Here is a 409625-nt window from a genome sequence, read left to right on the forward strand (position 1 = left end):
AAAAGGAAAAAGGAATTATAAAGCTGAATTCCAATACCACCACCTGCTTGATAGGAGGATGATTTTCCTGTCAAGAATGACCAAGAAACATGAGGTAAACCTCGAACCAAGATATAAAGAATCAAGGAAGCTAGAATGGTCACAATGATTCCTGCGATGGTGTAGAGGATAGCTGTTGCAAGTTTATCTAATTTCTTAGCGTGCATAGTTTTTCTTTCCTCTCTCTTTTGTAATCAGTTTAATGACACTGTTAAAGGCCAAGCTCATCAAAAGCAATACTAAGGCCAGTGACCAAAGAACATTATTATCAACAGTTCCCATAACGGTATTACCGATTCCCATGGTCAATACAGATGTCAGAGTCGCTGCTGGTGTTGTCAATGAAGTTGGAACAACTGCTGAGTTTCCGACCACCATCTGAATAGCTAGGGCTTCACCGAAAGCACGCGCCATTCCGAAGACTACTGCCGTAAAAATACCTGAACGAGCAGCCTTCAAGGTTACACGCCAGATGGTTTGCCAACGAGTCGCTCCCATGGCTAAACTTGCTTCACGGTAGTGACGAGGAACCGCACGTAGGCTATCTGTTGTCATGAAGGTTACAGTCGGCAAAATCATAACAAAGAGAACGAAAATTCCTGATAAAATACCGAAACCTGTTCCACCAAAGACAGTACGTACAAATGGTACCACGACCTGCAAACCTATAAATCCATAAACTACTGAAGGAATCCCAACTAAGAGTTCAATAGCAGGTTGCAAAATCTTAGCTCCTTTTGGAGACACCTCTGTCATAAAGACTGCTGCCCCAATGGCAAATGGTGTTGCAATCAGAGCTGATAGAATGGTAACGATAAAGGAACCTAAAATCATTGGAAGGGCGCCAAACTGTTTACCTGAAGGGTTCCAAGTTGCACCAAAGAGAAAATCAAAGATATTCACACCATTGACAAAGAAGGTTGACAAACCTTTTTGGGCTACAAAGATTAAAATCATAGCAACGATGATGACAATCAAAGAAAGGCAAGCAAAGGTTAGACCTTTTCCTAATTTCTCAAGACGAGAGTTTTTTGAAGGAGAGAGCAATTTTTTTGATAATTCTTCTTGATTCATTATTGGCTCCCTTCTAGCGCTGTCACAGTACCTGCAGCATCTTTTTCGACTTTCATTTCCTTGACAGAAATATAGCCCATTCCTTTAACAATTCCATTCTGCGCTTCGTCTGAAAGAACAAAGTTCAAGAATTCGGCAACCAATTCATTTGGCTCACCAAGTGTATACATATGTTCATAAGACCACAAAGGCCAATTATTCGTGGTTACATTCTCTGAAATTGGTTCATAACCATTGAGTTTGATTGTCCCAACAGAATCATCGACATAGGCAAATGCTAGGTAGGAAATAGCTCCAGGGGTTTGGGAAACGATGGACTTCACCATACCGTTTGAATCCTGCTCCTGACTTTGAACCGCTGACTGACCATTCATAATCACACTGTCAAAAGTCGCACGAGAACCTGAGCTCGCAGCACGGTTGATAATAGAGATTGCTAAATCTTTACCACCAACTTCTTTCCAGTTGGTAATTTCACCTGTAAAAATTTTGCGAAGTTGTTCTGTCGTAAGATTATCAACATCTACTTCTTTGTTGATGATAACAGCTATCCCCGCAACAGCTACCTTGTGGTCAACTAAGGCAGATGCATCGATTCCGTCTTTTTCCTCGGCAAATACATCCGAATTACCGACGTCTACCGCTCCAGACTGGACTTGAGACAGACCTGTACCAGATCCACCACCTTGAACATTGACTGTTTTACCAATGTGAGCTGACGCAAACTCATCTGCTGCCGCTTCGACTAAAGGTTGAAGGGCAGTTGAACCTACAGCTGTCATAGATTCCCCACGATCAATCCAACTTGCACATCCTGCTAGCGAACCAGCAAGTAAAAGAGTTGCAAGAGAGATGGTGAGTTTTTTAAATTTTTTCACTATTTGTCTCCTTGAAAATAATGATGAATAGCTTGAATTTTTGCCCTTATTTTCTATTGTTCTCAGGGAAAATCCATACTTCCACTATAACATAGAATACTGTTTTTGACTAGTTTTTCACCTTAAACCTCAAACCCTTAGGGAAATAATTCTTTAAGGTATTTCCGGTTACTTTTGCAAAACCTAGACCATTTCCACCAACCAAAACTTGGTACCAACCATTTGGCAGAGTTTCAGCTAATTGGACCGTTTCACCAGCCACATATTTGACAAAGTCTTCTTGATGAATTTCGATTTCTTGCTTGACTTGGCTTGGTTTTAAAGCTAGGCCAAGAGCAAAACTTGGTTCAAAACGTTTCTTCTTAAAAGTCCCGAGATGAAGACCATTACGAGCAATTCTAAGTTTTCCTAAATCTGGTAGGATTTCTGGCAAGAGATAAAGCTGGTCTCCGAAAACTTGTAGAACACCGGTCAGTTTTTCTTTAAGGTGCTTTTTCTCAAAATCCTGCCATAAGGAAATCTGTTCACGAGATAAGTTGGATTTAGAAGGTTTGAACTTCCCAGCCTTGTTTTGACCTTTAAACTGAAGATGGGCCACGAACTGACCTTCTCCCTTAAAGTGATGAGGGTACATTCTAGCTGTTTCAGTTAAATCAATCCCAGGTACCATTCCATTGATGTGTTGGATTGGAATCAATTCAAAATTATAGCTATCCAGTAACCATTGGACGATTTCTTCGTTTTCTTCTGGCGCCCAGGTACAGGTTGAATAGACTAGTCGACCACCATCAGCCAACATAGTAACTGCATCTGCTAAAATCTCACGTTGTAAACTAGCGCACTTACTAGGATAATCAACACTCCAATAATCCATAGCGTCAGGTTGTTTACGAAACATCCCTTCTCCTGAGCAAGGTGCATCTAAAACGATCAGGTCAAAATAGCCTTTAAAAACCTTGGCTAAACGGTCTGCTGATTCATTGGTCACAACGACATTAGTCGCGCCAAAGCGTTCCATATTTTCAACTAAAATCTTTGACCGTTTACTTGAAATCTCATTTGAAACAAGAAGACCGTCTCCTGCAAGATAGGAGGCCAGTTGAGTGGATTTCCCACCGGGAGCCGCTGCCAAGTCTAAGACCTTCATACCTGGCTTTGGCTGGGCTACTTGAGCGACCATTTGTGCGGCAGGTTCTTGTGAATAGACCAAGCCAGTTACATGTTCTGGTGATTTCCCTGAAACCTTCCCATAGTAGCCCCAGGGTGTATTGGGAATAGCATCTGAAAAAGAAAGCTGTCTTTCTTTTAAAGGGTTGATACGAAAAGCAGAAACAGCCTCATCATCAAAAGAGGCAAGAAAAGCTCTTGCCTCATCTCCCAATATTGTTTCGTATTTTTTTACAAATCCATCTGGAAATTGCATGTAGGTTTATTTCCTTTCATAGATATAGGATTGAATCTCATCTTTCATCTCGACTGGCACCATCATAACGGCCTGTCTTGTTTGAAAATCGACTTCCTCACCAGCAATCGTAAAAACCTTATAACCCAAACTCTCACCTAGGATACTTGCGGCCGCATAATCCCAAGGTTGTAAATAAGTGATATAAGTTAAAAGTCGACCTGATAGCACCTTGGCAAAACTAATAGCGGCGCTGCCATAAACTCGTGTTCCAAGTGCAGCATTTCCCAAATCCGCTAAGCCCCATTCGTTAGTCGCTAGCATTCCAGAATTACCAGCTACCAAAAATTCTCTCAAGGGTTTCTTTTTAAAAAGTGGCAAAGGTTCGTCATTGCGACAGGGCGGGAAGTCTCCTCCACCATGGTAACAATCACCTTTCATGACATCATAAATAATACCAAACTTACCAATACCATCCTCAAAATAGGCCAGCATAACGGCAAAATCTTCACCTTGTGCTACGAAGTTGTTGGTTCCATCAATAGGATCAATAATCCATACAGAACCTTGTCCTACTGCTGCACGCATGCAGCCTTCTTCTGCACAAAATAGATCATCTGGATAGCGAGAACGGATTTTTTTAATAAGTAAGTCTTGAACTTCTTTATCTAATTTAGTTACCAAATCTGTAGGGGAAGACTTTCTCTCAACATGGAGATCTTCTTTCATATGTTGGAGAATGTATTCCCCAGCTTCCCTGACAATTTCTTTGGCAAATGTAAATTTATTTTCCAAGTGAAATCTTCCCTTCTCCTTTTTCTTTGGCCAACTGGACTGCACGGTAGAAAGAGTATCCACTAACTGATTCAAACTCACGTCCCAAACGTTTTTCTTCGCTCTTGCTAGGCACAACTGACTTGAATACCTTGTAGGAATCTAATAGTTTCTTAGCATCTACCTGTGTTTCATAGGCAGCTTCAACATCATTAAAAAAAGAAAGCACTGAAGCAAGTTCTTCAGTGCTCCACGACAAATCTAGTGGGTAACTATACTGTTTATTCATCTAATTAATACCAGCTCTTAATGTAGCTTCTTTCAATTCTTGCTTACGGTAACTGCGAGGAAGAAATGCACGAATCTCATCTTCATTAAAGCCAATCTGCATACGTTTATCATCAATGATGATTGGACGACGCAAAAGACTAGGATATTGCTCAATTAAATTAAGCAACTCTGTCACCGAGATACTTTCCACATCGATATTTAACTTTTGGAAAATTTTTGAACGAGTTGAAATGATGTCATCGGTACCGTTTTCGGTCAAGGAAAGAATGTGTTGTAATTCTTTTCTTGATAAAGGACTGGTCATAATGTTGTGCTCTTGGAAAGGCACTTTATGATTATCAAGCCAGGCCTTTGCCTTACGACATGATGTACAACTCGGTGATAAAAATAGTGTAATCATGCTATTCTCTTCTTTGCATACTTTTCTCACTCTATTATACAAAAAAATAAAGCGCTTGACTAGTTATTTCCGTAAAAAAACCTATTTTTTCAAGAAAAATAGGTTTTTCGCACATTCTTTTAAAACATTTTTATGCATTTATTCTTTTAATTGCCTGTTTTTCGACTTTTAAGGTACATAAATCCAAAAATCAACTCATACAAGCAGAAAAATAGGAGAAAGGCATGCAGGAAAAAGTCCTCTGGTAGAATAAGAATGACTGGGTCTTTTGCTGGATCAAAAAGCCAGGTATCATCACCTACAAAAAGAATTTGATGAAACAATGTAAAGAATTGTTCAAACCCAATGAAGACACCAACTAAACCAAGAACCAAAGGTAAAGACAGCATAATCAAGAGACCTCTGCGATATAGAGACAGAAAACCTTTCTGAATGACTTGCTTCCAAAAAAGATAAAAAATCGGTAGGGTAACTATCGCTACTCCTTGCGCTAGGTGAAAGAGTCCCTTGACAACCTCAAAATGATGAATCCCAGAGGCAGACGAAGGAAAATCCGGCATTGCTAATACCTGACTCAATGGATTGGTCAAATAATTCATCAACACATTAAAGTTATGCTGGATTGTCTGAGGTTGAACATGAACACGACTTGTCAGATTTAACCAAGAAATCTCCAGAGGGTAAACCAACCAAGACAGGTAGATGGTCAATAAAATAGCAAGCGAGAGGAGAAAGAGAAGACTTCCTCCGAAAGTTAATTTAGTTTTCATCGAAATTCCACTCCGCTAGACTTGAGAAGACATGAGTTGGGGCGATTGGTAAATCTGCTACTTCTTCAGGTTTTGTAAAACCAGTAGTTACTAACAAAGTTGGAATTCCATTATCGATACCAGCTCGAATATCAGTCAGGTAATTATCGCCCACCATGACAATTTCTTGGCGCTCAAGTCCTAGATGTTCAACAGCCTTGTCCATAATAATCGCATTTGGTTTTCCAATATAAACTGGTTTTACGCGAGTTGCTGCTTCTAGAAGAGTAATCAGTGAACCAGCACCAGGTAAAAGTCCACGTTCTGTTGGAATATTTAAATCTGGATTGGTGCCGATAAAATGAGCACCTTTATGGATAGCTAGGGTTGCAGTAGCAAATTTTTCATAGTCAACTTGCCAGTCCAAACCTACAACCACATAGGCTGGATTTTCTTTATCTTCAACATAACCAGCTGCTTGAATGGCTTCCTTGAGCCCAGCTTCTCCAATCACATAAACTGTCTTTTCAAGTCCCAGGTCATTCATGTAATCAATGGTCGCTAAGGTTGCAGTATAGATTGTCGATACAGGCGTGTCAATATTAAACTGATTTGCCAACATCTCTTGAACACTTTCAGGTGTACGAGTAGTGTTGTTTGTTACAAAAAGATAAGGAATTTCCTTTTTCTGCAGCTCATGTACAAAAGCTTCTCCCGCTGGGATTCTATCTTTACCCTTGTATATTGTTCCGTCTAAATCAATTAAATAACCTTTATAAGTCATATATTTCCTTCTAATCTTTTTTAATTTCTTGCCAAGTTATCTTTGCCTGAGCATTGATGTCGCCATCACTTGTGACTTGGTGATTACTTTCTAGTCCATTCAATTCGTAACTAGAAGTAATCATACCACCTGGTCGAACTTCCTTGACATACTTGAGGTTGATTTTTTTAGGAATATGATTGGTTAGGAAATCTGCCCCCATAACTTCAAAAACCCAGTCCAGATATTTGCTGTTATTGACGTGGCCATTCATATCCAAGTCATAAAAACGAACGTGGTAATCTTTGCTAATCGCTTCTTCTAGCTCTGCATATTTTGGCCCGCGAAGGAGTTTCTTAGAAAACTCAGATTGATAAGGGGCGACTATTTCAGGTTCTACAGGATGAACCTTCCGACTCTCACGATCCATAAGGACAAAGGTAGCTACCATGTGAATGATTTCTTGACCATCTTCATCATAAATAGTAAAACGGCGGTAGCAAAATAGACGATTGTAAGTCAAGGCTTCCGTTTCAATTGTGATTTCCTCAGCAAATTGAGGTAAACGTACAACATCGATATCATAATCAGTGATAATCCAGACTAGATTATACTGTTCTAAAACATCCTTGTCACTCACTCCTAGATTAATTGATTGCATTCCTGATACTTGCAGGGACAACAAGATAACATCTGGTAGCTTGATATGGCCATTCATATCAGCCATATCAAAAGGAATTTTCATCTTCATTTGATAAGTTAAGCCCATAATTCTACTCCAATATAAATCGTTCTGCTACTGTATCTCCTAAAAAGAGACCTTTTTTTGTCATTCGTATTTGTTGACCTTCTACTTGTAAAAGACCTTGATGACATAAATCTCTTACAACTTGACCATATAAATTTTCAAAAGATGTGCTAAATTTTTCTTCGAATCTTGCTTTTGAAACTCCTGTCTTCTTGCGAAGTCCAAGAAACATCTCTTCTTCCATTTGTTCCCTTAGACTCAGATGTTCTTCATGGATGCGAGCATTTCCCTCTTCTACTGCCTTCAAATAATGGCGGATAGGACCATGATTTTTATAGCGAACACCATTGACGTAACCAGAAGCACCAGCACCAATACCATAATACTCAGCATTATCCCAATACATGAGGTTATGACGACTTTCAAAACCTGGTTTTGAAAAATTTGAAATTTCATAATGCTCAAAACCAGCTCTCTCTAATTCAGCAATGATATATTCGAACATTTCAGCTTCTACTTCTTCTTTAGGAAGTGGTAACTTCCCACGACGCATACGATTCATAAAGACCGTATGGTTTTCCAAAATCAAGCTATAAAGACTCATGTGGGGAATGTCCAAAGCGATGGCCTTGGCAACATTGTCCTTGACCTGGTCCATAGTCTGACCAGGAAGAGCGTAGATCAAGTCAATGGAAATATTATCAAACCCTGCTAACTTGAGACGATCAATATTTTCATAGATATCTTTCTCCAAATGACTACGACCAATTTTTTTCAGCATTTTGTCATCAAAGGTTTGGACACCCAACGAAACACGGTTGACCGCTGAATTTTTCAAAACTGCAATCTTGTCCTCATCCAAATCACCAGGATTAGCCTCAATGGTTAATTCCTCTAAGACTGACAAATCTAAGTTTTTAGTCAATCCATCCAGAAGCACCTCTAACTGTGGCGCAGACAAGGCTGTCGGTGTTCCTCCCCCAATATAGAGAGTACGTAACTTCTGAATGTCATAAGAATGAAATTCTTGCAGTAGATGTTCTAGATAGCTGTCTACTGGTTGATTTTTAATAAAGACCTTAGAAAAGTCACAATAATAACAGATTTGTGTACAAAATGGAATGTGCACATAAGCTGATGTTGGTTTCTTCTGCATAGTATTTATTATACCACAAAGACTTCCCTCAAGAAAAAAAATCACCATCTCCGACTCTAAGGGAATCAAAAATGGTGATTTCTATTTTAATCTTCTTTGATTTCGATGATGATTTCTTGACCTTCTTCTGGGTCTTCAACAACTACTTTTTCTTCCAATTGTTCCTTGAGATTGTTCAAGGTCTCTTTTGAAGCTTCAGTAGCTTGTTGAGCTAAAGATTTAGATTTCTCAAGAACTGAATCCAAGGTAATTTCGCCTGATTCTACTTGTTCTTTTGTCTTTAGAACAAAATCTCTGGTTTGTTCTTTGACTTCTGTCAATTTTTCGATTGCTTGTTCCTTAGCATATTCTGGATCTTCTCTCAGATCTTCAATAAAGTCTTGTGCCTGACTAGTAACACGTTTCCCTTTTTCACTTGTTAGAAACAAGGCAACAGCCACACCTGAAACAGTTCCTAAAAGGATTGATGATAATTTACCCATGAGTTATCTCCTTTTTATTTTTTAAAAAATTTACTTGCAATACGAACGGCAGATAAGCCTGCACTAGTCTTTAATGTTTTTGAACCTGCAGATGATGCTTTTTTACTCAAGACACGAGCCTGCTCATTTAAGTCAGAGACAGAAACAGAAAGGTCTGCAACTGCTGTAAAGAGTGGATCAATGGTTGCAACTTTAATATTGATATCATCAGCAAGAACATTGACCTTGGCAAGAAGTTCATTTGTGTGATGTAGAGTAACATTTACATCTGAAGTTAGCGTTTTAACAGTATTTTCAGTTTCATCGATTACACGTCCAACTTTTTGAAGGGTAATAATCAAATAAACAATAAATACAATCAAGGCAATAGCCACAATAATATAAGCAACTTCTAACATTTTAATTCTCCTTTTTTACATTATAAAATGGTGCTTTTTTCCGATTTTGATAAACGATAATATAAATACCAAGTCCAATTAATAGAACAGACAACCACTGAGATACTCGAAGTCCAAAGAACATGAGACTATCTGTACGCATGCCCTCAATAATCATACGTCCAAAACCATACCAAATTAAGTAAAAGGCTATGATATGACCACGACGAATACCATTTAATCGGCGTCTAAAAATAACAATCAAAGCAAAACCAATCAGGTTCCAGATAGATTCGTATAAGAAAGTTGGTTGACGATAAGAACCATCAATATACATCTGATTCTTAATAAAACCAGGTAAATAATCAAGGTTTTCTACAACTGCTCCGTAAGCTTCTTGGTTAAAGAAGTTCCCCCAACGTCCTAGACTCTGAGCAATCATGACACTCGGAGCTGCAATATCTAAGAAATCCCAGGTATTGATTAATTTACGGTCTGCGAAAATATAAAGTACAATCGCTCCGGTAATTAGACCGCCGTAAATCGCAAGACCACCATTCCAGACAGCAAATATCTCCCCTAAATGTTGGCTATAATAGTCAAATTTAAAAATAACATAGTAAAGTCTCGCGCCGATGATTGACAAAGGGAAAGCCACTAAGATAAAATCCAGAATATCTTCTGATAAGATTTTCTTTTTAGGAGCTTCTTTACTTGCCAAATATACCGCTAAGATAAGGCCGGAAACGATACAAAGTGCATACCATCTAATGGCAAATGGACCTATTTGAAAAGCAACTGGATCAATCATTTTGCACCTCGTTCTTTTCAATTAATTTCGTCAATCTTTCTTCAAACAGACGCGTCGCATCAAAGCCCATTTCCTTAGAACGATAGTTCATGGCAGCAGCTTCGATAACTACAGAAATATTGCGCCCTGTTTTAACTGGGATGCGGATACGTGGAATGGTAACTCCAGAAACTTCTAGTTCTTCAGCATTATTTCCTAAGCGATCAAAGGTCTTATTTGTATCATAATTTTCCAAATAAACAGCTAGCTGAACTTGTGAAGAATCCTTAACTGCACTGGCACCGTATAGACTCATGACATCAATGATCCCTACTCCACGAATTTCGATCAGATGTTTCAAGATTTCAGCAGGTTCACCCCAGAGAGTCATTTCATCCTTAGAATAGATATCTACCCGATCGTCTGCTACCAAACGGTGACCACGTTTAACTAGTTCTAAACCTGTCTCACTCTTACCGATTCCACTATCACCTTGAATGAGAACACCCATACCATAAATATCCATTAGGACCCCATGTACACTTGTACGTTCCGCTAAGCGGGAGTCCAAATAACTAGACAGTTCTCCAGAAAGACGACTTGTAGCTGTGCGACTTGTTAAAATTGCGATTTTACATTCTCTAGCTGCCTTTAACATTTCCTCAGGAACAACTAGACCACGCGCAACAATAACTGCTGGTGTTTCTGGTAGGAACATTTTTTTCAAAACAGTATAACGGTTGTGAGAAGACATACTGATCAGATAGGACCATTCCTTCATCCCCAACAATTGAATACGCTCTGGAGTATAGTAATCAAAATAGCCTGTCATTTCGAGACCAGGTCGCGTTATATCTGCAGTATTAATTTCCTTTTCAAGTAATTCAGGCTCCCCATAGACAATGTCTAATCTAAGCTTCTCAATTACTTCTTTTACTGAAACCGACATATATTTCTCCTTAAATCGAGTTCTCTTACTATTATATCAGATTGTAGGAAGAAGTTTGTATTTTTTACCGTGTTTACGCTATTAATTTATCTGATAATATTTGAACGATACAAAAAAGGATTAAACAACAAATTGTTGTCTAATCCTTCGGACTATTATTTCATAATAGATAGTGCACTTTAGTTATCTTGTTTCTTTAAGCCCAAGACTCCAAGACCAGCTACCAAGAGTGCTACACCAGTTGCAAACAATGATTCTTTAGAACCAGTATTTGGCAATTCCTTTTTAGGTTCAGATGTTGTAGACGTAGTTTCAGGTCTTGTTTCTTCAGTTGTTTTACCTGAAGGAGTTTCTTCACTTGATTTACCTGGAGTTGTCTCAACTGTTGTAGTAGTGGTAGTTGATTCTTCTGTTGTTGTAGTGGTAGTTGATTCTTCTGTTGTTGTAGTGGTAGTTGACGCTTCTGCCGTTGTAGTTGTTGTTGGCTCTACTGTCGTTGTAGTTGTTGAAGTAGTAGTTGGCTCTACTGTTGTTGTCGTGGTAGTTGTAGTCGTGGTAGTTGTAGTCGTAGTACTAGTTGTTGTCGTAGTTTGTTCTACTTTTTTATACCAGTGGATACGATTTCCTTCACGATCTTTTTCTGTTTTCACAAACTCATAACCATCAATAGTAGCTGGATCTTTCCAACCCTTATCCTGTGGTTTAAGATTTTCTTTTGTATCGATATCTTTGTAGTCTGTTACAAGCGTATCAAGAACTAATTGTGCACCTGCAGAATCATTAATGATACGGTAAATATAGATACCCTTTGAATCTTTCCCATCAATAGTTGCCGTAGCTACTTTCGAAACATCATATTGCATTTTTTCAAGATCAATCTTAGATTTATCGATGATATTAATACGGTTTTGACCAACACCGAAGAATACTCCTAATTCTTTTGGAACATCTCCTGAAATCATTTCAAGTGTGATTTTCTTAGCTGAAACTGAAGTTACTTTAAACTTAGGTGCTACACCTGTCGGGAACACATAAGCACCATATTGGTTAACACTATAGCTACTATAGACAGGTAAGATAAAGTAAGCTTGGTGTGTGTCGCCCACTTTAATTGCATCATCTCCACTTGTTTTCCACTCGATACCTGAAGCATCATTGAATTCTAACTCAACAGTTGAACCAACTTTCATACCTTCACTTCCACGAACTTGGAATTGTGTAGTCGTTTCATATGATCCATCAGCGTTGAATTTAATCGTATTTCCAGAAGGTGTGAAGTGGATTGAGTTTGTCTCAGTAGCAAATTGTTCTACTTTCGGAATATCTACTGTACTTGTCACAGAAGAAGATCCAACTTTAATCACTTGGTTTAAAGTGTAGTCTTTATTTGCGATTACAGCTCCATTATAAGCGTTATCTGATGTAATTTGGAACTTGACTTGTTTCAATACATCTGGTTTTTCAGCTTCAATAGCTTTCGTAAATGTAATTTTTAATGTCGCGCGTGTTGATTCCAATTCAGCTTGTTGCATTTGAGCTGTATCGTTTGAACCTTGACGTGCTTTATTGACGTTTTCAAACGAAACAATTGAAATTTTACCAATTGTCTTACCTTCGTAAGTGACATCCTTGCCATTTAGTTGATTTAAGACAGCGACGTTTTCTAATGTAACTGTAACATAGTCGCCTTCTTTCACATCATCATCTGTAATTGAAAAAGAAAGGTCTACATCTGTGTAGTATTCATAATATTTAATATCATGGTTTTTAATAGTACCAGTCACTTCTGCAGCTACTTCTCTTGCTTCACGTGCAGGAGTTTCTGTAGTTGTTACAGCTTCAGCAGAAGTTGTTGCTTCAGCACTTGTTGTAGAAATTTGCTCAGCTGTCGTTGTTTCTTCAGCAGTGATGATTTCTTGACTTTGAAGAGCGGCCAAAAGCACACCTGTAGACAATAAAGTGATTAATAATTTTCCAAACCTTTTCTGGTTTTTCATCCCTATTTACCTCCGTGTAAAATTACACTATTTTAGCACAATTTTACTCTATTTTTCAATTAAAATCAACTAAAACGAATAATTATTTTAAATGTCAAATAAAAGTAAATAGAGTTATAATATTCAGTTATTACATCCTTAAGTTTGATTTTTATCCAATTCCTAAATAATCATTGAAACATGTAAAATTATTCGGGTCTTAAGAATACAAAAAAGACTAGACAAGTCTAGCCTTTCACTTCAATTAGAATTTTTTACGTTTACGAGCTGCTTCTGATTTACGTTTACGTTTTACAGAAGGTTTTTCATAGAATTCACGTTTGCGTGTTTCTTGAAGAGTACCAGCTTTAGTAACCGCACGTTTGAAACGACGAAGTGCATCGTCAAGAGATTCATTCTTACGTACTACTGTTTTAGACATTTTTTTCACTCCCTTCAAGTTCAAGATCTATTCTATTTTACATGCATAATGAATAAATGTCAAGGGGAAGCCTACATTTATTCCTATTTTCCAGTTTATTAATTACTTTCTTACCTATACTTTATCAAATCATACAACTTTGTTACTGCTTGTTCAAAAGATTCAATATATTCCCAATATTCATCAGGAAGATTTGAAATCTTACTCAAGTCATTGCTATCAAAATGATATACCAGATGACGAAGAATTTGATTTTCAATAAAATGCAAATCCCTCAGCTGATCTATACTAATAGAATCGATCTTTTCTACGTAGTGACATAAATTAGCCAGCGACTGCCTATCAAATACTTTTTCCTCGTGTAAATAATAGAGAAAGCTTTGGTTTTCAGCCTTTTTATTATCTTCTATCAAATTCCTATTCTTCGTATTCATTCTGATTCCTCCTGTAAAAGATTTTAAAAAAGCTACTTTTTAACAAATCCTTTACGAATTTTATAAAGGATCCACGATCCCTTTCTTTGACTAGCTACGAGCTCAAACCCTACTGATAACAAGAATCGTCTAAATGCTTCTTCGCTTTGAACCTGTGGTAAAAAGTAAGATAACTTGTTATATTCACAAGCCAGTAAGAGCATCCCGTCTGATTTGAGTATTCTTCGAATTTCCATAAAAGAAGCCTCTAGATTCTGCCAATGAAAATGAGTTTGAAAGGCTGTGATTAAATCAACACTTTCATCAGAAAAACCTGTCTCCCTAACGTCTCTTCGTTCAAAATTTAGATTAGTCATCTCTATCTGTTTGGCTTGAGCTATTGCGGTATCTGAAATATCGATTCCAGTTATAGTACTTTGCGGAAAAGTTTCTTTCAGTAGGATGGTTGAACGGCCGTTCCCAACTCCTACATCTAAGATTACAGGGTAAAATGTCCTATCCAGATGACGAATTGCCCATACAAACATGGGGAGATAGGCTCTATTCCACAATTTCATCATTCGTTTTCCTAGAATACCTGAAGGGTTCTTTGATTGCTGAATGAGACGATAAAACAGTAACATTAAAAGTAAAAAACAAATAAAACCGATTATATAAATCAAAGTTCGAACCTCCTTTATATAGCTATATTATACCACCTTAGCAGGATAGTGAACATTTGAAGTAAAAAACCACTCACTACAAAGAGCAAGTGGTTCGTGAATTTTTTATTTTTCAAGCAGGCTAAGTGCTCCAGCATCCGCAATAATAGTTACATCTGGATGGTTCTGCAAACTACTTGCTGGAAGACTTTCAGTAACTGGACCTTCAACAGTTCCAGCGATAGCTTCTGCCTTAGATTCACCATAAGCAAAGAGAAGAATAGATTTTGCATCTAGAATATTTTTGATTCCCATTGAGATAGCTTGTGTTGGTACATCTTCAATCTTATCAAAGAAGCGAGCATTTGCTTCAATAGTAGACTGATCAAGATCTACAAGGTGTGTTTGACTATCAAATGGAGTTCCTGGCTCATTAAATCCAATATGTCCATTTCGGCCAATTCCCAAGATTTGTAAATCTACTGGATGATCTGCAAGAATTTGATTATAACGTTCTACTTCTTCTTCTGCATTATCTTTTACACCACGCGGTAAAAAGCTTTCTTTGAATGGCTTTTTATTGAATAGATTTTCTTGCATAAAGTAACGATAAGATTGTGGGTTATCTCCATCAAGACCTACATATTCGTCCAAGTTAACACTTGTAAGATTTGAAAAATCAAGGTCACTCTTAACGATTTCTCCATAAAACTCAAGTGGACTGCTACCTGTCGCAAGTCCTAATGTTTGAGCACCGTTTGCTAACTTTTCTTTTAAAATTTCAAAAGCTACTTTTCCACCTTCTTCAGGATTTTTTACTTGAATAACTTTCATAATTGTTCCTCCATATTTCTTTATTTCATTATATGGTATAGACCAATTTTTGTCAAGTGAAAACGGTTTAATATTTTAAATTTTATAGGAGAATGTCAAAAAAAGAGAAGACTAAACTAGTCTTCTCTTTTTAAATTGTCAGAATGAATTAGTCTTCTTTTTTCTTTCTTGACAAAGCATAACCGGCAGTAGCTAAACCAATAAGTGCTGAATAAGTCATGAATGATTGTTCAACTGAACCAGTATTTGGCAATGATTTCTTAGATGATTCTGGTTTTGGCTCTGGTTTTGGTTCTGGCTTAGGCTCTGGTTTTGGCTCTGGTTTTGGCTCTGGTTTTGGCTCTGGTTTTGGTTCTGGCTTAGGCTCTGGTTTTGGTTCTGGCTTAGGCTCTGGTTTTGGCTCTGGCTTAGGCTCTGGTTTTGGCTCTGGCTTAGGCTCTGGTTTTGGTTCTGGCTTAGGCTCTGGTTTTGGTTCTGGCTTAGGTTGTGGTTTTTCATTTTCCTTGATAAGCACAACATTTTTATTCCATTCAACAACTGGTTTTTCTGTTTCTTTCTTAACAGGATCCTTCACCAACTCAGGTGCTTCTGGTTTAACCGGTTCACTTGGTAAGACAGGTACAGTTTTATATTCTGGTTCTGTCGGTGGAACTGGTTTTTCTTTAACAGTTGGTACTTCTGTCAATTCTGGTTTTTCAGGTTTAACTGGAGGTGTTGGTTCTGTTGGTTTAACTGGCTCTTCACCTGGATCTTGAGGGAAGCCAACGTTTGAGTTGATAGAGAACCAATAGATAGTTGCTTCGCCTGTTGCGTTAGCACCTTTTGCTGTAAATTCAAGATGACCATCTTTCAAAATAACAGCAGCACCACCATAGTAAAGGTAAGGGCTCGTAGGATCATCCCAACCCTTAGTTTCACTTGAAGAGTCTGCATTAAATGTAGCACCTTGATCCATGTATTGGTTTTGTTCTTTAGCAGATACTTCTTTTGTAGATGAATCTTGGTCTACACTTGAATTTGGAAGTTTAATAAACTCTTTGTCACCAATGTTTACAGACTCAACGTGAGGAGTATCTTGGTGTTTCATTTTTGGTGTGTATCTCAAAACACCTGATGTAGCGTCTACAGTGTAAGAACCGATAACATCTGATTTATCACCAAATGTGTAATCTTCAGTACCAACTGAGTGACCATTTCCGCCACCAGATGCGTTCACTGTTGTAGCATCAACTGTTGTTTCTTCAGTTACTTTGAAGGCATCATCAACCCATGTTGCTTTTTGAGCAACAATTTTCAAAGGATTATCAGCATTGATATCAACTTCTGCACTACCGAAGTCAGCTTTACCGCTTTTCACAACAACGTTTGCACCATCGAGTTTTGGTTCAGTTCCATCTGAATATGGATCCCAAGTTCCACGAACTGTATTGCCTTCGCTATCTTTAGCTTCAACAACTAGAGGACGAGGTTTGTCATTTTCAACATAAGATGCACCATTCCAGTGGTTAAGTGAGTTAAGGGCAAGGATTGCATTGTGTTGTGACAAATCAATTAATTGGTCATTTTCATCGTAAAACTCAATGTCAACACCAACAGTTACTGGGTTTTCAGTATCTGTTGAGCTACCAATTGTCATTGTAACTGCTGGATCGTTATAAATTTGAACGATTCCTTTTCCATCTGATGATGGAAGGCTCTTCACTTCGTATTTATAAACAACTTTTGCAATACGTTTTTCTTCGCTACCTTTTACAATTTTAGCTTGAGTAAGTCCTGTGTATGTCACATCAAATTTGTCTCCGACTTTTACAACTCCCCACTCAATTTCATTGTTGGCATATGGATTTGTAGTTGTCAAATCAGAATCTTGAAGATTCTTTGTTTCATACATTTTTGTAGCTTTCCCATCGCCGTACATACGAGAATGACCTTCTTTTGTCAAGTAAGTTGTTAATCCAGTTGTTTGGTGTGTGATTTTAGTTGTTTCGCCATCAGCAAGTTCTTCAGAGAGGAATGTCAAATCTTGTTTGTATTTCTCAGGATTTCCACCACGCTCTGCAACCATCTTATTGAAGGCATCTTTAGCATCATCGTATTGTGCTTTTTTCTTGTTGTAAATTTCGAGCTCAATCAAGTAAGCAGCTTGTGCTTCATCATAAGCAGCTTTTTTAGTCTTGTAGTCAGCTAATTTAGCTTCATATTCTGCTTGAGCTAATTTATTACTTTCAGTAGCTTCTTGATTTGCTGTTACAGATGCATTGTATGCTGCAAGTGCTGTGTTATATTCTTCAAGAGCTTTTTCATAAGCAACACGTGCTTCTTCATTACTTTTTTCTACTGCTGTTTTTTCTGCTGATTTTTCAGTCAATTCTTTTTTATAAGCAGTAAGTTTTTCGTTGTAAGCTGCAAGCTCTTTATCGTAGTTTGCTTGTGTAGCAGCATTTTTAGCATCAACTTCAGCTTTTTCTTTTTCGTAAGCTTCTTGATTTGCTGCCACTTCAGCTTTATAATCAGCTACAGTTTTATTAATATCAGTAACTTGTTTTTCGTAATCTTTAGCAGCAGCTTCCTCTGAATCTTGCTTTTTAGTCTCAGTTTCTTTAACTTCAAGACCTTCATTTGTGGCAGCAGTTTTAGCTTCTTCCAACTTCTCTGGAACCGCAACTTCTTTTGTTTCTTCTCCAGCTACTGTTGTAGTTGAAGTAGTAACAGGTGTAGTTACTGATGAAGTTTCATCGGCAGATACAGTAGCAATACCTGCAGCAGCAATCACTGTTGCGACTGCAACAGAACCAAAAGCAACTGAGGTTTTTCTCAAGGCATACTTAATCGTTTTATTATTCTTTAACGATGACATGACAAACTCCTTTTTAAATGTTTTTTATTTATGCTTATCAAGCAAAAAGAATTTTTGTTCTTCGAAGTCAGAAAAATCGTAACAAAAATTATTTTAAAAGTCAAGTATTTTTATTAATTTTTTTCAAGTTTTTTTTCACTTTACTTTCATGAGTTTTTCATTTTGTTTTCAAAAAGTTTACGTTTTTGTTGACATTTTCTTATGAACTGTCGTATAATTTCAACTAACAAAATACTATGATTGGAGGATATAATGAAATCTTCAAATAACTTTTCTCAAGAAAAAGGTCACGGCTATTTCCGTAAGCGAAATAAAGTACTTGTATCTATGATTACGGTCTTTGGTTCTTTAATGTTAAGTTCTGTTGCTATGGCTGATGAAGTTGCTTCAACTACAACTTCATCTACAAACGTAACAACATCAAGTCAACCAGCCACTAGTAATGAGACCACTAGTGAGCAACCTACTACAACAACTAGTGAGGAGACCACTAGTGAGCAACCTACTACAACAACTAGTGAGGAAACCCCAAAGACTTCTTCAAGTGAAGAGACATCATCTTTGCCTCAAACTGCAAGTGCAACTGAACCAACAACTCGTAGTACTTCAGTGGCAACAAGCACTTATAACACACCAAAAATCCAAAACGATGTAACATTTAACAAAGCCACATATAAAAGTGGGGAGGATGTTAGCATCTCAATCAATAATCCTGACGTAACTTCGTCTGATTTGACAGTGTCTCATCTAGACAAAGTTATTTATGAGTTGAAAAATGCTCCAGGAAATTCACTTGTCATTCCAAACTCTGTTTTCTCTCCAAATTCTGGTTATCTCATTGACGTCATCGGAAAGAATGCTGATGGAAAACAAGAATTTCACAAGGTAGCTGGTCTATCAGTTGAAGATGATTGGACTGTATATCCACGTTATGGTGTTGTAGCAGGTTCAAAAGACAATCACAATTCGATCACTAAAGAGCAAGTGGAAGGATATAAAAATAGTATTGACCAATTGGCCAATATGCACATCAATAACTACTTCTTCTACGACGTTTACAATACTCCTGCTAATCCATTCCCAGCTAATGTTGAACGATTCACTCAAGATTGGGCTACTTTCTTGATTCCGAAAGATGAAACAGATCCCGAAAAACGTAAAACATACTTACCGGTTATTGACACAGAAGCTGTAAAAGAGTTGGTTTCTCATGTCCATTCAACTGGTGCTAAAGCTATGCTTTATAATATGATTTACGCTGTGTCTCTTGATGAAAAAATCCCAGACCAAGTAAAAAGTGCGATCGTACGCAACTTGCAAGATCACTTCAACTTTGGAAAGACTGGTGATGTTACAGCGACTGACATCCAACAATTTCTTGATCCAGGAGATCCGAACTGGCAAAACTTTATCATCAATGTAATGTTAAAAGCCATGAAAGAAGGCGGCTTCGATGGTTGGCAAGGGGACACTATGGGGACTAACTTGGTTGAAAAAGTTAACGAACCTGGAAAAGCTTTCTCTTTAAGTGATAACTATCCAAAGCTAGCCGCAGCTGCAACAGAGGCCCTCAAAAAAGAAGGCTATGACTTCATGATCAACGATATCTCTACTGGAGATGCTGATCGATTAGGAAAAACCAATGTCTCTGCACCTTATGCGGAAGTTTGGGGAGATAGCATCGCCCATGATTCTACCTACCAAGCCTTAACACGCTTGACTGAGCGTATGCGAGATTTATACAACGGAAAATCTCCAATTATCGCTGCTTATACACACCGTGAAAAAAATGCAGCAAAACTCAGCAAAGACAATGAATTACTAACAGATGCAATTATTGCAGCAAGTGGAGGTTATCATATGACCACTGCTGCTCTCAATACATCTCAAGATGAAAAAGGTTTTGGTGTTATTCAGGCTGAATGGTACCTCAATCAAAACTTACCAGTCAATGCTGATTTTGCTAATGCAGAATTCAACTACCAAGAATTTATCGTTGCCTACCAAGAACTCCTTCGTGGACGCGAAACTTTAGCACATGATACTCGCCGTATTGGAGACAATACAAATGTTCTTGTAAATGGTAAATTTATCGGTTCTAATCTTGATAATTCAGATGGTGTTCAATCTGGTACCGTTTATACCATCACAAAAGAAACTAAAACTGGTGACCGAATTGCTCATTTAATTAATCTTGTTGGAATTACTGAAAACAAATGGAATAGTGCTGTTAATTCCACTACCAAACTGACTAACATCCAAGCTTTTGTGCCACTTGGTAAAATTTCAAAAGATCAGGCCGAACATGCGAATATCTACTGGGCTACCCCAGATGCAGTAGATGGAAAGTATAATATTAAACTTCGCGAAACTACTGCTAATGTATATTATGATAGCGGGGCTGGTCAATGGATGGCTGCAATTGATGTTCCTAGCCTGGATGTATGGGATATGCTCTATGTCAAACTTAATGAAGTTGCCCGTGTTATTTATCAAGATGAAAATGGCAAGGAACTTGAACGTTCAAGCGACTTTGTTGGCCATACTGGTGAAAAGATTGACTACTCAACAAAAGATACGATTGCTAAATACCTGAAACAAGGTTATAAACTAGTTGAGAACGAATTTGATAAAAATGGACCAGCAAAATTTGACCGAGATGCTTCAAACATTAATGGTGATGGCGTACAGGAATTCATCGTTCGCTTTACACCAAAAATTGTAGATTTTTCTGAAACACAACCAATTCAAGTTGGCCGAGTTGTTCCAGGAGATACCGATGGTAGCATCTATCCAACTCCTAAAGCTCCAAACGGAAAATCTATTAGTGATCTCAATCATTTATCAGAAAAAGTAACTCGTACTATCACCTATGTTACTGAAGATAAGAATGGTAACAATCGCCAAGAAGCTGACATCGTTTCAAAAACAGATAGTTTAAACTTTAGCCGAAAAGGAACTATCAATTTGGTAACTGGAGAAACAACACTTGAAGATTGGGTGTCTAAAGACGGTACTACTTTCGCAGATTATGAAAATCCAGTCAAAAATGGATATGTTGTCGTATCTAAAGAATCAAATGTAACAATCTCTCCTGATCTTAATAAATCTGGAGGTCATACTGGAATCCTAGCTGAATCTGATGACATTTCTGATATTGTTGTCTACCGACCAGTCGGTGTTTATACAATTAGTTATGCATCAGGAAAAGAACCATCAAATGCTATTAAAGAGATTGCATATTTAAATGATTCTTCTAATCCAACTGCTATTTCAGCGCCAACTGCAACTCTACCATATATTGAAGGGTTAGAACCAAAAGATGCAACTGGAAAAATCTTAACCTTTGTAGATCCACTTGATGAAACAAAGGGATACCTTCTTCCTACTGCAACTTCTGCTACTAATGATACAGCAATTACTTATACAATTTCTCAAGGAACAGTGACGGTACAATTCCTCATTACAGGTAGTGATACCGAATTACAAGACTCTCAAACAGTTTCTGAAAACGCAGACTTTGGTACGAACTATACTACAGATGCACCAAAAGTAATTACAAAAGACGGTCTAGTCTATAATCTAGTTGGTCATCGTGAGGGTTCTGCTGATGTTTCAGGAACAGTATCTAAGGGAAATAAAACAGTAATTTATGACTACAAACTTGCTTCAGGAAATGTCATTGCACGATTTGTCCTTCAAAACACCACAACTGAATTGCAACCAGCTGTCGTTATTGCTTCAAATGCAGATAACGGTTCTGCCTACATTGCTGTTGCACCGGACGAAATTTCTTATAATGGTCAAACATACGAACGTATTAGCAGTGCACAACAATCAGGCCAAGTCGGAGTAGGAACTACAGATCTGATTTTTGAATACAAAGTCAAAGAATTACCAACTCCTCAACCTCAACCTGAACCTCAACCTGAACCTCAACCTCAACCTCAACCTCAACCTCAACCTCAACCTCAACCTAAACCTAAACCTCAACCTCAGCCTCAACCTCAACCTCAACCTCAGCCTAAACCTCAACCTCAAACTCAAACTCAAACTCAACCTCAGCCTAAACCTCAACCTCAAACTCAAACTCAAACTCAACCTCAAACTCAAGTTCAACCTCAAACTCAAGTTCAAGGTTCTGAACGTCAAAAAGAGTCAATACAATCAGAAAGAACTTTGATTAAACCTGGTAGTCAGCTACCTGCAACAGGAGAGCAAAATTCCCAATTAGCATATCTTGGATTTGCTTTTCTCACTGGATTTGCAGGTCTTGTCGGTTATAAAAAGAAACAAGATTAAACTACTATAATTTTAAAAGCCCAAGGAATAAGTCCTCGGGTTTTTTTATAAGAAAATAACAAAGAGGCCTTGCTCTTACGAGCAAAGCCTCTTCATTTTAAAGCTAAAATTGTTATTTCAACATCAAAATATTGATGTCATCTCAATCTTAGTCTTCACGTCTTTTTGGTTTTGCAACCAAACCTAGACCTACGAGACCAAGCGCAGCACCAAGTGCAACAACTCCAGATTTAGATTGTTCACCAGTATTTGGCAACTCAGGACCTTTAGGTTTTTCTGATGTTGGCGGTGTTACCGGTGTTGGCGGTGTTGGCGGCGTTGGTGGTGTTGATGGTGTTGGCGGTGTTGGCGGTGTTGGTGGTGTTGGCGGTGTTGGCGGTGTTGGCGGTGTTGGCGGTGTTGGCGGCGTTGGCGGTGTTGGCGGTGTTGGCGGCGTTGGCGGTGTTGGCGGTGTTGGCGGTGTTGGCGGTGTTGGCGGTGTTACCTTGTTGTTAAACTCAGTATCTTCAGGCATTTGTGAAGTAAGAGTTAATACTTTACCGTCCTTCGTCACAGCAACTCCAACTGTAGCAACCATCTTATCGTACTCAACTCCAGCCTCTTTACCTTTCACTTCTTCTACATGATAAATATAAGTACCTTCTTGACCACGTTTGAATTCAAGAGCTGAGAACTTGATCTTACCTTCAGCATCATTGCTTACGGTTTCAATCACGTTACCATCTTTGTCTTTCAATACGAAGCTGAATTCACCAGCTTTCAACGCACGACCTTCTAATTTCTTCGTGAAGTTGAATTCAACTTTCACTGGAATATTAACAACACGTTTTTCAGTTGGTTTTTCTGGTTTTTCAACTGATTTCTTAGTTGGATCATATTGGTGAACAATTTGAGAAGCTGTATTTTCAATATCTACACCTTCTTTAGCAGTTCCCTTGATACGTGCTGGAATATCAAACTTGTAGTAACGTCCAAATGCTAATTTAGCAGTGTCTATTACTTGAGTATTTTCTGCATCTCCAAGAGGCATAGTCAAGTCAGCCTTAGATGTAGCAGTAATGACACCATCCACAATTGAAATATCAAACTTAGCTGTTACATCTTCACCAGTTACTGAATCGTAAGCTTTAATATTAGCTACATTAACATCCAAGTTTTCACTGTCATATTTATCTGTAATTCCAACAGATTGAATATTGTGAGCTTCTGTAAATTTAGTTGTATCAAGCCATACTTGGTAAACAACCTTATCACCTTTATGGAGTGTTTGAGTATTGATATTTTGCGTTTCATTATTATCAACTTTGTCCGTATATGGATCTTTGTTGGTATCAGCTACTTTATCAGTTAACTCTTTATCATCATCCAAAAGCTTAGTTCCAGTAATGTCAAATTTCTCTTCGTTAAGAATATATTTTTCTGGGTTAAACTCAGGTGTTTCTGGAGGGGTCACAATGTTATTGAACTCTTTATCTGGAGCATCAGTTAGTGTCTTCACAAGTGCTTTAGCTGTACCATCGTATTTAACTTCTACTGTGATTTCAGCCTTCATAGAGTCGTAAGTGACTGTCGCATCAGATCCTGTAACTTCTTCTACAGTGTACTTATGAGTTCCAACTTGGGCTTTAGTGAATTCAAGTTTAGCGAATTTCACCTTACCATCTTTATCGTTCTGAACCGTTTCGATTTCAGTACCTTTAGAGTCTTTCAATACGAAGCTGAACTCACCAGCTTTCAATTCACGGCCTTCCAATTTCTTAGTGAAGTTGAATTCGACTTCAATTGGAACTGAATTGACACGTTTTTCAGTTGGTTTTTCTGGTTTTTCAACTTTCTTCGTAGATGGGTTGTAGTAGTTTACAATTTGCGCTGCTGTATTTTCGATGTCTACCCCACCTTTAACGTCTGCTTTAACAGTGGCTGGGATATCGAATTTATAGTAGCGACCAAACTCGAATTTAGTTGTGTCGATGATTTGTGTATCGTCTGCGTCTCCAAGTGACTTAGTGAAGCCAGCTTTAAGAGTTGCGGTCATAACACCATTTTCAACCTTAATGTCGAACTTGTTAGTCACATCTGCACCAGTTACTGAATCGTAAGCCTTGATAGCTGAAGCATCTACATCAACCTTAGTTTCATCGAAGTCATCAGAAATACTTACTGATTGGATGTTATCCTTGTTGTCAGCGTCGAACTTAGTAGTATCAAGCCATACTTGGTAGTAGAGCTTAGCTCCACGCTTAACAGTCTTAGTATTGATGTTTTCTGCTTCGTTGTTATCAGTTTTATCTACATACGGATCTGTGTTGGTATCTCCGTACTTGTCTGCCAATTCAGAATCATCATCAAGAAGTTTGTTATCAGTAATTGAGAACTTAGCTGTATCCAATACATATTTCTCTGGTTGGAACTTAGGCTCTTCTGGTGGAGTCACAGTGTTATTGAACTCTTTATCTGGAGCGTCAGTTAGTGTCTTCACAAGTGCTTTAGCTGTACCATCGTATTTAACTTCTACTGTGATTTCAGCCTTCATAGAGTCGTAAGTGACTGTCGCATCAGATCCTGTAACTTCTTCTACAGTGTACTTATGAGTTCCAACTTGGGCTTTAGTGAACTCAAGTTTAGCGAATTTCACCTTACCATCTTTATCGTTCTGAACTGTTTCGATTTCAGTACCTTTAGAGTCTTTCAATACGAAGCTGAACTCACCAGCTTTCAACTCACGGCCTTCGAGTTTCTTAGTGAAGTTGAATTCGACTTCAATTGGAACTGAGTTGACACGTTTTTCAGTTGGTTTTTCTGGTTTCTCAACTTTCTTCGTAGATGGGTTGTAGTAGTTTACAATTTGCGCTGCTGTATTTTCGATGTCTACTCCACCTTTAACGTCTGTTTTAACAGTGGCTGGGATATCGAATTTATAGTAGCGACCAAACTCGAATTTAGTTGTGTCGATGATTTGTGTATCGTCTGCGTCTCCAAGTGACTTAGTGAAGCCGGCTTTAAGAGTTGCGGTCATAACACCATTTTCAACCTTAATGTCGAACTTGTCAGTCACATCCGCACCAGTTACTGAATCGTAAGCCTTGATAGCTGAAGCGTCTACATCAACCTTAGTTTCGTCGAAGTCATCAGAGATACTTACTGTTTGGATGTAATCCTTGTTGTCTGCGTCGAACTTAGTTGTGTCAAGCCATACTTGGTAAACCAATTTAGCGCCACGTTTAACAGTCTTAGTATTCAAGTTTTCTGCTTCGTTGTTTGAAGTTCCATCTACATATGGATTTGTATTTGTTTCACCATATTTATCAGTCAACTCAGAATCATCATCAAGAAGCTTGTCGCCTGTGATGTCGTATTTCTCTTTAGTTACAACGTATTTCTCTGGTTGGAACTTAGGTTCTTCTGGAGGAGTCACAGTGTTGTTAAACTCTTTATCGGCAATATCTCCGACCTTAGCAACTAAAGCTTTAGCCGTACCATCATGAGAAACAGTGACTGTTACAACAGCTTTCATATTGTCATATGTAACGGTTGAGTCTGTACCAGCAACTTCTACTACTTTGTAACGGTAAACACCGATATCATTGTTTGTGTACTTAAGGCTAGTGAATTTAACCTTACCATCCTTATCATTGGTTGCTGTTTCAAGAACATTGAATTCATCATCGTCTAACAATTGGAAAGTAAACTCGTTGGCTTTCAATTGACGACCTGCAAGAGCTTTCTTGAAGTCAAGTTCAATTTGAATTGGTACGTTGTTTACACGTTTTTCAGTTGGTTTTTCAGGTTTTTCAACTTTCTTAGTTGTTGGGTTGTAGTAGTTGACTACTTGAGCCGCAGTATTTTCGATATCTACTCCGCCAGGAACATCAGCTTTCACTGTTGTTGGGATGTCGAACTTGTAGTAACGTCCGAAGCCGAACTTAGTTGTATCGATCACTTGAGTGTTTTCTGCATCGCCAAGTGACTTCGTGAAGCCAGCTTTAAGTGTCGCAGTAATCACACCGTTGTTCACAGTTATATCGAATTTATCAGTTACTTCTGCGCCTGTTACTGAGTCATAAGCTTTGATCTTAGTAGAATCAAGTTCTAACTTAGTTTCATCGTAGTCATCTGAGATTCCTACTGATTGGATGTTGTCCTTGTTAGCTGCGTCAAACTTAGTAGTATCCAACCATACTTGGTAAACCAATTTATCGCCACGTTCAACTGTCTTAGTATTCAAGTTTTCCACATCATTATTGACGGTATTGTCCGCATATGGGTTCACATTGGTATCCGCGTACTTATCTGCTAACTCTTTGTCATCATCAAGAAGCTTGTCGCCTGTGATATCGTATTTCTCTTTAGAAACAACGTATTTCTCTGGTTGGAACTTAGGTTCTTCCGGTGGAGTTACAGTATTATTGAACTCTTTATCTGGAGCGTCAGTAACAGTTGCTACAATTGCCTTAGCAGTACCATCATGGGCTACCTTCACTGTAACTGTTGCAACCATGTCGTCGTAAGTTACTGTTGTATCAGTACCTGCAACTTCTGAAACAGTATAAGTGTAGGTCTTGCCAAGATCATCTTTACCAAACTTAAATTTCTTAAAGGTAATCTTACCATCTTTATCATTCTTAACAGTTTCAACTGCAACATTGTCTTTCTTAAGAACAAAGCTAAATTCACCAGCTGCTAGAGTACGGCCTTCCAACTTCTTAGTGAACTTGAGATCAACTGTAACTGGTACAGAGTTGACACGTTTCTGAGTTGGTTTTTCAGGTGTTTCTACTGATTTGCTTACTGGGTTGTAGACATGAACGATTTGGTTGGCCTTATTTTCAATATCAGCCCCTGCCTTAACTGTGTCTTTAACAGTGGCTGGGATATCGAATTTATAGTAGCGACCAAATTCAAATTTAGTTGTGTCTATAACTTGAGTATTATCCACATCACCTAAAGACTTGTTCATAGAAGCCTTAGAAGTTGCTGTAATAACGCCATTTTCAACTTTAATATCAAACTTAGCAGTTACATCTTGGCCAGTTACACTGTCATATGCTTTAATATCAGCAGCATTAACTGTTACTTTTTCAGCATCATAAGTATCAGAGATTCCAACAGATTGGATATTGTTCTTATCTGAGAAGTTTTTAGTATCCAACCATACTTGGTAAACTAATTTATCGCCACGTTCAACTGTCTTAGTATTGATATTTTCTGCTTCGTTATTATTAGTTTTATCAGCGTACGGATTAGCATTGGTTTCTGTATACTCATTAGTCAATTCGTTGTCATCATCGACTAATTTAGTACCAGTGATGTCATACTTTTCTTTGTTCAGTACAAATTTCTCTGGTTGGAATACAGGTGTCTCTGGAGGAGTTATTTTATTGTTAAACTCTTTATCTTCCGTTCCATCTGTTGATTCTCCATTTTCATTCACACCATCTGCTGAGCTGACATTTGTTACTGTTGTTAGGGTATGTCCATTTTTTGAAACTTCCACAGTAAGCGTTGCTTTCATGGTGTCATAAGTCATTCCTAATTCTTTAGTAGCCGGGATAACCTCTTCTACTGTATAAGTATGGGTACCAACTTTTGTATTATCGAATGATAATTCTGAGAACGTAACAGTTCCGTCTTCTTTATTCTTAACAGTTTCAACTTCTTCACCTGCTGCATTCTTAAGGACGAAGCTAAATTCACCTGCCTTAAGTTTACGACCTGCGAGTTTCTTCGTAAAATCAAACTTAGTAACTACTGGTGAAACTACATAGTTGTTAAAGATTTTATCATTAGCATCTGCACTAAATCCACCTTCAGAACTATACTTAACGGTAGCTTCGAGATCACCCAATGCATTTTTTTCAGTTACCGTAACTGTCATTGTAACTGTCATCGCATCGTAGTCAACGTTTGCATCAGAACCTTTTAACTCTGTAATCTTATATTTATAGGTACCAGGATTGCTAAATGATAATTCACTAAATGTAACCTTGCCATTTTTGTTTGTAACAGTTTCTTCATGTTTATCTGGAGTACTCTTTTCTTCTGTTAACTTGAAGCTGAATTCTCCATCTGTTAATACACGTCCAGCAAGCTCTTTTTCGAATTCTGGTGTAACTTTTGCTGGTTCGCGTTTGACATAGTAATAAATTGGTTGCTTGTATGGTGTCAATGAGTTGAGCAAGTCAACGTTTGTACCGATACCATTTATTCCACGAACTAATTGTTCGTTTGGAGAAAGGTGACCAATGTTATCTCCCAGGAATGGAATGAATACAGTCTTCTTAGGCGTGTAGCCACCAGCTTTTTGGAAGTCAAATGGAAATTCTTTACCGTTTGGATAGTTTACACCTTTACTATCTGTGAAAGGAATAGTATAAAGTGGAGACTTCTTAACTACCAAATCTTCGGTATTTGCTTTTCCCGGTTTAATCGGTTTGGTTTCTGCAAGCAACATGTAACCGTCAGTACTTAGTGAACCATCTGAACGTTTGCTTTGTTGTTTTGGATCTAGTAAGTAAACACGAACTACTACTGTTCCGTCTTCACCTACGATTTCTTTGATACGTTTGATTCCTGCACGCTCAGCATCCATAAATTTAGTACCAACTTTGTAAGGACGGCTTACATAACCTGATGTCGTATCTGGGTCAGCTTTTTGATAAAGTTTGTACCCATCAAATTGACGCTCACCAGATGCTGTAAAATTTTGTCCTTCCATAGCTTTAGTTGTATATTTAGCTAAATCTACTTCATTACCATTTGGCTCATAATCTTGAACTGTTGCATCAGTTTTATTAGCATTAAATGTAGCATTGTTTTTATCAACTACTCTGTAGTAGGTTGTCTTTTCAACAAAGCTAGGAATTTTACTATTTGTATCAGTAATTGTACGACCATTATAAGCTGGTTCTACAACATTTATAATATCTGTAGAAGTTCTTGCAGCATAAACAGCATCGAATAGTTTTTGTTCCTCAGTAGTAAGATTATGTCCTGGAGCTACCAAAGCTTGGATAGCAGCACCAACTTCAAATCCGTATTGTAAGAATGGTTGAGCAGGTTCAGCCTTACTAGCAGGTGTCCCTTTATCGAAATCTACTTGATACGTTAACTCGCCATTAGATGCAGTTGCAGTCGTAGCAAATTTTTGAACACCACTTGTCGCTGTAATAGTTCTAGTTTCTACTGCATTACCAGTGTTTTTATCAATTAATTCTACAGTAGTATCAGTAGAATCATCAAATCTCTTGTAAGCACGTGTGTAGTAGTTTGTATGATACCGTTCGTTAAAGCGAGTAAGGTCTACGATGCTATAAGTGTAGACATCGCCTTCTTTAGCAGAATAACCAGCTGGTACATCTTGTGATTTAACAGTAGCCCCGTTAGGATTAGTGATAGATGGATCAACAGTCTCACCGTCTTTTAAATAAGTACTAACACTTACTGGTTTAGTGTTGTGATCTCCAGAAACTGCATCTTCCGTAGTCGCACGACGGTTACGAACTTTAGGTTTATTTGACTCATCTGTAGCTGGTTTTGATTCAGTTGCTGCTGGTTTTGATTCTTCAGTATTTTCTGCTTTATTAGCTTCTCCTTCAGCAACTTCAGCAACTTCTGGTTTAGCAGACTCTTCCACTTTGGCAGTTTCTTCTGTAGCTGGTTTTGATTCAGTTACTGCTGGTGTAGCTTCTTCTGCTTTGTTTCCTTCAGCAAGCTCAGTTGTTGCAACATTTTCTACAACATTCTGTTCCTTTTTAGAGGAATCCTCACTACTATCCTTTTTCACCAACTCTGTTTTTTCTTCAGAACTTGGTTGTGCAGGAAGTTCAGAAGCTTTTACTGCACCTCCATTTGCTAACATAAAACTAAGAGTTGTTCCCAAAAATACGGATGCAACACCTACCTTATATTTCCTCAAAGAAAAACGTTGTTGTTCCTTTCTTATCATTTTGATAAGTTCTCCTTTTATATTTTCTTACTATCAGTAGAGAAATTATATCGTATTTGAACCTAGAATACAATATTTTTCTCCTACTTCAGCACTTCTATCATACCATAAATCTAACATAACTTCAAATAATTATGTACTCCCGAAATCGTTTACTTTATTATATTTTAGGCCTTTTAAACATCCTTTGATTTGTTATATATACTTATATGTAAATGTATACCGTCCAATATTATGTCTATCTTTTAAAATCAATTAATTTTAAATTATACTATTTTTATATATTTACTTAGGTCCAGGTTTTGCATTTAATTATTTGTGAAAAATGATAGCAACGCTTTCATAAAAAAAGATTCTCAAATGAGAATCTTTTTATTAAATCGCTTCTGTGACAAAACTTCTGCTTTCTAATACTTTTAGCATGGCATCTGCTGTGTCTAGAGCTGTAAAGAGAGGAACTCCATGTTCAATTGCTGAACGTCTGATTTGTTCACCATCTTCATCAGCTGTCCGTTTGGTACCAACTGTGTTGATGATAGCTTGAATTTTTCCTTTGCGGACGTAGCTTGGAATATCGTGTTCATCATCACCAATCTTTCCAACGAGTTGAGCCTGCAATCCATGACTTGCAAAGAACTCTGCAGTTCCTTCAGTAGCAAGGATTCCGTAGCCAATATTTTGGAAACGACGAGCTAAATCCAAAGCTTCTTCTTTTGCATCATCCGCGATGGTGAAGACAACATTACCAAAGGTTGGTAAGTGAAGATAAGAAGCTTCAAAGGCCTTGTAGAGAGCTTTTTCAAGAGTGGTATCAGAACCCATGACTTCCCCTGTTGACTTCATTTCAGGGCCAAGAAGGCTGTCTACCTTAGCTAGCTTGGTAAAGGAGAATACTGGCGCCTTGATATGAACGCGAGTGCTTTCTGGGTAAAGCCCATCTTGGTAACCAAGCTCTTCAAGACTTTGACCGAGAATTAGCTTAGTCGCTACCTGTGCCATAGGGATATTGGTTACTTTTGAAAGGAACGGAACGGTACGACTGGCACGAGGGTTTACTTCAATGACGTATACTTTCTCATCCTTTATAACAAACTGAATGTTCATCATACCAAGACAGTTGAGGCCAATTGCAAGACGTTTGGTGTAGTCTGCAATCGTTTCTTGCACTTTTTGCGACAAGGTTTGAGGAGGATAAACCGCCATGGAGTCACCTGAGTGGACACCAGCGCGTTCGATATGCTCCATGATACCAGGAATGAGGACATTTTGTCCGTCTGAAATGGCATCGACTTCACACTCTTGTCCGACGATATAAGAGTCAACAAGAACAGGGTGGTCTGGACTTGCCTTAACCGCAGTACGCATGTAAGAACGGAGATCATCTTCATTCTCAACGATTTCCATAGCACGTCCACCCAAAACATATGAAGGGCGAACGAGAACTGGGAAACCAATTTTACGTGCAGCAAGTACTGCTTCTTCTTCATTGGTTGCTGTTTGTCCAGGAGGTTGTGGAATATCCAAGTCTTTGAGGGCTTGTTCGAAGAGGTCACGGTCTTCCGCACGGTCCAAGTCCGCAACTTGAGTACCAAGGATAGTCACACCAGCTTTTGCTAATGGCTCCGCAAGGTTGATAGCTGTTTGACCACCAAATTGAACGATAACACCTTTTGGTTGCTCTAAGTCGATAACATTCATAACATCTTCGAACGTTAATGGTTCAAAGTAGAGTTTATCAGATACAGAGAAGTCTGTTGAAACTGTCTCTGGGTTTGAGTTCATAATGATGGCTTCGTAGCCAGCAGCTTGGATTGCCTTAACAGAGTGAACAGTTGCGTAGTCAAACTCTACCCCTTGACCGATACGGATTGGGCCAGAACCTAGGACAAGTACAGATTCCTTATCAGACTTGATAGACTCATTTTCCCATCCATATGTTGAGTAGAAGTACGGAGTTTCTGATTCAAATTCTGCGGCACAAGTATCTACCATCTTGTAAACTGGGACAATCTTGTTTTCTAAACGAAGTTGGCGAACTTGATCAGCTGTAGTTCCCCAAAGTTCTGCGATTTTACGATCTGAGAAACCATTGAGTTTTGCTGTTTTCAAGACATCGACATCCTGAGGATGTGCGCCCAATTCTTGTTCAATCTCAAAAATATGCAAGAGTTTATCAAGGTAGAAAATATCAATCTTAGTTAAGTCAGCAATCTCTTCTGGTGTATAACCACGACGAATAGCTTCTGATACGTAGAAGAGACGGTCATCTTGAGCCTTGACAACTTTTTCAATCAAGGCATCATCTGAAACATCTGCAAGCTCAGGCATTTCATTATGATGGACACCGATTTCTAGAGAGCGACAAGCTTTAAGGAGAGATTCCTCGATGTTCCGACCGATGGCCATAACTTCTCCAGTTGCCTTCATCTGGGTACCAAGACGACGTTCCCCTTTTTCAAACTTGTCAAATGGGAAACGTGGAATCTTAGCCACCACATAGTCAAGGGCTGGTTCAAACATGGCATAAGTTGAACCTGTAACTGGGTTAATAACTTCATCCAAGGTCAACCCTACCGCAATCTTAGCAGCCAATTTAGCAATTGGATAACCTGTTGCCTTAGAGGCAAGAGCTGAAGAACGAGATACACGAGGATTTACTTCGATGACATAGTACTTAAAGCTGTGTGGATCAAGAGCTAACTGAACGTTACATCCACCTTCAATCTTGAGAGCGCGGATAATGCTTAAGCTAGCATCACGAAGCATTTGGTTTTCATAGTCGGACATGGTTTGCGCAGGCGCAAATACGATAGAATCCCCTGTGTGAATCCCGACAGGGTCAAAGTTTTCCATGTTACAAACAACAAGGGCATTATCAGCTGAGTCACGCATGACTTCATACTCAATTTCCTTGAAACCAGCAATGGAACGTTCAATCAAACACTGGGTAACAGGTGACAACTTCAAACCATTTTCAGCAATCTCTCGCAATTCTGCTTCGTTGGCACACATACCACCACCAGTACCACCTAGAGTAAAGGCAGGACGGACGATAACTGGGTATCCAATCGTCGCAGCAAAGGCAACAGCTTCTTCAACTGTATTTACAATTTCTGATTCTGGAATCGGTTGTTTCAGCTCTTCCATCAATTGTTTAAAGAGATCACGGTCTTCAGCTTGGTCAATGGCAGACAATTTAGTCCCTAGAAGTTCGACACCAAGTTCATCTAGGATACCATTTTTAGACAACTCCATAGCCATGTTAAGCCCTGTTTGACCTCCAAGAGTTGGAAGCAAGGCATCTGGACGTTCCTTACGGAGAATACGAGTCACAAACTCAAGTGTGATTGGCTCGATGTAAACCTTGTCTGCAATTTCCTTATCAGTCATGATGGTTGCAGGGTTTGAGTTCACCAAGACAACCTCGTAGCCTTCTTCTTTCAAAGACAAGCAGGCCTGAGTTCCAGCATAGTCAAACTCAGCAGCCTGACCAATAATAATTGGACCAGAACCAATCACCATAATTTTTTGAATATCAGTACGTTTAGGCATTTATAAGATATTAAGGGCGTCAAGCGGACAAAGCTAAAATAGGAGTTATGACGAAGAACTGTCAGTTCTAGGAATAACTATCTTTTTAGCACCGTCCGTAGCCCGTATTCAGTTCAGCAAATACGGACCACCCTTCTCCTTTCTATTCGTCGCCTCACAGAGCGACATTAAATAAATTCTCCGACGATTTCTCACTCGTCTTTAGTTTGCTTGTTTGAAAGCTTCCATCATCTCGATGAACTCATCAAATAGATAACTTGCATCATGTGGCCCAGGAGCTGCGTCTGGGTGGAATTGCACAGAGAAACCTGGTAGATATCTGTGACGTACGCCTTCAACTGACTTGTCATTGATTTCTTCGTGAGTGATAATCAAGTGCTCTGGTAAATCCTCACGGCTAACGGCGTAACCATGATTTTGACTTGTGAAGTCCACGCGCCCAGTTGCAATTTCTCGAACTGCATGGTTAAAGCCACGGTGACCAAACTTCATCTTGTAAGTCTTTGCACCATTTGCCATGGCAAAGAGTTGGTGACCCATACAAATACCAAAGATTGGAATCTTCCCTAGAATACCACGAATCATATCAAGTGCTTCTGGTACATCTTCTGGATTTCCCGGACCATTTGACAACATAACTCCATCAGGATTCAAATGTAGGATTTCCTCAGCTGTAGTTGTGTATGGAACTACAGTTACGTTACAATCACGTTTTGAAAGTTCTCGTAAAATAGAATGCTTAAGACCAAAGTCTACTAGAACAACACTCAAACCAACCCCTGGAGCTGGATAAGAAGTCTTGGTAGAAACTTGTCTGATATTATCAGTCGGTAAAACAGTCGCTTGAAGTTGATCAGCAACATGATCCATACTGTCTCCAGCGTGTGTCAAGGTTGCTCGCATGGTTCCATGTTTACGGATAATCTTTGTAAGAGCACGAGTATCAATTCCTGAAATACCAGGAATTTTCTTTGCTTTTAGGAATTCATCCAAGGTCATTTGATTCCGCCAGTTACTTGCTCTACGTGCCTCTTCGAAAACTACAACTCCCTTACAAGTAGGACTGATAGATTCGTAATCATCACGGTTAATCCCATAATTCCCCACCAATGGATAAGTGAAGGTCAAGATTTGCCCATTATAAGACTGGTCTGTAATGGATTCTTGATAGCCTGTCATCCCTGTATTAAAGACGATTTCCCCTGTTACATCAATATCTGCACCGAAGGCTTTACCTTCAAAAACTGTGCCATCTTCTAAAACTAGAAGTCGTTTTGTCATATTCTCACCTCTCGTGGACGCTCACTGGCGTCTTTTAACGTTTTGTGTCTTATTTGGCTTTTCTACTTGCCAATACGGATTCTAAGATTGCCATTCGAACAAAGACTCCATTGGTCATTTGTTGGACAATACGTGATTTTGGAGCTTCAACCAAGTGGTCAGCAATTTCTACATCCCGATTTACTGGAGCAGGATGCATAATGATTGCTTCTTCTTTTAAGCGATTGTAGCGTTCTTGGTTCAAGCCATGTTGAGCATGATAGCCTTCTTTTGAAAAGACGGCTCCACTTTCGTGACGTTCATGTTGAACCCGAAGCAACATCAGAACATCCACCTGATCAACAATCTCATCAATGGTAACAAACTGTCCATAGTCCGCAAATTCTTGACTTCGCCATTCTTCAGGTCCTGCAAAGTAGAGCTCTGCACCTAAGCGTTTCAAAATCTGCATATTGGATTTGGCAACACGTGAATGGTCCAAGTCTCCAGCAATCGCAACCTTGAGTCCTTCAAAATGTCCAAATTCTTCGTAAATTGTCATTAAATCAAGCAGACTCTGACTAGGATGTTGCCCTGAACCGTCACCACCGTTGATAATCGAAGTCGTGATTGTCGGACTCGCAATCAATTCTCTGTAGTAATCAACCTTAGGGTGACGAATAACGCAGACATCTACCCCCAGTGCGGATAAGGTTAGGATGGTATCATAGAGTGTCTCACCCTTGTTGACTGAACTTGTCTTTACATCAAAGTCAAGTCGTTCCAATCCTAGTTTGATCTCCGCAACTTCAAACGATTTATGCGTTCTTGTCGAATTTTCAAAGAAAAGATTGGAAACAATGGGATGGTCTTCGTAAGGCAACCGAGCTCCATTCTTAAACTCAATCCCTCGTTTAATCAATTTCATAACCTGATCCACAGTGAGATCTTCCATGGACACCACATGGTTGAGTGCTTGTTGATTTTCTGACATGGCTACTCCTTTAGCTATTAAGCTTCTTCAGTAATCAAAACTCTATCTTGGCCATCAAGTTCTGTCATCTCAACGATGATTTCTTCCGAACGACTGGTTGGAATATTTTTCCCAACGTAATCTGGACGAATTGGCAATTCTCTGTGTCCACGGTCAACTAGTACCGCAAGACTCACGCGCGCTGGACGACCATGTCCGACAATGTTATCGATAGCAGCACGGATTGTACGGCCTGTATAGAGCACATCATCCACCAAAATGACTTCGCGGTCTGTTACATCGACAGAAATTAATGAAGTATCCTCACCACTCTTAACATCGTCGCGGAAAGGTTTAGTATCTAATTCTACAACAGGAACTGAGATGTTTTCCAATTGTTCCAAGCGTTCTTGAATACGGTGAGCAATAAAGACACCACGTGTTTTAATTCCCGCTAAAATAATTTTATTCAAATCTTTGTTGCGTTCGATAATTTCATAAGTGATACGCGTAATTGCTCGCTTGACGGTTAATTCGTCAACAACTTCTTTTGTCTTCATGACAAACCTCCAAAAAGAAAAGTCTCCTAACACAAGGAGACTTGAAATGTATAGCCAAGCGAGCCCTACTGTATACAGTATAGACTTACCCTTCTACTTTATCGAGCTCCTTGCCTGCCTCACGGGACAGTTTTAAAGGAATATTTTATTGTCCTTACTATATCACAAAGCCCAGTGCAAAGCAAGTAAAAACATTCAATACTTGGCCTTATAATGAACTAAAATCGTATAACTGTGGATAGTGTTCGCATTCTGGATTTTTGGGATGACAGATAGCACGACCAAAGTAAATCATGGCCTGATGCGCCGCCAACCACTTTTCTGGTGGCAAGACATCCATGACACGTTTTTCAACCTCTAGTGGTGTAGCTGATTTTTTAACAATATCATGGTGTTTACAAATGCGCTCCACATGGGTATCTACCGCAAAAGCTGGAATTCCAAAACCCACACTCATGACTACATTAGCTGTTTTACGCCCAACACCAGCTAAGCTTTCTAATTCTTCCCTGGTCTGAGGAACTTGACCGCCAAAATCATCCAGAAGTTGTTGGGCACATTTTTTGAGGAATTTTGCTTTGTTTCGATAAAGACCTAGACGAGAAATATGTTTTGCAATTTCGCTCTCACTGGCATCTGCCATGGCTTGAGGCGTAGGGAACGCTGCAAAGAGACCTGGTGTGGCCTTGTTGACTGCAGCATCTGTCGTCTGAGCAGATAGCATAACGGCAACCAAAAGCTCAAAATGATTGCGAAAGTCTAGACTAGGTTTTGCATCGGGAAATAGAGCAATGATTTCCTCTATGACATGACGGGCGCGTTTCTTGGATAAAACCATTTACTCGTCTCCGTCAAACAGCCCTTGCAAGCCTGCAAAAGGACTATTTTCTTCTTTCTTAACTGCTTGTTGAGCTTGATATTCTTCCTCAGACATGATTTGCCAGTCATTTCCAGAGACAAAACCCTGACCAGCTTCTTCCTCAGCTGTTAAGACCTTGATTGGAATGTTTAGCAAGATATTATCTGAAACACTCTCAGCAAGGTCGATTTCACCATTTTCAATCGGTAAAACTAAGTCATCATCTAGAACTTCTTGGTCAAGTTGATTGGTAGCACCTTCCATAAAGACTTCTGTCACTGGATAAGACTCTTTCATTTCTACCGGTTCCATACTACGGCTAGAAGCTAGGACGATTGTATAAGATAAGAGATAGTCTAGGAAAAACATACGGTCTTCGTACTGAGCCTTCCCCGCTGCTTTGATATCTTTTACATCTAAAATTTCTTGATTACGAGCACGTAAGTCAGTTGCCAAGTCTAAAGTTTGCTCAAAGTGCAAGCCTTCAGGCTGCTTACGAATTTCTTGAATATTTAATTTCATACTTCCTCCATAAAGATTTACTCCCTTGATTATACCATGAAAAGAGCGCTAGCAAGGCAACTAAACTTTCAAAAAATCATTCTCTATTTTTTGATATATTTATTATGACAATTTTATTTTTTGTGCTATACTATAGGCATCAATACATGAGCAAAGGAGGACGCTCATATGGAAGACAAAGTTCTTTTAGCTGAAGCCTATCAACTCGTTTCAGAATTAAATCAAACTATACAAAACTGTAAACAAGGATTACCTGATGATCTACGCTTACAGCAAAATATAGATGAGATTCTCAGAGAACTTAAAAAAGCTGAGAAAGTAGACAACGCTATCTTAATTGAACTGGAAACTTTTTACCAACGGACTAGTCTTTTGATTGGACTTGGCTCACTAAAACTAAACGATCAAGCTCGCACTGCTTGGAGAAACTATGACAAGTTCCACTACGATCACGTTAAACATACATTGACACTTTACGGACCTGTTTTTGGTCTTTAATATAAAGAGGATTTTCTGGCTTAATCTTGACAAATTTTCGCAAAAAGAGTATGATGATTGTAGCAATACTCGGAGGTAAGGGAGACATGAACAACTAAGTCTATCAAATAAAGAACCTTTATTTAGTAGATCTTGTTTCTGTCTCTTTTTGTGTACTCTTTTTTGTGGTGGATTTTCAGCCTTTTTAAAAGAGGATTTTTTGACATAGACGATTGGCTCTACTAGATAAAGTAGAGCTTTTTGTTATGCAATATGGACATTCTAGAAAGTGCAATAATATGATAAACATCAATCATCTAACTATCACACAAAACAAAGATTTACGAGACCTTGTTTCCGATTTAAATATCACCATCCAAGACGGAGAAAAGGTCGCTATTATCGGCGAAGAAGGCAATGGAAAATCAACCTTACTTAAAACTTTAATGGGCGAAAGATTAGCTGATTTCTCAATCAGTGGAGAAATCCAGTCTGACTTTCAGTCCCTGGCCTGCATTCCCCAACATCTCCCTGAAGAACTGAAGAAAAAATCTCTACAGGACTACTTCTTTTTAGAGCCTACAGATTTGGACTACAGCATTCTTTATCGTTTGGCGGAGGAGTTGCACTTTGATAGCGACCGTTTTGCTAGTGACCAAGAAATTGGCAGTCTATCAGGGGGCGAAGCTTTGAAAATTCAGCTCATCCATGAATTGGCTAAACCCTTTGACATTCTATTTTTAGATGAACCTTCAAATGACCTAGATCTTGAGACGATTGATTGGCTAAAAGGTCAAATTCAGAAGATGAGGCAAACCGTTATTTTCATTTCTCATGATGAAGAATTCCTCTCTCGAACGGCAGATACCATTATCCACTTGCGACTAGTCAAGCACCGAAAGGAAGCTGAAACCCTAGTCGAACATCTAGACTATGATCGCTATAGTGAACAGAGAAAGGCTCATTTTGCCAGACAAAGCCAGCAAGCTGCCAACGACCAACGTTCCTATGAAAAAACCATGGAAAAGCATCGCAGAGTCAAGCAAAAAGTAGAAACTGCCTTGCGTAACACTAAAAATGATGTTGCGGGCCGCCTATTAGCTAAAAAGATGAAAAATGTTCTTTCTCAAGAAAAACGCTACGAAAAAGTAGCTCAGTCCATGACCCAAAAGCCGCTTGAAGAGGAACAAATCCAACTTTTCTTTTCAGATATAGAGCCATTAGCAGCTTCTAAAGTCTTAATTCGACTGGAAAAGAAAAATTTGTCTATTGGTGAGCGTGTTTTAGCTCAGGAGTTACAACTAACTGTCCGTGGTCAAGAAAAAATTGGTATTATCGGTCCCAATGGCATTGGCAAATCCACACTTTTAGCCAAGCTGCAGCAACTTCTTAATAATAAGCGAGAAATCTCGCTTGGATTTATGCCACAAGATTACCAAGAAACATTGCAATTGGCTCTATCGCCAGTAGAATTTCTCAGCCAAACTGGACATAAAGAGGAATTACAGAAAATCCAATCCTTCCTAGCCAGTCTCAATTTCAGTTATCCAGAGATGCACCAGCAAATCCACTCCTTATCTGGAGGTCAACAAGGTAAACTCCTTCTTTTGAATTTAGTTCTACGAAAACCGAACTTTCTCCTTCTGGATGAACCCACACGAAATTTTTCTCCAACTTCTCAACCAGAAATCAGAAAACTCTTTGCCACTTATCCCGGTGGTCTGGTTACTGTTTCGCATGATCGACGTTTCTTAAAAGAAGTCTGTACCAGTATTTATAGTCTGACAGAGCATGGTTTAGAAGTAGTTGATTTACAAGATCTTTAACTTTTGGAAATAAAACATCCAGAGAAAGTTCTCTGGATGTTTTTTTACATTTGTTTCAAACGTTCAATTCGCTCTGAAATAGGTGGATGCGTATAAAATAGTTTTTTCAAGAAACCTGGTTTTTGAGGATCATTGATATAAAGGGCACTACTAGCATCATCTACATGATGACTCATGGGTTGACTATTGTCTAATTTTTGTAAAGCATTGATCATCCCCTGAGGATTACGAGTTAGTTCCACACTTGAAGTATCTGCTAAAAATTCTCGTTGGCGAGAGATAGCTAACTGCACCAAAGTTGCTGCTAAAGGCGCTAGAACAATGGCCAAGAGAGATAGGACCAATAAAATAATCTCAAGTCCTCCACCATCACGGTCATTACTTCTACGACTACGACTAGCTCCACCCCACCACATCATACGACCTGCCATACTCGATAAAAGGGTGATGGCACTGGCAAGAGCAACAGCAATGGTAGAGATTCGAATATCTAAGTTGCGAATATGACTAACTTCATGCCCGATTACAGCTTCTAACTCCTCACGATTCATGATCTCTAAAAGTCCTGACGTAGCAGCAACAGCAGCATTTAGAGGATTCGAACCGGTGGCGAAGGCATTCAAACCCGGGTCATCAATTACATAAACTCGTGGCATAGGAATCTGCGCCACCAATGCCATATCCTCGACAACATGATAGAGAACAGGTTCTTCGTTTCTATCAACCTCACGCGCACCATTCATGCTCATGACAATCTCTGTAGATTGAAAAATCATGGTCAAGGCATAGATGAAACCGATAATCATAGCTACAGTCACGCCCCAGATACCTGAGTTCATGAACAGAAAACCAACAGCATAACCAACCAAGGCTAGCAAAAGAAAGAAGACAATTAAAAGAATCCAAGTTTTACGTTTATTACTAGCAATTTGTTTGTACAGCATCTTAGTCACCTAAACCACTAAAATCAACTCTAGGTACAGCCTTTTCTTCTTCTGGAGTTTGAAGGAAATCCGCTGCCTTGAAGCCAAATATAGCCGCAACCAGATTACTTGGGAAAGTTTCTAATTTAATATTGTAGTTGCTAACGACACTATTATAGAGCTGACGTGAATAAGAAATTTTATTTTCTGTGTTAGTCAGTTCTTCTTGTAAGTGAGCAAAATTGCTACTAGCCTTCAAGTCAGGATAATTCTCTGCAACCGCAAAAATACCAGATACCTGACGAGTCAGTGCATCACTAGCTTTCATGGCTTCTGCAGGTGTAGTTGCTGCAGCTACTTGTCTACGGAGTTCAGTCACCTTTTCTAGAGTAGAACTTTCGTATTTAGCGTAACCTTTTACTGTTTCAATTAAGTTTGGTAAGAGATCATTTCGACGCTTCAACTGAACATCAATCTGACTCCAAGCTTCCTTGGTCTGCATACGATTTTTCACCAATTTATTATAGCAGTCAATTACCAAGAAAATAATTAGAGCAAGAAGTCCATAAAAAATCCAATTCATCATAAAGCTCCTTTCTGCCTTTTGATTAGTACAAGTATATCAAATTTCCATGTTTTTGTGGTAAAATAAGATGATATACAAGAAGGATATAACTATGAAACCAGAAACTTTTTACACACTACTTGCTGAACAGAATATTAATCTTACTGACCAGCAAAAAGCACAATTTGAGCGCTATTTTGAACTCTTAGTCGAGTGGAACCAAAAAATCAACCTGACTGCAATTACTGAAAAGGAAGAAGTTTATCTTAAACACTTTTATGATTCCATCGCTCCTATCCTACAAGGGTTGATAGAAAACCAAGAAATTAAGTTACTTGATATTGGCGCTGGTGCAGGATTCCCAAGTCTTCCTATGAAGATTCTCTACCCTCAGCTAGATGTGACCATCATTGATTCACTCAATAAGCGCATTAACTTTCTTCAGCTTTTAGCTGAGGAGCTTAATCTAGAAGGTGTTCATTTCTACCATGGGCGCGCAGAAGATTTTGCTCAAGAGAAGAATTTCCGTGCCCAATTCGACATTGTAACAGCTCGTGCAGTTGCTCGCATGCAGGTCTTGTCTGAATTAACGATTCCTTATCTAAAGGTAGGAGGAAAACTTTTGGCACTTAAGGCCAGTAATGCACCAGAGGAATTGACAGAAGCCAAGAATGCCCTCAATCTTCTCTTCAGCAAGGTTGAAGACAACATCAGCTACACACTTCCTAATGGAGACCCTCGCTACATCACTATTGTCGAAAAGAAAAAAGAAACTCCAAACAAATATCCACGTAAGGCTGGTATGCCCAACAAACGACCACTTTAGGATATTTTAAATAGATACTCACAAGATTATACCTCGCGTCTTTATTTCCTTGCTCTGGAAAAAATGATTTACAAAATCATGCCTCGCTTTCTTATTTCTTGGCTCGGGAAAAATTCGTTTACAAGACGAATTTTTTCTGCTATACTATCTTAAGCAAAGGTTTTTAATGTCATCCCGTGAGGTGACGAAGACGCAGAAATATATGAAATTCTTTAAGAATGAGATAATTCTCTTTTTAAAGAAGTCTTACTCTGAGAGCCTATTGCTGTAAAATAATGGGCTCTTTTTTGATGCCCAAAAAGTGAGGTATTTATGAAACAAGAATCAACTGTTGATTTGTTACTCGACGTTGACCAACGTCCTTCTTTTGGTAAGGGAATCCTACTCAGTTTCCAGCACGTGTTTGCCATGTTTGGTGCAACCATCTTGGTACCATTGATTTTGGGAATGCCTGTATCTGTTGCCCTCTTTGCTTCAGGGGTTGGTACCCTCATCTATATGATTGCAACAGGTTTTAGAGTTCCTGTTTATCTTGGTTCTTCTTTCGCCTTTATTACAGCTATGTCACTTGCCATGAAAGAAATGGGGGGTGATGTATCTGCTGCTCAGACAGGGGTTATCCTAACTGGTTTTGTTTATGTCCTTGTTGCTGCAAGTGTTCGCTTCGCAGGTACAAAATGGATTGATAAACTCTTGCCTCCAATCATTATTGGTCCTATGATTATCGTTATCGGTCTTGGGCTTGCTGGTTCTGCCGTAACCAATGCTGGTCTTGTAGCTGACGGCAACTGGAAAAATGCTCTTGTAGCTGTGGTTACCTTCCTCATCGCTGCTTTTATCAATACAAAAGGAAAAGGTTTCCTTCGTATCATTCCTTTCCTCTTTGCAATTATTGGTGGATATCTCTTCGCGCTAGCACTTGGCTTAGTTGACTTCACTCCTGTTCTTCAAGCTAACTGGTTCGAAATTCCAGGCTTCTACCTACCATTTAGCACAGGTGGTGCCTTCAAAGAATACAACCTTTACTTCGGTCCAGAGACAATCGCAATCTTACCAATCGCGATCGTAACAATCTCAGAACACATTGGAGACCACACGGTCTTGAGCCAAATCTGTGGCCGTCAATTCTTGAAAGAACCAGGTCTTCACCGTACCCTTCTTGGTGACGGTATCGCAACATCAGTATCTGCCTTCCTTGGTGGTCCTGCTAATACTACTTACGGTGAAAATACTGGGGTGATCGGTATGACTCGTATCGCTTCTGTCTCAGTTATCCGTAATGCAGCCTTTATCGCAATTGCCCTTAGCTTCCTTGGTAAATTCACTGCCTTGATTTCTACAATCCCTAGTGCCGTACTTGGTGGTATGTCTATCCTTCTTTATGGGGTTATCGCCAGCAACGGTTTGAAAGTTTTGATCAAGGAACGTGTAGACTTTGGTCAAATGCGTAATCTTATCATCGCAAGTGCCATGTTGGTACTTGGACTTGGTGGAGCAATCCTTAAACTTGGTCCAGTTACCCTTTCAGGTACTGCTCTATCAGCTATGACAGGTATTCTTTTGAACTTGATCTTGCCATACGAAAATAAAGAATAAATTTCATTCATAAAAAAATCCACTCGAGTGAGTGGATTTTTTGCTTAAGTCCCCCAAGCAATCAAGAGGTACAAGAGACTTGAACCAAACATATCTGCAAGAGCATGCATAAGAAAGAATGGCAGTAAATTCTTGACTACATACTTGTACAAGAAATAATAGAATAGTCCATATACAAGCCCAATAACTAAGGCCCAGAGTAATCCTTGGTAGGTATGAAAAGAAATCCTGATAATTACGGAGTAAACTAGGACTAACCACTTATGTTTTTCTTTGACTGAAGTCAGTAAGCCCAAGAAGAAAAATTCTTCGTAAAAACCATTTAATAAAGCATAACCAATGGCCATTGGTGTTAAAGCCATGAATTTTCTAATAATCTCCATGGGATCTATAAAAGGGATCAACTGAGGATTAAAATAATTATACTCACCACTAAGGGTTGTTACAATATCTCCAATTATTCCAACAACTGCAAAGATAAGGGGAACCCAAATCAAAACTGACCAAGAAAAGCGAATTGGAAGCTGTTTAAAATCATAATTTCGAATCAAAAGATAGAGGAAAGTAATCCCTAGCATAATCAACTGGAAATTGAAATTACTAGAATAAGCTGCTCCATCACTTGCTACATTTGACGCAGTATCCACGACACTGGTAACAGTTGAAGGCGATAGACTCTCCATAAATTGTTGTGTGGAACGGATGATAAACTCTCCAAACATTAAAATAGTGATGATTAAGATATCGAACCATTTTAAGTATCTTAAAGGTTTAGCAGGATGAATACTTTGTATAAAATTCATATTTCCTCCGTTTAGCTTATTTTTCTAACTTTATTATAAACTTTCAATCTTAAAATTATATAAATTAATGCAGAACATAAAAAACAACCTCTTTATAAGGTTGTTCTGTCTTTAAATAGACTTGTGTTTCTTTTCTAGCATTAAATCCTTTAAAGAAATAATAGTTACAGCCAACAAAATCATTGCCATACCAAGAAAATCTACAGGATAAAAAATATCTCCCATAATCATAAAGGCAAAAAACACCGCAGAGATTGGCTCAATCGACGCCAGAAGACTAGATTTGACTGGTCCAACCATACTGGCTCCCTTGAGAAAAGCTGTGTAGGCAAAAACCGTTCCAATAAGAATAATTCCAGCAAAGGCTAGAAAAATATCAAATGACATAGGAATTCTAGCGCCGATAATTCCAGTAAATGGAACTGCCACAAAACCAGAAATGGTCATTCCAACACCAATAACCAAAATGCTCCCCCACTTTTGAATCAGTTTAATGGGTAAAATGATATACAAAGCATAGGTTAAAGCAGAGAACAAGCCCCAAAAGAGACCTGCTGGTGTCATAGAGAGCTGATCCATTTGACCGTGAGTCGCAATTAAAAAGGTTCCACCTATAGCCAAAAACATAGAAATGATTTCTGCTATAGTAGGGGCTACCTTATCTTTGATGCATGTGTAAGCCAAGATTCCAACAGGACAGACATATTGAAGAACTGTCGCTGTGCCAGCATTTGTCTCCTGAATGGCTGATAGATAAGCCAATTGATTTAGAAAGAGACCAAATAAAGAAAATAGCAAGAGAGAAAAGAGACTTGATTTATCCTTTAAAAAAGCTAGAAATTGTTCCTTAGACTTTATATAGGACAATAGAACCAAGAGGAGACCAGCAACAATCAAACGGATATTGGTCAGAACTAGAGCTGAAATCCTATGAGCCATCAGGTACTGCCCACTGGTTCCAGATAGTCCCCAAGCGATACCTGCAATGACTGTAAATAGAGTTCCTTTTAACGCTTTAGACATGAGCCCTCCCTAGTCTGCTTCACGAATTAAGTCCATGACCTGATTACGGTCTATGATCCACCGAGCACGCTCGTCCTTTTCGTAGGTTCTATTGGACAAGAAAATAGCAGCTTCCTGCTTCTTACGATTCCACATGATAAAGGTTCCAGTATAGCCTGTATGGTCTAGCCAATCTCCTTCAATATTCCAGGATAAGGAGCGCTCTTTATCATCTAAATCTGAGAAATTCTGGCTCAAATCTTCAGCAAAATCATCCTGTAAATAATGCTCTAGGAAGATTTTTAAATCCTTCACAGTTGAAAACAATCCAGCACTCCCTGCATGTTTCCCAAGCAAACGTGCCTTTGGATCATGCACCACTCCTGCTTTCTGACCACGAACAGTCGGCACAGCACTGGTTACAGGACCAAACCTCGTTTCCTTCATCCTCCATGGATCCAAAACTTGCTCTTGCAAAATCTGATCCAAGTCCTTATCAAAATATCTTTCCAAGAGAAAACCTAGCAAGAGAAAGTGCACATCTGAATATAGAAAGGCTCGCTTCTCCCTACGATTAAGATGAAACATAGCTTCTTTCAATTCTTCTGCATTCAACTGGTCACGATTGGGAATATAAGGGTCCAAGTCTGTGGCATGAGTGAGGAGTTGACGAATTGTGATATCTTGATAGTCAGAGTCAGGTAAAAATTCCGTCACTGACTTTTCTATATCTAATTCCCCTTGATGCCATAAGAAAGTTAAGACAGTTCCAACTCCGACAACTTTGCTCACACTTGCCAAATCATAGACTAAACCTTGACAAGTCTGCTCTCCAATTTCTGGATCTGCTTCTCCGAGGTAGCAATCAGACCATTCACCATCCCGATAATACGCAAAAGAGGCACCAGGATAAATCCCTGCCTCAATTTGTTGCTTTATTTTTTGAATGATTTCTTGTTTCATACTTCTTCAAACCACAATTCGATATTGTTGGCATCCTTAGTTAGGAAAAACTTCTCAGACTTAGGAATAAAGTAACCTGCAGTTTCAAAACGTTGACGGAGACTAGCCAATTCAAGTTCTTTTACTTGGAATTTCAACATAGACAAATCCCAAGTAACATTATTTTCAACGAGCAAATCACTACCTTGAGCTTGTTTAAAAGCTAGGCTAGTTTCGATTTCCTCTTTTTCAAGCAGGCTCGTCGTTTCATCAGGCAAGTTAATCTCTACTGAAATATCAAATGCTGTCAAATACTGCATCTTCTCATCTTTTGAGAAAGTAACAGTTTCATCAAACTTTCTCAAATCTTTGATGTCATCTTCCGCATGGATAAGGACAAGGTCCCCTTCCGGAGAAAGAGCTTCAAAAGCAAATCCCTTATTTCCTTTATAGAGTTGAGGAAGTTTTTCCATTCTAGCTAGTAAGGCTTCAATCTCGGATGGATTCGCTACTTTTACAATCAATCTAGCTAATTTTTTGATCCCTTCAACCTTACGGCTTCTCATACTTGGTGATTCTTCTAAAACCAATTTTTCAATGCCTGACTGGTCTCCTAGCGATAAGAAAGCCGACTCTTCAAGCAAGGGTTTCATACCCAAGGTTTGGATATAAAACAATTCATTTAATCTTCTATTATTTATCTTTAGCGTCGGGATCATACGCACAATTTGATTTACATTCATAAATTCCTCCAACACTTTTTATTTTAAAGGATTTTATTTCATTTTACAAGTTATTCAACTAAAAACTTTAACTATATTAACCCCTTGAGTAGTTAACCCCCTTCGCATATCCGAAGGGGGTCTTGTTTTATTTTAGTAAAATTATTTGTTAGTTCTTCCAAGAAAGTTCTGCTTGAAGACCATAGTGATCACTGACCTGTGGACTTTGTTTTCCATCAAAGACAACATGTAATGTTTCTACCTGTATATCCTTTGTCGTAAAGGCATAATCAATTCGAAGTGGTTCTGTATTTCCCTTCCAACCATCAATTTCAGGCGGAACAGTGTAACTACCACTTCTTTCTTTTGCAACTTCAAATGCATCTTGTAAGTTTAGTGGACTAGCTAAAATAGCTTGGTAACCCTCTTGGCCTGCAGGATTATTAAAATCACCTGCTAGCAAGAGTGGCTTCTTCAATTCTTTCAGAACTGCTTCAAAGCGCGCCCATTCCTCTTGGAAGCCTTTATCCCACCAAGAGAGATGGACACTCGCAACTGCAAGTTCTTTACCTTCAACTACTGTCTCTGCTAGAGCAACTCGACGAGTGTGGTAATCTGTCGGATCATCTACATCTGAAACCAAAATTTCACGCGCTTCAATTGGTGTTTTAGATAGGATTGCAACACCTTCATGGTAACGATCATAACCAATATGGTTGTAGGCCCAAGTCCAATAATAGTTTTGACCTTGCTCAGCTAAGTGTTCTACCAAGAGACGAACATAGTGGTCTTGATGAATCGGCTCAGCAGATGGTAATGGCTGATAAAGTGCACCAGCTTCTACTTGCGCTGAAGTAATTTCCTGGTTAATTTCCTGAAAACAAATCAAATCATAACTGTTTTCAAGTATATCTTGAAGTAAAAGTTGAAACTTTTGTTCAGGATCTTTTTCCATCCAACTATGAGTATTGAGTGTTAAAAACTTCATGCTTTTCTCCTATTAAACAAGAGGTTGGAAATAGCTTCCAACCTCCTAAATATTACAATTCTACTTTTGCAACTGCTGTTTTAGCTGCAAGAGAACCTGTTTGTTGTAATTTAACTGATTTGATCGCGTCACCATTTGTGAAGACAACTACAGTTGTAGTTTCACGACCAGCTTCACGGATAGCACCCAAGTCAGCTTTGACCAAGAGATCACCAGCAGCGACTGTTTGACCTTCTGAAACCATTACTTCAAATGGTTTTCCTTCAAGACTTACAGTATCAAGACCAATGTGAACAAGAACTTCAAGACCTGCTTCAGTTACAAGACCAAGAGCATGTTTAGTTGGGAAGACGCTTGATACAGTACCAGAAACTGGAGATACAATGTTTCCATTTGCTGGTTCTACTGCAAATCCATCACCCATCATTTTTTGTGAGAAGACTGGATCTTTAACTTGTTCCAATTCAATCACTTGACCGTCAGCAACTGAATAAACTTCTTCAGTTACACCTTTGTAGACAACAGTATCTTTTTGAGTTGCTGCCATTTGACTTGGAAGAGTTTCAGGAATCACTTCACCTGAGTCAAGAATATCTTGGATATCTGATTTCAAAACGTCAGCTTTAGGTCCGTAGATAGCTTGGACACCTTGTCCTTTCATGACAAGTCCCATAGCTCCTTCAGCTTTCCATTGTTCTTCTGTTCCAACTTTTTCAGCATCTTGTACAGTAACACGAAGACGAGTCATACATGCGTCGACATCAACGATGTTGGCACGTCCACCGAGAAGGTTGATGATGTTAACTGCTTGAGAAGCTTCTGCAACTTTAGTTTCACCAGCAGCTGAAGATTCAGATGAACCATCTGCATTTTCGTAGTTACCGTTACGTCCTGGAGTTGCATAGTTGAATTTCTTAATCATGAAGTTAGCGATGAAGTACATGATAAATCCAAAGAGTACTGTAACCCAGATAAAGTTAATGATATCCATACCAAGACCAGCGTTGATAGCTAGCGGAGTACGAGTCAAGAATTCGATTGAACCGAATGAGTGAACACGAAGGTTCACAATATCAGCCATTGCAAAGGCAGCACCTTGAACAAGAGCGTAAACAAGGTAAAGAGGTGTTGCGATGAACATGAACATGTACTCAATTGGTTCAGTTACCCCTGTCAAGAATGTTGCAAGAGCAGTTGCGATCATCATACCTTTGTATTGGTGTTTCTTATCTGGATCAACGTTACGGTAGATAGCCACAATTATACCCATCAAGATACCAAACGAACCGATCATTTGTCCAACTTTGAAACGAGCTGGATGTACTGTATCTAACAAGTGTTGGTATTGACCTGCGTCAGTACCTTTAAGGTTTACAAGGTCTGTTACCCATGCAAGCCAAAGTGGATCTTGTCCAAATACTTGAGTGCCTTTTGCTGCACCAGTTAACACATCATAAGTACCACCAAGAGCTGTATAGTTCATTGGGATAGTCAACATGTGGTGAAGTCCGAATGGCAAGAGCAAGCGTTCCAAAGTACCATACAAGAATGGTGCAAGAACTGGTGCTGTTTCTTGTGAATTGGCAATCCAGATACCGAAGTTGTTGATACCTGTTTGAACAACTGGCCAGAAAGCTGAAAGAAGAATTGCAGCGATTGCTGAGCGAAGAATAACTACAAATGGTACAAAACGTTTCCCGTTAAAGAATGAAAGGGCATCAGGAAGTTTACGGAAATTATAGTATTTGTTAAATGCAGTCGCTCCAACAAAACCTGAGATAATCCCTACAAATACCCCCATGTTAAGGGCTGGTGCCTCAAGTACACTAATGAAGTAATCAGCAACCTTGATAGATCCACCAAAGATTGTTGAAACCATAGCGTTAGGATCTTTCAACATATCCCCTGATACACCGAAGATTGTACCAGTGATACGGTTAATAAGGATAAATGCAAGACCTGCCGCAAAAGCACCACCAGCACGTTCTTTAGCCCAGCTTCCTCCAATAGCGAGGGCAAACAAAATATGAAGGTTACCGATAACTCCCCAACCAATTTGCTCTAGTACGCCACCAGTAATAACTAGGGGAGCAAGGTTTGGGTCAATCATTGCAAGTGACTTACCGATTGAGATCATCAATCCAGCCGCTGGCATAACAGCGATAACCACCATTAGAGCCTTACCGAATTTCTGCCAAAATTCGAAAGACAAGACATTTTTGAATGTATCTTTCATCATTCAAATCTCCTTTTATATTTATTAGGCAAACGTTTTACGAAAACGTTTGCACTTGTTTGTGACTTAATTATACCACTTTTTATTTTTTTGTAAAGGCTTTTTTTAAAATTTTTTTCTGTCCAATCATTTCAATATCTCTCACTTATTTGCTGACTTTGAGTTTGCGAGTCTTTTCTGATATAATATTAGCTATGAAATCCTATAATACCTTGAATGATTATTATCGAAATTTATTCGGAGAAAAAACTTTCAAAGTTCCTATCGATGCTGGATTTGATTGTCCCAATCGTGATGGTACAGTAGCTCATGGAGGTTGTACTTTCTGTACGGTTTCTGGTTCTGGAGATGCTATCGTTGCGCCTGACGCTCCTATTCGTGAGCAATTTTATAAGGAAATTGACTTTATGCACCGTAAATGGCCAGATGTAAAAAAATATCTAGTCTATTTCCAAAACTTTACTAATACTCATGAAAAACTCGAAGTGATTCGTGAACGCTATGAACAAGCTATTAATGAACCTGGGGTTGTCGGCATCAATATCGGAACTCGACCAGATTGCCTTCCTGATGAGACAATTGAATACTTGGCAGAATTATCAGAGCTAATGCATGTTACTGTAGAACTTGGCTTACAAACTACTTATGAAGAAACTTCTGAATTAATTAACCGTGCCCACTCCTATGAACTCTACGTGGATATAGTCAAACGACTTCGGAAGTATCCGAAGATTGAGATTGTTGCTCATCTAATCAATGGTTTGCCCGGTGAAACTCATGACATGATGGTGGAAAACGTTCGGCGTTGTGTAAGGGACAATGATATCCAAGGGATTAAACTTCACCTACTTCACCTCATGACCAACACTCGAATGCAACGCGACTATCATGAAGGTCGTTTGCAGCTCATGAGTCAGGATGAATATGTCAAGGTTATCTGTGACCAACTAGAAATTATTCCCAAACATATTGTTATCCATCGCATAACAGGAGATGCACCTAGAGACATGCTGATTGGTCCTATGTGGAGTCTCAACAAATGGGAAGTTCTAAACAGCATTGAAGCTGAAATGAGACGTCGAGGTAGTGTCCAAGGATGCAAGGCTGTAAAACAGGAGTTTATGAATGAAAAGACCACTTGAATTGGCGCATGATTTTCTTGCCCAAGTCATCACAAAAGATGATGTTGTTGTAGATGCAACAATGGGAAATGGACATGATACACTTTTTCTTGCTAAATTAGCTAAACAAGTCTACGCTTTTGATATACAAGAACAAGCTCTAGAAAAGACTAGTCAACGTCTACAAGAAGCCGGTTTGACCAATGTTGAATTACTTCTCCAAGGTCATGAAACCGTAGATCAGTTTGTAACTGAGGTGAAGGCAGCCATCTTTAATCTAGGTTATCTTCCTTCAGCTGATAAAAGCATTATTACCCAACCACAAACAACCATTGAATCACTGGATAAGCTTTGCCAAATGCTCATTAATGGCGGACGTATAGCCATTATGATTTACTACGGGCATGAAGGCGGAGATGTAGAGCGAGATGCTGTCTTAGATTTTGTCAGTCAGTTGCCACAACAAGAATACACTGCTACGATCTATCGTACCCTCAACCAAATCAACAATCCACCATTTTTAGTTATGATTGAAAAGTTAGAAAGGTATCGACATGGATAAACAATACCTAAAAGACAAAATTGAAACTCTCCGGCATAACTTCGTCGAATCAACCCAACATGAACGTGCAGTTGGTATGTTAGATGAAGCCCATATGAGCAAGAAGATGTTGAAAATCAAGAAAAAAATGATTTCACTTGAAATGGAGCGTTGTCAGAAGATAATCGAGCATAAGGACTGCTCGAAGATTGATCAAAAAATCCAAGAACAAAAGGAACTTTTTGAAGCTTGTCGCAAACAAAAATAAGGAGGTAGAAGATGAATTTACTTTTTTATCTCTTAGTATTTTTACTAGTTCTTATTGTTTCTAGCACGACCAATAAACTTCTTCCCTTTTTACCCATGCCCCTGATTCAAATTTTGTTAGGGATTGGAATTGGGCTTTGCTTACCTAACAACCAATATCACTTAGATACTGAGTTGTTTCTGGCTTTAGTCATTGGCCCACTACTCTTTCGTGAAGCTCAAGAAGCAGATGTAACCTCTATCTTAAAGCACTGGAGAATCGTTCTCTACTTGATTTTCCCAGTTATCTTTATATCAGCTCTGAGCATGGGTGGACTCGCTCATGTCCTTTGGGCTAGCCTACCATTAGCAGCCTGTGTAGCAGTTGGTGCTGCCTTAGGGCCTACAGACCTAGTTGCCTTCGCTTCCCTTTCTCAACGTTTTTCCTTTCCAAAACGGGTTTCTAATATCTTAAAGGGGGAAGGTCTTCTTAATGATGCTTCTGGTCTAGTAGCCTTTCGTGTGGCTCTCATCGCTTGGACAACAGGAACATTTTCGCTCACCCAAGCCGGAACTTCATTAGCTATTTCCATTGTTGGAGGTTTTGCAGTCGGCCTTATAACAGCCCTAATCAATCGCTTCCTCCATACCTTTTTACTTAGTGTCCGCGCAACAGATATCGCAAGTGAGCTCTTGCTAGAACTCAGTTTGCCCCTCTTGACATTTTTCATCGCTGAAGGAATTCATGTTTCTGGAATTATCGCAGTCGTTGTTGCTGGTATTTTAAAAGCGAGTCGTTTTAAAAAGATAAATCTTCTCGAAGCCCAGGTGGATACTGTTACCGAGACCGTTTGGCACACTGTAACCTTCATGCTCAATGGTTCTGTCTTTGTCATTCTTGGGATGGAACTGGAAATGATTGCTGAACCAATTCTTAAGAGTGCATTTTACAACAAAGTGCTTCTCTTACTCAGCGTTTTCCTCTTGACCTTCCTACTCTTTGCCATTCGCTTTGTGATGATTTACGGCTTTTACGCTTTTCGGATTAAGAAACTTCATAAAAGCTTAGACAAGTATGTCAAAGATATGCTTCTCCTTACCTTTTCTGGCGTCAAGGGAACTGTATCCATTGCCACTATCCTTTTGATACCGTCTAATCTGGAACAGGAATATCCTCTTCTTCTCTTCCTCGTAGCTGGTGTAACACTTATAAGTTTCCTTACAGGATTACTGGTACTTCCACACCTTTCCGAAGAACAAGAACCATCTAAGGATCAGCTCATGCACATCGCTATCTTAAATGATGTCGCCATGGAGTTAGAGAAGGATTTGGACAATACCAAAAACAAGGTTCCCCTCTATGCGGCGATCGATAATTATCATGGACGGATTGAAAACCTCATCCTCAGCCAGGAAAATAAGGAAATTCAGGAAGACTGGGAAGCTCTGAAACTATTGATTCTCAGTATCGAGAGCGATGGTTTGGAGCAGGCCTACGAAGAAGGCAAAATCGGCGAAAGAGGATATCGTGTCTACCAACGTTATCTGAAAAGCATGGAGAAAAATATTAAACGAAACTTCGCTTCTCGACTAACCTACTACTTCCTTGTTTCTATTCGGATTGTACGTTTTCTCCTACACGAGTTGCTCACATTTGGCAAAACCCTCCGTTCCTTGAAGAACAAAGAAACCCAAAGACTTCTGGCCATTGATTATGACCAGATTGCAGAACTCTACCTAGCTAATACTGAAATTATCATCGAGAGTTTAGAAAACCTCAAAGGGATTTATAAGAGTTCTCTGATCAGCTTCATGCAGGAATCTCGTCTCCGTGAAACCAGTCATATTACGAGTGGCGCCTTTGTGGAACGGGTTATCAATCGTATCAAACCCAATAACATCGATGAAATGCTTAGAGGTTACTACCTTGAACGTAAGTGTATCTTTGAATACGAAGCTCAAAAACTCATCTCAGCTCAGTATGCCAAAAAGCTACGCCAAAATGTCAATAATTTAGAAACCTATTCCTTAAAAGAATCTGCTAATACCTTACCTTACGATATGATGGAATTAGTTCGAAGAAATTAAAGTCTATACAAAACAAGAAAAACTGGAGGTTTGTGAAATGAAAAAGTTGTGGAAACAGCTGAACGATAGACCATTATTAAAAGCTTTTTTACACTACTATCAAGCCTCTGATAGTGAGTTAACCAGCGTCGCTGTTGCCTACTATTGGTTGATTTCAATCTTCCCTTTACTTATGATTGTGGTCAACATCTTACCCTACTTTCAGATTCCTATCTCAAACTTTCTATTAACAATCAAGGAATTTTTACCGGATACAATCTATGATGTTGTTGCAAAGATTGTCAGAGAAGTTCTGACACAACCATCTGCTGGACTCTTGAGTTTTGCGGTGATATCAGCCCTTTGGACCTTCTCAAAATCCATGAATTTCCTCCAAAAGGCTTTTAATAAAGCTTATGGAATCGCAAAAAATAGAGGAATCATCTCACATCAGCTGATGAGTCTCTTAGTTAGCTTTGGACTTCAAATTCTCTTTGCGCTTGCTCTATTCCTTAGTATGTTTGGCCATATGCTATTGGATTTGCTTAAAAACTACTGGAAATCCGAGAGTGCTCTGTTTTCTTATCTACAAGATTTTACAGGACCTCTGATTTATGCCTTTCTTTTTGCAATCGTAATCATGCTCTATTATTTCCTACCAAATGTTAAAGTAAGTAAGATTCGCTACGTCATACCCGGAAGTCTCTTTGTACTAGTTACAACGATTGCTTTATTAAACATCTTTGCAGCTTATTTCAACAATTATGTTAATTATCTCGTTGACGTCAGATTTTTCAGTTCGATCGTCGTCGTTGTCATGATGTTCTGGTTCATTATCATAGCCAAGATATTAATTATCGGTGCCGTCATCAATGCCAGTGTTCAAAGTTTGAAGGATCCAGACTTTAAAGCAAATCAATAATTTTTTATCGATTAATACTCAATGAAAATCAAAGAGCAAACTAGGAAGCGAGCCGCAGGTTGCTCAAAACACCATTTTGAGGTTGTGGATAGAACTGACGAAGGCAGCTCAAAATACTATTTTGAGGTTACAGATGGAAGCTGACGTGGTTTGAAGAGATTTTCGAAGAGTATAAACAAATCAATCCCCCAGTCATTTAATACTGGGGGATTTTTGAATTTCCTACTTTATTGTCCACTCGTTAGGGCTTGCAATTCTGTTTTTAGATAGTGAGCTAAATGTTGGTGAGCAAAAATATTAGCATTTTTTTCTGCAGTAGGATTGTAGTTAGTGTTGGTATTTACATCATAAACATAAATATCACCACTCTCTGACTGAACCCATTCAATAGCAGCAACTTCAATCTGAGCATTTTTCAAGAAGTTCTCATAAGCTTCTCTCCGGTCATCTGGTAGAGGTTCTGTAATCTGGAATTTTTCAGACGTTTCTAGTTGCTCTGGTCTCTTGCCGATTTGGCAACCATCTGCTGGACACAGTTGGAAACCATCTGAAGAATCGATCGAAACAGTATAGAGAAACTTCTGATTGATAAACTCTGAACGACGGATACGTCCATCACTTGGCTTGATGTAGGCTTGTAACAAGGTAATCCCGTCCACTGATGGTTCAAAGAGAGGACTATTGACATAAGCTTCAAGTTCTTCTTCATTTTGAAAGAGTTGAACGCCTAATCCCTTACCTGCTCGATTGTGCTTGGTAATCAAAGGATAAATGTTTAATTTTCTTGCTGCTTCAATAATGTTCCCTTGCCCTAAAACCGCAACTGTTGCAGGAGTCTCGATACCAGACTCATTTAACTTCAAATATTGTTTGATTTTACTAATTTCAAGGTTGATAGCACCGGTACCATTCACAACTTTGCGTCCGTGTGCTTCTAACCAAGTAATCACTTGCTCTGTAAATTCTGGCGCATAACGATGTCCTCTTGTGTGTGAAGAGGCAGACATACGATTGTAAAAGATACCTTGCGGCGGTGGGCTTTGCAAATCTAAAATCCCACTAGACAAATCCCATAGTTCATAAGGGACTTCTAATTCTTCCAACCATTTCACTAAATGTTGAGTCCATTCTAGATTCTCATGAATCACATAAACTTTTGCTTCACTCATTATTCATATCTCCTTAAGAAAAGCTGACTGATAATTGGCTTTCCTTTTCTTCTTCTAAAATGTATCCTTCTGTTTTTTCGATAACGCTAACTGTTAAGATTTGACCCAAAACATTGATCATAGTACGGCCAGCATTGACAAAGAAATCAACTGCAAAAATCAAGGCCACTCCTTCAACTGGCAAGCCCAATTGAGGTGCTGCAGCTAATAGAACCACAATAGCTCCTGATGGTACGGTTGCCGCAGTTTTTCCAATTAAAGTCAAAAGTAAAACAGTAAACAAGAGACTTGATAATGAAAATTGAATGCCATAGGCATGGGCGATAAAAATTGTCGCTATTGAGAAATAAACCGCTGCTCCTTCTAAGTTAAAAGTATATCCTAAAGGAACAACTAAATCAATTGTATGCTCGTCATGCCCCTGTTTTTTCAAATCTTTAAGAAGTGATGGCAAGACCACACTAGAACTTCCAGTAACAAAAGCCAGAGTCAAGAGACTCCAATTTTCACGAAAGGCTGACAAATACGGCACCTTAAAGAATACAGCAATCAAAGGGAAAATAAGGAGAACCAATACAGCATAAGCCAGATAAGTTCCAATTACAAACTGACCAAGCCCAATCAACTTGTCGACACCCGTAGTTGCAACATCTTTAGCGATAAATCCAAAAATACCAATCGGTGATAGTTTGATAATTACTGCAACAATCTTGTAAATGGCTTCAATCCAGATTTGGAAACCTTCGATAATCTTCTGAGATTTGTCAGACTTAAGATTCCCAATTCCGTAACCAAGAAAGATGGCAAAAACGATAATTGGCAATAGAGCGCCATCTGAAAGAGATTTAACGATATTTGATGGAATGAAACCAAGCAAAAATTCGCTGAACTTGACATTGTTAGCAATCCCATCAAGGTTTCCACCAGTTTGACCGATATTCACTCCTTGACCAAATCCTAAATAGTAACTAGCAAATACAAACAAAAGAGTAATGGCAGTTGTTACAGCAAAAAAGTAAACCAAACTCTTGGTCAAAATTTTCCCGAAAGATTTTTTTCCGATAACTCCAGCTACTGCAACAACGATGGTTGGGAAGATTAGCGGAATGATAACCATATTGATCAATTTAATAAAGGCTTGACCTAAAAATTGATAAAAGCCTGCAAATTGTGGCCAGATAAGTGCAGCGATAACACCAAAGACCAAAGCCACCAATAATTGAATGCCTAGTGAGAGTTTTGACCATAAAGTAACTAATTTCATAAGAAACTCCTTTGTTTTATTTGCTACTCATTCTACTACTATTCTTCTCTCCTGACTAATATATTTTTTCTATGGTCACCATAAAAAAGATTTATAATGAAGACTCAAACTACTCCAACTTTACAAAGTAAATCACATTGATGTTTGATATAGTATAAAAAATCAGTTTCTAAACAAAAATTTTTAGAAAAACACTGTTAAATCAAGGAATATGCTTTCCTTTTATTCAAATTTTATGATACAATATTGTTATGATTTTAATAAAACTCGCTTCTGTCTTGCTTTTGGTACTAACCTTGGCTTTGGCTATTATCTTTAGTAGATTTTTAAAGTTAAAGAAAAAGGGGATTAACTTTGCAGATTTGGCTTTTCCTTTTCTGATTTTTGAATACTATTTAATCAGTGCAAAGGTTTTTACCCATAATCAACTTCCCATTTTGGGGGCAGCCCTATCTTTGCTAGCCATCATTCTAGCCTTTTTCTTTTTAAGCAAAAAACGTAGTTTTTATTATCCAAAATTCCTTAAATTCTTTTGGAGAGCTGGATTTCTACTCACATTGCTCATCTACATCGTTATGATTGTTCAAATCTTCATGATGAAATAAATCATGCCAGCACCTCAACAGTTGGCGACTCGTTCTTCCACATGAGGTGCTTTTCTAATGACATTTTAAAAAAGATTATTAAAAAAATAGGAGATCAAACAAGTGAAAAAAACGCTCTTGGCAAGTGCCATCGCACTTACTTTTCTAGGATTCGCAACACACCCTGCTTTGGCTGAAGAAAATAACGTAAAAACTACAGCAGAAACGACACAAGAAACTACAACTACAGAAAAAGAAAAAAAGAGCATCCCTTCAACCAAGGAAACTGCTCCTTCTACTGAAACAAGTTCAAGCGTACCAACAACTTCTACAACAAATCCAAGTGAAACTCCAGCTAAGAAAGAGGAAGACAAGGCTCCAGAAGTCAAAAAAGAAGGTTGGGTATTAGAGGAAAACCACTGGCGTTTCTATGAAAACAATGCCCCTGTTCTTAACTGGAAAAAAATTCAAGGAAAATGGTACTACTTCGATAAGAACGGTATCATGCTCAGTGATACGATTTATGATGGATACATCCTGACTAGTAGCGGGGCTATGGTAGATAGTGGCTGGGGTAAAATCAAAGATAAATGGTATTATGCAAAGCCATCTGGTAAAATCTCTCAGCAAAAATGGGAAAAAGTTGGTGGTGTATGGTACTACTTTGACAAAGATGGAATCATGCTCAGCAACACCATTTTTGATGGTTATATCTTTACCAATAGTGGGGCTATGGCTGAGAGCGCTTGGGTCAAACAAGATGGTAAATGGTACTATGCCCAAACTTCTGGACAATTAAGTAAAAATAAGTGGGATAAAATTGGTGGTACTTGGTACTACTTTAATAAAGATGCCACTATGGCAAGTAACCAATGGCAAGGTAACTACTACCTAAAAGCTAGCGGTGCCATGGCTGAGAAAGAGTGGATTTTTGATAAAAACTATAATAGCTGGTTCTATTTAAAATCAGGTGGTGCTTATGCAGCGCGTGAATGGATTGGTTCATACTACCTCAAGTCAGGTGGTTACATGGCTAAGAGTGAATGGATTGATGACAGCTACTACAATGCTCGTTACTATGTAGATGAAAATGGTGTCTATGTCACAGGAACTCGTAAAATCGATGGAAAAGCACATCAGTTCCAAAGTAATGGAAAATGGATAGGTGAAGTTCCAGTAAGTCGTGGATTTGAAAAAGGAAAATACACATATACCGTTTTCTTAGACCCAGGACACGGCGGTAAAGATCCTGGTGCTGTTTATTATAACACGAATGAAAAAGACCTCACCATGCAAGTTTATCAAAAACTACGCAAGGAACTCCAAAGTCTTGGTTATACTGTTCTTTCTTCTAGAGATAGTGATGTCTATGTCGACTTTGTCACTGAACGTTCAAGAATGGTTAATAAGACTGATTCAGATATCTTTATTAGTATTCACTTCAATGCTAGTGGCAGCCCTGCTTCTAACCGTTCTGGTATTCAGACCTATTCTTACGAAGAAGCTGCTGGTTATCCTTCTAAGATTAATCCATACTGGCATAACCATCCCGACCGTATCAGTGAAAGCAATCGCCTAGCTGCAGATATCCACTCTTCACTCCTAGCTGAAACAGGTGCTAAGGATGCAGGTCTTCTCCAAAGTAGCTTTGCTGTCCTTCGAGAAACCGATAAACCAGCAGTTCTATTGGAGCTTGGTTACATTGACAATTTCAACGAAAACCAACAAATTCGTAGCGATGCTTACCAAAATAGATTGGTGGCAGGTATTGTCAAAGGTATTCAAAAATATTACGCAGGCAAATAAAGCAAAAGTCTCGAGAAAGCTCGAGACTTTTTTGTTTTATACTTCTTTCTTGTTAGTTTCCGGAAAGAGGAAACCAATCCCCACACAAGCTAGCACACCTGCACCGATAACCAAACCACTTGAAAGTGGCAAGATATCAAGAATGGCATTAGCGATGATAAAGGCAATAATTAAGCTCATGAGACTGGCCTTATAATCTTTTTTAACCAAATTCTCAAGAGTAAAGAATAAGAATAAACCTACTGGAAAGAGTGCCCAGATGTTAACATCCAAACTTGGCCATCCAACTAAACCAAAATACAAAACTGCTGCTGCAACGACTAAAAATCCGATACCTACTACTTTTTTCATGATATAACCTCATTTTCTATTTTGTTAGGAAGTTTAATCTCCCCTTGACAATTACTACTATAACAGAAATAAAAAACGCAAACAATAGGTTTTGCCTATGTGGTAGTCATGATAGACTATGTGGTCAAAAATCTTATCAAAAGAAAAAAGAAGTCCAAGAGGACTTCTTTCACACTGCCGATTGCAGGGATCGAACCTGTGACCTACGCGTTACGAGTGCGTTGCTCTACCAACTGAGCTAAATCGGCGATTCCCCTTATAGTATAGCACTATAAGGAAGGATGTCAAGGTTTGTTAATCTATCTTTTTAATCAAAATCTGACAAGGATTTTGGGATCCCCACAGTTGCGGAAAAATCTCTAGTTTTTTAAAGCCAAGTCTGCAATAAAAGGCATTTGTTCGATCATAATCCTTATTAGAGCCTTCTGCTACTGTTTTCACTTGCAAATAATCAACGTTTTTGCGTGCTTCATTTTCTAAAGTAGCAAGTAATTGACTCCCAATTCCTCTACCTTGATGAGCTTTTTTTACACCGATACAATCAATCTCTGCACAATCTTCACTGGAATAGGCCAAGCTTACAAATCCAGCCAAATCACTCTCCTGATAGGCAGCCCACACTTGCAAGTCCTTGGCTCCTTCGATATAGGCTTGCGTGCTTTCTGGTATTCCAAACCATTCTGGTAAGTCATGTAAGACTTCAGTGACTACTGCCATTTTTTGTGCTTCATTCTTGACCTCTTCAATAACAAACATTACAAAATCCTTTCTTGGTTTTAGTCTTACTTTAGCTCTTACGAACCAGCACTTTCGTAGGCATCTAAGCCCTTGTCCCATAGTTTCAAAGAAATGACAAAGAAGACAAGGGAAATCAGAATCAAACCACCGATATTAAAGAAGACATCCTTGTCCTGCAAGAAATAGCTGGCAGGATAGTAGGCCGTAAAAGCAAAAGGCACGATGAAGCTAATTAACCAACGAAGGAGCGAATTGTAAATGGAAATCGGGTACTTGGCAAAATCATTAAACATATAGAAAATGTAAATCATGGCACCTGACTGCTTGGTCCAAAAAGCGATGCTGGCTGTCGCGATTTTTAAAGAAGTGTAAATCAAGGTCGCAAAAGGAATACAAACTAGAAAAATCAGGAATTTTGGAAGAGTCCAAGCAATGCTAGTCGCCGTTGTTGCTAGTAAGATGCCACCGACCAAAAGTTCACCCAAGGCATCAATCTGAAACGTCTCAACGAGGATGTGAAAGAGAGGATTGATAGGACGGGTCAGATACTTGTCAAACTCCCCTTTTCGAACTAGTCGTTGACCTAAAGCCCAGAGATTGTCAAAAAAGAGATGATCTAATCCCTTTGGAATTAAGGAAAATCCATAGATAAAGGCAATCTCTTGAAAGGTCCAACCTTCTAGCGAGGGGATGTGTTGAAAGAGTACATTGAGAAACAAGAGGTTCAGCCCTTGAGTCAGAAAGACTCCCAAGACACCAACCACAAAATCCACCTTGTATTCCATGATTTGCTTGATGTATTGTCTGATAAAAATCAGATGCATGCGTTGATATTTTTTCATCCTAACCTCCCTGAATGGTGATAAATGACTGGACTCGTTTCCAAATCAACTGAGACAAGCCCACCATCACTATAAGCCAGAAAAACTGAAGCAAAAGTGCTTGAAGAATCTGACTGGCATCGTATTTCCCAACAATAATCATGACCGGAGTGTAAATTAAGGATGAGAAAGGCAAGAAGGACAGAATATCTGAAACGATTTTCGGAAAGAAAGCCAAGGGAATTAAACTTCCAGACATAAAGGCCACTATTGAAGTCTTGAGTAGATTGGAACCCCATAAATTTTTAAATACAAAGGCTGAAAATCCAAAGCAGATATTAAAGAAAAAGTTAATCAGATAAGCCAGAGTTAAGCTAAAGAGATAAAGGACAGTTAATCCCAGCACTTCTACAATACCTTGCCCAGATAAGATTTTCATCAAAACAATAACACTTAAAAATGGCAGTCCAACAGAGATAAAAATCAACCACTTGGAACCAAGCTCGGTGAAAAGATAAGAGGCCGCAAAATGCACCGGTCTCAGCAAGCGCATGATAATGGAGCCATCCTTGACCTCCTCCCCAATCATAAAAGAGCTATCTGACTTGGTCAACAGATTGGTCACAAAACTCATAATGATGTAGAGGGTGATATCTGCCATACTAAAGCCTTGAATCAAGGACTCTTGCGAAGAATCAAAGACAGCCTTCCAGAGATAAAAGGCCACAAAAGCCCCCATGACATCACCAATCCGATAGAGAATAAAGTTGACTCGATAGGTAATCAACTCCTGAATCCCTGCATTGATAAAGGGTTTATAACGTCTCCACAATTTGACCATCTTAGAGCTCCTTTCGATAGAAGCGACGGATAATATCCTCAATATCCGTATCTACCATCTTCAAATCACGGACTTCAAAATCAGATAAGGTTTGCTTGATAATATCAGCTGATTGGTAGCGGGAACTATCAAATTCAATAGTCAGGTTATTTCCTTGTCTATCAATGGACATATCAGGCAAGCCTTCATAATGGGAGACTAGATAACTTTGACCTGGTAGCAGTTCAAAAGAAAGAGTCTTCATCTTTCCAAAGGTCTCCTTGAGCTGGCTTACCGTTCCATCAAAAATCTCTTGCCCCTTATCAATCATAAAAATCCGATCACAGAGTTGCTCAATGTCGCTCAAGTCGTGAGTGGTCAAGAGAATAGTAGTTTCTTCCTCTTGATTGATCTGGGTGATAGCACGTCGAATATTATCCTTGACCGAAACGTCCAAGCCAATGGTCGGCTCATCTAAAAAGAGAACTTTGGGATTGTGAAGCAAGGAAGCTGCAATATCCGCCCGCATCCGTTGACCTAGTGAAAGAGTCCGCACAGGATCCTTGATAAATTCCTTCAAATCCAAAACTTCATTCAAAAAGTCCATGCGCTTATGGAAAAGCGAGTCTGGCACATCGTAAATCTCCTTCAAGACCGTGTAGGTCTCTTGCAGTGCCAAATCCCACCATAGCTGGGTGCGTTGTCCGAAAACGACTCCAATATCCTTGACATAATCTTGGCGATTGTCCTGTGGAATCTTGCCGTTAATCCGACAAAAACCAGATGTCGGTTTCAAAATTCCTGTCAGCATTTTGATGGTGGTCGACTTCCCAGCGCCATTTGCTCCGATAAATCCTAAAATCTGCCCCTTTGGCACCTCAAAGGTCAAATCTTTGACCGCTTCAAAGGTCTGCTTTTCAGGATGAATAAAGGAGCGCAAAGCTCCCTTCAATCCCGGTTCCTTAACAGTCTTTACAAAATTTTTCTGAAGATGTTGCACTTCTATCATTGCCATATCTATCTCCTTATCGTAAGAAACAACATTGTATTTTTGACTACAAATATTCTAAATCCTTACTTTCTACACCTTCTCAATAATATTACAGAAGGATTTATACCAACCTATTATAATCCAATAAAAAAAGGAATGCAAGCGTTTGCTTATAGATTATGAAATTAGAGATTTCTATCTTAAAATGATGCTTTTAATCAAAAATTATGTTTATTAGTTTCCTTAAAACACCCAAAAAAACTGCCTTCTTTTTCAACATAAGAAAAGATAAAAAGGTGATGCTGCATCACCTCCCTCTACCAAGTTAAGTCTTCAATCATGCTTCTTACTTGTGAATCAAGAGTCTTATTCTTCTTCAGTTCTCCAACCAAAGCCTGAATCTGCCGGACTAGATTTGGATCATTGTCATTATAGCATCGATGAAGCATCCAGATGTTATGCACAGTTGGACTTTTTAGAACTGACTCCATCAATAATTCCTCATAGCCTTGATGATAAAATCGCTCCACAAAGTGAACCAACTCACCTGGAGCTCCAAAATCTACTTCTGGATGTTTGGAAATAAAGTCTAAGACGGGGTCAACCAAATCAAAGGGTTGAGGGTAAGCCTCCATGGCATCTACAATCTCGTCTGCTAACTCAAATTCTTGGTCTTCAGTAATTGAATCATGCAAAGCAACTAACATATCATCTTTAGTAAGCATCTGATTCTCCTTTTCAACTGTTCAATATCATTATTCGTTTTCGAACTTCTTCTTCACTCATCAAACCTTGTTCGTAAGTAGTTTTCAAACTCCTTTTGGGATAAATCACTAGGAAGTTCAAACACATACTCATAGCCTTCATCACAAAAGCAAACTTTCTCTTCAGGTGGAAACCATTTCCGAAGCCAGATGATATAGGAGGCATAATCTTGTAACCTGTTCGTTGAATCAAAGTAATCAATCACAAAAACATTTTTCTTGCTACTCAAAGAACTTTCCAAGGTAAGCTGAGGACTTTGATAATCCCAAGAAAGCGAGTAAGCTTTTTCAGGATTCGTCCTTTCTCTAATCAAAATACCTGGGAATTTTTCTCTCAAAGAAGTACGAAAGGCTTGTAAATCTAGGAATATGGGGTCTTTACTCTCAATAAAGACAAAATCAGCAGTACTCATCAGTCTCTCTCCTTCTTTTTAAAACTGAAAACAGACCTTAACCATCAATGGCAAAATTCTCCAGACTCTCAAATGCCTGCCCCTGATAGTCAAAAGAAAAGATATGAATATCATCAAAAGTTTGATCGCAGAAAGTAACGGTTTGTCTTTCTGGCTCGATGATGGGTCTACCCAATTTTTCAGTAGCTTCTTCATCTGTGAAATACCCATAAAATTCTTGTAAATGAGGCAGTATAAAAGCAAGAATACGAGATCTATTTTTATGGTAATTGGCTGCAAGCAACTGAGCTTCCATCTCAAAGTTTCCACTTGGTCTTTCTTCCCAAGCTACAAGAACATTATCTACTTCATGAACGTAGGCTTGCAAGGACTGATCGAATATCATGGCTATCTTCCCTTCTATTCTATTTACAATAACAGAAAATAAAAATCACATAGAGTGAGCTAAATGATTACCTAAAAGTATCTGGCATAATTCTTTTCACACTCTCATCTTTGTCCACTAGAAAGCAATCTGGAAAGGTCATCTGTTCCCATTTTTTATAATCAAAACTTGAATCAAAATGATTGATTAAGATTCCTAGCAAATTTCCATGAGAACTCAGTAAAATGGTTTTATCTGAATACCTTTCTTCCAAGTCCGCAAATAAATCTAAAATTCTATTTAATGCTTCTCGATTGGACTCGCCTCCAATGAGAGATTTATCTGGATTTTGCCATAAATATTGAATTGTTTCTTCAAACTCAGAATCTTCAATAAATTTTGAGGATAATTTTCTTTCACGTAGACGATTATCAAGCACTATCTTATCAAATCGAATGGGAGAACTATTAACGGTCTCAAAAGCTCGCTTATAAGGGCTTGAAATAAAGTAATCTATTTTACAAGCATTTAAAAACTCCAACTGTTCAAGAGAAGAAAATCCTTTTTCCGACAATGTTCTATTAAAATCATCACTCGAGAATCTTGAATGAGCATGTCTAAGTACAATATAAGTGTTCTTCATAAAATGTCACCTCTCAATTATTGGCATCAGTTCAAAATAACTTTCTAAATCACAGTTACTCTGTTAAAAATTCTTCAATTCGAGAAACAAGTTCATTATTTTGATAATGATAGAGGTCGTGAGGCGCATCCATATAGATGACTTGAACATTAGACTGACCACTAGCAAATCTCTCTGCATAATGCTGCCATTCTGATTGGCTAAAGGTCGTGCCTTCACCGTTAGACACTAGTAATAAGGTGGGAATTTTCGGATTGATGCTAGAGGGAACTTTCTTGGCATTTTCCTTTACCAAACGGGATTCATGAAGCATGGCTTGTGAGATTAACTGCTTATAAGCCAGTAATTTATATTGTTGTCGTTCACTTTCAGTCAGAGTTGGATTTTTTATATAAAAGGACTCAGGAAAATAGCGTAATAAGCCAATCTTACTGCTCCAATAAGCCACAGTAAGCAAGGTCTGATTATCCTTTAAATCCTCATAACTAGCTGGTAACGCCCAATCCAGACCAACCAAGGCTTTCACCTCATCAGGATACTTTTCCTGCCAAGCCAGACTTTCGAGACTAGCCATGGAATGAGACAGAATGATAAAAGGTCCTGATATATTTGCTTGTGATAGAGCTTGACGTGTCTCAGACAAAACTTCCATCACGTCTCTGGATTGATTACTATCCTCGCTATAACCATAGCCAGCCCGCTCCATGATGACTACCTTATATTTTTTTGATAAGGAATCCGACACATTCTTAAAGTCCAATATTGGAGAAGCAATTCCAGCACCAGATAGAAACACTATTGTCTCTGGACCATCCCCCTCAACGTAGACATTGATTTTGTGCCCATTAACGAGAACAGTTTTACCCATAGGAGTTAGAGAGGCTTGTTCCTTTTCTAAGCTGATACGATGAAAGATAAATGTCCCTACTAAAAACAAGATAAGGAAACTAAGAAGGACAAGGGCTGATTTTTTCAGTATTTTCATAGCATTATTGTACAAAAATTAGACTCTTTTAGCAACTTAAGTTTAAGAATTTTCCTGTATAATCTGTATATATCCAGAAACAAAAAACCCACCTTCAAAGGCGGGTTTCATTTTGTATTGTTCAGCTAGATTAAGCTTTACCTTCTGAACCGAATACGTCGATACGTTCTTCAACTGATGCTTGGATAGCTTTTACACCGTCAGCCAAGAATTTACGTGGGTCGAAGAGTTTCTTCTTATCGTATTCTGCTTCGTTTGCTTCGTAGTCACGAGCAAATTTACGAGTTGCGTTAGCGAATGCGATTTGGCATTCAGTGTTAACGTTAACTTTAGCAACACCAAGTTTGATAGCTGCTTGGATTTGGTCGTCAGGAATACCTGATCCACCGTGCAATACGATTGGGAATCCTGGTACAGCTTCAGTCAATTTTTGCAAGTGGTCAAGGTGAAGACCTTTCCAGTTTGCAGGGTAAGGACCGTGGATGTTACCGATACCTGCAGCCAAGAAGTCGATTCCTGTAGCAACCATTGCTTTAGCGTCTTCGATTGGTGCCAATTCACCGTCACCGATGATACCGTCTTCTTCACCACCGATAGTTCCAACTTCAGCTTCTACTGATACACCATTTGCGTGAGCAAATTCTACAACTTTACGAGCTTTTTCAAGGTTTTCTTCAACTGGAAGGTGTGAACCATCAAACATAACTGAAGTATAACCAACTTGAATACACTCAAGTGCATCTTCGTAGTGACCGTGGTCAAGGTGGATAGCTACTGGTACAGTGATACCCATTGATTCTACAAGGTTAGCGATCAAGTTGCGAGCAACTTTGTAACCACCCATGTATTTAGCAGCACCCATTGAAGTTTGGATCAAAACTGGAGCTTTTTTAGCTTCTGCTGCACGCAAGATAGCTTGAGTCCACTCAAGGTTGTTTGTGTTAAATCCACCAACTGCATAACCATTGTCACGAGCTGCTTGGACAAATTTTTCTGCTGAAACGATTGCCATTTTATCAGGCCTCCTGTATATTTTTATGGGATATCCCATTTACATTGTTCATTTTATCACTTTTTGACAAAAAAAGCTAGTTTTTCCTGTAGTTTAGATTGAATTTCTTCTATCTAAAAATATGTAACCCTCCTCAAAGTCCTAATCTTACAGGTCTTTAGGTAGGTTCATATAAAAGGCTAAGTGGTCTTCATAGCGTTCAAATCGATAGTCAATTTCTTCGTTTTCCAATAAACTTTTAACTACGAATAGTCCCAAGCCAGCTCCCTTACTTTGTCGACTAGAAACCGTAAAGGATTGTTCAAACTTATCTTGCTCCTCAGGTGTACAGGCGTTCTCAATGAAAACCCAGCCATCTTCTGTCCCAATTTTTAGATAACCACCCTGAACAGAGTGTTTCACAGCATTACTGATAAGATTGGAAAGAATCAGCTTGAGTACCGAAGGATTTAGATAAGTTTGTTGGTCTGTGAGTTGATTCACAACTGAGATTTCCCTCTCTTTGGCTAATAAATCATAATCCTTTAAGAGAAAACCTGTCATTTCAAGAAGGTTGATTTTTTCCTTTTTATCTCGCAATTCTTGCACTGAAGAAAGGGATAAGATTTGCTGAACGTGGTGACTCAAATCATCTACAATTCCTAGAGAAACTCCTAGATAATGGTCTCTATCTTTATAGCGCCCAATATTGGCTTGCATATTTTCTAAAAGAATCTTCAGACTCGCAAGAGGTGTTTTCAGTTCGTGAGAAGCTCCTCGCAAAAACTCAACCTTCATCTTTTCCAGTTGGAGGATGGCCTCGTTCTTGTCATGCAAATCCGCAATAACATTTAAGAGATGCTGATAAAGGCTATTGATTTGTTCTTTAAGATCGCCAATTTCATCCTTAGAATCCACGCGCAACCTCACCTCTGCATCCAAATCCATCATCCGTCGAGTCACTCGTTTGATTTCCAAAATAGGAGCCACAATGGTTCTAGCATAGATAAAGGCGATGAGGAGCGAAATGATGAACGACGCCAATAAAGTATAAGGCAAAAACTGAAGACTGATTTCTTCTGCTTCTTTTTGCAAATCCATAGAAGCTAAAAACTGCAAGGTCATAGTCTGACCATCCTTGGTCTCAATTTCTCTTTCCTCAATAACCAAGGAGGCTGTTTGTCTTTGTTTATCAATAGGAAGATTGTCATTGACCTCCAACTTATCTGGGGTCATCTCTCCCTTAATGGCTCCCTTAATATCACTGCTTTGAGAATAGAGTTCAAGAACTTCCTGAATGGCTTGACTATCCTTTCCTTGAAGGGATTGTGCAATTTCTGTGGCCTTCTGCCCAACACTTTCCTGACGATGACTGAGATAGATCGGAGGAAAAAGGAAATAGATAGCCAAATGCAAACAAATGACCAAGGTAGAAAATACCGAGAAGGTATAGACAAAAATCTTTTTAAATAAACCTGAACGTCTCATTTTCTCTCCAATTTATAACCAACATTGCGCACGGTAAAAATACAGTCTAAATCCAATTTTTTCCGTAGTTCCTTGATATAGACATCGATCACTCTGTCAAAAGGAACCTCATCTGTCATCTTCCATACAGCATCGATAATCTGCGACCGTGTTAAGGCTCGACCTTCATTTTTAACCAGATAGTCTAAAATTTCCAGCTCTTTTGCATTCACTGCAACTTCTTGACCAGCTACTTTGGCGCTATAGCTGTCAAAGTCTACCTCGGTGTCTCTATAGGTAAAGATACGACTTACATCATAATAACGTTTGAAAATAGCATCCACTCGTACTTTTAACAAAGATAGGGAAAAAGGCTTTTCCAAATAACCATCTGCTAATGCAGAAAAGGCACTCATCTTATACTCCTCATCCTGAAAGGCTGTCAACATCAAGACCGGAACTTGGCTGCTTTTACGGATTTCTGACAAAACCTCTAAACCATTGAGTTTCGGCATTTGAATATCTAAGAGAACCAAGGCAACTTGGTGATTGGAAAATTGTTCTAAGGCCTCAAGGCCATCTGCTGCCTGAATGGTTTCATAGCCACAATCCGTCAAATAATCACTAATTCCCTCACGGATCATGTCTTCATCTTCTACAATTAGAATTTTCATATAAATCCTTTTCTATCAAAAATGCTACCTATATTATATCTCATTTGAGTGAGAATAGGTAGCAGGTTTTTTATTCACTATCCAACAAGAGTTCTTTTGGTTGTTTAAAGAGGAGATTGCTTGAAGCAAGTGCCATAACTAATACTACAAGAACTAAGCCAAGTACAAAGATGATGGCAAAGTCAGTAGGTTGAATGGAAATATCCAGACTTGAAAGTGTCTTGCTAAAGCCGTCGACTTCTGCACCACCACCAAGATTAGAGGCTTGGGCTGCCTTACTTGCCTGTTTAGCCACATCTGATGTGACATTTGCAAGCACTGTATTTCCAATGGCACGAGCAGTGTAGTTGGCTAGAAAATAAGCTGAAATTAGTGCTGGAATTGCAATCATAACTGCTTCTGTGATAAATTGTCCTAGAATACTTGCTTGTTTTAGACCAATTGAAAGGAGAATTCCAACTTCTTTACGACGGGCGTTAATCCATAGTGTCAGTAAGAGAGCAAGTAGAAGAACAGAGAAGCTCAAGCTACCCCAGAAGAGTAGATTAGCCATCTTGTACATGCCTGAGATAGATTGTTCAAGGGCAGGATAGTTAGATGAACTCTTAATCAAGCTATACATCTTCCAGTTGATGCCGTTGATAGACCCTATTTCTTGCATGACAGTATCTAGGTTCTTATCTCCAGCTACAAAGAAGGTAGCATCTCCATAAATAGCTGTATCTTCTGTATAACCATAGAGTTGGGCTGCTGTGTGAATATCTGTGATTGCTGTATTTTCATAAAGTTCTTGTGAATAGGTTACAGCAGATTTGTTGTGCCCATCAAAAAGTCCTTTGATCGTTACTTCTACTGTTTCGTTGGCTCCTTTTTCATTATCTGCATCGTAGATATTGGAGTTCAGTTTGACCTTATCCCCTACTTTCCAGCCATGTTTAGCAGCCAAGTCTTTGTGCATGAGAATTTGGTATTTGTCATCGTTTGTTAAATGTTCTCCTTCGACCAATTTGTAAGAGCCTGACACAAACTTGTCTTCTTTAGCCGAATCATTAACTCCTGTTATCATCAAGCTACTTCCAAAACGTTGAGCTCGATCTCCAGTTAGATTTTTCTTGGTTTCAGGCGTTTCAATCAGTTCATAGCCTGTCAAATCACCGATAGCATTAATTCGTTTGATGTAGGATTCAATGGCCTTATTCTCGGTAATTTTTTTGATATCTTCACCCTTGATATTCCCAGCACCACGTGGAGTTCCTTGGTTGACCCTACGGTTGATTTGCATGGAAAAACTATTGGTGATATTTTTAAAGGTTTCTTGAGAAGCCTTGGCTGTCGCTCCCTTGATAGACAAGCCGACCAAACTCAAACTAGCCATCAAGAGAATGATAAGAAAGATCACAAGCGACTTGAAAAATTTTCTTGTGACATAGGCAAATGCATTGTGTAACATAAGATTCCTTTCTAGATTTACTTCAGTTTTTAATATGTTTAAAAGTTTTAGTTACTGTTTGTTCTTATTTCAGTCAGTTTCTTATCCTTCAATTCAAGTGTAATATCTGACGCCTGTGCTACTTCCTTGCTGTGGGTCACAACGATCACACACTTACCTGTTTTCTCAGCGAGAGATTTGAGCAGGTCAATAATATCTCCAGCAGTCTTAGGATCCAAGTTTCCTGTTGGTTCATCTGCTAAAATTACTGGCGCCTCAGATACAAGACTACGAGCAATGGCAACCCGTTGTTGCTGTCCACCTGATAATTGGAGAACATTCCGCTTGATCTGACTTTCATCTAAACCAAGTTCAAGAAGGGTATCCTTGCTGGCCTTTTTATTGACCAAGCGGATATTTTCCAATGGAGAAAGATAATCAATCAAGTTATAGTTTTGGAAAACTAGCGAGATATGGTGCATACGGTGATAAGAATAACCTTGTTCACGAATGTCTTTTCCCTCAAACTTAATAGCACCTTCGACTGGGCTATCAAGCCCTGCTAATAGTGATAAGAGTGTCGATTTCCCTGCTCCTGATTCTCCAATAATACTATAAAACTTGCCTGGTTCAAAATCGTAATTGATTTTATATAATACTGCTTCTGCAGTGTTTTTGTAACGATAAGTAAGATCTTGTAATTGTAGTAAAGTCATGATTTCTCCTTTATTAACTGATGGATGATAAAATTTCTTTCGGTGATTTTCTAAATAAAAATAGGAAACAAAGTGCAACTGACAAGCAGCTAATCACAAGTAGAAAGACATAAGATTCTCCAAATGATAGGATACTGGTTGAAAGATTAGTTGCTTTTGCTAGCGTATCTTGTAATGCAGCTTGATCGCCACTTGCTAGTACAGTCTTCAAGAGATAGGAAGTAATAGCATTCCCAGCCACTAATGCTGGCAGAATAGCTGCCAATGAAACTATGATGACTTCTAGGCAGAATTGGCTAAAGATTGCTATTTTTCCTTTTCCTAGCGCCAATAAAATACCAACCTCGTAGACTCGCTCTCGTAACCAAAGGGACAAGACCAAGACCAGAGCTCCTACACCAGCAATCATAATGCCATAGAGGAAAATTTGTAGGAAGGTTTGGAAGGTCGAAACTGAATCCTTGATTTGTTCAAAGGCCTTGTTTTCCTTTTCCACTTGGTAACCTTGGTTTTCCAGAGATAATTTTTCAACCTCTTGAATGATACTATCCATATCTTTTGGATTTTCTAGATAGAGACGAGCGGCAGTAACTTGAGCTTCCTTATTTCCAAGAAGAGTTTGGCTACTTTCGTAGTCTGTATAGACCGTATTTTCACTAAAATCTGATGATAGACCGGTAAATTTCTCTTGCTTCTGACCTGAGAAAACACCTACGATTTCATAATCTAGCCTTTGTCCACTATTTCCTTCTACTTGAGCAGGGTTTAAGCTAATCTTCTCTCCTACTTTTAGATTGTTTTTCTTGGCTAAATCTTCGTGGATTAAGATTTTTTTTCGATCCCCTTTTTGGATATGTCTTCCTTCTTTAAGGGTAAAAGCGGAACTTGTAAAAGAAACATCCTTGGAAGAATCTTCCAAAGCAATCAAACTGATAAGATTTTTTTCAGCCTCTGTCAAATCATCCCTTTGGATACTTTGTTCTCCAGTAACGACTTCTTTGTCAGTTAACTTGGCTATTGTTTCTAACTCAGGTGAAATCTTCTCAAGGCCCTTTATCTTTTTAAGCTCATCTAGTTGAGACAGTTGAAAGGTCTGATCTGCTTCTATTCTTTTAATAGAAAAAGATGTATTCAATGAACGATAGAGATTATTTTCTACTGTTTTGTTTGACTTCATGAGCGTCAAACAAGCCGATATTCCAGCCAATAAGACAAATAGAATCAGGAATAATATGAGACTTCTCAGTCGTTTTCTGCTGACGTAAGCCCAAGCTCTTTGAGTGGGATTCATATAGCACCTCCATATTTGTAAATCCATTATAATATTCAAATATGAAATGTTTATGAAATAAGAAAAAAAGAGCAAAAATATATTTGCTCTTTTTTACGAAAAATAAAAAGCTAGCCGAAGCTAGCTCATCTACTATGCGGAGAGAGGGACTTGAACCCTCACGACCTAAAGCGGTCACAGGATCCTTAGTCCTGCGCGTCTGCCAATTCCGCCATCCCCGCGTCGATTACTTTACTAGTATATCAACTTTGAAAAAAAATGTCAAGACTTTTTTCAGATTTTTTCATCTTGAAATGTATTATTCTGTAATTTCAAGCAAATTTTCATCAACCAATTTTGCACCAAGTGTATTCTTAAAATGTCCAAGTGCAAAGGCATGATTTTCAGGCCAAATGGATGCTACTGCTGGTTTCACAACTTCTATCTGATAACCAAGATTATAAGCATCAATCGCCGTATGCAAGACACAAATATCTGTAAGAACTCCCGTCAAAATGACAGTATCCACTTTACGCTCTCTGAGACGGATATCCAAATCAGTGCCAGAAAAAGCTGAATAGTGACGCTTGTCCATCCAGAAAACACGACTTTCATCAGCATGCTCCTGATAGAAGTCGGCTAACTTGCCATACAAATTTCGTCCACTAGTCCCAATAATGTTATGTGGCGGGAAGAGTTTACTTTCAGGATGAAAAACATCATTTTCTTCATGGGCATCGATTGTAAAAAAGATATAATCTCCACGTTCAAAAGCCTTTTGGGTCACCCCATATATATCATCAGATATTGCTTGAGCTGGAACACCCGCAGTCAGTTTCCCATGATCCGCTACAAAATCTTCTGTATAATCAATAGAAATTAGTGCCTTAGCCATTAATAGTCCCTCTTTTTCACTTCTTCAAAAATATCTGGGATTAGAACTTTGAGATAAGTTCCTTTCATACCAAGAGAACGACTTTCAATAATCCCTGCTGATTCGAGTTTACGCAGTGCATTGACAATCACCGAACGTGTAATACCGATACGATCTGCAATGATAGAAGCTGTCAATTGACCTTCATTACCATTTAGTTCTCCTAAAATAGCTGATACTGCTCGCAATTCAGAGTATGAAAGAGTGTTAACCGCCATAGTGACAGCTGTACGACGACGAATATTTTTCTCATCTTCCTCGCGTTGGAAGTTCAAGAGTTGAATTCCTACTACTGTACTGGCAATCTCAACAAGAATCAAATCATCTTCTTCAAACTTTTTATCATTACGCCAAATAATCAAAGAACCCAAGCGAATACCAGAGACATGGATTGGAGCAATTGTTGTCAAACCATCTGGAAAATCTGAACGACTTTCAGTCGGAAAAATAGTCAAATCATGTTCAACTGGAAGGTTATACTCCGTATCATAAATCATGTTTGCTGCTTGAATATATTCATCAGGGAAAATTTTTGATTGGAAAAATTGCTCTACACGGTCATTATTGGTCTTGTAGCGCATAAAGTATCCCAAGAGGCGTCCTTTACTATTCAAAATGCAGGCATTGCAATCAATGATATCAGCCAATTGACGCGTGATTGCGTTGTAGGGAAGATCATCTTGTAATTTCTCCTCAGAACGCTTTAGGATCGATGTAATTTTTCTTGTTTTTTCTAATAAATGTACCATTTTTTACCTCGCATATAATCGCTTTCATTATATCACAAAATTCTGACTACTTCAACAATTATCTGAAAATTGTTTATTGAATTGCAATTCAAGTGTATTCGAAAATTTTACCTATTTTTTATTATTTTCTTATTGACAGCTTCCTACATTTTTGATAAGATAATATTACAAGATAACAAATTTATAAATACAAACTTCTCGTATGATTATTTTCTTGACTTTTGGTCTCCTTATATATAAAAGCGATCCACCACAGTGAACCGCTTTTTTTGTTATTTATCTCCTTTGTTACGAATCACAAAGCCTGTCTTCTTCTCGCTTGAAGTATTACGTGGATTTTTATTATCCTTACGGTAACGTTTTTCCTTCTCAAAGCGGTCGTTCTTGCGACTGCCTTTTTTGAAATCATCACGACGACCATTGCCACGGCGATCACGATCTCGACGGTCGTCACCACGACGGCCACCACGACCAGACTTGCCTTTTGCTCCAAATCCACCACCAGATGGTTTGAATGGTAATGGTTTCTCACGTGCAATTTCAACTTCTGGAAGACTATCTGGATCCTGAACCGTTAAGCTAAGGATGTACATGGCCAATTCTTCTGGGCTGAATTCGGCTGCCAATTTACGGGCATCTTTTGCGAATTTATCAAAGTTTCCACGAATAGCTTCATCAGCAAAGTCACGTTCAATTTTCTTGAGTGCAACCTGTTTCTTAGCTTGGAAGGCTTCTTCTGCACTTGCAGGCTTGAGGCCTTTCATGCGTTTCTTAGTCAAGTTCTCGATAATTTGGAGATAACCCATCTCATTTGGTGCAACAAAAGTGATGGATTGACCTGACTTACCAGCACGACCTGTACGACCGATACGGTGAACATAACTCTCAGGATCTTGAGGAATATCATAGTTGTAGACATGGGTCACACCTGAGATATCCAATCCACGTGCAGCAACATCTGTTGCAACAAGGACATCAAGATTCCCATTTTTAAAATCACGAAGGACACGAAGACGTTTGTTTTGGTCAAGGTCTCCATGAATACCTTCCGCACGGAAACCACGGATCTTCAGACCACGAGTCAACTCATCTACACGGCGTTTGGTACGACCAAATACAATCGCAAGTTCAGGTTGCTCCACGTCCATGAGACGAGTCATGGTATCAAATTTTTCTTGTTCTTTAACTCGGATATAGTATTGGTCAACCAATTCAGTTGTTAATTCCTTAGCAGCAATCTTCACATGCTCAGGTTCTTTCATAAACTGAACTCCGATACGTTTGATGGCATCTGGCATAGTTGCTGAAAAGAGTAAGGTTTGACGATTTTCTGGGACACGAGAGATGATGGCTTCAATATCCTCAAGGAAGCCCATGTTAAGCATTTCATCTGCTTCGTCAAGGATAAGAGTTTCAATGTCCTGTAGTTTCAAGGCCTTGCGTTTGATCAAGTCTAGAAGACGACCAGGCGTTCCAACTACGATATGAGCTCCTGATTTAAGTGCCTTGATTTGTTTTTCGATACTTGAACCACCATAAACAGAACGGACTTTTACACCCTTGCTTCGACCAAAGCGGAAGAGTTCTTCCTGACTTTGTACAGCTAGTTCACGGGTTGGTGCAATGACCAAAGCTTGAATGGTTCCTTCTTCTGTACGAATTTTTTCAAGGGTTGGCAAGCCAAAGGCTGCAGTTTTCCCTGTACCGGTTTGAGCTTGTCCGATAACATCTTTCCCTTCAAGAGCCAAAGGAATGGTTTGCTCTTGAATCGGACTTGCTTCTACAAATCCTGCTTTTTCGATTTCTGCTAACAAATCCGCAGAAAGATTAAATTCATTAAATTTCACGTTATTCTTCTTTCTAAAGATGGTGCGAAGCCATCCTATAGCGCTTAGTTTATACTTTTCTTGTCATGACGTACTTTCATACCTTTTATGAAAGACCGTGTTGCTTCTTTTCCACTAAAGAAAAGTACTGCTTTTTTGCAACTTATCTAGTATAACACAAGACCGGGGCAAAAGATAGTCTAACCACCTGATTAAATCATGTAAACGATTTTTCTATCTTATGAGCTCAATTCCCAAAAGCATTCTCGAGACTATTTTGTTTGGATATTTTTTCCCGTAGCAGATTTGTGCAAAAGTTTTTTTCTTGTGCTAGAATGAAAATCAAACAGGAGGATTTAAAAATGTTAACATACGATTTAATTGTCATTGGATTTGGTAAGGCTGGTAAGACGCTTGCTGGGAAACTAGCCTCAGCTGGTAAAAAAGTTGCCCTTATCGAACGTAGCAAAGCTATGTACGGTGGAACTTGTATCAACATCGGTTGTATCCCAACAAAAACTTTGCTAGTTGCAGCTGAAAAGAACCTTTCATTTGATCAGGTCATGGCTACTAAAAATACGGTTACTACACGCCTCAATGGAAAAAATTATGCTACTGTAGCTGGTACAGGTGTAGATATCTTTGATGCTGAAGCACACTTTGTCTCAAACAAGGTTATTGAAATTCAAGCTGGAGATGAAAAACAAGAACTGACTGCTGAAACAATCGTTATCAACACTGGTGCTATTTCAAACGTATTGCCAATTCCAGGCCTTGCTATAAGCAAGAACGTCTTTGACTCAACAGGTATCCAAAACTTAGAACAATTACCAGAAAAACTTGGTGTACTTGGTGGAGGAAATATCGGCCTTGAATTTGCCAGTCTCTACAACAAACTTGGAAGCAAGGTTACAGTCCTAGATGCTTTGGATACTTTCCTACCACGCGCAGAACCTTCTATCGCTGCTCTTGCCAAACAATACTTGGAAGAAGATGGAATTGAACTCCTTCAAAATGTCCGCACTACAGAAATCAAAAACGACGGTGACCAAGTGCTTGTCGTGACCGAGAATGAAACATACCGTTTCGACGCGCTTCTCTACGCAACTGGTCGTAAGCCAAATGTAGAACCACTTCATCTTGAAAATACAGATATCGAACTAACTGAACGTGGCGCTATCAAAGTCGACAAACACTGCCAAACAAACGTTCCAGGTGTCTTTGCAGTTGGAGATGTCAACGGTGGACTTCAATTCACCTACATTTCTCTAGATGACTTCCGTGTTGTCTACAGCTATCTTGCTGGTGATGGTAGCTACACACTTGAGGATCGTCTCAATGTACCAAACACCCTCTTCATCACTCCTGCACTTTCACAAGTTGGTTTAACTGAAAGCCAAGCAGCTGATTTGAAACTTCCATACGCTGTTAAGGAAATCCCTGTTGCTGCTATGCCTCGTGGCCATGTAAATGGAGATCTTCGTGGTGCCTTCAAAGCAGTTGTCAATACAGAAACCAAAGAAATTCTCGGTGCAACTATCTTCTCAGAAGGTTCACAAGAAATCATCAACATCATCACTGTTGCTATGGACAACAAGATTCCATACACTTACTTCACAAAACAAATCTTCACTCACCCAACCTTGGCTGAAAACTTGAATGACTTGTTTGCGATTTAAGCTAAGATAAACTTATGAAAAACAACCCTCCTAGGGTTGTTTTTTCTTATCCAAAATCTCAATTCTATCTTTTCCGTCTTTTATGATATAATAGAAACATGAAATTTAAAACTACTTTGGGCCTTCTTGCTGGGCGTTCTTCTCACTTTATTTTGAGCCGTCTTGGCCGTGGAAGTACGCTTCCTGGAAAACTCGCCCTTCAATTTGATAAAGATATTTTACAACATTTAGCAAAGAACTACGAAATTGTAGTGGTAACTGGTACCAATGGGAAAACCTTGACAACCGCTCTCACTGTCGGTATCCTAAAGGAAATTTATGGTCAAGTTTTAACTAATCCAAGTGGTGCCAACATGATAACAGGGATTACAACGACTTTCTTGACTGCAAAATCGTCAAAAATTGGAAAAAATGTTGCAGTGCTTGAAATCGATGAAGCTAGTCTCTCACACATCTGTGACTACATCCAACCAAGTCTTTTTGTCATTACCAATATCTTCCGTGACCAAATGGACCGCTACGGAGAGATTTATACGACCTACAACATGATTTTGGACGCTATTCGAAAAGTTCCTACTGCTACTGTCCTCCTTAACGGTGACAGTCCACTTTTCTACAAGCCTGCAATTCCAAATCCTGTTCAGTATTTTGGTTTTGATTTGGAAAAAGGTCCAGCAAAACTTGCTCACTACAATACTGAAGGTATTCTCTGCCCAGACTGTCAAAGTATTTTGAAATATGAGCTTAATACTTATGCCAACTTAGGAGCATATATCTGCGAAAACTGTGGATGTAAACGTCTTGACTTAGACTATCGTCTGACAGAATTGGTTGAGCTGACCAACAATCGTTCCCGCTTTGTTATCGATGGTCAGGAATACGGTATCCAAATCGGTGGGCTTTATAATATCTATAATGCTCTCGCTGCAGTCGCTATTGCTCGTTACCTTGGAGCGGATTCTCAACTGATTAAGCAAGGATTTGACAAGAGTCGCGCTGTATTCGGTCGCCAGGAGACCTTCCATATCGGTGATAAGGAGTGCACGCTGGTTCTCATCAAGAATCCTGTTGGTGCTACCCAAGCTATTGAGATGATAAAATTAGCTCCTTATCCGTTTAGCCTTTCTGTTCTCCTAAATGCCAACTATGCAGACGGAATTGATACCAGCTGGATTTGGGATGCTGATTTTGAACAAATTACTGAGATGGATATCCCAGAAATCAACGCCGGTGGCGTTCGTCATTCTGAAATTGCTCGTCGTCTTCGAGTAACTGGTTATCCAGCTGATAAAATCACTGAAACAAGCAGTCTGGAACAAGTTCTTAAAACGATTGAAGCTCAAGACTGCAAGCATGCTTATATCCTTGCGACTTATACGGCCATGCTGGAATTCCGAGAATTACTATCCAATCGTCAGCTTGTTAGAAAGGAGATGAACTAATGGTTTATACTTCACTTTCCTCAAAAGACGGCAACTATCCTTACCAGCTAAATATCGCCCACCTCTATGGTAACCTCATGAACACCTACGGAGATAATGGGAATATTCTTATGCTTAAGTACGTAGCTGAAAAGCTTGGTGCCCATGTAACAGTTGACATCGTTTCACTTCATGATGATTTCGATGAAAATCATTACGATATCGCCTTTTTCGGTGGTGGCCAAGACTTTGAACAAAGTATCATTGCTGGTGATTTACCTGCTAAAAAAGAAAGTATCGATAACTTTATCCAAAATGATGGTGTTGTCCTTGCTATCTGCGGTGGCTTCCAACTATTGGGTCAATACTATATCGAAGCTTCTGGAAGACGTATCGAAGGCCTAGGTGTCATGGGACACTACACTCTCAATCAAACTAACAACCGCTTTATCGGTGATATTAAAATTCATAACGAAGAATTTGATGAAATCTACTATGGTTTTGAGAACCACCAAGGCCGTACCTTCCTCTCAGATGACCAAAAACCACTCGGTCAGGTCGTTTACGGAAATGGAAACAACGAAGAAAAAATCGGTGAAGGCGTTCACTATAAAAATGTTTTCGGTTCTTATTTCCACGGACCTATTTTATCCCGTAATGCAAATCTAGCCTATCGCTTGGTCACTACTGCACTCAAGAAAAAATATGGTCAGAGCATTGTCCTTCCAGCTTATGAAGATATCCTCAGCCAAGAAGTAGCTGAAGAATACAGCGATGTGAAAAGCAAGGCAGAATTCAACTAATCTTTCTATTCCAACATGCTATTAGCTGTTGGAATTTTTTTTACCTTCATTTCCCCTTCTCCCTTGCATTTTCTACTAATTTTTGCAAAAATAGAGGGGTAGAAAGAAGGTAGCATATGTCTAAATTACAACAAATCTTAACTTATCTTGAATCAGAAAAGCTAGACGTCGCTGTCGTATCTGACCCCGTCACAATTAATTACCTCACTGGCTTTTACAGTGATCCACACGAACGCCAAATGTTCCTCTTTGTCCTTGGAAATCAAGAACCACTTCTCTTCGTTCCAGCCCTTGAGGTTGAGCGTGCAAGCAGCACTGTCTCATTCCCAGTTGTTGGTTATGTGGACTCTGAAAACCCTTGGAAGAAAATCCAAAACGCCTTGCCACATCTTGATTTCAAACGTGTTGCAGTTGAGTTTGATAACCTCATCTTGACTAAATACCACGGTTTAAAATCTGTCTTTGAAACTGCGGAATTTGAAAACTTAACTCCACTAATCCAGCGTATGCGCTTGATTAAGTCAGCTGACGAAGTGCAAAAGATGATGGTAGCAGGTGTCTATGCAGACAAGTCTGTCAAAGTCGGTTTTGACAATATCTCTCTTGACAATACTGAAACAAATATCATTGCACAGATTGATTTTGCCATGAAACGCGAAGGCTATGAAATGAGTTTTGATACTATGGTTTTGACAGGTGATAACGCTGCAAATCCACACGGTATTCCTGGGGCCAACAAGGTTGAAAATAACGCCCTTCTCCTCTTTGATCTCGGTGTAATGGTCAATGGTTATGCATCAGATATGACTCGTACAGTCGCTGTCGGTAAACCTGATCAATTCAAGAAAGATATTTACAACTTGACTCTTGAAGCCCAACAAGCTGCCCTTGACTTTATCAAACCTGGTGTGACAGCTCATGAAGTAGACCGCGCAGCTCGTGAAGTGATCGAAAAAGCTGGCTACGGTGAGTACTTCAACCATCGTCTCGGTCATGGTATCGGTATGGATGTACACGAATTCCCTTCAATCATGGAAGGAAACGACATGGTTATCGAAGAGGGTATGTGCTTCTCAGTTGAACCCGGCATCTACATCCCTGGTAAAGTCGGTGTCCGTATTGAAGACTGTGGTGTTGTGACCAAAGACGGCTTTGACCTCTTTACAAGTACCAGCAAAGATTTGCTTTATTTTGATTAAAAAGTATTTTATAAAAAATAAGATGGAAAAGCTAAACTTTTCCATCTTATTTTTTGATTTGATAATAAATTTTATCAGCAATATAACCTTTTCGTTCAACTGCATTTGGAATCGTCTTCCAAAAAGTCATACCCGCCTTTTCCATAACACGCCCTGATGCTGGGTTTAGACTTACATAGCAAGCATCAACCTCTTCAAATCCAATCTCATCTAGACAGTATGATAAAATTGCCTTCAAGGCTTCTGTCATGATTCCTCGTCCCCAGTAGTCCATCCCTAAGATATATCCGATCTCACAGCTAGAGTTTTCTTCATGCACACTGACAAGACTAATATCTCCGATGACCTGGGGTGGATTTTCTTTGAGACAAATAGCCCATTTGTAGTAATTTGGATTGTCATAGGATTTTACCCAATTGCCAATAGAATTTCGAGTCTGTTCGACATTCAGGTGAGGATCCCAAGTCACATAGGTCAGATTCTCTGAGCGTGAAGCCCAATTATCAAACATGGCTTGAGCATCAGTTTCCACAAATCTCCTTAATATCAAACGTTTTGTCTCAATAGTTTGTGTCCCTACTGCTCTCATAATGGTAACTCTCTTTCTATTTTATGGATGGCTTCAAACTTGCATTGACATATCTCAGTCTCCTATTTCAAGTTATAAAGCGAAAAAGGTCCTCCGGACCTTCTTCGCTTTTGTATTTTCAGGCTCGGGCTAAAAAAGTCCCCCGGACCTGCCTCGCTTTTCTATTTTCAGGCTCGGGCTAAAAAAGTCCCCCGGACCTGCCTCGCTTTTCTATTTTCAGGCTCGGGCTAAAAAAGTCCCCCGGACTTTTTTACTCCCAAAACTTATCAAACACTGTGATTGGTAGATGGCGTTTGTGTTGGCCTTTGTACCACCATTTTTCAATGGTTGCTTGGGCTTCTGGGCTTACTTGTTTACCTTCGAGATAATCATCAATTTCATTGTAAGTAACTCCCAAGGCTACTTCGTCTGCAATACCTGGTTTTTCTTCTTCTAAGTCTGCTGTTGGAACTTTTTCATAGAGGGCTGGATCAGCTCCAAGTTCTTTCAAGAGTTGTTTTCCTTGGCGTTTATTGAGGCGATAGAGTGGGAGAATATCTGCACCACCGTCACCAAACTTGGTAAAGAAACCTGTGATATTTTCCGCAGCATGGTCTGTCCCGATAACAGCTCCGCTATGAGCACCTGCAAGGGCATATTGGGCAATCATACGGCTACGAGCCTTGATATTTCCTTTGTTAAAATCGGAAACTACACTTCCTGTTGCTTCGACTGCTACTGTCATAGCATCAGCAGATTCCTTGATATTCACTACTAAGCTCACATCTGGCTGGATAAAAGCTAGGGCTTTTTGGGCATCTGCTTCATCAGCTTGTACTCCATAAGGCAAACGAACTGCTATAAATTTATAGCTATCATCACCTGTTTCTGCTCGCATTTCTTCCATGGCTAGTTGAGCCAAGCGTCCTGCTAAGGTCGAGTCTTGACCTCCAGAAATGCCTAACACAAAAGTTTTTAAGAAGGGATGCTTCTTTAAATATCGTTTTAAAAAGTCAATCGAACGACGGATTTCTTCCTGGGCGTCAATCACTGGTTTTACACCTAGTTGCTGGATAATGGTTTCTTGCAAACTCATTCTTCTTCTCCTTCGCCTAGAGCTTCCTTACGCATCTTATCAATCAAGTCCATCTTGTCTTGCCATACGTCACGAGCCAAGTCCACAGGATAATGTTGTGGGTTCAGTACGCGTTTGTATTCATCCCAGAGCTTATCAAATTCCTTACGAGCATAGGCTTGAATTTCAGGCAGACTTGGTAAGTCATAAACTAGCTTACCTTCCTTGAAAATGTCTACCAAGAGAGGAACAGCATCAAAATTACGGACAGTTTTCTTGATATAAGTATAGGTTGGATGGAACATCTTGATTTCAGTCATGCTAGCAACATCGACACCATCATAGGTAATGTAATCGCCTTCTGATTTGCCTTTTTCACGACTGGTGATGCGCCAAACTTGTTTCTTACCTGGTGTTGAAACTTTCTCAGCATTGTTTGAAAGTTTAATGGTATTGCGCATATGACCATTCTCGTCTTCAATAGCAACAACCTTGTAAACTGCTCCAAGTGCTGGTTGGTCATAAGCAGTGATGAGTTTAGTACCTACACCCCAGACGTCAATCTTAGCTTTTTGCATCTTGAGATTAAGGATGGTATTTTCATCAAGATCATTGGATGCATAGATCTTAGCATCCGTAAATCCTGCTTCATCCAGTTGTTGACGAACTTTTTTAGAAATATAGGCAATATCTCCAGAGTCAATGCGGACACCAAGGAAATTAATCTTGTCACCAAGTTCACGCGCAACCTGAATCGCTGCTGGAACACCGATGCGAAGAGTATCGTAGGTATCTACTAGAAAGACACAATTTTTGTGCGTTGAGGCATAAGCCTTGAAAGCCTGATAGTCATTTCCATAAACTTGAACTAAAGCATGAGCATGAGTTCCTAAAACCGGAATACCAAAGAGCTTACCTGCACGTACATTACTAGTTCCATTGGCACCACCAATAACAGCCGCACGAGTCCCCCAGATAGCCGCATCCATTTCTTGCGCACGACGTGTTCCGAATTCCATCAAAGGTTCATCATCAATGACTGAACGAATACGAGCCGCCTTAGTCGCAATCAAGGTTTGAAAGTTGACGATGTTCAAGAGAGCTGTTTCAACCAATTGACACTGAGCCAAAGGACCTTCCACTTGAACAATCGGTTCATTGGCAAATACCAAGTCCCCTTCTTGAGCAGAACGTACAGTCAATTCCAACTTGAGATTACGGAGATATTCCAAGAAGGCGCCATGATAACCAAGTGATTCCAAATAAGCAATATCGCTCTCAGAAAAGCGCAGGTTTTCTAAGTAGTTCACAATTCGTTCCAAACCTGCAAATACAGCATAACCGTTTTTGAAAGGTTGTTGGCGGAAATAAACTTCAAAAACTGCTTTCTTATTATGAATGCCTTGGTCGAAGTAAACTTGCATCATGTTAATTTGATACAAATCAGTGTGCAAAGTTAAACTATCATCTGGGTACATATACTGTCCTTCTTCCCTATTTGTAAAAAGATGAAAATGTTTCTTCTTTTCTCATAAACTAGTACTATTATAACACATTTTCTCGATATTGATAAAAAGCTAACAAGCTATTCCATGCTCTCGAGCTTATCCATATCTTTTTCATACTTCTTCTGAGCCCATTCACCATAACTTTTCAAACCTAAGTTTCCAATAAATACCCAAGGGAGATAAAAGACATAAGTAAATACCCAAGCAAAAATGTATTTAAGATGTAGAGGGTTGTGCTGATAAATTTCGATATTGAACTGATAGTTCTGTAGCATCAAGGTAGCTGTAATCACTAGAGTTAATAATAGGCAACCTAAAATTGTAAAATGAAAACGACTATAGTAAGTCACACCTAGACTTCTAGCACGATTGATAAAGTAAAAATTCCCTATGATAATAATAGCGAGAAGCATGCTAGGATTAAAAAGGCTTGGTGCTAACACTGCTATGAAATAAGCTAGAAACAACAATCCGATAGAAATATAAAAACTCTCTGCACCAGCTTTATGAAGTTGTTGCTCTTCTCTTTCGTCTAATAATTGGTAATAATAAAATCTATTTTTCATCTTCTTCCTCCCAAAATAATTGGTCTAAAGTTTTCCCTAAGCATCTGCAAATAGACTGGCAAAGCGAAAGCGAGGGATTGTACTTTCCAGCTTCTATCAAGCCGATAGTCTGGCGCGTAACCCCGACAGCTTCTGCCAAGTCACCTTGTGTCATATCAAGCTCTACTCGAGCTAGTTTTAATTTTAAATTCTTAGCCACTTGTAACCTCCGCCTTAATTTTAAAAGTCGCGCTTCTTTTTTCAACATTATTATATCATATATTTTACATTATGCAATATATATCTGTCATTTTGTGCGATTTTTTTAACAAAAAACTCTACCACTTACATGATAGAGAGTTCTCTGCTTATTCAAATTTTTTCAAAATATCTACAAGGTCACTTCTTTGTTTTACTTGATAGGCTTTGATTCCTAGGCTTTCAGCCATCTTAGTGTTATCTGCTAAATCATCAAGAAAGACACAATTTGCTGGATCCAACTCATATTTACTGAGGATTTCCTCAAACATTTTTCGATCAGGTTTGATGACCTTAATATCACAAGAAAGAACAAACCCATCTAAAATCTTTGCTAGAGGTGCTAGTTGATTTTTCAATAATTCATAAAAAACTGGTGAGGTATTAGATAGGACAAAAATACGATGGCCATTTTCCTTTAAACGTGCAAGAAGCGGAAAGACTTCCGTGTAAATATCGATATAGGCAGGCCAGTTCCAAATGACTTCTTCAACCTTTTTCTGATAGCAATCTCCTAATAGGGAAAGAACCTTATCAACCAATTCTTCTCGAGTCAAAGTCCCTAAGTCCAATCTTTCCCAGAGCCCCGACTGGAAAATAGCCTTGTCTAAAATTAGATAATCTTTCTGAGTTTTAGCTACAGCTTTCAAAATCTTATCCTTGTTCCATTCCAGTAGAACATTACCCATATCCAGTATGATATCCATCAACCTACCTCCATCATTATGTGAACGATCTCTTTAAGCGTCCAATGTCTGTTTACAAATCTTTTTGATAATAGTGCCTTTGTCCAGTATAGGGATAGTCTTTCAAAGTAAAAACTTCCTTGTAGCCATACTTCTGATAAAAGGCAGGCGCTTGAAACTGATAAGTATTTACAAAAGCAAAGCGACAGTTTCTCTTCTTAGCTTCACTTTCTGCTTGCTGCAATAGTTGGGAGCCAATTCCTTGTCCTCGTATGTCTTCTTTTACAAACAAATATTCGATTTCTAGCCAGTTTCCAAAAGTCTCTCCTACTAAACCAGCCATGAGTTCACCGCTATCATCTTCGACATAAATATTAAGTGGCTCGCTTTCAGCAGCTTCTCTTTTGGAACGATTATAAGAGCGAATCAAGTCTCCTATTATTTGCGATTTCTGAGACTCTGTATTTTCCAATCTTACCTGCATAAAACCTCCTAAATACACTTATAGCATGATTATAACCATATTTAGATAGACTGTCAAACTAAAAAACTCACCAACCTGAGTTGATGAGCTTATGACTTATTTTCTAAATTTCCATTGGCTATAAATACCAAAAGCGATAATCCAGATAGCTGAACCTCTAGCTCCCATTACGGTTGATTCTTGTAAGAAGAGCGTTCCAAATACAAAGATAAAGAAGAGCATGGTCAGAGGATTTAGCAAGCGATATTGAGGCATGAGATAGCCATCTACCATAAAGTCTTTAGACTTGCGATACTTGAGATGAGCTACCATGATCAAGATGTAGATGGCGATATAAACACCTGATGAAGATGCTGTAATCAAAGCAAAGGCATCTGATACGCCAGGAAGTACATTGATGAAGGCTGCAAAACCAATCAAGACAGCAGAAGCAATGATAGCATTCTGAGGAACGTTGTGGCGTGAAAGTGTATCTGCCTTAATAGCTTTTAAGAAACGATTTGGTGAATCATGGGCAATTTGGTACAAGTGACGACCTGTTGAGTAAAGAGTTGAATTCAAGGCTGACGCAGCGGAAGTCAAGACAACAAAGTTAATCAAGGCCGCCGCCCACTTAAGACCAACAAGTTCAAATACCGTTACAAATGGTGAATCTGTCGCAGAAAGCTCACGCCAAGGAATAATAGACATGATGGCTAAGAGAGCCCCACCATAGAAAAAGATAATTCGCAAGGGAATTTCCTTAACAGCCTTAGGCAAGACTTTTCTAGGATCCTTAGTTTCAGATGTTGTAACACCGATAAACTCAATCATCAAGTAAGCAAAGAAAACCATTTGAAAGGCCATGACAAAGTTCATCCCTCCATTTGGGAAAAGGGAGAACTGCTCACTAATATTGGCGAGACTTGCTGAACCATATGGAGTTTCAAAGCCAGTCAAGACTAGAAAAATCCCTGTCGCGATCATGGCGAGAATAGCCACAATTTTAATCATGGCAAACCAAAATTCTACCTCACCAAAGATTTTAACAGCAATCAGATTGACCAAGCCCAAAATTGTTAGGAATACAACCTGAATCAACCAAGATGGCCAAGAGGGAAACCAAAACTGAACATAGTGAGCAATAGCTGTAATCTCTGCCATACCAATAAAGACTACTGATAACCAATAAGACCAAACCGAGAAATAGCCCCATCCCTTACCTAGATAACGAGTAATAAAATTGATAAAGGTGTGTTGCTCTGGATCCTGGTACAACATTTCCCCGATAGCACGCATCATGAGATACATGAAGCCACCTGTAATCATATAGACCAAGACAATCGAAGGTCCAGTTAAACTGATAGACCGACCAGCTCCAAGAAATAATCCCGTACCAATCGTTCCGGCAATGGCCATAACCTGAACATGGCGATTGGTTAAGCCACGCTCCATTTTACTTTTCTTTTTGTGCTTTTTTTCTGAATTCATATAGTCTCCTTATTTTTTAGAATTAAGAAAAGGAGTAATAGGAAACGCTTTCCCTAAATCTACTCCTTCCTTTTTCCTATTAAACGGTTTTTTCAACTTTTAAGATTTTAACATCATAGCTTCCAGCAGGTGTTTCGATTGTAACAACATCACCTTTTTTCTTACCAATCAATGCTTGACCAATTGGGCTTTCATTTGATACTTTTCCTGCAAAGGCATCTGCTCCAGCCGAACCAACGATAATGTATACTTCCTTTTCGTCTTCTCCAACTTCTTGGATTGTTACAGTTTTTCCGATAGCAACTTCATTTTTTGCAACAGCATCGCTGTTAACGATTTCTGCGTAACGAATCTTAGTCTCTAGACTTGAGATTTGTCCCTCAACGAAGGCTTGCTCGTCCTTAGCTGCTTCATACTCACTGTTTTCTGACAAATCACCATATGAACGAGCAATCTTGATACGTTCTACAACTTCTGGACGACGTACTAGTTTCAATTCTTCTAATTCTTTTTCAAGTTTTTCCTTTTCTTCCAAGGTCATTGGATAAGTTTTTTCTACCATTTTTCTCAACTTTCTTTTAATTGAATTAATAAATATATGCTTTAAAGCAAAATTATGTGGAAAACCACATAATTTTAGTTTGTGCTATTTGATTGGTTTAGTTTACTATTGATATGTTCTTGAACATTACGATCATGTTCTTCCAACGTTGTTGCATAGTAAACTTTACCATCTTGAACATTGGCTACAAAGTAGAGATAGTCACTCTTTGTCTGATTGATACTTGATTCGATAGCATCCAAGCTAGGGCTATCAACTGGCCCAGGCATAAGACCTACTTTTGTATAATCATTGTACGGTGAATCGATAGAAGTATCAATAGCTGCATCATCAGCAAGACTGATATTTTGACCAAGTTTACCTTCTGCGTAAAGGATAGCGATATTACTTTGAAGTGGCATACCCAGGTTCAAACGATTATAAAATACACCAGCAATCAGCTTGCGATCCTCTGTTTTTGCTCCTTCTTTCTCAACAAGAGAGGCAATTGTTAAGAGCTCATTTACTGTTAAGTTCTTTTCTTTGATTGTAGCATAGTGACTAGATAGATTTTTATCCATAGCAGCTAGCATTTCATCAATTAAACTTTCAACAGTTGTGTTTTCTTTAATCGTATAAGTTGCAGGGAAAAGATAACCTTCTAAACGGTAACGAACACCACTATCTTTTGTAGGTAAGCTTTCAAGAAGATTTGGATATTTGGTTACCTCTTGAGCAATAAAGTTCTCATCTTGAACTTTAGCCAAAAATGCTTCCGCTGTCAAAGCTTCCTTAAAGTTACCTTGAAGTTGGCCAACAGTTTGAGCAATTTGCTCTAAAGTATATCCCTCTGGAATAGTCAAGCTTGCAAGTGTAACCTCTTGAGGTTCAGGTGTCCCACCTTTTTGCAACTCTTTAATGACATCTTCAACGCTCATACTCTTTTGAAGATTATAATAACCAGATTTTAATTCATTATAGTTTTTATACTTAACATAAAGTGTAAAGACTAAACCGTTTTTAATGACACCAGATTTTTCTAACGTTGAACCAATTTCTTGAGCATTAGATCCATCTGGAATCTGAACAGTCATATATTGTTTAGAACTTGGATCCACTGGTTGCAAGGCTGATTCAGCATAACGAAGTCCAAAGAAACCACCAGCACCAAGTAGAATCAGCAATACCAATACTGTGACTAAAAATCCTTTCAAGCGGGATTTTTTCTTTTTCTTGGCTGGTTTCGCAGACTCCCTACGACTTCTTTTAGGAAGTTCATCTACCTCAGTATTTTTCTGATTAGCATTTCCAGTTGTTAATTCTTCCTGATTAGTGGCAAAACCTACAGTTCCTTTATCTTCATGTGATTTTTCATGAGTACGGTAGGAAACTGAAACCTTAGTCGGTATTGAATTAATTTCATCTTTATCTGAGATTGATTGAGATAAGTCAACTGATGCTTCTTCCACAGCTTCCTCTGCAACTTCCTCTTTAAGATCTGGACGAGGAGGAACAGCAGGTGCATTCTCAATCAATTGTTCAACGGTTGAAACAGAATTAGCAATCAGCTCTTCTTCTGGAGTTATTACTCGTTCTTCTGTTTTTGTATCAGAAGAGTTCATCAAATTTGAAAAGAGGTCATCTGTTTGTTCTGTTAAACTTTCCTCTTTCTTTAATCGTTCTAAGTCTCGCAAGATCTGATCTTTAAAGCTCAACTTTTCTTCATTTGAATTTTCGCTCAAAGGTATTTACCTCCTTGTTGATAATCCTTAATATTATATCTTAAAAACCAGAGAAAAGCAACCTTGGAAGCCTTTCTAGTCGCTAATTCCTATTTTCCCAGACCATATTATACCATTCTTCTCCCGCAAATTGGGATTTAGACTTGCCTTCATTGACAAAACCATGCTTCTCATAGTAATCAATCAGGTAGTCATGGCAAGTCAGATTAATTCCCTCACGTTCATGCTTGAGAGCCACTTTCTTTAAGGCAGTTAAGAGTTTTCTTCCCAGCCCCAAGGATTGAGCTTTCTTTGCAACAGACAGACATGTCACAGATATATACCCACCTTCTTGATGACTGTGATCTTCTATTTCTTCTGTAAAGGATTGGTCCTGCAAATAGCGATGAGGGACTACTGGTCCTTCAATATAACCGAGTATCTCTCCATCTTTTTCAGCCACTAAAAAACTAGTCTTAATCTCTTTTAAGTGAGCTTCAAAAACAGATCGAGGTATGGCTTCTTCAATTGAGAAATTCTCTAATTCAATCTCTAAAATACGGTCTAAATCACTAAGTCTAGCTTGTCGAATAATCATAGTTCCTCCTGATAATAGGGATTCTGCCAACGCATGAGAAAGGCAAATTCACTGCTCCTTTCTCCTTCTATAATCCCTTGTTCCACAAATCCATTCATTTCAAAATAGGCCAGCAATTCATCCTCACAAAGAAGATAAATACCGGGACTATTTTGTTGAAGAACAACTTGTTTGAAGGCTGCTAGCAACAAGGTTCCAAATCCTTGCCTCTGATAATCCGGACGAACAGATAAACCAGCAATCACAAAATTTCTATCACTGATAAGTTCAACATTTGCCACCTCTTCTATCCATCTACTTAGTGAGGAATTAGCAAGATCTATTCCTAGGATATAAGCAATCACCATATCATCAAGACTAGCTAAGAGAAACGTATCCGCATGACTGCGGATACGTTCTTCCATCATTTTTCTATTTGTTATTTCTCGAGAACCTGCTGTGCAATCAGAAATCAAGCAAATTTGTTCCATATCTGATTGCGTGGCTTCTCGAATTTTAATTGGAAATTCCATTTTGTTCCTTACTGAACATTACTTGTCAAATTTGACAAGAGACGTTCGAATGAGTATTCATATGACTGAATATCACCTGCTCCCATAAAGACATATACAGCATTGTCATGGTCTAAGAGAGGAGACACATTTTCAACAGTGATAACTTGATGTTTTTTATCAATCTTGGCTGCTAAATCTTCAACCTTAACATCACCATGGTCAACTTCACGAGCAGAACCATAGATTTTTGCTAAGTAAACTGCATCAGCCTGGTTCAAGGCTTGCGCAAAATCATCCAACAAAGCAATTGTACGAGTAAAGGTATGCGGTTGGAAAATAGCAACGATTTCCTTGCTTGGGTATTTTTGACGTGCAGCATCTAGAGTTGCGATAATTTCAGTTGGGTGATGCGCAAAATCATCGATGATAACAGTATCATTGACAATCTTTTCTGTAAAGCGACGCTTAACGCCTCCAAAAGTATTCAAGTGTTCACGTACTAAATTCAAGTCAAAGCCAGCAGTATAAAGCAAACCAATCACTGCTGTTGCATTCATGATATTGTGGCGTCCGAAAGTTGGAATGTGGAATTGACCCAGTTCTTGACCACGGAAGTGAACTGTGAATGTTGAACCTGTAGTAGAACGAAGCAAATCGCTGGCTACAAAGTCATTGTTTGCTGCTTCAAAACCGTAATAATAGATTGGAGCATTTGTCGTAATCTTACGCAACTCAGCATCTTCACCGTAGACAAACAAACCTTTGGTGATTTGTTTAGCATAATCATTGAAGGCGTTAAAGACATCCTCTAAGCTTGTGAAATAGTCAGGATGGTCAAAGTCGATATTAGTAATAATAGAGTACTCTGGGTGATATGGCATGAAATGACGTTCGTACTCGTCTGATTCAAAGACAAAATACTTGGCATTTTCAGAACCACGACCTGTACCATCTCCAATTAGATAGCTTGTATCAGTGATGTGTGACAAAACGTGAGAAAGCATACCTGTTGTTGAAGTCTTACCGTGTGCTCCGGCAACACCCATGCTGATAAAGTCACGCATAAAGCTACCAAGAAACTCATGATAACGTTTATAACTTAGTCCGTTCTTGTCTGCATAAGCAATTTCAACATTGTTGTCTGGACGAAAGGCATTCCCAGCGATAATTTCTAAATCACCTTGAAGGTTTTTCTCATCGAAAGGTAAAATTTTAATACCTGCTTGCTCTAATCCACGTTGGGTAAAGTAATATTTTTCAACATCAGATCCTTGGACCTTATGCCCCATTTGGTGCAACATTAAAGCCAAGGCACTCATCCCTGATCCTTTAATTCCGATAAAATGATAGGTTTTTGCCATCTTTTTCCCCTTTACTCTGTCATATTTGTCAAGTTCAACTCTTGAGCAATTTTACGTTCTTTTTCTGATTGATTTTCTTTTTTGTTATAAATCTGGCTTTTCTTTAGAAAATCATAATTATTTTTCTTTGGTCCCAGATGCTCTTCTTTGCTTGTCTCTTGCATCTGAGGAGCCATTTCAGCCAAAATATAATGTTTCTGAGTTAGTTTGTCACTAAATTTTGCTAGCTCCCCAGGATTTTCCTTTTGGAAAGGAGCTGTTGGCTGATTTGTCTGTCTTACTAAATTATTTGAAGGTTTATAACGTTTCGTAAAACTAACATCTTGAGTCAAATATTTTGCTGAACGTTTCCGTTTTAGATCAGCTCTTGCTTCTTCACGAGCAAGTTCAGCATAGGATTTTTCCTTCTTTTCAGGTAGCTTATTTGATGCTTGAACCGGTGACTTTTTTTCGGTAGTAATTGGTGACCATTCCAAGTAGTTTTTGTCCTGGTAGTCTCCCTTGATATTACTGATGAAATCCGACTCATCATATAAATCCATAAATGGCATCTCTGTCAGTATAATCTCATCATCTGACACTATTGGAAATCGTACTTGTTTCATTTTTATTCCCTTTCAATACTCCATTATAACGTAAAGTCTTGATTTTTCAAGTCTTGGCTTCAGAAATTCCTAATATTTCTTGAATTTCACTAAGTGTGAGACTTCCACGAGACTCTGTTCCGTCCAAGACTTCAGAGACCAGATTTCTTTTCTGTTCCTGCAACTCTTGAATTTTCTCCTCGATTGTACCTCTAGTTACCAGACGATAAACCTCAACAGCTTGTTCTTGTCCCATACGGTGGGCCCTGCCAATAGCCTGCGATTCAACTGCCGGATTCCACCATAAGTCTACCAGAATAACTGTGTCTGCACCAGTAAGATTGAGACCAACTCCACCAGCTTTTAGAGAAATCAAAAACACATCGCGCTCCCCTTGGTTAAAAGCCTTGGTCATTTCTTGGCGTTCCTGTGAAGGAGTTGAACCTGTAATCTTAAAGGAAGTTAAGCCAAGCTGTGGCAACTCCTCTTCGATGCGGTCAAGCATCCCCCTAAATTGGGAGAAGATGAGTACACGATGATTTCCTTCAGCAATTTGACTCAGTAGATCTCGTAAACTATCAAGTTTCCCGCTATCTCCCTTATAATCCTCCATAAATAGGGCTGGAGTATCACAAATCTGACGAAGACGCATGAGCCCTGTTAGAATTTCAACTCGATTTCGTTGAAATTCTGCATCGGTCACCTGACCCAAACGCTCTTGCATTTGTTGAAGTTGAGCTAGATAGATGACCTTTTGCTGGTCTTCCAGTTCATTCTTATAAACAACTTCTATCAAATCAGGTAGCTCTGTAAGAACATCCTCTTTTTTTCGACGCATGACAAATGGTTTGATAAACTGTGCCACTCTCTCAGCCGGTAATTTCATAAAGTCTTTTTTTACTGGTAAAAGTCCTGGCAAGACAATTTGAAAAATAGACCACAATTCGCCGAGGTTATTTTCAATCGGTGTTCCCGATAGAGCAAAGACTGATGGAACCACAAACTTTCTCAAAGTTTTCGCAATTTTAGTCTGGGCATTTTTCATCACCTGAGCTTCATCTAGAAATAGAAAGTCAAAAGATAAATCCTGATAAATCTCGCTATCTTGCCTGAAAGTAGCATAACTGGTCACATAGACCTGATGTTTTTCAGCTAAAATAGTCTCGCGATAAGGTTTCAATCCATGCACAACAGCTACATCCAAATGTGGTGCAAATTTTTTAAATTCATCAGCCCAATTATAGATGAGGCCAGATGGAGCAAGAATTAAAACTCGGTTTTTTTCGTGCATCTGGCTACTCAGAAAGGCAATAGCTTGTAAGGTCTTACCAAGTCCCATATCATCCGCTAAAATCCCACCAAATCCATAATGGTGAAGCATTTGAAGCCATTGAATCCCCTTTTTCTGATAATCTCTGAGATCAGCTTTGATATTCAGAGCTGTCATCGGAAAATCCTCTGGATGCGTCAAATCGTGCGCCAAATGCCTAAATTCTTCGGTAAATGTTACTTGGTCCTGATCCTTAAAAAGATGAGAAAGGGTATAAGACAATGATTTGCGTGCATGGAAAGTATCACTCTCTATCTCCCCAATTCCCAAATCATCCAAATCCTGACGAATACGCTTGGTCTCTTCGTCGAAATAATAAACCTGGTTAGTGGAAGAAATATAATAATCTTGCTTTGCAACCAGAGCCTTCATCGCTCGATTAATTTCTTCTTGATCTATATCCTGAAAATCAAATTGAATTTCTAGAAGACTTCCCTTGGACGAGATGTGGACTTGAGGTTTCTGAACTCGATAAAGGTCCTGCAAGCTCTCAGAAATCTTTAATTCTCCAAGCACCGCAAAGGCTGGCAAAATTTCCTGAAAGAACGTATGGATTGCATCAGCTTTCAAACTCTGACGCCATGAATGAAAATCTGCTTCAAATCCAGCTGATAGAGCTAGCTGAAAAATCTTTTTTTCTAGTTGAATATCACTAGCAAAAGGGAGATTCTCTAGTTCATTTCGAGTAGTTATTAAGCAAGTTTCATATTGGAACTGCATATCTAAACGAATAGATCCGTCCTCTTCTCGTTCCATGTAGAAAGACGGGCGGAAAGATTGAATTTGAAGCGACTCAGGAGCCTCTACTTTTCCGAGCTCTTTAAACTGGGACAAGGTCGAAGCTAAGAGATCTCGATCACTACTATCAAACTGTAAAATCTTCCTACCACTATGATCTAAAGGAACTTTTCTAAGAGCATCTAATAAACTAGCCTGTTTTTTCGTCATCAGGAAAAAATTCCCCTTGGAGAATAATACTTGTCCTCTGTAAAAGAAATTAAGCCCTGCCTGTTCGAAAATTTCCATTTCAAAATAGTTGGATTTTTCTTCAATTCTAAATGAAAATAAACCTGTTTGGCCATCAAAGTCTTGGAAGAGAAGATGATGATAACTCGAAAGTTGGTGGTCAAACTGAAAGGCATCTAAGCCCATCAGTAGACTAGCCCCCTGCTCAAAAAAGGTTTTAGGGAAATAGAGATGTCGCCCTTGATTTGGAAAAAAAATATTGTAGTCAATCTTCTCTTCAACCAAACCTAATAAGAAATTCAAAACTTCTTGACTGGCTTTATCAAATTGTTCAAGTTTTAATGAAGACTCATAATGCTTTCCTATCATGTAAGGTTTGGAAAACTCTATGACTTTTAAGAAAAGAGGGATATCCCTAATCACATAAAACTTGTCTTGCTGAGAAAGACCAATCCTTAAAGTCCAGATAATACGATTAGTTCCTGCTTCTACCTGACCCTGTGCAGAAAGCTGATAGAGGTCAGACTGACTAGGTGCTTGGATAGACTCCAAGAATTTTCCTCCGAAAGTCACTTGTGTCTCAACAGTTTCCTTTTCTTCCTGATTAGCCTCTAGATTGAGTAAGATTTCTTGCCCTAGTTGGTCATTTTTTAGGTAATATTCCAATGCTGCCAAATGAACACAGTAACCTCTTTTTTTGAAAAAAGCACAGGTACAAAAAATCAAATCGTCATCCAAACTATAGCGAATTTCTTCCTCCGCTACACGCGCATAGATGCGATGGTCCTGTTCTTTAATGATTTCAATCTGACCAGTTTCGTAGAGTTCTACTCCCTCCATTCGAAGCTTTCCTGGAATCAATTTAGCCATAGTGTCCCCTTTACTTTATCTCTTAATTATACCATATTTCTGCCTATGAAAATAGCCTTCTAGGAGTACTTTTCTCCTAAAAGGCTAGTTTTTTAATGATTTGAAAAAGTGGAAATGATTCGTTGGCAGACTTCTTCCAAAATAGATGTCGGCATAGCAACATTTAAGCGAGCGTGGAGAGCTCCTTCTTCACCAAAGTCCAAGCCTCTGTTCAGGATAACCTTGGCTTCGTCTCTTAAAAGGCTTCTTAATTCTTCATCGCTAATATCATAGGCTGAAAAATCTAGCCAAATGAGATAAGTCCCTTGAGGTTTCATGACCTTGATTTTAGTTTCTTTGCCAAATACATCCACTACATAATTGATGTGTTTCTCAATCAGTTCTTTAAGTTCTGTCAACCAATCTTCACCATAGCGATAAGCTGTTTCTGTTGCCAAATATCCCAAACCTGAGATTTCATGTTGATTATTAGCAAGCTGGCGTTTTTGGAAAGCCACTCTTAACTTAGGATTCTCGATAATAGCGTAAGAATTCTTGGTTCCTGCAATGTTGAAAGTTTTGGTAGCACTGCTTAAAATTAGTGAAAATTCTTTGAAGGCTTCATTTACTGTATTGAATGACTGGTGTTTATGTCCAAACAAGGCTAAGTCTTGGTGGATTTCATCAGATACCAACAAAACTCCATGTTTTTGACACAGTTGTCCAATCTTCTCCAAAACCTCTTTGTCCCAAACACGTCCACCAGGATTATGAGGATTGCAGAGAACGTAGAGTTTCACATCCTCTTCGACAAAATCTTTCTCTAATTGATCAAAATCAATCTCAAAAAGTCCGTCTTTTTCTACTAGAGAGTTGGTGATTAGTCTACGATTATTAAGCTTAATACTGCGAGCAAAAGGAGGATAAACCGGTGTGTTAATGAGCACTGCTTCACCTTCCTTGGTGAAGGCTTGAATAGCTGTTGAAATGGCAGGTACCACTCCCTCGATAAAGACTAGGGCATCCTTATCAAAGCGATAACCATGCTGCTTTTCCTCCCAATTTTGAACAGCTTCAATCAACCCATCACTAGCATAGGTATAGCCATAGACTAATTGCTCTGCATAGTCATGGACTGTCTGACGAATCTCAGGTAACACCTCAAAGTCCATATCAGCAATCCAAGCCGGTAATACTTCTCGGTCAGTTTCTGCTTCTTTCCATTTGTATGTATGGTGTCCAAAACGATTGGGCAAGGTCGTAAAATCATATTTTCCCATAGTTTTATCCTTCCAAGGCTTGACGCAAGTCTTCAATCAAATCTCTAACATCCTCAATACCAATAGACAAGCGTAAGAGGTCATCTGTCAATCCATAAGAATGACGAACCTCTGCAGGAATATCTGCATGGGTTTGAGTAGTTGGATAGGTAATCAGACTTTCAACCCCACCTAAACTTTCAGCAAAAGAGAATACTTTCAAGGTATTTAAGATATGAGGAATACGCTTCTCATCAGCTACTTTAAAGGAAATCATCCCCCCGCGTCCTGTATACAAGACTTCTTTGACAGCAGGTGATTGTTCTAGAAAGGCTACGATTTCTTGAGCATTAGCTGTTGAGCGCTCCATACGAAGTGACAAAGTCTTAAGACCACGAATCAATTGATAACTATCAAATGGTGACAAAACAGCCCCAGTAGTGTTGAGATTGTAAAAGAGTTTTTCGTATAAATCCGCACTATCTGTCACAACCACACCAGCTAGAACATCATTATGTCCTGCAAGGTATTTTGTCGCTGAATGAAGGACGATATCTGCACCGTCTTCAATCGGACGTTGGTAAATCGGGCTATAGAAAGTATTATCAACGACAACTTTAGCACCTTTTGCATGAGCTAGTTTTGACAATTTTTCAATATCAAATTCCAACATCAAAGGGTTAGTTGGTGTTTCAATATAGAGTACATCCACATCCTTTTCTAGCTCAGCAACTAGCTCTTCTTCTGTGTTTGCATAAGTAAAGTGGAAACGTCCTTCCTGTTCCACTTGATTGAACCAGCGGAAAGAACCACCGTAAAGGTCACGGACAGCCAAAACCTTGCTTCCTACTGGGAAGACACTAAAGGCCAACACAATCGCAGACATACCTGAACTAGTTGCTAGAGCATAGTGGGCTGATTCAATAGCTGCCAAGACTTCCTCTGCCTTGCTTCGAGTTGGGTTTTTAGTGCGAGTATAGTCAAATCCAGTGGACTGACCAAATTCTGGATGCTGATAAGTCGTTGAAAAGTGGATTGGTGTAACCAAAGCACCTGTTGCTTCATCAGACTTGATCCCTGCTTGTGCTAAAATTGTGTTGATGTGAAATGATTTACTCATACAATACCTCCAAATCTATAGTAACTATTGTACCACTTATTTTGGATCCTTCGTTTTCTTGTTTTCAAGAGCTAGTTATAGTTTCAAACTATACAAAAACGATAGCTTCCTGAGAAACTATCGTTTTTCCTGTTGAATAGACTGATTATTTAACGTGTTTTGCTAATTCTTCTTGGGCTTTTTTATTAGATTCTTCTTTTTCTTTCAGCCATTTTTGTCTAGCTTCTTCATACTCAGCCGTTGTGACAATCTTATCTTGCAACTTAACGTATTTATATGATTCAACACCCTTGTTACCAGCTTGAGAGAAAGCAGCAGAGAATGGAACTGTTTTTCTGATTCCTGGTGTTCCACCAAGAGATACGTTTGGAAGTGTGAGAGAGCTATCCACCAACCAAGCTTGTGCTTCAGCGTATTTGTCATAACGTTTGGTCAAATCTTGTTCAGCATTGGCTTCTTCTAGCATCTTAGTGTAGGTATCCAAGCCAACCGCAGTTGCTTTAGCATTACTTTCACCAGGTTCTAAGCCAAGGTTTTGCAATGAACCACCATTTGTAAGGTTAAGTGTATCAAGATAAGTTGATGGATCCTGGTAGTCAGGGCTCCAACCACCATTGTAGAGGTCATAATCTTTTTGGGCAGCTGTGTTAGCAAGGTAACCGATACTATCCATTTCTTCTGTAGTCAGCATTTGAATATCGATGACGACATTATCTGCACCCAAGACGGACTCGATAGATTGTTTGAAGGAACTTGCCTCTTGGACACCCTTCTTATATGATTGGTCTACTGGCAAGTCTAGATGAATAGGGAATTGTACGCCTTTAGCTTCCAATTCTTTCTTGGCTTGTGCAAAAGCTTCTTTGGCCTTATCAGCATTATAATAGGCATCTTGTGCATCCGCAAAGTTCACATTTTGCCATACTTGGCCGTAGTTAACCATCTTAGAAGCGACGACATCCCCAAAATCTTTACCATCAAGAGTTACAAATGAAGGTGGAACGAGCAAGTTTCTGATAATCTTTGTTGCTCCCTCTTCCCCTTGTGACTGAGCTCCATAAGCTGTACGGTCATAGGCAAAGTTAATGGCTTGACGGAATGATTTGTTTAAAACTGCTTCTTGTTGAGCTGTCTTTTCAGCGTCTGTCGTTTTTGATGTGTGGTTATAAGATTTTCTATCTAAGTTAAAGTTAAAGTAGAAAGAAGTCGCAGTTTGCATACTGTAGATAATATTATCCTTGTATTTCTCTTGCACACCTGCAAAACTTGAACTATTTGGATAGAGACGGGCAAAACTATAGACACCTTCGCTAAAGTTACGAACAAGCGCATCTTGGTCGCTTCCATCATAGTAAGTCAACTTGACATCATCTACAAATACATTTTTTGCATCCCAATAGTTTGGATTTTTCTTGTATTCAAGAACAGATTTCGAAGTGAATGATTTGAGAATAAATGGACCATTATACAAGATGTTTGCTGGATCCACTTTACCGAAATCATCCCCTTTTGAGTTCAAGAAATCAGCATTTACTGGGAACAGAATAGTTGCAGTTGTTTTTGAATTCCAATAAGGTTCTGGTTGAGTCAAAGTATATTGAACAGTCTGTTCGTCAATAGCTTTTACTCCAACTGTTGAAAAGTCTGTAGTTTTTCCGCTAACATAGTCAGCCAGACCAGCAACAGAATCTTGCACTAGATACAAGGCTTCTGAATTTTTATCCGCAGCATACTTCAATCCTGTCACAAAATCTTGTGCTGTCACTGGTGCATACTCTTCACCATCTGCTGTATACCATTTGGCGTCCTTGCGAAGTTTGTAAGTATAAGTCAAACCATCTTTGGAAACAGTCCAATCTTCTGCCAATGAAGGAATGTAGTTCCCGTATTGATCATTTTCCATCAAACCATCAACCAAGTTTGTCACAACATCACCTGTTGTTGCACGGTTTTCTAGGAGATAGTTAAGACTTGAGGGGTCATTACCATATACATAATTATATGTCTTTGTAGAACTAGCTGAGTTGCTACAAGCCGCCAATAGCAGACCGGCACTTAGGGCAACGCCTGCTAGCGTCAGATATTTTGCCTTAGACTTTTTCATAAACAGAACCTCCAAATTTAAATATTTGTATCATTATACAGCTATTGTTTTTTTTAGTCAAGCAATAATTCTCTAAAAATTTATTTTTTTCTACATTTTTTATATTTTTTTGTATTTTTTTAAGAAAAAAAGAACAATTTAGACTCTTTTACGCAAAAAGTTTAAATTGTTCGTTTTATTTATAAAGTATTATGATAATTTTAATCGTGCTCGTAACTGATTTGCTTTTTCCTGTCCAATAACCTTATCCAAGAGACGAGTATAGAGACACATAACTCCGTAAAGCCCGCCACCGATTGTACCAATTAAGGCGACATATAGGAAACTCCAGAAACGTCCAGTTGGTTGGAAGACAAATCCAATAATCCATTGCAAGAGTCCTACTAGAATAAACATAACTAGAGTCAAAATAGTAACTAAGATTGTTCTCTTCAGAATAATCTTTCGGCGAGCACCTGTAATCTGACAGATTTCACGGTACATTAAAACAATTGGGATGATAAGACCGATGGTCGTTGAAATTAATGGTCCATAACTGTGGAAAATCGCTATTGTTGGTAGTTGTAAGACAAGCTTAGCAAGCGAACCATAGATAAAATATAGAACTGCCTTACGATTACGGAACATAGCCTGAAGCATTGGAGACAAGACCATGTACAAACCTAGGATTGTTGACTGCAAGACTGCAAAGACAAACAAGCCCAAAGCCAAACTATCAGGTTTGCCGTAAAAGACTGTATAGAGGGGTTCCCCTACCATGACTACTCCAACCGTTGCAGGTAGTAGGAATAAGAAGAGCATAGTAATACTATCTTGCACCAACCGAGAAGCTGCTGGCAAATCACCCTTGACATAGTTCTCGGTCAAGAGAGGCAAACCAACGCTACCGATTGATACTCCTACGGAAATCAAAATCATGGTGATCTTATTAGGATTGGCAGAGAAATAAGAAAACATGACAACCAAATCTTCATTACTGTAGTTGGTAAACCACTTCATGCTATTGATAAAGGTCATTTGGTCCAAGATTTGGAAAAGTTGAATAGCTGAACCTGTTATAATAAAAGGAATAGCTTCCTTAATCGTATCAACCAGTAGACTCTTACTATCAATCTTATCTCGAGTTTCAAATACTTTTTGAAGCATACCTTCCTTGTAAAGGAAATAAAGTAAGACAGCGAAGCTAGCTACCATTCCCACAAAAGCCGCAAAGGTAGATTGGGTAACCGCCGATAGATAATCTCTTGAACCAAGTTTCATGATGATAAAGGTTGCTAAGAGCATCCAAATAACACGGATAACTTGCTCCGCAATTTGACTCATTGCATAAGGCTTGAGATTACTCATTCCTTGGAAAAATCCACGGATAACACTCATAGATGGGAAAATCAAGACCGCCCAAGCTAAACTTTGCATAATGGGAATCAAGTCCTTACCGACTCCGGAAAGGTCCGCCAACCAAGGTGCAAAGAGGTATAAGATCAAGGCAAAGGCAAGCCCTAGCACAGTCATAAAGCCCAAGAAACTTCGAATCAGGGCAAAACTATGCTCTTCTTCTTGCATGGTATTGTATTTAGCAACCTGCTTAGCTACAGCCACCGGGATACCTGCTGTCGAAATCAACAAGAACCAAGCGTAGATATTATAGCCCATGGTAAAGAGACCGTTAGCTGTTGCGGCATAAGTCCCCATCCAAATATACCAGGGAATAATGTAAATAGCCCCGAGGAGGCGACTGATAAAGTTACTTGCTGTTAGCCAGGCAGTCCCTCGTAACATCTGGGCCTGCTGATGATTATTTTCGTTAGACATAACTTCCTCATTCATTTTTAATAACTAGGAAATGTTCCTTATCTTCCATTATAAACTTTTCCTTGTTACTTGTAAAATTCAGACTTTCAGTTTACAATAGAAAGTATGATAAAGATTGAAACCGTATTAGATATTTTAAAGAAAGACGATCTCTTCCGTGAGATTATTGACCAAGGACATTACCATTATTATTACAGTGATGTCGTTTTTGATAGCATCTGCTACGATAGTCGAAAAGCAAAAGATAATAGCCTCTTTTTTGTAAAAGGAGCTGCTTTTAAGAAGGAATTTCTCCTCTCGGCAATCGCACAAGGTCTTGGTTGGTATGTAGCTGAACAAGACTATGAAGTAGGCATCCCTGTTATTGTCGTTAGCGATATTAAGAAAGCCATGAGTTTGATTGCTATGGAGTTTTATGGCAATCCACAAGAGAAATTAAAACTTCTTGCTTTCACTGGGACTAAAGGAAAAACAACAGCAGCTTACTTTGCTTATAACATCTTAAATCAAGAACATCGTCCAGCTATGTTGTCAACCATGAACACTACTTTGGACGGTAAGACTTTCTTTAAATCTGCTCTAACAACTCCTGAAAGCATTGATCTCTTTGAGATGATGGCCCAGGCAGTTGATAATGGAAGAACTCATCTTATTATGGAAGTATCCAGCCAAGCCTACTTGGTGAAACGGGTTTACGGCCTGACCTTTGATGTCGGTGTCTTCCTCAACATTAGTCCTGACCATATTGGTCCTATTGAGCATCCGACCTTTGAAGATTATTTTTATCACAAACGTCTCTTGATGAAAAATAGTCGCGCAGTTGTCATTAATAGTGATATGGATCACTTCTCTGTTCTGAAAGAACAAGTTGAGAACCAAGACCATGACTTCTACGGTAGCCAATCAAGTAACCAAATCGAGAACTCCAAAGCCTTTAGCTTCTCAGCTACTGGTAAATTAGCTGGCGATTATGATATCCAACTAATTGGACACTTCAACCAAGAGAATGCTGTCGCAGCTGGACTGGCTTGTCTTCGTTTAGGTGCTAGTCTTGAAGACATAAAAAAAGGGATTGCTACAACACGCGTCCCTGGCCGTATGGAAGTTCTCACTCAAAAAAATGGCGCAAAAGTTTTCATAGACTACGCCCATAATGGTGATAGCTTGAAGAAATTGATCTCAGTCGTTGAAACACATCAGACTGGAAAGATTGCTTTAGTACTTGGTTCAACTGGAAACAAGGGAGAAAGCCGTCGTAAGGACTTTGGACTTCTCCTCAATCAACATCCTGAAATTCAAGTCTTTCTAACAGCTGACGATCCAAACTATGAAGATCCAATGGCCATTGCTGATGAAATTAGTAGCTACATCCATCGTCCTGTTGAAAAGATTGCCGACCGTGAGCAAGCCATCAAGGCTGCCATGTCTGTTACAAGTCAAGAACTGGACGCTGTGATTATCGCTGGTAAAGGAGCCGACTGCTACCAAATCATCCAAGGGCAAAAAGAAGACTATCCTGGAGATGCAGCTATCGCAGAACGTTATCTATAATAAATTAAAAGAAGGCTAGGAAATTTCCGAGCCTTTATTTTTTTATAAATATGAGTCTTTCTTTATCAAATTCTACAGCCAACTCATATTTCCCATCTTCATTTTGAACAATGTAGCCTAATAAGATTAGACTATCAACAAAGATATCAGGTCGTTTCTGCATAAGCTGGTCTTTTTTGAGGAACTTGAGTAAAAATGTTGTCATATACTTGAGGGCATACTCAGGATTGACATCCCCTAAAATCTCATACAGTCTCTGCTGTTCTTCCGTCAGTGGATACTGGAACTTGACCTTGTAAAAGTAATTAGACAAGGTCATCTTTTCCCTTGCAAAATCGGTGTGCTCTTCTAGGATAGCTGCATTTGTTTGATTGCGCAATTCAGTTTGAAAATGTTTATCCAGGATTTCTTGATAAACATGACTATCATTCCTCACAAAGACTTCTTGGTCTAGTGCAAGAGATTTTGCAGATTCTAGAAAGGGAAGATTGAGATAATAGCGTTTATTCTCTCTCAAAATCAAACCCGCTTTAATATATTCCTCCAAATACTTGTCAACTGGTATCTCTGGAAACTGAGCCTTAATTTCGCGTAGAATAACATCATCATGCTGATCAAGATAGTCTACCAAGTCCCTAAAGAATGGCTGCCGTGTCAATCGTGATGGATTAAAAATCTGAATCATGAAGATTCCTTTCTTTACATGCTAAAAGTAGTGATGCTGCTAATTGACTCGGGTTAGTGCCAGGCTGATTCAAAGGTACTGGAAGTCCTAGTTCACGATAATATTCACTCCAGAAATCACTGATTTCCCAGTCATCATTACCAAATTTCATAGGAATGGTCTCAAAAATAGGTAGTAGTTCAGCGATGAACTGAGAACAATAGAAACCATCTCCATCTGGATAAAAGGAAGCATTATAGGGTGTACCTAAGTGGCACTCTGCCCGCTTTTTAACCTCTGTACAATCAATCTCCGCATAGCGATAAAGATCATAGATTCTTTCAGCTTCAAAAAAATCTTCAGGGGATTGGGCAATGACACCACCTTCCGTTGTTGCATGATAGATGAAACCATCTAAAAAAATGGCCACATGGCTATAGTTGCCAGTAGATTCCTGGATGGCTTTCCCTATATCCGAACTATCTTTCACAAAGATTAAATCACCATTTTCTAGCATACTTCTCTCCTAGCAAAAAAGGAGTCGAAACTCCTTTTTAATACTGGGTTTTCCCATCTATCATTATGCATTAAAGCTTTCAGTCAATTGTGGTACTACTTGTTTCTTACGTGAAACAGCACCTGGAAGGAAGGCATGGTTGTTTTCAAGTTTGAAATTGAAAGCTGCTTCTACCTTGTCCATATTAGCACCAAGAGCCAAAATTTCTGAGTTTGAATTCACAATATCAGTAATCATCAAAACAAAGTCAGAGTAGCCGTTAGCTGCATTTGCTGCTTGAATGGCTGCTTCGATTTCAGCTTGGCGTTCCAAGACTTCAGCAATATCAACTGTGTTGACTTGAGCCACACGAACGTTGTTTCCGTTGAGTTCAAAAGTCTTAGCATCGATGTCGATCAATTCTTCTGCTGATTTACTTGCTAAGTTTGTACCAGCCTTGAGCATTGCAAGACCGTATTCTTCCAAGTTAACGCCAGCCAATTCAGCCAATTCAGGTGCAATCACTTTATCAGATGGGTGTGTTGTTGGAGATTTCAAAAGAAGAGTATCTGAAATCAAACCTGAAAGCATCAAACCTGCAATTTCTTTTGGTACAGCTACGCCATGCTCTTTGAACATGCGGTATACGATAGAAGATGCTGATCCAACTGGCTCCAAACGCATGTAAAGTGGGCTAGCAGTTTCAAAGTTAGCCACACGGTGGTGGTCCACTACACCGTAAACTTCTACTTCAGCGATATCTGAAACAGATTGTTGGAATTCATTGTGGTCTGTTAAGATGACTTGCTCTGCACCTTCTGCTTTAGCTGATGTGATCACGCGTGGTGCTTCCACACCAAAATAGTCCAATACGAAAGCTGTTTCTTCATTTGGAGTACCAAGAGCTACTGCTTCTGTATCCAAACCATAAGCTTCTTTTGCAAGATAAGCGAAGGCTACTGATGAACCGATAGCATCTGAATCTGGATTTTGGTGACCAAATACTAGAATCTTAGACATGATAATACCTCGTTTCTTTATTCTCTTTATTGTAGCATTTTTTTCAATTTTTGACAAAAGTAAGAGAAACCTAAAGGGCTTCTCTTTATAGGTTAAAAGCATTCACTAGATTTTTATTTTGATTATCGTTTAGGTAGCTTTCCTTCTGAGGACGCTTCTTCCGTTTGAGTAGAGCCTCAGCCGACATTGCTTCTTCCTTACTATCAAAACCTTCTACATAGATGAGTTTTACTGGTAATCTAGCTCGTGTATACTTGGCTCCTTTGCCACTATTGTGGACAGCGACACGTCTCTTGACATCTGTTGTATAGCCTGTATAGTAGGAACCATCACGGCACTCAACCACATACATATAAGCCTTATGATCCATAGTAAATCTCTTGAATTTCTGGTGTATAAGTACCATCACTATTATGAACAATGAGGGGTGGTAAAACCTTAAAGCCACTAGTGGAACCGTCCTTGATAGCCTCAATCAAAAGCATATTAGCTTCCTTCTCCCGTTTAGGGTAAACAAATTGTAGGCGCTTTGGAGCCAGATTATGCTGTTGGAGTGTAGCTAAAATATCTAATAATCTATCTGGACGATGAACCATTGCCAAACGCCCGTTTGATTTGAGAATACTCTGGGCACTACGACAGATTTCCTTGAGATTGGTCGTAATTTCATGCCGAGCTAAAAGGTAATGCTCGCTTTCGTTCAGATTAGAATTTGGATCTACCTTAAAATAAGGCGGATTGCACAAAATCAAATCGACCTTGCTCCCCTGAATGTAGCTAGGCATGTTCTTCAAATCATCACAAATAACCTGCATCTGCTCTTCCAAGCCGTTTAAACGCACTGACCGTTCAGCCATATCAGCGAGACGTTCCTGAATTTCTACAGATAGAATTTTAGCTTTGGTACGACTACTGGCAAAAAGCCCAACAGCTCCATTGCCCGCACAGAAATCCACTATCAACCCATTTTTAGGAAAACGAGGAAAACGAGACAGGAGAACACTATCCACGGAATAGCTGAAAACCTCTCTATTTTGAATAATCTTGATATCTGTAGAGAAGAGTTGGTTAATGCGCTCTCCTGATTTTAATAATTGTTCTTCGTTCATACTTCTATTATAACAAAATATAATAACATCACAATGATTTGAGGGATATCAATTACTGTTTTTCTTTAAATGCTCCAAGGCTTCTCGTGTCCAAACAGGCATCATGCGACCAAGCGGCGCGAATCCATGTTTGATGCGATCATTCGAAAAACGTCTCCGTCTAGGAAGTTGATGTTTTTCTTCTTCCAAGGTACGAATGGAAAGGCTAGCCTTCCCTGTATATTCGTCAAAATCTACTACTTGTACCTGGACTTCATCACCAATTTTTAAAACCTCGTAAATATTTTCGATAAATCCTGTCCGAATCTCCGAGATATGAATTAGGCCTGTCACTCCTGTTTCTAACTCAACAAAAGCTCCATAGGGCTGAATCCCAGTAATACGGCCATTTAGCTTATCACCGATTTTCATTTTAGTCCTCAATTTCAATAGTTTCAATGACTACGTCGTCAACTGGCTTGTCCATGGCACCTGTTTCGACACCTGCAATTGCATCCAGAACTTCATAAGAAACTTCATCCGCAAGTTGGCCGAATACTGTATGACGACGGTCTAGGTGAGGAGTTCCACCTTGTTCAGCATAAATTTCCGCAATTGGTTCTGGCCAACCACCACGAGCAATTTCTTTCTTAGAATATGGCAAGTGTTGATTTTGCACGATAAAGAACTGGCTACCATTTGTATTTGGCCCAGCATTTGCCATAGAAAGAGCTCCGCGAACATTGTAGAGCTCTTCTGAAAACTCATCTTCAAAAGATTGACCATAGATAGACTCGCCACCCATACCTGTACCAGTTGGATCTCCACCTTGAATCATAAAATCTTTAATAATACGGTGGAAAATCACACCGTCATAGTAACCATCTTTTGACAGAGCAATAAAGTTGGCTACTGTTTTTGGTGCGTGATCAGGAAAAAGCTTAATACGCATATCCCCATGATTTGTCTTAATAGTCGCAATTGGACCATCTACTGCTTCAATGTCTACTTGTGGAAAATGTAATTCTTTTTCTACCATACCAAATCCTTCTAAGGCATCAAAGATGCCATCTTCTTCTAATGTTTTTGTAATATAATCTGCTTTTTCTTTGATTTTTTCATGAGAAATACCCATGGCAATACTAATGCCTGCATAATCAAAGAGTTCTAAATCGTTAAGACCGTCCCCAAAAACCATAACGTTTTCTGGTTTTAAACCTAATTGGTCTACAACTTTTGCAACTCCAGCTGCTTTTGAACCGGAAATCGGCACAACATCTGATGAATATTCATGCCAGCGTACCATACGTAAAGTCGATGCTAAACTTTCAGGCAACGTCAAATCATCTCCCTGATCCTCAAATGTCCACATCTGATAAATATCTTCTTTTCGGTAGAAATCAGGGTCCACCTCTAAATTAGGATAAATCGGGTCAATCGCCTGGCTAATCGTCTCTGTTCGTCTTGATAGTTTAGCAGCATGACTACCCACCAAACCGTAATCAATCCCAACTTCCTTGGTCCAAGCAATATACTCTTCTACCTTATCCTTAGCAATTTTATTACTATATATGACATGGCCTTTTTTATCCTCAATATAGGCACCATTCAAGGTCACAAAGAAATCTGGCTTAAGTTCCTGAATCTCTGGCACAACACCAAATATGCCCCGACCAGTCGCAATTCCTGTCAAGATTCCCTTCTCACGCAATTGTTGAAATACTGTAGGAATAGTACTTGGAATAAAGCCAGTCTTTGAATTACGTAAAGTATCATCTATATCAAAAAAGATAATCTTAATCTTCTTAGCCTTGTATCTTAACTTGGCATCCATTATAATACCTCCTTCAATTCACTCTTTCCATTATACCATAAAGTAGAGAATTCCCCTATCTTCAAAGAAATTTGCTACCTCTTATTCGAATTCCTTAGATAAGTACAAAACTAAATCATCATTGTTTTGACTAGTAGCGTTCATTTCCAAGGGTTGATTTCTATACCAAACACCCGTCCCATCTGGAATGTAGCCCCGTCTGATATACAATCTCTGGGCAGGACCATAGCCTAAGTGCAAACCTACACCAAGAGTGACCTTACTCGAAACAAACTTGACTCGTTTTTCTGCTTCTTCTAGCAGTTGATTCCCAATCCCTTGATTTCGAAAAGGCTCAAACACATTAAAATCTGATAATTCTGGATAGACTTCTGCAAAAGGACCATGTTTAGCAGAGGGCAAAATGGTAACGTAGCCCGCTACAGCACCATCAATCTCTGCAACTAAGACTTCTCTCTCCCCACTTTCCTGTTCCAGAAAATATCTAGCCAAAATTTCCTCTCTACCTGGCCAACCTTGATTCATAAATCCATGAGATAAGGATTCAATGTCAGACTTAATCATATTTCTAATCGTACAATTCATCTTTGACTTACCAACCTTTACTCTTTCTATTACCATTATAGCACGCTAAGGTCAGAAAAAAACTATCTCGTGAAAAAAGACCCGTAAGGGTCTTACTCGCTCTCACATTTCCATGCTCGTGAAAAAGAGGTCCGGTGGACCTGAAAAAAAGACCCACCCGGGTCTTTTTTTTAATCTTCGTTTACGAAAGGCATCAAAGCCATTACGCGAGCGCGTTTGATAGCTGTTGTTACTTTACGTTGGTTTTTAGCTGAAGTTCCAGTTACACGACGTGGAAGGATTTTCCCACGTTCTGAAACGAAACGGCTAAGAAGCTCAGTATCTTTGTAATCAACATATTCAATTTTGTTTGCTGCGATGTAATCAACTTTTTTACGGCGTTTGAATCCGCCACGACGTTGTTGAGCCATGTTTTTTCTCCTTTATAGTATTAATTGTCCATTAGAATGGTAAATCATCGTCTGAAATATCCAATGGATTGGTTGTTCCAAATGGATTTTCATCTCGTGAAAAGTCAGGTACTGATTGTGTAGGTGCTGAATAATTTGAACTTGGTGCAGAATGACCTCCACCAGTTTGACCTTCACGCACGCTACGGCTTTCCAACATTTGGAAATTTTCAGCTACGACTTCAGTCACGTAGACACGTTGTCCTTGCTGGTTATCGTAACTACGAGTCTGGATACGACCTGTAACCCCGATAAGTGAGCCTTTTTTAGCCCAGTTAGCAAGGTTTTCAGCCTGTTGGCGCCACATTACGACATTGATAAAATCAGCCTCACGTTCACCATTTTGACTCTTGAATGTACGGTTTACTGCAAGAGTAAAAGTAGCTACTGCTACATTTGATGGGGTATAACGCAACTCAGCGTCACGTACCATACGCCCTACAAGTACAACATTGTTAATCATAATCTACCTTCTTACGCGTCAAGCTTGACGATCATGTGACGAAGAATGTCAGCGTTGATTTTTGACAAACGGTCAAACTCTTTAAGAGCTGCATCATCGTTTGCTTCAACGTTAACGATGTGGTAAAGTCCTTCACGGAAATCTTGGATTTCGTATGCAAGACGACGTTTTTCCCAATCTTTTGATTCAACAACAGTTGCACCATTGTCAGTCAAGATAGAGTCAAAACGTGCTACCAAAGCGTTTTTCGCTTCTTCTTCAATGTTTGGACGAATGATATAAAGAATTTCGTATTTAGCCATTGATATGTTCCTCCTTTTGGTCTAATGACCCCAAGTCTTTGCATGGGGTAAGTGAGGTTTGCTCACAATAAACTATTATACTAGAAAAAAATTTTTTTCGCAAGTATAAAACAATGATAGTTTATTTTTTAGAGTTTTTTTGCTGCAGTTTTGGTAATTTCATCTACGAAAATATTCTCTTCTTCAAATTTCTTCTTCAAGGAACTAAGATCAACCGTTCCCTCAATTTGGACTTCGATAACAATCTTACCATCTTTACGTGGAATATTAACAGTATGAGAAATATTAAGATTTTCCTCAACGATTAAAGAAACAATCTTACCGAGTACCCCAACTTCATTTTCTGTGATAAAACGAACACGGATTCCCTCTTCACCATAACCAGCAATTTCAAGAAAGGCTCCGAATACATCTCGATCTGTTATAACGCCATACAATTGACCATTATCAACAACTGGTAAGATACCAATCTTATTTTTCAACATGAGATAGGTTGCATCTTCCAAACTAGCATATCCTGAAACAGTAACAACATCACGAATCATGACATCTTTTACCTTTGTCTTGTTTAGCAAGTAGTTCATCTCAAAGATTGAAAGACTAGTTGCTTTTGATGGACTAGCTTCAGCAATTGTTCCTTCTGTCACCAATCCTACTAATTTATCATTTTCAATAACAGGAAGACGGTGCAAGCCTTGTTCACGCATTAAATCTGCTGCATGCGCAACAGTTGTATCAGGACTAATATAAACGACCTTACGAGTCATAAAATCTTTAACTGCCATAGGAAATCTCCTTTATGTTTATAGTTTTATTATACACTTTTTACGGAAAGCTATCAAACGCTTTCATTTCTTTTTCAAGATTCAGAAAAATCTGAAGGACTTTACGAAAAAGAGCTCAACTTAGAGCCCTTAATCTTATACTTATGTAGATTGTATGATTGCTTTGCAATCTCTATCCGCCGACTAAATGGTCCCCCGGACTAATGTGGATTGCTTGCGCAATCTTTATCTGCCGACTAAAACAATCCACTGGATTGTTTTAGCCACCTAGATATGCTTTTCTGACTTCATCTGATGCTGCGAGTTCTTTTCCTGTTCCTGATAGGACAATCTTTCCTGTTTCAAGAACATATCCTCGGTCAGCGATGGCTAGTGCTTTATTAGCATTTTGCTCAATTAAGAGAACGGTTGTTCCTTGTTTTTGAATATCTTGGATGATATCAAAAATTTCTTGGATAAAAATCGGAGCAAGACCCATTGATGGTTCATCCAAAAGAAGGAGTTTTGGTGTCGACATAAGTGCACGCCCCATGGCAAGCATCTGCTGTTCACCACCAGATAGAGTTGCTGCATCCTGGTTTTTACGTTCTTCCAAACGTGGGAAACGTGAAAATACCTTCTTCAAATTAGCTTGGTTCTCTTCACGATTTTTCTTAAGAAAAGCTCCCATCTCCAAGTTTTCCATAACTGTCAAACCAGGGAAGACATGACGACCTTCTGGTACTTGAGAAAGTCCTGATGCCACAATCTTCTGTGCAGGCATCTTTTGGATTTCTTGACTCAAAAATTCAATTCGACCAGAACTTGGACGAACAAGTCCTGATAGAGTACGAAGAATAGTTGTTTTACCTGCACCGTTAGCACCGATTAGAGAAACAACTTCTCCTTCATTGACTTCAAAGCTTACATCACGTACAGCTTGAATCATACCGTAGTGTACTGAGAGGTTTTCAACTTTTAACATAGACATTAGGCTTCACCTCCAAGATAAGCTTCGATAACGCGTTTGTTGTTCTTAATTTCATCTGGTGTTCCATGAGCAATCAAACGACCATACTCAAGAACATAGATACGCTCTGTGACCTCCATGACCAAGTTCATATCATGTTCAATCAGCATGATAGTAATATTGAATTCATCTTTGATACGACGAATCAACTCAGTCAATTCTGCCGTTTCTTGTGGATTCATTCCCGCTGCAGGCTCATCCAAGAAAAGAATTTTAGGTTCTGTGGCAAGAGCACGAACAATCTCCAAACGACGTTGTTGACCATAAGCTAAGTTTTTAGCTAAAGTTTCAGCATCACCATCTAAATCAAAGATTTTTAGTAATTCTAAAGCTTTGGCTTTCAATTCTTCTTTATTCTTATAGAAAGCTGGCAAGCGCAAGAAACTAGCAAATACATGTTGTTTATGATGATTGCTAAATGCGATGAGAACATTGTCCAAAACTGTCAGGTCTTTAAAAAGACGAATATTTTGGAAGGTACGCCCTAAACCAAGGGATGCGATTTTATAAGGTTGCTTCCCATTTAGTAAGTGTCCATCCAAAGTAACAGTTCCTTCACTCGGTTCATAAACTCCTGTCAGCAAGTTGAAAAGAGTTGTTTTGCCCGCTCCATTCGGTCCAATCAAGCCAACAAGTTCACCTTCATTCAATTCGAGAGTTACATCTCCAACAGCCGTCAAACCACCAAAATGTTTGGTTAAGTTTTTTACTTCAAGTAATGCCATTAGTTTTGTCCCTCCTTCTTACCTTTTTTAAAGAGACGTGATAGGCTCAATTCCCATGTACCAAGGAGTCCACCTGGTCTGAAAATCATAACAAGTACCAAAGCCAAAGCATAGATAATCATACGAACGCTAGCAACGTCTTGGAGTAACATATTCAAAATACCAAGAACAATGGCCGCAACAATTGATCCTGTGATTGATCCCAAACCACCAAATACAACGATGATCAAAACGTTGATAGAGTTGATAAAACTATAATCTTTTGGTACAACTGAACCGACAAATCCTGCTTGGAGTGATCCTGCAATACTTGCAGTCATAGCTCCAAATACAAAAGCAATAATTTTGATTTTTGTTGTATTGACCCCTACTGACTCAGCCGCAATTTCATCTTCACGAACAGACAAGGTTAAACGACCGATTGGACTACGTAAAAAGTTCAGTGTTAAAATAGTTGTAATCACGGCAAAGATATATACCATTTGCCAGTTAGTGAAACTTGGAATTCCCAAAATACCTGCAGCTCCATTTGTAAGATTACCGCCATTGACAATTAAGATACGAATAATCTCAGCAACCCCAAGTGTCGCAACTGCAAGATAGTCCCCCTTCAAACGGAGGGTAGGAATTCCTACGATGAGGGCAACTAAACCAGCAATGATGGCGCCGAGCAACATAGCTCCAAAGAAGGCACCATAAGTTGGAGATTTTGAACCGATAATAGCTGCAGCATAAGCACCGATAGCCATAAATCCAGCATGTCCAAGTGAAAATTGGCCAGAGAAACCAACGATTAGGTTAAGTCCTACTGCAAGAATAATGTTGATACCGATTTGCTCCAGAATTTGAATATGGAAAAGGTTTAAAATACCAAGTGAAACTAAGAGGCTAATCATACCATATCCAAGCAACAAAAGGAATATCCAGAGAATATTAGCTTTTACATTTACTTTCATTGTTTACACCTTCTCTTTCACATTCTTACCAAGGATACCAGCTGGACGAACAATCAAGATTAAGAGCAAGATTCCATACACGATGGCATCACGGAAATCTGACAATCCAAAAGCGATTGCAAAAGTTTCCAATAGACCAATTACAAAACCTCCAAGAGCTGCACCAGGTATGATACCGATACCACCAAGAACGGCAGCAACGAAAGATTTAATACCTGGAGTCATTCCCATCAATGGTTCGAGAGAGTTGTAATAAAGGGCAATCAAGACACCTGCTGCACCAGCCAGAGCTGATCCTAAGGCAAAGGTGAAACTGATTGTACGGTTTACGTTGATCCCCATCAACTGAGCTGCATCACTATCTACAGATACGGCACGCATGGCCTTCCCCATTTTTGTTTTTTGCACGATGAGTTGCAAAAGAATCATCAAGACAATCGAAACTGTCAAAATCAACAATTGAATATTTGTTAGACTGATTGGACCCAAGTCATAACGAACTGTTTGGATTGCTTGAGGAAAGGCACGTGTATTGGCACCTACTAGATAGACCATTCCATACTCAAGCAAGAAGGATACCCCAATAGCAGTAATCAATACAGAGATACGAGTTGAATGTCGGAGTGGACGGTAGGCTAGAAACTCGATGATAACACCGAGAATAGCTGAGCCAATCATGGACAAAATTAAGGCTAAAAAGAAATTTAAATGGAGGGCATTAATCAAGAAATAACCCATGAAAGCACCCATCATATAGATATCACCATGGGCAAAGTTAATAAGCTTGATAATTCCATAAACCATGGTATAACCCAGGGCTAGTAGCGCATAAACACTCCCTAGGATCAAACCATTGACAAGTTGTTGAAGCATATGGTTCACTCTTTCTAAGTTTTATTTTTAGGATTTTTCTAAAAAAATAATCCCTTTATAAATACCGAAACAGGGAGTGAGTAAAAGCTCATTCCCCATTTACGATATCTATAAGATTAAGGTTTTACGACTTCTGCCGCTTCTACTTTACCATTATTCATGGTCATCATGAAGGCTGTTTTCACAGTGTTGTGATCTGCATCAAAGCTTGTTTGACCTGTAACACCTTCGAAGTTTTGTGTTTTAGCAAGATTGTTCTTGATATCAACTGAAGTTTTTGCACCTTTTGCTGCATTTGCTACAAGGTAAACTGAGTCATATGCAAGAGCTGCAAAAGTTGAAGGCTCTTCATTGTATTTCGCACGGTATGCTTCAAGGAAAGCTTTCGCCTTATCTGACACATCAACTGTTGATGAGAAACCAGAGATGAAGTAAATGTTTGATGCGCGTTCTGCTGTTGCTTGTTGAACAAACTCTTCACCATTAAATCCATCACCACCGATGATTGGCTTATCAATTCCCATACCACGAGCTTGGTTTACAATCTTACCAGCTTCTGTGTAGTAACCTGGCAATACGATAGCATCAAAGTCTTTATCTTTGATTTTTGTCAAAGCTGCTTGGAAATCTGTATCACCTGATACAAATGTTTCATCTGCTACGATTTCACCTTTAAATGATTCACGGAAAGCTTTTGCAACACCTTTAGCATAGTCACTTGAGTTATCAGTATACAAAACAACTTTCTTAGCGTTCAATTTGTTTGAAACGTAGTTTGAGATGATTTTTCCTTGGAAACTATCTTGGAATGTTCCGATGAAGAGGAAGTCTTGTCCTTTTGTCAAACCATCTTGAGTAGCACTTGGCGAGATTAATGGCACACCAGCTTGAGTAGCGTTTGCCACTGCAGCAGCAGTTGCTCCAGAAGTCGCAGGCCCTACGATAGCTGCTACTTTTGATTGAGTAACAAGGTTTGTAGAAACTGAAGCCGCTTCAGCAGTTTCAGATTTGTTATCTTTATCTACAACTTCGATTTGTTTTCCATCAACACCACCAGCAGCATTGATTTGATCAACTGCAAGTTGAGCACCCTTTTGTTCAGATGTACCGTAAGCAGCTACTGCTCCAGTCTCTTCGAAGTTGAAACCAATTTTTACAACTTTTTCATCAATTGGGTTACCAGTTGTGTTTGAAGCTCCTGACTTCACTTCCCCACAAGCTGCTAAGAGAGCTGTACTTGCAAGAGCTACAAGTGATAATGCAAATTTTTTCTTCATGTTTATCTCCTTTTTATGTTCAATTTAAATTACATGTTAAGAATATACCGAATTATCAGAAAATTGTCAACAAGTTTCTCTCACTTTTTTAAATGATAACGTTTTCGTTGGTTTTATATAGGTTACCAACGAAAGGAGTTTCCAATTCTTGAATATGACAAACTCTCACTTTTTTGATAAATTTCTCTTTTCCTAAACGATTTACCAGCTCTTCCACTTCTTCTGTTGGGACATAAAGTTGTAGGTAACGATGTTTTTTTGAGTGGTAACAAATATCACCATAATTTGCGAGTTTTTTAGCATCGCGATTATAGTATAAATAGATAATCAGACCAGACCGATTCTCTTTTTGAAACATAATTCAACTTCCTTCTAACAATCTTCCTTCTATTATATCAAAAAAAACAAGCTCAGTCGAGCTTGCTTTAGTAGTTTAATTCAAAGAATTATTAGCCATAATTTCGTCAATAAAACCGTAGTCAAGAGTTTCTTGGGCACTCATCCAGTAATCACGTTCAGCGTCTGCGTGGATTTGCTCAACTGATTTGCCAGAATTATCTGCTAGGATTTGTTCTAAAGTCTTACGAGTTTTAAGCAAGTGTTCAGCAGCAATGGCCATATCAGTCTGCTGAGTACCACCACCTGTACCACCCATTGGTTGGTGAATCATGTATTCTGCATTTGGAAGCATGAAACGTTTGCCCTTTGCTCCACTTGAAGCAATAATTGTACCCATTGAGGCTGCCATTCCCATAACGATAGTTTGGACATCTGCCTTGATAAAGTTCATAGTATCAACGATTGCCAAACCAGCTGATACAGAACCTCCAGGAGTGTTTACATAAAGGTAAATATCTTTTGTACTATCTTGGGCATCCAAGAAAAGCAATTGGGCGATGACTGAATTTGCCATATTGTCTTCGACTGGTCCAGTCAACATGATAATGCGGTCCTTAAGAAGACGTGAGTAAATGTCATACGAGCGTTCTCCACGACTTGTTTGTTCAATAACTACAGGAATCATTCATTTCTCCTTTTTTGATTTCTAATTTCTTTGTTAATAGGATTATTATATATTTTTGGTCAAAAAAGGTCAAATTTTTGCTCTATCCTAATAACAGATACAAAAATTTAACCTCCTTTCAAAACTAAGACTAAGCTATAGTCTCAATATCACCTTAGAATCTTATTTTGTTCCGAACAAGCGGTCTCCTGCGTCACCAAGACCTGGAACAATATAGCCGTGTTCGTTCAAACGCTCATCCAAAGCTGCTGTAAAGATTTCTACATCTGGGTGAGCTTCTTGGAGAGCTTTGACCCCTTCAGGAGCAGATACAAGGCAGACAAACTTGATGTTTGAAGCCCCACGTTTTTTAAGGGAGTCAACAGCCAAAATCGCTGATCCACCTGTTGCAAGCATAGGGTCAACTACAAAAATTTGACGTTGGTCAATATCTTCAGGTAATTTTACTAAGTATTCTACTGGTTGAAGGGTTTCTTCGTCACGGTACATACCAATGTGCCCAACTTTGGCCGCTGGAACCAAACTCAATAGTCCATCAACCATACCAATACCTGCACGCAAGATTGGGACAATTGCCAATTTTTTACCAGCCAACTGTTTTTGAACTGTTTTTGTGATAGGTGTTTCGATTTCAACGTCTTCAAGCGGAAGATCACGAAGTACTTCATATCCCATCAACATTGCAATCTCGTTAACTAACTCACGAAAAGCTTTTGTAGAAGTGTCAGTGCGACGCAAGATTGACAATTTGTGTTGAATCAGTGGATGATTAATAACTTCAAGTTTTCCCATTTTCAGAATTCCTTCTTTCAATTTATTCTTCTTATTATATCAAAAAATGGCTTAAAAAGCTTTTTAAACCATTTATTTTTTTACAAATTCTAGATCAGGTGAGCTGCTTGGAGAGCTGCTTGCACTGTTTCAAGTGGTAAATGAGTCAACTCCGTTCCTTTTTCATGATAAAGATGCTGGGCATAGTCATCCATACGGTATTGATTGATATAAACTACACGCTCACATCCTACTTGTAGTAACTGCTTGGTACAGTTAAGGCATGGAAAATGAGTGACATAGGCTGTAAAGCCCTTTGGAACGCCACGCTCTGCCCCTTGTAAAATAGCATTTACCTCTGCATGAAGAGTGCGGACACAGTGGCCTTCAATCACCAGACAATCGTGGTCAATACAATGTTCTGTTCCTGATACAGAGCCATTATAGCCTGTTGAAACAACCTTGTTATCCTTAACTAAAACGGCTCCTACCTTGGCACGCTTACAGGTTGAACGATTGGCAATCAATAGGGCTTGAGCAGCAAAATACTCATCCCAAGCTAGTCTTTTTTCTGTCATAGTTTTTCTCCTCTTAACTTATTTTTTGAAAAATGGCAGGCGTAGATCTGCGATTTTTTCAGCAGGTACCTTCATCCCATCCTTGATCCATTTAAGCAAGACCGATACGATGGCCGAACTCCAAAATGAATGCAGGTAAGAGCTGACACCTTTTGATTTCCCGTAGTATTTTTCTAGAAATTCTTGCATAGCTTGCACAAAGATTTTTTCTAAGTGATAGTCCAGGGCAAGCTGAATAACCTTGGCTTCTTTCTTGGCTTCTCGAAAAAGATGAACCCAAACCAGATAGAGATCCGTTTTAACATCGTAATGACTCAATTGCTCCATGATGTTATGGACGCTACGTTTAAAGACACTTTCTAAAATCTCTTCTTTTGAATCATAATTTCGATAAAAAGCTGCACGAGAAACGCCAGCACGCTTGACTAACTCAGAAATGCTAATCTTAGCCAAGTCCTTTTTCTCCAAGAGTTGCAAAAGAGCTGTTTCAATCGCTTCTCTGGTTAGCAAATTAGATTCTTGGTTTGATTTTCTAAGGTTTTCAAGCGATTTTTCAGATATTTTACGTTCAGACATAACAATTTCTTTCTACTTGTGACAACAGAGAGGTACTACTTTTGTTTCAAGGGCTTTCATGATATAATTGTAAAAAAAGACAGAACCTTTGTCAATGTATAAGTGATAAAGATGGAGAATTTCTATGACTTGGAAGATTGTAGCTGACTCTGGTTGTGATTATCGCCAACTGGAAAACCCTGCTTTTGATACTGAATTTGTCAGTGTCCCCTTAAAGATTCAGGTAGCAGATCAAGTCTTTGTCGATGATGCCAATCTGGATATTGATCAGATGATGGAAACTATGTATGCGACTTCTGAAGCTTCTAAATCAGCTTGCCCTAGTCCTGATGATTACTTACGTGCTTTTGAAGGTGCCAAACATATTTTTGTAGTGACTATCACTGGAACTCTCTCTGGTAGCCACAATAGCGCTCAATTAGCTAAGAATATCTATCTCGAAGAACACCCTGATACTCAGATTCACGTTATTGATAGTTTGTCTGCTGGTGGAGAGGTTGACTTAACTGTTGAGAAAATCAATGACTTGATTCACCAAGGACTTTCATTTGAAGAGGTGGTTGAAGTTATTACTACTTACCAAGAAAAAACGAAGTTGTTGTTCGTTCTTGCTAAGGTTGATAACCTGGTTAAAAACGGTCGCCTAAGTAAGCTTATTGGTACAGTTGTCGGGCTACTCAATATTCGTATGGTTGGCGAAGCAAGTGAAACTGGAACCTTGGAACTCCTCCAAAAAGCTCGTGGTGCTAAAAAATCACTTCAAGCTGCTTATGAAGAATTGCTCAAAGCTGGCTATGCCGGTGGCCGTATCGTCATGGCTCATCGTAGCAATGAAAAATTCTGCCAACAACTCTCAGAACTCTTGCGAGAAAAGTACCCGCAAGCTAATATTAAAATTATCCCTACTTCTGGGCTTTGCAGTTTTTATGCAGAAGAAGGCGGGCTCCTCATGGGATACGAAATCAACTAATAAATCTGACAAGAGATGTCTAATCATCTCTTGTTTTTTTATGGTACAATACTCTTATGAAACATTTTGATACTATTGTCATCGGAGGTGGTCCTGCTGGTATGATGGCTACAATTTCCAGTAGCTTTTACGGGCAGAAAACACTTCTCATCGAAAAAAATAGAAAACTTGGAAAAAAATTAGCTGGAACTGGTGGTGGTCGTTGCAACGTCACTAACAACGGAACCCTAGATGACCTATTAGCCGGCATTCCTGGAAATGGGCGCTTTCTATACAGCGTCTTCTCCCAGTTTGATAACCATGATATCATCAACTTTTTCACAGAAAATGGTGTTAAACTCAAGGTTGAAGACCACGGACGTGTCTTTCCAGCCAGCGATAAATCGCGAACCATTATCGAAGCTCTGGAGAAGAAAATTACGGAACTAGGCGGGCAAATTGCCACTCAAACAGAGATTGTTTCTGTTAAAAAGATAGATGACCAGTTTGTCCTTAAGTCCGCAGACCAAACCTTCACTTGTGATAAACTCATTGTCACAACAGGTGGCAAATCCTATCCTTCTACTGGTTCAACTGGATTTGGTCACGAGATTGCTCGCCATTTTAAGCATACCATTACTGAGCTCGAAGCCGCTGAAAGTCCTTTATTGACAGATTTTCCGCATAAGGCCTTGCAGGGAATTTCGCTGGATGATGTGACTCTAAGCTATGGCAAGCATGTCATCACTCATGATCTGCTCTTTACCCACTTTGGTTTATCTGGTCCTGCTGCTCTGCGTATGTCAAGCTTAGTCAAGGGAGGTGAAGTCCTTTCTTTGGATGTCTTGCCTCAACTTTCTGAGAGCGACTTGGTGGCATTTTTAGAAGAAAATCGTGATAAATCCTTAAAAAATGCCTTAAAAGCCTTGTTGCCTGAACGCTTGGCAGAATTCTTTGTGCAAGGCTATCCAGAAAAAGTCAAACAGCTAACTGAAAAAGAACGCGACCAACTTATCCAGTCTATCAAGGCCTTCAAAATCCCTGTTACTGGTAAGATGTCCTTGGCTAAATCCTTTGTGACCAAAGGTGGCGTTAGTCTCAAGGAAATTAATCCTAAAACTCTGGAAAGCAAACTGGTTCCTGGACTTCACTTTGCTGGCGAGGTACTGGATATTAATGCCCACACAGGTGGCTTTAACATCACTTCTGCCCTCTGTACCGGATGGGTGGCAGGAAGTCTACATTATGATTAAGAAATACGAAGGAGAAGCCTATGAACAGAAGAGAATCAGTCGAATTTGTCAATATGTGTATGATTCAAAACGGAGACAAGGTTCTAGTTCAAGACCGAGTTAATCCTGACTGGCCTGGCATTACTTTTCCTGGTGGGCATGTTGAACGTGGTGAATCCTTTGTCGATGCCGTCATTCGTGAAGTGAAAGAAGAAACTGGTCTGACCATTTCCAAACCCCAACTCTGTGGTATCAAAGATTGGTATGATGATGCTGATTTTCGCTATGTCGTACTTTTTTACAAGACAGAACACTTTACTGGTGAACTCCAGTCTTCAGACGAAGGAAAAGTCTGGTGGGAGAATTTTGAAAATCTATCTCATCTTAAACTAGCTACTGAGGATATGTCTGATATGCTTCGTGTTTTTCTTGAAGAAGATCTAAGTGAGTTCTTTTACTACAAAGAAGGAGACAACTGGTCCTACCAACTAAAATAATAGTAAATAGACGGAGCTATCTCCATCTATTTTTGCTTATTTGAAATTTCATCTTTATCTATATAAAATAGTCTTTCCTAGAAACCATGACTTATTCTTAAAAACCTTGAAGATAAATATTTCCCCAAGTCTGGCTTTTCCTTCTTCGTTTCATCATTCCAATTATCATCATCGTGGTCTTTATCGCGCAATTTATGTAAAAAAAGGACTTGAGTAATAAACTCAGGTCCTTTCTTTTTATGGATGGCTTACAATCAATTCTAAATCTGATCCTTCCAAAGTCCAAGCTTCAACATCACTTGGCAAGATAAAATGGCTACCTTTTTGGATTGGATAATCTTTTCCATCAACAGTCAGTTTCCCTTCACCAGCCAAGACACTAAACAAGCTGTAGTCAACTGTCTTTTCAAAGTCAACTTTTCCAGTGATTTCCCACTTGTAAACTGCGAAGAAATCATTAGACACAAGAAGAGTTGAACGCAGGTCATCTGCTTTAACAGTCACAGGTCGGCTGTTAGCAGGCTCACCGATATTTAAAACATCGATGGATTTTTCAAGGTGGAGCTCGCGCAAGTTGCCATTATCGTCCTTACGATCAAAGTCATAGACACGGTAAGTTGTATCACTAGACTGTTGCGTTTCAAGGATTAAGATACCTGAACCGATAGCGTGCATGGTGCCACTTGGTACATAGAAGAAATCTCCAGCTTTTACAGGTACTTTGGTTAACAAGGCATCCCAGTTTTTATCTTCGATTTGCTGACGAAGTTCTTCTTTTGACTTGGCATTGTGACCATAAATAATCTCTGAACCTTCATCTGCTGCGATAATATACCAGCACTCTGTCTTTCCAAGTTCACCTTCATGTTCTAATCCATAAGCATCGTCTGGGTGGACTTGAACACTGAGCCAGTCATTGGCATCGAGGATTTTAGTTAAGAGTGGAAATACTGGCTCTGGACGGTTGCCAAATAACTCACGGTGTTCTGCATACAAAGTAGCTAGGTCTGTTCCCTCAAAACGGCCATTAGCTATCTTAGAAACACCATTTGGGTGAGCTGATATTGCCCAATACTCACCAATCTTTTCGCTTGGAATGTCGTAGCCAAACTCATCACGAAGTTTAGTACCACCCCAGATTTTTTCTTGCATTACGGAATTTAAAAATAATGGTTCTGACATGTTACATCTCCTGTCTAATTTTTCACCCTCATTATAGCAAAAAAAGAGTTCTAATTGAACTCTTTTTCTTATCTTATAAAGTAGGGAGAAGATTTTATAAAAATAGTAACGATATAGACTTCTTATTATATCGAAGGACTTAATTGACAAGATTTGGAAGAATGAACATGATAAAGAATGCCAAGGCAATCATCAGAAAAACAAGGAGATAGACAACACATTTAGTCAACCATGCATAACGACCTGGTTTTAAAGGTCTTTCTACATAGGAATGTTTTGGTTTTTTAGGATCATAATAAACAGTTACCTTTCCCCCAATTGGAAATCGTTCCATTAAAGGTGATTTTGTTAAAGAGATGAAACTGTTCCTATAAATCTTGTATCTTAAAACCTGAGGGATTTCACCATCTTCAAAATTATCCATCTTTACATCAGATACAATAGAACCTAAGGGAGTACTGATTGTATTTGAAATCGCAGATAGAAATTTTGGCCCGACAACCTTGTATTGGTTCCCATCAATAGTGTACTCGACAACTGGCAGGCTAATTCCGTTATAAAGAGCATAGGAATATCGGATAATGACTCCTTCCGTTCTTTCGGTGCATCTCTTGGCATTTCTGTAATTACTGAAGATAAAAAAGTCGAACATGAAATAGGTGAAGGCAGCAAAGCCTAAACTCATTAAGCCAAATAATAGAAAGAAAGTTGTTGGCATCTTTTTCTCCTTAAAATATCCTAATGAATCTATTTTAACAGAAAATACATAAAAGAAAAAGACCGGATTGCTCCGATCTTTTAAGTTTCTCTCTAAGAAAATCAATGCATAAAATCTACAATGTTTACTTTTGATTTTCGACGAGCAGGATTATTTGATTGCGCGTGATTGCAACCCTTCTTCTTCCAAGAAGAGGCGGAATGGTACGAGTTCTTCTGCTTCGTATTTTTCCTTGAAGGCTTTAATAGCTTCTTCTGAGTGTTGTTTTGGATCCAACTCAAGTACTTCTACTGGAAGTGGACGATGTGGAGTGATGTGAGCATCGATAACAACAGTTTTACCTTCTTTGTTCAATTTAACAGCTTCAGCAACGACTGCGTCGATGTCTTCGATACGGTCAACTGTAAATCCAATAGCTCCTTGAGCTTCAGCGATTTTCGCATAGTCAGCATTAGGGAAGTCACAACCAAACAAGTGTTTGTTTGTGTCTTCGTATTTGTCCTTGATGAAGGCATATTTACCATTTGAGAAGACAACGTTGATAACTGGAAGGTCGTATTGAACGTTTGTGATAACGTCTGGGTAGCACATGTTGAATGCACCGTCACCCATGATGTTCCATACTTGGCGATCTGGATTGTCTTTCTTAGCAGCGATACCACCAGGAAGGGCAATACCCATTGTCGCAAAGAGTGGAGATGTACGCCACATGTTCTTAGGTGTCATGTGAAGGTGACGAGTAGATGTTTGAGTAGTGTCACCTACGTCGATTGAGTAAATAGCGTCTTGATCAGCATATTTGTTGATTGCATTATAAACTTGGTACAATTGAAGCGCACCCTCAGTTTTACCTTCGAGTTTGTTCATGTAATCACGCCAGTTTTGGTTGTTCTTCACGTTTGCACGCCACCATGGAGTAGATTCAACTGGGTTTACTTTATCAAGAATTGCTTTAGCTGCTTGACCTGCATCCCCAAGGATTGAAGCATCAAGGGCATGACGTTTACCAAGTTTGTAAGGGTCGATATCCACTTGGATGAATTTTTCAGTGTTTTTGAATGCTTCGTAAACTTCAGCAAATGGGAAGTTTGAACCAAGGAAAAGAACTGTGTCTGCTTCAAAGACCACTTCGTTGGCTGGTTTCCAACCAACACGGTAAGCAGAACCTGTCAAACCTTCATAGTTCCATTCGAAAGCTTCAAAGTTTTTACCAGTCGTAATGATTGGTGCTTTAATTTTACGAGACAATTCAGTGATCACATCACCAGCTTTAACACCACCGTAACCAGCGTAGATCACTGGACGTTCAGCATTGTTCAAGATTTCAACAGCTTTGTCGATTTCAACTTCGTTCAAAGCTGGAGCGATGAATGAGCGCTCATATGAACCTGATCCGTAGTATGAGTTTTCGTCAATTTCTTGGAAACCAAAGTTTACTGGAATTTCAACAACGGCTGGACCTTTTTTAGAAACTGCAGCACGGCACGCTTCGTCAATAACTTTTGGTAATTGCTCTGCGTAAGCTACACGTTTGTTGTAAACAGCGATACCGTTGTACATTGGGTTTTGGTTCAATTCTTGGAAGGCATCCATGTTCAATTCGTTAACTGGACGTGATCCAAGGATAGCAAGGAATGGAGTGTTATCCATAGCTGCATCGTAAACACCGTTAATCAAGTGAGTCGCACCTGGACCACCTGAACCAACTGCAACACCAATAGATCCGCCAAATTTAGCCTGCATAACCGCTGCAAGAGCACCTGTTTCTTCGTGGCGAACTTGCAAGAAACGGATATCTTTGTCTTCAGCCAAAGCGTCCATAAGTGAGCTAAGTGTTCCTGATGGGATACCGTAGATTGTGTCTACGCCCCATGTTTTCAATACGTTAAGCATTGCTGCAGATGCAGTAATTTTCCCTTGAGTCATAATGATAACTCTCCTTAAAGTTAATTTGATAAAAGATAAAAGCGCTTTTATATGTTTTTTGAAAACGATTCAGTAAATTTACAATCCTAATTTATCACATTTGATTTCAGATTCATAAGAATGTGCTCAGAAAACTTCATTCTCTATTACAGTACAGTTTGAAAACGTTTCGAAAATCTGTTTTAGAATAGCAAAAAAGCGGTTAAAACCGCCTTTTTATACTCAATGAAAATCAAAGAGCAAACTAGGAAGCAAGCCGCAGGCTGTACTTGAGTACGGCAAGGTGAAGCTGACGTGGTTTGAATTTGATTTTCGAAGAGTATTAATCGACTTTAGTAAAATTAAGCATAAGAGAGCTGATTAAAACAGAGACTGAACTAAAGGCCATGGCCAATCCTGCAAGTTCTGGATTGAGCACCAAACCAAGACTTGAAAAGACTCCTGCTGCAATCGGAATACCAATGAGGTTATAGATAGAAGCCCAGAAAAGATTGAGTAGGATACGATTAAAGGTCTTCTTACTCATATCAAAAGCACGTGCCAATCCTAGTAAATTGTTGGTTGTAAGGACAAGATCTGCTGATTCAATGGCAATATCTGTACCAGATCCCATGGCAATTCCGACATCCGCTACACTGAGGGCCGGCGCATCATTGATACCATCTCCAACAAAGGCCAATTTGCCATTCTTTTGAAGCTTGTGAATTTCATGTGCCTTTTCCTCTGGCAAGACATTTGCGATTACTTCTTCGATTCCAATTTGCTCTGCAATCGCATGGGCTACTCCAGCATTATCTCCAGTAAGCATGACCGTTCTAAGACCACGTTTTTTCAATTTAGCAATGGCTTCTCGAGCATTTTCCTTAGGGACATCTTGCAAGGCAAGTAAGCCTTTTAACTCACCATCAACGGATAAGAAGACAACTGTTTTTGCTTCTTTCTCAAGCAAATCAAATCGTTCTTGATAATCATGTGGAATAGCAAGATCATCTAAGAGTTTGGCATTCCCCAGCAAGACTTGTTTACCATTAATATCCCCAGTCACACCTTTTCCATGTAAGGCTTGGAAGTTTTCAACAGGGTAAAGGCTAATTCCTAGTTCAGATGCACGATTTACAACTGCTTGAGCTAGCGGGTGTTGAGATACATCTTCCAGTGAAGCAGCCAAACTTAGCACTTCTCCTTCATCTCCGACAACATCTGTTACCACTGGCTTCCCTTCGGTCAAGGTTCCTGTCTTATCAAAAACAACTGTTTGGACTTTTTGGATTTCCTGTAAAACTGTACCATTTTTGAGAAGAATCCCCATCTTGGCACTTCGTCCTGTTCCAACCATGAGTGCTGTCGGTGTCGCGAGTCCTAGTGCACAAGGACAGGCAATTATCAAAACTGCTACTCCATAGAGGAGCGACGTCACAAAGCTTTCTCCTAAGAAAACAAACCAGATCCAAAAAGTAAGAAGTCCTAAAATGACAACTGCTGGTACAAAAATCCCAGAAATCTTGTCTGTCAAATCTTGAATAGGAGCACGACTCGTTTGCGCTTTTTTCACAAAGTCCACAATCTGAGCCAACATGGTTTCAGAACCTACTTTTTCAGCTCTAAAAATAATCGTACCACTATTATTGATGGTTGAACCAATGACAGCATCTCCAACTGATTTATCGACTGGAATACTTTCCCCAGTCACCATTGATTCATCGATGCTGGTTTCACCTTCTAACACAGTCCCATCAACGGCAATTTTTTCACCTGGTCGAACGCGAATGAGATCCCCAACTTTGACTTGTTCTAGAGGGATTTGAACATAAACATCATCACGCAAAACCTCTGCTGTTTTTGCTTGTAGGTCTAATAATTTTTCGACTGCCTGCGAAGTATTTTTTCGCATTTTTTCCTCAAAAACTGCTCCCAAAAGAATGAAGAAGAGGATAAATGCAGCACTTTCAAAGTAAACGGGCAGCCCAGTGAAGAGGGCAACTAAGCTATAGAAATAGGCCACTAGGGTTCCCAGAGCAACCAAGGTATCCATGTTGGAATTGTGCTTTTTAAAACTAGCCCAGGCGCTTCTGATATATGGAACTCCAGCTACCAGCATAATGGGTGTTGTGGCTAAAAAGGTGCCCCAACGCATGACTTGGTGACTAATTCCTCCTGTAGACATCCCAATCATGAGAATCACAAGAGGCACAGTAAAGATACTAGTAATCCAAAAACGCTGAAAAAGACTGAGAGACTTTTTAGTTTTTTCAACAACGGTATAGGTTCCCTTTTGCATCTTCATGCCGCATGAAAATTCATGCTCACCCAATTCTTGAGGCGTAAAGCGAATGACTTTTTCCTCGTCTTGAGCGATTGGTTCTAAAAGTCCTTCTTCTTCGAAGAGAATCTCTTTATAACAGTTTGAAGGTGTCACACGATGAAAGGTAATCTCAGCAGGAATCCCTTTTTGCAGTTGAATGTGGGCTGGATGGTAGCCTTTGTCTGCCGTGATACGAATTTTTTGCACACCATTTTCAAGGCTTGCTTTTACAATTTCAGTCATAATATTCTCCTATTCTACAATCATCTTACCGTGCATCATATTCATGCCACAAGAGAAACCATACTCACCTGCTTCTTCAGGTGTGATTTCAACAACGTATTGGTCTCCCATGGGCAGATCTGCATGCACTCCAAAGTCTGGGAAAACGATTTGATCCAAGCAAGGTGAAGGATCTTTTCGATCAAAAATAATGCGAGCAGGTTGCGATTTTTTGAGGATAATGGTTTCTGGAGTATATCCTCCCATGACCTCCACTCGAATTTCTTGATAGCCATTCTTTTGTTGGGCTCTCTTAGCATCTTCTTGCGGTTTTTTGAAAAACCAAAAGAGGATAAAAGCAATCATTCCTAAAACAACAATAGATACAAATAGATTTAACATAGCGTCTCCTTTACATACAATTACATCTTACTTCTGTTACAGCACTTGCTTTTTTCTTTGAAATCACTTCTTCCAAACCTTCCAAGTCAGCTAGGGTAAAGTCACATTCTTCAATCAAATCAGCTAGCAAGAGCTTTATTCTTCGAGAACAAAGCTTGTCTTTGATATCCTGAACCATTAAGCCCCTACTATCATCTAGCGTTAAAAGGGCCGAATAGACAAAGGACTTGCCCTGTTTTTCCCGAGTCAAACATTCTTTCTCCACCAAACGGGCCAAGAGTGTCTGGATCGTGGATTTGGACCAACTGAACCTTTTCTCTAATACTTTTATGAGATCAGTACTAGTCTGTTCTCCCTGCATCCAGATAATCTTCATGACCTGCCATTCTGCATCCGAAATCTGCATTGTTATTCCTCCTAAATCTACATTTGTCAATTACAATTATCAGTATACTCTTAAAATCTACATTTGTCAATTAAAAAAACCGATGTTATACATCGGTTAAGTAATTGCACTAAAAAAGTTATCCTTGCCAATTTTCTTGGTCTTCTTTAAATCGTTTTAGGAGAGCAAGTCCTTCTGGTGTAATGTAGCCTTCTTCTTGGGCTAGGTGGATGAGCTCGCTGTAGTTTGAAAGAGTCACTAGTTTGACACCAGCATCTGCAAAATTCTTATCTGCTTTTGGTAATTGATAGCTGAAAATGGCAACAACACCAAGAACATCTGCTCCTTCACGTTTAGCAGCTGCTACAGCTTCAAGCACAGAACCACCAGTTGAAATCAAATCTTCCACAACGACCATTTTTTGTCCTTGAGCTACACGACCTTCGATTTGGTTTCCAGCACCATGATCTTTAGGTTTGCTACGGATATAAGCAAATGGCAGATTCATCTTATCAGCGATGATGGCACCGTGTGGGATACCCGCAGTCGCTGTTCCTGCAATCACTTCTACCTCTGGGAATTCTGACTTGATGGCTTCTACAAAACCATTCTCAATCAAGGTACGTGTCTCTGGGTAGGCAAGTGTTACACGATTATCCGTATAAATCGGTGACTTGATACCTGAGGCCCAAGTGAAAGGCTCTTCTGGTTTGAGGTAAACAGCTTGAATTTTCAATAGATGGCTAGCAATGTTTTTAGCAAGTGTCATGGGATTCTCCTTTGTATTTTATACTTTATTCTTATTTCCAGTCTTGTGTCCATTCATCCTTGATAGCATGATAAGCTACTACTGGATCAGTGGCTTGAGTGATTGGGCGACCGACAACGATGTAGTCACTACCAATATGATAAGCATCTGCAGGTGTCATCACTCGTTTTTGATCTCCAACTGCAGCCCCTGCTGGTCGAATACCTGGTGTCAGGCAAATAAATTCTGGACTGGTAGCTTCTTTGATGAGTTTTACTTCTTGAGCTGAACAAACCACACCATCTAATTCCGCTTCAGCAGTTTTCTTGGCATAGTGAATAACCGATTCTTGAAGACTGGTTTGAATATTTTGAAAGTCTCTCATTTGTTCTTCAGAAGTTGAAGTCAACTGGGTAACAGCAATCAATTTGGCTTCTTTTCCAAGACCTTCACGCGCAGCCTTCATCATCTCTACACCACCTGCGGCATGAACATTGGTCATATCAACGCCCAGATGAGACAAGACCTTCATGGCTGATTTGACTGTATTTGGAATATCATGGAGTTTAAGATCCAGAAAGACACTATGTCCCAAACCTTTCAGATAAGAAACAATCTCAGGTCCTGTAGCATAATAGAGTTCCATACCTACCTTTAGATAGAGGCTCTCTCCTGCTGGAAAAAGAGCTAAAAATTGCTTGACTGCCTCAAAACTTGGAAAATCAAGAGCAATAACTGGACGGGCTTCGCGCATACTTTTCTCCTTTTACCTTTGTTAGCTAGAGAGCATGAAAAAAGGAACCTGCCTACAGCAAGGTTCCACGAAAAATGGGCAGTCTCCACCCTTTCACCGTCTAACCTTAGCTGCCTCTCTGGACTGCTTTAAAGGTTTTTTACTATTCTATTATTTAAAGTGGTACTTGTCAAGTAAAAACAAGTAACTGAACGAATCATTTGAAACTTAGCGACTCTGTGTTGTTTGAGTCGTCTGTGTTGTTTGATCTTGATTTCCTTGCTCAGCTTGTTTTTTCTTCTCTTCTTCCTGCTTCTTCTTTTCCTCTTCTTTGGCTTTGATTCTTTCGTCATCCAGAGCCTTATCCACTAGACTATAGCTATAGATACCGACCTCCATGTCAATACCACTAGGTACTGTCAACTGTGGTTTTATCTTACTATAGTAGGGTAATTTCTTCCCTAGTTCTGATAATGGCACCAAAATCTCGTCTGTATCATACATGGTAATCTTTAGAAGGTCACTTGTTACCTTACTTGGTGCAAGTTCAATCTTCTCAATCTCTTGCTTAATTTCTGGACTAACTTCATTTAGCTGAGAAATCAATGTTTTTATCTGTTCCTCATTGTTAAATAAAACAGATATGTATTTCTCAGGTAAGTTGTCAGAACTAACGGCAGTTGATTCAATACTTCCGCTTGATAAAATTGGATAATAACTATCACCAGAAACAGAGTAGGCTACAATCCCAAATTCCTTCACTTCAATGGTGAAGTGAACTGGGAATTGATAAACTATCTTTGCCGATTCAATCCAGTGATTCGATTTGACCATTTCCGCATGCTTATCTTTATTTAAGAGTAAGCTGATCGTATAGTCACTGTCACGAATGCCAGACGCTTCTCTAACTTGGTCTGCACTTGTCTGAACGTTACCCATAACCTCAATATGTTTCATTGTAGCCAGAGGGCTTAGAAGATAAATAGACAAGAATAAGATTAGAAAGCTAGGGACGAGGATCGTAACTGCTCGCCAGATATGTATAGAAGGAATAGCGGGTTTTGGAGGTTTATTCTTGGTTTTTACCTTTTTCTCTTTCTTAACCTCTGCACCAGCATTTTCTTCCCCTGCCTGGTCCTGACTCTTAGCGTCTTCTTGTGAAATTTTCTCCGAATCTTTCTCTTCATTTGAAGTCTCATCGCTAGTATCCGAATCCTTCTCTTCAGATTTTTCGGATTCTTCGTCCACTTCTTCAGAACTCGTAGATTTTTCTTCTGTTTTTTTACTCAAATACTCATGATGTTGTTTTTGCCATTCTGACACTTCTTGAGTATTTTCAGAAGAAGACTTTGCTGCTTGTTCTTCTTTTTCATGAGCTTCTTCTTCGGCACGTTTCGCCTCTTCTTTAGCCTTTTTTTGAAGATATTCTTGATTTCGTTTTTGCCACTCTGACAATTCCTTGCCTTGAGTGTCCTGATTCTTTTTATCCTTTGACATCAATTTTCCTTATGATAAATCTTTTTTTAGTAGCTCATAAAAATCTGCCACAGATTTTAATTCCTGAGAATTCTTCATCTTGTTTTGATAGATCTCTTTGTTGGTCAAAAGTTGATTTACTTTTTCTTCCAAAGTAGACAAGGTCAAGTCACTCTCTTGCAACTCCTCAGCATAGCCTTTCTTCACAAAATAGGCTGCATTTTCAATCTGATCTCCACGGCTAGCTTCACGACCCAGTGGCACAATGACGTGCAATTTAGCCATAGCAAGGAGTTCAAAAATAGTATTGGCACCACCACGAGTGATGACCACATCAGCCAGATTCATGAGTGGTTGATAGAGTTCCGTCGCATAGTCAACACGGTAGAGGTTTGAACTTAGTTCATTTAAACTAGCATCTCCTGTCAGGTTGATGATATTATAGCGACTAGTCAGTTCTTCCTTGTGGTCTGTAACTAGTTGGTTAAAGACACGCGCCCCAGCAGAACCTCCAACAAAGAGAAGAGTTGGTAACTTGTCGTTGAAAGAAGTACGGATATCCACCATTTCTTCAGGTTCTTCCATAACTGGACCAGAAACCTTGGTCACAGCTCCTACATGTTCTACCTTAGTGAGACTAGACGCTTGCTCGAAAGTAGAGTACATCTTAGTCGCAAACTTATAGGCAATTTTATTGGCCAATCCCATAGAGAGATCAGACTCGTGGATGAAGACTGGTACTCTGCATACTCGCGCTGCGATAACAGGCGGAACAGATACAAATCCACCCTTAGAAAAGAGGGCTTGTGGACGAACTCGAAGCATGATAAAGAGCGATTGAAGAATTCCAAAAGCAACCTTAAAGACATCAATCATATTTTGCCATGAGAAATATCGACGTAATTTCCCCGTTGCAATCGAATGGAAGGTGACATCTAAACCTGACTTGAGAATTTCATGATGCTCAATCCCATTTTTATCACCAATATAGTGGACTTCCCAGCCATCTTCGATGAACTTAGGCATTAACAAAAGGTTGAGGGTAACGTGTCCAACCGTTCCCCCACCTGTAAATACTATTTTTTTCATATTATCCCTTTAACTCCGCTACAGTGTCGATGAAAAGATCTCCACGTACTTCAAAGTTAGCATACATATCCCAGCTTGCATTAGCAGGACTGAGGAGAACCACATCTCCTTCTTCTGCAAGTTCATAAGCCTTGCGGGTTGCATCTGCAATATCTGTTGCATCCACATAAGCCACACCAGCCTTATCCGCTGCACGTTTGACACGTTCTGCAGATTGACCGAGGATGACCATTTTCTTAAGTCCAGTAATATCAGGAACCAATTCGTCAAACTCATTGCCACGGTCCAACCCACCAGCAATCAAGATAACCTTGCTATTATCAAATCCTGACAAGGCTTTTTGAGTTGCTAAGATATTGGTTGACTTACTATCGTTGTAGAATTTCACCCCATTTATTTGGTCTACAAATTGGAGACGGTGTTTAACGCCACCAAAGGCTGACAAGGTTTCCTTAATCGTTTCATTGTCAACACCACGCAGTTTAGCAACGGCAATGGTTGCAAGAGCATTTTCCACATTGTGGCTACCTGGAACACCGATCTCATCAGCTGCCATGACTTTTTCACCACGGAAGTAGAGAAGACCATCTTCAAGATAAGCTCCGTCAACCTTTTCAAGTGTTGAGAATGGTACTACAGTTGCATTTGTCTTTGTCGCAAGTTCTTTAGCTAATTCCTGGTTGAAGTTCAATACTAGGTAATCAACTGCTGTCATATTGTTTTGGATATTCCACTTAGCTGCCACATAGTCTTCAAAAGAACCGTGATAGTCAATATGCGTTGGCATAAGGTTGGTGATAACAGCAATTTCAGGATGGAATTCCCGGATTCCCATTAATTGGAAAGAAGAAAGTTCCATGACAAGGGTATCCTTATCTGTAGCAGTTTGGGCTACCTGACTAGCAGGATAACCGATGTTACCTGATAAGAGGCCATTTTGCCCAGCCGCAGTCAGAACTTCTCCAATCATGGTTGTCGTCGTTGTCTTCCCATTTGAACCAGTTATACCGATGATTGGTGCTTCTGAAATCAAGTAGGCCAACTCAACTTCAGTCAATACTGGAATCCCTTTTTCTAGTGCTTTTTCAATCATCGGATTGCTATAAGGAATTCCTGGATTTTTTACCATCAAGGCAAAATCTTCATCCAATAATTCCAAAGGATGTCCACCAGTGACAACCTTGATGCCCTCTTCTAAAAGGCTCTGAGCTGCTGGATTTTCCTCAAAAGGTTTACCATCATTAACCGTTACGATGGCACCTAGCTTGTCTAAGAGACGAGCTGCAGATTCACCAGATTTGGCCAAACCTAGGACTAATACTTTCTTATTTTTAAATTGATCAATTCGTTTCATATCTAGAACTCCATTTCTACTCTTACTATTTTACCATTTTTATGAAAATAAAAAAGCCACAAAGGGCTTTCTTATTTGTTTTTTGTTATAAAAAACCTATTCTACCGACTTGAGGGCTTCTAGCATATCGACCTTTCGGAGATAGTGATTGACAAAAAAACCGAGTATGGTCAAGATGATACCAACAGCTAAAACTGGGATTAGATACACTTCCCAACCGACCTGTGGTTGAAAACGGAAGGTGCCCGGTGCAATCATCTGAATTAGAAATTGATGGAGATAAAAGCCTGAGACCAAACCTACAATCATTCCAACCAGTGACAGTATGATGGTCTCCCGATAGATATAAAGGGTCACTTCTTTATTATGAAAACCAAGGACCTTTATGGTTGAGAGTTCCCGAATCCGTTCAGCAACATTGATATTGGTCAGATTATAGAGAATCACAACTGCTAGAAGTACCGATACCAGAACCAAAATTGCCATGGTTTGGTTAAGGGAACTAGCAAAACTTTCAAATAGCTGAATGGTTGAAGCATTTTGCACGACACCATTGACAGCCGCCTGCTCCATAAATTCTCTTGCAACTCTTTCAGTATTGCCTTCACTTTTATCCTTGAGTTGGACTAGATAGGTATTCATCTTAGGAGTTTGACCATAAATTTTCTCATAGGTCTCCTGATTCATATAAACAAAATGGCCTACATAATGCTCCGTGATGCCACCTACTTTAAAGGTTTTTCCATCTATTGTAAAGTTTTCACCAACGGAAACTCCTGCCAACTGAGCTAATTTTTCTGTCAAGACAACTCCGTTAGATAAGTCAAGTTTTTCCCCATTATTTTCTAAACGGACAAATGGAGCCAGGTCAGCCTTATCTGTTACCATGATGGTCACTGTCTGAATTCCAGCCTTGCCCGGATACTTCTCTTCAATCTGCTTAGAAAAAATCAAACGAAAATCTTTAACTTCATCGCTTTTCAGTTTTTCTTCTAACTTGTCCTTATCAGTATCTGAAGCTCTAGTATTTACAGAGAGAACCATCTGATATTGTTGCAGGTCCTTAAACTGCCTATCGGCCACGCCAACCACAGAGGATTGAATCCCAAGTCCTGCAAAGAGGAGGGCAACTGAACCTCCAACCCCAAAAATGGTCATTAACATACGCTGCTTATAACGAAAGATATTACGAGCAGTAACCTTTTGAGTAAAGCTCAAACGTGACCAGATAAATGTGATGCGTTCTAAGAGAATTTTAGAACCCTTGACTGGAGGCTTAGGTAATAATAATTGCGCTGCTTCTTCATGCAATTCTCTACGAGATACAAGGTAGGCTGGTAGGACGCTTGCTACTAAGCTTAGCCCCAGAGCCAAGCAACTATAGGTCCAGTAGAAATATTGCTGACTCTCACCAACAATCATTCGGCCAGTAATGATATGTGAGATTGTAGGTGCTAAGACATAATGGCCAATCAGAATCCCTAGAAGGGTTCCAAGAGTTCCAGCAACCAGACCATAAATTACAAACTTAGCGATGATGTCTTTGCTATGGTAGCCTAGAGCTTTGAAAATCCCAGCATTGGTTCTTTCCTCGTCTACAAATCGAGTCATAGTGGTAAAGGTAACCATGGCTGCCACTGCGTAGAGAACAACTGGAAAGATATTTCCCACGGCACGAATACTCATGGCTGAGTTACTATACATCAGATAACCTTGACCAGTAGGAGAGCTTTTTCGATTGTAGACATGATAGGTTGGCTCTGTCAGAGCATTGACCTCATCCTGACTGGTCTGCCACTTAGCCTTTTCCTTAGTAAGATCTGTTTCAGCTTGGCTTGCTTTTTCTTTTTCTTGTTTTAGCTGTTCTTTAGCTTGGTCTATCTGGCTCGAAACTTGGCTCTTTTGCGGTTCTGGAAGTTGGCTTAACTGTGACTCTTGACCTTGAAGCTGAGTCTCGGTTTCTTGTAGACGTTTCTTGCCAGCTGTCAAGTTGGTTTCCGCTTCATCTAGTTTTTTCTTCCCAACATCCAATTTCTCCTGAGAATCTTCTTTTATTTTCTTCAGCCGAGCTCGACCATTATCAGCAACTAGTTCCTTTAGAGTCTCCTCTTCTTCCTCGAGTTTCTTTTCGTAATCACTAGAAAAAGGATTGACATCTGTTAGACTAATAAAACGAAGGCGGGCAATCGTGTAAACAGAGCTCTTAAAGTTATCTTTTGTTACAACACCATAGACTGATAAGTTCCCATTACCACTGCCTGCACTCCCCATATCCGTTTTTGAGAAAATATCTGGAGAGTGAACAAAGCCTGTAATGGTATAACTATCCCGCTTCAATTGAGAATTGCTACCATTCTTTTGGTTCAAATGAATGACTTGACCAATCTGATAGCGATCTTTCCAAAAGTCCGCCAAGGCCAGTTCATCTTCTTTTTCAGGCAAACGACCTTGGGTTACTTGAAATTTTGAAATCTTTTCAGTATTTGAAAAAATTCGTACAGCATCTTCACTATCCTCTAATGTCAAATCCGTCATATAACCAAATTCAACATTTGCTCCTGATAGAGTTTGCAATTCTTCCTGGTCTGTCTGATCTAGACCATAATCTCCCATGATGGTCATATCTGCCGCATTAGTATCTTTCAGATAAGCCCAAGCTGTTCGCTCCATATTGGGACTGGCTACTTTAAGACCAACCACAGCCAAAGATCCCAACATCATCAGAGTTAGGATGGATAAAAACCGTCCCTTTGAACCTGTGAAAGACTGGAGCAGGTCTTTCCAATATGTCTTTCTTTTCATCTTAGTACTCCAAATCATCAATATCCTGTGGTTGAGGATTGAGGACAACACTCTTGACACCAGCATCATGCATTTGAATCACCCGATCAGCTATAGGAGCTAGCGAGGCATTGTGGGTCACAATGATAACGGTAGCCCCCTTCTTACGTGACATATCTTGAAGAATCTTTAGAACCTGCTTACCAGTCTGGTAGTCCAAAGCTCCCGTTGGTTCATCACAAAGGAGAATTTTAGGATTTTTAGCCACAGCTCGAGCAATAGATACCCGTTGTTGCTCACCACCTGACAACTGGGCTGGAAAGTTATTGAGACGATTGCCTAACCCTACGTCCTTGAGAACCTGCTCAGGATCTAAGGCATCTGATACAATTTCTGATGCCAACTCGACATTTTCTTTGGCAGTCAAGTTAGAAACCAAGTTATAAAATTGAAAGACGAAACCAACATCATCCCTACGATAGTTGGTTCTCTGATGGGAAGTAAAATTCGAGATATTGGTTCCGTCTATCCAGACTTGTCCTTCATCGTTTGTATCCATACCACCAAGAATATTTAAGACTGTTGACTTCCCTGCTCCAGATGAACCAAGGATAATGACCAGTTCTCCCTTTTCAATCTCGAAGTTAACATCACGATTGGCTACGATTTCTGTTTCTCCAGTATGATACCTCTTATAGCTATGTTTCATTTCAATATAGGACATCTTATTTCCTCCTTTCCTACCCCTTATTTCACCCTTATTATAACTCTTTTAATAATAGAAAGAAAGTTAATCCCTAAATATAAAACATAAAAAAGCGGACAAGATCTAGTTCTGTTTCTTGAAACTAGTTTGTCCACTTTTTATAGTTGAGATTGTTTTCTTGTCCAATCTCTATAATCTAAATACTGTCAGATTATTTTATTCTTCGTCTTTCTTCTTTCCCATTGCAAAGAGTCCAAGAAGCGCTCCCACAACACCTGCTGTTGCAAGGGTTGCATTTTCCTTAGTACCTGTTTCAGGGAGAATATGTTGACGACTTGCAGGCGCCTGATAAGTCTTATCTTGTGACATAGCGAGGGCTACAATCGACTGCTCATCTTTGTACTCTGGTACTTCATTGACCGCTGCTTCGGCTGCGTTCAGGCCACCAGTATATTCTGGAACTTCGTTCACCGCTGCTTCGACTGCATTGGCTCCACCTTTGTACTCTGGCACATCGTTAACCGCTGCTTCGACTGCATTCACACCACCAGTGTATTCTGGAACTTCGTGAACTGCTGGTTCGACTACTTTCGCTCCTCCATTATATTCTGGAACTTCGTGAACTGCTGCTTCAACTCCATTCACGCCTCCAGTGTATTCTGGAACTTCGTATACAGCTGGTTCTTCTCCATTCACACCGCCTGTGAACTCTGGAATTTCATGTACAGCTGGTTCTTCTCCATTCACACCGCCTGTGAACTCTGGAACTTCATGTACAGCTGGTTCTTCTCCATTCACACCACCTGTGAACTCTGGAACTTCGTGAACTGCTGGTTCTGTCTTAGCACTTTCAGCATCTGCCTTAGTCAATTGGATACGGTATTCCTTGACGTGTTTACCACTTTCTGAAACGAGACGTACCAAGACTGGAAGTTTATCGTCACCACTATCGACAACTGTTGCCGCTACGTTTTCACCAGCTTCAACGGTCACTTTAGGACGGTTTCCACTATAGGTTACTTGGTAATCCACACGAGCTTCAGAGAAGTCAGCAAGCTCTTTTCCATCTACTAGAAGTTTAGAAGCTGTATTGTCTTTAGGTGCTTCACTTGGTGCGATGAAGGCCATTTCTGTAATAGCTACACCCTTGGTATCTGCTTTTCTTTCCATGCGCCATCTCATCGCCTTAGCTTTGACTGGAGCAAAGGTTACATGGATATCAGTACCTGCTTGAATTTCTTGATCCGCACGGTATTCAACTTTCTCCCAGTTAGAAGGAGTGTTAAATGGATGTTCTGGATCGTATGGTTGGTAGTTAGAGTAGTATTCTGGTGAGGCAAATTCTGGTCCCACATAGCGCTCTAAGACTAGTTTAGAAGGGGCGTCTGTTCCACCATCTGCAAAGAAGCGAATGCTTCCTTCAGCTACTGTACGTTCAACAATCTTACCATTTTCTCTGAAGATAACCCCTACTGAGACTTCTGGATTTTCAGATGGAGTTGGAGACCAGTTGGTCCAACGACGGGTTTCATCGTCTGAGCCATCGTTAACATAGTCTACACGGTCATGAGAGTTTGGATCAATATCGTTAGTTGCTGAGGCAAATGAACGGTTGCTATCGTCGTCGAAGTCTGGGTTGTCTGATAGGTTTTCACCGAGTTTATCAGTCACACGTACTGCTACTTCGGCATTCAAATCAGTACCTAAAACGCGACCACGAACTGTAAATTCACCTGCATTCGCTAGATTTTCAGCTGGAACTTCATCCCATTCAACTGCCAAGTCTTTGACTTCATAGCCATCTTTACCTGTGAAGTAAACAGCGACTTTCGCAGGTAACTCAAGAGTATGGCCCATAGCAACCAAGCGTGATGATTTCACAGCAACAACAGGTTTACTTGCTAGCAAGTCTTTATCATTTGTAAAGTGGAGACGGTATTCACCTAGAATATCTCCGTTTTCAGCCTTAACGACAACACGAACTGGATCCCCTTCACGAACGCTTGGAATCACTGTAGCAATACCATTATCTGATACACTTGCTGTTACAGTCGGTGCTTGGTCTTCTTTAGCTTCTAGATAATAGTCAGTCAAGCCAGGGTTAAAGTTTGGCAAATCTTTTCCATCTACTTGGATTTGAGCTTGAGCTTTCTTAGCTGCAGCTACTTGTTTAGAGAAGATTTGAATTTCTGTAATGGAAGTACCCCATTTACCATCTGGTCTAACCATACGGATACGAACCGCATAAGTATTGACTTTATCAAAGCTAAAGTGAGTCATTTCTCCAGCTCTCACTTGATCTGGAGCTTTAAGATTTGTCACTTGTTTCCAATTATTGTCATCGTTAAAGACGTGGTCTTCACTAGCTACAAAGCTTGGATTTTTAGGAACTGTTGGTACATCTTTTCCTACATAGTATTCGATGACATAAGACTTAGGTGCACCAACACCGTGGTCTTCGTGGAAGGCAACATTGAGGTTATCCACTGAACGTTTAGACATGATACCAGAGTCACCAAAGAGAATTCCCACGGATGCTTCACTTGTACGGTTCCAGTTTGTCCAGCGGTTTGCTGGTTGATTGTTATATGAGATTAGTTTGTCATTGACATTAGCTACTGAGTCACTTGGATTTGAGTCTGATGCAAAGGCAAGTGGCAATTCTGAACCAGTCCACTGGTCAGAAATATTAGCACCAGTTTCTGTCTGAGCAGACACACGAAGATGAAGTTTAGTTGGTAGTTGAGTACCTTCGACATGTCCTGTCACAGTAAACTTGCCTTCTTGCGCGTATTGGCTTGGTTCAATTGCGTCCCAAGTTACTTTAGCTGAAGAGACTTGGCCATTTGAGTGGTAAGTACGAACGCTCTCTGGTAGTTGAGGAGCTTCTGCAACTGGAGTAGTTACGCTCACTTCTTCGACAGCAATGATACCTTCGACAGATACCTTAGCATGTGCTTCTTTCTCAATTCCTTCAACTTTACCTAGGACTTCAAAACTATGGTATTTAGCAAGGTCTTCCTTAGCAACTGCTTGCCAAGTCACCTTGTGAACTTTTGGAAATCCTTTATCGTACTCTACGGTTACAGTATCAGGGAGACTTGGTTCTTGGTTCAAACCTGTCACGACGCTAACTGGACGAATGGCTTGGACGACTTTGTTTTCAGTATTTGCTTGAATGTTCAAGTCAATCTGACCTTCAGCTCCTTCAAATTGAGATTTCAGAGTTACTTGACCAGGTTTGTGCAATTCAAGCATACCTTTACGAACAGTTACGTCTCCTTCACCTGTAGTTGAGAAGGTCACCTTATCGGCTTTCAAGACTGCCTGAGTACCATCTTGATAGTGAGCAAATACCTTGATACCAACTGTTTGGTCTTCTTTCAGTGCATCTGCATTTTCTACTTCTAGGCTCAAACGTTCAATCTGCGGAGCTTCTTGTAAGAATTGGATAGCATACGTTTGAAGTGCTCCACCATCATTTGGTTGAACATAAATGCTTGCACGCATACCATTTGCTTCGTTAGCTTGAATAACTGTTACTTGAGCATTTTCAGCTAAAGCTTTGACTTCAGGTAAAGCAGTTCCATAAGCAAGTTTATGGTATAGAACTGGTTGATCAGTTGAGAGACCTTCTACTGCTTGGTCTGCTACTGTTACAGTCGGTACTACTGGACCAGCAGCTTGACCTTCGGCAACTACGAATGTAGCAGAGATTTCATCATCTCCTGATATTCCTTTAACCTGAATGCGAGAACCTGGGATAGCTAGTTTAGCTTGATCTTCAGCTGCAACTTCCCACTTATCAACGTCATAGCTTCCTACAGTACCATCTGACAAAACATAGGTAACAGATGGATCAACCGTACTTAGATCTGTAGTTGGTGCAATTCTCTTAACTACAGGCAATTCTGCTTCGAGTGCCAAGACTTCAACACGCGCTTCTACATCACGACCATCTGCCACACCTTTAACAGTGAAAATACCAGGTTCATTTACATCAACTGCTGACCATTCTACTGGAAGTTTTGCACGGCTGCCATCACTGTAGATAAATCCTACTTTTGAAGGCATTTTAGCTGCTTGACCGATTACTGTACGTACTTTAGGCACCTCTGTACCTAAAACAGTTTTTTCCTCTTGGTCTTTCTTACCTGTGAAGATAGTTGTCTGACCAGATTTCAAGAAATCAGAGTGAGCAGTCAAGGTGAATTTACCTGCTTGCTCAGTTGATTTGACAATCACAACACCCTTACCATTAAAGGCTTTTCGAATCCATGAACCATCTGCTTGTTCTTTGTAACGTTCACGGCTGGCTTGTTCCCCGTTATCCACACCGACAATCTGACCTTGTCCATGCAACTGGAAGCGAACAAGATTATTGGCTGTAGGAACTACGTTACCTTTACTGTCAACAATTTCGTAATAGATATAAGTGAGGTCTTTTCCGTCAGCTGCGATAGCATTTTCTTCTTTGACCAAACGAACCCCTGCAGGTTCGCCAGCAGTCACAATCTTATCACGAGCAATAATATTTCCAGCTTCATCACGAGCTACTGCTTCTAATGTCCCTGGTTCAAAAGCAACCTTCCATTCAAGGTAGAGCTCATTCGCATTAGCACCTTCTTGGTAAGTGCGTCCATCGCTTGTTTGTTTTTTAGTAAATGTCTTCTTGCCTAGAGTATTACCATTCAAGAATAGTTCTACACTTGCCGCATTAGAATAGGCACGGACTGGAATATTACCATCTGCATCCGCTACATTCGCTTTTAGAGTAGGATTTTCCCAATTCCAGTGAGGAAGGAGATGAACCATTGGTTTCTTCTCAGCAGAAACCCATTGGCTTTGGTACAAGTAGTAATCATTCTTTGGAATACCAGCTGTATCTACGATACCAAAGTAAGAACTCTTAACTGGAGTTTGGTTTTGGTTGTGCCATGGAGTAGGTTCACCGATATAGTCAGTACCTGTCCAGATGAACTGACCTGCATAGCCAGCATTGTCACGGTCAAAAGTCCAAGATGCAGTAGCTGTTTTACCCCAACCAACACGGTCGTTACCGTAGTCTGATTGCTCATAATGACGGTAAGCTTGATTGCTATGTACCAATTCACGTTCTGGGCGGAAATAACTTCCACGTGTACGAGTAGCTGAGGAAGTTTCAGAACCGTAAATCAACCAATTTGGATGTTTCGCACGAAGTTTCTTGTAGTTGTCTTCTGAATAGTTAAATCCAACCGCGTCAAGTTCATTGGCAATCTTTTCATGGTCACCACTACCATCACCAAAACGGAACTTATCTGCTCCCATAGTGACATAGCGTGTCTTATCAACAGCCTTAATAACTTGAACCAAGCGTTTAACAGTTGCTAGAGAACGTGGTTTCCCGTCTGCTTCACCGATTTCATTACCGATAGACCACATGACGATAGCAGGGTTGTTCTTTCCTCGTTCAACCATGGTACGAAGGTCAAAATCAGACCATTTTTCACCTTTCTTAGCGTCTGGGTGAGTAGCATCTTTGTCAAAGAAGCGACCGTAGTCATACTGTTTCTTACCACCATACCAAGTATCGAAAGCTTCTTCTTGGACCAACAAACCAAGCTCAGCAGCGATTTGTAAAGTTTGCTCACTAGCTGGGTTGTGAGTTGTACGGATAGAGTTTACACCCATATCCTTCATCTGTTTCAGACGACGGTATTCTGCCTTATAGTTTTCTTCAGCTCCAAGAGCTCCATGGTCATGGTGAAGAGAAACCCCATGGAATTTAATGCGTTCACCATTCAAAGAGAAGCCTTCATTTGGAGTCCAGTTATAGTAACGGTAACCGAACAAGTCCTTCTTAGCATCGACCAATTGACCATCACGATAAACACGTGTCACCAATTCGTAAAGGGCAGGCTTGTCGCTATGAACTGTCCAAAGTTTTGGTTTATCAACTTGTAAAATAGCATTCAAGCTAGCTGATTGATGAGCTTTCAATACTTGACTAGCTGTACGAACTAGGTCCGTTACAGCTTGACCATTACGTTCGATAATTTGGTATTCAGCAAGAATTTCATGATCTTTATCATCAGTATTGACGATCTTACTTGTTACATGAGTATCTACCTTACCATTTTGTTGTTTTTCAAGGTCTGGAGTTAAGATAGTTGTTCCATTTTTCTCAGTATGGACCTTATCTGTGACTTGAAGGGTAACATCACGGTAAATCCCGCTTCCTGAGTACCAACGGCTACTTGGTTGTTTGTTGATGGCATGCACTGCTACGACATTCTCGCGACCGTCTTTATGGAGATACTCAGTGATGTCATATGAGAATTGGTTGTAACCATTTGGATAGTGACCAACTAGCTGTCCATTTACATAAACCTGAGAATCCATGTAAACCCCGTCAAATGTGATACGTACATTCTTATTGAGGTCTTCTTCATCGAGTTTAAAGGTCTTACGATACCAAGCATCACCACCATTGAGTTGCCCACCTTCGTTTTGGGCAGGTGAGTCATGGTCAAAGTCATTGTAGATACTCCAATCATGAGGAAGGTCTAATTTCTTCCAACTAGAAACATCGGCATCTGGCTTGACCGCATCTTTAGCATTGGCATTGAGCTTAAAATGCCAGTTTTGGTTGAATTCTACTTTTCTATCCTCAATCAACTGTTTTACCTCATCATTAGTTGCAGGTTTGAGCTCTGGTTTTTCTGTTTGAGCAGATTGATCCTGAGTCACAGCTGGAGCTTGCTTTTCTACATCAGAGGTTTCTTTTTTCTCAGGAGTAGTCTCAGTAGTTGGGGTTTCCACTTTTTTCTCTACTTCATGATTAGTTTCTACTGCTTCACTGTTAACAGTTTCTGTTGTTACAGGTTGTTCAGAAGCTTTTGAATCTACAGCTTCCTCTTTAGGAGTTTCTTTCTCCACTTTTTCTGTAGCAACAGCGACTGGTGTCTCATCTGCAGATACAGAATTTACACCTGCTAGATTTGCTCCAAATAAAACAGAGCAAGTCCCGATAAGCACTGAGCATGTTCCTACCGTAAATTTACGGATGCTATAGATACTTTTGCGATTCCAATAATCTTTTCCCATAGGGTTCTCCTTGTTAAGTAACCGCTTCCATTTTTGTTGAAAGCGCTATACTTATTTTGTAATTATTACTTCTATTTTATAAAATAATATAGGAAACTTCAATACTATGACTGTAAAAATCATACTTTTGATTGTTTTTTCTATATTTTGTAGAAAATAATAAAAATCTGAATGTACATTTAGAAAAATACGTCAAAACAGCTGTTTCACTTATAGAAACAGCTGTTACTGAAAAACTATTCTGAATTTACCTTCGATTACTGATTATCCTTCTTTTAACATCTTGACCATCTCATTTTTACGCTCTTCTAGCTCGGCAATTTGATGGAGTAAAAGTTCTGAAAAATCACATTCAAGCTCTTCCGATTCGCCACTATTATACCAATCTAGAGCTACAATATGATTGTCCTTATCAAAGCAAAAAACCACATCTCCATCCCCGATGATAGACAGAAATGGAATATAATCCACAAAACCCAGAGCGTGTAATTCCTTGGTTTTAAGACGAATGTCTAAGAAATCTGGGATGCCATTTGCAATTCCCAAGACTTTAATACCTCGACAGAAGGTCCAAAATGGTGCTACATCGTAAGCCTTGGCTCTTGGCCATAGCTCTTCTCTAACTTCCATAAAGAGACCTCCCAGAGATGACATGGTGAATTCCCTGAAATCTTCTGGCAGACGAATGCCGTATTGATTTTCAAAATCCTGAACATCTTCTTCCGATGGTTCATTGCCCATGCAGGCGACAACCTGATAAGTTTCCTTATCATAGTGACGAAAATACTCATAAACTTCCTTGAGTGCCATTATTTTAATCCTTTTTACTCAGAAATAGTAACTACAAATCCATCTGGTAAGATGACTTGCTGACCATCTTCAAACTGGCAATGACTCGCTAAGTCAACTGAATCTCTGTCTAAGATAAAATTCTCAGAAGAGTGATTAAAGATTGCCTGAACTTCTTTTCCTTGGTAGTTCCAGCTCAAGGCAAGAACATCTGGTTCCACTTCTTCCAAGCGATAATTTCCATGCTGAATCATACTTGCCGATTCCTTACGAATCTTGATTAATTTCTTCATAAAATTCAGCATGTCATTGTCTTCAGATACACGGTCCCAAGGCATGACACGACGGCAATCAGGGTCTGGTCCACCAATTAGTGCCAACTCTGTTCCATAATAGATACAAGGGGTCCCTTTTTGAAGATAGAGGAAAGTCAGGGCAGCCTTGACATGCTGGATATTTCCTTTGGCAGTTGTAAGGATTCGCTCTGTATCATGAGAATCTAAAAGGTTAAACATCACCTCTGAGATTTGTTGCTTGTAGTACATAGACTGGCTGTTGATTTCTGAAATAAACTGCTCTGTCTTTTTACGCTGACGCAAGAAATAATCCTTGATACTTTCAGAGAGTGGGTAGTTCATAACTGCATGGAACTCATCCCCTTGTAGCCAAGGTTGTGAGGTATGCCAGATCTCACCTAAGATATACAAATCAGGCTTTTTAGCGAGAACTGCCTTTCTGAAATCTCTCCAGAACTGATGGTCAATTTCATTAGCAACGTCCAAGCGCCAAGCATCGATATCAAAATTTTCAATCCAGTAAGTTGCAACACTGAGAAGATAGTCCCTAACCTCCGGATTAGCTGTATTCAACTTAGGCATGTAACTAGCAAAGGCAAAGGTATGATAAGGGAGTTCTCTCGCTTTCTTAAGCTTATCTTCTGTAATTGGAAATTCTTGGATATGGAACCAATCTTTATAAGGAGAATTTTCTCCGTTTTTTAAGACATCCTGCCATTGGGCTGACTGGTAGCCGATATGATTAAACACCGCATCAAGCATGACCTTAATGCCCCGTTTATGGGCTTCCTCGACTAGATTACGAAAGACTTCCTTGTCTCCAAAGTGACGGTCAATTTCAAAATAATCCGTTGTATCATACTTGTGATTGGTTGTAGCTTCAAAAATCGGACATAGGTAAAGTCCAGTGATTCCCAAATCTTTAAGATAGTCTAAATGATCAATAATCCCTTGTAAATCTCCACCAAAAAAATCATCCCTATTAGGTGCAATGCCAGCATCCCACTCTCGAGCTCCATCAGGAGTCAATTTAGGATTCCCATTGGCAAAGCGTTCTGGAAAAATCTGGTACCAAACGGTATTTGAAACCCAGTCAGGAACCTGACATCCGTCGATTTCGTGAATATAAGGAAGCTTAAAGCCATTTCCTTCCGCATCCAAGTTTTCTTGAGTATGTTCTACGCAACCCTTATCACCGTAAAAAACACCCTGACCTTCCTCATCAAGGAGCTCAAAGAGATACTGAATCCGTGCAAAGTCAACCGATACCGTAACCTGCCAATAGTCAAATAGGGCATCTGAGGTTACTTTGGTCATTTCTTTCTTGGCTTCATACTTATCCTCAATGAAAATAAAGGGATCTCCATAGTGTAAGATAACCTTCTGGACATCATTTTTCTTTGTTCTAATTCGGATATGTAGCCGACCTTCTTTGTAAAGATAAGCATACTCTGATTCTGGTCTATGATAAATGGCTGTTAATTCCATGTCTTGTCTCCTAAAATTAATGAAAAGCAAACGTTTTCATAATTGCTAGTTCTAGTATACTATTTTAGCTGTTTATTTGCAATTTTTATACTAGTTTTACGATAGGTATACTGATGGACAAGGGTAAAATTGAGTAGACTCTTTTTAAGCTTTAAAAAGAGAGTTTCCATGAACTGGAAAACTCTCTATCATTACGAATCAGATGATTAGAATAAATGCTATCTGATATCTTTAATCTTCTAAAATGAAAATTTCTTCAACATGTAGTCGTAGCAATCTTGCAATTTTCATTGCTAGTTCAAGTGTAGGATTGTACTTGTCATTCTCTATAGCAATTATGGTTTGTCGACTAACGCCTAATATTCTTGCCATATCTTCCTGACGTAGTCCTTCAGACTTTCTTAACTGTTTGATATTATTTTTCATACAGCATTAGTCTTTCTGAAAACAATAAATGCCAATCGCCAAAACTACGATAAGGATAACAATAATCAAAAATATTCCTTGAACAAGTTTATTAGGTTCTTTGAAATCTTCATCACCGTCAATCATTTTCTGTTTTATGGCAGTTTGTGCAAATCCTTGAACAGAAATAGATAAACATAAAATCAGACATGGTAACATTTCAAGTTCAATGCCTTTTGTAATAGATTGATAAATATTAAATACTGTCCATCCACATAAGCCAAATAGAGCAGTTTTATAACCCCATTCCTCAGAACGTAGCTGAATCGCTCTGTCCATTTCATCCATTTTTCTCATGGTCCTGTTCCTCCAATCTGTTAAAACAATGTTAAGAGCCCTTTACATTTTTTATTATACTCCAAATAGATAAAATGTCAAGATGTTTTAACATTTTTTATTTTCTTCATCTATTCTAAGAATATTCCTAACTCCAATTTACAGTCTAATCAATCTGAAAAAGGTCAAGTTCTTTTAATCCTATTTTATCTTGACTTCATAAGCTTCGGCTATAGATATACTTTCAGTTATGTTAGACTCGAAGTTTATCCTCTCTTTTCTGCTTTCTTATCACTATTATACCTTAAAGTGGCTAAATCGTTATAAACTGTCTGTTTTTCATGTGGTATTTTTCTACAAATTAGCAACCGAAAAAAATAAAAAGCCATTCCTCAAGGGAACAACTTTCTCACTTATAATTAAAAGTTTCCCCAGCCAACTTATCTGCTAACTTAGGAAAGAGGGTATAAAACTTATGGGCTAGATTCAGCAAGGCTGGGAGATTGAGCTCGCGTTTGTTTTTGCCTATGGTCTTAACAATTTTTTTAGCTACTGCATCTGGCTCGAGTAGGAAGCGATTGACCGATTTGAGGTAGGTCCCATCTGGGTCTGCCTGATCAAAAAATCCTGTACGGATAGGTCCTGGATTAACAGTCGTCACATAGACACCATAGGGCATGAGCTCAAGGCGAAGAGCATTTGAAAAACCAATGGCCGCAAACTTGGTCGCAGAATATAGACTTGACCTAGCAGTCGCAATCAATCCTGCCATGCTGACGATATTGATGATATGACCTTTTCGAATCTCCTTCATACGAGAAGCAACCAAACGAGACAGATTCATCAAAGCAAAGGTGTTAACCTCAAACATTTGATGAATATCTTGATTAGAAATCTTGTCAAAATCCTCAAAAATCCCGTAGCCAGCGTTGTTAATCAAAACATCAATCTTACCATAACGCTGATAGAGTTCAGTAACTAGTTCTTCTAAGGCTTGAGCGTCGGTAATATCAATTTCAATCAATTCTGCCTGAGGACGATTTCCGTATAGTTGAGCTAATTTTTCCTTATTTCTACCTAGCAAAATGAGTTGGTCTTGAGGTAAGAGTTTGACCATTTCTTGGGCTAGACCCCCGCTAGCACCTGTAATGAGAATAGTAGACATACTTTTCCTTTCTCAATCTTCTAGATTTCCACTTCTTCCAAATCTTTAACTACATGGACATTTTCAAAAATTGTTGCCGCATCTTTTTTTAGCTGGCTGATATCTTTTGAAAGAAAACGGGCGCTGATATGGTTGAGTAAGAGTCGTTTGGCTCCTGCTTCTGTTGCAACCTGCGCAGCTTGCATATTGGTTGAGTGACCATGATTGCGGGCGATTTTCTCATCACCCTTGCCATAAGTCGACTCATGGACAAGAACATCTGCATTGACACCAAGACGCACACTGGCATCTGTTTTTCGAGTATCTCCCAAAATGGTAATAATCTTACCTGGACGTGGCGCTGAGATATAGTCTGAAGCCTTGATTTCTCTTCCGTCCTCTAGGACTACATCCTGACCGTTTTTGATTTTCCCAAAAAGTGGGCCAAATGGGACACCTGCCGCCTTGAGTTTTTCAGCATCCAAGGTTCCTTCTAGGTCCTTTTGCATGACACGATAGCCCACGCAGAAAATAGTGTGATCCAACTCTTCCGCATAAACTGTAAATTTAGCGGTTTCAAGAATTTTCCCTAGAGAATCTTGGTTGAACTCATGGAAATGAATCTTATAGGGCAGGCGTGAACCTGACACTCGTAGACTGGTCAAGACAAAAGATTTGATGCCTTGGGGACCATAGATTTCCAAATCTGTCTGCTCTTCATTGGCCTGAAAAGCGCGGCTAGAAAGGAATCCTGGCAAACCAAAGATATGATCTCCATGCAAGTGTGTGATAAAGATTTTGCTGACCTTGCGTGGTCGAATCGTGGTTTCCAGAATGCGATTTTGCGTACCTTCTCCACAGTCAAAGAGCCAGACTTCGTTAATCTCGTCCAAGAGTTTCAGGGCGAGACTTGAAACGTTGCGGGCTTTAGAGGGCTGGCCAGCCCCCGTTCCTAAAAATTGAATATCCATTCGATACTTTCTAATTAATCAATATATAACATGGCAGTGCGGTTTTCCGATTGGAAATAGCGCTTGCCAGAAAAAGCAACAGCTTCTTGCAATAAATCCTCTTGGCTGTAGCCTTTTAGACGTTTGCGACCATCAGCCAAACTTTCCAAATCAGTCAAAGCTGTAAGATTTTCCACGCTAACAACTTCCTCGTCCCCGACAGCCTTCATGTAGATCTTGCCAGACTCCTCAAAGACTAGTTGATGGGGGAAAATTTGCGCAATCTCAAAGAGCAAGTCTTCTGAAATAACCTCTTTATTTTCAGAGAAAATTCTACCCAGACCCTCACTCTCATAACAAAAACCAAAGGATTTGCCAGACAGATTAAGCCGAATAAAAGGCTTACTTTCTAAGGTGAAACTTGGTTCAACATTGTAAAGATTCAATTCTTGACTGAGTTCTGCAAAATAATCCGTCGCAGCCTCAGGACTCTTTTTCTGGTAGAGTTCAGCAAAGTAGGCGTTAACTACACTCGGCGGAGGTGTGATCAGTGCCAACTGCTCCTGCTCTGTCTTTCCAGCTAGAAGCTGATCTAGATAGACCTTGTCTAGACTTGTATAGCCCCCATATTTTAGAGCCAAAGTTTTGATATCAGTCATAAAATTCCTCTAACCTCCATTTGTTTTTTTCAGAAATGTAGCCTGTAATCACTTCGCCGTCCTCCTGATAATCACGTTCTTCCAAAATCGCAACACTTTCTAAATCATGAATCTTGTAGGATTTTGAAAAAGGCACGCGCAAGGTAAAAGATTCAAAAATATCCTTGATTTTCTCTAAAAATAGTGCCTGAAAATTCTCACGACTATCCTCAGACTTGGCAGAAATAAGGGCATAAGGCGTTTGGGTCGGCGTAAAATCCTCCACCAAATCCGCTTTATTATACAGGGTCAGGCGAGGAATATCCTCCATGTCCAAGTCTTTCATGATGGAAAGAACTGTTTTTTCATGCTCTTCGTGGTAAGGATTGCTGGCATCGATAACATGAACCAGAAGGTCCACATGCTTGCTTTCTTCTAAGGTTGACTTGAAACTGGACACCAACTCTGTCGGCAAATCTTGGATAAAGCCAACGGTATCTGTCAAAGTTACTTGGAGATTGCCTCCCAGATGGATACTCTTAGTCGTCGCATCTAAAGTCGCAAAGAGCTCGTCTGCTTCATACTGGGTCTTACTGGTCAAGGTGTTCATGATGGTTGATTTTCCAGCATTGGTGTAACCAATCAAACCAATCTTAAAGGTACTTGACTCCAAACGTTTTTCTCGAACTGTCGCTCGGTTTTTCTCAACCACCTTGAGTTGACGTTCGATATCTGTAATCTGGTTGCGAACACTACGACGGTTCAGCTCCAGCTGACTTTCACCTGGACCACGGGAACCAATTCCCCCTGCCTGACGGCTGAGCATAATCCCCTGACCAACCAAACGAGGCAAGAGATACTTGAGTTGTGCAAGATGAACTTGTAGCTTACCTTCATGGCTTCGAGCTCGCATGGCAAAGATATCTAAAATCAACTGCATACGGTCAATGACCTTGACACCTAAGACTTCCTCTAAATTGACATTTTGTCGAGGTGTCAGACGGTTATTGACGATGACAGTCGTGATTTCTTCTGCGTCCACCATTTGAGCAATTTCTTCCAACTTACCAGAACCGACAAAGGTCTTAGAGTCGTATTTTTCTCGTTTTTGTCTGTAGCTATCTACCACAACTGCTCCAGCTGTCTTAGCTAGACTAGCCAACTCTTCCATGGAGAGGTCAAAATTATCCATGCCCTGGAGCTCAACACCAATGAGCAGGACTCGTTCCTCTTTTTTCTCCGTTTCAATCATTTAAAAACTCCTCAATCTGGCTTAAAATACGCTCTTTAACACCCGATTCTCCTATCTGATAAAAAGTCACCTGCATGCGGTTACGGAACCAGGTCAACTGGCGCTTGGCAAATCGGCGAGTCGCTTGCTTGAGACTATCGCTAGCCTCCTCCAATCTCTGCTCTCCACGAAAATAGGGGAAGAGTTCCTTGTAACCAATTCCTTTAGCAGCCTGCACATCTGGATAATGGTCAAACAACCACTTGGCTTCGTCTAGAAGTCCAGCTTCAAACATCAGGTCCACTCTGTGATTGATACGCTCATAAAGCTGACTACGCTCATCATCCAAGCAAATAATCAGCGGATCATATAAACTTTCTTGATTTTCCAAATCTTGACCAAAATGGGCAATTTCCAAGGCACGCATGGCACGACGACGATTAAATTGGGGAATTTCAAGGCCTGCTTGATCTAGGAGCTGGGCTAACTCCTCATCTGAAAAAGGCTCTAGACTAGCACGATAAGCTAAAATGTCCTCATGTGGTGTCTCCCCACCTAAATGATATCCTTCTAGCAGACTCTGGATATAAAGACCTGTCCCACCTGCAATAATAGCAAGCTTACCTCGACTTTGAATATTCTCGATGGCTACTTTAGCTTCTGAAACAAAATCAAAAGCCGAGTAAGACTCGGTTACATCTCTCACATCAATCAAATGATGAGGGACAGTTGCCTGCTCCTCCGGACTAGCCTTGGCAGTCCCAATATCTAGGCCTCGGTAGACTTGTTGGCTATCCCCACTGACTACTTCACCATTGAATCGCTGAGCAACTTCAATGGCTAGGGCAGTCTTTCCAACTGCAGTTGGACCAACAATCACAATTATTTTGCTTTTCATCGTTTTTCCTTGAAAAATTCCCATTTTTTCGTTACTATTATTATATCACAAAATAGACAGGCAGAAAAATGCTATATCTTAAGCTATTTCCGTCTGATTTATAAATAAAAGGAGGAAGACTCATGGCTAAAGGATTTGCTAAAGGTCTCGTAACAGGTGTTGCAGGAACTGTTGCTGCTGTTGCAGGTGCAGTATACGCATTCAAAAAGAAAGTGATTGAACCAGAAGAACAAAAAGCAGCTTTCATCGAAGAAAATCGTAAAAAAGCAGCTCGCCGTCGCGTATCACGCTAATTAATAAAAAAGAAGTTGGAATTTCCAACTTCTTTTTTTCTATTCTTTTATACTCAATGAAAATTAAAGAGCAAACTAGAAAGCTAGCCGTAGATTGTAGATATGACTGACGAAGTCAGTTACATATATCTACGGTAAGGCGACGCTGACGTGGTTTGAAGAGATTTTCGAAGAGTATTAAATAGCTAGGTCAAACTTCAACTGCGGTTTCACTGGATCATAGTCAACCAACTCAAAATCTTCTGCTTTAATATCAAAGAAGTTGGTCTTGTCTGGTACATTCAAGACCAAACGTGGTTGGCAATTTGAAGGTTCACGACGGAGCAATTCCTGAGCTTGTTCAAATTGATTGTCATAGATATGAAGGTTATTGATAAAATAGAAGAATTTTCCAACTTTCCAACCAAAGTGTTTGGCAATCATCATTTGAAGAGCCACATACTGCATGGCATTGATGTGATGAGCAACCAGCATATCGTTAGAACGCTGAGTCAAGGTTGCATCCAGGTAAATTTCCCCATCTACACGACGTACATCAAACATGGTCTGGAAGGCACAAGGAAGAAGGCCATCAGTCTCCTCAAAAGCTTGGTAATCCCAGAGAGAGATGATATTGCGACGGTTCCAAGGATTAGCTTCCAACTGCTTGAGGATTTTATTGATGATGTCGTGCTTTTTAACAACAGCCCCGTAACGCTCACCGATTGTCCCTGTATCTCCAACTTCCCAGTCATTCCAGTAATGAACATTGTACTTGTCATTGAGAACTTCTAGGCTATTGGACTGGTCTTGGTAGATCCAAAGTAGTTCTTTGATAGCTGATTTGATAGCAATTGGACGCAAGGTCGTGATTGGAAATTCACCCTTAGACAAATCATACTCCGCAAAAGCACCTGTAATGTACTTGGAGTTAGCTACTGTTCCATCCTTATACTTGGGACGAGCTTGTTCTGAAAAGACTCCTTCATTGAGAATTCGCTCAATATTTTCTTTAAAAATCGTATCTGCTTTTGTCATTTACTCTCACCTCAACGTTTATTCTTAACTAGTATAGCATAAAAAAAGAAAGGAGGAAAATCACTCGCTTCAAGATAGTGATTTTCTCCTTCTTTTGCTTCTTATTGCAAGACAAGAGATGCTGCCCCAATCACTCCAGCGTCATTTCCTAGAGTCGCAAGAGCCAATTTCGTTGTTGTGCGAACTTGCGGGAAGGTATTTTCGTCATAGACCTTTTGCACACCTTGTAGAAGGAAGTCTCCGGCAGCTGATACACCACCACCGATAACGATCGTTGATGGATTTAGGATAGAGCCGATGTTGGCACATGCAATACCCAAGTAACGTGAGAAGTTACGGTAAACGATCAAGGCAAGATCGTCCCCTTCTTTTGCCAAGTCAAAGACAGTTTTAGCTGTTACTTCTTCACCGTCGTCAATCAAGCGTTTTAAGGCTGCATCGCCTTCATATTCATCCGCGTAACGACGAGTCAAGTTGACAATACCTGTTGCTGAAGCCACTGTCTCAAGACAGCCTTTTTTACCACAGGTACATGCGATTGGTTGGTCAAAGTCAACAGTGATGTGACCAAGCTCACCAGCAGCACCAGCAACACCGTGCAGCAATTTGCCTTCTGCCACGATACCGCCACCAACACCTGTACCCAGAGTCATAAAGACAACGTCTGGTTGGTTTTCACCAGCACCCATCCAACGCTCACCAAGAGCAGCTACGTTAGCGTCATTGTCGATAAAGAATGGAATACCCAAGGCTTTTTCCATCTTTTCTTTGATTGGTTGAAGAGTTTTCCAGTTGAGGTTGTAGGCTCCGATAACAGTTCCGTTTTCACGGTCAACCACACCAGGTGAACCCATACCAATCCCTTGGAAATCCGTAGCTGACAATCCAAGCAAGTTCAAACGATGTTGAATTGATTCAATCATATCGTCTACGATATGGCTCCCTTCATCCAAAATGTTAGTCTTAATAGACCATTTTTCTTGGATTTCTCCTTCTTGAGTTAAAATTGCAAACTTGACAGAAGTTCCACCAAGGTCAATTCCAATAATCTTTTGACTCATCTTTTTCTCCTTTATGATAATATCAACTTCCATATTATTTTATCAAACTTATTTCAGCAATTCAAGAAAACTTCTAGTTATTTCTGCAAACTCTTTTGGTTTGGCCCTATTCAGAACATGAGGTCCATCAAGAATAATCTGAATCTGAGAATTTGGAATCAGTTGTTGCAGACCTTTCATAGACTTTAGATTAGGCTTATCCTGACTACCACAGATTAACAAAGTTGGATATGAACAATTCTTTGCAATCTCTCTTAAATCAAGTGTTTTTAATTCTTCAGATACTCCAACTAAAAGCGATTTGTCTGCTCCCTGCTTCTCAAATATCCTTTTTGGGAGTAGTTTAAATATCAGAGATTGAATATAAAAAGGGATGTTTCCCGCTAATTTCAATGGACAACCTGATAAAACCAAGGCCTGAAGATTTGGCAGATCGTAACTTGACAATTCTAATGCAAGTGCAGCCCCTAAAGACAAACCGACTAGGACAAAAGGTTCTGTCTCCTCTGATAAGTGCTGATAAATGCATTCTTTGGCTTCTTGATAAGTCCCAACTCCAGTAGGAAATAACTCTATGGCTTCAGAAGGATAATCTGCCAGCAAATCCTGAACTTCTTTCCAACTATCTGCTGACTGTCCTAAACCGTGTAAAAATATGAGTTTCATTTAGTGCTCCTTTACTGACAACTCATACAAGCCCCTAACTGCATTACAGCCATAGATGGCTTCTGCTTGTGCCAAATCTTCTATTGTCAAGACCTTCTCTTCTACCTGCCTGCTTTCAAGTAAATGCTGGCGATAAATCCCTGGTAACAGGCCAAGAGTACTAGGTGGGGTATAGAGCTTGCCATCCATTTTTAAGACCAGATTCCCAATAGAGGTTTCAAGCAATTTTCCATCAGCAGTGTGATAGATGATTTCCTGCTCTCCCACTGTCAAATGTGGTCGGTGTGTGGTTTTAAAGTAGGTAAAGGGTTGTTGCAAATCAGCCTCCTGTAGACATAGTTTTGCCTGACAGAAGTTAGAACTAAGTGGTGTTAATACTTGTCGTTCGATTTCAACCTCTCCGGATTTGCTAAGACTGAGTCGCAAACGATAGTCTTGGTGGAGGTCACAAGACTGGCACTCCTTCTCTATCTCTTGTATCAAACTATCTTCATCAAATGGAAAGGCAAAATAACGACTAGCCTTTTGCAGTCTTTCTACATGTTGCTTTTCAAAGAGCAATTTTTTCTGACTGATTTTCCCTGTCGTAATCAGCTGAAAACGAGGCTGTTTTCGGTAAAGAACCGCTGCTTTTTGCTGGACTTCGCGGTATTCTGACTCCCAAGTGCTATCCCATGTAATGCCTCCACCGACTCCATAGATGGCTTTCTCTCGATGCAGTTGAATAGTTCGAATAGCCACATTGAAAATCCGTCGTCCATTTGGAAGCAAGAGACCAACAGTACCACAGTAGACTCCTCTTGCTTGCGGCTCCAAGTTCTTGATAATTTCCATAGTCGCTATTTTGGGAGCTCCTGTGATGGAGCCACATGGAAATAGAGAACGGAAAATTTCAACTAGGTCAACATCTGGTCGTAACTGACTCTTGATAGTTGAAGTCATCTGCCACACTGTAGAATACTGCTCCACTTGGCATAAACGCTCCACATACTCACTACCAACCTCAGAAATACGATTCATGTCATTTCGCAAGAGGTCCACTATCATCATGTTTTCTGAACGATTTTTGGGATCTTGTTCCAACCAAGCTGCCTCTTTCAAATCTTCAGCATCAGTCAGAGCACGTTTAGTCGTCCCCTTCATAGGACGAGTCATCAATTCACGACCATTTTGTTCAAAAAAGAGTTCTGGACTCATGGAAATCACTGCCATGTCGTCATGTTCAACATAAGCATTGTAACCTGCTTCCTGCTCTACCACCATACGATTGTAGATAGCAAAAGGATTATCACTTAAATGCTGTTTAAGTTGAACCGTATAATTAACCTGATAAGTATCGCCTTGTCTTAAATGATGATGAATCTGGTCAATAGCCTTTTCATAGTCCTCTGCAGAAGTGACTTCCTGCCAGTTTGACGGCAAATCTACGTCCTCATAAGTCAGAGGTATACTTGATTTTTCTACACTTTCATGAACGGTGAAATAGAGGAGATACTCTCCTAACAAGGGACCTGAGTGTACTACTAATTTTTTCTCAAAAGCAGGTGCAGCCTCGTAGCTGACATAACCAACTACATAATAGCCATTCTCTTGGTAGCTTTCCACCTGTGCTAGCAAGTCTGCTACTTCTGCTAAATCTCTCGTTTTTAACTCTTTGATAGGCTTAATAAAGGTGTATCGCTCGCCCAAAGCCCTAAAATCAATCACTGTTTTTCTATGCATATCCTAAGTATACCATAAAAGCCAGACCCCAAACAGGAGATCTGGCTTTTTTAACTAATATGGTTGAGAAAACTTACTCAACATAATCTAACAGATAACCATAACCTTTTTCTTCCATTTGATCCTTAGGAATAAAACGTATGGATAGACTATTGATACAATAGCGTAGGCCTCCCTTGTCCTTAGGTCCATCTGTAAAAACATGTCCCAGATGGGAATCACCAGTTCTACTTCTGACTTCTGTTCTGACCATATTATAAGACTTGTCTTCCTTATAGGTCGCAACATCTGGACTGATAGGCTGGGTAAAACTAGGCCAACCACAGCCCGATTCAAATTTATCTTTCGAAGAAAAGAGAGGTTCGCCAGTCGCCACATCTACATAAAGACCTGCTTCAAATTTATCCCAGTAACGATTTGAAAAGGCACGTTCTGTTTGACCGTTTTGAGTCACTGCATACTCTTCAGGAGAGAGAAGTTTTTTCAATTCATCGTCACTCGGTTTTGGATATTTACTAGAATCAATGACAGGATAGGCTGCTTGATTGACATTGATATGGCAATATCCATTAGGATTTTTCTGGAGATAGTCTTGGTGGTAGTCCTCAGCCACGATAAAATTTCTTAAGGCTTCTTTTTCAACCGCTATAGGTTCGTCGTACTTCTTAGCAACTTGATCAAAAACTTGATTGATGACTTCTAGGTCTTTTTCATCTGTATAGTAGACTCCCGTGCGATATTGGGTTCCTACGTCATTACCTTGCTTGTTTTTACTAGTTGGATTGATAATACGGAAATAATGGAGCAAGATTTCTTTTAAGGAGATTTGATTGGCGTCATAGGTCACATGAACAGTCTCAGCATGCCCGGTTTGGCCAATCAATTCATACTGGGTTGTTTCTCCTCTACCATTCGCATAGCCAGAAACAGCATCTGTCACACCCGCTACTCGTGAAAAATACTCTTCGACTCCCCAGAAGCAACCTCCAGCTAGATAGATATCATGTAGGTCAGCATCTTTACTTGGTTGAGTTTTTTTCGTGACTTTTTGCCCTTGACTAACTGCTGCCTTCTCAATTTGAGTGGTATCTGTGTAGCTTGCGCTCCTTTTTTCCAAAAGAAATAAAAGTCCGATGATGATGCAAATGATCACTCCAATTAAGAGTATTGTTTTTAATTTATCATTCATAATAAGCCTCTAATTCATAGTCTTTAAATTCTCTAAAATAGTTTCCTTGTCCATAAAGCCTGGTTGAGTCTTCACCAATTTGCCTTCTTTATCAATAAAGACCTGAGTCGGATAAGAACGAACTCCGTAACTCGCTAAAAGTTGTCCCGAAGGGTCTAGAAGGACAGGGAGATTTTTATAGTCTAAACCCTTATACCATTTTTGGAAGGCTTCTTCTGCTTGCTCTCCTTTTTGACCAGGAGAAACAACTGTCAAGATGACAAAGTCATCGCCAGCTTCTTTTGCCAGTTCATCGGTATCAGGGAGGCTGGCTAGACAAATAGAGCACCAAGATGCCCAAAATTTGAGATAGACTTTTTTGCCTTTATAATCTGATAGGCGATAAGTTTTACCATCAACTCCCGTAAGCTCAAAGTCTGTAACTGCTTCTCCTTTTTTTGCAGTTTGAGAGCTAACTTGTGCATTTTTGTCTCCATTTTGCTTATCAGCTTGATTCTCCATCTGATTGTTACAAGCCGATAGACAGACCAGACTAGCGCAGACCAATACAGTTGCTTGCCATGTTTTCATCTTCATCACCTTCTTTTTTGTTATATGAATATAGATATTCATTTTGTAGTTCTATTATATACCTACCTTGCTAAAAATACTTGGAATCTGTTTGGAAAATTCTTAAAACCCTTGGGAACCAAAAAACTCTCACCTGCTTAGCAGATGAGAGTCAATTGATTATTTAAAGATAGAAGTTTTAAAGCTATCTGTTTGTTGAAGAAGTTTCTTAAAGAGTTTTTCTTTCAAAGTGACAGTATTGTCAAATTTAACAGAACCATTCTTCAAGCTTGCCTTATCTTTTTCAACAGCAGCAGCAAATGCTTGTTTCAAGTCCTCATAAGAGTTATACGTTGTACCATCAATTTCAATAGATTGAATTCCATGTTTGGCACTTGTCACAACTTCATTGAAGTAAACTTTCTTCCAATCTTCAAGATTGTTGAATTTTCCATCAGAAATCTTGTTAATGATGAAGTCATCACCTAGAGTATCTTTACCAGCTTTTTTAGATTCAGCTTTTAGCATGTTAGAAGCATAGTTTAGGAAGCCTTTTTCGTAGCCATAGTAACCCCAGATTCTGAAAGTATTGTGTTTAAATGACATCGCTCCTGGAGCACCTTCACTTGTATTACCACCATAGATACCAGTCATCATTGGAACAGTGACATAAGCAGAATCAAAGTCAGATGGATTATAAACTCTGTTACCTGGACCACGATTGGTCATGAAGTTGTTAGTTACTAGGTCATCTACTGTACGTAATGGAATAGTCTTTTCATCATCACTCAAAGGACGTACCTTATCGAATTGATTCTTGGTATTATTTCCTCGGTATTGTTTGTCTACTTTCTTGAACCAAGCGTTGTTTAAATCTTGATTTGCCTTATCCAGGACAGCTTCTCCTTCAAGATAATCCAGAAGCATGAGGGTGTCATTATAACCCTTCATGTAACGATCAATTTCGTCACGTGATTTAAGGTCATTTGGATTAGTGTTATACCATTGATTTCCATCGTTTGGACGTTCATAAGCCATGTTGAGACCAAGGGCTTTGTATTCACCATTTGGATTTGATACAGACGGAGTTTGTAACATTCCTTGAGCAAATGCTTCAAGATCTGTTCCTTCACGGTGTCTTGAGCCACCTAGATAAACCATTCGGTCATTTACGTGAGTTGTTTCATGAGTAAAGGCAGAAACCCCAAAATCACTAACCATATCCGTCACCATAAAGAAGACAGAATCATCCTTATATGGATTCGCATAAACGCGAGCCACAGCTCCCATACGGCCATCAGTCGCATGGTAACGATCTGTAGGTCCATACAATTCACGGATAGGCGCCACATCTTTACCACTGTTTGTATGGCCATAACGATCAGTACTAATGCCCTTATAATTCTGGTTGTCCAGTACAGGTGTCGGAACCATATTATTGCTCTTCAAGAGCTGATTACGGACTTTATCTAGAGATAGACGTGACCAGAAATCCAGGTAATTCTGTTGACCTTTCGCAACCTTGTCAATTTCAGCTTTGAAGGCATTCCGTTCTGCTTCAGTGTTCTTACCATATTTTTCAAATGAACTATAGGCCATGGTATTGTATGTTGAAATCAAGAACATGTGGGCATCTTTTAAGTTCAAGAGTGGTAAGATCATCTTGCCGTGCATATCGTTATTTAAACCTTCGTAGGCTCTATGTTTCTTATCTGCAAAATCAGGATTTGTTGTTTTTGGTTCCACGATATAGACATTATCTTTGGTTGCTTTGATGAACCAATCATTCAAGTCTGTATCTTTTGTGAAGAGTTCCATGTTATATTTGAGGAAGTCATTTAAATTGCCTGATAGAGTATGTTTAGCAACTACTTCACGGAAGGCATCATGCGTGCGAGTTCCTTTTACATAGTCTTCTTTTGAACCAATTTCAATCAAACGGTCTAATACATTGACGTTCTTACCATAGAAGTCTGGCTTGAACAACATGAGTTGCTTGATATTGAAATCATCAAACTTCACTCCGTAATAACGGTTAAGGTAAGATAGGCCAAGGAGAACCGCTGCCTTGTTATCATCAATTTTCTTGATCAAAGCACGCTTAGCAGCCTCATCTGTGTTTAATTGATGGTCTTGGTTTTCAACCAGTTGTTTGACAAAGTGAGTCAGATTATCCTTAACTTCTTTGAAGGTTTCTTCAAGATAAAGGTTCTTAATAGCATTAACTTTGTTTGGACCAGTTCTACCAAGGTGCGTGTAGATTGGGTCAGATTGTAATTCCACAGGACCCAATTTTTCAACAATAGCATTGATGAGATCACTACGGTCCTTGTCAACCATATTCGGAGTATAAACAACTTCACCAAGTTCTGCAATACCGTACTCTTTCACTTGTTTCACTTTTGAATCTTTAGGTGAAATGGTAAAGATATCTTTTGTCTTATCTGCATAGTGGATCATAATATGATCAGCATCAGCTAATTCCGTCACAAAGGTATTGCCTTTCATAGCAGTTACAGACAATACTTCTTTAGTCAAGAGAGGACTTCCTGCAGCTAATTTATTACCTTGGTCTACAATCCACTCTTTATTATAGAAAGGTTGAAGTTTTGCAATATTACGGTAAGCTAGCTCACGAGTCGCATCATAACTATCAATTGCTTTGTACTGATCGTCTTTGTTTAGACTGTTATTAAGCTTGTCTTCAATAGGTTTGTTGCTGGTAAATTTATCAGCAGTGATTCCCATTGCTTCAATTTTTTTCTCGGCTTCTGCCAGTGAGATACTTGGAATTTTACGGGAGTTGTTAAAGGATTTCTTCCCTTCACTCACACCATCAACACTATAATTACGTTTGGTTCTTGAATAAGTGAAGTAGTCGTCAGCATCAATATCTGAGTGACCAAACACCACCTCACCTGTTTTGACTTTCATCATAGTGATGTTGTCTTCAATAGTACCTAAGGCCCAGTTAGTACCCAGCAATCCACCAGACTGAACAGCTTCTTTCAGTTCGATAGAACCTTTAGCAACTGAATTTCTTAGGACCCCTTCTTTACCGACCGTGTAGTTATTAGCACCATTTTGAGATGAATAGACTAGACCTGCAGCTTTGGCTTTATTACCAGTGATCTCAGCATCAACGTATGCTTTCTCAACAACACCCTTCCAGTTTTCACCAAGAACACCAGCTAAATAGCCTCCTCTGTTGCCAGCAGCATGAAGTTTACCTATAAAGGCGACATTACTTACTTTTCCACTACCATCAATTTTATTGATAATACCAGCTACATCATTGTTACCGACAACATTTCCAGTTACTTTGACGTTTTCAATAGTTGCATTATTTTTGATGACATTAGCAATTGGAGCTACTCGATCAACTCCAGGCATATCAATATTGACATTTTCTAGTAAGAGATCCTTAACTGAACCACCTTCGATGTTTCCAAATAATGGTTTAGTGATATTATGAATAGCAAATTTATTACCATCAGTACTTCCCAATGAACCTTTAAAGGCATTGGTTACATAAGATTTGCCAGCAGCTGGTACATTATTAGCATTCATATTGCTACCAAGTTTAAATGTACCAGTAGGATTTGCTTGCATAGCTTTTACAAGTTCATTAAAGTCGTAATACACATCACCTTCATGAGCTTTTGGCTTAGGTAAATAGTGTATATACTCTTCAGTGAAACGATTCTCTGCAGTACGTTGAATCAAATCTGGTGCTTTAGCAGTTACTTTGTAAAGTTTATTTCCATCTACAGTAACTTCTTCGATTTTATCAACAGCTAGTTTAGTAACCTTATTGTCATGAGTGGTAACTTTTAAGTAGTAAGGCTTAACATTCGATGGTTTTTCAGACAAGAGACTACTGTCGGTCTCATTACCTTGGTCATCCACACTGATTAAGCTTGTTTCCTTAATATTTTTGACTTCAACTTTTTTAAGGTCGATTCTCAGTGGTTCTTCCTTAAGAATTTCTTCTTCGTCACCATTACCACGATCATACACCATGGTCGTTGCAAGTGTATAATCCTTGTAATAATCTAGATCAGCTAAAGCTGTCGCAAGATTAGACTCTGAAATAGCAAATGTCTTAATAACTTGATCGCCTTTTTTCAACACTGCTTGAATAGACTTGATAGTCACTCCATCTGGTTTTTTAAGGCTATAAGTTGCTTTTGCACTTCGATTCAATTCTTCTGTATCAACTTTAGTTAATGTTAGAGTAGGTTTTTCTAATTCCTTAGTACCTTTTTTGATAATGTGGTCTTGTGCCTGTTCAAGAACTTCTTCTGAAACAGTAGGCGCATCTGCAGTTTTCACACCCTTGATAGTCTTGTAAACTTTGGTAATTTTCTTCTTACCATTCTTACCTACCTGAGCAACTGTTTCAGTTCCCTTGAGTAGACTAGAATCTTGTTCCATTATCGTTTTAAAAGGAACTTCTTCAACAGAAACTTCTTCGGTTTGGCCTTCAATTGGTTTGGTTCCATGACTAATTTTTTCAGCTACAGGAACTTTAACAACTTCCGTACTAGTGCTGATAGCTTCGCCAACTTTCTCCCCATCTACAGTTTTGTAGACACGATGTATGAGTTGACTACCAGCTTCACCCTTTTGAACAACACTTTCTTCGTCTGTATAGCGATTAGCATCCGATAGGTATTCTGTAGTGTAAGGAATTGTAACCGTTTCTGATTCAGTCACAGTTGACTCTGTCACCTTGTATTCTGGCAAGCTCGGTTGAATGAGAGATTCACCCACATGACCTTCCTCTTGAGTGCCCTTAGCTGTCACTTCGCCTGTATATTCTGGAAGTTCAGGTTGGATTGGAGATTCTCCTACATGACCTTCCTCTTGGGTACCCTTGGCTGTCACTTCGCCTGTATAGGCTGGGAGTTCAGGTTGGATTGGAGATTCTCCTACATGACCTTCTTCTTGAGTACCCTTGGCTGTACTATTCTCTGGTTGGGCTGGAGACTCTGGTTTGACAGGAGACTCACCAATAGGAGCTTCTTCTTTGGTGTCCTCAGTTGTTTCTTCACTTGTATGAACAGGAGGTTCTGGTTGAACGAGAGATTCACTTCCTTGAGTTTCTCCCTGTGTTGCTGTAGTTGTAGTCTCTTCGCTGTAGGTTGGAAGCTCTGGTTGAACAAATGATTCGCCTTCACGAGCTTCTTTTGTCACTTTATCTGTAACCAAGTTGTTGTCTTGGTTATTTTCAGGCATAGAAATTTTAAAATCAGCTTCTTTGAAGTAACCAATATAGTCATATCCATCAATTTGAATAACTCCATTCGCTAAATCTTCTTTACTACATGAAGAGAGTGTCTGATTATAAGATTGTAGGACCTGATTTTCAAAAGCCTTAGCAGTAAGAGGAATAAAGTAACTACCTCCAAGGGCACCAATCAGTAGGATTCCAACTACCTTATTGCGATGTTTCTTAGATATTAAGAGGACCGCTAAAGAAGCCGTTGCAAAACCGAGCCCCGCTAGCGCTAATTCTTTACTTCCAGTATTTGGTAACTGCTGGCTTCCAACTTCTTTTTTTCTATAAACAAGATAAACAATATCATCTTGTTCTAAATTCGACGGAAGCTCTCTATGAATAAGGGCTTTTTCAGCTTCTGTCAGCTCTTGCTCTGCCAAATAGCGATAGTGTACCTGATTTGGCTCACAAACTTCATTAGCTGCTACTTGATCAAGCAAGAGGTTATTAGCACCAAAAAGCAAGGCCCCGATGATAGCAGAACCCACTCCAACAGAGAACTTTCTAATAGAATATTTTATAACCTTTTCAACTTGTTTCTTTTCCATTTTACGATTTCCTAATAGCATCTTGTGGGTATTGAGCACGCGCCCCTCCAATCAGTTTTGGACGACTAGCGAGCGCAGTTACGTGGGCATGGCCGATTGATTTTAAAACTGGACGTATAGGTACTTGAACATGCTTGATATGCATCCCAATAGCCGTATCTCCAATATCAAGGCCTGCATCAGCTTTGATAAATTCGACCTCAACTGGGTCTTCCATATAGCGAAAGGCCGCCAATTGACCAGAACCTCCCGCATGCAGAGTCGGCAGAACACTCACAATTTCGAGATTGTATTTGATAGCAACCTCTCGTTCCACTACCAAGGCACGATTAACATGTTCGCATCCTTGAACTGCTAGATGGATACCTTTCGCTGACAGAATCTCTAATATTTTTTGAACAATCAATTCTCCAATTTCTTGACTAGAGGCTTCACCGATGTGTCCTCCTATCACCTCACTGGACGATAAGCCTAAAACAAAGAGAGCCCCCTCATGGAGAGAAGCCTTTGCCAGCACATCTTCTAGGGTTTCCTCTATCTCTTTTTGTAAATGTCCTTGGTCCATACTTTACCTCGCTTATTTCTTTCTATGATATCGTTTTTTCATTATTTTAGCAAGCTAGGGACATTGGCCTAAGTCCTATTGACTCTTCTACTTTTTAATCAAAAAAGACAGAGAATTTATATCCCTGCCTCATTTTTATCTATCTTTAGACCTTTTGAAGTCCTTGAACAGCATCATGATTGATGATGACTTGTCCATATTCTTGAAGGACTGAGCGACTGATATCACTATCATCCGCAAATTCGCGCATACGTGCCAATAACCATGCTGGATAAAGACTTGGATGATCCTCTACATCAACCAAAACTGTTAGATAGTATTGGTCATTCATCTTGTAGAGTTCTGAAGTCTCCATTTGGTAATCAACCGTTTTAGCAAAAGAAACTAAACTAGCTAGGTTGTCAAAACGTAAGATGTAGTAGATATAAGGTTCTCTTTTCCCTTCATCCACCTCAGCAATTTCATCAATTGATGCTTCCTCTTCTTTTTCAACCTGCTCTAAAGATTGAATGGCTTCAATATCCTCTTTAGTTTTCTCTGCCATGGTTTTCTCCAAAGTCTTCAAAAATTCATCTGGAGACATTTTCGCTAACTCATCCATATCTGGAAGATCTGCCAAATCTTCAAAATCCAAGTTTTGGTCAATCTTAGACTTGGTCACAAAGACATCAACCTTATCAGGCTTCGGTGTCACTCGGAAGCTAAGCATTCCTGTATCCAAAAAGCTGTCTGGCATTTCTAACTCATCCAAGATTGCATAGAAAAACTCTTCTGTTTTTTCCTGTGGAATGAGAAAGTCTGCGATTTCCATTCCACGATCCATCAAATCTTCTAAAGACATCGTGATTTTTAAAGTCGTATCACTGATTTGTTTCATTTTCATAGTCCGTAACCTCATACTTTCAGTTCTATCTATTATACAAGATTTAAATGATTTTATCAAAAGAATGGCGTTGGAATGTGATATAATACTAGTATCTATTTTAGAATGTAAGAAAGAAAGTTTCATGAAAAATATAAAAGTTAACGCTTTGGCTAGCTTGCTGGTCAATATTTTAAACATCGTTTTTCCCCTGATTACTAATCCCTATCTAACACGGATTCTTAGTAAATCAAATTACGGCTACTTTAATACAGCTAACACCTGGGCGAGCTTTGTCATTCCACTAGCTGCCTTTGGGATTTACAATTATGGGATTCGAGCAATTAGTAAAGTAAAGGATGACAAAAATAAGATTAATTATGTCTTTTCTAAGTTGTTCTATATTTCGCTCATTACTTCAGTTGTAACAACAGCTATCTATTTCCTCTTTATTTATTTTGATACTAGTATTGTCAATCTAAAAATCCTTTACTATATCCTCGGAATTCAAGCCCTTTTCCAATTCCTAAATATTGAGTGGATGAACGAAGCCTATGAGAACTATTCATTTATCCTTTATAAAACACTAGTTATTCGTATTGGAATGTTAGTGGCTATCTTTGCCTTTGTCAAAACACCTGATGATATCGTTCCTTATGCTATTGTCATGAGTGCAACAACCATTATCAACTATCTACTCAGTTTCTTATGGATCAAACGAGAGGTTTCTTTTGTCAAGATTGAAGTCATCGAACTCATCAAAGCATCTAAGCCTCTCTTAACCATGCTCCTTCTAGCAAATGCCAATATGCTCTACACCTTGTTGGACCGTATGTTCATTACTAAAGGACCTGATGAGAATTACATCTCCTACTACACTATTGCTTCAAGTATTGTTATGCTGATTGCTAGTGTCCTGAGTGGAGCTATCAATGTCAGCATTCCTCGACTTGGTTACTACTTAGGAAAAAAAGATTACACTTCATACAAAAATCTGGTAAACCAAGGTGCGGCTCTCTTCTACTTCCTTATAATTCCAACTAGTATCGGGATTATGGTTTTAGGAACTTATGCGACTGTTATCTACTCTTCGGAGAAGTATATAGAAGCAGGAATTGTAACAAGCGTCTTTGCCTTTCGAACCATTATCTGGGCTATCGAATTAATCCTTGGTAAGCAAATTATCTTTATCAATGACCACGAAAACCGATTAACAGCTTTCTACTTTATCGGTGGTGGTGTCAATGTCATCCTAAACTCTCTACTCCTTTTCAACAACATCTTTACTCCTGCCTACTACATCGGAACAACGATTATTGCTGAGGCAATCGTAGTTCTACTTGAAATCCGCTTTATTCAGAAACATAAACTCTTGGATTTGAAAGAAATTTTTGGAACATTAGCTCGCTACACAGTTGTGTCACTAGGCTTTATTCCAATTTACTATATCTGTAAAATTCTCTTCCAAGTTCAGTCATACACAGTGAATATGGCTATGCTCAGTATGGTGGTAGCTACAATTGCCGGATGTGCTATCTATTACACTGTCGCTCTCTTTATAATTAAGGATAAAACCCTTCACTATGCACTCGGTTTAGCGCGTGCCAAACTTAAAAGAAATTAAAAGAACTATAATCTACTCATAAGGAGATAGCATGATAAAAAAAAAATATATATATCAATCCTTATATTCCTTGCTACTTTAATAAAACCAGTTTTAGCAAATGATAGACTTCATATCATAATTGTTGCTGATTGGTCCGATGCCATGATACTAGAAAGCAACGGACATTTTGCAATGATAGATACTGGAGATGATTTTTCTTATCCAGACGGTTCTAACCCTAGATACCCCGATAGACCAGGAATTGAGAAAGATCCCAAAGCAATTACTGAAGATAGATTACTATCTCATATTGAACAATTAGGTATTAAAAATTTCGATTTCATAATCATAACACATGCACATTCCGATCATATTGGCGCAGCTCACGATATTCTAAAAACAATACCTACTCAAAAAATATACATAAAAAAATATAGTGATGAGCGTCTCACAGATAAAACAGGTCTTTGGGATAATTTGTATGGATATGAACGAGCTTTACAGGCTGCCCTAGAAACAAATACTACAATTGTTCAAGAAATTTCTGAAAAAGATTCACACCTAACTCTTGGAAATATAAAAATTGATTTATTAAATTATGAGAATGAATACGAAAATGATGGCTCATTAAAGAAAGTATATGATGATAATTTGAATTCAATTTTATCAATAGTAAATATTAATAATACAAAAATTTTCTTAGGAGGGGATTTAGAAAATACTGAAAGACATATAGAAGAGAAATATGCACCTTTGATTGGACATGTAGATGTCATGAAATTTAATCACCACGTAGAAACAACTAAATCTAATACGAAAGAATTTGTCGACAAACTTAATCCTAAGAAAATTATAAAAACAGGGATTAGACCAGTAGAAGAAAAATACGCTGAATATCTTAAACAAAAAAATATCAGCATTATAAATGCCGGACAACTAGATAGAGCAGCAATCTCTCTCGAATTCAACAATGGAAATGTTACTGATGTATCTGATGAATACCCACATTATGGATTTTATACCAATGATGGTATTCTAAAATTTAAAAATTGGAAAAATGAAGCTCCTGAAGATGGTTGGACACAACACAACGATAATTGGTATATTTCTTTGATTCTGGTACAGTCGCAGTTGGTTGGAAATATATAGATAAAAACTGGTTTTATTTTAATCAAAACGGAGAACTTCAAACAGGGTTAGTTGATGATGGAAATAGTCTATACTATATTGAAAAAAATACAGGTATGCTAACTAACACTTGGAAAGAAATTAATTCCAAAGAAACCTATTACTTCAAAGAAAATGGCAAAGCAGCTAAAGATGAGTGGATGGATCGTTATCATTTTGAAAATGATGGAATCCTTAGTAAAAATAAATGGATTGGTATTTTTCATCTGAATCATTCTGGAAGAGTTAGCCTTACAGATTACAGAAACTATCTATTTATTATATTCACACTTGCTATAGCTTTAATCTTTTTGAAACTTAAGAAAAAATATAAAGATAGAATCATAAAAAAATAATTAAAGATAAAAGAAATGAGCTGGATCAAATCCAGCTCATTTCTTTTATCTATTTTAGTGTTCAAATAATTTAATCAAAAGGACTTTAGCCATTTTAGCATCTCTTTGTTTGTAAATTGGATTTTCTTTCCAATTATAATTGGTATTTGGAGTTTCAAAATCAGCTCCATACAAGTGACTGATATAGTCTCTTGTATTCTCTGGAATTTTCACATCCACTCCCTTAAAGTTAACAACTTGTAATTGACTGAATGGCAATTCGTAATGATAGACCTCATGACGAGTTGGGGTTCCCAAAGCATTGATCATAAAGAAAATAGTATCTGAGGAGATTGTTTCCCCCTTTTTAGTATAAACAATAAGGTCGACATTCAGTCCTTTAAAACTATAGGATAGTTCTACCAATTGATCATTATAGTAAAATTCTTTAGTTCTTGAAAAACCTCTAGCCAAGAGATATTGTTCATCCTCTACAAAGCGTTGATAATCTGGAATAATGATACCAAAATCCATATCCAAGTCATGGCTAATAAAATCATTTTCTCTGTAGTAGCCCAATAGAGTCCCGAAATCCAACCAAATATCATAATCTTTCAAAGGAGAACTATAGATTGTATTGAGAATCTCCTCAAAATTATCTTTTAATAACTCACTTCTCTTTGAATCCAATTCAATGTTCGCTTTGTTATTGAGACTTTTAATGATTGGCAAGTTTTTTATGAGGTCTTTTTTGTCCCCTAAAAGACTTGCCAAGCTTCTTTTTAACCATTGTAACACGTCTTACACCTCTTTTATATAAGCGACAAAATCATCATGTTTCACTCGTTTTTCAACTGGAGGAATTTCCATGAAATCATCACCATAGATAGCTGATAAGATTTGATGAGAAGCCTCAGGGATTTTGTAGGTTCTATCTTCAAATTGACTATCAATTACCTTATCAAGTAGAGTCTTCCCAAATTTTGTAGAAGTTCTCTTATTTTCCATCAAATAATCGATAGAATCACTATCTTTAGCCTGCATAGATAGTAGATTCATTTTTTTATTCCAAGTTTTTACTCTTGTTAAACGAAAAACAAGAATCAAGAGATATCTGACAATATTCTTTAATCCAGCACTCTTGCTATGAATACCATAGAGGGTATAAACAGATAGTCTACGATAGGTATCTAGTTTAACCATCTCTTTGTTGACATCAGCGTAATAATCAAATGGAAATACATCAACGCAAATTCCTAGTTCAATATCATTTTCAATGTAGTTGTTCTCATAAACTGTACGTGCATCATATACTCGATAAAATGGATACGGATAGCGTTTATCATTTTCCCATGATGCGACTTTATAAATCGGATCGTTATCATTTAAAACAGCTTGGTATAATTTATCATACTCATCACGTTTTAAAGAGATATCAACATCATCATCCCAAGGAATATAACCCTTATGTCTAACGGCTCCTAATAGAGTTCCATAAGCCAAAGAATAATTAATATTCTCTTTTTGGCAGAGATTATGAATGTAGTCCATTACTCCTAATTCTACTTCTTTAATCTCTTCTTCAGATAGCCTTCTGTATCCATCTCTCTTTTTAGAAATAACAGAGAAATAATATCCTGAAATCATAAATAGAATACAACCCAACAATGAAATACCATAGAGAGTTGAGCTCAAGAACAAATTAGAAATTAAGATAACAACCGTCATGAGTAAACCAGAAATAAGCTCATTATCTGTTATCTTGTCCTTTTTGTCTTTTAGGAATTTCTTGATGCTGGCACAGATAAATGAAATCATAAAAGCAGCAAAAGGTAGGAAACCTAGTATACCATTATAGAAAAGTAGTTCTAAATATCCATTATGAGTCAAGTAATGCTCTTTAATGATATATGCACTTGCGTCATAAGTTTTCCCTAACTCATACCAGTTACCTGCTGAGTAACCAAATAGTAGTCTCTTTGGAATAAATGAAGCTGTCGATTGCCAAATAGCAAAACGATTATTGGAGATATTTTCTTCGCTAGTATCAGTTCTCTCTAAAGTTAAATTATTGTTTTCCCCTTTTTCTTTATTGAGCTGAATTTCCGCAGAATGAGCTTTTAAATACAAATCACTGCTATACTTTACACCATTATATGATAAAAATACTAGCCCAACTGTTAATAATACAGTGACAAAAGATTTCGCCTTATTGCTATATTCAAATTTTATCAAAGAATAAAGAAGTGCTGCTACAACTAAACAAATATATGTCGTTCTTGAACCTGATAGAACTATATAGGCAAAGTTTAAAATTATGGAAGAAATGGCAAGAGTCTTAATAACTTTGTTTAAAACAGAAAGTCTCATCCATAAATAAATAATGATGATTAAGGAAATAATTGAAAGATAGTTGGGACTTGCTAAAATACCGAACAAGCGTGACTCAACAAATCCTTGACGAATCAACAAACCTTTATAGTCGAAAACTCTATATCCGATTAGCATAAAAAATTGAACAAGAGATAAGAAAACCCCAACAGTGTCTGCAACAGTAATTACTGAAAAGAATACGTTAAACAAAATTCGAGATTTTTCTCTACTAAAGTTTTGAAAAATTGGGTAAATAGCAAAGAAATAGATAAAGAACACTACCAAGTTCTTGATATTTGTTGAAAAACCATACTTCATCACCAGTAAACTTGTGATAATATTCATGGCAAAAAAGATGATTAAGTACTCAATTTTTCTAACAAATAAATAGGCCTTCTTTACAAAGAAATTATATAAACCTAATAGGACTCCCAAAAGAGTCATACCTAAGGTAACAAATTTATTTGCAGAGATAAATTGAAGGGGAACAATGAGTCCCGCCATACAATAAAAAGATATGACTGATAAAAATACCAGATTAATTTTAAAATAGTTTTTCTCAATAATAGAAATCATTTTCTCTCCTAACGGGTATGTTGACGAAGTAAAATCTGTGTGTAGAGTTTTCTGCTAAATAGTAGAGCCAAGAAGCTAATTTTTCTAGCATTCGTAAATCTACTATCTTTTAAAATATTCACTCTATTCTGTTTTAGATAATTTATCAATTTATCTTCTAGTAGTTTATCTTTAAAATTAGAATCAATCAACAATCTATCCAAGACATAGAAATAGGCCCAATTTAATCGCATGGTTGCGACATCGGCGATTGCGGGATAGTGCTCTCTTATTATATTCGCATTTTGCTCATATGCTTCAATCACATTTAAGAATTTTAATGAGAATTTTTGTGTGGTAATACTATTTTCACGATGGACATAATAATACTTCTTCTCATTGGTTGCAACAACCTTCTGACATTGATCTAGTAAACGAATCATAATAAAGGCATCTTCTGCAATTTTTCCAACTTCAAATCTCAAATGATTAAAGAGCTCTTTTTTATATAATTTATTAACAGCAGTAACTGATAAGACCTTTGCTTCCATAACCATTTTTATAGCTTCTTCCGAAGAAAGTTCCCAAGTTTTAATCTCTGAGACTTGTTTTTCAGGTATTTGATTATAGACATCATAGTGTCCACACATTGATAAATCTGCATTCGACTCTCTTAATTGACGGTAGAGTGTTTCGTACATATCTTCATCAATATAATCATCACTATCAATAAAGCCAATTAAATCTGAACTAGCATGATCAATTCCAGTATTTCTAGCTGCTGATAGGCCACCATTTTCTTTATGAATCACACGAATTCGTTGGTCTCTCAAAGCCAGCTGATCACATAAGTCACCACTCTGGTCTGTCGAACCATCATTAATAAGAAGCAATTCAAAATTGGTATAAGTCTGCTTTAAAATCGACTCAACACATCGTTCAAGATAATTTTCTACGTTGTATACAGGAACAATGATACTAATTTTTTCTTGCATTGTATTCTCCCTTATATTCTGTATAGCTCTTATCCATATCTGCTATTACGGCATCGTGGTGAGGTACTTGCTTGTCTGCCGGAGGCGGTGTCATGTAATCACCAAAAGCTGTGCTAAGATAAGCGTCATAACCAACCGGAATAGGCATTTCTGTGCCTTCGAATGGCAGGAAAATGTTATCTTCAAAAGCCTGAATTGGATACTTATTCTTCATGTATCCTGGCCCTGAACATAATTCTGTAATGCCATCACTTTCAGCTGGTCCATACTTGGTCATTTCTTTCTCAGCCTTTTTCCAGATACGGTAGAGAAGCGACTTAGGAGTTAATCCTAGTAAAATGGTACTACCCCACTTCATGAGAGCTCCATGCTTTTCTGGAATGGTTTGTGCACAAAATAGAGAATAAATCAAAGCCCAGCGGACCTGTTTCTTGCGCTCTGCTAGATTTTTAGGGTAGTAGTCCAAGGGAAGAACATCCAAAGCCAAGCCGTGTGGTAAATCCAAATCTTGTTGATAAGGCTTGATACAAGTCGTCTCCTTATCTCGAATCGTGATAAAAAGGTTACGATCTACATAATCTTTAGAACTCTTTGATAGGAAGTAACGCTTATCCGCATATAGAGGCCATAACTCTGCTAGTTTTTCATAGTCCTTTCGCGGCATAAAGAAGTCCAAATCATCATCCCAAGGGATGAATCCCTTATGACGCAAAGCACCGATAGCACCTCCGCCACATAAATAACAGAGCAAGTCATGTTCTTTACAAAAGGCGACAAAATATTCAGCCATCTCTAAGCTACGGGCTTGAATTGCCTTTAAATCACTCATCTCATTCTCATCCTCTTCTATAGAATTACATCATTTCATTATACCATAAAAATGACCCAAAAATCCATCTGATTATGTAAAAATCAAAGCCTGAAGCACCTATTTTATTAGATGTTTCAAGCTTTGATTTTAATGTTTTTATCATCTAAATCCCATTTGGGCTAGTTTATTCTGGTAGGCTTTTTGATCCACTCGAAGTGCTAGACCTCCATATACATCATAGTCATCTACCCAGTCTCCAAGTTCCGGTACTGTTAGTCTTTCAATACCGTTCTGACCTCCTTCGAGGACGGATAAACCGTTGGTCAACAAGAAAGTATAAGGAAGGTTTGTAGATGTCATGGCGAATACTTTACCAAGTGCTTCTGAACCTGTGAAAAGTTTTGTAGGATCTTTAATTTGCTGTAAAACAGCCGTCATGACTTGTTGCTGTCTACGAGTGCGTCCATAGTCGCCTTCATCATCATCACGGAAACGTGCATAGTTGAGAAGAGTTGAACCGTTCATTTGTTGTGTCCCAACTTTAATAGTCTGTGTAGGTGATTCGGTTTCTGTCGCATGCAAGTCATCACCGACTGTCGCTTCTTTAACTGGAACACCATTTAGGGTTGAAAATTGAGCATCAATGGTCACACCGTCAGGGAAAAGCGTGTCAATAGCAGTCGCAAAGGCTTGGAAATCTACAAGAGCATAGTATTTGATATCTAGGTCAAAATTATCTTTAAGGACCTTACGTACCATTTCAGCCCCTTGTTTTCCTTCTTGTTCACCTAATTCGTAGGCTAAGTTCAACTTGTGGTCAGTTTGTTTTTGTCCGTTAATAACTTGGCTATAACCATCAATATAAACTAGGTTATCTCGCATAAAACTTACAAGCTTAAGTTTTTTATCTTTACCACTTACATTCAGAACCATAATAGAATCTGTCCGTGTTTCTGCACTATTCTGTCCAATACGGCCGTCTGTCCCTAAAATAAGAATATTGACACCATCTCTTGTATCCTGTCCATTGAAAACTTCAACTTGGGCAGCCTTGGCATCTTTTGGTTTGTCTGAATCAGCTGTTTGCATCCCTTTCAAAAACATGATGATCATTCCAACTAACACAAAAAGCAATAAGGTGAAAACCCATCCAAACAAACGTTTAAAAGAGAACCCTCTTTTCTTTTTGAGCTTCTTGACTTTTTGTTTTGGAACTTTATGTCGAGAGCTGCGACTTCTTTTGCCATAAGTTGGAAGGCCTATATTAGATTCTTCTTGAGGGAGTTCTTGCAAATCTTCGAATTCTTCCAAGTCCTCACGATAAACCTGACGAACTTCTTGTTGCGGCTTATCCAATTTAGCTTGTAAAAAAGCAAACTCCCGCTTTTCTTTATCATTTAGATAGTGGATGTTTTTTAATAGATAGTCATAACGTAGTTTCTCATGGTGTGTCAGAGGATTTTCTCTAGTCATTCCTTCTCCTTCCCTTTATCCTGTATGGTATAGATAGGGTAAGCTCCTAGTACTTTATAGTGGATGCCAATCGTTTCTAATTCTTTTTGAGCAAAATGGACCAATTCTTTATCTCTGTAGTCCACATCAATGATAAAAAAGTACTCACCTAGTGCTGTTTTTAGGGGACGACTCTCAATCTTAGTTAGGTCAATCCCGCGCCAAGAAAAGGTAGAAAGCGCCTTATATAAAGCTCCTGGAAGATTGTCTGGCAAGGTAACTGCTAAGCTCATTTTTTCAGTTGCATCTTGTAAAGGAATCTGTGGCAACTCTGCACCCAACACCCAAAAGCGAGTGAAATTGGCTTCCATCTCTTGAATATCTTGAGCAATTAATTCCAAACCATATTCACCAGCCGAACTTTTGGGGGCAATGGCCGCAAAAGGCTGATCTGGATGCTCGGAAACATAGCGCGCAGCGTATGCTGTACTGGCAGTGACTTCTAGTTGAGCATCTGGATAATGCTCATCGATAAATTTCTTTCCCTGAGCCAAGGCCTGCGGATGAGAAAAGATTTTCTCAATTTTAACTTGCCCTGGCACCGCCATCAACTGTTGATGAATTGGCTGCACAATCTCCGCCACAGCTTGAATACGAGCTTGATGAAAAAGATAGTCTAAGGTCTCATGAACACTACCTTCAATGGAATTTTCAACTGGCACTACTGAATAGTCTACCAAACCTTGTTCATAGGTCTTGATAACGTCCGTAATATTTGAAAAAGGCTCTAGTTCCTCATTTGGAAAAGCCGTCTGCACAACATGGTGCGAAAAAGATCCTTTGGGACCTAGATAGGCAATTTTCATGTCAGTTCCTCTATAATTTCCTCTGGGCTTAATCTTGATACATCAACAATCTGACTAGCCACTTCCTCATACCAGATTTGTCTTTCATTAAAAATCGCAGCCAAATCTTCCTTGCTATTGTTTAAAAATAGGGGGCGTTGGTTGTCCTTATCGGCTGAAATACGCTGGTAGAGAGTCTCAAAATCTGCTTTTAGATAGATATTCTCTGGATTTTGCTTTAGTAAGTCTCGATTACGTGGCGAAATAACAATCCCTCCACCAGTAGAAATAACTTTGTCTGTCTTTAGCAGGTCAGCTAGGACTTCTTCTTCTACCTGACGAAAGGCTCCTTCTCCTTTTTCTTCAAAGAAACGAGCAATCGACATCCCCAGTCGTTCTTCCAGCATGGCATCCATGTCTACGAAGTCAGGATCTAATCCTCTAGCGACGGTAGATTTTCCTGCACCCATAAAACCTAGTAAAAACTTAGCCATGAATTAAAGTCTCCAAATCATCAAAGAAGCTTGGGTAACTAGTATTGATAGCTTCGGCACGATCCAATTCGACCTCTCCATCTGCAACTAAAAGAGCTGCAATGGCTGTCATCATGCCGATACGGTGGTCCCCAAAGGTATTGACTCTGGCTCCATGGAGAGCAGATTTCCCTTTGATAATCATGCCGTCTGCTGTAGGAGTAATAGTTGCTCCCATGCTATTTAAAGCATCTGCGACAACTTGAATGCGATCTGTTTCTTTAACCTTGAGTTCTTCTGCATCTTTGATGACCGTTTGCCCTTGAGCTTGGGTAGCAAGGAGCGCGATAATCGGTAATTCATCAATCAAACGTGGAATCAAGGCTCCACCAATTTCTATCCCTTTTAGGTCTGAAGTTCCAACAGTCAAGGTTGCAGATTTGGCAATTGGATCAATATCAGTAATCTCTAATTTCCCACCCATAGCTCGGATAACATCGATAATACCTGTACGTGTTTCATTAATACCGACATTCTTAAGCACCACACGAGAATTTGGCACAATCAAACCTGCTACTAACCAAAAGGCTGCACTAGAAATATCTCCTGGTACGACAACTGTTTGTCCACTAAGTTTCTGTGGCCCTTGAACAGTGATTTTCTTACCATCGACACTCAAGTCTCCTCCAAATTGACGTAACATATCTTCTGTATGATTACGAGTGCACTCCTTTTCAATGATGACTGACTGACCCTGAGCCTGCAATGCTGCAAAAATCAAAGCTGACTTAACTTGAGCAGAGGCAATCGGCAATTCATAATGAATAGGTCTTAATTTTGTTGTCCCTTTTAAGTATAAGGGTGGCAAGTCTCGTTCTGTTTGACCTGAAATGCTAACTCCCATTTTTTTCAAAGGAAGGGTCACACGATCCATCGGACGTTTGGAAAGACTGTCATCCCCAAACATCTCCACTTCAAAGTCTGCACCAGCAAGGGCACCTGAAATCAAACGAATAGAGGTCCCAGAATTCCCCATATCTAGAGCATTTTGAGGAACTTTCAAACCATCCATACCAACACCTTGAATGGTAACGACACCCTCCTTGTCCTCAATCTCAACGCCGAGGTCACGAAATACCTGCATGGTTGACAAGACATCTTCACCACGCAAGATATCATAAACCTTCGTTTCACCCTCAGCCAAGCTTCCAAAAATGATAGAACGATGACTGATGGACTTATCCCCTGGTACGCGAATACTACCATTCAAATGCTTAACGTTTGTTTTTAACTTCATACTAGACCTCATACTGACAATACTTTTTCTTATTTTATCATAAAAAGTCAGAAATTTCTTAAAAATTCCTGACTTTATGAGGTGAATTCTTATTTTAAAAGTTCTGAAATTGGTTCAAAGACAATTTTTTCAATATCAGAAAGGTAGATAGAAAGTTGTTGCTGTTTTGCAAAGAATTCTGACAAGAGAGCATTGCCTTGAATCAACTTACCAAAGTTTTCCATTTTTTCCTGGAAAGAAGCGTCTGGAATTTGACCAGTTTGGGCCATGACTTGGATTTCATGCTGAAAAGCAATATAATCCGCAAAAATTTTGCTAGCTTCTGCATCTGCTTGGATGGCATCTCTAGCTTCCTTAACTGCCTTGTATTCAGGCAATTCGCGTAGTCCACGACTAAGTGCATTTGCACTATCATAAATATTTGACATGATTGTCCCCCTTATTTTATTACGACTGTGTAATCAGTATTTTCTGTAATGACTTGCTCAGCACGTTTTAAATCCTGAGCATTCTTAAATGAAATTTGTAGAATCCCGTGAACATCCTCACGGTTTTCCTCGTTAATATGGATATTGACCAAGGAAGTTCCTCGTAGCAATTCCAAGATACGCAAGATAACATCTTCCTCATCGGGAACATCGACATAGAGGTCATAAGAACTGTCAACACCGCCACGTTTATGGATTTCCATAGCTTGGCGTTGTTCCCGCGCTTGATTGAAAAAGTTCCAGATTTGGTTTTCGTCACCCTTACTGATAGCTTGCTCAATCTCGTCCAAACGCCCCTTGAAATCCTCGATGCGTTCAATAATGGTCTCCCGATTGGATAAGAGGATAGAAGTCCACATTCCTGGCTCACTTTCGGCAATTCGAGTCATATCACGGAAACCACCTGCCGCAAAACGTCGGGCCATCTCATGCTCTTCAGCATAACTGGCAGTTTGTTCCATCAATCCTGATGCTAAGATATGCGGAAAATGACTGATCTGAGAAGTCACTCGGTCATGCTCTGTAGCATCGATTTCAATGAAACGAGCGTGAAGACCTGACAGCAAGCCCTTCATTTCTTCGAGCGTATCCTGGGTTGTTAAGCTCGAAGGCGTAAAGATATAGTAGGCATTTTCAAAAAGATTAACATCGGCAGAAGCGGCTCCTGTCTTATGACTCCCTGCCATAGGATGAGCCCCTACAAAGCGAACAGGCTTATCTGCAAAACACTTATCTGCTGTAGCCACAATAGCTGACTTGGTCGATCCAGCATCGGAAATAATGACGCCTTCCTTTAAATCTAAGCTTGCCAACTTCTCGATAAAATCAAGTGTTTGTTGGATAGGAAGTGACAAAATAATAATATCCGCTAGTGGAGCAAAACTAGCAAAATTATCCGTCGCACGGTCGATCATTCCTCGCTCCAAGGCAATATCTCTGGACGCCTGACTACGATTGTATCCCAAAATCTCATAATCAGGATGATCTCTTTTGATGCCCAGTGCCATTGAAGCACCAATCAAACCAAGCCCTGCGATATAGATGGTTTTTGCCATAAGAACTCCTTAATAATTCTTTGTATACTCCCGATGATTAGCAACAGCTTCTTTTAATTCTTCCAGATTATCTGAGGAGAATTTCTCTAGAATTTCTTGGGCCAAGACCGTTGCTACGACTGCTTCCATAACGACACCAGCCGCTGGAAGAGCAGTTGGATCACTTCTCTCCACCGTTGCCTTATAAGGCTCATGGGTTTCAATATCAACGCTCATCAGTGGCTTATAGAGTGTTGGAATTGGTTTCATAACCCCACGGACAATAATCGGTTGGCCGTTAGTCATACCACCTTCGAAACCACCAAGATTATTAGTACGACGAGTATAGCCATCTGCTTGTGACCAGAGGATTTCATCCATGACTTGACTACCCTTGAGATAACCTGCTTTAAAACCAAGACCAAACTCCACACCCTTAAAAGCATTGATGGAAACAACTGCTTGAGCTAATCTTGCATCTAGTTTTCGATCCCATTGGACGTATGAACCCAGACCAACCGGAACACCACCGACAACCGTTTCAACAACTCCACCAATGGTATCACCATCGCGTTTGATTTGGTCAATATAGTCCTTGATCTCCTGCTCACGTTCTTGGTTAACGATAGAAACTTCTGACTGGGCAGCTAGTTTCTTAATCTCTGTGACTGTCAAGTTTTCTGGAACATCGATTTCCTTACCACCAAAGACAACAACATGGTTAGCAATTTCAATATCAAGCTCAGCCAATAGTCGTTTAGCCACAGCCCCGACTGCTACTCGCATAGTCGTTTCACGGGCAGATGAACGTTCTAGGGAATTTCTCAAATCATCAAAGCGGTATTTGATACCTCCTACCAAGTCAGCGTGACCAGGGCGAGGATGAGTGATTTTTCGTTTGCTTTTAAGTTTGTCTTCAATATCCTCTGTTGACATGATATCCAACCATTTTTGGTGGTCTTTGTTAATAACATCCATGGTAATGGGAGCCCCTGTCGTCTTTCCATGACGAACACCAGAAGTAAAGACAACCTGATCACTCTCAATCTTCATGCGGCCACCACGACCGTAACCTCCTTGGCGACGTTTGAGATCCTCATTGATATCCTCGGCAGTTAAAGGAAGGCCTGCTGGAATTCCTTCAATAATCGCTGTCAGACGAGGACCGTGTGATTCTCCTGCTGTTAAATATCTCATACATTCTCCTTATTTTACCAAGTAATCTTTCATTTCTTCGAGTGAGACGGCGTGAATAGTAGCTGAACCAAGCTCTGGTACCAAAACTAACTTCATAGTGTTTCCACGCGCTTTTTTATCATGAGTCAAAGCCTGATAAAGCTTATCAACATCCCAGTTTTCATAATCAACAGGAAGGCCAAATTTCTGACACATTTCTCGGATTGACTGAGTGATTCCAACTGGCATAAGGCCTTTTTGTTCTGCGACCTTTGAGACCTGAACCATTCCCATCGCTACTGCCTCACCGTGCATGACACGTCCATAACCAGCAGTTGCTTCAATAGCATGACCAATTGTGTGACCATAGTTTAGATAGAGACGAATGCCATTGTCCAATTCATCTTCAACTACCATCTTGCGCTTGACCTGGCAAGAGTGCTCAATCAAACTTTCTGAATGTTCCAAAATGCTTTCCACAGAACCATCCATTTTAGATAATAGGTCCCAAAGCTCTGGATCTTCGATGAGGCCATACTTGATGACTTCACCCATTCCTTCAATCAATTCTCTCTTCCCTAAGGTTTCAAGAACAGTTGGGTCAATCAAAACACCATCAGGCTGGGCAAAAGTTCCCACCATATTCTTAGCAAAAGGAGTATTCACTCCTGTCTTACCACCGATTGAAGAGTCGACTTGAGCAGTCAAACTGGTCGGAATTTGAACAAAGTGAATACCTCGCATATAGGTTGAGGCTACAAAGCCAGCCAAATCACCAACGACACCACCACCTAAAGCTACGATGCCGTCACTGCGAGTCAAGTCTTGCTTAACTAGAAATTCATAAGCTTTTTGAACCGTGGTTAAATTTTTTCGCTCTTCACCCTCTAGGAAGTCAAAAACCGCCACTTGAAAACCAGCATCCTCTAGGCTCAATTTAACTTTTTCTGCATAGAGAGAAGCCACATGGTTATCGGTAATGATAACGACTTTTTGCGGTTGCCAAAGTTCCCGCAACCATTTTCCTGCTTGAGACAGGCATCCTTTTTCAATCTGAATATCATAGGGATGGTGGGGAAGGTCTATTTTGATTTTCATAGCAGTTCTCCTTTTTCATTTTTGATACTTTTGTTTTAATAATTCCCAGATTTGATCTGTTGGCATTTCCTTACCGGTCCATAACTGAAAAGCTTCAGCTGCTTGGTAAAGCAACATGCCTAGGCCATTAACAGCGTGATTTCCCTGGCTCCTTGCCCACTTTAGAAATGGTGTTTCAAAGGGTTGATAAATCACATCTGCTACCAATAGCTTTTCTGGTAAAACAATACTTGTTGGGATTGGCTGAGATACTCCATCCATACCCACACTGGTCGCATTGACTAAGAGATCAGCATGAGTGATGCTGCCTTGAAGGTCTTGACGATCTTCTAAAGCAAATAACTCTACTCTAAATCCTGTTTCATGCTGTAGCTTCTCTAAGTAAGGTTTTGTTTTTCCCATCGAAGCCGAGCGTACAAAGACAGAAATCTGGTCTACTCCATCCAAGATTGCCTGTGACAAAATTGCCTTGGCTGCGCCACCTGCTCCTAACAAGACCATTCTTTTCCCTGATATTTTAAAAGAAGGCAAGCTCTTAAAGAATCCCTTGCCATCTGTGTTATATCCGATTAAAGTTCCTTCTCGATTCACCACTGTATTGACAGCACCAATCAAACGAGCTTCTTCGCTCAACTCATCCAGATAAGGAATCACTTGCTCCTTGTAGGGCATAGAAAGATTGATTCCATACATCTGATAGCGACGAATATTGGCAACTGTTTCAGCCAAGTCAGTTGCCTCTACTTCCCAAGCAAGATAAACACCGTTAGTATTTGTTGCTTCAAAAGCGCTATTGTGAATAAAGGGAGAAACGGAGTGTTTGATGGGATTTGCGACTACAGCTGCTAAACGTGTGTAGCCATCAATCTTCATTTAGAATCTCCCGAATTTTTTTCATGCTAGATAGAGAAATCTGTCCTGGAGCACTGGCTTCATCCAGACTTGCAAAAGACCAGCTAGAGCCCGTTACATCCGAAGTAATACGTGAGACCTTACCCACTTTCCCCATAGAAATGGTTACATATTCTTGTTCAGGGTTCAATGTTTTAAAGCCACGTGTAAAGTTCATCAAATCCAATACATCTTGTTCTGTATGAGCCATAACTGCGATTTTCACAACTTTAGGGTTTAAACTTGTCAACTCAGACAAGATTTCCATTAGATTTTCAGGTGTTTCTTGGAAATTATGGTAGCTCAAGACAAGGTTTGGAAATTCTAACATTTCCTCAAAAACATCCCTATAGCTAAAATACTCAAAATCAATATAATCTGGTTGATAAAGCTGGGCTACTTCCTTGATAATTTGAACATATTCTTCTGAAGAGAGTTCAATTTGACCACCCTCAGCACGAGTACGCAAGGTAAAAACAAGCTCACGTCCTGCAAATTTTTCGAAAATAGCTGGTGCTACCTGCAAAATAGCTTCCTTTGGTAAGAAGTCAGCTCGCCATTCGATGATATCGGCATCATGGTACCGCATCACATCAATAGCCTGAGCCTCCTCTAAACTTCTTGGCATTACGGAAACAATTAATTTCATTTACTAACCTTCATGGTAATCACTTTGAGGTAATTACTACTTTCATCTTTTTCGTTGTAGACAAAGTCTGCTGGAAGTCCATACTTTTGAAGGACCTGATATTCTCTACCTGCAAATCCTTTGTCGATTTGTTCTGTGAATTTTTGACGGGAAACATTAGCAGCATTAGTACTAGCAATAATGATTCCACCTGGATTTAAAATCTCTAGGCTTTGGGAAATCAATTTATGATAATCCTTAGCTACAGAGAAGGTTTGTTTTTTATTTCGGGCAAAACTAGGCGGATCCAGAACAATCACATCGTAGCTCAAACCCTTCCTCTTAGCATATTTAAAGTATTCAAAGACATCCATGACAAGCAATCGATGATTGTCTAGACTCAAACCATTAGCATGAAAATGAGCTTCTGATAGTTCTCTCGAACGCTTGGCTAGATCCACAGAGGTTGTTTCACTAGCTCCTCCCATAGCTGCAGCGACTGAGAAGGCTGCTGTATAGGAAAACATATTGAGCAAGGATTTCCCCATTGCTAAACCATCAACTAAGCTCCCACGAACTTCATGCTGATCCAAGAAGATCCCTGTCATTAGGCCGTCATTCATAAAGACTTGGTACAAGACTCCATTCTCAAGAACAGTGAAATATTCAGCTGCTTCTTGACCATAGATATGGGCAGACTCATAATCTAGACCTTTAAAGCGAATCTTTTCATAGGCACCCAAGACTTCTGGAAATACCTGAGCAAAGGCTGCCATAATCTCTTGGCGAAGACCATAGATATAGGAGTTATACCAAGAGAAAACAACATAATCTCCGTAGAGGTCCAGAGTCATTCCACCAAAACCATCGCCTTCTTGATTAAACAAACGAAAGGCAGTTATCAACTCATCCTGATAGTAGGAAGAACGTTTTTGTTTGGCTTTTTCAAATAAGCTTTCAAAGAACTTTTGATTAAAAGAAACTTTCTGGTTGGTTACAAACCAACCAATCCCCTTGTTTTGACTGGATAAATAAGCCTTCCCTAAAAATTTTTTGCTTTGGCTGAAAAGCTCAACTTCTTGATTAGTTTCAGATAGCTCTGGAAAATCAATCTCTTCTAAAACCATCTGACCCTTATTCAGCTTTTTTTCGACACGCCGGCTGACGAATACTTTTTTCATAGATACAATTATATCAAATTTGTTGAAAATTCACAAAATAGAAAGTGATTTCTCCATTGATTCCATAGGAATTGAAGCTATTTTTCACGCTTTTTCATCAGATAATAACTCTCTTCCGCATTTTAAAAAGTTTTTTGTAAAAAATGGACATAAAATGGCTAGAGTATATTTTCTAGCGCAAACGTTTGCGTATTCCTTAGCTTTGTGGTAAAATGATTGTCAAATTGTTAAGTATGAGGACTTTCTATGAAAAATCAAACCCTAATGCAATATTTTGAGTGGTACCTTCCCCACGATGGACAACACTGGACGCGACTTACCGATGATGCTGAGCATCTTGCAAATCTAGGAATTAGCCACGTCTGGATGCCACCTGCCTTTAAAGCTACCAACGAAAAAGATGTCGGTTATGGTGTCTATGACCTTTTTGACCTCGGAGAATTCGACCAAAAAGGCACTATCCGTACCAAATACGGCTTTAAAGAAGACTATCTTCAAGCCATTCAAACACTTAAATCACATGGGATTCAACCTATGGCTGACGTCGTCTTAAACCACAAGGCAGCTGCAGATCGTTTAGAATCCTTCCAGGTTATTGAAGTCGACCCAGAAGATCGCACAATTGAACTTGGAGAACCTTTTACTATCAATGGTTGGACAAACTTTACTTTTGATGGAAGACAAAATACCTACAATGATTTCCACTGGCACTGGTACCATTTCACTGGAACTGACTATGATGCTAAACGTCGTAAGTCTGGCATCTATCTCATTCAAGGTGATAATAAAGGCTGGGCTAACGAGGAATTAGTTGATAACGAGAATGGTAACTATGACTATCTCATGTATGCGGACCTAGATTTCAAGCATCCAGAAGTCATAAAAAATATCTACGATTGGGCTGATTGGTTTATCGAAACGACTGGTGTAACAGGTTTCCGCTTAGATGCTGTAAAGCATATTGACTCTTTCTTTATGCGTAATTTCATTCGTGACATCAAAGAGAAATATGGACAAGACTTCTATGTCTTTGGAGAATTCTGGAATCCAGACAAGGAAACCAACTTGGACTACCTCGAAAAGATTGAAGAGCGCTTTGACCTTGTCGATGTCCGACTCCATATGAATCTCTTTGAAGCAAGCCAGGCTGGTGCAGACTACGACTTGCGTACCATCTTTAATGATAGTCTGGTTCAAATCAAACCAGATAAGGCTGTAACCTTTGTCGAAAACCATGATACTCAACGAGGACAAGCTTTAGAATCTACTGTAGAAGAATGGTTCAAACCAGCAGCCTATGCTCTTATTCTTTTGCGTGAGCAGGGTCTCCCTTGTGTCTTTTATGGAGACTACTACGGTATCTCTGGTCAATATGCTCAGCAAGATTTTAAAGAAGTTCTTGACCATTTGCTAGCTATCCGAAAAGATTTAGCTTATGGAGAGCAGACGGACTACTTTGATGACCCTAATTGTATCGGTTGGGTCCGTTCAGGAGCTGACAATCAAGCACCTTTAGCTGTTCTTATCTCAAATGCTCAAGATAATTACAAAACTATGTTTGTTGGTCCAGAATGGGTTGATCATACTTTTGTTGATTTACTTGGCAACCATTCAGACCAAGTAACTATTAATGCTGAAGGATATGGTGATTTCCCAGTTGCTGAACGTTCTGTAAGTGTTTGGGGACTTACTTATTAAGAACACAAAAAAACTTGCCATGGGCAAGTTTTTTTATTGCTAAATATTAGTCTTTCCAAAGGTCCATGGCATTTTTAAAATCAGATGAAACTTGTACATTTTGAGGGTTTGTTGCCTCTCTCTCCTGACGTTTCGCTTCTACCTGGGCTACACTCCTAATCCCTTCGTGACGCCAGTTTCGAAGGATAGCTTGGATATATTTCCAATTTGGTTTTCCATTTAAAACAGCTTCACGTAAGGCTTCTTTTATCAAATCCGCACTAGTTCCGTCTTCTTTCAAACTCTTTTCCAAATCTTCGATTTCAAATGGGCTCAATAGACGGCCTAGCTCCTGTTGGAAAGTATCTACCAAGCTCTTTAAATCATTTGGAGCAGATTGCACCTGGTTTGGAGCTTGTTTTTCAAAAAGTTGGTCTAGGCGCTCCAAGGCAAGAGTTGCATCGAAGATAATTTCTATTTCGCCATTAAGTTCAATCGTACGGTATTGAAGCAGGCCTTTTTCTGTCAAGCGTGAAATGGCCTGATTGACTTCAGTGACATTTTTGCCGATTCTTTCAGCAATCTGACTTGGAGACAATTCTCCTAAAGCCGTTGTATTCTGTAGGTAAAAGAATTGCCAAACCAAGAAATCATCACTTGATGAGAACAATTGATTGTAATGTAAAAGCAGGTCACTCGGTAACACTAAGTTTCCTGATTTGAAAGCATCTAAATATGTCATAATTCCTCTTATAAATATCCAAAATGAGACACATCTTCTTCCGCACTCTTCCACTCAAACGGTGTTTCTTGGTAAACTGCATAATTTACCCAGTTACTGAAAAAGAGGGCTGCAGATGAACTCCAACGCATACAAGGAAGCTCATGAATGTCATCATTTTTGAAATAATTTTCTGGTATATGGGGATCTAAACCAGCATCTAGATCTCTAAAATATTCCTTTGCAAGCGTGTCGCGATCATACTCTAAATGCCCAAAGCTATAAACTTCTCTCAAATCTCGACTCGCAAGGATAGAGATTCCCACCTCTTTTCCTGATGCTAAAATCTCTAGATTTGTTTTATTCAGAATATCTTCTTTGTGGACTTCTGTATGGCGAGAATGAGGGGATACATATAAATCATCAAAACCTCTCAAAAGAAGGTGACCTTCTTTTAAAACATCCTGAGGATAAATCCCCGAAAGCTTCTGCTCCATCTGGTATTTATCTACGCCATAGCGATAGTATAGACCTGCCTGTGCCCCCCAACAAATATGCAAGGTTGAAAAGACATGAGTCTTAGACCAATCGATAACTTGGGTAAACTCCTGCCAATAGTCAACCTCCTCAAATGGAAGGTGCTCAACTGGAGCTCCTGTGATAATCAAGCCATCGAAATAATCATCTTTGACCTCCGAGAAGGTCTTATAAAAGGTCTCCATATGCTCTGATCGAGTTGTTTTTGATTGGTGACTCTCCATATATAAAAAGTCAATATCTAACTGTAAAGGAGTATTGGCCAAATGCCTTAAGAGTTGAGTCTCTGTTACAATTTTTTGCGGCATTAGATTTAAAATAAGAATTTTCAAGGGCCGGATATCCTGATGAGCCGCCCGTTGATCATCCATGACGAAAATATTTTCTGTTTGTAAAATCTCAACTGCTGGTAATTTTTTATCAATTCTAATCGGCATGGAAATCTCCTCACTGTATCATACTGGACTCAAGTAACCTGACTGTCATCAAATGGAATAATCCAGCTGACGACACTTCTTTCCTTTATTATACTGTAAGAAGATATAGTTTTCAATTATAGTTTTTCTCTAACTAGATATAGCCTATTTTTATATCCGATGAAGAGAAAACAGCCCTAAGGACTGTTTTTCATTAATAATGCATCAAAACTTTATAGTCGTAATCTCCGATTGCTTCACGACCTTTTAGTTCATCAAGCTCAATCAAGAAGGCACAACCAGCTACGATACCACCAAGTTTTTCAATCATTTCGATGGTTGCTTTCACAGTACCACCTGTTGCCAAGAGGTCATCTACGATAAGAACACGTTGACCTGGTTTGATAGCATCTGCGTGCATAGTCAAAGTATCAACACCATATTCTTTTTCGTAGTCAGCTGAAATCACTTCACGTGGTAATTTCCCTGGTTTACGTACAGGTGCAAAACCAATTCCCAACTCAAAAGCAACTGGACATCCAACGATAAATCCACGCGCTTCTGGTCCTACGATCATATCAATCTGTTTGTCAGTAGCATATTGAACAATTTCACGAACAGCATAGCTGTAGGCATTTCCGTTAGCCATCAAAGGGCTGATATCACGGAACGTAATGCCTTCTTGTGGATAATTTTCAATACTTGCAATGTAATCTTTTAAGTTCATAGCATTTCTTTCTTTTTAAGTTTTTACTCCCTATTATACCATATTTCCTAGAAAAGCAAAATAGAAAGAAGCCTTGGTACTTAGTCCAAGACTTCCCTTTGCTCTTCAATAGCAAATGGTTAATCAGGCAATGAAATCCTTACTTCTTTTTACTTTTAGAGTTTTGGTTGCGTTGACGATTTTGTTCGATGCGCCACTCTCGTTCATAGTAGGACATGGTTTCAAATACCCTTCGCGGCAAACCCACATCCAGCAAGTGGATTGGAATTTTTAAAACGTTAGAATCTTTCGAACTTGTAAATCTACTTCGTAGACGTCGCCATAGAGAGTTATTGTTCAAAAGATTTGTATCATAAAAATGAACATCAATAGTATAAAAATCCCTTGAATTTCTACTGCCCTTAATTCTCATAAGAGCAAATTTTTCTATATCTCCCCAAGAATAAAACTGCCAGTCTTTTTTCGGATGTGGCTTATAGGAAAAACCTTGAGCCGTACATTTTAAATACTCTTTATCTGATAGAAGAATCTGTATCCGTTCATACAAGAGCCATCCAACAATGATGATTAAGAATAAGACAAAGAGTCTTAATGCTACTAATCCAATAGGTACTTCTTTGGGATAGGTCATCATAAAAGAGAGAATCCAAAGAAGAAAAGCTAACTCAACTACGCAGAGAACAATAGTCCAAATGATTTTCTTACTGCTCCATTTGATGATTTTCTCTTCCATTAAACCAACTCACTTAAATATTCATAGCGTTCATATTTTTCAAGCAAGGCTTCATTCTTTTCATCCAGCTCCTTTTGAAGGGTGGCTAGCTTCCCAAAGTCAGAGCCATTTGCTTGCATTTCTTCTTCAATAGCAGCGATGCGATTTTCCAAGGCTTCGATGTCACCTTCAATGCTTGCCCATTCTTGCTTTTCTTGGTAGGTCATCCGTTTCTTTTCTTCACGAACTTTGACCACTTTTTCCTTGTCAGCTTTTTGGATTTGAGTTACCGTTTCTGCTTCAAAAGCTTTTTCATCTAGGTAGTCTGTGTAATGTCCAAAAAAAGGACGGATGGTTCCATTCTCAAAGGCAAGGATCTTAGTCGCAACCTTATCAAGAAAATAACGGTCGTGACTAACTGTCAGAACTGGACCTGCAAAACCTTGTAAGAAATTTTCTAAAACCGTTAAGGTCGCAATATCTAAATCATTTGTTGGCTCGTCTAAGAGGAGCACATTAGGCTTTTCAAGGAGTAGTTTGAGGAGATAAAGACGTTTCTTCTCTCCACCAGATAACTTCTCAATCAAGGTACCATGCGTTGATCGTGGGAAAAGGAACTGCTCTAGCAACTCAGCGATAGATGTCGTAGAACCACCACTGGTCTTGACTTCTTCTGCCACTTCCTGCAGGTAGTTAATAACCCGCTTGCTTTCATCCAAACCTTCGATTTGTTGAGAGAAATAAGCGATGCGAACCGTTTCTCCGATAATAACTTGACCTTCAGTTGGCTCGAGACTTCCTGCAATGAGATTGAGAAGAGTTGACTTCCCAACACCATTATCCCCGACGATTCCGATACGGTCTTTGGCTTGGACCAAAAGATTAAAATGTTTCAGAATCGGTTTATCGTCATAGGCAAAGGAAACATCCTTAAACTCGATTACCTTTTTACCGATACGGCTAGTTTCAAAATTCATGGCCAAGTCTGTCTCAACGCTAGTATCTGAAACTTCCTTTTTCAAATCGTGGAATCGATTGATACGAGCTTGTTGCTTGGTTGCACGAGCTTGAGGTTGCCGTCTCATCCAAGCTAATTCTTGTTTGTAAAGTTGTTCCTTTTTGTGAAGAAGAGCTGCATCGCGTTCATCCTGTTCCGCCTTGAGACGAACATAGTCTTGGTAATTTCCTTGATATTCTGTCAACCCTGCTCTGTCCAACTCAAAGATTCGCGTAGAAAGGGCATCTAGGAAATAGCGATCGTGGGTGATAAATAATACTGTTTTCTTGGAATTTTTCAAGAAGAGGGTTAGCCACTCAATGGTCGCAATATCCAAGTGGTTGGTAGGCTCATCAAGAAGCAAAAGATCATGGTTGCCCAGAAGGACTTGCGCCAACTGAACCCGTCTACGCAGACCACCTGACAATTCTCCAACAGGAGTAGATAAGTCTTGAATGCCTAGTTTACGGAGAACCGTCTTGACCTGACTTTCGATTTCCCAAGCTTGGAGGGAATCCATCTCAGCCATCACACGTTCTAAACGGGCTTGCTTATCCTCACTATAGTTGAGCATGAGCAGTTCATATTCACGAATTAACTGGATTTCCTTGAGGTCACTTGATAGAACGGTATCCAAGACAGTCTTACTATCATCAAAATCTGGGTCCTGGGTCAGGTAGCCAATCTTGTAATCATTTTTTGCTGAAAATGGGCTTACGTCACCATCAAAACCTGAAACTCCAGAAAGCACATCTAAAAGGGTTGTTTTACCGGTTCCGTTGACACCGATAAGACCAATTCTGTCCAAGTCATGGATGATAAAGGAAATATCCTTAAAGACTGTCTTATCTCCAACGGATTTACTTAGTTTTTCAACGATAAAGTCACTCATTTTCTCTCCCTTAGGTAGTCATGGATGGCTTGACGGTCATTTTTTAATTCTCCATCAACAATAGCATACTCAATTTCTTCTAAAACATCCCCTAATTCAGGACCTGGCTGATAGCCGTATTCTTTGATGAGAATGCCACCGTTGATGTGCATTTCTTTCTTATCATGAATGGTCAAACTCTCATAGGTTTCTGTGATAGCTTGCGGATTGACTTCTTTCCCTTGAGCTCGGCGAAGATTTTCAGCCTGTAGAAGCAAGTCCAAATCAAAGCGGTAACAATCACGCTTGCCGAGTTCCCCTTCTTCTCGGAGGGCCAAAATAGCGAGCAAATTCTGTACCTGCTTGGCAAATTGACGTGATGTCTTCCAATGTTTTAAAAAATTTTGAGCATCTTCCACTTTTAAAACCCATAAAAGTGCTGCCCAGGCTTGTTCAGAAGATTCAAAGGTGAAATTATCTTTTAAGTCAAATAAAGACTGGAGATTGCCCTGACTACCAGCCATATCTGGAAGATAATCATAAGCTTTGCTTGCAATCATAGAAGATAAGCCTACTCTCCAATGAGGGGCTAGTAGAAGTTTATCAAATTCTACAAAAGTACGTTCCACAGAAATTTTCTCTAAGAGTGGCGTTAAGGTCTTCATCGCTTCAAACGTTTCTTGTTCAAGTTCAAAACCAAGACTAGCTTGGAAACGAAATCCACGCATGATTCGTAGAGCATCTTCATTAAAACGTTCACTAGCTACACCAACTGCACGTAGAACTTGATTTTCTAAATCTTGTAAACCATCAAATAAATCAACGATTTCCCCTGTCTCATCCAAGGCAAAGGCATTGACTGTGAAATCACGTCGTTTGAGGTCCTCTTCTAACGAACGAACAAAAGAAACTGAACTTGGTCTACGGTAGTCTACATAGACATCTTCCGTTCTGAATGTGGTTACTTCGTACTCTTCATCTCCATCTAAAACCAAGACGGTTCCATGCTCAATGCCAATATCAGCTGTCCGTGGAAAAATCTGCTTGGTTTCTTCTGGATAGGATGACGTCGCGATATCCACATCATGGATGGGGCGGTTAAGAAGGGCATCCCTAACGGACCCACCCACAAAATAAGCCTCAAATCCTGCTTCTTTAATTTTTTCTAATACTGGTAAAGCCTTCTGAAATTCAGAAGGCATTTTTGTTAATTTCATAGTAAGTGTTCTAATCCATAGACAAGCTCATGACGCTTGACAACTTCTTTGATTCCCAAATTCACCCCTGTCATGAAGGAGCTACGATCATAGGAGTCATGACGCAGAGTCAATCCTTCTCCCTGATTTCCAAAAATGACTTCCTGATGAGCTACCAAACCTGGTAAACGTACCGAATGGATTCGCATACCATCAAAATTAGCTCCACGTGCACCTGCAACGAGTTCTTCCTCATCGCTAGCACCTTGTTGGAGAGGCTCTCGGACTTGAGCCATCAACTCAGCTGTTTTGATAGCTGTCCCGCTCGGCGCATCCTTTTTCTTGTCATGGTGAAGTTCAATAATCTCCACATTTGGGAAATATTTGGCAGCCTGAGCTGCAAATTGCATCAGCAAGACAGCACCCAAGGCAAAATTGGGAGCAATTAGGCCACCCAATCCTTTGGAACGTGAAAATTCTTTTAATTCTTCGATTTCTTGACTGGTGAAACCTGTCGTTCCTACTACTGGAGCATAGCTATTTTCAAGAGCAAAGCGTGTATTCTCATAGGCGACAGCTGGTGTAGTAAAGTCTACCCAAACATCTGCCTCAAAACCTGCCAAGTCATTCTTATCATTGAATACTGGAATTCCTTGCCACTCAGATGCAGACTCAAAAGGATCCAAAACGGCTACTAGTTCAAGTTCAGAATCAGACAAAACCATCTGACAAGCAGCTTGTCCCATTCTTCCCTTAAAACCTGCAATAATCACTCGAATACTCATCTTTACTCCTATCTAAGATACAAAGCCTGTAAGAACAATCTAGACGATTGGTGTGTATGCCAAAGCGATGCTTCCTTCTCCCAGGTGAGTTCCAATGACACTACCAAAGGTTGCAATCTCAACATCTGTAGCTACTCCACTATCTAGCAAAAGCTGACGTAAATCGGCTGCTTTTTGAGGAGCATTCCCATGAATTACAGTAATCTGATAATTTCCATTACTTGTTACTTCTTTGACAATTTCAACCAAACGTTTTGTTGCTTTCTTCTCTGTACGAACCTTCTCATAAACTTCGATAACACCTTGGTCATTAAAATATAGAATTGGTTTAATGCTAAGAAGATTTCCTAAAATGGCTGCGCCGTTTGATAAACGACCACCTTTAACCAAATGATCAAGATCATCTACCATGATAAAGGCAGAAGTATTTTCAATCTGTTCTGTTAACTTGTCTAGTATAGACTGGAAATCATTTCCCTGCTCAGACCATTGAAACACACTTTCCACCATGAATCCTAGTGGTGCACTTGTAATTCGAGTATCAGGAAAAGCAATGGTCAGACCTTCGAACTCATCCGTCATATATTGGATATTCTGATGAAATCCTGAGATTCCAGAAGAAAGGAAGAGACCCAGAACATGAGTATAACCTTTTTCTTTCAATGATGATAAAATTTCATCCAACTTTGCGATACTTGGTTGACTTGTTTTAGGTAGTTCAGATGAATGAGCCATTTTTTCATAAAATTCTTGAGCGGTTAGATTTACACCTTCAACATACTCCTGTCCGTCGATATTCACAGGAATGTCAAGCACAAATAAATCTTCTTTCCGCAAGGTTTCCGCTTGTAGAAAAGCAGATGAGTCTGTTATGACCGCTAATTTCATCTTTTTAAAACTCCAAATTAATTCCTGGTAAATCTAGTGCAATTTCCGTCACTTCATAAGTCAAACGGTTTAGCATATCCAAAGAAGGACGAGCAAGTGTCTCAACTTCTTCTTGACTAAAGTCACTTGGTTGATCTACGATACGACCTTCAACGTGGTTGACTTGAGAAATAGTACCACTGATAACAAATTTATCAAAGACAATCATAAAGCTCAAAACAACTACGAGAGAAGTCACTTGATTTTCTTGGTCATGTTGTAGTAGTTGGAAGTTCACATCAACCTTTGTTTCAGGAATTCCGTTTTCATTTTCCCATTCAAAATTACGTGCATCAAAGTGATACTGACTAACAAATTCTTGTTCACGTTTTAAATTCATCATATTCTCCATGGTTACAATTTACTTTGACATTGTAACATATTTTCTTATTTTCTGCTAACTTTCCTAAATTCCGATTTCTGCTTTCACAACTTCAGCAATGGTATCCACATAGTAATCCACTTCTTCAGTTGTTGGTGCTTCAGCCATGACACGCAAGAGTGGCTCAGTTCCACTTGGGCGAACGAGAATACGTCCGTTACCTGCCATCTCTTCTTCCATCTTATCGATAATAGCCTTGATAGCTGGTACTTCCATGGCTTTATCTTTCATGGTGTTTTCCACACGGATATTAACCAATTTTTGTGGGTAAATTGTTACTTCTGAAGCCAATTGAGATAAGCTCATCCCTGTTTCTTGCATGATCTTAGTCAATTGAACTGCTGAAAGTTGACCATCACCAGTTGTATTGTAGTCCATCAAGATAACGTGACCTGACTGCTCTCCACCGAGATTGTAGCCTGATTTTCTCATTTCTTCAACTACATAGCGGTCTCCAACAGCAGTGACAGCTTTATTAATGCCTTCACGGTCCAAGGCTTTATGGAAACCAAGGTTGGACATAACTGTCGTTACAATTGTGTTTTGTACCAATTGACCTTTTTCAGAAAGGTATTTACCGATGATATACATAATCTTATCACCGTCGACAATTTCACCATTTTCATCTACTGCAATCAAACGATCGCTGTCCCCATCAAAGGCTAAACCAATGGCAGATTGACTTTCTTTTACAAGTTCTTGCAAGGCTTCTGGATGAGTCGAACCAACATTCAAGTTAATGTTTAAACCATCTGGAGTTTCTCCAATGACAGTGATTTGAGCACCCAAATCTGCAAAAATTTGACGAGCACTTGTAGAAGCTGCTCCATTTGCAGTATCCAAGGCCACTTTCATCCCTTCAAGAGGAGTTCCAGTCGAAACAAGGTAGGCTTCATATTTACGCAAGCCTTCTGGATAATCAACAACAGTACCTAATCCTTCTGCACTTGGACGTGGGAGAGTATCTTCACTGGCGTCAAGCAAGGCTTCGATTTCTGCTTCTTTTTCATCGTCTAGCTTAAAGCCATCGCCACCAAAGAATTTAATCCCGTTATCAAGGGCTGGGTTGTGGCTAGCTGAAATCATGACACCTGCGCTCGCTCCTTCAGTTTTTACCAAATATGCTACTGCAGGCGTAGCAAGTACACCAAGTTTATAAACGTGAATTCCCACAGAAAGAAGACCAGCAATCAAGGCTGCTTCTAACATTTCCCCTGAAATACGTGTATCGCGTCCAACTAAAACCTTAGGCGCTTCTGTCGCATGTTGACTGAGGACATATCCTCCAAAGCGACCCAACTTAAAGGCCAATTCTGGCGTTAATTCTACGTTTGCTTCTCCACGGACTCCGTCCGTTCCAAAATATTTACCCATTTTAAGATTCCTTTTCTAGTATAATGTTTATTTTAAGATTCTGACTTCGTCTCTGCTGCTGTCGTTGAAGAGTTTTCGGTAGACGAACCATTACTTGTTGAGGTTGTACTACTTGTTGTTCTGACAGCTTTGGTCGTTACTTTCATAGTAGTTTCAAAAGGTGTAATCACTGTTGGTAAGACAGCTCCATTTTTATCAACAGCTTGCAAAGGAACTGATCCAGAATAGTTCCCTGTAATCTGTTCACTCGTTGGTAAAACTGCAACAATCCGATCAATCTTAGATAGTGTATCCGCATCACTAGTTACTGAAACTTTTTCATCAGAAACAGTAACACGTTCGATTATAATCTTCTCATCAATTTGACTAGAATCAATTTGAGGTACAACAGGTACATTATCTCGAGTAACTTTCTTACCAATCTTGACTGTGATTTTTTGTGGTGTTGCTACAGCTGTCAAACCACTTGGAAGATTTTCAATGGTTAAGGGAACTTCAATCGTTCCTTCTGTAGCCTGCGTCAAATCAGCAGTCACTTTAAATTTACGAGTGCTTTCCTGCATCTCACTAGCCAAGGCCACCCGATTTGAACCCGTTAGAAACACCGTCACTTCTGAGCTAAAACCACTGATAAAATACTGCTCACTATCATACTGAATATCAATCGGTACATTGACTACTGTATTGGTATAGGTTTCAGTTTTAGTTTGTCTTGCGTTGGTATTGTTTTGATAATTGATTGATGTTGCATAGATAAACAGGACACACGCGAACAGGAGCGAGGAGATGATATAAAGACTATTTCTTCTCATTATTCCAGCCTCCTAATAGACGTTCTTTTAAGCTTGGTTCTTGTGAATCCTTAGGGATCAGAATACGACGTAGTTCTTCCTCGAATTCTTCCAAACTTAGATCATGTTTGAAGACACCATTGTAGGTGATGGATATACCTCCAGTTTCTTCTGATACAACAAAAGTAAGGGCATCTGAAACTTCTGATAAACCAATGGCTGCACGGTGACGAGTTCCGAACTCTTTGGAAATACCTGTGTTTTCTGTTAGTGGTAAATAGGCAGAAGTTACTGCAATCCGATCTCCACTGATAATAACTGCACCGTCATGGAGAGGCGTATTAGGGATAAAGATGTTAATTAATAACTCAGCAGAAATCTTAGCATCCAAAGGAATTCCTGTAACGATGTACTCCTGCAAGGTTCTCACACGTTGAACAGCTACCAAAGCTCCAATCTTCCGTGGGCTCATATACTCAACCGATTTTACAAAAGCCTGGACCATCTGCTCTTCTGAACTCATAGGAGTATTTGAAAAGAAGTCCGTAGCTCGACCTAATCGTTCCAAACCTGTCCGAATTTCTGGAGAAAAGATAACAACCGCTGCGATAACTCCATAGGTAATCAATTGGTTAATCAACCAGGAAATAGTCGTCAAGCCCAAAAAATTAGCCGCAATCTGAGCTAAGATAAAAACTAAAACGCCTCGAACCAGAATCATAATCTTGGTTCCTGCAATTGATTTTGTAAATTGATATAAGATATAAGCAACGATTAGAATATCAATCACATTTATCGCAATACTCCAAGGACTGGAAAACAAACTAGACCAGTATTGAAGATTAGATAATTGCTGAAAATTCATCCTGTGTCCCCTCTCCAAAAAAGCTTCTCTTCATTATACCATTTTTAATGGAAATTTTCTCCCCCCTACCTCATTTTAAATTGGCAGAAAATATGATAGAATAAAATGATAAAAATGAAACAAGGAGAAACCATGTCTGAACTATATGATATCACCATCGTAGGGGGTGGCCCAGTTGGTCTTTTCGCAGCCTTTTATGCAAATTTACGTCAAGCTAAAGTACAAATCATTGACTCTCTTCCACAATTAGGTGGCCAACCTGCCATTCTTTATCCTGAAAAACAAATTCTTGATGTCCCAGGTTTCCCTAATCTCACTGGTGAAGAATTAACAAATCGCTTGTTAGAACAATTACAAGGGTTTGATACACCAGCCCATCTCAATGAAACTGTTCTTGAAATTGACAAAGAAGATGGTGTTTTTAAGATTACAACCACTAAAGGAACTCATACTAGCAAAGCTGTCATCATCGCTATGGGTGGAGGTGCCTTTAAACCGCGTCCACTTGAACTAGAAGGTGTCGAAGGTTATAAAAACATCCATTACCACGTTTCTAACATTCAGCAATATGCTGGACAGAGAGTAACCATCCTCGGTGGAGGAGACTCTGCTGTGGACTGGGCCTTAGCTTTTGAAAAGATTGCTCCAACTACACTTGTTCACCGTCGAGATAACTTCCGTGCCCTCGAACATAGTGTCCAAGCCCTTCAAGAATCATCTGTTAGCATCAAAACACCATTTGTGCCAAGTCAACTTATGGGTGATGGACAAATTCTCAATAAGCTTGAAATCACAAAAGTCAAATCCGATGAGACTGAAACCATTGAACTGGATCACCTCTTTGTCAACTATGGATTTAAATCTTCTGTCGGTAATCTTAAAAATTGGGGATTAGAACTGAATCGTCATAAAATTATCGTCAATAGTAAGCAAGAATCTAGCCAGCCTGGAATTTACGCTATTGGTGACTGCTGCTACTACGAAGGTAAGATTGACTTGATTGCGACAGGTCTAGGTGAAGCACCTACTGCAGTTAACAATGCCATTAACTACATTGACCCAGAGCAAAAAGTACAACCAAAACACTCTACAAGTTTATAAGAAAAAAACCACGAATCATACGATTCGTGGTTTTATAATGGAATTATATTATTCGCAACGTATAAATCCTCTAGAAATATTATAAAGACTACTTTGATTGTAGAAAAGAAGACTGAATTAAGACAAAAGCCCCAACATTAAGTTGAGGCTAATTATTATAGGTGGACGGATTTCAACCGTCGTCTTGATAATAGCACAAGCTTCAATAGCTAGATACTACTAAACTCAGTGTACCCTCACTAAATCCATCTTCTTTCAAAGGTGCTATACCATGTTTTCACTCGTAAACTACTACCCTACTTATTTAGTTCTATTGTACCAAGAATTAAGAGTTTTTACAACTATTTTCATATCCCCAGAATTCAAAGCATGAGTACACCCTTCTTTATCAAATTCATACCCGTAAGCACATATAGAAGTTTAAAATCCGCTTATCTTATGTGCTCTCTTCATAATTCGTCTGCAATTTTATTTATCTTTCGCAATCTATGATTGACACCACTTTTGGTGAGTGGATTTGTCAAACTGTCTGCCAATTGTTGAATAGAATAGTCTGGATGCTGGATACGCAGATGTGCTACTTCCTGCAAATCAACTGGTAGACTATCTAGACCAATGGTATCAATGATTTTACTGATATTGTTAATGGTTTTCATGCTTGCAGAAACCGTACGTGCAATATTAGCTGTCTCTGCATTATTAGCACGATTGAGATCATTTCGAGTTTCTCGGAGAATCTTGACCCCTTCAAAAGTATCACGCGCCTGCATGGCTCCCACCAAAATCAGGAAATCCATAATATCTTCGGCTCTTTGGAGATAGGTTACTGCTCCCTTTTTTCGTTCGATAACCTTGGCATCTAACAAGAACTGCTGCAAAAGCGAAGCAATCCCTTGCGCATGGTCCACATAGACAGAACTAATTTCTAACTGATACTTTCCTGACTCAGGATCCCGAATACTCCCATTTGCCAAAAAGGCTCCACAAAGGTAAGCACGTCCAGCTTCTTCATCTCCTAAAATTTCTGGATCAATCCCAGTCTCTAGACCAAAGAAAGAATCAGCCAAACGCAAATCCGCTAAAAGTTCTTGAACCCGCTCATCAGTAAACACGGTATAAACACGATTTTTCCGAAGATTACTTCTCTGATGATGACGAATCTCGGACTTGATACCATAGAAGTGCAGGAAAGATTCATAGAGGTGACGAGCTAACTTAGCGTTTTCTGTTACAACGGATAAGGTTAAACCAGAGCTAGATAAACCTACACTACCAGACATCTTGATAATAGCTGATAATTCATAACGACTCAGATGGTGCTGACCAAGGATTTCTTCTTTTACTGCTACTGTGAAACTCATTTTCTCACCTGTATAATTCGCATCAACTCGTCCACGATTAAATCTCCATCATGGAAGGCTCCACCATTTTCCAAACGTAGGAAGTTAGATGAAATGACACGCGGTACTTGCTTACGCAAACCTTCAAAATCATGGTCAACCTGCACCAAATATTCATCAAAACGGTTGGTATCCATATAATCTCTCGGAACCTTTTCGATATTAACAAGAACAGTATCGATAAATGAACGGCCCAAATGACGATGTAAGACTTCTACGTGATCACTATCTGAGAAATATTCTGTCTCTCCACGCTGGGTCATGATGTTGCAAACATAGGCAATTTCTGCCTTAGTCTCAAGAAGTGCCTGACCGATTTCTTCGATGACGATATTAGGCAAAATCGATGTAAAGAGGGAGCCTGGTCCCAAAACAATCATATCACTCTCAAGAATTGTATTCACAACTCGACGGCTAGCCTGCGGCTTTTCATCATCCAGAGTATTGGTCACATATACATGGTCTATCATTCCTGGATGGTCTGCAATATGACTTTCCCCAGCAACCTCTGTCCCATCATTAAAGACAGCATGGAGTGTCAAAGGATGGTCACTTGATGGGAAAATCTTACCTGTGGTATGGAAAAATTTACTCAGTAATTGCATGGCATTATAGGTTGAACCTTGCATTTCAGAAAGACCAGCAATAATAATGTTTCCTAGGGGATGACCTGCAAAGACGCCTGCATCCTCAGAAAAACGGTATTGAAAGACCTTTTCATAGAATTTTGGCATATCTGACATAGCCACAAGAACATTGCGAAGATCCCCAGGAGGAGTCAATTGCTGAATATTCTTACGAAGCTCTCCTGAAGAACCTCCATCGTCAGCAACGGTTACAATGGCTGCAATATCAACATCCTTTTCCCGTAAACTCTTTAAAATAACAGGAATCCCGGTTCCACCACCAATCACCGTAATTTTTGGTTTTCTCATGAACGGTTTACCGTTTCCTTTCTTCGGTCTTTATCACGATGACTTTCATTTACAGGCCAACTTTTAGATAGGTCATTTGCTAAACGCTTGGCAAAAGCAACACTTCTATGCTGTCCACCAGTACAACCAATCGCAATCGTTAAGACTGATTTGCCTTCTTTTTTATATCCTGGTAGGATTGGTTCAACCAAGGCTAACAAATGATGGTAGAAATCTTCAGATTCCTCATGGTTCATGACATAGTCATAAACAGCCTGGTCTTCACCTGTCTGGTTACGAAGTTCAGGTAGATAGTAAGGATTTGGCAAAAAACGAACATCAAATACCAAATCGGCATCAATTGGAATTCCGTATTTAAACCCAAAAGACATAACCTCGATACGGAAAGACTGCGTTTGTTCTTGGTCTGAAAACTGTTCTGCAATGGTCTTTCGAAGTTCACGTGGAGTTAACTCTGTCGTGTCTACCACGTTTTGACTCATATTTTTCAAAGGCGCCAAGAGTTCGCGTTCCAACTTGATTCCATCCAAGATACGACCATCTGCTGCTAGTGGGTGACTTCTTCTTGTTTCCTTATAACGTGCCACTAATTCCTTATCAGCCGCATCCAAAAAGAGAATCTTGAAGTCCAAATCATCTTGGTTTTCCAATTCATCCAAGACAGCCTGAATCTCTGAGAAGAAAGAGCGGCTTCGCATATCCACCACTAGGGCTAACTTGTGGTCGTCATCCTTGGTCTCTACCAACTGCAAAAACTTTGGCAAGAGAGCAGGCGGCATATTATCAATGGTAAAATATCCTAAATCTTCAAAGGACTGAATGGCAACAGTTTTTCCTGCGCCACTCATTCCTGTAACAATCACCAGGTGAAGTTGTTTCATTGTCATCATAGTCTCCTTATATCAAAAGAAGTTTGGAAGAACCAAACTTCAACTCGCTTATCCAATCTCTGCGATGACTTCAATTTCGACTTTTACATCGCGAGGAAGACGAGCTACTTCCACAGCTGAACGAGCTGGAAATTCCTTGTTAAAGGCTGTTTGGTATACCTCGTTAAAAGGTACAAAATCGTTCATATCACTCAAGAAGCAAGTTGTTTTAACAACATGGTCAAAATCTGTTCCTGCTTCTGCTAAAATAGCTCCAATATTTTTCAAGACTTGTTCAGTCTGTTCTTGGATTGTTTCTCCTACGATTTCTCCAGTTTCAGGAGATAGTGGAACTTGACCACTAGCGAACAAAAGGTTGCCAACGATTTTTCCTTGAACGTAAGGTCCGATTGCCTTTGGAGCTTTGTCTGTATGAATTGTTTTTGCCATATGTATTCCTCACAATTTACCTAAAATAGCATCCCAAGCTTGGTCCATTCCTGCTTTTGTTACGGATGAAAAGAGGATAAAATCATCACTTGGATCAAAGTTTAATTTCTTTTTAATAGCTGATTCGTGCTTATTCCATTTACCACGCGGAATCTTGTCTGCCTTAGTCGCCACAATGATGACAGGAATTTCGTAATATTTAAGAAATTCGTACATCTGCACATCATCTGCCGTCGGATCATGGCGAAGGTCAACGAGACTAACAACCGCTCGAAGATTTTCTCGAGTGGTCAAGTACTCCTCAATCATACGTCCCCATTTTTCGCGTTCCTTTTTGGAAACACGGGCATAACCATAGCCAGGCACATCCACAAAACGCATCTTATCATCAATGTTAAAGAAATTGAGTAGTTGTGTTTTTCCTGGTTTTCCAGAGGTACGAGCTAGATTTTTACGATTGAGCATGGTATTGATAAAACTTGATTTACCAACATTTGATCGCCCTGCAAGAGCAATCTCAGGAAGTTCATCCTGCGGATAGTGGGACTTGTTGGCTGCACTCAGCAAAATCTCAGCATTGTGTGTATTGATTTCCATAGTCACCTCTAGGCTGTCTCTAGAATTGGCTTAGCCGTTCCGTCAACTGCTTCTTTTGTGATACGAACAGTTTTCACATTTTCTTGACTTGGAACCTCAAACATAACATCTAGCATGGTTTCTTCGATAATTGAGCGAAGACCACGCGCACCCGTTTTACGTTCGATGGCTTTGTTTGCAATTTCTTGGAGAGCTTCGTCGTCAAATTCAAGCTCAACATCATCATAAGAAAGCAAGGTCTGGTATTGTTTAACCAAGGCATTTCTTGGTTCCTTCAAGATGCGAACCAAATCATCTACAGTCAACTGCTCCAAGGCTGCAAAGACAGGCAAGCGTCCAATCAACTCAGGAATAATACCGAATTTTTGAATATCTTCTGCGATGATTTCTTGCATGTAAGAACTATTTTCGTCAATAGCCTTGTTGTTTTGTCCGAAACCAATCACTTTTTCACCCAGACGCTGTTTGACAATCTCTTCGATGCCATCGAAGGCACCACCCACAATAAAGAGGATGTTTTTTGTATCCACTTGAATCATTTCTTGTTGTGGATGTTTACGTCCACCTTGTGGTGGTACACTAGCTACAGTTCCTTCGATAATCTTGAGAAGGGCTTGTTGCACCCCTTCACCAGAAACATCACGTGTGATAGACACGTTCTCGCTCTTCTTGGCAATCTTGTCAATCTCATCTACATAGATAATTCCACGTTCTGCACGTTCGATGTTAAAGTCAGCAGCTTGCAAGAGTTTGAGGAGGATATTTTCCACGTCCTCACCTACATAACCAGCCTCAGTAAGAGCTGTTGCATCTGCGATGGCAAAAGGTACATTCAAACTTCTAGCAAGAGTTTGAGCAAGGAAAGTCTTACCTGAACCTGTTGGGCCAATCATCAAAATGTTTGATTTTTGCAAATCCACATCTTCTGACTCTTCACGAGTGTCATGGAAATTGATGCGTTTGTAGTGGTTATATACAGCTACTGCCAAGGCACGTTTGGCACGATCTTGACCAATCACATAGTGGTTCAAGATGTTTAAGAGTTCGATTGGTTTTGGTACTTCAGATAAGTCTGCTAGGACTTCCTCTGCCAACTCCTCACGAATAATTTCCTGGGCTAACTCCACACACTCATTACAGATAAAAGCGTTGTTCCCAGCGATTATTTTTTTAACTTCTTCTTGGCTTTTGCCACAAAATGAGCAATAAACCATCATATCATTTTTCCTATTTGTAGGCATGATTCCCTTCCGTTCTAATTATTCATTCTCTCTAAAATAAGGTCATATAAAAAGCATGAATGCTATTCACCAAGTTTGTAAAGGCATTAAGCCAAAGTAGAGTAGCAAGTCCAAAGCGCTTTTTACGAAAAGCGTGTGTTCCAGCTACAAAACAGACAGCACACAAAAGAGCTGTAAAAAATCCAAAAATACTACGCTCCATTAGACTTCCTTTCTCTTTCTATATTCGATGGTAAAATCATAGGCATTTTTCTCATCTCTAGTATAAGATTTGCTTGCAAGAGTCTCAAAAACAGTCAAGTCAAAATCTGCTGGGAAATAAGTATCCCCTTCAACTTGAGCATGGATTTGTGTCACAATAATCTCATCGAGATAAGGTTCAAAAAGCTGAAAAATCTGCTTGCCCCCGATGATATAGAGATTTTTATCCTGGTTCTGATACCAGTCTAAAACGTCCTCAACATTTTGGAAAACCAGAGCACCCTCAATTGACTCTTCAGGGTTGCGCGTCAAAATCAGGGTCTCACGTCCTGGAAGCAATCGTCGTCCCATTCCATCAAAGGTGACACGTCCCATCAAGATGGCATGATTCAAGGTTGTTTCTTTAAAATGTTTTAACTCTGCTGGCAAATGCCATGGTAAGCGATCCTCTTTTCCGATTACACCCTTTTCATCTTGTGCCCAGATGGCTACGATTTTCTTTGTCATGCTTTCATCCTTTTTATTGATAGTTCTATTTTATCAAAAATCTTCAAAAAAGACTGTTTTGGAATGCCCTCCTGAATAGAAAAAATCCGTAGAAAACTTCTACGGATTTTTAGAAAAATTCAGTATCTTACAAACCAGGTGCTTGTCCTAATTCTGCCGCAAGCATCCAGACTGTTTTTTCAAGGTCAGCCTTAGCACCAACGAAGATATCATTAGTAACATCATCACCTTCCTCATCAGTTACATCCAATGCTTTTTGGAAGAGTGTGATGAGGTAACGATAAATAGATAGAACACGCTCTAAACTTTCTTCTACGTTACGGAATTCTCCAACTTCTTCTTCGATTTCACTGTGTTGAAGGAATTCTGTCAAAGTAGAGTAAGGTTTGCCACCAAGAGTGATCAAGCGTTCGCTGATTTCATCAAGGTAACCATCAAGGCTATTCATATATTCATCCATCTTAGGATGCCATACCATAAAACCACGTCCACGCATGTACCAGTGTACTTGATGAAGAGCGATATGCGCTACATACAAGTCTGCTACGGCTTGATTCAAGACTTCTTTCGTTTTTACTAGCGTTTCAGGAGCTGTCTTAGATAATGTTGTTACGTCTTTTAATGCATCTTTTTTCAATTCTACCATTTTTCTCACCTCATAATATTATTTTTGCAACCATATTTATTGATTACTATCTCAGTATACTACACCTAGTAGACAAAAGCAAGAAAATTAACCCATATTAAAAAAGTTGCAATAGACTGATAATTTAAGAATAGGAAGTCGTAATTTTTTAGTTGTTTTCTGCGTCTTTACCAGAAAATTGGCTTTGATAAAGGTCATAATAGAAACCTTTTGAAGCTAAGAGACTTTCATGATTTCCTTGTTCGATAATCTGTCCATCTTTCAGCACCAAAATCTTGTCCGCTTCCTGAATAGTAGAAAGGCGATGGGCGATAACAAAGCTTGTTCTCCCCTTCATCAAACGCTTCATGGCTTTTTGAATCAAGAGTTCTAGACGCGTATCGACTGATGAGGTCGCTTCGTCAAGGATTAGAATTTTTGGATCAGCCAAGAGTGCACGCGCAATAGTCAAAAGTTGCTTCTGACCAAGAGAAATATTACTTGACTCTTGGTTCATTTCCATGTTGTAACCACCAGGAAGGGTGCGGATAAAGTGGTCAACATTGGCAGCCTTAGCAGCTTCAACGATTTCTTCATCTGTTGCCTCAAGATTCCCAAAGCGAAGATTTTCCTTGATACTGCCTTCATAGAGCCAGGCATCCTGCAATACCATCCCAAACTGTCGACGATAGTCCTGACGAGACAGGTCACGAATATCTTGACCGTCCACTAAAATAGCTCCAGCAGTTACATCATAAAAACGCATGAGAAGGTTAATTAAGGTTGTTTTTCCTGCTCCAGTTGGTCCTACGATAGCCACCATCTCTCCTGGTTCAACATCCAGATTGAAATTGCGAATCAATGGTTTATTTTCCACGTATTGGAAATCAACATTCTTGAAGCTAACCTGACCTGTCAATGGTGCCAGTTCTTTCACTTCAGCAGTTTGGGCTTCTTCCTGTTCATCCAAAACTTCGAAGACACGATCAAGCGAAGACTTAGCACTTTGCATTTGTCCCGCTAATTGAGTGATATTTTGGATTGGTTGACTAACCTGCCACACATACTGAACGAAAGCTTGCATATTACCAATGGTTAAGCGTCCTGCGATAACCTGCAATCCACCTAATACTGCAACAATTAAGTAAGTTAAATCCGATACAATATGAAGGGCAGGCATCATCAAACCTGAAATGAAGCTAGCCTTGAATCCAACTTGTTGCAATTCATCCGTAATCTTTTCAAATCTCTCTTGAGATTTCTCTTCACGTCCGAAAAGTTTAAGAACATTGAAACCAGTCAAGCTTTCCTGTACAAATCCATTCATACTTCCTAGAATGGCTGCCTGCTGTTTAAAGTATGGTTGCGAACGATTCAGAATTGTTTTAGCCCCAAAATAAGTTATCGGAATCGACAAGATAACAATGATGGCCAACTGAAGATTTAGATAGAGCACCATTCCCATAACAAAAAGAATGGTAAAGACTGCATTGACAATCTGTAAGAAAGACTGTTGGAGAGCATTTGAAACAGTTTCAACATCACTGGTAAAGCGACCCAACAAATCCCCAAACTGGTGCTTATCAAAGTAGGACACAGGGATGCGATTGATTTTTTCGCTCATTTCATTTCGCAAATCCTGTATCATGGACTGCACCGCATTGGTCATAAAGTAGTTTGAATAATATGCCCCCAACTCATAGAGAAGACCACGCAGGAGATAAATCACTAGAATTACTGTGATATAGCTGGTATTGATACCTGCTCCTGCAACACCATTTGCCATGGCAAGGAGGTTGCTGGTTAACTCAGTGATAGCAAGCCCCAATACGAATGGCTCGATAACACTCATAATGACGCTGACTATTTTCAAGAAAACTGCAAAGAAAACAGAGAAACGGTAGGCTTTTAAATAACTCCATAGACGAGCTAGACTAGATTGTTGTTTCATCCTTTACCTCCTATTCTTCTGTTAGAGACGCATTTTTCAACTGCGATTCAGCAATTTCTCGATAGATGTCATTGGTTTCCATCAATTCTTCATGACGCCCACGACCAACAATTTCACCCTTATCAAGGACGATAATCTGGTCAGCATCCATGATAGTTCCAACACGTTGAGCAACAATCAATACCGTAGCATCTTGTGTCACTTCCTTGAGACGACGGCGCAAAATAGCATCTGTACGGTAGTCCAAGGCTGAGAAAGAATCATCAAAGATATAGATATCTGGACCCTTGATGACTGCTCGTGCAATCGACAAACGTTGTTTCTGACCACCTGATAGGTTGCTTCCGCCTTCTGCCAGATGCGTCGCAAAACCTTCTTCTCGACTTTCGATAAAGTCTTTGGCTTGGGCCACATCTGCTGCTTGGTGCAAGTCCTCATGACTGGCATCCTCTTTCCCGTAACGGAGATTGTCTGCGATAGTCCCAGTAAAAAGCAAGGCCTTTTGTGGAATAAATCCAATCTTCTGACGGAGTGATTTGAGACGGTAATCCCGGACATCAACACCATCGACCTTGATTTTCCCTAGCGTAACATCGTAGAAACGAGGAATCAATTGAACTAGAGTAGACTTACCTGACCCAGTTGAACCGATAAATGCAATGGTTTCTCCCGGTTTAGCAGTGAAGGAAATATTATGCAAAACAGGGCTTTCTGTTTCCCCAGGATAGGCAAAGGTCACATTATCAAATTCTAAATAACCATGAGTTTCTGTTTCTTGAATTCCACCCTCGTTTGGATCAATGGAAATTGGCATATCCATGATTTCTTTCAAACGCTCACTAGATACAGCTGTTCTAGGATACATGGTGAAGAGGTTTGATAAGAATAGGAAGGACAAGAGAGCATGGAAACTATACTCGATGAAGGCTACCAAATCACCAATCTGCAAACTGCCGTGCTTGAGGGGATCAAGGGCAAACCAAACGATAGCCACAATCATAGCGATAATGATTTGCACAAATAGCGGTTCTGTCAAACCTGTCAATTTGAATAAACGATTCGAATTGTCCGCATAGATAGCATTTTTCTCTTCAAAACGTTTTTCTTGGAAGTCTTCACGAGCAAAGGCACGTATGACACGCAAGCCCATCAAATTCTCACGGACATACTGATTAATCTTATCCAGTGTTTTCTGTTGCTTTTCAGATAAGGGGCGAGTTTTGACCGCCACATAAATGACTACTACAGCCAGAAAAGGTACGGAAAAAGCGACGATCCAGGCTAGTGAAGGACTCGTCAAGAAAATCATGAGAATACTCGACAGCATCATCATGGGAGTGATAACACCCAACTTAAGCGTTTGTTCCGCAAACTGCATGAGGACAAAGGCATCACTGGTGATACGAGTAACTAGTGAAGACACACCAATTTGTTCATATTCGTGATGAGAATACTCCTGTAACTTAGCATAGACATCATTTCGCATTTCCTTAACCATATTGGTAGTCAGTTTACTAGCAGCATAGGCTAGAACAATCCGCCCACATGTTCCCAAGACGATTATGACCAACATGACAATAGCCCAAAAATAGAGCTTATCCTTGTCTCCTTGGTTGATTCCCTGGTCAATCATGCGGGCCAGAACAGTCGGTAGTCCAAGATTGACAATAACAAAGAAAATAGCTCCAAGGAAGTCTAAAACTAGCCATTTGGGATAACGTTTGAGATAAGACCAAATATAAAGCATAATTCTCCTTTCTTTTTCATTCAAAATGCAGAAAAGAGCGTGCTTACGCACGCCTTTTTACTAAAAAGAAGACAGGCAGTCTTAACCTCGAGAGAGGGAACTGTCTGTCTCAGATATTTGAGGCTTATTTTACAAAGTCAAGCAATGCCAAGAAGCTTTCTGGATCAAGTGATGCACCACCAACTAGAGCTCCATCAACGTCTGGACAAGCCATGTATTCAGCAACGTTTTCAGGTTTTACTGAACCACCGTATTGAACACGTACTTTATCAGCAACTTCTTGACCAAAGTCAGCTGCTACAACGTCACGAACAACTTTACACATTTTTTGTGCGTCGTCTTGTGAAGCTGATTTACCAGTACCGATAGCCCAGATTGGCTCATAAGCGATAACTGTTGCAGCTACTTGTTCTGCAGTCAATCCAGCAAGAGCAGCTGAAACTTGAGCACCTACGAATTCTGCTGCTTTACCAGCTTCGTAAGTTTCAAGGCTTTCACCACAACAGATGATTGGAAGCATACCGTTCGCAAAGATTGCTTTTGCTTTTTTGTTGATGTCTTCGTCTGTTTCGTGGAAGTAGTCACGACGTTCTGAGTGACCGATAACAACGTAGTCAGTACCGATTTCTTTCAAAACTTGTGGGCTAGTTTCACCTGTGAAAGCACCTGCATTTTCAAAGTAGCAGTTTTGAGCAGCAACTTTAAGGTTTGAACCTTTAGCAGCAGCAAGAACAGTTGTCAAGTCAACTGCAGGAGCTGCGATACCTGCTTCAACAAGGTCTGATGAAGGAAGTTTTGATGCTACAGCTTCAACGAATGCTTTTGCTTCTTCTGGGTTTTTGTTCATTTTCCAGTTACCAGCGATAAATGGTTTACGTGACATTTCACATACCTCTTTTTTCATTTTATTTTCTACTTATTTTATCATAAATATAGGGAGCTTGCAAATCTTACTCTGTAACTAAAAGTCTTCTTTTCAAAAACTTTCCAGTTATTCTTTCTATTTGGAAGCTGACTTACGCCTCGTTAATTTGACCACTGCTTCTGTTCTAGCCGTGTGTGGAAACATGTCAACGGACTGGATATAATGCAGGTCATAGACCTCCATCAATCTAACCAAATCACGCGCCAAGGTAGACACATTACAGGATACATAAACCATCTTTTCAGGAGCATATTTAACGATGGTATCCAATAGTTTGTCATCTAAGCCTGTACGAGGCGGGTCCACTATCAAAGCATCGGCGCGATAGCCTTCCTTGTACCAACGAGGGATAATTTCTTCTGCAGTTCCTGCTTCATAATGAGTATTGGTATAACCCATGCGCTTAGCATTTTCTTTGGCATCCTCAATAGCTTCTGGAATAATATCCATCCCTCTCAAACTTTTGACTTTTTTTGCAAAAGCAAAACCAATGGTCCCAACACCACAATAGGCATCGATCAGATGGTCGTCCTCAGTCACGTCCAAGGCCTTAACGGCTTCACTATAGAGAATTTCAGTCTGTTCAGGATTAAGCTGATAGAAAGCTCGGGGTGAAAGAGAAAACTCATAGTCTAATACACCCTCGCGTATACTATCCTGCCCCCAAATAATCTCTGTCTTGTCCCCATAAATCTCACTAGTTTTAGCAGTATTGGTATTGACTGCGACAGTCACTACTTCAGGATAATCCTTGACTAAATCTTTCACAAATTGAGTCAAATTCAATTGGCGATTGGTCACAATGATAATCTGGACTTCCCCAGTTTTCCGTGCTCGACGAACCATGATGGTCCGAACTCCAAGGATTTTCCGTTCATCCGTAATCGGAATTTGATGATAGGTCAAAAGCTCAGCAATGCGATTGGCAATAGCTTGTGTCTCCTTATCTTGAACCAGACAGTCCTTTAACTCGACCAAATAATGGGAATTCTGAGCATACAAACCTGCCTTGACCTGGCCCTTAAACTTTCGTGTTTGAAATTGCAGTTTAGCCCTATAATACTTTGGTTTCTGCATGCCAATAGTTGGTCTAATCTCAAAGTTTTCATAGCCAGCAGGGGCAAATTTCTTCAGAGCTTGATGGAGAAGATCTGTCTTGAATTCCAACTGCTTGTCATAGTGTAGGTGCATAATTTGACAGCCTCCACACTCATTATAAATAGTACAGTCTGGAACTACTCGAAATTTAGATTTTTTATTGACCTCAAGCAGTTTAGCCTCAACGTAGTTACGCTTGACAGAAGTCACCTGACAATAGATATCTTCACCCTTGAGGGCGCCTGGGACAAAAACGAGTGTTTTCTGGTAAAATCCGATACCTTCCCCGTTAATCCCCATGCGCTTGATTTTTAATGGAATTTTTTGTTTGACTTTTAGATTCATATCCCTATCTTATCACAAAGTACGCTATAATAGAAACATGAAAATCACAAAACTTGAAAAGAAAAAACGTCTTTATCTTCTAGAACTTGATAAGGACCAAACCTGCTACATTACAGAGGATACCATTGTTCGCTTTATGCTGACCAAGGATAAGGAAATTAGTCCAGAGGAGTTTGCAGAAATTCAGACCTTTGCACAATTTTCCTACGGAAAAAATCTAGCGCTCTACCACTTATCCTTCAAGGCTCGTACTGAAAAAGAAGTCCGAGATTATCTAAGTAAACATGAAATCGATGAGAACATCATACCCAAAGTCATCCAATCTCTAAAAGATGATAATTGGATAAATGACCGTCAATATGCCTATGCTATTATCAACTCTAATCAGCTTTCAGGAGATAAGGGAAGCTATATGCTGATGCAGAAGATTTCTCAAAAGGGAGTTGCCAAATCCATCATCCAAGAAGTCTTACAAGAATTTGATATGTCGGAAGTCGCAGAGCGCACAGCCCAAAAACTACTGAAAAAATATCAGGGTAAATTACCTGCCCGCGCTCTACAAGATAAGATTATCCAAAGCCTAACCAATAAAGGATTCTCATACTCAGAAGCCAAAACAGCCTTTGACCAACTAGATAGCCAAGTCGAAGAAGAAACTGTTCAGGAACTAATTTTTAAAGAGTTGGATAAGCAATATCGGAAATATTCACGAAAGTATGAAGGATACGAACTGAAACAACGCCTAACCCAAGTTTTAGCTAGAAAAGGCTATGATTTTTCAGATATAGCCAGCGCTCTCAGAGAATATCTTTAATTTTTTCATGGAAAAACTAAGAACTTTAAATAAAAATGTGATACAATAGTAAACGATAAACTTATAAATTGTAGAAAGTTGGTTAGTTATGAAACTTCCAAAAGAAGGCGACTTTATTACAATTCAAAGTTATAAGCATGATGGGAGTCTCCACCGTACTTGGAGAGACACCATGGTACTAAAAACAACAGAGAACGCTATTATCGGCGTCAACGACCACACACTTGTTACCGAAAGTGACGGTCGTCGTTGGGTGACTCGAGAACCGGCTATTGTTTACTTTCACAAAAAATATTGGTTTAACATCATCGCCATGATTCGTGATAATGGGATTTCCTACTACTGCAACATGGCTAGCCCTTATTATCTAGACGAAGAAGCTTTAAAATACATCGATTATGATTTAGATGTTAAAGTTTTTACAGATGGTGAGAAACGCCTCTTGGACGTTGAAGAGTATGAACGTCATAAGCGTAAGATGAATTATCCTGATGATTTAGACTATATTTTGAAAGAGCATGTTAAGATTCTTGTTGACTGGATCAACAATGAACGAGGCCCCTTCTCAGAAGCCTATGTCAACATTTGGTACAAACGCTACGTAGAACTAAAGAATCGGTAAAGTTGTCAGAGGTCAGGAACAAAATCCTGACCTCGTTTTTTTTATAAGCAAAAAACCTGCCTTGAGGCAGGTTTTCCTTTAAATATCTAACTTCGTAACAGTAAATTTGATGTGGGAATAATCTTTCTCTATATCCTTATCTACCATAAAGGCTGTCGCATCCTTCTTGACCTGCACCAAGTCAATATTTTGAGCTTGAGCTGCATAGACACAGCCACAGTAACATTGGCGATAAATGTCGTACTCTTCACACATTTCTACAGAGCGTTTATAACCTTGATTTTTCTTAAAATCACTGGGAAGATAGTGAGTGGTGTAGATTTTCTGCACATCAATCCCGATACTATTGATGGTTTGTGAATTTTTATGAGGACTGATGGTTAGGGCTGAGCCAAAGTAGTCAAATCCTAAGTCCATAGCCACTTGTGCTGTCTTGTCCAAACGATAATCAAAACAGACCTTGCAACGGTCCCCGCCTTCAGGTTCTTCTTCCAAACCTCGAACCAGTTTACGATATTCATTTGGTTCATAAGGAGCTTCTAGGTATTGGACCTTATTGCCAGTTCGCTCATTGAAATTACTGACAAACTTCTTGGTCACATAGGCACGCTTGTGATACTCAGCTTTTGGATGGATATTTGAATTTGCAAAATAGATGGTCACATCCGCATACTTGGTCAAATACTCTAGAGTGTAAGTGCTACAGGGAGCACAACAGACGTGCATGAGAATAGTTGGTCTTTCTTCATTTTTTTCCCAAACTTGAACCATTTTTTGCATAACACGGTCATAGTTAATCTTTTGATTGGGATTCATCTTGCTTAGAATTTCTTCTACATCAATCATGCTCTTCTCCTTTTCTTCTTGTTATTTTATCACAAGAAGGCTCTTTGGGCAAATAGGGTTTCATGCTTTATTCAGTTATTAAGTCCTGATTTAATAGCTTGCCCATCCTTTTTAGACCAATTCTTAAGATAGGATAGGTTAATAGTAAGATAAGGCCTAGAACTAAAAAGACAGCTACAAGACCCCAACGATCAATCAACCAACCTGTCAGTGGGAAAATGACAATCATAGATAAACTAAAGAGCATGGAATTGATACTAAGCATAGTTGCTCTTACACTGGACGGTAAATAGCCTTGTAAGTCATTAAAATAGATTGGTTGATAAACTGCATAGAGTATATCGGTTAAAAGATAGACGAGAAGAAAAGCAAAGGGAGTTCCAAAAAATACCAATAGTAAGGCCAAGCCCGTTAGTGCAACAAGAGTCGGAAAAACTCGATTGCTATTCCATTTTTTACCGATTTGACTAGCTACATAAACTGCTATAAGATTTAAGCCACTACCAATCAGCATGACCAGTGAAACCTGCCATCCTGCTAAGTCACTTATTTTCTGCTGATAGTAAAAGTAAAACATGCACATGAGTGTTCCGACTAGCTGATAAGTCATCATCCAATAAAAGAGTACTGGTTTTTCATGCCATTCTTTTCGAACTTGCAGGACAATCGTTTTAAAGGTTAAGCTTTCATTTTTTTCTCTCTTAGCCATTGGTTCTTTCATCAAATAAATCAAGATTATAGAAAGAAAAGATAATCCAATAGCAATTAGATAAGTCCAAGCCAATGCTCCGTGAATAAAGAAGCCTGCCACAACTGTACCTAGGGTTCGGGTAACTTCTGCCACACCAGACAAAAAGCTCGAAATCTGAAGATATCGGTCCTTTTGACCCGCTTCAACCGCAGAATCATATAAGAAAGCGGTGCTGGTTCCCGAGTCAAAATTATAGGACCAAGCACTGACCATCATGGCAAGAGCATAGATCCAAAAATTCCCCTGACCAAACAAAATCAAGATAGAGGATACAATACTGGCCAAGCGAGCCAAATAGAGATTGGTCTTGTAGCTAAATCGATCGGCCAACATACCAGATGGGATTTCACATAAGAGACTTGTCCCATGAAAGATACTCTCTAATAGACCGATTTGCAACAAGGAAAGACCATTCTGAATGAAAAATAAAATCCAAAAACTGGTAATTCCAAAATAAGATGTAAATTCCAGTCCTGCTAGGAGTGGAATATTACCTTTGTAAGTTCTTTTAAACATTGTTTTCTCTCTTTCAATATGTAATATGATTGTTTCTAAAAGACTTACTGAGAGTTGCCTACATTTTCTCTACCTCTTTCATTTAAAGTAATACTCAATGAAAATCAAAGAGCAAACTAGGAAGCTAGCCGCAGGCTGTACTTGAGTACGGCAAGGTGAAGCTGACGTAGTTTGAATTTGATTTTCGAAGAGTATAAAAACGCCAGACGGCGTTTTTATGGCTATTAAGGTTTGATACGGTGCAACATACGTGGGAATGGAATAGCCTCACGGATGTGTTTTGTACCAGCTGCGAAGGTTACCATACGTTCGATACCGATACCAAATCCACCGTGTGGAACTGTACCGTATTTACGAAGGTCAAGGTAAAATTCATACTCTGTACGATCCATACCAAGAGATTCCATCTTCGCTACAAGGGCATCGTAATCTTCCTCACGCATGGAGCCACCGATGATTTCTCCGTAACCTTCTGGTGCGAGCAAGTCTGCACAAAGTACGCGATCTGGGTTACCAGGGACTGGCTTCATATAGAAGGCCTTGATATCTGCTGGGTAGTTCATGACAAAGGTTGGTACACCAAAGTGGTTTGAAATCCAAGTCTCGTGTGGTGAGCCGAAGTCATCTCCATGCTCGAGATGTTCATAGTCAGCGTCTTCATCATTTTCATGCTCTTGCAAGAGATCAATGGCTTCATCGTAAGTGATACGTTTGAATGGCTCTGCAATGTAGCGTTTCAAGAGCTCTGTATCACGTTCCAAGGTTTCCAAGGCTTGAGGGGCACGATCAAGAACACCTTGAAGCAAAGCTTTTACATAAGCTTCTTGCAAGTCAAGTGACTCATCATGTGTCAAGTATGAATACTCAGCATCCATCATCCAGAACTCAGTCAAGTGACGACGAGTCTTAGATTTTTCAGCACGGAATACTGGACCAAAGTCAAAGACACGACCAAGGGCCATAGCACCAGCTTCCAGATAAAGCTGACCTGATTGGCTCAAGTAGGCTGGTGTTCCAAAGTAGTCCGTTTCAAACAATTCAGTTGAATCTTCCGCCGCATTTCCTGAAAGAATTGGGCTATCAAACTTCATGAAGCCATTTTTATCAAAGAACTCATAAGTTGCATAGATAATAGCATTACGGATTTGCATGACAGCTACTTGTTTGCGAGAACGCAACCACAAGTGACGGTTGTCCATCAAGAAGTCTGTTCCGTGTTCTTTTGGAGTGATTGGGTAATCTTGAGATTCACCGATAACTTCGATGTCTGTAATATCCAACTCGTACCCAAATTTAGAACGCTCGTCTTCTTTAACAATCCCTGTCACAAAAACAGAAGTTTCTTGGCTTAGGCGTTTGATGGTGTCAAATTTTTCAAGACCTACTTCTTCTCCAAATTTTTCGATAAAGTTTGGTTTAAAAGCTACACCTTGGAAAAAGGCTGTTCCATCACGCAATTGCAAGAAAGCAATTTTCCCTTTTCCTGACTTGTTAGCAACCCAAGCACCGATAGTCACTTCTTGGCCAACGTAGTCTTTTACTTCGATAATTGTTACACGTTTTGTCATCATTTATCTTCCTTTATTCGTTTAACTTGTCCAAAGACATTATTACTCATTATTGTACCACAAATAATGGCTGATAGCTAGCTAGTTTGATAGAAATTCATAAGTTTTTAGCTACAAAAACCTCCGTTATTAAGACAGAGGTTAAGCTTCTTATTTTTCCATAAATTGGTGCAAACGACGAATGGCTTCCTTAAGAGTTTCCAAGTCTGTCGCATAGCTGAGGCGGACATTTTCTGGTGCTCCAAATCCAGCTCCTGTTATCAAGGCTAGCCCCACCTCTTCAAGGATGGCCGTTGTAAATGCTGTTACATCGGTATAACCTTTCATCTCCATGGCTTTTTTGACATTTGGGAAGAGATAGAAAGCTCCTTGTGGTTTGACAACCTCAAAGCCAGGAACTTCACACAAGAGTGGATAGATAGTATTCAAACGCTCTTCAAAGGCTTGGCGCATGATTTCTACAGAATCTTGAGGTCCAGTTAGCGCTTCAATCGTTGCATATTGAGACACTGCTGTCAAATTTGAAGTTGTTTGACCAGTCAATTTGCTCATAGCAGCAATAATTTCTGGATCACCTACTGCATAACCAACACGCCAACCAGTCATAGCGTATGCCTTAGACACTCCATTGATGACAATGGTTTGTTTACGAATAGCTTCTGACAGACTTGAGATTGGGACGAACTCATTCCCATTATAGACCAAACGACCATAAATATCGTCTGCAAGAATGAGAATATCGTGTTCAACTGCCCAGTTTCCGATGGCCAAGAGTTCCTCACGAGAATAAATCATTCCAGTCGGATTAGAGGGTGAGTTAAGAACCAAAACTTTGGTCTTACCTGTGCGAGCTGCTTCTAATTGGTCTACCGTCACTTTAAAGTGATTGTCTTCCTTGGCTTGAACAAAGACTGGAACACCTTCTGCCATCTTAACCTGATCCCCATAGCTAACCCAGTAAGGTGTTGGAATAATGACCTCATCACCTGGATTAATCACAGCCATAAAGAAAGTGTAGAGAGAGAACTTGGCACCTGTAGCAAAAGTGACTTCGTTTGCCGCCACAGAATAACCGTAATAACGTTCAAAATAGGTATTGACTGCTGCTTTTAACTCAGGCAAACCTGAAGCTACCGTATAGAAAGAAGCTCGTCCATCTCGAATAGCCGCAACAGCAGCATCTTGAATATTTTCAGGAGTATGAAAATCGGGCTGACCTAAAGTTAAGAAAAGAACATCTTTTCCTTCAGCCTTTAACTTCTTTGCTCTTGCATCACTAGCCAGAGTGACACTTTCTTCCATTTCTAATACACGCTTGGATAGTTTCATAGCTTCTCCTTTTCGATTAGGCTACCAGATTCAAAATCTACTAGATAATAGTCTCCTCCAGACTCGATTTCCCAGACGGGCTTATCAGCGTACCGCCCGAAAGTAATCTTGTCGATCTCAGTTGCTCCTTTTTCTCTGACAACTGCTTCTGCTTTTTCTTGAGAAGTACCATTTTCTAGTTGATATACGTAAATATTATTGCTACTTTTCTCTATTAAGACAGCAACTGGTTTCTGATTCTTATCTTGACCAAAAACACTATAATAGCTTTCTAAACCATTGAAGATATCAACCTGGCTAACCATTTCTAGATTTGCATACTGCTTGGCAAGTTTTTCCCCTTCGACTTTTGCAGTTTGATAAGGTTTCATACTAAGCCATACCAAATAGAGAAAGGAAGAAGTCACAACTAGAGCCAGCAAGGTTAGGCCAATAGTATACTGAAATAATAGGGAATTTTTTTCTTTTTTTTGTCTCTTTTTCACTCGTCTATTTTACCATCTATCCTAGTGAATTACAAGTGAATTAAGGGGGAGATTCTTGAACTCTAACCTACTTTCAGGCATTCAAATATAAGCTCCAACTATTGAGCTATAGGCTTTTCTTTATCTACAATCTCATGATTGATAGCTTCAAATTTAATACTTTTTATATTTTGAGCAAATTTCTTGCAAATGATTTTGCTTTGTTGTAACATATATTGTAACAACAGAGCAAATCTGAATAAAATTAAAAGGAGACATCCTATGTCTAAAAAAGTATTATTTATCGTTGGTTCATTACGCGAAGGTTCATTCAACCACCAAATGGCACTAGAAGCCGAAAAAGCTCTTGCAGGTAAGGCTGAGGTTAGCTACCTTGACTACTCAGCTATTCCTCTCTTTAGCCAAGATCTTGAAGTTCCTACACTTCCAACTGTTGCAGCTGCACGTGAAGCAGTTCAAGCTGCTGATGCTATCTGGATCTTCTCTCCAGTCTACAACTTCTCAATTCCAGGGACTGTAAAAAACTTACTAGATTGGCTTTCACGCGCAATTGACTTATCTGACACTCGTGGAGCATCTGCTCTTCAAGATAAGATTGTTACGGTATCTTCTGTAGCTAATGCAGGTCATGATCAACTCTTTGCAATTTACAAAGACCTCTTGCCATTTATCCGTACACAAGTTGTTGGTGAATTTACAGCAGCCCGTGTTAATGATTCTGCCTGGGCAGATGGTCAATTAGTCCTTGAAGATAGCGTCGCTGCTTCTCTAGAAAAGCAAGCTGAAGATTTACTTCAAGCTATTCAATAATAAAAAAGATAGTAGAAAATCTCATTTCTACTATCTTTTTGTTTATTCAACAAACTCTCCAATCATACTATGTTTTAATGGCAAACTACACATTACCAAAAGGAAGATGAAGGAGGATTGAATCCAAAAGAGGGCCAAATCAAAAATTCCATGCACAGCAACTACTGTTAAAAACGAAAGATAAAGACCAACAATCGGACGCTTGCTCGGCTCCTGACTCATATCGATTAATTTTCGGATTGGGTCTGAAGAGGCAATCCCTAATAATACCGTCCCTACTACACCGTAACTCAATATCGTATCAATGTAAATACTATGAGCATGTTCATGATAAGGAGCAAAAATACGAGGGTAAGAGTGCATATAGGTTAGGGGACCCTCACCCCAGAAGGGGTTTTGTTTGAATAAGGTCATACCCGCATTCCAGATAGATACTCGTTCTTCCATAGATGAATCGAGCGTTCCCATTCGAACTCCCAAATCACTCGAGAAGAGGAAGGCTAGACCAACACCAAATACTCCAATACTGAGCCAGAAGGCACGCCAGTTTTTAATGGTTGTGAAAAGATAAATAATCGCACCAAAGATAATGGCTGGAAAAGCTGTTCTATTTTGAGTAAAGTTGAGTCCAAACAAATTCGCAAAAATCGCGATCACTGAGAAAATTCTCAACCATCTCAATTTAGTTGTACTAATTAAGTAAAATCCAATCATAATACAGAAACAACAGATAATCCCATAATAATTAGGATTAAAGAAGGCTACCTCTGCACGGTTCTGATGCCAGACCTGCATCTTAGGTGATAAGAAAGTATAATCAAATTTCTTTACAATCTGAAAGTGCTCTAAAGCTGCGAAAACTGATGCTAGCACACTAAGCGACATAACCGATTGCAATACTAATCTGAAAAACTTAGGGGTTAAATGAGCTTGGTAATAATAAAAGAAAATTGCAAAGAGGAACATTCCTAAAGTGGAAACCATCCCCATCACATTTTGAGCTAAAAGAGAGATAACACCACTATAGCCAATAAATAAAAGCAAAATGGCATGATTAGAGAGTCGTTTTAGAATTCCCTTCATTTCTCCTGTAAAAATTAGACCTATTAAATAAGCGATAAAAATGATGATGAAAATATAAAAAGGCAAGAAAATACTTAGAATAACTGCTAGCAAGACTAGTTCTTGCTTAGACAAGCCTTTCAATTTTTCAATAATACCTATTGATTTCACAACAGATCCTTTCTCTCTGCGCTATAATGCACAGATATATAAACTATTAAAACATTTTACCATTTTTCAAATGATTTGAAAACCACTTTGTCCATGGCACCCTAACTAAAACTAGGTAAAATTTTATAGTGGGTGAAGATATCTCTTAAACCACGCATCCTTTTTTAAAAATATGGTACAATAAATCTAGTTGTTTCAGAAAGGACCTAGTATGAAATCCTACCAAGAAGTTTACAAAATCTTAGCTCATGAAACAGATTATTTAAGCGGAGAGAAAATCGCTGAAATATTAAACCTCTCTCGCACCTCTGTTTGGAAGGCTATCCAACGCCTCCAACAAGAAGGTTTAGAAATTGACAGCATCAAAAACCGTGGTTACAAACTTCTTCATGGTGACCTAATCTTACCTCAAGAAATCGAAAACAACAGCCCCATTACTGTTCAATATAAACCTATCACCAAATCAACCCAGAGTGATGCCAAGGAGGCTATGGAAGCTGGTGCCAAAGGAGATACACTCTACCTTTCAACTAGCCAAACGATGGGCCGTGGTCGATTTCAACGCCCCTACTACTCTCCAGACAAAGGGGGAATCTATATGTCTCTCCACCTCAAACCCAATCTTTCTTATCTAGATTTACCAGCTTATACACTCTTAACTTCAGCTGCTATTTATAAGGCTGTTAAAAATTTGAGCTTGATTGATTTAGACATCAAATGGGTAAATGATCTGTATCTAAATCAGAAAAAAATAGCCGGTATTCTAACTGAAGCCATCACTTCTGTCGAAACCGGCCTTGTCACAGATGTTATTATTGGTGTTGGTATCAACTTTTCTATTGCTGATTTCCCAAAAAACTTACAAGGGAAAGCTGGAAGTCTCTTCTCTCAAAATAGCCCAATCACTCGCAACGAGTTGATTGCAGAAATCTGGAAATGTTTCTACGAAACAGAGGCTGATGAGCTGCTTTACCTTTATAAAAAGCAATCAATTGTTTTAGGAAAAGAAATTTCCTTCAAAAAAGATCAAGAAATAATCACGGGAAAAGCGTGTGACATTTCGGATCAGGGCCAACTGCAGATAGAATTAGCAACTGGTGCAAAAATCTGGCTCAACAGTGGTGAGGTTTCGCTTACCAAATGGTAAACACTCGTCAACAACATAAAAATCGACCTCTCTATCGAGAAGGTCGATTTTCTTATCGTTTATTTTTTCAAACGTTCCACATCACGCGCAATAACAAGTTCTTCATCAGTTGGGATGACAAGAACACGAATTTTTGCAGCATCTGTAGAGATGTCTCCAGTTACACCAAAAACATTTTTCTCTGAATCTACATCACAACCAAACCAAGAAATACCTGAGATGACTTTCTCACGGACAAGCGTTGCATTTTCACCAACACCAGCAGTAAAGATGATAGCATCAGCTCCATTTAGGACTGCCAAGTATTGGCCAATATGTTTTTGGATACGGTCAACATACATTTCAAAGGCCAAAGCAGCATCATGATCCCCTGCCTCCATTGCAGCAATCACATCACGCATATCACTAGACTTGCCTGAAACACCCAGCAATCCTGACTCACGATTAAGAATACGACTGATATCCTCAGGCTTGTTAAAGTCCTCTGTATATTGCATTAAATAAGGAATGATAGCTGGGTCAATATCCCCTGTACGAGTTCCCATCATAACACCACCAAGTGGAGTGAATCCCATTGATGTATCGATTGATTGACCACCTTTAACAGCTGTGATAGAAGCACCATTACCGATATGGCACGTGATCAATTTCAACTCTTCAAGTGGACGGCCCAATAGTTTTGCTGCTTCTTGAGCAACATATTGGTGACTTGTTCCGTGTGCACCGTATTTACGAACTTTGTTTTCTGTATAGTACTTAGTTGGTAATGGATAACGGTATGCTTTTTCTGGCATTGTTGTGTGGAATGATGTATCAAAGACCGCTACACTTGTGATATCTGGCAACAATTCTTTGAAGGCACGAATACCAGCAGCATTTGCAGGGTTGTGCAATGGAGCAAGAAGTCCTAGCTCTTCAATTTTTTCCAAGACATCGCCTTCAACAACTGTAGACTCTTTGAAGTACTCACCACCTGCAACGACACGGTGTCCAACACCAGTAATCTCATCATAAGATTTAATAATATTAAAACGAATCAAGTCATCAAGCAAAATCTTAACAGCTAAGGTATGGTTTTCAATATCAAGAACTTGTTCTTCAGAACGACCATCAAATTTAACTGTAGAAACAGAATCCTTCAATCCGATTCGCTCAATCAAACCTTTTGCAAGTACCTTTTCTTCTGGCATTTGGTAGAGTTGCCATTTCAAGCTTGAGCTTCCAGCGTTAATTGCAATGGTTTTTGTCATAATGTTTCCCCTTTTTTAAGCGTTTTCAACTATTATATCAAAATTTATATTAGATTTCATGTTCTTGACACCAATTTTGAAAATTTTCCTTAAATTCCATCAAAATTTCAGGGTCACGAAGACTCGTAAGTGGATAAACAAATGGTTCAATCCCTTCTCCCGTCTTCTTCTGTAGAACAAAAATTGTTTTAGACTGAGCTCCGTGTGCAAAGAGATCCTCTGGTAAAGCTATGATTGCTACTAGTTGGGCTTTTTCAGTCAGCCATGATTTTAAAAGTTCACTCTGAGGGCTCGTCAAGAGGTCCGTTGGAGCTAGAAAAATCGCATAACCACCTGTTTTAAGATACTTGAGTGATTGTTCCATTAACAAATGATGAGCATAAGTATGTTCATTCTTAGCCGCTACTTGATAACGTGAGGCTGTCTGATCATCTGGATAGTAACCGACAGGCAGGTCGCTCACAATGATGTCACTTTCTTTTAATACTTGTGGACGCACTGCGTCTCCTTGGACAAAGCCCATTTGAAGATCCATTACTTCTGCCATGCTTGCCGCCAAGTCAATCAAGAGGTCATCAAGTTCTATTCCCAGGTAATCTATCTTTTTGTTCATAGACGTTAAGAAACTAGCTCCAAGAATTCCCATCCCAGATCCCAATTCCAATAAGCTCACATTTTCAGCAGGGAAAAGTTGTTCAATGATAAAAATCATCAAGTGACCAACCGCATCCGGTGTGAACTGGTGATTTGCTTGAAGAGGTTCTGTTTGCGCTGCCTTCATTAACAAAAATTGATAGGTCCGTAACCACTCCTCTTTTCGAAGTGCCAAACGTTTTAAGGCCTGGTTATTTTTTTTGACTTGCTCCAGAGCGGTTTGACCATCGAGATAGATCCCATTTTGTTCAATCAAGGCATCATAAAAGCTTGTCGCCAAATCGTTTTGAATGATTTGGACATTTTCTAGTAAATAGGTATATGCTTGTTCAATTTTTTCAAAATCCATAATCTTATCTTACCAAATTCAGAGCCGATTTTCCAGATTTTCATAATACTGAAAACAAATAAAAACCTCTGAGATGACTCTCAAAGGTTTATTCTACTATTTACTATTTTCAACAGCTGCTGTTACAAAAGCAGTGTAAAGTTCTTCTGGACGATTTGGACGACTTGAAAGTTCTGGATGGTACTGACAAGCCACAAAGAATTTGTTTTCTGGGATTTCAACAATTTCGACCAAGCGATTGTCTGGTGAAACACCTGAGAAGACAAAACCTGCTTCTTCGAACTGTTCACGGAAAGCATTGTTAAACTCATAACGGTGGCGGTGGCGACGTTGGACCACTTCTTTGTTATGATAAGCTGCTGCTGCCTTAGAACCACGTTTCAACTTAGAAGGATAAAGTCCCAAACGAAGGGTTCCCCCCTTGTCCTCAACATCAATCTGATCACGCATGATATCGATGATCGGATATTTTGTATCAGGATCAAGCTCTGCTGAATTAGCTCCTTCAAGTCCCAAAACATGACGGGCAAACTCGATACAAGTCAATTGCATTCCCAAGCAGACTCCCAACATTGGTACATCATTTTCACGCGCATAGCGAATCGCTTGAATCTTACCTTCTGTCCCACGTTGACCAAAACCACCTGGAACGATGATTCCGTCAGAGTCCGATAGGAGTTCTGCCACATTTTCAGCTGTCACATCATTGGCATTAACCCAATCAATCTTCACTTCTGCATCATTGGCATAACCAGAGTGTTTCAAAGCTTCAACTACAGAGATATAAGCATCTTGTAACTCGACATATTTACCAACAAGTGCAATCTTGACTTGTTTTTTGAGGTTCATAACCTTATCAACCATAGCTGACCATTCTGTCATATCTGCGGCAGGTGCATCAATCTTCAAATGGTCGCAGACAATTTGATCCATGCCTTGTGCTTGCAGATTAAGTGGGATTTGGTAAAGATGATCCACGTCCAAGGACTCAATAACTGCTTCTGGTGCCACATCACAGAACTGGGCTAGTTTATTTTTAATCCCTTGTCCAGCTGGCTTTTCAGTGCGGATAACCAGCATATTAGGCTGGATTCCCAAACCACGCAATTCTTTGACAGAGTGTTGAGTTGGTTTGGTTTTCATTTCACCAGCTGCCTTGAGGTAAGGAAGCAAGGTTGTGTGGATATACATGACATTATCTGCACCCACATCTGCCTTCATCTGACGAAGAGCTTCTAAGAATGGAAGGGACTCGATATCACCGACAGTTCCCCCAACCTCTGTAATAATAACATCAGAGTCTGTCGTTAAAGCAGCACGCTTGATTTTTTCTTTCAAGGCATCTGTGATATGAGGAATAACTTGGACAGTTGCACCCAAATACTCTCCACGACGTTCCTTACGAAGAACTTCGCTGTAGATTTTACCAGTTGTCACGTTTGAGTATTTGTTAAGATTGATATCGATGAAACGTTCATAGTGACCCAAGTCCAAATCTGTCTCAGCCCCATCATCAGTTACAAAGACTTCCCCATGCTGATATGGGCTCATGGTCCCTGGGTCTATATTGATATAAGGGTCAAATTTTTGAATGGTCACCTTCAAACCACGGTTTTTTAAAAGACGTCCAAGGCTCGCTGCAACGATACCTTTCCCAATAGACGACACCACTCCACCAGTTACAAAAATATATTTCGTAGACATAGATTCCTCTTTCTAAAATGCTCAAGTCCTGCTCACTAATAGGGGAGATAGGAAACAAGACCTTCATCAATAACCACAATCCAGGATAAAAATTCCCGGAAAAACAAAAATAGCTCCCTAATAACTAGGGAGCTCCGACCTCTAAAAGAGGTGCCCGAACAATATCTTACCTCAATTCGACTCATTTGTCAAATCAAATTGACTATCAGATTTTAGTATCTTACCTTCAAGTATGAACAATCATTAAAAAAACAAGGAAATTTCCCTTGCTTTTTTGTATTATTCTTCTTCGTCCTCAGAATCTTCGTCATCTTCTTCATTAAGATCGACATCTTCTCCAAGATCATCTGGTGCAATTTCGTTGATTTCAGCGTCGTATGCTTCTACTTCGTTCTTCTCATCATCTGGATTTTCATCATCATAAGAAAGAGCTGGATCTTCTTCGTAGGCATCTTCATCTTCTGGATCATCTGCGCCATAATCAATGGCATCAGCATCTCCGTCCATAAAGGCATTAACGCGTTTTTTCTTAGCTTTAGGTGCTACTTCTTCATCGTCACTTTCCTCAAGAGCAATGATTTCTTCATCAATTTCATCTACTCCATACCATGAACGAAGACCCCATTTGTTATCTCCAAGTGAGATAAAACTACCGTCAAAGTTCAATTCTGTATAGAACAAAGGTAGTGCTTCACGAATATCGCTATTAGAGGTACCAAGATAGTTTTGGATTTCATTAACCAAATCGCTAAAATGCATTTCGTGATCGCGACCACGGAGTTCCAAGATGGCACGAGCCACCTCAATCATAGATAGTTCACTTTTTTCTTGCCCAGCAAATACTTCTAATTCCAAAGCGTTTCTCCTCATTTTTTACTACTAACGCCAGAGCATATAAACTCTGGTCTCATTTTATCATGTACTCTTTATTGTACGATAATTTTCGTTATTAGTCAAAGGTTTAGAAGAAATTAATGTGAAATATTTCAGCTAATTGAAAGACCTGGGAGATACACTCTCAGGTCCACTACTTTATTTATAGCTCAAAGCTCGTTTAAAGGTTTTCCAGATGCCTAAGTCATCTGTTTGAAGAACTAAGCTAGCATACATACGGCCGATAAAGACTGTTGCAGTTACTGCAAAAATGACTGTTATAGCAAGCGAAATCCATGCTTCTAAACTACTTGCATAACCATTAATAGCTCTAAAAGGCATAAAGAAAGTTGAGATAAATGGGATATATGAGCCAATCCTCAAAACCAAATTATCTCCAGATGTTCCTAAGGCAGTTACTCCAATAAATCCTACCATAATTAAAAGCATCAAAGGCGACAAGGCTTTATCAGAGTCTTCAGGCCGAGAAACCATCGAACCTAGAAAGGCAGCCAAAACCACATACATAAAGAGACTGACTAAGACAAACAATAAGGTATTGACTGAAAAGGATTCTCCTAAGTGGTTTAAAATACCTGAATTTGCTAATAAGGGCATATCTTTAAAGAATAAGATTGCTCCAAGTCCGCCTACAATATAGATACCAATATGAGTCAAAATGACAAGAAGTAAGGCAATCATCCGTGCGTAGAAATAATGGCTAGCACGAATACTTGAAAATACCACTTCCATAATTTTTGTTCCTTTTTCACTAGCTACCTCTTGAGCAGTGACACTAGCATAGGTAATCAAAATCATATAAAGAAACAAACCTAGTCCTGCAGCCGCAAAGGTCTGAACCATCTTTTTATTTTCCTTGGCTTCATCTATCTGCTCTGTGAATTGAATTGTTTGCGCCAAACGTTTTTCCTGTTCCTGAGACAAATTTGCTTCTGAACGGTTGAGTTGGGATTGAAGTTCATTCAACTTAGCAGTCACAGCTAATTTAATGCCACTCTCTAGTGAAGTCTCTCCATAATAGACCGCCTTAAGTACACTATCTTCTTGATCAATGGTCAGATAACCTTTTATTTTCTCATCCTTGATGGCTTCTTGGGCACTAGCTTCATCCTTATAATCAAAGTTAATGCCATTTGTCGATTTGAGCTCCTCTGTTACAGCAGGGACCGAACTAACTACTGCTACTTTATTATTTTGAGCTAGAGAGGAACCTTGGAGATACCCAATTCCTCCAGACAAGCCGATAAAGAGAAATGGCGAGATTACCATAAAGAAAAAACTCCAGGATTTAACATGACGCAGATAGGTTTCTTTGATTACAACCAACATATTTCTCATACTTCCACCCCTGATTCTAGTTTAAAGATTTCATCAATTGTCGGAGCTTGCTGATCAAAGGTCGCGATATAGTGTCCTTGAGTCAAGATAGCAAAGAGCTCCTGTCCAGCATTTTCGTCATCTAGAATAAGCTTCCAAATTCCCTGCTTGGTCAAGCTAGCATGAATGACATGTGGGAGGTTTTCCAAGTCTTCCTGACTCTTTTCACTTGCAACAAAGAGTCGCGTTTTGCCGTATTGATTACGAACATCTTGGACTGGTCCATGCAAGACGACACGCCCATCACGAATCATAAGAATATCATCGCATAGCTCTTCGACATTGGTCATGACGTGGTCAGAGAAGATAATGGTTGCACCACGTTCTTTTTCTTTGAGGATGACCTGCTTAAGCAATTCGGTATTGACTGGATCTAGACCACTAAAAGGTTCATCTAGGATAATCAAATCTGGTTCATGCATTAAAGTAATGATTAGCTGAATCTTTTGTTGATTCCCTTTTGAGAGGCTCTTAATCTTGTCTGTCAGTTTCCCCTTGACTTCCAGTTTTTCCATCCATTGAGGGAGTTTTTCTTTGACTTCTTTTGCATCCATGCCTTTTAAGGTTGCAAGATAGCGCACTTGTTCGAGAACTGTCAATTTAGGCATGAGACTACGTTCTTCGGGTAGATAGCCAATCCGAGCATAGGTTTCCTGACGAATTTCCTGACCATCAAACTGAATCTCTCCCTGATATTCTAAAAATTTCAAAATACTATGAAAAATGGTTGTTTTCCCAGCTCCATTTTTCCCAACTAGACCTAAAATTCTTCCAGGCTGAGCTTGAAAGTCAACGCCAAACAAGACTTGCTTAGGACCAAAGCTTTTTTCAAGATTGCGGACTTCTAACATGTTCCACCTCCTACTAATCTTACCCTCATTATACTCCTTTTTTGGGGCATTACAAGGATTTATGTACATTTTTATTAGTAGAATTTGCTTGGATTTTTTCATACCAAAAATAATAAAATTCACATTTATTTTTCTTTCCAATATTCGGCATTGACAAAGACAAAAAAATCCATCCCTCAGGATGGATTTTAGACTTTTAACGCACTTCTGCATTGACTTTTTCTTCAAGTGAAGCTTGGATTTTTTCCATGTAACGTGCGACTTCTTCGTCAGTCAAGCTATCTTCTGGATTTTGGAAGGTCAAGCTGTAGGCCATAGACTTCATACCGATTCCTAGTTTTTCACCTGAGAAGACGTCGAAGAGTTTGATATCTGTCAAACGTTTCACGCCAGCTGCTTGGATGGCATCTACCACCTCTTGGTGAGTCACTTCTGCCTTGAGGAGAAGGGCGATATCACGGCTCACCGCTGGGAATTTGGTGATTTCCACAAATGGAGCGGCTGGTTGAAGAGCTGCTTCGATAGCTGAAAGGTTGAGCTCTGCCACATAAGTTTCTGGAATATCGTAAGCCTTAGCTGTAACAGGATGTACTTGACCGAGGAAACCAAGGACTTGGTCACCGAGTGAGATCAAGGCTGTACGTCCTGGGTGAAGACTAGCAATTTCAGAAGTTGCTGTATAAGTCACTTCAAGACCCAAGCGAGCAAAGAGAGCTTCCAAAATTCCCTTAGCATAGAAGAAGTCAACAGGAACTGCTGCTGTTTGGAAGTCTTTTTCAGCGACTAAACCTGTCAAAGCAAAGGCAAAGCTATTGATTTCGTTTGGCAAGTCTTCTTTTGGATTACCAGTTTGTTCAAAGACTTTTCCAATCTCATAAAGAGCCAAGTCTTTATTCTTACGTGCTACGTTGTAGGCAACTGTATCAAGGATACCTGAAACCATATTTTGACGGAGAACAGAACGGTCCACAGTCATTGGCCACATGAGCTCTGTTAAATGACTTGGCTGAATCGTAAACTCAACCGCTTTTTCAGGAGTTGTAAGAGCGTAGGTGATGATTTCAGTCAATCCAGCCCCTTCAGCAATAGTCCGAACTTGACGACGGAGTTTTTGTGTCGCTGTTAACTCACCTGCTGTCCCATCGTCTTTTGGAAGACTAGTTGGCAAGCGGTCATAACCGTAGATACGAGCGATTTCTTCAAAGAGATCCGCTTCGATAGTGATATCCCAACGGCGACGTGGAACTCTTACTGTGAAGCTGTCAGCATTTCCAGAAAGGCCAAATCCAAGACGACGGAAGACATCTTCTACATCGGCGTAGGAAAGCTCTGTACCGAGGACACGGTTGACGTCAACAAGAGTTGAAGAAACTTCCACATCAGAAGTGTCAAGCTCACCTGCTGAAACGATCCCCTTACGAACAGTTGCTCCTGAAAGCTCTGCAATCATGCTCGCTGCCGCATCAAGGGCTTCATTGACAGTTGCCACGTTGATGCCTTTTTCAAAGCGAGAAGAAGATTCTGAACGAAGGTTGAGGCGACCACTAGTCTTACGGATAGATTTGCCATTGAAAACAGCAGCTTCAAGGACGACACGACTAGATTTTTCAGAGATTTCTGTAGCTTGACCACCCATAACACCTGCAAGGGCTACTGGTTTATCAGCGACAGTGATTACGAGGTCATTTATTTCTAACTCACGCTCTTCACCATCCAAGGTTACTAATTTTTCACCAGCACGCGCTTCACGCACACGGATGTCAGTCCCTTCAAAGGTATCCAAGTCAAAGGCATGCATTGGTTGACCAAAGTAAAGCAAGATATAGTTGGTCACGTCGACGACATTATTAATCGGACGGATGCCTTCGTTCATGAGGAGGTTTTGCAACCATTGTGGACTTGGTGCGATGGTCACATTGTCCAAGATACGAGTTGCATAATAAGGCGCCTTGTCTGTGTCAATGCTGACAGAAAGAGCATCGGCTGTAGCTTGGTCTGTTTCTGAAAGAGCAAATTCTTTAAAGTTAACTGCCTTGTCATAAATCGCTGCTACTTCGTACGCTACCCCACGCATAGAAAGAGCGTCTGCACGGTTTGGAGTGATAGAAAGCTCGATGATTTCATCATCCAAGTCTAGGTAAGAGAAGACTTCATCTCCTGGAACAGCATCTTGAGGCAAGATTTGGATCCCATCTGCAAATTCCTTTGGTACAACGGAGTCAGAAATGCCCAACTCACCAAGTGAACAGATCATCCCGAGTGACTCTAAGCCACGGATTTTCCCTTTTTTAATCTTGTAGTTATCTGCGATACGAGCACCTGGAAGAGCCACCATGACCTTGATGCCTGCATGCACATTTGGTGCTCCACAGACGATTTGACGGGCTTCTTCTTCACCCACATTGACTTGGCAGACATGCAAGTGTGTTTCTGGCACATCTTCACAAGACAGGACTTCTCCGACGACAATTTTTGAGAGACCAGCAGCAGGTGATTCCACACCTTCTACTTCGATCCCTGTGGTTGACATTTTTTCAGCCAACTCTTGTGATGGCACATCAATGTCCACCAATTCTTTTAACCATTTATAAGATACTAACATAATTCTGATTGTAAGATCCCAGTAAGAGAGACCTTTTCAATTCCTTTCTTTTTCTTTGAGGTAGTCCTCACCATTTCTCATTGAGAGAAGATGATTAGTACTGTATAGGACTGTGTTTCAGGTTTCAATCTTATTTAAACTGTTCTGAGAAGCGGACATCGCCTTGGTAGAATCCACGGATATCGTTGATTCCATAACGAAGCATAGCTACACGCTCTTGACCAAGACCAAAGGCAAAACCAGAGTAAACACTTGCATCAATCCCACTCATTTCAAGGACACGAGGGTGAACCATTCCGGCACCCATAATCTCGATCCAACCTGTTTTCTTACAAACGTTACAGCCATCTCCACCACACTTGAAGCATGAAACATCAACCTCAACAGAAGGCTCTGTAAATGGGAAGTAAGATGGACGCAAACGAATTTGACGCTCTTCACCAAACATTTTTTGCACAATCAACTGAAGAGTTCCTTGAAGATCAGCCATAGAGATGTTTTTCCCTACAACCAAACCTTCGATTTGGTGGAATTGGTGACTGTGGGTTGCATCGTCTGTATCACGACGGAATACACGTCCTGGTGAGATCATCTTCAAAGGACCTTTAGAAAAATCATGGGCATCCATCGCACGCGCCTGAACTGGAGACGTGTGGGTACGGAGCAAGATTTCTTCTGTGATGTAGAAAGTGTCCTGCATATCACGGGCTGGGTGGTCTTTTGGAAGGTTCATACGTTCGAAGTTGTAGTAGTCTTGTTCTACTTCAAATCCATCCACAACTTGATAACCCATACCGATGAAAATATCTTCAATTTCTTCACTAGTTTGTGTAAGAACGTGACGGTGACCAGTCGCAACTGGACGAGCTGGAAGAGTCACATCAATACTCTCACTTGCTAGTTGAGCTGCGACTTTCTTTTCTTCCAAGAGCTTAGCTGTTTCTTCAAAGGCAGCTGTCAAGACATCACGAGCCTCGTTTACGTGTTTTCCGATAACAGGACGCATTTCTGCAGAAACGTCTTTCATCCCTTTAAGGATTTCGGTCAGTGACCCTTTTTTCCCAAGGACTGAGACACGCAATTCTTGCATCTCTTTTTCATTTTCAGCAGTAATCTGCTTCAAGCTAGCTAGCGTTTCTTCACGAAGCGCTTTTAATTGTTCTTCAATAGTTGACATAATTCCTCCATCAGTCTCTCGTAAGATAAAAAGAAAACCACATGTCAAAAACTCCACTCGGAGCGTTGACACGCGGTACCATCCGTTTTCATCTGACAAGTCAGACCTTTATTTCCGAATCCTTGCGCAAGTGAATTCACCCAGTTTTCATATAGAGAGCTTTCAGTCACGGCTCTCCTCCCTGATATACTTCCCTTGAGTTACTAGTCTTGCAGATTCCTATTTAATTACTAAATATTTTATCAAATTTCAAGCATTCTTGCAAGATGTTTTGCGACTAATCAACATAGTCTCCACCTTCAAAGCCATAATACTCTTCCAGACTGAGGCCACTTGCAGCGATTTCTTTGGCTTCTTTGCCGACGTAGCGAAGGTGCCATTCCTCGGCCATATAACCCGTTTCCTTTTCCTTACCTTTGAGATAACGGACGACAAAGCCATAGTCAGCCGCATGGTCCAAAAGCCATTGGGCAGCCTTTTCTTCAGTCACTAAATCTCCATTTGTTCCAATTAGGTCAAAGGCAAGGCCAGTTTGGTGTTCACTGTAACCAGGCCGAGCAGAATAGCGGTCAGCCTCTGCCTTTCCGTCTTTGTTGACATAGTCCTGATAAAGCTGAGTTTGAGTTTCATAACTTCTAAAACCACTATAGTTGTCGCTAATCGGGAATCCTGCTTGTTGCATAGCTGCAATGAGTTTCAACAGTTCTGCTTTAGCGGTAGGGTTTTCCCCTGGATTATAGTCTTTTGACATAGGATAATGCTTATTAGCGACAACAATCTCATCGTACTTGCCTTGAATGCTGTAGTGATCTCCTTTGTCTACTACTTCTGCTTTCTTTTGACTAGCTACCTGAGACTTACTTCCCGCAGTTCCTTCTTGGACAGTTTTTTCTTCCGTTGAAGTCTGAGTTTCTGAAGTTGCTGGCTTTTCTTGTGAGCAAGCCGCTAATGTCAAGGCTAATAATCCTGATAATACAAGATATCTTTTCTTCATCTTTAATCCTTTCATTTTACTATCTGGTTTAAAGTTTCTGATAATGTCGCAATCAAGTTTTCCAGTCTCCGATCTTTAACGTGATATTCCTCAGCGACCATTTCTTCCCAAGGAACCCACCAGACTGGACCACGTCCATTTAGACCGTGCCCTTTCATATCACCAGCTCGTCTTGGAAAAATATGCCAGTGAACATGAGCGTCTCCATTTCCCAACAACTCTACATTCATCTTTTCAGCAGTAAAAGCCTTAGAGACAGCTTCCTGAACCAGACTCATTTCCTCTAAAAAGCGGAATTTGACAGTTGGATGTAGATGATGCAATTCTGTGACATGTTCCTTGGCTAAGAATAGAGTGTAGCCTTCAAAATACTGGTGGTCTCCGATGACAACATAGCCAGTTTCTAATTCCTTGACAAAGTAGGGATTTTCCCCTGCCTTAATCAATTCAATTCGATCACAAATCAAGCACATCTTATTCCACCAAGTCACTCTTGAGATAAGCATCTACCATACGCTCAGTAGCCACTACAGAATCAATATGAGTACGCTCATAAGAATGACTAGACTCAATACCAGCTCCTAGAAGAGCGTGCTTAACCTCTGCTCCAGCTGACATCGCTGCAGAAGCATCCGAACCGTAAAATGGATAGATATCTAGTTTAAACGGAATGTCTTGCTCTTCAGCTAAAGCAACTAAATGTTGACGGAATTCATAGTGGTAAGGACCAGAAGCATCTTTGACACAGATAGAGACTGTGTACTCGTCCGTCTGCTGGTCATCTCCCATCGCTCCCATATCTACTGCCAGATATTCGACAACTTGACTAGGGATACTTGAGTTAGCACCATGCCCCACTTCTTCAAAGACTGAAAAAGCAAAATGCGTAGTAACTGGAAGCTCAATTCCTTCTTCTTTGTAGACTTTGAGGAGATTTAGGAGAATTGCTGCGCTGACCTTATCATCCAAATGACGCGATTTGATAAAGCCTGAATCAGCCACCACAGTTCGTGGGTCAAAACTGATAAAGTCTCCAACCTCGATACCGAGTGCACGTGTTTCTTTTTCGTTGGTCACTTTTTCATCCAAACGTACTTCCATATTGTCCTGCGTACGTTCCGCAGTTCCAGCATCCTTATAGACGTGACAAGAAGTCTGGTGGATTAAAATCGTACCTGAAACAGTCTTACCTGTGCTAGCCACATGAACGGTACAGTTTTCTCCCTCAATCATGTTCCAAGGATATCCTCCAATACGGTCCATTTTAAGACGACCATCTGGTTTAACAGCGCGAACGATAGCTCCCAGAGTATCCACATGGGCAGTCACATAGCGTTGTTGTTCATCATTTTTACCTTTAACAGTAACGTTGACACCACCTTTGGCAGTACGGACAGGTTGATAGCCTAACTTTTCAAGTGTCTCAACTAAATAATCAGTAATCTCACGGGTAAAACCTGTTGGCGATGCGATAGCAGTTAGTTCTTTAATATATTCTACAGTTTGATTCATTTCTTCACCTCTTCTTACCATTATATCACTTTTCCCATTTTAGTATGTGTAAAAAGGAAAAACTGACATACTTTGATAATGAAAGTATGTTATGGTATAATAAAAGTAGTTCTTATGATGAAAGGAAAAAATATGAACAGATATTTCAAAATAACGCTTCTCTTAGCCTTACCGTTGGCATTCTTGTTGGGATGTTCTAAACAATCAACAACTTCTAACTCTTTAAAAGCAGAAACAAGTGAAGTAAAAACTACCGAAACTGAAACTACTGAGGCTGAAACTACAGAAAAGAAAGCTGAATCAAAAACTGTAGCCTTTGTTCATGACAGTAATCCAGGAAGACATTCTACCTTGACATACACTGTTGAAGGCGATGATGTTATGAAACAAGAAGTTTATAATGTTTTTGAACCTGAAGTACTCAATAAGAGCGCCGATGAGATTAAAGAACTTATCGTGAAAACTTATAAAGGGTATGAAGGAATTAAGGGCGTTACACAAAATATCGAATTCAAAGATGGAAAAGTCGTCCATACCATGGTCATTGACATGACTGTAGTCAATCTTGATGAGATGAAAAAAGCAATGCCAAATGAATATTCAGGAGCTGGAAAACGTGTAAGTTTTGCAAAAACTAAAAAAATGCTTGAGGATCTTGGGTATACTGAAAAAACGAACTAAGAGTAATAAAAAAACCTTGGCATCTGCCAAGGTTTTTTTATTCCATCTCAAAAGCTTCACTTTCTTGTTTGTTAGGAAGAACAAGAGAAAGTAAAATTCCGATAATCGCTGGTACTAACCATGGCAATGAAGCCTTAGCAAATGGTAGAGCATTCACAATGTTGGCAAGGAAGGTCACTTCAAATGAACTTCCTAAGACGCTAGCTATGGCAATAGCAGTTACAAGTCCCATAGTCAATTGCATCCCTGGTTTTGAAAGTGGTACAAATTTGTTCACAATCACAATCATAACAATCACAATCGTGATTGGATACAAGACAACTAGCACTGGAACTGAGTATTTGATAATAGCACTCAATCCAAGGTTTGCGATAGCAAAACCAATCAAGGTAAAGACAGTCGCATAAACCTTGTAGCTGATTTGTGGGAAGCGGTCGTTGAAGAATTCAGCTGTTGATACAATCAAGCCTACTGTTGTTGTGAAACAAGTCACCGTTACCATGACTGCAAGGAAAAGCTGTGCTGTCGAGCCAAAGATTTCTTGCGTTGCTTGTGACAAGATATAAACTCCTGGAGTTCCTTCGCTCATCACTTCAGCTGGTACTAGGAAATGATTTCCAAGGAAACCTAGGCCAATGTATAAAGCACTAAATCCTAAAGCTACAACGATTCCAACGACCCAAATAGTTGAAATGTATTCTTTCTTACTTGAAAATCCAAGCTGTTTCAAGGTTTGAACAGCGATAACACTAAAGGCAACAGAAGCAAGCGCATCAAGTGTATTATATCCCTCAAGGAAACCTGCACCAAAGGCTGAAGTTTGATAGGCACCTGATGCTGCTTGCGGTGCGTTCCCACCATATTTAAAGGCCCCAAGGATAACCAAAACAACAATCAAAATCGCAAATACTGGAGTCAAGATTCGTCCGATACGATCCAAAATCTTTGAAGGGTTAAGGGCGATTAAATAGGCTGCAACAAAGTAGAGAATTGTAAAGACAATCAAACCTAACCCCTTATCTGCTTCGGCCAGGAGGGGACTAATACCGACCTCAAACGATGTTGTTGCTGTACGTGGAATGGCAAAGAATGGACCAATCGACAAGTACAAAGCTGCAAGATAAATCGTCGCAAACCATGGAGAAATTTTCTTAGAAATCTCATAGATATAACCCTTAGGATTAAGGGTCCCAATAATCAAAGTTAGGACGGCAATCCCAACACCTGAAAATACAAATCCTGCAATGGCAGGAAGGAAGTTTTCTCCAGACTGTGCGCCTAGAGTTGGAGGGAAAATCAAGTTACCTGCTCCAAAAAATATTCCAAACAGAAGTAATCCTGTTAAAGCACCTTTTTTAGCCATAAACTCTCCTTATAAAATTAAAATACTTTCTTAGTATAACATGTTTAAAGGCATGAAAAGGCTATCAGGAAATCATTCTAAAATGTTTTCAATTTTCGGAATTTTAGAGCAAATAAATTCCCTTTAAAACCTTTCTTATTTTCGGTCTCAAAGGGAGTTTTTCTTATTCTAAAGCATCCATGCCACCTTGGACATTGATAACCTCATATCCTTGTTCTGTTAAAAATTGACAAGCGCGTGCTGAACGCATTCCTGATTTACAAATCACGTAATAAAGCTGGTCTTTGTCCAGTTGTACATAAGTATCTGCCAGTTGACTGAGAGGGAAATTATGAGCACCTTCTAAATGAAGAGCTTCAAATTCCTCTACTTCTCTCACGTCCACTAGAGAAAGTTGCTCATTTTGATAAAGCTGGTAAAATTCATCGAAGGAAATTTCTTTCATTCTTTTTCTCCTAAAATTGTTTTAATTCTTTTTTTCAAATCGGGAACCACTTCCGACTCAAACCAAGGATTTTTTTTCATCCAGATTTGATTACGTGGTGATGGGTGTACCAGAGGGAAATAATCAGGCAAATAATCCTTGAACCGATGCACACGGTCTGTCACCTTGCCACTGACCTTTTCATGCAGATAGTAAGCCTGAGCATACTGCCCAATCAAGAGTGTTAATTGAATATCTGGCAATTCCTTCAAAAGTTTTGGATGCCATTTTTCTGCAAAACCTGGACGTGGTGGTAGGTCACCCGATTTTCCATGACCTGGAAAGTAGAAATCCATAGGCATGACTGCAAAGTAACCTGAATTATAAAACGTATCTTCATCCACACCTAGCCACTCTCGCAAGCGGTCACCACTTTTATCCTTCCAGTAAAGTCCTGCTTCTTGAGTTTTGAGTCCAGGAGCTTGCCCAATGATATTGATACGAGCAGTCTTTGGTGCTGCAAAAAGAGGCTCGATACCCTGCTCAGTATAGCTGGCATTCTGTGGATCCGCCATGATAGCTTGCTTGATTTTTTCGATTTGAGACATCTGTTTCCCTCCAAAAAGAAGTCCAAGCATAGAATCTCAGACTTCTAGATCATTATTTGATCAATTCATAAATAGCTTCAGCGTAGATGGCTGCTGCACGGAAAAGATCGTCCAAGGCGATAAATTCATTGGCCTGGTGCATAGTATCGATAGAATCTGGGAACATAGCACCGTAGGCTACACCACGCTCTAATAGACGTCCAAAAGTTCCTCCACCGATGACTTGTTCGTGACCTTGAAGACCTGTTTGTTTTTCGTAAACATTCAACAAGGTTTGAACGAGTGGATCTTCCATTGGCACATAGTGAGGAGTGTGACCATGTTCAGAAAGGCTGACTGAAGCAACTGGCAAGCTTTCAAGAACTGACTTGATTTGCTCTGGGCTTGTTCCTTTTGGATAACGGAAGTTGAGGGCAATAGTATTGTCAGCACTTGTTTCATCAAAGCGGAAGACACCCGCATTCATAGAAAGAGCACCCATCTTTTCATCTACATGAGCTACTTTCAAGTTTTTACCTTCGTGGTCATTCAAGAGAATCTTACCAGCAATGTCAAGATAGTCTTTTGCAGGCCCTTCAAAGGCAAATTGGCTGAGGAAGAGGGCAAGGTAAGTCGCACCATTGACACCTGAAGCAGGCATAGCACCATGGGCTGATTTACCAATTACAGTCACCTTGTACTGACCATTTTCTTCTTGAATTTCTCCTCTGAGATTGTGCTCTGCAACGAAGGCGTCTAGCTTAGTTTGCAAGTCAGCTAAGTCGCCTGAAACAACTGCTGTTGCTGATTCTGGCACCATGTTTTCGCGTAAACCACCTGTGAAGCTGTGAAGACGAGCTGCACCAGTATTTTCACCAGCAAAGTGGAGATATTCTGTGATATTTCCTTTTTCACCATTGATGATAGGGAATTCAGCATCTGGTGAGAATCCAAAGTCAGGTTTTGCAAGTCCTACATGCTCAAAGTAGTAGTCCATATCTGCCCAACCTGATTCTTCATCAGTTCCCACGATGAAGCGAACTTTCTTAGAAGTTGGAAGCCCCAATTCCTTGATGATTTTCAAACCGTAGTAACAAGCTGTTGTAGGTCCCTTATCATCAGAAGCCCCACGCGCATAAAGTCGACCATCTTTGATAGTTGGAGTGTAAGGGTCAGTGTCCCAACCACTACCTGCTGGCACTACGTCCATGTGGGCAAAGATTCCGAGAACTTCTTCTCCTTGACCAAACTCGAAATGACCTGCATAGTTGTCGACATTTTTTGTTGGGTAGCCATCACGGTCTGCGATTTCGAGGAATTTCTCCAAGGCTTTTACTGGACCAGGTCCAAATGGATGCTGCGCATCGGCCTTACTGTCATCACGTTCTGAGTTGATTTCCAAAAGGCTAAACAAGTCAGCCAAGAGGTCTTCTTTGCGTTTTTCTACTTCTGTTGTAAAATCAATAACTGTCATTTTTACTTCCTATCTTTTCTCGATAATTTCATCTACTGGCAAGCGGTAGCTTGGTTCCAACTTCTCGTCTGTGTATCCTACTGTAATCAAAAGCTCTGGACGGAAGCGTTCTTCAATTTCCAAGACTTCATTAGCTTTTGATTTATCAAAACCTAGTATAATATTTGAACCAATTCCCTGGTCAGTCAATGCAAGGACCAAGTTCATCGCAACTAATCCTGCATTAAGAGCCAAGTAGTCACTGACTTGTTGTTCATTGTAACGTGCATACTCAGCTGGAAGATTTTTCATAAAGTACTGAAGTTGTTCTTCTGAGAAGTTCTTTGCTCCACCAACACGGGCAATCTTGCGAGCTCGTTTAGCTAGGTCAGTATCTGTAAACAAGGCAATCGTTACAGGTGCAGAGGCTACTTGCTCAAAGTTTGAACCGTAAGCCAATTTTGCTAGTTCAGCATTTTTCTCACGAACCACGACGAATTTCCAAGGCTGGCTGTTGTGGGCACTTGGTGCCAAGGTTGCGATTTCGATAGCTGTACGGACATCCTTTGGATCAACAGGTTTATCAATAAAATGCTTGGTCGCATGACGTTTTTTATTTAACTCAAGAAATTTCATAAGCAAGTTCCTTTTCTATTTCTATTGCTTCCATTTTACCACATTCTGAAAGAGCTTGCAGAGATTTTTCATAAGTAGAGACCTTTATCCCATCTCTTAACCAGGAATTACAAGCTTTTCGATTTAGTTGTAAGCTATAATAAAAACTTTCTGCACAAGAAAAAGTAGACGATTAGTCGCCTACTTTACTCATATTATTGCGCTGATACAATTTTACTTGCAGATTCAATCGCTTGTTTCATAGCATCACGTGCAGTCTTCAATTGTTGAAGGAAAACAGTACGTGCTTCTGCAGGCATTTCTGTATCGTCAGAACCTGCGCTTGACAAGCCATCATTAAATGCCTTTCTTGAAGTTTCTAGTGAGTTAAGAGCAGGTTCCACTTGTTGTTTATAAGCATCTTTTTGAGCCTCAGGAACTTTGTCACCGATTTCTTCAACATATTTCTTATAGTTGTCAATCAACTTACCAAAAAGAGTTTTCATATCTCCAATTGTTTTAGCGTTGTCAATTTCTTCATCTGTTAGAAGAGTAACTTCAGATGTGTTTGTCTTTGAGTTATCTGTTTTTGATGAAGCTGATGTTTGTTCAGTCGTGCTTGAAACTTTACTTGCAGAATCAGAAGATTTATTTCCACAAGCTGCTAAAGTTGCAACTGATAAGAGCACAAGGCCCGCAGTAAGAAGTTTTTTCATGACTATCTCCTTTAAATAGTTTTATGATACCTATATTTTAAAATAAAATAATTTTATTGTCAAACATTTACCGAATTATTGAAGCTAAAAAGCTCATTGAGTTCACTATTTTTAAAATCTATATTAAATTTATCGAAAATGTTCAAAAGATTATCCAAGACCGAGGTTTAGACTTGAACGTAGTCGACTTGGAAAGCAATGATAATCCAAATAACTACATTATCTTCTCAAGCGATGGAAAAGAAATTAAAGAACAATTTGACAAGGTCCTCAAAGAACTCTACCAAGACGGAACCCTTGAAAAACTCAGCAAAACCTATCTCGGTGGTTCCTACCTACCAGATCAATCTCAATTACAATAAGATATATTAAAAACGATTGGCTAGTCCAATCGTTTATTTAGTATCTGTTAATCAAAGCAACTCTTACAAAAAATCAAAATAATTCTTCACATCCTCCACATAGCCATGCTTTTCAATTAAACTAGCTAACAAATCTCTATTATGGCCTTGATAGTTGTCCTCTCGCCGCAATTCTTCATACATTTCGATAAAGGGAAGGCCCTTGGTCTTAGCTGATTCTAGCTCTGCTTCATAGTCATAAACAACCTTACGAAATTGGATATTGACTAATTCACCATTTTCAACCTCAAGTAAGGCATACTGGGCACGGTGATTTTTCAGCCCTACCCAGTCAAAATAAGGCATACCAATCGAACCTGGATTGATGATTTGTTGACCTTGGCTACCATAACGAAGCAACTGCTTGTGAACATGACCATAGACGGCTACATCAGTAGTTTCATCAAGTAGCTGGTCAAATTTTTCGGTATCATTTTCAACCAGCAAATCACCACCATAATTTTTCTCAGGTAAATTATGTGAAAGAGAAAAGCGCAAGCCTTCTACTTCTTTCTTGGCTACCATAGGTAGATTTCTCAACCAATCAATATGCTCTGGGTTTAGACGCTCCATCAGATACTGGGTCAATCGCATAAGCTGGATTTCTTGGGGATCCTCTAAACCATATTGCCCATCTAAAGCCTCTAACACACAATCATCCCAGTTGCCTCGAACAGATGCTGTAATGGGAAGGTCTTTCAAAAGAGCCACCAAGTCATTTGCTCCCGGCCCAGGAAGAAAAATATCTCCCAGAAGCCAATATTCAGTCGCTCCCAACTTTTTAGCGTCCTCAAGCACTCCAGCTAAGGCTGTCGTGTTACCATGAATGTCTGATAAAATTGCAATCTTATGGTTCATTTTCTGCTCTTTCTTTATTGGATAGCATTCAGGGTATCCAAATCACTCTTATTTTTCTTCATTATAGCATAAAATCGTAGAAGATTTTCACATAGAAATATTATCACCAAGATTCTTTTAAAAATATGTCAAAAATAGTTGACATTTTATTTTTTAAAAGATATACTATAGTCAAATATATGTGACATAATCAAATAAGGAGGAAGCATGAATCGTGTGAAAGAATTTCGCAAGGAATTGGGCATATCCCAGCTCGAACTTGCCAAAGATATCGGTGTCTCTAGACAAACCATCAACATGATTGAGAATGACAAGTACAATCCTACCCTGGAACTCTGTCTCAATCTCGCTCATAGCCTCCAAACAGACCTCAACAGTCTCTTTTGGGAGGACGAATTTTAATAAGGAGAAGAAAAATGAAAAAAGAAACTCTCACTGAAAAACTAATCAAACGCACATACGGCATTTCTGGACCACTTGATGAACACAAACAACGTGAGGCTGACCGCATCGGAAATAAACTCTTTATGGTTCTCTTCTACCTCATGGTTTTTGGCAATCTCATTCCCTTTGTCCTCGCTTATAAATATCCCCAAGTGGTCGCTTTCGGATATCCAATCATTATTTTTCTGGTTTCTATGGCTTGTGCTATCTATGTTTCCACTCAAACTAAAAAAACAGGTATTACTACTATTGATCCTGAAATGTTGACTTGTAAAGAAAAGAAACAATTGCACTACCCTGGACTTAAGGCTGGTCTAGTCTATGGAGTTTTTATGTTCTTTGGCATGCCACTTCTCAATGTCTTAACGGATGATGGCAAGAACTATTTCACCTCTCTTTTCAATTTCGGTCATTTCACATCAATTCTTTTCGCAGCATTCTTTTTCGGATTAATAATGCAACTTGTCGTCTGGCTTCGCATTCGAAAAGCCAAGGAAGATCAAGACGACTATTAGGAGGAATCATATGAAATCATTACAAACTTTAATTCTCAGTCATATTTTGGTCAGTATCTTTATGACCTTTTTCCTAGTTTATGGCTATATTACACGTCCTTTTCTGATCATCTTCCTGCTAGCCCTTCCTGTCTTGAACAAAGGACAAAGGTTTCAGAAAATCACATCAAAAAAAATACGCCTCTTAAACGCATCTCTCTGCTTTATCCTCGTATCTCTCCCACAACTAATTACGAATTCTATGGATTGGAGATATCTCCTATTTCTAACTATCTGTATCATTTTTAGTTTGGTCTATTTCTATACTCTTTATCAACTCTTTAAAGAAGTTAAGCAAAAAGAATGTTATTAATCGCTCTAAAAAACACCCCCCTAACACTTCTCAGTGCTAGGGGATTTGTTATTTTCTTAAATATCTCACATATTCTACTAATACGTAGATGAGGATTGTTAAACAAATGATAGTTTCTAACCAAACGAGGAGGTTAAGGGTTGGAAACTGTAGGATTCCCTGGGCCATTTTCAAGGAAGTTGCCGTGATGATGGTTGGGAAAGTTAGAGCTGAAAAGGATGGTTGAAATCCCTGTTTTAGAATTCTCGGCAAGCGACTAAGGACAAAGAAAAAGAAAGTCTGTGATGCAAGAATCATGACCAGTAAAACCCAGTTAGGAAGACCTGGGCCTCCTATCCGAACCAGTGCTGCCAACAGTAGAGAAAATGGAGCACAATAGATTCCTTCTTGACCCATTAAAGCTAGTGGCAATGGATTCTTTTTCAAATCTTGATAAATGAGAGGATACAGGATGAGGGTTAAGATAAAACCAAAAATCCAAGCTCCATAGGCAATACCAACTATCCCCACCACGGGGTAGGTCAAGCTTGCTACTGCTATTCCTACATAAAGAACAGTCCAAGTCGGTGTAGCACTAGCCCTTGGCTTAGTCTGAACGTAATTGATAGTAAAGTAGATAATTAAACCTACATCCAGTAGAAAGGCAAACCACCAGAGAACTTGTGCAATGATACTCAAGCTCATAGGTAACACTCGCAATAAATAAGTCGATAAAATCATCCCTGCCATGGGAAAGGTCGCCATTCCTGACAAGAGGGGTGCTTTCTTCAGTTCTTGCTTGCTTACTTGCCAATCACTAAGATGACTGTAAATAAAACAAAACCATAGAATCAAGCCTGACAAACTAAGCAAATGAGAAAGAAATGGGAAGGTATCTAAGATAAGATTTCCTGCACCAGCTAATCCCAATAAGCAACCTGAAAAGGCTAAGGGGAGTTTCTTCATGTTAACCTCCGAAAATAACGTTACTATCAGTATAGCATAATTAAAGCTCAGCTAGACAAGCCTTCATCAATTTTTTTTGGCTATAAAACGATTGTCCCCTTTTAAAATACTCACTAACAATAATGATTAAAATAAATTCATCAAAAGAGTACCTATCACTTGATAGGTACTCTTTTAACATTTCATTCTATAGCTTGGTTAGCCTTTAAAGGTAACGATAGTCGCTCCAGAACCACCTGCATTTTGTGGCGCATAGCCAAAGCTCTTGACTTGCTTGTTTCTTTGGAGATATTTAGTTACTCCTTCACGGATGACTCCTGTACCGATACCATGGATGATGTCTACTTGAGCCATGTTGTTGAGCAGGGCTTGGTCGATAAAGGCATCCAAGGCTTCCATAGCCTCCTCATAGCGTTTGCCACGAAGATCAAGTCTAGCCTGCGGTGCTTTACCAACAGCGCGCTTGACCACGTTGACTTGTTTCTTTTTGACAGGCGCTTCTTGCTGAGCCTGAACCAAGTCGAATTCCTTATCTTCAAGCGTCATCTTGATCAAGCCGACTTGAGCTTCCCAACGACCATCCTTGAGTTGATTGGTCAAGGTACCTCGTTGACCATAGCTTAAAACGATGATATCATCCCCAATTTTTGGAGCTCGTTTCTTCTTGGCCTTTTGAAGGACCTTATTTTTAGAAAGATCAACTTTTTCAGGTGCCAACTTCTTGAGCTTGGCCTTGGCTTCGATAATTTCATGTGGTTTTAGTTGAGATTTTCTGTGAAGGTTTTTAAGAATATCATCACTTTCAGCTAGAGCCAATTCAACAATCTCAGCAGCTTGCTCACGCGCCTTATTGAGTTCTGTTTCTTTCTCACGATTGAGTTCATTGTAGAGTTTTTTAAGCGCACGGTTCATCTTGAGGTTTTCCTGCTCAACTTGGCGAATATTCTCAAGACGTTTACGGCTTTCAAGTGTCTGCTCTTCCAACTGCTCTATGATGCGATTGACATCATTGTCTTGGTTAATCTGCTTGCTGGCATCACCTACAATGACATCTGACAAGCCCAAACGTTTAGCAATCTCAAAGGCATTGCTTCGACCAGGTACTCCCTGCATAAAGCGATAGGTTGGACGCAGGCTAGCTGTATCAAACTCCATGCTGGCATTCTGAACATAAGCCGTTTCAATTCCATAGGCCTTGAGTTCAGGATAGTGAGTGGTTGCCATGGTCTTGACCTGACGCAAGCGCAAGTCTTCTAGGATAGACATGGCAAGGGCAGCTCCTTCCTGAGGATCTGTACCTGCTCCAAGCTCATCTAGTAGCAAGAGGGAGTTTTGGTTGACTTTACCGAGGATGTCTACGATATTGGTCATGTGACTAGAGAAGGTTGACAGGCTTTGCTCAATGGATTGTTCATCTCCTATATCCGCAAAGATCTCCTCAAAAATTCCCACACGACTGCCCTTATCGGCCAAAATCGGCAAACCTGACTGGGCCATCAATTGCGTCAACCCTAAGGTTTTGAGCATAATGGTCTTACCACCCGTATTGGGACCAGTGATAACGATGGCTGTTAGATCCTTACCAAAGTGCACATCATTAGCAACAGCATTTTTCACAAGAGGATGACGAACATGAAGGAGTTGAATCTCCTGTCCTTCAGAGACTTGTGGAACCACTGCTCCTGTCTCCTGGATAAAGCGGACCTTAGCCCGAATCAAGTCTAAATGCCCAATAATCCATGCATCATTTGCAATTTCAGCTGCGTGAGGTCTTACTCGTTCAGAGAGTTCTTGGAGGATACGCATCATCTCATAGCGTTCGTCTGCACGAAGACTGGCGATTTCCTCACTCAGCTTGACTACTTCACGCGGTTCGATATAGACAGTGTTCCCGCTGGCAGAAATATCATGTACTACACCGGCAATCTTATTACGATAGGTATTTTTAACTGGAAGAACTTGGCGACCATTTCTACTAGCGACAATCCCTTCTGTCAACATCTGCGCCTTCTGCTTGAGAAGGTCTTGCAAGACATCACGAACCTGGCTCTCGCTATCATGGATCTTGCGACGGATTCGTGCTAGTTCTTCACTAGCAAAATTCTCAATAAATCCAGCCTCGTTGATGGCTTGGAGATTGCCCTGTAGATGTGGGAAGTCGTGAAGTTTCTCAAACCAATTTGCCAAGTGGTCCAAGCGTACATTTTCAAGATTATCATAGAAATTTTTCAGTTCACGGCTGGCAAAGATGACACGTTTGAGAAGGAGAAATTCCTCTATGTTGAGATCAGCACCCATCTCCAAACGTTTGCAGGTAGCCGCAATATCTTTTGTTGCCGAAATGCTGAAATGAGGATGCTCAACAAAGAGTTCTTGCATCTCCTTCATCTCTGCAAATGCCTGTCTAATTTTATCAGCTTTATCTATTGGGGCTAGCTCTTTTAACTGCTCTAGTCCTTGTTCCGTCAAAAGATGAGGCTCAAATAGAGCCTTGACCTTGTTAAATTCTAACGTTTCTAGTATTTTTGTATTCATCTAATTTCCTTAGTAAAAAAGTAATGACTTTTCTTATTTTCAACTTTTTTAATTCAATCTCTTACTTTTCGAAATTGTAAACAAAAGGCTAGGAATAGTTCCCGCCCTTTTTATCCGATTATTTTTGTAACCCAAAGCTGTTTAATAAAATTAGTTGTGAATGGAATGCTTTGGATGATATGTCTAGCTACAAAGCTATTTTCAAGTGAATTTTGAACAATTTGTAATGGCACAGTCGCGAGAATCGTTAGCATCATCTGGAGGACAAACAAGGTCACACCGACTGATAGCACACCCGCACCGATACGGTAGTATTTCCCATCAAGTATCTTACTTGGTACTAGGTTTAGAAAAAGACCAAGCAAACGGCCGATGCAGTAAAAAATCGTAAAGGCTAAGAGGAAGCCGACACCTGCATAAAAAACCTTATCTAGTTGGAAAAGTTGATTGGATGGGAAAAAAAATGTTCCCTGTCCTTCCTGCGGATTAGCATAAGGGATTAATAAATTGAACTTCTGCCCTAAAGATTGGTAATATTTGCTTGCAAAATAAGCAGAGACAATCGTTGCTACAAGATAATATGCTTGCAAAATAATTCCTCGGCGGTAGCCTATATAAAAGCTCCAAGCAAGGATTAATAAGAGTAGAATAGAAATCATAGGGAATCCTCAATCTTACTCTGCTCTTGTTTAGCCGCAACCACCTTATAACGGAGTGATTCTAACTCTTGCTCCTTATCATCAAATTCAATCTCACGGCTGAGCTGTGTTGACAAGCAGTTAACTGCTAAAAGGATAGCTACTGTCTCATCATCAGCTCCAGGCATTTGTTCTTTGATTGCTTCATATTTTTCTGTCGCAACTTTAGCAATCTCCTCCATGAAAAGATTGTCATGTTCAGTTGTCAGCGTTAATGTTTTTTTCCCAAATGTAAACTTGAATCGATTTAGATTTGCCATAAAATTCACCTCACGATATTATACCAAATTTCACTAAGTTTGTCAGTTTTTACCAATTCTAGCGCTTTTATGGTACAATAGAGACTATGGCAAGTATCACATTAACTCCGAGTGAAAAGGAAATTCAAGCTTTTGTTCAAAAGCATGAGCAAGCTCTCGCTCCAAGTAAAAATCCCTATATTCGCTACTTTTTAAAATTTCCTCAAGCCAGTGTTTCCGTCTATACATCTGGGAAAGTCCTCTTGCAAGGAGAAGCCGCTGAAAGCTATGCTAGCTTTTTTGGTTATCAGGTAGCACAAGTAGTTAGCGGGCAAAATTTCCCCTTAATTGGAACAGATGAAGTCGGAAATGGTTCCTACTTCGGTGGTCTGGCTATAGTGGCGTCATTTGTAACTCCTGATCAGCATGACTTTTTACGAAAACTTGGGGTTGGAGATTCTAAAACACTAACTGACCAAAAGATTCGTCAGATTGCTCCTATTCTTAAGGAAAAAATCCAACATCAAGCACTCCTACTTTCTCCGAGTAAGTATAACGAAGTCATTGGTGAGCGCTACAATGCTGTTTCGGTCAAGGTAGCTCTTCACAATCAAGCAATCTATCTCCTCCTTCAAAAGGGAGTTGAACCTGAAAAAATTGTTATTGACGCCTTTACAAGCTCACAGAACTATGATAAGTATCTAAAAAATGAAGCCAATCATTTTCCTAATCCAATCACTCTAGAGGAAAAAGCTGAGGGCAAATACTTGGCCGTCGCTGTCAGCTCCATCATTGCGCGTGATCTCTTCCTAGAAAATCTTGAAAACCTAGGACGAGAGCTGGGATACCAACTTCCAAGTGGTGCTGGAGCTGCTTCTGATAAGGTAGCTAGCCAAATCCTTCAAGCATATGGAATGAATGGCCTCAATTTCTGCGCCAAACTTCATTTTAAAAATACTGAAAAAGCAAAAAAACTTCTATAGAGGTGAACCATGAAATATTTAAAATCATTTATAAGAGAATGGGGAGTTTTCTTCCTGATTATCGCCTTAGTTGGTCTCAGCCGTCTCTTTCTCTGGAGCAATGTTCGTGTAGAAGGACACTCAATGGATCCTACTCTAGCTGATGGAGAAATCCTCTTTGTTGTTAAACATCTCCCTATCGATCGCTTTGATATAGTTGTCGCTCATGAGGATGAAGGGAATAAAGACATCGTAAAGCGAGTCATCGGATTGCCAGGTGATACCATCCGTTACGAAAATGATAAGCTCTACATCAATGGACAAGAAACCGATGAGCCTTATCTAGCAGAGTATCTCAAACGCTTTAAAGAGGATAAACTTCAATCTACCTATACTGGAGATAGTTGGGATGGGAAAAAAGGCGAGTACTTCAGAAGTCTTGCTGAGAAAGCTCAGGCCTTTACCTTAGATGTTAATTTCAATACTAGCTTCACATTCACTGTTCCAGAGGGACAATACCTCCTACTTGGTGATGACCGTCTGGTATCTAGTGATAGTCGACACGTTGGTACTTTTAAAGCAAAAGATATCATCGGAGAGGCTAAATTCCGTTTCTGGCCACTCAAACGTATCGGAACATTCTAATAACACTAAGAGGCCGAGAACACGAATCTCAGCCTCTTCTCATTCTATTCTGAATGATTTGATTTCATTTAGGAATGTAAAGGAATTATATGGAAGTCTATTTTACAGGTACGATTGAACGTATTATTTTTGAAAATGTCAGTAATTTTTATCGTATTCTCCTCCTAGATATAGAGGATACCAATGCTGAGGACTTTGATGATTTCGAGATCATTGTGACAGGAACTATGGCTGATGTCATCGAGGGAGAGGAATACACTTTTTGGGGGCAGATTGTCCAACACTCCAAATACGGAGAGCAACTACAAATTACCCGTTATGAAAGAGCAAAACCAACTAGTAAGGGCTTAGTCAAGTATTTCTCTAGTAGCCATTTCAAAGGGATTGGGCTCAAAACTGCCCAAAAGATTGTGGAACTCTATGGAGAAAATACCATTGATGAAATCCTGGAGCATCCTGAGAAACTCGAAACCATCTCAGGACTATCTTCTAAAAGTCGTGAGGCCTTCGTTTCTACACTTCGTCTCAACTACGGAACTGAGATGGTTTTGGCCAAGCTTGCAAACTACGGGATTCCTAATAAATTAGCTATTCAAATCCAGGATACCTATAAAGAGGAAACCATCGATATCGTTGAAAATTATCCTTATCAGTTGGTAGAAGATATCAAGGGTTTGGGCTTTACCATCGCTGACCAATTAGCACAGGAATTGGGGATTGAGAGTCAGGCACCTGAACGCTTTCGAGCAGGTCTTGTTCATAGCCTTTTAAATGCTTGTATGGAAAGCGGGGATACTTATGTTGAAGCAAGAGATCTATTAGAAAAAACTCTAACTCTACTTGAATCCTCACGACCTGTTGAACTGGAGCCCAGTCAACTTGCACAAGAATTATCCAATCTCATTGAAGAAGAAAAAGTTCAGCAGGTTGATACGAAAATCTTTGACAACAGTCTCTTTTTCGCTGAAGAAGGAATTCACAATCACCTCATTCGCATCCTTGAAAAAGAAGAACCCAATAAACATGAAATAGAAATCATCCAGGATCATATCACAACTGTTGAGAAAGAATTAGGCATCCAATACGATACTATTCAAAAGCAGGCAATCTGCGACGCTATCCAAAACAAGGTCTTTATCCTGACAGGTGGACCTGGTACGGGTAAAACCACTGTTATCAATGGGATTATTGGTGTTTATGCTCTAATGGAAGGACTTGATCTCAAGAAAAAGAGCAATCTACCGATTCTCCTAGCTGCTCCAACTGGTCGCGCGGCTCGTCGTATGAATGAGTTGACAGGCTTGCCAAGTGCAACGATTCACCGCCATTTGGGGATGACTGGAGACGACGATACCAGTCATTTGGAAGATTATCTAGATGCTGATTTTATCATCGTAGACGAGTTCTCTATGGTGGATACCTGGCTAGCCAACCAACTCTTCTCCAACATCTCCTCTAATAGTAAAATTCTCATCGTAGGCGATAGTGACCAGTTGCCATCGGTTAGTCCTGGTCAAGTCTTAGCTGACTTACTCCAGATTTCGAGTATTCCTCAAACACGCTTGGAAAGAATCTACCGTCAGAGCGAAGAATCAACCATCGTCACCCTTGCTAGTCAGATTCGTCAGGGAATTTTACCTGCAGATTTCACTCAGAAAAAAGCAGACCGTTCCTACTTTGAAATCGCTAGTAGCCATATCCCTGCGACCATTGAAAAAATCCTAGATGCTGCTATTAGAAGTGGCATTCCTGCTCGTGATATCCAAGTTCTAGCTCCTATGTATCGTGGTACAGCAGGAATTGACGCGATCAATCAACTCATGCAAGAACTGCTCAATCCTCTTCAAAAGGGACAGATCAGTTTTGAAGCAAGTCAGTTTCATTATCGCACAGGCGATAAGGTCATTCATCTGGTCAACGATGCAGAAGTCAATGTCTTTAATGGAGATTTAGGCTATATTACAGACCTGATTCCTGGAAAATACACTGAATCCAAACAAGATGAAATTATCATCGATTTTGATGGCAACGAGGTTTCCTATCCTCGAAATGAATGGTACAAAATTCGTCTGGCCTATGCTATGAGTATCCATAAGTCACAGGGGAGTGAGTTTCCAGTTGTGATTCTGCCAATTACCAGTGCTAGCAAGCGCATGCTGGAGCGAAATCTCATCTACACTGCTATCACTCGCGCCAAAAGCAAACTCATCCTACTTGGTAAACTTCAGGCCTTTGACTATGCAACCAAGCACATCGGGACAGCTCGCAAGACCTATCTGATTGAACGTTTTAGTGATTTAATTGAAAATAATATTGAAGAAAGTAAACAAGCCTTCTCTGAAACTGCCACAACAAATGACTCTGGACAATCCTACATCCTCACCGAGGAAAACTGGTCTAGTATCCCAGCTATGATTGGAATTAGTCAAGATGACCTTCAAGAATTTTTCGGAAAATAAAGCATAAGAAAACCCACCGAATCCGGTGGGCTTTTTATCTTTTCAGATTATTTTACTGTTGCAGTGCTTGTAATCAATTCAACAGCTTTTTTGATTGTGATATCGTGTTTCAACATGTCAGCTGAAAGCAAGCTTTGTACTTGAGCAACTTCCATGTTGTAGTCTGCAGCCAATTGCTCGATTTCTTTTTGGATTTCTTCTTCAGTAGCGTCAAATCCTTCAGCTTTAGCAACTGCTTCGATAACAAGGTTTGTCTTAGTGCGTGACTCAGCTTCTGCTTCATATTGTTTGTGAAGATCTTCTTGAGTAGTTCCAGTGATTTGGAAGTACATGTCAGGGTTGATACCTTGACGTTGCAAGTTTCCAAGGAATTCATTTACTGAGCGGTGAACTTCTTCGTGAATCATTTCTTCTGGAAGTTCTACGATTTCAGCGTTTTCTACAGCTTTATCGATTGCTGCACCTTCAACGGCATCAGTGTATGCTTCTTCTTTAGCAGCAGCTAATTCTTTGCGGTATTTTTCTTTCAATTCGTCAAGAGTTTCAACTTCTTCGTCGATATCTTTTGCAAGTTCATCGTCAAGAGCTGGAACTTCTTTAGCTTTAACTTCGTGGATAGTTGTTACGAATTTAGCTTCTTTACCTGCAAGGTCTTCTGCTTGGTAGTCTTCTGGGAATGTTACGATAACATCAACAGTTTCACCAGCTGAGTGACCTACCAATTGGTCTTCAAATCCAGGAATGAATTGTCCTGAACCAAGTCCAAGTGAGAAGTTTTCGCCTTTTCCGCCGTCAAATTCAACACCGTCGATAGAACCAACGAAGTCGATAACAACAGTGTCGCCGTCTTCAGCAGCACCATCTTTGATTACCAATTCTGCCAAGTTGTTGCGTTCACGTTCGATACGTGCATCTACATCAGCGTCAGTTACTTCTTTATCTACATCAACTGATACTTCAAGGTTTTTGTATTCACCCAATTTAACTTCAGGTTTTGTAACAACTTCTGCAGTGATAACCCAGTCTTGACCTTTTTCCATAGAAGTTACGTCAATTTTTGGTTGTGCAACTACTTCAAGACCAGCTTCTTTTACAGCTGCTTCATAAGCGTCTGGCAAAAGAGCGTTCATTGCATCTTGGTAAAGGGCTTCTTCACCAAATTTTTGGTCGAAGATAGGACGTGGAAGGTGTCCTTTACGGAAACCAGGAACATTAAGAGTTTTCTTTACTGAGTTAAATACACGGTCCAATTCTGGTTTGATTTGGTCTTGAGAGATAGTGAAAGTCAAGACACCACGGTTTGTTTCTTTGTTTTCAAATGATACAGACATTCTGTCATTTCTCCTTAAAATTTTTAATACAGTCCATTATACCATATAGTAGCGAATTTTTTCAAGTAATGGATGCGCTTTTCCTCCATGCTTAAGTTGCTTTCAAACTTCTCTAAAATTCGTCAGGGCCTACCAAGTGGTGCTGAAAGGCATAAACAGCCACCTGGGTACGGTCACTAACCTGAAGTTTAGCAAGTATGTTTGAAACATGAGTTTTAACAGTCTTGAGGGAGATAAACAATTCATCAGCTATACGCTGATTTTCATAGCCCTTAGCGATTAGTTGAAGGACATCTCTTTCACGAGCTGTCAGATCTTCGTGTAGTTCGACGTGATTACGGTGGTATTCTACCTTCTTGCTGACCTCTTGTTCAATAGCAAATTCACCGGCTGCTACCTTACGAACTGCGTGTAGCAACTCATCTGCGCTCGAAGTCTTGAGCATATAACCCCTAGCTCCAGCATTCAAGACCGGCATAATTTTTTCATTGTCTAGGTAAGATGTCACGATCAAGATTTTAGCCTCTGGCCATTCTTTGAGAATAGCTAGTGTTGCATCAATCCCATTGACTTCAGGCATGACAATATCCATGACAATCACATCCGGACGAAGCTCCAAGGCCATAGAAATCCCTTCTGCGCCATTGGTTGCTTCTCCTACAACCTCAACATCTTCCTGTAATTCGAAATAACTTTTTAATCCCAGACGCACCATTTGGTGGTCATCTACCAATAATAGTTTCATCTTACTTCCTCTTATTTATCCAAATCAAGCAAAGGAATGCGAATATCCACTGCTAAACCTTGCTTGGGAGCTGTTAATAATTGTATAGTCCCAGCCATATCTTCTACACGTTCTTTGATATTCCGTAAACCATAGCTCAGTTCGTCTCCATCATCTAGTTGAAAACCGCGCCCATTGTCTGCCACCTTCAACTGCAATTCCGTTTCCGTTTGATAAAGGTAAACATCCAGACAAGAAGCCTGCGCATGCCGAAGGGTATTACTAATCAATTCTTGGACAATACGGAAAATATGCTCTTCTATCTTTTTAGGTAATGCAGTTACCTGATATTTAAAGCTTACCTTCAGATCACTTTTTTCTTCTAGTTCTTTGAGGAGTATCTGAATCCCCTCCACCAAACTCTTTTGTTCCAGTTCAATAGGACGCAAATGCAAGAGTAGAATACGCAAATCTCTCTGGGCTGTCTCCAAAATAGCAGTCACACTCTGAAGCTGAGTTTGCATCTTTTCTCTATCTAATTTCGAAGCTTGTTGACTGAGTCCTGATAACATCATATGGGCAGCAAAAATTTCTTGGCTAACCGTATCATGCAAGTCACGCGCAATTCTCTTGCGCTCCTTTTCAACTATCTCTTCTTCTTTGACTAAAACCTGATTATCTGCTTTTTGAATAGCTTCTGTCAACAAACCAAGCTTACCTGATAAGTTTCTAAAACTTGCGTCTAAATCAGCATCTCCAAGGCTTTTAATATCTTTACCAGCTAGTAGACGTTTGAGATTTGCTTGGATTCTTCTTCTTGAAATTTCGTCAACCATTTTCCAGAATAAGACTAATAAAAAAGCAAGGGCAAGACTAAACATCAAGCCTAAAAATACGACTTTTTCTGTCTTTTCTAAATCTTGGAAGAGAGAAGTCCATTCCAAATCTAAGACCTTAAAAATGCTTCGAAATAGAAAAGCGACAAAGAGAAAAGAGGTGAGACCAATTAAAATATAGGGTTGTTTTTTCATCCTCTCACCACCTCAACATCTCCAACCATAGTTGTCAAAAGAATCTTAACACTCTTGGGACTCTTGAGATAATCTCTGGTTTCTTGATGAAATTGCTCATTACGCAAAGCACGTTTAGGCTGGTTAAAAAAGGTTAAATCTCCGTACAGAGAATTGACACTTAGGCTGACTTCAACATCTACTGGTACGATAATTCTAGTCGTACCGACCAGTTTTCTCAAGATGATGACATTATCATGATTGCTCAAAATCACGTGCTCTAGATGAATGGTATCCTTCCCCATAAGGTGAAAGAGATTGATATCATCAAAACGACAAGTCTGGTAACTTGAAAAATGATGGAGATTGCCAAACCAGCGATTTTTCTCCCTCTTTACTGTCACAACTTCTTCAAAAAAAAGATTGGTATCTTCTCTTTCCTGGTTCATCATAGGGTAAAGCAGGAACAGGCTGTATATCAAGGCCACAAAGATGGCTAAAATGACAAAGGGATTGAGCATGATGATAAAGAAAAATAAGATGCTCACCGCCACTAAAATAAAGTTATTTCCTTGTTTTCCAGTATAATAGCGAATCAGCAGTAAAAACAAGAGCAATATCAGTAGAAAACGGGAAAAATGCTCTGATACCATCATAATCAGAGCTCCTGTTAATAAACAAGCTTCAATAAATAGAAAAATTTGGAATTTTCGCATGTATCCGTCCTCTCCATTTAATTGTATCACAAATCCCAAAAGTCACATCCGTCTGAGGAATGATAAAGAGGTCGGGACTAAAATCCTGACCTCTTTCTTTACATTTGGTCTTTTGCTTCTTTCAATTTTCCATAAAGGAGATAGTCGACCTCTTGTAAATCCTCAATTTTTTTACAATTAAGGGCACACATAATCAAGCGTAGGTCTTCCTTCCAGCTTTCAACAATGGAAATAACAACATCAACAGAGTAATTTTCAACCAGCTCTAACATAGTGCGTGATAGACCAACTGCCTTGGCTCCAAACACCAAGCATTTGATGATATCTAGTGGATTGCGAACTCCTCCACTAACCAAAAGTTCCATCTTGTCTTTCCAGTCTTGGGCATTCAGAAGAGCTTGCATGGTCGATTGACCCCAATCATTGAGGTAGTCCCGTTGACCGCTACGACGATTTTCGATATAGGCAAAGCTAGTTCCCCCACGACCAGACAAATCAACCGTACGTATGCCTATCTCATATGCCTTAGCAATGGTCTTCACATCCATGCCAAAGCCGACTTCTTTTAAGACAAGGGGAACAGAGATTTGCTCAGCATAATCTTTCAGATTATTTTGCCACAATCTAAATTGACGCTCACCTTCGGGCATGAGCAGTTCCTGCATAACATTAACATGAACTTGCAAGAGGAGGGGATTCATTTCTTTTACCGTTTGTATCCCCAATTCAACAGGCTTGTCTAAGCCAATATTGGTTCCAAAGAGGAGGTCAGGATGATTTGACTTGACAGAGAAAGAGTCATCCGCTGGATCCTTAAGTGCCGCACTGTAAGAACCCGTCACAAATAAAATTCCACAGGCCTCTGCCACCTGGGCCAATTTTTGATTGATTTCTCTGCCCCGATCACTCCCACCTGTCATGGCGTTAATATAAAAAGGAAAGTCCCATTTGTGCCCTGAAAATTCTGTCGAAAGATCAATCTCATCTATATCGTATAAGGGTAGTGAGGAGTGGATTAACTCCACCTCATCAAAACTATTATAAGTACTTTTTTGTTCAAGGGCATAGCGGATGTGTTCATCCTTCCGATTTGTCGTCATGTCCTATCCTTTCTTGATACAAGAGCTCAATCCCAAGATCAGCCCAGCGTTTTTTCAGTAATGTGGTCGAATCTTGGTCAAAACTGAGGGCTATCCCACAGTCTCCACCACCAGCACCACTACTTTTAGCAACAGCTTTTAAGTTTCTGCTGGCATCTTTTAATTGTCTGAGCGAAGGTGTGTAAATATCTGAACTCAAGCCTTCTAAAAGTTGGCTGGCTTGTTCTTGTAGCTCCATTATCTTTTCTTCTTGGCCTTCATGCAAAGCCTTTACCAAGTTAGTTACTGTTTCTTTTGAAGCCTGCAAAAAGCTAGCATTCATATTCTTCTTGATTTGCTTAACCATGTGACTAGACACCGCTACTTCCTTGGTCCAACCCACCAGAAAATCAAATTTCAAGGTCGGTTCAACACTCCTAATAGAAAAGCCCCAATCACGTGCTAATACAGTTGGCAAGTCTTCTTTTTCTAGCCATTCTGCCACTTTCTCACGGTCAAAAGACTGATAGAGGACCAGGTCTTCTGAAACGATACAGGCAATATCCCCCATGGAACCATTATCTCCACGTTTGAGAAGTACAGCACTAGCCAGTTTAAACAAAAGGTCTCTTTCAACAGGTCTTTCATAGAAAGCAAGCATGGCCTTGATGACCAAGACAACAACACTACCACTAGAACCCAGGCCAAACTTCTTGCCCTCACGCTCCATTTTCCCACGAATGTCTATGGAAAAAGGTTGCAAGTCAACTCCTTGGGAAGTCAGATATTCCTCCACCAAGGCAACTGTTTCTTGAATCAAGGCATAAGAAGAATCTGGGCGCATATCTACACTATAAGTAAACATATCCGAGTAGAGTCGATAAACTTCTGAGGACTCAATCTCAGCTGTCATATAGATGGGAATAGCTTTTATTAGTGCCAACTGCCCTGGTTCTAAAATGGCATACTCACCAGCCCAGTAGAGCTTACCACAAGTTTTAACAATCGTCATCTTGGCTCAAATCCTTTGTCTTTGAAACGATTAAGCGATAGCGTTGACCTAAAAGTTCTGATAGATGTTCCAAGTCTTTTTCTAAACAAAGAACCTTTACATTAGGCCCCGCATCCATGGTGAAGTAACAAGATTCTCCTTGTTCTCTAAGCTGACGAACGAAATCCATAGCCTCATAACTTGCATCTGTCAGATAAGAGAACGGCGGATTTGCAGTTTTTGTCGTCGCATGCATTGCAAGAGCGTTCTTTTCTGTTAAAGCTCCAACCTTCTCAAAGTCATTTCCCTTGAGATAGACCAGCATATCATTGTAGTCTTGTTCAGACTGACGGACCCAGTCCTCAAAAGTAGTCGAAGTTTCTACACAGAGTTTCATACCATCCCGACTAGAGATTGGTTTTTTCTGGTCTTCCAAGACCAACATAATCATAGCTAGTTTCAAGTCAGTTTCAACTGGATAAATCTCTCCACTATCCTTATCCCAAGCTGCTATGGGGCCATAAAAACTACGAGATGAAGAACCCGATGCAAACTTAGCTTCCAAGGCCAACTCTTTACGATCTAGTCCTAATTGGAAGTAGGCATTGCAAGCTTTGACTAGAGCAGACAAACCACTGGAACTTGAAGAAAGGCCTGCTGCTGTTGGCATATTGTTCTTGGTATCGATACGAACAAAACCTGCTCCTTCAGGACGGTAGCGGTCAATGATTTTACTCATCTTTTTATGTTCAGCTTCATTTTGCAACTGACCATTGATGTAAAATTCATCTGCCCTAGCATCTGCTGGCAAAGGTGAAAGTGTCGTCTCCGTATACATATTTTCTAAAGTCAGAGAGATACTGCTAGTCGCGGGAACCATCTCTTTTTCTTTTTTCTTACCCCAATATTTAATAATAGCAATATTGGCATAGGAACGTACTGTTACAGGCTTTCGATCCATGTCTGAACAGCTCCTTTCTCTTCTAATCTTTCTGCGAGTTCTTGTGCTTGACTGACATTAGCAACCAAGGCAATGATGCAACCGCCTAGACCACCACCACTCATCTTGGCTCCTAGAGCTCCATGTTCAAGGGCAGTTTCAACCAAGGCATCTGCCTCAGGGCTACTAACTCCGATTTCTTTTAGATTTCCATGAGCTTTGGTTAGAATTTCTCCCAGCTTCACGGCATCTTTTGTTTGAATAGCTTTTTCTGCCTCTTGGGTTAATTCTCCTAATGCATGCAAGAAAGGCAGAGCTTCCTTACCTTTGCTCTCTACGACTTGGATAGCTTCACGAGTATGTCCATAAACTCCAGTATCTGCAATGATCAGATAAGCTGACAAATCCATGGCTAATTCTTCAAAACCAACATTCTTGATAAAACGAATAGGCTGGTCACTTAGGCAAGTCTTAGCATCTAAACCACTAGGATTCATATGGGCAATCATCTCCGCCCGATTGACCAGAATTTCTAAAACATCATACGGAAGTTCTGCTTGGTAATAATCAAATACTGCACGAATGGCTGCAATACTAATGGCTGCTGAAGAACCCATCCCCCGTTTTTCTGGAATAGCCGAGTCAATTTGACAACGGATGCAAGCATCTTTGATATTTAGATACTCGAGAGAAGCATAAACAGCCATAGACAAGGTGTCCTCTTCAAACAGACGCCATGGTGTGGTTGCTGGAACCACCCGACAAGTCACCTCTACCTCTAAAAGAGGTAAAGAAATGGCTGGGTAGCCATAAACCACTGCATGCTCTCCGATTAAAATAATTTTACTATGTGCCTGACCGACACCAACTTCTTTTGTCATTTAATCCTTCTATCAGACGAAAACCGTCTTTTTCTAGATAAAATTTTAGAACTTTATTCCTTTCTATTTTATTATATTTTCACAAAAAAAGCGATTGTTTCCTTCACAATCGCTTTTTTTCATTACTGGACCCACTCGCCATTATAGTTGAGGTAGTAGCCACCTACTGTGGTATTTACAGCCAAGGCACCAGAATTATAGGCGTAGTACCATTTCCCATTGACTTGGAACCAACCGGTTACCATAGCTCCTGACGAACGGAGGTAATACCAAGTATTATCGACATAAATCCAGCCAGTTTTCATATCACCGTTTTGAGCATCTAGATAATACCAGGTTGAACCTTCTTGATACCAGCCGGTCGCCATAGCACCTGATGAACGGAGATAGTACCACTTGTTACCAAGATATTGCCAACCCGTTTGCATTGTAGCAGTTGTTGGATCTAGATAGTACCAAGTTGAATCATCGTTTATCCAGCCACGTGCGAGCTCTCCAACAGTCAATCTGTTGATGCGAGAATCAAAGCCACCATCCTCCTGTAAATAATACCAATGCCCCTTATCATGAACCCAACCGGTTTTTAAGGTGTGATAACTTCTTTGGTCTTCAAAATAGTAGACTCGTTTCTCTGCTGGACTATCATATTGTTCCCCATGATGTTTGTTGATATTTGTAGCAGTTTTTGCTTCTAAAACTTGCTTACCAACAAATTCTTGTAGTACCCCATCTTGACCAAAGTAAAACCAATCTGGTCTAAAAGCAACATCTTGCCTTATAGAAGAACCAATCGTAACCCCTTCGTGTGGAGCAGGTATATATTGCCAGCCGACAACCATCTCTCCAGATAAAGGATCAAAATAATAGTACTTACCATCAATCACTCGCCAGTAGGTTTCTTTGAGTTCCCCCTTCTTGTAGTAAGTTCTACCATTTTCTTGGACAAATTGCCAGCCTTCTGAATCAGCATCGTCCGCAAATACCGTACTTGTTGCTAACAGACCAAAAAAGAATACTGTTAGACCGACTTGCATCATTTTTTTCAAAAATTTCATTCTTGTTTCCTCCAAAATGATTGTAGCAAAGGCAATACTATATGTCAATATATAATAAATTCAAAAAAAGCAGTTACATAACTGCAACTGCTTTTCTATTCTTGCATGGTGTAACCAACACCACGCACAGTTTTGATATAGCTCTTTTGACCTTTTACGTCAAGTTTGCTACGTAGATAACGGATATAAACATCGACGATATTGGTTTCGGTCGCACTCTCATACTTCCAAACACTTTCCAGCAACTGCTCACGAGTTAAAACCTTCTTACTTCCCATAAGAGTAGCTAAGAGGTCATATTCACGACGTGTCAGAGCAATCATCTCCTCGCCACGATAGACGGTATGATGTTCTACATCCATACGCAGATTGCGATAGGATGTTGGAACCTTCATCTGATTACAGTGTTGGTCGATAAAGTCCCGACCTCGGAAAATTGCTGCAATACGAGCCACTAGATCATCGATAATGACTGGCTTGTAGATATATGAAACAGCAAAACGTTGGATTGTTTCAACTTGGTCTTGCAATTCTTCTCGATGGTCCAAGACCATGATAACCGAAGCTGGCTTAGTCCGACTCAACTGTTCTGCAAAATCCTGGGCTGTCATATCCCCTAGATGAGCATTCAGTAAAATCAAGTCATAGTCTGTCTGAAGAGCCATGGAGAGGGCTTTTTGTCCCTCTTCTACCTGATCAACTCGGTATTGCTCTTTTTGGAGTTCCAGACTTAAAAAATGAGCTAGATTTCTTTCTTTCTCAAGTAATAAAATCCGTTTCCCCATGGCTGACCTACTTATTTTTCGTCATACCAAGAGTAGTGGAATGTTCCTTCTTTGTCTTTACGTTGGTATGTGTGAGCACCAAAGTAATCACGTTGTGCTTGGATCAAGTTCGCTGGAAGGTCAGCTGAACGGTAGCTATCAAAGTAAGTAATGGCTGCTGAGAAGGTTGGTACTGGTACACCAGCTTGAACCGCAAGAGCAACAATATCACGAACAGATTGTTGGTACTTAGCTGTTACATCCAAGAAGTACTCATCCAAAAGAAGGTTGGCAAGATCTGCATCACGGCTGTAAGCATCTGTAATCTTTTGCAAGAAACGAGAACGGATGATACATCCAGCGCGCCAGATAGATGCGATATCTGCAAATGGCAAGTTCCAGTTATTTTCTTTAGAAGCTACACGCAATTGCGCAAAACCTTGTGCGTAAGAAATGATTTTTGAGAAGTAAAGGGCTTGACGGATCTTTTCAATCAACTCAGCCTTGTCTCCTTCAAATTTGAAAGCAGCTGGTTTTGGAAGCACCTTGCTAGCGTGTACACGTTCTTCTTTATAAGTTGAAATGTAGCGCGCAAATACCGACTCAGTAATCAGTGACAATGGCACACCAAGGTCAAGAGCTGATTGGCTAGTCCATTTACCAGTTCCTTTATTTCCTGCAGCATCCAAGATGTAGTCTACGATTGGTCCATCTTGACCTTCATCATCTTTACGGCTCAAGATATCAGCTGTGATTTCAATCAAGTAGCTGTCCAATTCACCCTTGTTCCACTCAGTAAAGATTTCAGCCATGTCTTCTGCTGAAAGACCGAGCAAGTGTTGCATCAAGTCATAGCTTTCTGCGATCAATTGCATATCACCGTACTCGATACCATTGTGGACCATTTTCACATAGTGACCTGCTCCATCAGGACCGATGTAAGTCACACATGGTTTCCCATCTTCTGGTGCTTTTGCAGAAATTTCTTCAAGAACGTCAGCCACCAATTCATAGGCTTCTTTTTGTCCACCAGGCATGATAGATGGTCCTTCAAGGGCACCTTTTTCACCACCAGATACACCTGTACCGATGAAGTTGATACCTGAGTTCGCCAATTCTTCATTACGACGGATAGTATCTTTATAGAAAGTATTTCCGCCATCAATCAAGATATCGCCTTTATCCAAGTGTGGAAGAAGGGCTTGGATGGTTGCGTCTGTACCAGGTCCTGCTTGAACCATGAGCATGATACGACGTGGTTTTTCGATTGAGTTTACGAAGCTTTCGATATCATAGCTTGGCACAAAGTTCTTTTCAGGATGGCAAGCAACAACATCTTCTGTTTTTTCTTTACTACGGTTATAGATAGCAACTGTGTATCCACGAGATTCGATATTAAGGGCAAGGTTACGACCCATTACGGCCATACCAACAACACCAAAGTTTGCTTTAGTCATGTGACACTCCTCTTGTTTAATATGTTTTATTTTATCATGTTTATCTGTGAAAAGAAAGAATTTTATAACAATTTGACTAGTAGTCTAAATCATCCGCATGGCCAGAACCATTCCCTACAAAGTAACCTGTCTTACAGTTTAGGGTGAAGAGATAAGTTCCATCTGGTTTATAAAGGTTGTAATAACCATTGCCATTAACGATATTTACAGGTTCCAAGATATATTGGTTTCCAGTGATATATCCACGTACACGGGATGTCTCAAGTATTCGTTCAAGGACACCATCTGCAAAAGTCCAAGCAGGATTACTACTATCACTTACAGCGGCTTGATTATACGGTACTCGACTGACACTTCTTTGCAAATTAACGCCTTCGCTCGACAAGCCACCATTCGTAGATGACGCAGTCTCATTTGTTGAAGTAGATGGACTGCTTTCTGTCGTTGGGCTTGACGCTTCTTGGCTAGCGGCTGACGTTGAAGCTGCACTTGTTGTTGTACTTGCTAATTGACTCTTACCAAGACTGATTGCTTTGTCTAGAAGTTTATCAATTTCTGTATTACCAGTCTTGATATCTGTAAATTTAGCATCCGCTTTGATTTTTGCATTTGTATCCAAAACACCATCTGTAATAGCTGGAGTTTCAAATTGAGAATTTACTTCTTGAATTGCTTTTATCTGTGTTTCTAAGCTATCATATTTTGATTTGGCTAGAGTATGTTCTCTCGCTCCTTCAAGTTTATCTAGAAGTTCCTTCAATTGATTCAGTTGACTAAACTGGCTATTTTTAAGAGCTGTTTTGTTTTCATCAGTATAAAACGTGTCGTAGAGCGCATTAAATTGTTCATAGACCGACTGATTGCTTACCAAGCCTGAATCTGCAGCCTTAGTTTGAAGTTCTTGAGAAGAGCGCGCAATCTGACGATAAACGTAATAGCCACCTCCAAAAATCAAGAGGAATAGCAAAATAATGGCTGACAAAATCGCCCATTTCTTTTTATTTTTTGGTTCATCATCAACTTCAGTAGAACGAGAAAAAGGTTGTAGCTGATCTTCATTTTCCTCATAAACCACTCCCACTTCGGAGTTTTCTACCTCAGTCATTTCAACAGCTTCCAATTCATCCTTAAAAGGTTGCTCGAGAATTCTCGTTTCCTCTTCTTCAGCTTCTTGAACAACGATTTCAGTTGTCTCTGCAGCTACTGCAAGAGCAATTGCTTCCTCTTCTGAACTTAATGCACTTTCTTGTTCAGTTGTTTCTCTCACTTCCTGAATCATATCGTCCAAGCTTTGAGTGGATTCCTCTTTTTTCGTTTGTAAATTTTCAAATTTGTCTGCTTCGATTTCTTCACGGTGTTGCTTGATATATTTGTCTAAGATGGTATCATCTGGAGTCACACCTGCTTCAACCTCTTCGTTCTTACGAATAGCCTGACCAACCGTTAAATCTTTAGCCTCTTCAAATTCAAATTTAGATTCTTGCTCACCTTTATGATGACGATCGCGTCTTTTCTTACTCATCTGCATTCCTTTCTTTTTTAACATCTTGCCTTTTCACACGTTGACCAAAATATTGATATAAATCAACTTTCAAAGTACCGTTATAGAGTTTCCGTTTTTTATCTGCCTGACTACCATATTTACTTTCAAAAGCTTCATCACTAGTCAGGACAAATTTACTCCATGTTTTAAGGGGGGCAAATACTTCTCCCATCTCAGCATAGAGCTTGGTTACTCCTGCATCATCTGACAAGCGTTCTCCATACGGTGGATTCGAAATAATAACTCCATTGATCTTGTCCGTTCGCAAATCCTGCACGCGCATCTGCTTAAAGTGGATATCCTTAGAAACTCCCGCAGCCTGAGCATTTGCCTTAGCAATTTCCACCATGCGTCCATCAATATCACAACCCATAATGTCTAGCTCAATCTCACGATTGATTTTTTTGCTTGCTTCTGTGCGGACTTCCTGAATTAAACGATCACTAACCCAGTTCCAATCCTCAAAAGCAAAGGAACGGCGCAAACCTGGCGCCATATTACGAGCAATCATAGCTGCCTCAATACAGAAGGTCCCTGAACCGCAGGTCGGATCAATCAAGGGTTTATCAGGATACCAGTTTGATAATTGCAGAATTGCTGCTGCCATGTTCTCTTTAATAGGAGCACCACCTTTTTCAGTACGATAACCTCGTTTGAAAAGACTAGAGCCACTTGTGTCAATCATGATAGTCGCAACATCTTTAAGAATTGAAACCTCTATTTTAAACTCTGGACCATTTTCCATCAGCGGAACACCTTCTGGTCGAGCATAATGTTTCTGCAATTTCTTAACAACTGCCTTTTTAGAAATAGCTTGAACACTAGGTTCATTATGAAGTTTTGATTTGACACACTTAGCCTTTGAAATTGGAAAACGCGCTCCAAGTGGTAAATAGTTTTCCCAATCTAAGGCGAAAACTCCTTGAAAAAGTTCTTCAAATGTTTTTGCAGGAAAAGTCCCAACAACAATCTTAATCCTATCTGCAGCTCGTAGCCACAAATTAGTTTCAATAATTGCCTTTACATCTCCTTCAAAGCGAACGCGACCATTCTCAACTTGACAATCATAGCCAAGTGCACGCACTTCACGACCTACAACAGCCTCTAAACCCGCTGCAGCAGTCGCTATTATATTAAATGTTTGTTTCATGTCAGTCTTTAAAGACCTTTCTCTTGTTCACCTTTAAAAAATGAGGTTGAGAAAATTTCTCAGCCCCAACCTATATGCAATTTTCTATAAGCCATGTTTTGTTCCAGAAGCGACTAGGACCACTTCTTTCGATAATCATCTGTCTACCACTAACAGCTAGAAGCTGCTAGCAGTCAGAGTACTACGTTCGTTTCCGCGCACTCCATGCCCCGACCAAAATTTGGGTTGCTAGCTTGAGGGGTTTACCGCGTTCCACTCTCTCTGTTTCCAGAGAGACTTCGTCACTGTGGCACTTTCAGAGCTACTAAAACATATCCGAAAACTTAGTCTATTCACTCGCCGTAACGATTTCTCGTTCCTAGGCTTATGGTTTCGCCTAGCACAAACACTACAGGCATCACAGCCTGTGCTAGCATGGACTTTCCTCATGAAAAGATAAACTCTCCACGCGATTATCCAAAAATTGCACAACTGTATAATTCTTAGAAATCAGAATTTTCTACAATTTGTTTGCCAAATACTTCTTTTTCAAGACGATTCAAGCGTTTCAGGATATCAAAATTAGTCATAGAAGTCGTACTTCCAAGCTCAGCAGGTTCAGACGTTACAGATACAGGTGCCGCCTGAGGTTTGTTCGCCAATTGCTCTTTCAATTCTGCGACTTCCAAACGTAGTGATTTAACCAACGCTGCATAGGTTTCATAGTCCTTGATAACGTCATCTAAGAATTCATCTACCTCTGCTTTACTGTATCCACGTACTTCTCTTCCGAAATCCTGCTCAAAAATATCCTTTGCTGTAAAAATAATACTTGCCATGTCTCTCTCCATTCTCAGTTACTAGTATTATTATATAAAAAAAGGCAAACAAAAAGCAAGGTCAAAGCCTCAATTTTCGGAAAAATTTTCGGCTATTTCGTTTAATTCCTCAAATGTTAATCTTTTTGTCATATAGTTGTCTTTCTTTTTCATCAGTTCGTAAAAAAATCTCATTTTTGTTTCGTTGTCTTCGTCGTAAAAAATATAGGCGCCATCCGTATTTTCGAGTAAAAAAATCTGATAATCTCTCAATTGGCCTTTGTGCTCATAAGTTGGATAGGCATATTTGACAAAATCGACCTGTTTAAAATCACTCAATTTGACCTGGTTAGCCTCATTCCAGTTTGATCCATGTGTCTCAAAATCAAAAATAGTCGCTAGTTGAAATTCATAGGCCTCCTTCATGTCTCTAGCTACTTCTAAGACCCAGTGTTCAAAACCAAGAGTGCCTGTGAAAACTAGCCATTTCAACCCTTCCTCAGCTAATCTTTCCAAATCTCTACGAATGGCTTTTTTTATAATTTTTAACCGAATATCCTTTTCATTTAACAATCCTAAATCAAAAGCTGAGTATCCTAAAACCAAGGCTGTATGCATTTTTTCACCCTTTCTGTTGACCTTTGTGGTATAATAAAGTGATGTTATTGTACCAATAAGGAGGATTATGGTCAACTATCCACATAAACTTTCATCTAAACCAAGTAAAACTTCTCTGCCCCAAACTAAAAATTTCGCAAATCGAGGGATGAGCTTTGAAAAGATGATAAATGCTACGAACGACTACTATCTATCACATGGAATAGCAGTCATTCACAAAAAGCCAACCCCAGTTCAGATAGTTCGAGTCGACTACCCTCAACGGAGTCGCGCTAAAATTGTCGAAGCCTATTTTAGACAGGCTTCAACTACTGACTACTCGGGTGTTTATGAAGGATTTTATATCGATTTCGAAGCCAAGGAAACCAGACAAAAAAATGCTTTCCCGATGAAGAACTTCCATTCTCATCAGATTTTGCATATGGAACAGGTTCTTGAACAAAAGGGTATATGCTTCGTCTTAATCCACTTTTCTTCTTATCAGGAGACATATTTATTACCGGCGATTGACCTCATCCATTTTTATCATCAGGATATGGGAAAAAAATCAATGCCGCTTGATTATATTCGAGATCATGGTTATGTGATTGAGCAACAAGCCTTTCCTCAAATACCATACCTCGATATCGTCAAACAACATTTACTAGGTGGTAAAACAATATGAATAAACATTTTTTCTGGCGCATTGCTAAATATCTAGGAATTGGATTTTTAGCAGCTTTTATTGCTGCAATATTGATTGGTGGAAGTGTCTTCTTCTACTATGTATCTAAAGCACCAGAACTTTCTGAAAGCAAACTTGTCGCAACAACTTCAAGTAAAATTTACGACAGTAAAAACGAATTGGTTGCTGACTTAGGAGCAGAGCGTCGTGTTAATGCTCAAAGCAGTGACATTCCTATTGAACTTGTAAATGCAATAGTATCAATTGAAGATCATCGCTTCTTTAATCACAGAGGAATCGATAGCATTCGAATAGCTGGAGCTTTCCTGCGAAACTTAACTAGTAGAGGTGGCCTCCAAGGTGGTTCAACCTTGACGCAACAGTTGATAAAATTAACTTACTTTTCAACATCATCATCAGACCAAACAATCGCACGTAAGGCCCAAGAAGCTTGGCTAGCTATTCAGTTAGAAAGAACTGCGACCAAACAGGAAATTTTGACATATTACATCAATAAAGTATACATGTCAAATGGTAACTATGGAATGCAAACTGCAGCTCAAAGTTACTATGGTAAAGATTTAAAAGACCTATCAATTCCACAACTTGCTCTTCTAGCCGGAATGCCACAGGCACCTAACCAATACGATCCTTATTCTCATCCAGAAGAAGCAACAGAACGTCGTAATCTAGTCCTATCAGAGATGCAAAAGCAAGGCTATTTAACAGCTGAGCAATATGAAACAGCTATCAACACACCAATCACTGATGGTTTACAAAGTCTCAAAGGAAGCAACAGCTACCCTCCATATTTAGACAATTACCTCAAAGAAGTGATTGAACAAGTTGAAACAGAGACAGGCTACAACCTTTTAACTACTGGAATGGATGTCTACACTAACGTAGACCAAGACGTTCAAAAACGACTTTGGGATGTATACAACACGGATGAATATGTAAACTATCCAGATGATGAAATCCAAGCAGCTTCTACTATTATTGATGTATCAAATGGTAAGGTTATTGCTCAACTCGGCTCTCGCCACCAAGCTAGTAACGTATCTTTCGGTATTAACCAAGCTGTTGAAACTAACCGTGACTGGGGTTCTACCATGAAACCAATCACAGACTATGCCCCCGCATTAGAGTATGACATTTATGACTCTACTGCCTACATGCTCAAGGATGTACCATATAACTTCCCAGGCACCAGCACTCCAGTCTACAACTGGGATCGTGGCTATTATGGTAACATCACTCTTCAAACTGCTATCCAACAATCTCGTAACGTACCAGCAGTTGAAACTCTCGATAGAGTTGGACTCGATAAAGCCAAAAAATTCTTAAACGGACTTGGCATTGATTATCCAACCATGGTATATGCAAACGCAATTTCAAGTAATACGACTGAATCAGGTAAACAGTACGGTGCAAGTAGTGAAAAAATGGCTGCCGCCTATGCTGCATTTGCTAACGGTGGTATCTATCACAAACCAATGTATATCAATAAAATTGTCTTTAGCGACGGTAGTTCAAAAGAGTTTTCTGATCAAGGTACTCGTGCTATGAAAGAAACAACCGCCTATATGATGACAGAAATGATGAAAACAGTATTATACTCTGGTACAGGTCGAGACGCTTATATTTCATGGCTTCTACAAGCAGGTAAAACTGGTACATCAAACTACACTGATGAAGAGATTGAAAACCACATTAAAACAAGTCAATTTGTTGCTCCGGATGAAATGTTTGTTGGTTATACCCGTAAATATTCAATGGCAGTCTGGACCGGTTACTCAAACCGCCTTACTCCAATCGTTGGTGATGGCTTTACTGTTGCCACTAGCATCTATCGTTCTATGATGCAATATCTAGCAGAGGACGATCACCCTGGTGATTGGACAATGCCAGAAGGACTTTATAGAAGCGGTGATTATGTCTTTAAGAATGGGGCACGTAGCAACTGGATTTTCCAAACAACTCAACAATCCTCAACAACCTCCAGCTCAACAACTGAAAATCAAAATTCAGTAGCTGAAACTACTAGCCCAAATACCGCTCAGAATCGAACTGCTCCAAATACAAATCAAAACCCTCAATAAAATCAAAATTCTCAAGAACAACAATAATCTTAAAAGATCTAGGAAAAATCTTCCTAGGTCTTTTGTTAATGAAAAAGTGGAGTTAATTACTAACTCCACCTTCTTTTATTTTACATGGTTTGCAAGATCTTCTTGCGCTTTTTTATTAGATTCTTCTTTTTCTTTCTTCCATTTATCTTGAGCTTTTTGATATTCATCAGCAGTTACTGGTTTATCTTGAAGTTCAAGGTACTTGTACAAGAGGGCTTCACTCATACCCTTGTTACCTGAGTATGCAAATGGAAGAGTATATGGCACCATCTTAGACAACATTGGACGTCCAGTTTGAGAAGTTGTTGGAATAATCAAAGCGCTATCTGTCAACCAAGCTTGGGCCGCAGCATATTTATCATAACGTTTTGAAACATCAGTGTTTTCGTTTCCGGCTTCAACAACCATCTTTTCATAATCTTCCAAACCAACTTGTTTGGCAGCAGCGTTGTTTGTACCAGCATCAAATCCTAGATAAGTCTTCGTATTTTCACCAACAGATGGTTTGATGATATCAAGGTAAGTAGATGGGTCAATGTAGTCTGGAGACCATCCAACGTTATCTGAGAGATCCCAATCTTCTCCAGCAGCTGTTTCAGCAAAGTAGGTAACATTTAAGACTTCATCTTTTTGAAGTTGTTGAATATCAACAACGACATTGTCAGTTCCTAATGTTGCTTCAAGTGATTGTTTCAATGACTGAACACGTTGAACTTTTGTAGTATTAGTTTGGTCAACTGGCATATCCAAATGAATTGGGAATTGAACGCCCTCTGCTTGGAGAGCTGTCTTAGCTTTAGCAAATTCTGCTTTCGCTTTTTCAGGATTGTATAGACCATCTTGAGCGTCGTCTAGATTAACATCTTTCCACTCGTCACCATAGGTGACCAATTTTTCTTTAACTAAGTCACCAAAGTTTTTACCATCAGCTTGAACAAATGTTGGTGGTACGAACAAGTTACGAAGAAGTTTGCTTGCTCCGCTTTCTCCATTAACTTGAGAAGCATAAGCTGTTCTATCAAAACCAAAGGCGATAGCTTGACGGAAGTCTTTGTTTAGGAGAGCTTTCTTAGTTGATGTCTTTTGCTCATCTGTAGTCTTAGAAGTGTACTTGTAAGACTGACGGTCAATATTTGTTCCAACTAAGAAAGTAGCAGAATCTTGTGGTGTATAAACGATGTTATCCTTAAACTCTTTTTCAAGTTCAGGATATCCTGCACTTGTCGGGAAGAGACGAGCCATTGAGAAGCCGCCATCCTTAAAGGTGTCTGCAAGTTTGCCTGTATCTTGACCATCCCAGAATGATAGTTTTACTTTATCAATATGAACATTGTCCTTATCCCAGTAGTTTGGATTCTTTTCAAATTCTACTGAAGATTTTGCTACCAATGATTTCAACAAGAAAGGACCGTTGTAAAGAATACTGCTTGGATCAGTTGCTTTGGCAAAGTCACTTCCTTTAGAAGTAAGGAATTCTTCATTGACTGGTGCAAGAATACCCATGGTTGTCTTAGAGTTCCAAAAGCTTTCTGGTTTATTCAAAGTGTATTGAACAGTTTGATCATCAATTGCCTTGATTCCAACTTCTGAGAAGTCTTTTACTTCACCTTTGACATAAGCGTCAAGACCTTTAATGGATTCTTGAACAAGATAAAGGGCCTCTGACTTATTATCAGCTGCATATTTAAGACCTGTTACAAAGTCTTGAGCTTTCACAGGTGCATACTCTTCACCTTCAGAAGTGTACCACTTAGCATCTTTACGGATTGTATAAGTGTAAGTCAAACCATCTTGAGATACTGACCAGTCTTCTGCCATAGATGGCACGAAGTTCCCGTAACGGTCATTCTCCATCAAACCGTCAACAACATTACTTGTGATATTCGCAACTGCAGCCTTACCTGTTGTCAGATAGTTGAGGCTGTCTGGATCTGTTTCATAAACGTAAGAAAAAGTTTTCTCACCTTTTGCACTAGAGCCTGAACCTGAACAAGCTGCCAAAACACCTGACGCTAACAGAGTCACTCCTGCTAGGGCCATTACTTTTGAAAATTTCATAATAAACTCCTTTTTGACTTTTTATACATTATAGTCCCTTTTTCGCCAAGTGTCAATACAATTTTCAGAATTTTTCAAATTGATTTGAAAATTTTTTCTTCCTATAGGTTTAATATGAAAATCTTTTTAGGAAAATTTCTATCATTGACATTTATCAACTATAGCTTTATGATATAATGAAAGAAGAAAGTTGAAAGGAAATACCATGTCAAAAGAAGTTATTGTTGAAAGTTTTGAACTAGATCATACGATTGTAAAAGCTCCTTATGTCCGCTTGATTGGAGAAGAGACTGGACCGAAAGGAGATATCATTTCTAACTTTGATATCCGCTTGGTTCAACCAAATGAGGACTCTATCCCTACTGCTGGACTTCATACTATTGAGCACCTCTTGGCTAAGCTCATCCGTACTCGCATTGACGGTATGATTGATTGTTCCCCATTTGGTTGTCGTACAGGTTTCCATATGATTATGTGGGGACGTCATTCTAGCGCTGAAATTGCTGCTGTCATCAAGGATTCACTAAAGGAAATCGCTGAGACTACAACTTGGGAAGATGTTCCTGGAACAACTATTGAATCTTGCGGAAACTACAAGGATCACAGCCTCTTTTCTGCTAAGGAGTGGGCAAAATTGATTCTTGAACAAGGAATTTCAGACGATGCTTTTGAGCGTCATGTCATTTAACAAAAAAAGAACCAGCTTTTCAGCTGGTTCCTTTTTCGATTCACAAAACCTTGATTTAGGCTTTTTCACGAATGACCAAGACACCATCTTCCATGTCAGCTTCAAGGTGTTTAGCATCAAGATTATCCAAATGGAAGTCTGTTACTTTGTCACGGATTTGTTGTTCAACTACTCGACGGAGTGGACGAACACCCATGACTTCATCATAACCTTCTTCAGTCATGTATTCTTTGGCTGCATCGCTCACTGCCAAGTCGATTTCTTTCTTAGAAAGAGTCTTATTGACATCAATCAACATCAAATCAACAATCTTAGAAAGGTCTTCCTTACTCAAGTGTGAGAATTCAATCACAGCGTTGAAACGGTTCAAGAATTCTGGACGGAAGTATGGTTTCAAACGATCCATGAGTTCTGGTTTATCAGCATCTTCTGTCAAGTTAGCTTCGTAACCAAAGCCTGCATTTGAAGTTGCGATAATCACCGTATTCTTGAAGTTTACAGTGTTACCTTGACCATCTGTCAAACGACCATCATCCAATACTTGAAGAAGAAGAGTAATGACTTGAGGGTCAGCCTTTTCAATTTCGTCGAGAAGGACGATTGAGTATGGATTACGACGGACGCGTTCTGTCAAAGTATTGCTATTGTCATCATAACCAACATAACCAGCTGTTGTACCAATCAATTTAGAAACGGCTGTGCGGTCGCTGTATTCAGACATGTCCAAACGGATGATAGCATCTTTAGTTCCGAACATATCAAGTGCTAATTGTTTAGCCAACTCAGTTTTACCAACACCAGTAGGACCTACAAAGAGGAAGCTACCGATTGGGCGATTTCCTTCATCAAAACCTGCACGGTTCCGACGAATCGCTTTGGCAACGGCTTCAACAGCCTTGTCTTGACCGATAACCTTAGTTTGCAAACGGTGGCCCATATCTTTCAAACGTTCGATATCAGTTGCACCCATTTGTGAAACAGGAATACCTGTCATACGTTCTACAGACTCAGCTACGTCATTGACAGTCGCTGTCACCTTGTGATCTTCTGTATGGTTAGCAATTTGCTTTTCAAGTTCTTCGATACGAACTTTTGCATTTAAAGCTGCTTCATAATCTTCTTTAGCAGCCGCAGCCTCTTGTTTAGCTTTTTCTTCTTCAATTTCATGTTCCACTGCATGCACATCTGTTACTGGATGTTGTGCAGCCAAGTGAGCAGCTGTCACATCGACAAGGTCGATAGCCTTATCAGGTAAACTACGTTGTGGAATATATTGAACAGAGTAATCAACAGCTGCTTTCAATACTTCATCTGGCAAGATGACGTTGTGGTGTTGTTGATAAAGATCACGAATACCTTGAAGAATCTTGAAAGTATCTTCAGCAGATGGAGCATTAACTTTTACTTCGTTGAAACGACGAGCAAGGGCTGCGTTTTTCAAGATGGTATTACGGTATTCATCTTGAGTTGTTGCACCAATCACTGTCAATTCCCCACGTGAAAGAGCAGGCTTCAAGATATCCGCAAGTCCTTTAGATCCTTGACCATCACCTGTGCTACCAGCACCAAGAATTTGATGAATTTCATCGAAGAAGAGGATAATATTCCCAGCTTCTTTGACTTCGTTTACCAAGTTTTGAATATTCTCTTCAAAGCTACCACGGTATTGCGTACCAGCTTCAAGACCTGAAATATCAATAGAGATAATTTCTTTGTTCTTGATTGCTGCTGGAACATCACCATTCACAATAGCTTGTGCAAGGCCTTCTACTACAGCAGTTTTACCAACACCAGCATCACCGACAAGAACTGGGTTATTCTTTGTACGACGAGAAAGGATTTCAGATGTTTCTTGAATCTCCTTATTACGTCCAATAACTGGATCCAACTTACCTTCACGAGCTTCTGCTGTTAAGTTACGCCCAAGTTTTGCAAGAATACCATCTTGTTTCATGGCTTTACCTTGAACGTACTGAGCTTGATCACTTCCTTCGCTAGGAAGTTGACCTGTTTGACGGTAAATCGCGAATTCTTCAGGTGTTACTTCACGACCGTTAATCAAGTAACGACGATTTTCAGAACTGTATCCACGCATACCACCCATCAATTGGTTAAATAAATCATCCATGTTGTTAAAGTTATTAAAGTTGTTGTTCATATTTCATACCTCGTTAAATTCAAAATTAGTTAGTCAAATTAATTTGACTTTCTCTGACCTTTGTTTTAAAAATTTTAGACTAGCAATTTGCTACTCTACGTATAATTTCTGGTTTCTCTTTATCCAATACAGATTTTGTAATTGGAATTCTAAAAATACTAATGTTCATCATAGGTTGTACCTCATTTCTAGGTTTTACCCATACTTTGACCTTAAGATAAATTACACAATCACCTTAAAATCAAGGTTTTCTAAGGATTTCCTTATCCTTATGTTCTTAGTATACCACTTTGGTCAGTATTAGTCAATAGGTTTGACCAATTTTGACCAACTTTTTTTAAATATTTTTTTATATCAAAAAAACCAGTCACTTTGACTGGTTTTTGATTTATTATTTATGAATCTTAGCTCAATGCATCATCCATTGAAAGAACTTCGTGGAAGACACGTTGTGTCAATTCAGTTTTTTGTTCTGGAGTGAGGTACTTAGTATTTACACAGTATCCTGAGATACGTACGATTACGTCTTCACCTGACATGATCTTTTCGTAAACATCGTTCAAGTCCATAACGTTCAAGTTAACGTGTTGTCCACCGTTTTCGAAGTAACCATCAAGGATTGTTACCAAGTTATCAACTTGTTCGTCACGAGTCTTACCAAGAGCACGTGGTGAAACTTGAGTTGTCAATGAGATACCATCAGCTGCGTAACCAAAGTCAAGGCTAGCAAGTGAGTTCAAGTTTTGCAACCATCCACCTTTAGCTTTGTTAGATGGGTTAGCACCTGGTGAGAAGAATTCAAGTTTAGACAAGTTCACTGAACCATCTTCGTTGAGGTATACACCTTTGTGGACTGGTGAGTTACCAGTTTGTTTAGAGTAAGCAACGTTAGATGTGATTGTCAAAAGTGATACAGTAGCTTCTGCGTCTTTGTAAAGTTTGTGGCTACGTAGACGAGTTGTGTAAGCTTCGATCAACCATTCTGCCAATTCGTTTGAACGTGGGTCATCTTCACCCCAACGTGGGTATTCACCGATTGTTTCATAATCGTAGATGTAGCCATTCTCGTCACGGATTGGTTTAACTGTAGCGTACTTGATAGCTGACAATGTGTCAACAGTGTTAGCGAATCCACAGATACCGAATCCCATGTTAGCACGTTGTTTAGTTGGCAAGAAGGCCATTTGAACAGCTTCGTAGTTGTACTTGTCAGTCATGTAGTGGATAATGTTCAATGCATCTACATAAGTGTCAGTCAACCAGTCAAGAGATTTTTCGAAGTTAGCTTTAACTGATTCGAATTCAAGAACTTCGTCACGGATTGGTTCGATATCAAATACTTTGTAGTCTTTATGAACATCGTCATAACCACCGTTCAAACCAGTAAGAAGAGCTTTAAGAACGTTAACGCGAGCACCGAAGTACTGGATGTTGTGACGTTGTTCTTCGTTTTCTGGGTCAAGTGGAGACACACAACATGAGATACAGCTCATTTCACCGTATCCATCTTTAGCCATTGTTGTAACACCTTCGTATTGGATTGAAGAGTGTTTGTGGCTCATGTGCATACAGTAGCGACGGAAGTTGTATGGCAATTTGTCAGTCCAAAGAACTGTCAAGTTTGGTTCTGGAGAGTTACCGATGTTGTCAAGAGTGTTCAAGAAACGGTAGTCCATCTTAGTAACACGGTGACGACCGTCGTTACCCATACCAGCCATAGAAGTTGTGATGAAGGTTGGGTCACCTGAGTACAATTGGTCGTATGCTTTTGTACGAGCAAATTTAACTGTACGAAGTTTCATAACGAAATCATCAACAAATTCTTGGATTTCTGATTCAGTAAATGTACCACGAGCAAGGTCACGTTCTGCAAAGATATCCAATACGATTGGCACACGTCCGAGAGATGTAGCCGCACCGTTGATAACACGGCAGACAGCCATGAAGGCAATGTTTACCCATTGGATAGCTTCTTTAGTGTTCATCGCTGGTTTGCGAACATCTACTCCGTAAAGATCACCCAAGCGTACAACTTGTTGCAATGCTTGATATTGAAGGTTGATTTCTTCACGAAGACGAATTGTTTCTTCATCGATTTCTTCGATTGAGTTCCAGTCGTTAACTTTTTCTTGCATCAAGTAGTCTGCACCGTAAAGAGCAAGACGTGCGTAAACACCGATGATACGTCCACGTGAGTATGCATCTGGAAGACCAGTTACAGTGTGAGCGTGACGAGCACGACGGATGTTTGAAGTGTAAGCACGGAAGATACCATCGTTAACAGTTGTTACGTATTTAGTGAAAATTTCGTGAACAGCTGGATCTGGTTCGTATCCATTTTCTTTCAAAGTAGTTTCAGCCATACGGATACCACCTTTTGGCATGAAGTTCAATTTGAAGAGTTCATCGTTTTGGATACCATAAATCAATTCGTTTTCTTTGTCGATGAATCCTGCAGGGATATCAGCGATAGATGTTGGACGAGTGTCCATTGGGAAACGAGTTTCTTCGTAGTGTGCTTTAGTTTCTTCTACGATTTTTTTAATGTGAAGTGAACGCTCTGTTGGTCCTGCAAGGAAGCTTTCATCTCCATCATAAGGTGTGTAGTTAGCTTGTACAAAGCGTGACACACTTGCTTTTTCTTTCCAGTCAACACCTTTAAAGCCTTCCCAGGCTTTGTCAAAAATGTCCTGTGCTTCAACAACTGTCTTAACAACCATGTTAATGTCCTCTTTTATCTTTCTAGTAACAGTCATCTGTTACATTCATGTATTCAGTATAACACACAGTAAACGATTTCAACAAGTAAAATCACTCTTTTTTAACACTTTCTTTTATAATACAGTTGTTTTTTTATTGGAAACTGTAGTATAGTTTTGAAAAATAATTAGCTATTTCCTATTTTTTCAGAAAAAGGGTATAATGAAGCTAGAAAATTTATCAAAGAAAGGACAGTCCATGCTCATATTTCCACTGATGAATGATTTATCACGTAAAATCATCCATATTGACATGGATGCCTTTTTTGCTGCTGTAGAAATTCGTGACAATCCTAAGCTTAAAGGGAAACCTGTTATTATTGGTAGCGACCCTAGGAAAACAGGAGGCAGGGGTGTTGTTTCAACCTGTAGTTATGAAGCGAGAGCATTCGGGATCCACTCAGCTATGAGTTCCAAAGAGGCTTATGAACGCTGTCCTCAAGCTATTTTTATTTCTGGGAACTATGAAAAATATACTACTGTTGGCCAACAGATTCGATCTGTTTTTAAACGATATACGGATAAAATTGAACCCATGAGTATCGACGAAGCTTATCTAGATGTAACTGAAAACAAGCTTGGTATCAAATCTGCTGTAAAAATTGCTCGTTTAATTCAGCAGGATATCTGGAACGAATTGCGATTAACAGCTTCTGCCGGTGTTTCATACAATAAATTTTTAGCTAAAATGGCAAGTGACTACCAAAAGCCTCGTGGTTTGACAGTCATTCTTCCTGATGAAGCTGAAAATTTCCTCAAGCAAATGGATGTCGCTAAATTCCACGGTGTGGGCAAGAAAACAGTTGAAAAACTCCATCAAATGGGTGTATTTACGGGTACTGACCTTTTAGAGATTTCTGAAATCACTCTCATTGATCGTTTCGGACGACTCGGTTTTGACCTTTATCGTAAAGCTCGAGGTATTGATAATTCTCCCGTTAAATCAAATCGTATCCGTAAGTCTATTGGTAAAGAAAAAACTTACAGTAAGATTCTAAGTCTAGATGAAGATATAAAAAAAGAGCTAACTCTCCTTTCGGAAAAAGTGACCCTTAGTCTTCAAAAACATGAAAAAAGTGGTAAAATTGTCATTTTGAAAATCCGCTATGCTGACTTTTCTACTTTGACAAAACGAAAAACACTGAGCCAACAAACACAAGACTCTGAAGAAATCGCACAAAGCATTATCCAACTCTACGAAACACTGAGTGATAAAGACAAGGGTGTCCGCTTATTGGGAGTCACTGTGACAGGATTTTAAAAACCTTGAAGGATCTTCCTTCAAGGTTTCTTTCTTATACAAATAATCGAACAAAGCTATAAATTAGTAAGACACTACCAAGAACAATACGGTATTTACCAAACACTGTAAAGTCGTGTTTTTTGACATAGCTGGTCAAGAAACGAATAGCAACCATGCTGACTGCAAAAGCCACTACCATAGCAACTAGAAGTAAGAAGAATTGGCCAAAAGTCAAGACTTCTCCAGCCTTGATGAATTTAAAAATCTTCAAAGCGCTGGCTCCAAACATAACTGGAATTCCTAGATAGAAGGTAAATTCTGTCACCACTGAACGACTAGTACCATTTAACAAACCACCAATGATTGTGGCACCAGAACGACTAGTTCCTGGTAAAAGGGACAAAACTTGGAAAAGACCGATATACAATGCTGTTTTGTAAGGTAATTTATCTAACTCCGTAACTGTTGGCTCAATAGCTTGGGCCTTGTTGCGTTTTTCAAGATAGATAAAGGCAACCCCATAAACAATCAACATAATGGCTACTGAAACCTTGTTATGGAAATAGGTATCAAACCAATCATCAAACTTAAAGACTAGGAGAAGAGGTAGGGTCGCCACAAAAACTTTGGACCATAACTGCCAAGTTCTACGAACTTGAACTTTATCCTTACCTGGTTTGAAGGGATTAAGTTTGTTAAAGTAGATAACCACAACTGCAAAGATGGCACCAAGTTGAATGACTACGTTAAACAAAGACTTAAAAGCTTCAGTTTGGTCTTTATATTTGACGAATTCTTCCGCTAAAATCAAGTGACCAGTACTTGAAATCGGCAACCATTCCGTAATTCCTTCAACAATACCAAAAAAGATTGATTTTAAAATTTCAAAAAAATACATAGATTACTCCTTTTTCTATCCTCCATTATATCATACTTTTAAAGGCTGTGTTGAGTTTTCTTTAGAAAGCACCAACACTTCCACCACCGCCACCGCCTGAGAAGCCACCTCCAGAGCTACCGCTTCCGGATGATACAGAAAAGGTACTTGCTGTATTTGCGACACTAACATAATGGCTCATTTGTGCTGTTGAATGATAAAACATACTGTGCCAGCTATAAGCTACATAGAGATTGATATCTGGATTTTCTACTTGGATGTGGTGAACCTTCATCAAATGGCTAACCTTATCAGCATATCCAAACAAAGTTGCATACACTAATAGACGATTCCAAACAACAATACTTTCCAATTCAGCCTGATCCAATCGTGCAATGTCACGCAACATATTTTCAAAACTGGTCCAGAGATAGTAGACTTCTGCTCCTGCTTCATTTAGGACACCATCACGATTATCTAGTCGAAGCTTCCAATAATAGAAAACAGCCAAAACCAAACCTAGAAAACTAAGTACTGACAAAGGGAGGTAAAAATAAGCATGAACATCTAAACTGTACAAGAACAAACCAAATCCGATAAATAGAGGTAGGATAGTAGAAAGTCCCATACCCACTTGCAAGGCCTTTTCCACACCAGTTAAAGGACGATAGTAATCTGGGAGTCCCCAGAAGGTAACCCGATTTCTCACTCCTTCTTGCATCTCTTTCAATGCTTCTTCGAAAGAGGATTTGAGCTTACGACCTTTTGTTTGAATCCGTCTTTCATCAGCAGCTTTTGCTCCACGGTAAAGACTCTCAGAGACCTTATAATCCGCAAACAAATCAGAAACAGCAACTTCTTTTTTACCTGAAAAGGCCAGATTTAGACAGGTTCGCTCAAAGATTGCCAAGCCATCTTCTTTTACCAACCTTAAAATAACTGCATCTCCTTCTGAAATAATAGAGACATTCCCACGGTCAATTACATCTAACAAGGTAGCCTGAATAAGCTGGTTGAAGTCGAATTTGCCTGTTCCTTTAATTAGAGGACTCACTTCCTCCAAGGAGGTCGAGTAAACAGCTTCAGATAAAACCATAGGCTCTAATTCCATCGGCGGTTCATAGAGACGATGATTTTTGGCATATTTGACTGAAGGAGTGGTTTTTCTTCTATAAATAAAATAGAAGCAGATACTCAATAACAAGGAGATGGAAAGTATTGAAGGAAACACCCAAGTAACGAGTTGTTTACTCTGCTCTTTTTCTCTAACAATCGAGTCTTCTATCTTATTAAACTCTTCTAAACGATTCCCTTTCAAGTCCTGATCCGTAGCGCTAGCAAAATCAGTTCGAGGCCAGTATGCATGCAACTCAACTCCGCGCTTAGACGGAAGATTGTCTAAACGAATAGTATAGTCATGACCACTCTGTTCAATCCTTCCCTCTCTATAGAGTTGCCCTGTGTGAAAAAAGAGTTTTTCAGCCCCCTTCTCTCCACTTACGTGAAACTCAAACTTTTCAATAGATTCTGAACTATCTGTTAAGGGTTGCCAATTTAATTCAGCGATATCATCATATAGGAAAAGAAGATTTTTCAATTGCCAGGTAAGTTCCACTTCGACCCTGTCCCCTTCCTGACCTGGATTATAGACTTTAACAGTATAACCATTCGTTTCTTCTGTCACTTCGCTAGTAAGATTTTCGATTTTATGACTATTTTTAAAGGCCTCAACCTTTGGCTGAGGAACAATTTCAAATCCACTAGGCATCTTGCCTGCACGACCAATCCCCACGATTTGGCCATTAAAATCCTCCTCGAACTGGTAAACTATCTTCTGCCTAAATTCCGCTGTATTATCTCCATGAATATACAGTTCTCCTTTATATGATGGAATGCTAAAATCCACGGCAAAAACCAATTTTGGAACAATTATCAGACAAGTAAATATAAGTACTATTAACCATCTTTTTTTCATAATATAGCCTCTTTTGACCTTTTTCTCATTATATCATTTTTTTCCAAGTAAGGGTTTACTTGTATTGAAAATCTCACCATTTTTAGATACAATAGAGGGAGCCATTTTTAGACTATAAATAGGAGAAAATATGAAAAAATTATGCTTATCTATCCTTGCTAGCCTAGCCCTTACTCTAGGACTAGTTAGCCAGGTCCAAGCCGATGAATATTTACGCATCGGGATGGAAGCAGCTTACGCCCCTTTCAACTGGACACAAGACGACGACAGTAACGGCGCTGTCAAGATTGATGGAACAAACCAATATGCTAACGGTTACGATGTTCAAATTGCAAAAATAATCGCTAAAGATCTGGGTAAAGAACCACTCATTGTAAAAACAAAATGGGAAGGACTTGTTCCAGCCCTTACTTCTGGTAAGATTGATATGATTATTGCAGGTATGAGTCCAACTGCTGAACGCAAACAAGAAATTGCCTTCTCAAGCAGCTACTACACTAGCGAACCCGTACTATTAGTCAAAAAAGATTCTGCCTATGCAAACGCCAAAACACTAGATGATTTTAAAGATGCAAAAATCACTTCTCAACAAGGGGTTTACCTTTATGACTTGATTTCTCAAATTCCAGGCGCTAAAAAAGAAACTGCCATGGGTGATTTCGCTCAAATGCGTCAAGCTCTTGAAGCTGGTGTCATTGACGCTTATGTTTCTGAACGCCCTGAAGCCCTAACTGCTGAATCAGCAAATGCCAAATTTAAAATGATTCAGCCTGAACCTGGTTTTAAAACTGGAGAAGAAGATACCTCTATCGCTATCGGTCTTCGTAAGGATGACGAACGTATCAGCCAAATCAATGCTAGCATTGAAACCATCACTAAAGAAGAACAAGTTGCCCTAATGGATCGTATGATTAAAGAACAACCTGTTCAAGCTACAACTACTGAAGAAAACAGCAGTAATTTCTTTAGCCAAGTTGCTAAAATTCTAAGTGAAAACTGGCAACAACTCTTGCGAGGTGCCGGAATCACACTTTTAATTTCCATTATCGGTACTATCGTTGGTCTCGTTATTGGTCTTGCTATCGGTGTTTTTCGTACTGCGCCCCAATCTGAAAATCAATTTTTCTACGTCATCCAAAATATAGTTGGTTGGATTCTCAATATCTATATTGAAATTTTCCGTGGAACTCCTATGATTGTACAATCTATGGTTATCTACTATGGAACTGCCCAGGCTTTCGGAATCAACCTAGACCGTACTCTCGCTGCTATCTTTATCGTTTCTATCAATACCGGTGCCTACATGACCGAAATCGTTCGTGGTGGTATCCTGGCTGTTGACAAGGGACAATTTGAAGCAGCTACTGCACTTGGTATGACTCATAATCAAACCATGCGTAAGATTGTTTTACCTCAGGTAGTTCGAAACATTTTACCTGCGACTGGTAATGAGTTCGTCATCAACATCAAGGATACTTCTGTATTGAATGTTATCTCTGTTGTAGAACTTTACTTCTCAGGAAATACAGTAGCAACACAAACCTACCAATACTTCCAAACCTTTACTATTATCGCAGTTATCTACTTTGTCCTCACCTTTACAGTAACACGTATCCTACGCTATATCGAAAAACGAATGGATATGGATACCTACACAACAGGAGCTAACCAAATGCAAACGGAGGATTTGAAATAATGAATCAACCCATTCTTGAAATCAAACACCTCAAAAAATCCTATGGACAAAACGAGGTCCTAAAAGACATCTCTCTTACTATCCATAAAGGAGAAGTTATTTCTATCATCGGTAGTTCTGGTAGTGGTAAATCAACCTTCCTACGTTCAATCAACTTACTTGAAACACCCACTGAAGGTAAAATCCTTTATCACGGTGAAAACGTCCTCGAAAAAGGCTATAACCTCACTCACTATCGAGAAAAACTAGGAATGGTCTTCCAGTCCTTCAACCTCTTTGAAAATCTCAACGTTCTTGAAAATACGATTGTTGCACAGACTACTGTCCTCAAACGTGAACGATCAGAAGCAGAGAAAATTGCTAAAGAAAACCTTGAAAAAGTTGGAATGGGAGAGCGCTACTGGCAAGCTAAACCAAAACAACTTTCTGGTGGTCAAAAGCAACGTGTTGCCATTGCTCGTGCACTTTCTATGAATCCTGATGCCATTCTCTTTGATGAGCCTACATCAGCTCTTGACCCTGAAATGGTCGGTGAAGTTCTCAAAATCATGCAAGATTTAGCTCAAGAAGGCTTGACCATGATTGTCGTAACCCATGAAATGGAATTCGCTCGCGATGTATCAAACCGCGTCATCTTTATGGATAAAGGTGTCATTGCAGAAGAAGGCAAACCAGAAGATCTATTTACTAATCCCAAAGAAGAACGTACAAGAGAATTTTTACAACGCTATCTTCGATAAGAAAAAAGACTGCAATGGCAGTCTTTTTTTATTTCCAAAAATGAAAAGGCAGATTCTTTTCGAACCTGCCTATATCCAAAGACTAATCTTCAAATTTTTCATGATTTTTATTGTAGAAATCAATTAAGCCGAGGGCTGTTTCAAAGGAAATGTTTTTAACTTTTGCACGTCCTTGAGCCAAAGCAATGATAGACATCTCACGGGCATTCGTTTCCTTAGAAATACGATACCCTGTGATCTTCTTATCACGAACCCAGCTAACAACTGCTTCTACTTTTTCAAAGTTAGACTTAGCCATGTTATTCTCCTATTTTTTTCTTTACGCAACTTCATTCTATATGTTTTTATAATATTTGTCAATTAAAACACATATATTAACTAGATTATTGCGTTAAGATTGTAATTATTTAGCTTTCAAAGCTGATAATATATGGGTTCGAATATCTTCAACTCCATTAGGATTTGCTGGCAAGAATATTGTATTATTTCCTTGTTTATCTGCAAAATTATTCAATGTATCCAAATACTGATTGGTTAATAGGATTGACATAATTTGTTCTTCAGTTAATTCGACATTGGCTCCTTTTAACTCTTTAATAGAATCAGCAAGTCCATCAACAATTGCTTTCCGCTGCTCTGCGATCCCCACACCATGGAGGCGATCTTTTTCTGCCTCAGCTTCTGCCGCTGTAACGATCTTAATTTTATCTGCTTCAGCCAATTCTTGAGCTGCCACTCTCTTACGTTGGGCAGCATTAATTTCGTTCATTGATTGTTTGACTTCTGCATCCGGCTCAACTTTGGTAATGAGCGTCTTAACGATAATATACCCATACGTTGACATTTCTTCCGCTACTTGCTTTTGAACTTCTAATGCAATTTCATCTTTTTTCTCAAACAATTCATCCAAAGTTAACTTAGGAACAGATGAGCGCAATGCATCTTCAATATAAGATTTGATTTGAGCTTCAGGTCTCATCAATTTATAGTAAGCGTCTGTAACGTTTAACTCATTTACACGATACTGAGTTGCGACATTCATAGTCACAAAAACGTTATCTTGGGTTTTGGTTTCAACCACGATCTCACTTTGTAAAAGGCGTAGCTGCACACGAGCTGCAATTTTGTCAATGCCAAATGGTGCCCGTAGATGAATACCACTATTACTTAACTTTTGATACTTACCAAATCGTTCGATAATTGCAACAGATTGTTGACGAACGACATAAACAGAGCTCACTAACACAGCTCCTACAATAAGCATTAGAATCACTAGAACAAGTAAAACTTGTAAAACCATGGGAATCTCCCCCTTTCTTCACTTACATTATAGCACTCATATATAGGTTAGGCAAATGATATGATAAAAATTTTATAGGATATTAAACAAGCATATTATATAGAGTTTCATTCCCATTCAAGTTAATATAAGACGGATCAAATTTCTCCATTCGGTGAATCAAGCCCGCATAATCATGCTTGTTAGCAAGAGCAATCCCGATTAAGACTGGTCCTGTTCCCTTGCTGGCACGTTTAATATACTCAAAACGAGTGATATCATCATTTGGCCCCAAGATATCATTTACAAATTCTCGAAGAGCCCCTGGACGTTGTGGGAAGTTTACCACAAAGTAATGCTTGATGCCATCATAAATCAAGGCACGCTCTTCCATCTCTGGCATACGGTTGATATCGTTATTTCCTCCAGAGATAATACAACAAATGGTCTTTCCTTTTATATAGTCTGACAGTACTTCCAGAGCCGCCACACTAGCAGCACCAGCAGGCTCAGCTACAATTCCTTGTTTAGAATAAAGATCAATCAAGGTCTCAGAGATTAAGCCTTCGTCCACTCCGATAAGCGTTTCAACATTTTTACGGGTTGCTTCATAGGTCAACTGTCCAACCTTCTGCACAGCGATTCCGTCTGCAAACTTATCAATTTCTTTGAGTTTAACGGGACCTCCAGCCTCAAATGCCGCCTTCATGGAACGAGCTCCGTTAGCTTCTACACCAAGAACTTCAATAGCAGGATTCGTTTCCTTTATATAAGTAGAAACTCCTGCAATGAGTCCTCCACCGCCTACAGGCACCAAGACAGTATCAAAATCAATGGATTCTTTTCGCGCTTCTTCTAAAATTTCATAGGCTACCGTACCCTGACCAGCTTGAACATAAGGATCATCAAAAGGATCAATAAAGGTACGATTTTCAGCGACTGTAAACTCTTGAGCAGCCTTGGCAGATGCATCAAAGGTATCTCCTACCAATTTGATAGTTACAAAATCTCCACCAAAAAAACGAACCTGACCAATTTTCTGTTGAGGCGTTGTAATTGGCATAAAGATTGTTGCAGGAATCTTCATCTCATTACAAGTGTAGGCAACACCTTGAGCGTGATTTCCCGCTGACGCACAGACAACTCCACGCTCACGTTCTTCCTTAGTCAATTGTGAGATGGCATAATAAGCTCCTCGAATCTTAAACGATCGAACTCGTTGAGCATTTTCTTTTTTGAGATAAATTTTAGCTCCGTATTTTTCTGATAAGTAATGATCATATTCTAGTGGTGTATTGACTACTACACCACTCAGAACCTTGTGGGCCTTCACCACATCTTTTGCACTAAGCATAATCTTCTCCTTGATTCTTTTTCAAGATAAAAAGCGGGTTAGGTACCCCCCAACTCGCCTTCTATTTTTATTCTCAAAAATTAGTTGTAGATTTTGAATGCGTCATCGTCGTTTTTACCAACAAATGGCATTGCTTTACGCAATTCTGCACCAACCTTTTCAATTTCAAGGTTAGCTGCTTGTTCACGGTAAGCAGTCAATTTTGGACGTCCAGCTTTGTAGTCGTTGACAAAGTCGTTAGCAAATGTACCATTTTGGATATCAGCAAGAACTGCTTTCATATTTTCTTTCACTTGTTCAGTAATCACACGTGGACCTGACACGTAGTCACCGTATTCAGCTGTGTTAGAGATTGATTGACGCATTTTCTTGAATCCACCTTCGTAGATCAAGTCAACGATCAATTTCATTTCGTGAAGCACTTCGAAGTAAGCCAATTCTGGAGCGTATCCAGCTTCAGTCAAGACTTCAAAACCAGCTTCGATAAGGGCAGTCAAACCACCGCAAAGAACTGCTTGTTCACCAAACAAATCTTCTTCAGTTTCTTCTTTGTATGTTGTTTCAAGAAGACCTACACGCGCTGCACCAACACCTTTACACCAGTCCATAGCGATGTCTTTAGCATTTCCTGTAGCATCTTGGTATACAGCGTAAAGTGCTGGAACACCAAATCCTTCTTCATAAGTACGACGTACCAAGTGTCCTGGTCCTTTAGGCGCGCACATGAAGACATCAACATCTGCAGGAACTTTGATGAATTCGAAGTGGATATTGAAACCATGCGCAAATCCAACTGCATTCCCAGCTTCCAAGTTTGGAGCAATTTCTGCTTCGTACAATTCTTGTTGAATTTCGTCTGGAGCCAAAATCATGATAACATCAGCCAATTTAGTTGCTTCTGCTACTGTGTAAGTATCAAAACCATCTTCTTTAGCTTTATCAAATGATTTACCTGGACGAACGCCGATAATCACATCGTGACCTGAATCACGCAAGTTTTGAGCGTGAGCATGACCTTGTGAACCATAACCGATAACAGCGATTTTTTTACCGTCAAGTGCTGCTACTTTAACATCTTTTTCGTATTCCATTTGAACTGCCATAGTTTTTTCTCTCTTTTCTATTTTTATTGCCTATTAGGCTGTTATAACAAATTTAGGTTATTTTTTACTCAATGAAAATCAAAGAGCAAATTAGGAAGCTAGCCGCAGGTTGTACTTGAGTACGACAAGGCAAAGCTGACGTGATTTGAATTTGATTTTCGAAGAGTTTTAGTCGCGGGTAAATCCAGTTGCACCAGTACGAGCAATATTCTTAATACCATATGGTCGAATAACCCGAATCAAAGCTTCGCTCTTTTCTGCATTCCCAGTCATCTGAACAGTGATGGAGCTTGGAGCCACATCAACAACAGTTGCACGGAAAGGCTGAATAATCGCTAAGATTTCTGCTCGCTTCTCAGCTGGTGCTGCAACCTTTACCAAAATAACTTCGCGCTCTAAGTGCGGTTTATCTGTGATATCACGAACACGAATCACATCGACCTGGCGGTTAAGTTGCTTGATGATTTGTTCCACTTCATCCTGAGATGCGACATCAATGATAATCGTAATCCGTGACACATTGGGATTTTCTGTCGCCCCTACCGAGATGCTCTCAATGTTAACTTGACGTCTAGACAAGACACCAGTAAAACGATTGAGAACTCCCGACCGGTTTTGAAGTTTGGCTGTTAACATTCTACGCATTAAACTTCACCCCCAACATTTCATGGTTACTCTTACCAGCTGGTACCATCGGCAAAACATGCTCTTTCCGAGAAATGTCAACTTCAATAAACATTGGTACATCTTCCATGATAACTTCCAAATCCTTCTCTAATGTTTCAGGATTGTCAAATTTATAATTCTTAATCCCGTAGGCTTGAGCCATCAATTGGAAGTCAGGAAGACTGTCAAAGACCGACTCTGATGTTCGCCCTTCATAAAAGGCTTCTTGCCACTGACGAACCATCCCAAGTGAATGGTTATTAAGCATGATAACCTTGATTGGAATCTTGTAGATGTTCAAGATTGCCAATTCCTGATTGGTCATTTGGAAACCACCATCACCGACAAAGAGCACGACCTCCTTATCTGGATTGGCAATTTTTGCTCCAATGGCTGCAGGAACTCCGAATCCCATGGTTCCTAGACCACCTGAGGTTACCAATTGACGCTCATTTTGGTAAGGATAGTATTGAGCTGTCCACATTTGGTGTTGGCCGACGTCCGTTACAACAATGGCGTCCCCCTTCGTCAACTCACCGATACGTTCAATAACTGCTTGTGGTTGGACGACACGCTCCTTCTTATCATAAGAACGAACACGATTCTTATCTTTGGTAACTTTTTCAATCCATTTTTCAGTATTGTTACGAACGATTGGCTCAGCTAGCAACTGCTGCAAGGCCTTTTTCGCATCTCCAACAACTGGGATATCAACAGCGATAATCTTACCAATCTCCGCTGGATCGATATCAATATGCGCTACTTTGGCATTCTTCGCAAATGTCTTAGGATTACCAGTCAAACGGTCATCAAAACGACACCCAATCGAAATCATAAAATCTGCTTCAGTCATAGCAATGTTGGCTGCAAAGGAACCATGCATTCCACCCATTCCCAAAAATAGAGGGTGGCTAGTTGCGATTGTTCCTTGTCCCAAAAGACTTGTAACAACTGGAATTTGATAACGCTCTGCAAATTCATTTAACTCTGCAGCAGCTTCAGCGTAACTAATACCACCACCAGCTAGTAAGACTGGTTTCTTAGCCTTAGAAAGTTGTTTCAAGATTTTCTTGATTTGCATCTCATTTGGCTCTAGAGTTGGTTGATAACTTGGTAAATCTATCTCCGATGAATAGACGAAGTCCGTTTCAAGAGCAGAAACATCTTTTGGCAAGTCAATCACAACTGGTCCTGGACGACCCGTAGTCGCAATATGTACAGCCTCTGTAATCACACGTGGGATGTCCGCTGTCTCTCGAACCTGGTAGTTGTACTTGGTAATCGGCATGGTAATTCCGACAATATCTGCTTCTTGGAAAGCGTCCTTACCGATTCCCGCTCTTGCGACTTGTCCTGTGAAGACCAAAAGGGGAACACTGTCACTCATGGCATCTGCAATACCTGTAATGGCATTCGTAGCTCCTGGTCCACTTGTGACGACTGCGACACCAAGTTTTCCTGTTGACTTAGCATAACCTTCAGCTTCATGAAGACAACCTTGTTCATGACGACCTAGAATATGGCGGATACCTTTAAAATTATAAATAGCATCATATAAAGGCAATACAGCTCCGCCTGGATAACCGAAGATCGTGTCGATTCCTAAATCACGGAGTGTTTCCAAAACAAGTTCTGATCCCGACTTTGGTGAATCTAAAATGATTTTCTCCATCGTTCCCCTTTCTCTTCTCTTAAAATGACTTGTTTCTATAATACCATTTTTTCAAAAATTTTCAAGACAAAAGAAACAATTTTCTGAATTTTCTATCTAGATACTTTACAATATTAAATGAATTAGAAAGTTTATACGTATTTTTACCTTTTAATAGAAAAAGGTTGAGACATTTTGTCTCAACCTTTCGATTATTTACTGATTAAAGTGAGTTAACGTCAACCTTGATACCAACACCTTGAGTAGTTGTGATTGTCAAGCTTGTTACGTAAGTTCCTTTTGCTGTAGCTGGTTTAGATTTTTGGATTGTTTCGTTGAATGCTTTGAAGTTTTCAACTAACTTGTCAGCTTCAAATGAAACTTTACCGATGATAGCTTGTACGATACCTGCACGGTCAGCACGGTAAGTGATTTTACCACCTTTAGACTCTTCAACTGCTTTAGCAACATCCATTGTTACAGTACCAGTTTTAGGGTTTGGCATCAAGTTACGTGGTCCAAGGACACGTCCAAGACGTCCAACAAGAGCCATCATGTCAGGTGTAGCGATAACTACGTCGAAGTCCAACCAACCGTCGTTGATTTTAGCAACAAGGTCGTCTTCCCCAACGAAGTCTGCACCAGCTGCTTTAGCTTCTTCAGCTTTTGCACCACGTGCAAATACAAGAACGCGAGATGTTTTACCAGTACCGTTTGGTAATACCATTGCTCCACGGATTTGTTGGTCAGCTTTTTTCACGTCAATGTTCAAGTTGTAAGCAACTTCTACAGTTGCGTCAAATTTTGCAAAGTTAGTTTCTTTTGCAAGAGCTACAGCTTCTTCTACGCTGTATGCTTTTGTGCTGTCGATTTTCTCAAGAGCAGCACGAAGTTGTTTGCTTTTTTTAGCCATTTTCTATTCTCCTTGTAAGTGGTTCAATCGATTTTCATCTCCCACGTCACTTCTCGAAATGATGAAGTCTTGCGGGTTATATAGGGAAGTTATTGATTAGTCAACAACAGTGAATCCCATAGAACGAGCAGTACCTTCGATCATACGCATTGCAGACTCAATGTTTGCAGCGTTCAAATCTGGCATCTTAGTTTCTGCAATTTCTTGTACTTGTGCACGAGTAACTGTAGCAACTTTAGTTTTGTTAGGGGTACCTGATCCCTTTTCAACACCTGCAGCTTTTTTCAAAAGAACAGCAGCTGGTGGTGTTTTAGTAACGAAAGTAAATGATTTGTCTTCGTATACTGAGATAACAACTGGAATGATCATACCAGCTTGATCAGCTGTACGAGCGTTGAACTCTTTTGTGAATCCCATGATGTTGATACCAGCTTGACCAAGAGCAGGTCCAACCGGTGGAGCTGGCGTAGCTTTACCAGCAGGGATTTGCAATTTTACAAGTTTTTCGACTTTTTTAGCCATTTCTAAATCCTCCTTTGTGGTTTTGGCGGTAATTTAAAGATTTTTACCTCCCACAAGTATGTTTTACACATACCCTACTATTATACACTAATTTATCCCAAATGCAAGAGAAAAATTCTATTTTTAGAGAAATTTTATAACTGAATTTGCCTATCATTTCGATTTTAAAAGTGTTGCAAACTATGAATTTAAAAACCGCTCTATTTTTGAGCGATTTTTAAAAATAATTTAGCCTAGTTAGTGTCCAGTTTTAAGAGAAAGCCAACCCCAATTTCAGTTCTTCTACTCTCAACAAAACCAAGGGATTCAAAACATCGTCTGGAGGCATGATTGAAATCATAGATTTCCTGAACTTTTAATTCTTTCCATCCCCTTTGACGAGCTAGATCAATCAAGACCTTCAAAACCTTGTATCCAAGTCCTTGATGTTGATAAGTTGGATTGCCAATCACGATAGGAAGATTGTTTTGAGATAAGGTGATATCCCCAATTGGAAACCACCCCTCCTTTTCTCGAAACTCAATCCAAAACAAATCTCCGTGCCTCTCTAAATAAGAATACATGGCATTTAATTTTTCCAAACTATAGGGTATTCTAATACCGTCTACAAGTTCTACCAAATCCACATCTTGATACCAAGCTAAAGCTGCATCACGATGATCTGCTAAAAAATAGGGAACAAGACGTAAGGAATCATCTATCTGAATGATTTTTGTCTTCATTTTCTACTCCTAATACTAGCTCCGCTGCTTGATTAAAACCATCACACCAGTTATACCATTTTGCTTCATACTCATCTTGAGGTAAGATATGATTTTTTAAATCCAGAACAGAGTATATCTTTCTTTTCTCACAAGCTTGCGCATAGAGATGATATAGTTCATCACCACCATCTCTATCCCACTCAGCAGAAATCGTATCTCGACCTGCCATTAAAGCCTGATAAGCCCTGTGATGCCCATCAGTAATCAACAGACAATCTCCAAATGCAAGAACACTAATTGGATCCACATTGATGATTTCTGCCGACTGATTAAGCATCTGAATATCTAGCAACTTCTTTTCTGATAAGTATAGTTGAGTCGGATGAAGATCTCTTATATTGACTTTCATTTCTTTCTCCTCAAGAGAATTGATGCCTACTTCTGCTTTCCTTTAAACCGCCATTGGAAACGGAGTTTGTCATAAAATGGAAATTCGATAAATAGAACCCCTAGGCCTACACAAAGACTAGCAAGAACATCTGACGGATAATGAACCCCCAGATAGACTCTGGATATCAATACACTGACTAAGTAAAGCCCGAGTAAGATTTGGACGATTCTTTTCCAAAGTTGATCTTTAATCCTTTGGCTCAAAATCACAATCAAAGTTCCAACCATAATCGTTACTGCCAGAGAATGTCCGCTTGGAAAAGAAAAACCTTTTTCTTCTACCAAGTGTAGAATTTCTGGCCGTGGTCTTTGGTAGATATTCTTAAAAGTTACGATTAAGATTCCAGCTAAAGCTAGGTTTCCCAACATAAGATAGCTTTCCAGTTTCCATTGCTTACGGTAAAAAATAAATGCTACAATGAGAACCCAAGTGATAATGACTGGGATATCAATTAAGTGCGTAATTGCCCGAAAAAGAAGCGTTAAGGTCTCAGGTAAATCACCTCTAATGGCAGTCTGAATTGGCTGATCAAAACTGACCAGCATTTCTGGATAAAATTTGACAATATAGCCAATAATCATAAAAAGTAAAAGGGCAAAAGAGCCCTTTGTTAAATATGTTTGTTTATCTTTCATAACGTTTTAAAGTTACCTTTAGGAAGACATAAATCAACCAAAATGCTAGTGCAAAGATAATACCCTCAATTAAGTTAAAAGGTAAAACTATTGTCAACAAATAGTTACTTAGTCCTAGTATTTTCTCAATATCAAAATTAGCAAATTTAGCATATAATGGGACAGCATAAACATAGTTAAGAACTAGCATAGCCAAGGTCAAACCAATCGTACCAGCAAGAGAAGCTAGAGCAAAACGAATTGGCGTCCGATCTTTTTTCCAAATCAAACCAAATGCAAGAACAAAAACTCCTAAAGCCACAATATTCATCGGCAAACCGATATAGGTGCTGACTCCTTGATTGTTTAAAATTAACTTAAGCAAGGAACGGAGTAAAATTATCACAAAAGCTGCAGGTAAATCGAGTACTATTAACCCTACCAAAACCGGTAAGATGCTGAACTCAATCCTTAAAAAGGATGCCGCTGGTAGAAGCGGAAAGTCAAAGTACATCAACACAAATGAAAGTGCTGATAAAATTGCAATGGTCGAAAGTCGACGTGTGTTTGTCATAACAGGTTCCTCCAATTTTCTATAAAATCAGAAGAAGTTGGAAAGTTTCTCTCTATCTACTCTCTTAACTATCTCAAAAAACAACCTAAGCTTACAAAGAAACTGGTTTTATTTCTATTATAATGAAGCAGAATAGACAAAGCCATCCTTTCGTCTTCTCCCATCCAGACTATACTGTCGGTTGTGGAATCTCACCACATCAGCTTGCGCTCGCGGACTTCTTTTAGACTATGGAAATGGAGATTTTTCTTTTAGACGAGGCGACAAGCTGTAGGCATAACTTTTGGTTTGGCAAAGCTTGGCAACAAAGTATAAAAGGAAAATAACATTTCCAAGTAAAAGTCACCGCCGGTCGGGAATTACACCCAGCCCTGAAGACCCCTTTATGATAACAAAAAAAGCTTGCAAGCGCAAGCCTTAAGTATTCGTTTTCATGTTTATTTCAACTTATCCGTTTCGTAAGTATGAACCAATTCGAGCCCAGCAAAGTTTTGTTGGCGAAGCGCCTCGTAGACAATCATACAGACTGTATTGGATACATTTAGGCTTCGAACATGTTCGTCATTCATGGGAATTCTGAGAGCTTTTTCAGGATGTTCACGCATAAATTCCTCAGGCAGACCCTTATCTTCGCGGCCAAAAAGAAAATAATAATTCCCTTCTATCGTGAAATCAGCATCTGAATAGACCTTTTCTGCAAACTTGGAAATCAAGTAGAGTTGACCATCCATTTTTTTCATAAATTCATCTAAACTATCATAAAAATAGATCTCAAGGTTGTCCCAATAGTCTAGCCCGGCTCGCTTCATTTTACGATCATCAATCGGAAAGCCCATCGGTTTGATAATATGAAGGGGCGCATTTGTCGCCGCACAGGTTCGTGCAATATTTCCCGTATTTTGTGGAATTTGTGGTTCAAACAATACAATATGATTGGCCATGCCTTGCTTCCTCTCACTAGTGCAAAAAAATAGCCACACTGCCCGGAGTCAAGCTCAGCAAACAGCGTGGTTAAGGCATCGTTAACTTACCTCACAACAGGTTTGAAGTAAATCAGCGAAACTACTTTTTTAGTATAACACTTTCAGCCTGATTGTCAATAGAAACGACTTGATTTTTTCATTTTTTTTACAAGCATATTTACAAAAGTTACAAAATATCCTATAAGCCAATAATATTGAAGGATGCGCATGGGTAAATAAATTCGGAAACACGTGCTTTTTTTCATAATCATATTTTGTTTAAAGTATAATATTTCCTAGAATTCATCTAATCCCTCTATTAAAGAAGGAAACAGTCGGTTGTTGAGTGCATTTTTTTCTAAAAAAAGGTATGATAGAGACATATTGAAAAAGTAGGTTAACTAACTATGAAGATTATTCTTGTCGGAGGGGGGAAAGTTGGTTCTGCCCTTTGTCGTTCACTTGTCGCTGACAATCATGATGTTGTCTTAATTGAACAGAACGAAACTGTTCTAAAATACTTGACCAGCCGTTTTGATATTATGGGAATCGCAGGAAACGGTGCTGACTTTGCTATGTTAGAAGCAGCCAATGTCCAAGATTGTGATATTTTCATTGCCATGACTCAATACGACGAGGTCAATATGGTTTCGGCTGTTTTAGCAAAAAAAATGGGAGCAAAAGAAACCATCGTTCGTGTCCGTAATCCTGAGTATTCCAACCCTTACTTTAAAGAAAAAAATATTCTCGGATTTTCACTCATTGTCAATCCAGAACTCCTAGCTGCTCGTGCCATTGCAAATATCATTGACTTCCCAAACGCTCTATCTGTTGAACGCTTTGTGGGCGGTTTGGTCAGCCTAATGGAATTCGTCGTTCGCAAAGATAGCAATATTTGTCAGATGTCTATTGCTGATTTTCGTAAAAAGTTCGGTAACGTTATCGTCTGCGCCATTGAACGTGATCATAAACTGATGATTCCTAGTGGAGATTTTGTTCTAGAAGATAAAGACCGCATCTTTGTAACAGGACATCGTGTCGATATGATGCTCTTCCACAATTATCTCAAATCTAGAGTCGTTAAGAGCTTGCTCATCATTGGAGCTGGTAAGATTGCATACTACCTACTAGGTATTTTAAAAGACAGTCGAATTGATACAAAAGTGATTGAAGTCAACCCAGAACGCGCTGCCTTCTTCAGTGAAAAATTCCCTAAACTCTATATCGTCCAAGGGGATGGAACAACTAAAGATATTCTCTTAGAAGAAAGTGCTCAAAACTACGATGCTGTAGCTACCCTAACTGGAGTTGATGAGGAAAACATCATCACATCTATGTTTTTGGATAGCATTGGTGTTCAAAAAAATATTACCAAAGTAAACCGTACTAGTCTCTTGGAAATTATCCACGCGACGGATTTCTCAAGCATCATCACGCCGAAGACAATCGCTGTTGACACTATCATGCACTTTATCCATGGTCGTGTAAATGCACAATATTCTGACCTTCAAGCTATGCACCACCTCGCAAACGGCCAGGTAGAAACCCTTCAGTTCTTAATTAAGGAAGCAAACAAGATGACTGGCAAACCCTTGTCTCAACTGAAGCTCAAAAAAGATGTCTTGATTGCCGCCATTATCCGGAACGGAAAAACAATCTTCCCAACTGGAGAAAATACGCTCCAAGTCGGTGATAAGCTAGTGGTCATCACTTTGCTATCAAACATCACCAAGATTTATGATTTGTTAGAGAGGTAAGCTATGAATAGAAGCATGGTACGCTTTCTTCTTGCAAAACTACTCTTGATTGAAGCTGGGCTACTTTTAGTTCCGGTTGGTATTGCTCTTTACTATCGAGAATCTAGTCAAGTTTTTACAGCTCTTTTCTCTACCATCGGGATTCTTGTTGTCCTAGGTCTACTCGGAATCATCAGTAAACCTAAAAAACAACGTATCTATGCTAAAGAAGGAGTCTTAATTGTTGCCCTATGTTGGATCCTCTGGTCTTTCTTTGGCTCCCTTCCCTTTGTCTTTTCAGGTCAAATCCCCAATTTTATCGATGCCTTCTTCGAAACTAGTTCTGGCTTCACTACTACGGGAGCAACTATCTTAAATGACGTTTCTGTACTAAGTCGTTCGCTTCTATTTTGGCGGAGCTTTACCCACCTCATTGGAGGGATGGGGGTGCTAGTTTTTGCCCTAGCTATTATGGACAATGCAAAAAACAGCCACTTAGAGGTTATGAAGGCCGAGGTCCCAGGACCAGTATTTGGTAAGGTTGTGTCTAAACTAAAAAATACAGCCCAAATCCTCTACATCCTCTACTTAGCTATGTTCGCCCTTTTTGTAGTTATTTATTACATTGCAGGGATGCCTCTCTACGATAGTTTTGTTATCGCTATGGGAACAGCTGGAACTGGGGGATTCACTGTTTATAACGATGGAATTGCCCACTATCACAGTTCTCTCATTACCTATCTGACAAGTATCGGGGTTTTGATGTTTGGTGTCAATTTCAACCTCTACTACTACCTCATGCTCCGTCGTATCAAGGAATTCTTTTTTGATGAGGAACTTCGAGCTTATCTCTTGATCGTGGCTATATCTACTGGCTTAATCACACTCAACACACTGCACCTTTATAGTGGTGTTTCACAAAGTTTTGAGATGGCCTTCTTCCAAGTTTCTAATATCATTACCACTACTGGTTTTGGTTATGGAGACATCACGAACTGGCCTTTGTTTTCTCAATACATCTTACTGATGTTAATGGCAATTGGTGGTTCTGCCGGATCTACTGCCGGTGGTCTCAAGGTTATCCGTGGAGTTATTCTCGCTAAAATTGCAAAAAACCAATTCTTGTCTACTATATCCCCTCACCGTGTCTTAACTCTTCATGTTAATAAAACGGTCATCGACAAGGATACCCAACACAAGATTTTGAAGTATTTTGTAGTTTACATCATGATTCTACTCAGTCTGATCTTCATCGTTAGTTTAGATACTAACAATTTAATGGTTGTTACGAGTGCTGTTTTCAGTTGTTTTAACAATATCGGTCCAATTTTAGGAACGACTTCAAGTTTCTCAATTTTTAGTCCATTTTCAAAACTCCTCCTGTCCTTTGCAATGATTGCAGGACGTCTTGAAATTTATCCTATCATATTACTCTTTATGAAACGAACCTGGTCTAAACGTTAGAAATTTTATTAACAAAAAAACACATCTTGCACGAAATAGCTGCAGGGTGTGTTTTTTTATCTAAAAATAGAAAAAGACAGTTGAGAGACAAAAAAGGACACTTGAGAAAGAGTAGTTTTTTTGTGAAACCTTTTCGTTATAATGTTAAAAAAACGTAGGGGTTTATTTATGAAAAAAATTAGAAAATCAATCCAGTTTCTCTTATTGGGATCCATAGCATATCTTGGACTCTGTAGTTGTGTATTTTGGTCTGGAATTTCTCTAACTCTCAAACAATCATACTTTTACTTGTTGCTATTCTTACTGGCATTAGCTACTATGTGTACTTTTATCCACTATCTTTCAGGTCATACTCCCGTGAATAGTCAACTATGCAATCGTAGCCGCTCTTTCTTTTTATTGTATAGTAGTATGGTTATCATTAACGTTGCTGGAGTCTGTTTTATTTTATTTGAAAGTATAAGCACTGACACTCTACTACAAAAGGAAATCGTTGACTTGTTACTCATCTCTTTCTTTTTCCTTTTCGGACTTGATATTGCTACCTTTCTGCCGTTAAACAAATGGAGAAAATTACCAACTCATAAAAAGACAGGCAGGCTAACAACCCTTATCTTTCTTAGTTTATTTTTTCTGCACAATCCTTTAACCATACTTTCTGTCGGCTTTTATATCCTCTTGGGAGCTAGCTTTCTCAATTTTTTATTTCCGAAAACCTTAAGACAAGATTTATCCTTCTATAGTCATTTAATTCGAAATATCTTACTTGTTTTATCTACACTTATGTTCTGGTAATTAATAGAATTCCTATCCAAAGTATGCTATAATAAGATAAATTTTTTAGGAGATATTTGGATGAATTTTTTTAAAGATTATCGCAAAAGACTGCTTTGGTTAGGAATCTTTCTTGTCGCTATGTGCCTATCGCAAGTTCCTATCGTAACTTTAATGTTACTTCAAAAAACTCAACTTGGATCTATCTGGTCATCTCTAATAGTTGGGCTTGTCTCTACCGCTATTGTTACACTCTTTTTATACAGTGCTCACAAAAGTAAGTTATTAAATCTAAAATCAAAACTCTTTACTATTAATGACGCCCCTCGAATCGCTCTTAGTTATGTAGCCGTTGTCGCAGGAAATGTGATTGGTGCGATTTGGTTACAACTTCTGAAGCAAACAACTACTTCGAATCAAGAGGCTATCAATAGCATCATGTCAGAAAGCTCTCTAATTTCCAGCATTTTCGTGGTTGCAATAGTGGCACCTATTTGTGAGGAAGTTATCTGTCGAGGTATCATCCCTACTAAACTCTTCGAAGGATACGAGAAAATTGGATATATTTTCGGTTGGTTTCTCTTCACTATAGCCCATATACCAAATAATCTTCCTTCTTTCTTGATCTATGGCTGGATGTCTGCAGTACTAACTTGGACTGCTTATCGCACCAAACGACTAGAAATGTCTATCTTACTCCATTTAGTAATTAATGGAGTCAGCATTCTATTGCTTATCCTCCTTACATTCCTTATCAAGGTTGTTGGTATAGATGCTTTTCAATAAATGAAGGTTCCACTACTAATATAATTTAAAATAAAAAGACTAGAAATCTATCTAATTTCTAGTCTTTTTTGTCTATTCAAGAACGAAACACGAATTAAGTGTGAGAAGTGGCAACACGGAGTTAGTAAAGCAGGTAGCTAGACTGCTTCCTTTCTGTTACGACGGCAAAACCCACGAACCGATACCATTCGTGGGTTTTACCTAGTGAAGCGTTTAGGTAAACACTCTTAGCGCTTAGTGTTTAGTGTTTATTAGATTACGACACTTAGTTTTACAAATCGATTTCATTTGTAAAACTAAGTTAGTGAGGCAGTTAGGCAAGTCTTATAGGACTTGCCGTAGTCTACTTAAATTGCTTTGCAATCAAGTAGACTTACTGAATCACATCTTTTCTTCCAACTCCACATCTGGATACTTGTCGGCAAACCAGCGGAGGGCAAAGTCGTTTTCGAAAAGGAAGACTGGTTGGTCAAAGCGGTCCTTAGCCAAGATATTTCGGCTTGAAGACATACGTTCATCTAAATCTTCTGGTTTAATCCAACGAACTGTCTTTTTACCCATTGGAGTCATGACAACTTCAGCGTTATACTCGCCTTCCATACGGTGTTTAAAGACTTCGAACTGGAGTTGTCCAACAGCACCTAGCATATACTCACCTGTTTGGTAATTCTTATAAAGCTGGATGGCTCCTTCTTGTACCAACTGTTCCATTCCCTTGTGGAAGGATTTTTGTTTCATAACGTTCTTAGGTGAAACCTTCATGAAAATCTCAGGCGTGAAGGTTGGTAGTGGTTCAAACTCAAACTTGTTTTTCCCAACAGTTAACGTATCTCCAACCTGGTAGGTACCTGTATCATAAACCCCAATAATATCTCCAGCTACGGCATTAGTTACATTTTCACGACTTTCCGCCATAAATTGGGTGACATTAGAAAGTTTAGCTCCCTTACCAGTACGAGGCAAATTGATACTCATACCACGCTCAAATTCACCCGATACAATACGAACAAATGCGATACGGTCACGGTGTCGAGGGTCCATGTTGGCTTGAATTTTAAAGACAAAACCTGAGAAATCCTTATCATAAGGGTCGACAAGTTCACCGTCTGTTTTCTTGTGTCCATGAGGTTCTGGAGCAAACTTGAGGAAAGTTTCAAGGAAGGTCTGCACCCCAAAATTAGTCAAGGCCGAACCAAAGAAGACTGGTGTCAAATCACCTGCAAGAATGGCTTCCTCTGAGAATTCATTTCCTGCTTCATTCAAAAGCTCAATATCATCTTTCACTTGTTCATAGAAAGGGTTGCTAGCAAAGAGTTTATCGCCATCTTCTAGGCTGGCAAAACGTTCATCCCCTTTGTAGAGTTCCAAACGTTGGTTATAGAGGTCGTAGAGCCCCTCAAAGGCTTTCCCCATCCCGATCGGCCAGTTCATTGGATAACTTGCAATACCCAAGACTTCTTCCAATTCTTGCAAGAGATCTAGTGGTTCACGACCGTCACGGTCCAGCTTGTTCATAAAGGTAAAGACTGGAATCCCGCGGTGTTTGACAACCTCAAACAATTTCTTGGTTTGGGCCTCGATACCCTTGGCAGAGTCTACTACCATGACCGCAGCATCCACCGCCATCAAGGTACGATAGGTATCTTCTGAAAAGTCCTCGTGTCCTGGAGTGTCTAGGATGTTTACCCGTTTCCCATCGTAGTCAAACTGCATAACAGATGACGTGACTGAAATCCCACGTTGTTTCTCGATATCCATCCAGTCTGACTTAGCAAAGTTTCCTGTTTTCTTCCCTTTTACAGTACCTGCCTCACGAATCTCTCCCCCAAAATAGAGCAATTGCTCAGTAATGGTTGTTTTCCCCGCGTCCGGGTGAGAGATGATGGCAAAGGTACGGCGTTTCTTAATTTCTTCTTGAATACTCATAAGTTCTCTTTCTTTCTACTTTTTTAATTATTTTAATTTATAATCACTCTTTATTACATCGGACCCTAACATTCCTTTCAACACTTCATTATATCGGATTTTAGAGAGTTTTTCAATTGCTTACACAAGAAAAAGCAGGTCAAGATACTAGACCTGCTCTTCAGATTCTTTATTCATTATTTATTTTGTATCGCTAGTAACAATCTCTTCAAAATTTAATTTTTTCTAGAGCAATTTTCTTTTGCCAACGTTTTTTAAACAAAATATCAAAGAGCACTAAGGCTGACGAAAGAATGATTGAAACCAGAAGATACTTTATCCATATAGGGGCATCTGGAATAAAAGGTGTGGTATTCAAAAGTCCATAGTTCCCACCTGTTACTTGATTGACCCCAACTAGGAAAAGGTTGAGAATAAAAGTGTAGGCAATAATTCGATACTTTTTAAGTAGGTTTTTATCGTAGTGATTCATGAGATAAACCAGGGAATTGACCAAGAGAGCATAATGGCCAATCAGGAAAGAAAAGCTGGTAATATGCGGGAAATCATAGGGGTCAAAAACAGGGTAGCCCAAGGCAAATACTGCTCCACTGGCTCCCAAAAGGGCAAAATACTGCTTGGTTTTCCATTTATCTGGCAAGAATACTACTGCAAACATGGCCAAACGGCAATGGTAAAGAGGCAGGCTGTTCGAAAATGGAATGCTAAAGCCTATATACCAGGTATAAAGAGCTAGCAATTGCGCTATTTGAATCCACTTAAACAATCGAACAAATTTGGGATTTTTGTAGTAAGTAAGAGAAGCATAAATAGACAAGGCGAGAAGGCCTATCATAACTCCATACCAAAAAATCGGAATAGGCGGTGGCGTCGTTTGGGTTCTTGTAATAAAATGATGCATAAAGTCTCCTTAAGGTAACGAATTCAGTTGTATATTAACTATTCTTATGTTTATATTTAGCGAGTTGATTGATAAGGATGAGAATACCTGTCATCAAACTGGTCACTATCAAATAGTTAAGCAAACTACCATGATCCCCAATCACAGGCGGCTTGCTCATAAAGCCATAATTTCCTCCTGTCAAGAGGTTGGCTATCAAGATAATGGCATTAACTCCAAGAGTCATCTGGCATATTTTCCAAGTATCCCCTTTTTCAACTTTATAATATCTAACAAGATAAATCAAGCAGTTAGCCAAGAGGGCCAAGTGTCCGAAAACATTGTTCACGGACGAAACATGAGGGAAAGGAAAAGGATAAAAGACTGGATAAACCAAGGCCATGATAGAACCAAAAACTCCAACCAGGGCAAAATATTGCTTGAAAAAGGTCTTATCCGGAGCAAATAGAATAATCCACATAGCCATGCGACTATGGTAAAAAGGGAGAGCCTCAGATAGGGGCAGACGTGCAGCAATATACCAAGCGTTGATGATGAGCAACTGAATCAATTGTCCCCAATACCAAAATTCTCGGTAACGTTTAGAGCTTGCATAGCGCATCGATAAAACAGCTATGATTACCAAAGAAGTAGGTAATAAAAAGTAAAATGCTCCTAAATGAGGAGGGACTGTCTTTTTACTGGTAAAAAGTAACTCCCAAAGCGTCATGTGTCATCCTTAACGTCTTCTAGTTGGGTTAATGATACATCCTTTTTACCAACTAAAAACGACTGTTATTCTTTCTTCTAATTTCAACCATTATATCGAAATAAAAAGTATTTTTCAATTTCTGTTTCTTTTTAGCTTGACTTGCCTTATTTATAGGAAAATATGGTAAAATAGAACAGATAAAGAATCATCATTTCACGAAAGGATAAAAGATGAAAATTACGCAAGAAGAGGTGACTCACGTTGCCAATCTTTCTAAATTAAAATTCACTGAAAATGAAACAGCTGAGTTTGCGACAACCTTGTCTAAAATTGTTGATATGGTTGAATTGCTCAGTGAAGTTGACACAACTGGTGTTGAACCAACGACTACCATGGCTGATCGTAAGACCGTATTGCGACCGGATGTTGCTGAAAAAGGAACTGACCGTGACCGCTTGTTTAAAAATGTACCTGAAAAAGAAAACTACTATATCAAGGTACCAGCTATCCTAGATGACGGAGGAGATGCCTAATGACTTTTAACAATAAAACGATTGAAGATTTGCACAACCTCCTTGTTTCTAAGGAAATTTCAGCAACAGAACTTACCCAAGCGACACTTGACGATATCAAGGCGCGTGAAGAGGCTATCAATGCCTTTGTCACTATCGCTGAAGATCAAGCTCTTGCTCAAGCTAAAGCTATTGATGAAGCTGGAATCGATGCTGACAATGTTCTTTCAGGGATTCCCCTAGCTGTTAAGGATAACATTTCTACAGATGGTCTCTTAACAACAGCAGCCTCAAAAATGCTCTATAACTACGAGCCTATCTTTGATGCCACAGCTGTTGCCAATGCAAAATCTAAGGGCATGATTATTGTCGGAAAAACCAACATGGATGAGTTTGCTATGGGTGGTTCTGGCGAAACATCATATTATGGACCAACTAAAAATGCTTGGGACCACAGCAAGGTTCCTGGTGGATCATCAAGTGGTTCAGCTGCTGCTGTAGCTTCTGGACAAGTCCGTTTATCACTTGGTTCTGATACTGGTGGATCTATCCGCCAACCTGCTGCCTTCAACGGGATCGTTGGTCTCAAGCCAACCTATGGAACTGTTTCACGTTTTGGTCTTATTGCCTTTGGTAGTTCATTAGACCAGATTGGGCCTTTCGCTCCAACTGTGAAGGAAAACGCCCTATTGCTCAATGCGATTGCCAGTGAAGATGCCAAAGACTCTACTTCTGCTCCTGTTCGTGTAGCAGACTTTACTTCAAAAATCGGTCAAGACATTAAGGGCATGAGAATTGCTTTGCCTAAGGAATACCTTGGTGAAGGGATTGACCCAGAGGTAAAGGAATCTATCCTCAACGCTGCTAAGCACTTTGAAAAACTTGGTGCTATCGTTGAAGAAGTTAGCCTTCCTCACTCTAAATACGGAGTTGCCGTTTACTACATTATCGCTTCATCAGAAGCATCATCAAACTTACAACGTTTTGACGGTATCCGTTACGGCTACCGCGCAGAGGATGCAACGAATCTTGATGAAATCTATGTAAACAGCCGTAGCCAAGGCTTCGGCGAAGAAGTAAAACGCCGTATCATGCTTGGTACTTTCAGTCTTTCATCAGGTTACTATGATGCCTACTACAAGAAGGCTGGACAAGTCCGTACCCTCATCATCCAAGATTTCGAAAAAGTCTTTGCTGATTATGACTTGATTTTGGGACCAACTGCTCCTAGCGTTGCCTACGACTTGGATTCACTCAACCATGATCCAGTTGCTATGTACTTGGCTGACCTTTTGACTATCCCTGTCAACTTGGCTGGTCTGCCAGGAATTTCTATTCCTGCTGGATTTGTTCAAGGTCTACCAGTAGGACTCCAATTGATTGGTCCTAAATATTCAGAAAAGACTATTTACCAAGCTGCTGCTGCTTTTGAAGCAACAACAGATTACCACAAACAACAACCCGTGATTTTTGGAGGTGATAACTAATGAACTTTGAAACAGTCATTGGACTTGAAGTCCACGTAGAGCTCAACACCAATTCAAAAATCTTCTCACCTACTTCTGCCCACTTTGGAAATGACCAAAACGCCAATACTAACGTAATTGACTGGTCTTTCCCAGGAGTACTACCTGTTCTCAATAAAGGTGTTGTGGATGCTGGTATCAAGGCAGCTCTTGCCCTCAACATGGACATACACCAGAAGATGCACTTTGACCGCAAGAACTACTTCTATCCTGACAATCCTAAAGCCTACCAAATTTCTCAGTTTGATGAGCCAATCGGTTACAACGGTTGGATTGAAGTAGAACTTGAAGATGGTACAACTAAGAAAATCGGTATCGAACGTGCCCACTTGGAAGAAGATGCCGGTAAGAACACCCACGGAACAGATGGTTTCTCTTATGTCGACCTCAACCGCCAAGGGGTGCCTTTGATTGAGATTGTATCTGAAGCCGACATGCGTTCACCAGAAGAAGCTTACGCTTATCTAACAGCTCTTAAGGAAGTTATTCAGTACGCTGGTATTTCTGACGTTAAGATGGAGGAAGGGTCTATGCGTGTGGATGCCAATATCTCTCTTCGTCCTTATGGTCAAGAGAAATTCGGTACCAAGACTGAGTTGAAAAACTTGAACTCCTTCTCAAACGTGCGTAAGGGTCTTGAATACGAAGTGCAACGTCAGGCTGAAATCCTTCGCTCAGGTGGTCAAATTCGCCAAGAAACACGTCGTTACGACGAAGCTAATAAAGCAACTATCCTCATGCGTGTTAAGGAAGGTGCTGCAGACTACCGCTACTTCCCAGAACCAGATCTACCACTCTTTGAAATCTCAGATGAGTGGATTGAGGAAATGCGTACTGAGTTACCAGAGTTTCCAAAAGAACGCCGTGCTCGCTATGTCTCTCAACTCGGATTATCAGACTACGATGCTAGCCAGTTGACTGCCAATAAAGTCACTTCTGACTTCTTTGAGAAAGCAGTTGCCCTTGGTGGCGATGCTAAGCAAGTCTCAAACTGGCTCCAAGGTGAAGTCGCTCAGTTCTTGAATGCTGAAGGTAAGACACTAGAACAAATTGAGTTAACTCCAGAAAACTTAGTAGAAATGATCGCTATCATCGAAGACGGCACTATTTCATCTAAGATTGCCAAGAAAGTCTTTGTCCACCTTGCTAAAAATGGTGGAGGTGCTCGTGAATACGTTGAAAAAGCCGGTTTGGTTCAGATCTCAGATCCAGATATCTTGATTCCAATCATCCATCAAGTCTTTGCTGATAACGAAGTTGCTGTTGCCGACTTCAAGTCAGGAAAACGTAACGCTGACAAGGCCTTCACAGGATTCCTCATGAAAGCAACCAAGGGCCAAGCCAATCCACAAGTTGCTCTTAAACTACTTTCCCAAGAATTGGCTAAGTTGAAAGAGAACGAGTAAATATACTTTCGTTAATAGCCTTTTCTACTAAAAAATAGAATAAGGAGAATAAATGAACAAATTTTTACGAGTACTATTTATTTTAGTTATTATCGCAATGTTGGGTGCTTCTATTCTACAAATCTTTCTCCCATCCTATATGGGAGAGCATTCTGGTTACGGTATTTCTGTAGGATGGCAAAGAGAAATTGGAATTTGGAATCTAGCTGTCTTAATTATTATTCTTGCTGTTAATATTAAGTACGATTGGTTTTACCTGAGAATTGCCCTTCTTGCCCTTATTATTGGTGGTATAGGAATAGGAACAAATCATTTGTTAAGTTTTATTGAATTTCATTCTCCTGTTAATGCGATTGGTGCTATCGAGAATTATTTACTCGTATTTGGTTGGATTATAGGGTGGTTTATTGAAAATAAAACAATAAAACTCCAAAACTCTTTATAGACATAAAATTTAGCAAAAACTATTTTTGTACTCACATAGTTAGGAGACATATGAAAAAGTTATATACTCTTATCGCTACTTTCTTGCTTCTTCTCTTTGTGACACCCCTGCAATCAATCGATGCAGGTGTTGGACATTCTCGAAGTGGTAGCTCTAGTCACAGTAGCTCACGAAGCAGTAGCAGTTCTCGAAGTAGTAGTTCTAGCCGAAGTCGTTCAAATGGTAGTTCTTCTTCTAGAAGCAGCTATCGTTCTGGCGGTAGCTACTCAAGTTTAGATGGTTCTCTAGGGACAGGAATGAGCATTCTTATCATGTTTGGTGTCGGAGCTTTCTTACTCTTCATGCTCATCAAATATTTGAGTGACCAGAATTCATCATCTGGTAAATCTTATGGCAGCTCGCCTAGCTACAATGCTGAACCAACACTTCACCGTCGAGTGATAAACAACACCTTGGCTATCGATCGTGTCCGTTCTGGGGACCCAAACTTTGATGCAGACACTTTCACTTCATGGGTTAAAGAAGTCTATATCCAATTACAGGCAGCCTGGACTAAAAAAGATTGGAATTTGGTGCGTTCTCTTGAAAGTGCCAGCCTCTACTCTCAACATAGTGCCCAACTGGAAGACTATATCCAATCTCAAACAACGAATATTTTGGAACGAGTTTATGTCGAGAATGTTCGAATCAAAGATTTCTACGAAAATCCAGATGGAAATGATACTCTAGTTGTTATCCTTTCATCTACTTTGAGAGACTATGTCATCGAAGATAAGACTCGTAAGGTTATTGAGGGAGACCCTCAAAAAGATTTATTTACAGTTTATCAAATGAACTTCATCCGCAAACATGGCAGTCAAACCGAAAGCTCTGTCCAAGATGAAGCCGTTAGCGACCGCTGTCCAAACTGTGGCGCTCCACTGAAAATATCAGCTATCAGCAAATGTGACTATTGCGGATCTGATATCACCCGTAGTCCAAACCAATGGGTTCTTGATACCTATGAAGTTGTGGATGAAGACGAACTATATAATTAGGAGGAAATTATGGGATTTATTCGTATGGCCAAAGAGCAAATTAAGGGAGTTGTTGATGTTGCCAAATCTGCTGGAATTAATAGTCTTAATGACAGTAAATTTAAGGAAGCCGTTGTACTTCCAGAACACGTATCATCAGAAGCATTAGCTGTTAAAGGAATTCTTCTTACAAAAGACCCTGACGGAGTTTCTAGACAAGGTAATCAACATACAGGACTTTTAACAGATGGTTCTGTCGTAATTGTGCCACAAGGTTATGTTGCTATCCTTGTAAATAACGGTACTTTCCTTGGTGATGTTTTAGAAGCTGGTAGCCATGAATGGCGCTCTGGCGAAAACGCTTGGCTTCTAGAAAAAGGGGGAATTAAGGGCACTTGGGAAAACTTCAAGCACCGCTTTTCATTCGCTGGTCAAGTCGTTACTCAACAAGAAATCATCTTTGTCCGTATCCAACCGATTGCGGGTAATAAATTTGGTACCCAAAACGCTGTAGAATACTTCAGTGAACGTTACCAACAATTGCTCAACATCCGTTTCTATGGTTTATTTGATATCAAGATTTCTGATCCAGTCCTTTTCTACGTTAGCTCAATCAGTCAACAGATTGAAGAACATAAACCATTTACACTCCAAGATATTGCTCAAGGAACTCTTCGACAAAATATCTCTCCTAAAATTGCTATCGCAATTTCCAAATTCACTAATGAGTACCGAGTTGATATCTATAGCCTAAATGCTAATCAGGATACCTTCAATGAAATCGCTAAACAAGAAGTCAACAAGGTATGGACAGGACTTTACGGTATTGAAGCAACCAATATCCTTCTTGAGGATTTGAGCTACGACCAAGAAAGCTTGGAACTTGTTCGAAAACTTGACAGCGAACTCGTTGCAATGAAATACAATACCATCGAAATTGAAGAACGTCGTGCTCGTAACGAAGCTCTAATTGCGGCAGCCAATAACGAAGGTAATGGCAATGGTATGAACATGTTTATGGGTATGAATCTCGGTCAAACTCTCGGTGGCCAACTCACCCAACAAGCTCAACCTGTTAGTCCAAATCAAACTGTTCCCCCAGTACAACCTGCTGATCCAAACCAAGCATTTACTCCGACCCAAACTGCAAGTCCTGAGCAAGTTGCTAGCCCAGTAGAAACTGTTATCCCTGAACAACCCGCTAACTCAGTAGAAACTACTAATCCAGAAGTAACAACTCCTGTTCAAGAATCTACAACTCAAGAAGTAACAACTCCTTCAGTAGAAACTACTAGTCAAGAAAAACCAACTAATAAAAACTTCTACATCGAAGTCGATGGCAAGTACGTATTAGTAACCAAAGATGAAGAAGGAAACATCGTTCCTGTCAACTAATCTCACTTCCCTGATATTTGAGAAATCTTACGACTTATGATACAATAAAGAGTAAATTATTTTATTAAAGAGGTAAAAACATGATTGAAGCAAGTAAATTAAAGGCTGGTATGACCTTTGAAACAGCTGACGGAAAATTGATCCGCGTTTTGGAAGCTAGCCACCACAAACCAGGTAAAGGAAACACTATCATGCGTATGAAATTGCGTGATGTCCGTACTGGTTCAACATTTGAAACTAGCTACCGCCCAGAGGAAAAATTTGAACAAGCGATTATCGAAACTGTGCCAGCACAATACTTGTACAAAATGGATGATACAGCTTATTTCATGAACACTGAAACTTACGACCAATACGAAATTCCTGTTGTAAATGTTGAAAATGAATTGCTTTACATCCTTGAAAATTCTGAAGTTAAAATTCAATTTTATGGAACTGAAGTAATCGGTGTAACAGTACCTACAACTGTTGAATTGACAGTTGCTGAAACTCAACCTTCTATTAAAGGTGCTACTGTTACCGGTTCTGGTAAACCAGCTACAATGGAAACTGGACTTGTCGTTAACGTTCCAGACTTCATCGAAGCAGGACAAAAACTCGTTATCAACACTGCAGAAGGAACTTACGTTTCTCGTGCCTAATCTCTAGAAAGAGGTCATTCTATGGGAATTGAAGAACAATTAGGCGAAATCGTTATCGCCCCACGTGTACTTGAAAAAATCATTGCAATCGCTACAGCTAAAGTTGATGGTGTCCACTCTTTTTCAAACAAATCAGTATCTGACACCCTTTCAAAACTTTCACTTGGTCGTGGCGTCTATCTAAAAGAATCTGAAGAAGAGCTAACAGCTGATATCTATCTCTATCTTGAGTATGGTGTCAAGGTTCCTAAGGTTGCAATGGCTATTCAAAAAGCTGTAAAAGATGCCGTTCGTAATATGGCTGATGTTGAACTCAATGCTGTGAATATTCACGTTGCTGGTATTGCACCAGATAAGACACCAAAACCAGCATTAAAAGATTTGTTTGATGAGGACTTCCTCAATGACTAGTCCATTATTAGAATCTAGACGCGAACTACGAAAATGTGCCTTCCAAGCACTGATGAGTCTTGAATATGGTTCTGATATTGAAACAGCTTGTCGCTTCGCTTATACTCATGATCGAGAAGACGACGAGGTAAAACTCCCTAGCTTCCTAATCGATCTTGTATCTGGTGTTCAAGCTCAAAAAGAGGAACTAGACAAACAAATCACTCAGCATTTAAAGGCTGGTTGGACGATTGAACGTTTAACCTTAGTTGAAAAGAATTTATTGCGTTTGGGAGTTTTCGAAATCACTTCATTTGATACTCCTCAACTCGTAGCTGTGAATGAAGCTATTGAACTTGCAAAAAGCTTTTCAGATCAAAAATCAGCCCGTTTCATCAACGGACTGCTCAGCCAGTTTGTAACTGAAGAAAACTAAATATAGAAAAAAGTGTTTGACTATTATCAAACACTTTTTTACTACACTTCCATCGAAACTTGGAGTCCAGGTTAACAAAAAAGTTAGAACTATTATAAGTTCTAGCTTTTTTATATTTCTTAATATTTTCTAAAGCGTTTGTAACGTTCCTCAATAAGTTGATCTAGTGGAAGTTTCCCAAGTTCATCAAGTTCTGCTCGGAGTTGTTCTTTGACTTGCTTGATTAAATCTTTGCTTGATAGGCCCACCTCAGAAATAACCTTATCTACAATCTTCATATCTAGCAATTCGAAAGAAGTAATTTTCATCAACTCTGCAGCTTCCATGGCACGACTGCCATCTTTCCAAAGAATAGACGCAAATCCTTCAGGACTGAGAACTGCATAGATTGAGTTTTCTAACATCCAAACACGGTCAGCTACTGCAAGAGCTAGGGCTCCACCAGAACCACCTTCACCAATAATAATGGCAATAATTGGCACCTTAAGATCGCTCATCTCCATGAGGTTACGAGCAATAGCTTCACCTTGACCACGCTCCTCTGCACCGACACCAGGATAGGCACCCGCAGTGTTGATAAAGGTTACAACAGGACGACCAAATTTTTCAGCCTGCTTCATCAAGCGAAGGGCTTTTCGATAGCCTTCTGGATGAGGTTGACCAAAGTTACGGTTAAGATTGTCTTGTAAACTTTTACCTTTTTGAATCCCAACAACAGTTACTGCTTGGTCTCCCAACCAACCGATACCACCAATAACAGCACCATCATCTCGGAAAGAGCGATCACCATGGAGCTCTACAAAGTCATCAAATATTCCGGTTGCGAAGTCCAAGGCAGTTAAGCGGGTTTGTTCACGTGCTTCTCTGACGATTTTTGCAATATTCATAAACAATCCCCCTTATGTAACCTTACTAATCGAGCAATCATATCTGGCAATTCTCTCCGTTTAACAATCGCATCCACAAAGCCATGTTCTAACAAAAACTCTGCCTTCTGGAAATCCTCTGGCAAATCTTCCCTTACGGTATTTTCAATGACACGGCGTCCAGCAAATCCTACTAAACTTTGAGGCTCTGCCAAGATGATATCACCCTCCATAGCAAAGGAAGCTGTAACACCACCAGTTGTTGGATCAGTAAGGATTGTTAGGTAAAATAAACCTGCATTGGAATGACGTTTGACTGCTGCAGAGATTTTAGCCATCTGCATCAAACTCATGATTCCTTCTTGCATACGTGCTCCACCAGATGCTGTAAACAAGACGACTGGTAATTTTTCAGCTGTCGCGTATTCAAACAAACGAGTGATTTTTTCACCAACTACTGTTCCCATAGATGCCATGATAAAATTAGAATCCATGATTCCGAGAGCAACTTTCTCACCCTTAATCAAAGCAGTTCCTGTGACAACAGCCTCATCAAGACCTGTTTTTTCACGCATAGAGGCTAATTTTTTCTGGTAACCTGGAAATTCCAATGGATCTTGCGTCTCAATTCCTGTGAACATCTCTAGGAAGCTTCCCATATCAATGGTTAAAGCAAGGCGCTCTTGAGCTGAAATACGGAAGGTATAGCCACAGTGAGGACAAATACGTTCACTCCCCAAGTCCTTTTGGTAAATCGTATATTTGCAACCTGGACATTGGGAGAAGAGCTCATCTGGAACCTCTGGCTTGATCTGAGGTTGATTTACAGTCGAACGATTGGGATTGATTCGAATATATTTATCTTTTTTACTAAATAGAGCCATACATCCCCCTTTTCAGTCTTATACTATTTTTACATTATTCTTTTTCTTGATAGTGTGGTAAGAAAGTTTCCATCAAGAATGAAGTATCGTAGTCTCCTGCTATCACGCGACGATCTGAAATCAAATCGAGTTGGAAATCAGCATTAGTGACAACCCCTTCAATTTCGAGCTCATAAAGAGCTCGTTGCATTTTCATGAGTGCATCAAAACGATTTTCACCATGAACAATAATTTTAGCAATCATACTATCATAGTATGGCGGAATGGTATAACCAGGATAAACTGCTGAGTCCACTCGCAAGCCCACACCACCACTTGGTAGATAAAGATTGGTAATCTTACCTGGACTTGGTGCAAAATTAAAGGCTGGGTTTTCTGCATTGATACGGCACTCAATAGCATGTCCTTTTAGAACAATGTCTTCTTGCTTCAAGGTCAAAGATTGACCTGCAGCGATTCGGATTTGTTCCTTGACAATATCCACACCTGAAACAAATTCAGTTACCGGGTGTTCCACTTGGACACGCGTATTCATTTCCATAAAGTAGAATTTACCAGTCGCTTCATCTAGCAGGAATTCAATGGTACCAGCGTTTTCGTAGCCTACAGACTCCGCTGCACGTACTGCCGCTGCACCAATTTCATTACGAAGTGTTTTCCCGATAGCAATCGAAGGACTTTCTTCTAAAACCTTTTGGTTATTCCGTTGAAGCGAACAGTCACGCTCTCCTAGGTGAATAACATGTCCCATCTGGTCAGCAAGAATCTGTACTTCAATATGGCGAGCAGGATAAATCACACGCTCAAGATACATAGCCCCATTACCAAAGTTGGCTTTAGCTTCACTAGAGGCTGTTTCAAAGGCTGACACAAGATCCTCTGCCTTTTCAACCTTACGAATCCCTTTACCACCACCTCCAGCTGAAGCTTTCAGCATAACTGGATAACCAATTTTTTCAGCAATAGCAAGAGCCTCTTCTGCAGTATGGACTTCGCCATCTGATCCTGGAATGACAGGTACATTAGCCTTAATCATTTGAGCACGGGCGTTAATTTTATCTCCCATGACATCCATGACACGAGCTGATGGTCCGATAAATTTGATACCAACTTCTTCACACATGGTTGCAAACTTGGAATTTTCACTTAAAAAACCAAATCCAGGGTGAATAGCTTCAGCTTCAGTCAATACTGCAGCTGATAGGATGGCATTGATGTTCAGATAAGATTCTGTAGCCTTCCCAGGGCCGATACAGATAGCCTCATCAGCCAAAAGCGTGTGGAGAGCTTCCTTGTCAGCAGTTGAATAGACAGCGACTGTTGCAATTCCTAACTCTCGTGCCGCACGAATAATACGAACAGCAATTTCACCACGATTGGCAATTAAAATCTTACGAAACATGGAAAACCTCCCTAGTTTCCAATAGCAAATGTCAGAGTACCGCTTGCTGCAAGCTTACCATCTACTTCTGCCTTCGCTTCTACTACGGCGATTGTGCCACGACGTTTGATAAAAGTTGCTGTCATGACAAGCTGATCACCAGGAACAACTTGTTTTTTAAATTTCACTTTGTCCATACCAGCATAGAAAACAAGTTTCCCTTTGTTTTCAGGTTTAGACAATTCCAAAACACCTGCTGTTTGTGCCAAAGCTTCCATGATCAGGACACCTGGCATTACAGGGTATTGAGGAAAATGACCGTTGAAGAAAGGTTCGTTAATCGTCACATTTTTAATGGCAACGATTGTATCTTCACTGACCTCCAAGACACGATCCACTAAGAGCATCGGATAGCGGTGGGGCAAAGCTTCTTTAATTCCTTGAATATCAATCATTTGATACGTACCAAGCCTTTCCCGAACTCAACCATTTCTTCATTTTCAACAAGAATTTCTGTTACGACACCGTCTTTAGGTGCTGGAATTTCGTTCATGACCTTCATAGCTTCGATGATGACCAAGGTTTGGCCTTTTTTAACAGTATCACCAACTGAAACAAAATTAGGTTTATCTGGTCCGGCAGCCAAGTAAGCAACTCCGACAAGTGGACTTTCTACAAGGTCTCCTTCAGCTACAGACTCAGTAACACTTGATTCTGAAACTGCTTCTGCAGCTGGTGTTGTAGTTGGAGCTTGTGGTGCAACTGTAGGTGCAGTTGCTGGAACCACAGGTTGAGGTGCTGGACTTGTTTCAGCAACAAGTTTTGCTTCATTCTTACTGAAGACCAACTCGTCCGTTCCATTTTTATAAGAAAATTCTTTCAAGCTCGACTGGTCAAATTGTGCCATCAAGTCTTTGATTTCATTTAAATTCATCTTTACTTATTCTCCCAACGTTTGAAAGCAAGAACTGCATTATGCCCACCAAATCCAAAAGTATTTGAGATAGCATAAGGAATTTCACGTTCCACACCTTGTCCATAAATAACGTTTGCTTCAATGTAGTCTGACAATTCTGTTGTTCCAGCTGTCATTGGAACATAGTTGTTACGGATTGCTTCAATTGTTGCAATGGCTTCAACTGCACCTGCTGCACCGAGCAAGTGTCCTGTAAATGACTTGGTTGAAGATACAGGTACTTCTTTACCGAGAACCGCTACAATCGCTCCGCTTTCTCCTTTTTCATTAGCTGGAGTTGATGTACCGTGTGCATTAACGTAGGCTACTTGGTCTGGTGTAATCTCAGCTTCCTCCAAGGCAAGTTTGATAGCTTTAATAGCACCTTGGCCTTCTGGATGTGGTGAAGTCATATGGTAGGCATCACAAGTATTTCCATAACCAACAACTTCAGCTAGGATAGTTGCACCACGTTTTTCAGCATGTTCTAAACTTTCAAGAACCAACATACCTGATCCTTCACCCATAACAAATCCATTACGGTCTTTGTCAAATGGAATAGAAGCACGAGTTGGGTCCTCTGTTGTTGAAAGAGCTGTTAAGGCTTGGAAACCGGCAATCGCAAATGGTGTAATAGAAGATTCTGAACCACCAACAAGCATGATATCTTGGAAACCAAATTTGATAGAACGGAAGGCATCTCCGATAGCATCATTTGATGAAGCGCAAGCTGTGTTGATAGATTTACAGATACCATTGGCACCAAAGCGCATAGCTACATTTCCTGCAGCCATATTTGGCAAAGCTTTTGGAAGTGTTAATGGTTTAACACGTTTTGGACCTTTTTCGTGAAGTCGAAGGACTTGGTCTTCGATTTCTCTGATTCCACCGATACCTGATGCAACGATGACACCAAAGCGGTCTTTATCAAGTGCTTCTACGTCAAGATTAGCATGGTCAACTGCTTCTTGAGCGGCATACAAGGCATACAAAGAATAGTCATCGAAACGATTGGTATCTTTTTTTACAAAATATTTGTCAAAAGGAAAATCATTAATCTCTGCTGCATTATGGACGTCAAAAGCACTGTGATCAAACTTGGTGATTTCACCAATCCCAATCTTTCCATTCTTTAAACTGTTCCAAAATTCTTCTGGCGTATTCCCAATTGGAGATGTTAATCCATAACCTGTTACTACTACACGATTTAGTTTCATTTTCATACCTCTATTTTAACTCTTATTGCATGGTAAGTCCACCATCAATTGCAATGACTTGTCCCGTTAGATAATCTTGGCTTGCAAGAAAGGCTGTGACCTCTGCCACTTGCTCAGCTTGGCCGAATTGTTTCATCGGAATTTGTGCCAACATGGCATCTTTTACCTTATCAGATAGGACTGCAGTCATATCTGATTCGATCATTCCTGGTGCAATGGCATTGACACGCACATTACGATTGGCCACCTCACGTGCTACTGATTTGGTAAATCCAATCAAACCAGCCTTAGATGCAGCGTAGTTTGCTTGACCGATATTTCCCATCAAACCAACGACACTAGACATATTGATAATGGCCCCTTCACGTGCTTTTATCATCTGCTTCAAGACTGCTTGCGTCATGTTGAAGGCTCCCGTTAGATTGACTTTCAAGACCTTCTCAAAATCTTCTTCTGTCATCTTCAGCATGAGAGTGTCTTGAGTAATCCCAGCGTTATTCACTAGGACGTCAACTGAGCCTAGCTCTTCAATCGCTTGATCCACCATGCGTTTTGCATCTGTGAAGTCAGAAACATCACCAGAAATAGCAAGGACCTTCACCCCGTAAGGTTTAAATTCGTCTAGAAGCTCCTCGGAGATTTCACCACGACTATTCAAGACAACGTTGGCTCCCAAGCTAGCAAATTTATGAGCAATGGCAAGACCAATTCCTCGACTTGAGCCTGTAATAAAGACATTTTTCTGTTCTAGTTTCATTTTTCTCCTTTCAGAACTTCTACTATTTTGGTCTAATTTTCTAAGAGTGCTTGTAAACTTGCTTGATCTTCAACATTTGCAAGTTGAGCAGTTTTATCAATCTTTTTGACGAATCCTGACAAGACTTTTCCAGGGCCAATCTCGATAAAACGAGTGACTCCCGCTTCTTGCATGACTGCAATGCTTTCATAAAAACGAACAGGTTCCTTAACTTGACGAGTCAAGAGTTCTGCAATTCGTTCTTTTTCCATGATCTTTGCTTCTGTATTACCAACAAGTGGACAAGCAAAGTCAGAAAATTCAACTTCTGTAAGGGCTTGAGCTAATTTTTGACTAGCAGATTCCAATAAAGCTGTATGGAAAGGCCCAGAAACATTTAGCGGAATTAAGCGTTTTGCTCCTGCTTCTTGCAAGAGTTCAACTGCACGATCCACAGCAACTACCTCACCACCAATAACAATTTGGCTTGGGGTATTGTAGTTAGCTGGAGTCACAACACCAAGTTGAGAAGCTTCTTGACAAGCTTGTTCAATAACTTCAACTGGAGTATTGAGTACGGCTACCATTTTACCAGATCCAGCAGGTGCCGCTTCTTCCATATAAGATCCACGCTTAGCAACTAGAGCCACCGCATCCTCAAAATCCAAAGCACCACTAGCTACGAGGGCAGAATATTCACCAAGAGACAGACCTGCCACCATATCTGGTTGGTAACCCTTCTCCTTTAGTAGTCGGTAAATGGAAACGGATGTAGCCAAAATAGCTGGTTGTGTGTAACGAGTCTGATTTAGCTTCGTTTCATCGTTATCAATCAAGTCACGAAGATCATAACCCAAGACCTGGCTAGCTTGGTCGATTGTTTCCTTGACGATAGCATATTGGTCATATAGTTCACGTCCCATTCCAAGGTACTGGGCTCCTTGACCTGCAAATAGAAAGGCTGTTTTAGTCATTTCTTGTAACTCCTGCCCAACGAGCGGCTTCTTTTTGAATTTTCTCAGCTGCACCATAGTAGATATCTTTTAAGATTTCTTCAACTGTTTCTTCTTTCGATACCAAACCTGCAATCTGGCCGGCCATTACTGAACCGCCATCCACATCACCATGGACAACAGCCTTAGCTAAGGCTCCAGCACCCATTTGCTCAAAGATTTCCAAATCTGGATTTTCTTGTTTAAAGGCATCTTTTTCAGCTTGCTCGAAATCACGAGTCAATTGGTTTTTGATAGCACGAACTGCGTGTCCAAAATGTTGTGCTGAAATCGTTGTATCAATATCTCGGGCTTTTAAAATTTTAGCTTTATAGTTTGGATGAGCATTAGATTCTTTAGCAACTACAAAACGAGTTCCTACTTGAACAGCTTCAGCACCAAGCATAAATCCAGCTGCAGCTCCCTCGCCGTCTGCAATACCACCTGCAGCGATAACAGGAATTGAAACAGCCGCCGCAACTTGGCGAACCAAGGTCATAGTTGTTAATTTACCAATATGTCCGCCGGCTTCCATACCTTCAGCAATGACAGCATCCGCACCGATTTTTTCCATACGTTTAGCCAAAGCAACACTTGGAACTACAGGAATAACGGTAATCCCCGCTTCATGGAATCGCTCCATGTATTTACTTGGGTTTCCTGCACCAGTTGTGACTACCTTAACCCCTTCTTCAATAACGAGGTCAACAATATCATCAACAAATGGAGACAAGAGCATAATGTTTACACCAAAAGGCTTGTCTGTTAAAGATTTAATCTTATCGATATTGGCTTTAACTACTTCTTTAGGTGCATTTCCCCCACCAATGATACCAAGCCCACCAGCTTTTGAAACAGCTCCAGCCAAATCTCCATCTGCCACCCAGGCCATTCCACCTTGGAAGATAGGATATTTAATATTTAATAGTTCAGTGATACGTGTTTTCATAGTGCCTCCATAAGTCTTGCTTACGTAATAGTTCGACTTTATTATAATTTGACGGTCAAACTATTACCTAAACAAGAGGGAGCGGGTCTCCCCTACTCCTTCTTTATTTATTCTAATTATTTTGTTTGCTCTTCAACGTAAGCAACCAAGTCGCCAACTGTTTTCAAGTTGTCTTCTGCTTCGATTTGGATATCAAAAGCGTCTTCGATTTCAGAGATTACTTGGAACAAGTCCAATGAATCTGCATCCAAATCATCAAAAGTAGATTCAAGTGTTACTTCTGATGCATCTTTTCCAAGTTCTTCAACGATAATTTCTTGTACTTTTTCAAATACTGCCATGATAGACTCCTTTAAAATAAATAGTTTTTTATAACAATGTGATCACCACATGATTACCTAAATTGTAACAATAAGTGTGCCCCATGTCAAACCTCCACCGAAACCTGACAAGAGAATTTTTTGGCTACCATCCAAATGGATGAGCCCTTCTTCTACACACTCAGAAAGTAAAATCGGGATACTTGCTGCACTAGTATTTCCATACTTCATCATATTAGCAGGAAGCTTGTCACGATCGACACCGATTTTTCTAGCCATCTTATCTAAAATGCGAATATTAGCTTGATGAAGCAAGAGATAATCGAGTTCATCTGCTGATATTGGACTTTTTTCGATGGTCTGTTTAATAGATTTAGCCACGTCTCGAATTGCAAAGTCAAAAACTGCTCTCCCATCCATTTTCAAGAAAACATCTGGTTCTTCTTGAATCGAAAATGGTGAAATCAATCCTGTCTGTCCATAAGTGAGACACTCACCACGAGAACCATCGCTATTGAGACTTTCAGCTAAGAAATGTTTTTGGTCACTTGCCTCAAGTAGCACTCCACCAGCTCCATCTCCGAACAAGACAGCTGTTGAGCGGTCAGACCAATCCAAAGATTTTGACATGGTCTCACTACCGATAACCAGACCCTTGCGATATGTTCCTGAAGAAATGAACTTTTCTGCAGTTGATAGGGCAAAGACAAATCCACTACAAGCGGCTGTTAAATCATAGGCAAAAGCCTTGTGAGCGCCAATTCTTGCCTGAACACGAGCTGCAGTAGAAGGCATCATCGAGTCAGGTGTCATAGTCGCCAGAATAATAAAATCTAGCTCTTCAGCAGAAATCCCTGCCTTGTCTATAAGTTGCTTTGCAACCTCTGTAGCCAAATCTCCTGTTGATTCTGTTTTAGAAATATGACGTTCTTTAATCCCTGTCCGACTTGAGATCCATTCATCACTCGTATCCATGACCTGAGCCAAGTCTTCGTTAGTGATAATCTGCTCTGGAGCATAATGAGCGACCTGGCTTATTTTTGCAAAAGCCATTACTTCAAATCCTCCAAAAAGTGATAAAGATTAGTCAACCCTTTACCCATAACTTCCATCTCTTCAGGACTCATGCTTTCGATAATTCTTTCGACCATGGCCTTATGGAAACGTTTGTGAAGACGGTGAACGAGACGACCTTTCTTTGTCAAATGCAGATGTACTACACGACGATCTTGATCTGAACGGATACGTTCGATGTATCCTTTTCTCTCCAAATTGTTTAAACTCGTTGTCACAGTCCCTAGAGTTACCATCAACTCTTTGGAAACTTGGCTCGGAGTCACTTCTGGATACTTGCCGATAACATCAATCGTGTGCATTTCTTTGATAGAGATATCCTTGAAACGACTACCTCGCAAACTTACTTCCTCGATTACTAGGACATTGTTAAAAATTGATGTTAAATAGTCATTGACTTGTTGGTAGTCCATTTCTCTTCCCTCCTTTACCAAAAAAGTTTAATAATCAAAACATTTGACAAGAAAAGTATATCAAACTTCAAAGAATAGTGCAAGTATTTTTTATTTCCCGACAAATTTTGGACGTCTTCTTTCAGAATGTGCACGAACACCTTCTTTAAAATCTTCCGTATAAGATAGTGATTTTTGTAGCTCCAATTCAAGTTGGGCGTATTCATGCCACTGCTTGAACTCACTCTCCCAAACGAGCTTTTTAATTGCTGCATAAGAATTTGAAGAACCACGTCTCAACTTCTTCAACAATTGTTCTCTTGTTTTTTCTAATTGTTCACTAGTGCATAGGCGATACAAAGCTCCTGCTTCAAAGGCTTTTTCAGCGGTAAAAGCTTCGCCTGTCATTGCTAATTGAGTTGCTCGAGTTGCACCTAGAGATCGTGTAAGCAAGAATAAGCCACCTGCATCAGGAGCTAAGCCCACACCTACAAAAGCCTGGATGAATTTAGCTTTGTCAGATGCAATACAGAAATCAACAGCCAAAGCCATATTTGCTGCGGCTCCAGCAACTGCTCCGTCCACCTCCATGATAACTGGCTTAGAAATCTGTTTAATCTTATAAGAAATTGTATTAACCAATTCAGCAATTCGTGCAAGTGAAGCAATATCATCTTCATCGACAGCACGTTTCATCTCAACTAAGTCTCCACCGACTGAAAATACCTTACCTGCTGCATTAATGAGAATAAATGAAACAGAGTCGTCTTTTTCAGCCAATTCCAGTGCTTCTAAAATTTCTTCACACATAGGAATATGGAAACCATTTGCCACTTCGGGACGATTTAAAGTAATCGTTGCTAAATCGTCTTGAATTTGAAAGATAATATGATTCATAGCTACTCCTTTAATTTAGAAAGCTTATTAAATTATTTTATCTTCAAAGTATATCTTATTATTTTCATTTACACAAGCAAAAATCGATTAAAAGTGTATCAGCCGATTTTTAAAGAGTGTTTTCTATACTTAAAATAACTAAGTTAAGCTAATCATGTCCAGACTTCTAATAAGATGTAGCCTTTCCTATTGCAGATTGAAAAAAGCCCTTCTTTCTGCTATAATCGTATAAAATACTAACTGAGGAGTTTTTATGAAGGTTGTAAAATTTGGAGGAAGTTCACTCGCCTCTGCAAGCCAGTTGAAAAAGGTTTTAAACATTGTAAAAAGTGACCCTGAACGTCGTTTTGTAGTTGTTTCTGCACCAGGAAAGCGCGATGCTGAAGATACCAAGGTTACGGATGCTTTGATTAAATATTATCGTGATTATGTAGCAGGAAATGATATCAGTGCTAGTCAAAATTGGATTATCGATCGTTACGCTGCAATGGTTAGCGAACTAGGACTTAAACCAGCTGTTTTAGAACGAATCTCTAAAAGCATCCGAACTCTTGCTACTCTTCCAATTGAGGACAATGAGTTTCTTTACGATACCTTTCTTGCTGCAGGGGAAAATAACAATGCTAAACTGATTGCAGCTTACTTTAACCAAAATGGTATAGAAGCGCGCTATGTTCATCCACGAGAGGCTGGGATTGTTGTTACAAGCGAACCTGGAAATGCTCGTATCATTCCTTCAAGTTATGATAAAATCGAAGAGCTCAATAATGGAACGGAAGTTCTGGTTATTCCCGGATTCTTCGGTGTGACTAAAGAGAATCAAATCTGTACCTTCTCACGTGGTGGATCTGATATCACTGGTTCAATTATCGCAGCTGGAGTTAAAGCTGACCTTTATGAAAATTTCACTGATGTTGACGGAATTTTTGCTGCCCACCCTGGTATCATTCACAAACCACACTCAATCCCTGAATTGACTTACCGTGAAATGCGGGAATTGGCCTATGCAGGTTTCTCTGTACTACATGACGAAGCACTCCTTCCAGCCTACCGCGGAAAAATCCCTCTTGTTATCAAAAATACCAATAATCCTGAACATCCGGGTACTCGCATCGTTCTAAAACACAGCAGTGATGAATTCCCAGTAGTGGGGATTGCTGGTGATTCTGGTTTTGTCAGCATCAATATGTCTAAATACCTGATGAACCGCGAAGTAGGTTTTGGTCGTAAAGTACTTCAAATTCTAGAAGACCTGAATATTGGTTGGGAACATATGCCAACTGGTATCGATGACCTATCTATCATTCTACGTTCACGAGAATTGACTCCTATCAAGGAAGAAGAAATCCTTCGTCAACTTGTTCAAAAGGCAGAGGTAGACCACGCCGAAATTGAGCACGATCTCTCAATCATTATGATTGTTGGAGAAAAAATGAAGCGCCATATCGGGGTAACTGCTACAGCTACTCGTGCCTTATCTGAAAACAAGATCAACATTCAAATGATGTCGCAAGGTTCTAGTGAAGTTTCTATCATGTTCGTTGTCCACAAAGACCAAGAAAAAGCGGCTCTTAAGGCTCTCTACCAAGCATTTTTCGGTGAAAGTAAGGAAGACTAAACATGGCTCAATCTCTCAACAAAGTCATTGACCTACAAACAACTGGAACCTCCTATCTTTCCATTTCAGGAAAGGTCGGAAAGTTCCTTGTTGGAGATCAAGCACTAGAATTTTACGCAGACCGAAATGTCGAGGATTATATTCAAATCCCATGGTCTAGCGTTAATCAAATCGGAGCCAATGTTTCGGGCCGTAAGGTTAGTCGTCACTTTGAAGTTTTTACAGACCAAGGAAAATTCCTCTTTGCCTCAAAAGATTCTGGAAAAATTCTTAAAATTGCTCGTGAAAAACTAGGTAATGATAAGGTTGTCAAGCTTCCAACTTTAGTCCAAATCATTGGGCATAAAATTAAAAATCTATTTGCAAAAAAATAGAAACTTTAGTATAATCATAGAAACGGATAAGTAGGTTAAGTTTATCTTTCAGAAAGTCTGCGGTCGCTGTGAGCAGATAGAAAACTTAGGTGAAATTCTACCGTTGTTGCAAACTAAATACATAATCAAGTGCACACCTGTGAAGTTGGATGGAACCGTGGCCCTGCCACTCCAACGCTTTGTCAGGTGTGCTTTTTTCATAAAGGAGTTTATATGCTAGATATTAAACGAATTCGTACAGACTTTGATGCTGTCGCAGAAAAATTGGCTACACGTGGTGTAGATGCTGCTATCTTGAACGAGATGAAAGAAATCGATGCAAAACGTCGTGATATCTTGGTCAAGGTTGAAACACTTAAAGCAGAACGTAATACAGTTTCTGCTGAGATTGCTCAAGCTAAACGCAACAAAGAGAATGCAGACGATAAAATTGCTGCCATGCAAGCTCTCTCTGCTGAGGTAAAAGCTCTTGATGCTGAATTGGCTGAAATCGATGCGAAATTGACAGAATTTACCACAACTCTTCCCAACATCCCTGCTGATAGTGTTCCTATCGGTGCTGACGAAGACGATAACGTAGAAGTTCGACGTTGGGGAACTCCTCGCGAGTTTGACTTCGAACCAAAAGCTCACTGGGATCTTGGTGAAGACCTCGGCATTCTTGACTGGGAACGTGGTGGAAAAGTTACCGGTGCCCGCTTCCTCTTCTATAAAGGCCTTGGAGCTCGTTTGGAACGTGCTATCTACAACTTTATGTTGGATGAGCATGGTAAAGAAGGCTATACAGAAGTCATCACTCCATACATGGTGAACCATGATTCTATGTTTGGTACTGGTCAATATCCAAAATTCAAGGAAGATACTTTTGAGCTCAGTGATACCAACTATGTCCTCATTCCTACAGCTGAAGTTCCTTTGACTAACTACTATCGTGATGAAATTCTTGACGGAAAAGACTTGCCAATCTACTTTACTGCTATGAGTCCATCATTCCGTTCTGAAGCTGGTTCAGCTGGTCGCGATACTCGCGGTTTGATTCGTTTGCACCAATTCCACAAGGTTGAAATGGTGAAATTTACCAAACCAGAAGAATCATACGAAGAATTGGAAAAAATGACAGCCAACGCTGAAAACATCCTTCAAAAATTCAATCTCCCATACCGTGTGGTAGCTCTTTCTACAGGAGATATGGGATTCTCAGCAGCAAAAACTTACGACTTGGAAGTATGGATCCCTGCGCAAAATACTTATCGTGAAATCTCAAGCTGTTCAAATACAGAAGATTTCCAAGCGCGTCGTGCCCAAATCCGTTACCGTGATGAAGCAGATGGTAAAGTGAAACTCCTTCACACTTTGAATGGTTCTGGACTTGCTGTTGGACGTACCGTTGCTGCAATTCTGGAAAACTATCAAAATGAAGATGGTTCTGTCACTATTCCAGAAGTCCTTCGTCCATACATGGGTGGTGTTGAAGTCATCAAACCATAATTCAAAAAAAGAGGAAGCTATGCTTCCTCTTTTTAATTTACAAGAAAGAAAACAGGTAGAAACCTTTATTTCCACCTGTTATTTTTATATTCTCTAGTAACCACCCATCATAGATGGATCCATTGCTGGAGCAGGGGCTACTGGTTCTGGTTTGTTAGCTACAACTGCTTCGGTTGTCAAGATGAGACTTGCTACTGAAGCGGCATTTTGAAGGGCTGAACGACTTACCTTAACAGGATCGATAATTCCTGCTTCAATCATGTTAACCCATTCACCTGTTGCAGCGTTGAAGCCTGTTCCAAGCTCTGCATGCTTCAAACGATCGATAACGATTGAACCTTCATAGCCTGCGTTGTAGGCAATTTGGCGAACCGGCTCTTCTAAGGCACGAAGAACAATGCTACGTCCTGTTGCTTCATCACCTGTCAATTCTAAAGCTTCAACAGCTGGAATGACATTCACTAAGGCAGTACCACCACCTGCAACGATACCTTCTTCAACAGCTGCACGAGTCGCATTAAGAGCATCTTCGATACGGAGTTTCATTTCTTTCAACTCAGTTTCAGTTGCAGCACCAACCTTGATAACAGCTACTCCACCTGACAATTTAGCCAAGCGTTCTTGAAGTTTTTCACGGTCGAATTCTGAAGTTGTTGTTTCAATTTGAGACTTGATGACAGCGACACGGTTAGCAATTGCTTCAGGATTACCTGCGCCTTCTACAATAACAGTGCTATCTTTATCTACAGACACTTTAGCTGCTTGACCTAAAGCTTCGATGGTAGCATCTTTCAACTCAAGACCAAGGTCTTCGGTAATAACAGTTCCACCTGTCAAAATCGCAATATCTTCCAACATCGCTTTACGACGGTCACCGAAACCAGGAGCCTTAACAGCAACTACGTTGAAAGTTCCACGAATCTTGTTCAAGACAAGAGTTGGAAGAGCTTCACCGTCAACGTCATCTGCAATAATCAAGAGCGGACGGCTACTTTGAAGAATACTTTCTAGAAGTGGCAAAATTTCTTGGATGTTTGAGATTTTCTTATCAGTGATTAAAATGTATGGATTTTCAAGGTCTGCAACCATTTTTTCATTGTCAGTGACCATGTACTGTGATAGATAACCACGATCGAATTGCATTCCTTCTACAACTTCAAGCTCTGTTTCCATACCACGTGATTCTTCAATAGTGATAACTCCATCTTTACCAACTTTTTCCATGGCTTCAGAGATGTATTCACCCACTTTTTCAGAGCGAGAGGATACGGCAGCGACTTGTGCGATTGCTTCCTTGCTTGATACTGGAATGGCATTGTTCTTCAAGGCTTCTACAGCAGTTGCAACTGCTGCTTCAATCCCACGACGGATACCGATTGGGTTTGCTCCTGCTGTAACGTTCTTGATTCCTTCACGAACGATGGCTTGGGTCAAGACAGTTGCAGTGGTTGTCCCGTCACCAGCAATATCGTTGGTTTTAGAAGCTACTTCTGATACCAATTTGGCACCCATATTTTCAAAATGGTCTTCTAGTTCAATTTCTTTAGCGATTGTCACCCCGTCATTGGTAATCAATGGTGAACCAAATGATTTTTCAAGAACGACATTACGTCCTTTAGGGCCTAAGGTTACTTTAACTGTATCAGCTAGGATATCAACCCCACGGACCATTGCTGAACGTGCATCAGATGAAAATTTAATTTCTTTTGACATACTTACTTCCTCCTATTATTCTTCAACGATTGCTAAAATATTAGCTTCACCCACGATGATATATTTTTCATCACCATCTTTGACATCAATACCTACATGAGCTTCAACTAAAACTTGATCTCCAACTTTTACACTTGGAGCAACAAGTTCACCACTCAAGGTGCGAACACCTTGTCCAATAGCTACTACTTTAGCTGTTTTTGTTTTTTCTTGGGCTGATCCTGCAAGGACAAAGCCACCAACTGTTTGTTCTTTTTCTTCAATTTTCAAGACCACGCGGTCTCCTAATGGTTTCAACATCTGCTTTCCTCCATAAGATAATCATATTATTAGCACTCTTTGTATACGAGTGCTAAACCATAGTTCTATTGTATCACTTAGTCAGAAATAGTCAAGAAAAAAACACCTCAAAAATGAAAGAGATGTTCCTTTAATATTAATTGAGAATCGTCAACTTTTGATTGAAATCATCGATAACCTTTTGGAGATTGATCCGCCCGCGGTAGATACCATATCCAAAAACCACCATTCCTAATATTCCAATCAAGGCAAGTAAAATTCCGAAAATTAAGAGTGGGAGGAAGGTTTTATGAAAAAGATAAATCAATACCACACCAATACTAGCAGTGATAAAGAGCAAACTGAACCAACGACCCAAATTTTCAAGCATGTGGCGTTGATACTTAATTTCTGTTTCATATCCATTAACAAGTTCTTGTTTTGTAACCATGAAAATCCTCCTGATAAAAATTGAGAATGAAGTGTAAGAGAAGGAGATTAGTCTACTTCATTCTCAAAATTTTTACTAGTAAATATTGGGTTCTCTTGACCTTAGTAATTAAGATGTGGGTCAAAGATACCTAGAGCAACACCAATTAAGGCAACAACAACTAGAATTAACATGACTTTGTTTGGTGAAACTTTTTTCTTAGACATCAACCACCAGCAAATAGTGATGAAGGTTGCTGTCAAGAGACCTGGATAAACACCATCAATCTTTTCTTGAATTTTAAGGAAGGCTTCTCCGTTAGCATTTTTGAATTCGAGTGCTGTTGTAACAGAGACCCAAGTCGCTGCTACAGCACCAATAACCATACCACCGACAACGCTGATTGCTTTACGAAGAGCTTGTCCTTTTGGTCCTACTAGGAATTCAACGGCTTTATCCCCTAATTGATATCCTTTGAAGAAGGCAAAGCGCATACCAAAGTAGACTAGGAAGTTCCATACGACGATGTAGAAGATAGCACCAGCGACGTTACCACCTTTAGAAAGACCAAGTGCAATCCCCAAAAGAACTGGAATCAAGGTACCAACGATCAAAGAGTCACCAATACCAGCGATTGGTCCCATCAAACCGGCACGCATCCCATTGATGGTTTCACCATCTACTGCATCTCCATTTGCACGTGCTTCTTCCAAACCAGCTGTAATCCCTACAACAAGAGATCCAAGTTGCGGTTCAGTATTGAAGAAAGCAGTATAGGTTTGCATAGCATCTTTTTGTTCTTCTTTTGTATCATACATTTCTTCTACGATTGGAAGCATAGAAGTCAAGTACCCAAAGGTTTGCATGTGTTCTTGAGAGAAACAAGTCAAATGACCATAATACCAATGATGAAATGCTTTTGCTAATGTTTTCTTTGAAATTTTCTTTCTATCAGCCATTTTAAATATCCTCCTCATCATCGTCTACGTAAACAACCCCAGCTGGAACAGCTTTCATAGATTTGATTACTTCAAGTTCATAGTAGATTACTGCAAAGATCAATGAAACAACCGCACTCGCTACCAAGTTCAAGCCGAGAGATTTAGCCAAGGTAAATCCAACAAAGAATGGAATGAAGTCAGTTGCTTTTGTAACAATTTGTTTCAACAAGATAGCAATACCGACACATGGGAGAAGAGCTCCGACTGTAAAGAGAGCTTTCATCCAGAAACCATCCATAGGAAGGTAAAGTTTCATCAAATCAACCATGTTTTCACCATATTTAGTGATAATCATAGTTGGAAGGAAAGAGAAGAGGAAGTGAGAGATCCATGGGTAAACCCAGTCAACTGCGTAGAGTTTTTTGAAATTTCCTTCTTCAACGGCTTTCCAACCAATGTGTTGCCAAAGCAAGTTCATGGTAGCTGTTCCGTAGAAAAGAACAGTACCGATTGTCCCAACGGCCGCACCGATTGGGGCTGCAGCTGCTGCAATTCCAGCTTCATCTGTGATGTGATTTGCATGCACAAACAAGATAGCAAGAGGAACACCGATATAAGAGATGGCACGAACATCGGCAGATACGGTTCCACCAGGTGTTACCAAGGCGATATAAACGACTTGAAGGGCAACCCCGACCATAATACCGGTTGTCACATCTCCAAGAATTAAACCTGAAATCAACCCACCGATCAAGGGACGACCGAGTGTATAGTTCCCGATACTGGAACCTCCCATACCAGGCATTGAAGACAAGCTGGCGAAAACAGCAAGCAAGATTGCTTGAATCCATGAAATTGTCATAACAAACGCTCCTTTTTGTTTGTAAATTTATTTACCTAACTAATAAAACTGTTAGGTTTAAAAACCAAATTTAGATTTGAAATCGTCCCAATAACCAATTGAGACATCCGGCAGCAATTGGAATTTAACCTTGTAACCTGCTTCCTGGATAGCCTGAAAGGCTTCTGCTTCTTCCTGTGTGATAGATTGGTTATTACCCAATTTCACTGCACCAGGTCGATCATTTGCAGGGCCAACGATGATTTCTTTAACATCTCCTGGGACAAAACCTTGATCCACCAAAATTTCCTTCATATCGATTGGGTTTTTGGTAATCAAGAAGTAACGACTATCTGATTCCGTTACTTTTGCTGATTTTTCTTTAAAGGCTTCTTTTGTCCATACAAAGGTTTTCTTGTCTGATGCACCCTTGTATGCCTGGATTAAAACCTTGTTTGACGCTGCTGCATCGTTTACGGCAATCAAACCATCACATGGTTTTTCTTTTGCCCAGCGTGTGACTGTTTGACCGTGAATCATGCGGTCATCAATCCGTACAAATGTTACTACCATAAGGTACCTCCCTATTAAATATCGTCATCATCTTCTTCAGCACTAGTGGCTGAAACTTCAAAAGGCTGTAGTGCAGATCGTGCTTCTGATAAGATGGTGGCTGACAAATCGTCTCCATCCAACACATCCTTCATCACTACTGCTGTTAAAGCCATGGTAAGATTCATTCCACCAAGGATCAAAGCTTCATCTAGCTTCCCAACTTCTTCTAGGACAGTTGCTGCTGTGGTTAGTGGACTACCGCCTACAATATCTGCCAAGACCAGTACAGAATCATCTGCTGTCAATTCTGAAATGCTTTCTCTAAAATCAACTGCAAAATCATCGACCGACTTTCCTTCTTTGAGTCCAACTGCAATGACCTGGTTCATCTTATCACCAGCAAACATAGCTAGTGATGTTTTTAGGCCTTCTGCCAATCCTCCATGACTGACTAAAATGAGGTATTTCATTTTGCTACGCCTCCTTTATTTGACTCTATTGTAGATTATTTGAAAGCGTTTTTACATTGTCAAATGTCACATTATAAACATGACATTTAGCAATAAAAAAATGACATCTGTCACTTGACACGATGTCATCTTTTTTTCTTTAAAATCCTACCTGGAGACTACTTTCAATCTCCCTTTGAATTTGCGGCAGGCGGTTCTCAACATCTTGATTGCGCAAGGCATTGCCAATCAAGTAGTCCAGTTTTTCTAACACTTCTTTCGAGACATTCTTGGGACTACTTTCTACAGCTTGTTCCATGATTCGGTTCAAGGTCTGATTGGTTAAGGAATCTGCCCCAAAATCATCCACTTGCAGAAGGTCTTTACTAGAACGACTCTTGACTACATCAGGCATGACAGAAATCCCTTGAGATTCAGCAAAAAGAGTTTGTTGGATTTCTGGATCCTCTGTCAACACTTGCATCAACTCCCAAGCCAACTTTGAATGAGGAGTCCGAGCAGACATGGCAAAAGAAGTCGTCGTAACCAAGGTCGCCTTAGTGGTTTTTGACTTAGCAGGCATAGGAATACAGGTCCAGGTGAAGTTTGAATATTTGGAAACATGATAGGGATAAGGTTTATAAGTCCTATATTGAGCCAAAGTCATGGGGTAAAACGCTACTTTCCCCTGGTCAAAATCTTTGGAACTCACCTTATAATTTTTATTTAACTCTTCCAATTTTTGCAGAAAAGTCAAAGATTCTTTGACTTCTGGAGCCGTAAGTTTGAGCATCCCACCTTGAAAGAGACTACCCCCATTTGCTGCCAAAGCTTCTTTCCAGGTGTATTCTGTACTCCCAAACTGATCCAATTGACCATCTCCATTGGTATCTTTGGTTAGTTTTTTACAAATTGTATAGAACTCTTCCAAGCTCCAACCTTCTTTGGGAACCTCAATGCCTTCTTTATCCAGCAAATCTTTATTGACACACATCAAAATAGGATTACTTTCATATGGCAAGGCATAGGTTTGCCCCTGATAAACACCTGATTCAAATGCAACAGGATAAAAAGCAACTTGGTCTTCTTTATTCATATAGCCGTTTAACTTTTCTAAAACGCCACGTGCCGCCAATAAGGACAAATCTTTCTCAGAAACCATAAACACATCAGGGGTCTTTCCTGATACAATTTTTTCTGAGAGCCAGTTTGAATATTCCGACTGCGGAATTCCATTTTCATATTCCACACGGACATTAGGATGGGACTTTTCAAATTTTTGGATCGCAAGATCCAATGCATGAGAACGTTGACTGGTCGGTACATCCCAACTAGAGCCTGCATAAACTCCTATATGAAGGACGGTCGGTTGCTGTTTCCACCAATAAAAACCAGCACTCAAAGAGAGCATAAAAAGGAGACAAATCCCTAAACAAAGTTGCTTTCGCTTCAATTTCATTCCGTATTTCCTTTTGAAAAATCACGTCGGGTCACTCCTGTTTGGACTGACCAAATCGCTAATTGCGTTCGATCTCTTAGGTTTAATTTCGACAAAATCGTTGATAAGTAATTACGAACAGTTCCTTCTGATAAGAAGAGTTTAGCCGCAATCTCTTTATTTGACTCACCATAGCCAATCTCTTGGATAATGCGCCATTCCGTCGTGCTCAAATCCTTAACGTTATCCTCATCCACAGCAATAGAGAAATTTGATTTGGCCATTTGCGAGAAAATTTGAAAGACCTTGCTTGCGATATCAGGGTTGATCATTGCTCCTCCCTGATGCACCACCTTAATAGCTTCATAAAGCTCCTCTGTCGAGGCTCCTTTTAAGAGATACCCTGAAGCACCATACTTGAGCGCACTATAGATAAATTCATCATCGTCAAAGGTTGTTAAAATAATAATTTTGATATCCGGATAGTGCTCTTTTACTTCTTTTGTAGCCAAAACCCCATCCATGCCTGGCATCCGAATATCCATTAAGATTAAATCCGGATGCGAGTGTGGAATGCTAGACAAGACATGATTCCCATCTTCCACTGTGGCTACCACTTCAATATCTGAGTAGGCCGACAAAATAATTTTCAGAGATTCTCGAATCAAGGACTGGTCATCCGCCACCATTACTTTTATCATCATCTATTATCTCCCTTCTTTATATTTTGGTAAACTAACACGTGTGAAAAATCCATCGCGACTTTCAAATTGAAGCTGGCCTCCTAGAATTGAAATACGCTCCATCATCTGTTTGAGTCCGTAGCCATAGGTCAAGGTTTCAAACCCAACTCCATTATCCTGCAACTCAATCATGTAATCTTCTTCGTCCTCAAAAAAATGGAGGTCCATGTGGCTGGCATGACCGTGGCGAACCGCATTAGTCATAGACTCTTGTATCACACGAAAGATTGTATCTTCAATCATGACGTCCATATCGACATCGATCCATTCATAGTTGAGATCAACTTGCAAGTTTGAAAGAATTTGGTACTCGCGGATTGTCTTTTCTAAAGCATCTTTGAGAGTTCGCTCCTCAAGGGCTCCTGGACGAAGGCGATTGAGAGAGCCTCTCACATCCTGGATTCCTTCACGGACGACTTCTGATACGTTTTTTACCTGCTCTTTGGCACGACTTGGATTGATATCAATCAAGACCCCGACAGCATCTAAACCTGCTGAAATCCCTGTTAACGCGTGTCCCAAGGTATCGTGAATCTCCCGAGCAATCCGCTTGCGCTCCCGATCCTCTGCAATCTTCTCAGATAAGGCCATATAGTTGTTCAACTCGGTATTAACCTTGGACACCATGGCCAGCTCTTGTTCAACTTCATGGTTTTCCGCAAGGACATTCATGATATAAAATAAAAGTGAAATAATGAAGAGTACCATATTCAAGGCGTAGAGGGAATTCTTTAAGAAAAAGGCCAAAATACGGATAGATTCAGGATAAAAATGAATATAGGTATCAAGAGAAGGAATTGGGAAGAAAAGCGAAAAGACGTCTGAATTGGTTACAAGGAGCATCAAGAAGCTCACTAGGATAAAGGCAAACCAATACTTCCGATCTCTCTTGGTATTCAACTCTTTGGAGCCATAGAAGATATCTGCAAAAACCAAGAGAATGAGCCCGTTATAAGCTATGTTCTGAACCCACATCAACAGTAACATCAGGAGAATCTCTAGAAGATTCCTCTTATCAAAAATGGACCATCGACTTGTTTGAGGTCTATAACGACTCATTGAGATTAAGGCAATCCCAGCAAATAAGATTGCTGACAACCAAAAAGTCGTAGATGGAGCAAAAGGAATACGCTCTAGGCGCTCCAATAATAGAGAGGCTTGGCGTTGAGCAATGATATAGTTGGTTGCTTGAAGATAGATGATGCTGTTGAGCATAACAGCAATAAAATTCACGACCATAAGAATGGCCAAACTGTATCGAACACCTCTAAACTTTCTCATTACTGCCACCCATTCACATCAAACTGATCAATGTTTTCCTTTGTCATCATTTCAACTGGAATGATCACCTCTTTGGTATAGCTCTTCCCTTCAGAAATATCTTGGATAACTTCCATAACACGGTCTCCCATCTTCAAGGGAGATTGAGCAACGGTTCCCACTACATCATCCGTCGAGTGCAACAAGGATTTCATATCTGGTGAGCCATCGATTCCATAAATTGCAATGGACTGGCTATTTCCTTGCTCCTTAATTGCAGCTAAAGCTCCTATAGCCGAGCGGTCATTTAAGGCAACCAAGGTATCAATTTCAATCCCTGATTGTAAAAAATTCTGGACAGCCGGCATGGCGATCTCCGTTTGCCCCTTGGTTTCTAGTTCCGATACAATCTGATAAGAACTGTGCCCCTCTATAGTGTCTTTAAACCCCTGAATCCGCGTATCTGCTGAGACAGTCCCTTTATGCTCCAAAAGGAGGACTCGAGCGCTAGAAGAACGTTTCATGAGCTCTTTAGCAATCATTACTCCCGCTTGGTAGTTATCAGATACAATACTTGCATCGGGCTTAAAATTTTTCAATTGGGTATCGACTGCAATGATTTTAATTCCTTGTTTTCTAGCTTTTTCAAGAGCAGTTAAAATGGACTGGCTATCCCCCTTGACCGGATTGATCACAATCACATCAACTTTTTGAGCACAAAAATCATCAATCTGCTGGCTCTGCCTTTCTTCATCCAATTCTGGATCTCGGACGCAAACAAGAGCTCCTCTTTCATCGGAAATTCGACTAATTTCCGAATGAATACTTTTATAGAACTCATTGTTCATGGTCATATAGGTTACACCAATTTTAGTCTGATCCTTGATGCCACTTGTTTGACAACGGCCAAAAATCCAAAAGAGAATACAGACCACTGGAATCAGCAGTAATATACGCTTTATCAGCCATTTCAACAATTCTTTTTTCTCTTTATTTTCCTTCAAATTTCATTCCTTTTCTGAAAACTCTGAATATATAATACTTTATTCTACTACTTTTTCAAAAAAAATGCTTGATTTTATTGTACAAGTACATTTATTTGACCTATTTTAAGAAGTAATTTCCGAACAATAAAACTAGAAACAATAGAAAAAGCTGGTCTATAAACGAACCAGCTTTTTCTATAATCAATCCTAGAAGGGAAGTTCCTCCTCTTCCAAAACCAGATCTGCTAAGTCTTGACCAGCATTATTTTCACGCATAGCACGTTGGGCGCGACTTTCCAAAAGTTGAAATCCTGTAGCAAGAACTTCGGTCACGTAGTTGGTCTGACCATTCTTCTCGAACTTACGGGTACGAAGTTCCCCATCGATAGAAATGAGACTGCCTTTAGTCGCGTAGCTAGCCAAGGTTTCAGCCAATTTCCCCCAGACAACAATATTGATGAAGTCCGCTTCACGTTCCCCATTTTGGTCCTTAAAACGACGGTTAATAGCAATCGTCGCACGAGCTACAGACTTATCATTGTTGGTTTTGTGCAATTCGGGTGTAGACGTCAAGCGTCCAATCATAATCACTTTATTATACATTTTTCATCCTCCTACTTATCTATTCGAAGGAAATCAAAAAAAGTTACAAGATTTGTAACTTTTTTAAAAATAATATTAATCTCGATGAATCATAAACCCAGTTGCTTGTTGATTAGCCATGATGGTCATATCTGTGATTTGCACACGACGAGGTTGACTGGTCACATAAACCACTGCATCAGCGATATCTTGTGCCTGTAAGGCTTCAAGCCCCTGGTAAACAGTCGCAGCCCGTGCCTCATCTCCATGGAAACGGACTTTTGAAAAATCAGTCTCTACAATTCCTGGCTGAATAGTGGTCACCTTGATATCTGTCGCAATGGTGTCAATCCGAAGCCCGTCTGAAAAAGTTTTGACTGCAGCCTTGGTTGCTGAATAGACTGCTGCACCAGCATATGCGTAAATCCCTGCAGTAGAACCCATATTGATAATATGCCCTTGATTAGCTACTACCATAGAAGGCAAGAGACAGCGTGTAACTGCCATTAAACCCTTGACATTGGTATCCAACATGGTCAACATATCCAACTCTTCATAGTCCTGATAAGGCGATAAGCCTAGAGCCAGTCCAGCATTATTGATCAAGATATCAACCTGACCTACAGTCTCTAAAATTTCCGAACAAACAGTCTTTACCATGCTCATATCTGTAACATCTAACGGAAAGGTCCAGACTTTTTGATTTGGAAATGCTTCTACAAACTCAGCTTTTAGAGCTTGGAGTCTTTCTGTTCGACGTCCTGTGAGTACAACATTCTCACCTTTTTCTAGATATGCACGCGCAATGGCTTCACCGATACCTGATGTTGCACCTGTAATGACTACATTTTTTGCCATCCTATTTTCCTCAAGCAAAGATTATAAATCACTTTTAGTAATTAAGCAGTCCAGTGTGTAGCTGGGTCAAAGGGTGTTCCAACTACCTGGTCGTCTGATAATTCAATGACACCACGTTTTTGGGGAGCATTTGGCAAGGCAAGTTCACGAGGACTACACATCATACCAAAACTCTTTTCCCCTCGAAGTTCCCCTGGAAAAATGAGATTACCTTTTGGCATCATAGCTCCAGGAAGAGCTACAATGGTTTTCAAACCGACACGCGCATTGGGAGCACCTGCAACGATCTGCACTGTCTTGTCACTTCCAACAGCCACTTGGCAGATATTGAGGTGGTCACTATCTGGATGAGCAACCATTTCTACAATCTCACCAACCACAAATTTGGGTTCCTTGTCATTGATGATTTCTTCAGCAAATCCTTCTTCTTGCAATTCTTGGTTCAAACGTGCTACTTGGTCGTCAGTTAAAAAGACTTGCCCGCGCTCAGCGATTTCAAACATACTAGAAACTTCAAAAATGTTCCAAGCGACAGTCTCACCAGTTTCTTTTAGGAAAACACGCGCTACATTACCTTTACGCTCAACATCTAGTTTGTCATCTCCACTGTTTTTCACGATGACCATAAGGACATCGCCGACATGTTCTTTATTATATGTAAAAATCATTCTTTTCTCCTATTTCAAACTTGCTAAAAAGTCATTGATTTGCCCCTTGGTTTTACGGTCACGATTGACAAAACGTCCAATCTCCTTGTCCTTGTCTAAAACAACAAGACTTGGAATCCCGTATACATCCCAAAGTTTAGCAAGTTCCATGTACTCATCTCGGTCTACCCGTATAAAAGTGAACTCTGGATTTGTCTCTTCAATCTCTGGCAAGGCAGGATAGATATAACGGCAATCGCCACACCAATCCGCAACAAAAAGGAAGACCTTCTTGCCATCCTGCTCTACTAGATTTGCTAATTCTTCTATATTTTTAGGAGAAATCATAAGGCTTCCTCCTCGTAGATGAGATCTTCATCTTCATAGACAAAGGTATAGTGACGACCATCTTCAAAAATGACACCACCAACAAGACGTTCTAGGCTACTTTCGTATACTTGGACATAGAGAGTCCCAATCTCACCCATTTCTGAGAAATAGTCACGCACAATAGCAGTTAACTCTTCCTGTGTCTTCATAAGTTTGTGATCATCAGCTACTTTCTTAGCACCAAAGGCAAGTGCTCCAAGCCCTGCCACTACTAAACCTGTTTTAATAATATTTTTCGTTTTCATGCTAACATTGTAACACAAAAAGGCTCAAGGAACAATGAAAAAGAGAGTGGGACAGAAATCGGTAATTCGTTAGAATTCGATTTCGTCGTCCCACCTCCGCACAGTTGAGTAGGGCTGTAAAAGCTGATGAAATCAGCGTAGTAGAGCCCACTCAACCACTGCGTCTTGCTCGACAATCCAAAGACAATTGAGAGGCTAGGACTTTTGTCCCAGCCTCCTTTCCAATTTCTAAACATTAATAATTTCTCTCGCCAAATAAACCTTCTGGTAAATCATGGAATCCCTTGCCTGCCTTGAAGTTTTCAAATTTACCTAGTAAGAACTGGTAGGCATCCAAGCGACTCTCGTAGCGAATCATGGCATCTTTAGCGCGCTCATCTTGATCTTCTTCATAGACCTTTTGACTTTCCTTAAGAGCCATATCGTTGATCATAATCTGGGTATTAACCCAGGCTTCAAATTCCTTCATAAATTCTTGCTCGTAACTCATTTTTTCTCCTTATTCTAATCCACGGAAATAGTCCGTGTCAATCTCACGGTAGGGTTGGATGTCCTGAACATATTCCAAGACTCCTTGAAACTCCCCTGCTTGATCGTGGACAGCTGCGTAAGTGACATGGACAAACTTTCCACGTGATTCTGACTTGAACCACATCTCGTACTTGTCCTTTTTCCCTTCACGAAGGCCTTGCATAATCGCTTTGACTTTCTCCAAATATTTTGGTGGATGGCATAGTTCGACATTTCGTCCAACTTGAGACGGTGTCCGCTTGAAAATCATTTCATCTGCTGGAGTATTGTCATTATAATACTGGAAAATATCATCCTTATTAACAAAGGTAATCTCCATCGGCAAATGATTAAGGATAAGATTCGCCTGTTCAACTGAGAGATAGCCATTGCCAAAAGCCTGCTGGCTATTGCGATCTAGCACCGTTTCCTTTTCCTTTGGTGTAAAGGTGATTGTAAACTGACCTTCTGGTGTATCGATCACTTGCTGAACTTGTCCATCTACAGTTTCTGACTGAGTTGGTTCTTCTACACTTTTTTCCTCAACAAAATGTTGACGTTCAGGAACCCATTTCTCAGACGGACGGATAATAGCATATCCATAGGCATCACTTTCCTCAGCAATCTGAATCCAGTCATCCTGGGTAAAGGATTCAAGCAGAATCATGAGAAGGATTGATTCTTCCTTAAAAATCATACTTTCAAACTCTGTCGCAAAAGCTTCAAAAGCTTCCTTTACGGTGGAAATTGGCACTTCTGGGAGCGACTTAGTAGCCACTAAGGCTGTTTGAAAGAGATCCCTAATCTGATCATCCACTCCCCACATAACTTTGGGAGGTGAATCATGGCCATAACGTTCCATGATAGGAAAGAAGAGCTCTTCCTTGCGCTGGTAGTGAATATCAAATTGACCAACAAGCCCCATCTGACGTACCAAGCCTTTGCGCATCTCAACCAGCATTTCCTCATCGTCCACAGATTCATAAGTCGAGAGCAATCTACGGACCCGAATCAAAGCAGCACGGAGAGCTAGATTTTCATCCTTAAAGACACGCACAGGGTGACCAGGATGCTCGGTGTCCTCAACTTCGACACCCTTAACAGCATTCTTAAAGAGATTGGCATGCACATCACATAGCTCCATGACGTCTTCAAATGTCACACCTGAGTCCGAGTTCATCAACTCGTGCTCCATAAGGGAAATCTCAATAGCAGATACACCTGTAAAGGTCGCATCAAAGCGTTCTTGAACGGACTCTGGAGAGGCTCCATTATGCAATTCTAATAAAATATCCCGCAGAATATAAATTCGTTCATCTGTCATTAGTCTAACCCAATCACTTCGTATCCATTCGCTTCAAGCGTACGCACAATCTTATCCATAGGAGTTCCTTCAAGCTTTGAGCCTTGTTTGAGCGACACTTTTCGCCCTACAGTATTACGCATCAAGGGATTTGCAAGAGGTTTAAAACCAAGCTCAACCAAAATACCTAAAACTTCTGGATGTTTATCCACCACTTCCGCAACTGGAATTGATACATCGATTATATTGTCCATGAGAACCTCCATGAGTCTATTTCTAATCATTTAACTGTTTTTATTATACCATAAGGAATGGGATTAAAAAAACTAGCAACACCAGACTTGCTAGTCTCATCATATCAGTCAGCTTCGATTACCTCAGCCTCTTTTCGAATAATTGCCATATCATTTTGATATTGCACTTCAGAATAGTTAACTAATTTGGATAATTCTTTTTGCAATCTTTCGCCCATGGGTTTCATAGTCGCATAGGTTAATCCCCCTGAAATAACCCCACCTAGAATAGGAATCGCTTTTCCCATTCCCTTTGCCAAGCCTCTCCTTGTAAGAGTAACCCCAAAAATTTTCATAACCTTTTTTAAAATAGGGTACCAGCCTGCTTTGGCTACGGCTTTCTGAGGTACTGTGGTCATTACATGTTTAGCGACTGTAACACCACCAGAACGAAGCAAGGCACCCGCTCCGTTTACCCCAAGCATGACCCCTAGATAAAGTAATAGTGTGTTTTTAGCTTCTTCACTTAACTCATTTCGTGATGCCCAAAGATCATTAAATCCATAAATATATCCCAATTCTTGGGCTAATTTCAAGGAAAAAGCATAAAACTGAGCTACATCCGTTGGAATAGTAAGCGCCATTAGAATACCTCCAGGTAGACCTGCTAGAACAGATGTTCCACTTGCTCGTAAAACATTATCCTTTATGCAGGACCTGGCTACCCTATCTAAGGTTTCCTGGGGTAATAATGAAGGAGGACCTTGTTCTAACAATTTGGCAATATCCTTCTTATCTAATTCTTTAGAGAACTTCTCCACTAAAAATTTTTCTCTATTTACTTTCACGACAGGAAGCTTTACAACTTGTTGTAAAACTTTTATAGCTATATCTTGTTTAGCCATCTATATCTCCATTTTATATTCAAGTTAAGCTTTATCATATCATACTATTAGAGATTTATACATTTTTTTAACCGACTTTTAAGAAGGGCAACTAATTAATCTATCATCATGTTTAAAGTAACAAAAAAGAGGGATTCCCCCTCTTTTTCTTAATTCTTATCCAGATTGCGTAACATTTCGTCAATCTTGTTTCCATACTCGATAGATTCGTCTTTGACGAAGGTCAAGTCTGGAATTTTATACAATTTCAAATTGTGACCAAGCTCACGTTTGATAGTTCCGGTTGCTTTTTCAAGCCCAATTTGGGCCTTTTGATTATCTGAAGCAAGATTACTCAAAATTGTGTAGTAAACCTTAGCTACAGACAAGTCCCCAAGCATCTGAACATCTGTGATGGTCACGCCTTGGACACGCGGATCACGGACTTTCTTTTGCAAAATCTCATTGACTTCACGCTTGATCTCCATGCCCACACGATCCGTACGGAAATGATTTGCCATGCTATTCCTTCCTCTCTATTGAACCAAAAGCTAGGCCAGCAGACCTAGCTTTTTCTAAACTTATTGATTTTCAATTCAAATTGGAACGAAGTTCAATTTGAACTCATCGGCTTCTTTCGCCGTGGTGAAAGTGATTAGGCTGATAATTCAGTTCAATCACTGGGGATTTTTGAGACTCTAGGCTCAAAAATAAGCAATGAAACCATCGGTTTGCTTGCGTCCCTCACCACCTAAGAAAGGAGCAAAAATTTTATCTCTTGATTTCTTCCATGACATAGGCTTCAATCACATCATCCATCTTGATATCATTGTAGCCATCAATCATGAGACCACCTTCACGGCCGTTTGTAACTTCTTTGACGTCATCTTTATAGTGTTTCAAACTTGCAAGTTCACCATCGTAAATAACGACACCGTCACGAATAACACGGACTTTAGAATCACGGGTAACTTTTCCGCTAGTAACCATAAATCCACCGATTGTTCCCACTTTAGATACTTTGAAGGTTTCACGGATAATCGCTTCACCGATAACTTTTTCTTCAAATTCTGGATCAAGCATACCTTTCATGGCTTCTTCCATCTCTTCGATAACCTTGTAGATGATGCTGTGGAGACGGATTTCTACATCGTCTGCTTCTGCTTGTTGACGAGCTTGTGGTGTAGGACGTACGTTGAAACCAATGATAAAGGCATTTGAAGCTTCAGCAAGAGTAACGTCAGATTCGTTGATGGCACCAACTGCTGAGTGGACGATGGTAACTTTTACACCTTCCACATCAATCTTTTGAAGGGAAGCAGCAAGGGCTTCAACTGAACCTTGTACGTCGGCTTTGATAATGACATTAACAGACTTGAGTTCACCAGCTTTAAGAGTGTCAAAGAGGTTTTCTAGGCTGACACGTTGTGTAGCTTGACGTTGCTTCATAAGAGCACGTTTAGCACGTTCTTCACCAGCTGCACGAGCAGATTTTTCATCTTCGTATACAGCAAAGTGATCACCCGCCATAGGTGCTTCATTCAAACCTGTAATAGATACTGGTGTTGATGGTCCTGCAACCTTAACACGACGTCCAAGGTCATTGGTCATGGCACGGACACGTCCGAAAGTATTACCAACAACGATTGGGTCTTGAACGTTCAAAGTACCTTGTTGAACAAGGAGGGTTGCAACCGCACCTTTTCCTTTATCCAAACGGGCTTCAATAACGGTACCGATGGCGCGAACGGTTGGGTCTGCTTTGAGTTCTTGGATTTCAGCCACAAGAAGAACAGTTTCCAAGAGTTCATCGATATTTTGGTTGAATTTAGCTGAGATCTCTACAAACTCAGAATCTCCACCCCAAGCTGTTGACATAACACCGTGTTCAGCCAATTCACCGATCACACGTTCTGGGTTGGCACCTGGTTTATCAATCTTGTTAATGGCAACGATGATTGGAACATTAGCTGCTTTTGAGTGGTTGATAGCTTCGATAGTTTGAGGCATAACCCCGTCATCTGCCGCTACGACCAAGATGGTAATATCAGTAACAGAGGCACCACGTGCACGCATAGAAGTAAAGGCCGCGTGTCCTGGTGTGTCGAGGAAGGTAATCTTCTTACCATTTTCTTCGATCTGATAGGCACCGATATGCTGAGTGATACCACCTGCTTCTCCTGTAGCAACACGAGAATTACGAAGGGTATCCAAAAGGGTTGTTTTACCATGGTCAACGTGTCCCATGATGGTTACAACCGGTGGACGCTCAATCAACTCATCTTCATTGAGGTATCCATCTTCTACGAAGAAGCGTTCGATATCCGCATTATCCACTTCAACCTTTTGTTTAGCTTCAATTCCGTAATCAACCATAAGGAGTTCAATTGTTTCACCATCCAGAGATTGGTTTTGAGTGGCCATTACGCCCATCATAAATAGTTTCTTAACAATCTCAGCTGGTTCACGTTTGATACGTTTTGCGATTTCCGCAACAGTCATACCATCTGTATATTCAAATTCTGTTGGCAACTCATGGAATTTACGCTCTGTAACAGGTTTTGGAGCCTGGTTACGGTTGTTTTGCTTGTTGCCTTTTTTATTTTTCTTATTGTTATTCCAGTTACTATTTCTTTGATTTCTCACTTGATTCTGACTACTTCGATTCTTTTGTTGTTTTCTAGGACCATCTTCTTCACGATCGTAATCATCACGATCTTTGTCTGGTCGGGCTTGTTTTTTACGACGTGTATCCACTACAGGCTCTTTGACTACAGGAGCTACTTCAACCACTTGCTGAGTTTGTTCAGCTAGCTTAGCAGCTTCTTCAAAGATTTCCTCTGGTTCTTTTCGTTTATTAGCTTGAGCCAAGGCTTCTTTGGCAACTTGAGACTGTTTGAAGCGTTCCTCGCTTGAGCGTGCGTATTCGGCATTTTGCTCTGCCTTCAGGGCTGCTGCACGAGCCTTGAAATCAATACGTGGTCCAGCTTGGTTCGGACGATTGTCCGCTTGTTGGCGGCGATCGTTCCCACGATTTCCTTGACCTTGCTGTTTCTTGGCTTGATCATTAAAACGACGATTGTCGCGGTTCCCTTGACCTGGTTTTCCACCATTACGGTTCTCATTCTTTTGACGGTTCCCGTTTTGTTGTTGGTCGCGGTTGTTGCCCTTGTTTTGCTTGCGTCGCTCTGCTTGCTCTTTTGCACGAGCTTCACGCTCTGCCTTGAAGTTTCGGCTTTGTGGTCTAGCAGCTACTACTTTTTCTTCCTTAGGAGCTACTGGTGTTTCAGATTTCTTTTCTACCTTCGCTTCACTTGCTTTTGGTGCTACAGGTTTTGCTTCTGCTTTAGGGGCAGCAGGCTTAAAGCTAGCAACGATTTTTTCAGCAGCATCAGCTTCAACGCTTGACGAGTGGCTCTTCACCTCCAAGCCCAACTCTTTTGCACGCGCTACAACTTCCTTACTTTCTTTTCCAAGTTCTTTTGCGATTTCGTACAATCTTTTCTTAGACAAATCATGTCCTCCTCTTCTATTCCATAAGAGACCTCATTTTCTTTGTAAATCCAGCATCTGTCACAGCTAAAACCTTTCTTGATTTCCCAACTGCTATGCTTAATTCCAGTGTTGAAAACACGGTTACAACTTCTACTTGATAATAGTGACTTTTATCTTGAATCTTCTTGGTCAGGTTGGGGGCAGCATCATGCGCTAGAAATACCAGCTTGGCTTTCTGTTCCTGAATGGCTTTGACAACCATTTCTTCACCCGAGATAATTTTCCCTGCTCGTTGAGCAAGTCCCAAGAGATTACTTACTTTTTGTTTATTCAAGTCCTAACTCTCTTCTTTTCACTTTGTGATCAACATAAGCAATCAACTCGTCATAAAAACTTTCTTCAACTTCCATGTTAAAGCTACGGTTAAAGACTTTTTTCTTTTTAGCCTCTAGGGCTTCTGCATTGTCTAGCTTGATATAAGCGCCACGGCCATTAGCCTTGCCTGTCGGGTCGATAAAGACCTCTCCTTCTTTGTTCTTGACAATACGGAGTAAATCTCGCTTATCAATTACTTCGTTGGAAACAACAGACTTGCGCAAAGGGATTTTTCTTGTTTTCATCTTCCCCTCCTCTTGCAGCTTTTATTCTTCTGTCAATTCTTCTGTGTCAGCGAAATCAACTTGACCTGCTTCTTCCATAGCTTCAAATTCACTTGCAGACTTGATATCGATACGGTATCCAGTCAAGTGAGCTGCCAAGCGAACGTTTTGTCCACGACGACCGATTGCAAGAGAAAGTTTATTATCTGGTACAACAACCAAGGCACGCTTGCTATCATTTTCATCAAAGATAACTTGGTCAACTTCGGCAGGAGCAATGGCATTGTAGATAAATTCAGCTGGATCTGCTACCCATTCGATAACGTCAATGTTTTCTTCTACTGGTACCATGCGGTCACTCTTAGCATCGTAGCGAGCTGGGTGGAATTTGCTAGTGATTTTCTTAATGTTTGCACCACCACGTCCAACGATTGTTCCGATAGCATCAACGTTAGGATTGTGGCTACGAACCGCAACTTTCGTACGATCACCTGCTTCACGGGCTACGCTCATGATTTCAACAGTTCCGTCGTAAACTTCAGGAATTTCTTGTTCCATCAAACGTTTTATCATTTCTGGATGGCTACGACTTACAAAGACGTTAACTCCACGAGGGTTGTCTTCCACTTTGTAGACATAAACTTCAATACGATCGTGGGAAGCAAAGACTTCTCCAGGAATTTGGTCTTGTTTTGACAATTGAGCTTCGATGCTTCCAAGGTTGACGTAAATGAAGCGGTTGTCAAAACGTTCAACTGTACCTGACATGATTTCTTGTTCATGCTCTTTGTAAGTATTGTAGGTAATGGCACGTGTTTGCTTACGCATTTTCTCCATGATGGTTTGTTTAGCAGATTGGGCTGCTACACGACCAAACTCTCCTGGTGCTTCTTCAAATTTGATTTTATCACCAAGCTCATAGGCTGAATTAATGGCAAGGGCATCTTTCAAGCTAATTTCCAAACGGCTATCAAATACTTCATCAACAACTTCACGGACAGTGTAGACTGTAAAGTCACCTGTTTTTTCGTTGAAGTCGATAGCTACGCTATCTGATTGACCATAGCGTCTACGATAAGCAGAACGAAGTGATTCTACTACTGCGTCGATGATATCTTCTTTCTTGATTCCCTTGTCTTCTTCCAAAATGCGGAAGGCCTCTAGCATTTCTTTACTCATGTTCTTTTTACTTTTGAATTCTCAAAAGCTATCCTTTCTTTCTATAATTTTACTGCTAAACGTGCTTTTGATACCAAGTTATATGGAATTTGGACTGTTTTCTTGCGCGTTTTATCCATATATTCCATAGTCAACTCGTCCTCTTCAAAGGACAACAAGGTTCCTTCAAAAACCTTTTGCTTGTCGATGGCTTGATAGAGCCCGACATGGATGTATTTCCCGACCGCTCCAGCGACTGCTTCCTTGGTTTTCAAAGGACGCTCCAATCCTGGACTGGTAATTTCTAGGAAATATTGTTCTGGGAAGGGATCCGGCTTGATAGTGTCTAGGACAGGACTGATAATTTCAGTCAAGTCTGCTGTATCATTCAAGGTGATTCCTTCAGGCTTGTCTACAAAAATACTAAGAATCATGTCACTACCAATTTTTCCATACTCGATATCTACGAGTTCAAAAGGAGCTTCAATGACAGGTTCTACGACTTCTCTGACTAATTCAACGATCGTTGCGATTGCGTCCACCTCCTCATAAGCAAGAGGCGAAGATATCTCCCCGCCTCTCTTTCTTATATTCTTGCTAATAGTATAGCACTTTTATGTACTAATGTAAAGCATAAGCACCCAAATAGCTTGGATTCAAGCTTTTTCTTAAAATTCTGCCTCAACTCGGTAGATAACTTGCCCCTTACTTGAGAACTTTTGCTCATACTCAGTCATGACATTTCCTTCAAAGTCGCTGGCATGTAAATCAAGCCAAACAGCATTTAGCTTCATACCATATTGTGAAAAGCTCACTAAACTATATTCAAACAAGCCACGATTATCTGTCTTGAAATGAATTTCACCATGTTCAGGCAAGATTCGCTTAAAGGTATCCAAGAAGCTCTTGTAGGTCAAACGACGTTTCTCATGACGTTTTTTAGGCCATGGATCCGAGAAATTCAAATACAAGCGGTCGATTTCGCCATCTTCAAAATAATTGGTCAATTCTGAACCATCAACCCATAGAAGTTTGATATTGGGAACTCCAACTTCTAAGACCTTGTCTAAGGCATAGCTTAATACAGACTTCTGAATATCAATCCCGATATAGTTGATACCAGGATTTTGTTTGGCCATTCCTGTTACGAAAGCTCCTTTGCCACTACCAACCTCTACATGGATTGGATTGTCATTACCAAACAAATCTCGCCACTTACCTTTAGCTTCTGCGGGATTTAAAACAACGTACTGCGGATTAGCCTCTAACAGTTCTGTTGCACCTTTACGATTTCTAACTCTCATTTTTTCTTTCCATACTTATCTCGGAAGCTACGCAAAGCATAAATCTCCCGATTTACATTATCCAAATCTTGATTTTCATAGTATTTGGTAATTAGGCTCAAAAAGGACAGTTGAGCATACCAATATAACTTATTCAAAACTGTTTGATTGTACTTGTAGCCATAATTAGTCAGCCACTCTTGCCATTGAAACTCTGGAATATAGTGACAGAGTAGATAGGCCACATCAAACATACGATCAGTCAAGCGAACAGAATCCCAGTCTACCAAGTAAATCAAGCCGCTCTCTGTCTCAAACCAATTGCTGTGACGAACATCCCCATGAACTATGGTTGCATAATCTTCCCTAAACCCAGGAAGGTTCTCACGCAAGTCACCTAGAACCATACGTAGATACTGGTTATTTTTCAACGCATCAGGAGCCTTATTTACCCATGATTGAAGCAAATCCGAAGGCGTTTCTAATGCATACCCCAAGCGTGTCAACTGGGTCATTAAGGGACGTGAACGGTGTAAACGGGTCAAAATATCGATAATTTGTTTACGGTTCATATCTCCTGGCGTCAAAATGTTCCCTGTCAACCATTCCTGAGCAGACATATCACGACCGTCTGGCAAACGACGGCTCCAGAGTAATTGCGGCGCAATTTGCTCTCTAGCTAAACCAGGCAGGATTGGAGAAGTATTCATTTTTATAAAAACACGTTTTCCATCAGGATAACTCCCCATATAAGCTTTTCCACTCTTCCCAGATATCGGGGTTAGCGTTAGCTCAATATCACCCAAGTCCATTTTTTTCCTCCGAATAAAGTTTCCTTATTATTCTACTAATTTTTATGCTATTCGTCAACCAATCTTCTCAGTTGATATGGCAAATAAAGATATTGCAATACAAGGCCTGCTCCCACAAGGACTAAAACTAGAATTTTGTCCTTGAAAACAAGCAATCCTAAAAGACTTTCCAAGGCTAAGGCAAAGATCCCAATCGCTCTCAAGATTTCCTTCAAGCCTTTCTCTTTTTGCCCCTTACCTACTGGGAATAATTGCGTTAAATATTGATAGTCAAAGGCATGATAGAGGGCTAGAAGCTGGAATAACAAAAGATAATTGAATAAAATTACAATTGCTACCGCAATCCAAGATTGCTCAATGAAGATGAGAGCGGTCAAAGATAGGATTATGAGTCGCAGACTAAGGGCGAATAAATCTCCATTTCTAAGATAGGAGCGGAGATAAAGATTCTGCCAGATTTTCCCTGGTACTTTCTGAACGCCCTTGAGGATAAAGTCCAGGTAAGCTCGACGTTTAACACTGTTTGAAATTCCCTTAACCTGGGTAAAGAGGGCAAAAAACCGAAGCAAGAACTGCTTGCGTTTGCTTTCCTGGGCAATGGCAAAATCCCAGTCAAGTCCATTTCCAAGGAAAAAGTTGCTAGACTTTTGGCGAAAAATCACATATTTTACTATCCCCAAGACAAGGAGATAGACTCCAAAAAACGGCAAACCAAGACCCATGGCTAAGAATAAAGGCGCAAACAGGAGCAAAAAGAGAGTCTGTACACTGACCCAAAAGATGAAAGAAATCAGACTCTGCTTCTGGATGTGTTCTCTCACTTCTTCTTCAGCAACTAAAAGAAATAGTTTGTCAGGCACTTCTAGATAGGTCGCAATACCACCCCAAAGCAAAAGTAAAATAGATATCATCCCAATCAAAATTAGGATTGGGAAATGATTCTCAGGAAAGTGTTGGAGCAACTGGTTGTACTGGTAGGCCAAAAATCCTAACAACACCAACAAAAATAAGACAAAATGGTCATTGAGCACATAACGGAGATAGCCCAAGCATTCCTTGCGAAATTCCTGCTTTCGTTTTAAAAACAAGTCCTTCATAACTCCTCCTCTTTGGTCAGAGCCAAATAGATATCATTGAGGCTTGCTTCTGGCATATCAAAGGCTTCTCGGAGCTGTTGGAGATTTCCTTTGGCTCTTACTTGACCTTTGTGAAGAATGACAAAAGAGTCACACATCTTTTCAGCAGAATCAAGAACGTGGGTACTCATAAGGATAGACTTTCCTTTTTTCTTTTCCGCTTCTAAAAGTTGAATCAAATCTGAAATCGCCAAAGGATCAAGACCAAGGAAAGGTTCGTCTACGATAAAGAGACTAGGATCCACGACAAAGGCACAGATAATCATAACCTTTTGCTTCATCCCTTTGGAAAAATGAACTGGAAACCAATCCAATTTTTGATCCAAACGGAACACTTTTAAAAGCGGCTCTACACGTTCAAAAGCTAGATTTTGCTCGATACCATAGGCCATAGCAACTGTCTCAATATGCTCTTTGAGAGTCAATTCTTCATACAAGCTAGGAGTTTCAGGAATATAACCAATCTGCTGACGATATTCACGAGGATTAGCACCTAAGGTTAGCCCGTCGATGAATATTTCTCCACTATAAGGTGTCAAAAGTCCAATAATCTCATTGATGGTCGTCGATTTCCCAGCACCATTGAGACCGATCAAACCGACCAACTGCCCACTTTCAACTGTAAAAGACACATCTTTCAAGACAGGGACATGAACGTAGCCACCTGTCAGATTTTTAATTTCTAACATATTTTCTCCAAATCTGGTATAATGTAGCTATATTATATCAAAATTCAATACAGTAGAGGTAGATTTTATGTCAGATTGTATTTTTTGTAAGATTATCGCAGGAGAAATCCCTGCAGCCAAGGTTTATGAGGATGAGCAAGTCCTTGCCTTTCTTGATATTTCTCAAGTAACACCTGGTCATACCTTGGTCGTACCTAAAGAACACTATCGCAACCTTTTAGAAATGGATTCGACGAGCTCTAGCCAACTCTTTGCAAAGATTCCAGTCATTTCTCAAAAGGTTATGAAAGCTACCCAAGCTGAAGGCATGAATATCATCGCCAACTGCGAAAAGGTAGCTGGACAAACCGTTTTCCATACCCATGTCCATCTAGTTCCTCGTTATGGTGCCGAGGATGACCTAAAAATTGACTTTGTTGCCCATGAACCTGACTTTGACAAACTTGCCCAAGTCGCTGAAACGATCAAAAACGCTTAAGGAGTTCCTATGAAACTATCAAATTTACTACTTTTTGCTGGATCAGCAGTCGGATCTTACCTCCTCGTTAAAAATCGTGAAGTTATCACTGAAGATGTTTTAGATACTACTGATCGAGTTGAAGCAATCAAAGGTGATTTAGATGTTATCCAAAATAGCTTACAAATTATCAATCAACAAAAAGAAGTCATCAAGGAATACCAAGAAGACCTAACCTATAAATTTAAAGTCTTAGAAAAAGACCTCCAAGCAAGACTTGCTGTGATAAAAGAACTACGAGAAACTGAAGAAAACTAAAGAAAGGAAAGCATCCAACTTTCCTCATATCCCCTTAAATCCATCTTGGATTACCAGCTCCTAATAGAAAAGGGAGGGACTAAACATGAAACAGTTTTTAAAAGTCATCTTGATTATTTCTGGTTGCTTCTGTCTTTTTGTAACCCTAGCTTTTCTACTTGTGGCCAATCTTTTCAAGGCCTCATCAAGTGACATTCGAGAAGGAAATGAAACCTTAAAACAAATCTTTATCTCCCTTGACCTGCCTCCTGAGAAAGTTGAATCAAACGGACACTATCAATACGAGGGGGGAGGCTTGGATTTTTATGTGACTTTTTCAGATGAGGTTATCAATAGCCACCCTGTCCTGAAAGAAAGTCCAAACCTCACTAAAAACCGACTCAAAGTCTATGTCCTACAGGCAGGTGATATTTCCTATAGAAAAGTAGAAGATAATTTGTTTAATCATGGTTTATTCCAGTTTTTAGAGGAGGAAGGCGAGAAATATTTCCGAGAAAACGGAAAGAAATCACATTCTTCTTACACAATTCTAACTTTGAAGGATTCGGAAAGCATGAAAAAGGGAATCGCATTCTATGAAAAAGCTTTGACCTTGGTGGATATCCAGGATAATTCGGCGATTAAGCACATTGATACCGTAACTGTGAAACCCGGCAAAGAATCAGAACTCAAGCAACTCATCCAGGAAATGGATAAAGCCGGCTTGCTCATTCAAAAGTATAAATAGTAGACTAACTGGAAAATGATTTTCTGAAGCTAAATTTTTCAAGATAACACAAAAAGAGCCAATCGGCTCTTTTGTTTTATTCACCTTCGAAGGCATCCTTAATATGGTCAAAGAAGCCTTTTTTCTTTGGATTAACTTTCAAATCACCTGCAGCTGCGAATTCTTTCAAGGCTGCTTTTTGACGTTCGTTCAAGCCTGTTGGAGTCACGACATTAACAGTGACATATTGGTCACCAACAGCACCACCACGTAGGCTCGGAGCTCCCTTACCACGTAGGCGGAATCGTTTACCGGTTTGAGTTCCCTCTGGAATCACTAATTCAACATCACCGTGAACAGTTGGGATATCTACAGTATCACCAAGAGTTGCTTGGACGATATTGAGGTTTAACTTGTAGAAAATAGTTGTTCCTTCACGTTCAAATTTGTCGCTCGGCTCAACATTAACAACAACATACAAGTCACCGTATGGTCCGCCGTTAAATCCAGCCTCCCCTTGACCAGCTAGACGAATTTGTTGACCAGTTTCGACACCTGCTGGAATTTTTACATGGACACTGTGGGCTTGTTTTTCATGACCTGTTCCATGACAAGTTGTACATGGATCTTTGATTTCTTTTCCACGACCATGACAGACATCACAGGTTACTTGGCGACGCATCATACCAAGCGGTGTTTGAGTATCGACGTTGATAACACCAGAACCGTGACAGCGTCCACAAGTAACTGGACTTGTTCCAGGCTTAGCACCAGATCCGTTACAAGTACGACAGCTAGCTTCACGATTGTATTTGACTTCTTTTTCAGTACCAAAGATGGCTTCTTCAAAAGTCAAATTGACGCGATATTGGAGGTCATCCCCTTGACGAGGTGCGTTTGGATTGCGAGAAGAACCGCCTCCGCCGAAAAAACTTGAGAAGATATCTTCAAAGCCACCAAAGCCTCCTGCACCATCGAAGCCACCGAAACCGCCTGCACCACCAAAGCCACCATTGGCACCAGCAGCACCATATTGGTCGTAAGCAGCACGTTTTTGTTCGTCACTTAAGGTCTCATAAGCTTCTTGAACTTCCTTGTACTTGTCCTCAGCACCAGGCTCCTTGTTGATATCTGGGTGATATTTTTTAGATAATTTCCGATAGGCTTTCTTGATTTCATCCTGAGATGCATTCTTTGAAACGCCCAAACGGTCATAAAATTCAGTATTGTTCATACAAGATACTAAGAGCGAACAGAAAGCGACTGAAATTTAGGAAACCGACAAGAAATCCTGATTTCTTAGGTGGTTTATCTAATTTCCAAGCTTTCCGCTCGAGTTCAATTCCCCGAACGCTCTTTGTTCCTTTCTATTGATGTTGTAAATCAAACCACGATGTAGGTCGGGTTCAATTCCTTTCTTTCATATTGAGTAAGAAACTTTAGAGCTCGGCTTCAATTCCCCGAACACTCTTTGTTCCTTTCTATTGATGTTGTGAATCAAACCACGATTTAGGTCGGGTTCAGTTCCTTTCTTTCATATTGAGTAAGAAACTTTAGAGCACGGGTTCAATTCCCCGAACACTCTTTGTTCCTTTCTATAATTTTTATGTAAATCTTCAGAGGCTGTTTTCTATACTTCGCTTCACTTGATCAAACTCTTGGTCTGATAGAGTAAATATCAAATCCTCTTCTGAGTAGTCGTTTCGTTCTTTAAAATAGTTGTCCGTATTAGCTGCCAAGCCTAAACTTAGAATCACTTTTCTTGCAAACTCTTGATGGGCAAAACCGATAGCCGTAATGATCTGTTTATCTTGCACAAGAACTTTCGGTTGGAAATTTTCACGTGGAAGAAATTCAAAATAGTCAAAGAAGTTTTGCCAAATTCCACCTGTAAATTTCGTGTCCTTCAACAGACCTGCTTTCGCTAATAAAAGAGGCGCTGAAGAAATGGCTGCAATGAGGATATCTTGCTCACCAAGATCCCTCAAGAACGAAATCAATTTCTCATCCTGTAGGGCAGGGCCTATATTGACCATTCCTGGCAAAATCACGCAAGAATACTCTTCTATACAGATTTGATCTAGTGTTTTAGTTGGTTGACAGGGCAAGCCATCCTCAGAGACCACCATCGAATGATCTGAAGCGGCATAATCAATCATGACGTCAAAAGACAGAGCTAAAGTACTTGTTAAAGCGGTTATCTCATAGAGAGAAAAATTAGGATAAATGATACAAAGTACTTTTTTCATACGCAACATCCTCTATTTTACCGAAAAACAGAGGCTGGGTTGCAACCTCTGGATTTCTTCTTATACTTACTAGTTTAAAAACTAGTAATGCTGAATTGAGTTTCGGATTAAAGGAATCCTAAAATCTCGGAACCTTTCTTTATTTCAGGAGGTTCCGCTAAAACAATCCACTGGATTGTTTTACTTTTCCGTAAACTCTCCGTCTACGACGTCATCGCCTGCGTTTCCTGTTGCTTGTGCACCTTCTGCTCCTGCTTGAGCTTGTTGCGCTGCTGCGGCTTGTTCGTAGAGTTTAACAGCAAGTCCTTGAGCTTTTTCGTTCAATGCTTCAAGTTTTGCTTTCATTTCGTCCAAGTTGTTGTCTTCTTGAGCTTTCTTAAGATCATCAAGGGCAGCTTGTGCAGCATCACGTTCTGCATCAAAGCCTTTACCTTCAGTTTCTTTGATTGTCTTTTCAGTCGCAAAGATAGCTTGGTCTACTTCGTTACGAAGGTCAACTTCTTCTTTACGTTTCTTATCTGCTTCAGCGTTTGCTTCTGCATCTTTCATCATGCGGTCAATTTCTTCGTCCGTCAAACCTGAGTTAGATTGGATAACGATTGTTTGTTCTTTTTGAGTTCCAAGATCTTTGGCTTTAACAGATACGATACCGTTCTTATCGATGTCAAATGTTACTTCGATTTGTGGAATACCACGAGGTGCAGCTGGGATATCTGTCAATTGGAAACGTCCAAGAGTCTTGTTATCTGCTGCCATTGGGCGTTCCCCTTGAAGAACGTGGATATCAACGGCTGGTTGGTTGTCTGCTGCAGTTGAGAAGACTTGTGATTTAGATGTTGGAATTGTTGTGTTGCGGTCGATGAGTTTTGTGAAGACTCCACCCATTGTTTCGATACCAAGTGACAATGGCGTTACGTCAAGAAGGACAACGTCTTTCACATCACCAGTGATCACACCACCTTGGATGGCAGCACCCATTGCAACTACTTCGTCAGGATTCACTGATTTGTTTGGTTCTTTACCAGTTTCAGCTTTAACAGCTTCAACAACGGCAGGGATACGAGTTGAACCACCGACAAGGATGACTTCGTCAATATCTGACAAGCTCAAACCTGCATCTGAAAGGGCTTGACGAACTGGAACTTTTGTACGTTCTACAAGGTCACGAGTCAAATCGTCGAATTTAGCACGAGTCAAAGTCATTTCCAAGTGAAGAGGTCCAGCCTCACCAGCAGTAATAAATGGCAAGCTGATTTGAGTTGAAGTCACTCCAGAAAGGTCTTTCTTAGCTTTTTCTGCTGCATCTTTCAAACGTTGAAGAGCCATCTTGTCGTTTGACAAGTCGATACCATTTTCTTTCTTGAATTCTGCTACTAAGTAGTCGATGATTTTTTGGTCAAAGTCATCACCACCGAGTTTGTTATCCCCCGCAGTTGCCAATACATCAAAGACACCATCACCGAGTTCGAGGATAGATACGTCAAATGTACCACCACCAAGGTCGAATACCAAGATTTTTTCTTCTTTGTCAGTCTTGTCCAAACCGTAAGCAAGAGCTGCTGCAGTTGGTTCGTTGACGATACGTTCTACTTCAAGGCCAGCGATTTTACCAGCGTCTTTAGTTGCTTGACGTTGAGCATCGTTAAAGTAAGCTGGAACTGTGATAACAGCCTTGGTTACTTTTTCACCAAGGTATTCTTCCGCATAACCTTTCAAATATTGAAGGATCATCGCTGAGATTTCTTGTGGAGTGTATTCTTTGCCGTTAGCAGAAACTTTTTCAGAAGTACCCATCTTAGATTTGATAGAGATAACTGTATCTGGGTTTGTAACTGCTTGACGTTTTGCAGCGTCACCAACGATGATTTCACCGTTTTTGAATGACACTACAGATGGAGTTGTACGGTTTCCTTCTGGGTTTGCGATGATTTTTGATTCAGTTCCTTCAAGAACTGCCACTGCTGAGTTTGTTGTACCTAAGTCAATACCAATAATTTTAGACATATGTTTTTCTCCTTAAATTTTATATTCTATTTTTCTTTTTGATACTCTCCTTAGGTGGCGGCGCCGTCAGAGCTTAACTTCGTTAATCTCTTTGACTAAACTTTGAGCCTAAGGTCTCAAAGTTTGCGCAAATAGCGCCACGGCGAAGAGTATCGCCAATGGTTCGCTTCGCTCACTATTGCAAAGCTGAATAATTTTTTATCTTTCTTCATAGTTTTCTGTCGTTTCGGACAAGGTTTTTAAGTTCTCTAGACTAGTTGTAGACAACTACCATAGCCGGTCTTAGGATGCGGTCATGGAGTTTGTAGCCTTTTTGAAAGACTTGTGCGATGGTGTCAGCTGGATGCTCATCATCAGCTGGGACTGTTTGAATAGCCATATGGTAGTTATGGTCAAACTCTCCATCAGCTGCGATTTCCTCGATTCCTTCTTCTTTCAGAGCATGAATCAAACTTTCTTGGACCATTTCCAAGCCCTTCTTCACATCATCTGTCAAGCCTTCAACGGCAAGAGCGCGTTCAAGGTTATCAAGCGATGGCAAAATTGCTTTTGCCAAATCTTGGCTGCGATAGCGTTGCAAGAGTTGACGCTCTTCATTGGCACGACGCTGAATGTTTTGCATTTCTGCGTGGGCACGAAGATATTTGTTTTCAAACTCCTCGGCACGTTCATTAGCCAAGTCCAATTCCAACTTCTCGGGAGTTGTTTCTTCAGCTGTTTCCACAACTTCCTCTTCTTTTACTTCTTTATTTTTTATATCTTGGGCCATTTTCGCCTCCTTTAATGATTTCAATCTTAATTCACTTCATAGTGATTGCTGCTGAGATAGCGGTAAAAATCCGTCAACTTCATGGTCAAAACTCGATTGACAACGTTGAGTTGATTGACCAATTGTTGATAATCCAGATTAACTGGACCAATAATCGCAAGGATTCCAAACCCACGATAGGGAATCAGGAACTTACTGCTAATTACTGCTAAGTCAGCAAGACAAGATTCTTGGCTATCCGCAACTCGGACACTTTGCATCTGGTCGCCAATCAGATTCTCTCGAATTTCCAAAGCTACCTTTTGTGGCTGATCAAAAAATTGATAGGCCGCTAAATTAGCGAAATTCAAAAGATTGACTTTGCCAGAAACCACGATATTTTCATTGAACATTTCTTTGAAGATATGCTCAATAAGATCCATAACGTTATCCGTTGTTGTGAAGTAACGTTGGATAATTTGCGGAATCTCTGTCCGAATCTTGTAGTGAATATCCAAAACAGTCTGATCCAGGAAACGTTCTTGAATCATGGTCTTGAGGCGATTTAAATCCTCCTGCAAGAAATTTCTCGGAATCAAAAACTGACTGGTAACTGTTCTAGACTCATCAAGCGTAAAAACAGCAAGAGCTGTATGTTGCCCGAGGACAACAATATCAAAAGCTGTTAGCTTCTGCCTACTTGGTTCAACATCCAGCGCTACAACCGTACAACCACTCAAGTCTGACAAGATTTTCGTTGCCTCTTGAAGAATATCCTCAAGCTTGAAGAATTCTTGATCAAAGGCTTTTACAATCTCATAAACTTGATTTTCAGCTAAACGGTCAAAGGATAGGGAGTGTTTGACATAGTATTGAAAACCAGCCACACTCGGCATACGACCACTGGAAGTATGAGCCTTTTCAAGTAAACCTTGCTTTTCTAAAACTGCCATATCATTTCGAATGGTAGCACTACTAGAGTTGATAGACTCTTGCAAGGCCTTAGATCCAACAGGTTCGTGCGTTTTGGTAAAGATGTCAATAATCAGATTTAAAATATTCTGCTGACGTTCTGTAACCATCTCGCTACTCCTCTCTGATAGATCTTTTTAGCACTCGACACATCCAAGTGCTAACTTATGATTCTATTATACACCCTTAGTAAAGAATGTCAAGACAAAAACTCAAAAATTAGCACTCTTTTAACAAGAGTGCTAAAAATCAGTCTGAGGACCTAAAAAATCATCTTACATTCTCAAGATATTTCTTTTTAAGTCTGTAAAAACTATAGATTAGGTAAGAAATCATGAGGGCATAAAGGGCAAAAATAAGGAAGAAAGATTGAGAGAGACTTTCGCGAAACAAGCTCATACAAATAACTAGACCGCCAGAGATAGAAACTGTAGATGTACGAAGTCTAGATTTCACATCAGCCCATTGAAGACGATTGTCCACGAAAGATTGATCATTTAAATCTACATCACAAGTTACTTTTCGAAAAATAGAATAAGAACAATTTTCCACAAATTCCCATCCTCTATCCTTAATACTTTGTAAATCTACCTCATTTTTTCTAAGGTAGCTAGTATTCCACACACGGTAAATCACATCATCTGGTTGGCATTGTTCAAAATAGAAAAAGCCAAAACGATTCGATTTAAATTTCCAACCTTTCAAATGCATCTCATGCAAATAATCTTCTACCTTATCCAAATCAAAAATGGTAAACATTCGAAATTGTACTTTGCTATTCATTGTCTAACCTCCAAAATGGTTTTATTTATCAGATAATTCTTTCCACTTTTGAAACAATCTCCAAAAAATATAAGAAATCTGAATCGCGAAAACTATCAATAAAGTACAGTCTATGATAACAATCAAAAACATTCCCCAACTGAAAGAACTACCTCCACTGACAAACTTTGAGAAAACCGGTAGTAGCGCTAAAAAGAGAAGCAAAATAGGAAGCATCCGCATTGTTAAAATCTTCTTGACCATTGCTAACTTCCCGACCGCGTCATTATAAATTTCAAACTCGGCATCCGACTCAACTCCAGAATAAGGCTTTCTAAAGTAGGAAAAACCATTAAAGTCTGTAATATGCTCCCACCCACAATCTTTAAATAGTTGTAAATAGGAAGCTCTCTCTGACTTTTTCATAGGATAAAAGTCCAACTGATAAACCACCTGCTCCGGTTGGCACTTTTCAAAAGTATACTTAACCGCAACTACTAAGTTAGAGTAACTTACTTCCTTAAGTTTCCAGCCCTGAGCATGCATTTCTCCGAGATAGAGAGCCTCTCTATCATAATCCGCAATGGTAGCAATTCTATAAACAACTTTCTTTTCCATCAAAGCTCCTCCCGACTGTTTCTATAGAGCCGCTCAATACGTTTCAACTCAATCTCTAAAACTTTTCGACCCAAGTCTGTTATCTGATAGATTTTACGTTTTTCCTCTTCTCGAACAAAGGAAACCAAACCATCTTTTTCCATCTTCGATAGGGTTCCATACATAGTTCCAGGACTAATGGATACTTGCGAATCTGTCATCTCTTTGACCTTTTGTGTAATACCATAACCATGGTTCTCCTTTTGCAGACAGAACAGAATATAAAAACCCGTTTCAGTCATGGGAAGGTAAACCCGCCTAATCTTATCTGTTAATTCCATTTAATCAGACCTCCTATTCAGTTCGATATATCGCACCTCGTTATATAAAATATATCACACCTCGATATAAAATGCAAGAAAAAAAGATTGTCCTCACGGACAATCTTTCTGATTTATCATTAGTATAGATCTAGGTAGTTATCAATTTCCCATTGTGAAACGAAGGTTGCATAGCTTGCCCACTCAATTCGTTTGGCTTCAAGGAAGCTAGTGTAGATGTGTTCACCTAGAGCCGCTTTAACCACTTCGTCTTCTGTCATGGCCTTCAAAGCGTTGTGAAGAGTTGATGGAAGGTCTGTGATACCAGCCTCTTTGCGCTCTTCTGCAGTCATGATATAGATGTTTTCTTCGATTGGCGCTGGTGCTTCGATTTTGTTTTCAATACCGTGCAAACCAACTTCCAAAAGAACAGCCATTGCGATATATGGATTTGCCATTGGGTCTACTGAGCGCAATTCCAAACGTGTTCCCATTCCACGAGTAGCAGGAACGCGGACAAGTGGTGAACGGTTACGACCAGCCCAAGCGATGTAAACAGGTGCTTCGTAGCCTGGAACCAAACGTTTGTATGAATTAACTGTCGGGTTCATAATAGCTGTGTAATTGTAAGCGTGCTTGATCAAACCACCAAGGAAGTGATAAGCTGTTTCTGACAATTGCATTCCTTTTGGATCATTTGGATCAAAGAAAGCGTTGTTCCCTTCATCATCAAACAAGGACATATTGCAGTGCATTCCTGAACCAGCGATACCAAATTTAGGTTTAGCCATAAAGGTTGCATACAAACCATGTTTACGCGCAATTGTTTTTACAACAAGTTTAAAGATTTGAATCTTGTCACAAGCACGAAGAACTTCATCATACTTAAAGTCAATCTCATGTTGACCTACAGCAACTTCATGGTGACTGGCTTCTACTTCAAATCCCATTTTAGTCAAGACATTTACAATTTCACGACGGGTATTATCGGCAAGGTCTGTAGGCGCCAAATCAAAGTAACCACCCTTGTCATTTACTTCAAGAGTTGGGTCTCCATTTTCATCAAGCTTAAACAGGAAGAATTCTGGTTCCGGACCAAGGTTGAAAGATTTGAATCCTACTTTTTCCATGTGATGAAGAGCTCGTTTAAGGTTGCTTCGAGGATCTCCAGCAAATGGCTCTCCTTCTGTTGTATAGACATCACAGATCAATCCTGCGACACTACCGTTCTCATCTCCCCAAGGGAAGACAGTCCATGTGTCCAGGTCAGGGTACAAGTACATATCTGATTCATTGATACGAACAAACCCTTCAATAGAAGATCCATCAAACATAGCCTTGTTTGACAAGACCTTGTCTAGTTGTTCATCTGTAGCAGGAATTTCGACGTTTTTCATTGTTCCCAAAATATCTGAAAACATAAGACGAATAAAGGTTACATTTTTTTCCTTAACTTCACGACGAATATCTGCAGCTGTGATTGGCATGGTTTTTCTCCTTATATATGACGACTTGCGGTTGCCTAACCGCGACCAAAAGGTGATTGTTGAGAAGCAAAGCGACTTTGTTGAAGAACTTCATTCCGAAGTGCTCGGCGCACCTCAGTTTGACTAACTGGTTTCTTGGCTTTCGCCTCACGTTCGGCATATTTTTTCTTGATAGCAGCAATGTTCAGACCTTCAGAGATATAGTCCTTAATCTCAAGTAACCGATCCATATCATTTAAAGAATACATCCGGCGGTTACCTTCGTTTCGATCAGGTTTTATCAACTCCTGATCTTCATAATAACGAATTTGACGCGCCGAAAGATCGGTCAGCTTCATAACACTACCAATGGGGAAAACTGCCATATTGCGACGAAATTCTTTTTCCTTCATGTGCACTTCCTCTTCTTTCTGTCTATTATAGTCTAAAAAAAATCAATCGTCAATTGTTAATGTTATATCTTGTGACATTATTTTATTTTTTCTGTATGATGCTTCGTAAGCGATCAATATCGTAATTTACAAGAATTGCTACAAAAACACCCATAAATGTTTCAAAAACTCGAGCAAACACGTACAAAACAGTTTCTCCGTTTGGAATTGATAGGGTAATAATCAGCATAGCTGCAACTCCCCCAATAACTCCTGACTTATTGTTCATGGCAACATTTGTCATGATGGTTAACATGGTACAAATTGGAACAACAAGAAGAGTTACCCAAAAGGCTCCATGAAAAAAGTTGTTCAAGAGAAAGAACATCAGCGCATAAAAACCACCGATACTATTCCCTAAAATACGTGATGTCCCAAAGTGGACACTCTTATCAAAGTCTTCTCTCAAGCTAAAAACGGCTGTAAGAGCCCCAATCTGAAGTCCCTTCCATCCAAAAAAACCAAAAATCATGAGAACCAAAAAAACAGCGATTCCTGTTTTAAACGTTCGCATCCCTAACTTAAACTTAGATTTATCAAATGTATACTTTTTAAAATAACTCATAATCTCAACTTTCTTTTTTCCATTTTACCATATTTTTACTTTTTTGAGAAAAGGATTCATCAATTGAAGAAAATAGGAACTAAAAAGAGAAGGGTATAAATCCTTCTCTTTTATAGTCCAATATTCTATTTTAGAATAAATACATGAAAGCCAAGGTCACGAGACTAGCAAGCAAGCCCACTCCCCAGAAGAAGAAATCGACCTTCCACTCACTCCAGGATTGACCTTTACCAGAAAATCCACCCAACTCAAAATGGTGATGAACTGGTGTCATCCGGAAGATACGTTTTCCTCCAGTCAACTTAAAGTAGGTAACTTGCATCATGACAGATGTTGTTTCAAAAACATACACTATACCAATCAGGAGTAGCGTCCATTCTTGGTGCAGCGCCATAGAAATAGCGGCCAACATTCCTCCAAGAGCAAGACTTCCGACATCTCCCATAAAAACTTTAGCAGGCTTATGGTTAAAGACAAAGAAACCAAGAAGACCACCAATCATGGCAAGAATCACTAGGAGAATATCCAATTGGTTTTGTACATAAGCAATGACTCCATAGGCAGATAGGCTAATCACTACTGAGATACTTGCCAAGCCATCAATTCCGTCAGTCAAGTTAACAGCATTTGAAAAACCAACTAGCCAGAAGAGAGCAAAGAAAATGTAAAGAACGCCTAGGTGCAATGGATACCCAAATACATTTAAGACATCCCCTCCTCTTTCATAAAAGAGATAGAAGATAACTCCTCCTACTAACTGAAGCAAGAGCTTTTGTTTAGGATTGAGCCCTTCATTGATTTTACGAAAAACCTTGAGGAAATCATCTAAGAAGCCAACCAAACCATACAAAACGAGAATAAAGAGGATCATTCCAACATTGTTGGTTAGTTGATTAGTTAAAAGTGCAAGAACTAAACTAACTAAAACGCTTGTTACGAGGAAGACAATCCCTCCCATTGTCGGCGTCCCAGCTTTTGCCTGGTGTTGTTTAACATCCTCATGCATCTGTTGACCAGTAATCTGTGCTTTACGGTAAAAACGGATAAAAGCTGGAATTCCTACCACTGTAAGGACAAAAGCAAGGATTCCAGGAAAGATAGAAACTAGCATTCTAATCTCCTAATGTTATTTTTATTTTCTGTATATTTTTTAAAGCTGTATTGGTACGAACACTTTGTTTTTTTACAGTTTCTCCTGTACCTTCAAATTCAACTTCGATATCCAGCCATTTTGCAAAGGTTTCAACATTCTTCTTAGACCAACCATACAAATCCGGCATCTCTTCTACCTTGTCAGAAAGGAGTAAGATCTGCTCATTAGCGTCTAGATTGGTTCCTTCTGCCGCTGAACTTTCTTTGATTTTCGTTCCTGAACCGATAACGATTGGTTGAACAAGATTGCGTCTCAGTTCCTCTGCCATATCTCTCGGACTATAGTCCTTGGTCGCTGGCATTGCATAACTAGTTGTTGTTGTAACTTGATCCAGATTTTTAGCTGTAGACTGAAGATTAAGAGATTCTTTCATGGCAGAAGCTCGTTCAAGAATAGGATTAGCAAATTCTCCAAACCAAGGGTTAGAAAAGTGTTCTGGCTGTTGAACTGTTACGTAAAGAATAAAATCAGGATTTTCAGAAGGATGCATGGTTACTACAGAAAAGATATAATTGGTTTTCCCAACTAAATATCCTCCGTTTTGCTCATCGGCAATTTGAGCTGTTCCAGATTTGACAGAAACATTCTGACCAGGAACAGTAATTACTGGTTTATTATCATTACGATTATACATGGTTCCATAGATAGGATCCGTACCAACCAAAATCATATTCTCACGAGTCAAACTAGCCGCTTCTTTAGAAACAGGATTCCCTACAATCTCCCTTTGTGATTTACGAACAGTCTGATCATTTGGATCATAGAGGGCACTAATAAACTTCGGTTCAAGCATAACCCCATCATTTGCAATTGCTGTAAAAGCACGAAGCATCTGGGTCTGAGTAACAGAAATCCCTTGACCAAAAGCACTCATGGCAATATTAACAACATTATCTTCAGGTAACTGACCAGCATACTCATCACTCATACCAAAACGGGTTGGAACTCCAAACTTAAATCGATTGAGGTATTCTAACCAAGTAGCATCCCCCATCTTTTGTTGGAGCAAGGTCATACCCACATTACTTGAGTGAGCAAAACCTTGAGAGTATGTCATTATACTTCCTGCTGATAAACCATCATTAACATCCCAGTCTCTGATAGTCGCATCAGCTACCTTCAATTCGCTACTGTTGAAATATTCTCCTCCAGGGAAGGTATTATTGTCAATTGCTGAAGCTAAAGTAATCACCTTCATGGTTGAACCTGGTTCATAGTTACTTTGGTAAAGGATATCACGCCAGACAAAGTCCTCTGTAATCCCTTCTTTGGTATCAGCATCAAAGGTTGGTCTTTGAGTTGTAGCGAGAATCTCTCCCGTCTTGGCACTAACCAAGGTCGCAGTCATATACTTGCCTTTTAGTTTTTCTTGGAAGGCATCCATTTGACTTTCCATAAAGGACTGCAAAGGACTAGATAGGGTCGTATAGACATCTTTCCCGTTTACAGTCTGTCGGGTGACTTGTTCTGTACCAGGAACAATATTACCTAGACGGTCTTTTTCGTATGTAATAATACCATCTGTCCCTGCCAATAAACTATTTAAGGAACTCTCGATACCCGATGTCCCAATTAGACTTTTCGTGCCATCTTCATTTTCATGTAACTGTGCTAAACCAATAAAGGATGAGGCAAATTTCCCATTTGGATAACTTCGATTTGGACTAGTCGTAAAATTAATACCCTCGACCTTAGCAGATTCTAAGTCCTGTTTAATGGACATCATATTAGCATAGGTAATCCCATTCCCTTTAGCACCAAAAGAAACCTGTTTGAGATTTGGTTGAGAGAGTTGGTCTTTGACGTAGGTCTCCTCCATATCTAAGTATTTATGAAAAATTTCTGCCACTTTGTTGTACTGTGATTCTTCTACATAAAGAACATCACCATTAGCGGACTTATATTCTTTATCTATTACAGCATAAACATTATAAGAGGTCGCATCTTCTGCTATGGGAGTTCCATTACGATCATAAATGGTTCCTCTTTTAGCAGGAACAGTCAGAGTCGTTTGATGAACTTTTTTTGCTTCTTTAACCAGATTGACCCCAAATTTTGTGCCTGTACCAATAATCACCGCAAAATTAACCAAAAAAACAGCAAAGAGAAAGACGGCCAAGAGGCTCAGACTCTTCCCCACTCGTCTGCGGTTTTCCATTGGAGATTTACGATTCTTAATGGCAAAGCGTATGATTCTTTCTTTCATAGTTTTCATCTACTACTCCGCCGATCGAATATTTTCATTATTCAATTGCAAGTCTTGTGAATTTGCAATTCCGGTCAAACGTTCTGATCGGATTAATTCGTTAACTTCTTGTTTGGCATCATCTAGCTCTGTCTTTTTTTCTTCAATTTGTGCATTGACTCTTGTCAAATCACTCTGGACCTGAAAAAGTTTTGTCTGCATATAGACTACACTAATTGCTAAGACAAGGGCTGTTATGGCAATTGAAAAGTAAAAGGCCTTTTCAACACGTGAAAATTTTTTTATACGAGCTTGTAGCAATTGGCTCGTTGTTCCTCTGTTTTCTGCCATTGTTTCCTCTTACTTGTGAATTTTTCTTGCCACTCGTAGCTTGGCTGAGTGGGAACGATTATTGGCTTCCAATTCTTCCTTGCTTGGTAAAATCGGCTTCCGAGATACTAATTCCATCTTTGGCTTGAGATCGTCTGGGATGAAAGGTAGTCCTTTAGGAACTTCAACTGTAGAAGCTTCCTTAAATAACTGCTTAGTCAAGCGATCTTCCAGCGAATGAAAAGTGATGACTGATATTCTTCCATTGAGAGCTAGAAGTTCAATTGCCTGCTGGATTGATTCATCCGCAGCCCCCAGTTCATCATTGACCTCAATACGGATAGCTTGGAAAATTTGTTTGGCTGGGTGACCTTTTTTCTTGAGTTCCTTTGCTGGTTTTGCAGATTTGATAATCTCTGCCAATTCTGTCGTGGTCTCAATCGGTTTCTGTTCACGCGCCTGTTCAATTTTTCGAGCAATCTGTTTGGAAAACTTGTCTTCTCCATATTTGAAAAAGATTCTTACCAAATCATGGTAGTCGTAGTGATTAACGACTTCATAAGCGGTCAAACTAGCTTCCTGATTCATGCGCATATCCAGCGGTGCATCCTTCTTATAGGAAAAACCACGTTCACGCTGATCCAACTGCGGGCTTGACACACCTAAATCATAACAAATTCCATCAATTTCAGTCACACCTAAGTCATGTAAGCGGTCCTTCAAATGACGGAAATTATCCTTGATGAAGGTGACCATTCCTTTTTCGATATAAGGTGCCAGACGTTTTTGCGCATTATCAATGGCATTCTGGTCCTGGTCAAAAGCATATAAATGCCCCTTCTCACTTAACTTACTTAATAAATACTCGCTGTGTCCTGCTCCTCCCAAGGTCGCATCAACGTAAATACCATCAGGTTTTACATCTAGCATATCAATGGTCTCATGGAGCATGACCGTTACATGATGAAATTCTTTTGTCATATCTTATCTATTTTACCACAAATCCGACTAGCTTGCACTCACTAAAGCTAAAACATTCCACTGTTGCTTTATTCCTTATACTCGACAGGCTTCTCAGCTACTTGAGCTAGCCCTGAGTCTACTTCTGGATTCAGGTGATGATGAACTGCCTCTGCCACTGCTCTTGGTATACCAACAGCGACAATCTCATCCACACTGGCTTCCTTGATTTTTGTCAGAGATTTGAAATATTTCATCAAATTCTGCTTGCGTTTTGGACCCAAACCTTCAATTCCATCCAATTGAGAGGAGAAGGAATTTTTAGAACGTAGTTGTCGGTGGAAGGTAATGGCAAAACGGTGGACTTCATCCTGAATGCGTTGCAGGAGGAAAAATTCTTGAGAATTGCGAGACAACTCTACCACCTCAAGTGGGTCTCCAAAAAGCAATTCATGGGTTTGGTGCTTGTCATTCTTTTGCAGGCCTGCGATCGGAATATCTAACCCCAACTCTTCTTGAATGACCTGTTTAGCGATATTGACCTGACCTTGTCCCCCATCAATGACAATCAAATCTGGCGGTGTCAAACCGTCACGTTGGACGCGTCCATAGCGTCTGCGAATAACCTCACGCATACTAGCATAGTCATCTGGTCCGACCACAGTCTTGATTTTATACTTACGGTAATCCTTCTTGCTAGGTTTTCCGTTGACAAAAACAACCATAGCAGAGACAGGACTAGTCCCCATAATATTAGAGTTATCAAAAGACTCGATACGGACTGGGGTTGGAATTTGTAAGAGTCGTCCCAAGTTTTCAATGGCTCCTTGAGTCTTCTCAACTGATTTTTCTAGCAGGTTAAATTTCTGCTCTAGACTGACACGAGCATTTTTGATAGCTAGATTGACCAGTTGCTTCTTCTCCCCACGTTGAGGCTTGAGAACCTTGGTATCCACCAAAGCCTTGATAGCTTCTTCGTCAATATCTTGAGGAATCAGAATTTCATTGGGGACCAAGTGAGATTTTTCTTGATAAAACTGTCCCACATAGGTCAAGAAATCCTCGTCTGGATCGTTGTAGTATGGAAAGAGATTGACGTCGCGTTCAATTAGTTTACCTTGACGGACAAAGAAAACCTGAACGCACATCCAACCTTTTTCTACATAGTAGCCAAATACATCACGATTTTGAAGATCTTTTGCCATGACTCGTTGCTTAGTTCGAAGGGTGCCAATGGCCTGAATCAAATCACGGTATTCCGCTGCACGTTCAAACTCCATACTTTGGGCTGCCACTGCCATTTTACCCTTGAGATCATCGATGATTTTGTCATCCTGTCCTTTTAGGAAGTCAGAAACCTCCTGAGCCATAGACTTGAAATAGGCCTCATCTTTCTGACAGATGGTGTGGGCCATACATTGCCCGATGTGGTAGTAAAAACAGACTTTAGAGGGCGAGTTGGTACACTTGCGAAAAGGGAAAATCCGATCCAATAGCCGTTTGATTTCATTGGCTGCCCCCACATCCGGATAGGGACCAAAGTAGAGTCCTCCGTCCTTCTTGACCTGACGGGTGATAATCAAGCGAGGATAGCGCTCATTTGTGATTTTGATAAAAGGATAGGACTTATCATCCTTGAGCATAATATTGTACTTAGGCTTGTTTTCCTTGATTAGGTTGATCTCCAAAAGAAGGGCTTCAATATTAGACTCCGTCACAATAAATTCAAAATCTACAATCTCAGATACCAGGGCTTCTGTCTTGGTATCATGGCTCCCGCGGAAGTAGGACCGCACCCGATTGCGCAGATTTTTAGCCTTTCCTACATAAATGATAGTGCCGTTTTTATCTTTGTGAATGTAACAACCAGGGCTAGTCGGCAAGAGCTCCAGTTTTGATTTAATCAATTTATTCATAGTTCCATTATAGCAAAAAGCCCCCTGTATTGCTTAAATCAGAGAGCTCCAGTTTCCTTAGAAAATCAGTTATTCTCCAGACTCATATAGCTCTTGAACTTCTTTTACATCTTGAGCTTGGATACCATAATAGGACCCCGCTGGTTGCATAACCGAAACTTCATTGGTGTGTTCCAAACCAATAGCATGGCCTAGTTCATGCTCTGCTGTATGCAAGATACGGTCATCCGTATAGCCATAATTTGGATTAGATAGATAGTAATGATTCAAACGAACGGTTACGGAAGTGAATTGTTTGGTTAGGAGATTTGTTTGACTCTCTGCCTCGCCAGCAACAGCTGTCGAACCATCGTTCATTTCGGTAGCGAAAATATTGGCCTGATCCGGTTCTGTTACAAGCACAAAGTTAAAAGTACCGGTCTGATTCCAGTTAGAAATAGCTTCAGTATAAGCTTTTTGGAAGCTAACATCCATTTGAGGATCGATATAAATCGTTGCTTGTGCCTTTGGCCATTTTGCTCCTGAATCTTGGTGATAATCTGTCTGAGATAAGCCTTGCAATTTGCCAGTTTCTTGCCATTGTTGCCAACCTTCTTGGCCGACTCGAACCACTTTACTAACTTGATTTAAAGTAGCAGGTAAATCACCTGTCACATACCAGAGAATCCCAAAAGTGATGAGAATTAAGAGGATAAGTGTCCATACAAGGCGCCAAAAAATGCGCAAAATCCCTAATAAAAATCGACATAACACACGAATAATCCAGCCCATAATTGCCCACCTTTCTAAAAAATAAGAACCCATCTTTAAGCCATGGATCCCATTCTAAAGATAGGTTCTCTATTTTACTGAAGAAAACTGAAAGAAAGCTAAAATTAAGACAAGCGTTCCTCCAAAACGAAATCAATTGGTAAAGTAGCCAAAAAACGGTCCAATTGCTTTTCCCAATAATACCACTCATGGGTTCCTGCACTGTGGCTATAGGTCACATCAAAACCGAGTTTCTTGAGATTCTTCACTGCTAGATTATTAGCAGCATACAAGAAATCTTGCTCCCCACACCAAACCCAGAGCTTGGTTTTCTTATCAGACTTTTTAGCGAGTGTTTCAAGTGAGTAAGGACTATTCACCCAATCATTTACTTTGCCAAAAACTCCTCTCCAGTAGGAACGCGTCCCTAAATCTTGACTCTCAGGAGAAAACTCCTCGAAACTAAGTGCCCCAGAAAAGCTAGCGGCACGCGAGAAACGGTCAGTTGACAGTGCCAATTTGAAGGAACCGTAGCCTCCCATTGAAAGACCAGCGATAAAAGTCTTTTCACGCTTGTTGGTCATATTTGGGAAGAAGCGTTTGAGCACCTTAGGCAATTCTTCTGCTATAGCTGTATAGTAGTTATAGCCATACTGAGTATCTGTATACCAGCCATTACATGTATTTGGCAGGACAACAATCAGATTGGTCCCTCGTAGCAAGCGTTCTACATTGGTCCGCTTGAGCCAACTATTTTGATTTCCAGACATTCCGTGAAGTAGGTAGAGAACTGGGATATCTGTAGAGTCTGGCTCTGTTACCCGAGACGCATCCGGATAGAGTACATTTACTCCCCACTCCATATCTAAAACTTCTGAGTAATACTCAATCTTCATTACTGCCATAACTTGCTCCTTATACACTTAAGATAAGAAAAAGCCGAAACTCGACTTTCTCTACTGTTATTTAATCCTTATTTTGCTTCCATGACTACTGGTAGGATGGCTGGACGACGCTTGGTTTGGTCAAAAAGGAATTTGGCCAAATTATCACGGACCTTCCCTTTAAGATCAGCCCAGTCAAAGTCCTCACCTTGGAGGTAATCTTCAACTGTTTGGTTCACCAACTCTGTACTTTCACGTAAGATATCACGACTCTTTTTAAGATAGACGAATCCACGCGTATGTACTCGAGCTTTAGCAATGATTTTCTTCTCACGACGGTTAACAGTGATAGCTACTATAAAGATACCATCTTCTGACAAGACCTTGCGGTCACGAAGAACAACGTTCCCAACATCCCCAATGGCATTACCATCAATCAAGACATCACCTGCAGTAACAGCACCGGATGGAACGAAGTCTCCATGCTCATAAGACATGGTTGTCCCTTTTTTAGGGATAAAGATACGCTCTGGTAGCATACCAACCGCCATAGCAGCCTTGGCATGAGCATCCAACTCACGGTATTCTCCCTGGATTGGGAAGAGATACTGAGGATGTAAGAGATTAATCATTAATTGAAGATCACGCGCATTCCCATGTCCTGATACACGCAAGCTTTGAGTAATCGGTTTAACGACACCACCTGCTTGGTAGACCATGTTTTCTACACGTGCCATCACAGCTTCCTTAGCAATTGATGGCGTCGTAACGATATAGACCAAGTCACCATCTTTGATTTCAACATAGCGGTGACGACCAATGGACATTTTGCGGAGTCCGTTAATTGGTTCACCCATACGTCCAGTTTCAAGGATGATTAATTCATGGTCCTCAAAACGAGACATATCTTTTGGTTTAATCAAGAGATTCTCATTTGCTAAAGACAATTTTTTCAAACGGATAGCTGTACGAACGATATTTTCAACGTCAAAACCAGTCAAAACAACACGACGACCTGTATCCGCAGCCGCATCAAACACTTGCTGAATACGAGAAAGGTTACTTGCAACTGCAGCAACGATGATACGTCCATCCCAGTCGGAAATAGTTTGTGTAATTTCGTCTCCAACTTCACTTTCGCTGGCTACTTGGATATTGCTGTCAGCATTTGCTGAATCACTTAGAAGAGCCAAAACTCCTTCACGACCAATTTCAGCTAGACGTCCGAAATCGGTTGCGTATGATTCACTTGCTGTTTGGTCAAATTTAAAGTCACCTGTATAGACGATGTTGCCTTCAGATGTTTTCAAAACAACACCAAGACTCTCTGGGATAGAGTGAGTTGTGCGGAAGAAGGAAACTTCAGTACCACCAAAGTCAATTTCGGTGTTTTCATCGATAACATGGAAATCATCAAATTTCTTAACGCTATCATTTCCCTTTACAAAAAGCTTAGCAAGTTCGATGGTCAATTCTGAACCAAAGACAGGAACCTTCACTTCTGACAAAAGATAAGGAAGAGCTCCGATCGCATCCGCATGTCCGTGCGTTAAAAAGACTCCTGCAATACGGTCGCTGTTTTCAAATAGATATTCCATATTTGGAATAACGACATCGACACCCAACTGCTCATTTTCAGGGTATTTCAAACCTGCATCTAAAACGAAGATAGAGTCGTTAATTTCTGCGATGTACATGTTTTTACCATTTTCACGAACACCGCCCAAAGTTGTTAATTTAATATTGGTCATTTTTCCTCCGAAGTATTACTATAACGTGTTTATAGAGTCTTCACAACTCTCTTTTTTTTTAAAGTCCAATATACTTTTATCCGAATCTTTTCCTCTCATTATACCATTTTTTTACTAATTTTCAAAATGAAGATAGGATTTCAACTAGAGAACATTCACTCTAATAGCCACAGCGGCTTCCTTTGTTCTTTTTTAAGCTTCGTCTAAGATCATTAAACGATTAAATCGAATGAAGCTCCGAAATTTCTAGCTGACCAAAATCCTAAAAACTAGGCTTGAGTACTTAAAAAAAGATTTAGAAATTCTAAATCTTTTTAAGTATTCTTAGTTTGGATAAATGTATCTTACAGTACCTCTTGATGCAGTCGGATTAAACCATCCACGATAGTTTCCGATTGGTTGAGTTCCACTGCCATCATAGTTACATTCCAATACCTGGATAGAAGTCTCACTTTGTACATCTGTGACATATGCAACATGTCCATATTCACCACCGTCCCACACGGCGATTGCTCCTACTACAGGTACATTTCCTGTCTTAAAGCCATGTGCACTAGCGTAGATTGCCCAAGTATTGGCATTTCCCCACCAGTTACTAGCCCAAGGTGCCAATTCTTTTACGCCCCATGTACACTGACCAATAGGATATGAGTTCCCGTAGTTTGTAGGAGTATTTACGACAACATCCTCAACTGCTACCGCATTCGCAGTACTACGTGCTTCATAAGCCGGAGCATTGTATGAATAGCTAACTTGAGTTGGACCACTCACTTCTAGCACATCACCTGGGTGGATGGTATCAAAAATGCTTTTCCCATTATTAGCTGCCAACTCATAAGGATCCATACCATTTGCAGTAGCAATAGCAAAAAATGAATCACCGTCTTGAACAACGTAAGAGTCTGCGCTAACAGTCTGAGCACCAACTGTCGCCAAAATAGCTATAGATGTTAAACCAAGAGTCAGTTTAGCAACTGTTTTTTTCATAACAATTTTCTCCTAAAATTTTATTGATTATTTTTAATTTTAATGTTGATAAGAGAATCATACCTGATTTACATGTCAGTTGTTTTAGATTTATGTTGTAGTCATGTTACAAATCTGTATACTTTTACTACATAAAGTTAAAAAGCACTTACAAAAAGAGACTGAAATAGTTTACTTCAGCCTCTTTGTATTTATTTTTTCATCAAGAAATCATAGATTTCCTGCACTGTTCCTAGTGCCATCATTTCTTGGTCTTTAACAGTTTGCTTGAGATTTTGATAAATCTGACTTTCAGCAATATCCCGTTTAGCCGCGTCTTTATTAACCCTCATCACACCATTTTCAATGGTGACAAAACCAAGCTCTTCAAAAATCTGAATCATCTTTATTAATAAGATTTGTTCAATTTTTAGATAAGCTGATAAGTCTTTTAATTTATAACGGATATCGAATTCTGGGAACTGGTAGATCGTCTTATAGAGTTTAGCAAATTGGTCTCTTGTGCCATACCCTGTCAAATAGTAGGGCTTATCGATATCATTTTTAAAGTAAACAGCTGAGAAATCATGTTGCTGGAAAATATTCTTGAGAATTTCGATGTCTTCTGGGAAATTCTTGACCACAACAGCTTGACTTGAAGAAATATCAGGCAATTCTCCTGTAAAATCAAGTACTGGTACTCCTTCTGGTAGAGCTGCAGTCTTCCCACGAATATTAAAGAGTTGAACACCGTCTACACGAGCGTCTACCATCACCAACTGGAGGGTTGTTTGTCCATTCCACTGGTTAACAGAAAGAGTGACTGCTAACTCCAGTTGTTTGGTCTGCGCAAATTCTGTCGCTTTCGACCCTTGACCAAAGGCAACCACTTCAAAGTTCGCATTCCCTTTGGATATTTTCAATTTCAGGTGACTATCTCCCGCTCCCATAGAACGAGCATTTTCAACTTGAAAATCTCGAATATAGAAGACAGGCTTTTGATTGTCCATTCCAAAAGGAGCTAACCGTTCGAAACTTTTAACTGTATCTAAACTCAGATTTTCCAAATCTAGTTCTTCGTCAAGATATAGTTTACTCTTGCCCTTGTCATCTATCCCTTTGTCTTTTACATAGGTTTCTAAAATTTCTGATAGGGCATCTAACTGTTCAGCTTCGAGCGTCATACCTGCGGCACCTGCATGGCCACCAAAGGCGATAAAGAGAGCACGATGCGGATCCAAGGCTTCAAAAATATCGACAGCTTCAATACTCCGCGCACTTCCCTTAGCACGGCCGTCTTCAATATTCAGAACAATAACTGTCTGCCCTAATTCTTCCAACAAGCGTCCAGCTACAATCCCAAGAACCCCTGGGTTCCAGCCTTCCTTGGCCAAAACCTGAACACTTTTACTAGGGTCTACCAAGTTTTTAGCTTCTTCATAGATGGCTTGAACGATTTCCTTGCGTTCTTCATTTTTTTCTTGAATCATGAGGGCAATTTCATGCACCTCTTCATCATCAAAGCCAGTCAGTAAATCAATCGCTGGATTGGGATCATCCAAGCGCCCCAAGGCATTTAACCGAGGTGCCAACTGAAAACCAACTGTTTCTTCTGTAATATCACTAGTAGCAATTCCTGCAATTTCAAATAGTTCTTGGAGACCAATTCGTTGAGTATTGCGCAAAACTTCTAGACCGTACTGAACCATGATACGATTTTCATCCGTCAGGCTGACCATATCCGCAATGGTTCCAATGGCAACCAAGTCAAGCAACTCAACCTGCACTTCCTCCAAGAGGGCACAAGCTAGTTTAAAAGCAACTCCACAGCCTGCTAAATGTTTAAAAGGATAATCTGCTTTTGGGTGCTCAGGATGGACGATTGCATAAGCATCTGGTAAAACCTCTGGCATGGAGTGGTGGTCTGTCACAATGACGTCCACGCCCATAGACTGAGCCAAGTCAATAGCCTCATGCCCGGCAACACCATTGTCCACCGTCACAATCAGAGACACTCCCTGCTGCTCGATAAAATATTTGTAGACACTAGCATTTGGTCCATAACCATCTGTAAAGCGATTAGGGAGATAGATTAGACACTCTGCACCTAATTGTTCCAAACTCTCCTTGACAATCGAAGCCGAAGTCATCCCATCCGCATCATAGTCTCCATAGACCAGAATCAATTCCCCCTGCTCGATAGCCTGGCGAATACGCTCAACTGCCTTATCCATATCATGTAAGAGATAAGGATCATGTAAATCTTCCAAAGAAGGTTCTAAAAATTTCTTCAGGCTGCTTTCATCCCTGATCCCTCGTTGATACAACAAACAAGCGACTTCAGAGCTCAAGCCTGCACTCTTGGCTATCTTGGTAAAATCCGCGTCCTCAACTTGCGGAGAAAATTGCCAATTATAAGTAGGAATTATCACTCAAACATCCACTCTTTCTTACGATTCTATTCATTTATTATAACACGATTTTTAGTTTTTCTCCTGCTAATCTGACCACATTCCTTGCTAAATTTTCAGGTCACTTCAGCTAACACCTAGCAGTTTTCGTTAAGTAAAAAACACCTAGACTACTAGACTTTTCAGTTTAGAAATTCAGGTGTTCCTTATTTTAACATTTATTCTTGAATTCTTGCTTCTGCATCTGCCACTAGTTGAGCAAGACTAGTTTGACCCAGCTCCTTCTCCATTGCCATCTGAATCTTTTGTAATTTCTCATCTAAAACACCATGGATATTGGCTCCTACTGGACAGGCTGGATTGGGATTGTCATGAAAACTAAAGAGTTGACCTGTCTTTCCAAGGCATTCAACTGCTTGGTAAACATCTAATAAGCTGATGTCCTCTAGGTCTTTGATAATCTCTGCTCCACCAGTTCCACGCGCGACTGAGATTAACTCGGCCTTTTTCAGTTGGGATAAGGTTTTACGGATAATAACAGGATTGACTCCAACACTACTAGCTAGAAAATCGCTAGTCACCTTACTTTCCTTCCCTTTTAGGGCGATAATAACTAGCATATGGGTTGCAATGGTAAATCGACTTGAAATTTGCATGCAGTCCTCCTTTTTCGTTAACTAAGCTCATTCTTCTCTTATATTTATTATAGCTTCTATAGTTGTAATGTCAAGAGTTACGACTAAGCCAATCATCCAATTCTGCATCATGTCCTTCATTTTGAGCAATTTCATGGAGTAATTCTTGATTATGAGTGTGGTGAATTCCATTGACTAAGCTTTCATAGTAAATTTTATAGTAGGGCAACTGTAACTCTCTAGCCAACTGCAATTCTGCCTCAACATCATAATCAACACGACGAAAATCTACATCCTTCAATCCTTTGTCATCAAATTCTAAAATCATATATTGAGCACGCAAGTCCTTACGTAGATTTGCTGATAAAAAGAATGGTTGTCCAATCGAACCTGGATTCAAAATAAGTTGCCCACCACTTCCATAACGTAGAAATTGCTGGTGGATATGCCCATAGATGGCAATATCACAGTCAGGATTAGTCACCAAACGATCAAAATCCTCCTGCTTGCCAAGATGGATCAGTTCTCTTCCCCAATTTTTATCTGGTAAATGATGGCTTATCCCTACCTTCAGATTTCCAAACTGGCGGTGGCTGTGCATAGGAAATGCCTGTAGAGCTTCAATTTCATCTAGACTAATTTCTTCCATGATATACTGGCATTGACGCAAGAGATAGCGATGACTGGGCCTACTTGTATCTAATTTTCGATGAGCAGCTCGCCACAAACTCTCTTCCCAATTCCCCAAAACTCGAACCGTTATTGGCAAGCCTTCCAATTGGTGAAGAATGTTTTTTCGTCCTGTCCCTGGCATGAGAATATCCCCCAAGAGCCAATATTCTTCTACTCCTGCCTTTCCCGCATCTGCGAGAACTGCTTCCAGTGCTCCTGTGTTGCCATGAATATCTGAAAGTACCGCAATTTTTGTCATATCAATCCCTCTTGTTTTCTCACATTTAATTATATCACTCTCAAAACCAAAGTCAAAAAGCCTCTTTTTACTATCATGTTTTACTTTACTTTTTTAGTGAAAAGGATTACAATGAAGGTGATAAGAAACGAGGAGGTTTTTGCTATGACACAACGTTACGAAAACATCATGGTAGCAGTCGACGGTTCTAAAGAAGCTGATTTGGCTTTTATCAAAGGAGTTCAATCAGCAGTGCGTAACCAGGCTAAACTAACCATCGCCCATGTCATTGACACTCGTGCTCTTCAAAGCATTTCAACATTTGATGCAGAAGTTTACGAAGAGTTACAAGTTGAGGCCCAAGACTTGATGGCAGAATATGAAAAGCGTGCAAGAGACGCTGGTCTTACAGATGTTCAAGTTGTCATCGAAATGGGAAATCCTAAAACACTTTTGGCTAAAACAATCCCGGACCAAGAACATGTTGATTTGATTTTAGTTGGTGCAACAGGGCTTAACGCCTTCGAACGTTTGCTTGTTGGATCTTCATCAGAATATATCCTACGCCATACAAGCGTTGACCTTCTCGTCGTTCGAGACAAGGATAAAACTTTATAAACCAAAAATAAAAGGAGCAGATGCTCCTTTTATTTTTGGTTTTCTCTTTCCTTATGACGTTCATAAGCCTTGATTTGGCGCTCTATTTCCTTTTTGATTGCAGGCTCTGGAGCGTACTTTTCTTTCCAGTTATCTGGTTTCAAGATTTTGTGGGTTACTGGATCAAAATGAGCCTTACCATCTGGGAAGATTTTACCCATGTTTGCTTGATGGACAATCTCAAAGATTCTCTCTGGGTCTACCCCCATTAAAACGAAACTTCCATAAGTAAAGTAGAGCGTGTCAATCAAAGCATCCACTTGACCAACGAGGGTTTTCTCAGCTGGTGTTGACTGAGATACTTTTTCAGCAGCTATATCAAGTGCTTGGTGTAAATCCTGCACAGCTTGTTGGAATTCCTCTTCAGAATTGCTTGCAGCACGGACAAATTCGACTAACTCTTCAATCTTAAAGCCAGCACGGTGGGTCGCCCCTTCTAAATCCCAAGCTATAGGTTCTTCTTGAGTTCGCTCATCCATCATACGATGGAAGGTCTTAACTTTGTTGAAATGATAGTCACGACTGACAAAGACTTTTTCAGAAGCCAAAACTCCAAAATATTCTAAAGCCTTGTGAATCCCATCATTTTGGTTGCTGGCAGTGATATGCTTGGCAACTTCTTTCACACTGCTACTACCATTTCCCATGGCAACAGACATACCAACACCAGCCAACATTTCCAAGTCATTATCTGAGTCACCAAAGGCCATGACTTGATTGAGATCAAAACCGTATTCTTTTCCGACACGGCGAATTCCCTCTAACTTGGAATTCCCTTGATTGATAATATCGGCTGCGAAAGGATTACTTCTGGTGAACTTCAGATTGTTTAATTCTTCAGCAGCATGGTTTGTCTCCTCAGGCGTCATCAACATAAGCACCTGATAGATCGGTTGATTGATTAAGTCTAACAAATCATCTTCCTTCTGAGGAAGGGCCTTACTGACCATACGATTAAAGGAATGACTAACAGTACGAGTCAAAAATTTAGGTACAAAACGACTGACGAGTTGTGAAAGAGGACTGAGTCCAAAGGACATAATCCGAGAACCGACAACGTCTTGTCGCGTTCCCATGGCAATCTCTTTTCGATTTTTCTTAGCATAAGAGATGATTTGTCGAAGACTTCTCTTATCAATAGGGCTAGCAAAAAGAACACGATCTTTGTTAAAGATATATTGGCCATTGTAGGTCACTGCAAAATCCAGATCCAAATCATCCATCAAATCCTTAACAAAAAAAGGTCCTCGCCCTGTTGCTACCCCAACAAGCACCCCTTGTTCTTTCACAATCTTGATAGCTTCCTTTGTGGACTTCAAAACACTCTTACTGTCATTTACAAGCGTTCCATCAATATCAAAAAACACAGCTTTGACTTCCATTCTATCTCATTCCTTTCTTTTATGATACAATGATTATACCACATTTCAGAAAAAGTGAGTGAATCATGACTAAGAAAATCCTTGTTTTACATACTGGTGGCACTATCTCCATGCAGGCAGATGAATCTGGAGCTGTAAGGACTAGTGTTGATAACCCTATGAACCATATCTCTAATCCTCTAGAAGGTGTCGAAGTCCATTCCTTGGATTTTTTAAATTTACCTAGCCCACACATCAAGCCCAAGCATATGTTGGCCCTCTACAAAAAAATTAAACAAGAGGCATCGTCCTATGATGGTGTTGTGATTACACATGGGACAGATACCCTAGAAGAAACGGCTTATTTCCTCGATACCATGGAAGTCCCTCATATGCCTATCGTCCTGACAGGCGCTATGAGAAGCTCCAATGAACTAGGAAGCGATGGCGTCTACAATTATCTCAGTGCCCTACGCGTCGCGAGTGACGATAAAGCTGCTGACAAGGGTGTCTTGGTCGTGATGAATGACGAAATTCACGCTGCTAAGTATGTGACCAAGACGCATACGACGAATGTTAGCACCTTTCAAACACCGACCCATGGCCCTCTTGGGCTCATTATGAAGCAGGAAATTCTCTACTTCAAAACGGCTGAACCTCGTGTTCGTTTTGACCTTGAGAGCATTCAAGGGTTGGTCCCTATTATCCCTGTTTATGCGGGCATGACCGATGAACTTCTCGATTTACTTCCTGTTAACCAACTAGATGGATTGATTATTCAGGCTTTTGGCGCTGGAAATGTACCAAAGGAAACAGCTGAAAAATTAAAATCTCTCAGTCAAGCAGGACTTCCTATTGCACTAGTCTCACGTTGTTTCAATGGGATTGCAGAACCTGTTTACGCCTACGAAGGCGGTGGTGTTTGTCTTCAGAATGATGGTGTATATTTTGTAAAAGAACTAAACGCTCAGAAAGCGCGGCTAAAGCTCCTCATTGCAGTTAATGCAGGACTTAAAGGTGACGAGCTCCGAGCATATATGGAAGGATAAGAAAAACCCAGGAAATCAGTTAGATTCCTGGGGATTTTTATTACTTTTTGCGAGTTGATTTGCGTTCTGTCAAACCGTGAGGGAGAAGAACTTCACGTTCCTCCAATTCTTCCTTATGCATAATCTTCGTCAACATACGCATACTGATCGCACCAAGGTCATACAAGGGTTGTGCGATAGTTGTCAAATTTGGTCGAGTATAGCGTGCGATTTGAGAATCATCACTTGTAATGATTTCAAAGTCTTCTGGTACTGAAATGCCATGGTCAGCCAAACCATTCAAGAGACCTGCCGCCAATTCATCACCAGTCACAATAGCTGCTGTTGCTTTAGAAGAAATCAAGCGTTCTGCCAAGGCATAACCATCGTCATAGCGATATTTTGATTCGAATACAAGACCTTCACTATAGTTGACTCCAGCTTCTTTCAAAGCTTCCTTATATCCAACCAAGCGAACCTTACCATTGATATCATCAACTAAGGGACCACTCACAAAAGCAATCTTTTTGTTACGTTTCAACAAATGGCGAACAGCATCCGCAGTAGCATTCTTATAGTCAATATTGACACTTGGAAGCTGGTGTTCTACATCCACTGTTCCTGCAAGAACCACAGGAGTGCGTGAACGTGAAAACTCTGAACGAATCTTCTCTGTCAAATGATAGCCCATAAAAATAATACCATCGACTTGTTTTGAAAAGAGTGTGTTGACTACTGCTACTTCTTTTTCATCATCCTCATCGCTATTAGCAAGGACGATGTTGTATTTGTACATTTCGGCAATATCATCAATCCCTTTTGCCAGAGCAGCGAAATAAGTATTTGTGATATCCGGAATGACAACACCAACAGTTGTTGTTCGTTTGCTTGCCAAGCCACGAGCTACTGCATTGGGACGATAGTCTAGGCGTTCAATAACCTCTAGAACTTTCTTACGAGTGTTCTCTTTGACATTCTTATTACCATTGACTACACGACTGACTGTTGCCATTGAAACTCCTGCTTCTCGGGCAACGTCATAAATTGTTACTGTATCATCTGTGTTCATACCATTTCCTTTCTAATGTTGAAAATTTTGTTTTCATGTTTACACCATTACTAGTTTACCACTAATTGTAAGCATTTTCAAGGGATATATAAAGTTTCTTTGAAAAAATTTCACCGATAATCATATTTTTGTAATCAGTTTACTTTTCTTGATTTTTAGGCCAGTTTGCAGTATGATAATAAAAAATTAAGTAGGAGGTATCAATGGCTTTTACGGATTCACATAGACGTTGTGCCAGCTTTGGTGTGGTAACCAATCTCCCAGACGATGTCATCGACTCAATCTGGTATATTATCGATCATTTTTTAAAGCATGTATTTGAACTAGAAGATGAGTTAGAATTTCAACTTTTAAACAGTAACGGTTTCATCACCTTCCGTTTTTCAAGCGAGCATCTACCTACAACGATTGACTTCGATTTTAATCATCCCTTTGACCCATTGTATCCACCGAAAGTACTTGTTATGGATATGGACGGCAAGGAAACTATCCTCCTCCCTGAAGAAAATGACCTATTTTAAAAACTCTAGCCTTCTGACTAGAGTTTTATTTTTTTTTAATAAACAGAACGACTGACTACGATGCCACTCGGTTTTTTAAATTCTAAATCAAGATAGTCCTGATAAGTCCCAGGAACGATAAAACCTTGGGGACTCAGGATATCTGTTCCAGCCTCCCCAACAATAGAGTCGGCTAATAGAACACAGTTGGTACTGAGAACAAAGTAGGTTTTAAATTTAGAGGATGTGAACTTATAGAGTGTCGCATCAGCCTCGTGTTTCAGCTGATAAGAGTAGGTATGTTTGACCTCTCCTTCCCTTCTTTTCAGCAGTTGTGAACTTGGCTCCCAAGGTATCAAGAGGCTTTCTATCTCTCTCAATCGTTCTTCGATGGCTTTTTTCTGTTGTTCAGACAGGCTTAAACCATAGGCGAATAGGGTTTTCTGGCTTTCTCTCTTACAAAGTTCAATATATTTTTCACGATTAGCCTTAAATAATACTCCGTCACCGATTGTCCCAAACAAGCGCTCTGAGTGAGGGTCATAAGAACCGTAGGAAATAACCTGACCTTGGTAGCAAATATCTACATGGCCCATGGCCAAGAAGAAGGATGATTCTGAAGTATGGATGAAAATTTCTAAGTCAACAGATTTTTCATTTTTTCTCTCCAAATGCACTTCGTTTTCTTCTACCTGATGAGTAGATAACCTTTCATTCCATCGTCGTAAGGTACTGATGGGAATCAAGGCTGTCATAAATATAGGCAGGGTCATTCTCATTCTACGCTTGAGCTTAGGATTGCTTCTCCCTTTTTCAAAAAAGAATCCATCCCTGACACTGCTTGCCCCCAACATGATCAAGTAAAAACCAAGTAAGAGCAATTCAAAATTTGTCGCATCATGAAAAGGGGAAATACTATAGAGACCAAATCCCATCATCCACAAAGCATCAAATAAATAATTAATCCTCGGATGAATATGATTTTTCCGGTATAGCAACCAGGTAATCAGACTGATTAGACCTGTAAAAAGCTGATAACTTCCAATGATAACAACCAAGAAATAGAGAGCTATCCCTTGCAAGATGACTGAGTCAAATAGAATGACTGCAAGAAAGAGCTTGGCTAGAGTTACAAATATATTTTCTCTACGGGACTTTTCTTGAAACCATCGCGTCAATAGTTGCCAAACTGCTGACAAGAAAAAGTAGGCCATCAGGAGTTGGTAACCCAGTATTGGAACTACCTGCCCAAAACAAACCAAGAGAAGGCCTAAGACAATAGCTACAAGACCTTCCCCTATACTTTTCCATTTACTATAAGTTTCAGAAACCTTGGCCATTTTCTTTCTCCAATTGACGATATAAGTGACGTATCGGTTGCCCTAGCACTGGATGGATAAAATGAGGTGCTATTTCTTGAAGGGATTCTAGGACAAAGAGGCGCTCAGCGATATAAGGATGAGGTAAGATGAGGTCATCTGTATAGATAACTTGATCCTCTACAAAGAGCAAGTCCAAGTCAATCAAGCGAGGTCCCCAATGCACTTCTCTAACCCGACCCATCTCTGATTCAATACTTAACAAAGTATTTAACAAGATTGGCGCCGGCAACCAAGTTTCCACCTCAATGACTTGATTAGCAAAGCTATCTTGCTCTACCCCGCCCCAAGGCTCAGTCGTAATTACGCTAGACTCCTTGAGAACATGGATGCCACGAGCTCGCATTTTGTCAATCGCTTGCTCAAGATTAGCTGTCTTATCACCCATATTACTTCCTAGAGCGATAAAAGCTCTTTGTTTACGACGGTGAATAGTTACTGAACAGGTTTCTAGCGGTAGATGAATAGGCGCCCATGGTTTTTTGAGTTCCAGTTTAATTTCTTGAACTATTGGATAGGTTTCAAAAGTGCGCTCTACTAGTTTATAGGCTACTGTTTCAATCAGGTCTTCAGTGGTTTCCTGGAACCAAGTCGTCCATTGCTGACAAAGTTCTCCATAGTGAATTGAAGATTCTAAGTCCAGCTCCGTCGCAGCCTTGGTCATATCATAGGATAAGCTAGCTGAAATGACAAACTTTTGCCCTAATTCCTTCTCACTAGAGAAGAGTCCATGAAAGGCGAAAACTTCCAGATCCTTAATGCGCAATTGATCCATAACTAGTCCTTTCTAGAAAAATCTACTTAAAACAGATTTTTTATAGCCCCATGAGACGGTATGCTTGATCTCGGAGGTCTTTATCCGTTTCAAAGACTCCACGAGATACTGTTGTCAAGGTTGCAGTTCCTGGTTTTCGGACACCTCGCATACTCATACACATATGCTCTGCTTCAATGACAACAAAAGCTCCCTTAGCACCTAGGTATTCCATCAAAGCATCTGCCACTTCGATATTCAAGCGTTCTTGAATCTGTGGTTTTTTTGCATAAACTTCAACTGTACGTGCAAGCTTCGACAAACCTGCTACACGTCCATCTGGGATGTAAGCAATATGGGCTTTCCCATAAAATGGCAAGAAGTGGTGTTCACACATGGTATGGAAAAAAATATCCTTTTCCACTACCATATTGTCATCAATAATCTCAAAGGATTTTGACAAATATTCCTCTGCAGTTTGACCAAGTCCTGAAAAAATCTCTTGATACATGCGAGCTACACGAGCTGGTGTCTCCTGCAATCCCTCACGGTTGATATCTTCGCCGACCGCTTCGATAATCATTTTTACAGCCGTCTCAATTTTTTGTGTATCCATTCTCTAGTTTTTCCTCTCCATTAGATAGGCTCGCACCTGGCTCAAGAAATACAAGGAGCCCGTTACTATCCTAACTGTTTTTTTCTCTTCAATATCTATCATACTTTGGTCTAGAAATGCCTGCCAACTTTGGTAGTTTAAATTTCTAGAATGAGCTGCCTGTTTTAGCACCTCTTCGTCTGTCGCTCGACCATCATCAAAATGTGTTAGTGTAAGATTAGTATCTGGTAAGGCCTCTAATAAATCTAACATATCCTCTAAAGCCTTGGTTTTAATACAAGTAAAGAGGATTTCCTTGTGATAGTCAGCAAATCGTTCTTTCAGGGTAGCTAATAAAGCTTTGATTGCATGGGGGTTGTGGGCCCCATCTAAAATCATCAAGGGTTTTCTAGAAACAACTTCTAAACGTCCAGGCCAGCTTGTTTCCTCTAAAGCTTGAGCCACTAAATCATTTTCTGGCAATTCTCGCCCAGTCTCATGACAATAGGCATCCAACAAAGTTAGTGCCATTCCAGCATTCTCTATCTGGTGCAAACCAAGCAGACCTGTTTGAAAGCGACCTTGTCTAACAGAACTTGTATAGTCAAATATCTCTCCAGTGACAATACTTTCATGATGGCTAACCTGATAGGCATCCCCATAGAACAGGCTAGGAGCCTCTTTCGCTTTCGCAATCTGGTCAATAACCTCCATAGCTTCTGGGACAATATGACCAGTCACTATAGGGATTCCTTGCTTGATAATTCCTGCCTTCTGCTCTGCGATGGCTTCCAAGCTATCCCCTAAAAGCGCTACATGGTCTAATCCAATGGTCGTAATACCTGTTAAGATAGGCTGGCAAACATTGGTGCTATCCAAGAGTCCACCCATACCAACTTCCATAATCGCCACATCGACTCGCTCAGAAGCAAAATAATCATAGGCTATAGCAGTGATAATCTCGAATTCTGTCGTTCCCTGCAAGGCAGGAGCGTACTCCCCTTCAAGTAGTGAGCGATATTCCGACATTAAGACTTCTAGTTTAGCTTCTGGGATTGACTCCCCATTAATGGCTATCTGATCCGTATAATGAATCAGATAGGGAGAGCTAAAGACACCAACTCTTAGTCCCATCTTTTCCAACATATTTTTCAAAAAAGCTATGGTAGATCCCTTGCCATTGGTTCCACCGATGTGGATAACCTTGAGCTTAAGATGGGGATTGCCACGTAAAGCTAAAAGCTCTACCATTCTTTCCAAACCAAAATGAGGTTGATCTGTCCGATAGTTTGCTATCCACTGATTCGTTTCGTTTTTATTCATCTTACTTATATTGTTTCAAATCTAAATTTTCCGCATCATCAGCTAGGCGGATAGCTGATGCAATGTCGACTGCCATCTTGTGACTAGTTACATCGTGTACACGCACCACTTCCACACCTTGTCTGGCAGCAATACTGGTTACATGAGCCGAAGCAATATCACGATTTCGGAAGCCAGCTTCAGTATCTGGATTGACTTCAAATCCATTTTCTTCCAGAATATTGATGACAAAGCGCTTGCGAGAGACTCCCAAAAAGATTGGATAGTCCATCTCGTGCAACTTATCAAGGTCACGTAGGAGAATGAGATTTTCCTTCTTTGTCAAACCAAAGCCAATCCCTGGATCCAGCATGATGTTTTCTTTTGCAATACCAGCTTCCTTCGCTCTTGCTAGAGCACGGTCGAAGAAAGCAGCCATCAATTCTTCAACTGATAGTTGTTCAAATTCAGCCAAGTCTTCCTTTGTGAAAGTCTGACCAAATCCAAAATGAGGGAAAATGAGCGAACTAGGGTGCTGAGGGCGTGCCATGACTGGATTAAACATGATGACCACCTGAGCTCCTGCTTTAGCAACCACTTCCGCCATTTTCTCATCACCCATGAGACCGGTAATGTCATTGACTATATTGGCACCAGCCTGTAAAGCTGCTTCTGCCACTTGACTCTTCCAAGTATCGACCGAAATCAGAACATCACTTTCTTGACGGATAGCCTGAATGACTGGAACCACACGTTGGATTTCCTCTTCAATCTCAACATAGCTACTTCCAGGCCGAGTAGATTCACCACCGATATCTAAGATAGTAGCACCTTCAGCTATCAATTTTCGAGCCTGTTTTAAGGCTTCTTCAATAGCAAAAAATTGACCCCCGTCAGAAAAAGAATCTGGGGTGACATTGATAATACCGCAAATAGCTGTTTTTGTAAGATTCTCTCTTTTTTCCACGTTCATCACTCAAATTTCATTTAGATTGGTATTCCTCTATTTTACTGTTTTTTTTGGATTCTGTCCAATTATCCCTCAGTACTCTTTAACTTTAAAAGAGCGCAAAAAAGGAGAACCTGAGTCCTCCTTTTTCTATATTCTTATTTTTCAGTCAATGCTGCAAGTCCTGGAAGAACTTTACCTTCAAGAAGTTCCATTGAAGCTCCACCACCAGTAGAGATCCATGAGAACTTGTCTGCACGGCCAAGGTTAATCGCTGCGGCAGCTGAGTCACCACCACCGATGATTGATTTAACGCCTGGTTGTTTCACGATAGCGTCCATCACACCGATTGTACCAGCTTGGAAGTCAGGGTTTTCAAATACACCCATAGGTCCGTTCCATACAACTGTTTTCGCACCAGTCAATGCTTCATCGAATTTAGCGATAGATTTTGGACCGATGTCAAGACCAAGGAAGCCTGGGTCTACTGCTTCACCTTCAGTGTCTTTCACTTCAGTGTAGTCAGCAAATGCATTTGCTTCTTTTGAGTCAACTGGCAAGATCAATTTGCCGTTTGCTTTTTCAAGAAGAGCTTTCGCAACATCCAATTTGTCTTCTTCTACAAGTGAGTTACCGATTTCGATTCCTTGTGCTTTGTAGAATGTGTAAGTCATACCACCACCGATAAGAACTTTATCAGCTTTTTCAAGCAAGTTTTCGATAACACCGATTTTGTCTGAAACTTTTGAACCACCAAGGATAGCCACGAATGGACGTTCTGGAGCTTCAACAGCTTCTTGGATGTATGCAATTTCGTTTTCAAGAAGGAATCCAGCAACTGCTTTTTCAACGTTTGCTGAGATACCAACATTAGATGCATGTGCACGGTGAGCTGTACCGAATGCATCGTTTACGAAGATACCATCTCCAAGTGATGCCCAGTATTTACCAAGTTCAGGATCGTTTTTAGATTCTTTCTTACCGTCAACATCTTCAAAACGAGTGTTTTCAACCAAAAGAACTTGTCCATCTTCAAGAGCGTTGATAGCTGCTTCCAATTCAGCACCACGAGTTACACCTGGAAGGAAAGTAACTTCTTGACCCAATTTAGCAGCCAAGTCAGCAGCTACAGGAGCAAGTGATTTACCAGCTTTGTCTGCTTCTTCTTTTACACGTCCAAGGTGAGAGAAAAGAATCGCACGTCCACCTTGTTCAAGGATGTACTTGATAGTTGGAAGAGCTGCAGTGATACGGTTGTCATTAGTAATCACGCCATCTTTTACAGGAACGTTGAAGTCAACACGAACGAGAACTTTTTTCCCTTTCAACTCAACGTCTTTAACAGTCAATTTTGCCATTTGGAAAGACTCCTTAATTTTTTTTACGTGTTAATTATATCACAAAATCAATAAAAGAGATAGCAAAACCTTAAACTTTTCCAGTTCTTTATTGCCCTTTATTTCTTATTGTTTTATAATAAAAAATAAGATAAGGAGCGCTAAATGATGAAAAATACTCTAACAGATAAGCAAAAAGAGGCAGATTCAGACCTCAATATCATTGCCATTTTGACAATTCTTTCGTTTATAGGATACATCCTTTTCCAAAAACAAATACTTGATTTCTCTCACCAAACAGAGTTTTCCATCTGGATTCGTCTTCTTTTTCTCGCAACTCTCCAGTTTTGTGTTGCTGGATTGGGGACGAGCATTGTAATGATTCGAAGAAAAGAAAGCTGGAAACAATATGGTTTGCTAGCTAAACATCTCCTCCCAACCATTATTCAGACCGCTGCTATCTGTCTCCCCTTACTTCTTTTTCTCATCAGTAGAGGGCAGATTCATTCCTATCTCCCTTTTCAATCCATCCTCTTAACCAGAGAAGTTCTGGCAAGTTCTTTTCCGACAAATATCTTGGGGTTCCTCCTTATTGGACTTATCTGGGGATTCTGGGAAGGTTTTAATTATGTTGTCATTGCAAACAAAATTAACTGTCGCTTTCCATCACATCAGACTTGGCTTGATTACGGAGCCTTGACTTGTGCTCTTATCTGTCTGATGATTCATGGGATGATTAGCTTTCATCTCCATGCCATTTTAGAGGCTTTGTCTGTTTTTATCTTGATTTATGGTATGCTCGTCATTCAAAAGAGAACAGGTAACTCTTGGGGTTGTATTTTTATCTTCCTATTCATTTGGAACGCATTTTAACCCCCAAAACAAGATTTTCACTTTTTAAACTCAAAAAAAGATTTGACTCTATTATGAATCAAATCTTTCTTTTTATTTCTAAGAAGTTACATTAAGCAAAGTTATTAACTTACTCTTCTTTTTTCTTTTGAGCGAGAAGTCCAAAACCACCTAAAACTCCGACCAAGCCAAGGGCTAGGAGGTTTGCATCTACTTCTGCACTTGTATTTGGAAGTTGTTTTCCTTCAGTCTTTTCAACTTGTGCTTTTGCTGGTTCTTGCTTCGCCACTTGGCTTACTTGAACTGGAGAAACGGATGTTTCAGTCTTAGGTTCTGTTTTTGTAGTTTCCTTCTTAGTATCTTGAGTCGTTGGAGCAGGCGTAACTGGTCTGTCACCTGGTACTTTAACTACTTTTGTACCGACTTCAACAATTTCAGTTACGGCTTCCTTGACTACTTCCGTTTCCTTAAGACTGCGATGCCCTTCAGAATCAAGCTCTACAAGGTTTCTACGAAGACCTGCGACTCCTACTTGAACCAAGCGACGTTCTCCTACTGGGAGGCTAGGATTTACTCGTTCTTCATGTCCATAGGCAAGAACTTCTTCTTCCACAACCAAGCTTGGTTTCTTAACTTCTAAGACTTTTGGCCCGTCAAGCGGTTGAGTGCTACTTTCAATCTTAGTACCAACCTCAGTAATCTCTGCCACTGCTTCCTTGACGACTTCTGTCTCAAGAAGAGTACGGTTGCCTTTGGCATCCACTTCAATCAAATGACGGATTTGTCCTTCTGCACCAGCCTGAACGACTCGACGTTCACCCAACACGAGGTCTCCTGACGGACGTTCTTGACGCTCGAAGGCTTGAGTTTCTGTCTCAACCACTAATTCAGGTAGTGCTTCAACTGTTGGAGCAGTTTCACCTTCTTCTAAGCTACCTACATGATGGCTTTCTTTAACAAGGAGTTTTTTGTTGAGTTCTTCCTTGAGGTTGGCAAATGCTTCTGGAGTAGGATTTGTTGAACCAATGAGAGTTTCTGCTTGAGCGATGATTGGATCATCTGCATTTTTCTCACGAACTTTCCCTAGAAGAGTTTCAAGTTCTTCCTTAGCTGCTTGATAAACCTGTACACCATTCAAGTCAGTACCAGCTTGTTTCAAGTCATTCAAGGCTTGGTTGACTGCTTCTTGGCTAGCATCGTGGTTTTCTAAGATCGCTTTTGCTGCATCAATCTTCTCAACTAGAGCTGCTTGTTTTGCTGCATCAGCAAATGTATAAGCTAATGTTTCTTTGCGACCTTGAGCAGATGTGATTTCTTGTTTCAGATATTCGTCGTTGACAGCCGCTTTAGGTGATACTAGAACATCAAAGTCGACAGTTTGTCCTTGATAGTGTAACTGAAGTTTCTGACGGCCTGTTTTTTGAGCATCATAGCCTGTAATTTCGACTCCTTGGTCTGTAAAGTTATGTTCAGTCTCCGTTTCATCATCATACAAGACCTTGAAACGTCCTTCTGATAAGTCAAGAGTATCGCCTACAAAGTAATCAATTTTCGGTTGCTTGCTAATATACAAGGCTGCGACTTCTTTTGGACCAGCTTCTTCACCGGTCACTTGAACCTTAAAGCTACCTGCAACTGGAAGGCCAAGATAGGCTACTGTCAACTCTTGTTCGCCATGATGGTGAGCATCGTAGCCATTAACAGTAACTCCTGCATGACTAAGGTTGATGACTTCGTCTGCTTCTTCACCCTCATATTTAACACGGAGAAGACCACCTTTGAGATTCAATTCCTCACCAACTTGATAAGTTGTCTTTTTAGGTGCCACTTCTAGACTGACAGCCTTAATCTTTCTCTCATCCTGAGGAATCGTTACAGCAAGAGTATTACTGATTTCTTTACCTGGCAATTGTGTACGATAGTAAAGAAGGCTTGGACGTTTTTCAAAGCTCAATGGATCTGTTGCTAGATCCCCTCCAACTACTGTGTTTAAAGTAGCGATAGGAGTTTGTGAATCTGCCTTGTCATAGACTGTAATTGTTGCTCCAGCAGGAACTTCTGAGAATCCAAGTTGAATCTTATTGTCCGTTAGAACACGTGCTGCAACTTTAGCCATTGGGATGTTTGGGCTCTCCGTATCAAGAGTTTCATACATCTTCCAGTTGTAGATACGAATGGCTTTCCATGGTGTTCCATTATCAGATGTGATAACGTGCAAACGCCAGTCTTGGGCCGTAATTGGACTATCAAGAGTAATATCTGAAACATGGGCTTTATTGCCACGAACTGCTTTAGCTAGTTTCCATTCTCCAGCTTCATCCTTATAGTAGAGGTCAAAGTCCTTAGTATTCATCAAACCATCGTTGACAGATTCTCCACCAGCACCGGCATGGTCCATGACCCATCTAACGACACGGCGTGGTTGTGTCAAACGGATATCAACACTACCGCTCAACTGAGCAGAAGACCATTTGTCAGATAGACTAGTGATTGTCCCATTCAACATACCTTCGATACCTTCGCCACCTTCTGTGTCTGGGAAGGTACTTCCGATAACAGTCGCTCCTGGAACGATATTTTCTGCTAGAGGGCTTGGAAGGCTTGTGTCTTGAACAGTCATTCCCCATTCGAAGTTTGTAGTTGCTGCTTCAGAGCGAAGGCCATTCTTACCAACTGCAACAACCTTCAACTCTTGGCTAGTTCCAGTCGCACTAGCTGAACGGCTAACTTTTGGTAGGTAGATAGTAGTGGCAGATGAGCCTGTCAATAGACGCCAAGTATCGCCATCTTTTTCATAGACTTCATAGAAGTCAGCATCTTTATTTCCAGTAAATTGGACAATAGCTTCTGCTTCTTGGGCGTTTTTCAGAGATTGCTTAGCTACTTTTAGAGCTGTTGGTGCTTGAGGAGCCTCTTGATTATCAGTCACCGTTAACTCACCCAAGTTAAATTGATAACCCTTAACTGCAGCAGCGTTTTCGAAAGTGAGCTTTATGCCATAGATTGTTTTACCAGTCAATGAGCTCAAGTCAAATTCGTCTTTTGTCCAATCATCAGTCAGAGTTAGCTCTTTACGAGCATTCTCTCCACCATAAGTATAGTTTTTCTGAGTCGCAAACTCTACATAGACCTTGCTTCCCTTACCACCTTTATGAGCAACACGAAGTTTTGTTTTATCTGTTACTTCCAGTTTTGTAGAGTAAAGGCGAACATCTTGGTTGGTATTTTCAGCTAAATCACCCGCAAATTTGAGTGAATTCCCTCCATTGTAGGCATCTTCAAAGTCATAATCAGCTTGAAGTTTAGCCCCTGATGAAGTTTGCCACCAGCGCCATGTAGGCAAGATACCTGATACAGAACGATAGTTCCATTCAGAATCCTTGGAAACTTTACCGTCTACAAACCATTTTTTACCATGTCCAGTGTTAAAGGATGTTGTGAAGCTACGACCCACTGCTGGTGTGCGGTCAGCTACGAGGTTGGCAATCCCGTACCAGTCCTTGTCCTCTGGTTTTTGACCAGTTGGATCTCCTTGATAACCTGTAAAGAAGATATTTTCATTCTTATGATAGTCTTCTCCTGTCTTACCAAGACTAGTGATAGTATCAGGTGCAAAGAGACCTAGTGATAAGCGAAGTTTCCCGTTTTCATCAAAAAGGGCATCCCATTTCACTTTTGTCTTGTAGGAACCACCTTGTTGCAATTCCAAACCTGCAAAGACATCGTACTGACTACGTCCAAGCCATTTGGCCATAGTTACAGAGTAGTCATTTTTCTCTTTGGTCCAGTTAAAGTTGGCAAAGAAGTGATCAGCAGGAACTTTATCGCCTTCTTTTTCCATGAATTGATAGTTGTACTCACCAAGTCCATCCTCATGGTAACGGCCATATTCATAAGTCATGGCATCATACCAAGAATACTTGACTGGATGATTAACTTGAGCTGCATATTCCTTGGTATAAAGCATGAAATCACGCATTTTCTTACCAAGAGGCGTTACGATATCACCTGTAGTTTCTTGGTTGATAAAATATCCATCAAATCCATAGTATTTAGCCAAATCAACCAACTTACGAGCGATAGGGAAAGTACCGTCTTCGTCTTGTTGAAGGGCTGCAGCAAATTTTTCTTGGTCTGCAATACTATTAGACCAGTTAAAGAAAAGAGTACCCAATACTGGAACACCATTACGGTGACCAGCATCAATCACGTCCGGAGTTGGAACGAGCCCTTCCCAGAAGACCATAGAATTCAAGTATTGCCAGTAGTCAAAAGCATAGGCTTTAAACTCTTCACCACCTACAGATGCATGGTCTTTAGCCTTAGAGTTGGTATTAGCAAGAGCCTCAACCTTAGCATCCTTATTGGCTTTTTCATTGACGACATGTCCACGGTAGCGTTTTGCTAGTTCTACTGAAGAGCGGTTAATAGCATCGTCTTCACGGGCACCTGGTTCCCATTTTAACAAATCTTCCCAGGTGTCAAACTTAATTTCTTTTGGTCGAAGACTTTTTTCTTCTTTCTTAGGAACATCAGAGACGGTTGCTTTTTCTTCTGCCTTATTTTCTGTAGCTACAGGTGCCTCTTCAGCCTTAGGAGTTTCAGCAGCTGGACTAGTTGCTTCCTTATCAACTGCAGTCAACTGATCCAAGGTTGGTTTTTCTTCTGAAACAGGTTGCTCACTTGCCTTATTTTCAGTTTTCTCTAACTGATTCAAGACTTCAGGTGACGTTGTTGTTGGTTGTTCTGTAGTTGCAGTCGATGGTTGTTCAGTCGTACTACTTGACGGTTGCTCTGCAGCCACGGTAGTTGATGTTTCATTTGCTGGAAGGACAACTTCTTCTGCCAAAGCCTGGTTAGCAAATAAAACAGATCCAATCATCAAAGAGCAGGCACCCACTGATAATTTTCGAATACTATAGCAACAACGTTTCTCAAAAAATGGATTCTTCATCTTTTTCTCCTTTTACTTCCAAAAAAGTAAGCGCTTTATTTTTGTTTTAAAAAAGTAACTGCTCTGGAAAAAGCAGAACTGTTCATTTTCATTTTACGTTATTTAAAGGAAGAGTCAACACTTGCCCATAAATATCTATAAAGGAGTGAATAAATGATATAAATTAGACAATTAGAAGCATTTTTCTAAAAAAACTTCATTTACTACTTGTGAGATTGCTTAGAATCCTTTAAAATAGAATGGGAGAGATTCCGCGATTAGTTTTCGGAGGAAAAAGAAAATGTCCATTAATTGGCAGGAAATTGCATTTCACTTTTTAGGTGGTCTGGGACTATTCTTATATAGTATCAAGACCATGGGGGACGGTTTGCAACAAGCAGCTGGAGATCGTCTTCGATATTACATTGACAAATATACTAGCAATCCTTTCTTTGGAATTTTAGTTGGAATTGGGATGACTGCCCTGATTCAATCGAGTTCAGGTGTTACAGTAATTACAGTTGGTCTGGTTAGTGCCGGACTATTGACCCTGCGTCAGGCTATTGGGATTGTTATGGGAGCCAATATTGGAACAACCGTCACATCCTTTATCATCGGTTTTAAACTGGGAGACTACGCTTTACCGATGCTCTTTCTCGGAGCAGTCTGTCTCTTCTTCACAAAAAATAGAACCATCAATAACATCGGACGAATCCTCTTTGGTGTTGGTGGTATCTTCTTTGCCCTCAATCTTATGAGTGGCGCTATGGAACCCCTTAAGGATTTACAAGTCTTTAAAGACTACATGGTGGAACTTAGTAAAAATCCAATCTTGGGTGTTCTTGTCGGAACAGGTTTAACCCTTCTGATTCAAGCCTCCTCAGCGACCATCGGGATTCTACAAAATCTCTACGCTAGCAATCTGATTGACCTTCAGGGGGCCCTACCAGTTCTCTTTGGAGATAACATTGGAACAACCATCACTGCTATTATCGCTTCTTTGGGTGCTAATATTGCAGCCAAACGTGTGGCCGCAGCCCATGTGGCCTTTAACGTTATCGGGACTGTTATCTGTATTATCTTCCTCGTTCCATTTACAGGCTTAATCCAATGGTTTGAGAGCTTCTTAAATCTCGCTCCAGAAATGACCATCGCCTTCGCCCACGGAACCTTCAACATTACCAATACAATCATTCAGTTTCCATTCATCGGAGCTCTTGCCTTCTTGGTAACCAAGCTTATCCCTGGAGAAGACGAAGTTGTCAAATACGAACCTCTCTACCTTGATGAGCAACTGATCAAACAAGCTCCATCTATCGCTCTTGGAAATGCTAAAAAAGAACTTCTTCACTTGGGTAATTATGCTGCTAAAGCCTTTGACCTCTCTTACGACTATATCATCAACTCTAATGAAAAAGTTGCAGAGAAGGGACATAAGACTGAAGAAGCTATCAATACCATTGATGAAAAATTGACTCGTTACCTCATTAGTTTATCTGGTGAAGCTTTGAGCCAAAAAGAGAGTGAAGTCTTAACAAATATCCTTGACTCTTCACGAGACTTGGAACGTATCGGAGACCACGCAGAAGCCCTGCTTAATCTTAATGATTACTTGCAACGTAAGAATGTTCAATTCTCTAGCTCTGCCTTAGAAGAGTTGGAAGATATTTACCGTCAAACAAGTGAGTTCGTTAAAGATGCTCTCGAAAGTGTAGAGAATAACGACCTCGAGATGGCTGAGTCTCTTATCGAACGTCATGAAGCTATTAACAAGATGGAACGTGTTCTTCGTAAGACCCACATCAAACGTCTTAATAACGGAGAATGTTCTACCCAAGCAGGTGTCAACTTTATCGATATTATTTCACACTACACTCGTGTATCAGACCACGCTATGAACCTTGCTGAAAAGGTTTTGGCTGAACAAATCTAAGATAAAAAAATGCTTTGATTCGAAAGAATCAAAGCATTTTAAATAGCTCTCCAATCATAATGGAAGATGCTGCTGCGCCCTTGTACCTAGCTTCTTCCTTTTGGATAAAGCGGGCTAGATTGACTAGTTCTGGAGCTAGGGTTTTGGGATTTTTAAGTAGTTCAAGAGTGACTAGTCCAGACAGACGCACCGCTAGCAATCGCTCATTGGTACTGGGCAATTGCTTAGCAGTTTCTAGGAGTGCAGCCACTAAATCTTCACTCAAGTTTTGACGGGCATGATTGTAAAGGTCCCGTATCAAGGTTTCTAGGTTTGGTTCTTCCATACCCATAATTTCCATCTTTTCAGTTTAATAATTTTTGATCAAATCTACAGTAGAGCGATCTAATTTTTTAACCAAGGCTTGTAGGAAAGCTTGAGCTTCTAGGAAGTCATCCATTGCATAAAGGGTTTGGTGAGAGTGGATATAACGAGCGCAGACACCAATTGTTGTAGATGGAACACCAGCATTTTTCAGATGAGCTGCTCCTGCATCTGTACCACCTTTTCCACAATAGTATTGGTATTTGATTCCAGCTTCTTCTGCAGTTGTCAAAAGGAAGTCCTTCATACCTGGGAGAAGCAAGTGACCTGGGTCGTAGAAACGAATCAAGGTTCCATCACCAATCTTACCTTGACCACCATAAACATCACCTGCTGGTGAGCAATCCACAGCAAGGAATACTTCTGGATCAAATTTTGTTGTAGAGGCATGGGCACCACGAAGTCCAACTTCTTCTTGGACGTTAGCCCCAAGGTAAAGTTCATTTCCTAGTTTTTGACCTGACAAGTTTTCAGCCAACTCACTAACCATGAGAACACCATAACGGTTATCCCAAGCTTTTGAGATGACATTTTTTTCATTAGCAGTTAGGATTGCGCTACTATCTGGAACAATTGTGTCTCCAGGACGGATACCGAAACTTTCAGCCTCAGCCTTATCCGCAAAACCACCGTCAAAAACGATATCTGAAATAGCTGGCATAGTTGGTCCACCTGTGCCACGAGTCAAATGTGGAGGAACTGAACCCGAAATTACTGGAATCTCACGTCCTTCACGTGTAAAGAGTTTAAAACGTTGGCTGCTGACAACCATAGGGTTCCAACCACCAATGCTGACTACTCGGAAGGTACCGTCTGCTTTGATTTCACTAACCATGAAACCAACTTCATCCATGTGAGAGGCTACCAAAACACGAGGGGCATTTTCAACTTCTGAGTGCTTAACCCCAAAAATACCACCCAAGCCATCAGTCACCACTTCATCCACGTGAGGTGTTAATTTTTCACGAAGATAAGCGCGAACAGGTGCTTCATGACCTGAGATAGCAGAAAGCTCTGTTACTTCTTTGATTTTAGAAAATAATGTTGTCATTTCTATCCCTTCTTTCTTTCAACCATTTTACCACTTTTTATAGGAGAAAGGTAGTAGAAATCAACATTTTAACATCTAACTTATTTACTGTAATAAAAAAGAATCACAAATGTGATTCTTTTATTTTGAATTTCTTTTTAATGAGAAAACATCCGGCACTGGATCTTTACCCTCTTCGGACCAAGGGTGACACCGTAAAATCCGTGCTAAGCCCATCAGAACTCCCTTGGCACCATGCTTTTCGATAGCTTGAATCATGTAGTTCGAACAAGTCGGTTCAAAGCGGCAAGATGGCGGGAAAGCAGGCGAGATAAATCGTTGGTAAAAGCGCACTGGCGCAATTAAAATTTTTTTCATTATTTATTATTGGTTACACCCATGGTGTGTAATTGGCTGATTTCTTTTTTATTAAGACGACGTGATTCTCCTGGACGAAGACCCGTTAAGTCTAGATGTCCAAAACGAGTTCGAGAGAGTTTATCCACTTGAAGGCCAACAGCTTCAAACATCTTTTTAACCTGGTGATTGCGCCCTTCATGGATGGTCAACTGAACAACTGAGCGGTTTTTTACTGGATCTACTTTGAGAATTTCGTAAACAGCTGGTTTAGTCTTCTTGCCATCAATCTCAAGACCACGAGTCAAGGGACGGAGATTTTCTTTGTTAGCAATTCCTTTCACACGCGCAACATAAACCTTGTCAATCTCATTACGAGGGTGAATCATCTCATCTGTAAAGTCACCATCGTTGGTCAAAATCAAGACTCCAGATGTATCCCAGTCCAAGCGACCTACAGGGTAGATACGCTCTTTCACATTAGGCAAGAGATCAACAACAGTTTTACGTCCCTTGTCATCTGTCACACTGGAAATCACTCCACGTGGTTTGTTAAGCAAATAGTAGACCTTTTCTTCGTTGTAGATGGGTTGACCTTCAACCTCAACCTTATCGCCAGACTTAATGGTTGTCGCTAGTTCACGTACTACCTGTCCATTGACGGTTACCAAGCCTTGTTTGATCAACTCTTCTGCTTTTCTCCTACTGGCCACACCTGCGTGGGCAATATACTTATTGATTCTCATCTTCTTCTATCCTTTCACCAAATAATTGGCTTTCTTGTGCTTGAATGTCAAGCTCATCAATCACGGGCAATTCTTCCAAGTGGTTAATGCCCATGTAATCTAGAAAATAATCCGTTGTTACATAGAGATTAGGGCGTCCAAGAACTTCTTTCTTTCCATCTTCTCGTATCAAATCGAAGGCCTGTAACTTAGCTAAGGCTCCGCTCGAATTAACCCCACGAATAGCATCGATTTCTATACGTGTGATAGGTTGCTTATAAGCAATGATAGACAAGGTTTCAAGTGCAGCCCGAGATAGACTCTGGTTGATGGGTGCCTTAGAGTATTCTTTCAAAATGGCTGCAAATTGAGATTTGGTTACCAATCTGTAGGCACCACCTGTCTCAATCAAGTCTAGACTAGAATCCTGATCTTTTTTATACTTTTTGGCTAATTTTTCCAAGCTTTGCTGAATTCCTGTTGGTGGAAGCGATAGGACCTCCGCCAGCTGGCGGACTCTAATGCCATCCTCCCCCGCTACAAACAGGAGCGCTTCTATTTTTGCTAAAGTACTCATACTTCCTCTCTATCAAGCCTGACTTTGCTCTACTTGATTTTCTTCATTCTTTTTCATGAGATAAATATCTCCAAAACTCTCTTTTTGAATCAAGAGAATTTCTTGGGTTTTAATCAACTCCAAGGTTGCTAAAAAGAGTGTAATGACCTCTTGTAAATCCTTGGTTTCTTTAAACAAATCCTGCAAACATAATTGTTGACCTTCAACCAAGGCTTCTCGAACGATGACCATCATATCTTCAATCTTATACTCATCTCGTAAGATTGTTGTGTGACTTTTCGAGAATTCTTCCTTTTTCTTGGTCAGTAAGGTTGAAAAGGCTAAGAAAAGATCAATCGTCGTCTTATCATGCACAAGTTCTGCATCCTCATAGATCAACTCTGTAGGTGCTTTTGAGTAATATTGAGCTCGTTCCTGGTGCTTCACTTCCAACTGCTCTCCCAAAAGTTTAAATTTACGGTATTCTTCAATCTGAGAAAGGAGATCCTGCTCTAGGTCATCCTCTAAATCCGTCACTTCTGCAACCTTGGGCAAGAGCTTGCGACTCTTAATCAGCATCAGTTGGCTAGCCATCACCATGTATTCGCCTGCAACTTCTAAACGCATGGCTTGTAATGTCGAGATATAGGCTAGATATTGCTCGATAACCTCTGTGATCGGCACATCATAGATATCCATCTGATACTTTGAAACCAAGTGTAGGAGCAAGTCCAAAGGCCCTTCAAAATCTTTTAATTTAATATCCATTATCTATATTTTTCTAAGGTCATGACTGTCTTTAATCCTAATTTTTTAGCGATTTCGTACAAGTCAACCTTTTCTTCGATTTGTCTTAATATAAACTGTTCTCTCAATCCTTGGGCAGATAAATCTGAAAGACCTTTTTCCTTTAAAAAAGCTTCCAACTGACGAAAGGCCCATTGACGGGAGTACGGTTTCCCAGCTTTTTCAAAGAGATAGGTCTGCCCCATCAAGGGCTCTAACTCTGCAAGCAAATTTTGGGGAAGGCTCAAGATTCTTTGTTGAGAAGCTTTATTGACTCTCAAAACTTGAAAATCTAGGTTCACATCCCCTGTTTTTAAGGCTAGGATTTCACTCGGCAAGAGGCCCAACTCTACTATTAACAAGGCTAGTAAGCGTCCTTCTGGATAAGCACTTTCTTGCCAGAAAGAACTGAGGTCTAAAAGTTCCGACTTCCCTGGCTTTTTCTCAGCCTGTTTGGGTAATTCCAAACGGTAAAAGGTCCCAATCTTCCCTTTTTGGTACAAAAAGAAGAGAAATTGATTGCAAGCAGAAACTTTCCGCTTTTGGGCACTCATTTTAAAATTTGATAATTGAGCTTGGTAGATTTTTAAACTTGTCTCAGAGATTCGTTCTCCAATAAGATCTAAAAACTGCTCCAAGTCATACTTATAAGACTGTTTAGAATTACTAGATAGATTTTGCTTTTCTTCTAAAAATACTGAAATCCATTCTCTCATTTGCTTCGAATCTCATATTCCTTACTAAAATCATGCAGAAGGGCATTGACAGCCTTAAGGATTGATTTCCGTGTAATAATCCCTTGGAAAATTCCATCCTTATCAACGACTGGTAGGAAAGATTCATCCACTAACTTATGTAAAACATCTGTCAATGTATAATCTGGATCTACCACTGCAACGTCCTTCTTGGCCATGTGTACGATATCCGTATCTGCCATAGCTTCTTGACTCAATCCCTGCTCCATCTGGTAGGCAAGGATATCTCTAAGACCAATAGTTCCGACGAATTTTTTCTCATCAGTCACGACTGGCACTCTGGTATAGGTCATCTGGCTAAGGAGGAGAATTGCATGATCTGCATTGTGAGTATCAATGAGCACAGCCAAATTTTCAGCAGGAGTTAAAAAGGTTTCCTCTTGCTCCAGTAAAAACTGTTCAAACTCTTTGGCAATCATCGAGCAAACTCCTTGGATAAGCCTGGATAGACCTCATGGTTCCGTGTCAAAAAGTCCACTTTAAAGTAGCTATCATCAATCTCTACACGGGCATAGAGACATTCTCTGATGGTCCCACGTGGTTGACTAATAGAACCAGGATTTAGGAAAAGGGTCTTCCCTTCCATCCAAGCATTTGGAACATGCAAGTGCCCATAAAGACAGATATCTGCATCTTCCTCTTGAGCCCAAAAATCAAGCTTTTGGAAATTGAAGTTAATATCAAACAAATGTCCATGAGTCTGGATAATCTTGGTAGGACCCAGTTGAGTCACCAAACGTTCTGGATAGTCTGAATAAAAGTCCATGTTTCCTCTGACTACTTGGATTCCTTCCCAGAGGGGTGAGTCTGGGCGAAGTTCCGAGTCACCATCATGAAAAATGGCATCAACTTTCCCCAGATAGCGGTCACGGATTTCTTCTACAATTAAGCTATCTCCGTGGGAGTCACTCATTACAATGATGGTTTGCTTTGCCATGATGGAAATACCTCCAAAAGTTTCTTAACGGCTAAGGCACGGTGGGATTGACTATTTTTTTCTTCGAGGGTTAATTCAGCTGATGATTTACCAGTTTCTCCTACTAAGAAGAGTGGATCATAACCAAAACCATTTTCACCCTTAGGTTCAAAGTTAATGTAGCCTGGCCAGTCAGCTTCGACAACCAAGCTTTCCTTACCTGGGCTAGCTACGACCAGGGTTGTATGGAATTGAGCTGAACGGTCCTTTAGTTCAAAGACCATAGCTAATTCGTGCAAGAGTTTAGCATTATTTTCCTGGTCAGTGGCTCCCACTCCTGCGAAGCGAGCTGACCAGACACCTGGTAGGCCACCAAGCACATCGACTTTAAGACCAGAATCATCTGCTAGAACCATCTTTCCTGTTAATTTAGAAATAGTTTCAGCCTTGAGGCGAGCATTTTCTTCAAAGGTCATACCTGTTTCTGCTACTTCAGGTAGGTCTGGATAATCATTTAGATTTTCTACGTCATAGCCTAGTTTGTCAAAGATAGCTCGAAATTCCTTGGTCTTGCCCTCGTTACGAGTTGCAATCAACAAGGTTTCTCTGACTTTATTTGTCTCGAAAAAGTCTTGAACATTGACTCCTTCTTTAGGCAATTCTACATGCAGAAGTTGTCCATTTTCAACTAAGAGCAAGGCACCCTGACGTTGAATAACTTCTAAGTTTCGGTCCGCTTCTTGGTTGAGAATATCTACCACAAAAGAGAGTAAGCGGTAGGCTGAACCATATCGTAAAACGGTAACTGAAAGCGGAAACCCTCGCTCCTCATCTCGAAAGATTTTGGCCAAATCAAATAGCGGAAACTCTAACTCATCATCCGTCAAAGTCCGAATGCCACCAAAAACACTGTAGGATCCAACATACCAGTCTTGGTCATCCTTGTATTCATAAATTTTGTTTGTCATAATGTTACATGCTCCACATGAATATCTCTTTCCAGCCATTCTGCTCCGATTTGAGCAAAACTTTGGCTATTTGCAGTTGTGTAAAAACGGTGTTGAAGTGGTGCCGCATCTCGACTACGATTAATCTCAAAATAATTGAGTAGGACCGAGATATCGCGAACACACTCCGCTCCACTATCGATTAGTTGTACCTTAGGGCCCATGACATTTTGGATGATAGGTCTGAGGAGCGGATAATGAGTACAACCTAAAATCAAGCTATCCACTTTTCCAACCAAAGGACGTAGGGTTTCGTATACGACTTTCTTGGTCACACTGGTCGATAGAGCACCTGACTCGACCAAAGGAGCAAATTTGGGGCAAGCCAGACTTTCAACCTGCAAATCTGGATCCAAGTCATGAATCTTTTGACGATAGATATCTGATTGTACGGTCATCGGTGTTCCAATCACTCCGATTTTCCCACCCTGACTTGCTTTGATAGCTGCTGAAGCACCAGGCAAAATCACTCCAAGAACAGGAATATCAAGTTTGGATTTGATTTCTTCCCAGACGACTGCTGTTGCTGTATTACAAGCAATGACAATCATCTTGACATCCTTGGTCAAAAGAAAGTTGACCAACTGCCAAGTATATTCACGAATTTGCTCAGCAGGACGAGGGCCATATGGCGCCCGTGCCGAATCTCCAATATAGACGATTTCTTCATGAGGAAGCTGACGCATGAGCTCACGCACAACAGTCAAGCCCCCAACACCAGAGTCCAAAAAACCGATTGGTCGATTATCCATATAGTCTTCTTTCTAGTCTTATTATTCTGATTGATAGTTCATTATCATTACATTTCTTACTGAAATTTCCGACCGACTGATTCGTCATCAGTTGTCTCCAACTTAATCATAATCAAATATCAATAGAATGCAAGGAAAAAGTCTTAGTTCTAAATATCAGTTGAACATAGTGAGAAGTCTGGAACTTTCATCCCAGACTTTTCCTATTTATTTCTTTTTATTGTTAGCGAGGGCTGCTTTTTGTTGGCGAATGATTTGGTGGTACACTTGTTGTACCTTAGCTTCGCTTGGTTTTTGACCATTTGCACTCAACAGAGTACGAACTGCTTCTGCATTCAAACGTGGGTTATCAGCAAATTCTTTTTCGATTTGCTTGCGCACCAAGTACATTCCTCCAAGTGCTCCACCAAGAAAAGCTAAAACAATCAAGACAATTGCTAAAATAAGGTCCATAATATTTCTCCTGTTTCTTTTTGAATCTTCTATATTATACCATAAAGTCCCACGCCTGACTAGTTTGATTTACGCTTCCAAAAGGGTAGGGCATTACTCAAATTCTTTTTCTACTCTAATCTTTTTTAATTCAATAAAATAAAAAAAAGAACTAAAATTTGGTAAAATAATTCAGTTTTTCCGAAAAAACCTTGCAATGGTTGGATTTATTTGCTATATTAAGATTATACAAATCAAAGGAAACATCTTTCTGCAAGGCTTATTTTTTTTACCAAAAAATGTATGCGCTTACAGATTTGAGAAAGGAGTTTTTATGGAGAAGAGCTATTGGGAAAAATCCTGTAAGTATAGTATCCGAAAGTTGACCGTTGGAACTGCTTCTGTTCTACTGGGAGCTGTTTTTCTAGCAACACAGAATGTAGCTGCTGATAGCCTCGAAGTGAAGGACAATCAAACGAATGTTAGTGAGACGACGGTTAAAGTAGATGTCAAAGTAGAGGAACCAAGTCAAGCAAAGACGGAGAATCAGCCAAGCACAGACACTCATCCTTCTACTGAATTAGCTGACAAAGAGGTAAAACCTGAAAAGGAATTACCTCAAACACATCATCAATCAGAGACTAACGCTGTAGTTGAACCTTCTGAAAATAAGGAGAGTGAAAAGCCCGAACTTCCTATGACTAAGCAAGAAAACTATCAACTTCATTACGACCAACCAACTGCTCCTTCTTATGACGGCTGGGAAAAACAAGCCTTGCCTGTCGGAAACGGTGAAATGGGGGCTAAGGTTTTTGGATTAATCGGTGAAGAAAGAATCCAATACAATGAAAAAACTCTCTGGTCTGGTGGGCCACAACCTGATAGCACTGACTACAATGGAGGGAACTATCAGGACCGCTATAAGGTTTTGGCAGAAATTCGTAAAGCCTTGGAAGAAGGAAACCGCCAAAAAGCCAAACAATTGGCAGAGCGCAACCTAGTGGGTCCAAACAATGCTCAGTATGGTCGTTACCTATCTTTTGGTGATATCTTCATGGTCTTTAACAACCAAAAGAAAGGCTTGGAGAACGTTACCGACTATCGTCGTGGCTTAGATATTTCTGAAGCTATCACAACTACCTCTTATACTCAAGATGGGACAAGTTTCAAACGAGAAACCTTCTCTAGTTATCCAGATGACGTCACTGTTACCCATTTGACTAAAAAGGGAGATAAGACGCTTGATTTTACACTTTGGAATAGCTTGACTGAAGATTTGATTGCTAATGGAGATTATTCTTGGGAGAATTCTAAATACAAACAAGGGACTGTTAGCGTTGATTCTAATGGTATTTTACTCAAGGGAACTGTCAAAGACAACGGTCTTAAATTTGCCTCTTATCTTGGTATCAAAACAGACGGACAAGTCACTGCTCAAGATGGTTATTTGACAGTTACAGGAGCAAGTTATGCAACACTGCTACTCAGCGCCAAGACTAATTTTGCTCAAAATCCGAAAACCAACTACCGCAAGGATATTGATGTAGAAAAGACTGTCAAATCTATCGTAGAAGCTGCCAAAGCCAAAAACTATGAGACTCTGAAAAATGACCACATCAAGGATTACCAAAGTCTTTTCAATCGTGTTCAACTAAACCTCGGCGGTAGCAAGTCTAATCAAACTACAAAAGAAGCTCTTCAAACCTATAATCCAACAAAAGGACAAAAACTAGAAGAACTCTTCTTCCAATACGGACGTTATCTACTCATCAGTTCTTCTCGTGACCGGACAGATGCCCTTCCTGCCAACTTGCAAGGAGTCTGGAATGCTGTAGACAATCCACCTTGGAATTCTGACTACCACCTCAATGTCAACCTACAAATGAACTACTGGCCTGCCTACATGAACAATCTTGCAGAAACGGCTAAGCCAATGATCAATTATATCGATGATATGCGTTACTATGGCCGTATCGCTGCTAAAGAATATGCAGGTATCGAGTCCAAAGAAGGTCAAGAAAACGGTTGGCTGGTTCATACCCAGGCGACACCATTTGGCTGGACTACTCCTGGTTGGAACTACTATTGGGGTTGGTCTCCAGCTGCCAATGCTTGGATGATGCAGAACGTCTATGACTACTACAAATTCACCAAGGATGAAACTTATCTCAAAGAAAAGATTTATCCAATGCTCAAGGAAACAGCTAAGTTCTGGAACTCCTTCTTGCACTACGACAAGGCCAGTGACCGTTGGGTTTCTTCTCCATCTTACTCGCCAGAGCACGGAACTATCACGATTGGGAATACCTTTGACCAATCTCTAGTTTGGCAGTTATTCCATGATTATATGGAAGCAGCCAATCATCTCAATGTCGACCAAGATTTGGTGACAGAAGTGAAGGCTAAATTTGACAAGCTCAAACCACTTCATATCAACCAAGATGGCCGAATCAAGGAATGGTACGAAGAAGACAGTCCTCAATTCACTAATGAAGGAATTGAAAACCATCACCGTCACGTTTCTCATCTGGTTGGGCTCTTCCCAGGAACCTTATTTGGCAAAGATCAGCCTGAATATCTGGAAGCAGCACGCGCAACCCTAAACCATCGTGGAGATGGTGGTACCGGTTGGTCTAAGGCTAATAAAATCAACCTCTGGGCTCGTCTCCTAGATGGAAATCGTGCCCATCGTTTGCTGGCAGAACAACTCAGATCCTCAACTCTAGAAAACCTCTGGGATACGCACGCGCCTTTCCAAATTGATGGGAACTTTGGTGCAACCAGCGGTATGGCAGAAATGCTCCTTCAATCTCACACAGGCTACATTGCCCCATTACCAGCCCTTCCAGATGCATGGAAAGATGGTCAAGTCTCAGGTCTAGTAGCTCGTGGTAACTTTGAAGTCAGCATGAAATGGAAAGAAAAAAATCTTGAAACCCTATCTTTCCTTTCTAATGTTGGTGGAGACTTAGTCGTAGACTATCCAAATATCGAAGCTAGCCTTATCAAGGTTAACGGTAAGGAAGTACAAGCTACCCGCATCAAAGACAACCGCATTCAACTTGCTACTCAAAAGGGCGATGTCATTACCTTTGAAAACTTCCCTGGCCGTATTACTCGTCTGACTGCCCAACGAAAAGATTCAACAACTGCTGAACTCAACTTTAATGCAGTCGAGGGAGCAACTCACTATATTATTCGTCGAGAAAGCAAGGATGAAAATAGTCAAAACTCTACCGTCCGTGAGTTTACAACCAACCAAACTCACTTCGTCGATCGTTCTATTGATTCAAGCCACGCTTATACATATACAGTCCAAGCAGTTTTAGGAGAGCACTCAACATCTATTTCAGATACCGCTTCAATCTCAGCTTTTAGTGAGCTAATGGACGATCGTGACTCTCGCATTCAGTATGGTGCTGCCTTTGGAGATTGGTCTGACTCAGAACTCTTTGGCGGAACAGAAAAATACGCCGATATCTCAAATGGGAACTATTCCGATAAGGAGGCAACAGCAACCATTCCTTTCAATGGACCTGGTATTGAAATTTACGGACTCAAGTCTTCTCAATTAGGACTTGCTGAGGTTACCATCGATGGCAAATCTGTTGGTGAGCTTGACTTCTATACGGCTGGAGCTACTGAAAAGGGTGTCCTAATCGGTCGTTATACAAATCTATCTTCAGGCCCTCACCTTATGACTATCACTGTTAAGCGTGAACATAAGGGACGTGGAAGTGAACGCTCAAAAATTTCCTTAGACTACTTCAAGGTCTTCCCAGGACAAGGAGGAACAGTAGAAAAGATAGATGATCGTGATTCTCGTATCCAGTACGGCTCAGCATTTAAAGACTGGACTGATGCGGAACTCTATGCTTCTACAGAGAAATATGCAGATATTAATGCAGACGATAGTCTTGCTCCTGAAGCAACTGCAAGAATCCCATTCTCTGGTACAGGTATTCGTATCTATGGTCTGAAAACTTCAGCTCTTGGCAAGGCACTTGTGACACTCGATGGAAAAGAAATGCCGAGCCTTGACTTCTACACTGCCGGAGCTACCGAAAAAGGAGCTTTGATTGGTGAATTCACTAATCTAGCAGACGGCGATCACGTTCTAACTTTAAAAGTGGACCCAGATTCTCCAGACGGTAGAAAGAAAATCTCCCTGGACTCATTCGATATTCTAAAAGCTCCATCAGTATCATTAGATACACCAAGCCTCGAACCTATAAAGGTAGAAGATAAGAAAGTAACACTAACTTTACCAACTGGTAACTGGGATGCTGTAGCTGTGACATTCCCTGGTATTACGGATTCCCTAGTCTTAAGAAAAGTCGATGATAATCATCTTGTCACTTCTGGCGAACAAACTGTATTAAGCATAAAGGATAACAAGATTCAAATCGACATCCCTGAAACTACGGACCGTAAATCCGGCAATCCAATAGAAGCTTATGCTATCCTAGGAGAAACACGAAGCAGTACTATTGTAACAGTCTTTCCAAAAAGGGAAACTGCACCTGTAGAAGAGCAAGTTGTTACAAGCAAAGGTGACGAGTCTGCTCCAGTAGTAACCATCCCTGAATATACTGACCCAATTGGAACTGCGGGAGAACAGGAACCTCCTATCGTGGATATTCCTGAATACACTGAGTCTATCGGAACCGTAGGGGAACAGGAAGCGCCTGTCGTAGATATTCCTGAATATGCTGGGCCTATCGGTACTGCAGGGGAACAAGCGGCTCCTATCGTAGATATTCCTGAATATACTAAGCCTATCGGTGCTGCAGGGGATCAGGAAGCGC

388 protein-coding genes, 2 tRNA genes, 1 other RNA gene, 2 pseudogenes and 1 riboswitch (1 of these 394 only partly in view) are annotated in these 409625 nt (G+C 39.8%); of the genes and pseudogenes, 68 read left to right on the top strand and 325 right to left on the bottom strand.

Annotated features, from left to right (window positions below):
* The 21 genes from pstA to NMM19_RS00385 form a co-directional block, all read right to left on the bottom strand.
* A protein-coding gene (gene pstA, locus NMM19_RS00285; RefSeq protein WP_178895159.1) for a phosphate ABC transporter permease PstA crosses the window boundary here: on the bottom strand, positions 1–206 show its beginning. Its footprint begins 679 nt before the window's first position; 206 of the gene's 885 nt are visible here — the first part of the coding sequence; the start codon lies at positions 204–206; the stop codon falls past the left edge of the window.
* Complete coding sequence (pstC, locus tag NMM19_RS00290) at positions 196–1113, bottom strand: phosphate ABC transporter permease subunit PstC (protein WP_006148223.1); 918 nt, start codon at positions 1111–1113, stop codon at positions 196–198. Before pstC ends, pstA begins: the two co-directional genes overlap by 11 nt.
* Positions 1113–1991 carry a phosphate ABC transporter substrate-binding protein PstS gene (locus NMM19_RS00295; RefSeq protein ID WP_178895160.1) on the bottom strand — a complete coding sequence of 293 codons (879 nt, stop codon included), beginning with the start codon at positions 1989–1991 and terminating at the stop codon, positions 1113–1115. Before NMM19_RS00295 ends, pstC begins: the two co-directional genes overlap by 1 nt.
* Before the next feature lie 109 nt (positions 1992–2100).
* Positions 2101–3414, bottom strand: coding sequence for an RsmF rRNA methyltransferase first C-terminal domain-containing protein (locus tag NMM19_RS00300; RefSeq protein ID WP_178895161.1), 1314 nt, complete (start codon positions 3412–3414; stop codon positions 2101–2103).
* 6 nt (positions 3415–3420) lie between these two features.
* Positions 3421–4188 (bottom strand): inositol monophosphatase family protein, encoded by a 768-nt coding sequence (locus NMM19_RS00305; RefSeq protein WP_178895162.1) that lies wholly within the window; start codon positions 4186–4188, stop codon positions 3421–3423.
* Positions 4178–4456, bottom strand: coding sequence for a UPF0223 family protein (locus NMM19_RS00310; protein ID WP_004252549.1), 279 nt, complete (start codon positions 4454–4456; stop codon positions 4178–4180). Before NMM19_RS00310 ends, NMM19_RS00305 begins: the two co-directional genes overlap by 11 nt.
* On the bottom strand, positions 4457–4858 hold the full coding sequence (locus NMM19_RS00315) for a Spx/MgsR family RNA polymerase-binding regulatory protein (RefSeq protein WP_006148218.1): 402 nt from the start codon (positions 4856–4858) through the stop codon (positions 4457–4459).
* A gap of 146 nt (positions 4859–5004) precedes the next feature.
* On the bottom strand, positions 5005–5628 hold the full coding sequence (locus NMM19_RS00320) for a TIGR01906 family membrane protein (RefSeq protein ID WP_178895163.1): 624 nt from the start codon (positions 5626–5628) through the stop codon (positions 5005–5007).
* Positions 5618–6391: a TIGR01457 family HAD-type hydrolase gene (locus NMM19_RS00325; protein ID WP_178895164.1), complete on the bottom strand. Its 774-nt coding sequence runs from the start codon at positions 6389–6391 to the stop codon at positions 5618–5620. Before NMM19_RS00325 ends, NMM19_RS00320 begins: the two co-directional genes overlap by 11 nt.
* A 10-nt stretch (positions 6392–6401) precedes the next feature.
* Positions 6402–7139, bottom strand: a complete 738-nt coding sequence (locus NMM19_RS00330; RefSeq protein ID WP_178895165.1) for an acyl-[acyl-carrier-protein] thioesterase — start codon at positions 7137–7139, stop codon at positions 6402–6404.
* A 4-nt stretch (positions 7140–7143) separates the two neighbouring features.
* Positions 7144–8274: a radical SAM family heme chaperone HemW gene (gene hemW, locus NMM19_RS00335; RefSeq protein ID WP_178895166.1), complete on the bottom strand. Its 1131-nt coding sequence runs from the start codon at positions 8272–8274 to the stop codon at positions 7144–7146.
* Positions 8275–8360: 86 nt separating this feature from the next.
* On the bottom strand, positions 8361–8756 hold the full coding sequence (locus NMM19_RS00340; protein ID WP_178895167.1) for a YtxH domain-containing protein: 396 nt from the start codon (positions 8754–8756) through the stop codon (positions 8361–8363).
* Between the two features lie 14 nt (positions 8757–8770).
* Positions 8771–9154 carry a DUF948 domain-containing protein gene (locus tag NMM19_RS00345; RefSeq protein WP_024053556.1) on the bottom strand — a complete coding sequence of 128 codons (384 nt, stop codon included), beginning with the start codon at positions 9152–9154 and terminating at the stop codon, positions 8771–8773.
* Position 9155: 1 nt separating this feature from the next.
* The gene (lgt, locus tag NMM19_RS00350) at positions 9156–9944 is read right to left on the bottom strand and encodes a prolipoprotein diacylglyceryl transferase (protein ID WP_178895168.1); all 789 of its coding nucleotides are present in this window, start codon (positions 9942–9944) and stop codon (positions 9156–9158) included.
* On the bottom strand, positions 9937–10872 hold the full coding sequence (gene hprK, locus NMM19_RS00355; RefSeq protein ID WP_178895169.1) for an HPr(Ser) kinase/phosphatase: 936 nt from the start codon (positions 10870–10872) through the stop codon (positions 9937–9939). The genes lgt and hprK overlap by 8 nt, the downstream gene beginning before the upstream one ends.
* Positions 10873–11051: 179 nt before the next feature.
* Complete coding sequence (locus NMM19_RS00360; protein WP_178895170.1) at positions 11052–12869, bottom strand: LPXTG cell wall anchor domain-containing protein; 1818 nt, start codon at positions 12867–12869, stop codon at positions 11052–11054.
* Between the two features lie 244 nt (positions 12870–13113).
* On the bottom strand, positions 13114–13290 hold the full coding sequence (gene rpsU, locus NMM19_RS00365) for a 30S ribosomal protein S21 (protein ID WP_000048054.1): 177 nt from the start codon (positions 13288–13290) through the stop codon (positions 13114–13116).
* 110 nt (positions 13291–13400) lie between these two features.
* Complete coding sequence (locus NMM19_RS00370; RefSeq protein ID WP_178895171.1) at positions 13401–13724, bottom strand: hypothetical protein; 324 nt, start codon at positions 13722–13724, stop codon at positions 13401–13403.
* Positions 13725–13756: 32 nt separating this feature from the next.
* Positions 13757–14386 carry a class I SAM-dependent methyltransferase gene (locus NMM19_RS00375; RefSeq protein ID WP_178895172.1) on the bottom strand — a complete coding sequence of 210 codons (630 nt, stop codon included), beginning with the start codon at positions 14384–14386 and terminating at the stop codon, positions 13757–13759.
* Positions 14387–14491: 105 nt separating this feature from the next.
* Positions 14492–15199: a glucosamine-6-phosphate deaminase gene (locus tag NMM19_RS00380; RefSeq protein WP_049495524.1), complete on the bottom strand. Its 708-nt coding sequence runs from the start codon at positions 15197–15199 to the stop codon at positions 14492–14494.
* A 148-nt stretch (positions 15200–15347) separates the two neighbouring features.
* A complete protein-coding gene (locus NMM19_RS00385) occupies positions 15348–18056 on the bottom strand; it encodes a GbpC/Spa domain-containing protein (RefSeq protein ID WP_178895173.1) in 2709 nt (902 codons plus the stop codon).
* A gap of 252 nt (positions 18057–18308) precedes the next feature.
* Here NMM19_RS00385 and NMM19_RS00390 point away from each other — a divergent pair, with 252 nt between their 5' ends.
* Positions 18309–22358 carry a glycoside hydrolase family 66 protein gene (locus tag NMM19_RS00390; protein WP_254729644.1) on the top strand — a complete coding sequence of 1350 codons (4050 nt, stop codon included), beginning with the start codon at positions 18309–18311 and terminating at the stop codon, positions 22356–22358.
* A gap of 148 nt (positions 22359–22506) precedes the next feature.
* Here the strand turns inward: NMM19_RS00390 and NMM19_RS00395 are convergent, their stop codons facing one another.
* The 7 genes from NMM19_RS00395 to NMM19_RS00425 all read right to left on the bottom strand — a co-directional run bounded on the left by NMM19_RS00395 (position 22507) and on the right by NMM19_RS00425 (position 38029).
* Positions 22507–30303, bottom strand: coding sequence for an SspB-related isopeptide-forming adhesin (locus NMM19_RS00395; protein ID WP_254729646.1), 7797 nt, complete (start codon positions 30301–30303; stop codon positions 22507–22509).
* A 375-nt stretch (positions 30304–30678) separates the two neighbouring features.
* A complete protein-coding gene (carB, locus tag NMM19_RS00400; RefSeq protein ID WP_178895176.1) occupies positions 30679–33855 on the bottom strand; it encodes a carbamoyl-phosphate synthase large subunit in 3177 nt (1058 codons plus the stop codon).
* Positions 33856–34056: 201 nt separating this feature from the next.
* Entirely contained in the window at positions 34057–35136 is a 1080-nt protein-coding gene (locus NMM19_RS00405; protein ID WP_178895177.1) for a carbamoyl phosphate synthase small subunit, read from the bottom strand.
* 49 nt (positions 35137–35185) lie between these two features.
* Positions 35186–36109: an aspartate carbamoyltransferase catalytic subunit gene (locus NMM19_RS00410; RefSeq protein WP_178895178.1), complete on the bottom strand. Its 924-nt coding sequence runs from the start codon at positions 36107–36109 to the stop codon at positions 35186–35188.
* A gap of 17 nt (positions 36110–36126) precedes the next feature.
* Positions 36127–36648, bottom strand: coding sequence for a bifunctional pyr operon transcriptional regulator/uracil phosphoribosyltransferase PyrR (gene pyrR, locus NMM19_RS00415; RefSeq protein ID WP_000850019.1), 522 nt, complete (start codon positions 36646–36648; stop codon positions 36127–36129).
* 208 nt (positions 36649–36856) lie between these two features.
* Positions 36857–37486, bottom strand: coding sequence for an endonuclease III (gene nth, locus NMM19_RS00420; RefSeq protein ID WP_178895179.1), 630 nt, complete (start codon positions 37484–37486; stop codon positions 36857–36859).
* Positions 37487–38029, bottom strand: coding sequence for a DUF177 domain-containing protein (locus NMM19_RS00425; protein ID WP_178895180.1), 543 nt, complete (start codon positions 38027–38029; stop codon positions 37487–37489).
* 168 nt (positions 38030–38197) lie between these two features.
* Here NMM19_RS00425 and NMM19_RS00430 point away from each other — a divergent pair, with 168 nt between their 5' ends.
* Both NMM19_RS00430 and NMM19_RS00435 read left to right on the top strand, forming a co-directional pair.
* Entirely contained in the window at positions 38198–38527 is a 330-nt protein-coding gene (locus tag NMM19_RS00430) for a helicase BlpT (protein ID WP_178895181.1), read from the top strand.
* 245 nt (positions 38528–38772) lie between these two features.
* Positions 38773–40332: an ATP-binding cassette domain-containing protein gene (locus tag NMM19_RS00435; RefSeq protein ID WP_178895657.1), complete on the top strand. Its 1560-nt coding sequence runs from the start codon at positions 38773–38775 to the stop codon at positions 40330–40332.
* A gap of 44 nt (positions 40333–40376) precedes the next feature.
* On the opposite strand, the gene htpX is transcribed toward NMM19_RS00435, so the two are convergent.
* Both htpX and NMM19_RS00445 read right to left on the bottom strand, forming a co-directional pair.
* A complete protein-coding gene (gene htpX, locus NMM19_RS00440; RefSeq protein WP_178895182.1) occupies positions 40377–41276 on the bottom strand; it encodes a zinc metalloprotease HtpX in 900 nt (299 codons plus the stop codon).
* A 1-nt stretch (position 41277) separates the two neighbouring features.
* A complete protein-coding gene (locus tag NMM19_RS00445; RefSeq protein ID WP_178895183.1) occupies positions 41278–41838 on the bottom strand; it encodes a LemA family protein in 561 nt (186 codons plus the stop codon).
* A gap of 94 nt (positions 41839–41932) precedes the next feature.
* On the opposite strand from NMM19_RS00445, the gene rsmG reads away from it, so the two are divergent.
* Both rsmG and NMM19_RS00455 read left to right on the top strand, forming a co-directional pair.
* The gene (rsmG, locus tag NMM19_RS00450; protein WP_178895184.1) at positions 41933–42646 is read left to right on the top strand and encodes a 16S rRNA (guanine(527)-N(7))-methyltransferase RsmG; all 714 of its coding nucleotides are present in this window, start codon (positions 41933–41935) and stop codon (positions 42644–42646) included.
* A gap of 312 nt (positions 42647–42958) precedes the next feature.
* Positions 42959–44242 (top strand): uracil-xanthine permease family protein, encoded by a 1284-nt coding sequence (locus NMM19_RS00455; RefSeq protein WP_178895185.1) that lies wholly within the window; start codon positions 42959–42961, stop codon positions 44240–44242.
* 44 nt (positions 44243–44286) lie between these two features.
* Here NMM19_RS00455 and NMM19_RS00460 read toward each other — a convergent pair whose 3' ends face one another.
* The 6 genes from NMM19_RS00460 to NMM19_RS00485 form a co-directional block, all read right to left on the bottom strand.
* Complete coding sequence (locus NMM19_RS00460; protein ID WP_178895186.1) at positions 44287–45045, bottom strand: CPBP family intramembrane glutamic endopeptidase; 759 nt, start codon at positions 45043–45045, stop codon at positions 44287–44289.
* A gap of 111 nt (positions 45046–45156) precedes the next feature.
* Positions 45157–46068, bottom strand: coding sequence for a DMT family transporter (locus tag NMM19_RS00465; RefSeq protein WP_178895187.1), 912 nt, complete (start codon positions 46066–46068; stop codon positions 45157–45159).
* A 9-nt stretch (positions 46069–46077) separates the two neighbouring features.
* Positions 46078–47010, bottom strand: coding sequence for a serine hydrolase domain-containing protein (locus NMM19_RS00470; protein WP_178895188.1), 933 nt, complete (start codon positions 47008–47010; stop codon positions 46078–46080).
* The gene (locus NMM19_RS00475; RefSeq protein WP_178895189.1) at positions 47007–47732 is read right to left on the bottom strand and encodes a CppA N-terminal domain-containing protein; all 726 of its coding nucleotides are present in this window, start codon (positions 47730–47732) and stop codon (positions 47007–47009) included. The genes NMM19_RS00470 and NMM19_RS00475 overlap by 4 nt, the downstream gene beginning before the upstream one ends.
* Before the next feature lie 148 nt (positions 47733–47880).
* Positions 47881–48699: an endonuclease/exonuclease/phosphatase family protein gene (locus NMM19_RS00480; RefSeq protein ID WP_178895190.1), complete on the bottom strand. Its 819-nt coding sequence runs from the start codon at positions 48697–48699 to the stop codon at positions 47881–47883.
* Positions 48700–48751: 52 nt separating this feature from the next.
* Positions 48752–50938: a PTS transporter subunit IIBC gene (locus NMM19_RS00485; protein WP_178895191.1), complete on the bottom strand. Its 2187-nt coding sequence runs from the start codon at positions 50936–50938 to the stop codon at positions 48752–48754.
* 182 nt (positions 50939–51120) lie between these two features.
* Between NMM19_RS00485 and NMM19_RS00490 the strand changes: the two genes are divergently transcribed.
* Genes NMM19_RS00490 through NMM19_RS00510 form a run of 5 tightly spaced genes read left to right on the top strand, consistent with a single transcriptional unit; the run spans position 51121 to position 55832 of the window.
* On the top strand, positions 51121–52077 hold the full coding sequence (locus tag NMM19_RS00490; RefSeq protein WP_254729686.1) for a TIGR01212 family radical SAM protein: 957 nt from the start codon (positions 51121–51123) through the stop codon (positions 52075–52077).
* Entirely contained in the window at positions 52061–52618 is a 558-nt protein-coding gene (locus NMM19_RS00495; RefSeq protein ID WP_254729648.1) for a class I SAM-dependent methyltransferase, read from the top strand. Before NMM19_RS00490 ends, NMM19_RS00495 begins: the two co-directional genes overlap by 17 nt.
* Positions 52611–52865 (top strand): hypothetical protein, encoded by a 255-nt coding sequence (locus tag NMM19_RS00500; RefSeq protein ID WP_254729650.1) that lies wholly within the window; start codon positions 52611–52613, stop codon positions 52863–52865. Before NMM19_RS00495 ends, NMM19_RS00500 begins: the two co-directional genes overlap by 8 nt.
* Before the next feature lie 11 nt (positions 52866–52876).
* Positions 52877–54931: a sodium:proton antiporter gene (locus tag NMM19_RS00505; RefSeq protein ID WP_254729652.1), complete on the top strand. Its 2055-nt coding sequence runs from the start codon at positions 52877–52879 to the stop codon at positions 54929–54931.
* A gap of 37 nt (positions 54932–54968) precedes the next feature.
* On the top strand, positions 54969–55832 hold the full coding sequence (locus NMM19_RS00510) for a YihY/virulence factor BrkB family protein (RefSeq protein ID WP_254729654.1): 864 nt from the start codon (positions 54969–54971) through the stop codon (positions 55830–55832).
* 227 nt (positions 55833–56059) lie between these two features.
* Here NMM19_RS00510 and NMM19_RS00515 read toward each other — a convergent pair whose 3' ends face one another.
* Together NMM19_RS00515 and NMM19_RS00520 are read right to left on the bottom strand one after the other, a co-directional pair.
* Entirely contained in the window at positions 56060–57001 is a 942-nt protein-coding gene (locus NMM19_RS00515) for a RimK family alpha-L-glutamate ligase (RefSeq protein WP_254729656.1), read from the bottom strand.
* A 13-nt stretch (positions 57002–57014) separates the two neighbouring features.
* Positions 57015–58265, bottom strand: a complete 1251-nt coding sequence (locus NMM19_RS00520; RefSeq protein WP_254729657.1) for a dicarboxylate/amino acid:cation symporter — start codon at positions 58263–58265, stop codon at positions 57015–57017.
* A 245-nt stretch (positions 58266–58510) separates the two neighbouring features.
* On the opposite strand from NMM19_RS00520, the gene NMM19_RS00525 reads away from it, so the two are divergent.
* Together NMM19_RS00525 and NMM19_RS00530 are read left to right on the top strand one after the other, a co-directional pair.
* Positions 58511–58870: a DUF3397 domain-containing protein gene (locus tag NMM19_RS00525; protein WP_049495574.1), complete on the top strand. Its 360-nt coding sequence runs from the start codon at positions 58511–58513 to the stop codon at positions 58868–58870.
* 102 nt (positions 58871–58972) lie between these two features.
* A complete protein-coding gene (locus NMM19_RS00530; protein WP_178895194.1) occupies positions 58973–60655 on the top strand; it encodes an N-acetylmuramoyl-L-alanine amidase in 1683 nt (560 codons plus the stop codon).
* A 36-nt stretch (positions 60656–60691) separates the two neighbouring features.
* Here NMM19_RS00530 and NMM19_RS00535 read toward each other — a convergent pair whose 3' ends face one another.
* From NMM19_RS00535 to NMM19_RS00635, 21 genes are all read right to left on the bottom strand, one after another.
* Complete coding sequence (locus NMM19_RS00535; RefSeq protein ID WP_049495580.1) at positions 60692–61006, bottom strand: hypothetical protein; 315 nt, start codon at positions 61004–61006, stop codon at positions 60692–60694.
* Between the two features lie 175 nt (positions 61007–61181).
* Positions 61182–61254: transfer RNA gene (locus NMM19_RS00540), tRNA-Thr, on the bottom strand.
* A 46-nt stretch (positions 61255–61300) separates the two neighbouring features.
* Complete coding sequence (locus tag NMM19_RS00545; RefSeq protein WP_049495611.1) at positions 61301–61762, bottom strand: GNAT family N-acetyltransferase; 462 nt, start codon at positions 61760–61762, stop codon at positions 61301–61303.
* A 38-nt stretch (positions 61763–61800) separates the two neighbouring features.
* A complete protein-coding gene (locus NMM19_RS00550; protein WP_178895195.1) occupies positions 61801–62586 on the bottom strand; it encodes an ABC transporter permease in 786 nt (261 codons plus the stop codon).
* Between the two features lies 1 nt (position 62587).
* Complete coding sequence (locus tag NMM19_RS00555; RefSeq protein WP_178895196.1) at positions 62588–63406, bottom strand: ABC-2 family transporter protein; 819 nt, start codon at positions 63404–63406, stop codon at positions 62588–62590.
* A 1-nt stretch (position 63407) separates the two neighbouring features.
* Complete coding sequence (locus tag NMM19_RS00560; protein ID WP_049495618.1) at positions 63408–64400, bottom strand: ATP-binding cassette domain-containing protein; 993 nt, start codon at positions 64398–64400, stop codon at positions 63408–63410.
* 293 nt (positions 64401–64693) lie between these two features.
* Positions 64694–65101: a hypothetical protein gene (locus NMM19_RS00565; protein WP_178895197.1), complete on the bottom strand. Its 408-nt coding sequence runs from the start codon at positions 65099–65101 to the stop codon at positions 64694–64696.
* A 53-nt stretch (positions 65102–65154) separates the two neighbouring features.
* Positions 65155–65553, bottom strand: a complete 399-nt coding sequence (locus tag NMM19_RS00570) for a hypothetical protein (protein WP_178895198.1) — start codon at positions 65551–65553, stop codon at positions 65155–65157.
* A 37-nt stretch (positions 65554–65590) separates the two neighbouring features.
* Complete coding sequence (locus NMM19_RS00575) at positions 65591–65938, bottom strand: hypothetical protein (RefSeq protein WP_178895199.1); 348 nt, start codon at positions 65936–65938, stop codon at positions 65591–65593.
* A 67-nt stretch (positions 65939–66005) separates the two neighbouring features.
* Complete coding sequence (locus NMM19_RS00580; RefSeq protein ID WP_178895200.1) at positions 66006–66560, bottom strand: histidine phosphatase family protein; 555 nt, start codon at positions 66558–66560, stop codon at positions 66006–66008.
* A gap of 55 nt (positions 66561–66615) precedes the next feature.
* A complete protein-coding gene (locus NMM19_RS00585) occupies positions 66616–67545 on the bottom strand; it encodes an alpha/beta fold hydrolase (RefSeq protein WP_178895201.1) in 930 nt (309 codons plus the stop codon).
* Positions 67546–67675: 130 nt separating this feature from the next.
* Positions 67676–68557: a class II fructose-bisphosphate aldolase gene (locus NMM19_RS00590; protein WP_001019005.1), complete on the bottom strand. Its 882-nt coding sequence runs from the start codon at positions 68555–68557 to the stop codon at positions 67676–67678.
* Positions 68558–68704: 147 nt separating this feature from the next.
* Positions 68705–70024, bottom strand: a complete 1320-nt coding sequence (vncS, locus tag NMM19_RS00595; protein ID WP_178895202.1) for a sensor histidine kinase VncS — start codon at positions 70022–70024, stop codon at positions 68705–68707.
* Positions 70021–70677, bottom strand: a complete 657-nt coding sequence (locus NMM19_RS00600; protein ID WP_178895203.1) for a response regulator transcription factor — start codon at positions 70675–70677, stop codon at positions 70021–70023. Before NMM19_RS00600 ends, vncS begins: the two co-directional genes overlap by 4 nt.
* Before the next feature lie 70 nt (positions 70678–70747).
* On the bottom strand, positions 70748–72127 hold the full coding sequence (gene vex3 / locus NMM19_RS00605; RefSeq protein ID WP_178895204.1) for an ABC transporter permease subunit Vex3: 1380 nt from the start codon (positions 72125–72127) through the stop codon (positions 70748–70750).
* 47 nt (positions 72128–72174) lie between these two features.
* Positions 72175–72822 carry an ABC transporter ATP-binding subunit Vex2 gene (gene vex2 / locus NMM19_RS00610; RefSeq protein WP_178895205.1) on the bottom strand — a complete coding sequence of 216 codons (648 nt, stop codon included), beginning with the start codon at positions 72820–72822 and terminating at the stop codon, positions 72175–72177.
* Between the two features lie 13 nt (positions 72823–72835).
* Entirely contained in the window at positions 72836–74113 is a 1278-nt protein-coding gene (locus NMM19_RS00615; RefSeq protein ID WP_178895206.1) for an ABC transporter permease, read from the bottom strand.
* A 135-nt stretch (positions 74114–74248) separates the two neighbouring features.
* Positions 74249–74334, bottom strand: a tRNA-Leu gene (locus NMM19_RS00620).
* A 77-nt stretch (positions 74335–74411) separates the two neighbouring features.
* Positions 74412–74987, bottom strand: a complete 576-nt coding sequence (locus NMM19_RS00625) for a cysteine hydrolase family protein (RefSeq protein ID WP_178895207.1) — start codon at positions 74985–74987, stop codon at positions 74412–74414.
* A complete protein-coding gene (gene codY / locus NMM19_RS00630; protein ID WP_178895208.1) occupies positions 74987–75775 on the bottom strand; it encodes a GTP-sensing pleiotropic transcriptional regulator CodY in 789 nt (262 codons plus the stop codon). The genes NMM19_RS00625 and codY overlap by 1 nt, the downstream gene beginning before the upstream one ends.
* A 272-nt stretch (positions 75776–76047) precedes the next feature.
* Positions 76048–77622 (bottom strand): DEAD/DEAH box helicase, encoded by a 1575-nt coding sequence (locus tag NMM19_RS00635; protein ID WP_178895209.1) that lies wholly within the window; start codon positions 77620–77622, stop codon positions 76048–76050.
* 341 nt (positions 77623–77963) lie between these two features.
* On the opposite strand from NMM19_RS00635, the gene NMM19_RS00640 reads away from it, so the two are divergent.
* The 4 genes from NMM19_RS00640 to NMM19_RS00655 all read left to right on the top strand — a co-directional run bounded on the left by NMM19_RS00640 (position 77964) and on the right by NMM19_RS00655 (position 82703).
* The gene (locus NMM19_RS00640; protein ID WP_178895210.1) at positions 77964–79280 is read left to right on the top strand and encodes an FAD-containing oxidoreductase; all 1317 of its coding nucleotides are present in this window, start codon (positions 77964–77966) and stop codon (positions 79278–79280) included.
* Between the two features lie 98 nt (positions 79281–79378).
* Positions 79379–80722 carry a lipid II isoglutaminyl synthase subunit MurT gene (gene murT, locus NMM19_RS00645; RefSeq protein ID WP_178895212.1) on the top strand — a complete coding sequence of 448 codons (1344 nt, stop codon included), beginning with the start codon at positions 79379–79381 and terminating at the stop codon, positions 80720–80722.
* Complete coding sequence (gene gatD / locus NMM19_RS00650; RefSeq protein WP_178895213.1) at positions 80722–81504, top strand: lipid II isoglutaminyl synthase subunit GatD; 783 nt, start codon at positions 80722–80724, stop codon at positions 81502–81504. The genes murT and gatD overlap by 1 nt, the downstream gene beginning before the upstream one ends.
* Positions 81505–81620: 116 nt before the next feature.
* Positions 81621–82703 carry a Xaa-Pro peptidase family protein gene (locus NMM19_RS00655; protein ID WP_178895215.1) on the top strand — a complete coding sequence of 361 codons (1083 nt, stop codon included), beginning with the start codon at positions 81621–81623 and terminating at the stop codon, positions 82701–82703.
* 46 nt (positions 82704–82749) lie between these two features.
* Here the strand turns inward: NMM19_RS00655 and NMM19_RS00660 are convergent, their stop codons facing one another.
* From NMM19_RS00660 to NMM19_RS00750, 19 genes are all read right to left on the bottom strand, one after another.
* Positions 82750–83292 carry a GNAT family N-acetyltransferase gene (locus tag NMM19_RS00660; protein ID WP_178895216.1) on the bottom strand — a complete coding sequence of 181 codons (543 nt, stop codon included), beginning with the start codon at positions 83290–83292 and terminating at the stop codon, positions 82750–82752.
* 250 nt (positions 83293–83542) lie between these two features.
* Positions 83543–84367, bottom strand: coding sequence for an ammonia-dependent NAD(+) synthetase (gene nadE, locus NMM19_RS00665; protein ID WP_178895218.1), 825 nt, complete (start codon positions 84365–84367; stop codon positions 83543–83545).
* Positions 84364–85824, bottom strand: a complete 1461-nt coding sequence (locus tag NMM19_RS00670) for a nicotinate phosphoribosyltransferase (protein ID WP_178895220.1) — start codon at positions 85822–85824, stop codon at positions 84364–84366. Before NMM19_RS00670 ends, nadE begins: the two co-directional genes overlap by 4 nt.
* A gap of 107 nt (positions 85825–85931) precedes the next feature.
* Positions 85932–86420 carry a DUF6773 family protein gene (locus NMM19_RS00675; RefSeq protein WP_178895222.1) on the bottom strand — a complete coding sequence of 163 codons (489 nt, stop codon included), beginning with the start codon at positions 86418–86420 and terminating at the stop codon, positions 85932–85934.
* Entirely contained in the window at positions 86410–86619 is a 210-nt protein-coding gene (locus NMM19_RS00680; protein ID WP_001107501.1) for a helix-turn-helix transcriptional regulator, read from the bottom strand. Before NMM19_RS00680 ends, NMM19_RS00675 begins: the two co-directional genes overlap by 11 nt.
* A 148-nt stretch (positions 86620–86767) precedes the next feature.
* Entirely contained in the window at positions 86768–87364 is a 597-nt protein-coding gene (locus NMM19_RS00685; RefSeq protein ID WP_178895223.1) for an HAD family phosphatase, read from the bottom strand.
* A 52-nt stretch (positions 87365–87416) separates the two neighbouring features.
* Positions 87417–87827: a GNAT family N-acetyltransferase gene (locus NMM19_RS00690; protein WP_178895225.1), complete on the bottom strand. Its 411-nt coding sequence runs from the start codon at positions 87825–87827 to the stop codon at positions 87417–87419.
* Positions 87828–87923: 96 nt separating this feature from the next.
* Complete coding sequence (locus NMM19_RS00695) at positions 87924–89297, bottom strand: amino acid permease (RefSeq protein WP_178895227.1); 1374 nt, start codon at positions 89295–89297, stop codon at positions 87924–87926.
* A 79-nt stretch (positions 89298–89376) separates the two neighbouring features.
* Complete coding sequence (gene greA / locus NMM19_RS00700) at positions 89377–89859, bottom strand: transcription elongation factor GreA (RefSeq protein ID WP_006154262.1); 483 nt, start codon at positions 89857–89859, stop codon at positions 89377–89379.
* A gap of 74 nt (positions 89860–89933) precedes the next feature.
* A complete protein-coding gene (gene mltG, locus NMM19_RS00705) occupies positions 89934–91580 on the bottom strand; it encodes an endolytic transglycosylase MltG (RefSeq protein WP_178895228.1) in 1647 nt (548 codons plus the stop codon).
* 82 nt (positions 91581–91662) lie between these two features.
* The gene (locus NMM19_RS00710) at positions 91663–92157 is read right to left on the bottom strand and encodes a GNAT family N-acetyltransferase (protein ID WP_178895230.1); all 495 of its coding nucleotides are present in this window, start codon (positions 92155–92157) and stop codon (positions 91663–91665) included.
* A complete protein-coding gene (locus NMM19_RS00715; protein WP_178895232.1) occupies positions 92154–92669 on the bottom strand; it encodes a GNAT family N-acetyltransferase in 516 nt (171 codons plus the stop codon). The genes NMM19_RS00710 and NMM19_RS00715 overlap by 4 nt, the downstream gene beginning before the upstream one ends.
* Positions 92670–92677: 8 nt before the next feature.
* Positions 92678–94012, bottom strand: coding sequence for a UDP-N-acetylmuramate--L-alanine ligase (murC, locus tag NMM19_RS00720; RefSeq protein ID WP_178895233.1), 1335 nt, complete (start codon positions 94010–94012; stop codon positions 92678–92680).
* An 11-nt stretch (positions 94013–94023) separates the two neighbouring features.
* The gene (locus tag NMM19_RS00725; protein ID WP_178895234.1) at positions 94024–94617 is read right to left on the bottom strand and encodes a cystathionine gamma-synthase; all 594 of its coding nucleotides are present in this window, start codon (positions 94615–94617) and stop codon (positions 94024–94026) included.
* A 46-nt stretch (positions 94618–94663) separates the two neighbouring features.
* Positions 94664–97762, bottom strand: a complete 3099-nt coding sequence (locus tag NMM19_RS00730) for a DEAD/DEAH box helicase (RefSeq protein WP_178895235.1) — start codon at positions 97760–97762, stop codon at positions 94664–94666.
* A gap of 92 nt (positions 97763–97854) precedes the next feature.
* The gene (locus tag NMM19_RS00735) at positions 97855–99021 is read right to left on the bottom strand and encodes a MalY/PatB family protein (RefSeq protein WP_178895237.1); all 1167 of its coding nucleotides are present in this window, start codon (positions 99019–99021) and stop codon (positions 97855–97857) included.
* A gap of 4 nt (positions 99022–99025) precedes the next feature.
* Positions 99026–100120 (bottom strand): cystathionine gamma-synthase, encoded by a 1095-nt coding sequence (locus NMM19_RS00740; protein ID WP_178895238.1) that lies wholly within the window; start codon positions 100118–100120, stop codon positions 99026–99028.
* Between the two features lie 145 nt (positions 100121–100265).
* Positions 100266–102224 carry a peptide ABC transporter substrate-binding protein gene (locus NMM19_RS00745; protein WP_178895240.1) on the bottom strand — a complete coding sequence of 653 codons (1959 nt, stop codon included), beginning with the start codon at positions 102222–102224 and terminating at the stop codon, positions 100266–100268.
* A 189-nt stretch (positions 102225–102413) separates the two neighbouring features.
* On the bottom strand, positions 102414–104036 hold the full coding sequence (locus NMM19_RS00750) for a polysaccharide biosynthesis protein (RefSeq protein ID WP_178895241.1): 1623 nt from the start codon (positions 104034–104036) through the stop codon (positions 102414–102416).
* A 105-nt stretch (positions 104037–104141) separates the two neighbouring features.
* Here NMM19_RS00750 and NMM19_RS00755 point away from each other — a divergent pair, with 105 nt between their 5' ends.
* Positions 104142–105587, top strand: a complete 1446-nt coding sequence (locus tag NMM19_RS00755) for a UDP-N-acetylmuramoyl-L-alanyl-D-glutamate--L-lysine ligase (protein ID WP_178895243.1) — start codon at positions 104142–104144, stop codon at positions 105585–105587.
* Between the two features lie 34 nt (positions 105588–105621).
* On the opposite strand, the gene NMM19_RS00760 is transcribed toward NMM19_RS00755, so the two are convergent.
* From NMM19_RS00760 to NMM19_RS00865, 22 genes are all read right to left on the bottom strand, one after another.
* Positions 105622–106272 carry a DUF1803 domain-containing protein gene (locus NMM19_RS00760; RefSeq protein ID WP_178895245.1) on the bottom strand — a complete coding sequence of 217 codons (651 nt, stop codon included), beginning with the start codon at positions 106270–106272 and terminating at the stop codon, positions 105622–105624.
* Positions 106256–106768 (bottom strand): YiiX/YebB-like N1pC/P60 family cysteine hydrolase, encoded by a 513-nt coding sequence (locus NMM19_RS00765; RefSeq protein ID WP_178895246.1) that lies wholly within the window; start codon positions 106766–106768, stop codon positions 106256–106258. The genes NMM19_RS00760 and NMM19_RS00765 overlap by 17 nt, the downstream gene beginning before the upstream one ends.
* 63 nt (positions 106769–106831) lie before the next feature.
* Complete coding sequence (locus NMM19_RS00770; RefSeq protein WP_048689738.1) at positions 106832–107767, bottom strand: manganese-dependent inorganic pyrophosphatase; 936 nt, start codon at positions 107765–107767, stop codon at positions 106832–106834.
* A gap of 85 nt (positions 107768–107852) precedes the next feature.
* Positions 107853–108137, bottom strand: a complete 285-nt coding sequence (locus NMM19_RS00775) for a GIY-YIG nuclease family protein (RefSeq protein WP_178895248.1) — start codon at positions 108135–108137, stop codon at positions 107853–107855.
* Positions 108127–108876 carry a tRNA1(Val) (adenine(37)-N6)-methyltransferase gene (locus tag NMM19_RS00780; protein WP_254729660.1) on the bottom strand — a complete coding sequence of 250 codons (750 nt, stop codon included), beginning with the start codon at positions 108874–108876 and terminating at the stop codon, positions 108127–108129. Before NMM19_RS00780 ends, NMM19_RS00775 begins: the two co-directional genes overlap by 11 nt.
* Positions 108877–108924: 48 nt before the next feature.
* Positions 108925–109287: a S1 RNA-binding domain-containing protein gene (locus tag NMM19_RS00785; RefSeq protein ID WP_004252382.1), complete on the bottom strand. Its 363-nt coding sequence runs from the start codon at positions 109285–109287 to the stop codon at positions 108925–108927.
* Between the two features lies 1 nt (position 109288).
* Positions 109289–110689 (bottom strand): bifunctional Cof-type HAD-IIB family hydrolase/peptidylprolyl isomerase, encoded by a 1401-nt coding sequence (locus tag NMM19_RS00790; RefSeq protein WP_254729662.1) that lies wholly within the window; start codon positions 110687–110689, stop codon positions 109289–109291.
* An 81-nt stretch (positions 110690–110770) separates the two neighbouring features.
* Positions 110771–111274 carry a GNAT family N-acetyltransferase gene (locus tag NMM19_RS00795; protein WP_178895251.1) on the bottom strand — a complete coding sequence of 168 codons (504 nt, stop codon included), beginning with the start codon at positions 111272–111274 and terminating at the stop codon, positions 110771–110773.
* A 170-nt stretch (positions 111275–111444) separates the two neighbouring features.
* A complete protein-coding gene (gene rpsR / locus NMM19_RS00800) occupies positions 111445–111684 on the bottom strand; it encodes a 30S ribosomal protein S18 (RefSeq protein ID WP_000068664.1) in 240 nt (79 codons plus the stop codon).
* 31 nt (positions 111685–111715) lie between these two features.
* Complete coding sequence (ssbA, locus tag NMM19_RS00805) at positions 111716–112186, bottom strand: single-stranded DNA-binding protein SsbA (protein WP_178895252.1); 471 nt, start codon at positions 112184–112186, stop codon at positions 111716–111718.
* 11 nt (positions 112187–112197) lie between these two features.
* Positions 112198–112488, bottom strand: coding sequence for a 30S ribosomal protein S6 (gene rpsF, locus NMM19_RS00810; RefSeq protein WP_002896497.1), 291 nt, complete (start codon positions 112486–112488; stop codon positions 112198–112200).
* Positions 112489–112616: 128 nt separating this feature from the next.
* Positions 112617–113273, bottom strand: coding sequence for a CBS domain-containing protein (locus tag NMM19_RS00815; protein WP_178895253.1), 657 nt, complete (start codon positions 113271–113273; stop codon positions 112617–112619).
* A 259-nt stretch (positions 113274–113532) separates the two neighbouring features.
* Positions 113533–114243, bottom strand: a complete 711-nt coding sequence (locus NMM19_RS00820; protein WP_178895254.1) for an ABC transporter ATP-binding protein — start codon at positions 114241–114243, stop codon at positions 113533–113535.
* Positions 114243–115007, bottom strand: coding sequence for an ABC transporter ATP-binding protein (locus NMM19_RS00825; RefSeq protein ID WP_178895255.1), 765 nt, complete (start codon positions 115005–115007; stop codon positions 114243–114245). The genes NMM19_RS00820 and NMM19_RS00825 overlap by 1 nt, the downstream gene beginning before the upstream one ends.
* Positions 115007–115963 carry a branched-chain amino acid ABC transporter permease gene (locus NMM19_RS00830; RefSeq protein ID WP_178895256.1) on the bottom strand — a complete coding sequence of 319 codons (957 nt, stop codon included), beginning with the start codon at positions 115961–115963 and terminating at the stop codon, positions 115007–115009. The genes NMM19_RS00825 and NMM19_RS00830 overlap by 1 nt, the downstream gene beginning before the upstream one ends.
* Before the next feature lie 3 nt (positions 115964–115966).
* Positions 115967–116836: a branched-chain amino acid ABC transporter permease gene (locus tag NMM19_RS00835; protein ID WP_178895257.1), complete on the bottom strand. Its 870-nt coding sequence runs from the start codon at positions 116834–116836 to the stop codon at positions 115967–115969.
* Between the two features lie 116 nt (positions 116837–116952).
* On the bottom strand, positions 116953–118113 hold the full coding sequence (locus NMM19_RS00840) for an ABC transporter substrate-binding protein (RefSeq protein ID WP_178895258.1): 1161 nt from the start codon (positions 118111–118113) through the stop codon (positions 116953–116955).
* A gap of 88 nt (positions 118114–118201) precedes the next feature.
* A complete protein-coding gene (locus tag NMM19_RS00845; protein WP_178895259.1) occupies positions 118202–118471 on the bottom strand; it encodes a YlbG family protein in 270 nt (89 codons plus the stop codon).
* A 75-nt stretch (positions 118472–118546) separates the two neighbouring features.
* A complete protein-coding gene (gene clpP, locus NMM19_RS00850) occupies positions 118547–119137 on the bottom strand; it encodes an ATP-dependent Clp protease proteolytic subunit ClpP (RefSeq protein WP_060956027.1) in 591 nt (196 codons plus the stop codon).
* Positions 119138–119299: 162 nt separating this feature from the next.
* Positions 119300–119929, bottom strand: coding sequence for a uracil phosphoribosyltransferase (gene upp, locus NMM19_RS00855; protein ID WP_006150334.1), 630 nt, complete (start codon positions 119927–119929; stop codon positions 119300–119302).
* Between the two features lie 89 nt (positions 119930–120018).
* Complete coding sequence (locus tag NMM19_RS00860) at positions 120019–120486, bottom strand: cytidine/deoxycytidylate deaminase family protein (protein WP_178895260.1); 468 nt, start codon at positions 120484–120486, stop codon at positions 120019–120021.
* Positions 120487–120504: 18 nt separating this feature from the next.
* The gene (locus tag NMM19_RS00865; protein ID WP_178895261.1) at positions 120505–121062 is read right to left on the bottom strand and encodes a TetR/AcrR family transcriptional regulator; all 558 of its coding nucleotides are present in this window, start codon (positions 121060–121062) and stop codon (positions 120505–120507) included.
* A 124-nt stretch (positions 121063–121186) separates the two neighbouring features.
* On the opposite strand from NMM19_RS00865, the gene NMM19_RS00870 reads away from it, so the two are divergent.
* The 3 genes from NMM19_RS00870 to NMM19_RS00880 are packed head-to-tail and all read left to right on the top strand — an operon-like array spanning position 121187 to position 123740.
* Entirely contained in the window at positions 121187–122032 is an 846-nt protein-coding gene (locus tag NMM19_RS00870) for a DegV family protein (RefSeq protein WP_254729664.1), read from the top strand.
* Positions 122033–122088: 56 nt separating this feature from the next.
* Positions 122089–123264 (top strand): NAD(P)/FAD-dependent oxidoreductase, encoded by a 1176-nt coding sequence (locus NMM19_RS00875; protein ID WP_178895263.1) that lies wholly within the window; start codon positions 122089–122091, stop codon positions 123262–123264.
* 20 nt (positions 123265–123284) lie between these two features.
* Positions 123285–123740 (top strand): 8-oxo-dGTP diphosphatase, encoded by a 456-nt coding sequence (locus NMM19_RS00880; protein ID WP_178895264.1) that lies wholly within the window; start codon positions 123285–123287, stop codon positions 123738–123740.
* Between the two features lie 237 nt (positions 123741–123977).
* On the opposite strand, the gene manA is transcribed toward NMM19_RS00880, so the two are convergent.
* The 24 genes and pseudogenes from manA to miaA all read right to left on the bottom strand — a co-directional run bounded on the left by manA (position 123978) and on the right by miaA (position 155028).
* A complete protein-coding gene (gene manA, locus NMM19_RS00885; RefSeq protein WP_178895265.1) occupies positions 123978–124922 on the bottom strand; it encodes a mannose-6-phosphate isomerase, class I in 945 nt (314 codons plus the stop codon).
* 139 nt (positions 124923–125061) lie between these two features.
* Positions 125062–125640, bottom strand: coding sequence for a DUF3592 domain-containing protein (locus NMM19_RS00890; RefSeq protein ID WP_178895266.1), 579 nt, complete (start codon positions 125638–125640; stop codon positions 125062–125064).
* Positions 125641–125790: 150 nt separating this feature from the next.
* Positions 125791–127566: a pyruvate oxidase gene (spxB, locus tag NMM19_RS00895; RefSeq protein WP_178895267.1), complete on the bottom strand. Its 1776-nt coding sequence runs from the start codon at positions 127564–127566 to the stop codon at positions 125791–125793.
* Between the two features lie 322 nt (positions 127567–127888).
* On the bottom strand, positions 127889–130111 hold the full coding sequence (locus tag NMM19_RS00900; protein WP_178895268.1) for a heavy metal translocating P-type ATPase: 2223 nt from the start codon (positions 130109–130111) through the stop codon (positions 127889–127891).
* Between the two features lie 9 nt (positions 130112–130120).
* Positions 130121–130492: a cupredoxin domain-containing protein gene (locus NMM19_RS00905; protein WP_000933322.1), complete on the bottom strand. Its 372-nt coding sequence runs from the start codon at positions 130490–130492 to the stop codon at positions 130121–130123.
* A 10-nt stretch (positions 130493–130502) separates the two neighbouring features.
* Positions 130503–130898 (bottom strand): CopY/TcrY family copper transport repressor, encoded by a 396-nt coding sequence (locus NMM19_RS00910; RefSeq protein ID WP_045763230.1) that lies wholly within the window; start codon positions 130896–130898, stop codon positions 130503–130505.
* A 118-nt stretch (positions 130899–131016) separates the two neighbouring features.
* The gene (gene pyrE / locus NMM19_RS00915) at positions 131017–131646 is read right to left on the bottom strand and encodes an orotate phosphoribosyltransferase (protein WP_178895269.1); all 630 of its coding nucleotides are present in this window, start codon (positions 131644–131646) and stop codon (positions 131017–131019) included.
* 31 nt (positions 131647–131677) lie between these two features.
* Entirely contained in the window at positions 131678–132379 is a 702-nt protein-coding gene (gene pyrF, locus NMM19_RS00920) for an orotidine-5'-phosphate decarboxylase (RefSeq protein WP_178895270.1), read from the bottom strand.
* A gap of 207 nt (positions 132380–132586) precedes the next feature.
* Positions 132587–133855, bottom strand: a complete 1269-nt coding sequence (locus tag NMM19_RS00925; RefSeq protein WP_254729666.1) for a cell division protein FtsQ/DivIB — start codon at positions 133853–133855, stop codon at positions 132587–132589.
* Between the two features lie 9 nt (positions 133856–133864).
* A complete protein-coding gene (locus tag NMM19_RS00930; RefSeq protein ID WP_178895272.1) occupies positions 133865–134923 on the bottom strand; it encodes a UDP-N-acetylglucosamine--N-acetylmuramyl-(pentapeptide) pyrophosphoryl-undecaprenol N-acetylglucosamine transferase in 1059 nt (352 codons plus the stop codon).
* A gap of 1 nt (position 134924) precedes the next feature.
* Positions 134925–136277: a UDP-N-acetylmuramoyl-L-alanine--D-glutamate ligase gene (murD, locus tag NMM19_RS00935; RefSeq protein WP_178895273.1), complete on the bottom strand. Its 1353-nt coding sequence runs from the start codon at positions 136275–136277 to the stop codon at positions 134925–134927.
* 96 nt (positions 136278–136373) lie between these two features.
* On the bottom strand, positions 136374–139079 hold the full coding sequence (locus NMM19_RS00940; protein ID WP_178895274.1) for an FtsX-like permease family protein: 2706 nt from the start codon (positions 139077–139079) through the stop codon (positions 136374–136376).
* Position 139080: 1 nt separating this feature from the next.
* Positions 139081–139782, bottom strand: coding sequence for an ABC transporter ATP-binding protein (locus tag NMM19_RS00945; RefSeq protein ID WP_178895275.1), 702 nt, complete (start codon positions 139780–139782; stop codon positions 139081–139083).
* Between the two features lie 198 nt (positions 139783–139980).
* Positions 139981–140634 carry an SIALI-17 repeat-containing surface protein gene (locus tag NMM19_RS08380; protein ID WP_368407195.1) on the bottom strand — a complete coding sequence of 218 codons (654 nt, stop codon included), beginning with the start codon at positions 140632–140634 and terminating at the stop codon, positions 139981–139983.
* Positions 140626–146853: pseudogene (bgaA, locus tag NMM19_RS00950) on the bottom strand (LPXTG-anchored adhesin/beta-galactosidase BgaA); the annotation flags it as partial. The gene NMM19_RS08380 and the pseudogene bgaA, both read right to left, overlap by 9 nt.
* 264 nt (positions 146854–147117) lie before the next feature.
* Positions 147118–147663, bottom strand: coding sequence for an SMI1/KNR4 family protein (locus NMM19_RS00955; RefSeq protein ID WP_178895277.1), 546 nt, complete (start codon positions 147661–147663; stop codon positions 147118–147120).
* Between the two features lie 14 nt (positions 147664–147677).
* A complete protein-coding gene (locus NMM19_RS00960; RefSeq protein ID WP_178895278.1) occupies positions 147678–149426 on the bottom strand; it encodes a glycoside hydrolase family 13 protein in 1749 nt (582 codons plus the stop codon).
* Positions 149427–149657: 231 nt separating this feature from the next.
* Complete coding sequence (locus NMM19_RS00965) at positions 149658–149852, bottom strand: helix-turn-helix transcriptional regulator (RefSeq protein ID WP_006150191.1); 195 nt, start codon at positions 149850–149852, stop codon at positions 149658–149660.
* A 6-nt stretch (positions 149853–149858) separates the two neighbouring features.
* On the bottom strand, positions 149859–150188 hold the full coding sequence (locus NMM19_RS00970) for a hypothetical protein (RefSeq protein WP_006152229.1): 330 nt from the start codon (positions 150186–150188) through the stop codon (positions 149859–149861).
* A 388-nt stretch (positions 150189–150576) separates the two neighbouring features.
* The gene (locus NMM19_RS00975) at positions 150577–151332 is read right to left on the bottom strand and encodes an SDR family oxidoreductase (protein WP_178895279.1); all 756 of its coding nucleotides are present in this window, start codon (positions 151330–151332) and stop codon (positions 150577–150579) included.
* 20 nt (positions 151333–151352) lie between these two features.
* Positions 151353–152282 carry a ribonuclease Z gene (rnz, locus tag NMM19_RS00980; protein ID WP_178895280.1) on the bottom strand — a complete coding sequence of 310 codons (930 nt, stop codon included), beginning with the start codon at positions 152280–152282 and terminating at the stop codon, positions 151353–151355.
* Positions 152283–152296: 14 nt separating this feature from the next.
* Positions 152297–152920 carry a cystathionine beta-lyase gene (locus tag NMM19_RS00985; RefSeq protein WP_178895281.1) on the bottom strand — a complete coding sequence of 208 codons (624 nt, stop codon included), beginning with the start codon at positions 152918–152920 and terminating at the stop codon, positions 152297–152299.
* Positions 152913–154151 carry a GTPase HflX gene (gene hflX / locus NMM19_RS00990; protein WP_178895282.1) on the bottom strand — a complete coding sequence of 413 codons (1239 nt, stop codon included), beginning with the start codon at positions 154149–154151 and terminating at the stop codon, positions 152913–152915. The genes NMM19_RS00985 and hflX overlap by 8 nt, the downstream gene beginning before the upstream one ends.
* Positions 154144–155028: a tRNA (adenosine(37)-N6)-dimethylallyltransferase MiaA gene (gene miaA, locus NMM19_RS00995; RefSeq protein ID WP_178895283.1), complete on the bottom strand. Its 885-nt coding sequence runs from the start codon at positions 155026–155028 to the stop codon at positions 154144–154146. Before miaA ends, hflX begins: the two co-directional genes overlap by 8 nt.
* A gap of 122 nt (positions 155029–155150) precedes the next feature.
* On the opposite strand from miaA, the gene NMM19_RS01000 reads away from it, so the two are divergent.
* On the top strand, positions 155151–155321 hold the full coding sequence (locus NMM19_RS01000) for a DUF3042 family protein (protein ID WP_001051780.1): 171 nt from the start codon (positions 155151–155153) through the stop codon (positions 155319–155321).
* Positions 155322–155498: 177 nt separating this feature from the next.
* On the opposite strand, the gene NMM19_RS01005 is transcribed toward NMM19_RS01000, so the two are convergent.
* The 9 genes from NMM19_RS01005 to mecA form a co-directional block, all read right to left on the bottom strand.
* Positions 155499–156338, bottom strand: coding sequence for a thymidylate synthase (locus NMM19_RS01005; RefSeq protein WP_178895284.1), 840 nt, complete (start codon positions 156336–156338; stop codon positions 155499–155501).
* Between the two features lie 101 nt (positions 156339–156439).
* Complete coding sequence (locus NMM19_RS01010) at positions 156440–157399, bottom strand: ROK family glucokinase (RefSeq protein WP_178895285.1); 960 nt, start codon at positions 157397–157399, stop codon at positions 156440–156442.
* Between the two features lie 48 nt (positions 157400–157447).
* Positions 157448–158065: an alpha/beta fold hydrolase gene (locus NMM19_RS01015; protein WP_178895286.1), complete on the bottom strand. Its 618-nt coding sequence runs from the start codon at positions 158063–158065 to the stop codon at positions 157448–157450.
* Complete coding sequence (pabB, locus tag NMM19_RS01020; RefSeq protein ID WP_178895287.1) at positions 158066–159787, bottom strand: aminodeoxychorismate synthase component I; 1722 nt, start codon at positions 159785–159787, stop codon at positions 158066–158068.
* 73 nt (positions 159788–159860) lie between these two features.
* The gene (gene msrB / locus NMM19_RS01025; RefSeq protein WP_178895288.1) at positions 159861–160976 is read right to left on the bottom strand and encodes a peptide-methionine (R)-S-oxide reductase MsrB; all 1116 of its coding nucleotides are present in this window, start codon (positions 160974–160976) and stop codon (positions 159861–159863) included.
* Positions 160977–160985: 9 nt separating this feature from the next.
* Complete coding sequence (locus tag NMM19_RS01030; RefSeq protein ID WP_178895289.1) at positions 160986–161546, bottom strand: TlpA disulfide reductase family protein; 561 nt, start codon at positions 161544–161546, stop codon at positions 160986–160988.
* A 159-nt stretch (positions 161547–161705) separates the two neighbouring features.
* Positions 161706–167357: a ZmpA/ZmpB/ZmpC family metallo-endopeptidase gene (locus NMM19_RS01035; protein ID WP_254729668.1), complete on the bottom strand. Its 5652-nt coding sequence runs from the start codon at positions 167355–167357 to the stop codon at positions 161706–161708.
* Between the two features lies 1 nt (position 167358).
* A complete protein-coding gene (locus tag NMM19_RS01040; RefSeq protein WP_178895291.1) occupies positions 167359–167922 on the bottom strand; it encodes a TIGR01440 family protein in 564 nt (187 codons plus the stop codon).
* Positions 167923–168067: 145 nt separating this feature from the next.
* The gene (mecA, locus tag NMM19_RS01045; RefSeq protein WP_178895292.1) at positions 168068–168805 is read right to left on the bottom strand and encodes an adaptor protein MecA; all 738 of its coding nucleotides are present in this window, start codon (positions 168803–168805) and stop codon (positions 168068–168070) included.
* Positions 168806–168929: 124 nt separating this feature from the next.
* Between mecA and NMM19_RS01050 the strand changes: the two genes are divergently transcribed.
* From NMM19_RS01050 to NMM19_RS01060, 3 genes are all read left to right on the top strand, one after another.
* The gene (locus NMM19_RS01050; RefSeq protein ID WP_178895293.1) at positions 168930–170408 is read left to right on the top strand and encodes an oligosaccharide flippase family protein; all 1479 of its coding nucleotides are present in this window, start codon (positions 168930–168932) and stop codon (positions 170406–170408) included.
* A 144-nt stretch (positions 170409–170552) separates the two neighbouring features.
* Positions 170553–171539, top strand: coding sequence for a ComEC/Rec2 family competence protein (locus NMM19_RS01055; protein WP_220428597.1), 987 nt, complete (start codon positions 170553–170555; stop codon positions 171537–171539).
* Positions 171488–171913 carry a hypothetical protein gene (locus tag NMM19_RS01060; RefSeq protein WP_220428598.1) on the top strand — a complete coding sequence of 142 codons (426 nt, stop codon included), beginning with the start codon at positions 171488–171490 and terminating at the stop codon, positions 171911–171913. The genes NMM19_RS01055 and NMM19_RS01060 overlap by 52 nt, the downstream gene beginning before the upstream one ends.
* Positions 171914–171967: 54 nt before the next feature.
* On the opposite strand, the gene NMM19_RS01065 is transcribed toward NMM19_RS01060, so the two are convergent.
* The 15 genes from NMM19_RS01065 to NMM19_RS01135 form a co-directional block, all read right to left on the bottom strand.
* Complete coding sequence (locus tag NMM19_RS01065; RefSeq protein ID WP_178895294.1) at positions 171968–172690, bottom strand: LicD family protein; 723 nt, start codon at positions 172688–172690, stop codon at positions 171968–171970.
* Positions 172691–172693: 3 nt separating this feature from the next.
* Positions 172694–174841, bottom strand: coding sequence for a LicD family protein (locus NMM19_RS01070; RefSeq protein WP_178895295.1), 2148 nt, complete (start codon positions 174839–174841; stop codon positions 172694–172696).
* An 8-nt stretch (positions 174842–174849) separates the two neighbouring features.
* Positions 174850–175815: a glycosyltransferase gene (locus NMM19_RS01075; RefSeq protein WP_178895296.1), complete on the bottom strand. Its 966-nt coding sequence runs from the start codon at positions 175813–175815 to the stop codon at positions 174850–174852.
* Complete coding sequence (locus tag NMM19_RS01080; RefSeq protein ID WP_178895297.1) at positions 175799–176644, bottom strand: phosphorylcholine transferase LicD; 846 nt, start codon at positions 176642–176644, stop codon at positions 175799–175801. Before NMM19_RS01080 ends, NMM19_RS01075 begins: the two co-directional genes overlap by 17 nt.
* Before the next feature lie 141 nt (positions 176645–176785).
* Entirely contained in the window at positions 176786–178099 is a 1314-nt protein-coding gene (locus NMM19_RS01085; RefSeq protein ID WP_178895298.1) for an LCP family protein, read from the bottom strand.
* Positions 178096–178944 (bottom strand): prephenate dehydratase, encoded by an 849-nt coding sequence (pheA, locus tag NMM19_RS01090; protein WP_178895299.1) that lies wholly within the window; start codon positions 178942–178944, stop codon positions 178096–178098. The genes NMM19_RS01085 and pheA overlap by 4 nt, the downstream gene beginning before the upstream one ends.
* The gene (locus tag NMM19_RS01095; protein WP_178895300.1) at positions 178941–179417 is read right to left on the bottom strand and encodes a shikimate kinase; all 477 of its coding nucleotides are present in this window, start codon (positions 179415–179417) and stop codon (positions 178941–178943) included. Before NMM19_RS01095 ends, pheA begins: the two co-directional genes overlap by 4 nt.
* Positions 179410–180693: a 3-phosphoshikimate 1-carboxyvinyltransferase gene (gene aroA, locus NMM19_RS01100; RefSeq protein WP_178895301.1), complete on the bottom strand. Its 1284-nt coding sequence runs from the start codon at positions 180691–180693 to the stop codon at positions 179410–179412. Before aroA ends, NMM19_RS01095 begins: the two co-directional genes overlap by 8 nt.
* 89 nt (positions 180694–180782) lie before the next feature.
* Positions 180783–181121 carry a YlbF/YmcA family competence regulator gene (locus NMM19_RS01105; RefSeq protein ID WP_178895302.1) on the bottom strand — a complete coding sequence of 113 codons (339 nt, stop codon included), beginning with the start codon at positions 181119–181121 and terminating at the stop codon, positions 180783–180785.
* 11 nt (positions 181122–181132) lie between these two features.
* Positions 181133–182236 (bottom strand): prephenate dehydrogenase, encoded by a 1104-nt coding sequence (locus NMM19_RS01110; protein WP_178895303.1) that lies wholly within the window; start codon positions 182234–182236, stop codon positions 181133–181135.
* A 9-nt stretch (positions 182237–182245) separates the two neighbouring features.
* Positions 182246–183412, bottom strand: coding sequence for a chorismate synthase (gene aroC / locus NMM19_RS01115; RefSeq protein ID WP_178895304.1), 1167 nt, complete (start codon positions 183410–183412; stop codon positions 182246–182248).
* A 9-nt stretch (positions 183413–183421) separates the two neighbouring features.
* Positions 183422–184489 carry a 3-dehydroquinate synthase gene (aroB, locus tag NMM19_RS01120; RefSeq protein WP_178895305.1) on the bottom strand — a complete coding sequence of 356 codons (1068 nt, stop codon included), beginning with the start codon at positions 184487–184489 and terminating at the stop codon, positions 183422–183424.
* Positions 184490–184504: 15 nt separating this feature from the next.
* Positions 184505–185362 (bottom strand): shikimate dehydrogenase, encoded by an 858-nt coding sequence (locus NMM19_RS01125; RefSeq protein WP_178895306.1) that lies wholly within the window; start codon positions 185360–185362, stop codon positions 184505–184507.
* Positions 185352–186029, bottom strand: a complete 678-nt coding sequence (gene aroD, locus NMM19_RS01130) for a type I 3-dehydroquinate dehydratase (protein ID WP_178895307.1) — start codon at positions 186027–186029, stop codon at positions 185352–185354. Before aroD ends, NMM19_RS01125 begins: the two co-directional genes overlap by 11 nt.
* Positions 186026–187189: a class I SAM-dependent rRNA methyltransferase gene (locus NMM19_RS01135; protein ID WP_178895308.1), complete on the bottom strand. Its 1164-nt coding sequence runs from the start codon at positions 187187–187189 to the stop codon at positions 186026–186028. The genes aroD and NMM19_RS01135 overlap by 4 nt, the downstream gene beginning before the upstream one ends.
* Before the next feature lie 246 nt (positions 187190–187435).
* Between NMM19_RS01135 and NMM19_RS01140 the strand changes: the two genes are divergently transcribed.
* Positions 187436–188887 (top strand): alpha-amylase, encoded by a 1452-nt coding sequence (locus NMM19_RS01140; RefSeq protein ID WP_178895309.1) that lies wholly within the window; start codon positions 187436–187438, stop codon positions 188885–188887.
* A gap of 46 nt (positions 188888–188933) precedes the next feature.
* On the opposite strand, the gene NMM19_RS01145 is transcribed toward NMM19_RS01140, so the two are convergent.
* From NMM19_RS01145 to cdaA, 12 genes are all read right to left on the bottom strand, one after another.
* Positions 188934–189608: a DnaD domain-containing protein gene (locus NMM19_RS01145; RefSeq protein WP_178895310.1), complete on the bottom strand. Its 675-nt coding sequence runs from the start codon at positions 189606–189608 to the stop codon at positions 188934–188936.
* 8 nt (positions 189609–189616) lie between these two features.
* Positions 189617–190561 carry a homoserine O-succinyltransferase gene (gene metA, locus NMM19_RS01150; RefSeq protein WP_178895311.1) on the bottom strand — a complete coding sequence of 315 codons (945 nt, stop codon included), beginning with the start codon at positions 190559–190561 and terminating at the stop codon, positions 189617–189619.
* A gap of 193 nt (positions 190562–190754) precedes the next feature.
* Positions 190755–191267, bottom strand: coding sequence for an adenine phosphoribosyltransferase (locus tag NMM19_RS01155; RefSeq protein ID WP_178895312.1), 513 nt, complete (start codon positions 191265–191267; stop codon positions 190755–190757).
* Positions 191268–191406: 139 nt separating this feature from the next.
* A complete protein-coding gene (locus NMM19_RS01160; RefSeq protein WP_178895313.1) occupies positions 191407–192000 on the bottom strand; it encodes a hypothetical protein in 594 nt (197 codons plus the stop codon).
* Positions 192000–193868 (bottom strand): ABC-F family ATP-binding cassette domain-containing protein, encoded by a 1869-nt coding sequence (locus NMM19_RS01165; protein WP_178895314.1) that lies wholly within the window; start codon positions 193866–193868, stop codon positions 192000–192002. The genes NMM19_RS01160 and NMM19_RS01165 overlap by 1 nt, the downstream gene beginning before the upstream one ends.
* Positions 193865–195064 (bottom strand): CCA tRNA nucleotidyltransferase, encoded by a 1200-nt coding sequence (locus NMM19_RS01170; protein WP_178895315.1) that lies wholly within the window; start codon positions 195062–195064, stop codon positions 193865–193867. Before NMM19_RS01170 ends, NMM19_RS01165 begins: the two co-directional genes overlap by 4 nt.
* Positions 195061–195828, bottom strand: a complete 768-nt coding sequence (dapB, locus tag NMM19_RS01175) for a 4-hydroxy-tetrahydrodipicolinate reductase (protein WP_178895316.1) — start codon at positions 195826–195828, stop codon at positions 195061–195063. Before dapB ends, NMM19_RS01170 begins: the two co-directional genes overlap by 4 nt.
* 39 nt (positions 195829–195867) lie before the next feature.
* On the bottom strand, positions 195868–196716 hold the full coding sequence (locus NMM19_RS01180; protein ID WP_178895317.1) for a DegV family protein: 849 nt from the start codon (positions 196714–196716) through the stop codon (positions 195868–195870).
* A 4-nt stretch (positions 196717–196720) separates the two neighbouring features.
* On the bottom strand, positions 196721–197095 hold the full coding sequence (locus NMM19_RS01185; protein ID WP_004252208.1) for a DUF1149 family protein: 375 nt from the start codon (positions 197093–197095) through the stop codon (positions 196721–196723).
* Between the two features lie 66 nt (positions 197096–197161).
* Positions 197162–198511, bottom strand: a complete 1350-nt coding sequence (glmM, locus tag NMM19_RS01190) for a phosphoglucosamine mutase (protein WP_178895318.1) — start codon at positions 198509–198511, stop codon at positions 197162–197164.
* A gap of 32 nt (positions 198512–198543) precedes the next feature.
* Positions 198544–199323: a YbbR-like domain-containing protein gene (locus NMM19_RS01195; RefSeq protein WP_178895319.1), complete on the bottom strand. Its 780-nt coding sequence runs from the start codon at positions 199321–199323 to the stop codon at positions 198544–198546.
* Positions 199310–200167 carry a diadenylate cyclase CdaA gene (gene cdaA, locus NMM19_RS01200; RefSeq protein ID WP_178895320.1) on the bottom strand — a complete coding sequence of 286 codons (858 nt, stop codon included), beginning with the start codon at positions 200165–200167 and terminating at the stop codon, positions 199310–199312. The genes NMM19_RS01195 and cdaA overlap by 14 nt, the downstream gene beginning before the upstream one ends.
* 132 nt (positions 200168–200299) lie before the next feature.
* Between cdaA and NMM19_RS01205 the strand changes: the two genes are divergently transcribed.
* Entirely contained in the window at positions 200300–201268 is a 969-nt protein-coding gene (locus NMM19_RS01205) for an NAD(P)/FAD-dependent oxidoreductase (RefSeq protein WP_178895321.1), read from the top strand.
* A 449-nt stretch (positions 201269–201717) separates the two neighbouring features.
* Here the strand turns inward: NMM19_RS01205 and whiA are convergent, their stop codons facing one another.
* From whiA to rlmD, 13 genes are all read right to left on the bottom strand, one after another.
* The gene (gene whiA / locus NMM19_RS01210; protein ID WP_178895322.1) at positions 201718–202629 is read right to left on the bottom strand and encodes a DNA-binding protein WhiA; all 912 of its coding nucleotides are present in this window, start codon (positions 202627–202629) and stop codon (positions 201718–201720) included.
* The gene (locus tag NMM19_RS01215) at positions 202626–203603 is read right to left on the bottom strand and encodes a YvcK family protein (RefSeq protein ID WP_254729670.1); all 978 of its coding nucleotides are present in this window, start codon (positions 203601–203603) and stop codon (positions 202626–202628) included. The genes whiA and NMM19_RS01215 overlap by 4 nt, the downstream gene beginning before the upstream one ends.
* Positions 203600–204490 (bottom strand): RNase adapter RapZ, encoded by an 891-nt coding sequence (rapZ, locus tag NMM19_RS01220; protein ID WP_178895324.1) that lies wholly within the window; start codon positions 204488–204490, stop codon positions 203600–203602. Before rapZ ends, NMM19_RS01215 begins: the two co-directional genes overlap by 4 nt.
* 51 nt (positions 204491–204541) lie before the next feature.
* A complete protein-coding gene (locus NMM19_RS01225; protein WP_001140424.1) occupies positions 204542–204922 on the bottom strand; it encodes a RidA family protein in 381 nt (126 codons plus the stop codon).
* A gap of 9 nt (positions 204923–204931) precedes the next feature.
* The gene (gene yihA, locus NMM19_RS01230; RefSeq protein ID WP_178895325.1) at positions 204932–205519 is read right to left on the bottom strand and encodes a ribosome biogenesis GTP-binding protein YihA/YsxC; all 588 of its coding nucleotides are present in this window, start codon (positions 205517–205519) and stop codon (positions 204932–204934) included.
* 8 nt (positions 205520–205527) lie between these two features.
* A complete protein-coding gene (clpX, locus tag NMM19_RS01235) occupies positions 205528–206760 on the bottom strand; it encodes an ATP-dependent Clp protease ATP-binding subunit ClpX (RefSeq protein ID WP_006145154.1) in 1233 nt (410 codons plus the stop codon).
* A gap of 31 nt (positions 206761–206791) precedes the next feature.
* Complete coding sequence (locus NMM19_RS01240; RefSeq protein ID WP_000442253.1) at positions 206792–206962, bottom strand: hypothetical protein; 171 nt, start codon at positions 206960–206962, stop codon at positions 206792–206794.
* Positions 206962–207468, bottom strand: coding sequence for a dihydrofolate reductase (locus tag NMM19_RS01245; RefSeq protein ID WP_178895326.1), 507 nt, complete (start codon positions 207466–207468; stop codon positions 206962–206964). Before NMM19_RS01245 ends, NMM19_RS01240 begins: the two co-directional genes overlap by 1 nt.
* A gap of 127 nt (positions 207469–207595) precedes the next feature.
* The gene (locus NMM19_RS01250; RefSeq protein ID WP_178895327.1) at positions 207596–208114 is read right to left on the bottom strand and encodes a DNA starvation/stationary phase protection protein; all 519 of its coding nucleotides are present in this window, start codon (positions 208112–208114) and stop codon (positions 207596–207598) included.
* Positions 208115–208262: 148 nt separating this feature from the next.
* The gene (locus NMM19_RS01255) at positions 208263–210044 is read right to left on the bottom strand and encodes an ABC transporter ATP-binding protein (RefSeq protein ID WP_178895328.1); all 1782 of its coding nucleotides are present in this window, start codon (positions 210042–210044) and stop codon (positions 208263–208265) included.
* 10 nt (positions 210045–210054) lie between these two features.
* Positions 210055–211791: an ABC transporter ATP-binding protein gene (locus NMM19_RS01260; RefSeq protein WP_178895329.1), complete on the bottom strand. Its 1737-nt coding sequence runs from the start codon at positions 211789–211791 to the stop codon at positions 210055–210057.
* Positions 211792–211915: 124 nt separating this feature from the next.
* Positions 211916–212674, bottom strand: a complete 759-nt coding sequence (gene tpiA, locus NMM19_RS01265; protein WP_178895330.1) for a triose-phosphate isomerase — start codon at positions 212672–212674, stop codon at positions 211916–211918.
* Between the two features lie 117 nt (positions 212675–212791).
* On the bottom strand, positions 212792–214159 hold the full coding sequence (gene rlmD, locus NMM19_RS01270) for a 23S rRNA (uracil(1939)-C(5))-methyltransferase RlmD (protein ID WP_178895331.1): 1368 nt from the start codon (positions 214157–214159) through the stop codon (positions 212792–212794).
* Positions 214160–214196: 37 nt separating this feature from the next.
* Here rlmD and recX point away from each other — a divergent pair, with 37 nt between their 5' ends.
* Together recX and NMM19_RS01280 are read left to right on the top strand one after the other, a co-directional pair.
* The gene (gene recX / locus NMM19_RS01275; protein WP_178895332.1) at positions 214197–214973 is read left to right on the top strand and encodes a recombination regulator RecX; all 777 of its coding nucleotides are present in this window, start codon (positions 214197–214199) and stop codon (positions 214971–214973) included.
* 88 nt (positions 214974–215061) lie between these two features.
* Positions 215062–215595 (top strand): DUF402 domain-containing protein, encoded by a 534-nt coding sequence (locus tag NMM19_RS01280; protein WP_004252157.1) that lies wholly within the window; start codon positions 215062–215064, stop codon positions 215593–215595.
* Positions 215596–215673: 78 nt separating this feature from the next.
* Here the strand turns inward: NMM19_RS01280 and NMM19_RS01285 are convergent, their stop codons facing one another.
* The 5 genes from NMM19_RS01285 to NMM19_RS01305 form a co-directional block, all read right to left on the bottom strand.
* Complete coding sequence (locus NMM19_RS01285; protein ID WP_178895333.1) at positions 215674–216441, bottom strand: epoxyqueuosine reductase QueH; 768 nt, start codon at positions 216439–216441, stop codon at positions 215674–215676.
* Positions 216442–216508: 67 nt separating this feature from the next.
* Positions 216509–217708 carry an MFS transporter gene (locus NMM19_RS01290; protein WP_178895334.1) on the bottom strand — a complete coding sequence of 400 codons (1200 nt, stop codon included), beginning with the start codon at positions 217706–217708 and terminating at the stop codon, positions 216509–216511.
* Positions 217709–217932: 224 nt separating this feature from the next.
* Positions 217933–219279, bottom strand: coding sequence for an asparagine--tRNA ligase (gene asnS, locus NMM19_RS01295; protein WP_178895335.1), 1347 nt, complete (start codon positions 219277–219279; stop codon positions 217933–217935).
* A gap of 147 nt (positions 219280–219426) precedes the next feature.
* A complete protein-coding gene (locus NMM19_RS01300) occupies positions 219427–220605 on the bottom strand; it encodes a pyridoxal phosphate-dependent aminotransferase (protein ID WP_178895336.1) in 1179 nt (392 codons plus the stop codon).
* Entirely contained in the window at positions 220602–221090 is a 489-nt protein-coding gene (locus tag NMM19_RS01305) for a DUF5590 domain-containing protein (RefSeq protein ID WP_178895337.1), read from the bottom strand. The genes NMM19_RS01300 and NMM19_RS01305 overlap by 4 nt, the downstream gene beginning before the upstream one ends.
* A gap of 261 nt (positions 221091–221351) precedes the next feature.
* On the opposite strand from NMM19_RS01305, the gene NMM19_RS01310 reads away from it, so the two are divergent.
* Positions 221352–221900: an NADPH-dependent FMN reductase gene (locus NMM19_RS01310; RefSeq protein ID WP_178895338.1), complete on the top strand. Its 549-nt coding sequence runs from the start codon at positions 221352–221354 to the stop codon at positions 221898–221900.
* Positions 221901–221942: 42 nt separating this feature from the next.
* Here NMM19_RS01310 and NMM19_RS01315 read toward each other — a convergent pair whose 3' ends face one another.
* Entirely contained in the window at positions 221943–223133 is a 1191-nt protein-coding gene (locus NMM19_RS01315; protein ID WP_178895339.1) for an O-antigen ligase, read from the bottom strand.
* 211 nt (positions 223134–223344) lie between these two features.
* On the opposite strand from NMM19_RS01315, the gene birA reads away from it, so the two are divergent.
* A complete protein-coding gene (gene birA, locus NMM19_RS01320; RefSeq protein WP_178895340.1) occupies positions 223345–224280 on the top strand; it encodes a bifunctional biotin--[acetyl-CoA-carboxylase] ligase/biotin operon repressor BirA in 936 nt (311 codons plus the stop codon).
* Positions 224281–224339: 59 nt separating this feature from the next.
* Here birA and NMM19_RS01325 read toward each other — a convergent pair whose 3' ends face one another.
* The 11 genes from NMM19_RS01325 to NMM19_RS01375 form a co-directional block, all read right to left on the bottom strand.
* The gene (locus NMM19_RS01325) at positions 224340–225530 is read right to left on the bottom strand and encodes an acetate kinase (RefSeq protein WP_178895341.1); all 1191 of its coding nucleotides are present in this window, start codon (positions 225528–225530) and stop codon (positions 224340–224342) included.
* Positions 225531–225579: 49 nt separating this feature from the next.
* A complete protein-coding gene (locus tag NMM19_RS01330; RefSeq protein ID WP_178895342.1) occupies positions 225580–226533 on the bottom strand; it encodes a class I SAM-dependent methyltransferase in 954 nt (317 codons plus the stop codon).
* A gap of 96 nt (positions 226534–226629) precedes the next feature.
* A complete protein-coding gene (locus NMM19_RS01335) occupies positions 226630–228237 on the bottom strand; it encodes a CTP synthase (RefSeq protein WP_178895343.1) in 1608 nt (535 codons plus the stop codon).
* A gap of 279 nt (positions 228238–228516) precedes the next feature.
* Positions 228517–229092, bottom strand: coding sequence for a DNA-directed RNA polymerase subunit delta (gene rpoE / locus NMM19_RS01340; RefSeq protein WP_006150244.1), 576 nt, complete (start codon positions 229090–229092; stop codon positions 228517–228519).
* 177 nt (positions 229093–229269) lie between these two features.
* On the bottom strand, positions 229270–230469 hold the full coding sequence (locus NMM19_RS01345) for an ABC transporter permease (protein WP_254729672.1): 1200 nt from the start codon (positions 230467–230469) through the stop codon (positions 229270–229272).
* Entirely contained in the window at positions 230466–231359 is an 894-nt protein-coding gene (locus NMM19_RS01350) for an ABC transporter ATP-binding protein (protein ID WP_178895345.1), read from the bottom strand. Before NMM19_RS01350 ends, NMM19_RS01345 begins: the two co-directional genes overlap by 4 nt.
* Before the next feature lie 196 nt (positions 231360–231555).
* Positions 231556–233961 carry a phenylalanine--tRNA ligase subunit beta gene (pheT, locus tag NMM19_RS01355; protein ID WP_254729674.1) on the bottom strand — a complete coding sequence of 802 codons (2406 nt, stop codon included), beginning with the start codon at positions 233959–233961 and terminating at the stop codon, positions 231556–231558.
* Between the two features lie 130 nt (positions 233962–234091).
* A complete protein-coding gene (pheS, locus tag NMM19_RS01360; RefSeq protein WP_178895347.1) occupies positions 234092–235138 on the bottom strand; it encodes a phenylalanine--tRNA ligase subunit alpha in 1047 nt (348 codons plus the stop codon).
* A 277-nt stretch (positions 235139–235415) separates the two neighbouring features.
* The gene (gene ldcB / locus NMM19_RS01365) at positions 235416–236132 is read right to left on the bottom strand and encodes an LD-carboxypeptidase LdcB/DacB (protein WP_178895348.1); all 717 of its coding nucleotides are present in this window, start codon (positions 236130–236132) and stop codon (positions 235416–235418) included.
* 11 nt (positions 236133–236143) lie between these two features.
* Entirely contained in the window at positions 236144–236605 is a 462-nt protein-coding gene (locus tag NMM19_RS01370; RefSeq protein WP_049494184.1) for an HIT family protein, read from the bottom strand.
* A 1-nt stretch (position 236606) separates the two neighbouring features.
* Positions 236607–237644 carry a M42 family metallopeptidase gene (locus NMM19_RS01375; protein WP_049494258.1) on the bottom strand — a complete coding sequence of 346 codons (1038 nt, stop codon included), beginning with the start codon at positions 237642–237644 and terminating at the stop codon, positions 236607–236609.
* A gap of 132 nt (positions 237645–237776) precedes the next feature.
* Between NMM19_RS01375 and NMM19_RS01380 the strand changes: the two genes are divergently transcribed.
* The gene (locus NMM19_RS01380; RefSeq protein WP_049494185.1) at positions 237777–238325 is read left to right on the top strand and encodes a DUF1307 domain-containing protein; all 549 of its coding nucleotides are present in this window, start codon (positions 237777–237779) and stop codon (positions 238323–238325) included.
* A 37-nt stretch (positions 238326–238362) separates the two neighbouring features.
* Here NMM19_RS01380 and brnQ read toward each other — a convergent pair whose 3' ends face one another.
* From brnQ to NMM19_RS01410, 6 genes are all read right to left on the bottom strand, one after another.
* Positions 238363–239688: a branched-chain amino acid transport system II carrier protein gene (brnQ, locus tag NMM19_RS01385; protein WP_178895349.1), complete on the bottom strand. Its 1326-nt coding sequence runs from the start codon at positions 239686–239688 to the stop codon at positions 238363–238365.
* A gap of 163 nt (positions 239689–239851) precedes the next feature.
* Positions 239852–240133 carry a rhodanese-like domain-containing protein gene (locus tag NMM19_RS01390; protein ID WP_049494187.1) on the bottom strand — a complete coding sequence of 94 codons (282 nt, stop codon included), beginning with the start codon at positions 240131–240133 and terminating at the stop codon, positions 239852–239854.
* The gene (locus tag NMM19_RS01395) at positions 240130–240720 is read right to left on the bottom strand and encodes a uracil-DNA glycosylase family protein (protein WP_049494188.1); all 591 of its coding nucleotides are present in this window, start codon (positions 240718–240720) and stop codon (positions 240130–240132) included. Before NMM19_RS01395 ends, NMM19_RS01390 begins: the two co-directional genes overlap by 4 nt.
* Positions 240721–240772: 52 nt before the next feature.
* Positions 240773–242173: a dipeptidase PepV gene (pepV, locus tag NMM19_RS01400; protein WP_049494189.1), complete on the bottom strand. Its 1401-nt coding sequence runs from the start codon at positions 242171–242173 to the stop codon at positions 240773–240775.
* Between the two features lie 9 nt (positions 242174–242182).
* On the bottom strand, positions 242183–242788 hold the full coding sequence (locus NMM19_RS01405) for a nitroreductase family protein (RefSeq protein WP_178895350.1): 606 nt from the start codon (positions 242786–242788) through the stop codon (positions 242183–242185).
* Positions 242789–242982: 194 nt separating this feature from the next.
* Entirely contained in the window at positions 242983–243483 is a 501-nt protein-coding gene (locus NMM19_RS01410; RefSeq protein WP_178895351.1) for a hypothetical protein, read from the bottom strand.
* A 137-nt stretch (positions 243484–243620) separates the two neighbouring features.
* Here NMM19_RS01410 and NMM19_RS01415 point away from each other — a divergent pair.
* A pseudogene (locus NMM19_RS01415) lies at positions 243621–243845 on the top strand (transporter substrate-binding domain-containing protein); the annotation flags it as partial.
* Positions 243846–243908: 63 nt separating this feature from the next.
* Here NMM19_RS01415 and NMM19_RS01420 read toward each other — a convergent pair.
* Positions 243909–244742, bottom strand: a complete 834-nt coding sequence (locus NMM19_RS01420; RefSeq protein ID WP_178895352.1) for a metallophosphoesterase — start codon at positions 244740–244742, stop codon at positions 243909–243911.
* Positions 244743–244949: 207 nt separating this feature from the next.
* Here NMM19_RS01420 and NMM19_RS01425 point away from each other — a divergent pair, with 207 nt between their 5' ends.
* The 3 genes from NMM19_RS01425 to NMM19_RS01435 are packed head-to-tail and all read left to right on the top strand — an operon-like array spanning position 244950 to position 246053.
* Entirely contained in the window at positions 244950–245144 is a 195-nt protein-coding gene (locus NMM19_RS01425) for a helix-turn-helix transcriptional regulator (RefSeq protein ID WP_178895353.1), read from the top strand.
* 14 nt (positions 245145–245158) lie between these two features.
* Positions 245159–245701 carry a DUF3278 domain-containing protein gene (locus tag NMM19_RS01430; protein WP_178895354.1) on the top strand — a complete coding sequence of 181 codons (543 nt, stop codon included), beginning with the start codon at positions 245159–245161 and terminating at the stop codon, positions 245699–245701.
* A gap of 10 nt (positions 245702–245711) precedes the next feature.
* Positions 245712–246053 (top strand): hypothetical protein, encoded by a 342-nt coding sequence (locus tag NMM19_RS01435; protein WP_178895355.1) that lies wholly within the window; start codon positions 245712–245714, stop codon positions 246051–246053.
* Positions 246054–246101: 48 nt separating this feature from the next.
* Here NMM19_RS01435 and NMM19_RS01440 read toward each other — a convergent pair whose 3' ends face one another.
* From NMM19_RS01440 to zapA, 4 genes are all read right to left on the bottom strand, one after another.
* Positions 246102–246998 carry a TDT family transporter gene (locus tag NMM19_RS01440; protein ID WP_178895356.1) on the bottom strand — a complete coding sequence of 299 codons (897 nt, stop codon included), beginning with the start codon at positions 246996–246998 and terminating at the stop codon, positions 246102–246104.
* Between the two features lie 198 nt (positions 246999–247196).
* Positions 247197–249533 (bottom strand): endonuclease MutS2, encoded by a 2337-nt coding sequence (locus NMM19_RS01445; protein WP_178895357.1) that lies wholly within the window; start codon positions 249531–249533, stop codon positions 247197–247199.
* 110 nt (positions 249534–249643) lie between these two features.
* A complete protein-coding gene (locus NMM19_RS01450; protein ID WP_178895358.1) occupies positions 249644–250192 on the bottom strand; it encodes a CvpA family protein in 549 nt (182 codons plus the stop codon).
* Positions 250189–250491 (bottom strand): cell division protein ZapA, encoded by a 303-nt coding sequence (gene zapA / locus NMM19_RS01455; protein ID WP_004252047.1) that lies wholly within the window; start codon positions 250489–250491, stop codon positions 250189–250191. Before zapA ends, NMM19_RS01450 begins: the two co-directional genes overlap by 4 nt.
* An 86-nt stretch (positions 250492–250577) precedes the next feature.
* Here zapA and rnhC point away from each other — a divergent pair, with 86 nt between their 5' ends.
* From rnhC to NMM19_RS01470, 3 genes are all read left to right on the top strand, one after another.
* The gene (gene rnhC, locus NMM19_RS01460; RefSeq protein WP_178895359.1) at positions 250578–251453 is read left to right on the top strand and encodes a ribonuclease HIII; all 876 of its coding nucleotides are present in this window, start codon (positions 250578–250580) and stop codon (positions 251451–251453) included.
* A 9-nt stretch (positions 251454–251462) separates the two neighbouring features.
* Positions 251463–252077, top strand: coding sequence for a signal peptidase I (gene lepB / locus NMM19_RS01465; protein ID WP_178895360.1), 615 nt, complete (start codon positions 251463–251465; stop codon positions 252075–252077).
* Between the two features lie 89 nt (positions 252078–252166).
* Positions 252167–254536: an ATP-dependent RecD-like DNA helicase gene (locus NMM19_RS01470; RefSeq protein ID WP_178895361.1), complete on the top strand. Its 2370-nt coding sequence runs from the start codon at positions 252167–252169 to the stop codon at positions 254534–254536.
* Positions 254537–254583: 47 nt separating this feature from the next.
* Here the strand turns inward: NMM19_RS01470 and tig are convergent, their stop codons facing one another.
* The 16 genes from tig to NMM19_RS01550 form a co-directional block, all read right to left on the bottom strand.
* On the bottom strand, positions 254584–255867 hold the full coding sequence (gene tig, locus NMM19_RS01475) for a trigger factor (RefSeq protein WP_045614335.1): 1284 nt from the start codon (positions 255865–255867) through the stop codon (positions 254584–254586).
* Between the two features lie 112 nt (positions 255868–255979).
* Positions 255980–256612: a response regulator transcription factor gene (locus NMM19_RS01480; protein ID WP_178895362.1), complete on the bottom strand. Its 633-nt coding sequence runs from the start codon at positions 256610–256612 to the stop codon at positions 255980–255982.
* A gap of 11 nt (positions 256613–256623) precedes the next feature.
* The gene (locus tag NMM19_RS01485) at positions 256624–257622 is read right to left on the bottom strand and encodes a sensor histidine kinase (RefSeq protein WP_178895363.1); all 999 of its coding nucleotides are present in this window, start codon (positions 257620–257622) and stop codon (positions 256624–256626) included.
* Positions 257619–258317 (bottom strand): cell wall-active antibiotics response protein LiaF, encoded by a 699-nt coding sequence (liaF, locus tag NMM19_RS01490; RefSeq protein ID WP_254729676.1) that lies wholly within the window; start codon positions 258315–258317, stop codon positions 257619–257621. The genes NMM19_RS01485 and liaF overlap by 4 nt, the downstream gene beginning before the upstream one ends.
* Before the next feature lie 98 nt (positions 258318–258415).
* On the bottom strand, positions 258416–259417 hold the full coding sequence (fni, locus tag NMM19_RS01495; RefSeq protein ID WP_178895365.1) for a type 2 isopentenyl-diphosphate Delta-isomerase: 1002 nt from the start codon (positions 259415–259417) through the stop codon (positions 258416–258418).
* Positions 259395–260408, bottom strand: coding sequence for a phosphomevalonate kinase (locus NMM19_RS01500; RefSeq protein WP_178895366.1), 1014 nt, complete (start codon positions 260406–260408; stop codon positions 259395–259397). Before NMM19_RS01500 ends, fni begins: the two co-directional genes overlap by 23 nt.
* The gene (gene mvaD, locus NMM19_RS01505; protein WP_178895367.1) at positions 260395–261348 is read right to left on the bottom strand and encodes a diphosphomevalonate decarboxylase; all 954 of its coding nucleotides are present in this window, start codon (positions 261346–261348) and stop codon (positions 260395–260397) included. The genes NMM19_RS01500 and mvaD overlap by 14 nt, the downstream gene beginning before the upstream one ends.
* A complete protein-coding gene (mvk, locus tag NMM19_RS01510) occupies positions 261330–262208 on the bottom strand; it encodes a mevalonate kinase (RefSeq protein ID WP_178895368.1) in 879 nt (292 codons plus the stop codon). The genes mvaD and mvk overlap by 19 nt, the downstream gene beginning before the upstream one ends.
* Before the next feature lie 122 nt (positions 262209–262330).
* On the bottom strand, positions 262331–263263 hold the full coding sequence (cbpF, locus tag NMM19_RS01515) for a choline-binding protein CbpF (protein ID WP_178895369.1): 933 nt from the start codon (positions 263261–263263) through the stop codon (positions 262331–262333).
* Positions 263264–263358: 95 nt separating this feature from the next.
* Positions 263359–264048: a response regulator transcription factor gene (locus tag NMM19_RS01520; RefSeq protein WP_178895370.1), complete on the bottom strand. Its 690-nt coding sequence runs from the start codon at positions 264046–264048 to the stop codon at positions 263359–263361.
* Between the two features lie 11 nt (positions 264049–264059).
* The gene (gene gndA / locus NMM19_RS01525) at positions 264060–265484 is read right to left on the bottom strand and encodes an NADP-dependent phosphogluconate dehydrogenase (protein ID WP_178895371.1); all 1425 of its coding nucleotides are present in this window, start codon (positions 265482–265484) and stop codon (positions 264060–264062) included.
* A 76-nt stretch (positions 265485–265560) separates the two neighbouring features.
* Positions 265561–267006, bottom strand: coding sequence for a cell division site-positioning protein MapZ family protein (locus tag NMM19_RS01530; RefSeq protein ID WP_254729678.1), 1446 nt, complete (start codon positions 267004–267006; stop codon positions 265561–265563).
* Positions 266999–268177 carry a class I SAM-dependent RNA methyltransferase gene (locus tag NMM19_RS01535; RefSeq protein ID WP_178895373.1) on the bottom strand — a complete coding sequence of 393 codons (1179 nt, stop codon included), beginning with the start codon at positions 268175–268177 and terminating at the stop codon, positions 266999–267001. The genes NMM19_RS01530 and NMM19_RS01535 overlap by 8 nt, the downstream gene beginning before the upstream one ends.
* Before the next feature lie 82 nt (positions 268178–268259).
* Positions 268260–268641, bottom strand: an RNA gene (gene rnpB, locus NMM19_RS01540) — RNase P RNA component class B.
* Between the two features lie 18 nt (positions 268642–268659).
* Positions 268660–268995 carry a cell division regulator GpsB gene (gene gpsB / locus NMM19_RS01545; protein WP_006150353.1) on the bottom strand — a complete coding sequence of 112 codons (336 nt, stop codon included), beginning with the start codon at positions 268993–268995 and terminating at the stop codon, positions 268660–268662.
* Positions 268996–269064: 69 nt separating this feature from the next.
* The gene (locus NMM19_RS01550) at positions 269065–269592 is read right to left on the bottom strand and encodes an SLOG family protein (protein WP_178895374.1); all 528 of its coding nucleotides are present in this window, start codon (positions 269590–269592) and stop codon (positions 269065–269067) included.
* Between the two features lie 67 nt (positions 269593–269659).
* Here NMM19_RS01550 and recU point away from each other — a divergent pair, with 67 nt between their 5' ends.
* Both recU and pbp1a read left to right on the top strand, forming a co-directional pair.
* A complete protein-coding gene (gene recU, locus NMM19_RS01555; RefSeq protein WP_178895375.1) occupies positions 269660–270256 on the top strand; it encodes a Holliday junction resolvase RecU in 597 nt (198 codons plus the stop codon).
* Positions 270253–272358 (top strand): penicillin-binding protein PBP1A, encoded by a 2106-nt coding sequence (pbp1a, locus tag NMM19_RS01560; protein ID WP_178895376.1) that lies wholly within the window; start codon positions 270253–270255, stop codon positions 272356–272358. Before recU ends, pbp1a begins: the two co-directional genes overlap by 4 nt.
* 105 nt (positions 272359–272463) lie before the next feature.
* Here pbp1a and NMM19_RS01565 read toward each other — a convergent pair whose 3' ends face one another.
* On the bottom strand, positions 272464–274446 hold the full coding sequence (locus NMM19_RS01565) for a peptide ABC transporter substrate-binding protein (protein WP_178895377.1): 1983 nt from the start codon (positions 274444–274446) through the stop codon (positions 272464–272466).
* Positions 274447–274651: 205 nt separating this feature from the next.
* Here NMM19_RS01565 and NMM19_RS01570 point away from each other — a divergent pair, with 205 nt between their 5' ends.
* Positions 274652–275134, top strand: coding sequence for an S-ribosylhomocysteine lyase (locus NMM19_RS01570; protein WP_178895378.1), 483 nt, complete (start codon positions 274652–274654; stop codon positions 275132–275134).
* A gap of 55 nt (positions 275135–275189) precedes the next feature.
* On the opposite strand, the gene NMM19_RS01575 is transcribed toward NMM19_RS01570, so the two are convergent.
* Positions 275190–277292, bottom strand: a complete 2103-nt coding sequence (locus NMM19_RS01575) for an AAA family ATPase (RefSeq protein ID WP_178895379.1) — start codon at positions 277290–277292, stop codon at positions 275190–275192.
* A gap of 404 nt (positions 277293–277696) precedes the next feature.
* Entirely contained in the window at positions 277697–280012 is a 2316-nt protein-coding gene (pflB, locus tag NMM19_RS01580) for a formate C-acetyltransferase (protein ID WP_178895380.1), read from the bottom strand.
* A 238-nt stretch (positions 280013–280250) separates the two neighbouring features.
* Between pflB and dinB the strand changes: the two genes are divergently transcribed.
* Positions 280251–281312: a DNA polymerase IV gene (gene dinB, locus NMM19_RS01585; protein WP_178895659.1), complete on the top strand. Its 1062-nt coding sequence runs from the start codon at positions 280251–280253 to the stop codon at positions 281310–281312.
* A gap of 34 nt (positions 281313–281346) precedes the next feature.
* On the opposite strand, the gene NMM19_RS01590 is transcribed toward dinB, so the two are convergent.
* A complete protein-coding gene (locus NMM19_RS01590) occupies positions 281347–282192 on the bottom strand; it encodes an undecaprenyl-diphosphate phosphatase (RefSeq protein WP_178895381.1) in 846 nt (281 codons plus the stop codon).
* Between the two features lie 61 nt (positions 282193–282253).
* Positions 282254–284146 carry a DUF2207 domain-containing protein gene (locus NMM19_RS01595; protein ID WP_178895382.1) on the bottom strand — a complete coding sequence of 631 codons (1893 nt, stop codon included), beginning with the start codon at positions 284144–284146 and terminating at the stop codon, positions 282254–282256.
* A gap of 130 nt (positions 284147–284276) precedes the next feature.
* Between NMM19_RS01595 and NMM19_RS01600 the strand changes: the two genes are divergently transcribed.
* Positions 284277–285842, top strand: coding sequence for an ABC transporter substrate-binding protein/permease (locus NMM19_RS01600; RefSeq protein ID WP_178895383.1), 1566 nt, complete (start codon positions 284277–284279; stop codon positions 285840–285842).
* Entirely contained in the window at positions 285842–286582 is a 741-nt protein-coding gene (locus NMM19_RS01605; protein WP_178895384.1) for an amino acid ABC transporter ATP-binding protein, read from the top strand. Before NMM19_RS01600 ends, NMM19_RS01605 begins: the two co-directional genes overlap by 1 nt.
* An 82-nt stretch (positions 286583–286664) precedes the next feature.
* Here NMM19_RS01605 and NMM19_RS01610 read toward each other — a convergent pair whose 3' ends face one another.
* The 13 genes from NMM19_RS01610 to NMM19_RS01670 form a co-directional block, all read right to left on the bottom strand.
* The gene (locus NMM19_RS01610) at positions 286665–286880 is read right to left on the bottom strand and encodes a hypothetical protein (protein WP_004251963.1); all 216 of its coding nucleotides are present in this window, start codon (positions 286878–286880) and stop codon (positions 286665–286667) included.
* A gap of 105 nt (positions 286881–286985) precedes the next feature.
* A complete protein-coding gene (locus NMM19_RS01615) occupies positions 286986–287882 on the bottom strand; it encodes an SPFH domain-containing protein (RefSeq protein WP_178895385.1) in 897 nt (298 codons plus the stop codon).
* A gap of 82 nt (positions 287883–287964) precedes the next feature.
* Positions 287965–289215 (bottom strand): threonine ammonia-lyase IlvA, encoded by a 1251-nt coding sequence (gene ilvA, locus NMM19_RS01620; protein ID WP_178895386.1) that lies wholly within the window; start codon positions 289213–289215, stop codon positions 287965–287967.
* Positions 289216–289295: 80 nt separating this feature from the next.
* Positions 289296–290318 (bottom strand): ketol-acid reductoisomerase, encoded by a 1023-nt coding sequence (ilvC, locus tag NMM19_RS01625; protein ID WP_004251959.1) that lies wholly within the window; start codon positions 290316–290318, stop codon positions 289296–289298.
* Between the two features lie 168 nt (positions 290319–290486).
* Positions 290487–290963 carry an acetolactate synthase small subunit gene (gene ilvN, locus NMM19_RS01630; RefSeq protein ID WP_178895387.1) on the bottom strand — a complete coding sequence of 159 codons (477 nt, stop codon included), beginning with the start codon at positions 290961–290963 and terminating at the stop codon, positions 290487–290489.
* Complete coding sequence (locus NMM19_RS01635; protein ID WP_178895388.1) at positions 290956–292656, bottom strand: acetolactate synthase large subunit; 1701 nt, start codon at positions 292654–292656, stop codon at positions 290956–290958. Before NMM19_RS01635 ends, ilvN begins: the two co-directional genes overlap by 8 nt.
* 202 nt (positions 292657–292858) lie before the next feature.
* Positions 292859–293548, bottom strand: coding sequence for a 50S ribosomal protein L1 (rplA, locus tag NMM19_RS01640; RefSeq protein WP_178895389.1), 690 nt, complete (start codon positions 293546–293548; stop codon positions 292859–292861).
* 96 nt (positions 293549–293644) lie between these two features.
* Positions 293645–294070: a 50S ribosomal protein L11 gene (gene rplK, locus NMM19_RS01645; RefSeq protein ID WP_001085808.1), complete on the bottom strand. Its 426-nt coding sequence runs from the start codon at positions 294068–294070 to the stop codon at positions 293645–293647.
* Positions 294071–294303: 233 nt separating this feature from the next.
* Entirely contained in the window at positions 294304–294792 is a 489-nt protein-coding gene (locus NMM19_RS01650) for a GNAT family N-acetyltransferase (RefSeq protein WP_178895390.1), read from the bottom strand.
* Positions 294764–295183 (bottom strand): chromosome partitioning protein ParB, encoded by a 420-nt coding sequence (locus NMM19_RS01655; RefSeq protein ID WP_178895391.1) that lies wholly within the window; start codon positions 295181–295183, stop codon positions 294764–294766. Before NMM19_RS01655 ends, NMM19_RS01650 begins: the two co-directional genes overlap by 29 nt.
* Before the next feature lie 26 nt (positions 295184–295209).
* The gene (locus NMM19_RS01660) at positions 295210–295860 is read right to left on the bottom strand and encodes a phosphatase PAP2 family protein (protein ID WP_178895392.1); all 651 of its coding nucleotides are present in this window, start codon (positions 295858–295860) and stop codon (positions 295210–295212) included.
* Positions 295850–296413 carry an ECF transporter S component gene (locus NMM19_RS01665; protein ID WP_178895393.1) on the bottom strand — a complete coding sequence of 188 codons (564 nt, stop codon included), beginning with the start codon at positions 296411–296413 and terminating at the stop codon, positions 295850–295852. The genes NMM19_RS01660 and NMM19_RS01665 overlap by 11 nt, the downstream gene beginning before the upstream one ends.
* A gap of 148 nt (positions 296414–296561) precedes the next feature.
* Positions 296562–296796, bottom strand: a riboswitch (FMN riboswitch).
* A 54-nt stretch (positions 296797–296850) separates the two neighbouring features.
* Positions 296851–297354 (bottom strand): tRNA (cytidine(34)-2'-O)-methyltransferase, encoded by a 504-nt coding sequence (locus NMM19_RS01670; RefSeq protein ID WP_178895394.1) that lies wholly within the window; start codon positions 297352–297354, stop codon positions 296851–296853.
* Positions 297355–297782: 428 nt separating this feature from the next.
* On the opposite strand from NMM19_RS01670, the gene trkA reads away from it, so the two are divergent.
* The 3 genes from trkA to NMM19_RS01685 all read left to right on the top strand — a co-directional run bounded on the left by trkA (position 297783) and on the right by NMM19_RS01685 (position 302135).
* Complete coding sequence (gene trkA / locus NMM19_RS01675; RefSeq protein ID WP_178895395.1) at positions 297783–299132, top strand: Trk system potassium transporter TrkA; 1350 nt, start codon at positions 297783–297785, stop codon at positions 299130–299132.
* A 3-nt stretch (positions 299133–299135) separates the two neighbouring features.
* The gene (locus tag NMM19_RS01680; protein WP_178895396.1) at positions 299136–300575 is read left to right on the top strand and encodes a TrkH family potassium uptake protein; all 1440 of its coding nucleotides are present in this window, start codon (positions 299136–299138) and stop codon (positions 300573–300575) included.
* Positions 300576–301430: 855 nt separating this feature from the next.
* Complete coding sequence (locus NMM19_RS01685; protein WP_178895397.1) at positions 301431–302135, top strand: CPBP family intramembrane glutamic endopeptidase; 705 nt, start codon at positions 301431–301433, stop codon at positions 302133–302135.
* 381 nt (positions 302136–302516) lie between these two features.
* Here NMM19_RS01685 and NMM19_RS01690 read toward each other — a convergent pair whose 3' ends face one another.
* The 3 genes from NMM19_RS01690 to NMM19_RS01700 all read right to left on the bottom strand — a co-directional run bounded on the left by NMM19_RS01690 (position 302517) and on the right by NMM19_RS01700 (position 305671).
* Positions 302517–304061: a peptide chain release factor 3 gene (locus NMM19_RS01690; protein ID WP_049494232.1), complete on the bottom strand. Its 1545-nt coding sequence runs from the start codon at positions 304059–304061 to the stop codon at positions 302517–302519.
* 208 nt (positions 304062–304269) lie between these two features.
* The gene (locus NMM19_RS01695) at positions 304270–304962 is read right to left on the bottom strand and encodes a TIGR02206 family membrane protein (RefSeq protein WP_178895398.1); all 693 of its coding nucleotides are present in this window, start codon (positions 304960–304962) and stop codon (positions 304270–304272) included.
* A 34-nt stretch (positions 304963–304996) separates the two neighbouring features.
* On the bottom strand, positions 304997–305671 hold the full coding sequence (locus NMM19_RS01700; protein ID WP_178895399.1) for a TIGR02206 family membrane protein: 675 nt from the start codon (positions 305669–305671) through the stop codon (positions 304997–304999).
* A gap of 212 nt (positions 305672–305883) precedes the next feature.
* On the opposite strand from NMM19_RS01700, the gene gatC reads away from it, so the two are divergent.
* The 9 genes from gatC (at position 305884) to nusB (ending at position 313420) form a co-directional block, all read left to right on the top strand.
* Positions 305884–306186 (top strand): Asp-tRNA(Asn)/Glu-tRNA(Gln) amidotransferase subunit GatC, encoded by a 303-nt coding sequence (gene gatC, locus NMM19_RS01705; RefSeq protein ID WP_178895400.1) that lies wholly within the window; start codon positions 305884–305886, stop codon positions 306184–306186.
* Positions 306186–307652 carry an Asp-tRNA(Asn)/Glu-tRNA(Gln) amidotransferase subunit GatA gene (gene gatA / locus NMM19_RS01710; protein WP_178895401.1) on the top strand — a complete coding sequence of 489 codons (1467 nt, stop codon included), beginning with the start codon at positions 306186–306188 and terminating at the stop codon, positions 307650–307652. Before gatC ends, gatA begins: the two co-directional genes overlap by 1 nt.
* Positions 307652–309097: an Asp-tRNA(Asn)/Glu-tRNA(Gln) amidotransferase subunit GatB gene (gene gatB / locus NMM19_RS01715; protein WP_178895402.1), complete on the top strand. Its 1446-nt coding sequence runs from the start codon at positions 307652–307654 to the stop codon at positions 309095–309097. The genes gatA and gatB overlap by 1 nt, the downstream gene beginning before the upstream one ends.
* A 52-nt stretch (positions 309098–309149) precedes the next feature.
* Entirely contained in the window at positions 309150–309542 is a 393-nt protein-coding gene (locus tag NMM19_RS01720) for a hypothetical protein (protein ID WP_178895403.1), read from the top strand.
* A 50-nt stretch (positions 309543–309592) separates the two neighbouring features.
* A complete protein-coding gene (locus tag NMM19_RS01725) occupies positions 309593–310579 on the top strand; it encodes a zinc-ribbon domain-containing transport protein (protein WP_178895404.1) in 987 nt (328 codons plus the stop codon).
* A 9-nt stretch (positions 310580–310588) separates the two neighbouring features.
* The gene (locus tag NMM19_RS01730) at positions 310589–311953 is read left to right on the top strand and encodes an SPFH domain-containing protein (protein ID WP_178895405.1); all 1365 of its coding nucleotides are present in this window, start codon (positions 310589–310591) and stop codon (positions 311951–311953) included.
* Positions 311954–312033: 80 nt separating this feature from the next.
* Positions 312034–312594 (top strand): elongation factor P, encoded by a 561-nt coding sequence (efp, locus tag NMM19_RS01735; protein ID WP_004251910.1) that lies wholly within the window; start codon positions 312034–312036, stop codon positions 312592–312594.
* A 21-nt stretch (positions 312595–312615) separates the two neighbouring features.
* Positions 312616–313005 carry an Asp23/Gls24 family envelope stress response protein gene (locus NMM19_RS01740; RefSeq protein ID WP_006150382.1) on the top strand — a complete coding sequence of 130 codons (390 nt, stop codon included), beginning with the start codon at positions 312616–312618 and terminating at the stop codon, positions 313003–313005.
* Positions 312998–313420: a transcription antitermination factor NusB gene (gene nusB, locus NMM19_RS01745; RefSeq protein ID WP_178895406.1), complete on the top strand. Its 423-nt coding sequence runs from the start codon at positions 312998–313000 to the stop codon at positions 313418–313420. The genes NMM19_RS01740 and nusB overlap by 8 nt, the downstream gene beginning before the upstream one ends.
* Positions 313421–313539: 119 nt before the next feature.
* Here the strand turns inward: nusB and NMM19_RS01750 are convergent, their stop codons facing one another.
* The 13 genes from NMM19_RS01750 to NMM19_RS01810 form a co-directional block, all read right to left on the bottom strand.
* The gene (locus tag NMM19_RS01750) at positions 313540–314307 is read right to left on the bottom strand and encodes an acetyl-CoA carboxylase carboxyl transferase subunit alpha (protein ID WP_178895407.1); all 768 of its coding nucleotides are present in this window, start codon (positions 314305–314307) and stop codon (positions 313540–313542) included.
* Positions 314304–315170, bottom strand: a complete 867-nt coding sequence (gene accD / locus NMM19_RS01755) for an acetyl-CoA carboxylase, carboxyltransferase subunit beta (protein WP_049527076.1) — start codon at positions 315168–315170, stop codon at positions 314304–314306. The genes NMM19_RS01750 and accD overlap by 4 nt, the downstream gene beginning before the upstream one ends.
* Positions 315171–315204: 34 nt before the next feature.
* Entirely contained in the window at positions 315205–316572 is a 1368-nt protein-coding gene (gene accC, locus NMM19_RS01760) for an acetyl-CoA carboxylase biotin carboxylase subunit (RefSeq protein ID WP_178895408.1), read from the bottom strand.
* An 11-nt stretch (positions 316573–316583) separates the two neighbouring features.
* Complete coding sequence (gene fabZ, locus NMM19_RS01765; RefSeq protein WP_050086899.1) at positions 316584–317006, bottom strand: 3-hydroxyacyl-ACP dehydratase FabZ; 423 nt, start codon at positions 317004–317006, stop codon at positions 316584–316586.
* A complete protein-coding gene (gene accB / locus NMM19_RS01770; RefSeq protein ID WP_178895409.1) occupies positions 317003–317485 on the bottom strand; it encodes an acetyl-CoA carboxylase biotin carboxyl carrier protein in 483 nt (160 codons plus the stop codon). The genes fabZ and accB overlap by 4 nt, the downstream gene beginning before the upstream one ends.
* 2 nt (positions 317486–317487) lie before the next feature.
* Positions 317488–318723 carry a beta-ketoacyl-ACP synthase II gene (gene fabF / locus NMM19_RS01775; RefSeq protein WP_178895660.1) on the bottom strand — a complete coding sequence of 412 codons (1236 nt, stop codon included), beginning with the start codon at positions 318721–318723 and terminating at the stop codon, positions 317488–317490.
* Positions 318724–318745: 22 nt separating this feature from the next.
* Entirely contained in the window at positions 318746–319480 is a 735-nt protein-coding gene (gene fabG / locus NMM19_RS01780; protein ID WP_036756905.1) for a 3-oxoacyl-[acyl-carrier-protein] reductase, read from the bottom strand.
* A gap of 32 nt (positions 319481–319512) precedes the next feature.
* Positions 319513–320433 carry an ACP S-malonyltransferase gene (fabD, locus tag NMM19_RS01785; protein WP_178895410.1) on the bottom strand — a complete coding sequence of 307 codons (921 nt, stop codon included), beginning with the start codon at positions 320431–320433 and terminating at the stop codon, positions 319513–319515.
* Positions 320426–321400, bottom strand: coding sequence for an enoyl-[acyl-carrier-protein] reductase FabK (gene fabK / locus NMM19_RS01790; protein WP_016466762.1), 975 nt, complete (start codon positions 321398–321400; stop codon positions 320426–320428). Before fabK ends, fabD begins: the two co-directional genes overlap by 8 nt.
* A gap of 116 nt (positions 321401–321516) precedes the next feature.
* The gene (locus NMM19_RS01795; protein ID WP_000257840.1) at positions 321517–321741 is read right to left on the bottom strand and encodes an acyl carrier protein; all 225 of its coding nucleotides are present in this window, start codon (positions 321739–321741) and stop codon (positions 321517–321519) included.
* Between the two features lie 57 nt (positions 321742–321798).
* Positions 321799–322773 carry a beta-ketoacyl-ACP synthase III gene (locus tag NMM19_RS01800; RefSeq protein WP_178895411.1) on the bottom strand — a complete coding sequence of 325 codons (975 nt, stop codon included), beginning with the start codon at positions 322771–322773 and terminating at the stop codon, positions 321799–321801.
* A complete protein-coding gene (locus NMM19_RS01805) occupies positions 322773–323207 on the bottom strand; it encodes a MarR family winged helix-turn-helix transcriptional regulator (RefSeq protein ID WP_178895412.1) in 435 nt (144 codons plus the stop codon). Before NMM19_RS01805 ends, NMM19_RS01800 begins: the two co-directional genes overlap by 1 nt.
* Positions 323208–323297: 90 nt before the next feature.
* Entirely contained in the window at positions 323298–324083 is a 786-nt protein-coding gene (locus NMM19_RS01810; RefSeq protein ID WP_178895413.1) for an enoyl-CoA hydratase, read from the bottom strand.
* 253 nt (positions 324084–324336) lie between these two features.
* Between NMM19_RS01810 and NMM19_RS01815 the strand changes: the two genes are divergently transcribed.
* From NMM19_RS01815 to serS, 3 genes are all read left to right on the top strand, one after another.
* Positions 324337–325701, top strand: a complete 1365-nt coding sequence (locus NMM19_RS01815) for an aspartate kinase (RefSeq protein WP_178895414.1) — start codon at positions 324337–324339, stop codon at positions 325699–325701.
* Positions 325702–325703: 2 nt separating this feature from the next.
* Positions 325704–326075 carry a DUF956 family protein gene (locus tag NMM19_RS01820; protein ID WP_178895415.1) on the top strand — a complete coding sequence of 124 codons (372 nt, stop codon included), beginning with the start codon at positions 325704–325706 and terminating at the stop codon, positions 326073–326075.
* Positions 326076–326288: 213 nt separating this feature from the next.
* The gene (gene serS / locus NMM19_RS01825) at positions 326289–327563 is read left to right on the top strand and encodes a serine--tRNA ligase (RefSeq protein WP_178895416.1); all 1275 of its coding nucleotides are present in this window, start codon (positions 326289–326291) and stop codon (positions 327561–327563) included.
* Positions 327564–327656: 93 nt separating this feature from the next.
* Here the strand turns inward: serS and groL are convergent, their stop codons facing one another.
* The 30 genes from groL to NMM19_RS01975 form a co-directional block, all read right to left on the bottom strand.
* Positions 327657–329276 carry a chaperonin GroEL gene (groL, locus tag NMM19_RS01830; protein WP_049494251.1) on the bottom strand — a complete coding sequence of 540 codons (1620 nt, stop codon included), beginning with the start codon at positions 329274–329276 and terminating at the stop codon, positions 327657–327659.
* 15 nt (positions 329277–329291) lie between these two features.
* Positions 329292–329576, bottom strand: coding sequence for a co-chaperone GroES (gene groES / locus NMM19_RS01835; RefSeq protein WP_049494252.1), 285 nt, complete (start codon positions 329574–329576; stop codon positions 329292–329294).
* Positions 329577–329712: 136 nt separating this feature from the next.
* A complete protein-coding gene (locus NMM19_RS01840) occupies positions 329713–330006 on the bottom strand; it encodes a hypothetical protein (protein WP_000256768.1) in 294 nt (97 codons plus the stop codon).
* Positions 330007–330107: 101 nt separating this feature from the next.
* Positions 330108–330962, bottom strand: a complete 855-nt coding sequence (locus tag NMM19_RS01845; protein WP_029689583.1) for a PTS system mannose/fructose/sorbose family transporter subunit IID — start codon at positions 330960–330962, stop codon at positions 330108–330110.
* Positions 330946–331788 (bottom strand): PTS sugar transporter subunit IIC, encoded by an 843-nt coding sequence (locus tag NMM19_RS01850; protein WP_178895417.1) that lies wholly within the window; start codon positions 331786–331788, stop codon positions 330946–330948. The genes NMM19_RS01845 and NMM19_RS01850 overlap by 17 nt, the downstream gene beginning before the upstream one ends.
* A gap of 57 nt (positions 331789–331845) precedes the next feature.
* Positions 331846–332340, bottom strand: a complete 495-nt coding sequence (locus NMM19_RS01855) for a PTS sugar transporter subunit IIB (RefSeq protein ID WP_049494254.1) — start codon at positions 332338–332340, stop codon at positions 331846–331848.
* A 14-nt stretch (positions 332341–332354) separates the two neighbouring features.
* On the bottom strand, positions 332355–332792 hold the full coding sequence (locus NMM19_RS01860; protein WP_004251855.1) for a PTS sugar transporter subunit IIA: 438 nt from the start codon (positions 332790–332792) through the stop codon (positions 332355–332357).
* A gap of 139 nt (positions 332793–332931) precedes the next feature.
* Positions 332932–334230: an ABC transporter substrate-binding protein gene (locus NMM19_RS01865; RefSeq protein WP_006150426.1), complete on the bottom strand. Its 1299-nt coding sequence runs from the start codon at positions 334228–334230 to the stop codon at positions 332932–332934.
* Positions 334227–334910: a response regulator transcription factor gene (locus NMM19_RS01870; protein WP_004251853.1), complete on the bottom strand. Its 684-nt coding sequence runs from the start codon at positions 334908–334910 to the stop codon at positions 334227–334229. The genes NMM19_RS01865 and NMM19_RS01870 overlap by 4 nt, the downstream gene beginning before the upstream one ends.
* 6 nt (positions 334911–334916) lie before the next feature.
* Positions 334917–336233, bottom strand: a complete 1317-nt coding sequence (locus tag NMM19_RS01875; RefSeq protein ID WP_004251849.1) for a sensor histidine kinase — start codon at positions 336231–336233, stop codon at positions 334917–334919.
* The gene (locus NMM19_RS01880) at positions 336233–337216 is read right to left on the bottom strand and encodes a substrate-binding domain-containing protein (RefSeq protein ID WP_004251845.1); all 984 of its coding nucleotides are present in this window, start codon (positions 337214–337216) and stop codon (positions 336233–336235) included. Before NMM19_RS01880 ends, NMM19_RS01875 begins: the two co-directional genes overlap by 1 nt.
* A gap of 189 nt (positions 337217–337405) precedes the next feature.
* Complete coding sequence (locus tag NMM19_RS01885) at positions 337406–337801, bottom strand: single-stranded DNA-binding protein (RefSeq protein ID WP_004251844.1); 396 nt, start codon at positions 337799–337801, stop codon at positions 337406–337408.
* Positions 337802–337876: 75 nt separating this feature from the next.
* Positions 337877–338638 (bottom strand): SDR family NAD(P)-dependent oxidoreductase, encoded by a 762-nt coding sequence (locus NMM19_RS01890; protein WP_178895418.1) that lies wholly within the window; start codon positions 338636–338638, stop codon positions 337877–337879.
* 41 nt (positions 338639–338679) lie between these two features.
* Positions 338680–339306, bottom strand: a complete 627-nt coding sequence (gene ytpR, locus NMM19_RS01895) for a YtpR family tRNA-binding protein (protein ID WP_178895419.1) — start codon at positions 339304–339306, stop codon at positions 338680–338682.
* A 9-nt stretch (positions 339307–339315) separates the two neighbouring features.
* A complete protein-coding gene (locus NMM19_RS01900) occupies positions 339316–339633 on the bottom strand; it encodes a thioredoxin family protein (RefSeq protein WP_178895420.1) in 318 nt (105 codons plus the stop codon).
* The gene (locus NMM19_RS01905; protein WP_178895421.1) at positions 339630–339920 is read right to left on the bottom strand and encodes a DUF4651 domain-containing protein; all 291 of its coding nucleotides are present in this window, start codon (positions 339918–339920) and stop codon (positions 339630–339632) included. Before NMM19_RS01905 ends, NMM19_RS01900 begins: the two co-directional genes overlap by 4 nt.
* 235 nt (positions 339921–340155) lie before the next feature.
* Positions 340156–340410 (bottom strand): DUF1912 family protein, encoded by a 255-nt coding sequence (locus NMM19_RS01910; protein WP_004251830.1) that lies wholly within the window; start codon positions 340408–340410, stop codon positions 340156–340158.
* A gap of 9 nt (positions 340411–340419) precedes the next feature.
* Complete coding sequence (locus NMM19_RS01915) at positions 340420–341754, bottom strand: DUF438 domain-containing protein (RefSeq protein ID WP_254729680.1); 1335 nt, start codon at positions 341752–341754, stop codon at positions 340420–340422.
* Positions 341754–341987, bottom strand: a complete 234-nt coding sequence (locus tag NMM19_RS01920) for a DUF1858 domain-containing protein (RefSeq protein ID WP_000368742.1) — start codon at positions 341985–341987, stop codon at positions 341754–341756. The genes NMM19_RS01915 and NMM19_RS01920 overlap by 1 nt, the downstream gene beginning before the upstream one ends.
* Positions 341988–342091: 104 nt before the next feature.
* On the bottom strand, positions 342092–342871 hold the full coding sequence (locus NMM19_RS01925; RefSeq protein ID WP_178895423.1) for a hypothetical protein: 780 nt from the start codon (positions 342869–342871) through the stop codon (positions 342092–342094).
* 149 nt (positions 342872–343020) lie between these two features.
* Positions 343021–343371, bottom strand: coding sequence for a 30S ribosome-binding factor RbfA (gene rbfA / locus NMM19_RS01930; RefSeq protein ID WP_049549654.1), 351 nt, complete (start codon positions 343369–343371; stop codon positions 343021–343023).
* Between the two features lie 250 nt (positions 343372–343621).
* A complete protein-coding gene (infB, locus tag NMM19_RS01935; RefSeq protein WP_178895424.1) occupies positions 343622–346363 on the bottom strand; it encodes a translation initiation factor IF-2 in 2742 nt (913 codons plus the stop codon).
* 16 nt (positions 346364–346379) lie between these two features.
* The gene (locus NMM19_RS01940; protein WP_178895425.1) at positions 346380–346679 is read right to left on the bottom strand and encodes a YlxQ-related RNA-binding protein; all 300 of its coding nucleotides are present in this window, start codon (positions 346677–346679) and stop codon (positions 346380–346382) included.
* Positions 346672–346965, bottom strand: a complete 294-nt coding sequence (locus NMM19_RS01945; protein ID WP_006144965.1) for an RNase P modulator RnpM — start codon at positions 346963–346965, stop codon at positions 346672–346674. The genes NMM19_RS01940 and NMM19_RS01945 overlap by 8 nt, the downstream gene beginning before the upstream one ends.
* Before the next feature lie 21 nt (positions 346966–346986).
* On the bottom strand, positions 346987–348123 hold the full coding sequence (gene nusA, locus NMM19_RS01950; protein WP_178895426.1) for a transcription termination factor NusA: 1137 nt from the start codon (positions 348121–348123) through the stop codon (positions 346987–346989).
* 41 nt (positions 348124–348164) lie between these two features.
* Positions 348165–348644: a ribosome maturation factor RimP gene (rimP, locus tag NMM19_RS01955; RefSeq protein WP_004251813.1), complete on the bottom strand. Its 480-nt coding sequence runs from the start codon at positions 348642–348644 to the stop codon at positions 348165–348167.
* Positions 348645–348770: 126 nt separating this feature from the next.
* Positions 348771–349406, bottom strand: coding sequence for a tRNA (guanosine(46)-N7)-methyltransferase TrmB (gene trmB, locus NMM19_RS01960; RefSeq protein ID WP_178895427.1), 636 nt, complete (start codon positions 349404–349406; stop codon positions 348771–348773).
* The gene (gene ccrZ, locus NMM19_RS01965; protein ID WP_178895428.1) at positions 349403–350197 is read right to left on the bottom strand and encodes a cell cycle regulator CcrZ; all 795 of its coding nucleotides are present in this window, start codon (positions 350195–350197) and stop codon (positions 349403–349405) included. Before ccrZ ends, trmB begins: the two co-directional genes overlap by 4 nt.
* A gap of 47 nt (positions 350198–350244) precedes the next feature.
* Positions 350245–351294 carry an ABC transporter permease gene (locus NMM19_RS01970; protein WP_178895429.1) on the bottom strand — a complete coding sequence of 350 codons (1050 nt, stop codon included), beginning with the start codon at positions 351292–351294 and terminating at the stop codon, positions 350245–350247.
* Positions 351291–352022, bottom strand: a complete 732-nt coding sequence (locus tag NMM19_RS01975) for an ABC transporter ATP-binding protein (RefSeq protein WP_178895430.1) — start codon at positions 352020–352022, stop codon at positions 351291–351293. The genes NMM19_RS01970 and NMM19_RS01975 overlap by 4 nt, the downstream gene beginning before the upstream one ends.
* 67 nt (positions 352023–352089) lie before the next feature.
* On the opposite strand from NMM19_RS01975, the gene NMM19_RS01980 reads away from it, so the two are divergent.
* The 3 genes from NMM19_RS01980 (at position 352090) to NMM19_RS01990 (ending at position 353524) form a co-directional block, all read left to right on the top strand.
* Positions 352090–352500, top strand: a complete 411-nt coding sequence (locus NMM19_RS01980) for an HIT family protein (RefSeq protein WP_178895431.1) — start codon at positions 352090–352092, stop codon at positions 352498–352500.
* A 9-nt stretch (positions 352501–352509) separates the two neighbouring features.
* Positions 352510–352797, top strand: coding sequence for a hypothetical protein (locus tag NMM19_RS01985; protein WP_178895432.1), 288 nt, complete (start codon positions 352510–352512; stop codon positions 352795–352797).
* Between the two features lie 85 nt (positions 352798–352882).
* Positions 352883–353524: a hypothetical protein gene (locus NMM19_RS01990; RefSeq protein WP_178895433.1), complete on the top strand. Its 642-nt coding sequence runs from the start codon at positions 352883–352885 to the stop codon at positions 353522–353524.
* Between the two features lie 76 nt (positions 353525–353600).
* Here NMM19_RS01990 and dnaJ read toward each other — a convergent pair whose 3' ends face one another.
* From dnaJ to NMM19_RS02105, 23 genes are all read right to left on the bottom strand, one after another.
* Positions 353601–354737 (bottom strand): molecular chaperone DnaJ, encoded by a 1137-nt coding sequence (dnaJ, locus tag NMM19_RS01995; RefSeq protein WP_178895434.1) that lies wholly within the window; start codon positions 354735–354737, stop codon positions 353601–353603.
* A 382-nt stretch (positions 354738–355119) separates the two neighbouring features.
* Positions 355120–355752: a DJ-1/PfpI family protein gene (locus NMM19_RS02000; RefSeq protein WP_178895435.1), complete on the bottom strand. Its 633-nt coding sequence runs from the start codon at positions 355750–355752 to the stop codon at positions 355120–355122.
* A gap of 180 nt (positions 355753–355932) precedes the next feature.
* Positions 355933–357756: a molecular chaperone DnaK gene (dnaK, locus tag NMM19_RS02005; protein ID WP_178895436.1), complete on the bottom strand. Its 1824-nt coding sequence runs from the start codon at positions 357754–357756 to the stop codon at positions 355933–355935.
* Between the two features lie 253 nt (positions 357757–358009).
* On the bottom strand, positions 358010–358525 hold the full coding sequence (gene grpE, locus NMM19_RS02010; protein ID WP_004251792.1) for a nucleotide exchange factor GrpE: 516 nt from the start codon (positions 358523–358525) through the stop codon (positions 358010–358012).
* Positions 358526–358551: 26 nt separating this feature from the next.
* Entirely contained in the window at positions 358552–359586 is a 1035-nt protein-coding gene (gene hrcA / locus NMM19_RS02015) for a heat-inducible transcriptional repressor HrcA (RefSeq protein WP_178895437.1), read from the bottom strand.
* A gap of 160 nt (positions 359587–359746) precedes the next feature.
* Positions 359747–360259: a DUF2812 domain-containing protein gene (locus NMM19_RS02020; protein WP_178895438.1), complete on the bottom strand. Its 513-nt coding sequence runs from the start codon at positions 360257–360259 to the stop codon at positions 359747–359749.
* A gap of 21 nt (positions 360260–360280) precedes the next feature.
* Positions 360281–360856: a DUF2812 domain-containing protein gene (locus NMM19_RS08360; protein ID WP_178895439.1), complete on the bottom strand. Its 576-nt coding sequence runs from the start codon at positions 360854–360856 to the stop codon at positions 360281–360283.
* Positions 360856–361176: a PadR family transcriptional regulator gene (locus NMM19_RS02030; protein WP_000423982.1), complete on the bottom strand. Its 321-nt coding sequence runs from the start codon at positions 361174–361176 to the stop codon at positions 360856–360858. Before NMM19_RS02030 ends, NMM19_RS08360 begins: the two co-directional genes overlap by 1 nt.
* 119 nt (positions 361177–361295) lie before the next feature.
* Positions 361296–362642, bottom strand: coding sequence for a type I glutamate--ammonia ligase (gene glnA / locus NMM19_RS02035; protein WP_004251784.1), 1347 nt, complete (start codon positions 362640–362642; stop codon positions 361296–361298).
* 35 nt (positions 362643–362677) lie between these two features.
* Entirely contained in the window at positions 362678–363034 is a 357-nt protein-coding gene (gene glnR, locus NMM19_RS02040; protein ID WP_000659542.1) for a transcriptional repressor GlnR, read from the bottom strand.
* 82 nt (positions 363035–363116) lie between these two features.
* On the bottom strand, positions 363117–363638 hold the full coding sequence (locus tag NMM19_RS02045; protein ID WP_178895440.1) for an aromatic acid exporter family protein: 522 nt from the start codon (positions 363636–363638) through the stop codon (positions 363117–363119).
* 130 nt (positions 363639–363768) lie between these two features.
* On the bottom strand, positions 363769–364749 hold the full coding sequence (gene mraY, locus NMM19_RS02050) for a phospho-N-acetylmuramoyl-pentapeptide-transferase (RefSeq protein ID WP_178895441.1): 981 nt from the start codon (positions 364747–364749) through the stop codon (positions 363769–363771).
* 1 nt (position 364750) lies between these two features.
* Positions 364751–367006, bottom strand: coding sequence for a penicillin-binding protein PBP2X (gene pbp2X, locus NMM19_RS02055; RefSeq protein ID WP_178895442.1), 2256 nt, complete (start codon positions 367004–367006; stop codon positions 364751–364753).
* Positions 367007–367009: 3 nt separating this feature from the next.
* Positions 367010–367327 (bottom strand): cell division protein FtsL, encoded by a 318-nt coding sequence (ftsL, locus tag NMM19_RS02060; RefSeq protein WP_178895443.1) that lies wholly within the window; start codon positions 367325–367327, stop codon positions 367010–367012.
* A gap of 9 nt (positions 367328–367336) precedes the next feature.
* Positions 367337–368287: a 16S rRNA (cytosine(1402)-N(4))-methyltransferase RsmH gene (gene rsmH / locus NMM19_RS02065; RefSeq protein ID WP_178895444.1), complete on the bottom strand. Its 951-nt coding sequence runs from the start codon at positions 368285–368287 to the stop codon at positions 367337–367339.
* Between the two features lie 68 nt (positions 368288–368355).
* A complete protein-coding gene (uvrC, locus tag NMM19_RS02070; RefSeq protein WP_178895445.1) occupies positions 368356–370182 on the bottom strand; it encodes an excinuclease ABC subunit UvrC in 1827 nt (608 codons plus the stop codon).
* 69 nt (positions 370183–370251) lie between these two features.
* Positions 370252–370953 (bottom strand): matrixin family metalloprotease, encoded by a 702-nt coding sequence (locus NMM19_RS02075; protein ID WP_178895446.1) that lies wholly within the window; start codon positions 370951–370953, stop codon positions 370252–370254.
* 104 nt (positions 370954–371057) lie between these two features.
* Positions 371058–371837 (bottom strand): alpha/beta hydrolase family protein, encoded by a 780-nt coding sequence (locus NMM19_RS02080; RefSeq protein ID WP_178895447.1) that lies wholly within the window; start codon positions 371835–371837, stop codon positions 371058–371060.
* Positions 371838–371905: 68 nt separating this feature from the next.
* The gene (locus tag NMM19_RS02085; protein ID WP_178895448.1) at positions 371906–373567 is read right to left on the bottom strand and encodes a ribonuclease J; all 1662 of its coding nucleotides are present in this window, start codon (positions 373565–373567) and stop codon (positions 371906–371908) included.
* Positions 373568–373891: 324 nt separating this feature from the next.
* Complete coding sequence (locus NMM19_RS02090; protein WP_178895449.1) at positions 373892–374554, bottom strand: CHAP domain-containing protein; 663 nt, start codon at positions 374552–374554, stop codon at positions 373892–373894.
* 191 nt (positions 374555–374745) lie between these two features.
* The gene (gene recJ, locus NMM19_RS02095; RefSeq protein WP_178895450.1) at positions 374746–376965 is read right to left on the bottom strand and encodes a single-stranded-DNA-specific exonuclease RecJ; all 2220 of its coding nucleotides are present in this window, start codon (positions 376963–376965) and stop codon (positions 374746–374748) included.
* 197 nt (positions 376966–377162) lie between these two features.
* Complete coding sequence (locus NMM19_RS02100; protein ID WP_178895451.1) at positions 377163–377600, bottom strand: Rrf2 family transcriptional regulator; 438 nt, start codon at positions 377598–377600, stop codon at positions 377163–377165.
* A gap of 70 nt (positions 377601–377670) precedes the next feature.
* The gene (locus NMM19_RS02105) at positions 377671–378510 is read right to left on the bottom strand and encodes a metallophosphoesterase (RefSeq protein WP_178895452.1); all 840 of its coding nucleotides are present in this window, start codon (positions 378508–378510) and stop codon (positions 377671–377673) included.
* A 144-nt stretch (positions 378511–378654) separates the two neighbouring features.
* Here NMM19_RS02105 and NMM19_RS02110 point away from each other — a divergent pair, with 144 nt between their 5' ends.
* Positions 378655–379107 carry a universal stress protein gene (locus tag NMM19_RS02110; protein WP_178895453.1) on the top strand — a complete coding sequence of 151 codons (453 nt, stop codon included), beginning with the start codon at positions 378655–378657 and terminating at the stop codon, positions 379105–379107.
* A 29-nt stretch (positions 379108–379136) separates the two neighbouring features.
* On the opposite strand, the gene NMM19_RS02115 is transcribed toward NMM19_RS02110, so the two are convergent.
* Positions 379137–380528, bottom strand: coding sequence for a Cof-type HAD-IIB family hydrolase (locus NMM19_RS02115; RefSeq protein WP_178895454.1), 1392 nt, complete (start codon positions 380526–380528; stop codon positions 379137–379139).
* Between the two features lie 65 nt (positions 380529–380593).
* Between NMM19_RS02115 and NMM19_RS02120 the strand changes: the two genes are divergently transcribed.
* The gene (locus NMM19_RS02120) at positions 380594–381556 is read left to right on the top strand and encodes an asparaginase (RefSeq protein ID WP_178895455.1); all 963 of its coding nucleotides are present in this window, start codon (positions 380594–380596) and stop codon (positions 381554–381556) included.
* Between the two features lie 40 nt (positions 381557–381596).
* Here the strand turns inward: NMM19_RS02120 and ccpA are convergent, their stop codons facing one another.
* The gene (ccpA, locus tag NMM19_RS02125) at positions 381597–382604 is read right to left on the bottom strand and encodes a catabolite control protein A (protein WP_178895456.1); all 1008 of its coding nucleotides are present in this window, start codon (positions 382602–382604) and stop codon (positions 381597–381599) included.
* Between the two features lie 203 nt (positions 382605–382807).
* Here ccpA and NMM19_RS02130 point away from each other — a divergent pair, with 203 nt between their 5' ends.
* The gene (locus NMM19_RS02130) at positions 382808–383125 is read left to right on the top strand and encodes a DUF960 domain-containing protein (protein WP_178895457.1); all 318 of its coding nucleotides are present in this window, start codon (positions 382808–382810) and stop codon (positions 383123–383125) included.
* 35 nt (positions 383126–383160) lie between these two features.
* On the opposite strand, the gene NMM19_RS02135 is transcribed toward NMM19_RS02130, so the two are convergent.
* The 6 genes from NMM19_RS02135 to pgk all read right to left on the bottom strand — a co-directional run bounded on the left by NMM19_RS02135 (position 383161) and on the right by pgk (position 389441).
* The gene (locus NMM19_RS02135; protein ID WP_178895458.1) at positions 383161–384444 is read right to left on the bottom strand and encodes a DUF308 domain-containing protein; all 1284 of its coding nucleotides are present in this window, start codon (positions 384442–384444) and stop codon (positions 383161–383163) included.
* Entirely contained in the window at positions 384428–385258 is an 831-nt protein-coding gene (gene folK / locus NMM19_RS02140; RefSeq protein ID WP_178895459.1) for a 2-amino-4-hydroxy-6-hydroxymethyldihydropteridine diphosphokinase, read from the bottom strand. The genes NMM19_RS02135 and folK overlap by 17 nt, the downstream gene beginning before the upstream one ends.
* A 40-nt stretch (positions 385259–385298) precedes the next feature.
* Positions 385299–385853 (bottom strand): GTP cyclohydrolase I FolE, encoded by a 555-nt coding sequence (folE, locus tag NMM19_RS02145; RefSeq protein ID WP_178895460.1) that lies wholly within the window; start codon positions 385851–385853, stop codon positions 385299–385301.
* A 3-nt stretch (positions 385854–385856) separates the two neighbouring features.
* The gene (locus NMM19_RS02150; protein ID WP_178895461.1) at positions 385857–387155 is read right to left on the bottom strand and encodes a folylpolyglutamate synthase/dihydrofolate synthase family protein; all 1299 of its coding nucleotides are present in this window, start codon (positions 387153–387155) and stop codon (positions 385857–385859) included.
* A gap of 1 nt (position 387156) precedes the next feature.
* A complete protein-coding gene (gene folP / locus NMM19_RS02155) occupies positions 387157–388107 on the bottom strand; it encodes a dihydropteroate synthase (RefSeq protein ID WP_178895462.1) in 951 nt (316 codons plus the stop codon).
* Positions 388108–388241: 134 nt separating this feature from the next.
* A complete protein-coding gene (gene pgk / locus NMM19_RS02160) occupies positions 388242–389441 on the bottom strand; it encodes a phosphoglycerate kinase (protein WP_001096781.1) in 1200 nt (399 codons plus the stop codon).
* 144 nt (positions 389442–389585) lie between these two features.
* On the opposite strand from pgk, the gene NMM19_RS02165 reads away from it, so the two are divergent.
* On the top strand, positions 389586–390293 hold the full coding sequence (locus tag NMM19_RS02165) for a hypothetical protein (protein WP_254729682.1): 708 nt from the start codon (positions 389586–389588) through the stop codon (positions 390291–390293).
* Positions 390294–390402: 109 nt separating this feature from the next.
* On the opposite strand, the gene NMM19_RS02170 is transcribed toward NMM19_RS02165, so the two are convergent.
* Positions 390403–395226 carry a bacterial Ig-like domain-containing protein gene (locus NMM19_RS02170; RefSeq protein WP_178895463.1) on the bottom strand — a complete coding sequence of 1608 codons (4824 nt, stop codon included), beginning with the start codon at positions 395224–395226 and terminating at the stop codon, positions 390403–390405.
* 280 nt (positions 395227–395506) lie between these two features.
* Here NMM19_RS02170 and NMM19_RS02175 point away from each other — a divergent pair, with 280 nt between their 5' ends.
* Positions 395507–397138, top strand: coding sequence for a Na/Pi cotransporter family protein (locus NMM19_RS02175; protein WP_178895464.1), 1632 nt, complete (start codon positions 395507–395509; stop codon positions 397136–397138).
* A gap of 28 nt (positions 397139–397166) precedes the next feature.
* Here the strand turns inward: NMM19_RS02175 and NMM19_RS02180 are convergent, their stop codons facing one another.
* From NMM19_RS02180 to NMM19_RS02235, 12 genes are all read right to left on the bottom strand, one after another.
* Positions 397167–397463, bottom strand: a complete 297-nt coding sequence (locus NMM19_RS02180; RefSeq protein WP_178895662.1) for a bacteriocin immunity protein — start codon at positions 397461–397463, stop codon at positions 397167–397169.
* Positions 397464–397487: 24 nt separating this feature from the next.
* Positions 397488–398552, bottom strand: a complete 1065-nt coding sequence (gene pepA, locus NMM19_RS02185; protein ID WP_178895465.1) for a glutamyl aminopeptidase — start codon at positions 398550–398552, stop codon at positions 397488–397490.
* A gap of 120 nt (positions 398553–398672) precedes the next feature.
* On the bottom strand, positions 398673–398909 hold the full coding sequence (gene yidD, locus NMM19_RS02190) for a membrane protein insertion efficiency factor YidD (protein WP_016466835.1): 237 nt from the start codon (positions 398907–398909) through the stop codon (positions 398673–398675).
* The gene (locus NMM19_RS02195; protein ID WP_178895466.1) at positions 398909–399634 is read right to left on the bottom strand and encodes a pseudouridine synthase; all 726 of its coding nucleotides are present in this window, start codon (positions 399632–399634) and stop codon (positions 398909–398911) included. Before NMM19_RS02195 ends, yidD begins: the two co-directional genes overlap by 1 nt.
* Positions 399621–400190 carry an SMC-Scp complex subunit ScpB gene (gene scpB, locus NMM19_RS02200; RefSeq protein ID WP_178895467.1) on the bottom strand — a complete coding sequence of 190 codons (570 nt, stop codon included), beginning with the start codon at positions 400188–400190 and terminating at the stop codon, positions 399621–399623. Before scpB ends, NMM19_RS02195 begins: the two co-directional genes overlap by 14 nt.
* A 12-nt stretch (positions 400191–400202) precedes the next feature.
* On the bottom strand, positions 400203–400937 hold the full coding sequence (locus NMM19_RS02205) for a segregation/condensation protein A (protein ID WP_016466838.1): 735 nt from the start codon (positions 400935–400937) through the stop codon (positions 400203–400205).
* A complete protein-coding gene (gene xerD / locus NMM19_RS02210) occupies positions 400937–401671 on the bottom strand; it encodes a site-specific tyrosine recombinase XerD (protein ID WP_178895468.1) in 735 nt (244 codons plus the stop codon). Before xerD ends, NMM19_RS02205 begins: the two co-directional genes overlap by 1 nt.
* Positions 401668–402129, bottom strand: coding sequence for a cyclic-di-AMP-binding protein CbpB (gene cbpB, locus NMM19_RS02215; RefSeq protein ID WP_178895469.1), 462 nt, complete (start codon positions 402127–402129; stop codon positions 401668–401670). The genes xerD and cbpB overlap by 4 nt, the downstream gene beginning before the upstream one ends.
* Positions 402126–402647 (bottom strand): metallophosphoesterase, encoded by a 522-nt coding sequence (locus NMM19_RS02220; protein WP_004251713.1) that lies wholly within the window; start codon positions 402645–402647, stop codon positions 402126–402128. Before NMM19_RS02220 ends, cbpB begins: the two co-directional genes overlap by 4 nt.
* Complete coding sequence (locus NMM19_RS02225; protein WP_178895470.1) at positions 402623–403594, bottom strand: nucleoside-triphosphate diphosphatase; 972 nt, start codon at positions 403592–403594, stop codon at positions 402623–402625. The genes NMM19_RS02220 and NMM19_RS02225 overlap by 25 nt, the downstream gene beginning before the upstream one ends.
* Positions 403591–404385 (bottom strand): glutamate racemase, encoded by a 795-nt coding sequence (gene racE / locus NMM19_RS02230; protein WP_045614644.1) that lies wholly within the window; start codon positions 404383–404385, stop codon positions 403591–403593. Before racE ends, NMM19_RS02225 begins: the two co-directional genes overlap by 4 nt.
* 207 nt (positions 404386–404592) lie before the next feature.
* Entirely contained in the window at positions 404593–404838 is a 246-nt protein-coding gene (locus NMM19_RS02235; protein ID WP_004251708.1) for a YneF family protein, read from the bottom strand.
* Between the two features lie 313 nt (positions 404839–405151).
* Between NMM19_RS02235 and NMM19_RS02240 the strand changes: the two genes are divergently transcribed.
* On the top strand, positions 405152–409625 hold a 4474-nt coding region (locus tag NMM19_RS02240; RefSeq protein ID WP_254729684.1), incomplete at its 3' end, for an SIALI-17 repeat-containing surface protein.

This window comes from Streptococcus sp. CF8_St5-17, assembly GCF_024295665.1.
GTDB lineage: Bacteria > Bacillota > Bacilli > Lactobacillales > Streptococcaceae > Streptococcus.

Bases quoted from the DNA above. Each gene is read 5' to 3' on its own strand.
- pstC (WP_006148223.1), bottom strand. From the start codon at position 1,113: ATGAATCAAGAAGAATTATCAAAAAAATTGCTCTCTCCTTCAAAAAAC.
- NMM19_RS00300 (WP_178895161.1), bottom strand. From the start codon at position 3,414: ATGCAATTTCCAGATGGATTTGTAAAAAAATACGAAACAATATTGGGA.
- NMM19_RS00310 (WP_004252549.1), bottom strand. From the start codon at position 4,456: ATGAATAAACAGTATAGTTACCCACTAGATTTGTCGTGGAGCACTGAA.
- NMM19_RS00315 (WP_006148218.1), bottom strand. From the start codon at position 4,858: ATGATTACACTATTTTTATCACCGAGTTGTACATCATGTCGTAAGGCA.
- NMM19_RS00320 (WP_178895163.1), bottom strand. From the start codon at position 5,628: ATGAAAACTAAATTAACTTTCGGAGGAAGTCTTCTCTTTCTCCTCTCG.
- NMM19_RS00325 (WP_178895164.1), bottom strand. From the start codon at position 6,391: ATGACTTATAAAGGTTATTTAATTGATTTAGACGGAACAATATACAAG.
- NMM19_RS00330 (WP_178895165.1), bottom strand. From the start codon at position 7,139: ATGGGCTTAACTTATCAAATGAAGATGAAAATTCCTTTTGATATGGCT.
- hemW (WP_178895166.1), bottom strand. From the start codon at position 8,274: ATGCAGAAGAAACCAACATCAGCTTATGTGCACATTCCATTTTGTACA.
- NMM19_RS00340 (WP_178895167.1), bottom strand. From the start codon at position 8,756: ATGGGTAAATTATCATCAATCCTTTTAGGAACTGTTTCAGGTGTGGCT.
- NMM19_RS00345 (WP_024053556.1), bottom strand. From the start codon at position 9,154: ATGTTAGAAGTTGCTTATATTATTGTGGCTATTGCCTTGATTGTATTT.
- lgt (WP_178895168.1), bottom strand. From the start codon at position 9,944: ATGATTGATCCAGTTGCTTTTCAAATAGGTCCATTTGCCATTAGATGG.
- hprK (WP_178895169.1), bottom strand. From the start codon at position 10,872: ATGTCGGTTTCAGTAAAAGAAGTAATTGAGAAGCTTAGATTAGACATT.
- NMM19_RS00360 (WP_178895170.1), bottom strand. From the start codon at position 12,869: ATGAAAAACCAGAAAAGGTTTGGAAAATTATTAATCACTTTATTGTCT.
- rpsU (WP_000048054.1), bottom strand. From the start codon at position 13,290: ATGTCTAAAACAGTAGTACGTAAGAATGAATCTCTTGACGATGCACTT.
- NMM19_RS00370 (WP_178895171.1), bottom strand. From the start codon at position 13,724: ATGAATACGAAGAATAGGAATTTGATAGAAGATAATAAAAAGGCTGAA.
- NMM19_RS00380 (WP_049495524.1), bottom strand. From the start codon at position 15,199: ATGAAAGTTATTCAAGTAAAAAATCCTGAAGAAGGTGGAAAAGTAGCT.
- NMM19_RS00385 (WP_178895173.1), bottom strand. From the start codon at position 18,056: ATGTCATCGTTAAAGAATAATAAAACGATTAAGTATGCCTTGAGAAAA.
- NMM19_RS00390 (WP_254729644.1), top strand. From the start codon at position 18,309: ATGAAATCTTCAAATAACTTTTCTCAAGAAAAAGGTCACGGCTATTTC.
- NMM19_RS00395 (WP_254729646.1), bottom strand. From the start codon at position 30,303: ATGATAAGAAAGGAACAACAACGTTTTTCTTTGAGGAAATATAAGGTA.
- carB (WP_178895176.1), bottom strand. From the start codon at position 33,855: ATGCCTAAACGTACTGATATTCAAAAAATTATGGTGATTGGTTCTGGT.
- NMM19_RS00405 (WP_178895177.1), bottom strand. From the start codon at position 35,136: ATGACAAAACGACTTCTAGTTTTAGAAGATGGCACAGTTTTTGAAGGT.
- NMM19_RS00410 (WP_178895178.1), bottom strand. From the start codon at position 36,109: ATGTCAGAAAATCAACAAGCACTCAACCATGTGGTGTCCATGGAAGAT.
- pyrR (WP_000850019.1), bottom strand. From the start codon at position 36,648: ATGAAGACAAAAGAAGTTGTTGACGAATTAACCGTCAAGCGAGCAATT.
- nth (WP_178895179.1), bottom strand. From the start codon at position 37,486: ATGGTTTTATCCAAGAAACGCGCCCGTCATGTCATAGAGGAAATCATT.
- NMM19_RS00425 (WP_178895180.1), bottom strand. From the start codon at position 38,029: ATGAAATTAAATATTCAAGAAATTCGTAAGCAGCCTGAAGGCTTGCAC.
- NMM19_RS00430 (WP_178895181.1), top strand. From the start codon at position 38,198: ATGGAAGACAAAGTTCTTTTAGCTGAAGCCTATCAACTCGTTTCAGAA.
- NMM19_RS00435 (WP_178895657.1), top strand. From the start codon at position 38,773: ATGCAATATGGACATTCTAGAAAGTGCAATAATATGATAAACATCAAT.
- htpX (WP_178895182.1), bottom strand. From the start codon at position 41,276: ATGCTGTACAAACAAATTGCTAGTAATAAACGTAAAACTTGGATTCTT.
- NMM19_RS00445 (WP_178895183.1), bottom strand. From the start codon at position 41,838: ATGAATTGGATTTTTTATGGACTTCTTGCTCTAATTATTTTCTTGGTA.
- rsmG (WP_178895184.1), top strand. From the start codon at position 41,933: ATGAAACCAGAAACTTTTTACACACTACTTGCTGAACAGAATATTAAT.
- NMM19_RS00455 (WP_178895185.1), top strand. From the start codon at position 42,959: ATGAAACAAGAATCAACTGTTGATTTGTTACTCGACGTTGACCAACGT.
- NMM19_RS00460 (WP_178895186.1), bottom strand. From the start codon at position 45,045: ATGAATTTTATACAAAGTATTCATCCTGCTAAACCTTTAAGATACTTA.
- NMM19_RS00465 (WP_178895187.1), bottom strand. From the start codon at position 46,068: ATGTCTAAAGCGTTAAAAGGAACTCTATTTACAGTCATTGCAGGTATC.
- NMM19_RS00470 (WP_178895188.1), bottom strand. From the start codon at position 47,010: ATGAAACAAGAAATCATTCAAAAAATAAAGCAACAAATTGAGGCAGGG.
- NMM19_RS00475 (WP_178895189.1), bottom strand. From the start codon at position 47,732: ATGAATGTAAATCAAATTGTGCGTATGATCCCGACGCTAAAGATAAAT.
- NMM19_RS00480 (WP_178895190.1), bottom strand. From the start codon at position 48,699: ATGAAGTTTTTAACACTCAATACTCATAGTTGGATGGAAAAAGATCCT.
- NMM19_RS00485 (WP_178895191.1), bottom strand. From the start codon at position 50,938: ATGATGAAAGATACATTCAAAAATGTCTTGTCTTTCGAATTTTGGCAG.
- NMM19_RS00495 (WP_254729648.1), top strand. From the start codon at position 52,061: ATGAAAAGACCACTTGAATTGGCGCATGATTTTCTTGCCCAAGTCATC.
- NMM19_RS00500 (WP_254729650.1), top strand. From the start codon at position 52,611: ATGGATAAACAATACCTAAAAGACAAAATTGAAACTCTCCGGCATAAC.
- NMM19_RS00505 (WP_254729652.1), top strand. From the start codon at position 52,877: ATGAATTTACTTTTTTATCTCTTAGTATTTTTACTAGTTCTTATTGTT.
- NMM19_RS00510 (WP_254729654.1), top strand. From the start codon at position 54,969: ATGAAAAAGTTGTGGAAACAGCTGAACGATAGACCATTATTAAAAGCT.
- NMM19_RS00515 (WP_254729656.1), bottom strand. From the start codon at position 57,001: ATGAGTGAAGCAAAAGTTTATGTGATTCATGAGAATCTAGAATGGACT.
- NMM19_RS00520 (WP_254729657.1), bottom strand. From the start codon at position 58,265: ATGAAATTAGTTACTTTATGGTCAAAACTCTCACTAGGCATTCAATTA.
- NMM19_RS00535 (WP_049495580.1), bottom strand. From the start codon at position 61,006: ATGAAAAAAGTAGTAGGTATCGGATTTTTAGTCGTTGCAGCAGCAGTT.
- NMM19_RS00545 (WP_049495611.1), bottom strand. From the start codon at position 61,762: ATGTTTGTTATTGAAGAGGTCAAGAATGAAGCACAAAAAATGGCAGTA.
- NMM19_RS00550 (WP_178895195.1), bottom strand. From the start codon at position 62,586: ATGAAAAAATATCAACGCATGCATCTGATTTTTATCAGACAATACATC.
- NMM19_RS00555 (WP_178895196.1), bottom strand. From the start codon at position 63,406: ATGGTCAAATTGTGGAGACGTTATAAACCCTTTATCAATGCAGGGATT.
- NMM19_RS00560 (WP_049495618.1), bottom strand. From the start codon at position 64,400: ATGGCAATGATAGAAGTGCAACATCTTCAGAAAAATTTTGTAAAGACT.
- NMM19_RS00565 (WP_178895197.1), bottom strand. From the start codon at position 65,101: ATGCTTACTAAAGATGATATGTTAGTTGCTTTGCATGATTCAATTACT.
- NMM19_RS00570 (WP_178895198.1), bottom strand. From the start codon at position 65,553: ATGAGTACTGCTGATTTTGTCTTTATTGAGAGTAAAGACCCCATATTC.
- NMM19_RS00575 (WP_178895199.1), bottom strand. From the start codon at position 65,938: ATGATATTCGATCAGTCCTTGCAAGCCTACGTTCATGAAGTAGATAAT.
- NMM19_RS00580 (WP_178895200.1), bottom strand. From the start codon at position 66,560: ATGAAGAACACTTATATTGTACTTAGACATGCTCATTCAAGATTCTCG.
- NMM19_RS00585 (WP_178895201.1), bottom strand. From the start codon at position 67,545: ATGAAAATACTGAAAAAATCAGCCCTTGTCCTTCTTAGTTTCCTTATC.
- NMM19_RS00590 (WP_001019005.1), bottom strand. From the start codon at position 68,557: ATGGCAATCGTTTCAGCAGAAAAATTTGTCCAAGCAGCTCGTGACAAT.
- vncS (WP_178895202.1), bottom strand. From the start codon at position 70,024: ATGAGACGTTCAGGTTTATTTAAAAAGATTTTTGTCTATACCTTCTCG.
- NMM19_RS00600 (WP_178895203.1), bottom strand. From the start codon at position 70,677: ATGAAAATTCTAATTGTAGAAGATGAAGACATGATCCGTGAGGGAATT.
- vex3 (WP_178895204.1), bottom strand. From the start codon at position 72,127: ATGTTACACAATGCATTTGCCTATGTCACAAGAAAATTTTTCAAGTCG.
- vex2 (WP_178895205.1), bottom strand. From the start codon at position 72,822: ATGACTTTACTACAATTACAAGATCTTACTTATCGTTACAAAAACACT.
- NMM19_RS00615 (WP_178895206.1), bottom strand. From the start codon at position 74,113: ATGAATCCCACTCAAAGAGCTTGGGCTTACGTCAGCAGAAAACGACTG.
- NMM19_RS00625 (WP_178895207.1), bottom strand. From the start codon at position 74,987: ATGGCTAAGGCACTAATTTCTATTGATTATACAGAAGATTTTGTAGCG.
- codY (WP_178895208.1), bottom strand. From the start codon at position 75,775: ATGGTACATTTATTAGAAAAAACAAGAAAAATTACATCGATCCTAAAG.
- NMM19_RS00640 (WP_178895210.1), top strand. From the start codon at position 77,964: ATGTTAACATACGATTTAATTGTCATTGGATTTGGTAAGGCTGGTAAG.
- murT (WP_178895212.1), top strand. From the start codon at position 79,379: ATGAAATTTAAAACTACTTTGGGCCTTCTTGCTGGGCGTTCTTCTCAC.
- gatD (WP_178895213.1), top strand. From the start codon at position 80,722: ATGGTTTATACTTCACTTTCCTCAAAAGACGGCAACTATCCTTACCAG.
- NMM19_RS00655 (WP_178895215.1), top strand. From the start codon at position 81,621: ATGTCTAAATTACAACAAATCTTAACTTATCTTGAATCAGAAAAGCTA.
- NMM19_RS00660 (WP_178895216.1), bottom strand. From the start codon at position 83,292: ATGAGAGCAGTAGGGACACAAACTATTGAGACAAAACGTTTGATATTA.
- nadE (WP_178895218.1), bottom strand. From the start codon at position 84,367: ATGAGTTTGCAAGAAACCATTATCCAGCAACTAGGTGTAAAACCAGTG.
- NMM19_RS00670 (WP_178895220.1), bottom strand. From the start codon at position 85,824: ATGTACCCAGATGATAGTTTAACTTTGCACACTGATTTGTATCAAATT.
- NMM19_RS00675 (WP_178895222.1), bottom strand. From the start codon at position 86,420: ATGAAAAATAGATTTTATTATTACCAATTATTAGACGAAAGAGAAGAG.
- NMM19_RS00685 (WP_178895223.1), bottom strand. From the start codon at position 87,364: ATGGATATCATACTGGATATGGGTAATGTTCTACTGGAATGGAACAAG.
- NMM19_RS00690 (WP_178895225.1), bottom strand. From the start codon at position 87,827: ATGCAGGTAAGATTGGAAAATACAGAGTCTCAGAAATCGCAAATAATA.
- NMM19_RS00695 (WP_178895227.1), bottom strand. From the start codon at position 89,297: ATGAATTCAGAAAAAAAGCACAAAAAGAAAAGTAAAATGGAGCGTGGC.
- greA (WP_006154262.1), bottom strand. From the start codon at position 89,859: ATGGTAGAAAAAACTTATCCAATGACCTTGGAAGAAAAGGAAAAACTT.
- NMM19_RS00710 (WP_178895230.1), bottom strand. From the start codon at position 92,157: ATGATTATTCGACAAGCTAGACTTAGTGATTTAGACCGTATTTTAGAG.
- NMM19_RS00715 (WP_178895232.1), bottom strand. From the start codon at position 92,669: ATGGAATTTCCAATTAAAATTCGAGAAGCCACGCAATCAGATATGGAA.
- murC (WP_178895233.1), bottom strand. From the start codon at position 94,012: ATGGCAAAAACCTATCATTTTATCGGAATTAAAGGATCAGGGATGAGT.
- NMM19_RS00725 (WP_178895234.1), bottom strand. From the start codon at position 94,617: ATGAAACAAGTACGATTTCCAATAGTGTCAGATGATGAGATTATACTG.
- NMM19_RS00730 (WP_178895235.1), bottom strand. From the start codon at position 97,762: ATGGCTAAATTGATTCCAGGAAAGCTTCGAATGGAGGGAGTAGAACTC.
- NMM19_RS00735 (WP_178895237.1), bottom strand. From the start codon at position 99,021: ATGGGAAAATATGATTTTACGACCTTGCCCAATCGTTTTGGACACCAT.
- NMM19_RS00740 (WP_178895238.1), bottom strand. From the start codon at position 100,120: ATGAGTAAATCATTTCACATCAACACAATTTTAGCACAAGCAGGGATC.
- NMM19_RS00745 (WP_178895240.1), bottom strand. From the start codon at position 102,224: ATGAAAAAGTCTAAGGCAAAATATCTGACGCTAGCAGGCGTTGCCCTA.
- NMM19_RS00750 (WP_178895241.1), bottom strand. From the start codon at position 104,036: ATGTCTAACGAAAATAATCATCAGCAGGCCCAGATGTTACGAGGGACT.
- NMM19_RS00755 (WP_178895243.1), top strand. From the start codon at position 104,142: ATGATAAAGATTGAAACCGTATTAGATATTTTAAAGAAAGACGATCTC.
- NMM19_RS00760 (WP_178895245.1), bottom strand. From the start codon at position 106,272: ATGATTCAGATTTTTAATCCATCACGATTGACACGGCAGCCATTCTTT.
- NMM19_RS00765 (WP_178895246.1), bottom strand. From the start codon at position 106,768: ATGCTAGAAAATGGTGATTTAATCTTTGTGAAAGATAGTTCGGATATA.
- NMM19_RS00770 (WP_048689738.1), bottom strand. From the start codon at position 107,767: ATGTCTAAGATTCTAGTATTTGGTCACCAAAATCCAGATTCAGATGCT.
- NMM19_RS00775 (WP_178895248.1), bottom strand. From the start codon at position 108,137: ATGGATCATAAGGCTTATATGTATGTGGTTGAGTGCCGTGATGGTTCC.
- NMM19_RS00780 (WP_254729660.1), bottom strand. From the start codon at position 108,876: ATGAACGAAGAACAATTATTAAAATCAGGAGAGCGCATTAACCAACTC.
- NMM19_RS00785 (WP_004252382.1), bottom strand. From the start codon at position 109,287: ATGAAAATCGGTGATAAGCTAAATGGCCGTATTACTGGGATTCAGCCC.
- NMM19_RS00790 (WP_254729662.1), bottom strand. From the start codon at position 110,689: ATGGATGCCAAGTTAAGATACAAGGCTAAGAAGATTAAGATTATCTTT.
- NMM19_RS00795 (WP_178895251.1), bottom strand. From the start codon at position 111,274: ATGAATTGTACGATTAGAAATATGATTAAGTCTGACATTGAATCCTTA.
- rpsR (WP_000068664.1), bottom strand. From the start codon at position 111,684: ATGGCTCAACAACGTCGTGGCGGATTCAAACGCCGTAAAAAAGTTGAT.
- ssbA (WP_178895252.1), bottom strand. From the start codon at position 112,186: ATGATTAACAATGTTGTACTTGTAGGGCGTATGGTACGTGACGCTGAG.
- rpsF (WP_002896497.1), bottom strand. From the start codon at position 112,488: ATGGCTAAATACGAAATTCTTTATATCATTCGTCCAAACATTGAAGAA.
- NMM19_RS00815 (WP_178895253.1), bottom strand. From the start codon at position 113,273: ATGGCAGTTAAAGATTTTATGACTCGTAAGGTCGTTTATATTAGTCCT.
- NMM19_RS00820 (WP_178895254.1), bottom strand. From the start codon at position 114,243: ATGTCTATGTTAAAAGTTGAAAACCTCTCAGTACACTACGGTATGATT.
- NMM19_RS00825 (WP_178895255.1), bottom strand. From the start codon at position 115,007: ATGGCATTACTTGAAGTAAAAAACTTAACCAAACATTTTGGTGGTTTG.
- NMM19_RS00830 (WP_178895256.1), bottom strand. From the start codon at position 115,963: ATGAAAGTAAATGTAAAAGCTAATATTCTCTGGATATTCCTTTTGTTG.
- NMM19_RS00835 (WP_178895257.1), bottom strand. From the start codon at position 116,836: ATGCTTCAACAACTTGTCAATGGTTTGATCCTAGGGAGTGTTTATGCG.
- NMM19_RS00840 (WP_178895258.1), bottom strand. From the start codon at position 118,113: ATGAAGAAAAAATTTGCATTATCACTTGTAGCTCTTGCAAGTACAGCT.
- NMM19_RS00845 (WP_178895259.1), bottom strand. From the start codon at position 118,471: ATGTTTCAAAAAGAGAATCGGTCTGGTCTGATTATCTATTTATACTAT.
- clpP (WP_060956027.1), bottom strand. From the start codon at position 119,137: ATGATTCCTGTAGTTATTGAACAAACAAGTCGTGGAGAACGCTCGTAT.
- upp (WP_006150334.1), bottom strand. From the start codon at position 119,929: ATGGGAAAACTTGAAGTTATTAATCATCCACTGATTCAACACAAATTG.
- NMM19_RS00860 (WP_178895260.1), bottom strand. From the start codon at position 120,486: ATGACAGAAAAAAGACTAGCTTGGGATGAGTATTTTGCTGCTCAAGCC.
- NMM19_RS00865 (WP_178895261.1), bottom strand. From the start codon at position 121,062: ATGTCTGAACGTAAAATATCTGAAAAATCGCTTGAAAACCTTAGAAAA.
- NMM19_RS00870 (WP_254729664.1), top strand. From the start codon at position 121,187: ATGACTTGGAAGATTGTAGCTGACTCTGGTTGTGATTATCGCCAACTG.
- NMM19_RS00875 (WP_178895263.1), top strand. From the start codon at position 122,089: ATGAAACATTTTGATACTATTGTCATCGGAGGTGGTCCTGCTGGTATG.
- NMM19_RS00880 (WP_178895264.1), top strand. From the start codon at position 123,285: ATGAACAGAAGAGAATCAGTCGAATTTGTCAATATGTGTATGATTCAA.
- manA (WP_178895265.1), bottom strand. From the start codon at position 124,922: ATGTCAGAACCATTATTTTTAAATTCCGTAATGCAAGAAAAAATCTGG.
- NMM19_RS00890 (WP_178895266.1), bottom strand. From the start codon at position 125,640: ATGCCAACAACTTTCTTTCTATTATTTGGCTTAATGAGTTTAGGCTTT.
- spxB (WP_178895267.1), bottom strand. From the start codon at position 127,566: ATGACTCAAGGGAAAATTACTGCATCTGCAGCAATGCTTAACGTATTG.
- NMM19_RS00900 (WP_178895268.1), bottom strand. From the start codon at position 130,111: ATGACTGAAATTGTAAAAGCAAGCCTTGAAAATGGTGTGCAAAAAATT.
- NMM19_RS00905 (WP_000933322.1), bottom strand. From the start codon at position 130,492: ATGTTAAATCTATTTGTATCTATTGTTGTTTTAGGAATGATTGCTTTT.
- NMM19_RS00910 (WP_045763230.1), bottom strand. From the start codon at position 130,898: ATGCAGATTTCGGATGCAGAATGGCAGGTCATGAAGATTATCTGGATG.
- pyrE (WP_178895269.1), bottom strand. From the start codon at position 131,646: ATGACACTTGCTAAAAACATTGCTAGCCATCTATTGAAAATTCAAGCT.
- pyrF (WP_178895270.1), bottom strand. From the start codon at position 132,379: ATGCGCGAAGCCCGTCCAGTTATTGCTCTTGATTTTCCAAGTTTTGAG.
- NMM19_RS00925 (WP_254729666.1), bottom strand. From the start codon at position 133,855: ATGTCAAAGGATAAAAAGAATCAGGACACTCAAGGCAAGGAATTGTCA.
- NMM19_RS00930 (WP_178895272.1), bottom strand. From the start codon at position 134,923: ATGAAAAAAATAGTATTTACAGGTGGGGGAACGGTTGGACACGTTACC.
- murD (WP_178895273.1), bottom strand. From the start codon at position 136,277: ATGAAACGAATTGATCAATTTAAAAATAAGAAAGTATTAGTCCTAGGT.
- NMM19_RS00940 (WP_178895274.1), bottom strand. From the start codon at position 139,079: ATGAAAAGAAAGACATATTGGAAAGACCTGCTCCAGTCTTTCACAGGT.
- NMM19_RS00945 (WP_178895275.1), bottom strand. From the start codon at position 139,782: ATGTCCTATATTGAAATGAAACATAGCTATAAGAGGTATCATACTGGA.
- NMM19_RS00955 (WP_178895277.1), bottom strand. From the start codon at position 147,663: ATGGCACTCAAGGAAGTTTATGAGTATTTTCGTCACTATGATAAGGAA.
- NMM19_RS00960 (WP_178895278.1), bottom strand. From the start codon at position 149,426: ATGGAATTAACAGCCATTTATCATAGACCAGAATCAGAGTATGCTTAT.
- NMM19_RS00965 (WP_006150191.1), bottom strand. From the start codon at position 149,852: ATGAAAAATAATATCAAACAGTTAAGAAAGTCTGAAGGACTACGTCAG.
- NMM19_RS00970 (WP_006152229.1), bottom strand. From the start codon at position 150,188: ATGAGAAAAATGGATGAAATGGACAGAGCGATTCAGCTACGTTCTGAG.
- NMM19_RS00975 (WP_178895279.1), bottom strand. From the start codon at position 151,332: ATGTCTACTATTCTCATTACAGGTGCTAGCGGGGGTCTAGCCCAAGAA.
- rnz (WP_178895280.1), bottom strand. From the start codon at position 152,282: ATGGATATTCAATTTTTAGGAACGGGGGCTGGCCAGCCCTCTAAAGCC.
- NMM19_RS00985 (WP_178895281.1), bottom strand. From the start codon at position 152,920: ATGACTGATATCAAAACTTTGGCTCTAAAATATGGGGGCTATACAAGT.
- hflX (WP_178895282.1), bottom strand. From the start codon at position 154,151: ATGATTGAAACGGAGAAAAAAGAGGAACGAGTCCTGCTCATTGGTGTT.
- miaA (WP_178895283.1), bottom strand. From the start codon at position 155,028: ATGAAAAGCAAAATAATTGTGATTGTTGGTCCAACTGCAGTTGGAAAG.
- NMM19_RS01000 (WP_001051780.1), top strand. From the start codon at position 155,151: ATGGCTAAAGGATTTGCTAAAGGTCTCGTAACAGGTGTTGCAGGAACT.
- NMM19_RS01005 (WP_178895284.1), bottom strand. From the start codon at position 156,338: ATGACAAAAGCAGATACGATTTTTAAAGAAAATATTGAGCGAATTCTC.
- NMM19_RS01010 (WP_178895285.1), bottom strand. From the start codon at position 157,399: ATGAGTCAAAAGATTATTGGAATTGACCTTGGTGGAACTTCTGTCAAG.
- NMM19_RS01015 (WP_178895286.1), bottom strand. From the start codon at position 158,065: ATGAAACTCATATTTTTACACGGTTTAGGACAGTCAGCAGATAGTTGG.
- pabB (WP_178895287.1), bottom strand. From the start codon at position 159,787: ATGCATAGAAAAACAGTGATTGATTTTAGGGCTTTGGGCGAGCGATAC.
- msrB (WP_178895288.1), bottom strand. From the start codon at position 160,976: ATGAATGATAAATTAAAAACAATACTCTTAATTGGAGTGATCATTTGC.
- NMM19_RS01030 (WP_178895289.1), bottom strand. From the start codon at position 161,546: ATGAAAACATGGCAAGCAACTGTATTGGTCTGCGCTAGTCTGGTCTGT.
- NMM19_RS01035 (WP_254729668.1), bottom strand. From the start codon at position 167,357: ATGGAAAAGAAACAAGTTGAAAAGGTTATAAAATATTCTATTAGAAAG.
- NMM19_RS01040 (WP_178895291.1), bottom strand. From the start codon at position 167,922: ATGGACCAAGGACATTTACAAAAAGAGATAGAGGAAACCCTAGAAGAT.
- mecA (WP_178895292.1), bottom strand. From the start codon at position 168,805: ATGAAAATGAAACAAATCAGTGATACGACTTTAAAAATCACGATGTCT.
- NMM19_RS01050 (WP_178895293.1), top strand. From the start codon at position 168,930: ATGAAAAATATAAAAGTTAACGCTTTGGCTAGCTTGCTGGTCAATATT.
- NMM19_RS01055 (WP_220428597.1), top strand. From the start codon at position 170,553: ATGATACTAGAAAGCAACGGACATTTTGCAATGATAGATACTGGAGAT.
- NMM19_RS01070 (WP_178895295.1), bottom strand. From the start codon at position 174,841: ATGATTTCTATTATTGAGAAAAACTATTTTAAAATTAATCTGGTATTT.
- NMM19_RS01075 (WP_178895296.1), bottom strand. From the start codon at position 175,815: ATGCAAGAAAAAATTAGTATCATTGTTCCTGTATACAACGTAGAAAAT.
- NMM19_RS01080 (WP_178895297.1), bottom strand. From the start codon at position 176,644: ATGAGTGATTTAAAGGCAATTCAAGCCCGTAGCTTAGAGATGGCTGAA.
- NMM19_RS01085 (WP_178895298.1), bottom strand. From the start codon at position 178,099: ATGACTAGAGAAAATCCTCTGACACACCATGAGAAACTACGTTATGAC.
- pheA (WP_178895299.1), bottom strand. From the start codon at position 178,944: ATGAAAATTGCCTATCTAGGTCCCAAAGGATCTTTTTCGCACCATGTT.
- NMM19_RS01095 (WP_178895300.1), bottom strand. From the start codon at position 179,417: ATGGCTAAGTTTTTACTAGGTTTTATGGGTGCAGGAAAATCTACCGTC.
- aroA (WP_178895301.1), bottom strand. From the start codon at position 180,693: ATGAAGTTAAAAACAAACGTTAAGCATTTGAATGGTAGTATTCGCGTA.
- NMM19_RS01105 (WP_178895302.1), bottom strand. From the start codon at position 181,121: ATGTCAAATATTTATGATAGTGCAAATGCACTTAGTCGTGGACTACGC.
- NMM19_RS01110 (WP_178895303.1), bottom strand. From the start codon at position 182,236: ATGGCAAAAACCATCTATATCGCAGGGCTTGGTTTGATTGGTGCTTCA.
- aroC (WP_178895304.1), bottom strand. From the start codon at position 183,412: ATGAGATATTTAACAGCAGGAGAATCACACGGTCCTCGTCTGACAGCG.
- aroB (WP_178895305.1), bottom strand. From the start codon at position 184,489: ATGAAAATCAAAATAGACCTTCCCCACCATCCCTATGATATTCAGATT.
- NMM19_RS01125 (WP_178895306.1), bottom strand. From the start codon at position 185,362: ATGAAGATTGATGGCTACACACGTTTAGCAGCTGTAGTCGCAAATCCC.
- aroD (WP_178895307.1), bottom strand. From the start codon at position 186,029: ATGAAATTAATTGTTTCCGTAATGCCAAGAAGTTTAGAGGAGGCTCAG.
- NMM19_RS01135 (WP_178895308.1), bottom strand. From the start codon at position 187,189: ATGAAAAAAGTATTCGTCAGCCGGCGTGTCGAAAAAAAGCTGAATAAG.
- NMM19_RS01140 (WP_178895309.1), top strand. From the start codon at position 187,436: ATGAAAAATCAAACCCTAATGCAATATTTTGAGTGGTACCTTCCCCAC.
- NMM19_RS01145 (WP_178895310.1), bottom strand. From the start codon at position 189,608: ATGACATATTTAGATGCTTTCAAATCAGGAAACTTAGTGTTACCGAGT.
- metA (WP_178895311.1), bottom strand. From the start codon at position 190,561: ATGCCGATTAGAATTGATAAAAAATTACCAGCAGTTGAGATTTTACAA.
- NMM19_RS01155 (WP_178895312.1), bottom strand. From the start codon at position 191,267: ATGAACTTAAAAGATTACATTGCAAGTATTGAAAATTATCCACAAGAA.
- NMM19_RS01160 (WP_178895313.1), bottom strand. From the start codon at position 192,000: ATGGAAGAGAAAATCATCAAATGGAGCAGTAAGAAAATCATTTGGACT.
- NMM19_RS01165 (WP_178895314.1), bottom strand. From the start codon at position 193,868: ATGAGTGACTTTATCGTTGAAAAACTAAGTAAATCCGTTGGAGATAAG.
- NMM19_RS01170 (WP_178895315.1), bottom strand. From the start codon at position 195,064: ATGAAATTAACAAAAATGCCTTCTGAATTTCAGAAGGCTTTACCAGTA.
- dapB (WP_178895316.1), bottom strand. From the start codon at position 195,828: ATGAGTATTCGAGTGATTATTGCAGGTTTTAAGGGAAGAATGGGACAA.
- NMM19_RS01180 (WP_178895317.1), bottom strand. From the start codon at position 196,716: ATGAAATTAGCGGTCATAACAGACTCATCTGCTTTTCTACAAGCGGAA.
- NMM19_RS01185 (WP_004252208.1), bottom strand. From the start codon at position 197,095: ATGAATTTAAAACGTGAACAAGAATTTGTTAGTCAGTATCACTTTGAT.
- glmM (WP_178895318.1), bottom strand. From the start codon at position 198,511: ATGGGTAAATATTTTGGAACGGACGGAGTCCGTGGAGAAGCAAACGTA.
- NMM19_RS01195 (WP_178895319.1), bottom strand. From the start codon at position 199,323: ATGAGAAGAAATAGTCTTTATATCATCTCCTCGCTCCTGTTCGCGTGT.
- cdaA (WP_178895320.1), bottom strand. From the start codon at position 200,167: ATGAATTTTCAGCAATTATCTAATCTTCAATACTGGTCTAGTTTGTTT.
- NMM19_RS01205 (WP_178895321.1), top strand. From the start codon at position 200,300: ATGTCTGAACTATATGATATCACCATCGTAGGGGGTGGCCCAGTTGGT.
- whiA (WP_178895322.1), bottom strand. From the start codon at position 202,629: ATGAGTTTCACAGTAGCAGTAAAAGAAGAAATCCTTGGTCAGCACCAT.
- NMM19_RS01215 (WP_254729670.1), bottom strand. From the start codon at position 203,603: ATGAGAAAACCAAAAATTACGGTGATTGGTGGTGGAACCGGGATTCCT.
- rapZ (WP_178895324.1), bottom strand. From the start codon at position 204,490: ATGACAATGAAACAACTTCACCTGGTGATTGTTACAGGAATGAGTGGC.
- NMM19_RS01225 (WP_001140424.1), bottom strand. From the start codon at position 204,922: ATGGCAAAAACAATTCATACAGACAAAGCTCCAAAGGCAATCGGACCT.
- yihA (WP_178895325.1), bottom strand. From the start codon at position 205,519: ATGGAAATCAATACACACAATGCTGAGATTTTGCTGAGTGCAGCCAAC.
- clpX (WP_006145154.1), bottom strand. From the start codon at position 206,760: ATGCCTACAAATAGGAAAAATGATATGATGGTTTATTGCTCATTTTGT.
- NMM19_RS01240 (WP_000442253.1), bottom strand. From the start codon at position 206,962: ATGGAGCGTAGTATTTTTGGATTTTTTACAGCTCTTTTGTGTGCTGTC.
- NMM19_RS01245 (WP_178895326.1), bottom strand. From the start codon at position 207,468: ATGACAAAGAAAATCGTAGCCATCTGGGCACAAGATGAAAAGGGTGTA.
- NMM19_RS01250 (WP_178895327.1), bottom strand. From the start codon at position 208,114: ATGGTAGAATTGAAAAAAGATGCATTAAAAGACGTAACAACATTATCT.
- NMM19_RS01255 (WP_178895328.1), bottom strand. From the start codon at position 210,044: ATGAAACAACAATCTAGTCTAGCTCGTCTATGGAGTTATTTAAAAGCC.
- NMM19_RS01260 (WP_178895329.1), bottom strand. From the start codon at position 211,791: ATGCTTTATATTTGGTCTTATCTCAAACGTTATCCCAAATGGCTAGTT.
- tpiA (WP_178895330.1), bottom strand. From the start codon at position 212,674: ATGTCACGTAAACCATTTATCGCTGGTAACTGGAAAATGAACAAAAAC.
- rlmD (WP_178895331.1), bottom strand. From the start codon at position 214,159: ATGAATCTAAAAGTCAAACAAAAAATTCCATTAAAAATCAAGCGCATG.
- recX (WP_178895332.1), top strand. From the start codon at position 214,197: ATGAAAATCACAAAACTTGAAAAGAAAAAACGTCTTTATCTTCTAGAA.
- NMM19_RS01280 (WP_004252157.1), top strand. From the start codon at position 215,062: ATGAAACTTCCAAAAGAAGGCGACTTTATTACAATTCAAAGTTATAAG.
- NMM19_RS01285 (WP_178895333.1), bottom strand. From the start codon at position 216,441: ATGATTGATGTAGAAGAAATTCTAAGCAAGATGAATCCCAATCAAAAG.
- NMM19_RS01290 (WP_178895334.1), bottom strand. From the start codon at position 217,708: ATGTTTAAAAGAACTTACAAAGGTAATATTCCACTCCTAGCAGGACTG.
- asnS (WP_178895335.1), bottom strand. From the start codon at position 219,279: ATGATGACAAAACGTGTAACAATTATCGAAGTAAAAGACTACGTTGGC.
- NMM19_RS01300 (WP_178895336.1), bottom strand. From the start codon at position 220,605: ATGAAACTATCCAAGCGTGTATTAGAAATGGAAGAAAGTGTCACTCTG.
- NMM19_RS01310 (WP_178895338.1), top strand. From the start codon at position 221,352: ATGTCTAAAAAAGTATTATTTATCGTTGGTTCATTACGCGAAGGTTCA.
- birA (WP_178895340.1), top strand. From the start codon at position 223,345: ATGAAATCCTACCAAGAAGTTTACAAAATCTTAGCTCATGAAACAGAT.
- NMM19_RS01325 (WP_178895341.1), bottom strand. From the start codon at position 225,530: ATGACAAAAACCATTGCAATTAACGCTGGAAGCTCAAGCTTGAAATGG.
- NMM19_RS01330 (WP_178895342.1), bottom strand. From the start codon at position 226,533: ATGGATTTTGAAAAAATTGAACAAGCATATACCTATTTACTAGAAAAT.
- NMM19_RS01335 (WP_178895343.1), bottom strand. From the start codon at position 228,237: ATGTCTACGAAATATATTTTTGTAACTGGTGGAGTGGTGTCGTCTATT.
- NMM19_RS01345 (WP_254729672.1), bottom strand. From the start codon at position 230,469: ATGAGAAATATGTTGGTTGTAATCAAAGAAACCTATCTGCGTCATGTT.
- NMM19_RS01350 (WP_178895345.1), bottom strand. From the start codon at position 231,359: ATGTTAGAAGTCCGCAATCTTGAAAAAAGCTTTGGTCCTAAGCAAGTC.
- pheT (WP_254729674.1), bottom strand. From the start codon at position 233,961: ATGTTAGTATCTTATAAATGGTTAAAAGAATTGGTGGACATTGATGTG.
- pheS (WP_178895347.1), bottom strand. From the start codon at position 235,138: ATGTCAACTATTGAAGAACAATTAAAAGCGCTTCGTGAAGAAACGCTA.
- ldcB (WP_178895348.1), bottom strand. From the start codon at position 236,132: ATGAAGAAAAGATATCTTGTATTATCAGGATTATTAGCCTTGACATTA.
- NMM19_RS01370 (WP_049494184.1), bottom strand. From the start codon at position 236,605: ATGTGCTTGATTTGTGATCGAATTGAATTGATTAAGGCAGGGGAAAAT.
- NMM19_RS01375 (WP_049494258.1), bottom strand. From the start codon at position 237,644: ATGAATCAAACTGTAGAATATATTAAAGAACTAACTGCTATCGCATCG.
- NMM19_RS01380 (WP_049494185.1), top strand. From the start codon at position 237,777: ATGAACAGATATTTCAAAATAACGCTTCTCTTAGCCTTACCGTTGGCA.
- brnQ (WP_178895349.1), bottom strand. From the start codon at position 239,688: ATGGCTAAAAAAGGTGCTTTAACAGGATTACTTCTGTTTGGAATATTT.
- NMM19_RS01390 (WP_049494187.1), bottom strand. From the start codon at position 240,133: ATGAAAGAAATTTCCTTCGATGAATTTTACCAGCTTTATCAAAATGAG.
- NMM19_RS01395 (WP_049494188.1), bottom strand. From the start codon at position 240,720: ATGTCTCAAATCGAAAAAATCAAGCAAGCTATCATGGCGGATCCACAG.
- pepV (WP_049494189.1), bottom strand. From the start codon at position 242,173: ATGACAGTTATTGATTTTACAACAGAAGTAGAAAAACGCAAAGAAGAC.
- NMM19_RS01405 (WP_178895350.1), bottom strand. From the start codon at position 242,788: ATGAAATTTCTTGAGTTAAATAAAAAACGTCATGCGACCAAGCATTTT.
- NMM19_RS01410 (WP_178895351.1), bottom strand. From the start codon at position 243,483: ATGAAAAAACTTCTTACTGCGGGCCTTGTGCTCTTATCAGTTGCAACT.
- NMM19_RS01420 (WP_178895352.1), bottom strand. From the start codon at position 244,742: ATGAACCATAAGATTGCAATTTTATCAGACATTCATGGTAACACGACA.
- NMM19_RS01425 (WP_178895353.1), top strand. From the start codon at position 244,950: ATGAATCGTGTGAAAGAATTTCGCAAGGAATTGGGCATATCCCAGCTC.
- NMM19_RS01430 (WP_178895354.1), top strand. From the start codon at position 245,159: ATGAAAAAAGAAACTCTCACTGAAAAACTAATCAAACGCACATACGGC.
- NMM19_RS01435 (WP_178895355.1), top strand. From the start codon at position 245,712: ATGAAATCATTACAAACTTTAATTCTCAGTCATATTTTGGTCAGTATC.
- NMM19_RS01440 (WP_178895356.1), bottom strand. From the start codon at position 246,998: ATGAAGAAACTCCCCTTAGCCTTTTCAGGTTGCTTATTGGGATTAGCT.
- NMM19_RS01445 (WP_178895357.1), bottom strand. From the start codon at position 249,533: ATGAATACAAAAATACTAGAAACGTTAGAATTTAACAAGGTCAAGGCT.
- NMM19_RS01450 (WP_178895358.1), bottom strand. From the start codon at position 250,192: ATGATTTCTATTCTACTCTTATTAATCCTTGCTTGGAGCTTTTATATA.
- zapA (WP_004252047.1), bottom strand. From the start codon at position 250,491: ATGGCAAATCTAAATCGATTCAAGTTTACATTTGGGAAAAAAACATTA.
- rnhC (WP_178895359.1), top strand. From the start codon at position 250,578: ATGGCAAGTATCACATTAACTCCGAGTGAAAAGGAAATTCAAGCTTTT.
- lepB (WP_178895360.1), top strand. From the start codon at position 251,463: ATGAAATATTTAAAATCATTTATAAGAGAATGGGGAGTTTTCTTCCTG.
- NMM19_RS01470 (WP_178895361.1), top strand. From the start codon at position 252,167: ATGGAAGTCTATTTTACAGGTACGATTGAACGTATTATTTTTGAAAAT.
- tig (WP_045614335.1), bottom strand. From the start codon at position 255,867: ATGTCTGTATCATTTGAAAACAAAGAAACAAACCGTGGTGTCTTGACT.
- NMM19_RS01480 (WP_178895362.1), bottom strand. From the start codon at position 256,612: ATGAAACTATTATTGGTAGATGACCACCAAATGGTGCGTCTGGGATTA.
- NMM19_RS01485 (WP_178895363.1), bottom strand. From the start codon at position 257,622: ATGAAAAAACAACCCTATATTTTAATTGGTCTCACCTCTTTTCTCTTT.
- liaF (WP_254729676.1), bottom strand. From the start codon at position 258,317: ATGCGAAAATTCCAAATTTTTCTATTTATTGAAGCTTGTTTATTAACA.
- fni (WP_178895365.1), bottom strand. From the start codon at position 259,417: ATGACGACAAATCGGAAGGATGAACACATCCGCTATGCCCTTGAACAA.
- NMM19_RS01500 (WP_178895366.1), bottom strand. From the start codon at position 260,408: ATGACGATTGTTAAAACTTGTGGTAAGCTCTACTGGGCTGGTGAGTAT.
- mvaD (WP_178895367.1), bottom strand. From the start codon at position 261,348: ATGGATCGAAAGCCTGTAACAGTACGTTCCTATGCCAATATTGCTATT.
- mvk (WP_178895368.1), bottom strand. From the start codon at position 262,208: ATGACAAAAGAAGTTGGTGTCGGTCAGGCACATAGTAAAATTATTTTA.
- cbpF (WP_178895369.1), bottom strand. From the start codon at position 263,263: ATGAAATTTTTGAAAAAAATGATGCAAGTCGGTCTAACAGTATTCTTT.
- NMM19_RS01520 (WP_178895370.1), bottom strand. From the start codon at position 264,048: ATGGGGAAACGGATTTTATTACTTGAGAAAGAAAGAAATCTAGCTCAT.
- gndA (WP_178895371.1), bottom strand. From the start codon at position 265,484: ATGACTAAAGCAAACTTTGGTGTTGTTGGTATGGCCGTAATGGGTCGT.
- NMM19_RS01530 (WP_254729678.1), bottom strand. From the start codon at position 267,006: ATGAGTAAGAAAAGACGCGATCGTCATCATAAAGGTGAGCAAGAATCT.
- NMM19_RS01535 (WP_178895373.1), bottom strand. From the start codon at position 268,177: ATGAAACAAACATTTAATATAATAGCGACTGCTGCAGCGGGTTTAGAG.
- gpsB (WP_006150353.1), bottom strand. From the start codon at position 268,995: ATGGCAAGTATTATTTTTACAGCAAAGGATATTTTTGAGCAGGATTTC.
- NMM19_RS01550 (WP_178895374.1), bottom strand. From the start codon at position 269,592: ATGCATACAGCCTTGGTTTTAGGATACTCAGCTTTTGATTTAGGATTG.
- recU (WP_178895375.1), top strand. From the start codon at position 269,660: ATGGTCAACTATCCACATAAACTTTCATCTAAACCAAGTAAAACTTCT.
- pbp1a (WP_178895376.1), top strand. From the start codon at position 270,253: ATGAATAAACATTTTTTCTGGCGCATTGCTAAATATCTAGGAATTGGA.
- NMM19_RS01565 (WP_178895377.1), bottom strand. From the start codon at position 274,446: ATGAAATTTTCAAAAGTAATGGCCCTAGCAGGAGTGACTCTGTTAGCG.
- NMM19_RS01570 (WP_178895378.1), top strand. From the start codon at position 274,652: ATGTCAAAAGAAGTTATTGTTGAAAGTTTTGAACTAGATCATACGATT.
- NMM19_RS01575 (WP_178895379.1), bottom strand. From the start codon at position 277,292: ATGAACAACAACTTTAATAACTTTAACAACATGGATGATTTATTTAAC.
- pflB (WP_178895380.1), bottom strand. From the start codon at position 280,012: ATGGTTGTTAAGACAGTTGTTGAAGCACAGGACATTTTTGACAAAGCC.
- dinB (WP_178895659.1), top strand. From the start codon at position 280,251: ATGCTCATATTTCCACTGATGAATGATTTATCACGTAAAATCATCCAT.
- NMM19_RS01590 (WP_178895381.1), bottom strand. From the start codon at position 282,192: ATGTATTTTTTTGAAATTTTAAAATCAATCTTTTTTGGTATTGTTGAA.
- NMM19_RS01595 (WP_178895382.1), bottom strand. From the start codon at position 284,146: ATGAAAAAAAGATGGTTAATAGTACTTATATTTACTTGTCTGATAATT.
- NMM19_RS01600 (WP_178895383.1), top strand. From the start codon at position 284,277: ATGAAAAAATTATGCTTATCTATCCTTGCTAGCCTAGCCCTTACTCTA.
- NMM19_RS01605 (WP_178895384.1), top strand. From the start codon at position 285,842: ATGAATCAACCCATTCTTGAAATCAAACACCTCAAAAAATCCTATGGA.
- NMM19_RS01610 (WP_004251963.1), bottom strand. From the start codon at position 286,880: ATGGCTAAGTCTAACTTTGAAAAAGTAGAAGCAGTTGTTAGCTGGGTT.
- NMM19_RS01615 (WP_178895385.1), bottom strand. From the start codon at position 287,882: ATGGTTTTACAAGTTTTACTTGTTCTAGTGATTCTAATGCTTATTGTA.
- ilvA (WP_178895386.1), bottom strand. From the start codon at position 289,215: ATGCTTAGTGCAAAAGATGTGGTGAAGGCCCACAAGGTTCTGAGTGGT.
- ilvC (WP_004251959.1), bottom strand. From the start codon at position 290,318: ATGGCAGTTCAAATGGAATACGAAAAAGATGTTAAAGTAGCAGCACTT.
- ilvN (WP_178895387.1), bottom strand. From the start codon at position 290,963: ATGCGTAGAATGTTAACAGCCAAACTTCAAAACCGGTCGGGAGTTCTC.
- NMM19_RS01635 (WP_178895388.1), bottom strand. From the start codon at position 292,656: ATGGAGAAAATCATTTTAGATTCACCAAAGTCGGGATCAGAACTTGTT.
- rplA (WP_178895389.1), bottom strand. From the start codon at position 293,548: ATGGCTAAAAAAAGCAAACAACTTCGTGCTGCTCTTGAGAAAATCGAC.
- rplK (WP_001085808.1), bottom strand. From the start codon at position 294,070: ATGGCTAAAAAAGTCGAAAAACTTGTAAAATTGCAAATCCCTGCTGGT.
- NMM19_RS01650 (WP_178895390.1), bottom strand. From the start codon at position 294,792: ATGAAGACAAAAATCATTCAGATAGATGATTCCTTACGTCTTGTTCCC.
- NMM19_RS01655 (WP_178895391.1), bottom strand. From the start codon at position 295,183: ATGAAAGTCAATATAAGAGATCTTCATCCGACTCAACTATACTTATCA.
- NMM19_RS01660 (WP_178895392.1), bottom strand. From the start codon at position 295,860: ATGAAAGATAAACAAACATATTTAACAAAGGGCTCTTTTGCCCTTTTA.
- NMM19_RS01665 (WP_178895393.1), bottom strand. From the start codon at position 296,413: ATGACAAACACACGTCGACTTTCGACCATTGCAATTTTATCAGCACTT.
- NMM19_RS01670 (WP_178895394.1), bottom strand. From the start codon at position 297,354: ATGGCCAATCATATTGTATTGTTTGAACCACAAATTCCACAAAATACG.
- trkA (WP_178895395.1), top strand. From the start codon at position 297,783: ATGAAGATTATTCTTGTCGGAGGGGGGAAAGTTGGTTCTGCCCTTTGT.
- NMM19_RS01680 (WP_178895396.1), top strand. From the start codon at position 299,136: ATGAATAGAAGCATGGTACGCTTTCTTCTTGCAAAACTACTCTTGATT.
- NMM19_RS01685 (WP_178895397.1), top strand. From the start codon at position 301,431: ATGAATTTTTTTAAAGATTATCGCAAAAGACTGCTTTGGTTAGGAATC.
- NMM19_RS01690 (WP_049494232.1), bottom strand. From the start codon at position 304,061: ATGAGTATTCAAGAAGAAATTAAGAAACGCCGTACCTTTGCCATCATC.
- NMM19_RS01695 (WP_178895398.1), bottom strand. From the start codon at position 304,962: ATGCATCATTTTATTACAAGAACCCAAACGACGCCACCGCCTATTCCG.
- NMM19_RS01700 (WP_178895399.1), bottom strand. From the start codon at position 305,671: ATGACGCTTTGGGAGTTACTTTTTACCAGTAAAAAGACAGTCCCTCCT.
- gatC (WP_178895400.1), top strand. From the start codon at position 305,884: ATGAAAATTACGCAAGAAGAGGTGACTCACGTTGCCAATCTTTCTAAA.
- gatA (WP_178895401.1), top strand. From the start codon at position 306,186: ATGACTTTTAACAATAAAACGATTGAAGATTTGCACAACCTCCTTGTT.
- gatB (WP_178895402.1), top strand. From the start codon at position 307,652: ATGAACTTTGAAACAGTCATTGGACTTGAAGTCCACGTAGAGCTCAAC.
- NMM19_RS01720 (WP_178895403.1), top strand. From the start codon at position 309,150: ATGAACAAATTTTTACGAGTACTATTTATTTTAGTTATTATCGCAATG.
- NMM19_RS01725 (WP_178895404.1), top strand. From the start codon at position 309,593: ATGAAAAAGTTATATACTCTTATCGCTACTTTCTTGCTTCTTCTCTTT.
- NMM19_RS01730 (WP_178895405.1), top strand. From the start codon at position 310,589: ATGGGATTTATTCGTATGGCCAAAGAGCAAATTAAGGGAGTTGTTGAT.
- efp (WP_004251910.1), top strand. From the start codon at position 312,034: ATGATTGAAGCAAGTAAATTAAAGGCTGGTATGACCTTTGAAACAGCT.
- NMM19_RS01740 (WP_006150382.1), top strand. From the start codon at position 312,616: ATGGGAATTGAAGAACAATTAGGCGAAATCGTTATCGCCCCACGTGTA.
- nusB (WP_178895406.1), top strand. From the start codon at position 312,998: ATGACTAGTCCATTATTAGAATCTAGACGCGAACTACGAAAATGTGCC.
- NMM19_RS01750 (WP_178895407.1), bottom strand. From the start codon at position 314,307: ATGAATATTGCAAAAATCGTCAGAGAAGCACGTGAACAAACCCGCTTA.
- accD (WP_049527076.1), bottom strand. From the start codon at position 315,170: ATGGCTCTATTTAGTAAAAAAGATAAATATATTCGAATCAATCCCAAT.
- accC (WP_178895408.1), bottom strand. From the start codon at position 316,572: ATGTTTCGTAAGATTTTAATTGCCAATCGTGGTGAAATTGCTGTTCGT.
- fabZ (WP_050086899.1), bottom strand. From the start codon at position 317,006: ATGATTGATATTCAAGGAATTAAAGAAGCTTTGCCCCACCGCTATCCG.
- accB (WP_178895409.1), bottom strand. From the start codon at position 317,485: ATGAATTTAAATGAAATCAAAGACTTGATGGCACAATTTGACCAGTCG.
- fabF (WP_178895660.1), bottom strand. From the start codon at position 318,723: ATGAAACTAAATCGTGTAGTAGTAACAGGTTATGGATTAACATCTCCA.
- fabG (WP_036756905.1), bottom strand. From the start codon at position 319,480: ATGAAACTAGAACAGAAAAATGTCTTTATTACAGGCTCAAGTCGAGGA.
- fabD (WP_178895410.1), bottom strand. From the start codon at position 320,433: ATGACTAAAACAGCCTTTCTATTTGCAGGTCAAGGAGCCCAGTACCTT.
- fabK (WP_016466762.1), bottom strand. From the start codon at position 321,400: ATGAAAACACGTATCACTGAACTATTAAATATTAAATATCCTATCTTC.
- NMM19_RS01795 (WP_000257840.1), bottom strand. From the start codon at position 321,741: ATGGCAGTATTTGAAAAAGTACAAGAAATTATCGTTGAAGAACTTGGA.
- NMM19_RS01800 (WP_178895411.1), bottom strand. From the start codon at position 322,773: ATGGCTTTTGCAAAAATAAGCCAGGTCGCTCATTATGCTCCAGAGCAG.
- NMM19_RS01805 (WP_178895412.1), bottom strand. From the start codon at position 323,207: ATGGACTACCAACAAGTCAATGACTATTTAACATCAATTTTTAACAAT.
- NMM19_RS01810 (WP_178895413.1), bottom strand. From the start codon at position 324,083: ATGAATCATATTATCTTTCAAATTCAAGACGATTTAGCAACGATTACT.
- NMM19_RS01815 (WP_178895414.1), top strand. From the start codon at position 324,337: ATGAAGGTTGTAAAATTTGGAGGAAGTTCACTCGCCTCTGCAAGCCAG.
- NMM19_RS01820 (WP_178895415.1), top strand. From the start codon at position 325,704: ATGGCTCAATCTCTCAACAAAGTCATTGACCTACAAACAACTGGAACC.
- serS (WP_178895416.1), top strand. From the start codon at position 326,289: ATGCTAGATATTAAACGAATTCGTACAGACTTTGATGCTGTCGCAGAA.
- groL (WP_049494251.1), bottom strand. From the start codon at position 329,276: ATGTCAAAAGAAATTAAATTTTCATCTGATGCACGTTCAGCAATGGTC.
- groES (WP_049494252.1), bottom strand. From the start codon at position 329,576: ATGTTGAAACCATTAGGAGACCGCGTGGTCTTGAAAATTGAAGAAAAA.
- NMM19_RS01840 (WP_000256768.1), bottom strand. From the start codon at position 330,006: ATGGTTACAAAACAAGAACTTGTTAATGGATATGAAACAGAAATTAAG.
- NMM19_RS01845 (WP_029689583.1), bottom strand. From the start codon at position 330,962: ATGAGGAGGATATTTAAAATGGCTGATAGAAAGAAAATTTCAAAGAAA.
- NMM19_RS01850 (WP_178895417.1), bottom strand. From the start codon at position 331,788: ATGACAATTTCATGGATTCAAGCAATCTTGCTTGCTGTTTTCGCCAGC.
- NMM19_RS01855 (WP_049494254.1), bottom strand. From the start codon at position 332,340: ATGGTAGTAACATTTGTACGGATTGATGACCGCATGATTCACGGTCAA.
- NMM19_RS01860 (WP_004251855.1), bottom strand. From the start codon at position 332,792: ATGAAATACCTCATTTTAGTCAGTCATGGAGGATTGGCAGAAGGCCTA.
- NMM19_RS01865 (WP_006150426.1), bottom strand. From the start codon at position 334,230: ATGAAATTGAAGCGAAAGCAACTTTGTTTAGGGATTTGTCTCCTTTTT.
- NMM19_RS01870 (WP_004251853.1), bottom strand. From the start codon at position 334,910: ATGATAAAAGTAATGGTGGCGGATGACCAGTCCTTGATTCGAGAATCT.
- NMM19_RS01875 (WP_004251849.1), bottom strand. From the start codon at position 336,233: ATGAGAAAGTTTAGAGGTGTTCGATACAGTTTGGCCATTCTTATGGTC.
- NMM19_RS01885 (WP_004251844.1), bottom strand. From the start codon at position 337,801: ATGTATAATAAAGTGATTATGATTGGACGCTTGACGTCTACACCCGAA.
- NMM19_RS01890 (WP_178895418.1), bottom strand. From the start codon at position 338,638: ATGGCAAAAAATGTAGTCATTACAGGTGCAACATCAGGTATCGGTGAA.
- ytpR (WP_178895419.1), bottom strand. From the start codon at position 339,306: ATGATTTTTACATATAATAAAGAACATGTCGGCGATGTCCTTATGGTC.
- NMM19_RS01900 (WP_178895420.1), bottom strand. From the start codon at position 339,633: ATGATTTCTCCTAAAAATATAGAAGAATTAGCAAATCTAGTAGAGCAG.
- NMM19_RS01905 (WP_178895421.1), bottom strand. From the start codon at position 339,920: ATGAAAACGAAAAATATTATTAAAACAGGTTTAGTAGTGGCAGGGCTT.
- NMM19_RS01910 (WP_004251830.1), bottom strand. From the start codon at position 340,410: ATGAGTTACGAGCAAGAATTTATGAAGGAATTTGAAGCCTGGGTTAAT.
- NMM19_RS01915 (WP_254729680.1), bottom strand. From the start codon at position 341,754: ATGACAGATGAACGAATTTATATTCTGCGGGATATTTTATTAGAATTG.
- NMM19_RS01920 (WP_000368742.1), bottom strand. From the start codon at position 341,987: ATGGACAATATAATCGATGTATCAATTCCAGTTGCGGAAGTGGTGGAT.
- NMM19_RS01925 (WP_178895423.1), bottom strand. From the start codon at position 342,871: ATGGCTAAACAAGATATAGCTATAAAAGTTTTACAACAAGTTGTAAAG.
- rbfA (WP_049549654.1), bottom strand. From the start codon at position 343,371: ATGGCAAATCATTTCCGTACGGATCGTGTGGGCATGGAGATCAAGCGT.
- NMM19_RS01945 (WP_006144965.1), bottom strand. From the start codon at position 346,965: ATGAAAACAAGAAAAATCCCTTTGCGCAAGTCTGTTGTTTCCAACGAA.
- nusA (WP_178895426.1), bottom strand. From the start codon at position 348,123: ATGAGTAAAGAAATGCTAGAGGCCTTCCGCATTTTGGAAGAAGACAAG.
- trmB (WP_178895427.1), bottom strand. From the start codon at position 349,406: ATGAGAGTTAGAAATCGTAAAGGTGCAACAGAACTGTTAGAGGCTAAT.
- ccrZ (WP_178895428.1), bottom strand. From the start codon at position 350,197: ATGGACTTGGGTGATATTGAGCTAACGCTAACCCCGATATCTGGGAAG.
- NMM19_RS01970 (WP_178895429.1), bottom strand. From the start codon at position 351,294: ATGAAGGACTTGTTTTTAAAACGAAAGCAGGAATTTCGCAAGGAATGC.
- NMM19_RS01975 (WP_178895430.1), bottom strand. From the start codon at position 352,022: ATGTTAGAAATTAAAAATCTGACAGGTGGCTACGTTCATGTCCCTGTC.
- NMM19_RS01980 (WP_178895431.1), top strand. From the start codon at position 352,090: ATGTCAGATTGTATTTTTTGTAAGATTATCGCAGGAGAAATCCCTGCA.
- NMM19_RS01985 (WP_178895432.1), top strand. From the start codon at position 352,510: ATGAAACTATCAAATTTACTACTTTTTGCTGGATCAGCAGTCGGATCT.
- NMM19_RS01990 (WP_178895433.1), top strand. From the start codon at position 352,883: ATGAAACAGTTTTTAAAAGTCATCTTGATTATTTCTGGTTGCTTCTGT.
- dnaJ (WP_178895434.1), bottom strand. From the start codon at position 354,737: ATGAACAATACTGAATTTTATGACCGTTTGGGCGTTTCAAAGAATGCA.
- NMM19_RS02000 (WP_178895435.1), bottom strand. From the start codon at position 355,752: ATGAAAAAAGTACTTTGTATCATTTATCCTAATTTTTCTCTCTATGAG.
- dnaK (WP_178895436.1), bottom strand. From the start codon at position 357,756: ATGTCTAAAATTATTGGTATTGACTTAGGTACAACAAACTCAGCAGTG.
- grpE (WP_004251792.1), bottom strand. From the start codon at position 358,525: ATGGCCCAAGATATAAAAAATAAAGAAGTAAAAGAAGAGGAAGTTGTG.
- hrcA (WP_178895437.1), bottom strand. From the start codon at position 359,586: ATGGTTACAGAACGTCAGCAGAATATTTTAAATCTGATTATTGACATC.
- NMM19_RS02020 (WP_178895438.1), bottom strand. From the start codon at position 360,259: ATGAATAGCAAAGTACAATTTCGAATGTTTACCATTTTTGATTTGGAT.
- NMM19_RS08360 (WP_178895439.1), bottom strand. From the start codon at position 360,856: ATGGAAAAGAAAGTTGTTTATAGAATTGCTACCATTGCGGATTATGAT.
- NMM19_RS02030 (WP_000423982.1), bottom strand. From the start codon at position 361,176: ATGGAATTAACAGATAAGATTAGGCGGGTTTACCTTCCCATGACTGAA.
- glnA (WP_004251784.1), bottom strand. From the start codon at position 362,642: ATGCCAATCACAGCTGCAGATATTCGTCGTGAAGTTAAGGAAAAAAAT.
- glnR (WP_000659542.1), bottom strand. From the start codon at position 363,034: ATGAAGGAAAAAGAATTTCGTCGCAATATGGCAGTTTTCCCCATTGGT.
- NMM19_RS02045 (WP_178895440.1), bottom strand. From the start codon at position 363,638: ATGAGTTATTTTAAAAAGTATACATTTGATAAATCTAAGTTTAAGTTA.
- mraY (WP_178895441.1), bottom strand. From the start codon at position 364,749: ATGCTAGTTTCTATCTTTCCTGGAATCCTTGCTTTTGTCCTTACAGTG.
- pbp2X (WP_178895442.1), bottom strand. From the start codon at position 367,006: ATGAAAACTATGAAAGAAAGAATCATACGCTTTGCCATTAAGAATCGT.
- ftsL (WP_178895443.1), bottom strand. From the start codon at position 367,327: ATGGCAGAAAACAGAGGAACAACGAGCCAATTGCTACAAGCTCGTATA.
- rsmH (WP_178895444.1), bottom strand. From the start codon at position 368,287: ATGACAAAAGAATTTCATCATGTAACGGTCATGCTCCATGAGACCATT.
- uvrC (WP_178895445.1), bottom strand. From the start codon at position 370,182: ATGAATAAATTGATTAAATCAAAACTGGAGCTCTTGCCGACTAGCCCT.
- NMM19_RS02075 (WP_178895446.1), bottom strand. From the start codon at position 370,953: ATGGGCTGGATTATTCGTGTGTTATGTCGATTTTTATTAGGGATTTTG.
- NMM19_RS02080 (WP_178895447.1), bottom strand. From the start codon at position 371,837: ATGGCAGTAATGAAGATTGAGTATTACTCAGAAGTTTTAGATATGGAG.
- NMM19_RS02085 (WP_178895448.1), bottom strand. From the start codon at position 373,567: ATGACCAATATTAAATTAACAACTTTGGGCGGTGTTCGTGAAAATGGT.
- NMM19_RS02090 (WP_178895449.1), bottom strand. From the start codon at position 374,554: ATGAAAAAAACAGTTGCTAAACTGACTCTTGGTTTAACATCTATAGCT.
- NMM19_RS02100 (WP_178895451.1), bottom strand. From the start codon at position 377,600: ATGCAAATTTCAAGTCGATTTACCATTGCAACCCATATGCTAGTTATT.
- NMM19_RS02105 (WP_178895452.1), bottom strand. From the start codon at position 378,510: ATGACAAAAATTGCGGTACTTTCAGATATTCATGGCAACACAGGAGCA.
- NMM19_RS02110 (WP_178895453.1), top strand. From the start codon at position 378,655: ATGACACAACGTTACGAAAACATCATGGTAGCAGTCGACGGTTCTAAA.
- NMM19_RS02115 (WP_178895454.1), bottom strand. From the start codon at position 380,528: ATGGAAGTCAAAGCTGTGTTTTTTGATATTGATGGAACGCTTGTAAAT.
- NMM19_RS02120 (WP_178895455.1), top strand. From the start codon at position 380,594: ATGACTAAGAAAATCCTTGTTTTACATACTGGTGGCACTATCTCCATG.
- ccpA (WP_178895456.1), bottom strand. From the start codon at position 382,604: ATGAACACAGATGATACAGTAACAATTTATGACGTTGCCCGAGAAGCA.
- NMM19_RS02130 (WP_178895457.1), top strand. From the start codon at position 382,808: ATGGCTTTTACGGATTCACATAGACGTTGTGCCAGCTTTGGTGTGGTA.
- NMM19_RS02135 (WP_178895458.1), bottom strand. From the start codon at position 384,444: ATGGCCAAGGTTTCTGAAACTTATAGTAAATGGAAAAGTATAGGGGAA.
- folK (WP_178895459.1), bottom strand. From the start codon at position 385,258: ATGGATCAATTGCGCATTAAGGATCTGGAAGTTTTCGCCTTTCATGGA.
- folE (WP_178895460.1), bottom strand. From the start codon at position 385,853: ATGGATACACAAAAAATTGAGACGGCTGTAAAAATGATTATCGAAGCG.
- NMM19_RS02150 (WP_178895461.1), bottom strand. From the start codon at position 387,155: ATGAATAAAAACGAAACGAATCAGTGGATAGCAAACTATCGGACAGAT.
- folP (WP_178895462.1), bottom strand. From the start codon at position 388,107: ATGAACGTGGAAAAAAGAGAGAATCTTACAAAAACAGCTATTTGCGGT.
- pgk (WP_001096781.1), bottom strand. From the start codon at position 389,441: ATGGCAAAATTGACTGTTAAAGACGTTGAGTTGAAAGGGAAAAAAGTT.
- NMM19_RS02165 (WP_254729682.1), top strand. From the start codon at position 389,586: ATGATGAAAAATACTCTAACAGATAAGCAAAAAGAGGCAGATTCAGAC.
- NMM19_RS02170 (WP_178895463.1), bottom strand. From the start codon at position 395,226: ATGAAGAATCCATTTTTTGAGAAACGTTGTTGCTATAGTATTCGAAAA.
- NMM19_RS02175 (WP_178895464.1), top strand. From the start codon at position 395,507: ATGTCCATTAATTGGCAGGAAATTGCATTTCACTTTTTAGGTGGTCTG.
- NMM19_RS02180 (WP_178895662.1), bottom strand. From the start codon at position 397,463: ATGGAAGAACCAAACCTAGAAACCTTGATACGGGACCTTTACAATCAT.
- pepA (WP_178895465.1), bottom strand. From the start codon at position 398,552: ATGACAACATTATTTTCTAAAATCAAAGAAGTAACAGAGCTTTCTGCT.
- yidD (WP_016466835.1), bottom strand. From the start codon at position 398,909: ATGAAAAAAATTTTAATTGCGCCAGTGCGCTTTTACCAACGATTTATC.
- NMM19_RS02195 (WP_178895466.1), bottom strand. From the start codon at position 399,634: ATGAGAATCAATAAGTATATTGCCCACGCAGGTGTGGCCAGTAGGAGA.
- scpB (WP_178895467.1), bottom strand. From the start codon at position 400,190: ATGAGTACTTTAGCAAAAATAGAAGCGCTCCTGTTTGTAGCGGGGGAG.
- NMM19_RS02205 (WP_016466838.1), bottom strand. From the start codon at position 400,937: ATGGATATTAAATTAAAAGATTTTGAAGGGCCTTTGGACTTGCTCCTA.
- xerD (WP_178895468.1), bottom strand. From the start codon at position 401,671: ATGAGAGAATGGATTTCAGTATTTTTAGAAGAAAAGCAAAATCTATCT.
- cbpB (WP_178895469.1), bottom strand. From the start codon at position 402,129: ATGATTGCCAAAGAGTTTGAACAGTTTTTACTGGAGCAAGAGGAAACC.
- NMM19_RS02220 (WP_004251713.1), bottom strand. From the start codon at position 402,647: ATGGCAAAGCAAACCATCATTGTAATGAGTGACTCCCACGGAGATAGC.
- NMM19_RS02225 (WP_178895470.1), bottom strand. From the start codon at position 403,594: ATGACAAACAAAATTTATGAATACAAGGATGACCAAGACTGGTATGTT.
- racE (WP_045614644.1), bottom strand. From the start codon at position 404,385: ATGGATAATCGACCAATCGGTTTTTTGGACTCTGGTGTTGGGGGCTTG.
- NMM19_RS02235 (WP_004251708.1), bottom strand. From the start codon at position 404,838: ATGGACCTTATTTTAGCAATTGTCTTGATTGTTTTAGCTTTTCTTGGT.